The organism is Priestia iocasae, from assembly GCF_016909075.1.
Taxonomy (GTDB): Bacteria; Bacillota; Bacilli; order Bacillales; family Bacillaceae_H; genus Priestia; species Priestia iocasae.
Window position 1 is genome coordinate 1 of the sequence record NZ_JAFBFC010000002.1, and the last position, 461,373, is coordinate 461,373.

Consider the following 461,373-nt stretch of genomic DNA (forward strand, 5'->3'; position numbering starts at 1 on the left):
CACGTAAAGATGAATCTTTCGACTTTTCCTGATTCGGCTTTGCACGTACAGATTCATCTTTCGACTTTTCCTGATTTGGCTTTGCACGTACAGATTCATCTTTTGGCTTTTCCTTATTGAGCTTTGCACGTAAAGATGAATCTTTTGGCTTTTCTTCATTTGGCTTTGCACGTAAAGATGAATCTTTCGACTTTTCCTGATTCGGCTTTGCACGTACAGATTCATCTTTCGACTTTTCCTGATTTGGCTTTGCACGTACAGATGAATCTTTTGGCTTTTCCTTGTTTGGCTTTGCACGTACAGATGAATCTTTTGGCTTTTCTTTATTCGGCTTTGCGCGTACAGATTCATCTTTCGGCTTTTCCTGATTCGGCTTTGCACGTACAGATTCATCTTTCGACTTTTCCTTGTTTGGCTTTGTGCGTACAGATTCATCTTTCGATTTTTCCTTATTCGGCTTTGTGCGTACAGATTCATCTTTCGATTTTTCCTGATTCGGCTTTGCACGTACAGATGAATCTTTCGACTTTTCCTTATTGAGCTTTGCACGTACAGATTCATCTTTTGGCTTCTCATCTAAAGGAAAGCCTTCGAGATTTTTCTCCATTCGTTTTGCGTATGCTGCTGATGAATTCGTCAACTTCTCTTCATTCAACTGTTCTTGAAAAGGAATCGGTTGAACGGATGGCGTTATCGGCTTTGGAGATTCATTCTCTACTTGGTCGTTTTCTTTACTTTGTGATAAAGGTGTTTCATTCTCTTTTACAAAAGAGCCTGTTGAAATTCCCTGTTTTACCGCTTTTTCTCTTGTATCGTTAGAAGAACGAACGGTTTCAAACGTATAAGACTTCCATTCATGCTTCACTTGTTGAATCTCGGTTGATAAGTGTTGTTTGTACTTTTCATTTTTCTTATCTTTTACAACCGTTGTAATGAATACTTTGTTTGTTTCCTTTAAATACCCCTGCTTCTGACTTTCTTTTAATAAGTTTGTTGTAACGTCATGAAGCGATTGATGTTTCCATGCTGAAAGACGCTGAATAAGCTCTTTCCCCTCTTCATTAAATGCTTGAATCTTGATTACTTCATAGTCCTGATTCACGCTTAATTCTAAGCTAGGATTAATATCAATCGACATATATGCATACACCTGCTGTTGCGTGTAATAAGGAATGATAAAGACCAACATCATCGCAACAGTTAAGGTACCGATGAACAAAGGCTTCCATGCTTTACGTTTAGAAGCAAGTCGTGTTGCTTCTATTTCCTGCACATGAAAAGGAAAAAACGACATTTCTTCCCCTAGTTCATACTGTTTATGCTCATTTCTCGTTTTTACAAACTCGCCTTCAGGGGTTAACAATGTAACGTAATCTGATGTGACTTCCATGACAATTCCTTTTTTCAAGAATTGAGCACCCCTTTTAAATAGTCTTTCAAGTATACGTAATCCCCCGTTAGGATAATGACCATGGCAATAATGTATTTACGATTTCGCTCAATGGTCTTTCGACTCACGGCCACATGCTTTTCCACGAGACGAATAGGAAGCTGTTTCTTCTTGAACAATTTTGCTTTCACTTCTTCATTGTTAGCAATGAATGTTGCAACTTCAATTGCATTAATTCTTGCATCTGCATGCTTTGGAGATTGATCCACAATTTCATAAAATGACAGCTGAAAGGTTTTTAGCATCGACTGAAAATGGAGAATTTCATCTTTCCTAAACTCTTGTTCAATCTGCTTAATGTGTTCATGAAGAGATAAATGAGCCTCAATTTTTGTTTGAGCAAATTCATCTTCCTCTTCTTCATATGCTTGTAAATGAAAAGTTTGAACACGAGCTTCCTTTCGAATATGGTCAATAACACGACGCTTAATAATCAAGTCAGCAAACGCAAGAAGAGAGCTTCCCTTTTCTTTTGTATATTTTTCAATAGCTTCATTAAAAGCGATGAGACCAATGCTAAATTCGTCGTCTGACTCTTCAATATACCTTTTACAAACACTTGAAACAGCTTTTGCAATAAACGGCTTATATTGTTCAATCAAATCATTTTGTAGCTGCTGATCACCTTTTTGAACTTGTATCGCCATCTCTTCAAGTGTTCGATTGCGACCGAACTTAAAGAGTATGTTAAGCAATGGTTTCACCTCTTTTATCTACATATCGTTCGTTTCGATTTGGTGTTTTTCGGGTGTTTATAAAAAAATAAATAGCCGCCTTTTGTTGGCGACTATTCATTATAACGTAAACGATGATAACATGACTACTTATTCACAGATTTCAAATTTATCTTTTGTTTAACAAATTTTACGATTTACTCATTTTCTACTTTTTTCATCATTTCTTCTGCATCTTTTTCAACTTCAGTTGGTGCTTCTTTTTTCTTCGATAAGAACCAACCACCAGCTGCAATGGCAATTAACACAATCCAGAAGAAGATTTTCCATAATTTTGATTCTGGAAAGTGCTCATCAATAATGGCAAGTTCAGGGTGAGCAAGTGTGTAAACGGCTAATTTAACCCCTACCCATCCAACAATTAAGAAGGCTGCTGTCTCAAGACCTGGACGCTCATTCAACAGTTTCACAAACCATGTAGCTGCAAAACGCATAATGATTAATCCAATCAGACCACCTGCAAAGATCACTAAAAATTGACCGCCATCTAATCCACCTATTTGAGGTAAATTTGTAGTAGGTAAAGTAACGGCTAACGCAACCGCAGCTAAAATTGAGTCAACGGCAAACGCAATATCCGCGAGCTCTACCTTAATAACCGTTGGCCAAAACCCTGATCCTTTTTCTCCTTTTTCTCCTTTTTCCTTTACTTTCTCATGGTCATCTTTTTTCACATATCGTTTGATGATGTGGTTAATGGCAATGAATAGTAAATAAATTGCACCAATTGCCTGCACTTGCCATACATCTACTAAGAACGAAATGGCAAATAATGACCCAAAGCGGAAAACAAACGCTCCTGCCAACCCATAGAATAACGCTTTTTTACGCTGTTCGTCTGGTAAATGCTTTACCATAATGGCCATAACAAGCGCATTATCGGCTGCTAAAATCCCCTCAAGTGCGACGAGAACTAGTAGAACCCATCCATACTCTAACAACAATGCTGCATCCATCTATTTGACTCCTCTCTTTTCTCTCTCTGTATTATTCTTTTTCCCATTTTCGACAAAGAAAACACAAAAAGACCTTTGCCAAAAATGGCAAAGGTCTTGCTGAGCATACATGTATGCCAACAAAGCCGATGGATGAAGATCCATGTAATGACGACTTTGTTTCAGGTTTCCCTGACGCTACTCCCCTTTACTCTGAGAGAGATTCCGTATTAATTTGTTTTAATTTTATAAAGAATTTTCCAACTTGTCAATGGTTTTATTTGATAGTTTAATCTATGTTCATGACAAATGGCGTATACCATTTTTCGCAAAAATTTCTATTACTTCCTATTTAAAAAGGAAAATCATTACTTTTTCTTTTTAAATATTTTTCCTGCTTCTGTTGGAACGTAGAATTCACCTTTTTGGCTTTGAACGACTACACCTGGAAGTTTATATTCTTTTCCATTCACAATCATTACATCTTTGTTCACTGGTAATGTTGCTGTTTTATCTCCTTTTGTAACAACTAATACAGGATTAGTTGGGTCCGTTACATCTGTACGGATGCTTGCTCCCTTAAACACATTCGTTGCTTCAGAGAATAGCTCGTTTGTTAGCTTTTCTAAATTAACGCCCATTGATTTTGCCATATGGTCGGCAAGGTCTGTATTATCGAAGAAACCAACTGGACGCTGTGGACCATACGAGTATAAGAACATATCCTCGCCTGTATGTCCTCCTGTTGTAAAGCCAATATTAGCGCGGTTCGCAAGCATTTGTACTAGAGCTGTACCAATTGCTTTGCTATCTTTTGCTGCATCTAGCTTTGCTTTTTCCTCAGAAGATAAGTTATCTAAACCGTAGAGCTTCGCCACTTCTTCTTTGTTTGATAAATCACTGTTTAACTTACTTAACGCACCTTCAACCGTCATATCTGCTTTTTTCAATGGATCAATGTAAGCTGATACAGGCGTTTTGTCATAGCCTTTTGTTGTCGCTTGGTTACCGATGGAAATTCCGCTGTTTCCGTGGTCAGATACCGCAATAACCATCGTATTTCCGTCTTTTTTCGCAAATTCTAATGCTTTTCCTACTGCTTCATCAAATGCTAACACATCACTGATAATCCCGATTGTATCGTTGCTATGTGCAGCCCAGTCTGGCTTACTACCTTCTACAAATAAGAAGAAGCCATCCTTGTTTTTAGAAAGCGTAGAAATCGCTTTTCCTGTCATGTCTGCTACTGTTGGCTCTTCTGGGCGTGTTTTTGCACGATCCAAGTCGTAAGCTAACGCTGTGTTAGAGAATGAGCCCCAAATTTTATCAGACTTTGAATTCATTAATTCATCGCGTGTTTCAACAAAATCATAGCCTCGATTGTTGATGACATTCATTAAGTCTTCCCCGTCTTTACGGCTTTTACTTGCTTGTCCAGGTGATAGAGAATCTTTCCCCCCACCTAAGATTACATCCATATTTTGATACACTTGCTGTTCACCAATCACATCAAAGTTATTGCGATCATGATGATGAGCAGAGAAGCCTGCTGGTGTGGCATGCTGAACTTCAGAAGTAGAGACAATCCCTGTTGAGCGACCTGTTTTTTGCGCTCCTTCTAACACATTGGCTACCGGACGAAATTGATTTTCTTCCTTAATAGGGTCAACACCTGGTGTGTTCACAAGGGAAGGTAAAACCCCAACATAACCAGAGTTTGATTTATTTCCAGTGGCCATGGCTGTTGCAGCTGGAGCTGAGTCCGTAATGGCTGATTCGGCCGAATACGTCGTCACGCCACCTGCAACAAGCTGGTCCATATGTAATGGTGCACCTTTGTACCACCTTGCTAATGTCGTTGCACTAGAGCTTGTCCCGTCCATGACCATCATGATGACGTTTTTCGCTTCTTCTGGCTTTACTTTTTTTCCTTCGTTTTTTGCTTCGGTTTGTGGTGAGAATTGACTAAAACCAAATGATCCTAAAGCAACGGCGCTTGCTAACGTTACGCCTAACATTTTTTTTGAAATTGTTTTCAATACGGTCTCCTCCGCTTTCTCCATTTTTTCAACACTAAAAACAATAACAAAAGGATGTAAATGGAGCATGTCACTAGTATCAATCTATTGTAAATAATTATGACAATTTCTTTTCAATGGCATCCTTCGCATAAAAAGGGAAAACATGAACAAACTACCACTAACAAAACGGCTTTATGTACAAGGGAGTATCCGACTATGTTTAAAAACCTGTTCAAACGAGGACGTTCAGATAAACAACCGAACAAAAAGACATTTAATGAAATCATTGAACAGTTTAAGAAGTCTAGTGACTTTATGACGTTAGCTGTAGGGGCTCAGCATCGTAAATTTGTTATTACGTATTTTAAACAGCTTGTAGACGTGACAAGTGTCGAAGAAAAAGTCATTTCGCCTCTTCAAAAAATGGACTTTACGTTAAAAGATTTAAACGATGTTGAAAACGTTATGCCAATCGAAGACATTTCTGTTACAGACGACACACAAGAAATTGAAGAAAAACTATTACGTGGCTATTTAATGTTTCAATTACATGTAGATGATCGAAAAGTCGCGATGATTAAAGTACAAAGTCTCGATGCAGGCTTTCGAAAAGAAAACGACTCTGAAAACGAATTTAGTGTAGTAGGTCCGAAAGTCGGCTTAGTCGAAGATTTAGATGTGAACTTGTATTTAATGAGAAAAACGCTCATTTCAAGTAAATTAATATTCAAAGAACTATCGATTGGAACCATTTCAAAAACTCGCGTCGTACTTGTGTATTTAGAAGATGTGACGAATCCGCAACACATTGACACGATGACACAGCGAATTGAATCCATTGACTTTGATGTTATTTTTGATAGCACGATGCTTGAGCAGCTTGTTTCTGATAACTCCACAACGCCATTTCCACTCTTTTTAACCACAGAACGAATTGATCGCGTTGTGTTTACCCTTTTAAACGGACAAGTGGCGTTTTTTAGTAGCGGATCACCGTATGCGGTAACCGGTCCTTCCACCCTTTTAGATTTCTTTATTTCACCAGAGGATTATTATTTACCTTGGGTACTTGGATCCTTCTTTCGAGTTATTCGTATATTTGGCGTATTTTTCTCTATCTTTGCCACACCACTTTATGTAGCCATCGTCACGTATCATTACGAAATGCTACCGAAGGATTTGCTAGGACCGATTATTTTTTCAAGAACAAACGTCCCGTTCCCACCCGTCTTTGAGGTTCTATTTTTAGAGATTACAATTGAGTTGCTTCGAGAAGCTGGGGCACGTTTGCCAACAAAAGTCGGTCAAACACTCGGGATTGTTGGAGGGATTGTAATCGGACAAGCGACCGTAGAGGCATCCTTAACAAGTAATATTCTCTTAATTATTGTTGCCTTATCAGCGCTCGCTTCGTTCACGACACCTATTTTTAAAATGTCAAACACAATTCGCTTGCTTCGTTTTCCATTTATTATTTTTGCAGCCCTTTTAGGGTTACCTGGAATTGTCCTTTGCTTCTCCTTTTTGATTGTTCATCTCATGCGCTTGCAGTCGCTTGGAACACCTTATCTTGTTCCGATTTATCCGTTTCGACCAAACGGCTTTCGTGATTCATTTTTACGATTGCCGTACAGTCATACAGCAAAGCGCCCTAGCTTTTTGCGACCATTAACACCCACTCGATATAATTCACAAAAAGCAAAGAAAAAGAATGATCCAGATGTAAATAAGGAATAGTGAGGCATCCTGTCTATGAAAAAACGAGTGCTACTTATTATATTATGCATATTTCTTACAGTTGGATGTGCTGATCAGGAAATCATTGATGAGGTCCAAATTGTCAACTCGTACGGACTTGATTTAGAAGACGACACAAAGATTAGAGGCACGATTTTGTATCCGATTTTTAAATACGGTCAAACCGAAGAACCAAGTATTATCGCCACAACGGCTGATACCATTTTCGATATCCCGCTTCAGTTAAACAATAAATCATCGTTACCGATTGCCTTTGGACAGCTTCGTAGTTTAATCATTGGGGAATCACTTTCTGAAAAAGGATTAGATGATATTATTAATACCATTGCTCGAAATCCTGACTTAGGAAGAACACTGCAAATGGCGATTGTAAAAGGAAATGCGCATGAAATGTTGAGCTCGGTCACAAAGAAAAAAATTAGTGATTCACAATTCGTTTCAAATTTGATTGAGCAAAATATTAAAACAGAAAACTTACCGCGCATTAATTTTCAAGTGTTTTTATTCAGTTTTTTTAGCGATGACCGAGACGCCTTTTTACCAATGCTAAAACAAGAGAAAGATGCGATTAAACTAACAGGCTTAGCGCTATTTGATAAGGACAAAGTCGTTGGAACGATTAATATGTCTGAAACCTTTTTGTTTAAATTGCTTTCATCTGGCTCAAAACACGGTCGCTATTCCATGCATATTAAGGATGATAACAAAAAAGGCGAGGTCACGCTTCAAAACATTCGAACCAAAACCAACTATGATCTTCACCATAAAGATGACAAGCCGTCCATTACGATTCATTTGAAGATTGATGGTCTTGTCAAGGAATACCCTGGCTGGATTAATTTAACAGACCCCAAAAATGTCACCATGGTTGAGGATAAGCTGAAAGAAGATATTGAAAAGCAAGGGAAGAAGCTACTCGAAAAGTTCCAAAAAATGAACATTGACCCTATTTGTTTTACAGACTATATTCGCAGTCGCACACGAGGTTTTGACTCGAAAAAATTTAAAGAAATATACTCAGACGTAGAATTTACCATCAAAGCTGAGATACAGCTCGTACAAACCGGAATTAATGAATAAGAAGGAGGAACACAAACATGCATAATACTGTTGATGAAAAGTTTCAAGTGTCTCCTTCTTTTCTTTTTTACCTCGTTCATGCAGGGCAAGTTGGTGTTGGAATCTTAGGCTATCAGCGCTATATCATTCGAGGTGCTGGACATGATGCATGGATTTCTACGATTATCTCAGGGATTAGTATATCGATTTTAATCTGGATGTGCTTTCATTTCCTCAAAAGAGAAAACACAGACGTTACTCATATTCATAAAATGTATTTCGGGAAATTTTTAGGTAGCATATTTAATCTTACCTTGGCGGTTTATTTTTTTATCTTTGCGCTAACCGTATATCGAAATTACATCGAAGTTCTTCAAGTGTGGATGTTTCCACAAATAAGCACATGGTTTATGTCATGTTTATTTCTACCGTTAATTTATTACATTTTAACTGGTGGGTTTCGAATCATTACGGGAATTGCATTTTTTGGGCTCATCCTGCCGCTTCCGCTTATATTATCGTTGATATTTCCAATTCAATACGGACAGGTTGAAAATTTACTCCCCATTCTGGATCATGGTGCTAGAGACTTGTTTGAATCATGCAAGATTGTCACATTTGAATATTTAGGATTTGAAGCACTGCTCGTTTACTATCCGTTTATTAAAAACGGACATTCGAATCAAAAGTGGGCTCATTATGGTGTTATGTTTAGTACTTTTATGTACACAATTGTCGCTGTCATTTCGTTTATGTATTTTAGTCAAGGTCAGCTGTCTCAATCGATTTGGTCGACCCTTACGATGGCAAAAATCATTGAGATTCCATTTATCCAACGATTTGAGTATGTGGTTATTTCATTATGGCTACTCGTTGTGCTTCCCGTTATTACCATTAATGCATGGTGCACGGTTCGCATCATTAAAAACCAATTTGGGGGAAGGCCATCTATCTACGTATTACTTTTAATAATAGGTCTCTTTGCTTGTTCACTTGCTCTTGATAATCGAAAAGTCATTGATGAATGGAATAACAACATGTCAAAGATTGGGATGTACCTTATTTACTTTTACATTCCACTTCTCTTTCTCTTTGGCCTGATTCGATCAAAAATTAAAAAAGCGAGAGAACGCCATTCATAGCGTCTCTCGCTTTTTATCATTCAAACAGTGATACAAATTCGCCGTAGCCTTCTTTTTCTAGGTCTTGCTTTGGAATGAAACGGAGTGCGGCTGAGTTGATGCAGTAGCGCAGTCCGTTTGGTCCTGGTCCGTCGTCAAATACGTGACCTAAGTGAGAATTTGCGTCCTTGCTTCTCACCTCTGTGCGAACCATGTTATGGCTAACGTCCATGTTTTCTTTGACGTGCTCGACTTTTAAAGGCTTTGTAAACGATGGCCACCCACAGCCTGCATCGTATTTATCTTTTGAGCTAAATAACGGCTCGCCTGACACGATGTCTACGTAAATGCCTTCTTCCGTATGATTCCAAAATTCATTACGAAACGGTGGCTCTGTCGCATCGTTTTGTGTGACTTCATATTGAACCGGTGTTAAACGCTCTTTTAGCTCTTTGTCTAGGTCGAAGTTTCTCCAGTTTTCTTTAATAAACTTCGCACGACCTGATCCGTTTCGATACATGGAGTAACGGAATGCATTCTTTTTATAGTAATGCTGATGATATTCTTCCGCTTCGTAAAACGGCTTCGCTGGAAGAATGTCTGTGACGATTGGATCCTTGAAACGGCCGCTATCAGCAAGCAGCTGTTTGGATTTCTCCGCAAGCTCTTTTTGCTCATCATTATGATAAAAGATCGCTGTACGGTATGAATCTCCTCGGTCGGCAAACTGTCCACCTGCATCAGTTGGATCGATTTGCTGCCAATAGAGCTCTAGTAATTTTTCATACGGAAACACAGCTGGGTCAAATGTGATTTGAACCGCTTCATAGTGTCCCGTCGTTTCTGAGCACACTTCTTTATACGTTGGATGCTCTGTATGTCCACCTGTATAACCAGAGACCACTTTTTCAATGCCTGGCTGCTCATCAAACGGCTTTACCATGCACCAAAAACAACCTCCAGCAAATGTAGCTAATTCGTGATTTGTTGTCATTTTGAAAAACCTCCTATCGGCTTTTCCTCTATTATACGACTCTCACTCATCATGACCAAATTTGATGCTTTACACAGCTTCTTCTTCCTTCTTCTCTTCCGTGCGTTGACTTGTACGAAGCGGCACTTCTTTAATAAAGAATGTGAGTACAACTCCGACAATGATAATAAGTGCTGCCGTAAAATACACACCCGTTAGTGCATAGCTTAATGAGTCTTGAAGCATACGAACGACAGCACTGAACGCTTCTTGAAATTGTGGTGGAATTTGCTGTTGAATCTGACTCAAGCGCTCAGGGTCCATTAAAACTTGCGGATCTAAGCCTTGTAGCTTTTGCGCAAGCTCTGGATTCTTCGCAAGGTCTCCTGCCCCTTGGCTTCCTTCATTCATTTGCTCATTCATACGAACATTCATCATCGTTCCCATCAGCGCTACGCCCACCGTTCCACCAATTTGACGGAATAGTTGAGACGAAGCAGTTGCCACACCTAAATAGTGTTGAGAAACGGCATTTTGTACAATCAGTGTAAACACAGGGAAGCTCATGCCAAGTCCAAGCCCAACTAAAATGTTATTCACGACAACCATGGTCACCGATGTAGAAGGTCCCATTGCAGAAAGAGAGAACATCCCAACTGCCATGACGGCTAGACCTGTAATGGCTAACATTTTGTATTTTCCAGTCTTTGTCATGAACTGACCACCAATGGTGCTTGCTGCAACCATCGACAATGTCATTGGCATCATAATAAGACCAGAGGCAGTTGCAGACTCACCAATCACTCCTTGAATAAAGAATGGAATGTACATCGCGGCTCCGAACATCCCGGCTCCTAAAATAAAGCCAACAATGTTCGCAAGTGAGAAAATCCCATTTTTAAATAAATCAAGAGGCAACACCGGACTTTTCGCTTTCTTCTCTACTAAAATGAAGATGGCGAGTGAGGCGATGGTTGCAAGAAATAAACCAATAATCTGCCCCGATGCCCACTCGTATTTTGAGCCGGCCCATGAGAATGCTAATAAAAGCGGTACGATGGTCGTTGTTAAAAATAGAGACCCAACATAATCGACTTTTTCACCTGGTTTCTTCTCAACGCTCGGGAATAACGACCAAATTAAAATGAAGGCGACGATTCCGAACGGTAAGAACACCCAGAAAACCCAGTGCCAATCTGCATTATCGACAATCCAGCCTCCAAGTGTTGGACCAAATACACTCGCTAATCCAAATACAGATCCCATAATCCCTTGCCATTTTCCACGTTCACGCGGAGAAAACAAGTCCCCAACGGCTGTAAAAGCGGTCGACATGATAAGTCCTCCACCCAGCCCTTGAATGCCACGGTATGCGATGAGTTCAAAAATGGATGTAGAAAATCCAGCCAGTAACGAACCGACGGTAAACACACCGATTCCAATTAAAATAAATGGTTTACGTCCGTAAATATCAGATAGCTTTCCAACTAAAATCGCTGTAATACTCGATGCTAGCATGAACATCGTAAAGACCCAGCTAAAATATTCAATACCACCAAGCTCGGCGATAATTCGCGGCAGCGCTGTTCCGACAATGGTTTGATTCAGTGCCGCAAACAGCATGGCAGACATGATTGCGATCATAATTGTAATTTTCTTTTTATGATCAAGATGTTCCATGATGTCACTTCCTTCTCGTTATAAAATTAGTTCACTTAGTGAACGATTATTGCTTCGTTCGATTAATTTTTTCAAATAACGTAATAATGATTTTGATTTCTTCATCCGTAAAATGTTGAAATCGATCAAAAAAGTAATCTTGTTTCTTTTGCTCGACTCGCTCAAATACTTCTTTTCCTGCTTCTGTTAGCACAATTTCAACGATGCGTCTATCTTGTTCTGAGCGCTTTCGCTCGACGAATTCTTTTGATATTAATAAGTCCGTTACCGCCGTAATATGGCTGGCCGATACGTTCAAGCGCTTCGAAATATCAGTCACCTTTTGCGGTCCTAAGTCTTTTAACATGCGCAAGGTCATAAATTCATTTGGTGATAATTCAGCGTTTAACACCGCATGAATTTCATGTCGAAGCTGCCGAAAGACGGTACGGAACAATAGCTCCATATCGTGAATCAACTCATGTCGTTTATCCACACACTCTCCTTCTTTCTTCTAAAAAATAGTACAAATTTATTTATTTCACTTCATTAAATAAATAGCAACTAAACTAGTTTTACCAAACAAACAAGTATATCGTCAAGTAAAAGATTTTCGGGTTACGAAATATATTTCGTTCATTTGTTATAGCGTCTTTTAATAAGTAGGTTTGTATGCGTATTCAATAAAAATCACTGAATGTAAGACAACAAAAAAACAGACCTCACAGCGAGAGTCTGTTTTGCTAATTAAAAATACCGGTTAAAAATGTGCGCCATTTCGGTGCAGCTTGTTTTGGTTGAGCGTTTTCGTATTGATGTAGTTTTTCTTGTAAATCTTCCATTTTTCCTTCAAGTTTTTTGATGGTACGAGTGAGCTGTTCAATTTCAGACCGATGTTCTAGAATTTGAAATGTGACGACTTCTCCTGCTTTTTCATCAATGCGCTTTTCATTTTCAATCATTCTCAGCAACAAATGATCGAGCTGCTTTTGAACGTCTTGGACATGCTCGTTTTGAATCGGAACGACTTGCGCTTCGTTTTGTTTAATGCGTGACGTGAGTTCATCAATTTGCTTTTGCAGCCGCTTGTTCAGTTTGGACTCTTCTTCTTTTTCAAGAACAAGCGTCATCAAGTCATCAAATTGCTGCTGTATGCTTTCAATATGGGACGTTGTTAACGTTTCTTCTGAGGCTTCACTTTTCTTCACATGCATCATCACTTCATCTAACTGCTGCTGCATCATCGTCATTTTTTCATTCGATGAATCATTTTCTTGTTTTTCATGAATTTGTGCCGCTAGTTCCTCGATTTGCCTCTGCATCGCATTTATGTCTTCATTTGGGATAACTTCTTCTTTTTGAATCACTTTAACGACACCTTGACGCTGACGATTTTGTTGAATTTCCTGTAGCTTTTCGACGTGATTTTCTGTAAATTCACAATGTCCAAATTCATTTTTGTCAGGCTCTATGTCGTGCTGCTTTACCCATTTTAATACCGTACTCGGATGAATTCCTAAAATCTTTGCCACTTCATTCGTTTTCATCTTCATCCCTCCGCGTTCTTCGTTAATACGAGTTTTCGCGAAAAAAAAACGAATTCCTTCTAGCGTGACAAAACTAGAAGAAATTCGCCAAAGATAGCTATAATTTTACGATTTCCCTAATACCCAGCGGCTCTTTGTGAACATCATATACGCAAGCGTGAACGTAATCGCAATGACAACAATCGAGCTACCTGCCACATACAGCATGCTTGTGACATCATACACTCCGTAAATAAGCTGCTTAATGAGGGCGTAGATGTTGAAGAATGGAATTAAAAAGTGCGTCACCGTTAATTCATTGACCGATGTGCCAATTAATAAGAAGTATGGAATCATCGCAACGGTCATCATTGGTGAAATGTAGTTTTGTGCTTCTTTCATTGTGTTCGCGATTAAGCTTAGCACCACAAATACACATGCAACTAATAATGAAAAGACAATAATTCCAACGATTAAGCTACCCGTAAAAAACAAGGTGTTGTCTGAAATGTTTAAAGCATCCACAAGCGTTTTCGTACCATATTGAACAAACAACACGAATGTCACGACTGAAAATACTCCACTTAACATGCCAAGGGTCGCAATCGTTAACCATTTCCCGACAATTAAATCCAGTCGCTTCGCAGGTGTCATTAAGAGAGCTTCCATCGTATTACGTTCTTTTTCCCCCGCAAACAAATCACTCGCAGCAGGCATTCCACCCATCATTACACCCATGACAATGACAAGCTGCGCAAAAATCGCAATGATATAAAGGGAGCCATCATCATCTCCAGATAACCCTTCCATTTTCACTTCAAACGGATTAATCGTAGAAGTTTGAATGTCTAACTCTTGAAGACGTTGCGCTAATACTTGTTCACGCTGAATGCTTAGAATACCTAAAATCGATTCACTCGTCGCGGAAGCTTTCACACTTGATTGATCTGCATATACCGTGACATTTGGTGCTTCCATATTTTGAAGGCGCGTCATAAACTGTTCATCGATTTCAACAGCGACAAGCGCTTTCCCTTCTTCTACGGCTTTCACTGGATCTTCAACGCGCTCAATCGTGATGTTCTCACCTTGTTCCATCCACTGAACAACGGTGTTATCTGCTTGTTCATTCACCACGACATTCATTTCATCTTTTCCTTGATTCGATATATACATATCAAAGAAAAAGAGAATACCGATGTTAAAAAGAATCGGAAGCAACACGCTCAAATAAATGGTTTTTTTATCACGAAACGAATCTTTTAATTCCTTTTTATATACATGCCCAATCATGCCGATTCTCCTCTCACAATGCGTGACATAAAGATATAGTTTAAGTCGCGACTTTCTTCTTCGCGGTAAAGCTGTTCATTCGAGCCTTGATAAATCATTTGACCTTTATGAATCATAATAATCGACTGACAAAGCTGCTCGACTTCTTCCATAATGTGACTTGAAAACACAATCGTTTTTCCTTCTTTTTTTAACTGGCGCACGAGCTCACGGAACATGTTGGCTGCCGTGATGTCTAGACCCGTTGTTGGTTCATCAAAGAAAATAACATCAGGATTGTGTAAAATCGTACGAGCAATCGCAACCTTTTGACGCATTCCTTTTGAAAAGCCACCCACTCGACGGTCTAAAAAATCTCTCATGCCAAAACGCTTAGCAAGCTCTTCAATACGTACTTTCGTCTCGTGCTTGCTCATGCCGTAAAAGGCGGCGAAATATTCAAGGTTTTCACGAGCAGTAAGGCGATCGTATAATCCCGTTTCACCACCGAATAAAACGCCAATCGTTTGCTTCACTTTCATTGGTTCTTTATGAATGTTAACTCCATTAATGAAAATTTCACCGCTTGATGGCTCAAGTACCGTGGACATCATGCGTAAAAGCGTCGTTTTCCCAGCCCCGTTCTCTCCAAGCAAGCCGACAATTTCTCCTTTCGGAATTGTACATGTAACCTCCTTGACCGCTTGAATCGTGTGCTTTTTTTCTTTAAATTCACGTGATACACGCTTGATTTCAATCATGGTAAGCTCCCCTTTCACCTTCCGTTTTGTTCTGTCTTTATCATAGAAGGAAATGACCATTTACACACCGATGTTGTCACGAAACGGGCATTTGTTGTCACGAAAAGGGCCTATTCACTTGTAAAACATGGTAAAATAAGGGCAAATACTTAGGCAAAGAAGGTTACATATGATGAAAGTCGGCCTTGTGGACGATCAAAAATATGATTTAGAAAAACTACACATCACCGTGTCACAGCTGCCAGAAGTGGACATTGTCTTTTCTACAAATGACGCAGAAGAAGCATACGAAGAGATTAAGAGAAACGAGATTGATCTCTTAATTACCGATATTGAGATGCCTCGCTTATCAGGTTACGAGTTAGCCGATTTTATTAATAGCTATGCGCTCGACATTAAAGTCATTTTTGTGACGGGTCATAGTGGGTTTGCCGTGCACGCATTTGAATTAGATGTGCTTGACTACATCATGAAGCCCTATTCGCAAGACCGATTAGTAAAAGGAATTGCCCGCTTTGAACAGAAAAAAGAGAAGAAAGAAGAGCACGACAAGCTGATTTTAAAGCAAAAAACCGATATGCAAATTATTAATAAGAAAGACATTGTATTTATCGAGCGTACAGGAAGGTCCACAACCATTGTGACAACAAGCGGAGAGTTCTCGACCTATCAATCGTTAAGTGATTTGGAATCAGAATTTACAGCGCGCCACTTTTTACGATCGCACCGGGCATTTATTATTAACATTCATTACGTAAAAAACTTTTCACTCTATACGAAGCATTCGTACTCGATTACGTTTCAACAGACAGATAAGACAGCACTGATTACGAAAGCCAATCTAGATAAGCTTCAAAAAGAGTACTTTTAAAGGAGAAACTGTATGAATTTCTATCCACTCATCTTATGTATCACCTTCATACTCACCCTTGTCTTTCAACCCTTTTCCCTTCTTATAAAAGGTGGGCTCGTCTTACTCGTTGCGATCGGAAGCTACGTGATTCATAAACGATCCTCCTCTCTTTCATGGCCTATCGTTATCATTCATCTCTTGCTTCTTAGTGCGACGGTGATCGCAAGCGATTGGATGGTCACGGTCGTTTTGTTGCTTTGCTTCTTTTTAATAGAGGCGTTTTCCTTCCATCTTGAAACGAGAGAAAGAGTAAAAAAAGAAGCGTGGCATGATGCATTCACCGAGATGGCTTCAACCGAAGAGATGTTTCGCACCGTAAGAGCGGAGCGGCACGATTACGTTAAACATATTTCCACCGTTCACTATTTACTGGAAATGACTCGGATTGAAGAAGCAAAAGCTTATCTTGATGAATATGTTGGGAGCATTCGTCACGTCAGCTCTTATATAAAGGGAGAAGATGCGCACATTGCATCGATTTTGTACCGAATAACCGAAGAAGCGAATCGTCATCATGTTCGCTTCTCTTTACAATGCACAACACCTCTATCAGCTCTTCCATTAAAAGCCATGGATCAAGTGAATGTGTTCATGAATTTGCTTGAAAATAGCTTGGATGCAGCGAAGGCGTCGGCAGAGAAAGAAATCGTGGTGAAAACCTCTACGCATGGCGGCATTTACATCATAGAGATAACAAATTCGACCCTTCCTCTTTCACGTGAACGACAAGAGCACTTGTTTTCTCCATTTCACGTAACGGAAAAAGGAGGCCACCACCAAGGGCTAGGCACATGGATTGTCAAGCAAACCATTGGTGCACACCACGGACATATTAACTATGCCTATAAACCTCCCTATCTAGAAATTAAAATAAAAGTACCAATTGTAAAAGATTCATAATTTACCCTTGCATTTATCCCTAAAAACGAATATTATTATAAATGTTGTTTTTAATGTTCGTTATTTCGGAGGGTAATTATGTTTAAATTAAAAGAAGCAAACACCAACACAAAAACAGAAGTGATTGCTGGATTTACAACGTTTTTAACGATGGTTTACATCATCATTGTCAACCCAGTTATTTTATCTGACGCTGGTGTTCCATTTGATCAAGTTTTTACTGCAACGATTATTTCAGCCATAATTGGAACACTTTGGATGGCGCTTGCCGCTAATTATCCAATTGCGATTGCTCCTGGAATGGGACTGAATGCATACTTTGCTTACTCGGTTGTTGGTTCATATGGCAACATTGATTATGCAACAGCATTCGCAGCTGTATTTGTCGCAGGTTTAATTTTCGTTATTTTATCACTTACTCCTTTTCGTAAAAAGTTAATTGAAGCGATTCCTGATAACTTAAAGCATGGAATTACAGCTGGTATCGGTCTTTTCATCGCGTTTATCGGACTTCGCTTAACTGATATTATCGTGGCAGATGAAGCAAACTTAGTTGCACTAGGTGACCTTCACTCTCCAAAAGTGGTATTGGCCTTAGTCGGTCTTGCCGTGACGTTAGTTTTCTATGCAATGAACGTAAACGGTGCGTTATTTTTAGGAATGATTATTACGGGTGTCATCGCCTACTTTACGGGTCAATTAAAATTTGATGCAGGTATTATGGCCATGCCTCACCTTCCTGAAGGCTTAATTGTGGGAAACCCAATTACAGCGATTAGTGATGTGATTCAGCACGGGTTATATGCCGTTGTGTTCTCATTTTTACTTGTAACCATCTTTGATACAACAGGAACAATGATTGGAGTGGCACAGCAAGCGGGCCTTATGAAAGGAAACGAAATGCCACGTGTTCGTCATGCGTTACTAGCGGATTCATTTGGTACATCAATTGGTGCAATGTTTGGAACAAGTCCAACAACGGCATACATTGAGTCATCAGCAGGTGTTGCGGCTGGTGGTCGTACGGGCTTAACAGGCTTAGTCGTTGCCATTTTATTCGCAGTTGCGGCGTTCTTCGGTCCATTAGTTGGGGCTGTTTCAGGCATTGCTGCGATTACGGCTCCTGCCTTAATTATTGTTGGTAGCTTAATGATGGGTGCGATTGCTCATGTAAAATGGTCGGAGTTTGATGAAGCATTCCCTGCATTCTTAGTCATTTTAAGCATGCCTTTAACATCAAGTATCGCAACAGGAATTGCATTAGGATTTATTTCTTATCCATTAATGAAGGTTGTAAAAGGAAAAGGCAAACAAGTTCATCCACTTGTGTATGTGTTCGCCGTATTATTCCTTTATCAGTTAGTGTTCTTACCACATTAAAAAGCGAGACGGGTTTGATCCCGTTTCGCTTTTTTGTTTACAAAACGAAGCCGAACTTCACAATATTTGTTATACTAATCATACTGACATACATATAGGGGAATCACGACATGAAAAAACAATTACTCACTTTGATGTTTATCGTATTTATGGTGTTTGTTGGATTCGGAATTATTATTCCAATCGTTCCCGAAGTCATTAGGGCAACAAATGTAAGCACTGTCAATTTAGGTTTTTTAATGGCTGTTTATTCAATTGGGTCATTTATTACCTCTCCGTTTTGGGGAAGCCTGTCTGACCGAAAAGGAAGACGACCGATCCTACTCATTGGGTTAATTGGCTTTAGTATGAGCTTTTTTATTTTCGCTACAGCGGGCGATTCGCTTCTTCTTATGTACGCCTCTCGCATCGTCGGTGGATTATTTGCAGGAGCGGTCATTCCTTGTGCGTTTGCGTATGCCTCTGATATTACAACGGAGGATAACCGCACAAAATCCATTGGTTTGTTAGGAATGACGATTGGACTTGGGTTTATATTTGGACCTGCGATTGGTGGATTGCTTTCATCATTTGGGTTGTTTGTTCCGTTTGTTGTATCAGGGGTGTTAGCGATTATCATGACGGTCTTTGCCTTCTTCGTGTTACCAGAGTCACTGTCTGTTGACAAACGCAAGCCTTCGACGGAGAAATCAACGAGCTGGACTGATTTTACAACCGACTTCCAAGGGGCGTTAAAGTATTTATACATCCTTTCGTTTTTCGCAACGTTTACGTTAGCTGGCTTAGAAGCGACGTTTCAATTCTTTCAAATGGATCGAATCGAAGCGACACCAACGACGATTGGCTGGATGTTTGTCGCAAGTGGCTTAACGCAAGCGATGATGCAAGGTGGCGTATTACAGCGCTTTAAAAAAGGAAACGAGAAGTCCCTCATCGTTGCTGGTCTTCTTCTCTCCTCACTGGGCTATGTGTTAATTCTGTTTTCATCCAATGCGATAAACGCTGCGATTTTCCTATCGATTTTCACTGCTGGAAATGCACTGATTCGTCCGTGCGTCTTATCTCTTATTACGATGAAAACAAAGGTAGGCTACGGCGCGGCATCTGGTATTAGCTCATCCATGGATAGCTTAGGACGCATTTTTGGTCCTATCGTTGGTTCCTTTGCCTTTAGCGTAAACATGTCTCTTCCATTTTTATTTGGTGGCGTGTTGACGTTAGGCGCATTATTCCTATTACAGCGACATGTTACATTAGTTCGCCGAGAGCAAACGATTGCTTCTTAACGGAAAATGAATAACTCTATGAAAAGCAACAAATAAAGACCCGGACAATTAGGAGACTCATTAAAACCTCCTAATCGTTCGGGTTTATCATTTCTCCAAAGTTGTATTCCTTGAAATACTCAGGGTATAGATTAACGTGTAAATCATGAACAGACTTATTCAATTTAGCGACTAATTCAAAATCATTCGTTGAACTAATGTTCACCTTTATCACCTCTTTGCTAGATATCTTAACACACATTACCAATATGAGGTAAAAAACACATCTAATAGCACCTTCAAACAGGATAAATCTACTACTATCACGTATTCTCTATAATAGAGAGAAAAGGAGGACATACCGTATGCAATTATCATTTGATCACCTTGTTCATTTTTCACCGAATCCAGAAGAAGCAAAGAGTGAGCTGCTTGAACAAGGAGTTCACGTTATCAAAGGTGGACACCATGAAAGCTGGGGCACCTTTAACACTCTTTCTTATTTTGGATTAAGCTACATCGAGTGGCTTGGCTTTCATGACCGCTTGCTTGCAGAAGGTGTGACGGATAATGATTTAATTCGTCAGTTTGTAAAAGAAGGCACAGCTATCGGTCATTTCGGACGATTTGCGCTTCGAACGGAACGGATAGAGGACGTGAGCGAGACATTAAAAGAAAAAGGGTATGATGTAGAAGGACCAGTCGCAGGCTCTCGTCGCCGTGAAGATGGATCGATGTTAGAGTGGAAGATGCTGTTTGTGAGAAGCGATGAGCATGAGCTTCCCCTGCCTTTTTTCATTGAATGGGGTGAAGATGATCTCACTCGTGAAAAAGCGCTTGAGCCCTTTTTCCATCATCCTCAAGGGACATTAAAAATCGAGAACATTTATTGTGCGGTGCATCAAGTCTTTGAAACGTCTGAAAAATGGGCAGCGCTGTTAGAGCTACATCTCGGTGAAGTGTACCGAGATCCGGTATTAGATGCAACATGCCGCAAGCTTTATTTGCACGGTGGCAATCTCATTTTATGTGAATCTGAAAGTGGACTGGTTAACGAAACGCTCCAAACCGTTGGAGAACGACCATTTTTAGTTGAGATGTACAACGCAAAGGAAAAAGCAGCGTTTACGGTACAGAACGGACGATTTCGTTTAAAACGATAAGATAAAAGAAAGGTCATCACCTCACATGAGATGATGACCTTTCCTCATTTTAGCGCCTCATGAATCACATGTTCAATGAACGTTGGCAGTACCCCAAATGAATAAGTGACATTTAATCGTTCGGTCCACTGGTGTGCATCACGTCCAATTGGTCCGAGGTTGAAGACTGGCACATGAATGTCAGCTAGTTCTTTTAATGGAATGTCATAGCCTTTCTCCCAAAGCGGCATATTCGTCACAAACGGCGTAAACGTATCAAGCGGGTGCTGTAAACCAGCGTAGCTCAAATCTGAAATGCCTCCGAAATAGGCTTGCTCGATTAGGTCCACATCGTAGGTTTTCGCCTTTGCTTTGACAGAATGAACAATGGCACGCAGCTTTTCATTTTCCTTTGAGCAAATGGCTGGATAAAATGGCGGTGTGAAAAATAAGACAATCATCGGAGCAACTTCTCGACATAGAATCGACAGCTCATCAACAAGCTTAATGGAACGAATGCGATCATCTTCTCCAGCATGCTGCTCAAGTACGTTCGCTTGTAGTTCTTTTACCACTTCTTCTCCGTGCTGAGTCACAGCGTACGTGTAAAGCTCTTCATACGTAAACACATGAATGTCAACGGCCCGAGGTGTTGATGATTCTAACAGCGCATATTGAGCGGCTCGATTTTGAACCGTCTCTTTCACGTAACGTGCCGCTTCACTCGCCACATTCATTAACGGTGCCATCACATCTAGAATCGACTTTTCCATTAAAAATAAATTAAACAGCACAACGGCTCGATTTGGAATTTGCACAGAATATTCTTCTTTTAAATCTTTTTGAAACAAAACGGTTGGTGGTGGACTGACTTCACCATCGACTACTTCACAAAAGCCTATGTTCAACTCAAGATGGCGAGTTAACTCAGAAGCAAGAAGGTTCGCGTTTAATCCTGCAAATGGCTCCCCTACATGCGTTTCTTTTCCATAGCATAAAAAGCTTGGCATAAGCTTACCAATAGATCCTGAGTACATGTAGGTTGTTGGGTCACCTGGGTAACGACTAAAGACCGGTTCGCCATTAAACATAAGCTCATACTGTAAATCATGCTCTTTTTGAAGCTGTAGCAAAATGGAGACAGCGGTGCGCATTCCAACCGAGTTCACTTCTTCATCTGGTACGCTCAACAGCAGCACATTTCCATCAAATTCACCGTTACTCGCTTTTTCAAGCATCGAGATATGAAGAGCAAGCCCCGCTTTCATGTCCATCGTTCCGCGACCGAATAGCCATTCCGCTTCCGATAACTCATTTTGCACATGAAGCGGCAGGAAATGTGTATGCTTATAAAAATAGTCTGTCAGCTCTCGTGGCTGAAATGCTTTGTCTTGAAACACACCATAATCATACACATCTACCACATCAAAGTGACTAAGTAAAACAACCGTTTTTTGTGATTTTTCTTTTTTCACAAGTCCTGTCACCACCGATCGTCCATCTCCCGTTGAGTGCAGCTGAACATGGGTAGGATGTTGGTGAAAATAAGAAAGACGGGCCACTTTATCATGAATCACTTGTGCCATTTCCACTTCTGAAATCGTTCCTGTTACGCTTGGTACTTCAACTAAGTCACACAAAAGCTGTGTTAATGCCTCTTTGCTTTCATAAAGCGTCTGATTTGTGTGCATCTCCTTCACCCTTCATCTTTTTTCTAAATTTTCTAACAAAAACAAGAGATGGTCAAGAGGGATTTCACAGCGTATGTGGATGACGTTTTGCTCGTTCCTATTGAAACAATCGTCTAACAAGTAAAAAAAGACCCACCGAAGTGAAGTCATCAGAAGGTGTCGGCTCAATCCGACTCATTTTTGGTCGTACGACGCTTTTGTGTCCCGTAAAAGGAGCGTTAGATGTAAGCGCTTTTAAAATATCTCCGTAAAAACATGAGGAGAACGACCTTCTCATGTTCATACATGTGCGCTCATTTTTCTTCTTCTAAGAAGTCAATAACACGATCAATAAAATGCTCGCTCGTTTGATCATTTCCGTGCTCGATTAACACTTCCACGATACCTTCTCCTTTCCGTGTACACATCCACTTTGTATTTTTATAAGGTACAAGCTGACGTCATGTTGCTTGTTTTATAAGATACCATATTTTCCATCTTTTATGATAGACTATTTGTGTAAAAATTTTGACAATTATTTTAACGAAATGTAAATTCGATAAAAGTTGGACTGTCATTATAGCATGATGACCTAAACGTGAAAAGAAATATGTAGCTTACTAGAGACCCACTGCGTGCAATTTTTGAAGAAGAGTAGCCTTTAGCTCTTGAAGGTCTTGTGCTTGTAGCACTTGAAAGAGAGGATGACTGATGCCAACTGCATATGCTTCGCTTTCACGCTTCACTACCACCTCGTAAAAGGTTTCAAAGCGTGTACAGATGACCTCGTCATTTAAAAAGTGTTCGTGATGTAACTCCTTGATAATTTGTTCAATGGTAACCGGTTTGACAGCTGTTTGGTGACTCATGTTTATTTCCTCCTTTTGGTTTCAATCGAAAAAACGCCCATGCTGCTTCGGATGCAACATGGGCGTTTTTTTGCCGGTTTTATCACCCAAAGCATGTGGCTTTGCTGGTAGGAGCACCTTACATATGTAGGTTGCTGTGGAGTCCATGAGCCAGTTCTCTCGTCCACTCGTGATAACTTGTTATGAATGATTTTTTTACTATATCAAACATATGCAGAAATGTAAATGAAAAGTCTGAATTTTTTATCAAACATTAAATTTCACTAATAAGTCTTGCAAATCTTGTGACATGTTGCTTAACGAATGGGCTGCAGACGTTATTTCTTCCATTGCCGCTAGCTCTTCCTCTGACGCAGACGCCACATTTTCTGCACTTGCAGCTGAAAACTTCGCTGACTCGGCAAGCATGTACACCACTTCGGTAATGGAGCGAGAATATTCTTCAATTTGATCCGTCGCTTCTGTAATGTGCTGAACATCTGTTTGAATCGTAAAAATATCTTGAAGAATTTTGGAGAAATTATCACTCGCTTCTGATACGACCGTCATGCCGGTCGCAACGTTTTCCGTACTTTCTTGCATGACGTTGTATGCAACTCTCGTTTCATCTTGAATTTCTTGAATCAGTACTGAAATTTGATCAGCGGATTTTTTTGATTCTTCCGCGAGCTTTCGAACTTCTCCTGCCACGACCGCAAATCCTTTTCCATGCTCTCCTGCTCGTGCTGCTTCAATCGCTGCGTTTAGCGCCAGTAAATTCGTTTGGTCAGAAATGCGTGTAATGACTTCAATAATCTTACCAATTTCAGTAGAGCGATTTTCTAATGACTTCACGACGCCTGTTGATTCCGTCACGGTATTTGTAATACTGGACATTTGTTTTGTTACTTTTTCTAATAGTTCATTACCGATTTCAGCTTCCTTGGCCGTTTCGTTTGTGGAACGCTCTACCTCTTTTGAACGAGCAGACACACGTTGAATGAGCTTATCCATTTCATGAATGGAATCATTCGTTCGCTCCACGCTCAGAAGCTGATTCTCTGCGCCAGCAGCGACTTCTTGAATGGAGACCGTCACTTCATTCGTCGCTTTCTTCGTTTCTTCCGCACTCGCCGTTAATTGCTCTGATGACGCTGCCACTAGCTGACTCGTGTCATTTGCTTTTGTAATAAGCTCTTTCATGTTATCAATCATTTGTTGAAACGAGTGCGACAGCATCCCTAGTTCATCTTTTGAACGGAATTCAGGAACACGCACTTGCAAGTCACCCTCTGAAAGCTTTCTCGTCGTTTTCGTTAATCGTTCAATGCCAACGATATAGCGACGTGTGACTAAATATAAAACGGCACTTGCTATAATGGTCGCACCCAGTGAAAATAAAAAGATTGTCCATTTTAGGGCATTTAAATGATCATAAAATTCATCTTCATACGCCCCAATTCCGATCATCCAATCCCATGGTTCAAAGTAGGTCACATACGCAATTTTATTTCGCACGTCCGTTTCGCCTGCATTTTTCCATGGATATTCATAAAAACGATCGCTTACCTTCTCTTGCTTTGCTGCTTTCCATAGGTTATCAATGACCGCTTGTCCGTTTGCGTCCTTTACACTCGACATGTTTTCCCCTTCAAACCCCATCGGATGAACGACGGCGACATTATCAGGTGTGTACGCAAACATATAGCCATTTTCTTTATATAAAAATCCTGACTTTGAAAAGTCACGTTTGTTTTCATTTTGTTTTGGCCCTGCAAGTAGTGTAGCGGCTTGTTCTTTCGCACTGCCGTTTCGCAAAATGCTGAGTTTTTCTTGCTCATGCAAACGTTCTAATACAGACAAAGCTCCTTTTACATTGTTTTGTAAATTTAGCTTTCCTGCTTCAATTAATTGCTTTTTCGCAATGTGAAAGCTAACAACCCCTAATGTTGACGCAGTTGCCACCATAATGGCGACAATGAGCATAAGCACCTTAAAGCGCAAGCTCTTAAAAAAAGACATTTTCATTCCCCTCTTCCCCCACTCTATTAATCTCTCTCTACTATACTCATCGGCTAATTTCAGGAAATGTAAAGATAATTCCGAAAATATTTCCCATTTTTAAAGCGGTTTCATTCCTTTTATCATAACCAGGTGTGAGCCCCGCACCTCAAGAAGTGAGCGGAGAATAAAACGAATGAGGAGGTGGAGGATGAATCACCATCTCCATTGTGCAACACGTCAAATAGAAAAGAACATACTTTCTTATTTTTCTCTTGGTTCATAGCATGTGGTATAATATGGATATGTAAGGAAGGAGGTGTCATCCATGCGTATCCATAAAGCAGATCGATTTCGTCTCTATCCAACCATTCCCGAGCAAATGCTGAGTGCTACCATCATGGGGTGTTTCTGTTTTGTCTTCCATTCCCTTTCTTTCAATGGAACACCTCCTACAAAGAAATCCAAAACGATTCATCTAGTTAACATGTTCGTCTTTATAAAAGAGCAAACACCGTTAAAAGCAGTCGACATTATCACTCTTCAACTCTCTTTGCAACATCTCACAGATACCTCACGCTTCTTTAGAAAGCAAAGAGTGAAACAGCAGCGCATTCTCGCAAGCTCTTAATGATGTTCAAATTGTGGTTACACACACGACGTCGTCAAGAATCTCGATCTCCGTCAATGGAATTGCGCTTCTTGTAGCATCCATCATGATGTGAGGAACGAAGCCTATTTAACACTTCCTACTATTAACTTTGAACCTCTACACCTATAAGTCTTAATTATCCGTGCTAACATGTCTTTTAACCGCGTCAACCCTTCTGTCATCAAAATTCTCCCATTTGACAGGTTTGCATTTACAACTTACAATGAAGTTTTGTAGAAAGGAGTACGTATAATATGTATACTTATCACGTTGGTAACCAAACAATTGACTACAAAGTAGAAGTCGTTCCTAATAAAACGAATATTTCGGTTCAAGTGTGTGAAAACGAAGGGGTAACGGTTGTTGTTCCAAGAGGTTTGAATCTAAACAATGTTCGCTTTGTATTAGCGCGTCAAGCGAATTGGATTTTAACACAGTTAAATGGAGAAGAAATGGCCCCATCAACGGAGCAACAATCAGAAGCGGTGGCAGAGAAAACGAACACACCAAAAGCTTCAGAAGCTCCATCATTTGCACAGGATGACAAATTTTCATACTTAGGACGCCTTTATCGTTTAAACATTGTTCGCGAGGATATCGGACAAGCTGAGATGACCTTCCGAGCGAAATTTATCGCAACACTTCCAAATTCATTAAGCGAAGCGGAAGCAAACAGCGAAATTCAATCTCTTTTAACGGATTGGTACCAAGGTCGCGCGAAAGACAAGTTCCAAGAGGCGTTAAAAGAAGTACGCAAGCTAGTAAGCAACGCTCCAAAAGAGGTACAATGGGAAGATCTGCAACAGACACCTTCAAAAGTAATGGATGGTGAAGTTGTATTAAACTGGCGCTTACTAATGGCTCCACTGGCAACAATTGAATACGTTATCGCTTCCCACATAACCGATGCAGACGCATTATATGAAGATGCTGCTGAACGTAAGCAATGGCTTCAAGAACATACATTAACATCATTCTAATTGAACAACCAAAAAGCACTGCCTCTTCCATTCACCTTGATGTGAGTCGAAGAGGCAGTGCTTTTTTCAACAATCTTCCAATATTCCTGGTAGACAAACAACCTGTTGGTGCGTATACTAGAAAAAATGTTTAAGAAAAAATTGCTAGGGTAAACAAATAAAATGAGTTTTTTGATGAAGCATGTAAAAGACTGGATGGAATGCAATCAACAACCTTCTATGTGCAGCATCACGAAAGAGGAAGGAGTGTCTCGATGAAAGGACAACGTTATTTTTTACTTGGGCTTTTGTTTGCACTTATCATTGCGATTTTAGCCATTATTAACAACGAGCCTGTTCAATTTAATTACTTATTCGGTTCACAAGAATGGCCGCTTATTTTAGTCATTTTAGGATCAGCCATTTTTGGTGGTATTGTAGCTGCATCGCTCAGCTTTGTTAAAATTGTTCAGCTTAATAGCCAAATTCGACAGCTGAACAAGAAACTAAACGACATGCCACAGCCCGAACATGCTGTGCCCGTTGAAGAAAAACCAATGGAACAACCATATAAAGAATAAAAAAGCGGGCTGTACTCACAGTCCGCTTTTCATTTATCACTCGTACACTTTCTGCATGCGACGAATTTCTTCTTTTACTTCTTCAACCACATGCTCTGGCGAAATCACTTTGGCTTCACTTCCCCACGTTAAAAGCCAGCCAATGAGTCCTTTACTCATCTTTGCTTTTGTGCGCAGTTCAAAATACGTATCATCGACTTTGCGAATGTCGGCTTCAATGCCAAAGCGGTCAATGACCACATTTAATAAGCTATATGTAAAATGAACCTTTAACCACTCTTCCTCTCCTGCAAACATTTGAAAGGAATGATTCACATATTCAGACAAATGAATGTCTTTCTTTTTAAACGATTCCTCTATGACACGTACGTTTCGCATGCGATCCACTCGGTAGTGACGAAATTGATTCTCGGCTTTAAACTCTCCGATTAAATAATAAAAATCATTATGCCAAATAAGCGCATACGGATAGACGACATATTCATCACCATTTCGCCCTAGCTGAAATTCTTTGTCAACGTTGTACCGACCGTATTGAAAGCCAATGATTTTTTTCGTTGAGATGGCTGTGTGAATACGATCAATGTCAATTTTGATGTACGCATGCTGACTCTTCACCGCTTTATCAAAATACACCGGACTTGGTAGCGACTTTGCCTGCGTTTGACTTGTGAGCTGTTTAATTTTCTCGATGAGCTGCTCTGATTCTTTTTGCGTAATAAATTTTGCAGATAAAACGGCATCAACAAGTAAGCGTAGTTCATATAATTCAAATAATCTCGCTTGATGACTATAAAAATTTTCACCGTATTTCCCTTTGTTTTCAATAATATCAAACTCAGATTCAATTAACGCTTGAAGATCTCGCTTAATTGCACGTGCATCGACTTCATAATCACTTCCAAAGTGATGCTTTAATTTTTCTTTTATGTCTTTAATGGATAATTCGTTTTGTTCGTCTGTTTCTGCTTCTAATATCTCTTTAATTTTTAACAAACGTTGTTTACCCACAATGTCTTTCATGACTGTAATCCCCTTTTATCTTTTTAAATAAGAGCCTTAAATAAAGCTTTTTGTTTCATGTAGCAGTGAATGATGAATCAAACCGTGGATTGGGTTGTGAAACCTCGTAACAAAATCGGTGTCAACTTTGCTTAGTAGTGATAAAATAGATTCGACTATGAACTTATTTTTCTACTATACTTACATGCTGCTACAAAAGATCTCATCGTATGAAGGAGTGACTCACGATGAAACCAGAAGTCAAAACCGAGATATGGCTTTATGTAAAGGTATTAACGGTAACTCTATTTTTCTCCATTGTTCTTCAGCACTTTTTCTTTCAGCCTTACACGGTAAAAGGCGAATCGATGATGCCTACCCTTCATGAGGGGAATAAAATCATTATTGGCAAGCTAAGCAAGCCAGATCGCTTTGACCTTGTCGTACTAAAAGCACCATTTGGCGATGATTTTTTAGTAAAACGTGTGATTGGATTACCTGGAGAAGAAGTTGAATACAAAGATGACGTTCTGTATGTAAACGGAAAGCCGCTAAAAGAGCCACATTTGAATGAATATCGCAACTACTTATCAGCACCTGATCAACTCACCGAAGATTTCTCCGTCGAAGATGTGTCATTATCAAAAAGAATTCCTGCTAATCACATACTGGTTCTTGGTGATAACCGACTTGTAAGCCGAGATGGTCGCCACTTTGGTGTCACACCTATTGATGATGTGGTTGGAGAGGTTCATGTCACCTATTGGCCTATTGATGAGTTAAAAGTGGTGAAGTAATCGCGAATATCCTTATTTTAACATATCTATTTCATTCGCTAACCTGTCATTTCCTTCCATTTATGAAAGATTGAACACGGCGTGATTATCGGATACAAAAGGAGGCGTTCGGATTAAACGCCCCCTTTTGTGCATACCTTTCCAACAAGTCGTGATGCAAACGGTTGTCCGTTCCAGTGTACCTCACTTGTTGCTTTTCGCTTTTTCACATCTGGCTCCTCGAGTAGTAGCCAAAAATTCTTAATGGGTAGCTCTCCTAGTTCGTGCTTGATGCAGAGGCGATTTAAATAGGCTTGACGCATTTCATTTTGAACGGCTGATTGGTTGTCGCCTTCTGCTGAAAACGCGTAAAGAACGCTTGCTACTGGTACACGCTTTACGCGAAAGGAATCTGCTACACGTAAAAAGAAATCCCAATCCCAGTAGTTATGCACACTCACATCAAATTCCCCTATTTTTTCATGAATCAAACGGCGATACATACTGCCTGATGGAACATAGGTCGAAAACGTTCGCATCCCTTCTTTGCTGTATTCGTAGGCAAACAGCGTTCGTGCTGTCGGAATGCGCGTGATCCCCTCCATGCGGTAATCAAACATTTCCACATCTGAAAACACAAAATCCACATCTTGAATATCAACAATCATGCGCTCGATGTGCGTTGGCAAGAGTAAATCATCATCATCCATCAGCATGATATACTCACCCGCTGCATGACGGACGCCGATGTTTCGCACTTCCACATGTCCAACATTTTCAGTTAATGACACAATGCGAAGCGGAAGGAATGCATACACATCTTGTAAGATGTCAATCGATTCGCCTCCATCGTTCACAATAATGATTTCGAAATCTTGATACGTTTGACGACTTAACGATTCAAGTAGCTCCGCTAGTGCAAAAAGCCGATTGTATGTTGGAATGACAATTGAAACAGTTGGTGTGTTCAATTTGTATCCTCCTTTTCTTTCAAAAGAACATTAACACAAGCATACCACAATCCGTTCGACTGCTCACGAGAGGATAGGCTACCTTTATCATTCTCCGATTTCTTCCGTCTTCATACAGACACATAGGTAAAACATAAAAGACGATTTACATGCAAAATCCCTTGCCCACTGAAGGATTGAGGCAAGGGATGTTACGGGCCTGAGTTTTCTCAGCTCCATTATATCGTTAACTACTCATCGCATGGCGCTCAATGCTTTCGTATTTTTGCTCAAATTCAGAAACCGGAAGCGGCTTACTAAAATAATAACCTTGAATTTCATCACACCGCTCTTTTCTTAAAATCTGCACTTGCTCTTGCTCCTCGACGCCTTCTGCCACTACATCTAACTGCAAGCTTTTCGCAATCGTAATAATCGCTTTAACAATGGTCTCTTCCGTTTGATTGGCTTTTAAATCTTGAATGAACGACCTGTCGACCTTGAGTGCATCAATTGGCAGCTTTTTAATGTAACTAAGCGATGAATAACCAGAACCAAAATCGTCAATGGAGATATAGACACCTACTTGCTTCAGTGCATCCAGCTTTTCAATCACACTTCCTACATTTTTAATGGCAACACTTTCAGTGATTTCCAGCTCTAAATAATGCGGAGAAAGCTTTGTTTCCTCAAGAATATTGACTACTTTTGTAACGAAATCGTCTTCTCCAAACTCCACACTTGAAATATTCACGGCCACACGCATCGGAGACATTCCTTCTTCTTGCCAACGCTTATTTTGCATGCATGCGGTATGCAGTACCCACTCACTCATCGGTACAATAAGTCCGGTTTCCTCTGCAATTGGAATAAATTCAGCAGGTGAAATTTGTCCTAGCACAGGATGATTCCATCGGATAAGCGCTTCAACCGCTGCGATCTTCCCTGTTTTCACATGAATTTTCGGCTGATAATAAAGCTCAAACTCATCATTAGCAACCGCTCGGTGAAGATTATCTTCCATGACCATGCGTCTTGTGTCTGCTTGTTGAATCGACGGATCGTAAAATGTCATATTGTTTCGGCCGTTCTTTTTTGTGTGATACATCGCCATTTCTGCTTGCCTAATGAGTGTATCAAGCGTGACGCTATTTTGAGAATACACACTCACCCCAACGCTAGCACTTAAAAACACTTCCACTTCATTAAATGTAAACGGCTGTTGAATCACGGATAAAATGGTTTTTCCAAGTGTACGAATGACTTCTTTGTCACCATTTTTAATCATCAACAAAAAGCCATCTGTTCCAAAGCTAGACAACAAGTCGCTTGGTGAAAGAACTTGTTGAATGCGCTTAGCAATTTCTTTCACGATATGATCTCCAAACGCTCGCCCGTACGTATCATTAAAATAACGGAATCGATCCAAATCCACGACCATAATGCCTAATGATAACCCCTCTTTGTTTGCTCGCATCATCCGATTTTTTGCAACGGTATGAAAAAAGGACGCATTCGGAAGGCCTGTTAATGGATCTTCATAGGTTGTGTGCAGCACCGCTTCTTTTGCTTTTTTATAATCCGTTATGTCTTTTAAAATGGTTTGAATATAGGTTTTCCCTTTTATGAAAATGACGCTTGATTTCGTTTCTAAGGTAAGCTGTTCACCTTTGTCGTTTAAGATTTTTATTTCTCTCACGACATCACTGAGATGCTTACTATTTATCATGTCAGTGATGAGCTGACGAATGTACGTACGCTCTTCTTTTTGAAAAAAGTCAAAAACAGTGCGTCCGACTGCTTCTTCTTTTTTATCGACTCCAACGATTCGAAGCGTTTCTTGATTAACGGATACGATGTTTCCCGCACGATGAACAACAATTGGGAGTGGTGACGAATTAAACAGCTGCTGATAACGATTGTTGACTTCTTGAAGGTCCATGCCAAACTCTTTTTGCTCGGTCACATCACGCATATAGACTAAATATTCGTTCACACCCTCTGCTTCGAGCTTTGTAACGGTTAACTCAATCCATTTCTTTGTTTTGTCTCGAAACGTAAGCATGCGCTCGATACGTTGTCCGACAACGGCTTGAAGAGTACTATAGTCAGGAAACAACGTTGTCATCGATTTACCAATGACCTCACGGGTAAACCACTCATACCCAACCTTGTTCATTTCAAGAATATATCCTTCTTCATTTGTAATAACCATTGGATCGAGTAACGAAGTGAAAATGGCTCCTTTTAACGAGCGATGCTCACGAATGTGACGATTCATCAGCATCGCAATGGCCATTAATACAAATGTAAAGAGAGCAAACACACTGAAAATACTTGCGAGGATGATCGGATCTTCAAGCCATAATTGTTTGCTTTCGTCTGTGACAAGTAGCACAATGTACTGCAAACTAAAAATAGAGAATGTGATCATACACGCATAAATAAATTTAATTAATAGCTGATAGTTTCGTTGATAAAAAATGGCTTGAAACGAAATCCATAAAAACATAAATGAGGCAAGCAGCGCAAACGTTAACGCTAACAGTTGAAATGGATTTTCAAACATAAACTGTACGGATTCCACTTCTATTAAACACGTTGAAAACATAACCAAAAAGCCCACACTCATAAACATACCTCCCCCTAAAAAGGTAAGCATGTTCCGTTTTCCTGTATACACAATCCAAAATGCAAGATAATTACCAATGATGGCACCTAACAGAGCGAGTACCATATGTAATGTATGATGAATGTATGTGTTTGATAGTTGAAATGCCTCAATAGATAACTGTTGAATGCCCCATATACCTACACTATAAATAATGGAAGCCCCTAACATCCATGCGTGTCTTTTGCTTTTCGTTGTTTGTTTTTTAAATTGATCAATAAAGAAAAAGGAGATAAAAATAACGGACACACCAATTCCTAGTGATAAAAAATGTAAAGGAAATGAATACGCCTCTTTTACAATCTGCTCATACATGCTCTTAAACTTCCTTCCACCCATTTTACCTATGATACCATCATACTAAATAGGCCTTTATACGTACATATTTTTTGGAAACTTAACCAAAAATTCACGATTTCTTAAAAAACGTGTTGAAAAATAATGGGCAATGCATATTATTATGTTACATAAGAACGAATCATTACTGGTCCTCCATCACAAAAAGAAGGGAGAAGAGAAACATGAGATTCAAGCGTGATGAACCTTTTCGTTTTACGATTTCACCACCTATTCAAGGAACATTTGTGCTTTTAAAGCCACATGAAAAGGAAGCTCAAACGAAAAAAGGGTTGCTTTCTATTCAAGATATAAGTCCGAGTGGATTGCGTGTAACGTCTCCACTCAACCTACCAGTTGGAAAATTAACCATTCATACGGCTGTACAATTTACAGTGAATGAGAAAGAAATTGAGTTAGATGGTATCTTTATTTGGAAAAAAGAGCTTCATAACGAGTATGCGTATGGAATTGAATGCTTTAATAGCGAGGAAAAACAAAAAGAAGTGATTGACGAAATCAAGCAATACATTAGACGAACGAGTGGCCGGTAAACCAATCAATGACGCGAGCGTGCCGAGGTGGCATGCTCGTTTTTTATGGTAAGGTTTATTTTCTTCTTCTCAGAGGGAATAATAGTGAAAGAGTTTTTTTGAAAGGAGAAGTGAGATGAACCGAAAAAGACGAGCAGAACTTATTGGCGCGCTTGTGTTCACCTTCTTACTATCAACAGTCGGCATCGCCTATTATGGATATTCTCAAGTTGAAGCAGCGGTTGAGGATACATATAAGCCGCTTCACTATCAATCAGACAAACGACACGAAAAAGTAAACATCAAAGAGGCCGAACCCTTGTCCGTTTTATTGATTGAAACAGATGAACACCAGATTGAGTCACTGTCATTATTAGCTATTAACCCTGAAACACCTTCAACTCATGTTGTTCACATAAAAAAAGACACGCTCCCTTTACCTAACGCAGCAACAGAAGAGGTTGTCGCTAGTGTCGAAGCCTTACTGGATGTCCCTATTGATTATTATATGAAAGCCGATGCTCATGCGTTTGGGCAACTGGTCAAATCGGTAAAAGAAATTGAAGTGCAAAACCCAAAAGCCTTTTCAACGGGTGAGTACTCGTTTCCAGAGGGAGCCATCACGCTCAATGAACAAGAAGCACTAGCGTTTGCCACCTTTTCAGGAAGTGAGCAAACAGGTGAAATTGAGAAGAAAAAGCGACAGCAAAAAATCATCAAAGGGGTTCTTCAGCAAGTCAGTACGATTAAGCAAATTCCACAATACGATGACATTTTAAAAATTGTTCGCACACACGTTGAAACCAATGTTACATTTGACGAAATTCGAACCATTCAAAAGCGCTACCGCGAGGCACGAAAAGACGTGACACAGCACGTCGTTCGCAACGATCATGATGCAAAAAGCGTAGCACCAATTGTACGAAAGCAATTAGCACGATAAGCGAGACCGTGATAAAGCCTCTCCTAAACGAGGAGCTTTATCACGGTCTCTTTGATGTGAATCAAAAATGCACCTTTCATCTAGTCATGGAAGATGCAGCTTACAAATCACACTACCTCCTTATTTGCTCATCAACCCATTATTGTCCATCCAAGAACAATCTTTCCATTTTACTAGTCAAATGAACGAATTGAGCGATCCTGTACCCTTCCTTCATGTGACAGAAATTGGTTCTTTTATCCATTGCACCACCTCCAAAAACTTGTTACGATGAAACAGATTTGTCGAAAGATGTCACAAACAAGGAAGTGATCAGCATGAAAAAGCAGATTTCGGAAATCTTTTGGTTGCGTAGTGTGGCATGTATGACCATTGTTTTTATTCACGCGTTAACATTAGTCATTGTGTCGTACTATTCACAAGATGAAACAGCTTATAAGGTGCTTCGTACCCTTCAGCTTCTTTTGATGTATGGAACTCCAATGTTTGTCTTTATTTCTGAATTTCTTTTATCCTATAGCTACAAAGAAACCGTACCAAAAGGGTTTTTCAAGAAACGATTTCAATTTATTTTTCTTCCCTATGTCATCATGGGACTATTTTACGGAGCATACACACAGCGCAAAAATGGTGTAGACGAAATATGGGACCAAATGGTGTTAAACGTCGTACAAGGACAATACCACGGCTATTTCGTTCTTATTATTTTTCAGTTTTATGTGCTACACATTTTATATCAAAAGCTGCACCGTTTTATTCCGATGAAAGTTGCCTTGATTGCTTCATTGTTTATAAACGTAGCGTATTTGAGTGTGATTAACTTTGTGGACGGCCCTACTTTATATGATGTCACACCGTACGTATGGAACATTCAATCTCGCTTACCGTTTTTAGGCTGGATTTTCTACTTTACGGTCGGATTCTATGCAGGACGTCACTATAACGAATTTAAGCAATTTGTCGTGACCAACATTCGAATGATGGTAGCCGTCTTTTTATTATCAGTAGGGACAATCGTGGCCTTTTACTGGACGGAAACTTTAACAATCATTAACTCAAAGCGTGTTGATGTGATGTTTTTAACGCTGTTTGTTATTTTCATTTTGTTTTATCTTGCAACGAAAATGAAGCGTGTGCCAAAGCTATTTATGAAGGTAAGTCAATATTCATTCGGCATTTACTTGCTTCATCCGTTTTTTCAAAGTGAAGTGATGAAGTGGATTAAAGCGACACCGGAAATTAATGGACCCGTCGTGACCACGCTCATTCTACTTGGAACGGGCATTGTTTTCTCAATGATCATGACGCACCTATTAAATTACTTGAAGGTCGGCAAGTACATCATTGGGAAAGTAAACGTTCGTAAAAATCGTTCAGCGACAACTGAGCGTAGTCAAGCGGCATAAGAAAAAGGCTGTCCTAGCGGGCAGCCTTTTGTTTGTAACACACACACGTGGTTAAATGATCATGCACCATTCCCGTTGCTTGCATGAACGCATAGCAAATCGTACTTCCTACAAATGAAAATCCACGCTTTTTCAAGTCTTTACTCATCGCGTCACTAATGGCAGTCGAAGTCGGAACATCTTGAATTCTATCCCATTTGTTGATCACCGGCTTTCCACCGACAAAGCTCCAAATGTAGTCGGAGAATGAACCAAATTCTTGTTGAATCTGTAGAAACGCCTTCGCATTTCGAATGACCGCCTTTACTTTTAACCGATTACGAATGATGCCAGGGTCTTGAAGCAGCTCTTCTACTTTTGCTTCATCATACTGAATGATTTTCTCCGCTTCAAAATGATCAAACACTTCACGGTAGCGCTCGCGCTTACGCAGCACCGTTATCCACGATAGCCCCGCTTGCGCTCCTTCTAAATTCAGCATCTCAAACAGCTTTCGGTCCTCATAAACCGGTACACCCCACTCTTCATCGTGATACTGTATGTAGATTTCTTCCTTTGTCACCCAGTCACAACGCTTCATTGTGTGCCCTCCTTTTTGTTCAGTATAACAAAGGATTACTCTGTTCTACTTTGCATACACTTCTTTAGGGATATATCGAACTGGTAGGTTGTTCTTTGAGTCTGAATCTTTTATTAGAACATGGATACCAAAATATTCGTCAGGTGGCATGTATTCCATATCATGCCAAAACAGAAAGTTACTAAAGTAAAACTCATCTCGGTGAACGTCAATCCCTTTTGCATAGCCATATTCTTTTTTTAGATATTGATTAACTCGTTCAATTTGCTCTTCTGTTGTAAGAACATCTTTTAAATAGATTTGCTTTCCTGTTAGCAAATTAAAGTTAAAGAATTGGGAGCTACTAAATGTATATTCAGAATTACCATCTTTTCTCGTCCCCGCCCCTCTGTATACAACCACACTTAATTTATTATTAAAGTTATATGGAATCTGGGAATTTAATGAAACCCAATGATACGTTGATGGATCTTGTTCATTTTTTTCAACCATCATCTGTTGTTGTTTTTTCACTTCATCTCCTATCTTAGAAAACACTGCATTAATTGATTGTTGCACTTCTTTATTCATAATGGTTGGAAATTGAGGATATCTGAAAAAATCAGATTTTCCTGGTAAATTCCCATCAACAAACTTAACTTCTACTCCTCTAATTTGGGCGATATCACGAGGAAGCTTTTCATATGTAGAAAGATTTGATTGAGATACATATACATTCCCACCTAAATCGTAGACTTTCATTCCTCCAGTAAATTCTCTAATAGCATACACTCTCCACATGGAACCTTTTTTAGCGACTCGGTGAAAGGATGAACCAGATGCATCTCTCTTATATAACTTTACATCTTTTACAAACACGAGCCTGCCGATTTGCCCTTCATTTACTTCGTTTTCTCCCCACTTGCTAAGCTTTACAGTTCTTAATTGAACGCCAGCGTTACCGCTGTAAGGACTGTGGGAAGACCTTTACGGATGTAACCAATACACCGTTAAAAGGATCTCACCTTTCCCATAAATGGCTGGATTTTATCCATTGTATGATCGAAGGGTATTCCTTACGAAAGGCATCAGAGCTAATCGGTGTTCATCACGTCACCCTGTTCTACTGGCGGCACCAAGTTTTATCTGCCCTAAAGCAGATGAACATTGACCATTTTTCTGGTATCGCCGAAATGGACGAGACCTATTTCCTGTACTCTGAAAAAGGGAAACGGAAGATAACTGGCCGCAAAGCCCGTAAACGTGGCGATGCATCCCAATTTCGTGGCATCAGTAAGGAACAGGTCTGCGTATTGGCTACGAGGGACCGCCAAAAACAAACTTACTCAAAAGTGTTAGGGCAAGGACGCATTGTTAAAACAAAACTTGACCAAGCGATTGGTTCTAAGGTATCCACTACGAATACCCTATGCACAGATGCCTGGAGAGCTTTCAAAGCCTATGCAAAAGAAAAAGGAATCGAACATTACCCGTTTAAATCTGATGGTAAGGAACGGATAAAGGGACTATACCATATCCAAAATGTCAATAACTATCACAGTCGCTTAAAGGGCTGAATGAACCGATTCAATGGTGTGGCGACCAAGTACCTCGACCATTATTTGAGCTGGTTTCTGTTTTTAGATACGATCCGTTTCCGAAACGACTCTACAACTATAAGTAAGATGATTGTCGAAAGCTGCTTATTTCCCACCGTGGCGACTTATGATAAATTGAGGTTATCTACATTCAAAGTCTCATAAGCCTTGTTCAACTATCAGGCAGGTTAGGTGAAGGGTGTTGTGTAACTTGTATTCAATAATGGGGTCATATTGAGAGTTTTTTTTGTGACAAGAAAACGGAATGATGACGCAAGGAATAAATGGTGGATTTACACTTTGCTATGGGGGTATTTATGAAAACTCATTATTATTTAGGTTGGTTTAACGATTCTTTTCCAGAGAATCTGGGCAGTGTGTTACAGGCAGATATAACTGATAGAAAATCGCTTGCTATGATTAGCTCAAATCCATCTATTTATGAAGATAATGGTGCTACTGAACGATCGTGGCTTGACCAGGCTGGCATTATATTTGATGAATATCATCTAATTAATTATCACGTACAGAAGGAAGATGCCCAAACGATAATTCAAAATGCTTCAGTCATTTTCTTATTGGGGGGGAACACTCTTAAACAAAATGGTTTTTTGATGGAATATGAATTATCGGATTCGATTAAAAAAAGCAGCGGCGTTGTGATTGGAGCAAGTGCTGGTGCAATCAATATGTCCGCAAAATGGTTATGCTCGAAAAACTTTGGATATAAAGTTGAAATGAGCTCTGTTTACGACGGAATTGGTCTTGACAAATTTTCCGTCCTTTCTCATTTTGATCTCGAAAATAACATTACGTTGGTCCAAAGCGAACTATCTCTCCTATCGGAGGAAATAAACATTTATGCTTCGAACAAAGATTGTGCTGTACGTGTAAAGGGAGACAAAATCGACATTTTTGGCAATGTTTTTTTAATTTCCCACTCCAAGATTCAGAAATTGGATGAGACGCTCTGCTTGTAGTGTCACTTATTTCTTCTTCAACTAAAGGGTGCTAATCTTCAATAAGGCTTTAAAACAAGTACCCCAAATCGGGTCCTTGTTTTAGGATCATTATCAACAATATTATTTAACATAGCTTTTAGATAAAATAAAAACCCTGGTCATATGACCAGGGTTAACTTAACAACACGCCTTCCTCTTCTTCTACCGTTTGTTTGACAAGGCTGTAGATGTCTTTTAGAAACGCTGGATAGTTCGTGTCTGTTGGCTGCGGAAAGGCTTCGTGAAGAAGGTGTTGAACTCGTTTTTCACGTTCAGCAATGCTTTTCTCTTCGTATGCTTGCTTCCATTCATTTCGTCGGTGCAGCCGGCCTTCTGCGTACGCTTGCAGCTTTTGACTGAAGCGAGTCATAATTCGCTCAATGGCTTGCTCCTTCGCTTGCTGTGTCACATGTGGACGAGACCATCCAGATGGCTGGGTGAAAAAGAGGGTGTACACATGCGTTTGCATGTCTGCACAAAACACGGTCGCCGGATTTCCTTTTGCCTCTTTTTCCGGCATGCTCATGGCAAAGCAAAGTGCCTGTAGCTCACGCCAATGCCACGTTTGCTTGTTCCATTTTTCATAAAAAGAAGCAATTCCTCGGTCGATAGCAAGCGGCACCATCATGTTCACATAAAGAGGTGTGGCCGGCTCTTCGTCGTGATTACGTTCATGTTTTAACGCCTGTATAAACGTGTGACATAAAGCGGTCGTATGAGGGTCCTCGATTGCTGAATGCAAGTTACGAAACACATAGATACCGTTTTGTGTCAGGCTTCGTTCAACAATTTGCTTCGCATAACAGCCAAGATCTCTTTCGATTTCTGTCAGCATCTCTTTTACATGATCCATCATGTAGCTTGTACGCTGCGACTTCGTGCCCCCATATAAGCGGTCTTCATGGGTCAAGCACAGCATTAGCTTATTACCTTGTCCATTTACAAGTAGCTGTTTAACAAGAGAAGCTGATAACGGTTCACTCATGTCTTGTACAAATACAATCACATCACACTGACGAAGCGCTTCAATATTTGTGAGTGAGAAATCGTGTTCTTGTATTTCTTCCATGACAAGTGATAGCTCCTGTTGAAACGGCCCTTTGACACGCACACTTTCAATAAAGGGTGTAAGCGTTCCTTCATATTTTTCACGCTGATACGTCGTCAGTCGCTCAATCGTATGAAATAAGGCTGAACGGTCTTGCGCTTTATGTGACCAGGCGAGTGGCCAATCATCATCCGTAAAGGTCCATGTGCCTGCTTTCACTAAAAACAGCATGCTTTCGATTCGGTTCATCAATGTCTCCACGATTTGATGACATTCCATCCGCTCGTTCCACTTGTCAAAAAACTGTGTCTCAAGCTCTTGTTTGCCTAACGCCTCTGCGATGGTCAAAGCTTCGGTTTGAATTTGTTCTACATCTTCAAGTAGCGCACCGTGAATGCTTGTTTTACCAGGTAGCGTCTGTCCAGTGTACGGCAGTGTCACCGGTAGTGAACCAAGTACGTACGATAAGCTTGCATCGAGTCGATGAAACAATGTGTAGATGAGTTCTTGATCCGTTCCACCGCTCGCATACTCATATGCCGCTTCAGCGATCAGCTTCTCAACGTCTCGCTGTACACGTGCTCGTTGCTTGAAGGTAAGGACGACTTCAAATTCCGGTTGATGACTGGTGACGTATTGAACACATGGACGAAACGGATTCACAACGGCTGTTGCTGGAAAACGTTCATCTTGTGTGAGTGACAGCATGCGACGAATGAGCGCCGTTTTCCCAGCCCCCTTTTCTCCAGCAAACGCTACCCGACGGTACGATTCACGCGCCGGTAGCGATACGTATTCATCTTGCACCACACTCGGTGAACTAACAAATACATCATCGTAAAAAGCAGATACAACTCTCGCATCATATCTAGCAGCGACACGCACCCTCGCTTGTGGCATCCAATCTTCTTTTTCAAGTAACAACGCATTCATCTCTTGTACCAATCGGTCCATTTCCTGGTCGTCCCTTGTGTTCATCCATCGCTTCACACGCCGACCTTGTTTGAGCGGATGCTGAAACGAAAGACACCACCCATCGCGGTGAAATGAGCGGACTTTTTGAGCACGGTACATATTCCTCTCCCCTTTATGATTCATCATGATTTAATCTATGCGAGTGCTCGTCCACATTATGACTGTTATCATCTTTTATTTGCTTACCGCTTGTTCTAGATTTAAATACTAATTACGGCTTTCCAATGAACCAAACTTGAACTCTTATCATTTTTATAGAAGAGAGAAGGTTTTTCACAAAGAAAGCGCGAAAAAGAAAGAGAGGTGATTAGAGATGTTAGCAAAAACAATCGACTGCCAAATCCCAGTAACGAAAAAAGATGCCTTTTTGTATACACAACAGCATTGGTCAGCCCTCACGCACATACCTGGTTTTATCGGTCAGCTTGGTGGATGGGATTTAGAAGATGAAACAAACAGCTGTATCATCGGGCTGTGGGACGATGAGTATTTTTACCGTGACTTTATGAAGAATACGCATGACTCGATTTTTTATCAAAGTGGTCAGCAAAAAATATATGACCAGCTTCATGTGTCTACCGCGTCAAATTCTCACTTTGTTCAAGGGGTATATCGTTATTTCAGAAGTAGTGCGATGGAAACGAACTATATGATTAAAACAACGTTAACCGTTACCGACTATGACAAACAGCTCGCTCATATTCTTACTAAAAGCGTGCAGCATCCTGGCTATCGCTGTTTAATTAACGTTGTCGTTCCCATCTCTCAAACTACTATCACAATTGTATCGCTATACGGAACGGCTTGCCCACCGAAGACGATTGATACACTCGTCCATCCAGACGTGAGAGACGCAAAGCAATCCATTTACAAAATTGATAAGAAATGGCTTGTGCTTGCTCAGCAAGTATAGAAAAGGGGCTCTGACGATGATTGTCAGACCCCTTTAAAAAATGCCTTATAAAAGCTCGCCCACTGCGCATGTCCCTTCTCACTTAACACACCTTCGACACTCACATACGCAGAAAGAGCTTCTCCTTCTGGCCACGTTTTCCAGTGGTCCACGTAATACACGCCATGTTGATCAATCACTTCTTTTACAAGTGTGACTTCATTCGGATAGACACTTGCCTGAGCTAACGGCTGCGACGGCTGAACAAGTAAAGCAGGGGCAGACGGTAGCTGTTTGAGCTGTTGCATCATTTCATTCGTATTTTTCACCGTGTTATGAATACCGATTAGACCGTTGTCAAGAAGCGTCGGTGGCTCGTACAACACCACGTCAGGCTCATATTGTTCGAGGGTTGAAAGGGCGCTTTTGGCAAGGATATTCGCACTCGTTTCACCGGTTAATGAATGAATGTGAACGGTAAACACCTCTTTGCCATACGTCTCTTCAATGAACTGCTTCACCATCACCGCCCAGCTTCCTTCCTCGGTTGTAGCGTGCGGTCCAGCAATGACAAATGAGAGTGGCTTGTTAGCTTGAATGGCTTGTTCAATCTTTTTCACAAAAAACGGAGGCAAGTTCTTCGTATAGCGCATCACATCGACTGCTTCCTCCTCGGCAGTCACTGGTTGCTTCATCACGACGGAAGTCTTCGATTGCGCCGCATGAACCTCGATTTTCTCTTTCCAATGCTGATGTCCGACCACAAAGACAGTCAAGCATGTGGCGATAGCTGCAACATTGACGATAACTTTCATCTCATTCCCCCTATGTATGACTTTTCACAAATACTACTTTCATTATAAAATACAGTTCCTTCCATATGTCAGGTTTCGTCCGTCTTTTTCCGACAGCAAAAGCTGACAGTTTCGTTGACTTTTCATAAAACAATCCCATTTCGCTGAAACAAGAATACACTAGGTGTAAGGGGACAATAGAATGTCTAAAAAAAACGCGTTGATAGCTGCTTTCTTCGTTGACTTATTCTTCGTCCCTTTTAATGAAACACAAAAAGGATAAGAGCATCCATCTCTTATCCTTTTCTTCTTTACAAGCGCTCAATATGCGCTTTGACTCGTTTCATATATGCCTCGCTTAACGTCCCTGTTCCTCCGCGTAAAATTTCCGTTGCGTAATGATCAGGTGGCGCGAGCTCTTCCTGCTTATCCATGACTAAAAACGTAAGAACGTCATGAAGCATTTCTCCGTTATGCTCGACTGAAATAAGCGCTGGGCGATACGTGTTCGTTTCGACTCCTTCACGCATATACAAATATTCCACCGCTTCTTGCGGCACACGATACAATTTTCCTTCTACTTCGCCGCCCTCTTCTACAATATCGGCACGGCCTCCGTCTGGTCGATGATAGTTAAAACGCAATGTGTAACGAGGAAGCTTCCCTGCTCCTAGTAAATCGGTAAAATGCTGAACCACACCTTGAAGCGTAAAGCGCTCTGTATCCATGCATGAACCGTACGCAAAATAAAGGGTTTGTCCTGCCGTATCAAAGTTCCAAACGCGCCAGTCTCCACCTGGAATGCGTGTTTCACAAAGCGATGACGCTTCGTTTACGACATACACAATCGCTTCAATCGTACTCACATCCGTTTTGATTGATTGAATGATGCGCTCATACTCATTCGTTGGGCTACCTGCTTTATAGCCTTCAAGCTGATCGAGTGCTTTTAATTCAAGGTCATTCACTTCATACAGTTCTCCGTATACCACTCCGTCTCCAGTCGTCATCGCTGGATAACCTCGACCGGAATCGTAAAGAGCTCCTTGCGTGTACGCTTGTTCCGCCACAAGGTGCGCGTCTTTCAATAAATCGTGATTGCTTTCCCCTTTTCGTAGGGTTCCATATACGAATACATAATGCGTCATTAAGATCATCTCCTTTTCTATTACACTATCACGTTTCAAGGAGAATGACGAGACACTTGAGTTCTCTTTTCGCTTTTGAAATAATCATAGAGAAACGGTAAAGAAGGTGGACTCACACCAAGCTACGGCGTCATAAAAAGCGTATGCAAAAACGTCACCATTCCCGTGAATGTGATGATTCGTCCCCATAGTCGAGGCTTTGTGGCAAGCAACATTGCATCATTTGTTGAAAGCGTGCCCGTGAAGGAGATTCATTTTGGCACAGGTGTGCGTCATGAATTCAGCTATGAACATGAAATTGATCCGGCGAAAATCCAAGAAATTCGACGTATCGTTGGATAAAAAGCAACACCCCTTACCTTTTGAACAGGTGTTCTTCAAAAGGTAAGGGGATGTATTTATATTGGTTATTTAGAACATATTTTTCTTAAAACAAATAAAAAGAAGAGCCGATGACTCGACTCTTCTTCTACTATTCTACTTATTTGTGTATCCTACAAACTGCAGCAGTTCATCTAACATTTTCACCATTTGAGCACGTGTTGTGTGGCCATTTGGATCAAAGTTGCCGTTTGCTTTACCCGTGATGATGTTCGCTTGTAAAACGGTTCTCACATCACCTTGTACCCACTCGGCAATCGCTTCGTGGTCATTAAATGTGTTAATGTCTTTTGTTGTGTCAAGCTGCTTCTTGTCATAGCCTACATATGCTAGTGCGCGGCTAATCATCGCAGCTGCTTGCGCACGTGTTACTTTTTCGTGTGGCGCGAATGTGCCATCGACTTTTCCTTTAATGATGCCTGATTCAACGGCCGCTAGTAATTCAGCTGCGAACCACTCATCACCTTTTACATCACTAAAGCGTCCATCGTACTTCTCCGTTGATACAAGTCCTAAGCTACGCGTTAATAGTAAAGCAAGCTGTAGACGTGATGTCCCATCGTTTGGAGCGAATGTTCCGTCTCCTTTACCTTGTACGATAAACTTTGATGCTAACTTTTCAATTTGTGCTTTGTTCCACTGTTTGTCGGTTACGTCTTTAAACGTCACGACTTCCTCAATGATCACATATGCACTATTTGTATAGCTGCGCATAATCGCTTCATTTCCTGCGAAATAAGTCGGAACCGCACGGAATGATCCGTCTTCATGCAGCACAATCCCTACTGCACGATCAACGTTCGGTTTGTTTTTAAGCGTAATGCTGCGCTCCACTGGTTTCGAGAACGTCTTCACTTCCACTTTCTTGTCTCCACTTTGAACGAATACGCTAAACTCAATGACATCCGATGTGTAGGTGAAGTCTGGTGCGTTCTTCACCGTCGTTTTACCGATTGATACGATAATCTCTTCGCCCGCTTTTAAGTTTTCAACAACAGACTTAGGTAACGCGCTCAATGGTAATTGATAACTCCCTGCACTCGTTTCAACCGCAAATGCCACACGGTCGATCGCTTCTTTGTTTTGAAGCAACGAAGCTGCTGGTAGCTTCACTTCTGCCGGTGCTTTTGTTACATCTTGCTTCACTTCTACTTTTACTTCACTTACCTCTTTGTTTTTCAATACTTCGTTTAATGCGTCTTCTTTTACCGTTACTTCATTTCCAGATACGGCAACACCATCGTTTCCGATCGTTGCTTTGTCACCTTCTACTTCAGGTGCTGGTACTGGAGCTGGTGTCGGAGGTGGTGTTGAACCTCCACCGCCATTACTTGGTGGTGGTGTTGGTGCTACTTGTGCTTTTGTGGTAAACGTTTGTTCCACGTTTTGACCAAGACGTTTTCCGTCATAGTCAACCATGTTGCCGTCTACAACAATTTTATAAGTCGTATTTGCTTTTAAGTCAGCTGCTGGTTTAAACGTAAATGTTTTAGATAACAGCTTATTCGGATCTTCTTCAAAGAAGCCGTTTTGACCATTTGAATCCGTTGAACCTGGTGCATCAACTAATTTGTAACCTGGCTTGTTTTCTAATGTAAAGTTCCCTGAAATCGCAACATCACCGTTATTTGTTACTTCATATAACTTGATGTTGTCTTTTCCTGCTTCATTCATTAGACGATCAAATTCAACCGTGATTGAGTCTTTTACTTCAATGTTTGTTGCGTTCTTTGCTGGTGTAATTCCTTTTACTTCCGGTGCCGATGTACGCACTAATGGCACGTTTAATTGTGTTTCTGGCGGTGGTACGACAACGTGACGACTAATATAGCTGTCATAGCCTTCTTTACTAAATACAACACGCCAGTTTCCAACCGGTACATCCCATCCGTAACGACCATCTTCTGTTGTCGTTTGCGGGTTCACTTGACCATAACGCTCTGCATTCCACTGTGTCCATACGCTATTTTTCTCTTCTTCTACAATCGCCGTTACGCCTTGAAGACGCTCTTGCATGCTACCTTCAAATACGTAACCAGATGGATCGATTAGAACTAACACTTCAATTAATGGAACAAGATAGTCTTTTCCATCTACCGTGTAAGCTAGTTCGAATAAACGCTCACCGTATGAAGACCAACCTGCAGGGTATTGACCAGTAAATGTCTTACCGTTCTTTGTTAATGCGACTTCTTCACCAAGGAATAAAATCTTCGCACTATCAACATGTTTATCGAATGTCACATCGACATCGATCGGTGTAAATTCACTAATCGCCATGGTGGCAATTCCTGTGTTTGGATTTAACTTGACGTTTTTATTCCAACCAGCTGTAACCGTCACATCCGTAATGTTTGGAACTTCAGGTTCATACGTTATTTCAACTGGTTTTGATGTGTACGTATCCGTTCCATCTTTCACACGAGCCGTTAATGTATGCGTCTCACCTTCTGGAAGTGTCACTGTCGCATACCACCAACGACCTTCTGTTTTCACAGTCGCAAGACGTTGGCTACCTGCATACACGTCTACCGTTGCGCCATCTTTTGCACTACCGTATACTTTGATTTCTTTTGAAGATGTGGTTGCTGGTGCGTTTAACGTCACATTTAAAATCGTTGTCGATGCGTTAAATGCACGCTCGTCCGTACCTGAACCAATTTTTGCTGAAACATCCACCGCTTCAGCTGGCGTATCTTCTTTCACTTTTACTTCGAAAGTGAGAACGCCTGTTGCATTAGCTTTTGGTGATACCTTTAATCCTGTTAAACCTGCCTGTTTTTCATTATTTAGAATGACTGAACCTTCTACAAGCTCTACTACATCTGTTGGTATTGTCACACCTAATGGTACATTTGTTGCATCGCTACCGTTGTTTTTATAATCAAGGCGATACTTAATTGTTTTACCTGGTGCGACTGTTGTTGCCGAAGACGAGAATGTGTTGCCTTCGCCTGTGAATGTGCTTGCTGAATTGTTAACAAGCGTCACGTTTTTAGCCATTTCGTTGCTGTCGCCTTCTAGTTCAAATGTGAATGCTTCTTTCACACTTGGTTGGCGTGAAGCACCGACTTCCATTTCATACTCTTTTCCTGCTTTCAACCCGTAGATTTCATACGTACCATGACGACTAGACGACGCCCAAGCTACCGTATGTCCACCTACTTCATTTACATTAATCCATGCAAATGGAACTGGTTTTTGATTGTTGTCTAAGATTTTTCCTTTTAAAACAGTTTCACGTTGAAGATTGATTTCAACTGAACCTTGAACTTCATTTAAATTAATCGTCTTTTGAGTACTCTCGGTTTTGTAACCAGGAGCATGAACAAATAGATTTAACTTCCCCCTTTTAGGAGCATTTTCAAATACAAATTCACCGTTATCATCTGCTTGCTTCCAGCTATAGTATTCATAATCATCTGTATAAGCAGACACACTTGCATGAATATATGGCCCATTAGGCATTAATACTTTTCCTTTTAATGCTTGTGCTTGAGTCAATGTGATGGTTTGAGTTTGCGTTGTATTTTCTACTTTTAATTTATTCATATTACTATAAGGCACATAATTAGATGCTGAAACCGTTATATAGTAATCATTCGCATGAATGGCTTTTAACGTTACGCTACCGTCATCATTGGTCTTACCTAAAATAGTTCCTTTGTTATATCCAAATTTGTTTGCAACATCGTAACTTGATAATTGCACAAAGGCCTCTTTAATTGGATTCCCATCTTCATCTACAACAGAGAACTTAACATCTGTTTCCTTTATATCTACCTTGTTTATACTTAGAGAGATTGGATTCTTTATATAATCAATTTCTTTTTCAATAGCGAACTCACCTGTTGTGGCTTCATATAATCCGTCCCCAGAAATAGAGTAGGTGTAGACACCTGTTGGTAAATTTATAAACTCTTCTTTGCCAGTCCAGTTACGTAAAACTCCATTTTTACTAACGTAACCTGTTAAGTAAGTTCCAGTCGTTTCATTGTGCAGATTTACCCATAGATACTCATTACTTAATGTAATTGGTTTACTACTGGTATCTATAACGTTAAATTTCACGTTCTTTTGCACGTGTCTTTCTGGGATTTTAATTTCATACTTATCAATTGGACTTTCGCCTATATCAACACTTCCTACATTTCGAGACAATTCCCTTTTATATTCTACGTCAATTGAATAGCTACCTTTAGGTAATACTTGTTCAAATGAACCTACTTCGTCTGTTTCAAATACAAAAGATGAAGTTGAGTTATATAGTGTTACAATTGCTTTATCTGTTAATGGCTCGTTCCCTTGAGTGACATTACCTCCAAACTGCGTACCATTAACCCTTTGTTCAATTTCATTGGATGTTATTTCGTTTCCAGCTTGGTCATATGCGACTACTTTAAATGCGTACACAACGCCTGGCTTTCCGTTAAATACATATGTTGTCTCTTTAACTTTTTCTTTAACAAGATTATATTCTTCATTTTCTTTTACATATACATCATACAATAGCCCATTCTCAGTTACATTCCATGATAAGGTAAACTTGTTATCTTCACCTTCTTTTACGACCGCTAACTCTGGTGCGACCGGAGCTGTTTGATCAACTGTGATATAAAGGTAGTTAGACACATCACCACTATCAAACTCCGCAAAAACGTCATATGCCCCTTCTGTCAATTGAAGCGTAACTTGAGCATAACCCTTTTCATCTACTTTGCCACTTCCTACTGATTGCTTTTCTTCGCCTTGTTGCGCAATGAGATTAAAAGTTTCATTAGGTTTACCAACAACATCAATTACAACCTCTCTAGACGTAATTTGTGTTGATGTAGAAATATGAGTATTTGGCTCATGTTGTTCATCAATTGAAAACATTTCTTCGAATGTTTCTTTTTCATTTGTAAATGGATTATTTAACTCTAATACGTACTTATATGTCCCTTTAGGTAAAACTAGATCTTTAAACCAGATACCACGTGTGTGTTCCAATTGCTGTTTTTGTAAAGTGCTACCTGAAACATCTAAAATCGCCGCATTCATGTTGAGACTTTGATTTTGCCATGCTCCTCCAAGTATAAAATCACCACTTGTTAACTTTTGCTCTATATATAAGCCAGATTCAGAACCTTTTTCACTTTCATAGTGAGTATTATAAGCGTGCTCTAGGGTAAAAGTTAAAGAGCTATTAAAAGAAAGTGAAACATCTTCATTAAAACTCTTATCTTGTGTATTCCAATATAGATTATCTTGTGTTTCTTCCTTAATACTCTCTATCTCTATAAATTTTTGCCCTGCAGTTACATAGATATTAGAATCATAAGGTACATTGGTCCATATAGGATTCTTACTATCAACTAAACCAATAGTTTTATGCTTATATGGTGAACCTTGAACATCTTCAATAGAAAGTTTGACTGTGTTGACTCGTTCATTCACAAAATTAAATGTAGTCTCACTACTTTTAATAACTTTATTGAAAATGTATGTTTTTTTATCTAAAGACCCACTATATACTATTTCCACATCTAATGGCTTTGATAAAATTAACGGAAGTAAAAAAAGTTCCTTATCTAAATTATCATCTCCATGCCAATCGTAATAGTAAGCACCGTACAAAAAGTTATTAAAGCGATACTTCATATCGTGTAACCCTTGAAGTTCTTCATTTGTGAGAGACGGTATTATTTGATGAGCATCTTCATTAAACGTAATAGAGGATAGATTCTTTAATTCTAATCCCGTATAGATCTCTGTATGATAATACAAAAACTGTTGGTTATTAGATTTTTTCAAACGATATATTGCATCTAATTGATATCGTTTCGTATCAACAATTTCAAATCCTTTGACATTTTCTATAGATAACTCTTCAAAAAATTCTACAGAAGGTCCTACCATGTTTTCACCTTCATTAACCTCTGTGATACGTGCACGGTTTAAATGAAGATTAGAATAATCATTCGGTAGATTCAAATTAATTAACTTCATCACTTTAAACGGAGCACTTATCTCGGTAGATTCATAACGGATAAGCGCTGTATAATCTCCTGGAGGAAGGTTTAAATTGTCTTTATAAAAATTAGCGCTATCTACTGTAAACGAATTAACAACTTCATTATCACTATTCACAATATCTACCACAAACCCTTGATGTACACTACCTATTCTAAAGTCGCCTCTTGTAAAATCTGCATTTATATTCAAAGAAGGAGACGCTAAACTTTGATTATATTTTACAAAAGTAACTTCACCTATAGGATTATCCTCTAACTTTAATGTTCGATTTTCTTTAAAAGACGGAGAGAGCAATTCAAGAGACTCATATGAGAATTGGTGATCATTGAGTTTTCTTTTAATGGTGATAGATACTCTCTTATTATCACTTCTTGTCACATATAATTTACCCGAAAACTGCGGAATACCTTCTGCATACAAATAAGCGTAGCTAGAATCATTACCTCTTATCTCTAACGAGCTAAGCTGATATTTACTTCCTAAATCAAACGTAATTTCAACTGCATGATCCTTTTCTATATTAAGTGAAAAATTTTCAGTTGCATCCCCACTCTTAAAAGTCTTGACTAATTGATACACGTTCGAATTATTATCGAACCCTGTTACAGTCGCACCTTTTACAAGAGATGGATCAGCCAATACTCCTGTATAAGATTTCACACCACTCGAATACCCTAGTATATTTAAATTCAATTGCCATGCCTCCAAACTCGACAATCCCGCAGAAGCATAGTCTGGAGAGAAAAATTCCGTTTGATCGTTCCATTTTATCTGTGTTGCTTGTAAAAGCTCTTCACCTGTAAATGGCACAATATTTACATACACAACCTTTTTAGTTCCTATCAATAAATCTAGCTTTACATTTACCAAATAATTTTTACTAGGCTTGATGACCGATGAATTCACTTCAAATGTAGAGTTACCATTATGCATACTATAGTAGTCTACGTATGTATAATGATTTCCCTCATAACCAGTAGCCTCTAGAATTTCTACATAGCCATAGTCGAGCTGATAATCTTCTTTCAACTCTACATCAATTGATAACGCATCCTCATTTGCCTTTACCACAACCGGTGCAACCGATGGCAGCACAAGCGAAAGAACGAGTACAAAGGATAATAAAACTCGTAATTTTTTTGACATTTTATTCCTCCTATTGAATTTTTTACCTAACAATAGTATTTTATAACTATTTATCGAAGTAAAGCAATGCTATTTTACTATTTTGGTAGATTTTTTCCATTCTATTTAATAATCCTTATTTATCAAGGATTATTTTTACACAAACGAAAAATAAATTACTTTTTATTCCAATATTATTTTTCTAAACAACGTTTTCCTTAAAATAAATAAAAAAAAGAGCCGATGACTCGACTCTTCTTCTACTCGTTTATTTCTTTAGCTATTCAACGTGCGAGGTGCTTTTGTTTCCTTCTCAACCGTATTCCACCATGACGAAAACGGCGTGTGTAAGTCGTTGCTTAACGAAACGGTTTCACCGATTTGAGGGGTGATGAGATTGACATCCGCTTTCTTTGTCTCACGTAAGGCTCGTTCGACAGGTTCTTTCCAGCTGTGGTAGGCAAGAGTGAAGGCTGCCCAATGGATTAACATCATCTGTTTTCCGTTCGCATCCTGGTGGGCTCTCACCGCTTCTTCAGGCGTCATGTGAACCCACGACCAGCGTCGGTCGTATTGCCCACCTTCTATTAACGTGAGATCAAAAGGCCCGTATTTTTCTCCGATTTCTTTAAAGTGGGTATCATAACCACCATCTCCGCTCGTGTAAACACGTGTCCGCTGGCCAAGAATCACCCATCCTCCCCACAGTGTTGTATCTCGATTGAACAACCCTCTGCCGGAGAAATGCTTAGATGGAGTGAAAACAATGGTCGTGCCATGAAGGTCGACTTCCTCCCACCAATTCAGCTCGGTTATGTGTTTCTTTTCAATTCCCCAGCGTAGTAAGTGAGCACCGACACCGTGTGGAACGAAAAAGTGCTGAACCTTACTCTTTAGCTTTCGAATCGAGGGATAATCTAAGTGGTCGTAATGATCATGGGTAATGAGTACGGCATCAATAGACGGCATGTCATCAATGATTGACAAGACTCCTTCGCTATAGCGCTTGCTTCCTGCAAATGAAACAGGGGAAGCAATTGAGCCTAGCATCGGATCGACAAGGATGTTCTTTTGGTCAATTTTTAGTAAAAAAGCAGAATGCCCAAACCATGTGACGTGATCGTCCTCACTTCGGATTTTGTCCCAGTTGATTTCAGCAACAGGAAGTGATGTACCTGGATGACGGTCTTTATTACCTGAAAGAGAATCCTTCATGAGCGAGAACATATCGCTTGCACTCATGCTAGTGGTTGTTGGAACTTGATTCGTAAACTTTCCGTTCGCATAATGCGTAAACTGTTCATACCACTCTTTTTGTTCTTTGCTTGGATTCCCACCAAAGACAGGATGGACGGTCAAAAACAGAACTGCTGTTAAAAAAATGACGCTTAAAATAATCACAACATAAAGCATGTTTTCTCTATTAATTCCCCTTCCCTATCGGGTTCAGTCTTGTTATGGGATACGAGATCCCTCTACTAGATGATAGCGCCTATTCTACAAGTTGAAACGGCGTGATTTGCGTGACATTCATCGTTTTCATTCGAGCAAAGCGCTCATCCGCATCATTTTCAAGTATCCATTCATGATGGGTTTGTGCGATCATTGGCTCATCATTCACAGACAGCCCTTCCCAATCAAAATCAACAGACACATGAATCGTTTGATCCTCTTTTTCTGTCACAGAGAGGTTTTTCGGATAATGCGCGCTCGCTTTTACTCGACTCGACACTGTCGATAACCATTCTTCAAAACCTTCTATGGTATCAATCTTCCCGCCTGTGCTTAAGTTCAATTCAAATGATTCCGCTAGCAGTTCCTTGAATTTCTCACCATTTACAGCCGCTGTTTCCATGAGATACAACCAATAATGCATAAACGATTTCGCTCGATTATCTGCATAAGCACAAGTGAATTCTGGCGGCTCCACAGGATCAATTGGCTCTAAATTCACCTTTGTAAAGAGCGGTAACTCCTGTTCTCTCAGCTTAAGAAGCGTTGAATAACGAATTCTATAGCTATGTCGACTTTCATCTGGACGTATATTTTGATACAGAATCTCCGCTTCTAACGAAAGCTCCTCATCATTAACTGGTTGAATCAATGCGCGTTCAACATGATGCGCATTTTGCCAGCCTTCATACATCGCTAATCGCTCTTCAAGGCCGGCCTTTCCTTTCATCGTACCAGCTGGAGAGGAGATTTCCACGTCTTCTGCTAAAATATCTAATTGATGTTGAATGCGTGCGTTCGTAAATGGCACTTCATATACTTGATACCAACGATAATACTGTGTGAGTGCCATATGTTGCTGCTGAGTGATAGTGAATTTATCCATGTTGTGTACGCTCCTTTTCCTATCTAGGGTCATCATTTACCTAACCCACTTTCTACGATTCTTAATAGCGATTGCCCGTTGTACCACCAATTGGGGCAAGTGTAGCTAAATACGCTATATCCTCTGTTGTTAAGCTCACATCAAGAGCCGCTACATTTTGTTCTACGTAATGGACGCGCTTTGTCCCAGGAATCGGTACCATTCCTTCTCCTTGTGCAAGAACCCAAGCAAGCGCTAATTGAGCAGGCGTGCACTCTTTTTCAAGAGCAAGCGCCTTTATTCCTTCCACAATTTTCTGATTAGCCGCAAAGGCTTCTTCTGAAAAACGAGGATTATGATAGCGCCAGTCCTCTTGTGTTAATTGATCACGACTCGTTAAATGACCTGTTAAAAAGCCTCGACCAAGCGGACTGTATGGCACAAATCCAATCGTCAATTCACGACAAGTCTGTAACACATCGAGCTCTGGCTCACGAGACCAAAGAGAATATTCCGTTTGAACAGCTGAAATCGGATGAACGGCATGAGCGATGCGTAGCTGCTCACTCGTCACTTCAGATAATCCAACATAACGAATTTTCCCTTCTTCTACAAGTCTAGCCATTGCCCCTACGGTTTCTTCAATCGGTGTGTTTGGATCAACACGATGTAAGTAATATAAGTCAATGTAATCTGTTCCTAATCGTTTCAAGCTTGCTTCACATGCTTCTTTAACGTATTGAGGTGAACCGTTGTATCCTAAAAATTTCACTTCATTGCGCTGAGCGCCAAACTTAGTCGCGATTGTTATATTTTCACGCACGCCTTGCAGCGCTTTGCCTACAAGACGTTCATTTGCGCCCATTCCTTCTTCATCATATCCATAAACATCTGCTGTATCGAACAGGGTAACCCCAAGCTCAAGCGCACGATGAATCGTTTTTGTTGCTTCAACCTCATCTATTTGTCCGTAAAATTCAGACATCCCCATACAACCTAGCCCCATTTGTCCTACTTCTAAACCTTGTGAACCTAACTGCTTCTTTTTCATACGTTCCCCTTCTTTCCAAAAGATGATGTGAAACGAGAATAACATACAACTAAAAACAAGTAAACTATTTTAGTGTTTTTAGTTCAATTAGTTTAATTTGTATAAATCAACAAATTATCCTATAATAAAAGAACTGCAAGGAGGGTTGTTATGTTTAATAACCAGGTGGATACACAAACAGAAATGAGAAAAAAGCTGATTTTCAAGCTTTTACCCGTTGTGAAAAAACAAGGAATCAGTCCATTGCGAACAGACGATCTCGCTCGCTATATGGACATTAGCAAAGCGACTATGTACAAATACTTTTCATCGAAGGATGACATTATTCAATATATCGTTACCATTTATGCTGACTATATTACAAGTATTGATCAAACGATTTTTGAAGAAACCGTCCCATTTGGCGAACGCTTTCAAAAAATCATGGAACAGTCCTTACTTATTGCTTTTTATATCTCCGATTCCTTTATTTTAGATTTAAAGCACAGTGCTCCTGCATTACACGAGCAAATTGTACAAGCTCAAAACGAACGGAATCAGAAACTAAAGACATTCTATGAAGAGCATATCCAAAAAGGGATATTCAATAACATCAATCCGAATCTCATTGTACTTCAAGACAATGTTCTCCTACGAAAGCTCTTTGAACCGGCTACGTTAATTCAAAGTAACCTCACATTGTATCAAGCTCTTTTGGATTACTACGTCCTTCAAAAGCACCAAGTCATTCATCATCACTATCAAGATGAACTTGATGATGCCAAGATGGAGGCAACGATTCAGCACATCGTTCAAAAGGTATCGAATTATATGTAAGAAAAACAGACTGAGACAAACGGGACTAACAACACCGCTGCTTGACTCAGTCTCTTTTTTTATCGAGACATGACAGCCATTCCTTTGCGCTGAAGCAGCATGAAAACATGACGGTGATCACTTCCCAACTTGTCATGAATTAGCCAAGGTGCGTTAAAAGAAGCGAGCATAATAAGCCTAAAGAAGCAACAAAACCAACGATCGGTCCTCCTTCTTCGTAGGCTTCTGGCATCATGGCTGATGCGACCATTGACGTGACTCCTCCTGCTGCAAATGCCCCAATCATCGCAAGAAGGGCATCGGATGCCTCGTTTAAAAAGGCATATCCCCCTAACGAGCTTAGCGCTGAAAGAAGGAAAACGGTTAGCCATAAAAACAAAATTTTCTTATTGGAATAGCCATCCTTTTTTAAACCGATGCTGCTCGATAAGCCTTCGGGAAAATTGCTAATAAAAATGGCGATGACTAATAGCCAGCTTACAGTCCCCTCTTCAAGAACACTCACTCCAATAATCACAGATTCTGGAATCGCATCAATGACGGTCCCTATAAAAATCGCGAAGCCAGCTGAGTGATGTGCACTCTCTTTTGAACGCTTTCTCTCGTGTCCTCCTTTTTTTGAAATCAAATATTCAAACAGGGTAAAGACCGTGGCTCCACCAAGAAACCCAATTGATGTTACCCCTAGTCCACCTTCTTCAATCGAATCTAACAGAAGTTCAAACGAAGCCGCCCCAATCAACACACCCGTGCCAAATGCCATGATGACGCCAATCCACTTTTTTCGAATGGAAAACAAAATGCCTGTGAGCGCTCCTAAAAAGACGGCTGATCCAGCTACTCCTCCCCATAAAGCCGCGTTCCACATACGGATTCTCCTTTCCTAAGCGATTACCTCTTCATAGTGTGTATAAAAGCGAAGCCGCTATGCTACGTGAGAAAATCAATTTCTGCTCTGCCTTCACGATTCAAACAAAAAAGCTGCGTCAACGAAGCAACACCACCTCGTTTGACACAGCTCTTATTGCTGAAAGTCCGTTTTATAGAGAAAAAAGACATTGCATCCATTCGTCCTTTTTCTCTTTTATGTTCTTGTTTTACTCAGTAATCGTTACTTCAATCGGCTCTGATACGATGTTCCACTGTTTTCCGACCATGTCAAACGTGTGCTTAGCGAACACATAGACCGTACCTGGTTCGTTTGCTTGAATCGTTTCACCGTTAATTGTGACCTTTGTTTCTCCGTCTTTTACAAACAGGGTCGTTGGTAATTTTTCCGTTTTAGCTTCACGGTAATTGACAAGTGATTTGGCTTTGATGGTTGTGGACTTCCCGACTTGTAGCTTCACCTTCTTTTTAGGAATCTCTAAACGGATCGGTGCATCGGTTAGCCATTGCACGTAGTCGGTAATCGGCCCGATAACACCCGCTTCTAGGGCATCACCAAACGGCTCTTCTGCTCGGAATGTCCAATGCATGTTTAAAAAGCCGCGCTGACGCATGTATTGAATGAACTCTGGCGAAAGGCTGCCATAGCTTGCATTCAACGACGCATTCATACTCGCTCCGTACTGCATCATTTGTTGCGCTTTTTGTAGTCGCTGATCTGTCGTACTTGGAACCGCGGAGGAATACAAGTAGCCGGTTCCGACTTCGCGATTTAACTCTCGAATGGTACGAATGTGATTGGAGTTAAAGCTTTGTAAAAGAACGTGATCAATCATGCCTGCTGCTTCGATTTCGTTCATCACTTGCTTTTCAAGGCCATCTGCTTTTAACTCCACTAAAAGCACCACATCTTTTCCTTTAAACTCGGCTAAAAACTCTTCAAACGTCGGCACCTTTTCACCCGCAAATTCTGGACCGAACTTCACTCCAGCATCTAACGCGCGAATTTGCTCAAGCGTTAACTCCTTCACGGCACCCGTTCCATTTGTCGTGCGGTCCACCGTGTAATCGTGCATCACGACTACCTTTCCGTCCTTTGTCATATGAAGATCCGTTTCAATCAGGTCAGCACCTAATTCGTATGCTTTACGGTAGGACACCATCGTGTTTTCTGGAGTAATCGACGGAACTCCTCGATGAGCGGCAACGATTGGACGCTGCGCAAGCGTATTTTCTGGGTATTGACTTAACGCTTCGATGGGTGCAGCTGGTTTCGTCGTCATCACTGCATCGACACCCGCATGAATCAATGTATGTGCCCCTTTTACGTCATCTGCTCCGATCCCCCACACCGAAATGGCACGGCTATGTAAATAATGAACGTTTTTCGCATTTGCGTGCTTTTCAGGTAACACCGCTACCTTTGCACCACTGTCATTCATCTGTCTGACGAAGCGAGCGAGATCTTGCTTGTTCAATGAAGACTTGCTGTACAGTAAAGCTCCTCGTGCAGTTTTGACGATGCTGCGCAGCTCTTTTAAAACGCTTGGATTGCTTGACACAATCTGCACATCCTGCGTTTGTGTTTCCTTTATGACCCCGGCAAGTCCTTCAAGATTCGCTGCTTCTTCAACGTGAATCACTGGAATGAACGCACCTTTTATACTCGTTAGCTTTTCAGTAAGTGATACTCCATCTACGGTCCACTCGCCATTTTTAAACGCTACTGGCAACAGTGCCGATGACACCCCTTCTTCTGTCGCTCCTTGTGAAATAATGGTCGGAGCGTTCACAATGTTCGTTGTCGCTTCTTTTGGTAAAAATGCCGTTGTTTTCTCTAATGGTGGCAGTGATTCGTTATACTCACTTAGCTTAACATGATCAAATTCAACCGTTGATCCGCTTGCTTGAAAGCCAACGTCTCCTTTTGTCCAAGCAGTCGCTTGATCGGTATCAATGATTAGTTCATCATTAATAAACTGCTGAACACGGTTGCCGCTTGCGATGACTTTTACGCGATACGTTTTGCCAAACGCCATGTTTTCATGATAAAAGTTCGCATCCGGCACGACCCATTTATTGCTTTCATTGCGAATCGCAAATTCCACACCGTTTAACGAAGACGTTCCTCGTCGCATCGCAGATTGATAGTACGGATACGAATTGGGCTGAACGCGGTACATAAGAGAAGCCCAGCGGCTATCTTCGACTACGCTCTGAAACGTCATATCTGCTTCAAACACATAATTTCCCGATGATTGCTCCACTGGAATAACAACGCGCGTAGGCTTTGACGTGGCTGTTGATGTTAACACAAGCTTTCCATCCACGACTTTCGCATCTCCCTCGACTAGCTTCCACCCTGCTGGAAGCTGTCCATTTGACAGCTGATCAAACGTTTCTTCTATTATTGAAGCTTGTCCAGTCGCTTGCACATTTGTTAGCCCCTCGATTGGTGTCATCCATACACTTCCAAGCAAACTAACCGACAACATAGCGACTGCAACTTTTTTTGACTTTCTCATCCTTACGACCCCTTTAGTATGTAAGTGAAACACGTTGACTGAATCTCATGAAAAGACTGTGGTTTCCTGTACAACACGTTACCGAAAGATGGTAAAAGTTGTATGACAACGGTGCTAAGAAATTGTAAAGGGAGAAAAAGGGGTCGAAAGTCGGAGTGATGGTGAGAGAGGGGGCATGTTATAGATAGGTGCATTAGGAGGTGTCACTGTGATCATCATTTAAAACAGAAACAAAAGTGACAACCAACTATCATTACAATAGTCAGTTGTCACTGTGACCGTATTTTCTCAATCTTCAATTACCTCTACTATTTTCTCTTTCCATATTAACATCAACTCTAAAAATTCCTCAGTTTCTAATGTACTCTCAAAGGGCTCATCAATTCGATAATGATGCTCAGCTATTGTCACGTTTTTCTTTATATTTATACTTGTAGCATTCAACGTGATTTCAAAGTCTTCATACTCTCCTTCTAAAACCTTCTTAACATATCCAATATACTCATCCGCTTCTTCTTCTGTTGAAATATCCTCAAAAACATCGGAGAAAACACTTAATTTTTCCGGTAGTATTATTCTCGTGATACCAAATGGATCTTTCTTAAATTCATATGAATATCTCATATTGTTTATCACCTTCTATGCTATTTATTATATAAAGGATAAGCTGTAGCTATTGAACCATCCTTATTCAAGAACATTTCTATTTTAATCCCTGTTGAAGTGTTACCTATATACTTGTTAGAACCTATCTGTTTTTTATTTTGATAGGCTTCATCAATAACCTTTAACACATCTACACGATTCCATTCCTTCGGAAAGAAACTAGATTTGGCTACTTTTCTCTTCCCATCAATTTCAACTTTGGCTTCATAGACCCCATTTTTATCAGGCACTTTCTCGGTTCCAGGAACAATATTTCCACCCATCATACTCTCATGGTGATATCCAACTGCTTTCCCACGTCTATTAATTTCCCCATGATAGATATGTTTCATGGTACCTGTACTATACTTCCGCTCAACACTCTTCTCTATATACCGAACCCCATCCTTCAACGTAACCGTCTCAAATCCAAATCCCATTTGTGAGTTGCCTGCTGTTTGGAACACACGCACCCGAACTGGAATTGGGGTATCCCCTAACTTGTTGAAGAATTTCTTTACGTATTCAGCTGCTCCTTGGTACGTTCGTTGAGCTGATTGCTGAAGGGGTTTCATCACGCGCTATACGGCGTATGTACTCAGTACGTTTCGCATGTCGCTTTAAAAAGGCTATTGTTTCACAACTAGTAAAAGCCTTCTATCTTTCATTACATTTGCCAATAAAAAACCTTGAAGGGCTTTTATATTAGCCAATCAAGGTTTAGAATTCATTTAAGCAATTTAAATTTTTCCTTTTATGAAATCCTGCGGAATGTAAATTTCATTTAGCTGTTTTTTTATACTCTACTCTTTTTTAATTATCACCTAAAATTCTATCATCTAGCTTTTCTCTATCTTCGGCTATTTGTTCATACGAATTAATAAGGTTACTAAGATAATCAATCTGAACCTCTCTATCATCTTGAAACAAATGTATTGTAGCACCCTTACTTATTAAAGCCTCCATTGTTTTCTTAAAATCTTTTAATGCATCTGTATCAAAATAATCACATTCTAGTACTACTTTATTATCTTCTATATTTTTTTTAATATCTTGAATGCTTGCTCCATTATTCTGTCTGATAATAGATACATAATTTAATTTATTGGAATCATTATCAATTTTTAATTTCATCTTTACCATGAAATTTCACCTCCCTAAAAGTCTTTAATTGGTATTATAGGCTCACCTGGAATATTTTATCGCCACGAGCTTTGTCAATCTCGTTAGTTTGTCAACCATTCCATATCATAACTATTCCTGCCATGTAAAATGTCGCCTCGCCTAATTATCGTACTTGTCACACTATCTGAGTATTAAAACCAAACTCCATGATGGTACTACCTTCATGAGCTCTCGATTCTCAAACAAAACATTTTCTTATTGTCTCACTCAAATATCAGGTGATTTAATATAATTTAATGTAAAAAACCTTGAAAGGCACTAAGCCAATCAAGGTTCAACATATCACCTAATAAAATCAACGCTTAATCTATCCACCCGAATTTGTACATTTTGATTATGAAGATATCCATAGTCGAAAAGAAATTCACTATCTACCTCAAATAATATGCCTGCGTCTATAGTACCATTATCAATATTCAAGGTACCTCTAATAAAATACGAAAAACTATCTCCTATCTGTTCAATACCTTTTTCATCTGAACCATTCTTAGAAATTACGAAATCATCAAGTATAGCCAATTCCATTTCAACTTGGTACTGTCCTCCTTGAATTATCTCAAAAGGACAGTGATTGATAAAAGCAACTAATCTTTGTCCATTAATTTCAAGTACAGCTTCTTCTTCAATTAAAGGACTTAATTCAATTAATCTTGCAGTATATTGCATGAAAGGTTATCTCCTTATTCCATAGGGTTAATTGTCTTATCCCGTTTATTGTTATTTAGCAATTTCCATAAATCCTCACCGCGTTTCACATGATACGTTGTAACATTACCATTGGCATTTGTTCCTACAAACTCAAATTTTGCTTCCCCCTTACGAGAGTTACCCATAAACTTCACGTAACCTGTTCGAGTTTCACCTTTATATTGATACCCTACTTTTGTGCCACTGCTCATAACATCCCTAGCACCTTGCATATATTGATCTGCATTATTATAAGCACCATGGAATTCATTGTTTTTAACTGCATGTTTTTCAAAATGAGACTCTAGTAAATCTCTAGAAGCAAAATTCTTATTAGCAAAGTTACCCGTACCCTTCCCAACACTCTTCTCTATATACCGAACCCCATCCTTCAACGGAACCGTCTCAAACCCAAATCCCATTTGTGAGTTACCTGCTGTTTGGAACGCACGAACCCGTACTGGGACTGGGGTATGACCTAACTTGTTAAAGGATTTCTTTACGTAGTCAGTTGCTCCTCGGTACGTTCGTTGAGCTGATTGCTGAAGGGGTTTCATCACGCGCTGGACGGCGTATGTACTCAGTACGTTTCGCATGTCGCTTAGCTTTTGGGAGCCTTTCGCCACGGCTTTTGCTCCTGCCTCAAACGTTCAACTTCTCACCCTCCCGTTACAGTAATTTTAATTTTCGTAACGCTTTTTAACGAATAGCGAGTAGTATACGACCGCCTCTAGTAAAAATACAATCCAATTTTTGTCTACTCTGTTGCGAAACTAGTAACCTTCTTACGTAAGCTACCGTTTATCACCACGAGCTTTGTCATTCTCGTTAGTTTTTGGATGTGGCAGTATCATAGTCATCTCGCCTAATTATCGTATTATTTTCACAAACCAAGTATTAAAACAAAATGCCTTGATAATACAACCATCATGAGTTATGAATTTCATTAATGCATCATCTATGTTGACCAAGATCTAAAACTTTAATAAAAACACCTGTTGCTCAAAAGGCAACCAGGTGCTTTATTAATGATTCAATTTTTAATCTCATCTCTAAACTGCTGAGCATATTAATTTCAAAATTCTCAGGCTACGGGTCTACATTAATTTTTTATTCTTTTTCCTCCATCTTCTCCTTTAAATATTCAGCGATTTCTGTTTGCCCAAATTGTCTAGCGTATTCATATGCATCCATATTCTTAATATTCTCTCCAGTATATCTAATTGAAATATCTATTCCTTTTTCAACTAGAAACTCAGCTACTTCTTTATGGCCGCCATAAATAGCTCCAAATAACGGATTTCTTTTTGCTAAGCTCACATCTAATTCTGCACCATTCTCTATTAAATACTTTACTATCTCCATATGGCCCTCTCCAGCAGCCACTCTTAAAGAAGAAGCGTCAAAGATATCACCTTTTGTATTAACATCAATTCCTTTATGGACTAGATATTCTACTATTCTAAGATGTCCTTTCTTTGCTGCAACATGTAACCACGTACCAAATGGTGTCATTGAATGTAAAGATTCTGGATTATCGTCTATTAAACACTTTACCTCATTAATATCACCAACCTTAATAGCATTTCTTATAGTTTTATTTAAACTTTTTTCATCCATAATATTACCTCCAATATTCCTGCTATCTTGTACTAGCTATGTCTCCTAAATCTTCAAGCGCTTCAACAATATCATCAAAGTCACCGCCCATTTCTTCAATAGCCTTTAATCGATTAACTACTAACTCTAGAGCATCAAGACTATGTTGTCCTACTACGGCATTTGGTGCCCAGACAAGGTTTTCTTCCCCAATTATTGGATCTATCCCATAACTTCTTAATATTTCCTGACCTTCTCGAACCAGTTCTTGCTGCTTCTGACCAAGACCTTTTTTAAATAGAATATGATGTGCATGAGGATTTATCATAGCAGAAGGTGGGTCACCTATTAGTCCCCTGAGATACTTACCAAAATCCATTTTAATTAATGATTCATCATACTCTTTAGTAATGCCTAAATCAGACATCTTTTTTCTAATCTCAGACAACTCATCTACACTAAAAGTATTATTTTGAATAGCATTTTTAAGCTTATTCATCTTTGTGGCATTGACACTACCAGCCTCGACTATATCATCAAGATAATTGCTTACAGTGTTACCCGCACCCTTCCCAACACTCTTCTCTATATACCGAACCCCATCCTTCAACGTAACCGTCTCAAACCCAAATCCCATTTGTGAGTTGCCTACTGTTTGGAACACACGAACCCGGACTGGGACTGGGGTATCACCTAACTTGTTGAAGGATTTCTTTACGTAGTCAGCTGCACTTCGGTACGTTCGTTGAGCTGATTGCTGAAGGGGTTTCATCACGCGCTGGACGGCGTATGTACTGAGTACGTTTCGCATGTCGCTTAGCTTTTGGGAGCCTTTTGCGACGGCTTTTGCTCCTGCTTCACCTACTTGGCGTGCGTACCTCGATGACAATGCACCTGCTCCGGCGATACCGAGTGATTGGAAGAGGCTTGCTTGGCGCTGTTCATCTGAGATGGTGTTGCCAAACATGTCTTTACCCGTCGTATATTCGTATAGACCGTTTGTTAAAACAAGACCGTAGAGTCCTTTTTCCGCTTTGCCTAAAATGTTGAATCCTTGCGTGGTTTTATAGGCATCTAGCGCATGGTTGGCAGCATTGACTCCTTTTGCCGTTGAATAAATGGCTTTTCCACCTTTAAAGGCTCGTCCGGCCCAGCCGATGATTGGAATGAAACCGGCTGCAGCCATTGCGCCTGCGGTGGTGCGTTGGGATGTAGAAAGTTTTGCACCTGTGATAGGATCGATGCCTTCGGTTGCTCTTTTATAATCATAATATCCGGTGATCTCTCCTGTAAAGGTGGTGACCGCATCCCATGATTTTTCGTACCACGGCTTGTTCGCTTCGATCTCGGCTTGTTTTTCAAGCTCGTAGACGTCTTTTTCTTGCTTTTTGTAGTCAACGTACTGTAGAGACTGTTCATGAAGCGCTTTTTGCACGCTGTAGAGCTCACTTGCTTTGTACGCTTGTTCGTCGAATGCCATTTGATAGGTGGTGCCGCCTTGACTTGACTCTTGTAGCAAGCTTTGAACGTGCGCTTGAAGCACCATAAAAAGCGGTTCAAGTCCCGTGTACTCTGCCACCCAATTCGCATCTAGCTGCTCGACCGCTTCTACCGTTTCACGTCGCTTTTTCTCCGCGTGATCCATCTGCTCGTCAAACGCTTCTTTTGAAAACACCGAAAGCGGGACGAGGTCTGAAATCGAGTGAAAAATCCCTTGCAGCGCTTCATGCTGCTGAGCGACCATGTCTTTGCTTCGCTGTAACGAGTTCGTGACATCTTGTTCCACAAACGGCACCGTTACAACCGTATTCCCTGAAAGGTTTGCTTGATCTGCTTGCTCGTCCATATTTTGAAAAAAGTGCTTGTAGTTGCCGATGACATCTTGCCATAACGTCACCACATCCACATGACGGCGATAAAAGGCTTTAATGTTGTCCGCACCCTGTCCTTGAAAGTCATCTCCCAAGTCCGCCATCCCTTGAAGAGTTTGTTTTAATGTAGATAATTGTTGTTCGAGTTCTTCATATGCGTTCACTCGTTCCTTCGCTGCGCTCATTAATGTAGAAGATTCATAGATTTTCTCCATGTCACGCCCTCTTTTATATGAATTGTATGAAATGACACTTTACATATTTTAGTATAAAAGTGACAGAGATCGAGCTATATAGGATTTTTTTCCTTTTTTCAACTGAGAAAGAAGACGGTCACTAGACCAAAAGACTTATCATCCACGCATTCTCCACAACCAAAAAAGGCCATGTTTATAAACATGACCTTTCTGATAAACAAGATGCTAGAAAGGAGCCAATTACTCACTCATATTTAATAGAATTTTACCTGTATAACGTCTACTTTCCATTAAACGATGGGCTTCTGCTGCTTCACTCAATGGAAACTCTGCGCCTACATTGATTTTCACACTGCCATTTGCTAGATAACTTAAAATATCTTGAGAGATCTCTTTTAATAAATGCGGCTTCTTTTTACGAGTCGTTCCTAAGCTAAATCCTAGAACGGAGCGACAGCTTGCATGCAACTGATTCGTTTTAAATGCGCCTGCCTCTCCTCCTGTGTTGCCAAAATGAACGAGTCGTCCATAAGGAGCTAAACAATTCATGCTTTCTTCGGCTATTTTGCCTGAAATCGAGTCAAGAATAAGATCTGCTCCTTCTCCTTCTGTAAGCTCCTGTACTTTTTCGGTAAAGTGGTCATATGTACATACGTCACTTGCTCCTGCTTCAAGAACCGTTGAGAACTTACTTTCATCTCCAACTGTACCGATTATTTTTCCCGCACCCAATTGTTTAGCAAATTGAATAGCGGTTGTCCCTACACCACCAGCGGCTGAATGAATTAACACGGTGTCACCGCGTTCGATTCTGCCAATATCTTTAATTAATTTATAAGATAAAAAAGAAACAATAGGACTAGCAGCGGCTGTTGTCATATCGATTTCGTCTGGTAAAGCATACGTTAGTTCCTCTTTGGCAATGACATACTGTGCGTACGATCCGTTTTTAGGAAATGCCATGACTCTTTGTCCAACGTTTAACTCTTTTACACCTGGTCCTATTTGTTCAATAACACCAGCTGCATCTAACCCTAAGAGTAAGGGGAAATTCCCTTTTGCTTTCTTGCCCGTACGATTTTTAATGTCCGCATAATTGACGCTTGCTTTTTCGACACGAATGAGAACCTCTCCCTCAGCGGGTACAGGAACGTCCATACTTTTATATTGAAGTACTTCGGGTCCTCCGAAGCTTTCTAGTATAATGGCTTTCATTTGAATAACCTACCTTTCTCGCTTTTTCAGATCGATACTTAATTGACGTTTACGTTGTATGTCTGTTCATGTATGCTTCTTCTTTCGTAAATGGCTGGAATGATTGAATAGAATAGTAGTAACGCAATGATTCCTGATAGCCATACAAAGAGGCTTACATAAAGAGTAGGAAGAACACTCGCAATGTATATACCTAACGTTCCAATTAACGAGCTACCTTTCATCGCGATTCGATTCATCGCTAAATACGAGCTTCGTAAATGATCTGGGATAATATCACCTAGATAGGATTGATGGATTGGAAATGCGATCACTTCACCGATAACAGCAAAAACCATCATGCTAATCAAAATCCACGGGCTATCGCTGTAAGAAAGGACGCCGTATCCAATCACATAAAGAGCAAATCCAAAAAACAGAATTGATTTCTCATTATACTTTCGAATAAACCAGGTAGCGATAACGGAAAAGAGCACAACGCATATCGTGTTTTCAGCTCTTAAAATCCCTAACAATTCAATTCCATCCATCTTCCATTGAAAAGGATGCAGCACACGTTCACTAATATCACGTTCCAACCTTATCGATATAAAGTTTGTAAGATGGGCTTCTAGTGAAAACAACAACGTAGACGATAAAACAAATAGAATAAAAATCCGATCTCGTACTACTTCTTTGTAATTCTGTAACAATCCTTTTACTTCATTTAATTTTTTATTGCCGTCTCCGTTTTTAGCTGCCCCTTCTTTTGGAAAGTACGTTTCCGTAATAAAAAAGAGCGTAATGAGGGTAGACACGATACTCGCTATACTTAAAATGACAAATAAGACAAACAAGTAATCGCTAAAGAAGAGTGCACCAATCGTTCCACCTAAAGCAATCGAAAGGTTTGAAATCCAATACATCACACTGTACATGTATTTGCGTTCTTCTGATGTTGAGACATCTAATAGCATCGCTTCTGATGCCGGACTATAGAGGCCCGAGCAAACATTGTTCACCATAAAAAAGAGAAGCGTGACATAAGGCCAATCAAACCACGGTGAGTTTGAGAGTGCAAACATGATGAATGTTACGACTCGTAACGCGTCCGCTATGACCATCACTTTTTTTCTACCGACTTTATCGGCAATACTTCCTCCGAAAATACTCGCAATAAAATTAATGATGACGGCAATCGATAGAAAAACACTTGTAGCGATTGGTCCAATGGTTTTCACAAAATAAATAGCCATAAAAGGAAAAATCATATTCGTTGTCAAGGTGGTTAAAAAAATCGTGACTAACCTAAACCTAATGTTTGGATGCAATTGAAAGAAGTACATAATTCACCTAATATCCTTTATGATTTAGAAACGACTACAGTTCCCATTCACTGTTTTGCTCAAACCAAGCAGACAGTTGGTCAAATCGGTCCATGATCTCTTCTTTGCTTCGACCTTCCACAACCATAGAAGCAACAGAATCAACACTTGAAGAAGAACCTGTAAACACCGTTCCTTCAATTCCCTCTTTTATATAGCAATCTAGCACCCATTCAAACGGAATATCTTGATTCAAGGAAAGCAATTTCCCCTTTTTCGGTGGAAGAATGATCCACCCTCCTAATAACGCTTTCTTTGGCTGGATATCAATAGCCGCCCCGCATTGTGCTCTAATCGACTCACTTAAAATATCAACGCCTTTTGTGAGCTCTAAGCACTCTGGAACCATTCCTCCTCCGACTCGAGATGCAATTTCACAAAGCACAATGTCATCGGTTGGCGTGTGAAAAAATTCCGCATGAAAAGCAATCGCATGCTCTGGAGTAGGTAAATGAGATAAGACCGTTAACGTTTCTGCATTTAACCGCTCAAACATAGGGTCGTCTTCTGTTAACATGATCGACGCAAGGTATTTTTCGTCTTGAAACGCTAAGCAGCCATTTACATAAATCGATGGATGAGAGAATAATAACCTTCCATTCTCGTATAAACCGTCTACGTGATACATCTCTCCAACGATTAAGGTTTCAGCCATTAAGTCATGACCAATTCCCTTTTTCAACAGTTCGTCATAAGCAGATTGACCTCTAATAATTTGAACACCAACAGAACCGGCTCCATCAATAGGCTTAATAACAAATGGGAAGCCAAATTCCTCTTGAAACTTCATTAAATCAAACACGTGTCGAATTCGTTTGAACGCAGGCGTTTTAACGACAGATTGTAGCCTTTTTTTCATTTCATACTTATCTCGAAATAAAATCGCGCTCTCACTACTTTGTCCCGTAACCCCTAAATAATCACGAATATAGCCCGCTTTCACCAAATCAAATTCATGAGTTGCGACTACTTTATCAATCTTCTCTTGTTGATGAAGCTGAACAATATACGAGTAGATGGAATCATTATGTTCAAAGTCTTCAAAGCCGACTGTATGGGTAAACATTTCTTTGTAGGCATCAACATGCTTATCTTTTGTAAGGAAAATCGGTTCTACTTCTAAATCGCCGAGTGCTCTTTCATAATTTACTCGCTTCGGAGAAAACTGATTAATTATGACGGTTCTCATTGCGTATTCCTCCCCTGTTCGCATCATTCTCTCTTTTACTTTTCAAGCCATTTCGTTTGTTGATCAAACCATTCAGCTAAGGATTCAATTCGCTGTTTTACTTCTTGTTCATCTTTTCCTTTTACTAAAAAGGTCGCAATGTTATCTAGGCTACTACCGGCTCCTCCATATCGGTCACCTGCACGAGCGTAGATTTCATATTGAGTGACCCACTCTTCGTTGCATTCAGAAGGAAGCTCTAAAAGCAGCCCCTTTTTCGCAGGTACTAAAAGAAAGCCACTATGAACGAGAGGCGCATGCAGCGCTCTTGGTAACGAGACATCTATTCCACATTGGGCTTGGACACTGACTTTTGTTAAATCGATGTCAAAGGCTTGCTGAATCGTTTCTGCGATGTATCCTCCACCTCGTCGACATGCAATCTCACAAAAAACGAGTTGCTCGTCTGGCGTCACAAACACTTCTGCATGATAAGCGATATGTTCTGGTGTCGGTAAGGCATGCAGCACTTGCTTCACAAAGGCATTCAACTTCATGGTTAAGAGATTCTCTGCATCTAACAAATAGCTTCCATTAAATGTGCCCGCTTGATGTGATAAGCAGCCGTTCATGTATTTAGACGGCCAGCTGAATGCCACCTCACCATTTATAAAAAGGCCATCGATATGATACATGTCACCTTCGATAAATGCTTCCACTTCTAAGTTTGTAAGGTTGGTTTTACGAACGAATTCGTATAGCTGATCGTCATGATCAATTTTTGTGACGCCCTCTGACCCAGAACCGTCAATGGGCTTCACAATAATCGGAAACCCATTATTTTGCACAAATTCATACAAATCAATGGCCGAGTCAATTTCTCTATATGTCGGGACGGCGATGTTTGTTTTTTCTAGGATGTTCTTCATGACTACTTTGTTTCGAAAAGCAAGCGCACTTTCTGAGCTTTGACCTTTAATGCCAACAAAGTCTCTAATTTTGGCAGCTCGATAAATATCGTACTCTGACGTTGCTACGATCGTGTGATAGTGGTGCTTTTCATGTAACTGAGCCGCTTTTAACTCAATACATCCGTTCACCTCATAGTCCTCATATCCTTCTACAAAAGCGGCTTGTACATTGGGCGCTCTCTTTGAAGTGGTGAGAACGAGTAGCTCCTCCTCTAACGGCTCTAGCCATGAATGAAAAGGATAAGGAGCGTTTCGATTTAAAATTAAAATACTCATCGTTTACGTTTCCCCCTTATATCTTGACAGGATGACTAGAAGGATGAGCTGGCTTAACAAGCCCTAAATTCTCTCTAAGCGTCGTGCCTTCATATTCCGTTCGAAATAACCCACGGCGCTGCAGCTCTGGAACGACTAAATCCACAAAATCATGCAAACCTCCTGGTAAATAAGGTGGCATAATATTGAAGCCATCCGCTCCTTTATGAACAAACCATTCCTCTAGCTCATCTGCGATATCGGTAGGTGTGCCAATAATGGCTTTATGTCCTCTCGCACCCGCAACCGACATATAAAGCTGACGAATCGTTAAGCCTTTTTTCATCGCTTCTTCATATACTAATTGTTGACGGCTTGTACTTCCTTGCGTTTCAGGCAGTTCAGGTAACGGGCCATCTACTGGATAACCGGAGATATCAACATCACCTAGTAAGCCCGTTAATAATCCTAACCCTACAACTGGATCAATTAATTCTTGTAGCGATTCATACTTCTCATTAGCTTCTTCTCTTGTTCGCCCTACCATCGGGAAAACACCTGGCATGACGACAACCTCGTGAGGATTTCGCCCGATGCGTTCAGCTTGTGATTTAATGCTTGTATAAAAGGCTTGCGCTTGATCTAAAGACTGATGCGCCGTAAAGATAACCTCTGCCCATTTCGCAGCAAAAGCTTGACCATCCGCTGACGAACCTGCTTGAACAATGACAGGATGCCCTTGTGGAGGTCGAGCAATATTGAGCGGACCTTTCACAGAGAAGAACTCGCCCTTATGATTTAAAATATGAAGCTTCGAAGGATCAAAGAATCTGCCGGATTGCTTGTCATATAAAAACGCGTCATCCTCCCAGCTTCCCCATAATCCATGAGCGACTTCCATAAACTCTCCCGCACGTCGATAGCGCGTCGCATGATCAGGCTGTTGATCCAAGTTAAAATTTTGCGCTTCCGCATCTGTCACAGACGTCACAACATTCCAGCCTGATCGACCGTTACTTAAGTGATCTAATGAAGCAAATTTTCGTGCAAGATGAAACGGTTCATTATACGTCGTACTTGCCGTTGCGGTTAAGCCAATATGTTTGGTGGTAACAGCTAAAGCTGATAGCAACGTAATCGGTTCAAAATGCACCATTCTTCCTTGCCTGCTTAATTCATCTTCATTTTTATAATGCGTTCGAACACCGTTACCATCTGAGAGAAAGATCATATCAAACTTTCCTCGTTCAGCGGTTTGAGTAATATTTAGGTAATGCTCAAAGTCATGCCCTCCATTTGGCACAGACTCAGGGTGACGCCAAGCAGCTACATGATGACCAGGTGCAGGCAAAAAAGCACCAAGTTTCATTTTTCTTGATTCAACCATGCTCTCTTCTCCTTTGTATGTATTCTACATGTATTTTTATCGATTCAACGAAACGCCAAGTCCTGGGGAATCTGATAACAGAACCGTTCCTTCTTCAATCCCAACGCCTTTAAACAGGTCGTTGACGATGTCAACATGACCATCAAAGTCGACATAATCGGCTAAGCCCGCTAAGTTAGCGATAGCCGAAACACCTAACACACTCTCCGTCTTGCACCCTAGCATCACTTCAAACCCAAGATGCTTCGCGAAACGAATCATAGACAGCGCGGTGTCGAGTCCTTTGCATTTAATGAGTTTGATATTAATCACATCCACACAATTGACTAAACGAATGAGGTCTAAAGGCGTACAGCAATCTTCATCGGCAACAATTTTAACGGATGAGTGAGAAGACAATGCTTGTAAATCGTGTAATTGCCCAGCAGGAATGGGCTGTTCAAACAATTCCACTTCAAAACGCTCTACTAGCTTCACCGCTTCCATCGCTTCGACTACATTCAGTGAGCCGTTTCCATCAACCCAAATTCTCCCTTTGTATAACGCTCTTACTCGACCTATTGTTTGAATGTCGCTTAAGGATGTGATTTTAAATTTTAAAATAGGCCAATTTAAATGAGCCTCAACTTCTTGCAGGAGTTCGTCTTCTGGTAAAGAGCTAATCGATAGACTCGTTTGAGGAATGGATAATTGATCTAGTCCCCACAGCTTGTATAGCGGAAGGTTGGCTACCTTGCCAGCTAGATCGTGCAGCGCCATTTCCAGCGCTACACGTAAAGAAGCTGGAACACGTTCATCTGAATCGATTTCTGACATAACCAATTCTCGCTCAAAAGGCGTATGACCCTTCAATATGTCATTGCACGCTTGTTCACTCTCACTAAGAAAATCCGCCGCATTGGAGTCGACTTGAAACAAGCATGTTCCGTATCCTTCATATTCGTTCCAGTTAATCGTGATAAAAAGTTGGGTCACGTCACTTATTCGACCCCTATGACTAATAAACGGCGTTTTTAACGCTAATTTTTCTACTTCATACCGACACTTCATGCTTCTTCACCCTTTAGCTGACTCTTATGTAAAGCCGCAACAATCATACATGCTTTTTGGAACGTCAGCTCTCGAAAGCCAACCGGCTCGACTGGATGACTTGAAAACCCTGACTCTAGCTTGGTTAAGATGCCTGAACGTGGGCTGAATCGATTCAAAAAGTAGGAAGAGATGTGATGTTTCTGTTGAGCTAACCACTTCTCCACATAGCCTTCAATGCTCGTCATTAAGGACGAGTCATGATCATCTAATGCGTTCACATCTCGAAACAGCATGGCTAACAGCTCTGCATCCTTTTCATGTTTGTTCGTTGGACATAATGAAAAGATGACTGACGGCAGAAGAACAAGAAACATCGGCTTCACTTCATGCATTTGACTTGTTAACGTATCAAATATTTTTTTATAGCTTTTTCGAGTCGACTTTTCAGCAAAATATCCATTTCGAAGAGGCGGATATCCAGCCATGTCTCTCGCTCCCCAATGAACATGAGCATTCAAAACGGAAGGAGACTCTGAATCCTCTGTCACATGCGACCCTAAAATGGCAGACAAGACACCTGATAATAAGTTTGAAGCCATCGGCATCGCATTCGGCATCGTCGCAATGTTGGCGAAAAATGTTTCTCCATTTTCAACCGCATGATAAGGGAGAAGAGTAGCATCTACTAGCTCTTGTGTACTTTGGTAGTACTCATCCCCCATCTGATACCCAACACCGTCAAACGTGATCTCGGTTCGAACCATTCTTCCGTCTAGATAGACTTGATGACTCAGTAAATCTTGAAACGCTCGTCTAGCATTTCTTTCGGTTTTTGCTTCTTCTAGTAGCACAAATAGAATGTTTTTTACAACCTCTTCATGCTTTAAAACAATCGACGTTTCTAATTTAAAGGCAAAAGAAGAGACGGCCTCTAGCTTGTTCTTGTGGACTTGAACAAGTGGAAGAAATTCCCCATCGACCATTGTCTGAACGAAAGGTGTAAATAAAGGCTCTGTTCGGTCTCGCTTCACGAACTCTTCACCATTCCACGTAAAAAGCGGCAATGGAATGCGTGTTCCTTGTGAAAAAGTAGAGCCAGGCAGATACACCCAGTCACCGCTCGTTAACGCGTCATCCTCGGTTTGATTAAAGCAATACAACAATGGATAGCCGTAGTCGTTTGCACAAATGGCTTTATTAAAATCCATCATCCCTGCTCGGCCGTTTATAATTTCATCCCAATTTCCGATATGACCTGTGCGAGGTGGCTTTAGCTTTGGAATACTCATCAACTGATCTAAAAATCCACCGATCGTAACGGTTGTATGCCCGAGGTGAATCCAATCAAAGGATAGCTTTCTCTCCTTAAATTGATTCCATTTATCTTGATCAATCAATCCTAACGTTGTGATCATTTTTTCTATCTCATCGTGTGTATAGCTTGATACATTACGATTTTTTACCTTCATGTGATCCTCCTACTGTGTGTGCGTTCGCTGTTAGTAAGCTTGTGAAAACATGTTGTAAAATACCACCACTTTGATAGAATTCCAGTTCATCCTCTGTATCGATTCGAACCACCACATCAAAACTCGTCACGCGCTCATTTTCTCCAATCGCTTCAACAGAGATTATCGATTGCTTGTCTAAGTGAGCAGGAATGGTAAAATGGTACACCTCTTTGCCTGTTAAACCTAAAGTAGAGCGATTTTCGTTGTCTTTAAATTGCAAAGGAAGAACGCCCATATTAATTAAATTAGAACGATGAATGCGCTCAAAGCTTTCGGCAAGCACGGCTCGAACACCTAGTAAAGCCGTTCCTTTTGCTGCCCAATCTCTCGATGAACCCGATCCATATTCTTTGCCCGCTATAATTAGCAGAGGGGTTTGATCTTGCTCATACCTCATCGCAGCTTCATAAATGGACATCACGTCGCCAGAAGGAACGTGCGTCGTAACTCCACCCTCTCGACCAGGAACTAGCTCATTTCGTAAGCGTACGTTACTGAATGTTCCTCGTTTCATGACCTCATGATTGCCTCGTCTAGCACCAAATGTATCAAAATCTCTAGGTGACACACCGAGACTAGCTAAGTAGATGCCTGCTGGATTATCGTTTCCGATTTTTCCACCTGGTGAGATGTGATCGGTTGTAATACTATCCCCAAGTAAGGCAAGCACGCGTGCCCCATTAATCGTTGAATGAGTTGACTCACTCGTTTGTTCTAGATAGGTCGGCTTTCGTATATAAGTTGACTGAGCATCCCAAGGATAAAGAAGCGATGTTTCTTGTGAAATCTCACTCCACCTTTTATCAATCAACGCCTCATTTTTGTAAGCTTTTTGATACAGCTGAGAGCCAATGACTTCATCCATGATTTGCTTGACTTCTAGATGAGAAGGCCAAACATCCTTCATAAAAACAGGCTCACCATCAGGCGTTAACCCAATTGGTTCGGATTCTAAATCCACATTCATTCGCCCTGTTAACGCATACGCAATGACAAGCGGTGGAGAAGCAAGATAATTGGCTTTAATTAAAGGATGAATGCGTCCTTCAAAGTTTCGATTACCACTTAACACCGATGCAGCAATCAGCTCATCTCTTTCCACCCGTTCCTCGATTGATTCTTCTAAAGGACCACTGCTGCCTGAACAAGTCATACATCCATACCCGGTGTTCTGAAAGCCTAACTGATCCAAATAAAACGTCAAACCAGCAGCGTTCAAGTAATCAGAGACTACCTTTGACCCAGGAGAAAAGCTTGTTTTCACATAAGAAGGCACGCTCAAGCCTTTGTTGTACGCGTTTCTTGCTAGTAAACCAGCGGCTATGATCACAGAAGGGTTGGACGTATTCGTGCAAGACGTAATCGCCGCAATTAACAGAGAGCCGTGTGTGATGGAATCAACATCGCTATTTTCTAAACGTTCCGTTGTTACACCGTACGTCTCTTTTACATGATGCTCAAACGAAGATTTCAATTGATGAATCCCCACTCGATCTTGAGGTCGCTTAGGTCCCGCTACACTTGGAACGACCTCTGAAAGCTTGACCGTTATTTTCTTTTGATACGTAGGAACAACTCCCTCTTCGCGATACACCAATCCTTGATAGTCGTAATACTCTTTTGCGATTTCAATCAACGCTTCGTCTCTTCCCGTTTCTCTTAAATAAGAAAAGGTCTCGTCATCAATCGGAAAGTACGCACACGTTGCGCCAAATTCAGGTGCCATATTAGCGATGGTTGCTCTTTCTGGTAGTTTCAACGATTGAACACCATTACCAAAAAACTCGACAAACTGATTCACAACTCCTTCATTTCGTAGAAGCTCTGTTAAGGTTAAGACTAAATCAGTCGTTGTCACGCCAGGTCGTAGTTCGCCTTCAAGCTCTACACCGACTACGCTTGGAATCGGGAGGGTTACAGGATACCCAAGCATCACCGATTCGGCTTCGATGCCCCCTACACCCCAACCTAAAATGCCTAATGCATTAATCATTGTCGTATGACTATCCGTGCCAATGACGCTGTCTGGGATGATTTCCTTACCCTTTTCCTTGTCGTTGATTTTAATTAAGGACGCTAAAAATTCTAAATTAATTTGGTGAATGATTCCGCTACCTGGAGGAAAGATCCTCACATTCTCAAATGTTTGTTCACCCCATTTAAGAAATTGATATCGCTCCTTGTTTCGTTCATATTCTCGGTTCATATTAATCGTTAACGATTCGAAACTCCTCGATGAATCCACCTGTATCGAATGATCGACCACAATATCCGTTTGCACAACGGGATTCACTAGTTGCGGATGACCTCCGTCTTCTTTAATCGCTTCTCGTAAAGCCGCTAAGTCCGTTAATAACGGCACACCTGTGTAGTCTTGAATCACCACTCTAGAAGGATAGTATGGAATCGATACGCTTTCGCGGTGACTCTTCACACTTTCCATCACGTCGTCTAGTTGATTCGTTGAAAGGTGACCATTGGCATATGCTCTCAACTGCGATTCAATGACTAACCGAACAGAGTAAGGCAAGAAAGAGAAATCAGCTTGAAAAAATTGCTCCGCTTTCTTTAAGGAATGAATGGTGTATTCATTTCCACAAATATTGATTACTTCACTAAAATAATGGGTGGGATGTACTACCTGATTTTTCACTCTTATCTTCTTCCTTCTAATCGTTGATATAGTTGTTTTCGATCTACTTTTCCATTGCTATTTAACGGCATTTTATCTAACACATCTATTTTATTTGGAATCATATACGCCGGTAATTCAGCGCTAATTGAATGAATGATTGCTTTAGGCTCAAGGTCATTTCCTACGACAAACGCACGAAGCCCTTTTGCCGTCCCATTCTCAATAGGCCATGGCAAAACAACCGCCGATAAGACATTGGGGTCTTTTGCAATGCTTCCTTCAATTTCGCCACATTCAATGCGATAGCCATTCACTTTTACTTGAAAATCTGTTCTACCGATATACCCCATGTTCCCTGATGGAAGGACCATAACTTGATCACCGGTACGGTAATAGACTCTTTCCTCCCCAGTGTCGGCTACCACTTTAACGAGACGTGAATTTGTTAATTCCTCATTCCTCCAGTAGCCTGGAAACGTTTGAGGCCCTGCCACACACAGCTCTCCCACTTCTCCCTCTTTCACTGGATTGGACTGCTCATCAAGAATGACATGCTGAAGCCCATCGTTCATCTTCCCGATTGGAACGATTTCATTGATGCATTCTGCCTCTGATTCTTCATCCATCCATCGATACGAAGAACATGCGATCGTTAGCTCTGTCGGTCCATACAAATTTTCGATGATGGAGTTAGGAGCAGCCTCTCTCCATGCTTGCACCGAGCTTTTATGAAGCGGCTCTCCGCAAAACAAGCTTAATCGTAAGCGTGGAAAAACGCCTTTTGTTAGCAATCGCTGCTTTCTCATAAGCGTAATGAGAGAAGGAACCGAAAACCATACCGTAATGTTCTTTTCTTCGATAAATTGAAGTGGTGATAGCAATTGAATGGGCTTGATGGAACAAACAGCCGCTCCATTCGACCAAGCCATGAATAAATCAAAGATTGATAAGTCAAATGTTTGATCAAATGTCTGAGATAAACGATCTTCTGAATGAATTTGATACTTCGCTTGATTCACGTTTAGAAAATGCACAACATTTGCATGCGTTACAGGCACTCCCTTCGGATTACCCGTGCTACCAGAAGTGAATAACAAATACGCAATTGAATCACTCGTGCGTTCCATTTCACTGAAGTCATAGCCATGCTGCACGTGATGTTGATCAATGACTGTACGAATAGTAGGAAGCTTTGTATTCAACGTAGCATCTGGTAAAAAGGCAACAGGTATCGACACCTCTAACCCCATGCTAAGCTCTTGAAAGGAAGCAACTGCTTCTTGACCGACAATAATGACATCCATGTCTGCGCTTTCAATCATTTGTTTCGTTCGTTCAGCTGGAAACTGAGGATTTAACGGAACAAATGTCGCTCCTGCTAGTAAACTAGCAAGTACGCCTATATAAGAAGCCTGACTTCGATACGCGAATATCCCAATTCGCTTAGGCTTACGACAATGCTTTTTGATCGTAGTGGCCCATGTAAGCGCACATTCTAGCACTTCCTGATAGGTCCATTCTTGATTTTCAATCGATAAGGCAAGCGCATTTGGGTCGTTCAGAACACTACCTAGAAAATTAGCGTGCAGGAGACCTTCTGAATGTACATAAAGTTTTTTTAATTCTGACAAATCTAAACGTTCGATTGTTAGTAGGCTATCACTCATTGATAAACCCTCCACTTTTTAAATTGAACAACGTGTTTATAACGATTACATTCTTTCATTCAAAGGTAGATACGGAACCTCTGTTTCACCCACATACTGTAATAAAGGGCGAATCAAAATATTATTTTCATATTGCTCATTCACTTGTGACAACCAGCCCGGTATACGCCCTAAAGCAAAGACCGCGATAAAATAGTCCTGTGGAATGCCTAGTAAGTCATAAATCACACTTGCATAGAAGTCAACATTCACATCGACCCCTTTATCAATATAAGGCTTCATCGCACTGACTAACGCTTCAAGAATTTCATAATAGCCGTGCCCTTTACTTAAATCTCTGGCGATGTCACGAAGGTGCGTCGCACGAGGATCTTCTGTTTGATAAACTCTGTGTCCAAATCCCATAATCGGCTTTCCTTTTGCATGGTTCTCTTCCACAAACCTACTCGCGTTTTCTGGATTTTCGATGGACTTAATCATCGACATCACCTTTTCAATGGCGCCTCCATGCAAGTTTCCATGAAAAGTAGAGACAGCGGCTGTAAGAGCAGCATAAACATCTGCTTCTGTACTCGCAGCTACCCTTGCCGCAAAAGCAGAAGCATTTGAGCCATGATCTGCATGTAAAATAAGAATTTTATTCATGATTTCTTCTTCTTTTGAAGTAGGGATTCTTCCTACTAACAAGTAAAGAAGGTTTGCTGCATACGACAATTCTGAACGAGGAACCATTCTTTTTCTGCCTGACCTACACGCAAGATGCGTAGCAATCACAACAGGCACTTGAGCCATGATGCTAATTGCAGTAGTTCGACTTCCTTTTTTCACACCAAGGCTTTGATCTTCATGACATGCACCAAGAGCAGAAATCACCGTTCGTAGCATCTGCATAGGATGTGCATCCTTTAAAGCGTGAATCATTTGCTGAATAACTTCTGGTAGAGTCATATGGTTATGTAACTCTGTGATAAATGTATGTAATTCATCTTTCGTAGGAAGCCTTCCCTCTACTAACAAGAAAGCGGTTTCCTCAAAAGTCGAGTGTTGAACAAGCTCATGAATAGAAATGCCTCTATACAATAAACGTCCTTTTTGTCCATCAATCATCGTCGTCCTCGTTGTATCAAACGTAACACCTGCCAATCCACGAGAAACTTTTGGCGTCGATCCATGATCGTGTTGATTTTGGTCAACCGTTGAATCACTACCTTCTTGCTTGTTTCCATTTAAAGCTGGCGTCAGCTGCTGATGAATGTATTTCTTAATCGCTGCGACCGATATTAACTGATCTCTTACACTCTTTTCGATTTCAATGTTGTATTCTTCTTCTAATGTTAGTAAAAGCGTGACATGCCCCAACGAATCCCATTCTCTAATTGAGCGATATTCAAGGTTATCGTGAATGTCATTGATATCAATGTGTAACGTTTCAGCCATTAATACCTCTAAATCAGAATGATGATGACTATTCGAGCTTACGCTATCTTTGCCCGATGGTTGCTTTGTAACTACCACTGAACCCATCCCCTCATATCAATACTCAAATCATTGTGATGCATGAATTTCATTTTTTTACAATTTATGAAATAAATACATCTTTTTACCTTTTCCATCTTGTCACTTAAAGTCGAAAGAAACAAATCCGCCCTCAACATCTATGAACAGTTCCATTTTAAAAATGGATAGGTATTCGTACTTTCTCTATCTTTTTTACAGCATTATATAATTTTAGTAATATATAAAATGGTAGGTATTAGGGTCTAAATACGAGATCGATAGCTCTGAGCCTTTCTAACCGTTGGTGCAAACCTTTTTATCTAACTTTTTTACGAATTACGGGCTTAATAGAAAAAAGCACCTTTACGTTGAAAATGCGTTACCATTTCCACCGTAAAGGTGCTTTTCACGACTATGACAAATGAGTTGTTTTCTCTATGAAGTGATGATGAATGAACTTATAAAATCCACATAAACTTCTTCCGCTTCACACGCTCTGGTGCGTAGCGAATGATTGTTTCGTCTTTTAGTAATCGCTCAGCATTTTCCATAAACATCATCGCTTGGTCTTGACCGACTTTATCGTATGCTGCACGCAGCTGCATGTTTTTATTCGTACGATCGGAGGCGATAAAATGAACAAGGTGCGCATCAATTAATTGCGTACAAAACTTGCTGATTTTTTGCCTGCTCACCACACTCGCAGCCGATAGCTGTACGAGTGCGCCCTTTTTTACAAGCTGATACAGCCAATCCGGATTCATCATAACCCCTGGGTGCTTTTCCGGCTCGACTAGAATTGGAATGAGCCCCTTTAATTGAAGCTCGTAAATGAGCTGTTCGACCGCAACCGGTGCCACGTCTTCTGTTAACATCGTATAGACGTACTTTCCGTCTTGCTGAAGCGTCATTAATCTTTCTTTTTCGTAATATTCAGTTATTTTAGTCGTTAATGAATACACAACCGTTGGCACAACCGTTAGCGATAAGCCATGCTTGTGAAAATCTGCTTCCATTTCGCTTGCCTCTGTTAGAGCTAAAGCAGGTGACACCTCTTCAACAATCGGTGCGTAGACCATCGTATGTACCCCTTCAGCCACGACCTTTTTCGCCATCTCAATGCGTATATCTTCGAGACAAGAAGAAAGATGACATTGTAAATCAATCACCTAAAACCCCACCTTTTGAACTAGTTTTTTCCATCTTTTACTAGTATAACACTACTATGGTAGTTTTTACCTTCTATATTTCTCAACATCTTTCGACAAGCACAAATCCCCGTATGAAGCTCTCACTTCATACGGGGATCCGCAAAATTACTCGTTAATTAAGTTTAATTCTTGTAAAGACTCATCTACTACTTTCACAATTTGTGCACGTGATGTTGCACCATGTGGATCAAAGTTGTTGCCTGGCTTTCCTTCCATAATGCCTAATTTCTTCAGCATTTCTACATCTTGACGTGCCCACTCTTGGATGCTTGCTTCATCTTTGTAATCAGCAACGTTACCTGGTAACTTCTTCGCTGCATCTTTGTCATAGCCAACGCGGTTTAACGCACGGTGAATCATCGCCGCTGTTTGAACACGAGACACACGTTGGTAAGGAGCAAACGTATTGTCACCTTTTCCTTGAATGATTCCTGCTTCTACCGCTGCCATTAACTCAGGAACGAACCACTCATCCCCCTTCACATCCGTAAAGCGACCATCATACTTCGTTGCACTTGTTAAGCCTAATGCACGCGTTAATAGAACCGCCATTTGAATACGAGATGTGTTGCTTTCAGGCTTGAATGTGCCATCTTGGAATCCTTGTACGATTAGCTTGCTTCCAAGCTTCTCGATTGCCGCTTTGTTCCAATGAGTTGCTGTTACATCCTTGAACGTTTTCTTGTTTTCAATGATTGTGTACTTTGAGTTTGTCATGGTAAAAATATTCGCAACGTTGCCGTTCACAACAAGCGGACGAGCGCTAACCGTACCGTTATCATTGATCACAACAGCTGCTACGATGTTAGCATTAAATGGTTTATCAGCCGTGATGCTACGTGGTACATAAGAGTTGAAACGCTCTAAGGATATAGTCTTATTGCCAGCTGTTGCCTCAACCTTAAACTCAATGATTGGCGCCACAGATTTCAAACCATTTTTACCTAACACATTATTGTCATCTTTTGCTGGTGCAACCGTGATTTTAATCTTCACATCTTTTGCATCTACACCTAAATTTTTCGCAAGGTCGGCAATGTTCACTTCTTTTACTGGAAGCTTATACTCTGCACCGCCCACTTTTACATTAACCGTTGCATTTGCATTTTTACCTTTTGCTGCGTCAAAAATTGATGATGGAACATCGATATTGACTTTATCGCCTGTAAGCTCGATGCCTACTTCTTTAAAGTCTTTCGCATCCTTAATAGCATCCACAACCTTTGATGGATCACTTTCAACTGCACCTGGTCCGGTTACGATTTTACCTGGGTTAGTTGGATCTGGCTTTGGATCTTCAGGTTTTGGCTCGACTGGAGGTGGTGTTACTGGGCCGCCTCCACCACCGCCTGAGTTACCGCCACCTGGATTGCCACCATTGCCCCCACCTGGTTTGTCTGCGTTATTATAAGCTTTGATTAAGATTGGTTTTAATTGATTGCTTGGATCTACTGCTGCTTGGATGTCAGCTTTAGCTTTTAAAATTCCTCCTGCATTCGCTGTGATTGCATTTTTCACTTTTGTACTAAGTGCTGGGTACGCTGGCTTCTTTGTTGCTGCACGATCCATAGCTGTGTTTAGATGAGCAATGTAGTCTAGCGTAACTAAGTTATTTACATCTTTATCTTTTAAAATATCAAACATCTCTAGCTCTACTTGAGAAATATATCCTAAAAAGTCATTGGCTGAGCTACCAAATACCGCTTGAATATCTGTGTTGTAATTTGTGACAAACGCATTTACTTTTGCTTCCAAATCTTCCTTGCTTGTTGCCATGGATATAGCTAACGCTGCACGAGCGACATTACGCTTTTCAGTCGTTGTCGCTTGTCCGCCACCAACTTTATCTAACGTAATATTGCTTAAGATTGAATCTAATTTTGTATCATTGTTAAGTAGTGTATTTACATCGGTACGGATTGTAAGTAATGTTGCACGATCGGCATCACCTAATGTCTTGTACACATTAAACAAACGCTCTGCTAATGCGCTGTATGAGTCGTACTCTTCTGCTTGTACACTTGTAGCTGGACTTACCGCTACTGTTGCCAACGGCGTAAATGCAATACTTGCTGCTAAAAGAGCTTTCATTGCTTTTTTACTGAATGGATAGTTTTTCATACGTCACCTCGTATATGTATTTTAATAGAATTAAAGCCAACTTGATTAATAAAGGAACTGATTTGTATATAGTGATATAGCGATATAATAAGGCTATTTATTCAATAAAAGATAAAATTTTCCTTTTATATTTAAAAAGAATAGTCCCTCCGTGAAACGGGACCTATTGCTTGCTCATTTCTACAACCGCAATGCGCTTTAGTGCTTCAATTTCAGCTGCACTTAATCGTGAGTAGACTTTTGATTTGATGTACGATTTTTCTTCCCCTGTTAAGCCGCCTTGTGCAAGTGAACGGAATTCATTGATCTCACCTGCTGAGAACTTGCTCATCACAAAACGTGTTGCTTCATCTTTATTAGAGAACCCTGTACTTGGCTTTTTCGCTGGCTTCTTTTCAGGCTGCTTCGGTGTCTCTTTCACCGGTTCTTCCTTATCAGCTGACGAATCCGTTGCTGGTGTGGATGACTTGTTGCCTTCTGAAGGTGAAGACGCTTCACTTGACTGACTCGCTTTTGAAGAAGATGCATCTGTATTAGAATTCGTATCCGTTTGTGGAACTGCATTTGAAGAGGCATCAACCTTATAGCGCGCCAACACTTCCGCCGCTTTGTCTTCTCCTAGCTCTTGCTTCAACACATCCTGCATACCATCATCTTGTAAAATTTGCTTCATATCATCATCTGATACGTCCTTGGATACTTCGGCAATGATCTTATCCGATGCGAAATCCATCGCAAATTGATAGCCAAAATAACCCGGAATCGTCAGTAGTAACACCATGCTAAACGCATAAAAACGCTTATAAATCCAAAAAGGTCTCGTTTGCACACGGTGACGTTTTCCAACCTTTTTATAGTACACATTCTGATCTTTGTCTTTAAAATAACGAACACTTACAAGCTTTAAAGGGGTCCATATCTCTTTCATCATGGGCATGGGCCTCTCACTCCTTACCTTCTCTTAAACTCACCGGGCGCAAACCTTGCTTTTTTTTAACGATTTGAACCGTAATAATAATAGTAGTTTCCATCCGACTGTTCTCGTTGATTAATCACAACACCAAGTAGCTTCCCTTTTGCGGCCATTAAGAGCTCTTTCGCTTTTTGCGCAGCGTCTTTGTTTGTTTGACCACTTTTGACCACCATCACAACTCCGTGACACTGATTGGCTAAAATTTGCGCATCGGCAACCGGTAGCACAGGCGGCGTATCAAAAATAACCACATCAAACTGATTGTAAATCTCCGCAAGCAGCTCTTCCATCATCGTTGACCCTAACAATTCGGCTGGGTTTGGTGGAATCGGACCACTCGTTAGCACATACAAGTTATCAACATCCGATAATTGAATCGATGATGCAAGCGTCGTTTGCTTGGTTAGCACGTTCGTTAAGCCAATGTGATTCTCCATACGGAAGGTATAATGAACCGTTGGCTTACGAAGATCGGCATCAACGAGTAACACTTTCTTGCCTTGCTGGGCGAACACCACTGCTAAATTCGCTGTCGTCGTGGACTTTCCTTCACCAGGTAAAGACGAGGTCACCATGATGGAACGAATGTCACGATCCACACTCGAAAATTGAATGTTTGTTCGAATCGTACGGTATTGCTCCGAAATGGGGGATTTTGGTCTGATGTGAGAAATTAAGCTACGCATATGCGTTAACTGTTTTGGCTGTTTCTTACTACGCTTAAGCACCGTACGTCTCCCCCTTTTTCACGGACTGACTCCCAAATGAATGAGACTGTGCTTCTTTAATACTTTCTTCATTAATAACGGAGATCACACCCATCACTGGAAGCTCTAACACTTGCTCAACATCTTGCTCTGACTTTAACGTGTTATCTAAAAACTCAAGTAAAAACGCAAGACCGACACCAATCATTAACCCCACCACGATCGCAATCGCAATGTTCAGTAACGGCTGAGGCTTTACTGGACTCGGATCTACACCGACCTCTGCTTTTGATAAAATGCTCACATTATCAATGTTCATGATTTTCACAATTTCATTTTGAAACACCGTCGCCGTCGTATTCGCAATCGCAGCCGCTACGTGTGGATCCGGGTCTTGAACCGTCACTTCTACTACTTGTGAATTAGTCGCACTACCTACTGTAATTTGACCATTCAATTGGTCTACGGTTCTTCCTAGCTTTAATTGCTCTTCTACCTTTTCTAGAATGGCAGGACTTTTAATAATCACGTTATACGTATTAATCAACTGAATGTTTGTCTGCACTTCAGCTGAATTGTAGAACTGTTGCTCAGACTTTGTTTGGTTAACAAGAAGCTGCGTCTTTGATTCATAGATTGGTGTAAGCACATAAAAGCTCACAACCGCACTAATCGTTGCCGCTACCGTGGTAATCAACACGATTAGCCACATCCGCTTCCTCAACGTCTGAAACAACTCTTTCAAGCTAATTGTTTCTTCCATGATGACCTCCAAATGCAAAATTCACACACAAATATACAAGAAACATTATAATAGACCTAGATCATAATATCTATAAAAGATTGCAAGTTTTAGATATTTTTTACAATTTAATGAAATTAATCCCTATTCTATTAGAAAGTGGAAAATCCGTAACAATGTTATTATCGACATATTTTGGTAGAAATTTAGTTTTTTCCTTTTTTTAGTATTATTGAATTTCTTTTTTCTTCACTCCATTTCTACTCCTATTAAATGTTGTTCAGCTTCTTCAGTGGAAAATACGTAACGGATGTTAGATCATCGATGACGATGACATGATGCTAGTGAATAAGAAAAAGGTGAGCTGCGACTTCTGGTCGGCTCACCTTTTTCTTTACAATCTATTTTGATTTTAGTTGAATAGTTAGACTTTGAATATTTCTCGGATCTTATCTTTCCATGTGAATAATAGCTCTAAAAATCGCTGTGTTTCCATTGTGTTTTCATAAGGTTCTTCGACCCTAAACATGTTCTCAACTGTTGTGACATCTTTTTTTATTAATACGCTCGCAGCATTCAATTGGATTTCAAAATCTTCATATTTTCCTTCTAAAACATGTTTCATGTATTCTATGTACTCATCTACTTCTTCTTCTGTAGAAATATCTTCAATAAAATCTGAGAAAAGGCTTATTTCTTCTGGTAAAACAATTCTTAAATCACCAAAAGGATCTTCTTTAAATTCGTATGAATAGTTCATATGTTTCCGTCACCTACTGAGTTATTTTTTGTACAATGGATAGGCAGTAGCTATTAAGTCATCTCTATAATTCCATACTTATCAGGCTTCTTTTCTGTACCTGGATTAATCTTTCAACCCATCATACTCTCATGGTGATACCCAACTGCTTGCCCACCCCTATTCATTTTCCCATGATAGATATGTTTCATGGTACACGTATTATATTCTCATTATCAATAACTTTCTCTATACACCGAATCCCTTCCTTTATAGGAAGCGTCGTTATTATCATCATTTTAAACGAAAAGAAAAGTGACAACAATCTATCATTACAATAGGTAGTTACCACTTTCATTTATCGTTCTCTCAATCTCTATTAATTCTTCATGCATTTGGTGATGTCACGGTGACAAGAATTTAAATTTCTAATACCAATTGTCAATCGCTTCTTGAAAGCTATCCTTTACGTACTCATCAAACGTAGAATATCTAATAATTTCTTCCTTACTAATACCATCCCATCTTATAACATGGTAATCATCTTTCGTATTAATGCAATAAACAAATTCATCTACGTTTTCAATAACCAAATAATTCTCTGGTAATCCTAATCTTCTATATCTTTCCGTATCATCCACCACGGATGCATACTCAATTCCTTCCACTCCTAACACTTCAACTCCACAAATACCTCCTGAACCAAACCTTTTAACAAATCCTTTATATTGTGGAGGAAAAGTACACCCCAAATTTTTTTCTATTATAACTATGTTTTCATCTGAAATTTCTCCAAAGAAATCTCCGTTTTCAGTATATTGATTTATCATCCATCTCTAAAATTTCCATGTCCATTCTTTAAACACCTCAATCTAAGTTGTTAAAGCGCCATTTTCAGTATTTTTTTCTAAAATTATTGTATTGTTTATCGAAAGTATCACTATTTCTAAAACGCTCTCCATCTTTTATTAAAAATAAAAACACCTGATTCCTAATAAGGCAATCAAGTGCTTATAGTTAATTCTGTAGCCAATCCTGTACATTACTGAACTGGTCCCATAAATTCAGTAATAAGAAGAATGTGTTCCTTTAATTTGACTTTTTTTAGATTCTCTACTTTTTCTGCTCCACCTAAACCTAATAGTGGGGTGTATCCAAAACACTCGTCATAGTTAGGGGCACTGTATTTACTAATCGCTTCAGGATAAGGCTGCCACATTAATTCATCGTTCATAAATTCATCATCTTTTAAGTCATCAAAAAAGAAGTCAAATCCGGATGAAACAACATTAACATATCCTTTCCTAAAGTTTAATAAATTTACATACTTATCTTTTTCCCATACTATAACATCACCCATTGCAGTTGTAAAAATAGGAATCGCCTGCTCATACCTTAGATAACTTCTCTCTAAAATATCTAAATAATCGTCTGGATTAATAACTTTTAAAAATCCATTTACGAAAGTACCAAAACCATACCTTTTCCATGTTTCTATTAATTCTTGAGGAAGTTTATCCGTATATTTTAAAATAACATCTTCATTAACTGTTTCATGTTTTATAAAATCGCTAAATATAGTTTCCAATTAAAATACCTCCTTTGATTATTGAGTTAATTTCACATTTAAATAAGTATTCTTTAGCTGCTCGGGTGACATATTCTTCGCAATTTCCCTAATTTGCTCATCAACAACATCAATTCTATATTTCCATTGTGAACCTATCGAGGAATTTACTCTTTTATCTCCCAAACCTCCAATAATGTCTGCTCTTCCCCCAGCTATTTGATCTGGATTATGAAGTGCTGCTTTTGTTTCCAGCCATTCAGAAGCTTGCTTTGTCGCATCTGCTCTGGAAAGTCCTTGTTTTCGCAGTTCAGCAATTTTATCTTTAAGTGCTTCTTGTCTAGCCATTTTTTGAGCTGCATTTCCTTCTATTGCTCTACCTTCAGCAATATATCTTTCTCTATTTTCCAGGTACTCATCAATTGTTAGTTCGTTCATACCTTTTTCTTGGTCTTTTAATTGTTTTGCAAACTCTTCGGAGTCATGTTTAGCATTTCTTTTAAAATATACTTCTATTTCCTTTACTCTAGGTACATCATCTAAATGCTTTGTTTCACTCGTACCCTTCCCAACACTCTTCTCTATATACCGAATCCCATCCTTCAACGTAACCGTCTCAAACCCAAATCCCATTTGTGCGTTGCCTGCTGTTTGGAACACACGAACCCGGACTGGGACTGGGGTATCACCTAACTTGTTGAAGGATTTCTTTACGTAGTCAGCTGCACCTCGGTACGTTCCTTGAGCTGATTGCTGAAGGGGTTTCATCACGCGCTGGACGGTGTATGTACGGAGTGCGTTTTGCATGTCGCTTAGCTTTTTCGAGCCTTTTGCGACGGCTTTTGCTCCTGCCTCAAACGTTCAACTTCTCACCCTCCCGTTACAGTAATTTTAATTTGTGTAACGCTTTTTAACGAATAGCGAGTATTATACGACCCTCTCTAGTAAAAATACAACCCAATTTTTGTCTGCCTGATGCTAAACTAGTAACCTTCTTACGTAACCTACCTTTTATCGCCAAGAGCTTTGTCATTCTCGTTAGTTTTTTAGCCATTCCCTGTCATAACTACCCCTGCCATATAAAATGTCATCTCGCCTAATTATCGTACTTTTCTTACTATCCAAGTATTAAAACGATACTCCTTGATGGTACAACCATCATGAGCTATGAATTTCACATAAGCAATTTCATATCGTCCAACTTAAGTCTATTTTATTATATTGTTTCATTCATTTTCTCATGTACAATGTATCTCTCCCTTTATCACCACGAGCTTTGTCATTCGTATATCGCTTACCATCATAAGTATTTGATTCAAATGTTAGTTTATTTTTAACCATAAAATTTTATATACCAAAAGCTTTGAAAGGCATATAGCCAATCAAGGTAAAATAATATATTCGGTTTAATTTACTGATAAATCAAGGGAATACTTATCATTTTCTTCTTTTTTTCTTAAAAATTAGCAGTCTTATCCGTATCCTATGTTGTAATCTAAAAATAAAAAGCACTTGTTGCCTCTAGTTGACAATCAAGTGCTTTAAGTTTCATTGCATCAGAAAAACAGTATGGATACCTTTTGTGTCTCGTGCCAAGTACTACCTTTAAAACTTACGAGTTTGTGTTTAGTCGTTAGTTTTTTATGCGTTCCATGTCTTTGTACCCGACAACAAATAAAATGTCATCTTGCCTTAGCTCGTTTATGCTAGCTAACTAAAAAGCTCTTGATTAAGGATACTTCAATCCATTAATAAATTCCTTAAAACTCCCAGCGATTTTATACGTATTTTCTTCTTCACTTGATTCCGGGAAATAAAAAGAGTGATCCCAATAATATACACCATGGTTTTCAGTATCGGTAATGAGTACAATTAATCCTGAACCCGGATCATCACCTATTATTAAACTATTTGTTAACATATCTTCTTCAAACTCTTCATAGCATTCACTTAAGTCAAATGTTTTTTTTACACCTAAACCATATAAGACATCTAATGGAATTTCCTGATTTAATTCTTTAACATAAAATTTACTATACCTAACTTTTGAAGTCCCTCCGTTATATTCACTTAAAAATTTTTTATAATCTTCAGGAAGTAAAAATCCTAAAAACTCTTCAAATTCTTCAATCGATTCTTTTGTTGCTTTACCAAAAGCATTTAAATTCATTTTATTTCACTCCCCTTTAATCTTTTTATTTCTTAGATAATGACATTCCACCCATGTGTCGGAATCTTCTGTGCATCTCTTTATCAATTTCTTGCATAGTAGTTAAATCTTGATGATGGTGCCATGTATTTTCATCTGATTTAGGACCATTTAGGGCTAATTCATCAGCCTTAGCAAAGTCAAGATCATATCTCTCAAACTTACCTATTGGAACTTCTTGTTTTACCATCCCAGCAGATTTGAAATCTGGAAAACCACCTGGATAAGAAACACGATTTGGTGGTATCTCCCAATCAGTATAAGTCCACGTTCCTTCCTCATCAATTTCGATTTTTCCACCTTTTTTCTGCCATTTGTCAGGATCTCTAGAATATGGTGGTTTAGTAGATAATTGTTCCTTTGTAAACTTCACTACTTCTTGGTTCTTACCCGTACCCTTCCCAACACTCTTCTCTATATACCGAATCCCATCCTTCAACGTAACCGTCTCAAATCCAAATCCCATTTGTGAGTTACCTGCTGTTTGGAACACACGAACCCGGACTGGGACTGGGGTATCCCCTAACTTGTTGAAGGATTTCTTTACGTATTCAGCTGCCCCTCGGTACGTTCCTTGAGCTGATTGCTGAAGAGGTTTCATCACGCGCTGGACGGTGTATGTACTCAGTACGTTTCGCATGTCGCTTAGCTTTTGGGAGTCTTTTGCGACGGCTTTTGCTCCTGCTTCACCTACTTGACGAGCGTAACGAGAAGACAACGCTCCCGCTCCGGCAATCCCGAGTGATTGGAAGAGGCTTGCTTGGCGCTGTTCATCTGAGATGGTGTTGCCAAACATGTCTTTACCGGTCGTATACTCGTATAGACCGTTTGTGAGGACTAAACCATACAGCCCTTTTTCCGCTTTACCTAAAATATTGAATCCTTGCGTGGTTTTATAGGCACCTAGCACATGATTGGCAGCATTGACTCCTTTTGCTGTTGAATAAATCGCTTTTCCACCTTTAAAGGCTCGTCCTGCCCAGCCGATGATTGGAATGAAGCCGGCTGCCGCCATTGCCCCTGCGGTGGTGCGTTGGGACGTAGAAAGTTTTGCACCTGTGATCGGATCGATGCCTTCGGTTGCTCTTTTATAATCATAATATCCGGTGATCTCTCCTGTAAAGGTGGTGACCGTATCCCACGTTTTTTCGTACCACGGTTTGTTCGCTTCGATCTCGGCTTGTTTTTCAAGCTCATAGACGTCTTTTTCTTGCTTTTTGTAGTCAACGTACTGTAATGATTGTTCATGAAGCGCTTTTTGCACGCTGTAGAGCTCACTTGCTTTGTACGCTTGTTCGTCGAATGCCATTTGATAGATGGTGCCGCCTTGACTTGACTCTTGAAGTAAGCTTTGCACGTGCGCTTGAAGGACTGTAAAAAGCGGTTCAAGTCCTGTGTACTCTGCTACCCAATTCGCATCTAACTGCTCGACTGCTTCAATCGTTTCACGCCTTTTCTTTTCCGCACGGTCGATGTGATCATTAAACGCTTCTTTCGAAAATGGTGAAAGTGGGACCAAATCAGAAATTGAACCGAGGATCGCAGCAAGAGCCTCTTTCTGCTGAGCGATCATGTCTTTGCTTCGCTGTAACGAATTGCTCACGTCCTGTTCGACGAAAGGAACCTTCACAATCGTATTCCCTGATAGCTTCACTCTGTCGGCTTGTTCATCTAGGTTTTGAAAGAAATGCTTGTAGCTGCCGACCATATCTTCCAAAAGCGTCACCACATCCACATGGCGACGGTAAAACGCTTTGATGTTGTCGGCTCCTTTTCCTTGGAAGTCATCTCCAAGATCGGCCATCCCTTGAAGCGCTTGTTTTAATGGCTGTAGCTGCTTTTCGAGTGCCTCATAAGATTTGACTCGTTCCTTCGCTGCGTCGAGTAATGTAGAAGATTCATAGACTTTCTCCATGTCACGCCCTCTTTTATATGAATTGTATGAAATGACACTTTACATATTTTAGTATAAAAGGGTCAGAGGTCGAGCTACATAGGAATTTTTTCCTTTTTTTAGCTAAAAAGAGAAGCATACACAGTAAAAAACAGACTAAAAGACTCATTATGCAAACAAGACAAGCTTCTCTCAAAACTTGTCTTCGTTCATGCCTACATTTAGTTTTTGATTGAATAGGTTCAATCGTTACGCTTACAATAGCCTCTTTGTATTCCATTAAAGTAGTGGCTATGCCGGGTTCAATGGAACGAAAAGTGGCAATCAACTATCTCAGTTGCCACTTCAATTAATCACAGCCTCACGTCTATTAACCTTTTCCAAATTTCGAGATGTTACTGTGAACATGATTAATGCCTTAATACACCTGTAAATTGTACCACCGCTGTTTTATTCGTTGTATTAACTGAGACTAACTTAATATAACCTTCTGTTTTTGGATACTCTGTGAGTAGGGATATTCCATTCGACGTAATGATTTGCCCCCTATAATCAGCGTATGCCGAAGCAGCTCCGCCTACCTTTGTTTTACTGTTTACTATCCTTTTACTCTTATCAGCAACTTTAACTGGCCACATAATTCCGTATTTATAATAATCAACACCTGTAACTGTTAAAACGCCTTTAGAACTAATTTTATATTTCATTGTTAATCCCACTTTATTAGTAAAACCACGATACACTTCATAACCAGTAAAAGAATAGTTGGTATCTAACTTAACCGTTGCTTGTTGAGTCTTGAAATACCAATTATAACTATATTTTGGTGCCGCTTCTACAACATCCTCTGAATTATCAATAAAACCAAATGATCCTATCAACAAAGCAAAACACATCATTAACGAGACTAACACTTTCTTAATCATGCTCATCACTCTCCTATAGGAATTTTTCAATACAAATTCATTGTATAAGAGAACAAAGCAAAAAATGTATAAAGTTGCAATTAAAAATGTAACTTTTTTCCAAATTCTCATTTAGGTTTGTGTGATTGATTCTTTATAACGGTGACTATCACCTTTAGATACAACTAAATAAGAATGATGAATTAGTCGGTTAATGACTACTTCTGTTAGTATACGATTTCCAAAAGTATTATCCCATTCGGAGCGTCACTGTGACCAAAATGTAAAGCGGGGATTTCTACTACCTATGAGAAAAGAAAAAAGCAGGAATTGAAAAACAATCATTTAGCCGTCTATAATGAACAATTTCGTTTCGTTGAAATTGAGGAAAATTAAATCGATGTTCACATAAGGCCAGCTTTGATATGTCTGAAGCACAAAAAGAGCGCTTGTTGAATAAAGCGCTAGGCTACATTGAGAACGAAGAAGTATCTTATCTTAGTAACAATGATCTGATTTTTGACCATTCTGAAGTAAGAGGCATTCAATATGATGATGGAACAAAAAACTATAGTGTTTCTTTTAACGATGTAGAAGAAGCTGCTGGTTCTCGTATTACGAACTTAAACATTGTCTTCGATGAAAATGAAGAGTTAAAGAATACGTTTGAAATTGACATTCAAGTGTTAAACCATGAAGATGTTCGTGTGGATTATTGGCAAGATGGAAAAGGTATTGCGAATCAAGTGTTAACCGTTGACACTGTGGATTCTAGCGGAGGATTTAAAGCGATGGGCTGGATGGATTGCATGCAAGGTTGTTTAGCTGGAAAAGGTATGAAATGTTATCATTGAATAGGTAGAATGCTTTTTATCTAGTGGCTACTATGTAAATACAAAAACAAAGGGTGAATTCATGAATAGTCGATCACTTCTTATGAAACTATCTTTCCTTTTAGGTGGCTTATCCATTGTTTATGTTGGAGCGGTGTTGAAACAAGGGTTGACTGCTTTTATCGTGACGTTCGTCTTCCTCATCATTGCTGGAATTCTAAGTAAATCAAAAGACGTCAATCATCGAAAAAACATCTAATACTACGATTGATTCAATTTATGCATGATTAAAAAAGCCCCATTTCTGATGGGGCTTTTTTGATTTGTTCATTGCTTTACACGGTATTCTTCTGTAGAGATGGAGGTCTTATTTGAAGATGATTGTGAGAAACTTGTAATTGTTGTTTTCTTAGTTGAGGGAGTTCTACATATACCATTGCCTTTTTTTATTTATGAAAGAAAGTGGCAGCCAACTATCTCACAATGGTCAGTTGCCACTTCAGCTTATTACATTATCAACCTTTAAAAAGTTCCGACGTGGTTTGGGGCGTCACTGTGACATTTGGTTACGTCTATATAGCACCAAACTAAAGTATGATAACCTATAGAACAGCTTCAATCGGTTTGTTACCTAAAACATAATCTAAAGCTGCAAGTTGAAAACGATATCTACCAAGATGGTGACATCCGTCGAATCTCATATCTTCAGATATTAAGATATTCTTAATTAATGCAAAGAAGGCTGCTACTGGAAGTTTATGATCTCCAAAACTACCTCTTATCACTGTTCCTGCATAGCCTTTCAGATATATCCCAAGTGACATATCATCAAAATAATTCTCTAGTAGTCCCTGTATACTAAAGTCTCTTCTTATACTTAATTTATTATTTATCTCTTTAAAAACAGTCATATATTCTTTACCTGCATGTCCGCAGAGATATTTTAAATCTTGTATAATTTCTTTATTTGTAGGAGTCCAAACCCTTATTTGATTATTCTCCACATAAATTAAAGAAACTCTTGTCTGTGGTTTATCTTTCGGTAATGTTGAATTTGGATTATCAGTTCCAATTTGTCGAGTTACTAAAAAGCTAGGGTTACTTACATTTTCTATAACATTTTTTGAAATAATCACTTCTTCAATTATTTCTTGCAAATTTTCATGAATGTACTCTGTATTTCCATTAACTTCTTTTATGTATTCTCCTTGATAGCATAAGCAGGGCACAACCTTACCATTGTAAAACCCTGTTTGAATATTATCAGTTATTTTTCTATCTAGCTTAATCGAGTCCCCTATTATTAACATAAAAATCCCCTCCTAATCTAGTAATAATTCTATGATGGTTAATCGAAAAGTAGAAGTAGAACTTGAATCTATTAACCTAAATAAAAGCCATCAAGTAGCAGTTGATATGTTCCCCTTTAGGTAGACAGATGAAAAAAATAAAAATTTGGCATTCAGCCAGACAATGTAAAACGATAATAAATGGGAATTTGATTCCGTTAAAAAGAGTAAATTTAAAAGCGTTGTTGGCAAATACCTAAATTTAATAGAAAGTGTCTCTCACATAGTTCATTTCGTTAGTTAATGAACCATTTTCATCGTACGTTTTACCTTTTACTTAGATATTTTATGATGTTTGATTTGCGAAGTGATTTCTCAATTTATGCACTTCAAAATCAGCTAAGCGTACAGAAATTAATAATCTACTTAGTTCAGTCGTCACTCTGACCAAAGTTTTTATTCAGAATATTAATCTTTTAAATTAATCTCTACTAAATAAATCTCTTGTATAGATCTTTTCTGCAACATCTTGAATATCATCCGATAATCGGTTAGCGACAATTACATCACTAATTTTCTTAAACTCATTAAAATCATTTACAACTCTAGAATGATAGAACTCAGTTTCAGTCAGAGCTGGCTCATAGACAATGACTTCAATTCCTTTTGCCTTAATGCGCTTCATAACCCCTTGGATAGCAGATTGCCTAAAGTTATCAGAGTCCATTTTCATCGTAAGTCGGTAAATCCCTACAATTTTAGGATTACGCTTAATGATCATCTCAGATACGTGATCTTTTCTTGTTCTATTTGCATCCACAATGGCTGTCATAATGTTATTAGGCACATCAGCATAGTTAGCAAGAAGCTGCTTTGTATCTTTTGGTAAACAGTATCCTCCGTAACCAAATGAAGGATTGTTATAATGTGCTCCAATTCGTGGATCTAATCCAACACCTTCAATAATCTGTTGAGTATTTAACCCTCTTAACTCAGCATAAGAATCGAGCTCATTAAAAAAAGCCACTCTCATGGCTAGGTACGTGTTTGCAAATAATTTAATGGCTTCTGCCTCTGTTGAGTTTGTAAAAAGTACATCAATCTCTTCTTTAATTGCTCCTTGAACAAGTAAATTAGCAAAAACTCTAGCGCGTTCAGATTGCTCGCCAACGATAATACGTGAAGGATACAAGTTATCGTGCAGGGCTCTACCTTCTCTTAAGAACTCGGGCGAAAAGATGATATTGTCTGTATCAAACTTTTCCTTCACTTGTTCTGTATAACCAACTGGTACTGTTGATTTGATTACCATAATCGCATCAGGGTTGATTGATAACACACTTGCGATCACAGCTTCAACCGTTCTTGTGTTAAAATGATTTTTTTCTGGATCGTAGTTTGTTGGTGTTGAGATAATTACATATTCAGCATCTTTGAATGCTTTGTAGTTATCTGTAGTTGCGGTTAGGTTTAATTGTTTTGTTGCTAGAAACTCTTCAATTTCATTATCAATGATTGGAGATTTTTTGTTGTTAATCATATCTACTTTTTCTTGGATAATATCTAAAGCTATGACTTCATTGTGTTGAGCTAGTAATATAGCATTTGATAGACCTACGTAGCCAGTACCAGCGATCGTAATTTTCATTATTATTCCTGCCTTCCTATATCGTTGCTTATTTTATTCCATAGTTTTCACAAGTGACTGTTCGCCGGCAATACTTCCCCCTACGATTTGTACTTAATATAAGACATAGAAACTGTTCTTGAGCCTTTTGCTTTGCCATATAATAAGGGAATCATCCAAAGAAAAAAGTATCTAAAATCATAAAATTCACCAGAGAACATCTGAACTACTATCATATAAACCGGAATAGAAGAGAAAATAAAATATGAAGATTTTCTCATTTTAAATATAATAAAAACAGAAAAAAACACAAAAAAAACAAAAATAATTGCCCCTAGCATACCAATCTCCACCAGCATTTCCAGTAATAAATTATGCGGATATACATGGCCTGTTTTAAGTGTAAAAGAATCAATCCCGTAACCTATAATAGGCTTCTCCTTTATCATTAAAATAGCATCTGAGTAAATAACATTACGACCAGAGCTATAAACTGTACCACTTTGAAATGTAGACCCAATGAATCTGCCCATGAATACTCTTTTTATCGGTTCAAACATAAAGTATAGAATCAATAAACACGGGATTAAAAATGAAATATATTTAAGACTAAAATTAATTGAAATATTCATTTTTCCCTTCCAATCTACTAGTGTTTTTTTAATAGTCAATACTAATAGTAGAGAGAGTAAAGCACCCAAAAAACCTCCCCTTGATCCAACTAGAACTATACTAAATAAAAACAAAATACTTAGAATAAGATAAAGGGTTTTTTTGTTCAATGAAAATCTATATATTGCACTACAGCATGCAAAGAAAAGTATTCTTGTGGCTACATTGGGACCACTTACACTTGTATCCCCTCTACTAGCACCAGAAAAAACATCTAAATAGATAGGAATTGCATACAAAATACCTATTGAAATAAAGAAAATAGAAACAACCTTAAAAAATTCCTGAACCTCCATGCTATTTACTATTAATAGATTACCTATAATCAATAATATTAAAAATATAGATAATTCAACTTTACCAATAGCCCTAGACTGATCTATTGTATAGAAAAATGAAATTAACACCTGCAGCAAATAAGTGAAAGACAATAATATAAACAAAATTACAGATTTATTTATTTTAATTGAAATATTTCGTTTACTATAACTAATTCCAATAAGCACTGTAAATATAGATGCCGCAAAGAGAATGTACCTAACTTCAAAAGATAAATTCATGATTATTCTATTTATATTAAAGTTGCCAGACAGGAATGTTAAAAGTAACAATAATAGAGCAGTATTTTTATAAGACATATTTTTAATCCTTTAACTTTTTATTTATATAATAAAATGAGAAAATAAGAAAAAATTTTCAGAATAAATTATTAAACTTTTCTCTTAATTTTCTTTAAGCAGATTAACAGAAATAAAAATAAAGCTATACCAGATACTATATTTGCTATTGCAATCCCGATTAAGTTATATTTTATCCCTAAAACAACAGACAAACTAATGAGTGATAATCCATATATATAAAATGAATTATTGTAAAATTTAACTCCAAAGTGTTTCATTGTTATAGGCTTTAATATATTTACTCCCGCCATAATTGCACCACCTAAACATATGGGAATAATTAAATATTCTATATTTGTTAGAAAGTCTGGATATAAAACTTTTACTAGTACAGGGGTTGTGAAAATACTTAGAAAGAAATAGAGTACCGATATAAAAAAGGATGCTAAAACAACTAAATTAATTAACTTACTATTAGTCGCTTCCTTTTTAATCGCCAATTTGCCTAAAATGTAATTTGAGAGTGGATTTATTACTAAGGCACCTATTTTTGAAGACACTGAGGCAGAATAGAACAAACTTACATTTGCTGGACCCAATATAGGATAAATTAAAAATCTATCATATTGGGATAAAGAATAGGATGCTCCATTATTTAAAATTAATTGAATAATATTAGTAGATTTTAGTCTACTATTATCAGTAAACAATTTAAAAAAGCCACTTTCACGAAAATAATAGGCAGAAAAACACACTGAAAATATTTCAGCTACTAGAAAGATCATCAGCCAATTTTTTTGAAAAAGAAAAATTAAAACACCAAATAACACACCTAAAAAATACCATAAATTTTGCCTTAATAGCTTATTATGGGTATTTTTTATACGATATTCCGATTGAAAAAAGTTTCTATAATTAGCAAGAACACAAGTTATTAGAAATAAAATATTATTCATAATATTATCCAAAAAAAGGAAATAATACACAATAAAACTAATTAGCCCGATAATTAAATTACTTATCAAGAAAGTCCGTAAGTATAAAGAATTATAAAACTTCTGATCTAGAAGTCGAGCATTACCAATACTGAAACCAAATATAGATGTAATTATCCCAATAAATCCAATTGCTATAACTATTTTTCCGAATTGGTTCGCATCATATAACCTCGATATAGTTGGTAGAGCAACAATTTGTTGAGCTATTATAAATATTGAAAAGGAAAAGATATTTATCATAAACTCAACTAATAATATTTTATACTTTTTAAACAAAACCTTAAACTTCAAGTATTCATCTCCTGTTAATCAATCCTACCCATAGCGTTAGCTTAAATTTAAGTAACTCTTTATTAATCTTAGAATAGAAAAAATTTAAATTTAATTAATTTCACCAAAAATTTATGTCAAATTATTGAATGGAAATTAGATAATTTTATTAGATTCTTTCACAAAAGTAACTTTATATAGGCTTATAACTTTATAGGCATGACTTCCCGTTTTAAAGCTAGGTGAAAGTGATTTACCTGCTACACAAGGTTATCATGCCTATTACTCCAATTTCCAATCCACAACCGAAACTGCTAGGTTTCAAGATCAATGTAGTTCAATTTTAAGTATAGAAAATATTAATGTATATTTAATTACCATTTTCACATAAAGAATTAAATAAATTATTCCATTCGAGTATGATTTTCTCCTCATTAAATGAATCGGAGTTTGCAACTTTCAATGAATTTAATGACATTTGTTTTAAAGTGTCTCTATTATCATCTAAATGACTTATCTTTTCATATAGAAATTGAATTATTTTATCATCTATCTTCCCTGAATAAATAGTTTCTTCCCTGTGATTCCAAACTTTTGGATTAGGGATATTATTATTATCAAAGAACCACCATTGAGGGTCCGTCAAATAGCCATTAAAACCATCATTTACCATTTCTGGAATTGCATATAATTTTGTTGCTAGAACTGGCAATCCGGCTTTAATGCCCTCTAAGATTGTCAAACCGAAACTTTCATCACTTGTTGGCTGTAATAATATAGTACTTTCAGCATATATTTTTTCCATCTGCTCATATGATAATGTAAAATCTAATAATTTTATATTTTCCATTTTCCTAATTGAATTTATAAGATTATCATCTACATCTTCAATAGATGTTATCATAGTCAAATTAACAGCCCTTCCATCAGCCCGAAGCCTTTTAAAAGCTTCTATTACTTCTAATGCACCTTTTGATAGAAATCGAATTCCCTGAGCAATAAAAAGTAAATGCACCTCTTCATTCTCAACTCTTTGATCAATTGATTGTTCAGAAACTAGGTTATTACGGGGGACTAATGGATATATTACCTTTTTCATTTCATCCCCTTTTTTCCAATTCCCGCAAACATCATCAAAGGTATTGTAGCAAGCTTGAGACATGCATACAATTGCTTTTAAGTTTTTGTCATTTAAATATTTAGAAATTCGTTTCTTCCCTAGAATACTTTTCCCTCGCCCTAACTTATAGTGATATAGAGCAGTAGGATTTTCAAGATATATAAAATAAGATTTATCTGAATCTAAGAACCGATTGAAACTCCCATTTATATCTCCTTCTTTATTGTTGCATTTAATAATCTGTATGACACCCAAAAAATCAAAAAGTGAAGATTTAGCAATTTTTGTAATGATTCGCCTTTTTCTAGAGTTTAATTCATAGAAACCTTTATAATTATTAATAATTTCATATTCCATTTTCTCATTGGAAAATAAGTGCCTAAAAAACCCGCGAACTCTCGTGGCGAAAAAAATCTTTTTCATTGTTAGCCTCCATCAGGAATATCCAATACTAATATTTTGATATATTATCTTGTACTTTCAGCCTTCTCCCAAAACGGCTTAGACTTTCCAGTTAATTGTCTATAGGCTCCAATTAATTGTGCAATGATAGTAATGCTGTAGTAATAAATCATATTAATTATTTTATTATCAACTTTTGTTATATGTTTTAATAATGCAGTAAAGTAAAATAACATTTGGAATACTAAAGTGATTTTAAATACTAGAAGTGAAAATGCCAAAGGTATATTTATAAGAAATACTAATAAATGAGCTAACCATAAGTTCTGTCTACAATAGCGGTGACCAAAATAACAATAACTAAACCACTTAAATTTAAAAATATTAAATATTTTTAAATTTGGATAAAGCGCAGAAAGTATATAGCGAGACATTCTCACTTTACGCCCAAACTCATCTTCTATTGAAGCACCAGCTTTCTCGTACGCCACAGCGTCTTTATTGTATATAGCTCTTTTTCCGATTAGAACATAATATTTGGGCATTGCACTGTCATGGCTTTCAATAGGATTGAAATTATAATATTCCTTCACCCTACAAGCATACAAAGCTCCATTGCCTGCTGTTACTGAGTGAAGTTTTGATTCAACTTCTCTCATTTTAAGGTCAAATTCCCAATAGGAAGATTCTGATGCGCTCGTCCATTCTTCATTAGCATTAATATATTTCAACCGGCCAGTAACGTAAGCAATATCATCAGTAACAAATGATGAAACTAACTCCTTTATTGAGTTAGTATCTAACATTGCATTAGCATCAGTCATAATCAATATCTCGCTATTGACCGTTGCTGCCGCTTCATTTTGAGCGTTAGTCTTTCCTTTCCTTTCCTTAACTTCATATAGTCTAATATTAAACTCAGGGTTTTCATCCATAAATTGTCTTACTATTTTATTTGTACTATCTGTACTATTATCTGACGAAATTAATATTTCCAGCTTATTCTTAGGATAATCTAATCTAGTTATATTAACTAATTTATCTTGAATTACTTTTTCTTCGTTATGTGCTACTATCATAATAGTGACTGTAGGTTCGTAAGTTTTATTTTTGATTATATGGGTTTTTTTGGAGTATTTATCTATTTTATTAAGAGATAATGGATATCCAATCATTGCCCAAAATATTATGAAGGCATTTATAAAAAATATCGTGTTCAAAAATATACTCATAGTTTCTTCTCCTCATAATACTTTTTGTCTAATAAAACAATGCCCTTATCTCAAAGTGTAAATTATCTAACAGTTGCTCGATATTTCGGAAAAAAATCATTTTCCAAAGTATACAATTTGTTTGAGTTTCTAATCTTAATTAGTTCATCATACTTCTCTTGATTAAAAATTTTTCTACCCATAGAAAAATGTGAATCTGAATTCTTATTAAATACTTTTTTAAAGTTAAAAAGGCTATCCTCTTTACTTCCAAGTCCTCCACCCAAATGAAAGGTTTTAAATCCATTCATACATCCCCAACATGCAACTTCAAACAATAACAAATTTGTTGGAGCCAGGTACTGATATTCTCTATCAGATGCTGATAAATGATAATGTAGCTGTTCATTAGAGTACAAGATCATCGACATCGATATAATTTTCCCTTCATATATACCATAAAATATAATCGAATTATACTTTAAATCATTAAGGATACTGTCATAAAAATCTTTCTTAAAATAGTAATAATCCTTTGCATTATCCTTATCCATTGTTGCATTGTATAATGTTATGAATTGATCAAATAATTTAGGATCCCGTCCCCAATAAATCTCAACTCCTGATTTTTTAGCTTTTCTTATCATGTTTCTATTCTTACTAGTAAAATTATCCCAAACTCGATCACGTGAATATAAATTTACTGTAATAGTTTTTCCACGCGTAGAGATATCATAAATACCTTTTAAATCTTCTACATTATTAAGAACAGGATGAAAACGAACAAATTCACATACAATACCCTGTTTTTCACATAAATAGATATATTTGTTATTAAGGTTTCTCAGGCTATCTTCAGTGATTCTTCCTTCAATCAAAAAACCTCCGTAACCATATGGTGTTGATATATCAAAATAAGTATTAGGAGGTATTTTACCAGTAAACCTCTTATCTAAAGAAATATCTCTTTTCATTACTACATTCATAGCTCTAATATTTTGATCTTCATAATAGAAAAGCGCAGGTTCTCCATCTCCGTGGCTTTTAAAAGCTTTAACGTAATCAGAAAGATAATACACATCAAAGTTACTAAAACTCTTTGCGATCTTATCCCATTTTTCTATTTCCTCAAAATGAATTACTGACATTTGAAATTCTGGTTTTCTTTGCTCATTTATTCCTTTGACAGATAACATTTATTCACTTCCCACCCTTATTAATAATATCAATCTAGTCTACATACTCTTTAAAATTGAAATTATTTTATTCATTTCGGTCATACCATATCTTTGGTCACAGGGTATTGAAAGGATAGTATCATATATATCTAAGGCACTACTAAAATCCCTCTTAAGAAGTTGATTAGGAATCGGCCAGTGAACTGGACAGTAAACCTTCTCTTTAGCAAGCTGATTTCTCACTTGATCTCTATTATTAATTAGAATTGGGTAGAACATAGGGCAAACCTGCTCATTTAAATCGAAGAATAGATGTTCAAGATAATCAACATTTATCAACTCCTTTGACAGTTTATTGAAGTTTTCTTTTCTTTTCTTTAACAATTCATCAACATCTAATAAAGTAATTAAGCTCTCCGAAAAACTATCTATACAATAAGCCCCGACATCATTATCTATTAGTGTCTCTGCCTCAAAAAACTGATTTAAAAATTTATTTTTTAAACTACTATCTTCTAACTTAATATATTTTCCTTTATTAAATAAAGCATCAGTTCTTATCTTTGAAAATTTATAATTTCTTAGTATAGGTCCATTAATAATCCTTCTTGAAGAAGCTAAAACACCTCCGCTAGGAAGTCCAAACCACTTTCTGATACTTCCAACATAAAAATCATTATCTTTAAATCTACTAAATGTAGAAAATAATGTATGTGTAATATCTTCTACTACTATAGTCGATTCTTTTTTAAAATGTTTAAGAACATCAAGCAAATTGGAATTTGTTTGAAAACCAAAGTACCCCATGTGAAGAAATACGCCAATATTTTTAAATGACATAACGCTATCAATATTTGGAGATAAGTCCTGATTAATTTCATAAAAGTAGCAATTGAAACCTTCTTCAATAAAAGGAAGTAATACAGATTCACATATATACGAAGGCAGCAGTACAGTTTTATATTTAGGTATAATTTGTCGCAATAATAAAGTAATCGCCCCTCTACCAGAAGAAGTTAAAGCTGTTTCACCAAATCTAGATAACCAATTAGGTAATTTATTATTAGATGTATTTTGCAGTTTTTCTAGCCAAAATTCACTACCAATCTCACTATACATAATTAAATATCCCAATAATTATTTTCTTTGATTAATCTTTCATAATCCTTTTTTAGTACTCCGACGATTAGCTCGTCATGGTATTCATTAAGCTTGAATACCGCTTTCCTTCTTACACCCTCTACAGTCCATCCACATTTATCACAGTATAATTTTCTTGAAGGTTCATTATATTCAATTATTGTGCCATCTAGTCTATTTAACTGTAATTCCTCAAATGCGTATTTCATTACTGCCATAACAGTATCAGTTCCAATTCCTCTAGATCTAAATTTTTTATTAGCAATTTTTATGCCATGAAAAGCAGTTCTATTCTTCCAATCAATATTAACGATACTTGCAAATCCAACCGCACCATCTTCTTTAGTCTCAATTATTAATCTTATATTATTCTGAGAATTTGAATTTGAATTAAACCAATTTTGTTGCTGATTTGTTGAAACTGGATAAGAATAACCTCCTACTAGTTTTTCTATTTCTGGATCATTAACCATTTCTCTTAATAATTCTTGATCCTCTTCTTCCATCGCTCTCAAAGTAACAACTTTTCCTTTAATATTCATTATATTTTTCCCCCTTCAGTGATTTTTGTCGATATATATGAAAATCTGGCGGTGAATCCACACCTCGTTCACCAATGTCACTTCTTTTAACTGCCTTTAGAATTGTACACCATATGATTTTAATATCTCCAATAAGACTAATTTCATTTACATATTGAATATCATAATAGAATCTCCGTTCCCAATCCGCAGTATTTCTACCATTAATTTGCGCTAAACCCGATAGTCCCGGTCTTATGCTATGTCTAACTCTTTCTTTTTCATTATAATAAGGTAAATATTCAACAGCTAAAGGTCTGGGGCCTATAATAGACATATCACCTTTTAAAATATTTATAAGTTCAGGAAGCTCATCAAGTGATGTTCTACGCAATAACCTACCAAACTTCGTAAGTCTCACACTATCAGGCAACAATTCACCATTTTCATCTCTCTCATCCGTCATCGTTCTAAACTTATACATCGTAAAGATTTTCTCGTTTAGTCCCGGCCTTTGCTGTTTAAAGATAATCGGACTTCCTAACTTCATTCTGACTAGAATGGCTACAATTAGGATGATGACACTCAAGCCGATAATGGCGAGTAATGATAACAGAATGTCCATTCCTCTTTTACCAACGCTTCTATAGATACCACCTTTGTTTGGCTGAAGAATCGGTGGTTGTGTGTTTGTGTTCAGTTGAGTTTGCATGCCTATTTCCACAACTCCTTCATAATCTCCACAACTCGTGCTAAGTCTCCATCGGTCATTTTCGTATCAGACGGCAAACAGATGCCATTTTCAAATAGCTTCTCTGATACGTCCGTTCCTACGAAATCATATTTCTCAAAGAACGGCTGCATGTGCATCGGCTTCCATACGGGTCTTGATTCGATGTTTTCCGCTTCTAATGCTTCCATAACATGAATTGGTCGAATGTTTCCGTTTAATATTATGGAGCTTAGCCAGTAGTTTGGTTCATCCCATTCGTTATTTGGCATAAATGCAATACCTTCAAGGTGCTGTAGTTTTCTTTTATAAAACTCATAGATGTATCGTTTCTTTTCAACTCGTTGATTCAATACTTTAAGCTGACCTCGACCAATTCCCGCTACGACATTACTCATTCGATAGTTGAATCCTAGTTCACTATGTTGGTAGTGTCTTGCTTGGTCGCGAGATTGTGTTGCCCAGAATCGTGCTTTTGCGATTTTTTCTTCATTATCTGAAACAAGCATCCCTCCACCAGAAGTGGTGATGATTTTGTTTCCGTTAAATGAAAAGATTCCGTAGTCCCCAAACGTTCCTGTATGCTGCCCTTTGTAGTACGTTCCTAGTGATTCGGCTGCATCTTCGATTAACGCCACGTTATGCTTTTTACAAAGCGCAACGATTTTATCCATATCCGCTGATAGTCCATAAAGGTGGACAACGAGCACCGCTTTTACGTTTGGATACTGTTGAAACGCTTCTTCTAATGCTTTTGGACACATGTTCCACGTTTTATCATCACTGTCGATAAAAACTGGAATTGCATGTTGATAAATGATTGGATTCGCTGTCGCAGAGAATGTGAGAGTGGAACAAAAGACAAGATCTCCTTCACCTACACCCGCTGCTTTTAGTGCTAAGTGGATGGCTGCTGTGCCAGATGTTAGTGCTGCCGCTGATTGACTCCCTACTTTCGCGGCGAGTTCTTTTTCAAATTCATTAACGTTTTCACCAAGAGGTGCAATCCAGTTTGTGTCAAACGCTTGTTGAACGTATTCCATTTCATATCCTTCATCACTCATGTGTGGGGATGAAAGAAAAATGCGGTCTGCCATGCTGTACGACTTCCTTCCATTATAAAATTCCTCAATATGTATACCTTTTGATTACTTAGCACTTAACTGGTCGCTTCCTTCATCCAGCTAACTACTAAACAAACAAAAACAAATAAAAGCCCTGTTCACAGCTTTTCACCCACAAACAGAACTTTTATCTCCCCCTTTATTACACCTTCACTTTATACTCTTCGACCATCTTCTCTAGAAATGGCAGAAGCTCTTCTTTTAATCTCTCATCTCTCAGCGCAAATTCTAACGTCGTCTTCACAAACCCAATCTTCTCCCCAACATCGTATCGACTTCCTTCAAAATCATACGCAAACACGCGTTGAATTTGGTTGAGTGCTTGAATCGCATCGGTTAGTTGAATTTCGCCTCCTGCACCTGTTTCTTGTTTTTCTAGAAACATGAAGATTTCTGGTGTTAGGATGTAGCGGCCCATGATCGCTAGGTTGGATGGTGCTGTGCCTGGCGTTGGTTTTTCAACGAAATGATTCACTTGATAACGACGGCCTTCTTGTTTGGCTGGGTCGATGATACCGTAGCGGTGGGTTTCGTTGTCTGGTACGGTTTGGACGCCGATGACGGATGATAACGTTTTGTCGTATTCGTTGATGAGCTGCTTTAATCCTGGTATTTGGGCTTGAACGATGTCATCGCCTAGAAGTACCGCAAATGGCTCGTCTCCAATGAACTTTCTCGCACACCAAACGGCATGACCTAATCCTTTTGGATCTTTTTGGCGGATGTAGTGAATGTCGACTTTGGATGATTCTTTGACTTTTTCTAGTAGATCGAACTTTTCTTTTTCGACGAGGGTTTGTTCGAGCTCAAATGAGTTGTCAAAGTGATCTTCAATTGCGCGCTTTCCTTTACCGGTGACGATGATGATGTCTTCAATGCCTGATTCGATGGCTTCTTCGACAATGTATTGAATCGTTGGCTTATCAACAATCGGAAGCATTTCCTTTGGCATCGCTTTTGTTGCTGGTAGGAAGCGTGTTCCGAGTCCAGCTGCTGGTATGATGGCTTTACGTACTTTTCCCATTCTTTACATCCCCCTTGTGTTTCGTGCTTGTCTATTTTTTCATGTCACTCTGTTCCTGTGTGATAAATCGTTGTAGATGCTCCTTCAAAAACTGCATATAAGAGGTAAGGTTCATGCTGTGTTCGATGCTTCCTTTTGTGTATGCCTCCTGCAGGAGAGAGAGCCATTTTTCTTTTTCTTCGTTTGACATAAACCTTCCCCTTCACACGTTTAGGCTTCTAGCTTTACGCTATCTTCTCTGTATTTTTTATTCGCAAGCTCAAGTAGCATTTGCTTGAGATTGTCGGTTGTGAGCTGATCAAATCCATCTAGTAAGCTTGTGATTGTACTTTGTTCCACCTGTGCTGCTTTGCCGACATGAATTTTTGGGAACACTTGCTTCGAATGAATTTCGTTGTCGTTCAGTAGCTCTTCATACATCTTTTCACCGGGTCGGATGCCTGAGAACTGAACGCCGATTTCTTCAACTGTGTAGCCCGATAGCTTAATTAAGTTTTCCGCTAAATCCACAATTTTCACAGGCTCACCCATGTCTAAGACGAAGATTTCTCCGCCTTGAGCGAGTACCCCTGCTTGAATCACAAGGCGTGATGCTTCTGGAATCGTCATGAAGTAGCGCGTCATTTCAGGATGCGTGACCGTCACCGGACCACCTGCTTGAATTTGCTTTTTAAATAACGGAATGACACTGCCGCGACTTCCGAGTACGTTACCGAATCGTACCGCAACAAATCGTGTTTTGCTTGTTTTGTCTAAGTGTTGAATGATCATTTCCGCGACGCGCTTTGTTGCACCCATGATGTTTGGTGGGTTCACCGCTTTGTCTGATGACACCAATACAAATGTGTTCACCTCAAATGTTTCCGCTGCTTCGGCCACATTTTTTGTTCCAAACACGTTGTTCTTTACCGCTTCTCTCGGGTTGTATTCCATTAACGGAACGTGCTTATGCGCGGCCGCATGGTACACAACGTCCGGTCGGTGTGTGTTCATCACTTCAAACATTCGGTCTCGATCTTGAATGTCAGCAATGACGGGGATGATGTCCATTTCTTTGCCGTATTCTTTGTTTAACTCCATATCAATGGCGTAAATGCTGTTTTCACCGTGTCCGACTAGCACAACTCTATCGGGTGTGAACTTGCAAATTTGGCGACAAATTTCAGACCCGATGGAGCCACCTGCACCTGTGACTAATACTGTTTTACCCGTGATGGATTCAGATATGCCATCATTGTCGAGCTGCACAGGCTCACGCCCAAGTAAATCTTCGACTTGAACGTCTTTAAACGCATTCACTGATACTTTCCCAACCATAATGTCTTCGATCTTTGGAATCGTTTGTGTTTTCACTTTTGTTTTGGCACATTCTTTGTAGATATCTTGTAAGTCGCTTGTTTTTAACGATGGAATCGCAATAATGATGTGTTCAATTCGACGCTGCTCGACGATGGTTTCAATCGCTTCTTTTCCGCCTAGCACAGGAATGCCCATAATTTCGAGCTTATGCTTTTTCACATCGTCATCAACAAACGCAATCGGATAGAGCTCGCTGTCATGACCGTGCTTCATCTGTCTAGCGACCATCGTGCCCGCTGCGCCTGCTCCGATAATGAGCGTACGCTTTTGATCTTTTTTCTTATTGAAGTACGTATCGCGGTACACACGCCAGGAAAAACGAGTTCCGCCGATAAACAGCATGTGCATCATCCATGTGATCACCAACGTGCGGTAATAAATGTCGTGAATGAGAAGAAATTGAACGAGTGCGGTTAATGCAATCGACATGGTGACGGATTTAAAAATCGATGTTAATTCTCCGATACTCGCATATTCCCAAGCTTTTTTATATAAGCGATAATAATGAGCGAATGCGTGATGGGTGATAAACAAGGCAATAGAGCTGATCACAAGAGTTGTTGATGTGTAAATACTAAAATACGGTGTTAAAATGAAATAGCTAATGTAAATTGAACCTAGAACAATCAATGAATCTAGTAAAATTAATAACGATAAACGTTTTTTATACGTCAAAGCCCATCACCTTTCTATTCGCTATCTCTCTTTTTCATGTATTTGTTTTAAGCGATGATAAATAGTTGCATTTACCATCTTTTGAATGCGAAGTAGTTGCTCATAGGAGGCATCTTGCTTCACGTACCGAATCGTTTGTTTGACGGACTTCGGCAGTTTGTCAAACTCCTTCATACTCACCCACCTTCTTTCTGTTTTAACTTGCATATGTAACGACCTACGAAGCCACTATGTGTCATAACTGCTTCGTAGATATTCACATATCATAAAAGTTGGGCATCTAACCCACCCTCACACCATCCTTTTGACAACATGTGTGTCTAAGGTAGATTGCATCTACCCACAGAACAGTCGAGTACCTCCATTGATAACGGTTAGGAGACATCACCATTTTTCTAGCTACTATCCTTCTACCTTAAAAACCCAGTAAAAAGATTGAAAAATCTATAAAATTTTTCCATCTATTGATAAAAAAAAGAGCCATACAAAGAGATAAGCTTCTAGAACATACCTAAGAACTTTTTACGCTTTACTGGCTGCGGCACTTCAACAAAGCACGTTTTGCCGTCTACAACCGATTGCGCGTTTTCATAAAACATGTACATCGTGTCCATGCCGTATTCTTCTTCAATAATCTGAAACGCGTGTGCCATACGAAATCCTCTGCTTCTCACATTATGCGCATCGGATGCAACAAAATGAGTGAGGTTGGCGTCTATTAATTGATGGGTAAACTTTTGAATCTTTTTCCCAAAGTCTCCTGTGACGCTTGAAGCCGTTACTTGCGTAAGTGCCCCTTTTTTAACAAGGTTGTAAAGAAGATCTGGCTCTTCCATGAGTCGGCTGTTTCGCTCTGGGTGAACGATAATCGTTGTCAGACCATTTGACTGCAGGTCATATAACAGTTGATCCGTGTAGTGCGGAACCTGACTGGATGAAAATTCAATGAATATGTATTTGCTCGTATTATTGAGCGTTAACACTTTCCCAGCTTGATAGTCTTGCAGAATTTCGCCATATATACGCGGCTCTTGTCCTGGTAAGATGGTTAAGGGAATGTTGTTGGTTAAAAGATCTTCATTAAGCTCATTTACTTTTTGTTCGATGATGTCTTTTTCATTTATGTATTGGCGATTTTGATGATGCGGTGTAGCCACAATGGTAGAAATCCCTTGTTCTACCGCTTGCTTCGCCATTTGTCGTGCATCTTCCATTGTTTTTGCGCCGTCGTCTAATCCCGGCAGTATGTGACAGTGTAAATCTATCAACGCTTCTCCACTCCTACTACTTAAGACCTATAGACTTTTAAATATTATCATAGTGTTTTTTAACGTGTCTATGACTTGTTTTGTCGAATTTTGATAATTTTTTCCACAAAATGTTAGAGGTGCTTTTCTGGTTCTGTGATGAATGGTTCGCATTTCAACAAACTAGCTTAATCTACCTCTTTCTACTTGTTCATAATCAGCAGGAAATGCTACTTCCACGTCCTGATTTCTAGGTTTACGGATGTCGCTTTCTATCGCACTTTGTTGTGAAATGGAAGAAAGTAAACAGGTGATACGACTGACTTCTACAAAGAAGATAAACAGCAGCTTAGTTCTTGTTACTCACTGTTTCCTTTATACACAACGCTTTCGTTATGCGATGAATGACTTCTCTTTGCATTCATGTCTCGTTATCTATCTCTTCACACGCTATTCTTTTCTTTCAACTAATACCATAGCACCAGAGATAGACTATTTTTGGTAAATCTAAAAACAAAACAAAAAAGCTACGTCAAACCTGTCGTTTGACGTAGCTTTTTTTATTTGTTTAAGGCGCGGTACATCATAACAATTCCTTGTGCTCTCGTTAAGGGCTTGTGAAGCTGTTCGCCGTTTGAGATACCTTGTGCTTTCGCCCATTGAATGGCTTTTTCTTGTTCGGTGTCGTGTGAGGAAGGGAGTTGTTGTGCGCTTAAAAATGTCGCAATGGCGGTGGCGTGAGCTTGTCCGATCGCTTGAATGAAGGTGTGCTGCTTTAGTAGGTCGCTGTCATCTAGTCCATCGATGAACAAGTTTTCGGTAAGAAGCGCGGGCATCTTCGTCCCTCGCAGCACGGCAAAGTTGGCGTTCTTTTTGCCTCGGTCCTTGATCATCGCAAAGGTTCGCATTTTGTTGAGGACTTCTTCGTGAACGATGTGTTGAAGCGCGGTTGTTTTTGGTGAGCTACTTGGGTGAATGTAGGATTCAAAGCCTTTGCCTCCTCCGGCGTTAATGTGCGGGGATATAAATACGTCGGCTTGCCACTCGTTGGCAACGTCGCACCGTTTTTGAAGCGTCATCGTGGCGCTGTTTAGTGGAATGAAGTCGGTGAGGAGCTTAGCTTGAATCATTGGGTAGGATTTGAGCGTTTCTTTTATAAATTGAGCAATTGTAAGCGAAAGGTTCGCTTCTTTCATGCCGTTTGCGACCGCTCCTGGATCTCCGTAATTGTGGGGTACATCAAGAAATACTTTTTTCATGGTTTTCCTTCCCTTCTTTTTTTGATTTCCGATCAAAAAACTGGCCGTATTCTTTTTTGAACGTCATGTGAATGGTGCCAACAGGTCCGTTTCGTTGCTTAGAGACAATGAGCTCGGTTTCGTCTTTGTGGTCGCTGTCACGGTTGTAGTAGTCATCTCGGTAAAGAAACGCAACAACATCAGCGTCTTGTTCAATATCGCCTGAGTCACGAATATCGGATAGATGTGGGCGTTTGTCCTGTCGCTGCTCGACCCCACGGTTAAGCTGAGACAGCAGCACAATCGGTACGTTGTATTCACGCGCAAATTCTTTTAGCTTCTTTGTTATCGAGCCAATGGCTAAGTCGTGACGCTCGAATTTTCCAACAGGCTTCATGAGCTGAAGGTAGTCAATCACAAAGAGATGAGGCTGATCGGGATGTTCCCTCATCGCTTTTCGAATCGCCGCTCGAATATCAAACACCGTTTGTGCTGGTCGGTCATAAATATGAATGTCCCACGCTTCAATTTCTCCGATTGCTTTGGCCATTCGCTCATGATCATCGGCTGTGAACGTTTCGTACGGCTGACGCCACTTTGCTCCGTTTACACGTGCCGTTGCCGAAAGCATTCTCTTCATGAGAGACACATCGCTCATTTCACAAGAGAAAATGGTCGTCACCCCTCCTGTCTGACAATGACTGCGCGACAGCTGAAGAGCAAAGGCGGTTTTCCCCATTGACGGTCGTGCGCCAATCACGACAAGATCTCCTTTTTGAAGGCCACCTGTTAATTTATTCAAAGCAGCGATGCCCGTATCAATTCCGGTTAGTCCGTATGTGGGAGTCGATATGTCGTGGAAGACTTCTTGAAAGATTTCCTGTTTGGAGCGATTTGAAGCTGCTTTTCCGTCTTGCAGCTCGGCAAGCTGTTGATAGACGGTGCGAATTTGGTCTTCGTCGGTCAGAGAGGATAACACGTTTCCGATTTTATTCGTTTCTCGTATCACGTACGCTTCTTTTACTTTTTGTTCGTAAAAGGAAAAGTTAGATGTTGATGGAACCGAGTCTACAAGCTTCGTTAAAAACGATACCCCACCGATTTGCTCCATGACGTCGTTTAGTTCCGTCACAACGGTGATGACGTCAATGCGATCTCCTTTGTCGTCAAGGTCGCGAAAGCTTTTAAACAGCACTTGATGAATGGTCGTGGAGAACTGTTCTGGCTGAAGGGTACATTGAGCAATGAGGTCTCCTTCTAATAGGATAGACCCAAGAATCGCATGCTCGGCTTCGATATAGGCGTAGGTCATTGATTCTTCTCCTTTTGTAGGTAGGCGTATTTTTGTTGAAGGTGAGGAGGCAAGTAGTCAAAAAACTGTTTGATGCTGCCAGCCTGTCTCTCGGCTTTGACTTCTTCTTCCCATCGCTTCATCGTCGAGACGATGTCCGCTTCGGTCACTTCCTTGGCGGCAATGTCAGCGATTTGAGGAGGAAACGATTGATGCTGAATATAACGATCAACGTTTTGACTAACAGGAGCGTATGGCATCGAGCGGAGGTGCTGCATCCAGATTTTCAATCGTGCTTTTCCGTCCTCTCCTTCCACTTTAAATCCATCGTACATCACTGCAATTTTTGAAATGATTTCATAGGCTTGTTCAGGCGTCATACGTGGATTCTCCAATCTCAATGTGATGTTCTTTCGCATATTCCAGTAACAGATGTGTTCTTGATTTTGGGGCCGCGTTTTTCCGCGTAACCTTCGAACGAACGACGCGCTCAATGTACGCAAACGCATAAATCGTCCCTTCTTTTCGATTATCAAACAAGTCGTTAATCGTAAAAAGCAGCTCGTCTACCTCCATCCCTAATTCCACGGTTCGTTGAATGGATTCAGCATCGTTTTGTGACAACGTAGAGCCTTGATTTCGTCTTGTGAGATACAGCTTTACCACTTGCCTCATGTCATCTAAGCTGTCTTCGATCTTTAAAGAAGAAGAAGATGAAGATAATGAAGAAGCATTCTTTTTTATTTTATTATTCTTGATAGATAGGGATTTATTGTCATCATTGGGGAAATTCGGTGAAGATTCAGCTTCGGTCTTTGTAGGCTGTGGGTGCTCGGAGTGCTTACTGGTACGGAGTTTTTTGCTGTTCTTTTGAGCTGAATACCGTGTTTGGTGATCATGAAGAAGAGGCGTTGTCAGCGGCTTGTCATCACGTTGACTTTCTTTGTCAGCTGTTTGACATGCTTTGTCGTGGCTTTGACTTTCTTTGTCACTTGCTTGATGTGGTTTGTCATCTCTTTGATGTTCTTTGTTACTTGCTTGATGTGGTTTGTCAGTCGTTTGCTGATTCTGTACATGTTCCCACTCTGCTTCTTCGTCGTACGCTTCTACTACAAGTGGATCGTGTACTTTTACGATGGAGTGTGTTTTTGTAGTTGAAATGGTGACGTAGTTTAACGCTTCTAATTGCTGTAGCCACCTCCAAATGGTACGAGCCGGCGTATTTTTTGTTAAGCCTCGGTTGTAGGCTTCAGTCATTTCACTGCCGGTTGTCATAAACTCGCCTTCTTTTAATTGAATGCGCTTCATCCCAACGACAACGGACGTTTTCTTTTGCACAACCGAAGAGAGACAAATCATCCAGAGTCTAAACAGATGCTGCTGATTAAACAGCATGTTTTCTTTTAATAACTGCGTCACTTTCATCCAGTTCTCCAAGTGCTTCACCTCTTGTTTCATTTACGAGTTTGATTGCTGCTTTTCATAGAAAACACGGAGCTTCGTTTTAGCTCGCTTCGCCCAGTCTTTGACCGTTTGATAGCTAACGCCACACTCGTCGGCAATTTCTTTCATCGAATAGCCTTCAATCATATAGCGCTTCACATAGATTTTTTCTCGATTGGATAATGTGTTATAGGCTTCAAGGAGTGATGTTTCTTCGATCATGGGGGCAGACTCGACTTGAATTTCTTGTATGCGATCAGATTCTGTGAACAATGGCTCACGCTCTTGGCGTAGGATGACTTTTTTCAGGTGGGTAAGTAAATGTCCACGTACCATCGTATAGGCGTACGTGCTAAATTCACCTTGTGTGGGATCATACTTTTTGTACGCTTCCCACAAGCCAATGACACCAACTTGATAGAATTCATCGTAGTCTTTGTAGATACATAGTTTTTTGAGCTGAGATTTAATGAGTGGATCAAACATGTGAACGATTTCCTCAAAGGAGGGAGTATGGGGGGGAATCGGCAATGAGGGTCCTTTCCAAAAAGGCGCCTTTTCGAGGGTTTTTCCGCGGTTACCTAAAAAATAACAAAAAAAAAAAAAATATGTCAATTCTTTTCTGCTATTTTTTCACATATAAAGTTCACTCGTTCATGCTTACTTATTTTAGGTAAACAATCCATCTGTTGTCACAATTCATTGTAAAGAATATAAGAACGATTTTGTTACTTTTGTACTATAGTTTTTTTACATCATTTTAACTTGTTAAAATATTCCCTCTTATACTATCATTTTAGTAGAAGCATTGAATTTATTACCACATTTGGAAATGTATTTGACGTGCAGTGCCCTATTTTGCCTTACGTGTCATCTTTCTCTTTTATTAGCATCTTTGTTTTCGCATCGATGTTGATATACAAAAAAATACATATAGGAGGCATTTTTATGCTGAAGAAATCCATGTTGGTTGTTTTTGCGTTCATTCTGTCGTTTACTGCTTTTCTTTATGACCTCCCAACGGCTTCTGCACTTCCGCCTGGGACACCATCAAAGTCGACTGCTCAGTCGCAGCTAAACTCGTTAACGGTAAAATCTGAAGGCTCCATGAGTGGGTATTCAAGAGATTTATTCTCTCACTGGAGCAGCCAAGGCAACGGCTGTGACACACGTCAAATCGTCTTACAGCGCGATGCAGACTACTATAGCGGAAATTGCCCTGTTACGTCTGGCAAGTGGTATAGCTATTATGATGGTGTGACGCTGTACTCGCCTTCTGACCTTGATATTGATCACGTCGTTCCTTTAGCGGAAGCATGGCGTTCAGGTGCTAACACTTGGACAACAGAACAACGCAAGCAGTTCGCTAATGATTTAAATGGTCCACAGCTTATTGCCGTAACAGCAAGCTCGAACCGATCAAAGGGTGACCAAGATCCATCCACATGGAAGCCAACACGTTCTGGGGCACACTGTGCGTATGCAAAATGGTGGATTAACACAAAATACACATGGGATTTACATCTTCAATCATCAGAGAAAACGGCACTACAAGGCATGCTGAATAGCTGCTCATACTAATTCCATTTCTGCGCTGCGTGTATGGATATCCTTCGTACGCGCAGCGCCATCATTTTATCTCAGAAAGGAGTTCTTCTCATGAAACAAACATCCTCTATCTTTACCGCGACACACGGTGTCATGACAGCCGAGGTTGGCGTCATTAGTGGAGAGCTCGAATTGCGTACAACTTGTGATGACGACGGCGTTCTTACACTTGCGATTACCTATGTCGGTGCAGCGGAATGGTACAGCCTCCCGGGTGAGGAATACCGCCTTCATGACCTTCGTGACCACGAGGTTGTTCATCGTATGCTTGTGAATGTGTTAGCGCGACCTCATTGAGATGAATGTCATTTCACTTCAACGTACGAGCCTTCACACCCAGCATTTTTATTTGATTCTGTTACATAAAAAAAAGACCATCTAAAGATGGTCTTCTCTTTTACTACCGTACGCTACACCCACTCTTTTCCGTGCTCACGAATGAATTGAAGCTCCTTTTGATAATGCTCGAAATGACCTTCCTCTATCATTTTTTGAAACGCTGCATCGCCTTCTTCGGCTTTTCGTTTCATCGTTTTACATAGCGCTTCTACGCGTAGCAAGACCATCTCTAAAAACCCGCTTTCGATTCCTTCCATCCCATAGGACTCAAAAAACAAGTGAACTCTTTGTTTAATACGAGCGGCATCCTTTCCTGCGTCATAATAAACAGCCGCACCTGCTTCCGTATGATAAAGTCGACTGAGCGGAACGCATGTGTAAAGCGTATAGACGATGTCCCAAAGTCTTGGACCAGGCGCAGCAAGATCAAAGTCAATAATACCGACTGGCTGTTGATTCTTAAAAATAATGTTATAAATAGCAAAATCATTGTGACAGATAACCTCTCTGTTATCAGGCGTATTGTCTAGTGATTTCCACTCTTTTGTGAAAGGAAAATCACTCACAGCATCATGATAAAGACGAAGCATTTTCGCTATGTCTTTTAACGCATCATTTGACCACATGTATGCTTTTAAAGGATAATGCCCCGCTTCTCCTTCAATAAACGATAAGATCTCTCTCTTTTTTTCATCCACACCTAAAAACTTCGGTGCATACGCAAACCCTTTACGCTCTAAATGCTGCAACAATCTATGAATGTTCACACTATCAGGCTTTACCTCTCGTCGAACCGTATCTCCCGATCGATAGACGTTTGACACATTTCCACCTGTTAGCACTTCTTCGTTTTCGTACTGACTTGTCATAAAAATTCCCCCTATGTAGGGACGCAATGATTGTGTCAATGGAGATGTTTTACCCCATAAATAAAAAGCAGATAAACAAAGGTATCTGCCTGGCAATGGGAATCGAATTGTCCACACCATGTATCCCTTGAATGATTTAAGATCGACAACGAAACGGACCCTTACACATCAAGGACCGCAACTGTCACTATCCAATTTACTCATCAGTTCAAGGTATTCCACATATGAATAGATTCCCCTTTCTTTACATCTCCAACTTCCACACTACCAAAAATTACTAGTGAAAACAAGGAAGGTTGATTTTGTGTGTCAATTATTCTACTTTTTTTGAGGGAGCGGGCTGTTGGTTTCATGAAATCATAGCAAACTCAACAAAACCGAGCTAGTAGTATAGCTCGGTTACTTCATCGTCCCACGATCAACCTGTTCATATAGAATCCCCATGTTGTTTTTCACCTTTTTTGATACGTCACACAATGCGTCAATGGCTTCTGCTTGATGATCTCCTAGTTGATACACGACATCATCAAACAGCATTTCCATTTCTCGTAAAATCGCAATCGATGCGACGTTATAGAGATGAACGTTCTGATAGCCGCTGTTGTTAAAAAGAGCCGTCTCAACGTAAGGTCTAAAGTTATCAAGTAATGTTGGATAGCCAACCATGAGCTGACTCAATCCTTTTTCGATTCCTTCAATCGTCCCCGCCAGTTCATCTAACGGCTCAAGTGCGTTGGCAACGGCACTTTTGATTTTATCATCGTAGTCTGAAAACAAGCTAACTAGCTGACCAGGAACGGTGTAGTTCAACGCGAAGCTTGTGGCTCCTTTAATCGTGGTCGACAGCAGTTCGAGTGTCGTTCCCGTGCTCCACATGATTTGACGTCCCTTCTCCAAAATCGGAAGAAGAAGTCCATGCGTAGAGACGGTAAAAGCGGTATAGGCTGTATCCATTTGAACGTCTTTTATCTTCATCCTTACCTCCATATAAGGAGAGGCTTCTAATTGATACGTATTGGTTTCTTGAACAGATATTTCATTCAACTGAGAGGATTTCGTTTGAATCGATTGTCCTAATGTGTGGTCTCGCTCATGAAAAGTAGCCGCCACATCCTTCACTTGTTTCTCATATTCACGAATATGTGACAGCAGCTTATCTCGATTGTTGTTCACGATGCCATAATGCGCTTTCAACTCACTAACCACCGCATCATACCAAAACTCTTTTCCACCTTGAAACAGTGCCGGAATTTGATCAGAAACAATGGAGGTTAGACTACTTGAAAGGTCTTGAATGTCCGCTCGTAAGTCATACAGAAAGTTACGCACCTCTTGAAATAAGTTTCCGAATAACCCTCCCGCACTTACGTTCCCAAGCAACAAATGTTCAACTAGCTCCACAGGTGGAGAATTTAACATCGCATTTAAGGACTTGGCACGGCTTTCTGCGAGATTAACTAGCAGCACCAAATGATCAATTTCAGCCGTCAGTCGATTACTCATTGACGTAAGGCCCCTAAACAATGGATCACTAATTAGACTGTCAAACATCTCTTCAAACATTTGTTGAAGGCGGGTAAGACGTTCGTAATAGCGACTGGATTCATCGTCAACGATTGCGACAGAGTGTCCGAGGTATTCGTGCGCTACATTCAGCCTCTCCACAACATGTGTTTGCAGCGACGTAGCGAGCAGCTCTAAGTTCTCTTTATTAATCTTGATGCGTTCGGAGTAGCCACCGTAAAGTGGGGCTCCCGTCCAAATGCTCGATACGATATGAGCATCCGCATCAATGTAAATTTTCCCGTACCCAGGCTGCCCAACTTCCCCAACCTCATAATATTGACGACCATCTTTTTCTTTCAAATAACCGGTATGATTCGTGACAACCTGCCCCAATCCTGGAATGCCATTAAAGATTTCATAATGCTTACCGGGAATGCGATGATCCAAATTTAGCGCAATCAACGTCTGAGTAAGCACATCGTAGCTACTAAAATAGTTAGTAACGTTATCATACGTTTTCGCAGGGTCCATCATCCCATCTGGCAAAAGCGCAGGGTTTAGCGTAACGGCTGTCACATCTGGATTTGCGACAGCAACCGCTCCAGCTAGCCCACCACCAAGGGAGTTTCCGGCTACTGACGTAACACCGCCTACACTCGCGTACTTTTCATTCATCTCGCTATAGTAGTCTTGTGCAGCAGTCAATTGATCAAGGGTTAAATCGCTTAATAGCTGGATGTCGGTTAGAATATCTTGGTTTCCATATTTAGCGGATTTGTCAGTGCCTACATACACGATGGAGATTTCTTTTGTGTCTGTGTTTACAATTGTCATCGCATCGAGGCCGGTTGGGTCTTCGTACCGAGTATTAAGTACTCTATATTCATTGTCATTGACATAAAACTTAGTAAATTTAGTAGGGTGTGTATAAGCTTGATATCCAGCAAGTTCGACTAAGTCTTTATCATTATTTATGTTACTAGTTTGATTGATAGGGAGAGTGTCCTCTAATTCATTCAATTTTTACACCTCCTTTTATTCTTTTATAATCTGGTTAGGATAATCTCTTTCTAAGGAGTTTTCTTTAAAACCCTCCGACGTTTCTCTGTGGATTAAATTATCATTTAAAACGAGGCCATAAGCACCTCTTGGAATGTTTGTCATTTTTTCTAGATCTGTTACAACTTGATTAAATATCTCTTCACTAGGCTTCTCTTCCTTATCTTTCATAAATAACTGAATGCCAATAGTTAAATCTTCTGCTGAAAATTCACTGTCATTAAATGCACTTCTTAGCTTTTGGATACTTTCGTCAGGATTACTTATATACAACTCGTATACAGGTTTAATGGCCTCATCATTCTTAGATGTAGATATAAGGTAATAAGGAGTCATAAATCCATGCCCACCAACATTTTGGAGAGCTTCTTTTGTTTTACCAGTCACTTGACCTTCTTCAGTAAGCGATTCAAAGTATTTATCTAGTTGCTGAAACTCTTCTTGAAAAAGCATATGATAGAGTCCACCTTTAATCGCATTCTGTACTTGATAATCATCTACCCAAATTTCATTGACACTGACCTTCTTTTCATCAATTGGCACAACGGCATGTGTATAAAAATGAGGTTCTCCAACAGATTCCACAAATACAGTTGCTCCATCCTTCGCACCCACAACATTATGTACGGTTACATCTGTCTTGTAGTTCTCTTTAAAAAGCTTGATTGCCGCTTTTTCTATTTGATCAAGATTTTCGTTCGCAATTTTATCCGTTTCTTTTCCGTATGGAAGAGCATAGCCTTCACCTGTATAATCCTGCACACTAGCCATCGTGTCTTCAGATGAGGCAGCTTGCGTTTCTTTTCCTTTTTCATCACCTTGCGTGTTATTCGTACGATTCATGTCAGAACATCCTCCAAGCATTAATGAAATTCCTAAACTACAGAGCAACGTTTTTGAGTTAATTTTCATGATTTTCTAAGTCCTCCTTAACAGGAATGAGCGGATCAATATGTATGTATTCATTTTAACGAATAGAGTTATATTTTTACAGATGAAGCGTGAAGAATGATGATTTTCAGGTAAAAAGACTGTGAATAAGCAGGAAGGATTGACTAGGAAAGCTGCAAAAATGTCTGCTTCTTACTAGATGAATATCTGGCATCACATAGTCACCTGCTTTACTTCTTTATAATGTAATCTGGAAAGCCGCGTTTTAATGAATTATCTTTCGCACCTTCAGAGCTTTGTTTATCAACAAAGTTGTCATTTAGCGAAAAGCTGTAGGTGCCTCTAGGTATAGAGTTCATTTCTTCGAGCTCTTTTGTAACTTGATTAAAGATTTCTTCGCTCGGTTTTGCTTCCTTGTCAGCCATAAATAATTGAACATTAACTTTGAGATGTTCAGGATTGAATGAACCCTCTTCATAGGCATTCCTCAAATCCTCTACACTCCTGTTAGGTTTGCTTACATAGAGTTCATAAACTGGTTTAATCGCCTCTTCTTTACTTGTTAAAGCAACAAAATAATAAGGAGTCATAAATCCATGTCCTCCCACATTTTGGAGTGCTTCTTCCGTTTTACCTGTTACTTGACCTTCTTCGACAACCGATTGAAGATAGTCATCCAGTGTTTTAAACTCTTCTTGAAAGATCATATGGTAGAGTCCGCCCTTAATGGCATTTTCTACTTGAAATTCATCTACCCAAATTTCATCACCCTTGACCTTCTTTTCCTTTTCATCAATTGGCACGACCGCATAGGTATAGAAATGCGGCTCACCTTTGGATTCCACAAATACAGTTGCCCCACCTTGAGCTCCGACAACATTATGCACGGTTACATCCGTCTTGTAGTTCTCTTTAAAAAGCTTAATTGCGGCTTTTTCTATTTGATCAAGATTTTCGTTCGCAATTTTATCGGTTTCTTTTCCATATGGAAGGGCGTAGCCTTGCCCTGTATAATCCTGCACACTAGCCATCGTATCTTCAGAAGACGCAGCTTGTGTTTTCTTTCCTTTGTCATCACCTTGATTGATACCAGAACATCCTCCAAGTAGTAGTGAAATCCCTAAACTAAAGAGTACCGTTTTTGAGTTGATTTTCATGATTTTCTCAGTCCTCCTTAACAGGAATAAGTAGATCAACATCTATGCATTTTCTTTAGGCACTAGAGTCATAAGTCTCCCTGTTCTTTTGGATCAGTATAAGCATGGAGAGATTCAAGTCCGACTAACTTTTTATCATTATGAACTGAAATACCTTTAGAGATAGTTGCTGAACCATTACGTGTATTCATCTAGTCACCCGCTTCATTCTTTAATAATATCAGTCGGTAAGTCTAGTGAATCATCTCCCATGCCACTAGCACTCTGTTTATCAATAAAATGATTATTTAACACAACGCTATAAGAACCTTTAGGAATGTCGGTCATTTCTTCAAGGTCTTTTACAATTTGATCAAATAGTTCTTTATTTGGTTTTTCGTTTTCATGAGCCATAAATAATTGGATATTAATGAACAGACTGTCTGGTACGAACAAGCTATCTTCAAACACATTCCTAAGATTCTCTACACTCTCATCAGGATTTTTCATGTAAAGATCATAGACAGGTTTTATAGCCATCTCTTTACTAGCCATTGAAATAAAATAATAAGGCGTCATAAAACCTTGCCCTCCCACATTTTGAAGAGCCTCTTTCGTTTTACCTGTTACTTGACCTTCTTCCGTAAGCGATTCAAAGTATGTATCTAGCTGCTGAAACTCTTCATGAAAAATCATGTGATAAAGTCCGCCTTTAATCGCATTTTCCACTTGAAATTCATCTGCCCAAATTTCATCAGCCTTGACCTTCTTTTCCTTTTCATCAATTGGCACAACGGCATGTGTATAGAAATGCGGCTCACCTTTTGATTCCACAAATACGGTTGCCCCACCTTGAGCTCCGACAACATTATGTACGGTTACATCTGTCTTGTAGTTCTCTTTAAAAAGCTTGATTGCCGCTTTTTCTATTTGATTTCGGTTGGCTTCAGCAATTTTATCGGTTTCTTTTCCATATGGAAGGGCATAGCCTTGCCCTGTATAATCCTGCACACTAATCATCGCGTCTTCAGATGACGCAGCTTGTGTTTCTTTTCCTTTGTCATTACCTTGATTGATGTCAGAACATCCTCCAAGCAGTAGTAAAAGTCCTAAACTAGAGAGTACCGTTTTTGAGTTGATTTTCATGATTTTCTAAGTCCTCCGCGGATCAACATGTATGTATCTATTTTAACGACTAGAGTTATATGTTTACAGATGAAGCGTGAAGAACGGTGCTTTTCAGGTAAAAAGACCGAGGATGGACAGGGAACAATTGACTAATCAATCTTCACTCTTCTATATCCTTATTAGTAGTTGATGAAACCTGAAACGCATCTAAATAATGACCGATTTTATTCCCCACTCACATAAGGACATCAACAAAAAAGAAGAGCCTCATATGAGACTCTTCTTTTCTACCACTCTATTTCTTAAAAATAACCGCGATGATTTCATCCTTTGTCATGCCGCTTTCCACTTCAAAGGTGCCTGGGCGAAGCTCGTTTTCGACGCCTCGGCTTTCAACGTGCTTGTAGAACTTGAAGCCGCTGTCAACAACCTTGGCTTGTTCAAGCACTTTTCCAACGTCAACAGCCGTCATCCCTTTCGTCACGTTAATGAGGGTACGGTAAACGACTTTTTCTTCTGCTTCTTCGGCCGGTTGTTCTTCATTTGGCTTTTTGCTTGCTTCTTCAGCTGGTTGTTCTTCAGTTGGCTTTTTACTCGCTTCTTCAGCTTTCTGCTGTTTAGCTGCTTCTTCTTTTTTTACTTCAGCTAGTTGCTTGTCCCATTCGTCTTGTGTTTTCACGACGAAGCCTTTATCTTCAAGCTTTGCCTTCATGTCTGGGTATGATAGTTGTTCCGGTGTCGCTTCTTTTGTTTCGTTCGTTGTTGCTTCTGAAGAAGGACTGATAAAGTAGACAATGCTCATAGCAGTAGCTGCGACGAGTAGGCCGATCGCAAAGCTGCGTAATGTGTTCGGTGTCATTGTGCAACCATGCCCCTTTCGTCTTGTCTCTTCCCTTCATATGGAGCCAGAATTTGTTCCACTTCTTCTGGTGTGAATTCTTTCATGCGTGCTGAAATGCTTTCATAAGAATAGCCACGCTTGTTCATGTCAATCATATCGCGAAGTACTTTGCGTTCTGGTGAATCTACTTCCAATGCACCAGATTGCTGCGCTGTAATCGCTGCATCTAGTTCAATGGCACGGATGCGGTCCTGCATGTCATTGACTTCTTTTCCAACGGATAATGTGACTTGTTCAAGCTGCTGCTCAATGTGTGTTTTAGCTTTCTTCGTTTTGCCAAAAGATAAAATAAGTAATAATATCGCTACACCAAATAATATGGCAATAAGTACGCCCATGGTAAATCCTCCCTTATCTGTGTATCAATGATCGTATTCATTTTGAATTATACCGTGATACCCTCGGTAATTCGACTCAAAACGACAAAATCAACCGATAGTCCTATCACTATGACAGAAGACCTTATCATTCCCCTTTATGTTTATACCACAAAAGAAGAAAAAGCGCTTGTGTTATCTCAAGCGCTTTTTCTTCTTTTATAAAATGGCCACAATCAAAAGCAACAGTAGAAGTGGACCTAAAATGATGGCGTAGCCTAGCGGTCGGGCAAAGTTTAACGTGAAGCCAACACCAAATCGCTTTTCAACGAAAACCGATGGATCTTGGCGGTTAAAATAAATTAGTCCACCCTTCCAGTAGCGATCATCGTCAATGTTAATCGTATCGCCTTTTCCGTCTTCAATAAGCTCTAGCTCAAAGTCTGAATCTCGTTTGCCTACCTTTATCGCTAAAAACACAGCGCCGATGAACATAAGTATTGAGAACACGAGTGGTACTATGACTAGAACGAGATCACCGATTTGGTCTCCGTAAAGCGTGTTGAATTGTAAAAAGGTAAAAAGAATCGATACTAAGATGGCTGTAAAGAAGAGAAACCAGCTTGAATACTTGCGAAGCTGTAGCTGTCTCGCACGTGATGCCGTAACATTTCTTGCGCTTAGCTTAATACCTGACAGCTTCGTTAGCTCATTTATTCCTAGAAACATCCCATTTAGCACAAGTAAGACCATCGGTAGCGCCAGTACAGAAACATAGCTCTTATCGGTCCACGCATCTGGTTTTCCGTCTGGTCCCCAATGCGTTGGAATTGGATCTGGAAACTGAGCATAGTTGACAACCGAAAAGCCTAGTAAACCAAACGTAATGATTACTGGAATGAGATAAATCACCCATGGCAGCATTTCATCTTTTAATCGTAGATTCAGCTCTGACACACGAACTTGTTTTCGATTTTTAAACCAGCTTTTTTCTTGTTTGAGCTTTGTCACCTTCATATGAAACACAAAGTACAGTGTCAATGAAAGAAAAAGAAGAACAAACGGTAAAAACAGCGCCGCAAGCATGATCGTTTCTTCACGCATAAACCAGATAGCGAGCGCAATGACAATGATTGAGCCACTCAATGTTAGGGCTGCATATGTTTTTTTATAGCGTCGTAGCTCTTCATTTTTCACTTCCTCTACCGGAACCGTCACACCAAATACGACGGTACGCTTCACGATAAATGGAACAATGGTCTGCATCACCACTAAAAATGCCAAACTCACAAATAACAACGTCACATCCATTTTCTATTCCTCCTTTACCTTGATCATGATTGATTGAACAAGAGCTTGAACGTCTTTTTCACTCATCCCAGCAACAAGCGCTTCTACAATAAGCGGACGAAGATCCTGTGAGAGTTCAGCGACTCGTTCTGTCGGTACATCGCCGACATGTCGTTCACAAATAACCGCTCCTGACTTTGGTACAATGCGAATCACACCTTTTCTCTCGAGTTCATGATAGCTTTTATTAACTGTATGCATGTTCACACCCAAATCACCTGCCAATGAACGAACGGATGGAAGGACGTCGCCTGGCTTTACGTCTCCTCGTACAATTCCTTCCATAATACTGTTTCGTACTTGTTCATAAATCGGTATGTTTGATTCTGGCTCAATTTGAATATACAACCGATCACCTCCAAACTGTTCTATACACAGTATAACAATTTTGTTCTATACATAGTATAACAAATCTGTTCTACTTAGTATATAACAAAATTCACTTTTATGTTCCAATGAAAAACGACAATCCTTGTTTATGAAACGTACACGCTCCCCTTTCTTCTCCTCGTTCTAGACACTTATCGTTCAAACGTGCTATGGTAAATTGAAAATGGACACACATAAAAGGAGAACATCATGACAAAACCTTCTGTTTGTTTAATTGGGGCAGGATTTCACGCCTCTACAAATATTTATCCTTCACTTTTGGAAGCGGGTGCAAAAATTCAAGCCGTTGCGACGCGAAGCCTTGAGCGCTCGGCTGATACACTTCGCCGCTTCGGAAGCAACGGAACAGCGTATGATGATTATCAAGCGATGCTTGCGAACGAAGCGTGTGACGGTGTGATTGTTGTCGCGCAGCCTCACGATCAAGTCTCATTAGTCATGGATTGCATCAAGGCGGGGAAAAATGTCTTTGTGGAAAAGCCACTTGGGATGACTGCACAGGAAGCACGTGAGCTAGCGGATGCGGCAAACGAAGCGGGTGTGACGGTCATGGTTGGATTTATGAAGCGTTACGCGCCCGTTTATGAACAGCTAAAAAGCATCATTGATGGTGGAGAGCTTGGAGCGGCTCGTTCATTTGAAGCGCGATTCGCTGTTGATAGCACGCCGTTTTGTAAGGATGACGAAGAGTTTATGAAGTTTGCTGCGATTCATATCGTGGACCTTGTCCGCTTTTTATTTGGAGAAGTAACTGAAATCGCTGGATTCAAAAACAGCAACGGCCCTCACGTTTCTCAAAGCATTTCATTAAAATTTGAAAACGGTGTTGTCGGTACACTTGCGTTTAGCGGAATGACAGCTTGGTCAAGAGAAAGCGAACAGCTTCTTGTGACGTTTGATGATGGCTTCGCTTCAGCTGAAGAAATCACAACGCTAAACATTCATCGCTCTCAAGTTTTTGCGGATTTACCGTGGAAGGCGCTTGGTGAAGCTGATACGGTGTACACACCCTCTGCTTCTCCGATGTCTGGTACGATGCGCGACCTTTATTTACGTGGATTTGTTGGCGAGATGACTCACTTTTTAACGTGCTGCACAAACGGACAACCCCCTCGCTCTAACAGCACAGATAACGTAAAAACGATGACATTGTGTGATGACATTTTACAGGCTTTAACGTAAAAGTGAAAACATTCTTCTCTTCATATGAAACCGTTATGGATGAAGCCACGTACTATAGATATTGATTCAATAGAGGACGTGGACACTATGTATTATTTTTTGCTGTTATTAGGTGCTTTTTTTGTATTGTATGCAGTTGGTTTGTTGAGTTTTATGACTATCAAAAAAATCTTCACCTTACGAATGGTGGGGCAAATGATGACTTCTCTTCTCTTAGGTGTACTCTGTTTGTTCATTACGCTTCCTAGTCTCACATACATGCTCTTAAAGGATTATGATGTCGTTCGTGGAACGTGCACCATTGAGATTGATTCATCAGGACGCTCAGCGATGGCAGACTTTCATTTACTTGATACAGATGAATGGTTCATATTTAATGACATTCCTGAGCTTGATGCATACGGCAAAGCCATCCCCTACTACTGTGAAGTCACGGTCACAAAAGATCACCTGTTTGAAATTGACTACAAGATTTATGATGTGGATTCAAAAAAGCTGTTGGCAACGAAGAAATAGGTAAGCTTTTAAACGAAAGGAAACCCCATTTTAGGGGTTTCCTCTTTTAATTCCATCATTCTTTAAGTAAGTTCTTTTCAAGGATAATTTTATGTCGTCCTTTTTCATCGGTATACGTATCCATAATGTCAAATCCACTTTTTATGTTTAACATTAACATATTACGCCACTTATTCATGGTTTTTGTCTGCACAACCTCATACCCATGATTCCGTACATATTGATGTTGCCTCTCCATCAGAATCGATGCGATGCCTTGCTTTCGATAGCGATCATCAATTCCACCTAACCAGCTATAAAACGTATGTGGATCCAGCTCATACCCGATTTTATATCCAATCACGTTTTTACCATCCATTGCGGTCATAACCAACAAATTTGGTTTACTTGCCATTTTGTTCATTAAATCATCGGAAGCCCCGAAAATGGTTTGATGAAGCTTCAAGATGTCAGCTACTACATTCGCTTCAGGCATGGAAGTGTACGTATGATATTCATAATTCATATGACTTCCCTCCTTCCGATCACTTCTTCCTACGTGGCGGTGTTTCTTTACTACGACCTTCATTCAGTAAGTCATTAAGGATGTAAAGTACACGCTCATGCATGTGGCACTTTCACCCATTTTTGCGTTTTGTTGCTTTCCATGATCGCATCTTTAATGAGCATGCTTTGATGTCCCTCTTCAAATGTAGCAAAATTAGGTTGATCTTTCATTAAGCTTTTTCCATCACGAATAAATGAATAGTAGTGAAGCATCATGTTTTTCAATGCATCCGGCCAGCCTTCGTTATGACCTCCAGGATGATGAATGGATGCTGCCGCTTCAGGAGCAAACAAGGCTGGATCTGCTAAAAGCACTTCATTCGGTTGGTCTCTATGTCCAATCCATAATTTTTCTGGCTCTTCTTGATTCCAGTAGGCGGAGCTTTTACTGCCATTTAGTTCGAAGCACAGTCGATTTTTCCTGCCTGCACTCACTTGAGATACCGTAAATACGCCCTTCATCCCGCTTTCAAATTTTAGCAGAACAGACGCATAATCCTCTGTATCCACTGATACTTCTTTGTACGCGCCATTTTCAAGCGGCTTCTTCCGCACTGGTACGATGGTTGCTAGATCGGCAAAGACCTCCACAATCTTTTCACCCGTTACATATTGAACCGTATCACACCAGTGCGAGCCAATATCGGCTACCGTACGAGAATCTCCGGCTTTGTCTGAATCAAGTCGCCAATTAAAATCGGTGTCATACAGCATCCAGTCTTGAAGATAGCTGCCATGAACAATCGTCAGATTCCCTAACTGCTTTTCTTTTACCATGCTTTCAAGGTTTTGGATAATCGGATATTGCCTATAATTAAAATTTACTCCGTGCACAATCTGACGTTCCTTCGCAAGCTTTAATAGCTCGGCCGACTCTTCACTCGTGAGTGCGAGCGGCTTTTCAGATAACACGTGTTTTCCTGCAAGGATAATCTCTTTGTTTAATTGAAAGTGCAAATGATTCGGTGTACAGTTATGGACCACTTGAATGCTCGGATCTTCAAGCATTTCTTTGTAATCTGTATACGCTTTTGGAATATGAAGACGCAACGCTTTCTCTTCTGCGGCTTGCTTACTACTGTCAGCTAATCCAACGACCTCCACAAAGCCAAGTCGTCGAATCGCCTCTATGTGTGTTGGACCAATAAAACCACTTCCAATAATGCCTACTTTTATTTTCTCCACTTGTCACCGTTCCCTTCTGAATGCATGTTGACATGTTCTTTATTTACGCTTTGTACGTGGCATCCTCTTTTCCTGTATTTATTGGTAATGTTGTCGATTCATTTTTAAATAGCACGAGGAAGATGACACCGACAAGAAAGGCAAAGGCAGCAGGAATCAACCAGAAGGTTTGCCATTGCTCTAACACTTCTTGTCCTTTCCCTGTTACCGTTGAATTGAATAATTGTCCTGATACAAGTGCGCCTACATACATACCAATCCCTTGGGTGAAAAACACGAGCATGCTTTGAGCTTGTCCTTTTATCTTCACGTTTGCTTTTTTCTCTACGTAAATCGAACCGGTCACGAAGAAGAAGTCATAGCAAATCCCATGCAACGCAATGCCAAGCAGTAAGAGTGAAAACAAATCAGTCGGTGCACCTAATCCAAACAAGACGTAACGGAGCGTCCATGCGCCCATCCCGACTAAAAGCATCCACTTGACACCAAGACGTCTAAAGAAAAACGGAATTAGCATCATAAAAAAGATCTCTGACATTTGGCCAATTGTCATGACACCCGCTACATTTTCCACACCCGTTGCGCCTAGAAACGGTGCGGCAAACGAATAATACGCTGCTAAGGGAATGCAAATAAGCATCGAACAAAGGATAAACACTAAGTAATTTCGGTCTTTCATCATCGCAAGTGCATCTAACGCAAGTACATCTCTCATCGATAAAGGCTTTCCTTTATCAGGGGCTGGCGTATGAGGAAGTGTCAGGCTGTACAGTCCTAATAAAAGTGAAGCACCCGCACCGATTTGAAAGATGATCGTACTATTTGAAAACCCAAGCTGCCCAATAAATAAACCAGCTACAATCCACCCGATTGTTCCAAATACCCGAATCGTGGGAAAACTCTTTTCTCCGTTTTCAATGTTTTGAAAGGCCACATTGTTTGTTAAGGCAAGTGTTGGCATAAAGCAAAGCATATACAAAAACAGAATCCATAAAAGAGCGACACCATTTCCAGACGTAATCTGAGATGGCATCAGCAGCAAAAATCCTGCTCCGATAATATGTAGAGACGCTAGCACCTTCTCTGATGGAAAGAAACGATCAACAATCATTCCCATGAAAAACGGAGAAATAATCGCTGCAATCGCCCCCATTGAAAAGAACATCCCAATGATACTTGATAGCCCATACTGAGTTAACACAAGTCCAGCCGTCACATACCAGCTTCCTTGCACAAAGAATTCTAAAAACATCATCACAGACAGCCTTGGAACAACAAACGAACGGTTTTTCATTCTTTAAACACCCCTTTTTTATCGTAAAAAATCAAGTACGGTAAAAGAACGTTAGCATTCTTTGTACCTTTTTAACTCCTGCTATCCCCTTATGTTGTCGCAATCATCACCTCCTTAATGTAATCGATTACATTTATTGAATAAAAAAATAGAGTTACTGAACTTATATGTAATCGATTACATTTTGATTAAAAATGCTGTAGCTCAGCATTTTCTACTTGTCTCTCTAATAATTAACTTATCTTCGAGAATGTACTGTTTCTTTTCAATTTCTTCTTTATTTAATTGTTTGATTAACAGCTTCATGGCGGTCTCCCCCATTTCAAAAGAAGGCTGTGCAATCGTCGTTAGAGACGGTTCAAAAATCGAAGCAAATGCGATATCGTCAAACCCTACAACCGAGATATCATTTGGCACCTTTAGCCCTTTTGAATGAATAGCTTTAATCGCTCCAATCGCCATTTCATCATTAGCTGCAAAGATGGCCTCAGGTGGCTCCTGCATGTCTAAAAATGTCCCCATAGCTGCGTAACCACTCTCGAATGTAAAATCCCCTTCTTGAACAAGCAAATCCTTTTCACCAAGCTTGTTTTCTATCATGGATTGACGAAATCCTTCTAGGCGATCACGCCCTAGCACCACATCAAAAGGTCCTGAAATAAAGCCTATTCGTTTATAGCCTAAGCTGACGAGGTAATCGGTCGCTTTTTTCGCACTTTGAACATTGTCAATCGAAACGGTAGGAACATTCAATCCAGGTGTATACTCGCAAGCCAGTACAACTGGAAACTCCAAAGCAATCTCTTCAATTTCTTTTTCAGAAAGTCTGGCTGTCAGCAAAATCATTCCGTCTGCTTTTCGTTGTCGTAAAAGATGTAAATAATCACTTTCTTTCTTCGAATCGTTCAAAGAATCTCCTAACAGCACTTGATAGCCGCTTTGGTTGGCAACAAATTCGATTCCTCGAAGAACTTTTGAGAAAAAGGTATTTGTGATATCTGGAACAACGACGAGAATGGTCTTTGTCTCCATTCGTCTAAGCTGTCTAGCCAATAGGTTTGGCTGATAATTGAGAGCCTCAATTGCTGCAAGCACTTTTTCTGCGGTATCCTTCTTTACTGCACTAGAGTTCGTTAATACTCTTGAAACAGTAGCTGTTGAAACATTAGCCTTCTTTGCAACATCGACAATCTTAACCATCGTCACATACGATCCCTTCAAACAGATTTTCCCCTAACGAAATTGTAATCGATTACATTCTATTTGACAACCACTTTTTTCTAGCTACCCTCATAAAAACCAATTGATAGATTTTCTACGCCCCAGGCTTCCTTCTATCTTTTTGAGACATTTCACAATGATAAAATACGTTTCGTCCGTTTTAATTCTACATCCATATTTCATCACTTCTATTTACAAAACTAGTGTTTACATACAAGCACAATTACTAGATTTGAATATACATATAGTAGATTCAAATCAAAGGAGGTGTTTGTTTGTACTATAGAGTGAAAAAGAAAAGGCATTGTTGTGGTGGCTGCTATTGCAACTGCTACTATTGTTGTCCTCGTTGTTCATCTAAAACTGATTGTTCGTTTTGTCAAGACGCTGCTCTCCTTAATGGTCTTAGTTCTTCTCAATTTCTTCGTTCCGATCAATCAGGTACATTAAACGGCAATTTAACAGTCAATGGTAATTTCATAAAATTTCCTACTGGTAATTTCACTTGTGATAGTAGTACAGCAGGAACCGTTTTTTATGATCCAGGTCAAGGTAAATTATTTCTATGCAACGGAACAAACTTTGAAGAAATTAGTAGTTCTTAATTAGATGAATGAAAAGTCGATTTCTTAAAAAGAGATCGATTTTTTGACTTTAAAGCTTAATAAACACTTATCGTTAAATAAAATTTTATCACTTCTTTTTACAAAACTAGTATTTACGTACAAGCACGATTACTAGATTTGAATATACATATAGTAGATTACAAGCAAAGGAGGTGTTTTGTATGTATTATAGACCGAAAAAGAAATGTCACCGTTGCTATCCGTACTATTACCACTGCTGCTACTATTACTACCACTGTTGTTATCCTTATCCACCAAAATCTCAGTGGTCATATTATGAAAACGGCGGTAATAATTCTTCTCAATTTCTTGGTTCAGATCAAACAGGCCCATTTGACGATGAAATGTAAGGGTAGCACAGCAGGAACCGGTTTTTACAATCCACTATGATTTCTTTGCAACGGTATAAGCTTTGAAGGAATGAGTCGCTGTTAATAGGTTGTAGTTTCATGTAATGAACGAAAAGTCGATTTCTTAAGAAGAAATCGACTTTTTGATTTTATGGCTTGCTAAACAAGCATCGTTAACTATCATTTAACATGTTTCTTTAACGGAGCTTAAAGATACCCAAAATCATACGTATCTATAAATAAGTCATGTCCACGTTTCAGACACCAAAAAGAGACCGTGTGCATGATAGAACGGTCTCTTTCATTGTGATAGATGAGAGTAAAAAAGCCTTCTTTACGCTTACGCTGCTCAGCCATTGAACCTTTACTCTTTAAAACGTATTGTTACGTGGACAATTCTAGCATTACTATCCATTTGAAGAAGCTGTGTCATTTTGTGCAGTTTCCCTCACATTTATTGGCCACTTGCTGTAGCTTGTCTATACGAAACCCTACTTTTCTCCTTCGTAGTTCAAGTTATTCTCTAGAATTCCATCTGGATTTGACCTTACATAACCATGACCATTTCCATCTCTAAAGTATCCATCAACCACTGTGCCATCTGATTTTACATAACCTTCAACAAAATGCGGCTTTACATGATGGAGATCTAATCGTTCCATTTGAAATTTATTCGCATGAAGTAAGGGATCATAATGTTGACAAATATGTTCATTCCCTCGACTCATTAAAGGATGATCAAAAGAATGTACGGATACAGGCATTTGATTATTCGTATCCAACTGTCCCCCACTAACATTCTGTTGCTGATCCGTTGTATCAACCTGTAAAGAATTACTTCCATTTAAAAAGTCAAACATATGAATTTCCTCCTTATTACAGATAGTTTTCTCTTATTACGTGCTCGTCAAAACAGAAAACATTCAGTTAAGTTTATTGATTAAATCACCAACTCGAGTTTCTGCTTGAAGTAATTGTTTTTTCTGTTCATTTTGCGCATGAATATTTTCACGTTTATGTTTTAATTCAAATTCAATGTTCTGCTCGACTCTTCTTGATTTGTAGTTGAACTCGTCCATTGTAGCTTGTGTAATCTTTTCAATTGAATTGTGAATATAACGTTCAATTGATTCCGAGAATGACTGTTTTACAACATATAACTGCTTTCGAGCCTCTGAAATGACCTCTGGCTTTATCGTCTCTAATTGCTGTTTAAGTAATTTCTTTTGAATAAACGGTAATCCAGCCATCCCTATAATCGGAATTAAAATGGGTCCTCCAAGGATCATGGCTAAAGAGCTTATCCCACCTACTAAAAGGCCTGAAGTGACAATTGGATCCATTGTATCGCGATCTTCAAAATGAATATCTTGGTCACTAGAGATGTGATAGGCTCTAAAGCTGTTAATTTTCACTTCCTCCTGAAATGACCTTGTCAAACCGGTCGATATTTCTGTTTCAAGCTTTCCTAATAAAATATGAATCTTATCAGAATAGCCTTCAATCCATTGCTTCAATCGTCTTTTTATAAACGAAGAAATATGTGACTTTAAAAATTCGTTCATTTCACTTCCATTATAAAACTGAATTTTTTCTTCTACCTCGTCATTTACTTGTTCAAACAAATGATCAATCGATTTTCTAACCATGATGACTATTTCAGCTTTTCGATTATCAATATAAGTATGAAGCATTTGGTCACGGTCCTTTTGCTTCCCTTTCCACTCTAATAGCCGATCTAAATCCCCATTTAATTCACTTGCTTCTTTTTGCAGAATTACCTGCTTTTCTCTAATATGTTCAAGCAGCTCATTTAATGAATGCATCAATCTAGTTTTATAGCGAATCGTTTTTTCCTCACTCCTTGAACCAGATTGACATAGCTGCTTCATTCTTTCCTCAATCGCAGTAATTCCAGAAATTCGTATGAGTTCTTCATCATTATCTAGCTTTCCTGTTAACGCCTCGTATGCCGATAGTGGAAATACGTCGACCTGCTTTAAACCACTACTCGCCTTTATCCGATTTTGGATATCAATTAATACTTCGTTAACTTCATCTTCCTCTTCCTCAATTCGATCGATAAAGTTAGCAATAAAAATAATTCGATCAAGGCCCTGTTTCAACAACGTTTCTGATAAAAAAGTATATTCTGTTTTACGTAGCGGTGCTGAAATATTGACGATAAAAAAAATGACATCTGCTCTTGGTATAAATTGATACGTCACATTCGAACGAATCGTATTGATATCATTTAGACCTGGCGTATCTACAAGAACCATTTTATCTTTTAATACTGCTGATGGATTAAAAATCTTGAGATACTCGATTTCTTTAGGGTTAAAGTCACTAGAAGCAATAAATTGATTTAAATCCTCGATTCTTTTGGTTGGTTGTTCAGCCTTACTGTTTACTTTATGTACTTGAAATTCACGTTTATCTCCCCATGTAATGGCGTTAATTGTAGCAGTTGTTGGCGTAATACCTGTTGGTAAAACATCCTCGCCTAGTAACGCATTAAGAAACGTTGATTTTCCGTTATTAAATTCACCAACCGTTACAATCATAAATACATCTTCTTCCATATCCTTGTTCAGTACATCTAAGGAATCACCATGCATTTTATATGATAAATCTTCAGCTATTAAATTAGCTTCTTTCACAAGTTCAAGCAACTCACGCTTGCTGTTCGTAACAATTTGCATACTATACACCCACCGTCATTTTTAAATGACTGCCTTCTAGTTGAGTCATAATGTCTTGTACTTCTTTTTCCTGCTCATCAAGCTTCGCTAGTAATGTGTTAATTTCCTGTGTGGACATTTGATTGTTTCTAATTAAACTCATAAGCTGGTTTTCTTTTTCTTCGATTTGCTCATTAATGATTTCTTTATACTGTTCAGTCACCTTTATAGCTACATCTGACCATTTACCATTGAACTGTCTTACCTTTTCTGGAATGTTAGCTCTAAAACGATGATTGATTTCTTTTTTCAGCTTTTCATACACATAATCACGTCCGGTAATAAACCTTAACACCGCATGAATTCCATCGAATATGAAACCACCAATAACAAACAATCCGCTAATTAGTAATGCACCTGGTAGTAACCAAAATGAACTGATAATTGTGCTTGCAATCATGATAGCCGTTATTTTCCCAGTGTGATTCATTAGTATGTCTGAAAAGTTCATACCATCATGATAGCCAGACGAAGACTCTGATAGCAGTGTGACAAAACGATCGTCAAATGCTGAGAAAGCATTCTCTAGTTGTTGACTTTCTACTTGAATAACATCAGAAACTCGCTTTTCTACTTCTTTTTTGAATTCTTCATGTAAATTTCTTTCTAATGGTGCAGCAGTACTTTCAATTGAACGCCTCAAAGTATCAACATTACAGCCCTGATAATATTGATGTTGTAACGTTGCTTCAGCAGAATCAGCTATCTTATAAAGCTCTTTTTCGTACCAGTTCTTAATGTTACTTCCCTCTTGCGTAATCTTCCATTGAATTTTTTGTGCCGTTTCGTTACCGATACGTCTAGTATCATCAAGCTGTTGACGTAATTGCTGCGATTGTTCCTGTAGATTCGTAATATTATTATTTAACGATAGCCGCTCAAACGGGATGTGTTTATCTAAAATTTCTCTGGAAACCTTTAGTCCTCGGTTAATTGGTTTCTCTAGCTTCACAGCACCACGTTCATATTGCAAAAAGTCAAGAAGTTCACGTTCAAGCTCTTGAAAGCCAGTTTGTTCCAAAGGCAGCAGAGGTCTTCGCTGTTTTGGTAGGTCTTCTCCATTTGCAAGGCGTCGTTGCAAGAGAGCATGACGGGACGACACGAAAAATAGTCTCGGATCATCGACAATTCCTGATAGCTCCTTTTTTACATACTGATAAACCTTTTCAAGGTCACCATCTTTTCGAAGCAAATCTTTAAAGTTAATGACAAAGAAAATCTTATTGATATCAGCTGAAAGCACTCGATCTCTTAAAAAGCTAACCTCAGATTCTGACAATGCACGAGTAGCATTTAATACGATAATTGCAGCATCGCTTTTAGGAATATAATGATTTGTTATGGCCTCCCGATCCGGATCCAAATCATTCGTACCAGGGCTATCTATTAAAACAATGTCATTTTTACAAAGCTCTACAGGATAGCCAATTTCAGCATGATCAATCGATTTAATTAACTCTACTGATTTTTTCAAGTTGACCAATGTGTTTTCATCACCATCAATGGGCTCACTAGGTGCAATAATCTTTTTAAATAACTCTTCATTTATTTCCTTAGGCGGAAACTTCGAGTTTCGGTAAAATAGTTTGTGAGACCGCTTCTCGTTATAATAGACTTTATTTAAAATCGCAGTAGTTGGTCTAACTGAAGCAGGCAAGATTTCTTTGCCAAGAAGTGCATTTACGAAGGTAGATTTCCCATTCGAAAACTCCCCTACAACGATGATTTCAAATTCTTCTCGATGAATGGCTAAAATGGTATCCGTCAACTGCTTACTGAGGAACCGTAAGTTCATATCCTCTGTCAGTTTATCAAGTCTCATTAATTGTTTAATAACTTGACCTTTTTTTTCTTGAAATAGAGATAACTGAGACAAATCGAAAACTCCTTTCATTATTGAGGAGAATTGCACCAATCAAAACCATACACTCCTTTGGATTCTTGTGAAAATTTTGAAATGACAAGTTCTCCATTCTCTGTAATAGTTACCGTGTATTCTATACTATATAAGACCTTTGATGCCCAACCTGACACTGAATCATAAAACTGTTCTTCTACTAGGTAGACCGCTTCTCGTTCACTAACACGTTTTAACGGTTCTAATTCGACTACGCCAAAATCTTCTGCCCCATTTTCATAGTAGCAGCCCGCTTCACTATTGCTATATGTTAGAAACGTATGATATACGTCAAGATTGGCAAAGTAGGATGTCCGGTCTAACTGAAAGTGATTTTGAAAGTTTTCATACGCAAAATTCGTTATAAAACTAGTGATGTCATCATCGGTATACGCATTCAATGTTAAGGTTTCATCGTAACGATCACCTTGTGCATTCACATTGCTAGAAGGTACAAAGCTTGTATAGTCTGGTTCCCCTGAAATCCATTGACCCTCACTAACTTTAAACCATCCCTCATCCTTCTCTAAAACATCAAACTGATCGCCAAGCACTGCCATACCAACCTTCTCAGCTTCAATGCTTGGACCACTTCTTATATTTAAATGTTCAACTTTGACTTCTGCCGTTCCAATGTAGTTACTTTCTTCATCCATCAGTTTCGAAACCACATCATTTTTCACATCACTCATCCAGCCTATGACTCTATCTGTCATTAAAAATACCTTAGGATGCAGGTTGTTTTGGTAGAGCATAAATAGCAACAAGCCTGTTAGTGTCATTAGCGTATACGGACGCAGATACGTTGTATTAAACGTTGGCATCTCTTGTACAACTGGGGTATATTCACTACATATATGTAAGGGAACTTGATCACTCACATTGTAAGGAAGCTCTGGTGAAAACGACATGTGAATGTTATTTTGTTGCAATTCAATACGGTTGTGATGATAGGTGTCTATAACTCCCCTTGCCGTTTTGATTTGTAACAGATGATCTAACGTTGCTCGAATTTCTTCAATAACATCCAAATAAATACCATCCACTTTTTCCAAACATTCAAGATTAGGAATAACTTGCTTTTTAATTAACCGTTGTAGTTCATCTATATAGCTGTACTTTTCCAAAAAGGCTAAAGCTTGCTTTTGGCTTTCATGCTCTTCTTCAATTAATTCAAAGATGTTTTCCTTATGTTCTTTCGCCTGCTTAAACAATTCAGTTCGTTGATTATTTATCTCTCTTTGAATTTGTGGAATGGTTTTCTTGAGCGTGTCCTGTACTTGAGCTTGCTGCTGTTTCATTTGCTGCTCTAACTCTAGACACTCGGCCCTTTTATTTTCTAATAGTGACAGCACACGGTTTACTTTAGCTAGACGCTGCTTTTTTGCAAATAATTGCTTAACCCTTGTCATTCCTGAGCCCACAGCATCGTTATGTAAGTCTTTTACATAGAGAGAATAATCAACAAAGTCCTTTGACTTGTTTTTAAAGGAAAGAATCGTATAATTTAACGCCGTAATCATGTCTACTAACGAGCTATTGTTTCTAGCTAGTTGCTGTTTCTTCAACGTATCTTGAAGCGTTGACAATGATGTTACTTTTTCAGAAAATAAATCCCACTGCTTCATCTCCTGCTCTTGTTTGTTGATGTTGTTTACTGTATTGACTTTTTGTTTAAACAATTCATGCTGATTCTTCTCTACAAATTGCTTTAAAGCTTGTACTTGTTCATCGTAATTGTCCTTTTCTAAAAGGTTTACCGTCTCCGTTAATAACTCCTCAAAGAAACCTTTGCTTTTCATCAATATGCGATTTTCTTTTTTTACAGAATCGTTTGCTATACCATCTAAAATGGCATGAAGCTCGTCAAAGTTACTCCATTCCCACTTTTCTTTATCACTTTCAATCATCGCTTCTAATGCATCCATTGATGATACACCTATTAAATTCCGCAGATGATGCTTATGTTTGTGACGCTCTTCCTGTAAATAGTCATCAAGCTCGTCATCTGATTGCTCATAATGAAGATCAATAGCGTTAATAATACCTAGCGGCACAATCCTTTCTTTATTTATTAAGGCAATTGACCTTTCTTCCGTTAAACGGCCAACTATACCGTAACGGAACAACCAAATCACATCATCTGCCCGTGAAATAAACCGTTCTGTTTCATATGTATGCGTCTGATTCGCTGCATTCAACCCAGGTGAATCAATGAGGGTAATGGTCTTTAAAATTTCCTTTGGAGCTTCTACAACTAAATAATCGATTTTTTTCCGGAGATGTGCACCAACAGGATCGCCTTCAGTGGATATTAGTTTTAAATGACGGTGATCGAGTATTTCCTTCGTTCCATTTTTAAAAACTGCATATAATTGATACGTGTCTCCGTATTTGATAATCGTATTGATCGCTGTTGCAGGAGTGACATCTGATATTAGTAACTCTTCTCCTAGTAAGGCATTTAGAAAAGTCGTTTTACCAGCTTTAAATTCCCCCATTATCATAACCATCATTTTTTCTTCGGCGTCTTCAATTAGCTTTTGAAGTGTATAAATAAGAGAGGGGGAAGAGGTAGTATGTATGATATTTTTAATGTTATGTAGTTGTTGAAGTAGCTTTGGTACATTTTGCATAAGAACCTTCATGCTCGCTTTCATTTTTTATACAGACATGTATGTGTCCTATGATTTCATTCAATAAAAATCTTAAAAAAGTCATTGTCCATTCAGAGAAATCATCTCTTTGTGAGTTCTCTAACAAATAAAACACTGTCATTGCCAAGAGGAATTTCCAACTCCACAACTAGGTATATTTCCTCTCAATAGAACAAAAATATAGTAATCTTTTCACATATCAAATTCTATTCTATGGTAATTTTTATCTACCAGTCAATACCATTGTATAAGAATGGAAAAACGATAAAAGGAACGTAATTGTCAAAATAAGCAAGAAAAAGAATACATACCAAAAAACGCTCTCACCCTTTTTAAAGGTACGAGAGCGTTTTTTACGCTTTAACAAACCTTCCTCCACCCCAAACAAATCCCCCTTCGTCGCTTACATGTTTTCTCGCTTTTCGGACACACTAAATGCACCAAATGAACAAAAGGTGAGAAGTTATGAAGTCGAATGAAAAGCTAGAAGAGCGTGTCGGTCATCTCCTTCGTGAGCTAGGAAACGGTGCAGATGTGAAATCACGTTATTTTCGATTGTCGGATCAAGAGAAAGCAGCATGTATGATTTATATCGAAGGCATTGTGGATACGGCTTCGATTCAAGACCATATTGTGGATCCTCTGTTAAATAAGCACATTAAATTCGATCACGCATTTATTGATCAGTTAATTGAACGCGTGGTTGAAACAGCTCTTGTGGAAAAGATAACGGATAAGCAAGCACCAGGTAAGCTGTTAGAAGGCTTTGCCCTTATTGTCGTTGACCAAGAAGAGATCATCATTGCAGCGGACACCGTCAAGTGGCAAGAGCGTTCGCTTTCGAGTCCAAAGGGACAGCGTGCATTACAAGGCCCTGACCTTGGATTTACCGAAAGCCGTGGTGGCAACGTGGCCTTGGTGAGGAAATGGGTAAAAAATGCGGACTTGCGCCATGAGTTAACAACGTACGGAGACTTAACGAATACGACTGTTTCTCTTTTATACATAGAAGGCATTGTGGAACCAGACATTTTAAACGAAATCAAAGCCAAACTAGCAAGCGTTGCGCTTGATTCGGTTTTAGATTCAAACTATATCGCAGAATCAATCACAAAAGAAGCACAATCGATTTTTCCATTAACGCTTAACTCGGATCGTCCAGATGTGGTAGCGGCTGAAATTTTAGAAGGAAGAGTGTGCATCATTGTGGACGGCTCTCCTTACGCATTAATCGCTCCTGCGGTGTTGGTTCAGTTCTTTCAGTCAGCTGATGATTATTATCTACCCGCTCCAGCTTCGCGACTCATTAGGAGAATACGCTTCCTTTTGTTTTGGCTATCTGTGTACATCCCTGGTACCTTTGTTGCGTTTACAACGTTTCATGCGGGTATTTTGCCTGTGAATTTACTCGTTGGATTTGTTGCGCAACGAGAAGCCGTTCCGTTTCCTACGTTTTTAGAAGTACTCGTTGTGGACTTTCTCATTCAAGCGATTCTTGAAGCGTCAAATCGCTTACCTCAAAATGTGTCCGTTACGATTTCTCTATTCGGCGCGATTGTATTTGGGCAGTCGTCTGTTGAAGCACAGCTTATTCAGCCCATTACATTGGTTGTATTAAGTGTCTCCTTTATTTTATCGAGCATTATCCCCATTGCGACCATGAGCTATGCGACTCGCATTTTAAGAGTGGCGTTCATCCTCATTGGTGCTTTACTTGGCTTATATGGAATTGCGCTTTTAACGCTGCTTTTATTGGTTCATTTATGTTACTTACGTAGCTTTGGTGTACCGTATTTAGCTCCATTCGCGCCGTTTACACTTAAGGATCAACGAGATACTCTTATCCGAAATCCAATTCCGACTATCACACACAAGGAAGTACGTTTTCATAAAGAAGAGCCGATGGATTCAGCCAATCAAGTCAATGAAAAAGAGGAGAATGACTCTTGAATTTGTCTAACTTTCGACTCATTTCATTGATTTTCCTCATTGTAGCGGCGACTCTTTTAGGCTACTTTGAGACCAATCGATTCGACTCAATTGTACTCGTATCAGCATTAGGCGTTGAAAAGAAAGAAGAAAAATATGTGGTATCCATCCAAGTCTTCAACCCTGCCGCTAATCAAAAGCAAGGAACGGATGAAATTGGCGGCTATACGTATGTTCAATCAGGTCGTACCATTCCTGAGGCGATTGAAAAAATTGATAAAAAACTCTCGAAGAAACTATATCTGAATACGCTGCAAGTCGTCGCATTAGGAGAAAACGTAGTAAAAGAAGAAGGCTTGAATCCTTTATGTGATTTTCTCATTCGAAACACAAGCATTCCTGCCAACACTCAATTAGTGGTCACAAAAAAATATGCACCGGATGTGTTTTTACAATTGTTCACCCCCGATCAAAAGCTTTCGAGCTTGTATGTTACCTCTATGCTGAAACAATATAAGAGCCATTGGGGCGCGTTAGTTCTGACGTCACCGGAACGTGTGAAGAGTTTACTTGAAGAACATACGTTAGACATTGTCATTCCTTATATTGAAATACGAGGTGAGATTGAAGAAGGACTAACCAAACGTAACATTGAACAATTCAAGCCTTCCTCGCTCCTTTCGTTATCAGGCTTGGGAGCGTTTCACAAAGACAAGCTGCACCGCTTTCTTTCTGCATCTGAAAGCGATATCCTCTCGCTCATTAAAGATGTGAATCAAAAAGTATCAATGACTGTACCCTGTGAAGATTCGAACGGCTTTGTTACGATTGACACGATTCAAACAAGCTCTTCGATTTCATCCAAGGTCAAGCCTCTTTCGTTTGCCATTGATATTCACATTGAAGCGAATATTAACAGCATGACTTGTCAAAAAGAGTTATCAGATCCTAAGACCATCAAGGAATTAGAGAAGACGATTGAAGCAAAAATCACAGAGGACGTTAACAACTATGTCTCGAAAGAGCTTGAATCACCATCTGACGTTATGGGATTAAAAGATGTGCTGTATCGTGAGCACCCTCACTATTGGAAAAAAAACAAAGGTACGTTAGAAAACAGCCATGCTGATTGGGATGTAAAAGCCAATGTGAACGTACAAATTGTGAAAATTGGTTACACAAACAAAATATCGAGCTAGTAAGGTGGGATGGATGGATGAAAAAATTGAATGTATCACTCGTTCAGTTGTGTACGCTCATGCTGTTGTTTTTAACAGGCAGCACCATTGTGGTAGGATTAAATTTTTCTGCCCAGCAAGATAGCCTACTAGCCATGCTAATCGATCTTGTCATTGGGTTGATTGTGTTTTATGGATATATCTTCATTGTTCAAAAAAGCGATTGGAAGGGATTCGCGGATTTATTAAAAATGGCGTTTGGCTCCTTTTTAGCTAAGTGGGTCGGTGTACTATATAGTCTCTATTTCATCTACCTTGCAGGAAGAGTGACGATTGACTTTGCTTATTTCATTAGCCAAATTCTTCATCAAAATTCTCCAGTATGGGTGATTGCGATTTCCTTTTTGTTTGTGGTGGTATATTGTCTCATGCTTGGTTTTGAAGCTGTGGCTAGAAGCTCAGAAGTGATGGTTTTTTTCTTTTTACTGCTCATCGTGATTCTATGGGGACTTGGTTTTTTTTCAGAAGAATTTGAGCTGAAATATTTAGGGCCTCTTTTTACACAAGGATGGAAGAAGCTTGGTGACATGATTTTCCCAACCGGCATTACCTTTCCTTATGGAGAGCTCGTTGCGTTCATCGTTCTTCTACCTTCCGTTCGTGATCGGGAAAAAATGAAACAAGTGGTATGGCTCCCTCTTGTCATCTCTGCTTTTATTATCATTGTGACCATGGAGCTCATTATCGGCATTCTTCATACTCCTTTTGCATCGTTTTATTTCTTTCCATTTGTTAAAGCAATGGAGCTCGTCTCATACCTTGATTTGATTGAACATCTCGAAATCTTTACGACTCTTCTTTTACTAAGCGGTGGATTTGTGAAGGTAACCGTCTTTCTTTACGCCGCCCAAGTAACGTTCAATCAGCTTTTTCACATTAAAAGACGCATTTGGCATCCCATTGTATTTGTGGCGGTTATGCTGTTTTTATCGTTGTTTCGAAGTCAGAACCTTGTTGAGCATCTCTTTGTCGGCTTAAAACAAGTTCCTTACTATCTACATCTTCCGTTTCAGTTTATCATTCCATTTGTTTTAGGGGTTCTCGTGTTTTGGAAAGCACGAGGGAAGAAGTCTAAAATGCATATGTGAGTTAGATGATCCTCTTCTCACTGCGTCATGACTTTGCTGACTTCTAATTCAACCGTATCTTTTCGTTTCATTTTCTCTTCTCCTAGCTTTTTAATCCATAAAAAATAGGTGTACGTCTTAATCAAGCTAACTAGTTAAGACGTACACCTATTTTTTCTACACTTCCTTCTCGATTTTCATTGAATCAAATGGCCATTTAACAGCAAACGAAGGCGCTTGATTTTCATTCAAAATCAAGCATACCCCTCAGTTATTGACTGTAAGAAAAGATGACTGTATATAAGAAGAGGCGTCAGCCTACAATTCACTCACCTGAAAATCAATTACTTGCTTACGAAGGTTTTCGATTTTCTCTTCATATTCTTCCATAGAACGAATGGGATGTTCCGTTGCGATTCGATCTATAATCTGATTGTTAATGAACTCGTAATAGTGAACCGCATCTCCCATGTAGTTTTTGATGTTGTGAGTAACCGTTGCATCATCTTGAAAATCGTAAAGTTGTACATTGTCATATTTACTTAGCAATTGAAACACTTCTTTTTTAAACGCTAAACGCTCCTCTAAGTAATCAGGGTGCTTTTCATAAAACATCCGATGATTATAGACGGGATAAGGTGCATAGAAAAAGGTAAACGTTGTATCTCGGTGTTTTTCAAGTAATGGAATAACATTTTCACGAAACGATGTAAGCATGACTTCCCTTCGTTCATTTTCAGGGAGTTCGTCAAGTTCACCTGTTTCCTCTAACCATTTTGTAATTCGTTCAATGGTCTCAGGTGGGGCAACTTCTCCAAATTTATACAGTGATTCTACGTCACGACTCCGTTCATTTCTCACCTTATTCGCTTCTAAATTCTTTTGTAGAATATCCACGTTGTAAGAGCTGAATAGATAGCGAATATCATTCACCTTATACTGATCATACATGTAAGTAGGAAACGGAGTTGATGATTTTAATACCATATCAGGTTCTTCAGCAAACGAATAGAAATTAAGTTCCCAAATAACGTGCCCTACCTTTTTTTGTTCCTGCAATGCAAACTGAGCAACCATGGCTTGTTCCTTTGCATAAGAAGCGGGAAGCGAACCATTAAAAGACGTCGTATTTAACTTCTCATCCACATAACTTTCTCTAAAGTTACGCCCCATGGAAGTGGCTGTAATGATTGTTTCATACTCTCTATTTCGCAAAAGGCCAGGCATTTGATACCTAGCATCTGCGATGTATTGAGAACGATACAGTGTTTGTTCTCGATAATAAAAAAGCGGATCAATGATGTAAAAAATAAGAGACACAAGCGTAACTAATGACAAGCCCGCTCCTAACAAAGCTGCCAAAAACCGTTTATTAGACATGGATGACACCTCAAAAGTTAAAGTAAATAAACTCGCTTACACGAGTGAAATAAAAGAACGAAATAACTAAAAGAAGGCTCACAAATACGCCTGCTTTTACGGATGGTGTAAACGCTTTTAACATCGAAATTGAATTTCTCATGACCACAATTACCCCAAGTCCGATTCCCAAGTAAAGAAGCAACTGAAGGTCAAAGTAATAAGTAGCTTGTTGAAAATTAACCCCAAATGCATCACTCATCACCCGTGCAGCTGCTGGTGGCAAATCAAAAGAACGAACATCAAACATCTTATAAATCATCGTATTAGCAACTGTCAAATCAGGAGCGCGAAAGTAGACCCATGCTACATGCACAAACAAAAAAGTCACCGCCCACGCAACGACTTTTGGCAAGCGAAACGGCAACTTGCTCCACATGCGATACAAGACACTAGCTACACCATGAAGAGCACCCCACACGACAAACGTCCAACCGGCTCCATGCCATATACCACTAATAAAGAAAATCAAAAACAAATTCATGTACGTAATGATTGGACCTTTTCGACTTCCTCCAAGCGGAATGTAGAGGTATTGCGTGAAAAAACGTCCTAATGTGATGTGCCATCTTCTCCAAAAATCTTGAATAGTCAGAGAACGATACGGCGAGTTAAAGTTTACTGGTAATTTAAAATTAAACAGCAGCGCTAAACCGATGGCCATGTCGCAGTAACCGCTAAAGTCAAAATAGAGCTGAAGCGTGTAAGCTAGCGTCGTGACCCAGCTATCGACAAAGGTTAACGCCTCTAAGTTGCGATATCCATCATTTGCATAAAGAGCAAACGTATCTGCCACCACCACTTTCTTCGCAAGCCCTATTGCAAAAATATACAATCCCGACGAAAAATGATGAAGATTGAACAAACGGTTCTTCTTATCATGAAACTGCGGAATTATTTCACTATGATGAACAATCGGTCCAGCAATTAACTGCGGAAAGAACGTTACAAACAAGGTGTAATCCACAAATGTATAGCCATTTGTTTCTCCGCGATATGTATCAACAATATACGCAATTTGTTGAAACGTGAAGAAGCTGATGGCTAATGGCAGCGCAAGTTGAAGCAACGGCATGTTCGTTTGAAACAGGCCATTCACATTCTCTATGAAAAAGTCGTAATATTTGTAGTATCCAAGCAAGAAAAGGTTAAAGGATACCCCAAAAATGAGCATGGTTTTTTTCAAAAGATGACCCTCTTTTTTATTAATAACCCATGCAATTAAATAGTTTACAAAAATTGAAGCAATCATTAATGGAAGATAGTTAATATTCCAAAAACTATAAAAATAAAGAGAAGCTCCTACTAGAAATAGCTTCGCGATCGACTGATTTTCTAACCTTACCAAAAGGCGGTAACTAATCAATACAATCGGTAAAAAACAGAGGATAAACACGTAGGAATTAAATAACAAGCAAAAATCACTCCTCTAGTATAGATAGACAACTTTAAAATCTTACCATGAACCCTCCCTACTCACAATCTTTTTTTTATGTCCATCCAATACGTGATTTTGCCTATTAAATCAATGGATTTTTCATCTTCTGTAATCTCAACATATTGATAAAAGAAGAATATGTACAAAAGAAGCCGCTAGTCACTCTAGCAGCTCTTCTCCGTTCACCCCTCTCCCCATCGCTCATATGCTTTCTTTTCATGGATAAGGGCTTACTTCCCTATTTTTTTCTTCTTTTTGAACAAACGCAACGACAAACTCTTCCTATTAATATTGACTCGTTGTCGCTCCTAACGTCGCACCGCGAATCATAGATAAGTCGTTATATGTTTGTAGACTTTCTGGCTTTCCTGTAACCACTACGCCCGTGATGCGAAGGTCGTTTGGCTCAAGTGGTTTGACACTTCCCTTTGTAAGCGTCGTATAGATTTCTTTCGCTTGATCCTGATAGTTTCCCCCATCTTCTTTTAGCATGTCTAGCATCATCGTAAACGTTTGTCCTACTGGAGCGTCTGAGCGTTTGTCGTAGCTAAATCCATAAGCACCATCACCAATGATTGTATGAATGTCGTTTGTCACGTCATTTCCGTTGATCTCATTATGCTCGTTTATTCTCTCTTCACTGAACGTATCGACCCACATCCAGACAAGATCCTCCTTGAAGATTTTTTCTACTTCTTGGATGGTGTATGGTTTGTCAAACGAAAAGGCCATTTCTACAACATCTTTGTCACTAATGTCAGGCAAGAGCGCTCGGTCGTCATAGATTTTTTTATACGTGACGCTTGGATGGAAGAACTCGATTGCTCGCTCTCCTTCAAAATAAAGAACGATTCGCTCATCATAAACATGACCAGACCCACCTGGCCCATCGGTTGTTATTACTCTGGAGGTACCAAACACCGTAAACACCTTTTCACGTTCTCCCCACGAGATTGGCACACCGCTCACTTTTTTTATCACTTTTGTTTTGGCCGTAGCTGAAAGAGCAGAATAATTATACGAAGTGCCTTGCTCTTCAACATTGGCTCCTTGAATGGTGTTCCACGCCGAATCCATGCTCGTTTCTTTCTCCATTTTCTTCAGCATCACAAAATTCCCAACATAATAGAGTCCAAACACCACAACTAAGCTTACAATCAACGAAATCGCAATCATTTTAATCAATGAACGTCGTCTTGCTTGTTTAATCAAATTTTCAAATTCATCGTCTTTTGGTAAAAAATCATGTTCGTTGCTCATGCTCATACCTCCTATATTCTTCAATAAACTGCTGTCGTGCTCGGTACAAACTCGTTTTAATCGATGCTTCCTTCGTGTGATACAGCTGTGCAATTTCAGTAATTTTTAGTTCTGTACTGTACTTCAAAATGAGTAGCTGTCTGCTTTTTGGACTCAGCTTATTTAACACCTCTTGAATAGCTCGACCCAGCTCACTTTGTAGCACAACTTTCTCTGGGGTTTCTTCCTCAAAAAGCTCTTGAACATTGAACTTCAATAACAGATTTTTTCGTCTCGACTGTTTTCGCGTCATGTCGTAATAATGGTTAATTGCCACTTTAAATAACCAGCTTTGAATGTTGCTCGTTTTAATCGAATCCATGTATGTTAAGAACTTATACGCGGTCTCTTGAATAATGTCTTCTGCATCTTCTTTTGAAGCCCCCATTTTCAGTAAATATGAATAAACAAATGCTAAAATCTCATTCAGCTTCTTTCCCATTATGGAATCATTCATCTCATACCTCCCACCATTAAAACGCATGAGCTAAGAAAAGGTTAACAAACATTTCTAAAAAAAGAAGGGATTACCTGAAAAATGTTCGTTCTTTCTGCACAAATAAAAAAACCACTCCTCTATCCTTTAAAAGATAGAGGAGTGGTTTTTTTGCATGTCTTACCCACTACGTGTGAGCTTGAACACTCTAATTTTATACAGACTGATGCTCACCCGTTTCACTATCAATCCATACACCTTGCACACGAACTGATTTTGGCATCACTGGATGAGATTGAATGAGCTTCACATTCTGTTTCACAGTTTGCTTCATGTTTGTTTGGCCAACTAACCAGCTTATAAAATCTGGTTTCGCACTGTTTGTGTAATTAATTGTTTGAATAACTTCCTCGCTGATTTCAGCTGCTTTTATCTTCTCTTCTAGCTGTGCTTTTTGTCGTTCACTTGTTTGTGTTTGCTCTCCAATGACATAAATCTCTTGAATGCCTTCTTCATAAACAGCCAGCAGGACGTTTCTCATTAAACAACCGTATGGCTGTGAAATTGTGAGGTCATGCATTTTTACCATCATCATTTCTTCTTTAGGCTGATTCACAATCGAATTTAGCACATCTTGTTTCTCTACGTTTGTTAGTACCATTACTTTTTTCATTGTTTTCATTCCTCCTATTGCATCCATTGTGCAAGCTGATAATAAATTGGAATTCCTGCAATTAAATTAAACGGAAACGTAATTCCTAAGGAAAGCCCTAAATAAATCGAGGGATTGGCTTCAGGAACCGATGATTTTAATGCCGCTGGTGCTGCAATGTAAGAAGCACTTCCAGCTAATACGCCCATTAACGTCGTTCCCCCTAAAGAGAGACCGACTAAGTGGCCCACAAGTACACCGAGGCTTCCAAATAAAAGCGGTGCACCCATTCCGAAGATAAGCAATTTCACTCCATGCTTTTTCACTTCAGGCAGTCGCTGACCAGCCGTTAATCCCATGTGTAATAAAAACAGCAGCAGCACGCTCCCATAAAGGTCAATAAAAAGCGGCTTCACAGTAGGGATGGCTCGCTCTCCAAGTAAAAGACCAATCGCTAAGCTTCCGACAAGCAGCAGCACACTTTTTCCAACCAAGCTTTCTTTCATAACGGCTGGGTCAATAAAATTGGTTGACGGTGAGACGAAGCCTAACGAACGAGACGAAGCCGGTGACAGCGTATGTCGAGACTCTAGCCCTTTAAGCAGCAGCATCGAGACAAAGATGGCAGGACTCTCCATCAGCACGACAATCGCATTCATGAACCCTTCATATGAAATGGCCTGCTTTTCTAAAAACGAAATGGCCGCTCCATACGTGACAATGCTAATGGAGCCGTACGTAGCCGCTAACCCAATGGCATTTTTTCGGTCCATGTTCATAAAACGAGTGATAAATAGCGTAATAATGGGAATAATCGTCCCTAGAAAAAGAGCGCCAATGATTGGGATGAACACATCGTTTACCGAATAATGAGCAAGCTCAATCCCCCCTTTTAAGCCAATCGCAATGAGTAAATAAAGACTTAATGCTTCACCAATGCTTTTTGGAAAAGCAAGGTCTGATTTTAAAACGGCTGCGATGAGTCCAAGAACAAAAAACAAAACAGCCGGTGACAATATGTTTTGCATAATAATGTCTGACATCTAATTCCTCCTTTATCAAAAATCCAATAAAAAAACCGGCACTTCTCAAACAGCACACGTGTGCCTTGTTTGAAAACTGCCGGTTTATCTTTAACGAACGTTCGTTTTTTAAAGATCTCCCATCAGATTGTTTTTTCGTAATCTCGGTCCATTTTAAAAATCATCACGCGCTCTCCTGTTCGCGTACTAATATCGGTATGAAAGCTACTGATTTCTTCTCCCGTAATGGCTGTCACAATTTCTTTTAATTGCTGAACCCCGGACTCAACAAGCGTTGCTCGGTTCTTCTTAACCGACAATCTTCCGTCCACTGTTTCGCAGACTGCGTACTCGGCAGGTGTGAGTACTCCCCGTAAGTTAACAATGATCATGTCACGTAAAATATCGGATTTGACCGACACGGAACCGCGCCCTAAATAATCCTTTTCCCATTGTGTAATGGCTTTGCTAATTTCCGATTCAATTAATCCTTTTGATTTTTTCATAGCTGCTCCTCCTTTTTTTCCCAACAAAAAAAATCGGTCTACTCCTTAATCTAGTCACCTAGCTAAGAAATACACCGATTTATTTACACTTTTCTTTTTTTATCACGACAGCCCCTTTTCATCCAGTCAAATGGTTATTTAACAGCATGCTAAGGCGCTCGTATTAGTAAAAAGTCAAGCACGACATCTCTCGGTTATTTAATTTAAGAAAAGATTACTGCATCTGAAAATAGTTGTCAACCTAAATTTTTTTCTCTTCGCTCATACGCAAACAAAATCATCATACCGCCTAATGCGGCACACATCATGTACATGAAGGAGTAAGAGAAAAGATCGGCAAGCGGGCCCATCATAACACCGCCAAGCGAAACGCCTAAATCGGCGGTCGCGATAAACAAGCCAAGCAGCACGTTGCGGTTCGCTTTTGGTAGCACAAAGCTTAAATAAGTGGTCAGTGTTGGATAAATAAGGGCTTGCGCTATTCCCATTAATATCGCTCCTGCGTAAAAGAACACCACTCCGCCCGTCACAGAGAAGCTTACGCATTGAGCCGCTAATGCAAGCACTAGCATCGTCCCCATCATAAACGACCGGTGCCACTTTCCGTCTGATGGAATGTGTTTGCGTAGCGTGAAGCGAGCTAGGACAACCGTTGCCGCTTGAAGCATCAAGTAAATTCCTGCATGTCCACTCGGCACCTCTTTTGCATACAGCGGAATAAACGTCGTCACTGCTCCAAAAATCACCGATGAAACAAGCATAAGCACGCTGCACTTGAATAAAAACGGATTGCGAAAAAGCTCACCAAATGAGGCAGACATCTTGCCTCGAGGGGCGTTTCCTTCTGTGTTTTGATCGTCCTTTTTAGGCTCCATTTTCGCACTATAGCCAACAAGACCCGTCACAACGGCAATACCAATCATCACATAAGTAAAGGCGTCCATGCCTCCTTGCCACATACTTAACGCCAGCAATGGCCCCAAAATACCCGGTATGTATGAAAAGAGTGAATACAGTGAGATTCCTTGTGAACGATCTTTTTCTGGCAATGCATCAATGATTCCAATTTGTAGCGCCATGGAGAAAAAGGCGGTCGACACCCCTTGCAGCATCCGGGCAACAAAATAGCCTCCTAAACCTGTAAATGGATAGAGCAGTAACGCAAACCCGTTTACAAGTAAAATCGTTCGCAGCACCTTAATCGGTCCGTGCTTTTGAATGAGATGACCGGCAAAGGGGCGGAAAAACATTGTCGTAAATAAGTACGCCCCCATCACGATTCCAATGGTTGTATTCGTCGCCCCTAACGCTTCTCCTTGTAGTGGAATGATTACGTTCAAAATGGCATTCGCACTAAAGTAAAGAAGCACCAGCACGTATAAGCGTAAAAACGGCAACGATAACGCTCCTGTTAACATCGTTTTCTCCTTCTTTCTTAAAAGGTAATCAACGTGTTCAATAGCTTTTTCGCATAAGGAGACTGTACATGACGTAACTCCTCCACTGCGACGGTTTCTTCGACTTGTCCGTCTTTTAAAATTAGCAACCGATCACACATGTACGCAGCCGCTTGCAGGTCATGTGTAATAAAGATATAGCTCATGTTGTAGCGAGTTTTTAACTCTTTTAGTAAATCTAAAATGTGCACTTGAATCGACACATCCAATGAACTGATGGCTTCATCAAATAAAATGCACGATGGTTCCGTTGAAATAGCTCTTGCGATGCACACGCGTTGTACCTCTCCACCTGATAGCTCGTGCGGATATTTCTGCTTATACGACAGCGGCAAGCCAACCTGTGTTAGCAAGGAATCCACCTTCTTTTTATCGTGCTGATTCGTTAGCGTTAATGGCTCCATAATCGCTTGTTCAACGGTCAAAAAAGGGTGAATCGACGAGCGATAATCTTGAAACACCACACTCATCTTGCCAAGTCGTGCGCGTCGATTTACAACGTTTTCTCCGTTCAGCAGCACTCTCCCTTGATCTGGCTTTTCCACACCAAGAAGCAAGCGCCCAAGTGTGGATTTTCCGCTGCCGCTTTCGCCAATAATACCCAGGCATTCTCCGCTTTCACATGTAAAGCTTACATTGAGGATGACGTGCTGCGTGTTTCTTGACAACCAGCTTCCTGCTTCATAAGACTTTTCGACACCTTCTACTCGTAATCCCATTATTCTCTCCCCATGATCTTGGTAAAATGGTCACTTAATGCAAGTCGAGTGGACACTAAATAGTTCGTATAGTCATGCGTTGGCTGTGAAAAGACGGATGACGTCGGCCCTTGCTCGACAATGTGTCCATCCTTCATCACAAGCACCTCATCGGCAAGCTTTTTCACAATCCCTAAATCGTGAGACACAAATAAAATCGCACAGCCTACTTCTTCACGTAGCTTCCTAAACTGCTCCACCACTTCAAACTGTGACACCGTATCAAGAGCGGTCGTTGGTTCGTCCGCAATAACAAGATCTGGCTCTAGCACAAGGGTTAACGCAATCATGATGCGCTGCAGCATCCCACCTGACAGCTGATGCGGATACTTGTTCATCACACTTACTGGATCGTTCAGCATCACTCGCTTCATCGCTTCCTTCAATCTTTCATCACGCTCATGCCTGCTCCACTGAAAATGCTCGGCAAGCGTTTCATGCAGGTGAACACCGACTACACATGACGGATCAAACGCACTCATTCCGTTTTGAACAATCATGCCGATGTGGCGCCCACGCTTTTTCCTCATCTCTTTTTCTGACAGAGAAGACAGACTCTCACCTTTAAAAAACACCTCACCTGATTGATGAAGCGAGGATGGATTTAGTTTCATAACCGCTCGGCACGTCACCGATTTCCCGCTTCCACTCTCCCCGACAATCGCTAGGCAGCTTCCTTCTTTTACTTGAAACGAACTGCGATGCACGATCGTGTTTCCACGATGAGCGTCCCATACGTGTAGTTGTTTAACCTCTAACACATTCACGTTACTTTGCCACCTCTTTTCCACGGAATTTGACGTTCATTTTCACAAGTAGCGGCTTCTTTTCGTTTGCGAGCGTTGGATTTAAGGCGACTTGAAGGGAATCCGCTAGAAAGTTAAAAGCCGATACGACTATCACAATAGAGATGCCTGGTGCAAGCATGAGCTCAGGCTTCGTGAACATCACCTGCCTGGCTTCGTTTAGCATCATGCCCCATTCTGGATTCGGCGCTTTCATCCCTAGACCGAGAAAGGATAAGCCAGATATTTGTAAAATCATTGAACCGATGGAGCTACTTGCGACAACAGCAATATCCGAGAGCGTAACAGGAAGAATGTGCTTTCTAATAATGTGATGAGACGGCATCCCAATCGCTTTTGAAAACGTCACGTACTCTAATTCGGTATACTGCATCACAGACGTTCGAATAACGCGGGCAAACCACGCCCATTTCATCAACACAAATGCAAGAAGAATGTTCTCTAATCCGACTCCTAGCATCCCAACAATCGCCAAGGTCATCACATATACAGGAAACGACAGCATCACATCGCACACCCTCATGATGACTGCATCCACCCAGCCTTTAAAATAACCAGCGATAAAGCCGATTACCGTTCCGATGAACACCGACAGAACGAGCGCAACAAGGACCCACAACACACTCGGCCGAATGCCATACAACAGCCTCGATAGCACGCAGCGTCCGAGATGATCGTTTCCGAACCAATACTCAAGCGATGGCGCCGCGTACCGAAGCTTCATATTTACAGCGAGTGGGTCATGAGGTGCGATCAAGGGTGCAAAGATGCCAAGCAGCATGATGATGAGTAAAATGCCTAATGAAGAGATCCCTAGTTTATCGTGACATAACCGTTGAATACATGTCATTTATCGCCCCGCCCTTACTCGTGGATTCAGTGCCGCTTGTAACACATCAGAGACCATATTAAATAATACAAATGAGACCGCAATTAGTAAGACGTAAGCCTGAATAACCGGAAAGTCTCGGCTTAAAATGGCTTCGACACTCAAGCTTCCTAAGCCCGGCCAAGCGAACACATTTTCAATCACAACGGTCCCACCTAAAATTATCGGAATCGCCATACAAAAAATCGAAATCGCCACTTGAAGAGAGTTTCGTAGCACATGCATCGTAATCTTTTTTTCCTTTAGTCCCGATGCTCTTCCATACAGCACGTACTCTTTATTCAATTGATTTAACATAGAGCTCCGAACGTTTCGGAAATAAAGACCGATGTAGCTTACGGAAATGACGGAAACTGGCAGGATGTAGCTTTGATACGAATCCATTCCGCTTGTTGGTAGCAAATCAAGCTTTACCGACACATACCAAATCAACATCGCCGCTAACCAGTAGGCCGGAACAGCGGTAAAGAAAAAGAGCACTCCGCGAATGAACTGATCAAGAGCACTGCCTGCTTTTAACGCACACAGAACACCAAGTGAGATTGATAGACTAATAATCACCACAGAGGAAACGAGCGTCAGCTTTAACGTGTTCCAAAAAGCTGGACCAATGAGTGACCACACTGGTTCTCCTTTTACATACGATTCTCCAAAATCTAGCTGCAAGCACGCCACAAGCCAGTTTGCATAGCGAACGAAAAAATGGTCATTCAGCCCAAGCTCTTCGTTCGTTTGTTGAATGAGCTCATCTGTGATAACCGGGACATCTTGCGCTTGCAGCACAAGCTCTGCTGGGTCTAACGGTGAAAAGCTAACGAGCACAAACGTTAAAAAGGAAATAACCACTAGCAGCGGAATTGAGATGAATAGCCTTTTTAGCACATATACGCCCATGAAATCTCTCCCTTCTCTCTTCTTTTCCTACCTAAATAAAAAAGGGGACTTGCCCCCCTTTTTATTCAAAGTACATTTGTTCAAACGGTAGCTCATATTGTGTTTGCTTAAACGAAATGCCTTTTAGCTCTTTCGGTGCCACTACGGTTACATGACCGTTTGTTAGCGGAATGAACACTGCTTCATCATGGACCATCGTTAAAATATCACCATATAGTGCTTTTCGTGTTGCTTCATCCTTTGATACTAAAACATCTGCCATTTTTTCATACATCTCGTCTGCGTTTGCCATTCCTTTTGTTGTATGTAAATAGGCGACTTCTGATTGAAACGCATTAACCGTACTTTGTGGATCATATGCAAGGCCCCACGTTTGATTGAACAGCAAGTCATACTCTCCTGTTGCGCGGCGGTTCGCAATCGAGGTTGATTCTTCTCCAAGAATGTCTAACTCAATGCCTACTTCTTTTACGGAGCTTTGAATAAATTCTGCTTGTGCTTTTTGAGACGGTGAATTTGCATCATAGTAAAGCTCCATCGCTAATGGCTTGCCATCTTTTTCTCGAACAGACTGGCCATTTTCAAACGTCCATCCAGCTTCTTCTAGTATCGCTTCTGCTTTTTTCACATCGTATGGACGCTTGTTCAGCTTCAAATCGGCGTAATGAACGTTTGAAGAAAACAGTGTCTCGGCAACCGTTTCTTTGCCATTTAACAGATCTTCACTAATCGTTTTACGATCAATCGCGTGCCAGATCGCTTCTCTCACTTCCTTCTCGCTCACCGGGCTTTCCTGCTTACTGCTGTTGGCAACTATCATCTTCGTGTTCATTTCCTTACTTTGAACAACCTGATACTTCCCTGATTCAACAAGCTGATTCACTGCATCTGCATTCATGCTGTCGGCACCTCGGTCATCCGTAAACGTCACGTTCACTTCACCCTTTTGTAGCGCTAAAAACGTCGTTTCACCTGCTGGCAGCACTTTTGCTGTTACGTTTTTCACTTTTGGCTCTCCGCCCCAATACGTATCGTTTGCTTCAAACGTTGCGTATTGATCGACTTTATGTTCCTCTAGCTTGTAAGGACCTGTTCCGTGATAGCCGCTTACGCCATCTTTTGTTTCACCATTCTTAAAATCCTTCGGTGAAATAAATACGTATGGTCTTGTCATCGATAGCTCCACAAGCGTTGGATAGTAAGGCTCGGACAATACGAGTTCCACCGTATACTCGTCAACGGCATTGACACTGACGATTTTACTAGATAGCTGAATCCATGAATGTTTTTCACTGTTGCGTTGAACCGCTTCTATGTTTGCTTTCACGGCTTCCGCGTTAAACGGCTCTCCATCATGAAACGTCACATCATCTCGGAGGTTAAATGTATACACTTTGCCATCCTCTGACACATCCCAAGACGCTGCGAGTAACGGCTTAATTCCGTCCTCTGTGTTTTCAACTAATGATTCATACACCATCCCTTGAGCCGGCATTGACCCAGGGTATAAGTGCGGATTCATGTCATTAATGTCTTTTGCCGTTGCATACACCAGTTCATCTTGCTTCTTTTCAGTCGAGCTGCTTGAATCAGCCGAGCACGCAACGAGCATCGCGCAAGCCATAACGGAGATGGCTGCTCCTTTAAATCGTTTTTTAATCGTCATTTTCTTTCTCCTTTTTCATGTTATTCCCTCTAATGTATGTGTGAAAATAAGAAACATAACGCTTTTCATTTTTTCATAAAAGAAACCTGTTACACCTCTGTTAACTCGGCGCATATTCGCTGAATGTCATCGGCAAAATCTTGAACGATAAACGCATCGGATCGCTTTTCTCCTTGAAGAGTGCGAGACGCCTCTTTTAGCTTTTGCTCATACGTATGAATAAACAAATCAATGGTTGGACAATCCACTTTCACATGTTTTGCAATGCCTTGAATCATTTTAATGCGGTAATAATCTTCCTTTGGCATTCTTGGAATATCAATCTGTCCTGCTTGATTCGTAAAAATGGTTCTAATTGGAACCGCTGAAAAATCAAAGTACCTTCCCGTCTCGTCAGGCTCTGAAAACGGGTCAATAAGCAGAGAGGCATACCGCACATACAGTACATATTCTTGGTGAATCGTTTCTAATTCCACAAATCGCTCAATCTCATCACGAGCTAAGCTCTCTTCTCGAATTGGATAGTTGTCATCCACCATAAATTTTAATAAATTTACCTCAGCAATGCCGAGCTTCTCTAAAACGGCCATCATTTCTTTCCACTGAGCAAGCATGTTGCGAATAAGCCCTTGCGTGATCGGTCCTTCTGGATACAGCTTATACACATACTTTTTCATCTCGACGTTTTTAAATATCACATTCAATGAAAACTCATTCATAAAAAGCGGTGGGTGAACGTAAAGAGAAATGTTTCGCGTTTCGGCTTCCATCGGCGACTGCATCACTTCTAAGTGAATACCTAACGTTTCATACAGCCCACAAAGAGCTTGAACGTTTGACGATACACCATGTGTCGAGCCAATAAACGTTTTCTTTTTCATCCCGGTTGTGATGACTTCATGAGACGGCTTGCCCTCTAGCCACCTTGTATCTCCGTAATAGGTGGAAAAACTGATGACTTCCGCTTCTGAACCAAGACTTCTCATATAATTGGTGACTAAGTGATTGGATCCAAATGTCGGAGAAATCAAAACGATGCATTTAACAGTCTTTAATACGTCACGATTGAGTTGAGTTAAGACGTCAATATAAGCATCGGTTGTCACCGAAAGCATCAATGTCTCCCATTGGCCTTGTACAGTTTCATAGCCTTGAAACAGCTGATCCAAAAAGCACTCACCCTTCATCGCTTCATGCTTTTCATTTTGAACATGCGCGCGAAGAACATGACCATGCTGCATGACCGCTTCAAAAAAGGACGCTGAACGAACTGAAGACCGTCCGACAATCCCGACTTCACTGTTCATGCGCTGCTTCAAATGAACGGCGAGTTGAACCGATGCCGGGCCTGTGCCTGCTAGTAAGACACGCTGAAAATGGTTCATAAAACCCTCCCTCTCTTACACAAGTAATCTATGCTTTTTTATATAGAGCAATATCAAATACTTGATGTGGACGCAAAACCGTATCAACCATTTTCCACTTTCGCTCATTGACTTGCTGCATTGGGTAATTAAAAAGTGACTTCAATTCATTTCCATATCTCATCGCGACAACGACATCGTCATTTGTAAGTGTATGTAATTGATCTAACAGGTCGTATTTCCCATTGACGGTTGAGCTAAAAATGACGTGCGTAATCTCATGAATGCCCGGAATTTCTTCAATGACGACCTTTTCAAGCTGAATCGGTAAATCTTTGCCTAGCTGATGAACAACACGTCGACCAATCTCAATCGCCTCTTCATCAATGTCAATGCCCATCACCTTCGCTCCTGTTCGCTTGGCAATTAATAACGGTGTCATCGGAAATGAACCAGAGCCCACTAACAGTACCTTTGAATCAGCCGTGACGTGAAAAGAACCAAACTCTTCTTCAATACATGATTCAATGTTTTGAAAGTAGTCTGTTTTCCCCTCTTGTCCTTCTAGTAACTTCCATGCGCGGTATTTCTCCATAATGGTTACACAGCGCGCTGACTTCACTCTTGCTTCTTCAACTAGTTGAGTGAACGTATGTGAGGGGTCCTTCATCATTCTGTGCCATTCTTCTTCATTCGCTTTATTTGTCACGAATGTGGCGTAGTCATCCATCACTTTCTCAAGCTCGATATCATGTTTGATTGTATGCTGTTCAGGCGCAAGCTCATTAAATGCTTGAACAAACTCGACTAACTGTTCTTGAAGCGACATAACTGTCTTCATGTGCTTCACTCCTCTCTTTTTTTACACGTTAACAAATGCTTTTCCTTGTGCAACGATCCCAACCGATCCTTCAATTGTCAAACTTGTGATGGCTCCGTTGTACCAAGTAGCCGTAACCCCAATGGTGCCACCTGGTTGTGTAATCTTTTCGACCACTTCTTCCTCTTGCTTCCAAGCGAGATATGCCCCAATCGAAGCGGTCCCTGACCCACAGCCTCGTTCCCAAATGAGGCTGTCTACACTCGGCACGTAAATAAGCGGCGCAAGCTCCTTTGACTGCACTTGATACAGCAGCACACCAATTAACTGAGCCCCTAACGTTACGCCAAGTAGCTTCGCTAACGATTCAGCTTGCGCTTTCACTTCTTCATGAAACGCTTCGACTTCAAGCACCAGGTGAATGAACTCTCTGTATCTAACAATCACAATCGACAGCTCATTTCCTTCGTACTGGATGACTCGTTGCTCCACCTTTTCAGGAACAGGCATGCTCACTTGACAATGATACGTATCTCCTTGTCGTTTCACGTGACACGCTACAAGCTCATCCGTTCCTGACGTTTCTAACACAACATCGGTTTGCTCATGTACTTGTAGCCCTTTTTCTGCAGCTAAAAAAGCGGCTAACGCCATACATGCATTGCCACAAAACTCTCCTCCTGCCATCTGCAAATGAGCAGCCGCTTTATGCGTGACAGGACGTTCAATAAAACCAACTTGCTCGGCATATACGTTGTCATACGCCATCATTTTCGAGGCAATGCGTGTATGCTCTGTAATCGAATGCTCCGTCTTCACTAAAATCGTCATGTTTTGAGTCGGATTACACTTAATAAAATCGATTTCTTGCATCATCTCAATTCCCTCTAGTTTAATAGATTTCAAATCATAATCATTACGATTTACAAAAGGTAGAATATAACAAATAAAATCCGATGTCAACGATAAGGTACATTTCAACGGATATTTACGTAGTTTGACCTATGGAACTAACGTAGAGATAGTAGAAAAAGAGAGACGAATGTCCTCTCAATGTTACGATTGATTAGAAGCAACGTCAGTAATACGAAAAGACCATTGAGAAGAAGGTTCGCAATGGCCTTAACAGAGAATGGGCTTTATGTGAATCTCAACCTTTATCCTACGTTTAGTTGCTAGAGTGAACGTTATGTATGTCATCGATGTGTAACGGTAACTTATTTACTAAAAATTCTTTAGTCAATCGTAAGGATTCTGTATAGTACGGCTGACTAAAATGTGGAGAATACGGATTTGCATACCCATGCTTGGTCGGAAATGTATGAAGGCTTATCTTCTCATTTTCTTTTGCGAGAAGATTTCGTACAAGTTCTTGCACGTTAAACGATTTTTCGCTCTCGGAAAAAAACAATAAAACCGGACATGTAGACTCGACCTCCAGATGATCTCTAATTCGAGAGCCGTAATACCCTATCACTCCATCAACCCACTCATCCTCACTACATAGCCAAGCGATGGTAGCTCCTACGCTGTACCCTACTAAATAAATCTGTTCATACTTCTCTTTTAGCTCTTGTACGTATTGCCTGATGAGAGAGACTCCCTTTTCTATCCCCACGTTACTCATAAAATTCTTGTAGGCTTGTTCCTCTTCTTGATAAGAATAGGCTTGACTTCTAGCAAATAGATTGGGGCACTCAACGTCAAATCCCCACCCTTTTATCATGTCAGCAGCATGCATCATATGCTCATTGACGCCGTATATTTCATGAATCAGTAGCACTACACGCTTCGAATTTCTTGCATTCATCACCAAATCCCCCCATTGAAAATGTCACAACAAGCGCTCTGTTTTCTTCTTGTTTTCTACTCGTTCTATTACTCTTTCATTCACAATACAGAAATGACAGCGTCGTCCCGTTTTTTAAAAACGGAAGCCTCCCCCATTCAATTGTTTCATTCAACAGTAGAAAACAAAAAGCACCTTAAGAATAAAGTGCTTTCTCACTTTCCATTCGCTTTTAGCTAGGACCGTTATGATGTCGTTTCGTTCAACGATATGGTAAAAGAAGTGTCTGTTACTTGAAACGATTATATCATGATGAATTGCTTTTTTACAAAATACTACCAATTACTCCATCTTCATTTCTTAAAACGTAAACCCCACCAGCTTCTCTCGCTTCTTCTTCAATTCCTCTACTAATCGTTCATAGGCTTTCTTGTCATGCATCAGGGCTTCGGCTCGATTGTTGATCATTCGTATCACCTCTTGTGGACTTGGGCCACCTTGACGATTACGGATGCGAACGAAGTATTCGGGTGAGATGATTTTTTTCCATTCGTCTTCGGTTAACGAAACCGAAACGAATGGTTGAATAACGTGATTAACATCCGCTATGTCCCAATCCGACAGTTCGTTCCCTTCCTTCACTGTTTGTTTGGAAATGTGGCTAGCAATGGCGTGAGCTTGTCGGAATGGAATGTTGTAGTCTCTTGAAAGGGTGTCGGCAAGCTCTGTAATGGTGATGCATGATTTTTTCGCCATTTCCTTAGCATGCTCTTTGTTCACATTTACCGTAGCAATGACTGCATACATGAGCTTGAACACACGGTTGGCATTGTTGAACGAACGGTATAAATGCGGCTGTAAGTCATCTTCCGTATCGACAATGTCTCCAAACGGCGTGTTATGAATCATGTTCATTGCCGCAAATGCTTCTCCATACGCACTGCTTGCGAGCGACCTTGAATGCTCAATGGAGACAGGGTTTCGCTTTTGAGGCATAATGCTGCTCACTTGCACGTACGGGTCCGCTACTTGAAACGTACCGAATTCTCGTGTGACGTGCTGAAGGAAATCTTGAATCCACCTTCCTGTATTCACCATACATGTCATAAGAGAGGATGCGGTTTCGAGTAAATAATCCGCGCCACCAATCGCATCATAGGAATTTTCAATAAGTTGATCAAAGCCAAGTAACGCACGCGTTCGGTCGCGACAAATCGGAAACCCCGTCGTCGTCAGTGCCGCTGCTCCTAATGATGATTGATTCACGGTTTTATACGCTGACCAAAACCGCACAATGTCTCGCTGTAGCACATCGTAAATGGCAAGCAAGTAATGCCCAAGCGTTGTCGGCTGCGCAGGCTGTGTATGGGTGTAGCCCGTCATGTACGTTTCATGATGAGCTTTCGCTTGTTCAAGAAGAACGTCGCTTAAGTCATACATGTAACCAAGCATTTCTAAAATACGCTCTCGCAACACAAGGCGATACATCGCAATTCCCATATCGTTTCGACTGCGCGCAATGTGAATCTTCCCGGCAAGCTCCTCGCCAATCTCTTCGGCTATTTTTGCTTCCATCATAAAAAACAAATCTTCAAACTGCGGCTCATATGCAAGTGAGCGCGTATCTGATTTCGCTACTTTATTAATTCCATTCAGCATAATTCTTCCTTCATCTTTTGGAATGATGCCTTGTTCGGCAAGCATCACCACATGCGCACGGTGAATATCAAACATGACGTGAAAGAGATAATCACGCTGATCATTAAATACCGGACGCAACAGCTCTTCTACATACGTTTTACCTGGAAAAGACGCGCCTTCTCCCTTTAAAAACTCATCTAGCTTTTTCATCTCGTCAACTCCGTTTTACGACAATGATTTTTCTGCTTTGACTCCGAAAAACTTATGCGAAATAAACAGCACAAGCGCAATTAACGCAATTTGAATCATTCCGTATGCCGCTGCCTGCCCCATATTGAACATGCGCAGCTGATTCATAATTTCAATGGAAATGGGCCGGTTTGATAACGTATAAAGCAGCACCGATGTCGGAAATTCCCCAACCGACTCAACAAACGACAACAGCGTACCCGCTAACACCCCTGGCATAATGAGCGGTAAAATGACTTTTCGAAACGTATAAAACCACTTCGCCCCTAAGCTTCTCGAGGCTTCTTCTATGGAATCATCTAATTGCTCTAACACCGCATTCGTTGAGCGAACAACAAGCGGGATGTGGCGAATAAAATACGCAAGCGGTAAAATCCAAAACGTCCCGACTAGAATCTGTCCGAAGGAGAAAATCGTCGGTTCGTTAAATGCAAAAATTAAGTTCATTCCAATGACGGTTGCGGGTAATGCCCATGGAATCATCACTAAAATATCGACAAAGCTTTTGCCGACGAATTTGCGCTTCACAAGCACATACGACGCAATCACCCCAAATACAAAGTTTCCTGCCGTTGCGACAACTGATAAAATCAAGCTGTTTTTCAGCGGCTTGAACACATTTGGATCTTCAAATAACAACCGATAATTCTCTCCATTAAACACCGTCGGATACGTTTGCCACGTCCACGTTCCATCTGGGACGAGTGACAAAAGTAAAATCGTCAAGTGCGGCAGCAGTAAAATGATGACACCGATGATGCCGGTAACAACTAGCGACCATTTCATAATCGGATTGCTGACTTCACTACGATGTGCGCCAATGCCTTTTGACGCCATGCGGTAATCTTTTCGATTTTGATACCAACGCATAAACAGTAAAAAGCTAATGGACACAATTGATAAGATGACAGACTGCGTCGCTGCCACTTCCATGTCGCCATTAATTTTCGAAAAATAAATTTGCAAACTCAACACCCGATAACCACCCGCAAGTAAAAACGGGGCACTAAACGACGCCATGGAAATCATAAACACAAGCAGCGATGCCGCGACAATGGCTGGTGTTAAAAGCGGAAACGTCACTCTCCAAAACACCTTAAACCTGCTCGCTCCAAGGTTATACGCCGCTTCCTCTAATGATGGATCGATTTTATGAATCGCCGACGACACAGTCATGTAAAAATACACATACATCGTGTACGCATGCACAATTAAAATGCCGGACACGCCTCCAATTTTAAATGGCACATCGTCAAGTCCAAACAAATCTTTGATGGCATTTGGAATAAGCCCTGTTTCTCCGTACAAAAACATAAACGCCATCACGCCAACGAGTGACGGAAGCACAATCGGCATAATCGCAGCCGATGCAAAAAAGCTTCTGCCCGGAAAGTCGTAGCGGTTAAAAATAAACGCAAGCGGAATGCCAATCAGCGCACTAAACAACACGCTTAATAAGGAGATGTACACCGAATTCCAGAGCGCTTCTAAATTCGTTTTCGATTCTTGTGTAAAGAAATCGCTGTAATGACTGAACGTCCACACACCGTCTTTATGCAAGCTTTCAATGAGCGTGCGCAGCGATGGATACAGCACGTACGCCACGAGCACCAATAAAACGGGAATGAGCAGAAAAATCGTTAATCGCGTGTCACGGTTTTTCATCATGAGGAATCACCACTCACAATTGGAATAACGCGCATCTGCTCACTCGGCAGTTCAATCCACGCATCTGAGCCTACTTGAAAGCTTGTCGCTCCTCCATTATTAAGCGTATTCACTTTATATGTGAGCTCGCCATCACGAACGACAAGGTGAATGGTGGAACCGAAGAAATGAACCTCTTCAATCGTTCCCTTTATCATATTCACACCGTCCCTCTCTTGACTCGATACAGTAATCGATTCTGGCCGAATAGACAACGCAAGCTTTTTTTCTTGATCTCCTTCATCAGGAAGAGTTGTATTCTTCACCGTTAGTTCCGTGATGTCTTCACCATTTTGAATGTGAACAAGCAAGAAATCCTGTTGAACGTGTTGAATCGTGACGGGCCATAGATTAATGTCACCAATAAAACGCGCCACAAAATCATTGGCCGGCTCGTTATAAATATCAGAAGGCGTGCCGATTTGATGACAGACGCCAACATTAAAAACCGCGATGCGATCGCTCATCGACAGCGCTTCAGCTTGATCGTGCGTCACGTAAATTGTTGTAATGTTGTATTCTTTTTGCAGCCGTAAAATCTCACTTCTCATTTCATCGCGCAGCTTTGCGTCTAAGTTACTTAACGGCTCATCTAGCAATAAAATTTCAGGTTCAATGACTAACGCTCTCGCTAAGGCAACGCGCTGCTGCTGTCCTCCACTTAACTGACTCACTTGACGTTCGGCGTATGGATCAAGCCTTACTTTTTGAAGCACATCGCGTACTCGTTCTTTCAGCTCCGCTTTGCTAACTTTTCTAACGCGCAACCCAAACGCCACATTTTCAAACACCGTCATGTGAGGAAAAAGGGCATAGTTTTGGAAAACCATGCCCGTGTTTCGTTTTTCAGGAGGCACACGCGTCATATCCTTTTCGCCAAAGCGAACAACCCCTTTTGTCGGGTAGTAAAATCCCGCAATCATCCGTAGAGTCGTCGTTTTCCCACAGCCACTTGGCCCAAGAAATGTGAAAAACTCTCCGTCTTGAATGTCAAGGTTTAAGTGATCCACTGCGATCACCTTGCCAAAGGCTTTTTGGACTTCATCCATCGAAATTGACGCCATAGTGCTCACACTTCCTATTCTTTAATTTCTTTCTCTCCACTTTTAATGTTTTCATCCCAATGCTTCATCCACGTATCGCTATTTTCTTGGAACACCTTCCAATCAATATCCATCGCTTTAATCTCTGTTTCGGTAATCCATGCTGGAAGTCCGTCAATGTCATCACGTGTTGGAATGCGATAAAATTCTTCAGCCAGAATCTTCGCTGCTTCTGGTGTGTTCACAAACTCATAAAAGGCTTCCGCTGCTTTTGGATGTGGGGAATCGTTCACAATCGCAATTCCTTCTGTTAAAACCGGCGTTCCGCTTTCAGGGATAATGAATTCAAACGGATAGTTTTTGTTTTCTTTTAGCATGACAACATCCGGCATCGCCCACACCGAAAGCGCTCCTTCTCCTTTTGCGACTTTGTTGTACATCATCTCTGGGTTCGCAGCGTACTCTTTCGTATTCGCATCAAGCTTTGTCAGCCAATCATATCCAGCTGCTGGGTCGTTCGAGTCTTTAAAATCACGGTAAATCATCGCCGAGAAAATCGTACGCATTGTACCCGAAGCAAGCGGATAGCGAATGATGATTTCATCCTTCCACTTTGAATCTAACAACTCATCCCAATCTTTCGGTGCTTCTTCTTTTGATAGCTCTTTGGTGTTGTACATAATGACTTCAGGCGTTTGACTCGTACCTGACCAGTGCCATTCTGGATCGTGGAATCCTTCTGCTAGACTGCTAGAATACGAAGGTGCATAGGGCTTTAACAATCCTTCATCCTTCGCTTGATCAAAGTTCACAGACGGTGCGCCCCACCATACGTCCGCTTGCGGATTATTTTTTTCCGAGCGAATGCGATCTAAAATTTCTTGTGACCCCATATCGAGCCATTCCACATCAATTTGGTATTTTTCTTCAAACTGCTGTTCAAATTTTGAAAGAATGTCTTTGCCATGTGGCGAATACACAACCACTTTTTCTTCTAATGTAGGTTTTTCTTCTTTTGCCGTCTCCGTTACTACCTCTTTCTCTGAATTACAAGCCGACAGCAATAACGCAGCCGATATTGATAAAGTCGTCACAATGGATGCTGTTTTTCTCTTTTTCATTAAAAGTCCCCCTTATTAGGAAAAGTTCATCATACTTTCATGCTCTCGTAAGAAAAGTGACACGGCCCCAAGCACACCTGCATGGTCTCCGAGTTTGGTCGCCTTCAGCTCTACTGAACTCGGAAGATAATGATTGACGATTTGGCGCAGCTTCGGCAACACATAATCCGCTGATTGACACACACCACCTCCTAAAATGATCACCTCTGGATTGAGTAAACTAGCCGCGTTAATCATGCCGTATGCAAGGTGCTCGAGCGCTTCATCAACGACCGCAACCGCAACCCTGTCACCTTTTTTCGCAAACGTAAACGCCAGCTCTCCTGACAGCTCTTCTTGCTGAGCGTGACTGTAGGCTGGATGCTGCGGCTCTTTTAAAACGCACTCTGTAAATCGCTTTCCAATCGCCTTTCCACCTGCTACGCTTTCTAAATATCCGTATCGATGAAAAATCGGTTTAAAGTCGGTTTTCATCTCGTTTTTATTGGTTACCATATAGCCGATTTCACCCGCTGCATTTCCATAGCCTCGGTACAGCTGATCATCTAAAATGATACCGCTTCCAATTCCGGTTCCAACGGCAATAAACAGCACATGTTTTTTGCGCTTTGCATTTCCTAACCACTGCTCACCTAACGCCGCCACATTCACATCGTTATCCACATAAACCGGAAACGAAAAGTGCTGCGTCGCTAAATCAATAAACGGATACCTGATCCAATTTAAGCTAGGCGCCTCTAGGACAATTCCATTTTGAGTAATCCCAGGCACGCCCACTCCCATCCCGAGCACCTTCTCCCTCGGAATGTGACAGGCTTCTAGCATACCCTCAACTTCTTTGGCTATTTGCGGAATGAGCCCTTTTTCAACATAGTGATGAGTTAAAAAGCTACGTGAACAAACAACGTTTCCCATCAAATCGCTGATCATCATTTTAACGTTCGTCCCGCCAATATCTGTCCCAATGATGTAAGCTGCTTTTTCATTAAAATAAAGGCGTATGGGTCTTCTTCCGCCTTGTGACGACGACTCGCCACTGCCTTTTTCATACACCCAATTCTCTTCCATTAACTCATCCACTAGCAGTGATACCGTCGGCTTACTGAGTGAAAGGTTCGCCGCAATCTCAGCTCTTGATGTTGGTGAATGCGTCTGAATCCACTGTAGTACCTTTTTTTTATTCATCGATTTCATCTGCATAGACGCTCCCCTTTAACTTCATCGCATCACGCTCGACTTCATTTTGTTAGTTAGGTTTACTAATTAACTTGACGATAAAGTATATCGCTCTCGTCTCCGATGTATGAATAAAATTTTTTTAGAATGAAAGAATGCCAATAGACTGCTCTCTAAAAAGAGGTACACACAAAACCACTTCACAATACCTAGAATATTTACAAAATCCTTCCATTATGATAGCTAAGGAGAATAAGGAAGAAAGTTCGGTTCGTTAAGCGAGCTAACAAACACCACAATTGAAAGGGGTTACAACATTGAAGAAGATCATGATTTATGTCTTATCACTCGCACTCGTCTTCACATTGCTTCCTGTTTCAAGCACCGCCGAAGGAAACGAGCATGACCCAGAATTATGGAGCGCCGTGAAGCCACTTGACACAACGGTGACGTTTTTAAACATCGGTGCTCATCCAGATGATGAACGAAGCGACTTTCTTGCGTATTTATCACGAGGCCTTGGCGTAAAAACCGCTAGCTTAATCGCCAACCGCGGAGAAGGTGGCCAAAATGAAATCGGTCTTGAGCTTGGAGATGGCCTTGGCATTATTCGTTCCCGAGAAATGATCGAAGCGGCGAAAATCACCGGTGTGAAAGCCTATCACCTCAGTGAAACGACATCGGATTCTATTTATGACTTTGGCTTTTCCAAAACAAAGGAAGAAACACTCGACCATTGGGGAGAAGATTTGACGTACGAACGACTCATTCGCTTTATCCGTACGTATCAGCCTGATATCATCATGCCTTCGTTTCGAGATTCTGACACGCAGCACGGTCATCACCGCACGATGACGATTTTAAGTGAACAAACGTTTAAGGATGCAGCCGACCCTACCGTTTTCCCTAATCAATTAAAAGAAGGGTTATCTCTTTGGCAAACGAAAAAATTATACTTACCAGCCGAATCAAAACAAAGCGCTCATACGTCACTTGAAATTGGCATGCTCGATCCTGTTTACGGAAAGTCGTATCCACAAATCGGGGAACAATCGCGCTACATGCATAAAAGCCAAGGCATGGGCAATGACATTCCCGTCGCACCACGACAAATTGATTTAGAGTTAAAGCACTTTGTGAATGAAGCGAAAAATCCAGAGCTATTTGCAGGCATTCCCTATGACTTTAACGAGTGGGCAACTACCCTTCCAAAAACAGAAAAAGCGCTGCAGGCTCACTACTCAACGTTTCAACAAAGCTTAGAAAGAATCATTTCAAGCTATCCAACGCGTGAAGATGTTTTCACTAACACCCAAAAAGCGTTAAAAGACGTGAATCAATTAATGAAGAAAACAAAACAAGCGAAGCTAGACACGGAGTTAAAAGCAACGCTCCTTCATAAGCTACAATTGAAAAAAGAACAACTGCTTGAGGTGAGTGTGGTGTCATCAAACCTTGACGTAAAAGCGGTTGTCGACTCGACTATCTTGACAAAAGGCCAACAAACGAGCGTAAAAGTCACCATTTCAAATAACGGAAAGCAAACATTACGCAACACGAAAGTCGAGCTTGTCACGCCAAAAGGCTGGAAGGTGACGGGTCCATCAAGAGGAAAACACTTACGCCCTGATCATACAGCTACCCTTACCTATCACGTTCATGTTCCAAACGATGCGGAGAACTATCATGCGTACAAAGAGCCTGTTATTCAAGCGAACGTAAGCTATGAAGCTTCTGGAGCGAAGACCACTACCATGAAACAAGTAGAAGGAACGATCGCTGTGTTACCAGATGTCGGATTAACTCTTTCACCGGAAGATTTAGTCATTAATACAGCGAACGTTCAAGACAACGTGCCTGTGACGGTCAAGGTGAAAAATTACCGAAGTGACGCGACAAGCGCATCGGTTTCCTTACAGGTGCCAGACGGATGGAAAGTTAGCCCAAAAGCAACGACCGTCACCTTTAAAAAGCACGCCGAGGAGCAAGATGTCACATTTACCGTTCAACCACCAGCTACGATTGAAGACGGAGCATTCACCTTAACTCCTAAAGCGAGCGTGAATGGTCAATCATTTTCTTCAACCGTCCAAGAAATTCACTATGACCATATTGGGACGTTTTATTACTTATACCCAGCAAACGTCAATGGTGTCGCGTTTGAATTGCTCGCACCAAAAGGATTAAAAGTAGGCTATGTGGAAAGTGGCTTTGACAAAGTCGCCGACTACCTCACAAACGCCGGACTTGATATGACAAAGCTAACTCAAGCAGATCTTTCCTCTGGTGATTTAAGTCAATATGACTCCATCGTCATTGGCATTCGTGCGTACTTATCACGCGTAGATTTGGCTGCTAATAACGAGCGTTTAAAAGAGTATGTCAAAAACGGCGGCCACCTCGTTGTGCAATATCATAAGCCAAATGACAACTGGGACACGGACACAACTGCGCCGTACCGCTTAAAGATTGGAAATCCATCCATCCGCTGGCGCGTCACCGATGAAAACGCCACGGTGAACATCCTAAAACCGGAGTCACCGCTTTTCAACACGCCAAATAAATTGACGAACGAAGATTGGGCAAATTGGATACAAGAACGCGGCTTGTACTACCCGATGGAATGGGCAAACGAATATGAAACATTCGTCAGCATGGCTGATCCAAACGAACAACCATTTGACGGCGGTATCTTAATGGCTAAATACGGCAAAGGAACGTATCTCTATACAAACCTTGTTTTCTACCGCCAAATTCAAGGCCAAGTACCAGGTGGCTATCGCATTTTTACAAATATCATTAGCTATGGACATGAAAAGTAAAAAGGAAAAACAGCGCATCCTCTCTTTAAGCGGATGTGCTTTTCTCTGTTTGATCCTGTTTACGTAGGATGCAACCAAAAGGAAAGATTTAACTTATTGTGATAAGATGGATTGAAAGGAGCGGATGCGTGATGAACAAATTTGGAATTCTTTCTTTTTTAACCTTTAGCGCAAGTGTTTTGTTCTTTTTTGCGTTCCGGGGACCAAATGCCAATCTATCGTTAGGCATACTCGTATTTGGAGCTCTTTCACTCCTCGGCATTTTGTTTGCGATTTTGTCTAAGAGATGGGTAACTGGCATCATCGGTGGGCTACTAAATGGTTTGATATTGGTTTTCACCTATCTTTTGCTGCTGGCGAAAGGAATCGGCGGGTAAAAAGAGACACTCCTCACCTAAAAGGAGGTAGAAAAAATGCTGAAGATTTTTGAATTACCGATTGCATTTGATTTTAACGGACACACTCAAACAATTTACCCGACCTTGCTCGTTTTAGACGATGAGCTGACGTTAATCGATACAGGCTATCCGCATTTTTTACCGAAAATAGAAGGAGCTATTATCAGTCATGGATACAGCATGAGTCAGTTAAAAACCATTGTTGTGACGCATTACGACGATGATCACATTGGTTCGTTGTCTGATTTTAAACGCACATATCCGCAGGTGACGATTATCGCAAGTCAGATTGAAGCTCCGTCCATTAGCGGTGAGGTACCATCAGAAAGACTTGTTCAAGCAGAAAAGATGCTGAAGACGATGCCAGAGGAACAGCTTGCGTTTGGCAACTGGTTTGTGTCACAACTGAAGAAAGTACACCACGTCCCTGTTGATCAAAAAGAGAGTTCTGATGTCGTCAGAACTCTTACTTCATTCACACCACCCTAAATGACTATCACTCCTACTAAAAACAAGAAGATAGAAGTCACTAAATAAACCATAAACGATTTCTTTTCAAAGATGATTTTTTCAATAGCAAGAATGGTTAACGAAATAGCGATTGGATAAATGATCAGGCTTGAGAAACTTTCTTCTCTCGCAAAACTCCAGAAAATATAATAAAATGCGAGTAAAAGAAAGAATCCTGCAAAGCTTCTTGTGACCACTTTTATTTTTTTTGATAACTTTCATGTTTTTCAATTAGCTTCACAATTATGCTCCTCTCTCTTATAAGTAAGACTAACTTTCTAAGTCTGCTCGTTTAAAACGAAAAGACGTCATGGCGACAAAAATGAAAAACGTAATGACTACTGCACTAATGAACACAGGATAAGAATCTATTGGACTCTCATCTGGCGTCGAAATAGCGAATGATGGCTGAGCCCAAGGATAAAGCATTCCCCACTTTGATGTATACGCACCAAAAACTAAGAACGATAAGAAGATATTAATGCCTAAAGGAATGCCAAAATTTTTTATTTTAAAAGATAGCCATAGTTGAATGGCAGATAATGAAAAGGTCCCTAGCCAACTGAGAAGAATCGCAAACACAATAAAAGTGACAGGAATTGGATTCTCGATGTGAATAATGAAGCCACCCACGATATAAAATAGCACTAAGAAAAGCTGCATAAGAAAGATAAGTAGTAAAATGACCGTTAGCTTCGATAAGTAAATCATCGTTTTTGAAAGAGGAAGTGAAAATTGCAATTTCCACCCGCCACTCAAATGATCTGTTCTACAAACTAACGCTGCATAAATGCCTGATGAAATAGGCAAAAACAACATCCCATAGAATAACGTAATTTGCGTCCACGCTTCTAACCAACCGTTATCATCTTTTTTGTCCATCAATACCTCATAGTTTCCTAAAAAGCTACTAAATCCTAAAATCACACTAATCAAAGGGACAGCCAGTACTAACATCCATATTTTTTGCCTTTTTAACTTTAACCACTCAAACATAAGATAATCCTTAAACATCAGATTGGCCCTCCTAATCGACTTGTTGGTTGTTGAACGCTATGAAGCCCAATAACAAAAAGAATAACCCGAATATGACACTTAATATCGTATACTGACCGATATCGGCACTTGTTACAATTTCTCCTAAAGAACCATCAACAATCAATTGTTTAACAGGTGTCATCATGGCTGGATAAGCCCAAAATAGATAGGATGTGCTTTCATTCATTTGGAAGAAGAAAGCAGAAATGGCACCTAGAATTCCTATTCCAATCGGAAACGCTTGATTTTTGAATTTCATAGACATCCATAGTTGAAATGTCATAATAGGCAGAGCACCTACGTACGGTAAAAAAGCTGCTTTTAACAATAACAGATAAGGAACATTGCCACTAAAACCTAAAACCATACCAATGACAATGAATCCTCCAAACATAACAAGTGCTGAATATACGCACAGTTTGATTACTTGAAAAAGCTTACTCATATACAATTGTGATTTTGGAATAGGAAGCGAAAATAGGAATTTCCATGCATTTGTTTGATGTTCAACATTTATGACATGTGAACTAATAATTGTGATAGCAATTGGGATAAAAACCATCACCACAAAATGAACAATAACGACCATTGATGCCCACATATCAACATTTCTTTCAATAAAGTTATCTCTTTGCATCATAATAATGAGAAATCCTATGATGATAATTGCTAATGGATACATAAACGTAATCGGTGTGATGAATGTCCGTTTCAATTTCATCTTGTCTGAATACACAACATGATTCACGATACTTCTCCACCTTTGTGTGTAATCTCAAGGAAAATATCTTCTAATGACCGCTTCTCTTCCTGTATCCGATAGACCGCTAATTGTTGACGTATTAATTTATCGGCAATGTAAGCAATCTTACTGTCTTCATGCTCGTGGATCATAAGTTCGTTCTTTCCGTTAAGAGACACATTCAAGCCATCTTTATGTAAAATCGTTCTCGCTAAGTGTGGATCATTCACCCTCATGCTTATGTTTCCAGTACTTTTCTTTCGCAGCTCTTGAATGTGATCTTGGAAAATGAACTGTCCCTCATGAATAATCCCTACTTTATTCGCCATTTGATCTACTTCACTTAATAAATGACTTGAAATCATCACGGTGATTCCATAACTAGAAGGCAAGTCTTTAATAAGCTCTCGAATTTCTTGTATACCTGCAGGGTCTAATCCGTTCGTAGGCTCATCTAGAATTAATAGCTTAGGAGAGTTTAACAAAGCAAGCCCAATCCCTAGACGCTGTTTCATGCCTAACGAATAATGTTTAACAAGCTTATCTTTTGCTTTCGTTAGGCCAACAATCGTTAGGACTTCATCGATTTTACGTTTGTCTTTCATACGCAATAACTGGTGAATCGCTTCTAAATTTTCGTAGCCTGTTAAGTTGCCATAGTAAGACGGGTATTCGACTAGTGATCCAACCTGACTCAAGATTTGAACTCTATGCTTAGCCAAACTTTTTCCGAAGATTTGAATCTCTCCTGCAGTGGGTTTGATTAATCCTAATAGCATCCGAATCGTTGTTGTCTTCCCTGCACCATTTGGACCTAAAAAGCCATAGATGTCTCCTTCTTCGACCGATAAATTTAATTGATTAACAACCGTCGTTTTCTTATACTTTTTGACTAAACCATTTGTTTCAATGATTTTATTCACGATTATCACCTCACCGTTAGTATAAACAGGGAAGGTAAACGTTAAAGTAAAACAACCTTAATAGAACCTTAAAATGTGAGAGATGAAAAAAGAAGATGACTCTTTATCATAAGAGCCATCTTCTTTTTCATTCATTATCTTTACTCAAGAGGCAAATAGATGTTCAACGTTGTCCCTTCTTCTCGTTGATCTGCAAGTTTAATCATACCTCCATGTGCTTGAACAAATTGATCCGAAATGTGCAAACCTAACCCAGAACTTTTATGAGTAGCATCCTTTCCTTTGTAGTAACGATCAAAGATATGGTTTCTTACCTCTTCTTTTATCCCTACACCATTATCTTTTACTGCAATAACGAGATAAGGAGTTTCTCTTTTTAATGAGACACAAACGCTCGTGCCTTTAGGATTATGTACAATCGCATTTACAAGTAAATTATTCAGTACTCGTTGAAGTAACGGGGAACTGAATGAATACTCAAACGCTTGACCGATGTCATTACGCAGTTCAATTTCATATTCACTTGCCGTTGGATGATTCGCAAATTCAATCACGTTTTTTTGCACAAAAGCGACGATGTCTTGTTTCTGTTTTATAATATCATCGTTTTGATATTCGAACTTAAAAGCGTCGTTTAAATCCTGCAGCAGCCTTTCCATGTATTCCGTTTTTTCTTGGATTTGTTTTAAGAAAAGAAGCCGCTCCTCCTCTGTCCATTGATTACTAGATAGAAGCATGGAAGAGTAACCTTTCACATAAGAAAGAGGTGTTTTCAAATCGTGAGCAATATCCGCTACCCACTCTCTTTTTTTTCGCTCCAGTTCTTCCGCTTTCTTTTTATTTTCTTTTAAAGAATTCGTCAAGTACTGTAATTGCGATAAGATATTGCGATATAGAACGAACGTATACTTAATAGCACCTGTTCTTTTTGAAAGGCTTCGAGCAATCCCGCCCTTTCCTACCGGTTCTTCATATCGATCTTGAGATAGCGATTTGATCCACTCTAATATGTGAAACAACGGACTACTTAAAATCCAGCCATAACTAAAAACGACAATAATGAGGATGATGAGGGTATGATATTTAATAATAAATTGACTCATTTTATGACTAAGCGTTTGATCTTCTAACAGAACACTCATTACGTCAAAGCTAAATGAATTCACTAAAGCAAAGCCAAAATAAACAATGTTCACAAATAAAAATAAATGGATGATAAATAGAAGAATAAATTTCAAGCGTATTTTCAAACAGATTCACCCTTAGGAGGCACAAACTTATACCCTAACCCCCTCACATTGATCAATACTTTTGGGTTGTTAGGAGCTTGTTCAATTTTCTTTCTTAGCCGATTCATGTAGACCATCACCGTATTCGTATCACCTAAACTATCAGTCCCCCAAATTCGTTCATATAAATCTTGGATACTAAAAATATAATTAGGGTGTTGAAAAAAGAAGGCTAATAACTGTAATTCTCTAGCTGTACACGGTACCTCGATACCCTCGACATAAAGCTGTCCGCTGGCTAAATTAAGCGTTAAAAAACCATATGTATAGTGTAATTTTTCTTCCTTCTCAGCTTCTCGATAGTTTTGTTCTCTTCTAATTTTCGCTCTAATACGCGCAATCACCTCGAGTGGTTTAAACGGCTTTGTTATGTAGTCGTCTCCTCCTACGTTTAAGCCAGTGAGAATGTCTAAATCCGACGTTCGAGCCGTCAAGAACATAATGGGTGTCTTCGTCATTTCTCTTATTTTCGTACATAGCACGTATCCGTCCATATCCGGCAATGTCACATCTAATAAAATAACGGCATATTGATTTTTCCTTACATACGCTAATGCTTCTTGGGCATTTATTGCTTTATCAATAGATTGAAAACCTTCCGCTCTTAAAGCCATGCTCATCATTTCCAATAAGCCCATCTCATCATCAACTAATAATATTCGTTCCAACTCGTTGTAACACTCCTTTTGTGCGCATTCTTTACTAATTATACCAAAAGTGATGGATTGATTTTACGGTATTATGAAAGCTTTACACCCCCACACTTTTCTCATACAATAAAAAAACAGACGCAATTAGGAAAGGATTGACAATGAAACGGATTTTATTGGTGTTTTTACTTTTAAGCATCGCTCACTTCTCGCATACGCCTCATTTAAAAGTAACCGATCCAAGCAGCTGGTTTAACGAATCAAACTGGGATCATGACGCATCGGTCGCTGAGATTTTAGCACCGGACAGTGAGTTTTATGATGCCTATGAATATAAAATTGATGAAGAGTTTGTATTGCGAAAGCTTGCGCATATTACCTTCTTTGGCCTTCTTGCCTTGTTGTTTCTCGCAAATGTGAAACAAAATCGGTTGCGCTACGTCAAAGCCTTTGTATATACGGCCCTTTTCGCTCTATCAGATGAACTTCACCAAGCATTCGTCATCGGTCGTGACGGTCGAATGTGGGATGTACTGCTCGATTCGGTCAGTGGATTGGTGTTTTTAGTTGGGTATTTTATGATGACGCGGTGGCGGAAGAGGTATTAAAAAAACGATGAGAGTTCCTCATCGTTTTTTACTCTACTTTAAATGTTAACCCCTCTACTTCGGCTGCCGCATCGCGAATGGTATCGGCCGCAAAGGTCGCTTGTTGACCTATTTTTTGGACACTTTCTTCAAAATGAAGCCATTTAATCGCAAGAGGCAGTCCGACATGACCGGTGAGGCAATCGAACAGCGCATCTAAATTCTCCCCATAATAGTCAGGAAAATCTAAGTTTGTTTTCAAATAATCATGCAGTTCAGCCATACTGTATAGCGCTTTTCCATTAATGATTAGCTCTCTCAAGATGATCTCTCCTTTTTATCTACTCCCCTTTTATCTTACAAGAAAGGGGCATACGGCTCTACAAGATTAATAGAAAGAGCATGACGCTTTTTCGCCATGCCCCTTCTATTAATACCAGCGTTGGAACGTTTTGTAGTGATCGCTCGTTGAGTAATACAATCCATCATTTGAATAGACAACGCGCTGTGCACCACGGCATCCTGATGTATAGTACGCATCCGCTTCATAGTAAACACGGCCGGTTTTTTTCGGTAGTAAGCCTTCACGGTTTTGGAAAACGTCTCCACCAATGCTGTAGCCTGGTGCTACTTCTGCCAGGTTACATTGACTTGATACCCATCCAATGCTTTGTGCTTCACTTTTCGTAATGAAGTTAGCTGGAAGATGACCGTATTCTTTTAAGTAATCAATAATACCTGCAAAATCTGTTGGAGTGGCATAATAGCTAATTGCCGCTTCCGCTTTTTCTGAGTGGTCAAATGCTGTCGTTCCTCCAAACAATAGCGCAAATGCCATTGCTATGGACATAAGAAACTTCACTGTACGTTTCATCCTTGTTCCTCCTCTTATGTACTGAATCACTACTCTTTTATCTTACAAGCATTTATTTCCAAGTAGTGTAAGGATTGGATGACAATTGTTAAACTTCTCCATATTTCGACTCTTTTTTGAAAAAAATGTAACAAATAAGTAAATTTTCATCTCTCATATGAATGATTTGTAGAGAAAGCAGTGACAACGTAAAAGATTATCACGTCAAGAAGATGAACTGTAAGGAGATAGAAAGACAGCTAAAAGTCTACATTGATGGTACGTTTTTTGATGAAATCACTGTAAACGTTAATCAAAAATGAGTACTCATCCTAACCTAAAAAAAAACGATGAGAGTCCCTCATCGTTTTTTACTCTACCTGAAACTCCAATCCATCTACTGACTTCGCTGCATCTCTCATTCGTCCCGCTACGAAATTCGCACGCTGTCCAAGACGGTTTAAACTTTCATTAAAATGTAACCATTTAATCGTTAATGGAACGGTCACGTATTCTGTTAAACAATTAAAAAGTGAATCCATATTCGTATCATCGTAATCTGGAAAGTCCAGCTGTTCTTTAACATATTGATGAAGCTGTTCGATTGTTTGTAAGTCCTTGCCGTTTAAAATAAGTTCGGCCATCAGAACGTCTCCTTTTTCTTCATTTATAGAAATGTCTCTACACCTTTATTGTACAAGGAATTTCTCGCTATGAATGTAAGGATTTCATGACTTTTGTTAAGGTTTTGTATGTGGACGAACGGACTGTAAAGACTTCTTTAAAAAGTGGACAGTTTATAAACAAACACTTAACATCGAATGCTCGTTTTAATGTATAAACAAACAGATATCAACTTTTCTCTATTCATTCATAAAACCGTTTTTCGTTAAAATGTTCCTAGTGATACGCTTCGCATCAGCCGATGTTCCGTCAATGTTCGTCGCAAACACATACGTCTTTCCATTTACATCAAGATAGCCAACATACCAACCAATCCCGCTGCCTTGACCTGTTTTTCCGTATAACGTATAGTCTTTTCCTTCTGCTTGAACCATCATTCGTTTCACCGTTCTCATCACATCTAAATCAAAGGGTAGCGTTTCGTTGCTTAATTGTTCAATAAAATCCACTTCCTCAACCGGAGAGATTTTTAATGAACGACTTAACCAAAACTGATCAATGCCACCACTAAGATCTTCATTTCCATACGAAAGCTTTTCAATCCACTCTTTCATTGTTGCCTCTCCGATGTCACGAGCCATCTCTTGATAGTACCAAACAACGGAGTTTCTCATCCCAGACCCTAATGTATGGTCTTGATTCCACACAGGAATTTCTCGCTCCACACCGTCCCACTCTTTGATTTCATATTCATCGTCAACAGCCCCAACCTGTAAACCAATTAAAGCATTTGGAATTTTAAACGTTGACTCCGGTGCTGTTCGTTTGTTTGCTCGTTCTTCATTGTAGACAAATGTTTTGCCTTTTTTCACATCTCGTAATACAAATGTTCCATTATAGCCTGCAAACTCTTCTTCTACCTCCACTTTCATCACATGTTGATCATTTTTTTTCGCTTTTGCTAGCCGTGGTGATTCTACATACATACCTAAAGTGACAATGCCAATCATGACAGCAAATGCTGCCACATTTTTTATCCCTTTCATCTTCTCTTCACCTCATATCAAATGTGATTACGACATGAGCGTATCACACTCATCATGAAATGATTATAGAAAGAACATCATATTTCCATCATAAAAGACAGATTATTCAGTCAAATGAATGAAAGCATCACGAGACAGCCATTAAAAGTGTATGAAAGGTGTATGTATGAGTATTCCTTCCCTCTTGTTTCACCTTCATTTCTCCACTTAATGCAACTAACCTCCATTTTCCTCACTCTTACCACAAACATTATTCCACAATTTCAATATAAGGGACTTTTTACCTAGTTGAACTTTGTGAAAAATTTGTATGATTTTTCAACAACCTATTGATGTGACAGGAGTTCTGACATTTCACAATCCATTTTATGGTTACTATCACTAAAAGGAAATATTATGTAAATAAAATTAAAAATAGAAATTATTGTAAATAATATCATCCTATTTATCTATTATTCGTTTGATTATATAGCCAAATTCAAAGAAAACATTCAGAAGAAATCCTATCAAAACTTTTTTTCTCCTATTTTTATTTGTGAACATTTTGTGTCAAAATCCTTTTGTAAAGAATGATAAGCTCATTTAAAGTTTTTTACATGTTTGTTATATAACTAGAAGAATGGTGATTTCTACTAATCTATTTTCTATAATCAGATTACGACATAGCGAACAAGCCTTTTTTCAAACAAAACATGAAGTAAGCGCTTCGGGTTTGGAAATCGACATGTTCAACATGAAGAAGCCATCATTTAGTCATATCTGAGAAATAGAAAGTGAGAGGAGAAACAAAATGACAAAGAAAAGAGTAGTAGGTTCAGCAGTTCTTAGTTTAACGTTAGGCTTATCTGTATTTACGGGTAGTACATTCGCACAAGGTGTAGAAGCGAAGAATGCAAAAGGCTTAGAAGAGTACCGTGTATTAATCGAAGGTACTAATACCGAGAAACAAAAGGTAAAAGCACAACATAAAGCACGCTGGGACTTCAGTGGTGAAGGGTTCACAACGACGGTAAATGCGAAACAGTATGAAGCATTATTAAAGAATAAAAACTTAAAAGTAACAAAAGTAGAGCAAGTGCAATTAGACACACCTTCTGAAGTAGGTCCTATTAAAGCATTAGCAACTTACCCAAGTACACAAGCTCCATGGGGAATTAAAGCAATCTACAATGATAGCACTGTTCAAAAAACGTCTGGTGGTAGCGGGATTAATGTAGCCGTATTAGACACGGGTGTGAACATTAACCATATTGATTTACAAGGACAAGCTGAACAATGTAAAGACTTCACACAAACAAGCTCTCAAATTGTGAATAACACTTGTACAGACCGTAACGGACATGGAACGCACGTTGCAGGTACCGTATTAGCGAACGGTGGAAGTGATGGAGCTGGTATTTACGGTGTTGCCCCAGATTCAGATTTATGGGCATACAAAGTATTAACAGATAGCGGATCTGGTTATTCAGATGATATCGCTGCAGCAATCCGTCATGCAGCGGATGAAGCAACTCGTACAGGTACAAAAACAGTGATTAACATGTCTTTAGGTTCATCTGGTAAAGATTCATTAATTTCAAGTGCTGTTGACTATGCATACAGTAAAGGTGTGCTTGTTGTAGCAGCTGCTGGTAACGATGGGTACGGAGCTAATACAATCGGTTATCCTGGCGCATTAACAAAAGCAGTAGCCGTAGCGGCATTAGAAAATGTTCAAGAAAGCGGTACATACCGTGTTGCGAACTTCTCTTCTCGCGGAAATCCATCAACAGATGGTGACTTCTTCATTCAAGAACGTGACGTTGAATTATCAGCACCAGGTGCTGGTATCGAGTCTACTTGGTTCGATGGAAACTACAAAACAATTAGCGGTACGTCAATGGCTACGCCACACGTAGCTGGTCTAGCTGCGAAAATTTGGGCATCTAGTCCATCACTAAGCCACACTCAACTTCGTACAGAGTTACAAAACCGTGCGAAAACAGTTGACATTAAAGGTGGTTACGGAGCAGCAACAGGTGACGATTATGCATCTGGATTCGGCTTCCCGCGCGTGAAGTAACCTCTTACTTATCCGAAACCCTCTGAACCCCGTTGGTTCAAGGGTTTCTCCCCCTAATAGAAAAGCGAGAATGTGCTCAAGCCATGCACGATTCTCGCTTTTTTTTTATGAAAAACACTAACTAATGAAGGGGCTACCCACTACAAACGAGTAGGCTTACAATTGATCGTTTTCATCTATTCACTCATCTCTCTTTACCAATCAAATCACCTAAAATATTGAACAACCTTCCCTTTTCCATCGTTCACGTCCACTTCTGCATATGTCCACAATCAATGTCATATACAACCGGTTCATCTATAGAATTGAAAGGTGATCGGCCGAAAGCTAAACTTTTTAGACTATCTCAAGGCTTGGCTCAATATAGTAGAACAAAAGAGATAAGGAGGTTGGCTTATGGAAAAAACAACAAAAGCCATTGAGCAAGCGGAGCAATTTAAACAACCAGAGGTAGCAAATGCTATCGACGTGGTGACAGCATGGAGTGTCCCGCTCTTTTCATTTGTGCTTGTCGTGATTGGTGTTCTTCTTTTACTAAAAATGAAATCTGAAAAACAAACGTTAGCGGTTGGACTATTCATTACGGTCGTGGGCCTTGTCGGGAGTTTGTGGTTGATAGTTAGTCAGAGCGGATTGGGTTGAGTTGATGTTCAGATAGGAGGAAAAAATCCAGACTGAGAATCGTCTGGATTTTTGTTATTTTCTTGCTATCTTTTTTTTCGTTTTCTGTTGCTGAACAGCCTTCACAATGGCTTTTTAGTTAGCTTGTAGTATGGATTTACATACTTCACTTTTCCCCACTTGACCAAATTGTTTGTGAACACCTATTCTTTTTAGGTGAGTGGGACAGTATTTACTTAACACTTCAGCCACCGCACTTCCTATACATATGCATGTGGTACAACGCTCATAAAACCCACATCTTCAAATGCATTATGCACCAACTTGTTCACTTTGACTTTTATTCTTTTTAAAAAAGCCTAGTAAAGCAACAAGTAGAACAAGCACTACAACCATTACAGTTACGCCAATTGCACCTAAGGAGTTCGCAACATTTCCTAATAAAATACCTGTGACTGCAAAATCTGCGTCTGAGAACGTTGTGCTTGCAAAACCTAAATCTCCAAGAACTGGCATTAAAAAGACTGGAAGAAATGTGATGATGAGTCCGTTCACAAATGAGCCAATTGTTGCACCTCGAACACCACCTGTTGCATTTCCGAACACACCCGCAGTTGCACCTGTAAAAAAGTGTGGGACAACACCAGGTAGGATAATAACTGCACCGCCTACTCCTAATAAGAACATCCCAACAATTCCACCTAGGAAGCTACAGAAGAATCCAATTAATACAGCGTTTGGTGCATATGGAAAAACAATTGGACAGTCAAGAGCCGGCTTTGAATTTGGGACAAGTTTGTCTGAAATTCCTTTAAACGCAGGAACAATCTCAGCTAAGACAAGTCGAACACCAGATAAGATGATAAATACACCAGCAGCAAATGTAACCGCTTGAACAATTGAGAAAACAAGGTAGTGATTTCCGTTACTAAGCTCTGATTCTACGTAAGATGGACCCGCAAAGAGTGCGATGATGCCATATAAAATAGCCATTGTAAGCGCAATTGTAACTGAGCTATCACGTAAAAACCCAAGGCCCTTTGGAAACTTAATGTCTTCAGTCGAACGCGATCCTTTTCCAACTACTTTACCTACTAATGCTGATAATGCATATCCAACACTCGAGAAATGACCAAACGCAACTTTATCATTTCCAATGATTTTCCGCATAAACGGTTGAACAATTGCTGGAAAAACAGCCATTGTTAATCCAAGCGCTAGTGAACCGACGATGATTAATGCTGCACCACTTAACCCTGCTACAACGAGGATAACAGCAATAATACAAGCCATGTATAATGTATGATGTCCCGTTAAGAAGATATATTTAAAATTCGTAAATCGAGCAATTAAAATATTGGCAATCATTCCAAAGAACATAATGAGTGCTGTAGCTGTTCCGTACTTAGTGAGCGCCATCGCAACAATAGCCTCATTATTAGGAACAACTCCATTTACGTTAAACGCCTCTTCAAACATCTTTCCAAATGGTTCAAGAGAACCAACTAAAATTCCAGCCCCTGCAGCAATAATGATAAAACCTAAGAATGATTTTGTTGTGCCTTTGATAATCTCACTTGCTGGTTTCTTTTGAAGCACTAAACCTATGAATGAAATCAATGCAATAAGAACCGCTGGCTGACTTAACACGTCTATCGTTAGCTTTAGTAATCTTTCCCCCATTTCATCATCCCCCTCTATTTATCTAAGTTACAGAATGGCTCTTTGTGTAAGATCAGCTGTTAATTTTTCTCTTAGCTCATCCATATCAATAATGCTGTTAAGAACAAGTACATCTCCTAAAGGCTCCACGCTCTCGGCAATATCTTTTGCGACGATAAAAAGATCCGCCATATCAGATGTTGCTGAACTAACATCTGAATGATTTACTTCTACGTTTGTGACGCCTAACTCTGCTAAAATACTATTAATATTCATTTCTAACATAAAACTACTTCCTAATCCTGATCCACATACAGTTAAAATTTTCATGTTCATTTCCTCCTTCAATTCGTTGATAATGCTGAGTATTCGTCTACTAATTGAATAACTTCGTCTACCTGGTTTACTTCCTTTAATTGTTGCAAATGCTCTTTTTTACTTAATAATTTCGTTAATTGAGATAGAGCGGTTAAATGTGTTTTATTATCAATCGCAGCAACACAAATGATTAATCGTACAGGATGCTCATCATTGCCTAGAAAATGAACAGGTTTGTTGAGCTTGAGAAAACTCATTCCTATTTGATTGACTCCATTTTCAGGACGAGCATGTGGAATAGCAATTTCAGGACCGATGATAACGTAAGGACCTAGCGTCTTAATCGTATGGATCATCGCCTCAATATAAGAAGATTCAATAGCTTTGTTATTCATTAGTGGAGTTGCAGCTACTTGAATAGCTTCTTCCCAATCAGTAATTTCATCTACAATTTGGATGGTTTCTTTTGTTAATAACTCTTTTAGCACTGGTCGTTTCCTCCTATTACTATCATCAACTTTTTGATGCACAGTCCATTTACTTAAAGCTTCTTTCAATCCTCTTTCATCAAATACATCTGCATGCTTTTTTATTACCTTAATTAATTCTGGTACCGATAGGTTATAGTGACTGATTCCAAAAAGATGCTGATATACTTCATTGACTAAACGACTCTTCTCAGTCGGAGTCATTATCGGCTTTACGTGAAAATACAAAGCATTTGTTTGGAGAAAAACAGTTGAAAAGATGAGCACATCGTCTTCTAATGTTTCATTTTGAAATTCGTGTAGGGACATCGTTCGTTCGACATTTACTTCGGAAAACAATGAATCTAGCTGGTTCTTTACCATTAAAGACGAGCTGACTCCACTTGGACAGACAACAATAGCTCGCTTTTTCTTTGGAGTCATTCTCTTTGGTTTTTCAAGCAATGCACCAAAGTGAATGGTAATAAAACCAATCTCTTCTTCAGATATCGTAATATTCAAGAGCGATTCCAATGGTAAAAGGAGTTCCTCTACAATCATATACAGCTCTTTATGCTCATTCTTGATTTCTTGAAGAAGTGGGTTACTAATTGGAATTCGATATTTCATGCGAAAGTAAGCAGGCTTTACATGCCGATACAGGGTTTGGATAACATCACTTTTCTGCTCAAACATGATGCATGCCTTCGTTTCAAAATCTGAGACTAATCGTTCACAAATTTTAAAGAGAAGATCATGTTGAACAGATAGATTTCCAAGTGATAAACCTAAGAGCTGAACAATTAAATAGCACACTTCTTCTTCCACTATTTCTATTTCTAACAACCGCATCATTCTTTCTGTCACTTTTCTCATCGGATCTTGTGCTAATACTGCAATTTCATCAGAGTGAAAACGGACAAACTTCTTTTCTTGTTGTCTATAGTAATAGAAAAGGAGAAAGGAAGAGAATTGAGTCAGGCGTTCCTCCACAAATTGAACATCACATTCTTGTTTAATAGTAGCTAACGTATGGTCAATTTGGTCAAGGCGATTTTCTCGTTCTGCCATTTTTAAGATGTATTGAATAGATGCTTCTCCATAAGGCTTCTGTAAAAGTTGTGTCACGTATTCAAGTACAACTACTCGCTTATCAAACTCGGTTCCTTTCAGGTGATATCCTCTGTGCCGTGTGTAGTCAATTTTGACAACGAATGGAGTAAGAAGCTCATTTGCTTTTTTCACATCCGATATCACCGTTGATTTACTCACTTGCAAAAGTTGAATAAGGTGAGCTAACGATATAGACTCCTGACGAACAAATAAGAACAAATAAATAGCTATCATGCGTTCCTTTTCTGTAAGTACAAACTGACTTTCGTTTTGAAGTTGTTGCTGTTGCTGTTTTCGTATATACTCTTCAGAATCAGGAGGAACGGTTATCATTTGAACTCGTTTATACTGAATGGGAGGCATATGATGCTGTTTAAGCCAATGATTAATTTTTTCTAAATCATAAGAGATTTGTCGCTTCGTCAGCTTCGTTTCAACCACTAGTTGATTCATTGTAGGGCCCTTTACACTCAACAAGTGATGTAATAGAATTGCTGGTCTCTCTTCGGTTATCATAACTAAAACCTCCTATTGTCATCATATAATAAAACGCTTTCATAAAGTGTGGTCATTGAGAACAATGTTTGTTAAATCTAAACTACAAAATTACACCAACAATAAAGTGTTAAACGTTTATCATACCATTAAGCTGGACTTTTTTGGTAAACGTTTAACCCAATAAAAAAAGCCAGGCTTCTTTGCCTGGCTTTTTACAACACTTGAATCTTCCCTCGCTTCACCGTAATCATTTTATCTGTCATTCCAACAAACAAACCGTTTTCGACTACTCCAGGAATGGAGTTGAGCATTTGTTCGAGAATGTGGGGGTCTTCAATTGCATGGAAGTGAGCATCAATGATGTAGTTGCTGTTGTCGGTGATGAACGGGGTGTGATCCTCCTTCAATCTAAGGCGCGGGACACAGCCAAGGTCGCGGATGTGTTTGGCGGTCATTTCCCAACCGAACCGGACGACTTCAATTGGAAGTGGAAACACCCCTAATGTATGCACCATCTTTTTCGAATCGGCAATCACAATCAATTCATTCGACGCATTTGCAATAATTTTTTCACGAAGAAGTGCGCCACCTCCACCTTTTATGAGCGCACGATTTCTATCTATTTCATCCGCTCCATCAATGGCGAGATCAATATGAGAAATATCAGCAAACGACACGAGCGGAATGCGAAGCTGACGAGCTAATTCTTCTGTTTGTCGAGATGTTGGTATCCCTTTAATGGCAAGCCCTTCTTGTATCCGCTTTCCTAACGCCTGCAGTGTGTAATAGACTGTTGAACCCGTCCCTAATCCGACAACCATTCCATCTTTTACATAGTCTGCGGCCTTCTCTCCTACAAGCTGCTTTTCAATCAACGTCATCACATCCTTTTTCATAGTGTACCCGTTTTAAATAAAAAGCTAAACAATGAAAGAATGTGTTCCTATATGAATAAAAATAAATTGACAACTATTGGATAGAAGCTTACAATTCAACCATTCTAGTAAGCTTTCATCGAAAGAAGGTGCGTAAACATGGATGTTTACATTAATTCGAAAGAAGCAAGACAGAAACTATATAAGCGTGTGTTAGTTGTAGTGAGCTTATCGCAAATTTTCGGTGGAGCCGGTCTTGCGGCAGGGATTACTGTCGGAGCACTGTTGGCTCAACAAATGCTTGGAACCGATGCGCTCGCTGGACTACCAACTGCTTTATTTACAATAGGGTCTGCTTTAGCGGCTTTTATCGTTGGAAAAGTATCACAGCGACACGGTCGTCGCATTGGCTTGACCGCTGGATTTTTAACAGGGGGACTAGGAGCCATAGGTGTCGTGATCGCCACATTACTAAATAGTGTGCTGCTTTTATTTTTATCTCTTTTTATTTATGGAGCAGGAACCGCTACAAACCTACAGGCTCGCTATGCTGGAACCGACTTAGCAACGAAAAAGCAGCGTGCCACTGCCGTAAGCATTACGATGGTGATGACAACCTTTGGAGCGGTAGCCGGTCCGAATTTAGTTGATGTCATGGGCACATTTGCGCTTTCCATTGGTGTTCCCGCACTTGCTGGTCCGTTTCTTTTATCTGCCACTGCGTTTATCGTAGCAGGACTTATTCTTTTTATGATGCTTCGTCCAGATCCATTAACCATCGCAAAACAGCTAGATCAAGCACAAGAGAAAACAGACGTCGTACACAGCACTTCAAATAAACGAGGATTGACTGTTGGTGTGACCGTGATGGTGCTTACACAGATTGTCATGGTAGCCATTATGACGATGACACCTGTACATATGATGCACCACGGTCATCATATAGGAGACGTTGGGCTAGTCATTGCTTTTCATGTTGGCGCGATGTATCTTCCTTCTCTTTTCACTGGTCTATTGGTTGATAAACTCGGACGAACGACAATGAGCATCGCGTCTGGTGTAACGCTTTTACTAGCAGGATTGGTTGCGGCACTCGCACCCGCTGACTCGATGACGCTTTTAATTATCGCTTTATCGCTACTTGGATTAGGATGGAATTTTGGGTTGATTAGCGGCACCGCTCAAATTGTTGACGCAACCGAACCTTCAAACCGCGCCAAAGTACAAGGAAACGTCGATGTACTTATCGCGTTATCGGGAGCTTCTGGTGGCGTTCTTTCAGGCATGGTCGTCGCACATTCTAGCTATGCTTTCTTATCGATTGCCGGTGGACTTTTATCCCTTCTTCTCATCCCTGTAGTCGTTTGGTCTCGGAGTGAAAAATCGGTACCGAATGTGAGTATGAAAGGCTAAAAAAGAGAGTCAAACCTTTTGACTAGGTTTGACTCTCTTTCTGTTTAAATGACATTTCGCCTGACAAGCTCTGCTTCTGCTAATAACGGATACAAGTTATCAAACATGTGCGTGTCGTGATTAGCAAGGGTGACGTAACCACCGTAATACGTATTGGCTGCATGGTTTTCTCGGAACTGAATCATGCGGTTATACATGTTCACAGCCGTATCCGTTTTTCCTATTTTAAGGAAGTACAAAATCGTAATGCCGTATAAAGCCGGAGATTCATAGCTTACAAGAGGCTTCTTTGTGTGAAGGTCGTACTGACCGTATAATTTGCCGTTCTTTAAGAATTCAGACTCGATCCAGTTAGCAAGCTCCATTTTCGGCACGCCATTTCTTGATAATTGAAGCGCTGCATACGATTGGTCAATCATGTTAATGCGTGTGTCATAGCGATACACCTGTTTAGAGATGATGTAGCGTTTTGGTAAGAAGCCGTTCTTTGATGGAGCATTTGTCGCTACAAGTAATTGGCGATCTGCTTCTGCTTGGGGGATGATGCCGTATTGCACCATTTTATTGAAGGCATAAGGATTGAGGTAAGAAAGAGTCACTTGATTGCCAACCCAGTCGTTGACAATATCATAGTAATCACTGTAAATTCCTTTTTTCTTTTGATATTGCGCCAAGCCACGCGCTAATTGATCAGCAGTTTGTTTATAAGAAGACATGCCCCACTTTTCATATGCACCGTATAATACTTCTATTACTTTCAAATCATCGATGAGTGCATTCGTCGTAGAGTTCTTCGTCCCGTCTGATGCGAGCTTCCAATAGAGTAAGTGCTTCGTGGAGTCTTTGTAATAGTCATTGACGAGCTGAGCTTGTCCATCAAACTCACGTTGTTTTCCTTGAATAAGCAAATACTCCATCCATAATCCAATCGATTCCGACAGTGCTTCTCTTCCTAATGCATAGTTAGGATCAACTGTCGAATTTGGCAGTCTGTAAGTCGCAAGTGTTCCATTTGGATTCACCATATGCTTATTAATAAAACGCTCGGTCGAATACGCGCTTGCTTCTGACATTGAAAATATCCCGTTAGTTAACGAGAATAGTAGAGTAAAGCAAAGACTTAGTTTTACTAGCATACCTCGAAACAATGATTCATCTTCCCTCTCAGTTGTTTATTTTCATAGAATTTCTTCTATCTACTCTAGTATATGGAACGAAATAAAAGAATGTGCATCATGGTAGCATACTGATGCACATTCTTTTATCTTACATGACTGTCTCTATGGGTGAAGCTTTGTTTCTAGCAACCCTCTCTTCACCAATTCATCTTCTGCTAAGAGAGGAAAGAGGTTATCAAAAATATGTGTATCTTTGTTTTCGAGTGTCACATAGCCTCCGTAAAATCGACTCATTGGGTTACTTGTACGAAAGGCAATCATTCGCTCATACAATTCTAGCGCTTCTTTTAGATAGCCAATTTGTAGAAAGTATAAAATGGTAATCCCATAGAGTGCTGGCGATTCATCGTTGGTTAATGGATGTTTATTCCGTGAATAGGAACCAAATAGTTTGCCGTTCCGATCAAACTCTCCGTACACCCAATCCGCATACTCCGTGTGCGCTTCTCCAATTGTCGCTAAATGGTACGCGATGTACGATTGATCAATCAGATTAATTTTTTTATCATAAATAAATGCTTTCTCTTCGACTTGATAGTTTTTTGGAAAAAAGCCGGCTTTTGTTGGGATGTCTTTTAAAAAATGAACCATTCGCAAATAATCACTTCTTGGTAGCTTGTGATACTTTGTCATGTAAAAGAACGCTTCTGGAATGATATACGATAGTGTGATTTGACTGCCTAGCCACTCATGCTTCATGTCATAATAATCCATGAACATCCCTGCTTTTTGCTGATACGTGATAACTGCCTTTGACATTTCATCAGCAAGCTTTCTCATTCGCAAATCTTCCCACTTTTCATAGGCCATGTACAATGCTTCAATGACGCGTAAATCATCAATAAAGGCATTCGTTGTCGCATTGATTTCACCGACTTCTCCTATCTTCCAATAAAGCAACTTTTTTTCCTTATGAAGAAAATGCTCATACACGACTGATAGGTGTTGATCAAATGCTTTGTATTGATTCGTTCTGACTAAATAATGAAGCCATAAGCCGCTTGATTCCGATAAGGACTCCCGTCCAAGCGCGAACTCGTCATTTTTTTCATCCGTTTGATTTCGGTACGTCGCAATGGTGCCGTTGTCATTGATCATATGCTTTTTCACAAATTGTTCCGTTGCGTATGCTTTCTTCATATCCCACCTCTTTTTAACGTAATGGCCCCCGCCGATTAAGATACTAGCGAGTGATAAGAGGATTAAGATGCGCTTCATTTGTTTCATCTCCATCCGTCTCCTTCTTAAGAAAGGAGCTGAGTTAAAAAGAGGAAAAGAACGCTCCTTTTTGACTCAGCGAGCGACACTCTTTACTAATCTATGGCTCAGCCTCTTCGTTTAATCATTATGAAACTCCACGTTCCTTTTCGACCTGTGGCTTTTGTTCAAAGCGAGCGGTTTTGTACCATTTAATCTCCTGCTTGAACACCATACGCTTGAACTCAAGGAAGCTTGCATGGATGACTAACAAAATCCAAATTTGCGAATACGTGAAATACATTAAAAAGAGAACGAGTACATTTTTTACCGTCAGTTGATTCGTTTCAATCGCAAGGGCGAGCGACACCTGTGTTAAGAAAATACAAAAGGCTAGAACCATCAACGTTAGCATCGTTCCTCCATGTTGGAGATGTAAATCAAATAGAAGATTCGCAATAAGGAGCCCATTTGACAGCAGCACCCCAACTAAAAACAGAACGTACGTGTAAAACAAATAGATTAAATCAATGTAGACTTTTTTATGCTCAAGATTCCGAAAACCTTTCACATACTTTACCACAACATATAAATTGCCTCTTGCCCATCTCGTGCGCTGCCTCCACCAAACACGCCACGATTCAGGCTCTTGTTCCCACGTAATGGCTCGCGGATAAAAGCGAATGTAATAGCCTAAATTGTAGACGCGAATGCTTAGCTCTGTATCTTCCGAAAGTGCTTTAACATCCCAGCCGCCTAACGATTCTAAAATGGAGCGACGAATCGCAAAGTTTGTTCCTGGGATGGTGCACATTTTAAACCAAAACCAGCGACCCGCTTGTGCCATCCATTGAAAACAAAGCGTTTCGATATTGATAAATCGTGTTAACAAATTTTTCGTTGCATTCACAACACGAAACTTCCCTACCACAGCACCTGCTTGTGGGTCCTTCATTAACGCGACAGCTAAATGATAAACTGCATACTTTTCAGGCATATTGTCTGCATCATACACTACAATCACGTCGCCCGTTGAGTGCTGAAGTCCTTCATTCAGCGCGCTTGATTTTCCTTTCCCTTTAAAAGGCTCTCGCGTTTCGACGACTTTGATATTCGAGTAACGAGACGCGAGCAGCTGACAAATAGGTGTCGTCTCATCACTACAATTGTCATTCACAACGATAATCTCAAGCTTATTTTTCGGGTAATACAGCTTTGTCATAGCGATGAGTGTATCATAAATGACGACTTCTTCATTATGAGCTGGAATTAAAATCGAAACAGTCGGAAGCGCCTCATCAGGCACCACTTTAAATGTTTTCGATCGGCGGAAAAACGAAAGCGAATGAAAGAAGCCACCTTGCATTAAGCCTATGTGATAGATTAACATGCACCAAATCAATATCGATGACAGTGAAAACACGTAGTTAGTCAAAATGGCCCTCCTCCTCCATCGTTTTTCGACGAATGTACATCACACTAACTAAAGACGAGACAATCGCAAAGATCGCAATGCCACCTGCTGCAAGGAGAAAGTTTCTTTGAAAGAATGACAGCAAATTTTTTGCTTTGTACGTCGTCATCGTCGACTCATCCGCAACCACTACCGCTCCTTCGTCTGATATAATCGTCACGTTTGACACACTTACTTCATTGGGCTCGCTTTTCAAATCAAACCATTTTATTCCTTCAATTTTATTCATCCCTTCAACGTACTCTTTCAGTAAATCCACCCCTAGAAAAGGATGATAAAATCCACCTAATACGGTATCGGAAAAGTTCTTATAATAATCTGCTCTCTCAAGCATAAGATGAACGTCGGCGAGTTCTCCATGCTCTACGTACCCGAGGGTCTCAGGAATTAGCTTCATGTCATTCATAAATCCCGGATAACTTGTATACGTTGGCGAGTACATATGCTTCCACGTATCATCTGACACTTGAACTTGACCAATGTACGTCGAAAAATGATTGGATAAAATGGAGTAGCCGTTTTGTGACATCGTATAATGTGGCGCTTCAAACGCAAGGGATATTAAATCGTGCGCATTTAGCTCTTGCACTCCTTTTGTGATCTTCGTTGTCATGTATTTCTTTTCATACGCCTTCCCTTTTTTCACATACTCTTGGTATTCCTTAAAGGTAGCGAAGTCCGCTTCTCGTTTTACTTTGTTATTTTGATCCTTTGGTGCAAAGATTGGCGCATTATTATCAACATCCCAAAATTCAAATCCTTCTCCTGTTTCATGATCACGGTATTGATGCGTGTAGCCGTGAAGGACGATGCTTGCTCCATTTTCTTGCATATACTTTAGCGCTTTTACGACTTTCGGTGAATCGAGCATATGATATTGCACTTTTGTTTTAGGATTTTGGTACACAGGAATCACCGTAATCATATAAGGGACATTTTGTTCTTTTAAATACACTGCGATGTCCATTAATTTTTTCGGATCCGACAAAGGATGTACGTCTTCTAATCGTAAATAAGCCACCTTTTCATCCCGCTCTCGCTCTTGCTTGAAGAAGTCAAATAAGCTTTCCCCAATAAACGGTCCAACGTATTCATTCAGTGAATGAGTCGCAGCATACATATGTGGACCATCCTGAATAATAGCTGGATAAGAAGAGCCTTTGTACAGAGCATTCATCACCACTTTGCTTGTTGCATTTGGTGTGATATTAAAGAATGTTTGCTCAATGTCTAGCTCTCTCTCAATGCTCGGTTGATGAAAAAGAAGGCGTTCCACGCTCACTTCTTGCTTCATTTGAAACGTGTTTTTCAAACTTGGAAACTGATCTGTATTATAGCCTAAACCGTACACAGGTCCTTTGAATCTCACTAAATAATCAATCGCTTCCTTGTTTATTTTTTCTTTTTCTAAGCCTACATACACAATGTGTGTGATACCACGAAGGGTCGGGTCTCCTTCTAGCTTTTGAATGTTTTGTGTGATCACTTCCTTTGAAAAATGACCAAGAAGAACATCCATAATCCGCACTTCCTCATTTACTTTTTGCTCAAATGTACTATATAGCAATAAGACCTTTCTCGAATCGAGTTTCTCTTGAGCTGAAGCGGTGTAACTTGGCGACATCACAAGTAGAAACAAAAGAACCATGACGATACCTGCTTTACATTTGTGCATACTCTTATCCTTCCCCCCTTATGCGTACATGACTTTTGAAGCATATCTCTAGAACCATCATAAAAAGACGACCTCAACAATTTCTCAACAACGAACAGACCGTTCTAAACAAAAAAAAGACGAAACACTTGAATCTGTGTTTCGTCTTTTTATGTGGCTTTAATGCCTTTATACCATTGTTGAATCGATGCGCTCGGTGTCTCATCAATGTCTGATAATGCTTTTTCTAAGGCTTTGTAATAGTAGTTCACCGCTTGATACTCATGCTCTTTTTCATAAATTTGCATCAGTGCATAATAGGGTTGTTCGGATAAGGAATCTTGTTCACAAATTAATTTATACCAATGAATGGCTTCTTCTACTCGCTTGTTACCGTGAAACCATTGAGCCATTTGAAGCGCTGTTTGAACCCATAGCTGCTGAAGACGATATCGCTCTGCTTCAATCCACCAATAATCATAGTTAGCTAGATAGGAGCCATCATAAAGCTGCATGTTCTCTACCCACATATGAATGTTCTCGTTGGTTACCTTTCCTAGTGAGATAACCGCTTGCTCCCACTCTTCTACGTCCACGTTTACGTTCGTCAACTGCATGACGTAGCCTTCTGTATAACTTTTAATGCTAAATGCATCGCCATACTTTTTTAATAGCCTTCGCGTATAGTATATAGCCGTATAGAGCTGAGAGTAGCCTTTGTCTACTTCACTATCTGGCCATAATAAGTCAACGAGCTCATCTTTTCGTACCATCACGCCTCGATGACGTAGTAAATACAAAAACAATTCCAATGATTTAGCCGTTCGCCAGCTCATGACTTCGCACTCTCCGTGCTTTTCAACCGTTATTTGCTTACCTAATCGAAGCAGAAGCGGTGATTCGTCTACATGTTGGGGAACGACTTTTGGTATCAGCATCTGTTGGACGATTCGCTGAATTGTATTTTTCAAACGATCAAGTCGAATCGGCTTAACGACATAATCGATTGCATTTAGTTCAAATGCTTGTACAGCGTACTCCTGATAAGCGGTCACAAATACAATGATGACGTCTGGCTTTTGTTCAATAATTTGTGAAGCCAAATCAATGCCATTGACTTCTGGCATTTGAATATCTAAAAACACCACATCCACATCTGCCTTGATCACTTCATCTAATGCTACTATTGGATTTTCATATTTTCCAATGATGTCAATGGCCACCACTTTATTTAGCTGCCTCTCCAAATAATCCAATGCTAAATACTCATCATCAATTAAAACCGCTCTCATACAAGCCTCCTTCTCTCTTTTTACTACTATCACTATTCTATGTTCATCAAACGAAATATATAAATCTTATTCCTTCTCAAAAAAGAAGGCCTCACAACCGTCACTTACGGTTTTGACCCTGTCCTTCAAGGGAATCATACCCTTAGGTCTAAAATGGATTTATCTATTTTTCGGTATAAAAGTTCAAAATTCCTAGTACAATTTTATTGTTTGAGAATATTTTCCTTTCTGCGTGTTGAAAATCTTTCATTAACTCTTTCAAATTAATTCAAAGTATCATAGGATATGAGATAGAAACGAACAAAAGAGCGTTCAATAAAGATGAGGGGGGTTTGAGATGAAGACAGCACAAAGGCAAGCGATTTTACTCATCGACCACGATGATCAAATCATGAATCTATTAAAAAAAGAAGGCTATCTCGTCACCCATATGGGCTGTACGAATCATGCCTTGCATCAATTACATAAGTGGGATGTTGTTATTATGAATCCGATATTAAAGGACGAGTGTGGCTATGCGTTTTCACAAAAAGTACGGCAACACTTTTCACTATGTGAGCGCCCTATTCTTCTTTTACTTCCTCACGCCACACCCGATGAAATCAACTATGCATTTCAATCAGGAGCAAACGATTATGTGAAAACACCAGTGAACAAAATGGAGCTTTTGCATCGGGTGAAGGCTTTGCTTCAGCTTAAAACAGCTTCTGAAGAGCGCACTCGCTCAGAGACCGAATGGCTCCGCGCTCAAATTCAACCTCATTTTTTATTCAATGTCTTAAATACCATTGCGTCATTAGGCGAAATAGATACTGATCGGATGGTACATTTGCTTGATGAGTTTGGACACTATTTAAAAAGCAGCTTCGATCCGCTTAATTTACAGCTAACCGCACCCATTGAGCATGAACTCGACTTGTTACGTGCATATGTATACATTGAACAAGAACGTTTCAGAAAGCGCCTTCATATTCAATGGGATTGTGAAGAAGAGCTGTCTTTTTCCTTGCCCCCGCTTTCCATTCAAACACTCGTCGAAAATGCGATTAAGCATGGTGTGTTAAAACAAGCAAAAGGCGGTACAATTATTATTTCCATGCAACGTGAAAATGAAGCCGTTCGTGTGACTATCACAGACGATGGTGTCGGAATGAGTGAACAACAAGTTGAGCAAGCTCTCACCACTCATGCTACAAAAGGATTCGGTCTTGCTCATACACATCAACGCTTAAAGCGATTATACGGTGAAGGCTTGCACATTCGAAGCACCTTAAACGAAGGAACAACAATTTCATTTAGCGTGCCGGTAAACGAAAAGAGAAGGGAATAGTCCCTTCTCTTTTTGTTTGCAACTCTTCACTTTTTCACTAAATCAGCCAAACTCTGAATGACTACATTCGGTGCGAGCTCAAGGTGCTCGGCTACGTTATGCTGACGGTTTACCCATGCAGTTGAAAAGCCATAATTTTTTGCACCAGCAATGTCCCATGTGTTTGACGATAAAAAGAGCACTTCCTCTCGCTCTATGTTCAGCTTGTTCTTTGCATAATGATAGCTTGCCATCGTTGGCTTGTATTGCTTGATTTCATCGACTGAGATGACATCTTGAAATAAATGCTGCATGCGGTGGTAGCGAACGAGCGGTTCAATCATATGCTTAGGTCCGTTTGTAAAAATCGCAAGCGTATAGCCCTTTTCCTTTAAGTAGGTCAACACTTCTTTGACTTCGTCATACACATTCAGCTGTAGATACGCATTCATTAATTCTTGTTCGGTTTCTTCTGACATAGCCGCCTCACATGCTTCTACTGCATAACGAAGCGCTTTTTTCGTCAGCTCGTAAAAGTCGACGTACCTCCCCATAAGCTGGTGCTGCATCGCATATTCAATCTGCTTTGTCCGCCACAGCACACTAATGCGCTGACCGATGTCAGGATAGTACTCATTACACTTTTTCACAACAGAATGAACATCAAATAACGTTCCATATGCATCAAAAATAATTGCTTTTGGCTTCATCGTTCATCACTCCCTGTTCCCTATTTTACCCAAAATGTCCATACCGAAACAATCAAAAAGCACAAGGCAACAGAAGCTGAACTCATGGAAGGTCATTTCGATGTGAGTCTCCTTCGTGCAGCCCAACTTAGCGCTCCTGTTAGAGTCATACGATGAATACAAAAAAGAGCGATATTTCTTAACCGTTCTTATCATGAAAGCTGATGAACAAGCATTAAAACACATCAAATGCCATCTGTAATGCTGCTAAAAAACCAGCAAAAACAAGCACAGTCACAATGGCCTCTTTCCAGTCAGGTCGTTCTCCTCGAACAAACTTGGCGATATCATACGATAGCATTGCGGCTAGTAAAATCGATAAAATAACATAAATCGGCTGCACGTCTCTTTCCTCCCTGTCTTTCTTCTTCCTCTACTCTATCACACTTTCACTAAGCCATCTCTAAAAAAAGATGAACACTCTTGGTCGCAAACAAGCCCTGTGCGCATAAACTGTGTAAAAGATTGAAAGGATGAATCACCTTGACAACATTGAATCCTCAAAAGCTTAGTGTGACATACCGTCAAGGCGTGACCGCTCTCCATCCTGTTATCTGCAGGAAATATACTCTTACGCATTCGGATGAAACTGCCGAGTTGTTTTTATTCGTAGATCACCAGTTTGCAACCGATCAAATTGGACCGATGCGTGATGAGGTATTTGCAGAATGGCTTCAAAAGGATGGCGCCTGCATGCTTTATGTGTACGTATTTGTTGGCAACGAAAACATCGACAAGTCAATTCAAGCCATTCGATACACCATTTTCAAAAAAGAAATGCCCCTTGCTCTGCAAGCCATTCGATATGGCGATCAAATGTTTTTCAAACGCTACTCCCCACTTGATTCCGCTCCTATTTTTGTTCACTTTCACTCCAATGACCCAAACTTTCATACAATTGAATACTTTGGAACCCCTTCGATGTATGCCTAATTTTTCATCTAAACAGGGGAATTGAACACAAGTATGCCCCAAGGTATACTTGTTTATTTTTTTAAGACATCATCACTCAAAAAAGAGAAAGCAGAAAAACGACTCACTCCTTCTACGTCACTTCATGGTACACTGTTTTTAACTAGGTACGACGAAGGAGCGATTATTATGTCAGCATTTCAAGATCACGTAATTGTCAATGTTCCGTTAGAAAGAGCATTTGCATTTGCTTCTAACATGGAACATGCACCAAAAATGATGAAACACATTTTAAAAGTAGAGAAGCTAACAGAAGGGCCCATTCAAGTAGGTACATCGTATAAAGAAACAAGAGCCATTCGCGGAAAAGAAGCGTCTGCCATTCTTACAGTTGTTGAATTTGTACCAAATGAACGCTACTCCGTTCAAAACGAGGTACAAGGCTTAGAAACCATTTATCACTATCGATTTGAAGGAGATGGAGAGCGCACTCACATTCATTTTTCATGTGACATTAACGCCTCAACATTCATGATGAAGCTCGTTAAACCACTCTTTACACGGATTATAAAAAAAGAAGATGGCAATCATCTACAAGAAATAAAAAAAGCAATCGAGAACGAATAAGCAAAAGAAGGAATGGCGTTAAAGGAACTCTCCCTTTAACGCCATTCCTTTCTATCTATTAATCTCTTGAACAGCTTCGTCCTTTTTCTACGCTTTAAACACGACTTCTTTTCTCTCTTTCTTCACCCACGTCGCAATCACTACGCCAGCGACAATAAACAATGCGCCCACAAAAAAGGAAGCTTCCAACACTTCATTTAGCAATAACCACCCGAAAAACGCACCGACAATCGGTTGAAAAAAGAAAAACAAGGAACCAACACCCGCATCCATTAATTCTAACCCCTTGTTCCAAAGAAAGAAGGCACCAGCAGTGGAAACAATGCCTAAGTAGAGAACACCGAAGATGATGAGCCCATCAAGCTCTCCTATCCCCACACGGCTCATCTCCATCATCATAAATGGAGTCGTAAATAAACACGCAAACAAGATGGCATAGGTCGTAATCGTTAAGCTTGAATGACGCTTTGCCGCCACTTTTACATACACTGACAACAGCGCCCACGTAACCGCTGCAAGCACTAAAATCCAGCTGCCCACATGTTCACTCCCAAGGTTCTTATCTACTCCTACAACAATGACAACGCCACCTGTCGCAAGGATTAGAGATAACCCCTTTCGAATCGTCAATGCTTCATGTAAAATAAACCGCGCGAATAACACCATAAATGCTGGCGTCGCTGATGTAATAAGCGCTCCTGTATGTGCATCCGATAGTTTTGTTCCAATAAACTGACAAGCAATTGACACAAAATATCCAATGAACCCAATCCATACAAACAAGCCCCAATCACGCTTTGTTATCATGACTTTTTGTTTTCTCGTTGACCACTTTACTAATGTCATTAACACGACAAGTCCAATGACATAGCGAAGCCAAACGAGTGTCATTGGCGGAATCTCCTCTAACACATACTTGCTGACTACATACATCCCGCCCCATATGCTAGCGGCTAGCGATAAACAAATGGCACCTACAACCGTTGATTTCATCTACATTCCTCCGTCTCTTTTTTTATGAATAAAAAAAGACGAGGTTCTACTGTTCGCCTCGTCTTAGAAGCGAACAACTGGCTGGTCATTTTCAAATAACGCGTCAAAGTACATGAGCCATCTCCCTTTCTTTTATGTATATTTTCATTATACTAAACTGCAAGCTTGTATTGGGCATTTTATTGTGATAGAATCACCTTGCCTACCGAACGTTAGGTAGTTAAACGAAGCAAAGCAGGTGATTCTTTGTCTACAGTTGAAAACATCAAGCTCGCTGGGCGCACGTTATTTGGGCAAAAAGGATATAACGGTACGTCTCTGACCGACATTGCCACAGAGGTTGGCATTAAAAAACCATCTTTGTACGCGCATTTTAAAAACAAAGATGATTTATTTTTAGCTGTTGTAATGGACTTAATGACTATCTTTTTAGCGGAACTCGAAAAAAGCTATAACCAACACAAACAAAAAAAGACAAAGGAACGTCTACAAGCCTTTTTGTTTGATTCATGCACCTTTTTACAAAACGAACAATTTGGTCCACTTTATAAGCGAATGATCCTTTTCCCACCTGAACATTTACATGAAGAAGTGAAAAATCGCTTTTTAAGTACAGAAGCCTATACAAACGACGCGCTTAAAGAGCTGTTTCAAACAGGCATGGAGAATGGAGAGATTCGCAAGCTTAACATTGACGCACTGATTAATAGCTTTTACTGTCTTACAGATGGGCTATTTATTCAGCGCTTTTATTACGATGAAAAGCGCTATGAACAAAAAATAAACGATGCCTGGACAATTTTTTGGGATGGAATTCAAGCATAAAGGAGTGTTAAATATGGGATGGATTTATTTAATTATTGGCGGAATAACTGAAATCGTATGGGCTATTGGATTAAAATACTCACATGGATTTACTGAAACTGTTCCAAGTATTGTAACGATTGTGTTTATTACGATTAGCTTTTATTTATTTGCAAAATCGCTCTCGATGATTCCAATTGGAACGGCATACGCCGCATTCACAGGAATTGGCGCGGCCGGAACAGCTATCATTGGCATGATCTTTTTAAACGAAGGTACAAGTATAGGAAAGATTTTCTTTCTAACACTGATGATTTTCGGCATTATTGGGTTAAAGCTTGTTTCAAACGACGAGCCAAAAGCAGAAACGGAGGCATCTTAAGATGGCGTGGATTACCCTTATTTTAGCTGGCTTCTGTGAAGTCGGTTTAGTGATTTTCTTAAAATTATCGGATGGCTTCAAGCGCTTGTGGCCATCGCTTGGGTTTATCTTGTTTGGGGGATTAAGCTTTTATTTACTGTCTCTCTCATTAGTCGATTTGCCTATCGGAACGGCTTATGCCATTTGGACTGGGATTGGATCGGCTGGTAGCGTGGTAGTAGGCATGCTTTTCTTTAAAGAACCGAAAGACATCAAGCGAATATTGCTTATTCTCTGCATCATCACTGGTGTTGTAGGCTTAAAATTAACCGCTTAACAATTGTCACAAAATAGACTATGTGATGCCTGTCTGTTTCCGATATAATGTAAGAAGCGAGACATGTTACTAATAAGGAGATGCAGGCAGTGAATCTTGGTATGGGTGAAATCATCTTAATCGTTTTTGTCGCATTATTATTATTTGGTCCGAAAAAGCTTCCCGAACTTGGAAAAGCAGTTGGAAACACGCTTCGTGAGTTCAAAAATGCCACAAAAGGCTTAATGGACGACGAAAAAAACAAATAACTAAAAAACCTTGCGATTGCAAGGTTTTTGTTATTTATGAGACATACCACTTACCTCTAGCTACTCGTACTGTATTACGGCCCGCACCTTTTGCATCATAAAGAGCTTGATCAGCCGCTTCGATTAAACTCGTCATTGAATCTTGTTCAGTCGGCATCATCGTTGCCACACCAACACTAACCGTCACATAATCACTAATTGGTGATGCTTCATGAGGAATACTGAGGTTGTAGATGCTCATGCGAATCGTTTCTGCAATCTTCATCGTCTCTTCTTCATCCATCACTGGTAGTACAACCGCAAATTCTTCTCCTCCGTATCTTGCTACACAGAGTGAAGGATCCATAACATCTTGCATCGCTGCTCCTACTTTTTCTAAACAATCATCACCTGTTAAATGACCGTACGTGTCGTTATAGGCTTTAAAGTAATCAAGATCGAACAAAATAAAGGATAGCGAATGTTGCTGTTTGATTGCATAATCCCATTCCATTTTTATTCTTTTATCAAGCGCACGGCGATTAGATAGCTTTGTCAAACCGTCACGATTAGATAATTGCTGTAGCTCTTGATTTAATTTCAATAGCTTTTCTTCCGCTTCTTTTCTCTTCGTGATATTGCGGTACTCCCAGTAATGACCAATATACTCGTTTCCTTCATAGATAGGTACATAATCAAGCGCATATACCCTTCCATTTGCAAACGTAAATTCTTCTCCTTCAATCACTTTCTTTTTTGCAATGATATCATCTAAACGCTTAATAAACCGCATTGAATGCTTAACAACGTGTTGCTTCTCTTCATACATTTGGTCACTCTTTTTCCCTATCATCTGTTTGGGGATTGCGTCAAGCTCAAAGATGTCACAAAAGGTTTGGTTAATAACGGCCACCTGTCGATCAGCTGTTTCAATCATTGTCCCTGTATGCGCATTTCGAATTAACACGGAAAACATTTGTGATAAACTGCGATGACGTTGAATGGTAATGGTTGATTGATATAAATACTTCCCTACCATAAAGACAAGGAAGCCACCTGAAACAGAAACGATTGTATGATAGGAGTAAATGCGAAGCACCTTTTGTAGATCACCTATATTGATTAATAATGCTACAAAGATTAATAGTAAGCTCATGACGTTCATTGTATGAAACTTTGTTGATATATCCACGTTTCTTTTTGAAATTAGGCCACAAGTGATGCCAATTAACACCATAAACGATGAAGCGACTAGAGCAGCTGGATGGATACCAAAAAGAGCAATACGACCAACTGCAATCATAACAGCGGATAAAATAGATGCCCAAAATCCTGCGTATACTGCGACGACAACCGTTGCTAAATGACGTAAATCAATAATTGTATGTTCATCGACCGGAATTGTATAAATCATTAATATGATTCCTAACATCCCAAAAGCGGCGCCTAAGCTGAAAATACGCATCCACTTATTTACTTTCACATTCTTTTCCTTTACACGTTCTCTTACTACGTTAAGCACAAATAGAAAGCTAATAATGATCGTTACGTTAAACAACAACTGTTGAAACATAGGAATCATCCTTACATGACATGTCGTATTAGGATTATTTTACCATAATCTCTCCTTGTTAGCCGGCATTCAACAAGAGAACTTTTCGACAATTCTAGCGCAAAATTAGCCCGCCTATTCACGATAACGTGTCTAAGCGACGGTGAACGGCAAGCTAATTTAACCACTTATAACATCTCCCAAAACGTTGGTGTAGATTGAAAATCAAACTTTCGAATCGCAAGAATCATTTCAAGACGAATGGCTTGTTCAATGTCTTCACGGTCTTGATACGGAACGTACTTCACACATTGTTTTATTTTCGGTTCAAATAAGTTAAGAAGCTGTTGCATCGCTTCTTCATCACCGAACTGAGCTCTTTTCATTAATTCAACTAGACGCATGGATCATCACTTCTTTCGAATATCATTGACTAACTCTTCGACAGATTCTTCTAGTTGCTTCACACGATTTTCAAGACGCACCAGTAAGTAAAACGACAAAACAATGGGAAATCCTAAATTGCCAACAAGATTCATCCAATCCACACTAATCATGTTCTCGCCCCTTTTCATAAGACTCCCTCAATTTACGTAATGCGCGCTTGCACGTACTTGATACAGATTGCTGAGAAATTCCGAAACGTTCAGCAATACTTGTATACGATTGTTCATGTAAAATGTGCACCTCAAGCACTTGTCGTTGCCGCTTCGTTAAGTGATGAAACGAGTCATATAAGCAAGGATTGGTCACTTCGTCCACAAGATGTTGAACCTCGTAAGACACCTCTTCTTCTCCAACAATCAAATCGAGGGCTGAACGTGTGTCACCTTCTTTGTTAACTGGTTGATCGAGTGTATACGAAAAAATGCGCTGCTGTTTTTGCCTTTTTACTCGGTGATCACGTGCTACATGAATAATGAGCTTTGACATGTAGCTAACAAAGCGAATTTCTGTGTAATAAGCTTGAAATGCCTCATGAAGCTGTTTTTCATGATCACCTGTTGGGTCATGTATGATTTGTTCAAATAATTGCTTGTGTGCTTCCTTTTGTAAAAAGGCTTTTACGACCCCTTTTGAAAAACGTTTAGAATGGATTAGGAGACGAGTACGATTACAAGAACTTGTAGTAGATTGATTCATAAAATAACCTCCTTTCTATACTAAAAGGGAAAATGTGGACAAAAACACAACCACAATAAGAACAAATGTTCTATTTTTAGCATAACGTACGAACAGACGAACCGTCAAAGTGTCTTTATTCCTAAAAATACCAAGTTTTTTTAGGTTAGATAAAACGTATCTCTCTCCTTACAAAATGATTTTCTGCGATGAAAGCCACGCCAAAAAGCTCCTGTTTTAACGAAATGTGCTATTCGTTAAAACAGGAGCTTCACTTGAACTCCTTCTTTTGATGAATCATTAGTTTAAAAAGAAAGCTTGCAAGACGATAAAAATAATAAAAAGCGAAGCAGCTATATTTAAAACCGCTACCTCTTTACGACCACTTTTTAATTCCGCTATCCCGACAACAATTAACAGACCGCCAAGTAACACCATCATGCCATCCATAAACCGATGATTACCGGTGATTAGTGAATAACTCGCTAATGCCACAACGCTTATTGCGAGTATAATCCGAAGTTGCTTTAACAAGCGTAATCCCTCCTTATTCATTTCCATTTTATCACATCCATAGGGGTGAATTTAGAAAGTTCGAGATAACCAACGAGAGATTGTAAGAAATGTGCTAAGCCTAAACGTATCGATAGGGGGTTAAGGGAGAGATAAAAGCTCCACTGCTTGGGGAGTATGTGGTGGATGATCTCTTTCTTCAAAGCATGCAACACCTCTTGCCCGTCTATCTTATGAAGCAAGAGATGTTTCAAGTGAAGTCAAAAGGATGTTCTTTTGACTTCTTTCTTTATTTTTTGACTGTGCGTCGTTTTGGAAGAATGGTATGTAAGAAGGTACGTGTCGATTTTCCGATGGGAGTGGCTGTAAACGGTTTCGTTCGACGGTCTGCTTCTGGGTTTTGAGTAATCATTTTACGCGTTCGTTCAACTAATTTTAGCTTTGATTCTTTATTCATTTCATGACTCCTTTAGTTCTACTTCTTTCATGCTATCCCTTTTTACCAGTAAAAGGAACACTTGTTCTTATTTTATAAAAAGAACGAAAAAAAGTAAACAAAAAAGAAGCGAGAAACCTCACTTCTTTTCATTGTTTATTCTTCTCCAAACTCATCCACTAAGCGTGCAAAGGTCTTCATCGCTGACTCTACCGGCTCTGGTGACAGTAAATCAACGCCCGTTGCTTTTAACAGGTCAAGCGGATACTCTGATGAACCACTTTGAAGGAATGTTAGATAGGCCTCAAGCGTTTCACTGTCTCCTTTTAATAATCGCTCGGCAATATGAATCGCTGACACGTAGCCTGTTGCGTACTTATAAACGTAAAATGGACGATAAAAGTGAGGAATACGTGACCATCCAAATTTCACTTCTTCTTCAAAGACAAGGTCATCACCATTATACGTACGGAACAGCTTTTCATACATCTCATTAAACACTTCCGCGTTAAGCGACTCGCCATTTTCTACTTTTTCATGCACCGTTTTTTCAAACTCTGCAAACATTACTTGTGTAAAGAATGTTCCCTTAAACTGATCAATAAAATGATTAAGAAGATGCTTCCTCATTTTTTTATCTGTTGTCGTATCCAACAAATGATGAATAAGAAGTACTTCGTTGACGGTTGATGCTACCTCGGCAACAAAAATCGAATAGCTAGCTGAAATACGCGGCTGATACAAGCTTGAATAATGACTATGCATGCAGTGCCCCATTTCGTGCGCTAACGTAAACAAGCTATCTAAGTTATCTCGATGGTTGAGTAACACGTATGGATGAACACCATAAAGACCAATATTGTAAGCACCAGAACGCTTTCCAGGTGTTTCACGCACATCGATAACACCGGCATCTTTGAAGGCTTTTAATTGTGTGATGTATTCGTCTCCAAGTGGCTTCAAGCTTTCAAGCATCGTCTGATAAGCTTCTTCGTAGGAAATATCTTCGCGTACATCTTTTACAAGCGGTGCACTTAAATCATACGCACGAAGCTCCTCAACACCTAGCTTTTCTTTTCGCACTTTCATATAGCGATGAAGCGGCTCAATGTTTTTCTTTGTTGTTTCAATCAAATTTTCATACACGGAAACAGGAACATTATCCCCAAACAACGCTTTTTCTAACGCAGATGGGTAGTTACGCATTTTCGCAAGCGTGACGTTATTTTTAACGGCTGAGGACAACGTCGATGCAATCGTATTTTTCATTTGAACATACGGCTTGTAGTATGCTTTATACGCTTCTTTCCGCTTGTCACGGTCGGCGCTTTCCATGATTTTTGCGAACATTCCACGTGTAAGCGGCACTTTCTCACCATTCTCATTCGTGACGTCTCCAAAAACGATATCCGCGTTATTGATCATACCGAACGTCGTTTTCGGAGACGCTAAGGCATCACCGAGCTGAGAGAGCACTTCTTCTTTTTCTTTCGTTAGCACGTGCGTTTTATAGCGATACGATTCCAACAAATCCTTTTCAAAATATTGAAGAGCTGGAACTTCTTCAATGTAGCGCTTTAACGTTTCTTCTTCTAATTCTAACAAGTACGGCATAAAAAAGGACGTTGCCGAGCTTATCTTCACACCAAGCTGTTGAACTTGATCAAGCAACGTTTGAGACGATGATTGACGTGTATCTTCATCGTTTTGTAGCATCGCAAACACATATAGCTTCGTATATCGCTGCATGAGCGCTTCTTGTTCACTTAAAAATCCATAAAACTGTTCTGCGTTATGAATGTTGTCATTGTAACTTCCTAACGTATGAATGTCCGATACAACTTGATTAAAATCTTCTTTCCAGGCATCATGGTGTGGATAAATATGAGTTAAATTCCACTTTTCATGATCCGGTATTTCCGTTCTTGATGTGTATGTAGTCATTTTTCCAACTCCTTCTTTATCATTACTACTACTTTAACAAAAGAACCTCGTGAATATGTCAAATTTGCTTCTGTTTTATGTATTCGGTTAGAGAAACGCCCATTCCTTTTGAAAAATGTAACTTCCTTCTCACTCATTCGTCTAATCTATACAACGACCTTTTAAGGAGGCAACTTAAATGAAAAGTGTGTCTTACCTACTATTAGCCACTTTGTTTCTTTTATCCTTCTTCACCTTTTCACCATCAAAAAGCTACGCTTGCTCCTGCGTACCGACTGTTCCTGTTAAAGAAGAATTAGAGCAATCTGATGCTGTCTTTAGCGGAAAAGTGATTCGAAAAGAACACACCAAACAAAACCTGTACAACGACGGCTTTGCCATGGAGGTTTACGCCGTTACATTTGAAGTCAATCGTGTTTGGAAAGGTGCATCGAATTCACACATTCTTGTCTACACCGGAATGGGCGGCGGTGACTGTGGTTACTCATTTAAGGAAGGAACTGACTACCTCGTCTATGCACACGGAAACGATCAGCTCATTGCAGAAATTTGTTCGCGCACAGCTGAATTGTCTTCAGCCAATGAGGACTTGACTATTCTTGGTGAAGGGATGAAGCCTGAGAATGAAGGTGATCTTCCACCAGCAGAGAATCCTCGCATACTTGAGATAGGACTAGGCATCATGATTTTACTAATAGGAAGCTTTTTATTTATAAAAAAACGCAAAGCATCTTCATAAAAAAAAGTAGCCAAGTCGCTTTCTAAAAAGCACTTGGCTACAAACTAACTACTCATTTCAGTTTTACCTAAACAGATTTCTTTTTATTCCTCACCTAGCACACGGTTAAGGCGCTTGCGAAGCATGTCCATTCCGCTTCCGCCCGCTTGGAAGTGGCGTAACTTTCCTTCTTTATCAAACACATAGTATGCTGGTACGTATTTGTTTTCGAATGCATCTGTTAATTTGTGCTCGCTATCAACAAAGATTGGCTGTGTAATGTCATGACCCATTGCCATTGCTTCAATCACACCCATATCTAAATCGTCTTCTGAACGAGGCATATGAACCGCTACAACGTTTAATTGATCATCGTACTCGTCGCGTAACCCGTTGATTTCTGGCATTGCTTCTTTACATAAGTAGCAGCTTACAGACCAGAAGTGGATAAGTGTTGCTTTCTCTCCTACTAAATCTGCTTTTGTTACTTCGTCATTGATCCATGCTGTTGCGCCATCTAATTCTGGCATTTGCTCACGTAATTTCATATGTAACATTCCTCCTTGAAGTAATTCATTTTATCAATTTAGTAGGGAGCTCAAGCCTGACTGCTTAAGCCCCTCCTACTAGTTAAGCTTGTCTATTAATTAAAGTGTTTTTTGACCTGGCTTCCAGTTCGCTGGGCAAAGACCACCTGTTTGAAGTGCTTGTAGAACACGTAGTGTTTCCTCTACATCACGACCGATGTTGTTGTGGTTGACAACAGAGTACATTAGTTCACCTTCTGGGCTAATGATGAATAGACCGCGTAATGCAACCCCTTCTTCTTCAATTAATACGCCGTAGTCAGCTGCTACTTTATGTGTTGGATCCGCTGCTAATGGATAACGTAAATCTCCTAATCCATTGTCTTTACGATCCGTGTTAATCCAAGCTAAGTGCGTGTGGATTGTGTCAGTTGATACACCGATTACTTCTGCATCTAAGTCTTCGAACTCATCATAACGATCTGATAGAGCTGTAATTTCTGTTGGACATACAAATGTGAAGTCCATTGGATAGAAGAATAAAACAGTCCATTTGTCGTTTTTCATGTTTTCTTCTAGATTTACTTTACCGAATTCCTTGTTTGCTAGTACTGCTTCCATTTCAAAGCGTGGTGCTTGTTTCCCAACCATGCGTTCTGCCATTGTAAAAATCTCTCCTTTGAAAGTAAGTATCATTTGTTACCTATTTCACAAGCATATGCTTGCTTTTTATATGTTCACTAGAACCATTGCATGTTCTAACTAGATTCCCCTTTCATTAACACTTACGATAATGACTATTAGGTGGGAATCACTCTCAATTACATTTCTTATTATACACGACTGATTTTTAGAGTCAATACTTTTTTATAATTATTTTAAACTAACAATCTATCTAAACATACAAATCAAAAATGAAGGGTGAATGAATCGTTATTTATGTTTAAATACTAAAGGAATTAGCAGCAAACATATTGAATTAAGTTAAAGATAAACAATATGGTGGAGGTAGAATATGGCGATACAAGCAAAAAGTATTTTCGTTAATTTACCAGTGAAAGACTTAAATAAGACGAAGGAGTTTTTCTCCAAAGTCGGATTTGAGTTTAACCCTCAGTTCTCCAATGAATTAGCGGCATGTATGGTTATCAGTGATACGATATTTGCAATGTTGTTGGTTGAAGACCACTATAAGAGTTTTACGAAAAAAGAGATTGCGGATACTACCAACAGCTCAGAAGCGATCATAGCTTTATCGGTTGATAGCAGGGAAAAAGTTGATGAAATTGTTAATAATGCGTTAGCCGCTGGTGGTAAGCCTTCAAAAGAGCCACAAGACCATGGTTTTATGTACGGATGGAGCTTTGAGGATATTGACGGTCATCTGTGGGAATTATTTTTTATGGACAGTCATGCTCAATAAAGATTGATATAAAAAAGTGCAGAGCCATCTAGATGGCTCTGCACTTTTTTAAATAGACTTATTCTAGTAAACTACCTTTTCCTAATCACTAAGTTAGCATGACTTGAACTTTTCAGGGTTTGAAGCGTAAAGTTCTATAAATCCACAGGTTGGACAGACATAACAAGGAGCTATGTTGCTCATCGTTTCTTGGTTCGGTTTTTCTGTTGATTTATATACTCTAATAGGATAACTATCTAACTTAGCTTCCACCATTATTGATTCACATTTACTACAAGTGTTTGCCATCATCATTTTCTCCCATCCTATAAAATGAAACATCCTTGTCCTTTCTAGACATGGTACTATCATTTTCGCTTCATTCACGTCATTAGTGAATATCTCTCTTTTTAAAGCGTCCACCGCGTACTTCGGCAATGTCACCTACGGCTAAAAAGGCCCCTGCATCTAGTTCTTCAACAAGAGACTTTAACTTTGATTCTTCTAATCTCGTAATCACGCAGAACACCACTTTTTTATCGTCTCCTGAATAGGCTCCTTCTCCATGAAGGTAAGTAACGCCACGACCAAGACGAGCGTTGATGGCTTCTCCAATCTCGCGGTATTGATCACTAATAATCCACGCAGATTTCGACTGCTCCATCCCTTGTACGACCGTATCAATCGATTTTGCTGCGATGACGTACGCTAAGATGGAGTACATTGCACGGTCCCAGCTGAACACAAATCCTGCGGCCCCTAAGATGAAAATGTTAAAGAACATCACAATCTCACCAACAGAAAAAGGAACCTTCTTATTAATAAGAATCGCTAAAATTTCGGTTCCATCGAGTGAGCCTCCGTAACGAATCACAAGTCCGATCCCAATCCCAAGAATCATTCCACCAAACACGGTTGCTAGTAATACATCGTCTGTAAATGCTGGCAGATGGTGAAACATCGTCGTTAAAATGGATAAAAGTAAAATTCCAAAGATCGTTGAAAGAGCAAACGTCTTTCCGATCTGCTTGTACCCCAAAAAGACAAACGGTAAGTTTAACACAAAGAGGAATACTCCAAGCTGCACACCCGTAATGTGGGAAAGCATAATGGAAATCCCCGTAATTCCTCCATCGACAACGTTGTTTGGCACTAAAAAGATTTCAAGTCCCGTTGCCATAAGTAGCGCACCGATACTAACGAAAATGACGCGATTTAAAATACCCACTATCGTGAGCTTTCGATGCTGTAGCTTTGATTTTGTTGATTCTGTCATCTTATCTCTCTTTTCTTTCAGTTATTTCTTCTATTATACAGATACTCTCTCTCAATTTCGACTGATAGCCCTTTTGACTATCATAGAGCAGACATGTAAAAAACCGAGCAAACGCATGATTACGTTTGCTCGGTTTCCGACTCTCGTTTGTTTTCAATCGGAACTTCCTTTACAATCGGTACCGATTTTTTCTCTTGAAGTAATCTTATTAGCTCCTGCTTACTAGCGCGAGACGTTAGGACATAAAGAAAGTCTCGTGGCTGAATAACGGTATTTCCTGTTGGTGTAAGGAGTTTATCATTGCGGATAATCGCATTCACTAACGCATGCTTCGGAAACGGAATGTTAATTAACTTTTGGCCCACAATTGCCGCATCTTCTTCCATCTCATACTCAATCATTTCTGCATTCGCTTTTCCAAGAGACACAAGCTCGAGTGAGTGCATCGGCGTTGTCTTTTCAGGTCCGACTAATCCTAATTTATCCGCTAGGTTTGTAATGGTCGAGCCTTGAATTAAGCAGCTTGTTAAAACAACGAAAAAGACAACGTTAAAAATGAGCTGACTGTTTTCTACATGCGCAAGCATCGGGAACGTTGCAAGAACGATTGGAACCGCTCCTTTTAATCCAGCCCATGACAGAAACAGCAGTTCTTTATTCGTGTAACCCATGTTAATGGTCGATGCATACACCGCAGCCGGTCGTGCAATAAGCATTAAAATAAGAGAAATCACAATTCCTTTCCACATGACATCCCAAATAAAAAGCTCAGATGGGAACACGAGTAACCCTAAAATCACGAACATTAAAATTTGCATCATCCAGGCAAAGCCTTCTGAAAATCGAACGATCGAATGGCGATATGCCACCTCTGTATTTCCAATGATAATGGCAGACACATACACGGCAAGTAATCCACTGCCATTCATAAAGGCCGTTACTCCGTAAGTAAGAAGTGCAAAGGCCGTCGCAAAGACAGGATAAAGTCCACTCGAATCCAAATTCAAACGATTAATGGCAGCCGTGGCGAGTCGACCAAATACATACCCTACAATAAGACCAAGCCCCATCTGTACAAAAAACGATGCAATGAGCTTCCACATATTCGCATCTGGAACGGTAATGAGCTCAATCATCGCAATTGTTAAAAAGACCGCCATCGGATCATTCGAACCCGATTCCGCTTCTAATGTCGCGCCAATGCGTGGCTTAACGTTTTGCCCCTTTAACACGGCAAACACAGCAGCGGCATCGGTAGATCCTACAATGGCTCCGAATAAAATCGCTTCTAACCAGCCAATTTCTAAAATGTATTTTGCCGCAACCGCCACAATTCCAGATGTAAGCAAGACACCCATTGTTGCAAGAGACAGAGCAGGTGGAATAACAGGACGAAGCGTCTTCCATTTCGTTTGAAGTCCCCCTTCAAACAAAATGATCACAAGGGCGAACACCCCAATCGTTTGCGCAAGGCCTGCATCATCAAAATGAATAATTCCTAATACGTCACTCCCCATCACAATTCCAACCATAATAAATAAAACAAGGGCAGGTACACCTAAACGCGCGGAAAACTTCGTCGTAATTACGCCTGAAATAAACAAGATGGCAGAAAGTAAAATAAAAGCATCGGTTGTGATAATCTCACTAAGCATTCATTTCAACTCCTTTTCTATAAGTTCACATCAAGCTTAATGGACTGGCTTGTATGTCGGTCTACTCCTATATACTGACGTGTTTCGGCAGGTGTTGCGTGATGAAGTCTTTTTTGAATCAATGAAATGGCTATTCCTTTTGCATAGGCATGATAACCAAACGTTTTACGAAGTGTATGTGTACCAATTGAACCTTCTATGTCAGCTTGCTTTGCTGCTTCATTAATAATTCGGTATGCTTGCTGACGCGTAATAGGTTCTGTTGTTTTTTTTGATTTAAACAAGTAATCGGTAGATTGAAGGCTTCCTTCTTGAATGCATTGCTTAATGGCTTGACGAACATCATCGTTTAAAAAAACGGGAGGATCTGTATATAGAGAGGATTGTAAATAGTGAAGAATATGACCAGACTCGTTCATGACATCTTCGACGTGTACATGCAGCAAATCATTGCCACGTATACCCGTGTTCATTCCGAGCAACAATAAACAATAATCACGAGCGGACCGTGACTGCAAATAGGTTTTCATACATAACAACTTTTCTTCATCTTTAATGGCTTCAACGGTTTTCATCGCACCCTCCTTAATGTGACATAACTATATTCTATCACACGGTTTTGTTACATTAAAATCATATGCTTCATACTTGTAAAAAATAACGATAACTATACAAAAAACGCCACCCATCGACGATAGGTAGCGTTTTTTATCCTACTTGTTTAATGCGGGCATGCTTCAATAAGAAGTGCAACACACTTTCATTAAATTCTTTCGGTTGGTCAATGTTGCAAACATGACCACACTTTTCAATGATTTTTAGCGTCGCTTTGTTATCCCACTCTACATCCTTTTTGACTAACGGAAGAAACAAATGATCCTCCTGCCCAGAAATATAGAGCTTCGGCACGCCGAATTCATCACGGTGATAATACTGTTTTGTTTTATAAAGAAGGTAGAACCAACGTAAAAATTGATCTCTTCCCATTTTTGCTGCTTCTTTAATAAAAAGCTTTCGCGCGTCAGCATGATTTTTACGTGGCATAATGACAGATGCCGCGATTTTATAAAGCAGCATATACGGTAACACAGCTTTCACTTTATACGCTGCTCCTAACACGGCTTTCGCCCATGCTTGAACACGTGTTACAGCGCCTCCGCACACAATGGAAAGCATCCGCTCTGGCGCTGCTTTCACTAGCTCGTGAATAATAATGGTTCCAAGTGAAATACCGGCAAAGTGCGCTTTTGTAATCTTCAGCTCATCTAACAAGTTCAACACCTTTTGCGCACAAATCGCAAAAGAAAACTCTTCTTCTTTTTTTATCTGTCCGTTTGCGGAGTGACCAGGCAAATCAATCGCAAGCACGGTAAAATGTTTTCTGAACTCTTTTAATTGCTTGTACCAAATTTTCGAGTTTGCACCAAGACCATGCAGCAGCACTAACCACGGTCCAGATTGATCATGATTATAAATCCGATAATCCATGTCTCTACCCTTTCATGTGAAAAAAGTTACCGCTATCATACCACACTTTTCGCGCATTTGGTTCACTTAAATATCAATGTTTTGTGTCATTTGGATACACAAGACCGATTTGCTTACGAACTTCATCCATGATTTCCATTGTAATCATCGAACGCTCAAACGAATTGACGCTTGATTCAGTTTTACCTGCTTTTACAAGCTCAATAAATTCGCTTGCTTCATACGACATCGTGTGCTCAGATTGTGGAACCGTCACATCTTCTTTTTCACCGTTTCGGTAGCGAACTTCTACTTGTTCAGCGGTATGGATTTTATCAACGATAAGGCTTCCGTCTTCTCCTTGAATTTCTGTCGGTAAGAATGAATCCGTAATCTTTGAGTACATAATCACTGCATCTTTGTCATCATATTTTAATAGAATACTTCCTTCTCCATCCACACCTGACTCTAGCATGTAGCTGACCGCTTTTACTTCGTTTGGCTTACCGAATAGTGTCACAAGCGGATAAATGCAGTAAATGCCGATGTCCATTAACGAACCGTTTGAAAACGTTGGATCAAACGCATTCAACACCGTTCCTTGCTTATATTTATCGTAGCGAGATGAGTACTGACAATAGCTCGCAAAGTAACGACGAACTTGTCCAATTTTATGTAGGTTTTCTTGAATCACGTTGAAGTTTGGCAGCAGCGTTGATTTCATCGCTTCCATCAATAGCACCTGATTTGCTTTTGCTACCTCAATCATCGCTTTTATCTCTCGTGTATTTGAGGCCATTGGCTTTTCGCATAACACGTGCTTGCCGTGATTCATCATTAAAATTGCTTGCTCCGCGTGAAATGAGTTTGGACTTGCGATATACACAGCATCAAACGCATCGCTTTTTGCCATTTCTTCTAAATCCGTAAACGTCACGCTTGCCCCTACCTTCTCAGCAAATTCTGCTGCCTTTTCAGCTGTACGTGAGTAAATCGCCGTTAAGTGAAAGTCATTGTTTTGGCGGGCAGCTTCAATAAAGCGCTCCGTAATCCAGTTCGTCCCGATAATCGCAAAACGTACCATGTTGTCATCTCTCCTTGTTTTTAATCTGTTTCTTATCTTACTCTTTTTAAGTAAAATTTGCGAATGAAGTTATCTACAAGGAAAAACACCTTGTCATATATACCATACAATTGTAAGATATATATTACATAAGTCACATATACCTTACATAAAAGGAGTGAAAAAACCTCATGCCCCTTAATAGAGTGAAGCTCGCTCGTCTAGAAAAAGGATTCACTCAACAAGAGCTTGCTCGTCGTACAAACGTTACGCGCCAAACCATTAGTTTAATTGAAAGCAGCAAATATAATCCATCGCTACAGCTGTGTATTGATCTAGCTAAAGCATTAGAGAAGACACTCGATGAACTATTTTGGGAGGAATAAATGATTATGAAATCTTTTTTTCGTTTAACATCATCAAACGACGAGCGTGTACAGGCATTGGAGTATCGCGCCTTTGCTGAAGCTGGCTTTCTCGTTTTTCTTTTACTGTTACTTGATGTGTTCGTTCGCGCGTTTCTTTATAATCGTCCATTAAGTGAGTGGATTGTATCCATCCTTCTTATTGGTTGCTTCAGTATTTATTTCACAATTCGTCGTGCAACAATGGGCATTGATGAAGAAACACTATTAGAAGGAGAAGAATTAAAAGCCGAGAAATTAGCTGAACGCATTTCTGCTTTCGGAGGCATTCTATACGGAATCACATTTATCGCTGTAAACGGTGGCACTCCTGATGGCTGGGAACAATGGCTTAAACAATTTTACGTATTAATCCTTCTTTCAGGTGGGATCTACCTCTTTGCTCGCCCTATTGTTTACCGTATAAAGAGAGATAAAATTGAAGCCTCTTTCCACGAATAAATAATCGTGATAATTAAAGGAGCGATTACAACATGACGAACGATGAAGACCACACCACGTGCAACCTTAAATTAAAACGAACAAACCCCTTGCCTTTTGCAATCTGTTTGATTGGATAAAAAGGCAAGGGGTTTTCTATCTTTCTTCTTTTCTCGGTTTTCCGAGCTTTCCTTCACGCTTTGCCGTATCGCGTAGTAAAAATTCGATATGACCGTTCACGCTTCGAAACTCATCTTGTTCCCACCGTTCAATCACTTTGTATAGTTCTGGATTCATTCGCAGTGGAAAACTTTTCTTTTTCGTCATACTCACTCACAACCATCGTGTCATACGGATAACCCACTATCTCGAATACTATCTAAATACTTTCTGAAGAAAATAATGACTTTTGATTGGTTTGGTTGTACAACGGTAATACCTGACAGTAGAATTTCACCTAAAATCATGCATAAAAAACCAACAAACACAAATTTATTTGTAAAGAACCAAACCCCTCCAGCAAACAACAAAAGCGCTAACACAATCCCTATAAATCCATTGATATACCACGTTTTTCGTTCATTCGTGCACTCTTCCTTTTTCTATCTTTTTCATATCAAAACGATATCGATTTTGGTTATAAGTGTAAACGTCTATGTTTTTTTTTAAGAAAAAGGGTTTATTTATTTTGGAAACATGATATACTAAAGAAGTTATTTTTGTTCGGTACGTGAATAGTCAAAATGCCTTCTTAAAAGTGGTGTTTATATTCAAAAGATACCATTGAGCAGAGATAGTGAATAAAATGGATGTATTCATCCACAATTTAGGAGGTACTACACATGGTACAAGGTAAAGTAAAATGGTTTAACTCTGAAAAAGGTTTCGGTTTCATCGAAGTTGAAGGACAAGACGACGTATTCGTACACTTCAGCGCTATTCAAGGTGAAGGTTTCAAAACTTTAGAAGAAGGTCAAACAGTAACTTTCGAAGTTGAGCAAGGTGCTCGTGGACCTCAAGCTGCTAACGTTCAAAAATAAGCAGTATCTTTTATATAAAAAGACTCCGATTATCGGAGTCTTTTTTCATTTTATTCTACGAAGATTGAAGGTAGAAAGCATAGACATTACAGATTCATCATCCTTTCAGCATGATGCTTGTCTCTAACCTTTCTCACTCCTATCATCTTGTAATTTTCTCACCAACGGCTGAACCGCTGCTTGATCCCAAGAGAGAAACACCTTTTGTCCTTCTCGCAACAAATGTGTGCTAGCCATCAACTGATGAATGTCTAATGCTTCTACGTACACCTCGTAAAAGCGTTGTCCCATCATCATTGTTACTCGGTTGACGATTCCTTCATAACTTCCTGCTTGTAAAGACAGTTGACATGCAGAAAGCGGCACAAACCTATCCTCAATGACAAATCCTTCTGAGAAAAATGAAGCGACAAACGGCGTTTCTGGTCGTTCGTACAATTCAGTAGCTGAGCCCACTTGTTCCATTCTTCCTTCATTCATAACCGCAATTACATCACCTAGTAACTTCGCTTCTTCTTGGTCGTGTGTGACAAAAATCGCTGTCACTCCTTCTTTTTTTAACAACTGACGCAACCACGGACGTAATTCTTTTTTCAATTGTTCATCTAAACTACTAAACGGCTCATCTAGCAATAACAAATCAGGCTTTGACATAAGTGCTCGTGCAAGAGAAACTCGTTGCTTTTGCCCTCCTGATAGCTCGCTAGGATATGCCTTTTCATATTCTGCTAAGCCTACCTTTTTTAACATATGACGCCCTTGCTTTGTTTGTTCAAGCTTTGACACTTTTTTCATTTTTAACGCAAATGTCACATTTTGAAGCACCGTTAAATGCGGAAATAATAATGACTCTTGAAACATGAGCACAACCGGTCTTTTTTCCGGTGACACATTGGCCATCTCTTCATTGTTCAATAAAAATTCTCCCTCATGCTCTTCAAGACCGGCTAAACAACGAAGAAGCGTACTCTTTCCACAGCCTGATTTCCCAAGTAAACAGACAATATCGCCTCTTTTAACCTCAAGCGACACCTTTTTTAAAATTTCTTTCTCGTACGTTTTTGTGACATTTTTTATGGTGACAAACATGACATTCTCTCCCTATCTACTTCTAACATATGCGTCATACAAGCGATGTAACGCTTCAATTATTCCTAAAAAGAAAAGTGGCAGCAACGCAAATAGCAACGAAAAGCTTGCCATCACAGCTTCATTTACACTTTGAAAATAAGGGTAATAAAGCACAGGCAACGTCGTAATGAACCCTCCGCCAATAATGACTGTTAACGCGTATTGACTTAAGGCAATGACGACCGTTAGCGTGACCATACTTCGAATGCTCGGTAATAAAAATGGAAGCGTGACAAGTAAAAAACGCTGAACTCGTGAAGCACCTAACGTTTGCGCTTGTTGCTCCCACTTCTCCCCCATTCGCTCAAAGCCTGTGCGCAAAATGCGAATGGAATATGGCAGAGTCGGCAGTAAATGCACGAGCACTAGCCCTGTCATCGTCTCAATGAACCCTAACCGAATGAATGTTAAATGAATGCCCATGACAACAAAAAGAATAGGGACTAAGATTGGAAGTGTTAACGTGGTTTCAATCCACGCTTTTCCTTTAAACGATTGGAACGCTAACACTTTCGCAGCTGGAAAAGCCAACAGGCCATTTAGCACCACGACTAACCCACATAATAAGATAGATGTTTGAAGCGACGAGAGTAGTTGTGGATCTTGAAATGTTTGTTGCCACCCTCGTAGCGTAAATGATGTTGGAATCAAATCTGGCCAGCGCCACGTTTGCGAGATGCTTTTTAGGCCTAACACAAGCATTGGAAACACAACCGTCAGTCCCCATATAAGTAATAATCCTTTTTTCTTCATTTCTTACTGTCCTTTCGCTAGGCGATCTCGATGACGAGCTGTTGATTGGGCAATTAAAAATGCAAGTGAAATGGTACAAATGGTGATGACCATCATTAACGCTTGAGCATATGGCCTCATCTCCCACTGCCCTTCATAAAACCACTGATATGCTAATACAGGTGCCGCTTTTGGACTTGTGACTCCGAGTAAATATGGAACTTCAAACGCTGAAAGTAAAAATGCAATTAAAATAAGCGCAATCTCTAAATAAACGGGCCATAAAACTGGCCACTGTGCATAGCGAAATACTTCGCGCTTTCTACCTCCAAGCGTGGTCACAACTTCTGATAATTTTGTATTCATTTGTTCATAGACCGGTAATAGCATTAAGATAACAAACGGAACTTCTTTCCATACATACGTTAGAATAATCCCGACTCCATATCGATCATTCGTTAGCTCTGGAAAGTGTTGAATACTATCTGTCACATGAAGCGTCGCAAACAAACTAGATAGCAAACCGCTTTGTGAAAACAACAGAACGACTAAATAACCTGCGACAAAATGAGGTAGTAGCATAGGTACCCACACGAGCAATTGCCACTTATGTTTACGCAGTTGTTTATGCAGCTCATGAACAAGCCATGCACCAATCACAAGCGAAATGCCCGTTGATACAACCGTTAAATAAAGACTGTATCCAATTGAGCGTTGAAATTGTTTGTTTTCAATAAGCGCTCGATAATAGTCAAACGTTACGGCTCCTTCCATTCTTCCAACACTCTCTAAAAACCCCATTACGATGCCGTAACTGAGCAAACCGCCAACGACGACCAATACCGGAAATAAATAGATAAATAGACGCCACTTTTTACGGTAAAACCTCACCTTTCCACTTCTCCTTTATATACTCAATGTAAGACGCATCTAAATCTGGTTTGAACGCCTTTTCAAGCTCTTCAGCAGGTAACACGGAGTCACCTCGATCTACGTCTAAAAAGGCTGCTTTCATCTCATCTTCTAACGAATCCGAAGACACTACCGTTCCTTCTCCCCAATTTTCAGGCTGCAGCTTTGCCAACTGTGCTTCTGGAGATTGTAAGAAATGAACCGCTACCATTGCACCCGCTGGATTTTTCACATTAAACGGAATGCTTAAGTAATGAGCATTGCCAATCGAGCCTGCATCAAGCACATACGATTGTGTCGTTGCTGGAAACATGCCGTTTTTAATTAAGCTCTCGGCTCTTGCTTCATTGAACCCAAATGTAAACTGAACCTCTCCCCGACTATAGAGCTGATCTAATTGCTCTAGTGATTCTGGGTATGTATTACCTTTACGCCATAGATATGGTTCAATTTCTGTTAGAAACGACCAAATGTGTGCGGTGTCTTTTTCTACATCCCCGCTAGGCGTTTGATTTTGTTCATACACAAACTGACGTAAAAACGCATTGCCTGTAAAATCAGTTGGATTTGGATATGTAAATAGACCAGGGTTTTCTTTTACCCACGCTGACAATTGTTTCATTGTTTTCGGTGGATTCTTTACTTTCGCACTGTCATAATAAAGCACAAATTGAACTTTTCCCCACGGTGCTTCAAGTCCATCAATCGATGTGCCTGCATCTTCTTCTGTAAATCCACTTTCTTTGTCTACATACTTATAGCTCGGCAGCTTCTCGGCAAATGAGCCATATAGAAGCTCTTCTTCTTTGGCTAGCTTAAAATTCTCTCCATTAATCCACATGACGTCAATGGAACCTTCTTGCTTTCCTGCTTTTTTTTCAGTTAGTAGCTTTTGCATAAAGGTTGGGGTATCAACAGGTTGACGGTTTAATGTGATGTCATGTTCTTCTTTCAAACGAGGCGCTACCCACTCATCAATGTATTGGTTGATGTTCGGATCTCCTCCCCACATAAACAAATTCACTTCCGACCCTTCTGCCAAGCTTTCAATTTCATTCCATTCTTTTTTCAGTAATTCTTTGTTTGACACTTGTTTATCACTTGGTTGACAGCCTGCCAAAAATAAAAGCAGACTAAGCATCATCCATAACTTTTTCATTTTCTCACCTCATGTTCTATTGTATATGCGTCTTTTACAAGAACCAAGTATGAAAGCTCAACTTGTTCAAACTTGCTTTTTAAATGGAACAAATAGATAATAAAACCAATCTGCTTAAATAGGTGATACTATGCTTGATACACACGCTCGAAAGTACATACAGCCCGTTATTACAACGACGGCTACTTTCTGTTTACGAATGAAGTTAACGGCAAACCATGTTACCTACATCGGCTTTTTTGTTGGAATATGTGCGGGTCTATTTGTTTATTTTGAACAAACAGTGGTTGCTCTTATTCTTCTTTGGCTATCTGGATTTTTAGATGCTGTTGACGGTACGATGGCACGAAAAACAAAGCCGTCAGCGTGGGGAACATTTTTAGATATCGGATTTGACCGACTCGTAGAAATTAGCATTATTTTAGGACTGGCGTTTCGCTATCCTGATTCGATGTGGGCTCTTCTCCTTTTAAGCGTATCCATCATTTATGCTATGACCGTTTTCTTAACGGTTGGTGCCCTTGCTGAAAAGAGTGGAATGAAATCCTTTTACTATCAAACTGGCTTAGGAGAACGGACAGAAGGCTTTATTTTATTTTCATTTATGATGACGTTCACTTCTTACTTAACATGGTTCACCCTGTTATTTTTGGCCGTTGAAGTATTTACAACGTTTCAGCGGATTCGTGACGCGAAGCGTATTTTACAAAAAATCGATCGCATAAAATAGGCCGTCCACCTGTAGCGTGTGACGGCCTCTCTCTTTAGAGCAATGTTTGATTCTCATGCCAAAGCGCTGTAAGCGTTGCGTCGGCTAGTCGCTGATGCGTTTCCTTGACGCTCACCCAGCGATGCTTTGTGAATACAAAGCGTGTCTCCGGAACCTCTGTCCAAATTCCCTCCACAGATTGTGCGTTAAACAGAACAAAACTTGCTTCATAGCCTTCTTTAATTCCATAGCGCTTCAAGCCTACCATTTCAGCCGGAATATGCGTAATCATCCGCAAAAGCTCTACTTGATTTTCTTTTGTGCCCATATGCGCAGCATATCCTGTTAGCAGACCAATCTGAATAAGGTCTGCTTTACCAAATGGATGAAACGGATCATGAATATTATCAGAAGCCGTTGCGACGAGCACATTTGCTTCTTGCAGCTCTTGAATTCTTGTCACCCCTCGGCGTACGATGCGTTGGTCATTACGTCCTTGTAAATAAAGATTCGCCGCTGGCAACGTTACCACATGAATATTAGCCTTTTTGACGAGCTGAATGATGTTAGTGGCTTTTTGTTCGTCCATCGCAGCTAACGAGCAAAGGTGGCCGACATTCACCTTTCCTTGATGATTCGTTTCCATTGTTTTTTCAGCAATCTTCACAATCGTATCCACCGCTGGATCATCATCTTCATCAACGTGCAAATCAAGCGGTAGGTCATACGCCTTTGCAAGTGCAAATAGGGTATCAATTTCCTTCACTGGATCAGGCACAATATGAGGGCAGCCTCCAATTGCATCAATTCCTAGCTCAATCGCTTCATGAATCATCTTCATTTGTTCTTCATCATCTGGATTTACGTACACAAACAACGGAACGACTTGGATATCGAGATATGGTTTTAATTCTTGCTTGACTTCTAATGCCGTATGCAAGGCTTGAAACACTACGTCTTCTGCTTGTGTACAATCAAAATCAATATGCGTACGAATGGTTGTTGTTCCGTTTGTTAGTGCTTGAAGCGCTGTTTTGACCATACGCTGACGAATATCTTCTTCCGTAAACATCGGAAGTGCTTTTTTATAGTTGGATACGGCTTCCTCTAATGTGCCTGATTTGTTTTGCACAAAAGAAAGTGTGTATGCTTTATCAAGATGCATATGCATATCCACAAAGCTTGGTACCATTACTCTTCCTTGTAAATCAATTTGCTTCTCTATTCCTAACACATTGGCTTGTAAAGGAACAAAGGCCCCTTCTTCTTTATATGTTTCTTGCTTTTTGATTGATGTATAGACGCCATTTTCAATTTTCACTTCAAACAATGCTTCTTCTTCTTCTAGCGGTAAGTGAACATTTATAAAATGCAACATGAACTTACCCCTCCTTTTAAACGGTGTCTGTTCCCTTTCGTCATATTCTGTCGTTTTTCCTGCTAGAGATCCTTTAATTAATAGACTTTCCTTATAATTAGAATTATGGTTTATTTTTCCATAAAAATACGAATCAATAAACTGATTCCATACATACTCACTAAATCTTTTTACCCATTCTTCACTTCTCTTCTTTTTCCCTTATATGACAAACAAGATGAAATGAGTTAAAACTTTTGTAACAAAATGTTTTATTTTCTCGCTTATTCTGTATTAATACAAAGCTATAACTCTAGTTATGTGTAATTAACTAGGTCCTTGTCATTATTTACATCTTTATGAAAAGATTGGTAAATTATAGTAGTCGACGAGGGATCCCACCCATTCATTTATTATTGCGGAGGAATGTATATGAAGAAATCGATTGTATCTTTATCTGTTGCTGCGTCATTATTACTAGGAAGTGCTTCTTTTGCGTCTGCTTCTACTTCTGAGGATTCTGTGCCTTACTTAAAAGAAATTCTAGAACTTCAACCCGATGTAACAAGTGAAGAGTTATTAAGTAGTATCGAAACTTATTCTCAAAACACAGGAATTCCTACAAAAAAACTTTTAAAAGAAGTTTACAAAGAGCTAGAGAATGATAAGAACCAAGCAAAAGAAGAAAAAGATAAAGGCAAAGAAAAAGGTGCTATAGGAGCAATGGGTGCTTCGGGTGGCACAAAGATTATCGGAAGCTCTTCTAAGTCGCACATTTACTATACACCTTCGGAAACCGCTTATTTAGATCATGGTCATGTGGGATTATACTATACAGCAAGTACAATCGTTGAATCTGTTCCGTCAACAGGCGTTCGTACGATTTCTGCATCTGTACGAAAAGTAGATTCTTCAGGTGCTGTCATTAAGTACGTGAAAAATGCAACCACTTCCGAAAAAGATGCAGCAGCAAACTGGGCATATTCACAAGTGGGAGATTCATATTCTTATAACTTCGCAACCAATCGTACAACATCTCACTATGAAGCAAAGAACTGCTCAAAACTCGTTTGGTCTGCATTCTTACTAAAAGCAGGTCTAGACTTAGATAAAAATAAAGGACTAGGCGTATATCCTCGCGATGTGCGTGATGCATCAGACACAGGATTAGTACGAAACATTTAATCAATTTCAAAGGCGAAGTCACAAATCTGTGGCTTCGTCTTTAGACGTATGATGGAGGACTTATGAAAAAAATCATTCTACTTGTTGGTATGCTTATCGCAAGTCTTGCTATTGGACTAGCAGTAAAAAATATTCTACTCCCAAAAGCAGTTGTTAGCTCTGCTTTAATAAAAGAAGAAGACTTACAGGATAAAGATTTTTTAAAGGATAAAAAAGCCGTTCTCTATCTCTCCACAACGGCCGATCAAGATTTAGATGGAAGCGGCTTAAGCTATGCTGTTTTTATTGATAAAAACGGCGAATCAAGCGCCTTACAAATGAGTGGCCTAGAGCTTGGCATGATGGCTGCTACTGAAGATTCTTTATTGGTAGAAGAAAAAAACAAAGTACGTATTATTGGTGAAGAGTACAAAGAGTTTCCTATGAAAAAAGATCAATACACAGGCTCAATGACCGGTTACCTTAAAGAAGAAGATTTGTTGTTTAGTATTCACAACACAGGCGTCAATTCACAAAAGGGAGGATATGACTCGAACATTTATTTCGGAAATGAACAATCATTTCAAACGAGCAACATTCCTCACTATATTTTAACATCAGGGCTAGAGGATCATCGCATCCATATCGTGACATCCGATGTAGAAACAAATACGTATGCACTGAAAGAAGTAACATTTACAGAATCAAAAGATGATGTACAAGTGAAGGATGTTGTCACCCTTGACATGAACAACAAAACACTCGATACTTTCTCTCCCATTCTAGCAGATGAACAGCATCTTTATTTTGTCGGAACTACATATGTAAATGATCAAAAAGACGATACATTTCTAATGCGGATTCATAAGCAAACACATACGCAAGAAACCTTTACGTTAGGAAACGATGATAATCTTGAAAATCCAACTGCCGTTATCCCTTACAACGTACGAAATTCGGCACATCTCTATAACGACTACGTTTATTATATTGACGGCCTAGGTGACGTATATGCTTTTCACACAAAAACATTAGAGCTAAAAAAAGCATTCTCATTAGGTAATAATCCGTCTCAAGACGGCGTTCGTTACAATGATGAAACCTACTTCAAAGATGGCTCTTTATTTGTTTTACGTTACGATCCAAATAAAGATGAAAAATATTACCTTGAGCACTATTCATTGGATACAGGAACGTTAAACGATACAATGGATATCAAAGGGTTAGATCGTATTTTATCAAGCGTCAAAAACAAAAGTGTTTATTCGTACGATTTAAAGCTTTTTTAACGTTAAAATGGATAGGTGAAAAGAAGTGAATTACCTCATTTGACCTATCCGTTTTTTCATTGCATAGACCCGACACGCAACAAGTTTTGTAGCTGCTCACTTAGCTTTCTAAGCGAAGGAGTAGCTTTTTTTAATAACACGCGTCGCTGACGATTATAAACACCTAATAACACTTGCTCCACTCTTAATTTCTCTTCATAGAGAAGATCAATTTTATCTTCATGTCCTTCAATGCTGATTGGTTTTAACATCGAAAATTGATAGATAGGTCCTGTATGATCAATTGTATCCATAATGGAGCAAACAAACTGCTCATCGTATGATTCATCTTCTGCTAGCTCATCTAGTAACTCTGATAACTCTACTAATAGCGCAGGTTGAATTTGTGCGTCTTCACTTACAATCGTCTCCAAGTACGTAAAACACTCTTCTTCTAATTGTTCATATAGTTGCTCTAAACGCTGAAGTAATTCTCTGCTTTTCATCTCATTCCTCCCCTTAACCTAGAAGCCTGCATGCTTTATTGTTCGTCGTTTAACTCAATTAAATCTTCAATAAACATGCTTGGCTTGTTTTTACTAGAAGGCTCATTTCCTTTAAATGATTGAATGGTTGAATAGGTTGGTTCTTTTTGTTTATAAAATTGCTCAATGTCTTCAATAAAACTTAACGACGGTTCGTTCTTTAGCGAATCTTTCGACATGTGAGCAACCGCTGAAGAAGATGAATGTAAAAATGATTTCAAATTTGTTCCATAGGAAATGCTTGAAACATGACGTGGATACGTTTGTTTGATGATACCAAAGCAATATGTCGGAACACCGTTAAGCAGTGCTTTTACTTCTTCATCACGATTGTGCATCACGCAATGCTCCCCCCACGCAGCAACCACAACTTTTGCATCTGCAATTGCATACGAGATGTAGCGATCGTTTTCATAACCAATGGCATCTTCTTTCGATAACTCACGGAGGACGGCATGATGATGCGCTTGATAGCCAAAAGCATTCACAATTTCCATTTGCCCAAATCCCCATTTTTGTGCAAAGAAAAGACATTTTTTCGTGACAGAATCATCTTTATATTCATCCGCTGTACTCGGGTGTGAAAGGATAAACGTGACTTTCCGTTCATTTACGTCGCTCCACTTTCTTATTAAGGAGTAACGATATGTCCCAGTTTCATCAAAAGTAGCCTCTCGTTTCATCATAAAAACCCACCTTTTATTTATCTTTTAGGTTTATCTTCTTTACATAACTACTTCTATATTTATTTCAAAACAGGACAGTCATGACGATTTTTTACCCGCTTCTGCAAAAAGACAGATTTTGCATCTATAAGTGTAAGTGACAGGTAAGCTCCAACTCCCCTAAAGTCTAAACAGTCGTCTTCGCTTTTCTTGGTGTCTAGCTACGCCTCCTAGCCTTTCGGTCGTTTCACTTCTGTTATTGAAACTAAAAAAACAGTTTCCCTACCAGAAGCTCCAACTCCCCTAAAGTCTAAACAGTCGTCTTCGCTTTTCTTGGCATGATGGAGAGGTTCGATTATAATAGAAGAAAGACTAATGATTGAAAGGGTTTTGTTTGTGGCCAATACGCATACGTTTACAAAAGGCGAAGAGATTGCAAATGCGATTACGCATGGCATTGGTGTCGTTTTAAGTATTGTTGGTTTAACGCTTCTGATTGTGTTTGCATCATTAGATGGGACACCTTGGCACGTTGTGAGCTTTACGATTTATGGTATTACGATGGTTCTTTTATACGTATCATCAACGCTTGTTCATAGCTTTCCAGAAGGAAAAGTGAAAGATTTGTTTGAAATTTTCGACCATTCATCCATTTACTTATTTATCGCAGGTACGTATACACCGTTTCTATTCGTTGTTGTAAAAGGAACGATTGGTTGGACGTTATTTGGGATTGTGTGGGGAATTGCGATTGCCGGCGTTATTTTTAAGGCCTTTTTCGTAAAAAAATTCCTTTTCCTATCGACGGTTCTTTACGTCTTTATGGGTTGGATGATTGTGTTTGCTTGGGGTCCATTAACAGAAAACTTAGCAAAAGCAGGCATTGTGCTACTCGTAGTGGGTGGTGTTCTCTATACAATTGGTGCTATTTTCTACGTATGGCGTGGATTCCGCTTCCACCATATGATTTGGCACTTATTTGTTTTAGGTGGTACTGTCGTTCACTTTTTAGCGATTTTACTTTATGTGTTACCTGCTTAATGAAAAAAACCGAGAATTTCTTCTCGGTTTTATTTTTTAGGGGCAACTAGTTGCTCACCTTCATAAAATTCATACACGTATGGATTGGCTGGACGTTCGATCTTCGTGATTTCTTTTATTTGAATGTATGGTAAAAGAAGTCCATTGTACTCAATTTGCTCGATTACCCCTTTTACTTTTATCCACTCATCCTCTTCGAACTTTTGTGCATGCTTTGACGTAGCAAGCGTTCCATACACAGAAGCATCTGCAACACAGCACGATAAGCCAAACCTTGCGACAACAAACTGATTATCTTCAAATTCAGGCTCTCGGTACACAAATCCATCCACTTCAATTTCTTTTCCAACAAATGCTTCTACATTGCTTTCAATGACGTTCATGACCGGAATGTATTCTTCATCCTTTACCGTGATTTTTTTCTGTTCTTTTAAAGAGGCTTCCACCTTTTCATAATACCCTTTCGGTGGATCTTGCGGAACAAAGTCTTCTGGATGCGTCAGCGGTAGTTCACCTTCTTCTGCAGGCTCTTCGATTTCACGACTTAACACATCATTCATGTATTGTTCTAGCTCATCATCACTCGTACCACTTTGATTCATCAATTCTTCACGCTGTTCAGGGGTCGGACGTTCCGTTACATTTGCACCAAACTTTATTCCTCTTTTAGCTGCCACGGAACTATCTAATACATGATCTGAGAACAAAAACCCCGTTAATACCGGTAGTACAAACATGGCATAAATCAACACACTCTGCAGTCGGCCTCCTTCATGATGATTATGACCACATTCACATGACGCTTCATTTATTTTCGTACTACTTCGCCAAATTTGAATCACACCTAGTAAAAAGAACGTAATCGCTGCGAAATAAATAAATGGCTGCATTTTTGGGGCTATAAAGTGAATAATGTCTCCTGTAATCATTAACTTAAACATAAGCAGTGCAAATCCAATTAAAATGATGCCGCGGATATAATGAAGAAACTGTAAATCTTTCATGCTTCTCCCCTCCTAGACAAAGCTCTGATAAAGTAAAATGGCGACGTAAACAGCAACTGTTACGATGAAGATAAAACCAATTGCAAATCGCTTCTTAAAGAACGCTAGCATCATAATCGTATTTTTCAAATCGATCATCGGCCCGTACACTAAAAAAGCAAGTAGTGATCCTGCGCTAAACGTATGCGCAAATGACGAAGCCACAAATGCATCCGCTTCTGAACAAAGAGACAGCACGAACGCAAAGGCCATCATCACGGCTGGGGCAATGATATCACTGCTCGCGATTTCCAGTAGAACTTGACGGTTTAAAAACGTTTGAAACAAACTCGCTACAAATGCACCGATTATTAAATACTTCCCCATATCAAAAAACTCATCACTTGCATGATACAACGTTTGCTTGAACTTATTCCCTTCCACCTCATGACGATGCTCATGTACCGTTTTTAACTGATTGTTATTTTTAAAAACAACATACACAATTAGTCCAATCACCATACAAAGAAGAAACGCAAGTCCCATCCGTCCATATACAATAGATAGATTGGTTTGAAAAGCATAGTAAGTCGACATAAGCACAATTGGATTGAGAATCGGGGCACCCACTAAAATCACAACCCCTACATGAAGAGGCATTCCTTTTTTAATAAGCCTTCTCACAACTGGAATAATCGCACACTCACAAACTGGTAAAATGGCACTCACAATCGCAGCCGGTAACAGAGCTGCATAGGCATTCTTCGGAATGAATCGCTGCAGAAGCTCCTCCGACACAAAGGTTTGAATGAGAGCCGATGCAAAGACTCCTAGTAAAATAAAAGGTAGCGCCTCTAGTACAATACTTAAAAAGATTGCATTCACGTTTAATAGAGAGGATGGAACCTCTAACTCTAGCTCATTCATATCTAAAAAGAAAAAGCAGTATCCAAACAACAACAGCAACAACAACCCTACTACTTCTTTGCTTACTTTTGAAAGTGTCACACGCTTACCTCCCTTGTTAGTAGATACATATGCTAGATTTCCAAACACTATGAATGAAATCTACGAAATAAATCAAAGTGATTACGATTTATTCTGTAGAAAAGAATTTGTCACTTTTCTATTGAACTACTAAAGAGGGATCATCCACGCTACTTAAAAGACCTTTCGTATTCACGTCTCTTTTTTATCTTCTTTCCCAAACAAAAATCTTAATCTTATGAAAAATAAAAGAAACCGATTACTTTATAGTATGATAGAAATACGTGTTTTGAAATCACTATTATAAATATGAAGAAACACGACGTTTTTTATACAACAGAAGGGGGTTCATCTAGATGTTTGCAACAGAAAATGGCGCATTGATCCAAGATCCTATGGCGCTCATGGCATACTTAGCTGCCTTAATTGGAGCAGTGTTCATGCTCGCACAATGGAAAAATAGCGCAGTTCAAAAGTTTTTCCATTACGCTCCACCACTTATTTGGGCATACTTTTTACCGATGATTTCAACTACGCTTGGGATTACACCATCATCATCATCCTTGTATGATTTCGTTTCTACGTACATCCTACCATTTGGTCTCTTACTTCTTTTACTATCAACAAACGTTCCAGCAACGTTACGTTTAGGGCCAAAAGCACTTCTACTCTTTTTAGCAGGTACACTTGGGGTTATCATTGGGGGTCCTATCTCTCTAGCGATTTTCCAACCGTTTTTACCAGAAGATGCGTGGAAAGGTGTTGCCGCTCTAGCAGGAAGCTGGATTGGTGGTTCTGCAAATATGGCTGCATTAGTGGATGCGGTTGGTACACCTGAAGAGATTTTATCACCAATTATTGTCGTGGATACAGTCGTTGGTTATAGCTGGATGGGGATTATGATTGCTCTATCATCTCTTCAATACAAATTTAATAAATGGAACAAAGCTGATAACCAAATTGTTGAAAAATTAAACGAACAAATTGGTGAGCTTGAAAAGCAAAATGCAAAACCACTTGCCATTCCTCAATTACTAGGAATTTTAGGTCTTGGCTTTGGTGTTTCTTATGTGATTCGTAAATTTTCTGAAACGTTACCAGCAACGTCTGTTTTAAACGCTTCAACATGGACGATTATGATTGTTTCAGCAATCGGAATCGCTTTATCGTTTACGAAAGTGCGCAAATTAGAAGATTATGGTGCAAGTAAAATCGGCTACGCTGGTATTTACCTACTTCTTACAACAATTGGAGCAAAAGCGAACTTAGTGTACGTTGTAGATGCACCTCAATATATTTTAATGGGCGCTGTTTGGTTAGCTATTCACATTCTTGTTATTTTCCTTGCTGCACGCTTAATGCGAGCACCGATGTTCTTCATCGCAGTTGGTTCACAAGGTAACATTGGTGGGACAAGCTCTGCACCCGTTGTAGCATCTGTTTTCCAACCAGCATTAGCACCTGTTGGTCTTCTCATGGGAATCGTCGGAAACGTTGTGGGTACCTATGCCGCTGTCCTCACAGCTTACTTAGCTGAAATGGTATCGAAAATGGTATAGTGTAGTCAATCAGTATCCCTGCCTCTTCTATTAAGAAAGAGTGCAGGGATTTTTTTCGCTACATTTCTACATAAAAAAATCAGCGAAGAGAAACCTCTTCACTGATTCATACATTCTACTTATGAAAACAGCTGTGGCAATTGATTGATAAGCGTATAGCCACCCATTGCCGCCATGACAACAACAACAAAACCACCAAAAATCGTTAACCATAATGGATGCTTATAATCGCCGATAATGTTCTTTTTATAGGCTGCAACTAAGATGGTTCCTAGCGTTAATGGTAAAATAAGTCCGTTTAATGCTCCTGCCAAAATAAGCAGTTTAACTGGCTTTCCAATTGATATAAAGATCAATGTCGATACAACAATGAAGCCAATAATCACCCAGTTTTCATATTTGACAATTCCTTTATGAAACGAACGAATAAACGTAACCGACGTATAGGCTGCCCCAATAACCGATGTAATGGCAGCAGATGCCATCACAATGCCAAATAATTTGTAACCAACGTTGCCTGCTGCTAGTTGAAACACAGATGCTGGCGGATTATCTGGATCTAACGTTAACCCTTGGCTCACAACCCCTAAAGCGGCTAAGAATAAGAAGATACGAATTAACGAAGCAAGACCAATTCCAGAAACGGCACTTCGCGTAATGGACGGAAGAGCATCTTTCCCTTTTATTCCTGCATCTAATAAACGGTGACCACCTGCAAATGTAATATAGCCACCTACTGTTCCTCCAACCAGCGTCACGATTGCAATGATATCAATTTTGTCAGGCGCAAATGTTTTTACAACTGCCTCACCAACGGGTGGAGAAGATGTGAATGCCACATAAATCATCAATACAATCATCAAAAACCCAAGAATTTGCGTAAAGCGGTCCATAAGTTTTCCAGCTTCTTTGACTAAAAAAATGACAATCGCAATCGCAGCGGCAATGATCGCCCCTACTTCACTTGATACACCAAATAATGCATTAAAGCCTAGACCAGCTCCCCCTACGTTTCCAATATTAAACGTAAGGCCGCCAATCACAATTAAGATTGAAATTAAAACACCTAGACCTGGCAACACTAAGTTTGCGATATCTTGCGCTCGCTTTTCTGAAACGGCAATCACACGCCAAACGTTCAGCTGTACCCCAATATCTAATAAAATGGAAATTAAAATAACAAAACCAAAGCTAGCTGCTAACGTTTGTGTAAACACCGTTGTTTGTGTCAAAAATCCTGGTCCTACTGCAGATGTTGCCATTAAAAAGGCGGCTCCGAGCAGGACGCTCCAATTACGTTCTCTCTTCATCTTTCTTCACCTCATTGAGCTATAATTTCAATCTTTTCTTCACGTAATACGTTGTTAATATGACGAGCAAACGCCAAGGCATGCGCGCCATCACCATGGATACAAACCGTATCCGCTTGAATTGAAATGTCTTTCCCTTGCTGCGTTAACACTTTCCCTTCCTTTACCATGCGCACAACTTGTTTGACTGCTTCTTCATCATCTGTAATGAGTGCGTTGGGCAATCGTCTAGATGTTAATGTTCCGTCTTCTTGATACGTACGGTCTGCAAACACTTCACTTGCTACTCGTAAGCCCACTTTCTCACCAGCTTTAACAAGTTCTCCACCTGCTAATCCATATAAAATCACATCTGGATTTACACGATATACTGCCTGTGCAATCGCTTCTGATAGCGATGCATCCACGGCAGCCATATTGTAAAGCGCTCCGTGAGGCTTCACGTGATGCAGTGCTCCACCTTCTGCTTGTACAAACGCAGAAAGAGCACCGATTTGATACATCACAAAATCATGCGCTTCTTCAGGGGAAACAGCCATGTTGCGACGACCGAATCCAGCTAAATCAGGAAAGCCTGGATGCGCACCAATCGCCACATGATGCTCAAGGGCAAGCTTCACGGTTTTACGCATGACACTAGGATCTCCTGCATGAAATCCACACGCAATATTAGCCGAGGTGACATAACGTAAAATCTCTTCATCATTTCCAATTGTGTATGCGCCAAAGCTTTCGCCTAGATCACAATTCAAATCAACCTTTACCATGTTATTCTCCTCCTCTTTTCACACGTAACGCCCATTTTATTTCGTTGATTTTCTGTTCCTGCTCTATGTATAGCTTTTCTGCTTCTGTCAGGGAAACTTTTTGGAAAGACACTTTTTTCCCTGGAGCGGTTTGGCCGATTTTGCCATAGTCCGCGCTTATCACTTGTGCAATACGTGGGTATCCACCAGTTGTTTGGTGGTCAGCTAGTAAGACAATTGGATTTCCATCGGCTGGCACTTGAATCGTTCCAAACGTAACTGCACTCGAAAGCATTTCTTCTTGCTTAGCCAACGTTAATTCCGCTCCTTTTAATCGATAACCCATCCGATCTGACTGAGGTGTAATGTGAAACGGTTCATCAAAAAATTGCTTCTGACTTTCTTCTGTAAATAACTCATACTCTAAGCCTTTTACAACTCGAATGATGGGTGCGTCCTCATAAGTTGGCAACAAGTGTGGAGACAATGTCCAAATCGCTTGTTGTAATCGGCTTTGTTTTAACTCCTGTAAAAATGGTGTCGCTTTGTCCGTTATGTCACCACATGAAATCACATCTCCAGACTGTAACGCCTTCCCATGTAAGCCACCTAGCTCCGCACGTAAATACGTTGATTTACTTCCCATCACTTCTTTAACCAAAAGCCCACCAGAAACAGATAGGTACGTACGGCATCCTTCAACGGGCAGTCCAAATTCTAATAAGCTGCCTTTTGAAACGAGAATGGGACGCCACATTCGAATCGGCTTTCCATCAAGCTTCGGCGATAGGTTACCACCTGTTAACGCAATAAGATGATCGTCCTCAAATTGAATTTTTGGTCCCATTAATGTGATTTCAAGACTTGCTTCACCCTCGTGATTTCCTACGAGCAAATTGCCCACTCGTAACGCAAACGGGTCCATTGGTCCACTTTCGATAATGCCTTCTTTTTGATAGCCACGTCTGCCTAAATCTTGAATCGTTGTAAGTAGGCCAGGCCTTACAATTTTAAGACTCACGCTCTCTCTCCTCTCTTTCCTGATACTCTTCTTTTGAAATGGATGTAAATGTCACAATATCACCTGCTTGAAGCAAACTGGGCGACTCACGATATGGATTAAACAACGATACAGGTGTTCGACCAATAATCTGCCAGCCCCCTGGTGTTTCAAGTGGGTATACACCTGTTTGCGAACCGGCAATTCCGACTGAACCTTTTGGAATCGCTGAACGGGGATTTGTTTTACGAGGAGCAGCAATGTTGTCATTCATCCCACCAAGATATGGGAACCCAGGTGCAAACCCAATCATATAGACTAAGTATTCACCAGCTGTATGGATTTGTATGACTTCATCTTTTGAAAGCCCATTGTGCTCAGCCACAAACGCTAAGTCTGGACTAAATTCCGCTTCATAGCAAACTGGAATTTCAATTTGTCTTGCTTTTACTTCCTTGTTTGTGTCTACTGCTTTTAACAACTCTTCTACAATCGTTTTTACTTCTTCATACGCGCTTTTCACTCCACCCTTACTAAGCACCCAAGGGTTATAATAAAGCGTGACTGTTGTAAAAGCAGGAACATATTCAATAAGTCCATCAAAAGGATGCTTATCGAGCTTTGTTACGAATGTTTTGACTTTTTTGTGTATCTCTTCACTAATTTGCTTTCCAAACGCAACGACAATCGCCGCATCACCTAGTGGAGATAATTGAAAAGATTGATCTATACGTTGCAAAAAATCTCCCCCTTGTTTTTTGAACATCAATCCACTTAATTAGTGTCAATCGAATGAATGTTTATTAGTTATCTTATATTTATATAAAACACATATATTTTCTACTAAAACAAATATTCAAAAAAAAAACAAGAGGTGCATCACCTCTTGTTTTATGTTATAGAGAAAAATGATAGTTATTCGCCAAGTCTTATGCCCTATGGAGCTAACGTGGTTTGTTTCGCTTTTCTTCTTGTCTAGCTACTCAAACCAGCTTCTACGGTCATTTCACTTCTAGAGCTGAAACTAAACGACAGTTTCTTCTCCAAAAGCTCCAACGCCTCTCAAGCCTGAACAGTCGCCTTCGCTTTTCTTCGTTCCATGATTCCGCTTCCCATTAGTACGCCTGCTACGATGAGGAGGAAGGCAAGAAGTTGTTCGGTTCGGATGGCTTCGTTTAGGAAAATAGCTGAGCTTAGAAGAGCGAAAAATGGGTTTAAGTTCCCAAAGATAGCCGCCTCGGCTGCTCCGATGTGCTGAACTGCCTGGTTATACATCATATGTCCAAATGCAGTCGCGATTAGCGCTGATCCAAAGAAAATGGCCCATACTCCCGCACTTCCTTGGGTCATTGTTTGCATGCCTCCTGGTTCAATTACGAAGCTAATCAATAACAAAAAGAACGCGCCCGTCACAAGCATCCACCCTGTCATCAGTCTTGCATCTAAGGTCGTTGCTGCTTTTTTAATAAAGACATAGCTGACTGCTTGTGTGACAAGTGATAAGAAAACAAATAAGTCACCAATTGCTCCAGTGGTCACCCCGCCACTACGTGTTAACACAATAAACACGACACCTGTAAAACCAAATAGAACACCGAGAAACCGCAGAAATGTCAGCTTTGTTCCTAAAAACAAAACGGCACAAATCGTCGTTAAAATAGGTGCCATTCCTAAAATTAGCCCACCGTTAGAGGCACTTGTTTGCTTTAAACCTAAAGATAAAAAAACGTGATGACCCACCACATTCAATAAACCAACAAGCGTAATAAAAACAAATTCCTTCTTTGAAAGATGACGCGCCTGCTTTGTTGCATATAAGAAAAGCAACACAAATAAACCGGCTATAAATACCCGAATGGCTGTCATTGTTACAGGAGCAAAATTTGTCACAAGTATCTTTAAGGCAACTACATTCATTCCCCATGCAAGCATAACGAGCACAAGTAAAAGATATACTTTATACTTCTCCATGTCCCTATCTCCTGTCTATATTCTCAATTTAAACGGTTCACTTAACGTTTACTTTCATTCTACTCCTAATTTATATGAAAATCTAGATTTTCATATACCGAAATAATCAATGCGTGAAAAACTTCAGTAGAACGCCTTTACGAATAGTTTTTATCTTGGTACACTGTTTGTTCATTGATTTGATGTGAAGGGGTTTTTGTGGATGGTTCAGGTTCGATTGCTGGGAACTCGTGAGGAAATCGATAAGATGGTGAAGAGTTTTGAGAAGACGTATACGATTGCACATAAAAGTGAAGAGTATACACGGAGCAATAATCCGAAGTATCAAAACCGAAAGGATATCCGTGTCTATCTTGAAATGAGTGTGAAGAACTGATTATTTCCTAGACAATAGTCAACATAAAAAGCAAGAATCCTACAAAGTTATGTAGGATTCTTGCTTTTATTTATCAATGGGACATCATAATAAAATTAATAATAAAGGCTGCAGTAATGAAATACATCATCCAGTGTACTTCTTTTTTTCTACCTGTTAACACTTTTAATAACGTATATGAAATAAATCCAAATGCTAGTCCTTCAGCAATACTGAAAGTGAGTGGCATCATAAGGATGGTCAAAAAGGCTGGAACGAATTCTGTAAAATCATCAAAGTTCACGTTTTTGATATCACTTAACATCAGTGATCCGATAATAATTAACGCTGGTGCTGTAGCCACTGATGGAATAAATTGAATGAGTGGCGCAAAAAACAGTGTTAAAACAAATAGCATCGCTACCGTAAATGCTTTTAGCCCTGTTCGTCCACCTTCTGCAATCCCAGTTGCATTTTCAATGTACGTGTTTAGCGCTGTGCTTCCAAACATTGCACTTGCCATTGTTCCAACAGAATCAGCCGTTAAAGCACGATTAATATTTGGAATTTTACCATTCTCATCTGTTAAATTTGCTTTTTTAGATAATCCAATTAATGTTGCTAACGTATCAAATAACTCAACAATGGTGAATGAAAACACAACGGAAAATACACCATATGCAATAGCTCCCTTCAGGTCCATTTGCATAAATGTATCTGCAATACTAGGTGGCTTTAGAGAAAACACGTCACTTATACCAGTTGGAGTCGCTTGAAAGCCAACAACCATCGCCGCTGCCGTAGTGACGAGAATACTAACAATAAGTGCTCCTTTTACACGCTTTGCCATCAATACAGCTGCTAATAGTAAACCAAATAGAGCTAAAAGTGGACCTTTTGCTGTCACGTCTCCTAGTCCTACATAAGTTGATTCATTTAATACAACAAGCTCTGCATTTTTCAGTCCAATAAAGGCAACAAACAGACCGATTCCGACCGCAATGGATGCTTTTAGCACATTCGGAATGGCATCTACAATTTTTTCACGTATTCCTGTAACGGTTAGTAAAAAAAAGAGAATTCCCGAAATGAAGACCGCTCCGAGTGCCGTTTGCCACGACAACCCTTGTCCAAGTACAACCGAATAAGCAAAAAATGCATTCAGCCCCATCCCGGGACCCGTCACAATGGGGAAATTCGCCCAGAGTGCCATAATTAATGTACTAAACACAATCGCATAAATCGTTGCTGCTAGCGCTGCGTCTCTTGGAATTCCTGCATCTGATAAAATTAATGGATTGACGATAATGATATAGCTGATCGTCATAAATGTCGTAAGTCCAGCGAGCACTTCTCGCTTCGCTGTTGTATCACGTTCAGATAGCTTAAATAAACGCTCTAGTAATCCTTTTTGTTCCAAACATACGCGCCTCCTCATCTTCTTCAAACACAAAAAAGCCTACTCTTAAAATGTACAAACCTGCCATTTTCACTAGTAGTACTTTGAGTCAATTAGTCAAATCTTTTGTCCTATTATAGTCCTAATTATGAAAGATTCAAGATGGAAAACGATATCAAATAAAAGTCTTTATGTTCTTAATATTTCGCATTTGCATCGGGATGATTAAAAAAGGCAAAAAAAGACCTAGCTACATATGTAGCTAGGCGTGCGGATTCACAAAGAAATCCAAGATTACCTTTTTTAGAGGTTATACGAAATCGCAGGAGAATAATGTGATCTTGATTACATCTTATGCTAGTTTTTACATAGGCGCTACAAATGTGTAAGCCTTTCTAACAAACTTTTTTACTTTTCTGTTTATTTGTTATCTTTTCTCACAATGCTACATTTCTTATTCATACGTAACAGATAAAGCAGGAGCATACGCTGAATCTTCTCCTGCATAAATCTCGAGAGTATCCATGGCAAAATCAACAGGAGTGGTGCTTACTAACCGAATCTGTGTTTTACCCGCCTTATTAACATGCGAATAAGCTGTAGACCGTAGTTCAACTTCAGTATATTCGTTATTTGCAGAAGGAACCGCTAAAGCACCCACGTCTAGAGCAGAAGCTGCAGCACTATAATCTCCTTGTTGTAATGTGCTACTCGTTCCAAACCAACCGTTTTTCACATCAACACGAATGGCATTGACAGATCCAGACAAAGACTTTCGATACACTTTTAATTTCACACTTTTAATTGTAGCTGAATCTGGAATGTTACTTGTATCAAATGACAAGATGGTTCGATACGTATCGGTGTTATACATTCCTTTATCACCCATTTTGTGAACGGTTGAACTCAGGCCATCTGCAGGTAGTGCTCCAACAAATCCATCCTCTGAAGCAATTGATGTAAACGAGGTGCCTGTTTCAGAAGGTGCGCTAATGGTATACGTTTCTGATTTGATGCTTTCTTGATTCCCTTTTGAATCAACACTAAAGAATGTTAACCTCGTGTTTTTTGCAATGGAGATAGGTTCTGAATAAATCGCTGAACTAGTAGTAGGTGTACGCCCATCAACTGTATAATAAATGGTGGCTTCTTCATTCACTGACAGTGTGACATTCACAGGATTTGTATAGGTTCCCCCCGCTGGTGAAGCAGAAGTTACAGGTGGTGTGATATCATCCGTCGGGTTACTTCCTGCTTTCGGATGGCTTTTAAAGAAATTCCAACTTAATTGTGTGGCATTAGGCCCCTTTGGATCTGTATAAGACCCTGCTGTACTACCACCTGACCAAGCATGGCCCATTCCATCAACAATGTACTTTTCCATAATGGCTGTGCCGTTATGGTCTTTATATATATACTGCGTATAGCTTCTTCCTCCAGAAACTGTACCCATCACGGTTTGATCTGCCGTGTCATCCATATTATTATTGTCAACTCCATCAGATGCACGGTCATTGGTTTGAGCCCATTGAGAAATAACTTGATGACCGTTTACTGGATACACCGTTGTATCTGAAGTTCCATGAAAAACAATGACAGGTACAACTCTTTTGTAAGCCCCCATTGCATTGTAAGCGGCATCGCCTTGTTGAGAAGGATTAGGTCCTCCACTATTCATTGCTGTAAAAGCTCCTGTTAAAGATGTAGCGGCTTTATATTCCAGTCCTGCTCCAACACTAATAGCTGCAAATATATCTGGGTATGTCGCTCCCATAATCACACTCATTGCAGCACCTGCTGATAGACCTCCTACATAAACACGGTTATCATCAATGGTATAGTCTGATTTTACTTGATTGACCATTCCAGCAATTAATGCAGGCTCCCCACTCCCCCTCGATTGATGAGCTGATTCGAACCAGTTCCAGCACTTATTAGAGTTAGCAGATGAAGGTTGTTCAGGATATAGCACTAGGAAGTTTTCTATCTCCGCCAAGTTGTTCATCTGTGTTCCAGAAGAAAACTGAGTAGCATCTTGTGTGCAACCATGTAGCATGACAACTAGAGGAACTTTTGTTCCAGCTTGATATCTTTCCGGCACATACACTTTATAGCTTCTTCCATTGTACGTTTTTGTTAGGAAGCTGCCTGCTGCGACAGAGCTCATTGGCAGCAGTGACATAAATAGCGTTACAACTAATCCAACCATCATCAAACGTTTATATTTATTCAAACCTTCTCCTCCTCTTTATATGCATACGAAACCCTTTTAAAAAATGAATGAAGCTTTCCTCTATGATCTTCGTTCATTTTTTTGTTCTTCCGTCAGAGCGCTCCCTCCTCACGTGTTAGCTAAGTAATGGGTCGTTCAAAATGTACGTAATGGCTCATGTCCCTCCCTTCTTTACGTCCGCTGATGAATGAAAATAAAGTTATCGATTAAGCTAGGTTCATTACAAGCTGACCAAGAGTCCTTAGACTATATAGTCGTAAGTATACTCCTATGTAGACTTAACAAAGAGGATAGAGATGCAGATACCACAAATTGAAAGCGTTATCATTTTTACTTTCAGCGATTTAATCATTTTATTCACCCACTACTTACTATGCAAAATCTATACCAACTTCTTCTGCGCTTATAAATCTAAATCCTTCCATGAAAAAGTGCATCGTCATGAATCGTTTAAAGAAAAAAGAGGCTGAGACAAAAGGGGCAAAGAACACCCCTGTTTGACTCCGCCTCACTATATAAGAGATTGTATGAACTCTCTTTTAATTAGCTATTAAATCAACTAAACATAGTATGATTAGTAAGCCTCTAATTTTACATCTTCTGTTACGATTAACGTTGCCTCTGTTGCCTGTAAAATTTCAGCTACTGTATAGCCTTTTGCTACCTCTACTAGCTTTAGTCCTTCTTCCGTCACATCCATCACAGCCATATCGGTAATGATTCGATTAACCACTGCTTTTCCTGTGAGAGGAAGCGAACACTGTTTTAAGATTTTAGATTCACCATTTTTATTAACATGATCCATAATAACAATGATTTTTCGTGCACCATGAACAAGGTCCATCGCGCCACCCATTCCTTTAATCATCTTGCCTGGAATCATCCAGTTTGCTAGGTCGCCATTTTCAGAGACTTCCATTCCTCCTAAAATAGCTATATCAATATGACCACCACGAATCATCGCAAATGATTCTGCACTGTTGAAGTAAGCGGCACCAGCAATGGCAGAAACCGTCTCTTTTCCAGCATTGATTAAGTCCGCATCCACTTCCTCTTCTTTCGGATAAGGCCCAATGCCGAGTAGGCCATTTTCCGACTGCAACACGACTTGTTTATTGTCGCTAATATAGTTCGCCACAAGGGTTGGGATACCAATGCCAAGATTCACATAAAAGCCGTTTTCAATTTCTTTCTCTGCTCGTTTTGCTATTTTTTCACGCACAAGTCCTTTATCCTTTACAGTCACTCCCATTTATCTCACCCCTGCTTCTTGAATAGTTAAGCGTTCAATTTTCTTTTGCTGCTCTCCAACGACTAAGCATTGTACATACACACTTGGCGTATGAATTTGCTGTGGATCAAGAGAGCCTGTTTTTACTAACTTCTCCACTTCTGCAATGGTCACACTACCTGCCGCTGCAATCATCGGGTTAAAGTTTTGCGCTGTTTTATTGTAAATGAGATTTCCCATCTCATCTCCTATTGCCGCTCTCACCAAGCTAAAATCTGCTTTTAGTGCTTGCTCTAACACGTATTCTTTTCCATTAAACGTGCGCACTTCTTTTCCTTCTGCAACTGGTGTCCCAACTCCAGCAGGCGTATAAAATGCTGGAATTCCTGCACCACCTGCACGAATTCTTTCTGCGAGTGTCCCTTGAGGTACAAGCTCAACTTCTAGTTCACCTTGTAAAACTTGGCGCTCAAATTCTTTATTCTCTCCAACATAGGAACTAATCATTTTTTTAATTTGACGATTCTTAAGCAATAAGCCTAAGCCCCAATCATCAACTCCACAGTTGTTCGAAATGACCGTTAAATCTCTTACCCCTGTTTCAGCGAGTGCTACAATTAAATTTTCCGGAATTCCGCACAATCCAAATCCTCCGACCATAATCGTCGCACCGTCATAAATATCTTTTATTGCGTCATTAAATGATGAGTAAATGGTTTTCATTGAAATCCCCTTTCTTATTGAGATAGAGAACCCTAACTGTTAACGCTTACATTTTGGTTGTAATCGTTCACCAACAGCCATTTCATTCTCTCTATCTTGTTATTATGTAAGAGTTTACATCGCTTTTGGTTATAAGTAAAATGAATAAAAAGCATAGATACTATACACAAAACGAATAGCCAAACACAGAGGGCTTGGCTATTTGTTTTATACATTATAAAGTTTACATTTATCATAAAAGCTTGTTTTACTAATATCTAGCAACCTTGCTGCAGCTAGTTTGTTTCCTTCTGCCGCTTTTAATGCTTGCATGATCGCTTCTTTTTCAGCAGCCATGATCGTTTCTTTTAACGGTTGGAGAGTTGATGTTGCTTCTTCTTTCGACTCGTTTGAATGCATCATCTGCTTCTCATCATCTCGAAGATACAAAGGCAAATGCGTCACATGAATCTCCGCTTGATCTAACACATTAACCGCTCGCTCAAGTACATTCTCTAGCTCGCGAATATTTCCTGGCCAGTTATGATACTGTAGGCGCTTCACGACTTCTTCAGACAGCTGAATTCCGTGACGATTAAAATTCCGTTCGAGCTTTTTTAGTAGAAATTGTGCAATTCGTACGATGTCGTCTTTTCGTTCCCTTAGTGGTGGAATGTCAATTTTAATGACATTTAAGCGGTAATATAAGTCTTGACGAAATGTTCCTTCCTGCACCATCTTTTCTAGATTACGATGTGTAGCGGCAATGACTCGTACATCAATCGGAATGGGAGCTTGTCCCCCTACTCGTTCAATTTCTTTTTCTTGTAAGACGCGTAAAAGCTTATTTTGCATAGCAAGAGGCATATCACCAATTTCATCTAAAAAGATGGTACCGCGATGGGCAAGCTGAAACTTTCCTTTTTTCCCACCTCTTTTCGCACCAGTGAATGCACCTTCTTCATAACCAAACAGTTCAGATTCAAGTAAATGCTCTGGAATGGATGCACAGTTAACCCGAACAAACGGAAACGGACCTCTTGAACTTCTTTGATGCATGGCATGAGCAAACAATTCTTTTCCTGTTCCTGATTCACCTAATAGTAAAACCGAAGACTGACTACCAGCAACTCGTTCTGCTAATTGCTTTGCTTCTAAAAAGGGCTTACTCTGCCCAATCAAATCTTCAAATGAATATTTACTCTCAAGCGCTCCTTCTAACGTCGTTTTATAGTAGTTTAGCTCTTCAAGTAACGATTGTATTTTCCGAGCATACTCAACCCATTCTTGTCGATTGCGAAACTTTACGGTCCCTACTGCCCCAGCAATTTCACCATCTAAGTAAATCGGATATCGGTTTGCCACCATCTCATTTCCCTTAATCGATTGAATAGCTGATAGTTCAGCTTGACCTGTTTTTAACACCATATGCATCCTTGTATTTTCAATTACGTTCTGAACAGGCTTTCCTACTGCCTCTTCCTTTGTTGTTTCTAAAAACTTACAATATGCATTATTTAAATGTCGAACCATGCCTTCACGATCAATGATTACGACACACTCACCTATTGAATTGATAATCTCTTCGAACCAACCATGGGGAATGTTCCAATCTTTAAGTGTCATGTACAACTCTCTCCCTCACTGTTGAATTTATGTTCATTGCTTCACTTAAAATAAACAACATAATTGATGTCATCATGATAAATTTCCAAGTATTTGTCAAGGCTATCTAAACGTTTTTTCTCTATTCTTCCGAAATTTCGAACTATATTCCGCCTATTATTACAGATTTCCGGAATATAATCGAATTGTTGCAAGCTTCAACATAAAAAAGGAAATCGTTTTATGTTTAAATATTGTGCTTTTACACGATTCATGCTAAAACAGAAAACGTTGGCACGAATCTTGCATTCATAAAAAAATAGATGAATTGTTTTCTTCAAGGGGGAATGTACATAGTTGAAAACGCTTACCTTCATCTTTGAATGTAAAAGGTTATCAGAAGTTAAAGGGGGATGTTTATGGAATTCATTATTATACTTTTATCCTTAGGTCTTTTAATGTTCGTTGCGTACCGTGGATTTTCCGTTATCCTTTTCGCACCGATCTGCGCGTTATTTGCGGTTTTATTAACAGAGCCAAGCTTTGTTCTTCCTTTCTTTTCAAATATCTTTATGGAAAAGATGGTTGGGTTCATTAAGCTTTACTTTCCGGTATTCTTATTAGGAGCTATATTCGGAAAAGTAGTTGAAATGTCCGGGTTAGCGGAAAGCATTGCGAAAACGATTGTACAAATTGTCGGAGCAAAAAGAGCCATTTTAGCCATTGTCATTATGGGCGCCATCTTAACGTATAGTGGTGTTAGCTTATTCGTTGTGGTGTTTGCGGTTTATCCATTTGCGAAAAACCTATTCCGCGAAGCCAATATTCCAAAGAGACTCATTCCAGGAACCATTGCATTAGGGGCATTTACATTCACCATGGACGCCCTTCCTGGTACGCCTCAGATTCAAAACGTTATTCCAACAACGTTTTTCAAAACAGACATTTATGCTGCACCATTCCTCGGTATTACAGGTGCTATCTTTGTTTTAATTCTAGGATTGCTTTACTTAGAATCACGTCGTAAAAAAGCGGAAACGATGGGCGAAGGCTATGATGGATTTAACAGTGAGGTCGCTGCCGCAGCGGAAGTATTAAAAGAAGAAGAAGAAATCGTTGAAACGCCAGCCGCTGAGCCAACAAAACGATCTCGTCAACTTCTTGCCTTTGTTCCTCTTATTCTCGTAGGTGTGACAAACAAGTTATTTACGATGTTTTTACCAACATGGTATCCGGATGGATTCGACTTCGCAAGCATTGGATTAGAATCGTTCGGAAAGGTTGAGTTATCTTCTGTACTAGCCATTTGGTCCGTTGAGATGGCTCTTGTTGTCGGAATTGTCACAACTTTATTGTACGACTGGAATAAAGTAAAAGTGAACTTCCAAGCTGGCATTAACGCAAGCATCGGCGGAGCACTATTAGCTGCGATGAATACAGGAGCAGAATACGGATTTGGAGGCGTTATTTCCTCTCTTCCTGGATTTGGTGCTATCAGTAAAGGAATTTCTGAAACATTTACAAATCCACTCGTAAATGGCGCGGTTACAACAACAACACTTGCTGGTATTACTGGATCAGCTTCAGGTGGTATGGGAATTGCTTTAAGTGCGATGTCTGAAAAATATTTAGAAGCGATCGAAAAGTTTAACATCCCTCCTGAAGTTATGCACCGTGTTATTTCAATGGCTTCAGGCGGAATGGATACATTGCCTCATAACGGAGCCGTTATTACGTTACTTGCCGTAACAGGATTAACGCACCGTCAAGCGTATCGAGATATTTTTGCCATCACCATTATTAAAACATTAGCTGTATTCTTCATCATTTTACTTTATACATTTACAGGTATTGCCTAATAAAAAAAGGACAAACTTCTCCCCTTGGAATGTTTGTCCTTTTTTATTACACAGAAAAGCGTTTTACACGTTTTTGATAAAGCCTCACCGCTTACTTTTTATTAACATAGTCTAGTGCACGGCTTACAAACATGCTGATGAATGATTGACTGAAAATAAAAAGGTTTACAAATTCATGAAACTAATTTATATTACATACTAATAAAACAACTGCATATCATTTCATACACTAGGGGTGCTCATTATGGGCTGAGATGTGAACAACCGTTCCGATCCCTTACAACCCGATCTGGATAATACTAGCGTGGGGAAGTGTAGTGAGTATATCTATATGTTTCTGCGTGTATTTTTACAGACCTAGATATCATTCAACTGCATCTTCCTATGAGATGCAGTTTTTTTATTGTTTTTTACAAAACTGATTAAAAGCAGGAGGAATTCAAAATGACAAACAACGTGTGTGGAACAAGTAGAATTGTAGGATGCCGCTTTACTTTAAGTGTCATGAGTGATGACTTTGTACGCGTCATCTTATCAGCAATTGAAGAAACAGACACATCCAAAGTGTGGAAGCAAACCGATGACGTCAGTACTTGCATTCGTGGTCGAGAATCTCACGTCTTTGATGTTGTAAAAGCGATCTATGTTGCAGCAGCAAAAACAGGAAAGCACGTGGTCTTAAACGGCACATTCTCAATCGGTTGTCCAGGTGATTCAGAAGGCGATGTGTACATGACAGAAGATGACGTCGTGTTAAACGAAGAAAAAGCGCGTGACACAACATTTGAGGTGTCTACTCAATTTGCTCTTTATCCAATGAATACTCCTACATATATGGACATCATTGCTGATCAAGTGAACGTCGCAAAAGAGCACGGCACACTAACAGGTGGCGTTCACTATGCCACTCGTTTAGATGGAGAGGTGCGCGATGTATTTCAAACGCTACAAGAGTCGTTTCATAACGCCCAAGAGCAAGCCAGTCATGTCGTCATGACCGTGAATGTATCAGCAAATAGCCCTTCTAAAAAAGCAAACTAGGAAAGTAGGATGATGACATCATGTTAGAAAAATGGAAGTTTAGAGAGATTGTCGTATTATCGGCACTATCTGTTGTCTTTGCGGTTGTGTATTTATTATTCGTTCAGTTCGGAAATGTATTATTTGGCATGTTCGGTCTATTAGGCTATGAATTTATTTTTGGGATTTGGTTTATTGTCTCAATTATCTCAGCCTATATTATTCGAAAGCCCGGAGCTGCTTTTTTATCGGAAACAATTGCTGCCACCATTGAAGTCCTAATTGGAAATGCGATGGGTCCTCGCCTCATTTTATCTGGAATCGTCCAAGGAGCTGGTGCCGAAGCGGTATTCGCTGCAACTCGCTACCGCTCATACAACACGTGGGTCTTAATGTTAGCGGGAATGGGCTCCTCTGTTACAAGCTTCGTTTGGGGCTACTTCGTTTCTGGATACGGAGCTCTTGACCCTGGGTATGTGACTACGATGTTTATTGTTCGCTTAATTAGTGGCGCTCTTTTAGCCGGCTTATTAGGAAAATGGCTGAGTGATGGACTTGCGCAAACAGGGGCACTTAACAGCTTTCCACTAGGAAAAGAAGTGAAACGGAGCAAGAAACATGACATCGCTTCATAATGACCTTGTATCTGTTAAGGACCTTACCTTTCATTACGAAGAAGATGAATCACCTGTTTTACAAAACACCACGTTTTCCATTTCAAATGGAGACACAATTTTGTTGCTTGGTCCGAGTGGTGCTGGGAAAAGCACCCTAACATTTTGTATAAACGGCTTATATCCTTCAGCCGTTGATGGTCAGCTATCAGGAACCATTTCCATTCATGAAAAGCTTGTCACACAGTACCAATCAGGGGAAGTGAGTCAAATCGTAGGCGCCATGTTTCAAGATCCAGACAGCCAATTTTGTATGTTAACGGTAGAGGATGAAATTGCCTTTGGTCTTGAAAATATTGATACCCCACCTCATGAAATGGAAGCAAAAATTGATGAAGTACTGAACCTTGTTCACTTAACAGACTATAAATACCAATCGATTCAAGCACTATCAGGCGGGCAAAAGCAAAAGCTCGCGCTCGCCTGTGTGCTTGCCATGAAGCCAGACCTGCTTATTTTAGATGAACCGACTGCCAATTTAGATCCAAAAGCTACGATCGAACTTGTCACGTTAATCCAAAAGCTACAGCAAAAACATGGATTTTCACTGCTTGTAATTGAACATAAGCTCGATGACTGGATGGGATTTGTGAATCGTTGCCTCGTCCTAGACAAACAAGGCTCTGTCCTATTTGATGGAGATCCACGTACATGTTTCACCACCTATAGTGACTCGTTGCGTAGCGAAGGCATTTGGCTACCTAAAACGTGTGAAGTCGCAAAGCTTTTACAAACTCGAGGCTTGTATCATCACTCTTCCATGCCACTACACATGAATGAGCTATGTGAAGGCGTCATACATACAAAACAGGCCATTGATGCTTTGAATATGGAGAAGCCTGAACGGTCATCAACGAACGTTATTTTGAAGGTCAATGACTTGCATTTTAATCGAAAAGAAAAACAAATTTTACGTGACGTTGACGTTACCTTATACGAGAAGGAAATCGTGGCACTTGTTGGGGAAAATGGTACCGGAAAAACGACTTTTTCAAAGCTCATTAGCGGCTTACTTTCCCCCTCTTCCGGAGAGGTATTGGTCGAAGGAACATCAATTGAAAAGTGGGGAGAATTAGAACTTCGTAAAAAGATGGGCTATGTGTTTCAAAATCCTGAGCATCAATTTATTACCGATTCTGTGTACGATGAGGTAGCGTTTGGCTTGCGCATGCAAGGCTTGAGTGAGTCAGACATCACCCATGCTGTTACAACTATTTTGCAGCAAGTCGGACTCCTTCACGTTCAACACCAAAATCCATTCTCGCTTAGTCAAGGACAAAAGCGCAGGCTAAGTGTGGCAACGATGTTAATCGATGAACAGAAGCTGCTTATTTTAGATGAGCCTACCTTCGGACAAGACGCGAACACCGCGACTGCCTTAATGAATTTATTTACGGAACGAGTAAAAGGTGGGGCATCCATTTTAATGATTACGCACGACATGAATATAGTAAATCAATATGCAAACTCAGTCATTGTCTTGCATGAAGGAACGGTTGCCTTTACAGGAACACCCAAAGAGCTATGGCAGCAGTCGGAGCTTTTAAAGAAAGCTCATTTACAACTCCCTTTTTATGAAGCATTTCAACGTCAACTAATCGTAAAAAAGGAGGATGACTATGCTGTTAGATCATATTAATCCAAGCATCAAAGCAGGAACCGTCGTTTTATGTGTCTTGCTTATTTCACTCTTTTTTGATCCAATGACGCCACTGTTTTTTTTCATTTGGACAGTCGGTGTCACCTTTTTATTCGCAAATGTTTCGGTGAAAAAATGGTTGCTGTTTTTCAGTCCTTTTTTACTCGTAGCGCTTGGGTATGTATGGACAACGCTTTTGTTCCCCAATATGAGTGATGTCGAAAACAGCACCGTCTTTTTCGAGTGGGGCTTTTTAACGTTTACGTATGAAGGACTTCAAAAAGGGTTAGGTCTTGCACTGCGTGTGTTAAGCTTTGCTTCTCTGTCCCTTCTGTTTATTTTTACAACATGTAAAACACAGTTCATATTGAGCTTAATGCAGCAATGTAAAATGCCTCCAAAGCTTGCATATGGTATTTTAGCAGGCTATCGCTTTTTACCGCTCATGAAAGAAGAGCTACAAACGATTCAAAACGCTCAGCGTATTCGCGGAGTCGGACGCGTGCGATCAGTTCGTGGCAAAGCACAACAGCTAAAGCGATACATCATCCCTCTTCTTGCAAGTGCCATTCGAAAAGCCGAGCGAACCGCTCTTGCCATGGAGTCAAAAGGATTCACAGGTCATAAAAATCGTACCTTCTATCGAAACCTGACTGTCTCTGCAAAAGATTGGTTGTTTGTCAGCATGATGTTACTCGGCATTGCCTTGAGCGCGTTTCTTTCCCTTCAATTAGGTACGCTGATTTTTCTATAAGCTCACACCTAACAGCCCAAATGTCAGCATTGGGCTGTTTTTTATTTTTTACATAAAACGGGAATTCATTGAAACTTATCGAATTGTAAACACGTAATAAGGAGAAAGAAAGGCGGGATGATTTTGGTTAAAAAAAGCAAGAAATGGAGCACAGCAAACATTCCAACCGTTTATTTTGTTGTGTTTGGTTTAGTTATTGGAGCGTTCATGGGATTAGCTTCTTACATAAATAATTGGATATAAGGAAGCTATTTTTATCGATTTGTGTTACTTACTATGAAAAAAGACTGCTTAAAATGTACCTTATAGAGTAGACACTTTGAAAAAAGACTAGTTTATAGGGTTCTTTTTTGTTCAATTGAAAGCCTCACTTATTGACTTCCCTTACATTTCCTTCACTACCTTCATGTATAAAAAACGACCTGTTACACCTGATTTCGAACCGATTATGAAAAGTTCATAGCGAAGCGAGGAAATTTCATCCATAATGTGACATGTGAGGTGAGAATATGAAAATACAAATTGATCTTAGTAGTGAACATAAGGAAACCTTCATTACGATTCATGCCAGTCAATGGTCAAATGAGCTAGACGCTCTCATGAAGAAATTGAAAAACAGCTCAGCCAAGAGATTAATAGGAGTAGCTGAGGAACAGTCCATCGTATTAAGTCCAGCAGATATTGATTTTGTTTATTCACATCAGCGTAAAGTGTATGCGCAAATTGCTCATGAACAGTTCGAACTTAAAATGAAGCTATTTGAAGTAGAGTCATTGCTTGAGGGGTATGACTTTACAAGGTTTTCAAAATCGGTCGTTGGAAATATCAATCAAATCGCACGTTTTGAATTATCCTTTAATGGAAATCTGTGCGTGTACTTCAAATCTGGCAACAAAGAGTACGTATCAAGAGGGTATGTGTCAAAGCTTAAACAATTACTACAAACAGGGGGAACCGAATATGATCGTTAAATTACTCACACGGAGCTTCGCAGGACTTGGCTTTGGCGCAATCATGATGCTCATTTTTCTATTCATCTTTTATGTTCAAGGAATAGAAGAAATTAATCTTTCTCTATTGTTAGTGAACATGATTGGCTCGCTGTTCATCGGTATGTATTGGGGGGTCTCTTCATGTATTTTTGAAAACGGTCGTTGGAGCCCATTAAAACAGCTCGTTATCCACTTCATATTGTCTGTACTCGTTTATTATCCAATCGCAATCTCTTTAGGCTGGCTTCCATTAGGAGTTATCGAGATCTTCATTAGCTTTTTCATCTTTCTCTTTATTTATATGACGATCTGGTTTGGCATGAGGGTATACTTCAAAAAGCTTGAAGATTCTTTAAATAAATTACTCTAAAAAATTCAGGTACTAAACAGAGGCTAGGACATAAGCTAGTAACAATCAATGGAGAATGTTTCACTTCCATCGAATAATCAATACGCTTCACACCATCTTCAACTTATAAAAAAATCGCAGGCTTTTTTAACCTGCGATTTGTCTATTATTGCACCGGCATCCAGTTCACTTTCCACACATCATCTTGCTTTGTTAAGCCAAATCCAAGACCAATTTCTTCATCAAGTGAGATGTAGGCACGATCGTCTGATACCATGACTTGTTCAAATGAGTAAATGCCTCGACTTTCAATTTCTTCAAGAATGTTTAGTGTATTTTCTTTGTACTCCACATACTCACTCTTAAATACATCATATGATGGTGTTCCTGCTTCTTCACCTTTTGCGTAAAGAGCATACATCGTTTTGTGATCATCTTCCTTTACAGCAGCCCAGTAGAGTAAAAACACATCATACGGTGCTAGTCCTTCTAATTGCTTGTTGCTTTTATCTTGTTGATATTCGTAAAACTGTCCTACTTTTTGTTCCTGTTGTAATAACTGAGCAGCTTGAGGTGCAGCCGCACTCACTTCTTGCGTTTCTTGTTCCTGCGTACAAGCCGTTAGCATCATTACCGATAACCCCATTGCGACTGCAACCTTCATTCTGATCATGATTTCCATTCCCTTCGCTTTTTTCTTCTACCTAGTAAGACGAAATTTCCGATTGAAAAGTTTCATGTTTTTACAAATTTGATTTTGATAAAACGTGTTGTCCTTTAATAAAGAAAGATGAGTCAATCATTTTTGTTGAAACCAACCTCAAATGGTTATCTTATCACCTACAATCTTGTAGAAAAGAACTTTTGCAAAAGTCATTTTACTTTTTTATACCATCCTACCTCGTCCTCTAAACGTAAAAAAATTCAGGTACGTTAACGTACCTGAACCTTTTATACACCGCGACGCGCAAAGTCGACGAAACGAAATTTATCCAATCGATGACGTGATTCTGTATATTGAAACAAACTTGCATCATCTAAGTACACGTAATTTCTAACAACGACAATGTGTTCATACTCTTTTAAGTCTAAATAATGCCGGTCATCTTCTGTCAGTTCATCAACGGAAATTTCCTTTTTGGCAAAGCTAATTTTTAGCCCCACTTCTTTTTCTAAATACTCGTAAATCGAGCCTCGACAAATATCTTCTGTCAGATGAGGCACAAACTTTTTATTAAAAAAATCTTTATCGAGAATAATGCGCTCGCCATCAATTTCACGTGCGCGAACTACTTTCCACACTGTATCTTTACTGGTCACATGTAGCTGCGTTCGAAGCTCTTCATCAGGTTTTATGAGCCCAAACTCTTCGACCACCGTATGTGATTCATGTCCAAGCTTTTCCGCTAGTTCCTTAAAGCTTACAAGCCCCGAAATTGGAAAATCAAACCTTGACACATCTAATACAAATGATCCTTTTCCTTTCATCTTTTGTATGTAGCCGTTTTGCGACAGTAAATTCAATGCTTTTCGAATGGTTTCACGAGATGTTTCGTATTGCTCAACTAGTTCATTTTCAGAAGGTAACTTCGTATTTGGTCGAAGCTGACCACTTTGGATATTTGCAACAACGTCTTCATAAATTGTCATAAATTTATTTTCTCTCACTTTTATCACCTTCTTTATTTTACAAAAAGAGCGATGGCTTGCACAACCATCGCTCTTTCACTCTGCCTTATTTTTTCAAATAATATACAATCGACTCATACGGTCGTAAGGTAACACGCTTGACGTCATTTGATGAATCATCATAGTTTGAAAGTAAAACTTCACTGCTGTAGCCTTCTACGTCTACTTCACTTGGCAATTCAAATGTTGTTTCTTTTCCATAGAAGTTATTCACAACAAGTAGCTTCTCACTCTCACCGTTACGAACGTATGCAAAAATATCTTGATGGTCGGCTAACAGTAACTCGTAGTCACCATCCGTAATAATGTCGTACTGTTTACGAAGCTTGATTAGTTGTTGATAGTGATAAAACACAGAGTTTTTATCGTTTAATGCATTCTCGACATTAATTTGCTTGTAGTTCGCTGCTGGATAAATCCAAGGTGTCCCTTTTGTAAATCCAGCATTTTCACTATCATCCCATTGAACCGGTGTACGAGAATTATCACGTGATTTGCTTTTTAAAATCTCAATGATGTCACGGTCGCTCATGCCTTCTTTACGCTTAATATCATAAATGTTTAATGATTCAACATCACGATACTCATCAATAGAATCAAACTTTGGATTTGTCATCCCGATTTCTTCTCCTTGATAAATGTAAGGCGTACCTTGCATCATATGTACCGTTGTCGCAAGCATTTTCGCAGATTCATTGTGGTACTTATCATCATCTCCATAGCGAGAAACCACACGCGGTTGGTCATGGTTGCACCAGAATAGAGCATTCCAGCCGCCACCTTTGTTCATACCTACTTGCCACGTTGATAAAATGTCTTTTAATTGAATGAAGTCAAAGTCAGCAAGCGCCCATTTTTCGCCGTTTGGATAATCGACTTTTAAATGATGGAAGTTAAACGTCATGCTTAGCTCATTACGCTCTGGGTGCGTATATTTCACACAATGATCAAGCGTTGTTGACGACATTTCTCCAACCGTCATCACATCATATTTTGAAAAGACTTCTTGATTCATTTCATGCATAAACTCATGCACGCGAGGTCCATCTGTGTAAAACTTACGTCCATCTCCTGGTGCCACTGAACCATCGTCATCTAGAAAACGTTGGTCTTTTGAAATCAAGTTAATCACATCTAAACGGAAGCCATCCACACCCTTTTTAAACCAAAAGTGCATCATGTCATAGACACTTTTACGGACTTCTTCGTTTTCCCAGTTTAAATCCGCTTGTGTCACGTCAAATAGATGTAAGTAGTACTGACCTGTTGCCTCATCATACTTCCACGCATTTCCGCCAAACTTAGACTCCCAGTTTGTTGGTTCACTGCCATCTTCTTTTGCGTCTTTCCAGATGTAGAAATCACGATACGGATTATCTTTTGACGCTGCTGATTGTTTGAACCATTCACTCTCTGTTGATGTATGGTTTACGACGATGTCCATGATGATTTTAATGTCGCGCTTATGTGCTTCGTCTAACAAACGATCGAAGTCTTCCATCGTGCCATATTCTTCATGAATATTAAAGTAATCACTAATGTCATATCCGTTGTCACGCTGAGGTGATTTATAAATTGGCGTTAACCATACAACGTCTACACCTAACTCTTTTAAATAATCAAGCTTTGAGATAATCCCTTGTAAATCTCCAACACCGTTTCCGTTTGTATCATAAAAGCTCTTTGGATAAATTTGATATACGACTGATTTTTTCCACCAAGGTTGTTTCATGTTCAGCACCACCGTTTTTTATTTTTAATTACTTGAAATGAGCGATTTACTTTATTCAACACTTGCATTTATTTTAAAACAGAAAAAGACGAAGCCAACAAGCATGGAATTTCTCCCTTATACTGTTGGTCTCGTCCCCCCTTTATTTACTTTAAACCTTCCTTCTTTAACTTTCCTAAAATGAACGTTAAGACGAATGGTACCACAATAACAATTCCCATTCCGATGAAGAATGCGCCCCAGTTTTGTGGGAAAATTGATAATGGCGCTGGAATACCACCAATTCCGATTGATGGTGCTTTTACCCCAGCCATTGAAATGACTAAGCCTGCAATCGCTGAACCTGTAATAGCTGAAATAAATGCATATCTAAAACGTAAGTTCACTCCAAACATTGCTGGCTCTGTAATACCTAACCATGCTGAAATACCTGATGTTAATGATAAGCCCTTTAATTTTTCATCATTCTTCGCCAACAACATCATGGCAAATGCCGCTGAACCTTGTGCGATGTTTGATAATGCAACCATTGGCCATAAGAACGTACCACCTGTGCTTCCGATTAACTGTAAATCAACTGCTAAGAATGTGTGGTGCATTCCTGTAATAACTAGGGGTGCGTATAAAGCACCATAAATTAATCCACCAAGTGCTGGTACAGCTTCAAAGATTCCTACTACTCCACTTGTTACTAAGTTACCTAATGCAAATGTAATCGGTCCAATTGCGATAAATGATAAGAAACCTGTTACTAACAATGCTACTGGCGCCACAACTAATAGTTGGAAACCATCTGGAATTCGTTTTCGTAAAAAGATCTCTATTTTTGCTAACACAAGTGATGCAAATAGGACCGGTAACACTTGTCCTTGATACCCAACTTTCTCTACTTGTAATCCAAATAGATTCCAAGTTGGCACTTCTTCAGCTGCTCCATATCCCCAAGCATTTAGTAAGTCCGGGTGTACAAGCATTAACCCTAATACAATTCCTAGTAGCGGACTGCCGCCAAAGCGATTTACTGCCGACCATCCGATCAAACCTGGCAAGAATACAAACGCTGTGTTAGCAATTAAATTAATCATGTTTGCAAAGTCAGCCCACTGCGTGTGAACCTCTACAATGGATTGATCATCATAAAAGATACCTGACCCTGTTAAAACGTTGTTAATCCCCATTAGTAAACCAGCTGTTACGATTGCTGGTAAAATCGGAATAAAGATATCAGCTAACGTTTTAATTGCACGCTGTAGCGGATTTAAATTTTTAGCCGCTTCATTTTTCACTTCTTCTTTTGAGACTTCTCCGATACCTGTAATGGCTACCATCTCTTTATATACTTTATCAACCGTTCCTTGTCCAATAACTACTTGAAATTGACCACTTGTTGAAAATGATCCTTTTACAAGATCATGATTGTTTAGTGCGTCTTTATCTACTTTGCTTTCGTCTTTTAATACAAAACGTAGACGCGTTACACAATGCGTCGCCGCTGAAATGTTTTCTTTACCGCCAACCGCTTGAACAATTTGCTCAACTGATTCTCGATTAATGCTCATCTCGTTCCCTCCTGTTACCGTTTTCATGTTTCATAAAAGATAAACGACAGTTTTATGCTATCTGCTATTTTTCACTAAATACATATTGGATATCCATATAATCTCTCTTCTATATATACCGCTTTCATTTTCTACTTAAAACTTGTATATACAGGATAATGATTACGATTTCATTCTAACCTGTATATACAAGTACGTCAACAAAAATCGACAATTTTTTTCATATCCTTGTCTTACATCAATTAGATTGTGATCTACACTCCGTCATACCAAGGGTTTTCATTAACAATTCAGTGGAAATAAATCATTAAAAAAGACAAGAGCTATTGTAGCTCTTGTCTTTGCTATACAATTGAATGTATGAAATGATGACTAACTTTCTACAGTTTCCTTGCTGTCTCACTTTTCTCGACTTCTCTTTCATCCTTAAACGTTCCCATCATGTAATCTAAGGTTGGATTTGTGACACCGAACCAATAGTGTTCGTTCTTAAAATGATGCCAAAGATGAACTTTTTTCATCCATTTACCAAACGCCGTTTTTGGTTTAATAGGACGATGAGCAACGTAGTGCACCCATTCATAATAAAGAAGTGCGAGTGACAGACCTGTAAACATCGCGAATCCATACGTGCTATTGCTGATTAGACCGACCACTAAGCTGACGGCTACCATTTGAGGAAAGCTATACCAAATTGGAAGAAACAATAACTTTAGGTCATCTGGGAATTCATGATGATCATAATGAATTCGTTTCATGAATTTTAGAAACAACGGATGCTTCGGTGGTTTCATATGAAAAAGAAAACGATGTGTCATGTACTCACTGGTTATATAAGTTACAACGCCACTTAAAAACACGAGCCAAACATATGACCGAAAAAATGAATCAATAAAGCCAAGCATACTCAGCATACTAAGAACAAACATAGCCAGCACATCAAGATGGCTAAAAAACTCCTTTACATATTTACCCATCATCCATCCTCCTTGTCACCGATTATGAAAGCGCTTTTTTATCTAATTCTATGCATCAGTTTTAATTCCTTTACAAAACAAAAAAGCCATTCTTCCCACCCTTCATAAAAGGGATATGTAGAATGACTCAAGAATTATCGTCAATTGCATGTTATGTAACAAATATAAAACCTCCCCTTACAGTTGCCGAGTTGACTGCAAGAAGAGGTTGGGATCACGTAGTTAAGTAAGCCTTTTGTCTTCTTATCTGTCAAGCAACTGCTTGTTGGAGTTGGCACGGTGCTTTTAAAAAGTCCGCTGCCGAGGTGTCATTGGGCCAAATCCCTCTACCTCTCTTGATAAGAATTTTGTCGAAAAATGTTTTATTAAGTTATGTCTACAATCATACAATCGATTGCACAACGTGTCAACAGCTTTCAGAAAATATTTTTAAATCTAAAAGATACGAATTCGCTTTCATTTTTTTCTTCCTTTTTACACGGTCTTTACATACAATCCTGTTGTCATACATTTTTATTTTTTATATTCAGAATTCATAGTTCGTTCACTCATTCACATTCACAATATATGAAAACCATTCTACAACTAGTACAAAAATCCCTCTTTTTAGTTGAATTTTTTTAAGATGATTTGATTCGTAACAGACAATCTTTTTTCTATCTATAAAAGCTTTGGATTTATCCTTATCCCACTACCCATTTTCTCCTATTTTAATCGAATGAGACGACACGATAGTCACTAAATTTTCTACCAAAGTGAATGGCATCTCTCTTGTTAAACCAACGTCATTCACAAAAAGCTTGCACGAATCTGTTAACAAAACAACCCTTGCCCATTTCATTTATAGGCAAGGGTTGTTTTAGACTGAATCCAAGGGGCTTTTTGCTTCTGATAGCCCAGCTTCTTCTTCATCATTTTAAGATAATTTCACCGTTAATTGAGCTACATATTCTTCAATAGCTTCATCTAATATGTGTAATCCATCATCAATTTGCTCTTTTGTAACCGTTAAAGGAGGAACCATACGAATCACTTCGCTTGAGTTTCCACAGAAATAGAACAGCACTCCTTTTTGTAATGCGATGTCTAAAATTTTAAATAAGCCATCGCCATTTGCTTTCTTCGTTATTGGATCAATGATTTCAATTCCAATCATTAGTCCAACAGCACGAATATCTCCAATGACATCATGCTTTTCTTTTAGCTGCTGAAGCTTCTCAACTGCATAAGCACCTACTTCTTTTGCATTTTGTAAAAGATTTTCTTCTTTAATAACTTCAAGTGTTGCAAGAGCCGCTGAACATCCAATTGGATTTCCTCCAAATGTGGTTCCATGACTTCCTAGTGGCCATTGTTGCATTAATTCTTTTGATGCAACTGTTGCACTTAAAGGCATACCTGATGCAATACCCTTAGCAATTGCCATAATGTCTGGCGTCACATCAAATGTTTGCGCTGCGAACCATTCCCCTGTACGACCAAATCCTGTTTGTACTTCATCAAAGATAAGGAGAATACCATGACGGTCACAAATCTCACGAAGCTTCTTCATCCACGACTTTGGCGGAATAACATAGCCACCTTCTCCTAATACTGGCTCGATAATAACCGCTGCTACTTCTTCTGGTGTCACTTGATGGTTGAACAACGTTTCAAAGTCCTTTTCAAGCTTTTCAGGGAAATAGTCTTCCGCATCTAGCCCTTCTGGACAATCCTTCACATTTGCATATGGCAATTGATACGTTAACCCAGAAGGCTGTTGAAATTTACGATATTTACTCTTTGACGTAGATACACTTAATGATCCCATTGAGCGACCGTGGAAGCATCCTATGAATGATACAACGTACGGACGCTTTGTGACGTGCTTCGCTAATTTCATTGCTCCTTCAATCGCTTCAGTACCACTATTTGCAAAGAAAAAGCAATCGAGATCTCCTGGCAACACCTTTCCAAGCTCATCTGCTAAGCGCAAAATGGATTCATACATAATAACACCAGATGGACCATGCATAAGTTGATCCACTCCGTCTTTCACAGCTTGGACTACTTTTGGATGACGATGTCCGACATTGGTAGTTGCAATCCCTGATGTAAAATCTAAATACTGCTTTCCGTCTACCCCGTAGTAGTAGCACCCTTCTTCTTTCACAACAGGTAAATTAGGATGATCCTTTGCCATACTCGGTGCTAGTAACTCTGGCATTCTATTAAATAAATGAGTCCAATCGTTAGCCATAATCTAATTCCTCCTTATATAAGCACGTGTGCTAATAGTGCGATAATTGGCAATGAAATAAGCGTACGTTGTAAGAAAATAACAAATAATTCTAAGAAACTAACAGGTATCTTTGACTTTAATAAAAGAATACCAATCTCTGACATATAAATAATCTGCGTTAATGACATACACGCAATAACGAAACGTGTTAACTCAGATTCAATTCCACTTCCTATAACAGCTGGTAAAAACATATCCGCAAATCCAACAATCATTGCAGGAGCTGCTTCGGCTGCTTCTGGAATTTGAAGCAGTGAGAGAAGTGGAACAAATGGATAAGATAAATATGTAAACACCGATGTATACTCTGCAACAATTAACGCCATTGTTCCAAGTGCCATAACTAGTGGAATTAACCCTAGCCAAATATCTAACACATTATGAATGGCTTTTTTTACAACGATCTTTGGACCATCTGCTTTGCTTGCCTTTTCAACCGCTTGCTGCATGCCCCATTGAAATGATGAAACTCCTTGTGGAACGGCTTCGTCAATTTGTTTTCCAACCGGACCATAATAGTCATCTGTTTTGCGAGATAATGGCGGAATACGTGGACAAATAATCGCCGTTAGTACGCCAGCTACCACAACGGTAAAATAAAATGGCACAAACATATGATCAATGCCGATAAACTTTGCAATGACTAAGCTAAATGCAATGGAAGCAACGGAGAAGTTTGTTGCAATAACGGCTGCTTCACGCTGTGTGTAGTACCCTTCTTCATATTGCTTCGTTGTAATTAATACCCCAACCGTACCACTTCCCATCCAAGACGCCAGCGCATCAATGGATGAACGACCTGGTAGCTTAAATAATGGATACATAATTTTCCGAACAAGCGTCCCGATAAAATCCATTAATCCATACTCAAGCAATAACGGCATACATAGTGCCGCAAAAAAGAACCAGAGTGTCAACACAGGAATTAAATCGAATAATACGGTGCCGCCGGTAAACTTAGAGGAGATTGCTTCTGGGCCCATTTCAAATAAAGTTAGTGCTGCAAAAACAGCCCCCACTACGCGTAAAAATACCCACAGCCATTCGACTTGAAATAAGCTCTTTAACATTGGACGATTATTAATAAAGCTAGGTTGTGCAATTTTTGCAAACAGTGATCCAATCGCTGCAATCGCCAACACCCCTACCATCATTGCGGGAATATAGCTTCCGATAGCAGCCATTAGCGTATCTGCCATCACTCCTAATACAATGGTTACTTTCCCATCAACTTTCACAGGAATTAAAAATAAGATGATTCCTAACAAAGATGGAACGATAAACTTTGCATACTGACTTGCCGATACTTTTCCAAGCTGCTGGGAGTAAACTTCCTCCTTTTTCAATGCCATTGTTCATTACCTCCAATACTGTAGTGTTTTAGCATAACTTTTTCATTTTCTTTATATATAATTTTAATGTTACATTTTACCACTATTATTTTCAATAATTTTCTGAAAAATAAATTTATTCATCGTTCTTATCTCGTTTTAGATTATTAACGAAGTAAAGATTAATTAAAATAACCAACGGTCATTATTATATGAATGTATTTTTATTTATTTGATAGAATAATTATTTACATGTATTATAACTTGTATTTTTTATAAAAACAACAGTATTTTTATACATTTCATCATAATAAAAAGCACAGCTTATTCTGTGCTTTTTACGAGGTGATCATGGTTATTAATTTCGACGATTTCCCACTCACCATCTTTGTATTTAAATGTACTGATTGATGTATTTTCAAGATGGCGCTTTCCTGTCCCGTCTTCTCCGTTCGTCACAAAGTGAATAAATAGATTAATAATGGCTCCATGACTGACAACGACTACATGCTTGTTCTTCGCCTCTTCTACAATCTCAACAAGTCGATCTGTTAAACGCTTTTGTGCATCTTCTAAACGCTCCATATTATAGACAGCATCACTTCCCCAGTTTGTTCCATAACCTGGTACTAGCTCCTCTAGCTTTGAGACCGCTTGTGCTTCTAAATCGCCAAAGGAACGCTCTCGTAATCTCTTACACGTCGTTACTTTTTCCACAGACACAACCTTTGCTATTTCAAGTGCTGTCTCATATGCTCGAAGAAGATCGCTCGAGTACATCACATCCACACGTTTATCTCGAAATGCTTCTGCTACTTTTTTCGCTTGCTCTCTTCCTTTTTCATTAAGTGGAATGTTTGAATGGCCTTGAATTAATCGTTGCTTGTTCCAATCGGTTTGACCGTGCCTCACTAAGTATAAAATCGTTGCTCATCCTCTCTTAAGCTTCATTCATAAGCATAGTATATCATCAACGAAACACAAAAAAGAGGCTGAGTCAAACAGGAGTATTCTTTCCCCCTTTTGTCTCAGCCCGCTTTACCTTATTGTTTTTCAATCCAGCTATACCGGTACTGTTCATCCTCAATCGCATGTGCCTGTTGAATCACCTTTAATGGACGGAATGTATCAATCATCACTGCTAGCTCTAACGTTTCTGTCTTTCCAATGCTATTTTCAATTTTACCTGGGTGAGGGCCATGTGGAATGCCTAGTGGATGAAGCGTAATGGAGCCTTCATTAATCCCTTTTCGACTCATAAAGTTTCCTTTTACATAATAAAGAACCTCATCACTATCTACATTACTATGAAAATAAGGCGCTGGAATCGCTTCTGGATGGTAATCATATAATCTTGGACAAAATGAGCAAATGACAAAATTATGTCCTTCAAATGTTTGGTGAATAGGTGGTGGCATATGAATGCGTCCGGTAATTGGCTCAAAATCACGAATGTTAAAAATCCACGGATAGATATTGCCGTCCCATCCAACCACATCTAGGGGGTGATGATGAAATGTATGCTTATGCAAGTAACCCCGTGACTTCGTTAAAACCGTGAACTTCCCTTTTTCATCATGCGTTTCTAACGTTTCAGGACCACGAAAATCTCGCTCACAGAACGGGCTATGCTCTAGCAATTGACCGAACTCATTGCGATAACGTCGCGGTGTTGTCACATGGCTCGTGGTCTCAATAACAAGCATTTTTGTTTCTCCTGCATCGGGTACAAAACGGTGAATGGTCGCCATCGGAATCATGATGTAATCGCCAGGCTCATACGTTAACGTACCAAACACTGTTTCTAGCTTCCCTGTCCCGTGGTGAACAAACAATAGCTCGTCGCCGTCACTATTTCGATAAAAGTAGGCCATCTCTTTCTTTGGCTCAACAACGCCAATTACAACGTCATCATTTCCTAGTAGATACGTACGACCCTTTACCATATCCTCTCCCTTTTCAAGGCGATGTGTTTCAAAGTGACGATGACATAGTGGTCCTTGCTCTTCATATTTATGCATGGCAGGTCCTACTAGCTCTGCTTGTGCCATGGCAGTAGGTGCAGAATGATGATATAAAATAGACTGAACACCAGAGAACCCTTTTGTTCCCATCACTTGCTCGCGATAGAGTGAACCATCTTCTTTTCGAAAAATCGTGTGACGCTTACGAGGAACCTCCCCCATTTGACGATAAAATGTCATCTCTTTTCCCCCTTATTTCACCGTATTACACAGTACACCCAGTCCATCAATTGCTAGCTCGACAACATCCCTTGATTGTAACCAACGATGAACATCTGTTCCTAGTTCTAAAATACAGCCAGTTCCAACTGTACCTGATCCAATCACATCTCCAGGATATAAGGTAGTTCCCTCAGATGCTCTCGCAATCATTTGTGAAAAGCTATAATAAAGGTCCTTCATATTTCCTTTTGATAATAGCTTGCCGTTTACCGTTGCCGTCATTTCTAAGTTATATCGATCATTTATACGCCTTTTTTCAAGCTCATCTTTTGTGACAAGATAAGGACCAAGCGATGTTGCAAAATCTTTTCCTTTGGCAGGTCCAAGTCCAACTTTCACTTCTTCTCGCTGAATATCACGTGCGCTCCAATCATTTAAAATACTGTATCCAAAAATATAATCGTCCGCTTCATCAACAGAGATGTTTTTGCCTTCTTTTCCAATAACGCACGCCACTTCTAATTCATAATCTGCCCATTGACACGAAGGTGGAAATTCTACTTCTTCATTCGGTCCGATAATAGAGCGATGATTCGTAAAGTAAAATACGGGAAATTCATACCACTGTGGTACCATTTCAAGTCCACGCTTTGCTCGAGACGTTTTCACATGCGCTTCAAACGAATAAAAATCACGCACGCTTGATGGTGCAGGAATCGGTGCCAAAAGCATGATATCTTTAAGAAGATATTGAGTGTTACCTTTTGCAGCAATGTCCTTAATACGCTCTTCATATTGATTATAACTTTCGATAATATGACTCAACTGAACAGGAAGATCTCCGTTACTTGCTTCGTGCAAATCAATGACTGCCTTTCCCTTCACAAGTCCAACACGTTGCTTTTGATCCTCTGTTTGAAACGTGATAAATTTCATTTCTTTGTTTCTCTCTTTCTCTCTAATACAAACGTATCACTGGCTGCTTTTGTGTAGGTCGCACCTGCTAAGCGACCAACTGGCGCTAGCTTCTCTGTATTTATTCTTCCACCTTCATAAAGGTCATCTTTAACATGAACACAGACTACCTGCCCAATAACTAGACTGCCAGCACCAGGCTGATCTCCAAAATGAAGAATTTGATCAAGCACACATTCTAACTGCACATCACTTTCCTTTACACGATAAGGCTTTACAATCTCACTAGGAATTTTCGTCAACCCTGCTTCCACAAATTCATCTACATGCTCATCAAACTCAATTGCTGTATGATTCATAGGTTCAACAATGCTTTCACCTACAACATTAATCACAAATTCGTTCGTTTGTTCAATGTTACGAAGCGTATCTTTTTTCTGTCCGTCACTTCCGCGTAGCATTGGTGCAAAACAAACCATCATTGGCGCTGCGCAAATTCCTGTAAAAAAGCTAAACGGCGCTAAATTCGCATTTCCTTTTTCATCAACCGTTGAAACGAATGCAATCGGTCTCGGTAAGACAGAGCCAATCAATAATTTATACGCATCTTTCCACTGTAATGAGCTCGGTTCTAGCTTCACAGTTATCCCTTCTTTCCTAATACGGTTTGGACAGCCTGAACAAACGCTTCATTCTCTTCTTGCGTATCAACCGTCACTCACTCATACCTAAAGGAGATGCCACCAACCTCATTAGAGGGGTGGCATCCGCTTAGATACTTTTACAAGTTACCGCGACGTGCTTGCTCGCGCTCGATTGATTCAAAGAGTGCTTTGAAGTTTCCTTCTCCGAATCCGACGGCTCCTTTGCGCTGAATAATTTCTACAAATAAAGTAGGACGGTCGACGATTGGCTTTGTAAAAATCTGTAATAGGTAACCTTCATCATCACGGTCTACTAAAATACGATTCTCACGAAGCTTTTCAAGATCTTCATCAATTTTCCCAACACGCGCTGATAACATTTCATAATACGTATCTGGTGTATCTAAAAATTCAATGCCATTTGCACGCATTTTTGTGATGGTATCAATAATATCATCTGTCAAAAGTGCGATATGTTGAATTCCTGCTCCGTTATAATAATCTAAGTACTCTTGAATTTGGGATTTTCCTTTTTTATTCGCTGGCTCGTTAATTGGGAACTTAATTCGGCCACCTTTGTACATCACTTTTGACATAAGTGCGGAGTATTCTGTGCTAATATCATCATCATCAAAGTGAATCATTTGCTTAAAGCCAAGTACATTTTCATAATAAGAAACCCACTCTTCCATCTTTTCAACATTCCCAACCACGTGATCCACTGCAATTAAGCCTGTAGGCTCATAAGGAATGTTGTATTCAGCTGGCTGAAATCCGGGCAGAAACAAGCCGTTATAGTTTTTGCGCTCGATCAAGCTGTGCTGTGCATCACCGTACGTACCAATAATGGCATGCTTTACGGTTCCGCTCTCATCTGCAAACTCTTTTGGAGGCATAATTGCAATTGCACCGCGTTTTACTGCTTCATTGTAAGCAGATTCTACATCATCAAACACAAGAGCTACGTCTTTGACACCATCTCCATGAAGAGTAACAAAGCGACCTACCTCGTGATCTTTTGATAATGAAGACGTTAGTACAAGACGAATTTTATTTTGTTGAAGTAGATACGATACTTTCTCACGGCTACCTGTTTCAGGACCTTTGTATCCAACAAATTTAAATCCAAATGCCCGGCAATAGTAGTGAGCTGCTTGTTTTGCATTTCCTACATAAAGCTCAAAGTGATGCACATCTTGAATCGGAAAGAAATCTTGTACTTTTGAATTCATTTGTAACGATGATTTTGCCATAAAATCATACCCCCACAATTATTCATAATGATTTAAATATTATGAATAAAATGTATCTCATTTAAGATTATCCATGCAAGAGCACGAAGCAATGCGTTTTTGTGGTGAAGTTCTACAAGAAGAAAATCCACAAAATCAACAAGTAGCCCAAGATTCATCATAGTGAGAAGGGCGCTCTCACGAGGAGGCGCCCTTTTCATCTAAAAATTCATATACAGCTCGGTCTACTTCGTTATTTTCATGTAACTCTGAATGACCTACTGAAAACGTCCTTAACTGAATACTAGGAACAAATTTTTGAAGACCATATGCACTTTCAATGGTGACGACTTGATCCGTTCCGTCTCCAATATTACCGGCACCAGAAAAAACAGGAATGGTTAACTTATTCGCTTCACTTGCTAGCTTTTGCAATGCAAGCGATCCATACTGTAAATCACGAGCTCCTTTTGACTGTTGAAAGTTTCGAGAGTTCGGATAATGCCTCATTAATTGCTCGTACTCTAATCCTTCAATGGGTGAACCTAGTGTGACAAGCTTAGCAATTGGAGCTTGTTCATATAAAACAGCAGCTGTTGAAGCCAGACCTCCCATACTATGTCCAATCACATATACATCGCTCTGGCTCGTATCTTTAACGACTTGTTTAATGACTTCATCTAACCACTTTGCTTGTTGTTCAATGCTATTGGAGGCATCTTTAAAAACAACTTGAACAAGCTGTAGCTCGTCCCCTTGAGGTGCGTTAAATCTTGTCCAATGTAACGTGCTGTCTTCATCCACTTCACAGATTGCGATTTTCTCTCCCCACCCATTCTGTTCAAATCGCTGAATCATTGTTTCTAAACTTCGCTCGCTTCCTAAATAACCATGTACAAATACAACCGGTAGCCTCTTTAATGAGACGACAGGCTTTGATGGTTGAAAAGAAAAAAAGAGAATCAATCCGAGTATACCTGTAACGAGGATCATCCATTTCATCAAACATTCCTCCGTTTGAATTCGTTACCGTTAGTATACACGAGTTACTTCTCTCATAAAAACTTACGTTGTATTTGTCGTTGATAATCGCGATAAGCAGCAGAGTGAGTCATTCCTTTTTTCTCCACTACCTGATTCAATTTCAATTGTTTTTCGGTTAGCTCTTTTTTCAGCTTATGGCGCTCATCTTCATCGTGACAACGCTCAATTAGTTGCTCAATCGTCATCAATCCTTGTTTTAGCACACTTTCTTCTGAAACCATGTTTGCGTTTTTCATCATGCGATAGGCTTGGCGAAGTTCAGGTGGAATATGCGCTAAATCGTCAAGTTGCAGCGGCTTACCACTCCCAGGAAGATGATCAAATTCTCCTTCTGCTTGAGCTTTTTTAATTCGCTCTTCAGCAATAATATGTGAAATATCCATCTTCTAACCTCCCGATCTATTTATACTTCTAGTATATGTGATTTCACCTTATCCTTTGAAAAAGGAGTGTGAACATTTTTTAAACATAAAAAAAGCCTCCTTAGCTAAATAAGGAGGTGGAAACATGCCCATAGGGTCATCATTGTTATGCCTACTTCTATAAAACCACAAAATGATAGCGTTTTCAACATTTTTCTTTCTATTTTAGCGAAATTTCGACAGGTATATGTTGGATGTCCTCTCTCATAACGAGTAAAAAAGGGCTATGAAAAAAGGAGAGTAGGTTTCTCCCTTTGACACAAGCCCTTTCTTTTAATTTTCTAGCTCTTCATCCGTTTCTTCGTCAACAATAGATTCCTTGTTTACGATTGTGCTATCGGTTTCTTCCGCTCCAGTCTCTTCTTCTAATGGTGGATCTTCATTATAGCTATCATCTTCTGGATACGTGTCTTCTTCATAATAGCCGTCATCTTCTGGATACGTCTCTTCTTCGTCATAGCTGTCATCTTCTGGATACGTCTCTTCTTCGTCATAGCTGTCATCTTCTGGATACGTTTCTTCTTCGTCATAGCCCTCATCTTCTAGATACGTATCTTCTTCGTCATAGCCCTCATCTTCTAGATACGTATCTTCTTCGTCATAACCGCTGTCTTCCTCATAACTCCACTCATCATAATAGTTGTAGTCTTCGTTATAATCTCCATCTTCAAAATAACCTTCATTACCATATAATTCTTGGTAGAAAAATAAACCTGAAGCGTTGTAAAACAGCTCCATAATTTCTTGTTCACTCATTGGTGAATCAATCCATTCATCAATGAGGGTAGCAATTTGATAAATCGGAATACTAAATCCAATCTGAACTTCTTCAGAGTGACGAGCAGAGTTTATTGCTAAAACGTGACCTGTTTTTCGATTAAGAAGTGGTCCACCACTATTACCTGGAGCAATGGGTGCTGAAATCTGATAAATACCTTCATATGTATGAGGAGGAATAACAAAGCTTCGATTGGTTCCACTAATATGCCCGAATGTTGCTGTGTTTTCCAATCCTCTTGGACTGCCCAGTGCAATGACTTCTTCACCAATTGTTGACGAATTCTCTCTCTCAAGAGCCAAAGGTGCTTTTCCTTTTAAGCCATTTACACGAATAATCGCAATATCAATGTCGTTACTATAGCCAATGACTCTTCCTTCATAGTCCGTTCCCTCTTTATCGCGAACAACAACATTCACAGCCCCTTCAACGACGTGGGCATTCGTTAATAAATCACCTTGTTCATTTATTAAAAAGCTCGAACCTTGACTGTAATCTGTAAATACAGTAAATACTTTTTCCTGTGCAGAAGCAATAACTTCCGTTAAATTAGCTTCCTCTTCTTTTACTAGCTTTGTGACAATTTCCTTTTGTACAGGAGCTGGCTCTTCGACAGGTTGGCTTACTTTTTCAACTTCGCTTTTCACAACAGGCTCATTGCTCAGCTCTTGACTATAAAACTCTTTTCCAATGAAGAAAAAGACACCAATACATGCTACCACTAGCCCAATTGTCACAACCTGAAGCAGCTTATTCTTTTTTAGCTTCGTTCCACAATGACCACAATATGTGCCACGTGTCTCTATTTGCCCTCCACACTTTGAACAATACATAAAAGCCCTCTTTCTATAGGTAAATAGTTCTAACTTATATAGTTTATTACATTTTTTGTTACATTAAAAGATGGCTAGAATAAGAAAGTTCATGACCAAATCAATTATTCTTAAAAATGTAGGTTTACGTTTATGAAAATAAGGTAATGTCAACAGTAAGAAGAGAATAGCTAAACGAGGAGGATTACAATGAGTGAAGCAATGGTTCAAACGAATGTTATATACGCTGTAGAGCGTCATTTTGATTGGGGATTAAAAGAAGGAAAAGAATTGTTTAGCAACCTTCCGAGCGAAATTATTGAACAAGCACTTGAAACGTTGCAACACCAAACACAACATGAACAAACAGACATAAAAAGTGCGATTCGCATTTTAAACTTTGTGAAATATAAGCAAATTAGCTTTGCATCGGTCTTGTTTAGTACAACAAGCGCTCAAACAAAACTTCATATTCTACAATCAATTGACGCTGCATTAGATACATTTAATCTATGAGCCATTGCCATTTCATTTAAATGATAAGAGGTTGTGTGGAAGGAGAAAATACTCTCTCTTTCACACAACCTCTTTTTTATTAGAGCTAATTTCTATATTTAGTTCTTTCTAACCAACATAAATGAAATATAGGTAAAAAGGTTTAGTAACTTTTGTAAAATTATGCTATATTTTATACATATAAACCTGTTTATCTTGATATTTATTAGTAAGTTTTCTTTAAATATACGTTGAACTCATGAACAACTTGATTTCTTCATGTACATGTGTCCGTATTCATCATTATCTCATCATGTAGAGGAAGATTGCTCTCATAGAAAGACAAAGTAAGGAGTGGTATGAATGGCAAAGTATCCTGTTTCCTTTGGTTTAGTTGGAGAAGAACTTGCCCAAGACGTCCATTCAGATCAAGGGATTTTATTGTTAAAACGAGGGGTTAAATTAACCGAATCTCATATTCTTATCCTTCAACGATATACCTTTGGTAAGAAAATTGCGATCGTCGATCAAGAAAATGAAGTACTAAAAGCACGCACACAAAAAACAGAAAAAATCTATGAAGTGTGCTTTCAAGCAATTAAAAATAGTTTTAGACAAGTGAAGAAAAAACCAATCACACAAATCGATTTCTCCTATTTAAACAAACATTATTATTATCTTCTTACAAGCTCGATGGAAGACTTAGCTGTTTTAAATCATATTCAAAAAGAAGATAGCTATGAAGAGTATGTGTATAGTCATAGTTTAAATGTGGGCATTATCGGTGCTTTAATTGGAAAAATTTTAAAGCGCTCTCAAGAAGAATGTCTACTCATCGGACGAATGGGCTTATTTCATGATATCGGCAAGATGATGATTGCAGATCAGATCTTAAACAAACGATCGCCTTTAACCGACATGGAGTGGAAAGAAATTAAAAACCATACGATTTACGGCCATAAGTTACTGCAAGAGCGAGAGGAATTTGAGAGTCATATTATTGCAGCTGCATTGTTGCACCATGAACGCATTGACGGTTCTGGTTATCCTCATGCTTTAAAAGAAAAAGACATTCCGTTTCTCGTTCAAATCATCTCGGTTGCTGACTGTTTTGATGCCATGCTATCAAAGCGAGCTTACCAAGATAAAAAGCCTATCTTTAGTGTAGTGTATGAACTAGTGGATGAAATACAACAAAACCGATTAAATCGCGCTATTGTATTACCACTTGTTCAATATGTTGTTCGTCAATATATCGGTGCAGAAGTAGAGCTAAGTGATGGCCGCACTGGTGAAATTGTTTTTATTCAAGATACAGATCCTCATCAACCATTAGTGAAAATAAAAGATGAATACATTGACTTACGTACGAATCCTTCTTTAAAGATTATAGGAAGCATTGAGTAATAAGTAAACCCCCCTTACCTTGAATGGTGAGGGGGGTTTTATGCTAAGGTTATCGTGTTACATACATGATGAACATTCGTTCTTCCTAGTGATTATAAATCTTGATCTTCTGGAATCATAATTTGACCTGATTGCTCTTGCTTATTAAGCAGTGTCTGCAAAATGACTTTCGATAATCGACTAGGTTGATATGGCTTGACTAAATAATGATGCGCACCGAGAGCTAACCCTTTTTCACGTTCATCTAAAGCCGAAGAAATAAAGATTGGAATGGTTGCGAGCTCTTTATTTTGTTTGACTCGCTCTAAAATCTTCCAGCCGTCAATCTCATCTTCTTTTAACATGATATCTAATACAATCGCTTGTGGTGGAGATGCTTCAATGAACGATAATGCATCTTCTCCATTGCTAAAGTATTGCACAGAAAAGCCACTTTCCTTTAGCTCTACTTGAAGAAGCGTTGCCAGGCTTTGATCATCTTCAACAATGACCACATTCGCATAACAATCACCATCTACCTCTATAATCTCTTCTTTTAATAGCTGCTCAGCAAGAGGTAAGGTGACGGTAAATGTACTTCCTTTTTTCACTTCTGATTGAACGGTTATATCCCCATCATGTGCTTTTACAATCTCTTTCACAATGGCTAGTCCAAGACCTGTTCCACCAATTTTACGCATATCTGAGTTATCTACCCGATAAAACTTCGTAAATAGTTGGTTAATAGAATCCTTTGGAATACCAATTCCTTCGTCTTTTATATCAATACAAAGGTTTCTCTCCTGTTTATAAACGAGAATAGTGACTCTTCCACCGTCTGGAGAATATTTAACAGCATTGCTGATTAAATTGTTAAACACTTGAATGAGTTTATCTCGGTCCCCTAATACAACTGTATGATCGACTTTTGTGACTAAATCAACTGTATGACTTGATGCATGAACTTGGTGTGATTGAATGACCTCTTTTATAATCGGAAGGACATCTTCATATTTCTTCTCATACGTTTGCTTTCCAGCTTCCATTCGTTGGACATCCAGAAAATCATTGATAAGTGATGTAAGACGTTTTGCTTCTTGATAGATGGTTGTTAAGTACTTCTTTTGCCTCTCTGGCTTGAGCTCTTTATTAATCATAAGCTCTGTGAAGCCTAGCACACTAGCAAGAGGCGTACGTAACTCATGACTCACCGTACTAACAAACTCAGATTTCATTTCATCTACTTCATACTCTTTTGTAATGTCTCGATGAACAAAGACAAACCCATATTTTTGGTTATTGCGATACACTTCTTCGCTATATACCTTCATCACTCTACGTTTTTTATTAAGGTGCATTTTATACGTAAAAGTGGTTCCAGTTTCACTCTTTCCTTGTAACACACTTCTCATATAATGTACGAGCTCTTCTCCACTCTCAACATTCTCTAAGAGCTTATGAGACCACTGATCAAAGGTATGATTCAACATCTCTTTAGGGGAAGGACACTTAAACAACTCACACATCGTCGTGTTTACTTGTAAAATAGATCCTGTTTGACTAAATAGTTGAACACCTTCGTGTATCGAATTTAAGATATCCTGATACAGCGAGCGATCATGTTCTGTTTCTTCATATACATTGATTTTTTCTAAAGCAATGCTTACTTGCTTTGAAAGCACCTCGCACATTTCTAAGTCATTTTTGCTAAATGCTCGATTATATCTGCTATAAGCCATACAAGCAATGACTTCACCTTCTACAGATAGTACGGGTATGATTAAATCATGGATATACATATCCCCTTCGTGATACATCTTTTCACTTGGCTTACATAATCGCTTAATTGTAAAAGACTTTCTTTGTTCTTTTGCTCTTAAGATATATCCGTTATCTTCACTCTTCATAAATTGGGACACAGCGTTGTTCGTTAAACCAAATGATGCATAGATAGACAGATCTTTCATCGAAACAACCAATCCATGATGAGCTTTTAACACTTCTGCCATACTGGTTACAACACTTTGAAGTAACTTTTGCTGATCAAGTGTATCCGCTAAACTATACGTGAATTCATTCCGAGATTCTAATTCAAACTCACGTTGCTGCATGATTGTCAATGCATGTTGCAATTCATCTTGCTGCGATTGAAGCTCATCTTGTTGAGCTATTAACTCTTCATTTTGAGCCATTACTTCTTCTTCATTTGTTTGTAACGCTTTGACCATCTGTGAAAAAGCATTTGTTAAAACTCCTACTTCATCTAATCGGCCATTCGTCTCAGGTAAGGAAACATGCTTACCACTTGCAATTTCTTCTGCTGTCTCCGCCAACTGTTGTAAAGGTTGGCCAATTCTTCTCACCATAACTCTAGCCATGTAAAATAACCCACCTAGCACAAGAAGTAAATAGCCAACAAAAAACCATTGACTATAATTAAGCTTTTGTACTAGCATATTGAAATTACTTTCTAACTCCTTATCAATACCGAAACTATATTCCTTCACGTACGCACGAAAGTCTGCAATTTGGATAGAGGACTGTTGAGTTGAAACTAATTTTTGTAAGTCTTCTAATCCCTTTTCTTCAAACGTTCTTATTCCATTTGGTAGAAGCGAGCGAAAATAATACGTATGAAATGCCGAAACTTCGTTCATAAACAGCAAATCTTTTTGTGAGCTTATTAGTTTTTGTAGACGCTCCATTTCAAGTTCAATTTTTCGATCTTGCTCCAACGCTTCGTTTAGCATCGATTTGTTCGAAAATGCAACGTATCCTCTAGACTGTAAAATCGCTTGTTCAAATCCGTCATCAATATTGCGTACAGATGCTTCTTTTTGCTCAAGGAGTGCATTCTTTTGTTGATACACATTCGCAATATACGATTCGTACCCTAATAATGTACTCATACCCACAACAAACAAAATGAAAAATGTCCCAATTAACCATAAGAATTGTTTTGAAAAGCTTTTATTTATGACCATGCAGAATATCCTCTACTTTTTTCACAAGCTCGAGTGGACTAAAAGGCTTTGACATAAATTCTGTCGCTCCAGCTTCAATGACACGTTCTCGATCTGTTGTTTGATTTTTAGCAGAAAGCATCAAAATCTTTGTTTTTTCATAACATGACATCCCTTTTATCTGTTGAATAATTTCAAGGCCCGTGTAAACGGGCATCATGTAATCAAGGATGAGAAGGTCGAATTCATCGTCTGTTTTGATTTTTTCAAGTGCTTCTTCACCATCAGAAGCCTCAATAACCTCATGCCCTTCATCTTCTAACGTATCAACAACAAGCATTCGCAAAACGGCTTCGTCTTCAGCTAATAGTATTCGTGCCATTTGTTACTCCCCCATATCATTTATCTCGTCAAACATCTTTTGTACATCGTAATAAGAATGTTTTAAGCGCTCATGGTAGGTCGGTTGCTCCCACTCATCCCATTTATAGCGATAAAGTTCATCTAATTTCTCATCACTCATAGACGGATACGTATCCATCACTTTATTTGTTTTTTTATCTACTGCAACAACACCAATTCCGATGCTTTCAATTACTTCACTTGCATCTAAGCCCTCTTTTGTCCATATATCTCCCATGACCTCACGTGTGCTTGGGTCTTTTACATTTAATAGTGCCCACGGAATGCGCCATTCTACTATCTGCTTCTTTGGATCCACATAAAAGTCAGCTAGTGAATTGTATGTTTTAGCACGAGGATCACTATTGCCTACTTGCAGCTTGCCAGTTTCATAGTCGTCAAATGGATAAGTGACTTGTTTACCATTTTGAGAAATGGTTACCTTTTTGTTTAATGCTAAACGAATTGGATGAAACGCCCCGTTATCAGCTTTAGAAGCATACTCAACGGCATTAATCATTTTTAAGACATGGCCATATGAATAATAGAACGTATCATAATAGCTATCTACTAACATACGACTTGACTGTTCATCTGTCAGCTCAATGATAAAATCAATACCCTCTGCTTTTAACGATGGTACATGAGGTATCGTTGACTGCCCTTGGTTATGAATAGAATTAAACAGAAGATAATGATTAGAGCTTTCGATATTTTGTGTATCTAGTCGAACATACACATATGCTTCGTCACTCGTGACATAAAGGCCTTTTAGCTGTTTTGATTTTGGATAACTAGATGCTATATTAAGCTCTTTCCAATCACTAATCTTTCCATCGACTTTCACCTTTAAGGTATCACCTGGTTCAAAGCTTAATAACCCAAATCTTTGTTCATTTGTTTGAACATTACTCCAGAACGGACGTCGATCCGGATTATCGTAATCCATGGTGTTCCACGTTCGTTTAAACCACTCATCATGCCAAGAGAAAATCATGCCTCCAGCCATCTTTTCCTGCACAATATCTTCATATAACCTCGTCACCATTTGTCCTTGCTCTTCTTCTGAATGATGCCCTTGATCTAATCCGTGTACATTTCTATGTGTTAATCCTCTAGAAGCTGGAATGCCAAATTCAGCAACAAGCACCGGCATACGGTGTGTTTCTTTCATATGCTGAAGGTAACCAGCATAGTTATTTTTCTCACCACGGTGATCGACATAATGAACGTAACGACTCTCATAATTCAAAAAGTCTGGGTAATATGGATACATGTGATACGAAGCAAACAGACCACTACTAAAACGATCCGTTTCATACATCACATTTGGATTAATGGATACCATATCTTCTTTTTCATATGGCTCTGCAGGGTGCTTGAGTAAATCTGTCGTTGGCCAATTTGTGAAGCTCATTGGGCGCTGCCATTGATAGTTCTTTTGTTCATACGAAATGGTATATTCCATCATTTCTGCAAGCCATATCTCAAATGGCTCTGCTTCTTTCGTATACACATACTCCCCTTTAAAATCTACTTGGCCCTTGTGCTTATCATTTGTTGCCAATACAACTTCGGGATCCCACTCTACCCCTAGTAGCCAGCCCATGATATATGGTGACACATCTGCTGTATAAGAGCCGCTTGCATGTCCTGGTCTATCTTCAAGCGTAGCGTTTCCGTGTACCAAGTCTACAATTCTTTTAATCTCGTCTTTAAACTCTTTTGTGTTCTCATCTGAAAATGCATCTTGTGTTTCATAAAATACTTCTTCGTTAAGCCAAACGCCATGAAACACATACAGCGGGCTAGTCGCCGTTGCATTGTATTCTAATAAGGCTTCATAGAAGTGTGGTGGATGAATCGTGTACACACGAATTGCATTTGCATTCATCTCTCCAATTTGTTTAAACCATCTTGCGTATTCTTGTTTTGAAATAGCGGTTTCACCTGGGAATGATCCTGGCTTTCCAATTCCCATGTTCACACCTTTTACAAGAATATCTTGCCATTCCCCATCTTTATACACTTGCAAATAATCTGTTCCGACTTTGGCATTTAAGGAATAGCCATTCTTTTGTTCAACTTCTACTTCTTTCTGAACCACTTTTTTGTCTTGCTTATCTATTTTTTCGACGACCTTTTTCATCATCGGTACATAGACGCTCCAATAAAAAGCATCTGCATCTTCTTCAAAAATAGAAGCTCGCCATTTGTTCCAAAGTGGTGTCCATTCTGTTTGATACAGAGATGGTAAGTCTCCTTGATCAGCAAAGTCACCAGTAAAATAATAGGAAGAATACTGTGGGTTATCATGATAAATGATGGCTGGAACAGTAAGTGGAATCCCCTTTTCCTCCAGTATATGCTTTGCTTCATCTGTCACATCGATTGTAAAGGTTGCCATGACTTCTTTCTCATCTATCGGTGTGACGATATCAAACCAGTACCCATAAGTCGAATCATTCTCTAAATCAAAATGCGACGTTCCTTCTTTTGTATACGAAAAATGCACGCCGCTCGCTTGAACTTGCTCTTCGGTTAACACAATTAATTCATCCGATTGATGTACAAATACAAAGCCTTCTCCATCGTGTGACCATTTTTCCCCATATTGTGTTTCATAGTTTTGCTTCATCCAAGCAGGTACTTCACTACTTTGTAAGTCATCAAAATAGCGACCAATCCAACCGTCCCATACTAAATGATGAAGGTTATAAAACTCTTTCTTTACTTTATCCGGTGTAGGACTACCAAATGTATTAAACTCACTAATTAGCGTAGAATTCTGTTTCGCAATGATTGAACGAATGGTAGCAACATCTTCTGCTGTCATTCCTCCATAAACCAATTCAGAACGCTTGCCAGACTTCGTTGTTAAATCATCCTCATAGACTCCGTATCCGTCAGCTACGTACACAGCGTCATACTCACGATTTTGCAAGGAAATCATTGGTTCTTCTTTCATTGTAGTTGGATTAAACCCTATATAGTCAACAGAAGCATCGTAAGTCGCTCCATCTCTCTTTTTTACCTTTTCATGATTTAAAAACCAGGTTAAACCTTGATGCTCTCGGAACGTCTTGTCAGGAACCGTTTTATCAACAATTAACATATCAATTGATGTAGACGGTTTTAGCTGCCAAATCCAAAAAGGAGAACTCGTCAACAAAAGGATGACCACCGCTAGTAATCCGATTATTAGTAATTTCGCTTTGCTACTCATTGTGATACACCCTTTCGTTGCATATCTCCCCAACCATTCTTCTTACGTAGCACATCAACAATTCCTTGACATCGCCATAACACAGTCATTGGGCGATACCAAAATGATTCTGTCATTGAAAAGAAAAATAATTTTACAATATGTTTTACCTTCGGAAAACGTCGCATACTCCACTCTTCTAACAGTACAGCGACCATTGAATACATAGAACCATAAATGACAAGTAATAAGAATAATAAATACGTAAACTCTACATAAATCCCCCCTACTATGAAAGAGGCAATCATATACAAGTATCCTATTAATTCAACAACCGGTCCTAAAAATTCAATAAATAAAAAATATGGCATGGACACCATACCAATGGAACCATATTTAGGGTTTAAGATGAGTTTTTTATGCGTCCATAAGCTTTCAAACAAACCTCTATGCCATCTGTTACGTTGCCTTCTTAAAAAAGTCAGTTCCTCTGGAGCCTCCGTCCAACATACTGGATCTGCAATATACACAATTTTTTTGTTTGCTTTCTTTTCTTTTACTAATCGGTGTAGCCTTACAACAAGCTCCATGTCTTCACCTACAGTATGAGAATAGCCACCAGCATCTATTACCCATTTTTTAGAAAACACACCGAATGCACCAGAAACAATGAGCAATAAATTATGACGGCTAAGACCAATTCTCCCCATTAAAAATGCTCGCAAATATTCGATGACTTGCATAATAACAATTGGTCTTGAAGAAAGGCCAATCGATACAATCGAACCGTTTTCAATGCGACAACCATTCGCAATACGTACACTTCCACCAGAAGCAATCACTTCTTCACCGGAGTCAATAATTGGCTTCATCACCTTTAAAAATGCATCTCGTTCTAATATCGAATCCCCATCGATTGAGCAGAAGTACGGGAAGTTAGAAAGGTTAATGCCTACATTCAATGCATCTGACTTTCCACCGTTCACTTTATCTACAACGTATAAATAATCATAAAGTTTTGATTGATAGACTGCCTTTACTTCTTTTGTATCAATTGCTTTTTTAATGACTCGATTCACCTTAACCAAATCATACTGTTGAATTAAACGCTGCATCGTATCATCGGTTGAGCCATCATTGATAACGATAATTTCATATTCTGAATACTCAATGCTTAATAATGAGCGTACACTTGCTATTATTCCAGCTGATTCATTATAGGCTGGAACCAAGATGGAAAGAGGCTTTGTATAGCTGACTTCTAGCAAATCCTCATATGGCTCTTCATTATCTAGTCCATACTGCTTACGGATTTGGAACAGTGAAATAAATAGCATAAGTAAATAAAATGCAACGACGATCACCATATAAGTGACAACAACCCATCCTATGGTTGTAAATATCCATTGCCATATCTCACTCCACAATCTCTTCTCCCCCCTTCTCTAACCATTCCTGTGCCATATCTTTGGCGTAGCGATCGTTTGTTGTTTGATAGAACTCAAATAAAGATTCTTTACCTCCACGAATTAAGAGCATGGCTTGCGCAGCATTGGAGCGTACTGAAAAATGAGAATCTTGAATCAATGTAGTCAGTAGCTTTAATGCTTCTTGCTCTTTCGTTTTTCCTAATAATTTCGCTGCCATCATTCTTTCTTGCCAAGCATCTGCTGTTAGATGTGGCGTAATGACTGGAAGTTGAATCGGATAACTCAATTCATTCAGCGCTTTTAACGCTCGAATGCGATGTTCTTGAGAAGAAGAGGATAAAAGACTTTCTACGAAAGATGCAAATTCTAGCTTATGTTGAATACCGATCATATCAATGAGACAAAGCTGTAATTCTTCTTCGAAGTCTTTATACATATCAATACATTGCTGAAACTGTTCTTTGTTCATTCGGCCAAATAACGAGCGGTACAAAGATTGTGACAGCACGTTCTGTGTCTGGATGATATACTTTGCAAACATTGGATAGCGAAAAGCAATTAATATTTTTAACACTTGGCTTTCTTCTGCTATTGTCAACGATCGTTTTTCATAAAATGCTAAAACAGGCGCTATCATTCCATGCATATAAAAATCTTCAATTTCATACAATGCATTCATTCGTATACTCCACCTGCGATGATAGAGCGCTTTCTCATACTTTCTTGTAAAGTGCTTCTCTGCATATAAACGAATACGATTCTTTGGAAGATTTCCATCTACAACATCAGCATAATCACTCAGTAGTTCTTCAATCGCTATCATTTCTTGAGGCGACCATTGTTTCTCTATGAAAGCATTATCTTCCTCATACAAATAGCGAAACAACTGATCTCGTAACGTATCTTTATAGTTATTTATCGTCATTTGTTGTCGATTTTTGAACGCTTTTACCGTAATGAGATAAAAGAAAAGTATCACAAGCAGTAAGAATAAGCTCATCATTACTGTTAACACAATTGACATTTCATTTACCATTTCTTTTACTTCACCCTTTTCATTAAATGGCGAACACGTGCTTCTAGCTCTAGCAGCTTAAACGGCTTTGTAATATAATCATCTGCTCCTAGCTCTAGCGCTTTTTTAATATCTCGCTCACTCCTTCTAGTCGTCAGCATAATCACTTTATATTTGTCTTCGCGCTTTTCTTTACGTAACCTCTGTAACACTTCTAATCCATCCATCTTAGGCATCATGCCATCTAAGATAACAAAATAGTGATCGTCTTGGTGTGTCCAATCATCTTGAAGGAATGTCTCTCCATCTTTAAACGCTTTGATCATGACTTCATACATGCCTTCTACATCTACTTTTTTCATTACTTCTGTTAGCATTGTACGAATAACTGGATCGTCATCAACGATTGCAATTCGCAATGTTCGTTTTCGTCTTTCTTCTACAGGACTAGCCATGATCACTTGGTTTCTGCCAGCATCTTTTGCTTTGTATAAAGCTTGATCAGCTTGTTCTAGCCACTCTTCTAATCTTGTATAATCATTGTCTACTTCAACGATTCCACCCGAAAATGTACAAGAAAAAGAGTGAGTTTCATATGAAAAGACTTTTTTCGCAAAAAGATGAAGCAAACGATCGAGTAGAGTTTGAGCTTCTTCACCTGTTGTTCTAGGCAACAATAGGACAAACTCTTCTCCTCCATATCGAAAAACATAATCGCTAGCACGCATCTTCTCCTTTAAAAAGGAAGAAAATTCTTTTAACACATAATCACCATGTAAGTGTCCGTATGTATCATTCACCTTTTTAAAATGATCTAAATCGACGATGACTAAGCTGTACGCTTCTTGTAACCTTTTATATTCTCCTTGCTGCTGCGTAAAAATGGATGTTAAATACTTTCGATTATATACACCTGTTAGTTCATCGACTAATAAGTGATAATCAAACAGCCTTTTTCTCTCTAGATGTCTACCTAACCTTACTAAAAACTCATCCATCTCTAATGGCTTTGCGATGAAATCATCTGCCCCCATTTCAAACGCTTTTAACCTTGTTTTCTTTTGATTATCTACACTAATCATAATTGTAGGGACAAATTGTTTACTTGTTTGATTTTTCAAAAACAGTAACAACTCAAAGCCACTTTGTTCTTTCATATGCACGTCAAGAACAATACAATGTGGCTTAGACTCGTAAAAAGCGGTAATAGCCTTTTCTGTACTCGTAACAGCTACTACGTACCAGCCAGCTTTCTCCATTTCCTCTTTTAAATACATCAGCATGGTTGTATCATCATCAATTAACAGAACCACTGGCTCTCCTTCAACAACCTTATGTGTATGCTCCTCAACAGGTGTAATTTCATCTTGATAACATAGTCTAATAATGGTTGCAAGGTACGTTCTAAGCTCAGAATTAGACCAATCATGAGGCTCTTGCTGTTCAACATCTTCCATTAAGTGCCTCGCTACTTCACCCAATTCATTCAGTCCAACTGTTTGAGCCGTTCCTGCTAAAGAATGCAAAAAACGAATAACTTCTGTATGCGGTACTATTTGATCGTCCTCAAACCATTGTTTTAATGTTTTCCTTACATTTTTAAACAAAGCAACTTGATATTTCTCCACGTTTTCTTCACCCTCTACTAAGTTATTAGTCCTATCATTTATACGAAAACTCATTATTCATACATGAAAAAACATGCCCTTATTCTTAGGACATGAATCTATTTTACTGAAAAACCAAGCCAGTGTAACGATACTTTTTCATATATATTTGGCAAAACATAACTATAATTATAATTATTGTACAATTAACATAGTTAAAAGAAAATAAGTACTTTGTTTACATGTTAAAAGCCCTAGTTCTCTTCACACCTTCACAGCTATCTCCACTCATAAAAAAAACTCACTAGCTCCATAAGTAAGCGAATGAGTTTTTTTATGAATTAAGCAGATTTTATTTGTTCTTGAAGCTGAAGAATACGTTTTGTTCCATCTTCTCTTAAGCGTTTGTTCTCATCTTCAATTGCTTTTGTTTCTTCCATTCCTTTCATAATGATGCTCCACGATTCTTCAAGCGTTTCAACCTTTACACTTGGAGCTCCTGCTAACTTCGCAATCTCAACGCTCTGACTTGAGATGTTTTGGGCATTACGTAAAATCATTTCATTTGTACGGCGATCTAGCTCACTCAATGAATCTGCTACAAGCTTTTGACGTTTCGCTGCAACAGCTTGAATAATTCCATTTTTAAAAATAGGAATTGTTGTAATGAAGGCTGAGTTAATTTTACCGATTAATTTCGTATTTCCACGCTGCAATAAGCGAATTTGAGGTGCTGTTTGAACGGCTACCATGCGTGCCATTTCCAAATCGTAAATTCGCTCTTCTAATGTTTGAATTCCGTTTTGCAATGTATCAAGATTCATGGATGCCATTTGATCACCGCTTGCTACACGCTGTTCTAGTGGCACCGCTTGCGCTTTTAATTCATCAACTTTGATCTGACCTGCCACAATGTAACGCTCAAGCTCCATATAATATTGAATGTTGTTTTGATACATTTCTTCTAGCATGCTTGAAGTGTGTACCATTTTATCTTTATAGCCTGAAATCTCTTGATGGATTTTATCGATATCTTTTCCAAGCGTTTGATACTTTTCAAAGATTTTCTCGATTAGCTTTTCACCACGCTTAAATAGCTTACCTAAAAAGCCTTTCTTCTCTTCAAAATCATTTTTATCAAATTTATCCATTAACTTCCCAAGTTGTTGGAGCATTTTGCTTGAGTCATTCATTTCTGATGTACGCATCATAGATAAGATTCGATCCGAAAACTGAGAAATTTGAATCGCTGGTTCTTTTCCAAATTCTAATAATTCCATTTGATTACGGTAATCGACTTGCTGTGAAAGTTGCTGTACCGATGGATCTTGGCGTAATTGCACGCGCACATCATTCGCATGTTGCTCAGTTAATCCTTCTTCCTTTTGAAGTGTCGCTAATACCGTTTGATCAGTTGTCATTGACTCCTCACCCTTTATGATTAAATTTTAATAGACCGAAACACTCGTTTTAGTAATGATGGTTCTTTGTATTCTTGATTAAACACCATGTCATCTAGCCAATGTGTATCAAAGCAAGACGAATCGATATATTGTTCAAGATCGTTATGACCTGGTGGATTGTACACGATTATGTCCATTCCAAATTCATTTAATAACAACAGAAGTGCAGCATCTGAACGAGAGAGTGCGCCGTTTATTTCGTTATTGTATAACACAACCTTTGGAATCTCTTGCGCATAATCAAATGTTTGCATCACATTTAAAAATGTTTTGGGCATGTTGGCTACTTGCGTAAAGAGATAAAGCTGTACATCCTTTTCCGTTTCATTTCCAATCGGTAAAAGTTTTGGATTGCGACAAATAGACGCGATGGCAGAAGCAATTCCTCTTTGCATTCCTTCTGGTAAATGACCATATTGCCACCAGTTTCCCTTTATCATCTTTTCTACATCTAATTCACCTTTATGGTTCAATGCGTGTTGATAGTGAAATTGATAGTTTGTTTGAATGTGTTGAGTGAATGGAAAGTTTTGTACTGTAATGGCTTGATTTAATTCCGTTAGTTGATGAAGTCGATCCCAATATTCTTTTTTGTTACGTGATACACCCATTACTTTTGCAAAGATTGCAGGAATGTGCACAACACCTTGTTGCACCTTAAAATTGGGACGAATAAACGCTCGCTCTTTCGCTAATAAAAAGACTTCATCGTACGTTGTTTTTAGCGTCACGGATGAAGGAACATAATTTCGAAATTGCCAAGGTTTGTAAAGAGACGATCCTTCATGGTGAATCACTTCATCCATTTCTTTCGATGCTCGATATGCAACCGTTCCTCGTCGCTCTGGTTGTTCAATCGGAAATGGTGGAGCGGTCATCGTCATGGGATAACGAGTGATTTCCGCCACGTCTTCTTGTTCATCCATGTCTGCAAACGAATCGGTTCCTTCTGGATGAAAAACAAGAACATCAAATCCAAGCATCATAAGATAATACAAGAAATACTGCTGACTTTTATTCATTTCACCGTACCATATCACACATGGAAGTTGTCGATCTAAATCAAATGATTGTAACCATGGATCAAGGTGATTCCATATCCACTTTATCATGTCTAATAACACACGCCTAAAGTCAGCATGCGCCAACCCATGACGCGCTTCGAAGTGACGAAGTATGCTCATAAACGATTGACGAATGTGTCGATGATATGTGCTGTTTGGATGAGAAGGAAGAAGTCGTTCACCATCTAAGAATGCAACAAATCGATTAATCGATAATCCGTTTTCTTTTTGATTAATCATATGGATTTTCTGAATTGCTTGAAATCGCTCTGGTGTAATCGTCTTATCCAACTCTTCGCTTAGTACAACTACATGAGACTTCTTAGAAAGCTCATATAATTGCATAAGATAATCCGTTTCATCATGCGGCACACCAAGTATTCTTCCGGTTACTTGGGTAATGTGGTAATAATCTTCATTTTTTTCATAAGGCATTCTTTCCGCAAAAGGCTTGTCTATGATTTGTATCCATTTATCAATTGGCGCTTTAGAAATTTGAATGGCTCTCATCTTTTTACCCCCTCTTTCTGTGAGAACCTAAAGTTGTACCTCTGTAGATAAGGCATGTTCGACTCTTTGCAACATTTCTTCAGCTGCTTCAATGTTCATCGTTGTTGTAAATGTCACGTCGTAATCCATTTTTGCTAACTCGCCATGAATCGGCGCAATCCCAAAGTCAGCGTGTAGAATCATCTCCACATCAAGCTCTGAATCACCTGCCGCACAAATTCTATCAATCCCTAGCTTTTCTTTTAAAAACGAAACCGCACTCCATTTTGAGATAGCCGTTGGAATACAATAGATTTTGCGTCCGTGTGCATACACACGCCATCCTCCTGGCTGAAAATAATCACGTAGTGTTTGAAGGTGTTCATCTGTAAATGATTCTCTATGTACAACTAAATACAAAAATGTTTGATCTGCTTCATTTACAGACTTGACCCACTCATACTTTTCATACGTTTGAAGCCATTCATAAGTTTCATGAAAGGATAAAGAAAGATTTCTCATTCGCTCTTTTATGATGTTTGTCCACTCTGAAAGTGGTTCTCCATCTTTTAAAATAACGGCACCATTTGTCGTGATCGCATATTCTGGATTAAACCTCTCTGAGAAAATAGAAATCCGTTTATATTGTTCAGTTGTTCTCGTTGTAACAGGAATGAACATCGTATCGTTTAGTAAGTTTGTTAATTGTGTAATAGCCTTTTTGGTCATGTAGCTAACTTCACGACCATTTAACGTTTCAACAAGTTCAATGCTCGCCTCATCGATTTCCTCTGTAATAAGACGTCTTGAATAAATAAGCGTACGATCTAAGTCACTCGCAAAAGCTCTCATTTATCTTCCCCCATTGGCTGAATTAACCCACAGCATGAATAAGGCATATGCTCATACACCTCTATCGGAACGCCACGTTCTTTTGCTAATAAATAAATATGCTGTAAATGTTCACTATCCTTTTCCTTCACAAGAATCTTCCAGGGTACACGACGTAGGAGTACACGTGTTGTTTCTCCTACACCAGGCTTAATAAAATGATAGCTTTCAATCTGAAAATCGTGCTGAATCCGCTCAACTCCAGCTAACCCTGACCAATCTGGCTTTGTATAGCGCTCTTTTTGAAGCGCTAATTCCGTCGGTACATTTTGTGCTATCTGTTCAAATTGTGTAGCAATGCTATCAATATAAAAATTGGACATATCCTCTGACTCTAGCTCTTTATAATACTTGGCTCCATGAAAATCCGATTCACTAACGTAACGACGATTTAATACGGTACGACTTACAAGCCCACTTACCGTTGAGTTTAAACAAGCACTTGGTATTAAGAAATCTTCTCTTGTTCCATAAAGGGAGGAACAAAAGCCTGGATCCGCTACTACCGCTAACTCATCATCTAGCTGTATGCCATACTTTTCATAAAATTGAGAGCACGACTTTGTTAACTCTTTTGTAATGGCTCCTTTTCCCGTCCATCCATCTACAAACTGTACATCTGCTCCTTCATGTTGTTGCAAGATGTAGCGAATCGCATTCTCATCAATCCCTCTCCCACGAATAATGGAAATGCTATAATGAGGCACGTTTATGTCATATTTGAATGCTAAATAACGCTTGATTAAAATACCAATGGGTGTTCCTGCTCTGGCTAAAGAAACTAAAACAATCTCTTTACCCTTTTGTTCGTAAATTTGCTCTGCTACGAGGGCAACAGCCATTGCCACTTTTTGTTTATAGATGTCTAGCGACTCGTGAAACAAAGTTAAATAGTGAGGCGAAGGCTTGTATTCAATTGGAAGCATCTCCGAATAGTGAACACCTGACTGAATTGCTTTTTCACGCTCGCTCGTATCTTTCTCAATCGTAATGCTTGATAAATCTTTTAATAGAAATATAACGTCTTGTTCGGAATAGCTTCCCATCTTTGACATCAGGTTAAGCTCCATGATTACCTTCCCTCCCTTGACTCATACATACAACATGCAGATGACTCGTATAGCTTGCTAATTGCTCAAGTAACGGTTGAATCCGCTTCTTGTCTATTGGTTGTTCAAACATCACAAAAATGTCATCATAATCTCTTAAGTTATAAAGATAGTTTGAAACATGCTCTCCATGTGTACTCGGAAATTCAATCCGATCATGAATCGCATAATCATCTTTTTGAATAGGGTAAATCGGACTTCTCGTTGTCGAATGATACATCACACCTTCACCCATATGAGCTGCAACCTTCATTGGAATATACATAAATTCACCTGTGCCTAGGACAAGCGTCTTTTTACCTTTTCGATTTACCATCAGCTCTTGCCCCGCTCGCTCACATGCTATTTCTACTTGGTGTTGTTCATGACTACTTAACCCAAAGCGTCCCGTTCCCTTTATGTAAGGTAATTGATCAGCTGACTGATAGGTTGTATGTTCAAAATGAATGCTCATGTTATGTCTATCAATCTGTAAATCATGACTAGGGCGATCCTCTTTTTCTAACGGTTTAAGGTTGGCATTGTTTCCTGTTACGCGTATCTCACCTTTTAATAACGCAATTGTATGAATGGTAATGTCTAATTCTTGCTCAAGCTGTCGGAAGGTCTGCTCGTTTGCTTCGTTTCGCCAATCTAGTAAAGAAACAACAGTATATTCCTTTTTAGGGAACTGAGCATGAATGGCTCTGATTATATTCAGTGCTGTTTTTCCTGTCGTAATTTCGTCATCAACAAGGACAATATGTTCATGCTGATTAAATAACTCTTTTTCAATAAAACAAAGCTGGTCCGTCGCATGTGAATGTTCTTCTTTAAACTCTAATGCCTCCGCTGTTCCTTTTACTTGTTCTCGAGTAGTATGAACATAATGGCCATTCGTAAAGCGCTCAAACATTGCCTGCCCTAATGCAGTCGCTGTTTCAGCAAAGCCAATAAACAAACAATCCTCAGGTAAAGACAGTTTCTCTTTTGAAAGAGCCGATACAGCCTTATTTACCCCTTCCATCTCTCCACTCTTTAATGCAGCTGCCACACAACTCTCAAATTCTGCTACGTTTCCTGTCCGAGCTTCATAGAATGCGCTCGCTAGCAATGCAGAAGCAAAGCCTGGAACGACCGGACGAATGGCTAGATGCTTTCCTAGTACACTGCTTACAAATAAAAAGCTTCGTTTTTTATTCATTCGTGCAGCCATATTAAAAAGATGCTGCGGCTCTAGTTCATGTAAACGTTTATGAATTGTAACATCAACTTGTAGATTATCTAGCACGTTATACGTATATTTCTTTTGCAAGTAAGTCTTCATAGCTGTTGTTCTCATGAAACACCCCGTAAATCTTTGACTTTAATATCGTTTTTTTGGCCCACTTGTCATGCGGCTTCACTTCATTCATCTTGTTACCATATTCACTTTTAATAACACCTATTTCGTTTGAACCTTTGTTTAAAATAGCTAATGCATCTAAATAGTCTTCTTTTGATACAACATTTAACGCTTGTACGAGTCGCATTTGAGATGGGTGAATCACCGTTTTTCCATGCAGCCCATTCACTAAGTCTAGTAAAGTCTCTTTTTTTAGTCCCTCTTCATATAAGGTCGTTTGAAGAGACAATGAGTTTGATGATTGAAAATACTCCCATACGGGTCCTGATACAACATAGTCTCTTCCAAAGAAATTAACGATGTCAGAAATCACATCTCTCATCATGGATATGTCATAAATGGTTGTTGAAGCAGTCCTGCGAATGCCATACAAACCACAAAAGTCCGTTGCTCCAAGCCGAATATTTAAGATTAAGTCCTTATCGTTTTGTAGGCATGTCGCTAGTTGTTCAAATGTTGAGAGGCGACGCTCTTTATACATCACATCCTCTGTTTCTAATACAGGCATGCCATATAAAATCGTCTCAGCCTCCGTTGCTACTTGCTTTGTATAAGCTAAATAGGCACGTGCATTCATAGGTGTGAACTTTGGAAAAACGAAGCCTGTAATGACTTGTATCGAAGAGCCTACCAATTGATACAATTTTCTAATTTGTTCAGGCGTTCTTACACGTATAAAGATAAGAGGTAAAGATTCTTGTGAACATTGCATCATGTTCACCGCTTCAGATAAATGATGAAGATGTTCTGCTAATTGCTTTTCACCTTTCTCTACTTCATCATCTCCAATGGCATCTTCTAGGCAAATCACCATTGAAACAAGCTCGCGGTATTTATTTGTTAAAATGACGTCAGCAATATCTGTTCGTGTCGCTGGCATATACAAAGTAGCACCTAAGCTATATGATAGTACTTCCTTTGAAGAGAATTTTGAAAATGGTTGAGGTGGCATGTGAAAAATGCCTTTTTGCTGAAATTCAGTTAAATAAGAAAAGTAATTCATCTTGTTCACACCTTTACTTAAAAGCGAGGTATCAATTTACCTCCCATAATAAAATAAAATTTGTCTATCCATTTATGTAGAGAACCTGACAGGACAGAAGAAGAAGAGTCATGTCAAATGTTTGAAAGCTAAGCGTATAACCTTTAAGAGAGCTTCTAAAAAAAGCTGAATACCCATGTGCAAAGCTCTCCCTTTATGCAAGTGATACACAAAGAGTCTTATAGATAAAAAAGAGCTGTTTTTACCTTCAGCTCTTTTTTATCTATACGAGTCCAACTTTTAATTGAAGGAGTTAGTGATATCAAACTCCTTCAATGATGTATTTCCTCTTATTTATCTTTCGTTGCTGCTGCTTCCTGTGCTGCTTTTTTATTGTTTAAATGATGAACAATAAATGTAATCGCAAATGCAGCAATAATGATGATGAAGAAAATAGTGTGTGATACGTGGAATCCAAACACACTTCCTAACATTTTCGCTGCGATAATTCCGATTAGAATGAACGCAGTTGTTTCTAACTCAGGAATGCGATCAATGAGTCGTAAGAAGACTTTAGCCACTGTACGCATCATTAGAATTCCAAGCATACCACCGATTAAAAGAATCCAAATCTCTTCTGATACTGCAAATGCTGCTAGAATACTATCAACAGAGAATGCAATGTCCATCATCTCTACCATAATAACCGTACCCCAGAACATTCCGAACGTGCGAATAAGGAAGCCATCTTTTTTAATACCTTCTGCTTCCGCTTCTTCACTTTCTGCCTGCTTAGATTTGAAGTGGCTGTACACAAGCCATGCTAGATAAAGTGCACCTATTAACTTGATCCACCAAAACTTAATTAAATAAACACCTAGTCCAATGAATAAGAAACGGAAGAAATAAGCACCAATAAGTCCATATGTTAATGCCTTTTTGCGCTGTTCAGGTGGTAAATGCTTCACCATTACCGCTAATACAAGTGCATTATCTGCTGATAACAAACCTTCTAAAACTACTAATGTACCAATCAGTCCCCAAGAAACTGGATCTGTTAGTACTTCGCCCCACATTTCCCAGTTAAAGAACTGAGCATATGTGTGCAACATTTGATTAATGATTTCCATCTTTGTTTTCCTCCTACATGCCTACACATGTAAATCTTTCAATAAAAGCTGATTTTAATCTTATTTAATTTTCATGATATGTTTGTCCATCTCATTGCTACTGAACAAAGTGGCTTTCATGAGGCAGACAGTGAGGTTCATCGACTTCACCGATAAAACCTCACCTGTCCCGCTCATTCATTAGAGCGTTGCATCTTCTACCCCATTTATCGTAATTATGAACCTTATACGTCTAAGCCATAAGCTCTTACAAGTGATGCTAAGCCGCCTTGGTATCCTGAACCTACAGCAGCAAACTTCCACTCACCGTTATGACGATATAATTCACCAACAACGATTGCTGTTTCAATAGAAAAGTCTTCTCCAAGGTCGTAGCGAATTAACTCTTCATTTGTAGAGCTATTGAATACACGTACATAGCTGTTTGATACTTGTCCAAAGTTTTGATTACGTGCTTCACCATCATGAATCGTAATAACAAATGCTACTTTTTCAGTTGTTGCTGGCACGCTACTTAAGTCAAGGTCGATTTGCTCGTCATCTCCGCCACCTTCACCTGTACGGTTATCACCTGTATACGTTACGCCACCGCTTGCATGTTGTGCATTGTTATAGAAAACAAAATCGGTTTCAGATACACATTTACCGTTTGCATCTAGTAAAAAAGCTGATGCGTCTAAATCAAAATCTTGTCCGCCATCATACTTATTTACATCCCAGCCTAATCCTACTGTTACTTTTGTTAATCCAGGATTCCCTTTTGTTAAATCAACTTTTTGACCTTTTGCTAATGAAATTGCCATTATGTACCCTTCTTTCTGTTCAAATTAGATTTGTCAAATTAAGAATAACGACGAACAACTTCTGAAATAGATGTATCAGTCGTGCCATCGCCAATTGCAGCAAACTTCCACTCACCATTATGGCGATACATTTCACCTAAAATTAAGCTTGTTTTACCACTGTGCTTTTCTGTTAAGTTGAACTTCACCATTTCTTCTTGACTACTTAAGTTTACTAGTCGAATGAAGGCATTTTGAATCATACCAAAGTCTTGTTTTCTTGCTACACAGTTATAAATGTTAACAACAAAGACAAGTTTCGTAATGTTCGCAGGTACTTTTTGAAGATCTACTGTTACTTGCTCATCATCACCATCTCCAGCACCTGTCAAGTTATCACCACTATGTTGAACACTTCCACAGTTACTTTTTAAGTTACCAAAGTAAACAAGGTTTTCTTTACGAGTGAATTTATCATTTTCAAGCATAAGAACAGATGCATCACAATCAATGTTTGCATTTGAACTGCTACCACCACCAAATAATGATCCTAATAAGCCACCACCACTTTTGGCTTGAACAGGATCCCAACCTAAGCCGACCATTACTTTCGATAACGAAGCATTTCCCTTTGTTAAATCAATGCGCTGTCCCTTTTGTAACGTAATTGCCATCTTTTCTTCCTCCTTCTTCCACTCTATCATATCTAATATACCTAAAATAGAATGATCTGTCATTTACTAAACTTTCCCACATACAAGCAAAAAACTACCTCAAAAAGAGAGAATCATTTAGTTGAGATAGTTTTCATAAAATCTAGTATTTATTAAACTTGGAGCCCATAGTTACGGCATAGAGATGCGAGTCCACCAGAGAAGCCACTGCCAATCGCATTGAACTTCCAGTCGTTCCCATGCTTATATAATTCACATACCACAACCGCTGTCTCAATCGAGAAATCTTCTCCTAAATCATAGCGAATTAACTCTTGACCCGTGGCTTCATCGACTAAACGCACAAATGCATTTGATACAAGCCCAAAGTTTTGATTGCGTAACTCTGCATCATGAATCGTAACTGCGATGCCAATACGATGGATAGAAGGAGGAATCCTTGTGAAATCAACAACGATTTGTTCATCGTCACCATCTCCTTCACCTGTACGATTATCGCCTGTATGCTCAACCGCTCCACTTGGGTGAATTAAATGATTGTAAAAGATAAAATCATGATCATTGATACACTTTCCATTTTCATCTGCTAAAAAAGCTGATGCATCAAGGTCAAAATCATGCCCACCATGATATTTGTTCGTATCCCAACCTAATCCAATAATCCCTTTAATTAATCCCGGATTTGTTTTTGTTAAATCAATACGTTGTCCTTTTGATAATTGAATTCCCATCAGGTTTCCTCCTTATCCATTTAGCAATTAAACATCTAAACCATAATCACGAACAAGTGAAGCTAAACCACCTTGATAGCCAGATCCTACCGCAGCAAACTTCCACTCACCTGCATGTCGGTACAATTCGCCTACCACAACAGCTGTTTCAATAGAGAAATCTTCTCCTAAGTCATAACGAATGAGCTCTTCATTTGTTTCTTCATTCATGATACGAACAAAGCTATTTGACACTTGACCAAAGTTTTGTCCACGCGCTTCTCCGTCGTGAATAGTAATAACAAAGGCAATTTTATCAACAGTCGCTGGAACGGTTGATAAATTAACGCTCACTTGCTCGTCATCACCTTCTCCTTCACCAGTACGATTATCACCTGTATGCTCTACTGCACCACTTGTATGTTTTGCGTTATTGTAAAAAATAAAATCAGTATCTGCTCCACACTTACCCGTTGCATCTAGTAAAAAGCAGGATGCATCTAAATCAAAATCTACACCGCCATCATACTTATTAACATCCCAGCCTAAGCCAACAACTACTTTCGTTAAACCAGGATTTCCTTTTGTTAAATCAACCTTTTGACCTTTTGCTAATGAAATACCCATTTGAACCTCTCCTTTTAGTTCATTTATGAAACGAATAGATTGTATTCTTTCTTCTATTAAATCAATATTCTATCAATCGTCTATCTGTAGTATGAACCCTTATGTATATCGACGAACAATTTCTTCTAATCCTCTATCATTTGTACCAGTTCCCACCGCTGCAAACTTCCACTCTTGGTCATGACGATACATTTCTGCTACAAGTAAGCTTGTTTTGCCGCTATAATTCTCTGATAAGTTAAATGTAAGTAGCTCTTCATTATTTGTCCTATTAACAACACGGATGAAAGCATTTTGAATCATTCCAAAATCCTGCTGGCGACGAACGGCATCATAAATATTTACAACGAAAACTAGTTTGTTAACCGTTGAAGGAATTCTCTGTAAATCAACAATAATTTGCTCGTCATCTCCATCTCCTTCGCCTGTTAAGTTATCACCTGTGTGGTTAACGCCACCACATTTACTTTGTAAATGACCAAAGTAAATTAAATGTTCTTTTTGAGTGAATCGATCATTCTCTAACATTAGGACAGAGGCATCACAATCAATGTTCGCTCCTGAAGAGCCACCACCAAATAGTGCCCCCAAAAAGCCTTTAGACTGTTTTGATTCCACTGGGTCCCACCCTAAGCCAACTAAAACTTTCGTTAAACCTGGGTTGCCTTTTGTTAAATCAATCCGTTGCCCTTTTTGTAACGTAATTGCCATATCCTTCACTCCTTTTCACTTAAACTACACAGAAACACTTCACTTTTTCCAATTAAATGGTACTACAATCCACTAGTTATTTCAATTAATCTCATCGCTTGGAAGATATTGTGCTCTCTACGTATCTCTCTAGCTATGTCATCCTAGATAGATTACAGTTACAGCAGCTATTAATGAAAAAGTGGCTACCTTTCTTCTACATATACGAACGAGTAGAAAAAGAGTTTCACTTTTACAAAAAACTTCTAAAAAATTGATATAGATTCTCTCATCTTCTTAGGCCTATCAAAAGAGGGATGACATCTGTACCGTCATCCCTCTTTTGATAGGTGCAATTAACTTTTTGGAAATGTGAACCCTTCGCCAAACACATCCTTCACATCATGAATCACAACAAACGCTTTTTCATCTACACTTTGAATAATTTTACGTAGCTGCATTAATTCTTGCTTATTAATTACAACATATAAGACATTCTTTTCTTCTTTTGTATAGCTACCGTGGGCTGAAAAAACAGTCACACCACGGTCCATCTCACGATTTACGCGGTCAGCTACTTCATTAGATCGATGAGAAATAATGGTCACTGCTTTGCGAGAGTCCATTCCTTCTATAATATAGTCGAGTACTTTTGTACTTATATAAATAGAAATAACCGTATACATCGTTTTTTCTAATCCAATAACAAAGGATGCACTTGCCACTACTAATAAATCTACTAGCATCATCGAGCGACTTAAGTTCCAGCCTAAATATTGATTGGCAAGTTTTGCAATAACAGTGGAACCGCCAGTTGTACCACCAGATCGAAGCACAAGTCCTAATCCAATCCCAACTAATACCCCTGCAAAAATAGAACCAAGAAGTGTATCATCACTTGCTGTATGATAGCCCTCTGTTAGATATAGAAAAAGGGAGGTAAACACAATAGCAATAATGGTATACACCGTGACTCGCTTCGACATCAATTTATAGCCAACCGCTAACAACACACCATTTAAAATAAAGTTCACCACACCTGGTGACCAGCCAAATACATAGTACGTAATCATCGTGACACCCGTTATGCCACCCTCTGCTAACTCGTTCGGAATCGCAAAATAGTTGATCCCAAACGCAAATAAAAACGCTCCAATAACAATAAGCGAAATTTCTTGAATACTCGTTTTCATCGTTACACATTCCTTTCCATATCTATAGATGAAATAATTTATTACATAACTAAAGAAAGAGTTGCATTAAAGTTCCCTTGCACTCTATCAATCCACTTAAAGAGAGATGTTAAGGAACCTAGCATTGTTCTTTTCTATCCACTTTCTTTATGAAAGTCATGATAGGTTTATTTCTCAATAACAGAGGTCACTTCACTCCATCACCAGGAGTAAAAGGCACCTCATTTGACACACCTCTCTTAATCATCCCTCTATCATAGACGATAAAAAAGCGGTTGCCAATAGGATGACAACCGCTTTTGCTTATTAATTTAGCACTTTAACTTTGACTGTTTTTCGTCCCCATGAAAGAGCGGCTGATTTTGACGGCTTTAATACGTCGATTTTATAGCCTTTAATTGCGCCACCTGTATCACCAGCTACAGCTACTCCATAGCCTTCTACCCATACTTTTTTACCAAGCGGAATGATTGATGGATCAACTGCAATTAATTTCATATTTGGATTGTTTTTAATGTTATAACCAGCTGCAGTCCAACCGCCATTTGCATTCGTTTCTTCATGGCTGTAAGCCGTTGCTGTTACATAAAATTCTTTTCCAGATGAAGTCGGTTTTGCTTTTGGTTTACTTGATGTTGTAGGCGTTGCTACCGGCTTGCTTACTGCTACTTCTTTTGTAGCTTGCGCTGCCTCATTTGCTGCTTTTTCACGCACTGTTTTTTCTTTTGCTAATTGTGCTGCACGCTGTCTTGCTGCAGTCTGTTCACGCTTAATCGCTTCTTGCGCTTCTTGCATTTGAGTCGAAATTTTCATCTTTTCTTGCTCAGCCATTGTTAATTCGTTTACCACTTGGCTGTACTTTTGTTCCATCGTTGTTAACGCAACTTGACGAGCTTGTAAGTTTTGATCTAACTCCACTTGCTTATCAGCGAGCTTTTCTTGTTCGTCTACAAGCTCTTGCTCTTGCTTATCGATTTCTTTTTTATTTTCTTCAATACGATCTAAGTCCTGTTGATGCTGAGTAAGGATCTCTTTATCTGCATTAAACAGCGTAGTAACCGCTGTTACACGAGCTACAAAATCAGAAAAGTTTTCAGCACTAAATAGTGTATCAATAAACGCATTTGTTTGATCGTTTTGCTGCAGAGATACAAGACGCTGCTCCATCACATCTTGTCGACCCATTACTTTTTCTTGAAGAATCACTATCTCTTCTTTCCGCTCTTCAATTAACGAACGAATCTCTTCGATTTTTTTCTCTGTTTGCGCTAACTCTTCTTTATTATCATTAATGACTGTATGTAAGGCATTTAATTCTGTTTGAATGTTTTGCACTTCACCTTGAACAGACTGCTTTTCTTTTTCTTTCTCTTTAAGCGTCTCTTCATTTTGTTGAAGCTGCTGTTCCATGTTACGTAAGGTGTCCTGACTAGTTTGCGCATGGGTCTCAATCATGCTTGCCATTGAAAGAACAAAAGCCAAGCTCATAAGAACCATGTTTCGTAATATTTTCATATTGTAGTAGTCCCCTTTCTTCGTACGTATAGTTATATCATAAAAAGCGTCATATTTATGTTACAAAAACGTTAAAAACATGGAATAATCTGTATGTACTTGTTACTTAAATGTTACAGAAAACGGATATATCCTTGATATAGCAGCATTTACTGTTTCTATTTTTGAGGTATTCCTCTACCGATTTACTCTCTTTTTTATTGCAATTTGATGTCAGATTCTGAAATACACATCTTTAAATTCCAATTTTTTCTTTTTGAATCACTAGAAATAAGTTAATATATGGTAGGTATAAAGAAAAATAACTAGATAACTATAGGTGATGAATGTGAAAAAATGGGTAAGTAAAAAATACATCCTAGGTAGCTTAATGCTGCTTTTATTGATTGGAATTGGTATCTTTTTTGTATTTTTCAAGACCGTAACCATTACGTTAAATGGTACATTAACAAATAACGAATTACAGCTTGTAGGGGATGACCTACAAGTAGAGCGACTAACTAGTGAAAAAAAGGAGTTTGTGAAAGCAACAGATGTTTCGACAACGTACAAACTAACTTCTACCTCATCTTCACGTACGTTTGGTGAACTAACCGTGACGGTACGGACACTAAACAATGATGATTTTTTTATTTTCACAAAGTTTCACAACCAAACCTATCAACCAGTCCGATTGAATATGGTGATACCGTTTGAGGTTACTTTTACTGAATACGAAATGACTCGATTTGATTCAGAAAAGATTAACCATGAACATGATTCTACATTAGGCGTTGATCCAACTACTACACCTCATGGAATTGTAGAGCTTACAGGAGAAAATGCGTATGCAAACATGGTGATTAGTAAAAATTACAACTCGAAGCAGTTAACTACTTCATACAATGAGCAACAACGAAGTACCTTACGAGAGCTCATTAAAGAACATGATGAAGCAAAGATAAAAAAAGGAGACAAAGGACTTATTCTCACTTTTCCTCATCTCTCTAAACGAAATAGTTTATCTGAAAGCTGGCTACTATATTCGGAGAAGCCTCTTTTTAACGAAACGAAACACTTTGATGAATGGGAAAAACATACGTTAAAGGAATATAAGAAAATTAACAAATGGTATACAGCAGAAGGACCTTATGGCAAACTTCCTTGGTCAATTGAACCAGGTACAAAATTAGGATATGGGCGATATTTTTCACTCGTACATGACCGACGCCACCTTGACCATTACGAAGAAACAAAGGAACGATATTTTTATGATTTTATCATTAACTCCGTTGCTAATTTACTCGTATATGATCCAAAGCTACACAAACCGATTGAAACAGAATTTACAAGCACATGGCTAAAAGATAATTATGGCATCATTGCGCCTTTTTACGATACACGCTTCAATGAATACATTGCCATTCATCTACAAAGGATTAGTCAATTACTAGAGGTTAGTGAATACGAAGAAATGGCTCTTTTTTATGCAGACTATTTAGTTGATCAATCAAAGAAAAAAAATTACATTTCAACAAAGAATGGTTATTTGATCAGTGATTTTTACAGTGATAACCCTAAACAAAAACAAACTCATACATCGTTAAATCATGCGCTAGGAGAAATGAATTTTTTACTTGAAAGCTATTTATTAACAAAAAATGAGGACTACTTAGACGTAGCATTAAATATTCGTCGTGGCATCGAAGATATCGGAGATAAATGGATCAAGAAAAACAATGACTTATGGTATCAGTTAAATCCAGATTTCACATTTCACGGTAAAGACTATCCACTTTTAACGTTGGAAGATTTATTAAAATCACAAACAAAATTTGAACAAGTAGGAATTGCTAAGAGTAACTTATTCGAAGAATTGATTACGTCTAAGACTACCTATCTTGTGAAGGAAGAAATTGAGATTACAAAGAAAGTAGTTGAAGCATTGGAACAAGAAGGACTAGAAGACTTAGTCGAAAATTATCCTCACATTTCAAACTATTAATAAAAAAGAAACGTCACGCCTCTCTCTCAAAACGAGCCGTTTTTAACTCTTTTTGAAACAGAGACGTGACGTTTTCTCTTATTCTTTCACCATCAGCTTTAACGGTGCTGCTATAGCCTTTTCTACTTTCTCACCCTTTAATACATCTTTAACTGCTTGGACAGCTGTTTGGCCAATTAACGCTGGTTGTTGCGCGACCGTTGCAGCTAACTTTCCTTCATTAACTGCATTTAACGCATCTTCGTTTCCATCAAATCCAACAACGAGAATGTCTCGCCCTGAGCTGTTAATCGCTTGAATGGCTCCTAATGCCATTTCATCATTGTGAGCAAACACAGCTTGAATATCTGGGTTTCCTTGCAGTAAGTTTTCCATTACATTTAATCCTTTTGTACGATCAAAGTCTGCTGTTTGCTTTGCTACAACATCAAGCTTTTCATCCGCTACATTGTGAAACCCTTTGCCACGTTCACGTGTAGCAGAAGCACCTGGTACACCCTCAAGCTCCGCTACCTTAGCCCCTTCACCTAACATATCAACAATGTAATCAGCGGCCATTTGACCACCTTTTACATTATCAGATGCTACTAATGTTTCCACATCACCCTTTTCTGCAGAACGATCTAATGTGACAACCGGTACACCAAGGCTATTTGCTGATTGCACGGCCGTTGAGATGGCTGCTGAGTCTGTTGGGTTAATTAATAAAGCATCGACACCTTGTTGTAGTAAGTCTTCTACATCATTTACTTGCTTTGCTGAGTCGTTTTGCGCATCAACAACGACAACCTCCATCCCTTGTTTTTTCGCTTCTTTCACTACCCCATCTTTTAGCGATACGAAAAACGGATTGTTTAACGTTGAAACCGACAAGCCAATTTTACTACCTTCTCCATTGCCTTTTTTAGTCGGCTTTGCCCACTCTGGGGGCTCTAACGAACAAGCCCCTAAAATGAGAAGTGAAAATGACATAAACACGAGTAAGACTTTTTTCAATGAGAACCCCTCCTATGCTGATTTTTTACGATCGATTAACACGGCAATTAAAATGACGACACCTTTAACAACCATTTGGAAAAATGATGATACTCCTAATAAGTTCAATCCATTATTCAATGTTCCAATGATTAATGCGCCGATTAATGTTCCAACAATTAAACCGCGACCACCAGATAAACTTGTTCCACCTAATACAACGGCAGCGATGGCATCTAGTTCATACGATGTTCCTGCTGTCGGCTGTGCTGAATTTAAACGTGATGTTAAAATGGCACCTGCTAATGCAGCTAAAAGACCTGCTAATGAGTAAATCATGATCTTTACTCTTGGCACTTTAATTCCAGAGATGATCGCTGCTTTTTCGTTGCCACCAATCGCATACGTTTTACGACCAAATGGTGTTTTGTGCAGAATCACCCACAGTACTGCGAATGAAAGCATCATTGTAATAGCGGGTACCGGAATTCCTAAGAAATAACCACGACCAAATAATTGAAATAAGTAGCTGTCACCTAAACCTGTAATTGGATTACCGTCTGTATACACAAGGGTTAATCCTCGGAAGATTGTCATCGTTGCAAGTGTGGCAATAAAAGGAGCCATTTTTCCTTTTGTAATTAAAAGACCGTTTACAGCTCCCATTCCAGCCCCTAGTAAACAACCAATTAAAATCGCTAAAATAGGATCAATGCCTGAGACAATCATTCCTGCCATCAATGCACTAGAGAGAGCTAAAATCGAGCCGACGGACAAGTCGATTCCACCTGTTAAAATAACGAATGTCATCCCAAAAGCAATTAATGCATTAATCGCAACTTGACGAAGTAAGTTTAATAGATTCAGTGGTTCTAAGAAGCTTGGATTCAAAACCGATACAATGACTACTAAAATGATCAGCCCAAGTAAGGGGCCAAGCTTTTGTAATAAATGATCAACGTGATTGATTTTTTTCATAGATTTCTGCATGTTACTGCCCTCCCGTTGCAAATGTCATAATTTTCTCTTGCGTTGCTTCACTCTTCATTAATTCACCACTTATTTTCCCTTCATGAACAACAAGAATACGATCACTCATGCCAAGCACTTCTGGAAGCTCAGATGACACCATAATAATCGCGACTCCACGGTCTGTTAGCTCATTCATTAATTGATAGATTTCACGTTTTGCCCCAACATCCACACCTCGCGTTGGTTCATCTAAAATTAATACCTTTGGTCCAATGCCAATCCATTTCGCAATGACAACCTTTTGTTGATTCCCACCTGATAGATTTTTAGCATTTGTTTCACTCGATTCCGTTTTAATTTGCAAGCGCTTAATTAATAACTCTACAAATTCTTGTTCTGTTTTATTATCGATTAATCCATTTTTTGAAAAGCTTGTTAAATTAGGTAATGCTATATTGTCACGAATCGAGAAATCTAACACAAGGCCTTCTGTTTTACGATCTTCTGTAATAAATCCAATACCAAGCCTGACCGCTTCGCCTGGATTTTTAATCGATACACGCTTTCCATTTATTAAAATGTCACCAGCATCTAATTTGTCTAATCCGAACAGTGTACGCATAATCTCTGTTCGACCAGCCCCCATAAGACCAGATACCCCGACAATTTCACCAGCTTTTACGGAAAAACTAACATCTTCAAAAGCGCCAAATCTTGTCGCATGTTTAACCTCTAAAATGATTTCACCAGGAGAAGGGTTGCGCGCTGGAAAACGATCCGTTAACTCACGTCCTACCATTTTACGAACCACTTCATCAAAGCTCGTATCTGGAATGGCCTTCGTATCAACGGTTCTTCCATCTCGCATCACCGTGATTCGATCACAGATTGCAAAAATTTCTTCCATTCGGTGTGAAATATACACAATGGATACCCCTTCTTTACGAAGCGTATGAATCACATCAAATAGCTTTTCGATTTCTCGTTCAGTGAGTGCAGCTGTTGGCTCATCCATAATAATGACTTTTGCATTCGTCATCAATGCCTTTGCAATCTCAATCATTTGCTGCTGACCAACAGAGCAAAGTCCAGCTTCTTGCTCTAAAGGAATCGTTACCGCAAGTTTTTCAAATTGTTTTTTTGCCAACGCTTTCATTTCTTTCGTTTTTAAAAACCCCAACGAAGATCGCAACTCTTTTCCGATGAATAAGTTATCAAGCACCGTCATATCAGGCCATACATTTAACTCTTGATGAATAAAGGCAACACCATGTTGCTCTGCTTCCTTTGGATTATTAAAGTATGTTTCCTGACCGTCAATAAAGATGGTTCCTTGATCTCGTTTATGAAGGCCAGTTAAGATGTTCATCATCGTAGACTTACCAGCCCCGTTTTCCCCCATAAGTGCGTGTACTTCCCCTTCTTGCAGTTCAAAATTCACGCCTTCTAACACTTGATTTGTTCCAAACGCTTTGTAAATATCATTCATTTGAATATGCATGACGCTCACCTCTTTCTAGAAGATTACACCTGCTTGTAACATGCAATTGGCATAAGGAGTAACTTCTCCCGTTCGAATAACGGCTTTCGCTTTATTCATTAATTGTTTAAATTGCTCATGAGACACATGACGAATCTCTGTCGTTGAAAAACGTTCGTTCATGTATTGCATAGTATCTGGATTTTTATCATTCATTTCACTTGCAACGATTACTTTTTCCACAACCATGTCATCTGTTACAGCATCAACCACAGCTTTGAAGCTTGGAGTACCTAATGTAAGAGCTAAATCGATGCGCTGCACATGGTCTGGAATAGGGAGACCTGCATCGGCAATAACGATAAGGTCTGTGTGACCGAGGTCTGTTAACACTTTGGAAATATGACTATTTAGCATGCCATGTCGTTTCATAACGTCTCCTCCACTTCCTTTCTCATCGGCATTCCGCCTTGAGCGCCAAACTTTGTGACCGACAACGAGGCTGCTCGATTCGCAAATCTTAGGCTGTCCTCAATGCTTTTTCCTTCTGCTAATGCGACAGCAAGCCCAGCGTTGAACGTATCTCCTGCACCTGTCGTATCGACGGCTTCTACTGTATAGGAAGGAACAAGCACCTCTTTTGTACCGTCGTAGTAACGTACACCTTGTTTCCCTTCTGTAATAAACACTTTATTTGGATACTTCTTCAACGCTTCTTTTGTACTTAACCCATTAAACAACACAACTGCTTCATGTTCATTCGGTGTAATGTACGCCGCACGATCAATCACTTGTTGTGAAAGAGGACGAGCTGGTGCTGGATTAAGTAAGAGTGGCACGTTATAGTCATTGCAAAGCTCACTCACAAATTCGACTGTTTCTTCTGGAATCTCTTGTTGAATGAGTACAATGTTTGCTTGTTTTATTTTGTTAGCAGCCCTTTTTACATAGTCAGGCGTCACATAATCATTCGCACCCTTTACAACTACAATGCTATTATCACCTTCTGCTAAAACAATGTGTGCCGTTCCACTTTCCATGTCTGTAACCGGTTCCACACAGTCTACTGAAACATGATTTTGTTTGAAGTTTTCTAAAATTTCTTTTCCGTAGTGATCATTACCAACGCGACCAATCATTGTCACGTTCGCTCCTAGTCGTGCCGCTGCGACTGCTTGATTGGCTCCTTTTCCACCTGGTACCGTTTTAAATGACTCTCCAAGAACGGTCTCTCCTGCACCTGGACGCTTTGTAGAAGTTACGACTAAATCCATGGATGAACTTCCAATTACTACAACTTTAATCATTGATCTCAACCTCTCTTGTCGTTTCTCGTTTTATAAATGTTACGGGCAGTTGAATATGCTTTTGTTGAACAGGTTCTTTTCTCATTAGCTTTATTAAAAGAGCTGCTGCTTCTTTTCCCATTTCATAAGCAGGCTGTCTAATGGTTGATAAAGATGGAAACAGTAAGCTACTTTGTGGAATATCGTCAAACCCAATGATTTGAACATCTGTTGGAATTGACCTTCCAAGTCGCAACGCTTCATGTAAAACAGCCGTTGCAACAATGTCATTACTTGCTAGTACCCCATCTGTGTCAGGATAGGTATCAAATAGTTCCTTTGCCCATTTCTCTGCATCTTCAAAGGCAAAGGAGGTTGTCGCTATCACATGAAAATCAACATTTGATTGACTTAAATACTCTAATGCTCCTTGAAAGCGATCTTGTGCTGGTTGAATATGGGCAGGCCCTTTAAGCAAGGTTATTCTCTTGCTTCCTCTTCTCACCATTTCTTCAGCAGCTATTTTCCCGCCTTCTTTTCCATCTGCATATACGGATGGATAATCATTTGATGTACGATCTAAAAATACAACGGGAATGGATAAATCTTGATAATTCGTTTTACTCGTATGGTTTGTAGCAGAAATAATACCCACTACGTTATTTTGAACAAATGTATGAATATAATCGAGTTCTTTTTCAGGTTGTTCATCACTGTTGCCAAACAGTAAGCGAAACCCCTGTTTTTGCATTTCATCTTCCACACCTCTTGCTAGTTGCGGGAAAAATGGGTTTGTAATGTCTGGAAGCAACAGACCAATCAACTTTGATTTTTTCTTATAAAGGGAGCGAGCTACTTCGTTTGGACTGTAATTGAGCTCTTTCATCGTATCCATAACACGTTTTCTCGTATCTTCATGAACATATCCAGTTTCATTTAAAACACGTGATACAGTCGCCACCGATACGCCAGCTTCCTTTGCGACATCTCGAATTGTAACCATTTGCTTCCCTCCTCAAATAATATGTAACCGTTTACACAAACAGAATAGCATGAACACCTTTGTTATGCAAGAAAGAATTGATGCCTTGCTATGGAAGCATCAATTCTTTCTTGCCATTCTTTTGTTCTCTATTTTATCTATTAGTTGAAACACAGCACGTTCAACATTTGACGTTTGCTCGCTTTGTTCCGGTACATGCACTTCTCCACTGCGCCACGTTTGTTGTAAAAGTTGAGGAATGGTCTTGCCCTCATCAATAATACGTTGAAATGAATCTTTTTTATATTCAATGTCTTGCTGAATCTTTTGTTGTGTAATCGTCAACTCATCTGTTTCACGCTTTATATCCTCAACAGACATTTGCATTCGTTCTGTTGTAGCCGTAATTCTTTGAACCGTTGGCTTCATTTCTTTTACTGCTTTCATGGCTGCAACGGCTAAATAAATAACGGAGCCTACCACAACAGCCAAACTTATGTACAGAACAACCATCACTGATCCACCTCCCCTTTCTTATTTCTTCTATTATATATACCCAGCTAATCCTGAAACATAACGTTACGACTTGAATCGTTTTAATTGATCAAGTAAATCTTCTTTTTCTAATACTTCTCGTTGACGATCTCCTAGTAAATCAAAATGAGGATAGCGTGATCGATGATGGATATACCGAGCAGGAATGCCATGCTTTTCTCCCCACTGTGCTAATCGTTCGATATTGGCACAGCCTACCTTTGTGACCGTCTTAACGCCAGGAAATCGATCATCAATCCAGTAATGCGTTAAAAAAGCAATTTTGCCACTCGCTACTTTTTGCTTCCATTCCTTTAACTCAGCTCGATTAATACCAAATGCCATACTGTCACCTCTACTTTTCCTTCATTTTGCCACTCTCCCGTTACATAAGTCAACTTTCCGCTTACCTATAAAAAAAAGGCGAGTCAATTGACTCGCCCTTGCTGTTTGTAAATTTAATCTTTGAGATGTCTACCTTCTTTTTCAATGTTATATGCTTGATATTTTCAGCGCCTTTAATTTCTTTCACATGATTGTTTGCAATGATTAACTCTTCAACTTTTTCTCCATTGAAGTTAATAATTGCATCTTTTTCATTCGGTTTAATTTTAACACTTGTATGCTTTAAACCTTTTCCTCTTAAAGAGGTTGATTTCTTTACAAGTATTCCTTTTTTAATAACCGTGTTTTTACCAATTTCATAGACTTTATCATTCTTATTGATAATTAACTTGTTTATCTTTACGTTATTGAGATAGATAACTTCTTGCTCGCCTGCTTCCTCTGATTCCTTTAATTTCAGTTGAACGATAACCGGATCATGATCACTTGCACGTCCATGCTCTTCCATAAACGCCGCATTTAGATGAAGCATATCAATAGTCGTTTTCTCTGCTAAATGATTCGACACAAGAATATGATCAAGCACTTGAGAGTTTCCTTGATAAATGTAAGAATAACGATCTTTTTCTTCCACTTTTTCAACCATGTTTGTTAGCTCATCACCTTTTAACACACGAAGTGGATTTGAAAATTCAAAGTCATTCATATCTCCTACTACAACAACATTCATGTTTGGATCTTGTGCTTTTACATCTTTAACAAACGAGTTAATTTCTGTTGCTAACTGAACGCGTTGCTCTTCACTACCTAATACAGGTGGCTGATTCTTTCCGTAAAGTGGCTGATCTCCACCTTTTGAATTTAAGTGAGCTGCAATAACGATAATTTCTTCACCCTGGAACGTAAATTGACCAGCTAACGGCTTACGTGTATTCACAAATTTGTCTGGTGCAATGCGTCCTGGGTTCATTGTTAGTTCACCATCAGCAAATGAAACGGCTTCTGTAGCTGTTCCTTTTTGTCCTTCTACTAACGATACGCGCTCTGGATTATAAAGGAAGCCAACTCGAATGTTTCCACCTGGTGCTCCCCCATCTTTTTTATCTTCTGGTGCAATGTCGGTAAATTGATAAGCTGGTCCGCCAGCTGCTACGATAGCATCAACTAAGCGCTTATAACTTTCACTTGCATCTGTTGTTCCATCATCTGTTTGACCATTATTATCTTGTACCTCTACAAGTCCAATAATATCTGGTGCTTTTAAATCACTCACCATCGACTGAGCAATTTTCGCTACTTTCTCGTCACTTGTATTGTTTGGATTTGCAGAGAAGTTTTCCATGTTATACGTCGCAACCGTTAACTCATCTTCTTTTGGTTCAATGGTTGTGACCTCACGTTGTGTAGTTCCTTCCATAAGCTCAGGAAGATCCTTTTCATCAACTAGAACCTTATAGTTACTATATCCATAGCTAACGACTCCAATGACTTCTCCGTTTAGCTTGTCTCCTGCTTTTGCTACATAATCACGATTACCCATTTCAATGAAAATACGCTCTGGATTATAGTTCGTTTCTGTTAATTTTAATCCACCCGCTGATGTGCGCTCTTTTGATGCATCTCCGTTATCCACCACAACCGCTAGCTCACCGTATTTCTGAGGAGCTACGATGTCAGGGCTATTTAATTGAACACGCATTCCTTCTAAGCTTTCAAAGAAATCGATGCCATCTTCTTCAGGATCGAATTCAGCAAACTGATCATTATCAATGACGCCTGTTGGCTGCTTACGCCCCTCTTTACCTATAATAATTGGTTCTGGTAAATCTCCAGTTCCTTCTTTTTGAATCATCGTTGCGTTAATTTCAGTCATCGCTAAATCTGTTTGTAGCTTGTCAGAGTAGCCACTTAGCACCCATTCTTTAACTTGTCCATCTACTTTTACAACGTCACCTACTTGCATGCCGTGAGATCGTTTGTAGACTAAAATTGCTTCTGATGTGCGATCATCACCGTCTGGCTGTTGATCTTGCATAAAAAAGTTATGGCTATCAACAATTTTTGTAATGATTCCTTCTACGTTTGCTACGTTTTGTCCATCATAAGGAGAAGCATGCTTTACTCCTTGAATATCATGAATACGTAAACTCTCTTTTTGAACCATATAATAAAACGTTTTTACTTCACTCGCTGTTAAACCGTCTTTTACTGCAATCGCTTTAACGGTTGTATCTTGTTTAATAACGAGAGGTTCTGTATAGGCAGCGCTCTCTACATTTGGCTCTGAACCATCTACTGTATAATAAATAATTGCTCCTTCTGTTTCTGTGGACAATTCAATCTTTGCGCCTTCTTCTACAGCACCTGGGGCTCTTGAAGCGACAACTGCTTTTACTGTTGTATCATCAATTAGCTCATATGCTGTCGGAGATTTTAATCCAGGTACGGTAAAGTATGCTTCTAACGCTCCTGTAATTTGAACTTTTTGACCGAGAAGTTCAGGATTTTCAACTAAATTTAATGCTGTACGTATATTTCCAGATGGCAATTGTACTGGTAGAATGTTCGCTGGATCCTTCTCATCAGGTTTATCTGCAATTGCAATATTTGTTGCTTGACTCGAACTAAAAGGACCTTCAAACTGATACGATTTTGCCCCTTTTGTAAATCCAATAATATACCCTTCAACCGTTGCAGTTCCTGTGTTATTAGCAATGGCTTCGCTTACGGTTTTAACCGTGTTTGCTTGCGATACGGCTGGTGTGAATAAACTGACCATAAACGTAAAAATCACGATAAGGCTAAACAATTTGTTATTTGCTCGTTTTCTCATGTTTCTTCTCCCTTATGTAGTGTATTTTTATTTATACAACGTCTAACAAGGCATTTCTTCTAATGAAAACCTCCTGATCATTCGATAAATTATGCGTTTTTTCGCATACAGTTCCTATTTTAGCAGACATTTTTTATAAAATTGTAAAGATACTGTAAATAATGGGAAAAACGCGAAAATAGTACCAACAATTGCATTTCTTCTTATAAAAACTAAACATTTTTACCTATAAAATACTTTTTTTATAAATTATGTTAAATAAAAAAGTCTTACTGTTCAAAGATTGAACAGTAAGACTTTTTCTCTTCTCATTGATTAGTTTTGAGCGGCTGCGTCAACAATTCTTCCTTCAACTGTCGGAATCGTTGAATTTGAATTTAGATGCGTTACAAACATTTCCCAATCGACAAATCCAGGCTCACTTACACGGCCTTCTTCGTATGCTTTCTTAAACATTGTGTAGCCGTCTCCACCTTTAGCCGTAAACACGTTTGTTGCTACTACATATGTTTTTGTTTCATCAAGCGCTACATACTTGTCGCCTTCTTTTACTTCAATCGTTTGAACTCGCTCACCAGCTGGCTTGCTAGAATCATATACAAACTTCATTCCTGATACATGTAAAAATGCACCTGAAGGAGTTGGCGCTTCTTTTACACTATGCTCGAACGCTGCTTTGATTTCAGCACCTGTTAGTTGCATTAATGCTAAAGAGTTACCAAACGGAAGCACTGTTAACACTTCTTCTTGTGTAATGTCGCCTTCATTAATAGATGCACGGATACCGCCACCATTTTGAACCGCAATCACCGTGTTTGGATTAATGGTTTTTGCTTTTGCAAGCATCCCATCTGTAATTAAGTTTCCTAAGTTTGTTTCTTTTGTACGTACATTTTCACGTACTCCATCTAATACTACGTCTGTTTTACCAACGACTTTTGCTTTTGCTGCATCAATTGCTGGCTTATACTTTTCATTTAACACTTTTAACGCAGCTGGATCTTCAGCTAATACGTACTGATCATTTTCTTTTTTATTAATATCAATAAGATTTCCTTCATGTGTAATGACTTTACCATTTTCATCAAACTCAACGTCTAATACACCAAGGTATTTGCCATACTCATTTGCTTGAACGATAACAGTAGGCTCTTCTCTTGTTGTGCTTACGTAAGGCTTGTCTAACGTGTCGTGAGAATGTCCGCCAACGATAACATCAATTCCTGCCACTTCTTTTGCAAGCGTCACGTCATTATCGCCACCGCCATCTTGGAAGCCAATATGCGTCACGGCAACAATTTTGTTAATACCTTGAGATTCAAATTCTGCTACTGCTTTTTTTGCTTCTTCAATATAATCTTCAAACACAACATCTTCACCAGGGCTTGAGATTTCTTTCGTTTCAGCCGTAGTTAAACCGAAAATCCCAACCTTTTCACCGGCTACTTCTTTTACGATTCCACTATAAAGCATGCCATCTTCTGGTTTCGATGTATACTCAGTTGTGAAACGCTCTTTTAAGTCTGCGCTTTTAGATAAGTCAAGGTTTGTACTTACAAATGGGAATTTAGCGTTCTTTACAAACTTCCCTAGTGGCCCTGTACCTAAGTCAAACTCATGGTTACCAAGTGTCATTGCGTCATAGTTCAACATGTTCATTAATTCTAAATCAGCTTGTCCTTCAAACTCATTAAAATAAAGCGTTCCAGAGAATACATCTCCAGCGTCTAGTAATAATGAATTTGGCTTTTCTTCACGAATTTGATTAACAGCTGTAATGCGTCGCGGAATACGCTCAACGTTTCCATGTGTATCATTTGTGTGCATGATTGTTAAGCTATAGTTTTCAGGAACTACTTCTACCTTTTCACTGCGGAATACAAACGATGCCATTTGTCCACGCGTGACATGCCCATTTGGTGAGAATGTTGTCGGTGTCGTACCTGTTGTCACTTTGTTTTTAACTAACGGTGTTAAAAATTCTGCGTACCAATCGCCACTATTGACGTCTGTAAATGGTAATTCAGTTGAAGCTTCTTTCTTAAATTCAAAAGCAAGAGTAATCATTTTAGCCATTTGAGCACGCGATAAAGGAGCATTCGGACGGAACTCATCTCCGTATCCACTCACAATGCCTTTGTTTGCTAGCGCTGCGATATAACTATAAGCCCAGTCTGTTTTTGCTACATCGTTAAACATTGGGTCTTTTACATTTTTCACATCTAATTCTAAAGCAAGGGCAATAACTTTTGCTGCTTGAGCACGAGTTACATGTGCATAAGGTTTGAATTCATTTCCAAATCCTTGCACAATCTGACGTTCATGTAAGTTAAGAACCGCCTCATAAAAATGATCGCCTTCTTTAATATCTTTAAACACGCTATCGGCACTAGCCGTTGGAGCAAGTGAAACAACTGCACCTGTTGCTACAGAAGCCGTTAACGCAACATTCAAAAATTTCTTACTGCGAAGATTTTTCTTTTTCATTTTGGTCCCCCTGATTCTATTTTTAGATGAGTCGTTCTTTCATCAACATGTTCCATTGTAACACTCTATTTTTATAATATTGTAAACGCAATGTAAAAAATATTGTGACGGTACAATCCAGAATTTGCAAACACCGATGTCAAATTATGCTGAACTACCTTGATATGTAGCTAAAAATCCCGACTCTTTTTGATTTTAACAAAATTAATATCTTCTTTTCATATATTTCTTACAATTTACAATTTTAAGCAAAAAGACCTATTAAATAAATAGGTCTTTATTACTATATTTTCTTTTTATTTGATAGCCAAGAAAGCTAAGTGTAAGCGTCATACTAGCAAACATCAAAGCGACACTTGAAAATGAAACCAGATAAGCATTGTATGTTCCTAACCGTGACGTGATGTTTGCAACATCTACTTGAAATAGTTCAGCACCAGCATTTACACAAAACAAAGCAACAAACATCGTCACAAGTCCACTGAATGCCCCTCTCATATCTTCAGTACTAAGCGCAATGTGAGTAGAGATACAAGTCGATAGAAACAAAAATAACCAAAAAGCTGGGCTCAGAAAATTTGACCATGTGAATAGACTCTTTATTAACGCTACAATCGATACAAAGAGACTTTCAAAAAATATTCTATCTAACTGCTCTCCCTGTACATTGGCTTGAACACTTGTTATAAATACCTCATATGAGTGAGGCACAAGTCCATACATAAGACCAATTAAAGCTGCAACCCCAATCAACATCGGCGCTATTCCGATAAAAAACTTACCAATTCGCTGATAAAGACTTTCTGGATTATAAGCGTGCTGAACATACCCTAAATATCCGTTCTTTGTATGAGTGGGAAACCATTGTACAGAAACAATACGATGACGAAACAAGATACACATAAGAACATGCCCAAGCTCATGAATAGGTGTACCAATCCATGCCGTTAGTAGAAATCCCTTTTCTCCAAATAAGCCTGTTACATACATTCTGGATTTATGTTGAATCCAACCTAATAAAAAACCCACTATGATGATAACTCCGACAAGTAAAAGAAGTTGAATGAATGTTGTCATCAGTAACTCTAAAATTGTCATCAGTATATCCAATTTAATCACCCAATTCTATCAGAAACTATTGTTTTATTGTAACTGATAAAGTGGGTAGTACCAACATGAGAGCCATTCATTTTAGTATCACTTATCTCAAATGACTCATTCGTTTCATTAATCGTTTAATTGCTAAATTCGCCTCTCGTAAAGTCAGCTCTTTATCTATCGTTCTCATGATGCGGTTTTCCATAACAATTTTGCCATTGATAATTGTCGTCTCAACATCTGCACGTGTTGCGGAATAAACAATGCGAGAGATAGGGTCAACATCAAAGGATGGATACACATGAAAATCATTTAAATTTAAGATTGCGATGTCAGCTTTCTTTCCTACTTCTAAACTGCCAATCTCACTCCCCATACCAACTGCTTTTGCCCCCTCAATTGTTGCCATTTTAAAAACCGTTCTAGCATCCATCGCAGTTGGTCCATGGACCGGCTTTTGAATGAGAGCAGCTAACCTCATCTCATTAAACATATCTAAATTGTTATTACAAGGAGCGCCATCTGCTCCTAAACTAACAGATATCTGTTGTTCGAGTAGGCTTGGAATCTCTGCGATACCTGATGCTAACTTCAAATTTGAGCCTGGACAATGACTAACATTGACCCCATTTTCTTTAATAATTCGTTTTTCTTCATCATCGAGCCATATACAATGGGCAAGAATTAATCGATTCGTCGCTAATCCTAAATAATCTAGATACACAACGTTTCTCATTCCAGTTTCACGTTCAACAAGCTCAATCTCCGCTTTATTTTCAGACGCATGAGTGTGAACATGAATTTTGTGAGCTTTAGATAATTGACTTACTTCTTTTAATAATGCTTCGGTACATGAAACAACAAAACGAGGTGAAAAGGCATATTGAATACGCCCGTTATCATGCATGTGCCATTTTTCCATTAAATCAACACTGGCTTGAAGTGATTCTGTTGTATTTTCTTGCAATAGCTTCGGTACTTCACTTCCTTGGTCCATCATTACTTTACCAGATAGTGCGCGAATCCCACTTGCTGCAATTGCTTGAAACGCAAAATCAGTATGATGAACCGTTTCCATATCAACAATTGTTGTTGTCCCGCTTTGGATAAGCTCTCCAATTCCTAAAAGCGCTGAATAATAAATGGACTCTTGATCATGAGCGGCTTCTAGCGGCCAAATTCTTTTTTTTAACCAATCGAGTAATTCTAAATCATCACCTTTTCCTCTGAACAACGTTTGACATAAGTGAATATGTGTTTGAACAAATCCAGGAATAATCGTCCGATTGGTCGCATCAATTACTTTATCAACAAACGCAACATTCAAGTTGCCGCCAATCGCTTTTATTCGGTCTCCTTCAATATAAAGATCTCCATGTGTAATCTCTTCTTTTTCATTCATCGTAATCATTTGAGCATTTTTAATTAAGATAGACGCCATCATTTATCACCTCTTGTGTCTGTTTAAATAAAAAGAAACTAGGACATAAAAAAGAAGATTTACATGTAACATCCCTTGCCTCTCTATCCATTGGTGCTACTGGATTTTTTGAGGCAAGAGATGTTACAAGCTGAGCCAAACAGGGGTATTCTTGTCCCTTTTGTCTCAGCTCTGTATGTACGGTGCCCTTTTACACTTATTATGAAAGCTATACGAAACAAGCAACACGATTTCCATTAACCGCTTACCATTCTAATGAATTGATTACTGTTTATGATAAAAAAGAAGAAGCATTCCTTCTATAAAATTGTAAGAGAATATAACATACAATCTTTAAAGCTAGTAATCGCCGAAAAATAAAAGAAGATAAAATCAAATTGCTCAAGCAATGAATTGATTCTACCTTCTTTAACATGATTATTATTGTTTGATTTCTTCTAGAACTAACCTTTTTTTACACATAAAATGTTTTGAGAGGTAAATAACCTAATTTCTTCGCTTCCATCTTCAACTCTTCTCGGAATTTAGGATGAGCGATCTCAATCAATGCTTCCGTTCGTTCACGAATGGTTTTACCTTTTAATTCTGCAACTCCATACTCGGTCACTACAAAATCAACATCATTTTTTGAAGTCGTTGTGACGGATCCTGCTGGAAGTCTTGGTACAATTTTCGAAATCGTATCGTTTTTCGTTGTTGAATACAAACAGATAATCCCTCTCCCGTTTTTTGACAAACGAGCACCTTTTGCAAAATCTGATTGTCCCCCTGTGGATGAATAATAGTTTCCTAATACCGATTCTGAGTTACATTGACCTAAAAAATCAACTTCTACCGTTGAATTAATGGAAACGAGATTCTCAAGTTGTGCAATGGAACAGACGTTGTTTGATTGATCACATGGAAGCATATACAACTCGTCGTTTTCATGCATGAAGTCGTACAGCTTTTTTGTTCCGAACGCAAACGTCATGGTTGACTTACCCCTAAAGACAGCTTTCTTTTCATTTGAGATGGCTCCAGCGTCATACAAGTCAACGATGGTATCTGGAAGCATTTCAGTAGAAATCCCTAAGTCTCGATGGTTCGTTAAAAAGCTCATAACTGCACATGGGATTGCACCAAACCCAATTTGTAATGTATCTCCATCTTTAATAATTCCCGCAACTGTTTTCCCAATGATTTCATCTTTTTCTGTCAACACCGGTGGAGAAGTTGAAGGTAATGGTTGATTATTTTCAATAAGAGCGGTTACTTGGCTAATATGAATCTTATTATTTTCACCATATGTTCTTGGCATGTTTTCATTCACTTCAAGAATAATTTGCTTGGCATCTTTAATGAACGGTACCGTATAGGCTGCACTGACACCTAACGAGAAATAGCCTTCCTCATCCATTGGAGATACAGCTGCCATGATGACACGATTTGTCGTGATTTGTTTTAACAATGCAGGGATATCTGAGAAGTGATTGGGTAATAGATCAACGAGTCCATCACGAAAAGCTACTCGATCTGATCCTCCTAAAAATAAGGATACTTGTTTAATCTTTTCTTCACTGACATCTAACACAGGATAGGCTGGTAGCATCCGATAAAGTCGATTGCCTTTTAAACTAGGATGGTCAGTAAGTGATGCAATTAAGGCAGGTGGCTCACCGGCCATAATAGGCACAATAATATCGGTATAAGGCTCAATGTGTCGTACAGCTTCTTCTGGTGTTAGTCGCTTCGATTCATATTCTGTGTGAATGTTCATCTGCGTTCCCCCTTCATTCCCCTATAAAATGATTTATAACGCTTCGACAACCATGGCAATGCCTTGGCCACCGCCAATACATAAAGACGCAACACCATATTTCTTTTGACGACGTTTTAATTCTAAGACTAAAGAGTAAAGAACGCGCGCTCCACTTGCTCCAACAGGGTGACCAAGCGCAATCGCTCCTCCATTTACATTCGTAATGGATCGGTCTAGATTAAGCTCTTTTTCAACTGCTAAGTATTGCGCTGCAAATGCTTCGTTTACTTCAAAAAATTCAATGTCTTGAAGAGATAGGTTTGCTCGCTTTAATGCTTGCTGAATCGCTGGAACAGGTCCAATTCCCATAATCTCAGGATCTACCCCAGCAATCCCCCACGATACAATACGAGCAAGAGGCTTTTTATTTGTTTCGTTTACATACGCTTCACTCGCTAATACAAGTGCCGCAGCTCCATCATTAATTCCACTAGCATTTCCTGCCGTTACCGTTCCCTCTTTTTCAAAAGCAGGCTTAAGGCGCGATAAGCTTTCTATAGTCGTATCTTCACGAATATGCTCATCGTCCTTTATGACTTTGACACCTTTTCTTGTTTTTATTTCTACTGGCACAATCTCATCAGCAAACACACCTTCTGCTCTTGCCTTTGCTGCTCGCTTTTGACTTTCAAGCGCAAACTCGTCTTGACTTTCACGAGAGATTTCGTATTTCTTAGCCAGGTTTTCCGCTGTTACGCCCATTCCGTAACCACAATGCTCATCTGTTAATGTTGCCCAAAGCATATCGTCCATTTGTGGTGCTTTTAATCCTGTTCCAAAACGGCTTCCTCTTAAAGAGAACGGTGCTAGACTCATATTTTCAGTTCCACAAGCGAGCCCTACCTCTGCTTCATCTAAACGAATGGACTGTGCAACAGAAATAACAGCTTGAAGCCCTGATCCACAAAGGCGATTCACTGTTAATGAAGGACTTTCGATTGGTATACCTGTCCCTAGTGAGATGTGTCGTGCAATATAAGGAGCATTTTTAGCTGAATCAATAATGTTTCCCGTTACAGATACGTCTACTTCTTCTGAACGTACTCCACTTCTTTTTAATGCTTCCTTGCTTGCAATAATCCCTAACTCTGTTGGGTTGATATCTTTCAATGCACCACCAAATGTGCCAATCGGCGTTCTTGCTCCTTCTAAAATATAAACATCTCTCATCGTTTCTTCACTCCTACACTTAGAATTGAATTTCGATTATACACAACAGGAAAATAAAACGCTTTCAAATATCAATACACGATGAAACTACTAGATAAACAACTACTCTATCATCCTCCTTCTACTTTTTAATAGAGGTCATGTCATGTTGTATATTTTCTCACGTTCGCTACTAAAAAATCGAATTGTAACTTCTATTCTTTTATGAAAATAATACCATTTTGTCATAAAAATGAATAGATACTACTTTTTATATAAAGAAAAAGGTAACGAACAAGAGCCTGCTTTCTCTCGTTAATTACCTTGTTACTTTTTATAAGGAGCGTCTTAAAATATCACGGACACTCTCTTTATCCATTTTCTTATACGTACCTACGCCTGGCTTAATAAATGTCTTTTCAACAATTGCTTCAAAATCCTTATCATCAATCTCATAATCACTTAGTCGGCTCGGTGCACCAAGTGAATTCCAGAAGTCACGTAATGCTTTTGCTCCTTCTTTTGCTACTTCTACATCATCTTTTCCTGCTGATGAAATACCAAATACGTTTACTGCTAGCTGTTTTACACGAGATGGATCTTCTTCAAGCACATGTTCAAGCCAGTTTGGAAACAGAATAGCAAGCCCGCCTCCATGTGGAATATCATAAATAGCAGAAATAGCATGTTCAATTCGATGCGTTGCCCAGTCTCCGCCATCTGTTCCATTCGAAAGTGTTCCATTAAACGCTGTCGTACTTAAATACATCATGGTTTCTCGATGAGTATAGGATTGCATGTTTTCTACTAATTTTGGACCTGTCTCAATCGCTGTACGTAGCAATGATTCAATAAACCCATCAATCATCGGGGTATTTTCTGTTCGATGGAAGTAATGCTCAAGCGCGTGAGACATGCTATCGACAATTCCATAGACGGTTTGATCACGTGGAACAGAGAATGTATAGCACGGATCTAAAATTGAAAACACAGGAAAGACAAGTGGAGATCCCCATCCTAATTTATCTTTTGTTTCCCAATTTGTAATCACAGAAATTGAATTCATTTCAGAGCCTGTCGCAGCTAACGTTAATACTGTACCTAAAGGTAGCGCATCTTTAATTGGCGCTTTTTGCGTCATTAAGTCCCATGCATCTCCTTCATATTTTGCTCCAACTGCAATCGCTTTGGCACAATCAATCACACTACCTCCACCGACCGCTAAGATAAAGTCAATGTTGTGCGTTTGACAAAGTTCAACGCCTTTGTGAACGGTCGTTAATCTCGGATTTGGCTCTACTCCATTCAGTTCAAAAACAGATGCATCGATTTTGTTCAATTCCTTTATTACATCATCGTATACACCATTACGCTTAATGCTACCTCCACCGTAAACAAGTAATACGCGAGTGTTCTTTTCTAGTAACGTGGATAGTTGCTCGATTTGTCCTTTCCCTACAACTAATTTTGTGGGATTATATTGTAAAAATGTATTCATCTATACACCTCATTCTTTTGTCTATCTCTTTTAGTTTATCATTCAGAGAATGAATCTAATTATGGATACTTTTTTATACCTTCTATCAATATAATTGATAGTGTTACTCTGTTAGGAGAGAAATCAGTTGTTTTAAAGGGGGAGTTAGCCACTTTTTCTTTTGATAGACAATCTGAGTATGGAGTTTCATATCCTTACCTTGAAACGGAAGCTGAATGAGCTTGCCGCTTCGAATATCTTCTTTCACTGAAATTTCTGGTAAGACAGCTACACCTAAATCATCTGCAACACATTGCTTAATTGCTTCTAGACTGCTAAACGAAATGATAGACTTCACATGTACATGTTCTTCTGTTAAGAGTTGCTCTAATAGAACTCGATAAGAGCAGCCTTCTTCCGTTAAAATAAGCGTTTCGGTTTCAAGGTCTCTTAATTCAATGAATTCTTTTTGAAGAAGCCGATGAGATGGCGAAGCAACCATCACAAGTTTCTCTTCCCTAACCGCAATGGTCATTAATTCCGGGTGTGTAATGTAACGATCAAGTAAGATGGAGAGATCATATTTTCCCTCTAATGCGCCTTCTGTCAAATTCGGACAAAGACCTGATTCTAAACGAATTTGTAATTGGGGGTGTTGCTTTTTCAGCTGCTTGATATACGGAGTTAAGAAATACGCCGCGAGAGATTCACCTGTCCCAATCCGAATCGTTCCTCGCAGATTATCATCTTTTACAAGCTGCCTTTCTGCCTCATCTAATAGCGATAGCACTTGCTCTACGTAATAGTACAGCTCTTCTCCTGATTGAGTCAGTCTCATTTTTCGACCTGCTCGTTCAAACAATTTGACTTTATAATGCTCCTCTAATTTCTTAATTTGTGTAGTTACACTCGATTGAGCGTATCCAAGCACTTCCCCTGTTTTTGTATAGCTCCCCCATTTGACCACTTCCTTAAACGTATAAAAATAACTAACATCCATCTGGTTCCTCCATCAATTTTCCCGATATTTTGTATCGATAATTATAGATAACATTGATAATCAAAGCAATGTTATACTCAATTCTGAATGACTATAATATGTATGATTTAAAATAAACAACAATGTTACGAGAGGAGCATCACCTAATGAGTATTTTAATTCTATCAGGAAGCACAAGAAAAAACGGAAACACAGAGTACTTAGCAACGAAAGCTGTAGAAGGACTTCCTCACACCGTTGTATCGTTAGCCGACAAAAACATTAAACCTATCGTTGATATGAGACATACAGAAGAAGGATTTTCCCCTGTTGAAGATGATTACGAAGAAATTTTACAATTAATACTAAAGCATGATGTGTTACTATTTGCGACACCCCTTTATTGGTATGGGATGAGTGGACCAATGAAAGACTTCTTTGATCGTTGGTCTCAATACTTACGCGATGAGCGCTTTCCTTTTAAAGAAGAACTTAAAAAGAAAAAAGCCTATGTTGTCATTACCGGCGGAAGTGACGCAAACATTAAAGGCTTACCTCTTATTCAGCAGTTCAACTATATCTTTGAATTTGTAAACATGGAGTTCGTTGACTACATGATTGGTGTCGGTGGAAAGCCAGGAGATGTAGAACATGATTACAAGGCATTAGAAAAAGCGAAGAGTTGGAATAAGCAGTTAGGTTAACACAAAAAGGTGAGTTCGTGATGACGAACCCACCTTTTTATTTATTAATTTCTGATCACAATATAAATCATATACACCACATACGCAATCACTAACGTCATTCCCTCAAACTTCCCAATTTTATAGTGAGTTCTTGAGAATACTAGTAAAACACCTGTAAGAATAATCATTAATAAAGCATCAGTAAAAATTTTGCCATCCACTGCAAGAGGTGAAATGACAGAGGCTGAACCTAATACAAATAAAATGTTAAAGATGTTACTTCCTACAATGTTTCCAAGCGCAATTTCGCTTTCTTTTTTAATTGCAGCCGTGATGGACGTAATTAATTCAGGCAGCGACGTTCCAACCGCGACAATGGTTAAACCAACTAATGTTTCGCTCATACCAAACGACAGGGCAATTTGAGTAGCATTGCTCACCACAAACTCTCCACCTAGAATGATCCCCGCTAACCCCACTAAAGTCAGGATGGTATTCTTCCCCCATGAAGGCGCTTCTGCTGTAACTTCCGCATCCACTTGGACCTTATCACGACTATTGCGTGCTACTTCAAATATGTAATATAAAAAGATGCCGAAAAACAGTAACAAAATCAATCCATCACTTCTTGTGATAAAATTTGCATTCAACCCTTGAAGAGCGATATCGCTAATTAAGACAAGAAGGGCTGTGCTCCCTAACAGGGTAAACGGAATTTCTTTACGAATCGTTTCACTCTCTACCACTAATGGATTAATCATTGCCGTTAAGCCAACAACTAACGTAATGTTAAAAATGTTACTTCCTACAACGTTACCAATCGCTACCCCCGCTGTTCCTTCTAAAGCTGCTACAATACTAACAGTTGCCTCTGGTGAACTCGTTCCAAAAGCCACAATCGTTAATCCAATTAGTAAAGGTGAAATGTTAAGCCCTCGCGCAATCTTTGAAGCACCGCTAACAAAGAAATCTGCCCCTTTAATCAGTAGGGCAAAGCCGACAATCAACAACAAATACGTCACGCTTATCTACCTCTTTCTCTATAAACTACTATCCCTAATCTATATTACCGGAAATAAGCAAGATCCCCTACTAAAACGTCATAACAAAAAAAGAAAAGCCTCAATTCCTTGTTTCTGCAAAAGGAATTGAGGCCTCTTTTCGGATGATCTCGACTGGGTTCGAACCAGCGACCTCCACCCTGTCAAGGTGGCGCTCTCCCTGCTGAGCTACGAGATCGTGATACTATGTATGAGCTTATTATACGAATCTAGTCATAGATTGTCAATCTCTTTTCCTATTCTATCAGCATTGAAAGCGTTTATTTATGGATCTCCTAAATAGCTTCCCTCCTCGTTCTTTGCTACACTAAAAGCATAGAACTGGAGGGGGAAATCAAATGAATAAAAGCCACTATTTACATCGAATTGGTGTAAGCTATGTCTCAAACCCAACTCTTGACTACCTTACGTACCTTCAAGAACAACATATGCTTCATATTCCTTTTGAAAATCTTGATGTTATAAAGAAGGTACCGATTGTTTTAAATGTGGATCATTTTTATGAAAAAGTGGTCAATCATTTGCGTGGCGGCTTTTGTTACGAATTAAATGGCTTGTTTCATTGGTTGTTAGCTGAATTAGATTACGATGTGAAGCTTCTCGCCTCAACGGTTCAAAGGGACGATGGCTCATGGGCATTAGACGAAAGCCACGCAACCAATATGGTCACAATAAAAGGAATACCCTATCTCGTTGATGTAGGCTTTGGTGATTCTATTCGCAAGCCTGTTCCATTTACCGGAGAATTCGTAACGGATGTGAGCGGCTCTTATCGACTCACTTATATAGAGGACGGAATATATGACTTTCAAAAGAAGCTAGAGACTGAATGGAAAACAAAATATAGAGTGTCAGTGAAAGCAAAGCAGCTTCAAGAATTTAAGACAATGTGTGAGTTCAATCAAACCTCTCCTCATTCACCGTTTACAAAGGCGTTGCTCGCCACAATCGCGACAAAAGATGGTCGAATAACCTTGTCTGGATCTACATTGACTATAACCACTAAGAGCCAAAAGCAAAAATATGAAGTAAAAGAGCATGAGGTTCATACGTTGTTGCACAAACATTTTCATATACAGCTATCCTAAAAAAGGGTCTGAGCCAAACAGGAGTACCGATCACTCCTGTTTGATTCAGACCACAGCATCTCTTGCCTATAAATCTTCTTTTTTCGTTTTGCTTACTTTTGTGAGAAAATCATCTGAGTAGGTCCCACCGCTTGTCCCTTTAATTCGTTATAACGAACCTTAAATGTTCCTAATTTCTTCCCTTTTGCATCTTGCAAGTTCAACGTTGCGGTTAGCCCTTGTTTATCGACGTTGTAAGAAACAAAGGAATCAATTGAAAGAATAGGAGGTTCAGCATTTCCTTTCAGCTTTAAAACATCTTTATCATTCAACTGAACATGAAACGCCCCGTCATCCATGTAATATTTCACTTCATTCAGTAAAACGGTTCGTGCATCGTAGACACGTAGCTCTGAAACCGGATGCGTCAGTGTAACGACTTTTGCTTCATTGACAAAAACTCCTGTTGCTACTTTCTGAGGTAGTAGTACAACGAGCTCATGTCTCCCGTCTTCATTCATATCAACTTCTTTGAGCATAGGTTTTTTTGATTGTGTTTTTACGGCTGTCCAATCCGGAAACGAAAGGTACTGTCCATTTATTCGAAGTTGAAATTCTTCATACATTCCATTTTTCTCTTTTGCTTGAACTTCAATCTCTCGATTTGGTAACTCGCTAATTACTTCATAATTAGCTTCTGCATGGATTGTAACAGCATTCATAAGTAGAAAAGTTACTCCTAGAAGAACGAGTTTTCTCATCTAAAAACCACCTTTTTCCATTAGTATGAGAATTTTTCTACTTTCTATTCTTCTTATGTATCATCTTGTAAAAGCCCAATCCAAAAACGTTTTACTCATTTTTACATATGATGAAACAGAACCAATTAGATCATTGAATGAAACGAGTTGGAATCATATGAGTATCAATTACCGCGTTGCCAAACTAGAGGATTATCATGACGTCAACCATGTATTAGCAGAATCTCTTCATTTGCATGCTGAAGCTTTACCCGACCTATTTGATAAAGAAGCCTATTTGTTTACACCACAGCAATATCAATCAATCATGTATTATTCAACTGTTGAAATTATCCTTGCTGAACACAATCAAAACATTGTAGGGGCATCCGTTGTAGAATTAAATTATAATCCTCCACTAAAAAGAACACCTCCGTCCTATACAGCCTTTATTCAGTTCTTTAGTGTTAAAAGAGAATATCAACAGCTTGGAATTGGAAAAGAATTATTTGAGGTAACAAAAGAATGGGCTAAAGCTAAAGGTGCTCTTGACCTTCAGCTAACGGTTTGGTCTTTTAATGAAAAAGCCATTCGCTTCTATGAAAAGCTTGGTTTATGCGAAACAAGTAAACTGATGAGATTAAAATTAAACTAAAAAAGCTTGACTCAACCGTCATGTGACGATAGAGTCAAGCTTTTTTAGTTAGTCGTTTCGGCTTGTTCGCGTTCTAAATCATCACGCTGACGATGAGCTAGACGACTAGCTGCACTCGCTGCAACACTAGCAACTAAATCATCTAAAAACGTATGAACGCCTCCATTTTTCTTTGTATCTAGTTTTTCAATAATGCCTACTTTTACTTTATCTAGATGACCAAATGTTGTTACGGCAATACTTCCATATGTTAAAACAGCACCAAGGGCGATTGTTTCATCTACACCAAATAAGCCTTCATCTTGCTCAACAATCGTTTGAAGTGGCTCAGATAATTTCTTTTGTTCAGCAAGCTTGTCTAATTCAATACCAACAAGTAAGGCGTGTTGAATTTCGCGCTTTTGTAGAACTCTTTCAACACTATCTGCACATTCTTGAAGTGTTAGATTTGGATTGTAAGGTAATTGCATGTCATAGACAATTTCCGCAATATCAAATATTGTTACACCGCGTTCTTCTAATAGGGATAATGTTGCTTTTGTTACTTCATGTGATGGTACAAAGTTTCTCTCTTTCAACTCGCTCTCCCCTTTCAAAAGTAACTTCTACTTTTAGGATGACACAAAACGTAGGAATTTCCAACTGTTTTCACCGAAATCGAGTCAATATTCATAAACTTTACTGCTACATATGGTACAATAAAGACAACGCTTTCATTATTCTTATTAATCGGAGTCGATAAACATGCAAGAAAGTAAACAGAAATTAGAAGAGGTATCTCTCTACAGTGAATCATTACAGCAAACTATTACACTCTTAATCTACCTTCCTGCAAACTTTTCACCGCTTTATAAGTACACTTTATTAATTGCGCAGGATGGTCGAGACTATGTCATGTATGGCCGAACACCAAAGGTAATTGATGAACTAATGAGTGACTCAAAAATTGATCGCACCATTTTTGTTGGCATTCCATACACGGATGTGAATGATCGTCGTGATAAATATCACCCTGAAGGCCATCAGCAAGAAGCCTACATCCGCTTTTTAGCACATGAGCTTGTTCCATATTTAGATCAAAAGTATCCCACCTATCAAATGGGGAAAACACGCACACTCATTGGGGATTCATTAGGGGCGACGGTCTCACTAATGGCTGCCTTATCCTATCCCCACACGTTCGGCAATGTGATTATGCATTCTCCTTTTGTAAATGAGACTGTACGAAAAGCTGTAGATGCGTTTAAAGATACTTCACTGTTAGATCTTTATCACATTATCGGTACACAAGAAACAGCTGTCAAAACAACAAAAGATGGCGTACTCGACTTTTTAACACCAAACCGCGAGCTTCATGAACAAATGGCTGATAAAGGCTATCATGTTTTCTATGATGAGTTTGATGGGGACCACACATGGAAGTACTGGCAAAAAGACATGAAACGAGCTTTAGAAACGATGCTTTAAAACGTCAGCTTAAACTCTATACGTTCTTTTCTACTCGCTATAACGTTCAATATTCTTTACTTATACTAAGAAATAGGTGTTTTTTTACCTATATTTCCTTTTCAGTGTGGATTTATTTTTTGAAAATTTGATATAATGAGCTCAATTCATATATCCATTTTATACATATGATTGAGCATGACCTATTTGAGGAGGGAACTTATTATGAAATTCGGCGTTGTCCTTTTTCCATCAAAACAACTTCAAGATGTAGCAAATTCATATCGTAAACGCTACGATCCTAACTATGCATTAATTGCACCTCATTTAACTGTAAAAGAAGCATTTGAAGCTTCTGAAGATGAAATCCAAGAGGTAGTAAAGGCATTACGTGACGTAGCAAACCGTACAACTCCGTTTACATTACAAGTGACAAGAGTGAGTTCTTTTTCGCCTGTTAATAATGTTCTTTACTTAAAAGTAGATCGAAACAATGCTTTGCACGAGCTGTATGATAACCTTCATACTGGGGCATTATCACAGGAGACAGAATATGCTTTCGTTCCACATATTACAATTGGTCAAAAGCTTTCTGACGATGAACATCTTGATGTGTACAGCCAATTAAAATTAGTTGATGTTGCTCACGAAGAAGAAGTAGATCGTTTTCACCTTCTCTATCAACTTGAAAATGAAACATGGACAGTCTTTGAAACATTTCGTTTTGGAAAGGAATAAGAATATTGAACATACTAATTGCTGACAACGAGAAACAACGCAACGACGCTTATGCTGTTCGAAAGCAAGTATTTGTTGACGAACAGAACGTTCCGATTGAAGAGGAAATTGATCAACACGAAGATGAGGCTGCTCACATTGTCGTTTATGATCAAGACCAACCTGTAGGAGCTGGGCGCTTCCGAGTCGTAGATGGCTATGGAAAAGTAGAACGCATTTGTGTTCTTTCATCACACCGTAAGTATGGTGTAGGAAAGCAAATCATGCTTTATATGGAACAAGTTGCTTCGGCACACGATGTGCATAAATTAAAATTAAACGCACAAACACAAGCCGAGGGCTTTTATCAAAAACTTGGATACGAAACGGTTTCAGGTGAATTTCTTGATGCCGGTATTCCTCACGTTACAATGGTAAGATCACTATAAATATACGACTAAGAGGTGTTAAAAAAGGCAGATGGCCTTTTAACGCCTCTTTTTATTTGTTTGCCTCCCCTCTCTCAATAGGTAATGAAAAATAGCTACTATCCATTTTAATCTTTTTATCCCTCTGAAAATGTCCTTTTGTCTGCTACTTTAAAGACGGATAAAAAAAGAGGAAACGCTCATACTACTTGTAACGACAAAACTTTAGGTGAGAAGAAATGGACTTTGCTCGGATTGCTGTTGAGATTGTTGTTGGCTTTCTTAGTTTATTTATCTTAACTAAGTTTCTTGGTAAAATGACCATCACACAAATCACAACGTTTGATTTTATTTCCGCTCTCGTTCTTGGTGAACTAGTTGGAAATGCTCTTTACTCTAGGGAAATTGGCATCGCAGACATTTTATTCGCCGTTACGTGCTGGGGATTGCTCATTTATGTTACAGAGTTTATTACACAGAAGAACATTCGACTTCGCTTGTTTCTAGAAGGTCAGCCCTCTATCATTATTAAGCAAGGCAAACTCTCTTACAAAGAATTAAGAAAGAATCGTCTTGATATTGATCAACTTTTACATATGCTACGCTCTAAAGATATATTTTCTATAAAGGAAGTGCAATATGCCATTTTAGAAACAAATGGTACATTGAGCGTGATCAGAAAGTCAGACTATGAAAATCCTACAAAAGTCGATTTTAATATGCAAGGCAAAGAAGATATGCTTGCTCTTACACTGATTAGTGATGGAAGACTAGTAAGCGATAATCTCAAACAAGCCGAACTAAACGAAACATGGCTAGAGCAACAATTAGCTACTCATAATATTAATGATTACTCACAAGTTCTGTATGCTGAATGGAAAGAAGGCGAGCCTTTATATGTTGAAAAATATTAAGTACTTTGAATCCAAAGTGCTGCTTTTTTAACAAGAAAGGTCGCCTTTTCATCTTTTACAAGCTTTGTTGCATAAGCCGTGATAGCTGTTCGAAATAGCATCCAGCTAGCAATGGTAGAAACTTCAATCTCATAGAATTCACACATATGATAAATGAGTTCTTCTTGACTTAGACCTTCATCATGACGAGTAAGCAGTTCTTCCATCTCTTTTAAAATATGTTCATGATAGATGATGTTAGCTGCAACGGTTTGATAAAATGTTTCCTCAAATGCTCCATGACCTGGAACCGCCCCTTTACATGAAAGCTGCAGTAATCTTTGAAGAGATTTCAGTGTGTCATCCACGTCTACTACATACGGAATTTTATGCTTATGTAATGCTTCCATACCAAAGTACGAATCAGCCGCATATAAATAGCCGTTACTTATCACTCCGAGTTGGTACTCACTATGTCCAGGAAAAGCAAGACATGTTAGTTGAATCTCTCCACATCTCACCTGGCCTTCTTCAACCACTTCATCAATTGTAATGGGGGCTCCCTCTAAAAACTTTGTACGCATTGTTTTTAATGGCTTTGTTCCTTGAAACAAGTAAAGAGGCTCTAGCAATGGATAACGTAGGATGGCCTCTTCAAATTTTGGAGCAATTGTATAGACAGATTGTTGTTTTTGTAGAAATGCTGCTCCCCCATAATGATCTGCATGCGCATGAGTGATAAACAAATGAGTCAGGGGGAGGTTATTTTCTTTTAACTGTTTGATGATTTTTTTCATTGCTTGCGCATCCAAACCAGCATCAATTAATAATCCACTCTGTCCTTCATGCACATAGCCTACGTTAATTGAACTAGAAAAGTAATAATTATTTTCTGAAATTTTAGTTAATTCCAAATATACAATCTCCTTTTTCTCCCATTATATCATCTTACCTTATGAAGTTTAAACGATCTCATTAATTAATCGTCCTTTTCCAGTTAAATCAACAACTATTTCTTCAGATTTGGACTTTCCATAAACGTTTCGAACAGGGAGTACTTTCTTTTTAGGTTTTTCACTACTTTGATGGAAAGGTGAATGATGTGTTGGCTGCTTTAATTTTGAATCAATTGACATTTTTAACGTTTTTTCTACTTGATGGTACTGATGTTTCGTTCCAATCGTACGGTTTGCATACTGCATAGACTGATAATTTTGAATCGGTAACACATAACCCATTATGCTTCCCCCTTTATTCAATCTATACCCTTTTTCAGAAAAAGATAACACCATTAATCAGTGCTTAAATGTATATAAGCCTTTTACTATAAAGTACGTTTTGTTATGATAGTTTTTGACTGTTCAATAAAAAAATGTACGTTTATTTTAGTTGCTCATCATTAACAGCAAGGAGGATTGCTTTCATGGAGGTTTCAATTTATCAAGGAAAGCCACTTCATCTTCGTCACCTCTCTAGAGAGCGATACCAATCAATTTATGAAGCGAGTCTCAGAGGTGAAGTGACGTGTCAACACTGTAGTGAAGCGGTTAAACTTTACTTAGGGATTCAGGAAACGCCTTATTTTTTTCACACTCATACTCCACACGAACGACATGAGTGTATAACGGCAGTTCATTCGTCTCCTAAAAAGAAAGAAACTGCTAAAGTGGAACATGTCGAGCGAAATGGTTTTCGTCTACCAACAGGTAGAACCATCACAGCATCAAAGCAGCTCGATACTACGTGGTCTTCACCGATTATATTTAATCAAATTCCAGTTTATAAAGGAGAAGACACACTTGCTATAAACGCTTCGTATTCTTACTATGACACGTTAGCTTCTCAAAATATTCATTTAGATCAGAGTCAATGGGAAGCTGTTACACATATCGATGGACCTTTACTAACATTGGCTGGAGCAGGAAGTGGGAAAACACGCGTCTTAACAGCACGAACAGCATTTATGATTCAAGAAAAGAAGATTGCACCTCAGTCCATTATGGTTGTAACGTTTACGTCTAAAGCTGCAAACGAAATGAAAGAGCGCCTCGCTTCGTATCCATCTATGACTCGTCAACATATACATCGCTTAGTAATGGGAACGTTTCATAGTATCTTTTATCGAATGGTTGTTCATCATGATCCTGATAAATGGAAAATGGATCACCTTTTAAAGTGGGATTGGCAGAAAGAACAAATCATTAAAGAAGGCGCTAGACAGCTTCAATTGGATGAGAAAGAATTTCCATTTGATCAAGCTATACAGCAAATTAGCTACTGGAAAAACACGTTAATGGATGTAAGAGATATTCGTCCTGTTGATCAGTGGGAAGAACGTGCTCATCACCTATACAAGCATTATGAAACGACGAAGAGACAACGACAGCTGTTTGACTTTGATGACATGCTCTATGGATGTTATGAGTTGCTAAAGAATAACCCTGCTCTTTTAGAGCGTTATCAAGAACGTCTGAGCTATTTTTTAATTGATGAGTTTCAAGACATTAACAAAGTGCAATATGAAATTATGAAAATGTTAAGCGCGAAGTCAAAAAATATTTGTGTCGTTGGCGATGATGATCAATCAATTTATGCTTTTCGAGGCAGCGATCCTTCGTTCATCTTAAACTTTGAACGTGATTTTCCAAACACCAAAATCATTACATTAAATCAAAATTATCGTTCATCACATCCAATCGTTGCATCAGCCAATAAAGTCATTGCGATGAACAAAGCGCGCCATCCTAAAAAAATGGTGGCACAATTTACAACGGATGTTCATCCACTCTTTTTCTTTCCTTATGACGAAGAAGAAGAAGCCACGATGATTGTTCATGACATAAAGGAGCGTATTCAATCTGGCGCACGACCTTCTGACTTTGCGATTTTATATAGAACGCATTCATCTTCTCGTGCTGTCTTCGAACGTCTTACGCAATCTCATTTGCCCTTTACCATTGAACAAGATGCTGATTCATTTTATCAGCGTCGAATCGTGAGAAGCTTACTCTCATTCTTGCGTTTAAGTATCAATCCTAATGATACAAATGCTCTTTCTGATTTGGTTAGCGCATTGTTTTTGAAGCAATCGGCAATAAATGATTTAAAAGCAATTAGCATTTTGCATGATGTTTCATTTGTTGAAGCACTTCAACATTTAGAGAACTTACACCCTTTTCAACAAAAAAAGCTGAAAAAGGTTGCTCCACTTTTTCGTTCTCTTCCGTCTATGAAACCACTTGTTGCCATTGAAACCATTACAAAGGATATGGGTTTTGAAGATTTTATCAAGAAACGTGGAAACGAAGGCAATAAAATGGAGAAAGGCTCAGATGATGTGCGTGACTTAAAAGTCGTGGCGAAAAAATTTACAACGGTTCAACAACTACTTGATCATGTAGAACATATGGTAGCGATGAATAAAGAAATCAAAACACTAAGCAAGCAATACCAAGACAGCGTTCAATTGACAACCATTCATCGTGCAAAAGGGCTCGAATACAAGCATGTATATGTATTAAGTAGTGTAGACGGTGGGATTCCGCATGACTATGCATTAGAATCTTATCGAAATGGAGATTTTTCACCTTTAGAAGAGGAACGACGATTATTATATGTAGCAATGACCCGTGCACAGCATTCATTATCGTTATCCATTCCACAAACTCGTCGCGGAAAGACTGCATATCCATCACGTTTTTTGAAGCCATTTATGCAAGTTTCACACTTAGAAAATAGCAGAGGTTGAGTGAAAAAGGAATTGTTTCCTTTTCTCACTCAACCTCTTTCTATGACTTTACCTTTACACACATAGTTTGTTATTTTTTTTCGTTTAACATTTTTGCAATTGTACCAAAGTCTAACGACTGCTTATTTCCTGTAATAGCCTTCACAATTTGATCTTCTTTTTGTTGTGATACAGGTTTATTTGCAATTTGAGCTACTCTCTTTACAATGTTACGAACCGTTTGCTCATCTTGGAAATTCGCATTTTGAACAGAGTTCGCTAACTCAAAAATATCTTTCATATTGACGCCTGTTTTGTTTTCAATATTTTTAAATAGGTTATTATCCATCTTTATCCCTCCTCGGTTCATACTAATATCGTATGTGTGAAAAACAAATTAGGTGATACATTTGCCTAATTTCATTTTAAAACGACGACAAATAGGAAAGTACGAGCGAAAGACCACTCGTACTCTTTTGTGCTGCATGTTTGTTTAGAAGGGATTCAATTAGTTGTAGAAGCAAGCACAACCTACAATGATTAATAAGATGAATAGTACTACGATAAGAGCGAAGCCACCGCCGTAGCCACCGCCACCATAACCGCAACCGCCATATCCATATCCGCAGTATCCGAATGACATATCTTTACACCCCCTCTGTCCTTGTTCTTTAATAAAGTATGTGAGTACATGCTAATTGGTATGGGCTTTCAAAGAATTTATTTAAAGATAGACTCATTGACCAAAAGGATCATGAATGTCCATCTTCTCAAGCTCTTCCCCTTGCCTTGAAAGCTCTCGATTTTTCTCCTCCATTATTTTCTCAACACGCTTAAACCGTTCTTCATGAGGACCAATAATATGTCGTTCCATGAACTTTTCGAGCTCATCAAATAAATCAGCCACCTTTATCACCTCTATGCATGTTATTCAGCCTATAAAAAAAAGTACCTCCTACACTTTTCGTAGGTAAGGTACTATATTGTCAGTGATTTTTTGAACGTCCTTCTGTATGGAATTGTATAACTGCTTGTATTCAGGATATACAATTGCAAGCCATTCTAATTGAGCTTCACAGCGCTTTAAGGTTGCAGCTAAATAGGCATCCTGGTCCATACTATGTACTGGAATGACATCATCATACAAATCAAGATACATTCTCCCTGTATAATCAATTTGTCCAAGAAAAACATCTTCCATTCTATACCCTTTCTGCTCAAGCTGTGTTTGTATCCACGAGATTGTAAAACCAGATGTTTTCATCGATTTCTCTAATGGCATTCCATCCATAATGACTGTATAGGGCTCCTTGTCCCTAACATACGTTGAAAATAAATCTTCTACTCTTACGGGTTGCTTTGGCTTTTTTAATAACACACTTAAATCTCCATTTGCTTCAAGTGTTGCAAACTCAACATCTGCTAGTTTAAATACATCTTTCTTTCGAAGCTGCTCTAACAGTTCATCTGCTGTATATTTTTCTCGGCTTAAATTTTCTTCAAGTACTTTCCCGTTTTGAATAAAAACTGTTGAATTCCCCTCTACAAAGTTGCGAAATGTTTTGTTTTTCAAGGATATTTTTCCAATTAAAAGAGGTGTAAGTGTCCAAATGAGAATACTCGTTACTCCATTCGATATATCAAGGTCATAGTCCATTGATAATGTACCTGCAATGTCACCTACAGTTATTCCTACTATGTATTCAAAAAAGGACAGCTTCGATAATTGCTTTTTACCAAGAAGCTTAGTAATAATAAATAACCCAATAATAATTGAAACGGAACGAATTGCAATTTGTGTCCATTCAGGCATGTTTCTAATTCCTTCCTACTACAAATAAAGTTAATTTTTTTGTTCAAGTTCCCTCATATGTTCACTGACTTGTTTTAGTAAACGACCCGTGTCTTTAGAAGCTTGAGTAAATGTCATTTTCATTTCTTCATCTTGTGATTGGGCAGTAAATTGCTCAATCATCGCTTCTATTTGTTTTAATAGAACTGCACATTCTTTTACTTGCTTACTAATCACTCTTTTCGACCCTTTCGCTTTTGATTTTATATTAGGTTTTGACATTACGTACGAAAATATGAAACGAAAAGAAAAAACGCCTCTTAAATGAGGCGCTTTTTTCTTTTTGTATAATTTCCTATCATCGTTTTGGAAGCTTAGATCCACAGCCACAGCTACTTTTTTGCACTGGTTGATAAGATGGATACGAGTATATTTTAGGTGATTGACTTACTTGCTTCATCTGATGAGCGTTTTTTGTAACAGGGAGCTTTTGATTGCCGTTATATCCATAATACATCACTATATCCCCCCTTTGATTAGTGCGTTTCACCTGCTCTATGGCATCATATTCGGAAACAAAAGAGAAGTTCTGTATTATTTGTCCATTTTTTGTTGAATAGACCGAAAAGTTGTTTCATTTATTTGTCTTTTCCTACCGTTTGTGCCTTTATTCTGCTCTGATATCACTCTTTGGAACCAATCTCTTGGTTCAGGTTGTTTGTTCACTTGGACTTTTTGAAGCTGCTCTGTTAATTGTTGAACTTCTTTCTTTAACTGCTCTGTTTCTTCTTCCTTTTTTACAACTGTTTCTTCTTCCTTTTGTACAACTGCCTCTTCTTCCTTTTTTACAACTGCTTCTGATTTCGGTTCTTCCTTTGTTGTAGAGATATCATTAATAAAAGCTTTTAATACTTCAATCTGTTCTAATAAAGCTTTCTTCTCTTTTTCATACTTTTTATGCATCTCAACCATTTTTTCTTCTAAATCTTCAGTTTCAACTTGTTCTTTTTGACGCTCCGCATATTTTTCCTTATAAAATTCAAGCTCTGACTTTAAAGTAGCAATATATTGTTTTAGCTTCACTTGATCACTCACTTTTCTATCTCCTTTCAAATAAGGCTTCTTCATTGCCAGTTCTCTACTCATCCTTTTATGAAAGACCACTTACCTTATCTATATATATGAATAAGATATGTAAACATAACTAACCAATTTTACTCTTATTTGCTGTATAGGTTGTGGACTAAATTTTTTTATAACACTTTGAACCTCAATGAATATGATATCAATGAGCTAATAACTTTAATGTTCTTTCTTCGTAAGTGACGCGCCTACAACCTATTAGAAATTCCGCTTTTGTCACGGCACATAAATAATAGTCATTCATACAATATATTAGTCCGATACCTTGATTATGACGTAAAGAAAGGACAATTACGATTAGGAGGTAAATATTCATGCATGATAATTTTGATGTAGTAGAAAGACTATGCATCCGTGTACCTAAAGTGTATGACTGGGTACAACGTGCAGTTAGAGGAACCAGAACATTTGAAGGTGTCGATGCAATCAGTGCTTTAAATTTTGAATTTAGCAATTCACTTGGCTCATCTGATGACAACCCGTTTGACTATCTTGAAGTTGATGGAGGAGTAGACACAGCGATTTTAGTCGACCCTACAGCATTTTCAGTAGCAGAAGTCCCATCTGCAACAGGCACTCGCCCAACAGTAACAACTGTTTTACCAAACGGAGAAGTTATCTTGTTACAACGTGTAAGAGTTCGTGTTGAAGGAACTTACCGTGTAGAACTTAGAGATTCTTTAGGTACAGTTGGTATTTCTCAACCAGTCTCTTACTCAACAATTAAAACCTTCTTCTTATGTGCACCAGAAGGAACAGAAGTTGAAGGTACAGTTACTTCAATGGAAGATAATTCAGAATCAAACCTTGCAGATGCTTCACCAACAATTGATTTAGATGTTACCTTTTGCTTAAATGTATACTCTGTAATGGATGTAAACATTGAAGTTGAAGGTAGTTATGTCGGACCTCGTCCTGAGCTTATATCAGACATTTGTTCACTCAATACAATGCCTCCAACATGCCCAACGATCTTCCCTGGTATGGATCCTGACTGCTAAGAGAGGTAACTCTAGAGGAGAGATTTCTCCTCTATTTTTATTGCATAAAACTTTTCATCTAATAATGAGCAAGGAAAACAATCATTCATCTTCCATTGTTTACATATAAGATAATAGGAAAGGAGAATGATGATGGATAAGAAAATTCCCTCACCTAAAGAAGAAGCCATTCAATTAAAGCAAAAGCTCATTCATTATAAAGCTGAGTTGTCTCATTCCCAACAAAAGTTAAAACAGTATGAGCGACTACTACAAATCGAAAAAGAAAATACATTATTTTGGCGAAATAAACATTCAGAAACCCTCTTTTCGACTGAAAAGGAAGCAGAAATAGAAGAATTAGAACAAGAAGTGAATTCTCTTAAAAATGCGCTAACCGAACAACAGATGATTATGGAACAATTACAAAAAAAACTAGCCAGGCGTGAACCACTAAAAGAAGAAGTCATTGTTGAAAAAATAGTGGAAAAACCAGTGGAAGTTATTGTTGAAAAAATAGTGGAAAAACCAGTGGAAGTTATTGTTGAAAAAATAGTAGAAAAGCCTGTTGAAAAGATTATAGAAAAACCAGTAGAGCGCTTTTCTAAGCTCGATTTTGTTTGTTATTTTACTTATTCTATTGTAAATTCGTCCTCAGAAGACGACGAAATGATTATTGTAGGAAATGCGATGCTCAAAAATCAAACAACAGCTTCCTTACACGAACCTACTATCTGTTTAAAAATCTCCCCACCTTTAAGCGGTCAGTTAAGTGGAAAGATTATGGAACAAAATGAACTAGCGGCAAAAGCAAGCGAGTTTCAACTACAAGTAAGTCCATCTAATTGGCGGTATAGCATTGCAAATTGGACAGAAAAAGTACGAAGTGATGGAGAGTACTGGCTAACACCTGTTAAAGCAACGAGTATTCCTGCAAACTCATTTTTATCATTTGATTCATTTCAAATTAGCATCCCACTAACTAAAGATCTTTCTTCATTTATGGTAGAAGGCTATGTATACACAAAAGAATGGAAAGAAGGAATTCCGTTTTTAAACAAAATTATGATTAACTTTTCTAACTAAAAGCCTCTCGTCAATCAATAGATTAGCTATTGATTGACGAGAGGCTTATTTTATTCATGAAAATCAGATCCACCTGTTGGTATAAGCTTGTAAGTTGTAGCTAATTTTCGATAAGCAGTTTCTTGAGAAACAGTATGAAGAGGGTGATGAACTTCAATGCCATCAAAACCATATGCAATAAGCTCTTCTATAAGATGTTGATTTTTAATAACGGCTGGATGAGCTAACACTGCTAGTCCACCACTTTTATGAATGAGCTCTACTCCTTGCTTCGGCGTAAGCATCAATTTTTCCACGTTGCATACTTTTCCATCACCTAAATACAAGTCAAAAACCGTTTTTACATCTTTCACATACCCTTTTGCCACCACTGCCTTAGCAATATGAGGTCTTGCAATAACAGCTCCTTGACTAAATTCACTAACATCTTCAATGGTCAGTGGCATGCCTTGTTCATGAAATTTCTTCATGATTAATTGCGCACGCTCTTCACGCTGATCTCTGACTTGTTGAAGAATATCACGAAGTTCGTCTGTTTCCGTTAATCCATATCCTAAGATATCGATTCGTTCCCCTTGGTAATAAGTAGTTAATTCAATTCCTGGAATGACTACAATCCCTAGCTTTTCTCCCTCTTCTTGTGCTTCTCTTACTCCTGACATCGTATCATGATCTGTAATAGCAATAGTCCGCTTACCTAAGTCTCTCATTCTACGCACTACTGCAGACGGTGTATACACTCCATCTGAAGCTGTTGTGTGCATATGAAGATCATACGCTCCCTTTCTAATCAAATGATATAGGTCCATTTGTTATCCCCTTCTTTCCTATCATTAAACGTATGTTAAGTAAAACACTGAATGACTGCTATGTAAATATCCCTCTAGATCAGACAGAAAGAAATCGGCCGCTCACACGTTCATTTCGGCCGATTTCTTTCTATTTCATAAATGACTCAATAATGCCAGCTAAACCAGCAATGGCAAGAATTGAAATGAGAGGAAACGCAAGATGAGGAATGGCTAAGTAGCTAAAATATAACGCAAGGGCACACCACATTCCTGTACACCAATAACAGCTTAATAACTCTCCAATCCATTTGCGTAGCCCTTTTCCTTTTATATGCAAGTACGTTTCAACTGATCCATCTTCTTTTGATTCTTCAACTACTTCGTGAAACGGTTGGCGAATAAACCACGTAATTTTATCAAATACAATTAATCTCGTTAGTCGAAACGTAGCTAGTACAAATAAAATTAAATACAACCATGTCCACTCCACTGTTTCATCATCCTTTACTTACATAGTAACACTCATAAAAAAAAGCTAACAATCGAGCGCTCCCTGTTGTTAGCTCTGAGCTTGCATCTCTTTTAAATTTTTATAATGGAAATTTTTCTTATATTATCAATCTTAATTTTTAGTTCTTCTGTTTTAGGGGGAGCAATAAACGCAATATAGTCTTCTTTCACTTCAACGATTGTTCCTACATATTTATCTATTTTTGTGGTCAATTCACAGATTGGCTGTGACATATGTTTTGGGAACCCCGCCAGAAAAGCTGCCTTCTCTTTAATGCTCATTTCTTGAAACATCTTATTTGGCTTACGCGCCTCTTCTTTCTTTGCACTTTCATCAACCGTTTTAATTAAAGAAAAAGATGGTTCCTCTTTTGGCAAGCTCTTCTCTTCTATTTCCTTTACTACTGTTTTGGATTGATCTGCTGGCGAATGAAAGTAATATTGCATGGACCGTTTCATTTGCTGAATAGTCGGTTGAACAATATACATTAATGGTTCATTTTCTTCTGATCTTGACTTTGAATTTTTCATGGAAGCATACCTCCAATTGCTTTACTAGTTAGCATTCTTCTTTTAAATGTATGCCTCTCCTTTATAAAACTTGTTCATTTTTTCTTAAAATGACAGGAAGACAAAAAAACTTGCTCCATCCATCTCGTAAAGTACGTAATGGAAGAGCAAGGTTTTTTAATTATGTTGCTTGTAAATTAACGTCCAATAATGTGGAAACCAGAATCAACGTGAATGTTCTCACCGGTAATGCCACGAGCTAAATCACTGAATAAGAAAACAGCTGTATCTCCAACCTCTTCTTGTGTTGTTGTTCGACGAAGTGGAGCACGCTCTTCAATGTCTTTTAAGATTGCATTAAATCCACTTATTCCTTTAGCAGATAATGTACGAATTGGACCTGCTGATATCGCGTTAACACGAATATTATGTTTTCCTAAATCAGAAGCTAAATATTTTACACTAGCTTCAAGTGATGCTTTTGCTACACCCATTACATTGTAATTCTCAACAACACGCTCTCCACCAAGGTATGTTAATGTTACAATGCTTCCACCTTCTGTCATTAACTCTTTTGCAGCCTTTGAAACAGCTGCTAGTGAATAGGAGCTAATGTTGTGTGCCAATAAAAAGCCATCGCGAGATGTATCAACATATTCACCTTCTAAATCTTCACTTTTTGCAAATGCAATGCAGTGTGCAAGTCCATGAATCATCCCAACTTCTTCTTTAATTTGATTAAAGCATGCTTGAATATCTTCATCGTTGGTCACATCACATGGTAAGATAATAGAATCGTTACGATCTAATGTATCAGCAAGTTCACGAACATTCTTTTCCAAACGTTCGCCTGCATATGTAAAAACTAGACGAGCTCCTGCTTCATGCAGAGAACGTGCGATTCCCCAAGCAATACTTCTCTTATTTGCTACACCCATTACAACAAACGTACGATTTTCTAAAGACAAACTTCTCATCCGTAAAACCTCCATTTATGTAAAATCAACTTTTTTATTCCGTTAAAAACTTCTTATACGTTCCTTTTACACTTTCATTAGGTTACATATTAAAACGCTATTGATTTCTCTATACCCTTTTATATAACAAGTTATTAGTACCTAGTATTAATATCAGTATATCATATTATCTAAAATGCACAATCGTTAATTCACAAAAAAGTCACGTACTTATAAGTACGTGACTTTTTCATTTATTTAATTCCGTATTCCAATACCATTTTAAGCTCATTCACATACTCACGTGATCCAGTCACAATAAGCTTATCATCTATCATTAGCTCTGTATCTCCATGAGGCACGATTGAGTCTTTGTCTCTAAAGATACGAACGAAAATAACATCTCCCGTAAATGGAAAACTCCTCAATTCAATGCCATCATATTTTTTATTTTTCATATTGATTTGATATAATCCAGACTCTTGTGTTGTAAAGATATTCATTACACTTGGAGACTCGATTAATGCTTTTAACAATGATTTGGTAGAGAGAAGAACCGAAAACACATCAATGTTGTTTTCTTTTAACTTCATGTCTAAATCTGGTGTTTCTACACGTGCAATAACACGCTCTACTCCTTGCTCTTTTGTAAATAATGCAACGCGAGCATTTCGTTCTTCATCTCCTGTTGTAACGACAACAATATCAGCATCAAATACTCCAGCTTCTTGTAAGTCTTGTTCTGTATAATCATTAATTTCCACAATGTTAAATATGGACTCAGAAGTACGACTTGTCAGTTTTTCCTGCTTTGGATGAAAAATGGTTAACTCATAGGAGGAAGGATTCAACTCTCTTGTCACAGGTAAAGAGAACTGATTCGCTCCCACAAAATGAATGCGGGTCTTTTTCTCTGTTTTCGTTTGTTTTGGAAACAGCTTTCTAAATAAAACAGGTGTCACAATACATGTCACAACGGCTACTAAAATTAATGCGCCTGACATCTGTGAATCAATAACCCCAATGTTTTCACCAATTGTGGCTGCGGCAATCACAAGTGACAACGTAGATGTTAACAAGAACCCAGAAGCTAAAACGGTTTTCATATCATACCAAACACGTAAAATTAAAATTGGAATTAATTTTGATAGTAGTAAAGCGATAAATAAAAGCGGCATTAAAATTAACACCTTTTTATCACCAAACAGTGACCAAACATCTAATTTCACTCCGACCATTACAAAGAAAATCGGAATTAAAAATCCGTATCCAAACGAATCCATCTTATGAACTAAATCTTTATTTGGTGAGAGTAAAGAAACGAGAACCCCTGCTAAAAATGCCCCTAAAATATTTTCAGCACCAATTGATTCTGATACTCCCACAAGAATGATAATTAAAGCAAATACTGCTCGAGTGTCAATTTGAATTGTGCCTTTTGACATTGTTTCAACAAATGAGCGATGCTTGAACCTTTTTCCAACAAAATAAAACAGAATCCCAACAGCAAATAGAATCAATAATAACCATGTGTTACCTTCACCTGATTTATCATATATGGACACAAATACCGCTAACAAGACCATTGTAACAAGATCTGCAACAACAGCAATCAAGAGAATAATTTGCCCAATCGGCTTTTTCATTATTTGCGCATCTTTTAACGTTGGTACAACAACTCCTAGTGAGATTGTTGAAATAATTAACGTCATTAAGAACGCATTTTCAATAAAACCAGCCCAAACAAATGCATAAGATAAAAGTAACGATACAGCAAAGATTGCAATAAACACAATAACTGAAGCAAAAAATGCATTCGGAGCGTTCTTTCCACTTGGTAGCTTCTCTTTCTTTTGCTTGCCTGCAAATGCAGAGAAATCAATTTCTAGACCACTTAAGAACATTAAAAAGATAAATCCTAATGTTGATAGGGTCTCTAGCCACATATCTTGCTCAACAATATCAAAGCCGCTTTTTCCAATAATGAGTCCCATAATAATTTCTGCTACAACGACTGGAATAATCCTTAACTTAAACCGATGTAATAAAATGGGCGTTAAAAATGCTACGATAATAACAATAACTAGTGAGGTAACGGACGCATGATGTTCCATTTTCCCCTCTCCTTCCTGTGCCCTACATTTAGCAGGAGATATAGATAATTTATTTTACTACTGTAAATAACTCATAAACATGGTTGCTAAACCAAAATAAATCAAAATACTGATTAAATCGTTAATTGTTGTAATAAATGGACCTGATGCAACGGCTGGATCAATATTTAGACGGTCCATTAAAAGAGGCACGAACGATCCAGCTAGTGTTGCCACAATCAATGTAACAAAGATGGATACCCCAACGAGCAATCCGAGAAAGATGTCACCCTGCCATATATACACAATCAGTGTAACAAGTACACCACAGGAACCTCCTGTAATAAAGCCAGTCCCTGCTTCTCGGCCAATCAGTTTCCACTTACTTTCTTCTGCTACTTCTCCTGTTGCTAATCCTCTTACTGCTACAGCTAATGCTTGTGTACCTGTATTCCCTGCCATTCCTGCAATTAATGGAATAAATACAGCTAGGATTGCCACTTGATTTAATGTATCTTCAAATTGACCAATTAAGCTTGCGGTCATCATGCCTAAAAATAACAAGATGACTAACCATGGTAAACGTTTCTTTGCAGCGGAAAAAGGCGTTTTATCAACAGTATCAACATCACTGATTCCGGCTAGCTTAGAGTAGTCATCTGATGCTTCCTCGTCGATAACATCAATAACATCATCAACCGTAATAATCCCTAACAAGTGATGTTGAAAATCAACAACCGGTAATGCTAAAAAGTTATAATCTCGCATCGTACGTGCGACCTCTTCTTGGTCCTCGGCAACTGATACGGAGACAACTCGATCACTCATCACTTCATGAATCATCGTATCTTCATCTGCTACAATTAAGTCTCTTAATGAAATAACCCCTACAAGCTTTTTATCTTCATCTACCACAAACACATAATAAATGGTTTCAGCTTCCGGCGCTTCTTTTCGCAAAATTTGCATAGCAGAATGAACCGTTTGGTGGGCATGAATCGCGACAAACTCGGTTGTCATAATACTGCCAGCCGTGTACTCTTCGTAGTGAAGCAGATCTTTAATCTCTTTAGCCGATTCATCATCCATAATCGTTAAGTAACTGGCTACTTGTTCTTTATCAAGTTCATTTAACACGTCAACTGCATCATCGGCATACATTTCTGATAACATATCCGCCGCAAACGTTGGATGCATTTCCGATAATAATGTTTGATAATCTTCTTCTGGTATTTCTAAATTTTCAAAAATACCTGCCATTTCTTTTGGAGACAGAATTTCATAAAGGTAAGAGCGTTGCATGTCATCTAGTTCTTCATAAAATTGTGCTTGATCATACGTATGCATGTCTAGAAACTCATGACGAAATGTTTCAATATCATTATTGTTTAGTGCATATACTAACTGTTCTCTTATCCATTTTTCATTTGTTAACTCTGTCACTTCATTCAAGCAGACCGCCTCCCCTCAAAACAAAACTCTTTTAACTGTATTACGTAATGCGCTTACAATTCAACTAATAAATATTAATTTGTCAAAATTGATTTTTATTGTCTATGAATAGTTTGTGCAAATATCGTGTTATTTTAAAGATAGAAAGTAAATTATAGGAGTGAAAAAATGAAATTTGACATTATTGGTGACATACATGGGTGCTTTGAAGAATTCAAAGAACTAACAACAAAGCTTGGTTATACATGGGAGACAGGAGTCCCAAAACATCCTGAACAACGAAAACTAGTGTTTGTTGGGGACTTAACCGATCGAGGCCCTCGCTCTTTAGATGTCATTCGAGTTGTATGGAAGCTTGTTATCCAAGAAAAAGAGGCCCATTACTGCCCAGGTAATCATTGCAATAAACTATATCGATACTTTTTAGGCAACAAGGTACAAATCACACACGGATTAGAAACAACCGTGGCTGAATACGAAGAACTCTCAAAAAGCAACCAACAAACGATTCAAAATCAATTCATTGAACTGTATGAGATGTCTCCTCTTTATTTACAACTTGATCAAAATCGATTAGTCGTGTCTCATGCTGGTATTCGTGCAGACTATATAGGCCGCACCGATAAAAAGGTAAAAACATTTGTCTTATATGGAGACATTACTGGTGAAAAGCATGAAGATGGCTCTCCTGTTAGACGTGACTGGGCAAAGCATTATGAAGGAAAAGCAATAAACGTATATGGACATACACCTGTAAAAGAACCTCGCATCCTTAATCAAACTTTTAACATTGATACAGGTGCGGTGTTTGGTGGATCATTAACCGCTTTGCGTTATCCAGAGCTAGAAACTGTATCCGTCCCTTCTTCTATGCCTTATGTAAAAGAAAAATTCCGAGAACTATAATATGATGAAAAAGCCTTGCTCTAAGCGTGTAGAGACAAGGCTTTTTTGGCCTCTTCCATATCAAGAGGAATGGGCGAAGTAAATGACATTCGCTGTTGTAGAATAGGATGAAAGAATGTAAGGTGATAACTATGCAGTGCTTGTCGATAAATGACTTTGCACGTTCCACCGTATAAATCATCACCCAACAAGGGATGACCAAGATGTGACATATGAACTCGAATTTGATGAGTTCTTCCCGTTTCAAGCTTGAGTGACACATAGGTTGCGTGTTCACATTCTTCTAGAACTGTATAATGAGTCACTGCGTGCTGTCCATCTTCTCTTATTTCTCGTTCAATGATACTGCTATCCTTACGACCAATTGAAGCGTGGATTGTACCTGACTTCAAAGCAAGCCTACCTTCTACAAGAGCATGATACGTTCGTTCAATCGAATGCGTTTGTTGTGCTTTTGAAAATAAATAATGGACATATCGGTTTTTAGCTACGATAAGTAGACCTGACGTATCACGGTCTAATCGATTGACGAGATGCACAGTCGAGCCAATCTGATTGGTTTCATAATAATATAACAATGCATTGCTCAATGACATGTTTAAATGAGTACGAGAAGGGATGCTGGGTAGACCAGCTTGCTTATTTACAACAAGCAAATACTCATCTTCATATACAATGTCTAGTGGGATGTTTGTGCTTTTCAATCCTTCGCTTGGCTGTTCAGGAGGAAATGCTACACATAGATCATCGTCTTCCTGTAACACATATCGCACAGTTACATCTTTATTATTCACCTGGATTGCTCCACCCCTAAACTTAATATCAACCAGCGCTGTTTTTGAGATGTGATGGTCTTTTAAGAAGTCTCGTAGTAGCATACCATGATGCGCCTGAGAGATTTTCCATGTTAATGTGAATAAACGTGCCATGATGAATCCTTCCTATTTCTTTCTTAGTCACACACAAATGAATCACGTACACGTTGCCAAAACGGAAAAGCACGGAAACGGGCAAAACGAATTTTCTCATCTGCCGCTCGACACTGAATGGATTTGACATCTTTATGTAAAAGTGTGAGATGATCAATCGTAATCTGGAAATCAACATCATTAACAGGCTTTAGCATCGCCGTGTGATGCGCAGGTAAAATAAGTGGCGAGCCAATTGTTCGAAACACACGATTATTAATTGAAGCCATTTCGGCAATTTGAATGGCATCTAAAGATGGGTGTAAAATAGCCCCACCTAATGATTTATTGTACGCTGTACTGCCTGATGGCGTTGAGATGCATAGCCCATCACCTCTAAACGTTTCAAAAAGCTGCCCTTTGATTTCTACATCCATTACAAGTGAACCTTCCACACTTTTTACTGTACATTCATTTAAAGCTAAATAGCGAGCTTCTCTTCCACCATTAATGTAACGAATGGTCACTTCTAATAGAGGGTATTCCACTGTTTGATATGGTGTTTTTGCAATGGCGATGACAAGCTTTTCAATTTCATCAGGAGTCCAATCAGCATAAAAACCTAGATGACCTGTATGTACCCCAACAAAAGCTGTTTTATCTAATCGATTTCGGTAGCGGTGAAAAGCGTATAAAAGCGTACCATCTCCACCTACTGATACGACGATATCTGGCTGATGTTCATCGTACTCTAACTGAAAATCTAACAAATACGTTCTCATTTTCTGCATTAATGTATTTGAGACATGATCACCTTTTGACGTAATAGCAAATTTCATCTTCTTCACCCTATCCCCCATCTATACTCATTCGTCCTTGGTTTCTTTTTTTCGTGAAAAAATGGCTTGCGCTTCTTGAATTTCACCACGAATTTTTGACATTTCCTCATCTAATAAATAAGCTGCTTCTGCTGCACGCTGTAGGCGCTCACGAATTTCTTCTGGAAACTTTCCACTGTATTTATAATTAAGAGAATGCTCAATTGTTGCCCAAAAATTCATTGCAAGTGTACGAATCTGAATTTCGACAAGGATGTTTTTTTCTCCTTCAATTGTTTGAACAGGATATCGAACAACTACATGATAAGAGCGGTAGCCACTATCTTTCTTTTGGCTAATATAATTTCTTTCTTCCACAATCTCAAAATCTGTTCTCTGCCTTAATAGTTCAACAACACTTTTAATGTCATCAACAAACTGACACATCATACGCAAACCTGCAATATCTTGCATTTCTTCTTCTAAACGATCGAGTGGAATTCCCTTTCTCGTCGCTTTATCTAGAATGCTAGCAATGGGTTTGACACGTCCTGTTACAAACTCTATTGGGCAATGCATGGATTTCATTTCATATTGTGTTCGAATACCTTTTAACTTCACTTTTAATTCTTCTACTGCTTGCTTATACGGACCTAAAAATAAATCCCAATGCTTCACCATTGCTAACATGCACCCCCCATCTTTTCTGTATCTTTATTTATCTAAAAACAACGCCTCTACTTTAGAAACCATTTCTTCTCCATAGTTTGTATTCCCCTCAATGTTGCTAATCAAATACTCTAATTCTTCTTTTAGGCCTTCTAGCTCTATTTTATGTTCATTGACAATGGCAACGATTTTTTGCTCGCTATGTAGTACGTCTTTTAAGTTTGGCCATACACTAGCTGGTATGCTGACATACACAAACTCATCATTAACATCGAGGATATAGATAAACGATACATTATCGGAATCTGTAATCATTTGCATTGTATCTTGCACGTTTTTAATTTGATGCTTAAATTCTTCTGTTTGTAAATATAGCGTGTTTTCTTCAATATAACTCTTCGTTACTTCAATTCTTTTTTGCATAACTAAACTCCTTCCAACCTTCACAATTAACTGTTCACCTACTTTATTCTAACATATAAAAAGTTTGATTGATAAACATTGATATGAGTAGGATTTCATGGAATAATAAAATGAAAGTATATGTTCGTTTGACACCCGTTTAGAACACTACCTATACATCTATTTTTACGTTTGTATGCTTAATTTAATCACAGCGGTTATACGCTTTACTTCCATACATAGAAAGGTGTTTGTTCATGAAGCAAGAAATTGAAATTGAATTTAAAAATCTCGTTACAAAACAAGAATTTGAACAACTCTTATCTCATTTTAAAATTAGTGAAAGTGATTTTGCAGCTCAGGATAACCACTACTTTGATACACGAGCATTTTCGTTAAAAGATCGAGGAGCTGCTCTTCGCATTCGTTATAAAAAAGGGCGTTATGTCTTAACACTTAAACAACCACACGAAAAAGGATTACTTGAAACACACGAATCACTGACAGAAGATGAAGCACAAGCTTTCCTTCATGGACAAGCAGAAGTGACAGGCAAAATTAGTGAGCTTATTGAGCTAATGGATATAGATGTTGCTGATCTTGTCTATTTTGGTACATTAACAACGCAGCGTATGGAAACACCTTATGAAGGCGGCTTACTTGTATTTGATCATAGCCTTTATTTAGGAAAAGAAGATTATGAAATTGAATACGAAGTAACAGATGCTAAGCAAGGAAAGACGAAATTTGAACAGCTTTTACAGTCTTTTCAAATTCCAATCCGTGAAACCGAAAATAAAATCCGTCGATTTTATCGTGAAAAATATTCAACTTTAAGTGAGGAATTATGATGAATATTCATTCTTATAAAACATTCCTAGAATTGCAATCGTTACGTAATTTTTCACCAACTTCTCAACAAACATCAGCGGATTCAAATCTTTTTTCAACGTTATTAGCGCAGTATACACAAGCCGACAGTGAATCAGCAGGAACACAAACATTAGGTCTTCACTATTTACTTGCTCAGCAAGCAAATATTATACCGAGTTACCAAAAGATTCAATCTATTCAGTCAGTAAAGCCGTTATCTACTGAGACTTTTCCTGTTCATAATGACCTTGAGTCAATTATTGAAGCAGCATCACAAAAATATAATGTTGATACAAAGCTTATTAAATCAGTTATTCGCCATGAATCAAACTTTAACACAAATGCCAAAAGTCACGCAGGGGCGATGGGATTAATGCAGCTAATGCCTAGTACGGCACGCTATTTGGGCGTAGAAAACGCTTTTGATGCAGCTGAAAACATATTTGGAGGCACAAAGTATTTGCGACAAATGTTAAATAAATACAATGACAACGTCGAGCTTGCGCTAGCTGCTTACAACGCAGGACCTGGAAATGTCGATAAGTATGGTGGAATCCCACCTTTTAAAGAAACACAATCATACGTTAAGAAAGTAAAATCAACCTATTTAGCATAAAATAAGTGAAGCTACTTAGAGCTTCACTTATTTTATGGACAAGATTTTACGAGCGAATCGTTTGAGATAACGAATTGACGCTGATAAAATGTAGAAAAGTCATAAAAAATATGACAGCCAATTTTTTACGATTTTAACATCTCTATTCCAATTTCTAAAAAAGGAGTTATCAACATGACAGAGAAACTCTATACACCTTACGATGAACTAGGTGGTGAACACACGATTTCAAAACTTGTTGATGCTTTTTATAAACGAGTTGAATCGCATCCTGATTTAGCACCTATTTTCCCAAACGACTTAACAGAAACAGCTCGAAAACAAAAGCAGTTTCTTACGCAATATCTAGGAGGTCCTTCCCTTTATACAGAAGAACATGGTCATCCCATGCTTCGTGCACGACATTTACCATTTGAGATTACGCCAACTAGAGCAAAAGCCTGGCTTACCTGTATGTACGAAGCAATGGATGAAGTGAATCTTAAAGGTGAAGTACGTGATGAGTTTTATCGTCGCCTCGTGTTAACAGCTCAACATATGATCAATACACCTGAACCGACAACAGATGAGAAAGGAATTTCATATTGAGTACTCAAGAACCGAAGACGCATCATTCTTTATCTCAACTTTGCCAAGGCTCTAACAAGAAGCCACTTGAAATTTATGTATTTATTGACCCACTCTGTCCAGAATGTTGGGCATTAGAACCAATATTAAAAAAGTTACAAATTGAGTATGGTCAATTTTTCACACTAAAACCTGTACTAAGCGGACAGTTAAAGTCATTAAATGCTGGCACACAACGAAAGTTTGAAAGCATTGCTCGTGTTTGGGAAAAGACAGGCAGTCGTTCAGGGATGTCTTGTGATGGAAACCTCTGGCTTGAAAATCCTGTTTCGACTCCATATGCTGCATCCATTGGTATTAAAGCAGCAGGACTTCAAGGAAAAAGACAAGGTATTCGTTTTTTACGAAAGCTTCAGGAAGTATTGTTTCTTGAGAAGCAAAATATTGCAGATGAATTAGTCCTTATCCAATGCGCTGAAGATGTAGGGCTAGATGTCGATGAATTTCGTAAAGATTTACATGCAGAAAGTGCATCAAAAGCGTTTCAATGTGATTTAAAAGTCACGGCAGAGATGGATGTAGATGAAATTCCAACCCTTGTATTTTTTAATGAGAAAGCCGAAGAAGAAGGCATTAAAATTGCAGGTTATTATACGTATGACACCTATGTTCATGTGATTGAGGAAATGTTGGGAGAGGTACCAACACCATCGCCTCCTCCTCACCTTGAATTATTCATGCAGTATTTTAAGTTTGTAGCCTCAAAAGAAGTAGCAGTGGTATATGACATTTCAATTCAAGAAGCAGAAAAAGAACTTAAAAAATTACAACTTAGGCAAGTCGTTGAACAAGTTCCAGTTAAGCACGGTACATTCTGGCGTTACATCAACTAGTCATAAAATAAGCACAAAAAAACCCGGCAAAAGCCGGGTTTTTTTGTTTGTCTTAAGACAACAAGGGGATGGGAGAAATTTTTCACGGTCAAACAAAGGGGTATATGTTTGTTTGTGATAAACTTCACGTTAATAATATAGCAAATCGTGTCGACTTTTGACAAGTCATTTTTTTCACTTTCACAAATTTGTCATATTGAAAGCACTTTCTTTTCAAATCTATCGTTATTGACTTTTTTCTAGTGTTCAAAATATGAATCATCCACTTTTATGCACATACATATAGTACAAACACACCTTTCTTGAAAGGACGATCTATGTGAACTACATTGCACCTTTAATTTGTATCTTTGTTATAGTTATCTCATTTTTTTTCTACTGCTTAGCTTTAATGAAATTGGTACCCTTACTACTAGCTGGACCTGTTATGTTTATCTCCATCTTCATTTCCTTACTTTTGCTGAACAGTAACAATCAATTTAAAGGATTCAAAAAATAAAGGGTTGTGTTACAGGGAGTAAACAACACTCCCTGTAACACAACCCACACCATCTCTTGCCTACAAAAAATACTGCAAAACTTAAATAGACAAGAGCAATATTTTTTGAAAAACTGTTTGTTAATGGACACGCTTATTTTGAAGATAAGAGCTGTTCCATTTCTGCTAGTTTTTCTTCAAATACAGCAAGTGCTTCCTTAATTGGTGTAGCAGTTGTCATGTCTACACCCGCTTTCTTTAACACTTCGATTGGATAATCTGAGCTACCTGCTTTTAAGAAATCAAGATAGCGAGAAACAGCCGGTTCCCCTTCTTCTAGAATTTGTTTACTTAATGCAGCAGCTGCACTGAATCCTGTTGCATATTGATAAACATAATAATTGTAGTAGAAATGCGGAATACGTGCCCACTCTAGCCCAATCTCTTCATCAATTACAATGTTTTCACCAAAGTATTTCTTGTTTAAATCATAATATACTTTTGTTAATAATTCTGGAGTAATCGGCTCACCGTTTTGTGCGCGCACATGAATGTCATGCTCAAACTCAGCAAACATCGTTTGGCGGAACACTGTACCACGGAATCCTTCTAAATAATGATTCAATAAGTACAAGCGTTTCTTTTCATCATCAATTGTTTTTAATAAATAATCATTTAGTAATGCTTCATTGCATGTAGACGCCACTTCCGCTACGAAAATGGAGTAGTCTCCATAAGGATAAGGTTGTGTTTCACGCGTGTAATAACTATGCACAGAATGCCCAAACTCATGAGCAAGTGTGAATAAATTATTTACGTTATCTTGCCAGTTCATTAAGATATACGGGTTTGTTCCATAAGTACCTGATGAATAAGCACCGCTTCGCTTCCCTTTATTTTCATGTACGTCCACCCAACGATTGTCAAATCCTTCGCGCAATACATTTAAGTAGTCTTCTCCTAATGGCTGTAGACCCTTTAATAAGTATTCTTTCGCTTCTTCATAAGGCACTTCCATCTTCGCATCTTTCACTAGTGGTGTGTACAAATCGTACATATGAAGTTCTTCGACGCCTAATACCTTTTTACGTAAATCGACATAACGATGAAGCAGGTGTAAATGATCATTCACTGTGCTTACGAGGTTATCATACACTTCTTCTGGAATATTGTTATTGCTAAGCGCGGCATGACGAGCAGATTTGTAGTTGCGAACACGCGCATTAAAATTATCTTTTTTCACGGTTCCGCTTAGTGTACTAGCAAATGTATTTTTAAATTGCCCATATGTTTGATAAACAGCTTTGAACGCTTCTTCACGCACTCGACGATCTTCACTTTCAAGGAATCGAATGTAGCGTCCATGCGTAATCTCTACATCTTCCCCATTCTCATCTTTAATTTCTGGGAATTCTAAATCAGCGTTGTTTAACATTCCAAACGTATTACTAGAAGCACCTAACACTTCCGAAGCTTCTGCTAATAACGCTTCTTCTGATGCTCCTAGCACGTGTGGACGCTGACGATTAATTTCATCTAACGCATGCTCATATAACTTTAGCTCTTCTTTTTCATTTAAAAATTGTTGAATTTTTTCTTCCTCGATTGCTAAAAGCTCAGGCGTCATAAAAGCTAATGCGCTTGCAATTTGTGTGTACAACGTTTTAATACGATCATCTAGCCCTTGATAAAAAGAATTAGTTGTATCTTGGTCATAACGCATATGTGCATATGTATAAAGCTTACTGACTCTCATCGTTAGCTCATCTTGTTGTTGAAGAGCTTCATACAGTTTCATAGCTGATTCACCAAGTTTTCCTTGATACTGTTCCATTTGTGGAATTAACGCTTTTACTTCTTGAAACTCTCGATCCCACTCGTCGTCTGTTGCGAATATATCTTCTAATCTCCATGTATCTTCTGCTTTAATTTCACTACGAGCCGGTAGTTTTTTAATTGTTGATTGCTCTGTCATCTTGATCCCTCCATTTTCCATCATCTATCACTATATTCTCTGTTTACGTGATAAATCCCTTTCCTATTGCACCGCCCAATGAGAGCACTTTTACTCGATTGGAAAAGTAGCCATAATTAGCCTTATCTTTAATCGTACAAATTTTCTAACTTATTGTCACTTATTTTGCTTCATTCATTCGTCACTTTCCAGTCTGCTTCAAACCTATCATTTGTTAATTCAGGAATCGTATACATTCTTATCACCTTGTATGCTGTATGAGTTACTTTTTTTAACACCTTCATCTGACAAAGTGCGTGTATATATTCTTTTAGCGGTAGAGATAAGTCGGCATCCATTAGAGGAACGTGACGATACTTAATCTCCTTTGTTCGAATACGTTTATTGAAATGATAAAGAAACTGCTGATAAGAAACTGTGCTACCGATACATTTATTCGCTAGTACATCAAGTAAGAGCCACGTTTGCCAAATGCAAGCTGGTGTATCAATAACATACAAAGAAGGGAGCTGAATACCTGCTTCTGAAGGAAAATGCGAAGGAGGAATATGATGATGGTATAAAGTCTCTAAAAAAGACTGCTGAGCTTTGGTGGGATACAACATGTATTGCGTTCGCCATTTCCGCTTTTTTTGAAGCCATTCTTTCTTGAAGTCAACACTCTCCTTTTGTAACATTAATACATCGTGAAAATCGTAGCAATCTAATGGAAGTGTTGTAATGGTTGCAAAACAAATTTGTGGTGAAAATGGATAGAGATGCTGTAGTTTTATAAATAGCTGATCGCTTGGAGAATAGTACAGAAGAAAAGGTGGATGATCTTGAATAGGTTGAGTGACATATTGCCAATCTTGCGGGGAAAGCTTAAACGTATGTTGAGACAAGCGCGTTAATCGCTTCGCTCCTAGTATCCAAATGGGGTGATAATCATGGCTTACATATCCTTGAGTTCGTTTAACAAGCAATTCAGGTGATAAATTTGCACACTGAAACTCAATCGCATACCGCTTCTCACCTATCCTAACAAGTAAATCTGGCCGCTGATTAATCGATGATAAATGTGGCTCTAGCTCCACTGTTTTATAAAGTGAAAGCCACTCATAAAGCTGCTGCTTCCCTTGCAAATGATACGCTGTCTCTCCTTCATGATTCGCATAGCACGATTGCGATTTTAAATGAGCAAAATGTGGAGCTGTTTTCGTTCCTACCTTTAATTGAACAGGCTTATGACAGCTCGGACAAAAAAATTCTGTGACCTTTCGTAGTTCTTTCAAATAGGTAGGCATAAATCGAGCAGCTAATGAAAAAAGCTGACCATCTGCCTTTTTAGCAACTAGCACTGACTGTCGTCTCCCTTCTATATAAATTGAATCAATCTCTCCTCCATATTCGACACCTTTTTCGTTATTCCTCTTCTAAAGGAAGAGAGCTTTCACAAAAAGGCTTTAGAAAAATGACAAAAAGAAAAAGTGAAACTAAAAGCTAGACGATTGCTTTTGATTCCACTTTTTCTTCCTTATAATAATGGTGATAACAATCTTGAAGTAGATTCAAAAATGCGTTGAATAAGCGGTCGCTTTTCAAAATCATCTAAGTGCAGCGCAGTGGCGTGTTCTAAGTCTCGAGTATATTCGTTTACAAGTTTTTGCGCACTGCTTGTTTGATATAAAAATGCATTTACTTCAAAATTTAAATGGAAGCTTCGCATGTCCATATTAGCCGTTCCAATGGATGCAAGCTCTTTATCAACAATGACAATTTTACTGTGCATAAACCCTTTTTCATATTCGTAAATGTTTACACCCGCTTTTAACATTTCAGGAAAATACGATCGTGACGCATGATAAACAATTTTTTTATCTGGTTTCTTTGGTACCAGTAGTCGAACATCTACTCCACTTAATGCTGCGACTTTTAACGCTGTAAAGATATCTTCATCTGGAATAAAGTAAGGTGAAGCAATCCAAATCGATTCTTTCGCTGAGGTAATCATTGAAAAGAATAAATGCTTAATCACTTCCCATTCACGATCTGGACCTCCTGCAATCATTTGAACACCGCCGCAATTTTCTACGTTAATATCAATTAAATCTGGTGACAAATACATTTGCGTTAACAGTGTCTGACCTGTCATATAGTACCAGTCTTGTAAAAAAATCAATTGAAGCGATCGCACACCCTCTCCTCTTACTACTAAATGTGTGTCGCGCCAAAAACCAAAATGACGACTCTCACCTAAATATTCGTCACCTATGTTTAGGCCCCCTACAAATCCAATCGTACCATCAATGACAATAATTTTACGGTGATTCCGAAAGTTAATTTTATTATTTAAGAAAGCTAAGCGAACAGGTAAAAATGGGACCATCTCTACTCCAGCTTCCTGCAGTTCTTCTACGTACTTTTTCGGAAGTTGTAAGCTTCCTACCGCATCATACAAAAATCGTACATAAATTCCCTCTTTTGCTTTTTTAATTAACATTTCTTTTATGCGACGCCCTAAATTATCATCACGAACGATATAATACTCCAAATGAATGTGGTGGCGAGCGTGCTTTAATGCCTCCATAATCTCATCAAATGTTTCTTTACCATCTGTTAAAGCTTTTGTTTCAGTAGCAAAGGAGATGGGACTTTTGCCAATTTTACGAGCAAGGCGAAATAAATGACGATAACGCTCGCCCATCTTCTCGAGGTCATCATCGAGCTTTCGTTGATCTCCTTCAATCTTCAATAGAACCTGCTGATCTAATTTTGCTTTTTTTTCAAAAAGTCGACGTTTACGTACATTTCGTCCAAATAATAAATAAAAGAAAAATCCGATAACAGGAAAGCTTCCAAGAACGATAAGCCATGTTAATGTCTGTGTAGGATGACGATTCTCAAGTGAGATAACTAATCCAATAAACACGACACTAATCGTCATAAGGATACTTAGAGTCCCAATGACTTTTCCATCCCAATATCCTTGTGTAAAAAATAAAAGTGCAAATAATCCTAATACAAATACAAGTAGTTGTAATCTGCTTTTCACAGTTTTTCACCTATCCCAGAACATCTTTCGTATTATTTATCCCGATTTTATTAAAAGCAAAACCTTCTTCATAAAAGTTTTCTTTCCATTATGTTTAGTATCTCTATTTATTTTATTTAAAACGACAACTTGTACATTTCATTCTATGCACATAAAGAAGACTGTTCTTATGTAAAAGCTAAAACTTCTCACAAAACCATAACGATTGTATGCGAGAATTAAGCATTTACAGAACAGCCTCTTTATCTATCTTAATGAAAAGTATTGTTTTAGTTGTTTTAATGCATTTTCTTTCATAATTTCTTTGCCGTACTCTTCTAGTCGAGAATTTGTTACCGCTGATTCATGTCCGTATTCTAGGATAATGCTTAAAATATCATCTAGATCTTGTGTTTCATCATGCTCTTCAAGAAACTCTACATATAAGTAGTAATTGCCTTGAAAATGATACACTTCATTTTTAATTTCCTCTAACTGTATACGGTGGCTTAGCGAGATTAGGTCCTCGAAATCTTGGAAGCGAACAACAAATTGCAACGATTCATCGTCTAGGTCGCCTTCTTCTTCATCAGGCTTTTCATTTGACATTTGATGATCTAATAATGCGTCAAGCTTTTCATCAACAGGAATATCAATTTTCTTATTCTCACTAATTGGCACTTCAAATTTTTGACCATCTTTTGACAGTTGTGCTCGCGTGACAATGACTTCAATTCCTTTTTCTAACGCTTGTACTTGAATCCAAAGTGGTCCTTCAGCGATAAACTCTTCTTCTTGATGAATCTCATCCATCATCTCCCAGAAAAGCTCTTCACTACGCTCGCGGTTAAACCATATTTCATTTCGGTCAAACCCTCGCTCTTCTATATCAACATATGTTACATAAAATTTTACTGTATTATCATTAATGCGTTCAATTTCCATCTTCTCACCTCTCCCTTCTAAAAAAGTGAAGGTAACACGGCTTATTTGTTTTCCGTTTACCAGTGGAAAAACAAATGTCCTTCATATTAAAGCAATCTTACATGCACTTCACATATTTGTAAAGTATTCTAACCGAGCGTGTACAAGCATACATTTTCTATATATCTTGTACTGTTATTGTATGACAAAACGATTAAGAAGGTAAACAAAAAAATCTGACACCTTGAAAACTGACAGTACGACTAATGGTTAGGGGGATTTGCAGTTGGATTTGGAATTATTAATGGCGATTTTAATCATTATTAGCATTGATATTGTACTAGGCGGAGACAATGCCATTGTAATCGCATTAGCAAGTCGTAATTTACCTGAAAGTCAGCGAAACAAAGCCATTTTGTTTGGGACAGGACTCGCCGTTGTTGTTAGGATATTACTAACTATTCTAGCTGTTTATTTGCTTACTATTCCATATTTACAACTTATCGGTGGAATTTTATTAGTTATTATTGCGTTGAAGCTATTAATTAGTAACGATGACGACACAACACATATTCGTCCTAGTGTTTCATTAAGTGCTGCTGTTAAAACCATTGTGTTTGCAGATGTTGTCATGGGACTAGATAATGTCATTGCTGTAGCAGGAGCTGCTCATGGTAACATTTTACTTGTGATGATTGGGCTTCTTGTATCTGTTCCAATTATTATTTGGGGAAGCAAACTCATCTTATATTTATTAGAACGTTTTCCTCTATTAGTATATGTTGGATCTAGCATATTGGCATACACAGCGGGAAATATGATCATACATGAGCAACGTTTATCCTTTTTTTATGAGCAATATCCTCTGCTAAAAGCAAGTCTTCCTTTTATCGTCATTGCGTTTGTTCTAATTATTGGCCGTCTCTTCTCGATGTTTAAAGGAAAATAAGTGAATAGAAAAGCCTTCTCCTCAAATGAGTGAAGGCTTTTCTTTTTATAATAATGGTTTTACCTATTTATCCGTTTACAAGGCGTTGTGCTTCTCGTAATTGGAACGTACGAACTTTTCTCGGTAAGAAACGACGAATTTCATCTTCGTTATAACCTACTTGTAGACGCTTCTCATCAATGATGATTGGACGACGTAATAGCCCTGGGTTTTGCTGAATTAACTCATACAAATCTTGTAAAGGCATTGCATCGACTTGAACATCTAGCTTTTGGAACGTTTTTGAGCGAGTTGAAATGATTTCATCCGTCCCATCTTCTGTCATGCGTAAAATCTCTTTTATTTCATCAATCGATAACGGCTCAGAAAAAATATTTCTTTCTACGTACGGAATGCTATTCTCTTCTAACCAAGCTTTTGCTTTACGACAAGATGTACAACTTGGTGATGTATATAATGTAACCATGAATTACTTCACTCCCTCTATATAAGATAAGTGGTACGTAACACAAAAAAACATGAAATAAAAAAATAGTTGCTTTATACTAAAAATGAAGGTTTATCAATCGTTAGTTTTATTGATAATGAAAATCGATACTACTTTATAATTAATTTAATAAAATAATATCTACAGGCATTATACTATAAAGTGAATCGGAATGATATAGTTTTTCAAAAACCAAACACATATTCTAAGTTTCTTACATGTAAGACTCTTTCTTTGTGTATTTACCACATCAATAATACGGATAAACCTCCAATTTAGTTTCACTTTTTCGTTAAATTTTTTTATTTTTTTATGTTGGCTCTTTTTGAGCAGATAGTTGTTTTGAGAGTGGCTTTTAAAGGATACTTGTTGAATGGAGATTCAGCACACGTAAGTTTATTCAAGCGTGACAAAGCATTAAAAACGATGCTTGCTTTTTAATGACTTTTTTTCAAAAAGAAAGGTCGTTGAGTACAATTTTATCATTTGTAAAACATACATAGAGAGGTGACATCATTTATGAAAATTATCAAAATTACAGCTGCTCTTCTTCTTTTAACAGCATGTGCTCCGAAAGAAATTACGACTCAAGATACGAAAAATAATGAGATAGTCGTGGACACAGAGCAAGCGAAAAAAAGTAATCTCGTCAATACAACGGAGCTTTCAGGTATAGCAATGCCAGACAAACAAGTTCCAATTGTTGCTCCTACACCATTAGAAGTAGAAAAGGTGCATGTATCAATTGGAGATGAAGTAAAAAAAGGAGATTTACTCGTCTCACTCGATGCCTCAAATGCAACGACACAGCTACGTGAAGCGAAGCAAGTACAAGCTGATCTTAATAAAGCTGTAAAAGAAGCAGAATCAGCAACTTCTTCTAACACCAGTCAAACTGATTTGGACAAGCTACAAACAGAACTAAATGAATCCATGGAAAAATCGCAAGCATTATTAGAAGGAACTCAAACAGGTGCTGTAACACCACTTGATTTAATGCAAAGTAGTCTAGATGTAACGTTAAAACAAGCAAGAGTAGCGCAACAATCATTGAGTCAACTTGTCCCAACTCCCGATATGCTGCCACAACTGAAGCAACAGCAGCAGCAAGCAAATCAAGCAGTCGCGCAAGCAGAGCAATTGGTAAAAGCAACGAGACTGACTGCTCCAATCAACGGAATAGTAGCTGAGGTTGGCATTGTAGAAGGTGGAATGGCTGCACCAAATATTCCTGTTGTCACAATTGTGGACCAACGTGACATCGCTGCTACATTCCAAGTGAATAGTTATCAGATTTCCCAATTAAAAAGTGGAAACAATGCAATTGTGAAATTTGATGGGATTAATCAAGAGTTCCCTTCAACCATTAATACTGTTTCACCAACAGCCGATCCACAAACGAATTTATTTACTGTTAAAATTCCTGTTAGCAATGAGCAAAATCTCATTAAAGGTGGAATGAAGGCAACAGCGATGGTTACCATTGATTCCATTTCAGGTGCACTTGTGATACCTAAAGAATCCATTTTATATGAAGAAAATAAACCTTACGTGTTCGTCGCAAAAGATGATCGTGTAGCTCGCACACCCATTTCACTAGGCTTTTCAAGCGGTGATGTGTATCAAGTCGTTGAAGGTTTAGCTGAAAATGATGTCATTGTAACAAACGGAAAAGAGCGTTTAAAAGACGGTGACACAATTAAAGAGCGGAAAGAGTGATGAAAGCAGCATGAAAATTGTAAAACTGTCCGTATTAAGGCCAATTGCGATGTCAATGGTCATTCTCTTCCTCCTTATTTTAGGTGGAGTGAGCGTTCGTAATATGCCTGTTGATTTATTTCCAGAGCTAACGTTCCCAGTTGCCGCGGTAACAGCTACATACGATGGAGCTGGTCCACAGGAAATCGAGAACTTACTAGCCAAGCCGCTTGAGAACTCTATGAGTACCATTCCAAATGTTGAAAGCGTCACTTCTATTTCTCAAAACGGAGGCCTTCTGGTGCTCGTCTCGTTTAATTGGGGAACAGACATGGATTTTGCGACCCTCAGTATGCGAGAGCGAGTCGACATGGCAAGAGAAGCATTACCAGAAGGTGTTTCTCTTCCACGTGTTATGCGATTCGATCCAAGTGACTTACCAATTGTCCAATTAGCCATTACAGATAAGAATGGAAACTTAGCAGATGTTAAGCGGATTGCTGAAGAAGATATTAAGCCTGCTCTTGACGGATTAGAGGGCGTAGCTTCTGTCGGGATTTCTGGAGGACAAAGTGAAGAAATACAGCTCACTATTGATCCACAAAAATTAACTGCTTATGGCTTAACTCTACAGGATTTACAACAAATTATAGGATCAGAAAACGTGAACCTACCGGCTGGGAGCGTAACCGATCAAAATCAAAGTTTGCCAATTCGAGTGACCGGAGAATTCTCATCTATTGAAGAACTGTCATCGCTACCAATTCCGACTCCTTCTGGCGTTATTTCACTAGAGAATCTAAGTAACATTGAAGAAACATATGCAGATGCAAATCAACTTAGTTACCTAAATGGTACACCTGCAGTTGGAGTTTCTATATTAAAGCAATCTGGCTCAAATACAGTCTCTGTTGCTAGAAATATTGAGAAAAAGCTAGATGAACTAGAGTCTCAGCTACCAAACGATTTAAAAGTTGATGTTATTTTTGATCAAAGTCAATTTATTAATCAATCTATTAAAGCGGTAGCTTCTAATATGGTTGTTGGAAGCTTATTAGCATCAATCATTCTATACTTATTTTTGCGAAACTTACGCAGTACATTAATTATTGGGTTTGCAATCCCTATTTCAATCGTAACCACGTTTATTTTTATGTATTTTAGTGGTCAAACACTGAATCTTTTAACACTAGGTGGACTTGCTCTTGGAATTGGAATGATGGTGGATAATGCCATTGTCATTCTCGAAAACATCTACCGTATGCGTAACCAAGGATTATCGAAAAGAGAAGCTGCTATTAAAGGAACCGGACAAGTAGGGACTGCTATTATCGCATCAACCTTAACAACCGTTGTTGTCTTCTTGCCAATCGTGTTCGTTGAAGGTCTAGCTGCTCAACTATTTAAGCCTCTAGCTCTTGTTATTTCCTTTTCACTACTTGCATCATTGTTTACAGCTTTAATTATCGTACCTTTGTTTTCCTCTCTCTTCTTAAAATTAAACAAAGAAGACTTTATCGATATTGAAGCTGAAAATGAGTACGGAGATTCAAAAGAAAAGTTTTCAAAGCTACGATTGCGCTATCGAAATGTATTAGAAAAAGCATTACAGCATCCAAAGAAGACCATTGGCATTGTCGTGGCTGCTTTTTTACTTTCGTTTGCTGGTATTCCATTTATCGGTACAGAGTTCTTACCTGCACAAGACCAAAGCTATATTTCAGTTTCAACAGAGCTTCCAGAAGGAACGTCGCTTGATGCCACATATGATACATCAGAAGAGATAAGAGAGCTTTTAAGTAATATAAAAGAGATTGATCTACTCTATGTGACAGTGGGAGGCTCAAATAACTTCTCTCCTAGTGCAGGTGCTCAAACAAACCGAGCTAATTATGACATTTTATTAAACCCTGTCAGTGAACGAACACGCTCAGATAAAGAAGTGGCTGAGGAAATTCGAACACGATTAGCAGAGATTCCAAATATCGATGCTAGTGTGTCAGGAGGGGATTCAGGCTTTTCAGGTGATCCTATTTCCTTATCTTTAACAGGTCCTGATATTGATGTCCTTTCTGATTTAGCTGATGAAACTGTTGAGATTATTTCAACAGTGGATGGTGCTCGCGAACCAGAATCAAGCTTCACAAATGGAAATCCTGAAGTTGTCATTAACATTGATCGTGAAAAAGCTTCGCAGTACGGAATCGGCAGTGCCCAAATTGCACGAACTGTTTCTGAAGCGACTAAAGGTGTTGTAGCAACTCGGATTGCACGACAAGGTGAAGAATTAGATGTTCGTCTTCAACTTGAGAATCGATATACATCTTCTACTGAAGAGCTTGAGAATTTATTAATTAAATCACCTACAGGGACAACTGTTCCCCTACAAGCAGTTGCTGAAATCTCTCGCGGTCAAGGGCCATCACAAATTACACGAAAAGATCGCCTTCGAGAAATTAACGTTTCTGCTGATATTATTGGACGAGACCTAGGGAGTGTCACAAAAGATATTGAGAAAGAATTAAAAGAAAATTTATCACTTCCTAATAATCAATATAAAATCACATTTGGTGGACAAAACGAACAAATGAATGATGCGTTTTTTAAACTTTCGCTCGCTCTTGCTTTATCCGTTGTACTCGTATACATGGTCATGGCAGGACAATTTGAGTCATTTTTCTATCCATTTGTAATTATGTTCTCAGTGCCACTGACGTTTATTGGGATTATGTTTGGATTACTTGTGACGATGCAGCCATTAGGTGTGGGCTCATTAGTTGGTGTCTTAATTTTAACAGGGATTGTTGTCAATAATGCGATTGTTTTAATCGACTATCTACAACAGCTGAAAAAAGAGGGATATCCGTTAAAAGAAGCGATTTTAATAGCAGGACCTACTCGCCTTCGTCCTATTTTAATGACAACGTTAACGACCATATTAGGACTCGTTCCATTAACACTAGGAATTGGAGAAGGTACAGAAGTTCAGCAGCCAATGGCCATTGTTATTGTATTCGGCTTAGGGTTTGCTACTCTCATTACCCTTATCTTCATTCCAGTTGTTTATTATTTATTTGAACAACGTCGACTAAGAAAAATTGAAAAAAGAGAGCTTACCATCGAAGAGTAAGTATCCTGAGATCAAAATAAAGGGATTGATGGAGAAATGAAATGGAATCAAGGTATTTTGTTACTAATTTGCTGTATGAGTTTATTCATCGACACCGCTACTAGTCGTGCAGAAGCACCAAATAAATTAACGTATATTGCACTAGGTGACTCCTTAAGTGCTGGAATTGGGGCAAGTGAAGTGGATTACCTTCGCACCCCTGCTTTTGTTCCAAAGTTTGTCACTCACTTACGAAAGACCAACGATGTATACGTTGAAAATCACAGTGTTCCAGGCTTAACTACATCTGGACTTTACTCCTTTTTAACGCAAAATCAAGGAATCCAAACCAAATTAAAGAACGCTAACATCATTTCCATTTCTATTGGGGGAAATGATTTTCTACGAGAAATTCGGTCTAGTGAACAAGTGGATGAAGATAACTTCAAAGCACGCGCTCAAACAATATACGAAGATGTAGCAGCGATTGTGAACTATGTTGAATCCTTGAACAATGATGCAACCATTTTATTGTTTGGTCTTTACTCTCCTTATGGAGATACTCACGAATATCAAGAGGTAAGTCAACTTATTTTAAAAGACTACCATCTCCTTTTACAAACTTTACAAAGTGAGCGTGTCATCGTTATTGATCCGCATGCACCGTTTATTGGAAAAGAAGTGCAGCTTACCCATATAGAAGACAATGATATTCATCCAAACGATGAAGGTTATGATATTTTAGCAAACCTATTAATTAAAGCCTATGAAAAAGAGGCTGGGAGATAAGTGAGCAAAACAAATGAGGATTTACATGTAACATCCCTTGGCCCTCTATCCATTAATGTTACTGGATTTTGGGGTCAAGGGATGTTACGGGCTGAGCCAAACAGGGTGTTCGTTCCCCCTTTTGTCTCAGCTCCTTTTATTATTTAAGATGACTTGTTGAGTTTAGATAGTGATCGTGCTTTTGCTAGTTGTTAAGAATATTGAAAGAACCTGTTACTTAGGTTTTCCACCGACTTGCCTCCACCCAAGCTGAGTGCGATTAGAGTGTTCAACATGTTCATTTTGTTTTTTACCTTTTATGAACTTTTCTCCTATACCATTTGCAATGACACCCATTAATGCTGTACCACCAATAATGAAAATAGCCACTAACAAAAAGTCTATGACATACCCGCCTATCATCTTCAACCCCCTTTTAGTCACTACCTTTTCAATCTTTCCTTAATGATTTTGACAGAAAGATATTTTTTCCTTCTTAACAATTTTTTTCAAAACATATGTTTAAACGTGTATAATAAAGGGTAAGTAATACTTGGACTATAAAAAATCTATGCAAAAAGCACCTCTATTCTTTCCCTTCCCTATCCACTAATTGTTATAAAAAAACCCTTATTGACAGATAGTAAAGATAGCTTTTTGTTAATCCGAAAATTTAAGGAGGACAAAATGAACTGGTACGAAAAATTAAGCAAATACTTTCCAATTGAAGAATTAAAATCAAAAGAGCACATTGAAGCTTTACTGAAAGAACGTGGAGATATTTATCATAAAGATGAAGGGCCTCATCATGTTCTAATGTATGTAGAGACTGACGATTTTATTTTTGTAGACTATTTATTTGTTTCAAAAGAATCACGAGGTCAAGGACTTGGTAAAAAGCTCATGGATAAACTGAAAGAAAAGCAAAAGCCAATTATTTTAGAAGTAGAGCCTGTTGACTATGAAGATACAGACACTGAAAAGCGTTTGCGTTTTTATAAGCGTCTCGGGTTCGCTCATGCCCAATCAATCGGTTACCGCCGACGCTCTCTTGCAACAAATGAAATCAATCAAATGGAGATTTTATATTGGTCACCTACTGAAGAGTCTGAAGAAAGTATTCTTGAGAGCATGAAAAAAACATATGAAATGATTCATACGTATAAAGACAAAGAATGGTATGGTAAATCATATTTGCCAGCAGATGACGTGTTAAAGCTTGAAAAAGACCGCGATGAAGGTGACATTTTAGCTGATATTTAATAAACAAAAAGCGATGCATTTTTAAATGTGTCGCTTTTTTGAATGCTTTGCCTATTTGTTGATTACCTTTCATAATTATAGTACATTTTACCTCATCTATTTCATATTTCAGAAAATTTATAATAGTATTTTTTAGCACTTTCTTGTATAATGACTTTAACGCATTAATGTCACACGTCCTAACATATAATTAGCTGATGAGCAGATGTTTAATTGCTTTTAAAAAAAGAAAACGACCTCGTTATGAGATCGTTTCGTCTATTTAGTCATTTGCTTGAATTCTGCTTCTGAACAAGATACATAGTGCCCTGGTGTTACTTCACGTAACTGTGGCTCTTCTCCATTGTAGTTATGTTCGTTCGCATCATACACTTGACGTGTTCTTGTACGTTCAGTATCAGGGTCTGGTAACGGAATTGCTGATAGCAATGCTTTTGTATACGGATGAAGAGGATTGCGATACAACTCTTCACTTGTTGCAAGTTCTACGATTTTCCCGCGGTACATAACTCCAATACGATCACTAATGTACTTAACCATGGATAAATCATGCGCGATGAACAAATATGTTAATCCATGTTCACGTTGCAATTTCTTCATTAAGTTAACAACCTGTGCTTGAATCGACACGTCTAAAGCTGAAATTGGTTCATCAGCAATGATGAAATCTGGTTCTACGGCTAAAGCACGTGCAATACCAATACGTTGGCGTTGACCACCACTAAATTCATGTGGATAACGGTTCGCATGCTCGCGATTCAAACCAACTGTTTCAAGTAATGAATACACTTTGTTCATACGCTCTTGTTTTGTTTTAGCTAAACCGTGAATATCGATACCTTCTGCAATAATGTCAGCAACAGTCATACGAGGATTTAACGATGCATATGGATCTTGGAAAATCATTTGCATTTTACGATTAAATTTCTTTAACTCTGCTTTTGATTTACGTCCGTGAACATTTTCACCGTTAAAAAGAACTTCTCCGTCTGTTGCGTCGTAAAGGCGAATGATGGTACGTCCTGTCGTTGACTTACCACAACCAGATTCACCAACAAGACCTAATGTTTCACCTTTATAGATGTCGAATGTCAGACCATCTACAGCTTTGATAACTCCTTTTCCTGTATCAAAATGCTGCTTTAGGTTTTTAATTTCAAGTAGTTTTTCTGCCATCTTATTCACCTTCCTTCGCCAATACCGGTTTTGCATAAGTGTTTGCTAGTTGGCGCATGCGACGTTTCACTGATTCTGGTGGCTCTACTTTTGGTGCATCTGGATGCAACAACCAAGTTTTTGCATAATGTGTATCTGACACTTTAAACATTGGTGGCTCTTGTTCAAAATCAATTTTCATTGCATATGGATTACGTGCTGCAAACGCATCGCCTTTAGGTGGATTCGTTAAATCAGGCGGTGTACCTGGAATGGCAGCTAATTCTTCTTTTGAATCATTATCAAGACTTGGCATAGAAGCAAGTAAGCCCCATGTATACGGATGTTGTGGATTATAGAAGATTTCATCTACTGTACCCGTTTCAACAATTTGGCCTGCATACATAACCGCTACACGGTCTGCTACATTGGCTACAACACCTAGGTCATGCGTGATAAAGATGATAGCTGTATCCATCTTCTTCTGCAATTCTTTCATAAGCTCTAAAATTTGCGCCTGGATGGTTACGTCTAATGCTGTTGTTGGCTCATCTGCAATTAACAGCTTTGGATTAGATGCAAGGGCAATCGCAATCATAACACGTTGTCTCATTCCACCACTAAACTCATGTGGGTATTGATTCACACGTTGTTCAGGGAATGGAATCCCTACTAATTCTAATAACTCAACTGCACGCTCTTTTGCTTGTGCTTTTGACATATTTAAATGCTTAATGAGTACTTCTGTAATCTGATTGCCAACTTTCATCGTTGGATTCAATGATGTCATTGGATCTTGGAAAATCATTCCGATGTCTTTACCTCGGATTTGTTCCATTTGTTTATCTGTCTTTTTAACGATATCGTCACCGTCAAATAAAATTTGGCCGTTTGCAATTTTACCTGGAGGCATTGGAATTAAGCGCATAATCGTTTGAGATGTCACACTTTTTCCTGAACCTGATTCCCCAACGATGGCTAGAGTTTCACCTTTATTTAAGTGAAAGTTAACACCACGAACAGCTTTTACTTCTCCGCCATACGTTTGGAATGAGACTTCTAAGTCTTTTACTTCTAATAAACGTTCCATGTTTCTCACTCCTTTATTTGCGTAGTCTTGGATCTAACGCATCACGTAGTCCATCACCGATTACGTTAAACGCAAAAATAGTTAAACAAATAAATGTTGCAGGGAAGAATATACGCCACGGATAGTATTTTAATGCTGGCAGTCCGTCAGAAGCCATTGTTCCCCAACTTGCAAGCGGTGCTGGTACACCTAAACCTAAGTAACTTAAGAATGATTCTGTAAAGATTGCTGATGGAATCGTTAATGTCATTGTAACTAAAATAGGACCCATTGCATTTGGTACTAAGTGTTTCATTAAGATTCTTGATGTGTTAGCTCCTAGAGTTTGAGCTGCTAATACATACTCTTGATTCTTTAATTGAAGAATTTGTCCACGAACAATACGAGCCATGTTAATCCAACCTGTAATTGTCATAGCTAGAATCATCGTTCCTAAACCTTGATCTAATACAACCATTAATAAGATAACAAGTAATAAATATGGAACACCCCATAAAATATCAGCAAAACGCATCATATATTCATCAGTACGACCGCCACGGTATCCGGCAATACTTCCCCATAAAACACCGATGAATAAGTCAATTAGGGCTGCTGAGATACCAATGAATAAAGAAATACGCGCACCTTCCCATGTTCTTGTAAACATGTCACGTCCTAAATCATCTGTACCAAACCAATGATCAACTGAAGGTGGTTGGTTTGAATTTAACAAATCATTTGTCTTGTAATCGTATGGTGTCATCATCGGACCAAAGATGGCCATGAACACAAGAAGAACGAGTAAAACGATTCCAAACATTGCTAGCTTATTTTTACGAAAACGAATCGTTACATCTTTCCAAAAAGATAAACTTGGTTTTGATATTCTTTCAGCTTCACGTGCATCAATAGAAGCTGGCTCAAACATATTTTTAGGGATCTGTTGCATCCTTTACTCTCCCTTCTTTCCGCCAGTTAGCTTGATTCGTGGATCAATTAATCCGTATAAAATATCAACAATTAAAATGGATACAAGAAGTAAAATACTATAGAACACTGTTACACCCATAATAACTGTGTAGTCACGGTTTGTAATACTCGTTACAAAGTGAGCACCTAATCCAGGAATACCAAAGATTTTTTCAATAACAAAACTTCCTGTTAAGATCCCTGCTGTTAAAGGACCCATGTATGAGACAACTGGTAACATTGCGTTACGAATTGCATGTTTTACTGTAATAACAGGCTTACTTAAACCTTTTGCTTTAGCTGTTTTAATGTAATCGTTGCTTAATACCTCTAACATACTTGAGCGAGTTAAACGCGCAATAAATGCCATTGGTGTAGAAGCTAATGCTAAAGCTGGTAAGACGGTATGAGCCCAAGACTCCCAACGAGCTACCGGGAATAAGCCTAGCTTAATTGCTAAGAAATATTGTAAAACAGTCGCCATGATAAAGCTTGGAACCGAGATTCCTAATACTGCTACAATCATCGCAGAGTAATCAGGCCATCTATTATGGTTTAATGATGCAATTACACCTAATAATACACCGATTGCTAAGGCTAAGAAGATTGCTTCCATCCCTAACATAAATGACACTGGAAAACCATCGCTAATTAAGTCATTTACCGTTTGTCCTTTATATTTAAACGAAGGACCGAAATCCCATTTTACAATGGATGTTAAGTAATCAAAATACTGACCATACCACGGCTTGTCTAATCCATAGTATGCATTTAGATTTGCTTCGATTTCTGGAGGAAGCTTTTTCTCAGAAGCAAATGGACCTCCAGGTGCTGCTCTCATTAAGAAAAACGTTGCTGTAATAATTAAGAATAGCGAAAGTAGCATGTACAGCAAACGCTTGCCGATATATTTAAGCAAAATAGAACACCTCCATAATTTAACAACTATTCCCCTATTAAGAAGAAAAGTATATGGGGATATCCCCATATACCTTTGTATAAAACAGATTCAACTATTATTCAAAGTGAGCCCATTTTAATTGGATGTCACCAAGAGATGATACAACTACATCTTTTAAGTTATCTTTTTGAACCCAAGCATCTGTGTAGTAATAAATTGGTGAAGCTGGCATTTCATCAATTAGAATTTGCTCTGCTTGTTTCAATAACTCTAGACGCTTCTCTGCATCAACTTCTTGTTGAGATTGAGCAAGTAGCTCTTGGTATTTTGCATTTTCCCAATACGTATTATTGTTACCGCCGTCTTTTTCACGGAATAACTCTAAGAATGTGATTGGATCATTGAAGTCACCAATCCAACCCATACGACCGATTTCGTAGTCACCATTGTGTAACTTGTCGATGTATACATTCCACTCAGAATTATCAAGTGATACTTCTACTTTACCTTCAAACGCTTTTGACCACATATCTTGAATAGCTTGAGCAATCTTTTGATGCCCTTCATCTGTGTTGTAAGAAAGTTTAAGCGTTAATTTGTCCATACCTTTTTCTTCTAAACCTTTAGCTAGAAGTTCTTTTGCTGCTTCTACATCGCCATCTTTGTATAAAGAGTGGCTTTCCTCACCGTAAGCTTGTGGTGGAACCATTGCAGTTGCAGGAACTTGCTCTTGTTTTGTTACATTGTCAATAATCGCTTGACGATCGATTGCATAAGCTAATGCTTTACGGATATTTACGTTGTCTAACCCTTCAACTGTTGTGTTGAATTTGTACATGTAAGTTCCCGTTTTAACTGAGATGTTTAAATCACCTTGGTCTTTTAATTGAGGAATTGCTTCTACTGGAAGAGCACCTGTTGGGTTACCTGCCCAGTCTAATTCACCGTTATCAAACATTGATAATTCAGTGTTGTTATCGTTGATCATAAACATATCAACTTTTGCAAGCTTTACAGAATCTGCATCCCAGTAGTCTGCATTTTTCTCTAATACGATTTTATCGCTGTGTACCCACTCAGTCATTTTGAAAGGACCGTTTGATACATATGCATCTCCTGCATCTGTGTACCACTTGCCATTTTCTTGTGCAATTTTGCTATTAACTGGGTAGTACGTATAGAAAGCTGTTAATTCTAAGAAGTAAGCTGTTGGGTGCTCAAGTGTTACTTCTAATGTTTTTTCATCTACTGCTTTAACACCTACATCATCAGGGCTACCTTCACCTTTATGTGCAGCTTCTCCACCCTTTAAATAGTATAACTGTTCAGCGTAATAAGATTCATTCTTTGCATCTAATACCCATTTCCATGCTGCTTCGAAATCTTGAGCTGTTACAGCATCACCGTTTGTCCATTTTGCATCACGTAGTGTAAATGTGTAAGTTAACCCATCTTCACTTACATCGATTTTTTCAGCCATTGCTTCTTCAGGCTCACCGTCTTTATTAATACGAGTTAATCCCTCGAATGTTTGACGAAGTACAGCACCAGATGTACTGTCGTTTGCTAAACCTGGATGTAATGAGAATGGCTCAGTTTTAATGTTTAAACGAAGTTCTTGTTTCACATCACCGCTACCGCTTCCGCCGTCCTTACCAGCATCTTTAGAATCACTTCCAGATTCATTGTTGAATCCACATGCTGTTAAGAAAAGACTGAACACTAGTAACAAGCTAAAAAGAACAGATAATCTTTTCTTCATGAATGGTTTACCCCCCTAATTTTTTCACTCATATACTTTTCACAACCTACACTTTCTTAACTTCAGAAATAGTCTATCTTCACAAAATAGTCAGTCTTTTTTTCGCGTAGTAGAGAGATAAAGAACAAACTCTATAAATATATCTTCTACTCTATGAAACATAGAATGAAACATGGACACTTGTCTGTGTATGTAATCATGCTGTAGAAGATGCGAAAGAGCTACAAAACTATTGTAGCAAAACACTTTCTATTTTATTTTTTCTGAAAAATTAAGATGTTGTAACATATTTGTAAAAAATATATGAACTACGACTATTATAAATAGTTTAAAAATTTATTGCAATACTATTTATGAAATTTGATTTTGTAGACTTCTGTAGAGTGTTGTCTACTAGATACAGTATTGTCCTCTCTAGAAGTACAAATTTCCATGTTAAATAGATGTTGCAATTTGATTACAAAAACTATATCACAAATTGTCGAATTTGCAAATATAAATTTTCTATTCACTGTTTTCATTTTTTTGATGAACGGATATAATAGAGTATAAAAACAAAAATTTTATTACGTAAGCGATGATAAAGAATAGTACATACTTTTAGCAAATTTCAGAGAGTTTGTGGTTGGTGTAAACAAACATTTGCTAGTATGGAATGGACTTTGGAGCTTTCAAGTGCAAAGCTTGAACGTTTGTTATACGTTACATGACACATAATGTCTATTCATTATGACTTAAGAGATTTCACATTTTATGGAATGTTGAAATAAATAGGGTGGCAACGCGGTCCATTCGTCCCTAACAATTGTTAGAGGATGAGTGGGCTTTTTTTATTGCCTCAAAAAAAGAAAGGAAGATTCTCTTTATGAAAACTATTTTTTCGGGTATTCAACCGAGCGGAACCATTACACTTGGTAATTACATTGGTGCTATGAAGCAATTTGTGGAGCTTCAAAATGATTACAACTGTTATTTCTGCATTGTCGATCAACACGCCATTACTGTTCCACAAGATCGACTGCAGCTACGTAAAAACATTCGTAGCCTCGCTGCTTTATATATCGCAGTTGGCATCGATCCAACAAAATCTACGCTATTTATTCAATCAGAAGTTCCAGCTCACACTGAAGCTGGATGGATGTTACAGTGTGTTTCTTACATTGGTGAGCTTGAACGCATGACACAATTTAAAGATAAATCTGCTGGTAAAGAAGCTGTTTCAGCTGGTTTACTCACTTATCCGCCATTAATGGCAGCCGATATTTTATTGTACCAAACAGATCTTGTGCCAGTTGGCGAAGATCAAAAACAACATTTAGAGCTAACACGCGACTTAGCTGAACGCTTTAACAAAAAATACAATGACATCTTTACCATACCAGAAGTACGCATCCCAAAAGTAGGTGCACGCATTATGTCCCTACAGGAGCCAACGAAAAAGATGAGTAAGTCTGATCCAAACTCAAAAGCATTTATTACGTTACTCGATGATGCTAAAACCATCGAAAAGAAAATCAAAAGCGCTGTAACAGATTCTGAAGGCATTGTAAAATTTGATAAAGAAAACAAACCTGGCGTTTCAAATCTACTAGGTATTTACTCCATTCTAGAAAATAAATCGATTGAAGAGATTGAAGCTATGTATGAAGGAAAAGGCTACGGTGACTTTAAAGCAGATGTAGCAAAAGTAGTTGTGAATGCTTTAGCTCCAATTCAAGAACGCTACTACGAACTACTTGATTCTGAAGAACTGGATGCTATTCTAGATCAAGGCGCTGAAAAAGCGAATGCAGCTGCAAACAAAATGCTGCGAAAAATGCGTAATGCCATGGGTGTTGGCCGAAAACGCTAAAAAAACAAACGACTGCTATTTGCAGTCGTTTGTTTTTTAATTTACCTTTGGTTCTTGCTCAATTTCCCAAAGCTTTTCAAAGAAAGGTTGCCCTTTAATTAAGTTTTCACAAAGCTGTTTATGCTTTGGTGACCATCCTTCTTTTGCTTCTTCAAATAATTCTTGCCATACATCTTCAAAATCCATGTCTTGTATGTAGCTATATCTCTCAGGATTCCACTCTGTATACCAATAGCGAACTTGTGCAGCATTTTTAGATGCATGTAACTGATCGAGTGCCATAAAAAGCAGTTGCTTTAATTGACGCTCTTTTCTTGTTAATCCTGTCATCGTAGCAGGTGCAGGCGATAGAATATGATGTTCCTTCTTCAGTAACTCTTGTTTGCTAAATTCATATTTCGCCATGTCTTGTTCTTGAATCATTTCATACACGAGCTGCTCCTGCCTTGGAATAAGACGGCTTTTTCGAATGGGAATATGATACCCCATCGTGTCAATCGCTAAAATTCCATGTCCATCCGTCACAACAAAGCAATATTCTAGCTGAATACGCTCGTGATTTTTACGAATGTATGCTTTTTGATAAACCTCATTGAGTAATGATTGAGGTAACTCTGACAAATCATTCTCAATGTAATGAAACAATAATGAATCTACCTTTAACAATGGAACTTGATCAAGTAATTCTACACAGTCATCTTTCCGCCACTCGTGAAAGTGGCAAACATTGTAACCATTTTCTTCACCTTCAAACCAATTAACCCAGACATCATGAAGATACAACATTTTCACCCCTCACTTACACACTGTTTATTAAAAATCAGTATAGGCAAAGAAAGGAATTTTTATTCCAAATCATACTATCTATCTTTATCTTTCATTATTTTTTCTCATTTCATTCGGATAATAAATACACACACTACTAACAGCTAGTCCTATGATGAACAAGTAACACTCCGGTCTTGTCCAAACAAACATGAGATAATCTTTATACGTATACCCTGCTGATAGTAAGTTTAAATACATAATCATAATAGTTCCTCCTGAAACAGCAAGTCCAAATCCTATAAGAAATAAGAAGAATCTCATCTTTTATCATCCAACCTACTGTTCATTCTACCCATCAAGACATTCTCCCTTGTCCACCTTTTACTACATCATATGAAAAAACAGCAAAAACATGTCTCAGACATCATCCCAAATTCGTTAAAAAGAACAAAAAAAATCCATCACGTTGAGGTGATAGATTTTTTAACGGTTTGATTTAGGATTTAATGCATCTTTTAAGCCTTCGCCAATAAAGTTTATGGCTAAGATTGTAAAGGTAATGGCTAACCCTGGTGGAACCCACATCCACACTTGATTTTGTAAAACATTTGATTGTCTTGCTTCCGTTAGCATATTCCCCCATGTTGGTGTGTCAGCTGATACACCAAATCCAATGAAGCTAATACTCGATTCAAATACAATCATGACGGCCATTAATAACGTTGCTTGTACAATAATAGTGGAGAAAACGTTTGGCAACAAATGTTTTATGATGACTTTTGCTGGACTACAGCCAATTGAAATAGCTGCTAGTACATACTCATTTTCTTTCTCCGCCAAAATTTTACTCCTCACAAGACGAGCAACCCCAGCCCAACTCAATGCACTAACTACAAGAATGAGTGTCCATACACCTGAAATCTTTCCAACAAAAATTGTGTTTAGAACAATAACAAAAACGATTAATGGAAAGTTTAAGACGAAATCCGTGAAGCGCATAAGAGCTTGGTCTACAGTTCCACCATAATAACCAGCTAATGCTCCGATGATTGTTCCGATTAATACCACTAAAATTGTACACGAAAAACCAATTAAAAGTGATGTACGACCTCCATAAATGGTTCTTGTAAATACGTCTCGTCCATTTGTATCTGTACCAAGCCAATGCTCTGCTGAAGGTGCTAAACTCATTTTCATGTAATCAATTCGAGAGATATCATGAGTTGTAATATAAGGAGCAAATACTGCTAAGGCTGTAATAATGACCATAAATACTAAACTAATCATTGCTAGTTTATTTTTAAAAAACTTTTTTCTCGCAATCGCCCAGGGAGAAGGACTCTTCTGGACTTTCGTATGGTGTTCTGGTTGTATATTTTTATTTGATACGACTTCCATTTCGTTCCCCTCCTAATCTAGACGAATTCGTGGATCTACTACTCCGTATAATAAATCGGCTACTAAGTTTCCTACTAATGTCAATACAGAAAACATCATGGTTAAGGTCATCATGACAGAGTAATCACGTGTTGTAACAGATTCAACGAAAAGTTGACCAATTCCTGGATAAGTAAAAATTGTTTCGGTAATAACTGCTCCACTAATGAGCGTTACAAGGTCAAAACCTAGAAATGTAACAAGTGGAATCACTGAGTTACGTAAAATGTGTACATTGTAAATTTTAGATTCTTTCGTTCCTTTCGCACGAGCTGTGCGAACAAAGTCTTTTCGGCTATTTTCAATAATGTCATTGCGTAAGAACTGTGTGTATGAAGCAGTTGACATTAATCCTAGGATAAGAGCTGGCATAATAACATGGTGAATTTTACTTTGGTAATAAGCAAGCGTGCCTGGTTCTAATCCAACTGCAACCGATCCGCTGAATGGAAACCAATCAAGTCGAAACGAAAAAAAGTAAATAGCTACAATGCCGGCGATAAAAGATGGAACGGCTAATGCAAAATAGTTATAGCCTGCGATTAAATTATCACCAATTGTATAAGGCTTTTTACCTGAATACATCCCAAGGGCAAATGCAAATAGATACGTAATCAGTAAAGAGGTAATTGCTAAAAATAATGTATTCGGTATACGTTCAGTAATAACTTCTAATGTTGGTAGTTTATGAGTTGTTGATTTCCCAAAATCTCCTTCAAACATTCCAGTAATCCAGTTCCAATATTGAACAGGGATCGGATCATTGTATCCGAGCTTTTCACGCATCTCTTCAATGTATTTTGGATCTGTGTTACTTGGATTAATTTCTCCCCCAAAGGGGTCCCCTGGCATCATTTTTGCCAGGGAAAATACTACAAAGGAGATTAGAATCAACAGTGGAATCATTCCAATTATACGTCTAAGTGAATATTGAAGCATTGTTGACTCTCCTTATCTGCTAAAGAATCTAATTATTACTCTGTTACAGACCATTTGTGTGGATCAATGATTGCTGTGTTTGGATCCATTGTTACACCTTGTAAGCGTTTATTAACTGCATAAAGGTTCATATTTTCCCATAAAGGAAGAGCTGGTAACTCATCGTTAAATAGCTTCTGCCATTGTACGTACGTATCTTTACGGAACGTGTCATCAAATGCTTGCTCACTTAAGCCAGCTAAGATTAACTTGTCAGACTCTTCATTTACCCAACGACCGTAGTTCCACTCAGAGTGTGAACCCCATAAGCCATTTGGATCTGGATCAGAACCAGTTCCCCAAGAACCGAAGAATGCTTCTAATGCTTTATCATCGTTGTCTTTCATTTCATTGTATAAGTTAAACTCAATTAAAGAACCTGTTGCCATTTCAGTTTGGATACCAATATCATTCCAAGCTTGAATAATCGCTTTTGCACGCCCTTCAAAGTTTGCTGGTCCTGCATAGTGACCAAATGAGATCTTGAACTCTTTACCACTTGGATCTTCAACAAAACCATCGCCATTTACATCTTTATAGCCAGCCTCTGCTAATAATGACTTTGCTTTTTCTGGGTCATATTTATAAGGGTTTAATTCACTTTCTTCAGCTGCAATCCAGAATACAGAAGGAATAACTGTATTGAATTCTACTGCTTTGCCATTCATAAATCCTTTAATCATTGCTTGACGATCAATTGCATAAAGTAATGCTTGGCGTAGCTCTTTGTTTTCAAACTTATCGAAGTCAGCAACGTTCTTACCAGCTGCTTGATCACGGTGACCAAAGCGTAGCCCAATATAAGAATACACAGCTGCTTTCCCTTCTAAAACTTCTACATTATCAAGGTTTTCAATTTGAGGTAAATCAGTTGGACGAATGTCGATTAAATCAATTTCATTTTTCTGCAATGCACCTGCAGTTAATGATGGATCAATTACTTTTACGATAATGCCATCTAGAAGCGATTTACCTTGCCAGTAATCATCAAAGCGCTCTAATTCTACATATTCTCCGTTAACTACTTTCTTTACTTTAAATGCTCCAAGACCTACAGGCTCTTGACGAACTTGTTTAGATTCTTGTAAATCAGCTACAGCAATACCTTCATAGTGTTTTTTAGGCATTGGATATGACCATAAGTTTTCAAGGTTATTAACGCGTACTTCTTTAAATGTAACTTTAATTGTGTAAGGATCTACAACTTCGATACCAGAAATAGAATCTGCTTTTCCTTCTCTGTACTCAGCTGCACCTTTCACATGTTCTACGTTCACAAAACGTGGACCTGTATAATCTTTATGCGCAAGTACTTCTAACGCATATTTCCAGTCTTCAACTGTTAGCTCTTCACCATTGTGCCATTTTACACCTTCTTTAAATTTAAACGTGTAAGTCAGCTTATCTTCACTAACTTCCCAGTCAGCAAGGTTAGGTTCATACTTTAACTCTTTATTTGTTTTATAGATGCCTTCTGTCATGAACGATAAAATGTCAGCATCATATGAACTTCCATAAAAACCAGCTTCCATAATGCCTTCTGGTGCGCCATCGATCGCGTAAGTCACAACGCCACCTTCTACAGGTGCATCTGTTTTTGGTCCTTCTGTCTTTGGCTCGCTTTCCGTTTTGTTTGTAGATGTCGAGCTGTTTCCTCCGCACGCCGCTAAAAATAGAGACATCACAAGAAGCAACGACATTACGCTTAATAATGATTTTTTCTTCATTGGTTTCCCCCCTATTAATTATGGAAAATATGTAGCCTTTTTAAGAATTTTCTAACTATAAAGATGACAAGCTACCCTGTGACCTGGCTTCACCTCCTTTAATTGTGGTTTGATCTGTGAACACTCCGGCTTTGCATGCATACATCTTGGGTGAAACGGACATCCACTTGGAGGATCTACTGGACTTGGAACATCACCTTCTAAAATGATACGTTTCTTTTTCTTTCTAGGATCAGGCTCAGGTATTGCTGATATTAATGCTTGTGTATAAGGATGCAATGGCTCTGCATATAAGCTTTTCTTTTCAGCAATTTCCACTAAGCCACCTAAGTACATAACACCAATGCGATCACTCATATGTTTAACCACACTAAGGTCATGGGCAATGAATAAAAACGTAAGATCAAACTCATCTTGTAACTCTTTTAATAAATTCAATACTTGCGACTGAACGGATACATCAAGAGCCGATACAGGCTCGTCCGCAATAATAAGCTTTGGACGTAATGCTAATGCACGTGCAATACCGATACGTTGACGTTGTCCTCCTGAGAATTCATGAGGATATTTATAGTAAGCATCTTGAGGTAAACCTACTTTTGTTAGTAGCTCCATTACTTCTGGCTTTAATTGTTTAATTGATTTCCCAGTGAAATTCCGAATGGGCTCAGATACAACGTCTCCAACCATTTGTGTAGGATTAAGTGACGCATATGGATCTTGAAAAATCATTTGAAAATCTTGTCTGACCTTTCGTAACGACGTACCTCTTAATCTCGTAATATCTTGTCCATTAAAGACAACTTTACCTTCCGTTGGATCGAGTAGGCGTAAAATAGTCCGGCCTGTTGTAGACTTACCACAGCCTGATTCTCCAACCAATCCTAGTGTTTCACCTTTTCTCAATTCAAAGGAAATATCATCGACTGCTTTTACATCACCTATTTTACGTCGAAAAAACCCTCCATGAATGGGGTAATACGTTTTTAAATTTTTGACTTCTAGTAAAATATCTTTCTCTTTTACTTCGATACTCATTAGCTTGTTTTCACTCCTTCACGTGGAAAGCTACTTTTATAGAGCAAGCACGCCACATCATGTCCTTCTGATTCTGATGCTAGTTGAGGAGTTATTTCTCTACATTCCTTCATCGCATGAGCACAACGGTCCACGAATCGACAGCCAACCGCCGGCATATTTACAAGCGATGGTACGATTCCCTTAATTGTATTCAATTCGACAGCTTCCTCATCTAACTTAGGAATCGAATCAAGTAAAGCTTTTGTGTAAGGATGTTTTGGATCATAAAAAAGCGTATCTACATCGGTATGCTCTACGACCCTACCTGCATACATAACGATTACCTCATCACACATTTCTGCCACAACACCAAGGTCATGGGTAATCATAATGATGGACATGTCATTGATTTCTTGAATTTCCTTTAATAAATCAAGAATTTGCGCTTGAACCGTTACGTCTAATGCTGTTGTTGGTTCATCTGCAATGAGCAGTTTAGGTTGACATGCAATGGCAATCGCGATCATGACACGTTGACGCATTCCGCCTGATAGTTGATGCGGATATTCATCCACAATTTTTTCTGGCCTTGAAATTCCTACGCTTTTTAATAACGCTATGCTTTCTTCCCGAGCTTCTGCTTTTGATATGTTACGATGATTATGCAGCACTTCTGATAATTGATAACCAATCGTTAAGACAGGATTTAACGAAGTCATTGGCTCTTGGAAAATCATTGAAACATCTTTTCCACGCACTTTATTCATCTCATTATCAGAAAGCTCAGCTAAATTTTTACCTTCAAAAACAATCTCACCATTACTAATTCGACTGTTTAACTTTGGTAGTAATCCAATAACTGATAAAGATAGTACGCTTTTGCCACACCCTGATTCTCCAACTATTCCGACAATTTTTTTCCTGTTTATTTTAAAGGACACATTATCCACTGCATTGTGCCATTTACCATTAATCGAAAACGAAGTTTCTAGATTCCTCACTTCAAGCAACGGTGTCTTTTGATTATGTTTAGGTTCCATCTTCATTGCACACCTCTACATTTATTTGAATTTTTACTAAATATTATATTTGAATAAGATAATATTACAATTTCTTTACAAAAGCAATATTTTTTGAATATTTATTTTTATTTTTTTATTCAAAATTAACAAAATAATATCGTGAATTACTGAGCAATATGGTGAGGGTTTCTAACACTTCAAGAGAAAATTAGCGAAAAATTGGAGATTTTGTAAAGATTTAATCATTGTTCAAGTTGAACGTAGATTTTTGTAAAATAGTATTACTTGATGTTGCCATTAGTTGTTTCGATGAAAACAGATGTTTTTCTACACAAGACATAACAATGTGATATCCCACACCATATCCAAGCATCTTCGGATACCATTTCTGTCCAAATAATAGTTCATCATGTCGTTTACTCATGTGCTTCAAGCTTTGATTGTTTATGAGATATTTATTCCAAAATTGTTCTGCCTGTTGCTTGGAATAATAGTCAGTCCAAGGGGCCATATAGGTTTCTCCACAATACTCTTTTACAGCATATTCAGCTAGTCCCTCCATTATCATTGTATCGAGTAAAGTTAGATCATTTTCTTTTTTGTTTAGGCTTTTCATCCGACAAACATGATTATATTCGTGAGTTAAAACCGCATATGCTTCCTCATCTGATGTTTGCATAGACATAAAAACAAACAATTTATCTTCAAACGCCACGCCTGAGCGCCCATTAAATTCCGTTTGGATTTTTCGATTAAATATATTGCTAGGTAAAATAAAAATCGGAATATCTGGACCTTTCCATTCTCGCTTTAATACTAAGTATCTTTTTTTCAGCTTCACCCATATATGCCTTTTATGAAGTTCTTCTAACACTTTATAGAATTCATTACTTGGCTTACACATTCCATATCCAAGCAAACACTCTGTCATTTCGTTTACTTTCACATCTGGAAAGTACGGAGAAAGTTTTTCGTATACATTTTCAGTGGACTTCCACTCATAAGTTGAAACAATGCTCATTTACCATTCCTTCTTTCAAATATTCTCGTTTCATCCTATGTGTGCAATTTAGTTTTGCGTTTTGAAACAAAGAAAAAGGGCTAGGAATTTCTCCTAACCCTTTTCTTTGAACATTTTGTATTAATATTTTTTGAACACGATCGTTGCATTATGCCCGCCAAACCCGAGCGAGTTACTTAATACCGTATTCACTTCTTGCTTTCTTGCTTCGTTTGGAACGTAATCTAAGTCACACTCCTCATCTGGTGTTTCATAGTTAATGGTTGGTGGAATCATACCTGTTTCAATTGCTTTCACACTAAAAATAGCTTCCACTCCACCAGCTGCCCCTAACAAGTGGCCTGTCATTGATTTTGTTGAACTAATTGCTACCTGACGAGCATGTTCACCAAATACTTCTTTAATCGCCATTGTTTCATATTTATCATTATATTCCGTACTTGTTCCATGTGCATTGATGTAATCAATATCACTTGGTTGTAGGCCACCGTCCTCAATTGCTTGGCGCATTGCACGAACGCCGCCTTCACCACCAGGAGCTGGAGCAGTAATATGATGCGCATCACCTGTTGCTCCATATCCAACAATTTCTGCATAGATTTTTGCACCACGTGCTAATGCATGTTCAAGCTCTTCTAAAACAAGAATTCCTGCACCTTCACCCATAATGAAACCATCGCGATTTTTATCAAAAGGACGACATGCCGTTGCTGGATCTGGATTTGTTGATAGTGCTTTATTAGCACAGAATCCCGCCATGGACATTCTTGTAATTGGTGCTTCCGTTCCTCCCGTTACCATCACATCTGCATCTCCGCGCTGAATCACTTTGAATGCATCACCTATTGAGTTTGTACCTGTTGCACAAGCCGTTACTGTACATGAGTTCATCCCTTTTGCTCCTAAAGCAATCGAAACTTGTCCTGTTGCCATATCTGGAATCATCATCGGAACGAAGAATGGACTTACACGACGGTAACCTTTTTGTTGGAACGTTTCAAATTGTTGTTCAAATGTTTCCATTCCTCCGATACCTGATCCAATCCATACACCAACACGAGGTGCAATCTCTTCCGTAATTGTTAGGTTTGCATCTTTAACAGCCATCAATGAAGCCGCTACAGCATATTGTGTAAAGCGATCCATTTTACGCGCTTCTTTTTTATCCATAAAGTTTTCAACGTTAAAATCTTTTAGCTCCGCTGAAACCTTTGCAGAGTACTCATCTGGATTTAACCTTGTAAGAGGACCAATTCCTGATACACCTGCTACTGCGTTATTCCAAGAAGTTTCTACATCATTTCCAATCGGTGTAACAGCTCCAAGCCCTGTTACAACTACTCGTTTCTTTGTCATATCATTCATCTCCCTCAGTATCATAGTCTTTTATAGGAAACGGATTGAAGAATCGCTTATTTTCCCCATCTTATCGCAATGGCTCCCCATGTTAAGCCTCCACCGAAGCCTACCATAACCACTAAATCATCCTCTTTTATTTTACCACTTTCTACTTCTTCTACAATGGAAAGAGGAATGGATGCTGCTGATGTATTACCAAACTTATGAACCGTTTTTGACATTTTTTCTTCTGGCAAATCAAGGCGCTGTCTCGCCGCTTCCATAATACGAATATTCGCTTGGTGTGGAATTAAGAAATCCACATCATCTTTCGATAAGCCTGCTTTTTCAATTACATTAATTGCTGATTCACCCATCTGACGAACAGCAAACTTAAATACCTCACGGCCGTTCATAATAATGTGCTCATCTTGATACAAATGTTTTGCTCCTACTCCATCTGCCCCGAGCTCATATGACAAAATACCTCTTCCTTCTGATACAGGCCCTACTACTGCTGCACCTGCTCCATCACCAAATAAAACAGCTGTATTACGATCTTCCCAATCAATAATACTCGACAGCTTTTCGACACCAACTACTAATACATGCTTATAAGCACCATTATCGATGAATTGTTTTGCTGTCACAATTCCATACATAAAACCTGCACAAGCCGCACTAATGTCAAAAGCAGCTGCTTTTTTAGCCCCTAATCGCTCTTGTATTAAACACGCAACTGAAGGAAATGGATAATCAGGTGTGACGGTAGCAACAATGATTAAATCAATGTCTTCTGCACTCACATCAGCATTTTTCAATGCTTTTAATGCCGCTTCATATGCCATATGAGAAGATTTTTCATTATCTTCTGCAATTCTTCTCTCTTCAATTCCTGTACGTGTTCGGACCCATTCATCGGATGTATCCATGATTTTTTCAAGGTCTTTATTTGTTACAACCTTCTCTGGAACATAGCGACCAATCCCAATAATCCCTGTATTCATATAGCATCTCCTTTAATTAAAGAGTTTATATTATTCTACTCATACATAAATCAAATAACGTAACAGCACTTTTTCATAAAGAAAACACTCTACTAACGATCATGTAGGCCTCTTGAGTTCTCTCTCACCCAAGGGTTCACCTAGAAGATGTGACGTAAAGGAAGTGCTGTTATGTCACATCTTCTAGATCGATTTATATATATATATGATTAATTATTATGACTTGGTACTAATTTTACGTTATTTAGATTCTCTTGTCTAGCGAAAATTCTTCATTTTATTTCAGGCGAACTATGGGTGTTTGTCCGAAACAGACAGCGATAGAATTCATATAGTAATAATGTGTAGATATAAAATAAGTGAGAAAGGAGCTCTTAAATGGCTAATAGCAGAAAAATAGACCCTTTTACAAAAATGATGTTTGGTTCAGCAAAAGAAGAAAAAGAAGAAACAATTAACGGTACTGATTGGAACCAGATCCTTAATCAGGTTCAAGATATTGCTTCATCCGTCGATAAGATGAAACCAATGTTTAAAGAATTATCACCTCTATTAGATTTTTTTAAAGACAAAAAATAACAGCTTGGATTTTCCAAGCTGTTATTTTTATTCACTATGCTCTTTTAGAGCCTCTTGTTTACCAAGCTCATACGCATCGTTCATCACTTTTGTTAATAGTTCCATAATTGGCTGTAAGTGCTCCATACTTAGTTCAACACCTGTGTTGTCTAAAAGTTCTTTTGCTTCTGGTAAATACTTCATAGCGATTTGCATAAATTGCATTTGTTGTTCGTTCATTATGTCCTCTCCTCTTATGTATATGAATTATTGATTAGGTAAGTTCCCTGTTCTTTTATACGTTTCAATATGCTTTAAAACTTTTTCTCTATACTCATCTGCCACAAGTGGACTAAACTTCCCTACAGAAATGACATCATCTTGAAAATCAAATGATAGGTTACCTGATTGTAATGTTCCTTCATTGAATTCTTTGGCTACTAGTTCATATAGAGCATCCACACGTTGGACAGTACTTGTTAATACCGTATTCTCTCCTAAGTCTGATTGCTCGGTTATATACCCAATTGCATATAAACCTTTTGCTTTTAACTCTTCAATAAGCGGTACATTAAAACCATCGCCTGCAGGATACACAACATCTACACCTTCAGCAATCATTTCATCTAAGAAATGATTTGCAGTTTGAATATCATCCCAATTTTTCACAAATCTTACGTCAACATCAACGTCGGCATTTTCGTAAAGTGCTCCTTCAAAGAAACCATTTACTTCCGGTTGCCATTCAAATGCGGAAATAACCCCAACTTTATTTGTTTGTGTCATCTCACCTGCGACCATACCTCCAAAGAAGCCCATGGCATGTCCTTCAAAGTTTAGGCTCGTTACGTTTTCAGCCTTTGCATCACCGTTAAAGCAAATAAATTGAATATCTGGATATGCTTTTCCTAGCTCATTAAAATATTGAGCATATATATCACCATGCCCGAAGATAAGATTGACACCTCTTTGCTCAAATTCTTCAACCGCTTGTCTAACCACTTCTTCTGACTTCATATTCTCTTTATAAAATACGTCTGTGTTAAACTTTGATTGAATCTTTAACATCCCTGTATATCCTTTTGTCCCCCATACTTGATCATTAATTGTCTCTGGAACAAGCAAGCCGACATTTTTTATGTTTCCCTGAATCGGACTGCTACATCCAGACAAAAGGAAGAAGAGAAGTAAAAACAAACAAAGTAGTTTGTTCAAAACCGCCACTCCTTTATGTCTCGTATCAACTGAGTTCTTGTGTTTCTTTCATTATTTTAACTTGCCCGTATATAATTGTAAAAGAAAAATTTACCTTATCTCCTCTACTTAAAGCGGAAATTCAACATAGAGGAAAACCATCTTATGTCGAATTCCCTCATGCTTACTTTTAATAAACGAAGAGCGACGTTACTTGTAGACTCATTCTACTAGCTTCGATAAGAAAAGATTGTACGCGTATGCCTCATTTGTTGATACATCCCTTCTCTTATACTAACCTTTGGATAAAAGTTTAATATCTCTTTTGCTCTTTCACTCTCTTTAAACTCATTTTCTTTTTCTTGTATTTCTTTTATATTCAATAGTTGTGCGCCTCTTCCCCAATCTTTATCCTGTTTATTGACTAAATGAACAACATCGTATTTGATTGAAGCTTGTTGACTACTTTTTAATGCGTTCACTACATCATCAATGTAGAGAACATGACGAGTATCTTCTTCAATTATCTCTTTTTTTTCTTTATGAATGAGAGCATGTTGATACGCCATCGATAACGGCTGCCATGGTCCATATATTGTGGGGACTCGTATAGTCATACATTGAAGATCAGAGCTCTTCGCTTTCTCAATCATTTTTTCAAAGTGGAGCATTAGTTTTCCTTCTCGATGATCTGGTATTGGAACGGTTTCTTCTGTAATCTCTTTTTGTTCCTCTCCAAATACTCGTAAACTTGATAAGAAAACGAGCTTCGTCTTTGTCTGTCTACATTTTGTAATGGTTTGAATGAGCGCTTCGTTTGCTTCTTTCATTTTATGCCGTAAGAATTGTGAGTCATGAAAATCTCCGGCGTCAAAATAAGTAAAATAAACGACATCTGTATCTGAATCAATTGAAAGCTGTTGGTCTGCCTCGTCTATTTGTACACTTGTGAAGTTAGCATTTCGTCCTAAAAAAGAGCGCATCTCATCCTGTAAAAAGGATTCAGATTTATGAGGTTCATGCATATAACCCTTTACTTCAATTCCATCATTCAAAAAAGATGTACATAAGTGAAAACCAACAAATCGATTAGAACCAACGACAATTATCTTAGACATATCATCACCTCATCTTTTAATAGCCAGACGCACAAATAATAAAGCCCCTAAGATATGTATAATCATAGGAGCTTTTGTTATAACTCTTTTTCACATTGTTCATAAAAATGTGTAAGAGCATGTTGGAACAAATATTTTTTTTCCATAAGGTATAGGGAAAGAGTTACGGGTGCTTGAAGGCTTTCTCGATGAGCTTCATAATGTTTACTGTGGAAAAATGGATAGTGAGTCGCTTCATTTGCTGTTGTCCATATTTTCGCAGGCAAGGTAGATTGAAAACTACTGAGAGGAGGATAAGCTGAAATAATTTTATCAACTTGCTTTCTTTCTACTCCATACGCTTGACTCAGTTCTTTCATCATCTGCCTATAGAAAAATTTATTCGCCTTTTCATAACGGACATGTGCATGAAAATCAATACATGGATTTAAAAAAGCAACTGATCTAATGGATTCTTCTCCTTCTTCCATTAACTGAAGAGCAATTAAAGCACCTATTCCTTCCGCTAAGATGTGAATGCGCTTGTTTAAAATTTCTTGCTTCATCACTAAATGATATAACTGCTTTGCTAACCAACATGCCTTTGAAGATCCCCAATGTCTGTCATATAAGTTTGAATAAAAGATAGTATAACCTTGATCTTGTAAATACGTTACAAGCTGTGAGCGACCTTCATGTTGAATCCACAAACTTGTTGAACTCTCTACAAAATGATCTTTGTCTCCTAAGATTAGCACACCAAACCCATTTGGTTTTTCTGGTAAATGTACTACATTCCATTGATTATCAAGACTAAAAAAACGACGATCAATCATGCTGGCTCCCCCGTCTTTATTGGCAACTCTAACTCGATATAGTGTATGAAAAAGGAGAAAAAATGAAAGAGAACAATGCCTATTTTCTATTCATTCTTTCCGCTCATCCTCCATTCCCTCTTGCTTTAATCGCTCTAGCGTCTCCATTCCTAATTCTGTTAAATTAGATTGATCTTGCTCTAACAACAATTCCAGTTCTGTCTTTTCTTCTTTTTTCATAAAAACTCCTCCTTTTTCTTTTCTTGTTCGATTTTTAAAATCAATATCCTCTTATACAATATGTAAAGTTTCGTAAAAATTTCATTTTCTCGTTCTCTATTCTTGTGGTAAGATATTAACAAACTGCTTGTAGAAACTGAGGTGAAAATAATGCGTTTCTTCTGGACATTCTTTTGGGGTTTCTTGTTAATTAACATGGCTGCATACGTTATTTCGTCAATGGCAGGCGGTACATACGATTTTGCACACGCTTCCATCGTCAGTGTCATCTTCTCACTTGTGATCATTTTACTAGGTGAAGTTGGAGTTCCAAACGAGCCTATACCACATGACCACCATTAATTAGTTAAAAAAACAAGGCTAGCCCATGGGCTAGCCTTGTTTTTTTACTGTATTCATAAATGCATCAAATGCTTGTTTTCCTTTTTCGTCTCTTTTAAAGACTCCCGCATGTTCTAAAATTGTGGCAAAAACCTTTCCAAGCTCTTCTTGTAGGATTTGTTGTGCTTCTTCAATCGTTGAAAAAGAATAGTTCTCTTTTAGTGCGTTTGCCCAATCTAGATGCTTCCATATTTCTTCTTGTTTTCTTATTTCTTCTTCTACATTTTCTTTAGTTAAGCACGCTGCTAATGCTTGCAGTTCTTCCTTCAAGCGACCTGGTAGCACGGCAAGTCCCATGACCTCAATTAATCCGATGTTTTCTTTTTTAATATGATGTACTTCCGCATGAGGATGGAAAATACCATCTGGATGTGCTTCACTTGTACGATTATTTCGAAGCACAAGATCTAACTCAAATAGCTCTCCACGTCGTCTTGCAATTGGTGTGACCGTATTATGAGGCGTATCATTTGTAAAAGCAAAGATGTCTACTGTTTCATCACTGTATTGCTGCCACTTTTCGAAGATGTGTTGAGCACACTGTACAAGCTCCTCTTGATTGGTTCCTTGTAATCGAACCACAGACATTGGCCAATTCACTCTTCCAATTGTTACACCCTTAAATTGTTCAACCTCATATACTTTTTCTATTTCTGCTTTAGCCATCGGAAATTCATGAAAGCCACCTTGAAAGTGATCATGGCTCAAGATCGACCCTCCGACAATTGGTAAATCAGCATTGGATCCAAGGAAATAATGCGGGAACTTATCGGTAAACTCTAACAAACGCTGAAATGTTTGTTGAGAAATTTGCATTGGTGTATGAGCACCTGAGAAGACAATTGCATGCTCATGGTAATAAACATATGGTGAAAATTGCAAATACCATTGCTCATCATTTAATTCTACTGGAATAATGCGATGATTTTGCCTTGCTGGATGATTTACACGTCCTGCATACCCTGCATTTTCCTTACAAAGTAAACATTGAGGATACGTACTTTGCTTCATTGCTTTAGCCGCTGCAATGGCTTTTGGATCTTTCTCAGGCTTCGATAGATTAATCGTAATTTCAAGTTGTCCATAAGGTGTATCTGCTAACCATGCTTCATTTTTTGCAATACGATCGGTTCGAATATAGTGAACATCTTTAGAAAATTGATAAAAATCCTTTGTTGCTACTTTAGGGCTTTGCTCTTCGTATGTTGAATAAAAACGACGATTCACCTCAGAAGGAAGTGGTACAAAGCAGCTCATTAACTTTGTATCCAGTAAATCTCGGTACGTGACTGTATTTTCTTCTAATCGACCATGTTCCGCTGCCCAGTCCAAAATGTTCTCCAATATATCAGCTATATTCTCATATTCGTTCTCTTCATCCTCAGGATGACTATATTCATCTAGCTCTAATACTTCTAATAATTTATTACGTACTACATCTATGTCCCATTTTGTCATTAATTGTTTTTGCAGTCCATATTGAATCAAACGGTGAATATGACTATAGATTGTCATTGACATCTTAATCATCCTTTCTTTTTAATTACTTTTCAATCGCTTCTAGCTGTAGCTCTCTTGCCCCAGAACCTACTTGGACAACATAAAAGTCTGGAATTAACCCTGTCGTTTTAGTGTAAGAATCTTTGACTTCTTGAATAAACGTTTCAATATAAGCATCTTTCACAATGCTGATTGTACATCCTCCAAAACCTGCGCCTGTCATTCTTGATCCAATTACACCTTCTTGATTCCAAGCTGCCTCTACTAACGCATCTAATTCTGTTCCCGTTACTTCATAATCATCTCGTAACGAACGGTGCGATTCATTCATTAATCGTCCAAAGCCAGCTATGTCTCCCGCTTGAAGCTTAACGACAGCTTCTTTTGTGCGCTCATTTTCATAAACCGCATGCTTGGCTCTTTTTTGATGAAGCTCATTTTTAATTAAATGCTTGTGCGCTTCAAATTGCTCTTTTGTTAATTCACCGAGTGATGAAATAGAAAGCTCCTTTTGTAAATCACGCAAAGCCATATCGCACTCGTATCGGCGCTCGTTATACTTCGAATCTGCCAATCCTCGACGTTTATTAGTATTTGAAATGATAAGCGAAGCATCTTGTAGCTTTAGTGGACTGTACGTGAAATCAAGCGTTTGACAGTTTAATAAAACAGCATGATCTTCTTTGCCCATTCCAATTGCAAACTGATCCATAATTCCACAGCTCACTCCGATGAACTCATTTTCTGCTTGTTGTGAAATTTTAACAAGCTCCACCATCTCTAAGTTAAGGTGAAACAGCTCATTTATTACAACAGCAGTAGCTAATTCAATAGAAGCAGACGAAGACAATCCTGCACCATTTGGAATATTTCCATAAAACAAGACATCAAATCCTGTTGAAAGGTGATGCCCTTTCTTAATCAGTACGTCCATTACACCCTTTGGGTAATTAGCCCAATCATGACTTTTTTCATATAAAAGGCTATCTAATGAAAACTGCACAATCTCAACATCTTTAAAATTTAATGAATACATCCTAACAAGTTGATCTTGACGTTTCCTTACGACAGCATATGTTCCGATACTTAACGCACAAGGAAATACATAACCTCCATTGTAATCTGTATGCTCTCCGATTAAATTGACTCTTCCAGGTGCAAAGAACACGCGTACCTCTTCTTCTCCAGGGAAGATTTTCATAAAGTCTATTTTTAATTGATCAATCATCTATTAATCACCTATCTCATCTAAAATTGAAAACGTATTCAACTTTATTGTAAGAGTCACGGTACACATACTCAATGGTAAATACAAAAGGTAATATAGGTAGTTTTTTGCTATCTTCTTTTATCATGATCTATTTAAATAAGAATTAAAATCGATTCTCTTTTCTTTACTACCTCATTATCTATTCAGTGTTACGTCTAGAAAAGGACTAGCAAAAAGAAAACGATTACGTTAAAGTGTTATATATACACAATTTCTGAAAAAAGAGGGTGAAATTTTGCTGTCTCATTTTCAAACAAAAGACTACAGCACCTTTGCGTTTCGCTTTTTAGAGCCTAATACAAAGCGCGTAGCTCAGATTTGGTCTGTCGGCTGGGATGAAGCGACTTCTACACTTTATAATTGGGATGGAAATGAACGAAAAGATGGTGGCAAATATATTTTGCAATACACAATTTCAGGGTATGGAGTCATTCAATTAAACGGAAAAGATTATAAATTAGATGCCGGAAAAGCTTTTATTGTTGGAACAACTGGTGATTACCGTTACTATTTACCAAAAGAAAGTGAGCAATGGGAGTTTATCTTCTTAACGTTATATGGAGATGAAGTAGCTACTTGCTGGGATTATATTCAACGTAAGCACCATCCTGTTATCCGATTTCATCCTGAATCAGCCCCTATTCAATTACTAGCCCAAATTTATAAACGAGCAGGAGAACGAAAAATAACAGACGCATTTCAAGCTTCTAGTCTTTCTTATCGTTTTATTATGGAACTCTATCAATATGTAAAAACAATGGATACGTTTACTGATGATTGGCCCGAAAGCATTATTAGCTCTATTTTATTTGCACGTAATCATTACCAAGAAGAAATTGGGCCGGATGAAATGGCGAGTGCTGCAAATTTATCTCGCTATCACTTCAGTCGATTATTTAAAGAAACAACAGGTATGACGCCTATTCAATATTTAACAAAAATGCGAATTCAAAAAGCAGCTGAATTACTACATCAAACGAAATATTCGATTGAAGAAATCGCTGAAAACGTCGGCTACGCTAATGCCAACTATTTAACAAAAGTTTTTCGAAAAGCGACTGGCTATACACCTGGTCAATACCGTAAAAGTGATGTGTCAATTGACGAACACATTATGCTTCCAAAATAAAACGCGCTGAGAAAAAGGAAAAAAACACCTACTTTGACTCAGCACGCAACATGTCTTTCCTATTTAAATGTAGGGAAATGAATAGAGAAATGAACAAGGGATTTCGCCTTAAACCGCTGTTTTTAATGGCGTTGGAGAATCCCTTTTCATTTTTTCTCTGGAATTTCAACCGTTACAGAACCATTTTCATAAATAAAGGTCATTTTCTTTCCTGGCATGACCATGTTTTCTAAAATATCACGAGAGGCTTGAAGGGCTATCTCCATTCGCTTCACTTTTTCCGCTAACTCATCATTTTTATACTCATCTTCCGTTTCACGAATCTTTTGTAGCGATTCATCAATAAATTCATATACTTGATCATAAACAAGATCCACTCTTTCTTTCATGATTCTCAATCCTTTTTCCTTCACTTATTTTTTACTATCATAAATGATTAAAAGAGGATTGTACACTTCAAAACGAATAAATACAAAACCCCCTCTCCTCTTTTATCAATGAATGAAAAAAGGAAAGGGGGTAGGCTAATTTTACATTGTTACATAGAAGCAAATCCTGCTTGAGAGAACAATGCATATACCACAATCATTGCAACAACGGCTACTAGCCCCATTGGATAAACAAGCTTCCAAGGCGTTAACTCAACAGCTTCTTTATCTTCAAGAACATAATCTGTATTTCTTGGTGCTATTTTTCCGATAATTAACATTAATCCTGAACATACTACGAAGAGAATACCTAGAATATGAAGGAAATGTAGGCCTGTATCCCATACTAGCTGAGTCACTGCATACACGGAAATAAAAACAGCTAATGATACTTTAGCAGCAACGGCAGGTACTCGTTTTGTTACATATCCAATAAAGATAATCGTAAAGATCGGAACATTGTAGAAACCATTTACAATTTGTAAGTATTGGAAAAATCCTTGTGGAACGTTTGCAATTAATGGTGCTACACTCATTGCAAATAAAGCTAAGAATAATCCAGCTACCTTACCATGACGTACTAACACTTTATCTGGTGCCTTCGGCTTAAAGTAAGGCTTATAAATATTTAATACAAACAACGTTACACTTGAGTTTAATGCAGAGTTAAATGATGATAAAATTGCTCCAAATAAAACGGCTGCGAAAAAACCGACTAACGGTGTTGGAAGAACGTGGTTCACTAACTTTGGGTACGCTTCCATCGGTTGAAGACCAGGACCAAAAATATTGTACGCAATGATACCAGGAATAATTAAAAAGGCTGGACCTAGCAGTTTTAAGAATGCCGCAATAATTAAGCCTTTTTGTCCTTCTCTTAAGTTTTTCGCTGCTAACGCACGCTGAATAATATGTTGTGCGGTACCCCAGTAGAACAGGTTCACTAATAGCATTCCTGTAAACATTGTACTAAAAGGAACTGGATCTGAATTGCTTCCAATTGAATTAAGCTTTTCTGGTGTGTTTTCTACAATTGTATGAAAACCTGCAACTGGTGACCCGTCACCTAATACGGTTAATCCTAAAGCTGGAATCATTAAACCACCAACTAGCAAGCCTATTCCATTAATCGTGTCAGAAATCGCAACCGCTTTCAAACCACCAAAAATAGCATAGATAGAACCAATAATTCCAATTGTCCACACTGTAATCCAAATAGCAGCTGTTGGACTAACACCTAATAGTTCTGGAACATTAAAAATACCACTTAATGCCGTCGCACCTGAATATAAGATTGGTGGTAATAGATTTAATACATATCCGAACAAAAACAATAAGGTTACAATCTGCTTTGTACCTGAATCAAATCGTTCTTCTAAAAAATCTGGAATTGTTGTAATTCCACCTTTTAAATAACGTGGTAATAAGAATAAAGCAACTAGCACAAGCGCAATGGCTGAACCTACTTCCCAGCCCATTACGGACATGTTGTATGCATATCCATCTGCATTTAAGCCAACTAGCTGTTCTGTTGATAGATTGGTTAACATTAACGACCCTGCAATCACCCAACCCGTTAAACTACGTCCGCCTAAAAAGTATCCTTCTGACGTATCGAGATTATCATTACGTGTCAGACGATAAGAAATATAGGCAACTAAACCTGTAAAAAATAGAAATGATAGCACTGTTATGATGTTCATCGTTGTCACACCCTTACATTCATTTAATAATTTTCCGTTAAATCAACTAGGAGATGTTAATATGGAATTTCTCTTCCCCCAATTTATTACGTATCCATACATTGTTCTCTTGTTTGTTATACAAGTTCTTGTTCTTATGCTGAACATGACATTCCTTACGCATTTATTACTAGCTATTACATTATTTTTTATTTATCGCTTACAACGTCTATTTTCACTATCAAATCTATTATTAGCGTCTATGAAGCCTTTTCAAGATTTGTATTTCTTCTTACTTTATACTGTTTCAATTTTTAATCATGTGCTGTTTGCTGTTAATGGATCGGTCTTTCATTCTCAGAAATTATTTGTAATCGTTTGCATCATTCCTTTTTATTTATCTTTCACCTCATTAGCTTTATACGTTTACTATCAGTTCAAGAAAAGTACAATATGGACTCTAAAGCTTTGCATGCTAACATTAGCTTTGTATCCTATTGTGTCTTTACTTTTTAAATGGCTAGTTACGGCAAACTTGCTCGTTTCACTAAGTTATCTTCATTTAGCTTGGTATGCGAATAAACTCTATTACAAGCACCAAGTCAGATAGAAAGCGCATTCAAGTTCATGTAATATCTAATCGATTTGTTAATGTTCATTCTATAAGCGCTTACAATATGCGTCAATAGTAAAAAAATTCACCTAAAAGGGTATTTATTTGCTATTTATCTCTTTTTAAACAAAAAAAGAAAGTAAGCTTCTCTATGCTTACTTTCTTTTTTTGCTACGGTTATTTTTCAAACCAAGTACTTATTGATGAATGAACGTAAACGTTTCGTTCTCTACATCTACTATTACATCACTGTAGTCTTTTATTTGCCCTGCAATGATCTGCCTTGCGATTAGTGTCTCTAGTTGTTTTTGGATAAATCGTTTTAAAGGTCTTGCACCATATACAGGATCAAATGCTGACACCGCAATGTATTTTTTTGCTCTTTCAGTTAACGATAAGGTAATGTTCCGATCAGTTAAACGTTGTTGTAGTAAGGAAACGAGCTTTTCAACAATGCCTGAAACTTCATGGATGGTTAACGGTTTAAATAAAATCGTATCATCTATTCTATTTAAGAATTCTGGTCGGAAATGCTGACGTAACTGATTCATCACTTGTCCACGTGCTTCTTCTTTAATCTCTCCGTCTTCTGATAATCCCTCTAATAAAAAGTGGGAACCAATATTAGACGTCATAATGATGACTGTATTTTTAAAATCAACAACTTTTCCTTTTGAATCTGTAACGTGTCCATCATCTAGCATCTGTAGCAAAATGTTGAACACTTCAGGGTGTGCTTTTTCAATTTCATCTAATAAAACAACCGAGTAAGGTTTTCTTCGCACAGCTTCTGTTAATTGACCGCCTTCTTCATACCCCACATAGCCAGGAGGAGCACCAATTAAGCGTGATACGGCATGTTTTTCCATGTACTCTGACATGTCGATTCGAATCATATGTTCTTCACTATCAAAAAGCGTCTGCGCTAACGTTTTGGCTAACTCTGTTTTCCCTACTCCTGTTGGTCCAAGAAAAATAAAAGAACCGATTGGACGATTTGGATCTTTAATTCCTGCTCTAGCGCGAAGTACAGCATCTGTCACTAGTGAAACAGCTTCATCTTGTCCAATGACTCGCTTTTTTAGAATAGATTCTAATTTTAATAACTTCTCTCTTTCTCCTTCCACTAACTTCGAGACTGGAATACCTGTCCATCTCCCAACAATCTCCGCAATTTCTGCTTCGGTTACTTCTTCACGAATTAATCGATTTTCGGTTGATTTTTCTTCTGTTAGTTGCTCTAGGGCTTTTAGCTCTTTTTCTAAAGAGGGTATACGTCCATGTCGCAGTTCCGCTGCTTTATTAAGATCGTACTGATTTTCAGCTTCCTCTAAATCTCTTCTGGCTTTTTCTAGCCTTTCTCTCATCTCTTGCACAGATTGAATGGATTTCTTCTCTTGCTCCCATTTTAACTTCATACTATTTACTTTTTCTTGAAGATTTGAGATTTCTTCCTGAATAACTGCTAATCGTTCTTGACTTGCTTGATCCGCTTCCTTGCTTAATGCTGCTTCTTCAATTTGCAGCTGCATAAGTTTACGGGTCACTTCATCTAATTCTGATGGCATCGAATCGATTTCTGTTCGAATCGTTGCACATGCTTCATCAATTAAATCAATTGCTTTATCAGGTAAAAAACGATCAGATATATATCGATCGGATAATGTAGCTGCTGCTACTATCGCACGGTCGTGAATGTTCACCCCGTGATGAATTTCAAATCGCTCTTTTAATCCACGTAAAATCGATACCGTATCTTCAACGGTTGGCTCTTCCACAAGCACTTGTTGAAAACGACGTTCTAACGCTGGATCTTTTTCGATATATTGACGGTGTTCATCTAGTGTCGTAGCGCCAATGCAATGAAGTTCTCCTCTTGCTAACATTGGCTTTAGTAAGTTTCCAGCATCCATTGATCCATCTGTACGTCCTGCTCCTACAATCGTATGAAGTTCATCAATAAACAATAGAACACGACCGTCACTCTTTTTGACTTCTTGCAAAACAGCCTTTAATCGCTCTTCAAACTCTCCGCGAAATTTTGCTCCTGCAATTAATGCTCCCATATCCAGTGAAAATACTGTTTTATCCTTGAGGCCTTCTGGAACATCTCTTCTGACAATTCGTTGAGCTAATCCTTCTACAATTGCTGTCTTCCCTACACCAGGCTCTCCTATTAAAACGGGATTATTTTTTGTTTTTCGTGATAAAATTCGAATAACTCGACGAATTTCAGCATCTCGACCAATAACAGGATCAATCTTTCCTGCTCGCACTTCTGCTACTAAATCTCGTCCATACTTCGATAAAGCTTCATATGTAACTTCTGGGTTTTGACTCGTAATACGCTGGTTCCCCCTTATGTCTTTAATCACTTCTAACAGCTTACGTTTCGTTAATTGATATTGCTGAAAGAGTCGACCAACATCTGTATTCTTTTCATCTGCTATGCTTAACAGTACATGTTCTACTGATATATATTCATCATTTAAATGCTTCGCTTCTTCCTCTGCTTTTACAAGTAATTGTTGAAGCTGACTGGTTACATAAACTTTACCTGCTTCTGTTCCTGAACCTGTTACAATTGGCTTTTTATTCATTATACCTTTTAAATCATGCTGAAAATCTTGAACAGAAACATCTAGCTTCTCTATCATTCGAGGTGCAATTCCCTCACTCTGCTCAATAAGCGCTTGCATGAGATGCACAACATCAATTTGCTGATGCCGTTGCTTAATTGCAATTGATTGGGCATTTGAAATGGCCTCTTGTAACTTTTGTGTCATTTTATTTATATCCAACATAACCACTCCATCTCTCAAGGGTTTGACCATTATTGACCTTTTGATTTATTATACATTTTGCTTTTAGCAGAAGTAAAGCCATCCGCTATTGGATGGCTCTGTACTTTCAAACATAAAGTTAAGGTTTAGGCATATACGTCCAGTGGCGGTCATCATTTGATGTTTCCGGAAAGCGTTCGCCTGCTTTAAGCTTCACCTTTTGTGGCTTGTTCACATTGCTTCCAGTTTCACCTATTTCTATATATACACCGTTATTTGGCGCTTTTTGACCAGGTGTGAAGTGTCTATTTTGTCCCATGTCACTTCCTCCTTATTGTAGGTATTTCATTCATACTATTCCCTTCGTTTTGCTTTTTCATAATGGATAAGTTTACTATAATCTGTAGAGGAAACCGTATACAATGAAGTCCTATGAAAAATTGTCCTTCACATACATACAAAAATTTCTTATACTTGTGTAGTTGAATATGGACACATACTCTGTGAAGTTGGAGAGGATATAAACGATGGAACAATTCATGCTCATTATAAAGTATTTAATTTTAGGACTCTTTCAAGGATTTACCGAGCCTATTCCTATTTCTTCAAGTGGACACTTAGTACTTGTACAAGAATTAATGGGTGTAAAGATTGAGGGTTTAAGCTTTGAGCTGTTGGTAAATGCAGCCTCTTTAATTGCTGTTTTGATTATTTATCGTGAAGATATTGTTCGTTTAGTTGTAAACGGCCTTCGCTATATAAAAACCAAAGATGTCGATGCAAAATCTGATTTTCAATTCATTATTTACTTAATTGTGGCTACAATTCCTGCTGGGGTAATCGGAGTGTTATATGGCGATTACATAGCAGCTACCTTTAAAGATGTAAAAGTATTAGGATTTGCTTTATTAGCAACGGGTGTTGCACTTTGGATTATTCGTAACCTTCGTGGTCGTAAAAATGATGCAGCCCTGTCAATGAAGGACGCCATTATTATTGGGTTAGCACAAGCTGTAGCTTTAATTCCAGGTATCAGTCGCTCTGGTGCGACGATTGTCGCAGCCATGCTTCGTGGAACAAAGCAAGAAACGGCATTACGCTTTTCATTCTTATTGTTTATCCCTGTTAGCCTAGGCGGTACCATTCTTGCGATAACAGATCTTTTAGAAGATAAAAACCTTGCACAACTTGCTGTTCCTTATGCAGTCGCATTTTTAGGTTCACTTGTTGCTTCTTATTTCTCTTTAAAATGGTTTATGGGTATTATGGCGCGTGGTAACTTAAAATACTTTGCCATTTATTGTTTTATTGTTGGAACGTTAGTTGTACTATTCATGTAATTAAAACATCCAGTGGGAAACCCCACTGGATGTTTTAATGTGCAAACTTTAATGCTTGTTCAATTGATGTCTCTCCTGTTAAGATTTCAAAATTCTTTCCTATTGTTGTCTCTTCTTTTAGAGATTGTACTAATACTTTTGCTACATCTTCACGAGAGATTGATTTTGATTTATCTTTAATTTGTTCATTCACATCAATTTTTCCTGTTGGTTGGTCATTTGTTAATGCACCCGGTCGAACAATTGTATATTGCAGGCTAGATTGCTCTAAATGTGTGTCGGCTATGGCTTTTGCACGTAAATATAGTTGTAAGCCTTCTGGACCTTGTTCAGGTGCATCGGTTCCCATTGAACTTAACATCACAAACCTTGTTACACCTTGATTCTTTGCCTCATCAATAATGCTTTTTGCACCTTCTTGATCTATAGCAATGGTTTTGTCATCACCTGTTTTTGATCCTGATCCTGCTGCAAAAATGATTGCATCCATTCCTTTTACAGCGTTTGAAAGATCTTTTTCAAGATCGCCAAGCACTGTTTTAGCACCTTTGGCTTCTAAACCACTCGCTTGCTTTTCATCGCGAATCATCGCAAATGGTTCAAATGTATGGTCTTCTGCTAAAAGAGAAATAACATGTTTTCCTGTTAATCCATTTGCTCCAACAACTAATACTTTCATTCATAATCACCTTTCATTCCTTTAATCTACTCTTGTTGTTCCCCCTTCCTTTCTAAATTAAACATGGGTGCTTCTGTAACAGAAGCACCCATGTTTGATTTGTTTATAAAATGGCTTGTAATAACGCTTTTTGCACATGCATGCGATTTCCTGCTTGTTGAAATACGACCGAGTTTGGACCATCAATAATTGCAGCCGTTACTTCTTCCTCTCGATGGGCCGGAAGACAATGTAAGAATAAATAGTCATCTTTTGCATATTTGACTAACTCTTCATTAATTTGATAAGGAGCAAACACCTTCAACCGGTTCGCTGATTCCTCTTCCTGTCCCATACTCGTCCATACATCTGCATACAATACATCTGCATCTTTTGCTGCTTCAATTGGACTTTCGGTAACTGTTATGGTTGAATGATTTTCTTTTGCAACCTCTGTTGCGTATTTTACAACAAACTCTTTTGGTTCATATCCTTTTGGACAAGCAATTGTAAAGTCAATTCCTACTTTTGCACAAGCAATCATAAGCGAATGTGCAACATTATTTCCGTCTCCAATGTAAGATACTTTTAGTTTCTGAAAGGTCTTCTTGTGCTCATAAATCGTTAATAAATCAGCTAGAGCTTGACATGGATGAAAATCATCCGTTAATCCATTAATCACAGGAATATCCGCATGCTTCGCTAATTCAACGACTTTCTCATGTTCGAATGTGCGAATCATAATAACATCAATGAATTGCGATAGTACTTTTGCTGTGTCAGCGACGGTTTCTCCTCTCCCTAACTGCAAATCCTTTCCGTTTAAGTAAAGGGCATTTCCACCTAACTGCATCATGCCAGCTTCAAATGAAACTCTCGTTCGTGTAGATGATTTTTCAAAAATCATCCCCAATGTTTTTCCTTTAAGCGGTGAAATGATGTCTCCATTCTGATGCTTTGCCTTTAAATCCATCGCATCCTCAATAAGCGATAGAATTTCTTCTGTTGAATAATCCATCAAGCTTAATAAATCTTTATTTTTTAAGTTCACATTCTTTTTTAGATAAGATAATGTACTCGTCACATCGTCACTTCCTTTTCTTTTTCCGTTTGAGTGATCCACTCTTGTAGAGAAGAGATAGAACTTTTATTTGTTTGAAATGCTTTTAAGAATAGTTGAACCGTTTCTTCTTCTGTCATCACTAATAGACCATGCTTTAATGCTTCCATACGAGCCTCTTTGTCATCACGCTGTAAGCTAACAAATAGCATCGCTTCTTTTTTACGAATCCAATTAGAAACATCTTCTTCTATAACGACTTTCAGCCCCACTGCTTGTATGGCTGAAACTAGTGACTCATTTGAACTGTTTGACTGAATGTAAACTTCACTTGCTTGTTTATGAGACATGAGATACGAATAAAATACTTTCTTGGCTGCTTCCTCCACAGTAGATGCAATGGCAATCCCTTCTCCAGTCGATTTCATCTCAGGACCAACTAATGGATCTACACCTGCTAGTTTATTTGTTGAGAAAACAGGAAATTTCAACGTCGTATACGGAACATCTGACAATAATCCCTTTTCTTCGTGGATTTCCGGCAACAATTTCCCAAGCAATAATTGCGTAGATAGCGAAATAAGCGGAACCTTAGTTACTTTGCTCACAACAGGAACAGTGCGACTTGCCCGTGGATTTACTTCTAACACATACACATCATTGTTATGAATGACGTATTGAATATTCATAATCCCTTTGTAATTCAGTTTCTTGGTTAACTGTTCAGCATAATGAACAATTTTGTGCTTTTGCGTTTCTGTTAATGTTTGAGCTGGTAGGTAAGCATAACTATCGCCAGAGTGGACACCCGCTTTTTCAACATGTTCGACAATGGTTGGAATTAATACATCCTTTCCATCACATACTGCATCAATTTCTGCTTCCTTACCTGGCAAATAGGCGTCTAATAAAATGGGATAGTGCGTTTTTTGAATCAATGACAAGCATGATGTTAGTTCTTCTTTATTTTGTAACGTCATCATCCCTTTTCCACCAATCACATAAGACGGACGAAGAAGGATTGGAAAACCAATGATATCAGCTTTTTGAATCAGCTCTTCTTCGTCACTTGCCATTTCACCCGGTACATGAGGGATATTTAACTCTTCTAATAATTGATAAAATAACTCTCGATCTTCAAGCGTATCAATCATCTTATTTGTCACACCTAAAATCAAAATCCCGGCTTCTTCTAATCCTTTTACAAGGTTGATTGCCGTTTGGCCACCATATTGCAAAATAACATGGTGAACATTCTCAGCTTCTAACACATTTAACACATCTTCAACTGTGACGGGTTCAAAGAATAATCGATTTGCAATTTCAAAGTCTGTGCTCACCGTCTCAGGATTATTATTAATTAAGATGGTTTCGTAGCCTTCGTCTTGAAGAGCCAGCACACCATGAACAGAGCTGTAATCAAACTCCACTCCTTGGCCGATGCGAATTGGTCCCGATCCGATAATCGCTACCTTTTTATTGGCTGTTGGTGTTAATTCACTTTCTCCATAATAACTAGAGTAAAAATAAGCCGTAGATGATTCAAATTCTGCTGCACATGTATCTACCATCTTATAACTTGGAATAATGCCAAGGGCTTTTCGCTTTTGTCTTACTTCGCTCTCTTGTGTCCCCCAAATAGTGGAGAGGTAAGAATCCGTGAAGCCTTTCTCTTTTGCTTCTTTTACTAACTCATCCTCCACTACTTCAATCTGAGTAGCCTTTAGTTTGCTTTCAAGATCAATCAATTGTTTAAAATGCGTTAAGTAAAATGCATCAATTTTTGTAGCTTCATGAATGTCTTGAAGAGCAAAGCCGCGACGAATCAATTCAAAGATGATAAAAAGCCGTTCATCATCTTGCTTCTTTAATCGATCACAAAGCTGTGACATCGAGAAGCTTTTCAATCCCTCCACTTCTAACCCATTTATCCCTAATTCTAATGAGGAAATTGCCTTTTGAAGACTACGTTCAAAATTACGATCAATTGCCATAACTTCCCCTGTTGCTTTCATTTGCGTTCCTAATGTGCGATTTGCATAGAAGAATTTATCAAATGGCCATCTCGGAAACTTTACTACGACATAATCTAGAGAAGGCTCAAAACTCGCATAGGTATCACCCGTTACAGGATTAAGTACTTCATCCAGTGTGTACCCTACTGCTAGTTTCGCTGCAATCTTTGCAATTGGATAGCCTGTTGCTTTGGATGCTAGCGCTGAAGAACGGCTAACACGTGGATTCACTTCGATTAAGTAATATTGTTTACTATGAGGGTCAAGCGCAAACTGAATATTGCAGCCTCCGATAATTCCTAATGCTGAAATAATTTTAATCGAAGCGGAGCGCAGCATCTGATATTCCACATCTGTTAACGTTTGAGATGGTGCGACTACAATCGAGTCTCCGGTATGCACACCAACAGGATCAATGTTTTCCATGTTACAAATGGTAATACATGTGTTTTGTTTATCACGCATCACTTCGTATTCAATTTCTTTATATCCAGCAATGCTCTTTTCAATGAGACATTGGTGAATGGCACTTTCACGCAGTCCTGAAGTCGCTAATTGCTCAAGTTCTTGCATCGAATGAGCAATCCCTCCACCTGTTCCTCCTAGTGTATACGCAGGTCTTACGATGACTGGGAAGCCAATTTTAGTAGCGAATGCTAATGCTTCCTTAACTGTTACTACTATTTCACTTTCAGGGACAGGCTCATGTAATTCTTTCATTAAAGCTCGAAACTCTTCGCGACTCTCTCCTTTTTTAATTGAATCAATAGGTGTTCCTAGTAGCTTTACGTTATATTTTTCTAAAATTCCCTTTTCATGTAGCTCTAGGGCTAAGTTTAGTCCCGTCTGTCCTCCTACTGTTGCAAGTAAGCCATTCGGTTGTTCTTTTTTTATCACTTCTTCTACGTAATCGACCGTTAATGGTTCAAAATAAATGACATCGGCGATATGTTCATCTGTCATAATCGTGGCTGGATTGTTGTTCAAAAGAATAACTTTATAGCCTTCTTCCTTTAATGATAAGCAAGCTTGCGTTCCAGAATAGTCAAATTCTGCTGCTTGCCCAATGACAATAGGCCCTGATCCTATAACTAATATCGTTTGTAATGTTTGATCTTTAGGCATATACTTTCTCTCTCCCTGCTTGATTTACAAAGTTGATAAATTCATCAAAAATATAATTGCTTTCACTTGGTCCCGGATGTGCTTCAGGATGATATTGTACAGATAGGATTGGTAACGTTTCATGCATAAGTCCTTCAACGGAGTGATCATTTACATTTTTAAACCGAACCGTTAAAGGGGTCTGCTTCATGCTCTCTTCATCAACAACGTAGCTGTGATTTTGAGATGTCATATATACTTTTTTCTTTAACAAGTCCATCACTGGCTGATTTGCACCTCGGTGGCCAAATGGTAATTTATTGGTTTTACCCCCAAAAGCTAAACCAATTAATTGATGTCCAAAGCAAATTCCAAGCGTCGGATATGTAGCCATGACTTTTTTCAAAGATGAGAGTTGGAACGATAGTTGAGTTGGGTCACCAGGGCCATTTGATAAAACAATTCCATCAGGCTTTAAAGCATGAATCTCTACGTCAGAAGTGGAATATGGAACAACTGTCACTTTACATTGACGATTTAATAACTCTTGTAAAATGGACTTTTTATACCCAAAGTCTAGGAGTATAATGTGTTTGTCACCTTCTCCATACGTGTTCATTGTGGTTGTTGATACTTGCTTCACGATTAAATCTGTTTCATCTCCTGTTACCTTTTGTTTCTTTTCATAAGGAGAAAGAATTGCTGGCATTGTTCCTTCATTTCGAATTCGTTTGACAACCGCTCGTGTATCAACATGTGTGATTAACGGGATATTCCACTTTTTTAAGTATTGTTTAAAGCTATACATCGCTTCATAGTGAAAGCCATTTTCACAACACTCATATACAACCACTGCCGATACATGTGGCTTTTTACTTTCATAATCATGTTCGTTAATTCCGTAATTTCCGATTAACGGATACGTGAACACGATAATCTGATTTTTATAGGAAGGATCCGTTACAACTTCCTGATAGCCTGTCATTCCGGTGAAAAAGACGACTTCTCCATTGACTTCTTGTTTTGTCGATGTATTTTCAATCATTCCTTCAAATGTGTCGCCGTTTTGCAAATGTAAGTATCCTTTCATCGCGCATCCCTCTTTGAATATTTATTTATTCTTAAGTATTTTTATACAATTATAACTAAAAAAATAATTGGTTCAGCTAATTCATTACGTTTTGTGTTTGAAAAGCTTTTTCAATCATCCCTAATGCTTGATTTATTTCTTTTTCAGTCACCGTTAATGGTGGTAGTAAACGAATAACATGCGGACCAGCTCCTAATGTAAGCAACCCTTGTTCTTTAAGAGATTGAATGAATAAAGGTGCATATTCTCCACATTCAATTCCTATCATTAACCCTTTTCCTCGAATATCCGTTACACGCGTATCTTCACCAATTCTTTGCTTTAATTCATTCAGTAAGTACTGTCCTTTTTGCTTTACTTCCTCTAAAAATGACGGAGTAGAAATAATGTTTAGCGTGGCTTTTGCCGATGCTAAGGCGATTGGATTTCCCCCAAATGTTGTACCGTGGCTTCCTGCTTGAAATGCTGCTTTCAAATGAGCCTTCCCAATCATCGCACCAACTGGCATTCCGCTTCCTAATCCTTTGGCTGATGTAATGATGTCTGGTGATAGTCCGTGATGTTCGTAAGCAAATATTTTCCCCGTTCTGCCAATACCCGTTTGCACTTCATCTACAATAAACAGAGAACCATATTGATGACATAACTTTTGAATTCCCTCTAAAAATGGTGTTTCACCTAGTACAACGCCACCTTCACCTTGAATCACTTCAACCATGACAGCTGCAACTGTTTCATCCATTTCCTCCTCTAGTGCTGCTTTGTCGTTATAAGGTACGTAAACAAATTCTTGTAAGAGTGGGCCAAATCCTTCATGAATCTTTGCTTGCCCTGTTGCCGACATAGTCGCAAAGGTTCGACCATGAAATGATTTCGCAAATGTAATGATTTTATGGCGCTTCGTATATTTTCGAGCGAGCTTGATGGCAGCTTCGTTTGCTTCTGCTCCGCTGTTACAGAAAAACACAGCGTCACCACTTGCATGATTCACTAATAATGAAGCTACTTCTTCTTGAATGTCTAAATGAAATAAATTTGATACATGCCATACTTTCTTTAACTGTTCTTCAATCGCTTGTTGCACAGCAGGATGTCGATGTCCTACATTACAGACTGCAATTCCTGAAATAAAATCTAAATACTGTGTTCCTTGTTGATCAATCAGTATCGAGCCACTTGCTTCTTTAATATGAAGATCCAATCGTTGATACGTTGGAAATAAAGCACTCATCGTTTTTGTTCCCACCTTTTTCATGTTTAATTGCCGTTCCTACCATATGACCATTCTCATTCACAAATGAATGTTTTCCACTAATAATATGAACTTCGTTTAACGTGTTCGATAACGCTTCAGACGCAGCTTGCACTTTCGGAATCATTCCCCCATAAATGACACCATCTTCAATCAATTCGTCAATATCTGCTTTTGTCAGTTCCTCCATTAAATCGCCATCCACTAATACGCCTTGCACATCAGTCACAAACAAAAGCTTCTCCGCTTGTAATGCTTGAGCAACGGCTCCTGCAGCTAAATCAGCATTCACATTAAATCTTTGCCCTTTCTTGTTAACACCAATGGATGAAAGAACTGGCACATAGTTGCTTGCCGTTAATTCCGTTAATAAATGACTATTTACATGAACTACTTCGCCAACGTAACCAAGCTTTTCAGTATTGATCGCTTCTGTTTCAAGAAGCATTCCATCGCATCCAGATAACCCAACCGGTTTTAGTTCATGCTGCTGAAGCATCGTAACAAGGTTTTTGTTCACTTTTCCTGATAAAACCATCGTAACAACATCTAGTACATCTTCAGACGTTTTACGTAATCCATCAACAAATTCACTTTCAATCTTTAACTTTTTAAGCATTTGCTCAATATCAGGACCTCCTCCGTGTACAACTACAACCGAATTCCCTTCCTCTACTAATGCTTTGACACTTTGAAAGAAGGAGCTTGTTAGCTCATTGACAATACTTCCACCACATTTGATGACAATGGTTTGACTTCCTTTCACATTACCCTCTCCTCACGTTCGATAGCTTGCATTTATTTTCACATAATCGTACGTTAAGTCGCATCCCCATGCCGTACCAGAATGCTCTCCATCATGTAAATTGACAATGATTTTAATCGTTGGCTGTTGTAAATAAGCTGTTGCTTCTTCTTCATTAAAAGGTTGTGGTTGACTCTCTTTTAACATCATAATTGAACCTACTTGCACATCAACTGTCATTGGATTAATCTCTACTCCGCTATATCCAATCGCTCCTATAATGCGTCCCCAGTTTGCATCTGCTCCGTACATAGCTGTTTTGACAAGATTAGAACCAACAATTTGCTTTGCCACCACATTTGCTTGTTCAGCTGTTTTGGCTTCATTAACTTGCACTTCAATAAGCTTTGTAGCTCCTTCACCATCTCGTGCAATTTGCTTTGCAAGATCTTCACATGTCAACGTTAACGCCTCATAAAAGTTAACCCAGTCTGGGTGTGATGGCGTTAATGAGTCGTTTCCAGCCATTCCGTTGGCTAACACAATGACCATATCGTTTGTTGATGTGTCTCCATCAACGGTAATCTGGTTAAACGTTTTATTAGTAATAGATCGTAATGCTTCTTGTAACACCTCTGACTCAACGTTAGCGTCTGTTGTAATAAACCCAAGCATGGTAGCCATATTCGGATGAATCATCCCCGATCCTTTCGCTGCTCCACCAATGGTTACTTTCTTCCCATTGATGGTGGTTTCATAACAAGTGGACTTCATCACTGTATCCGTAGTAAGAATGGCTGTTTGAAAATCTTCTGCTGCCTGGTATTGATTTGACGGTCGTAAGAAAGAGATGCCCTCTTGAATTTTTTCCATGTTCAATAGTTCACCAATGACCCCAGTTGATGCAACGGCTACATGTTGTAAAGGAAGACGAAATTTTTTAGCACAAAGTTCTCTCATCTCATATGCATCTTTTAACCCTTGATTTCCTGTACAAGCATTAGCACATGCACTATTAACGACAATGGCTTGTAACGTTTTCTCCACTGCAATGCTTTCTTTTGTCACATGCAAAGGCGCTGCTTGAAACGTACTTTGTGTATAAACTGCTGCACAACTAGCGGGCTTTTCACTTAAAATGACCCCTATGTCTTTTTTCGAATACCGTAAACCAGCATGAACACCTGATGCTAAAAAACCTTTTGGTTGAACGATGGTTCCATTCTCGACCTTGTTCACCGTTACTAGCTCTTTTGTTTTAATCACCATCTTCTCCTCCTGCACTACGAATCTTTTCTCTATGGATAAACAGGTAATACGTGCAAACCTGTTTGTTGTTCAAATCCCATCATAAGATTTGCATTTTGAATGGCCTGACCTGCAGCACCTTTTACTAAATTGTCGATGACTGATACAATTGTCATTCGATTTGTTCTCTCATCGATTGTTAAGCCAATATCACAATAGTTTGATCCACTTACTTCTTTTGTAGATGGAAATGTTCCTTGCTTTCTCACTCTGACAAAAGGAGCATCTAGATAACTTTCTTCATATAACTTATATAAGCTCTCAATCCCAATAGATTCTTTTAGCGTTACATAAATGGTGGTCATAATGCCTCTTGTCATCGGTACTAAATGCGTACTGAAGGTAATAGGCTTAATCTGTTCATTCCATCTATGTAATACTTGCTCAATTTCAGGAATATGCTGATGCTGATTCACTTTATAAATTTTCATATTTTCATTGATTTCAGCATAATGACTCACATTAGATAACGAACGCCCTGCTCCTGACAAACCCGATTTGGCATCAATAATAATTGAATCTTCTTTAATCAATTTCTTTTTGACAATAGGAGCAAGCCCTAATAACGTTGCGGTTGGATAACATCCGGGATTTGCAATGAAGCTGCTCGAATGTATTTCCTCTCCAAACCATTCTGTTAGCCCGTATACTGACTGTTTTGTATATTGATTTGGTGCAGGTGGCTTTTTATACCACTTTTCATATAACTCTTCACTTTTCAAGCGAAAATCTCCAGATAAATCAATGACCTTGAGCCCTTCGTTAATTAATTGAGGAACAAGTTTACTTGAAATACCAGATGGCGTAGCTGTAAAAACAAGGTCAACATCTTTTGCCATTTTTACTGGATCAATTTGCTCTAACGTATAAGGTACATTCGCTAAATGTGGATACACATCAACCATTTGTACATGTTGTTGTGAGGATGAATACACTGAATAAATATGAAAATGAGGGTGATTGGACAGTAAACGGATAAGCTCGACTCCTCCATATCCTGTAGCCCCCACAATCCCAACTTTTAATCTATTCATTATGAAACTCCTTTTTTCGTTAACTATTTGAAATTATTACCCATTATAATACTGCATAAAAATAAAATCAAATAAATATTTATACTTTTTTCTAATTATTTCGACACAGCTATTTTACATAGGCTCTTTTCTAAACGGTGGTTGTTTGTCGATTCATTTTTCTAAGATAACGGTTCGAAACTCATTCAATTACAATTTGTGAGATTCTAGCAGAACAGGTTAGATTTCATAGGCTATAAAACCCGAAATGTCTCCTTCGCAAACAAGAAACTTAAAACAGAGGCCTACTACTTGTCACTCTACAATAACGTTTATTCATACAACCATTAAGAATAATTTCAAATGAATTAACAATTTATTGGAAAGAATCATGTATAATAAAAGGAAGTATCGTGCTTTTAAAAAGGATAAGAATACGAATGGACTAAGGTTTTTTTCATAGGGAAGACTGATTCAAAAGGTGGTTATATGACAATTAATAATTCTGATTCTATGTTGTCGCAAAATCTGCATCACTTATTTTTAACCTTTTCACAAACCGCTTCTTATAAAAAAGGAAGTTATTTATTTCAAGAAGGGACAGATGCGACAGTTCTTTACTTTATAAAAAGCGGAAAGGTTCAATTGAGTAAACTAACACCCGATGGACGTGAATTAACATTTCAAATTTCGAGTACGAGTGATTTAATTGGAGAAGTAACACTTTTTTGTGGAACAACGAAGCACATGCTTCAAGCAAAAGCACTTGAGGATAGTGAAGTTATTATTGTGGAAAAACACATTCTAGAACAAAAGTTAGCTGCCGAACCTGAACTATCAATTGAATACATGAAATGGATGGGGAGAAGAATACAGCGCCTACAAACAAAGTTTCGCGACTTAATTCTTCATGGAAAAAAAGGTGCTTTATATTCAACTTTAATTCGCATGACGAACAGCTTTGGAATAATGAGAGAAAACGGAATCGCCTTAAATATTCACCTGACAAATCAAGAACTTGCGAACCTATGTGGAACATCTCGTGAAGTGATTAATCGAATGTTAAGTGATCTTCGTAAGCGAGAGGTACTTTCAATCGATAAAGGCCAAATTACCATTCACGACTTAAATTACTTAAAAGTAGAAATGAATTGTGAAAACTGTCCGACCTATTTATGTAAAATTGATTAAAAATAACAAATGCATTCTAAAAGTTAAAACATGAATTGTCTTTCTTTTTCATAACCATTTAATTCACAAAAAATAGTCTGAAGAGGGGCATTCCCCCCTCTTTTCAGACAACTTTTCGTTGCTTCATGTAATATTTAAAGCAATTTTCGCATAGCGTGACATACGTTCTTTACTCCAAGGAGGATTAAATGTAATGTTTACTTCTACATCGTTTACTCCTTCAAGCGGAGACAGCACTCTCTTCACATCTTCGGTAATGGTTCCTGCTAGTGGACAACCAATTGATGTTAACGTCATTGTGACAACCGCTGTACCCTCTTCGGTTAATGTTGTTTCATACACAAGCCCTAAATTTACAATATCAACGCCAAGCTCTGGATCCACTACCTCTTCAAGAGCTTCCATTAATTTTTCTTCTTGTTTTTCACTCATACGATCCCTCCTTTGTTACCGTCATTATACATACTCATGATCATAAATTGAAATAAAAGGGTCTTAACGGACAGGTTCTTAAATATATGTTAAAGTAAAGATAAATCTTAAGATGGAAAAGGAGTCTTTATGTCGACAAAACCACATTTAATTGCGCTTGATTTAGATGGTACACTTTTAACTGATACTAAAATCATTTCACCTAGAACAAAAAAAGTCATTGAAAAAGCTAAACAACAAGGGCATATTGTAATGATTGCGACTGGTAGACCTTATCGCTCTAGTTCCATGTACTATACTGAACTTCAACTAAACACTCCGATTGTAAACTTTAATGGAGCGCTTGTTCATCATCCTCAACAGCAGTCATGGGGAGTTTATCATAATCCTCTTCAACGTCAAACAGCTCATCATATTGTTGAAGCCATGGATAGCTACAATGTAAACAACATTTTAGCAGAGGTCATGGATGATATTTATCTCCATTATGAGGATCGTAAACTTATTGATGTCATTAGCTTAGGAAATCCTAAACTTCAAACAGGAGATCTTCGCCATACGTTAAATTATGATCCAACCTCTATCCTTATCCATGCAGATGAAGCGCATGTAGATGAAATTCGCTCACATTTATCTTCTGTTCATGCAGAAGTGATTGAACATAGACGCTGGGGTGCTCCATGGCATGTCGTTGAAATCGTTCGAAAAGGATTGAATAAAGCTGTTGGATTAAAACGTGTTGCGGACCATTACAACATTCCTCAAGATCGTGTAATTGCATTTGGAGATGAAGATAATGATTTAGAAATGATCGAGTACGCCGGGCACGGAATTGCAATGGCAAACGGCATCTCAGCGCTAAAAACAATCGCAAATGACATTACACTTTCAAATGAAGAAGATGGTATTGCTTATTATTTGGAAAACACGTTGAAATTATAATCATTCCATTTATTTGTCATCTTCTCCATCGCTACTCAATGCAGGTAAAATTTTAGTACGATGACAAATGAGAAAGTGACAAATACTATAATCGACACAACTTATTGTGTCGATTCTTTTTATATTTGAGGAGGAACTAACTATGGGTAGAAGCAATAAATCAAAACGTTTTGTGAAGCAAGGTGCTGACGCGGTTCAATTACATGATGAACGTTTTCCTTATCACATGACTTTATCAGAAGCTGAGGCTATTAAAGCTCAACATATCCATTCTTCTCCTCATGGAGGACAACAATAATGAGAAAATCTTTTTTTGAACAAGCAAAAGGTGCAGTAGCACGTTTAACAGATGCAGTTACTCAATCTTCAAAAGAACACCGAGAAGAAATGGGCTCTTTTGAACATGTGCATGATAAAAAGGCAAATCATAAAGATCATCATGATTCTGCAAAAAATCATAACGGACAGCTTGATATGTCTAACAAAATGTTAACAGCAGCAATGGCTAGTGCTTCTCCAAAAGAGCAACAACAATTAAAACAATTGAATCACTCATTAAATCATGCTTACGGAACAGAGAAGCAAGGTGCTCAAATGAGTGAACATGTTCATCAAAATGAACAAGGACAAGGACAAATGCAAATTGCTGAAGACATTTTAAATTTCACAGAAAATCAAGCGAATCCTGAAGAAAAAGCACAAGTAGAAGAGCTGGCACAAGAAATTGAACGCAAATTTTAATTAAAAAAATCACGGGAATTCCCGTGATTTTTTTAATCTTTGCGAAAGAAACCAAATATTCCTGTCGTTTGAACAATATTTGTGAACGCATTTGGATCAACTTCTTTAATAATTTGCTCTAAATCAAACAATTCATAGCGTGTAATAACGATAATCATCATTTCTTTTTCTTCGTTAGTAAACGCACCTTTAGCAGGCACGGTAGTAATTCCCCGAACCAACTTGGAGTGAATAGCTTGTTTTAAATCAGCCGCTTTCTTTGTTACAATCATTGCTGTTAATTTTTCATGTCTTGTATGAATTGCATCAATTACACGAGTGGATGCATATAACGTTACCATTGTATAAAGAGCTTTTTCTCCTCCATATAACAACCCAGCTGTTGTAATAATAACAGCATTTAACAAAAAGAAATATGTACCAACTGGTTTGTCTTTCATACGTGATAGAACCATTGCAACAATGTCTAATCCACCTGTGGAAGCTCCCCATTTTAACGTTAGTCCAACCCCAATTGCCGCTATTACCCCACCGAACACCGCATTTAACAAAATATCTTGAGACATGCGATAAATCGGTATTAATTCTAAAAAGATGGTGGTTGCAGCAACACTGACAAAGCTATAAACCGTAAAAGACTTCCCTACCTTCTTCCACCCTAAAATTGTTACAGGAATGTTTAAAAGGAATAATAAAATTCCCGTCGAAATAGAAAAAGGAGTATATTGTGTTAAAGTAGTCGATATTAACTGTGCTATACCGGTAAATCCACTAGCGTACACGTTAGCTGGAATTAAAAATAAGTTTAGCGCAATTGCATTTAATAATGCACCAAAAATAACAATCGCAAATTTCTTCACTTCTAACCAAATGATCACCAAATACACCTCCTGCTTTTAAAATCTATGTCATTTAGTATGTTCGTTTTGGATGAATAAAAAAGAAGTTATACAGAAAAATTGTGTTTTTTGTGAACTACTTATAAACTATTCATATCCACATGTTAATGTAATAGGAAGGTGTTTGTATGTCAATTAAAATTTTAACTGATAGTGCTAGCGATTTACCGTTAGAGTTTTTTCATAAACAAAATGTCACATGTATTCCTCTACGAGTTCATTTAAACGATAAAGAATACCTAGATCTAGAAACGATTCAACCAAAAGAAGTATACGAAGCAATTAGAAACGGTGCCATGCCTAAAACATCACAAGCTTCACCAACTGCCTTATATGAGGCCTTTGAAGAAGTAGCGAAGTCTGGAGATTCATGTATTTACATCGCTTTTTCCTCAGAACTATCTGGTACGTATCAAACGGCTATGCTAATGAGAGAAGATCTACTAGCTGAATACCCTGATTTTCAGTTTTCAATCATCGATACAAAGTGTGCCTCGCTCGGTCAAGGACTCGTTGTTCATTACGCTACACAGCTTTTAAATAAATCTCTATCCTTTGAAGATACATGTCAGCAAATAAAAAAATACGCTTCAACTATGCAGCATATTTTTACCGTTGATGATTTAGATTTCCTTGCACAAGGCGGTCGTGTGAGTAAAGCGTCTGCATTTGTAGGAGGACTACTAAATATTAAACCACTCCTTCATGTAGAAGATGGAAAGCTAATTCCAATTGAAAAAATACGAGGACGTAAAAAAGTGCTAAAGCGTATGCTAGAGCTAATGGAAGAGAGAGGTTCAAATTTTAAAGATCAAACCATTGCCATTAGTCACGGTGACGATGAAGAAACCGCTCTGCAGCTGAAAGACATGATTCAAGAAAAGTTTGGTTGTACATCGTTTATTATCAATCAAATTGGTGCAGCGGTTGGTTCTCATGCAGGCCCCGGTACAATTGCGTTATTTTTCCTAGAAGATGTTATCGCATAATCAACTATAACAAGGGTAACATATGGATACACACATAAAAAAGGAGTGTATCAACGTGGCAAAAACAAGTGATAACGATAAAAAAGCAAAAGACAATCAAGCAAGACATGAAAAAAAGAACATGCAAGAGCAAAAAAGCCAGCAAGCTGGACAGCACTCATACTCTAAAGAAGTCGACCATTTATAAAAACCATTCTCAAACGGAGCAACAATCGTCTCATTTGAGAATGGTTACAAACCGCCTTGCCTATGAAATTCAGTAAAATGGATGAATAGATGGACAAGGCATGTTGCTTGTAAGTTATTTTTTCTGTTACTATGAGACAAACTTAAAAAGAACCCTGTCACTTTATCTAGTGAAAAATAGATAAGGTGACAGGGCTTTTTTACTTACTTATTAATCAAATTCAAAATTAGTCTCTTTTAAAATACGTCCATCCTTCTTCTTGGTACACTTTCCCATCTTTCATTAGCTTACCAAGTGCTCGTTTGAATGAAGCTTTACTCATATTAAAGCGTGAACGAATGTCTTCTGGATAACTCTTGTCCCAAAACGGCATCGCTCCACCACGCTCTTCCATATAAGCATAAATTTCATTCGCATCTTCATCCATGCTATCTTGTTTTCGAGGAATTAATGATAAATTGATTGTTCCATCCTCTTTTACATCAATGACACGCGCCGTAACAAGTGCCCCTAAATTAGGCTCTTCTTTACGCTGTGATTCATGAATGAATCCTAAATAGCCTTCTTCTGTAATAAATGAAGATCCTACTCGTAACACGCGATAAATACGTCCTTCGATTTCACGATTAAATAATGTTTTTGGCGCATCTACTTTTAATGTTTTCATGATTTCTTCTGTTGCTATTTTTCCATACATCTTCCCGCTAGTTGTTACTTTCATTGTGCAGTAAAGTTTATCACCTTTTTTTGGCCATAAGCTTTTCAGAGGGGGTAAATCTGTCTCTCCAATGAATAAATCTTTGTTAATGCCCATATACACGAACACACCAATTTTCGGATCAACATCTACCACTTCGAGCCATTCATACGTTCCTTCTTCAATAAATGGAATATGCATCGTAGCCGTCGAGCGACCTCGTTGGTCCATATAAAGAAATACTTCTACTTCTTCGCCTTCTTCTAATTCTTTTGTAACTTCATTTTGATGAAGCAATATTTCTTCTTCAAATCCTCCACTTAACATATAACCGATTGGTGTTTGTCGTACCACTTTTAAACGCTCTTTGTAACCAGCTTTCACCATTGTTATAATCGAATCCTTTCTTTTCAAGTAACGTCTCTTCTCTTTCTCATTACTATTAAAATGTAATTTTTATTTTTAACATTCCTCTTCATCTATAACCATAATCATTATAACCAGCTTTCATTACTGTTATTTCACTATATGAATGTACATAATGAAATAAAAGCCATAACTTGTATTGTATCAATTTGTTGACTTCTATTCAACATCAGTTGTAGAGTGTTTTAAATTTGTCTATAATGAAAGCAAGAAAATTTTACATATCGGAGGTTATACAATGGCAAAAGAAAGTTCATTTGATATTGTATCAAAAGTAGATTTAGAAGAAGTAAAGAACGGAATTACAATTGCTTTAAAAGAAATCAAGACTCGTTATGACTTCAAAGGAAGTAAAAGTGATATCTCACTTGATAAGGAAGAGCTTGTGCTTATTTCAGACGATGAATTTAAACTTGAACAATTGAAAGATGTACTCATTTCTAAACTAATCAAGCGCGGAGTTCCAACAAAGAACATTTCATATGGAAAAGTAGAAAATGCATCGGGTGGTACGGTACGTCAGCGTGGCAAGCTTGTGCAAGGAATTGATAAAGACAACGCGAAACAGATTAATACAATGATTAAAAACAGTAAGTTAAAAGTGAAGAGTCAAGTTCAAGATGACCAAGTACGTGTAACTGCCAAAAGTCGTGATGATCTTCAAGCCATTATCGCGGGTGTTCGAGAGCTAGACTTACCAATTGAAGTTCAATTCATTAATTACCGTTAATGGATTGCAACAAAGGATTCAACATTCCTTTGAACCCTTTCATCTTTAGTTAAAGGGTGATAAAAATAGGACATGACTGGTTCTACTGTCATGTCCTATTTTTCGACTAAATAATTTACCCATTAACCGGTGTCCCACCGTTCACATGAATCATCTGCCCTGTTATATAAGCAGCTTCATCACTTGCTAAAAATACATAGCTTGTCGCTACTTCATTTGGTTGACCTGCACGTTTCATTGGGGTATTCGCACCAAATGTGGCTACTTTTTCACTTGAGAAGGTAGACGGAATAAGTGGCGTCCAAATAGGACCAGGAGCAACGCCATTCACACGAATCCCTTGTCCAACTAATGACTTAGAAAGCGAACGTGTAAACGCAACAATGGCTCCTTTTGTTGATGAATAGTCAATTAACTGCTCGTTCCCTTGATAAGCTGTAACAGATGCTGTATTAATAATTGAACTCCCTGATTGAAGATGAGGAAGAACCGCTTTTGTTAAGTAAAAGAATGAAAATACGTTTGTTTGAAACGTTTTTTGTAGCTGCTCGGCTGAGATTTGTAAGATACTCTCCTGCGGGTGTTGTTCTGCTGCATTGTTTACTAAAATATCAACTTTACCAAATTGTTGGATCGTCTTTTCAACAATTTCATGACAAAAGGATTCTTCACCAATATCACCTGCAAGAAGCAAGCATTGTGCTCCTAGGCTTTGTACTTGTCGTTTTGTTTCCTCTGCATCACTCTGTTCGTCTAGATACGTCACAACTACATTTGCGCCTTCTTTTGCATAATGATACGCTACTGCTCGACCAATTCCGCTATCTCCTCCTGTAATAATTGCCACTTTGTTCTCTAATTTTCCGCTTCCTTTATACGTATTACTCATTGAAGTTGGCTTTGGATTCATTTCCGATTCCACACCAGGTTGTTTATTTTGATGTTGAGGTGGAAATGTTTGTTGCTGTTGATTTTGATTACTCATGCGATTCACTCCTCTTTCAACTAATCTCACCTGTTATTATGGCTTCACTCTGTACACGTATACCCTACTCTTATTTTCTAAAAACAAAACCCAATTAAAAATCCAGCTCGTCAACTGCAGTTGACGAGCTGGATTTTTAGTAACGTTCTCTATTTACGAAGTGACACTTTTTTTATTAATGCGCTTACAAGATTGTCGTTCAACAATTTCATGTGGAATGCGAATTTGTTTCACAATGTGATACGGACTTTCAATTTGATCAATTAAACTACGGATAGCTTGATAGCCAAGCTCAAAGATATTAATATTGACTGATGTTAAAGCCGGTCTAGCTAATTCTGAAATTAACACATTATTGAAGCTAATAACTGAGATGTCTTCTGGAACCGAGATGTTCATTTCATCCAATGTATTTAACACCCCTAATGCCATTAAGTCATCAGCTACAACAAGAGCAGTTGGTCGATCTTTTAATGACATAAGCTCATAAACAGCTTCTTTACCACCGCGTTGTAAAAACTCCTCATGTACCACATACTCATCACGATACGTTAATCCTGCATTTTGAATGGCTTTATCATAGCCTGTTAACCGATCAATGGTTACTACGAGTTGCAGACTTCCACCGATAAATGCAATGTTCTCATGTCCAAGATTAATTAAATATTCCGTTGCTTCGCGTCCTGCACCGAAATTGTCATTGTCTACGTAAGTAATACAATCATTATCTTTATAAGGCTTTCCGACTACAACAAAGGGAATATCACGTTCTTGCAGATACGTGAGAACTTGATCATCTACTTTTGAATAAAGAAGAATTAAGCCATCTACTCGTCTACCTTGCACCATTTGGACAACTTCTTGAAAAATTTCTTCTTCTGTTTCTCCTGTTGACATGTATAGCGCTTGCTTTTTCTCATGAGCACCTGTGCTAATTCCTCTTAGTACTTCAGGAAAGAATGGATTTTGAAACACTTTATCTGCAGAACTTGGCATCACAAGGCCGATTGCTTGTGTTGATTTATTCGCTAAACTACGTGCAATAATATTGGGATGATAACCAAGCTCCTCCATTGCTGAACGTACTCGTTTTTTTGTCTTTTCACTAATGCGAGAGCTGTTTGCAATTACCCTCGATACCGTTGAAGGCGCAACATTTGCTAGACTCGCCACATCTTTGATTGTAACCCCCATAACTAGTCCCCCTCTCCCTACGTTGCCGCTATAATCATACCATGTTTTTTAACGGTTTCACTTACTATTTTCATACAATTTATCCGGTCTTTCTTCTCTAACTCTCTTCCGATGTAAACGGATTCATTTCTTCTAACTCCGTGATACTTTATATGTCACGGAATGAAGAATTGATTACTTATTTATGAAGACTTTTTACGACGCTTGCGAGCAAGAAATAAGAAGAGACCAAACGCTACATATACAACAACAAGTGCCACAATATAAGGAGTATTAAGTCCTTTTTTATCTGTTACAACATATACATTTGTCTTCTCACGGTCAAGCGCTACTTTATATTGTCCGTCTACTGGTCGAATGATATCTTCTTCTAGCAGCCCTTTTAATTGCTTGTCTTCACCAAACATATCTCCCTCTAAGTCTACTACCTGTGTAGAAGATGTGTTATTAATGGCTACAAGAGTTGTTTCATCTTTATACGTTCGTTGATAAAGTGCCATTCCGCCTTTTTCATAGAGTACATCAAATGTTCCTCTCGTTAAAGATGGTAATTCAGCTCTTAGCTGAGCCAGGTTCTTAACATAATCAATCACTTCTTTATCTGTTCGGAAATCCATTAGTCGTCGGTTATCAGGGTCTTCCCCTCCATCTAATGCAATTTCGGTACCGTAATAAACAATTGGAATTCCTGGAGAAGTATATAAGTATGAGAGCGCTTGCTTTGTACGTGTTCCTGGATGTTGCTTATTTTGTAACGCTTTTCTTGTAAATCGCACTGTGTCGTGACTATCAATAAATGTTCCTAATAGATAAGGGTTTTCATAGTAAGCTTGATTACGCTTCCAAACATCGTATGGATTTTGTTGTGACTGATCTACTTTACTAAAAGTAGTAGACACTTGTTCATAAAGCGGAAAATCAACAAATGCATCAATGCCTGCTTCCTTATATTGAGAAATGTAGCGTGGGTCGTTATGCCAAACCTCTCCTAATAAAAAGAAGTCTTTCTTGACACTTTTTACTTCTTTTGAAAACTCGTTCCAAAACTCTTTCGGAACATGCTTAACCGTATCAAGGCGATAGCCATCAATATCGGTTTCCTGAATCCACCATTTTGCAACATCAATAAGATAATTTTCCACGTCAGGATTTTCTTGATTTAAATCTGGAAGACCGTAAATCCATCCATTTTCTACTTCTTCTTGACTATCCCAATTAGCAATCTCTTTTTGCTCATGAAACCAATCTGCTTTTTCAGCATCTTTCGACCATGGGTGATTGTAGCCCACATGATTCACCACAAAGTCTAAAATGACTTTTATATCACGTTTATGTGCTTCTTCTACTAACTTTTTCACATCTTCTTTTGTTCCAAAGTGTTCTTCTACTTCATAGAAATCTTCTGTCCAATAACCATGATATCCTTTTTCTTCATTTTTAAAGATTGGTGTTAACCAAATAGCCGTAAACCCCATATCCTTTATATAATCGAGCTTATTTGTGACCCCTTCAATGTCACCACCATGATACGCTTTCGGATCGTTCATATTGACCTGAAAATCATTCTTAAAATTTCCATTGTTAAAACGATCAACCATAATAAAATAAATCATTTCATCTTGCCACGTTCGATCTTCTTTTTCAACGGCCTGCACAGGGAGGCTGTAAAAAAGAAGAAACGGGAGTAGCAACAGAGCCAACACTCGTTTACCTCTCACCGTATTCTCCTCCTTTAACAAATTATTTACCTCTCCTAGATTATCCCTTCGTACCTCCAGCCGTCAAACCTGAAATAAAGTATTTTTGACAAGCTAAGAATAATAGAGCGATTGGAACAGCAATTAATACAGATCCTGCAGCGAACGCTGTAAACTGATTACCGAATTGCTTGGAAATCATGTCGTATAGACCAACAGCTAGTGTGTAATTCTCTGCTGAACGAAGTAACACTTTTGCTAAAATGAAATCTCCAAATGGAGCCGTAAATGTGAACAATGCAATAACCGCAATGATTGGTTTCGCTAGTGGCATAACGATTTGGAAGAAGATACGTAAGTGACCTGCTCCATCCATTTTCGCTGACTCATCTAGCTCTTTTGGAATCGTATCTAAATACCCTTTCATTAACCATGTATTCATTGGGATTGCTCCACCTACATAGATCAAGATTAATCCAAGGTGTGTATCAACTAATTTTGTGACAGTCGCTAATACGAAGATTGCGATTAACGCCGCAAAGTTTGGAATCATCTGTAAGATTAAGAATGTTAATAATCCATTTTTTCTTCCAATAAAACGATAACGAGAAAATGAATAAGCCGTTAAGCTAACTAAAATAAGTGAGAAAATCATCGTTAAAATACTAATTTTCAACGAATTTGCATACCAAATTAAATAGTTACTTTGGCTTGTATCAAATAACGCTGCATAATGCTTGAATGTTGCGTTTTCTGGAATCATGCTAGACCCGGATAAACTATCTCCTGGATTTAATGAAGAACCAACGATCCAAAGAATTGGGTATAAAATGATGGCAAACATCACTAGGATAACTGCGTATGATAATGTTAAACGAATGGTTTTTTGTGTTTTTATACTCATAGTTACATCATATCCTCTTCTTGGAATGATTTTGTACGTTTAAACTGCCATAAAGCTACTGTAATAACGATTAATGATAGAATCATTGTAATGGCTGCAGCTTTTCCATACTGCTGAGAAGTCATTGTTAGACTGTAAATCCATGAGATTAAAATATCTGTACTTCCAGCTGTTTGTCCAGATACTGCAGGTCCACCTGAGTTGAATAAGTAAATAACGTTGAAGTTATTAAAGTTAAACGTATATTGCGTAATTAAGATTGGAGCCGTTGCAAATAACACAAGTGGTAACGTAATTTTAGAGAACTTTTGAATCGCTGTTGCTCCATCTACTGTTGCTGCTTCATATAATTCATCTGGAATAGATTGCAGCACACCTGTTGTCATTGCAAAAATGAATGGGAATCCTAACCACGTTTGGATCATAATAAGTGCAATTCGACTCCATAAAGGCTCAGTCATCCATTTCACACCTTCAATTCCGAAGAAAGCGAGAATGTCATTATTGATTGCTCCAAATGTTTCGTTAAACATCCCTGCAAATACAAGAATTGACACGAATCCTGGTACTGCCCAAGGTAGAATGAAAACGGTACGAATAAATGCTTTACCTTTTAAATCTTTTTGGTTAATTAAGATTGCTAGAAAAATACCTAGTGCTACTTGAAGTGTTGTTGCACCAAATGTCCAAATTAACGTCCACGCAAATACACTAATGAATGTTTCACGCCAAATTGGCACCGTTGCGATATCAATAAAGTTCTTTAATCCTACCCAGTCTACAAGTTTGGCTGGTGGTGAATGATATAAATCATAGTTTGTAAATGCAAGTAATACTACGAATAAAATCGGGAAAATAACAACGAATACAAGAAGAACAAATCCTGGTGAAATCATTAAATATGGAAAACCACTATCTAATACGTTATGATATTGTTCTTTTACTGTACTTAAGCGTAAACCTAAATCACGTTTTTCACCGTTTTTGTATGCATCGTATAAGTTAAACACATAAAAACCGAGTGCAAAAACCAATAGAATAACCGATAAAATTCCGTAAACTAGCAAGAAAATTGAGTGGTCACGTGGTAATTTTTCACCTAAAGTGACAAGCCCCCATAACCCAATATTTAAGAAATCTTTAAACACAACAACGAAGGAAATTGTAAGTAGAAGAAACAGCATTCCTTTTAAAATTTGACGATTATACAACTGACCTAACCCAGGGATTATGGATAAGCCTAACGCCACTTTACGATGGTTGCTACCTTGCAATGTTTGCTCTGGCTGATTTCCAGCATGTTTTAGCTCCATTTTTGGCCTCTCCCTTTCATTCTAAATAACCGAAGTGATTGAATAGATTTGTGTTTTTATGCAAACGTTTGCGCCATTATTGATGAAAGAGTACCTCTAATTGTCTTAGAGGTACTTCTTCATGTAACTCGGCTTATTTTCCACCGTGGTTTGCTTTAATGTTTTCTTCAATTGTACCGCGAGCTTGATCTAATGCTTTCTTAGAATCAGCTTTACCAGTAATAACTGTTTGAATTGCACTTTGCATTGGAGCCCAAACTTCTGACATTTCAGGAATTGAAGGCATTGGTACTGCATTTTGAGATTGTAAAGCAACCGCAGAAGCTAACTCATTATCTTTAATGATTGGATCTTCAAGTAATGCTGTGTTTGGCGGAATTTCTTGTGTTAACTCAAAGCGTTTTTTCGCATTTTCATCGCTTGTAATATGATCAATGAATTTTTCAGCCCACTCTTTGTTAGTAGAGAATGATGTTACGTTCCAACCTTTTACACCCATGAATGTTTTCACTGGCTCACCGTTTGGTAACGTTGGCATTGGTGCTGCACCAATTTCAATACCAGCTGCTGTATAGCCTTGGAATGCCCATGGACCGTTCATAACAGAAGCAACTTTTCCTTCGTTAAATAATCCATCTAATGCACTACCACCATTTTCACCGATAATACCGTTTGGTAATAACTTATCTTTGTACCAAGTGCTAATGTAGTCAACTGCTTCAATTGCTTCAGCACTATTAACACCTAAGTCAGCCGTATCAAATGAACCGTCTTTTTCACCAAATACATAAGAACCATAACCGTTTAGGAAACCGTGTGCAAAGTAGTAGTTATCAAGTAATGCTAAGAAACCGTAGTTGCCACCTTTAGTGAAATCTGTTGCAAATGTTTTAAGCTCGTCCATTGTTGCTGGAGCTTCTGACATTAATGCTTTGTTATAGATGAATACTGGCGTTTCAGTTGCTTTTGGTAATCCATAAAGCTTACCATCAAATGTCATGGCATCTAATGATGACTCACTGAAACGAGATGTTGATTCATCAGAAATTGTTGTTAACTCTGTAAGTAAACCTTTTGTAACTGCTGGTCCAATGTTGTCATGTGGAATAGTTACAACGTCTGGAGCTGTACCAGCTGGACCATCTAATGCTAACTGCTCTTGAATTTTTGTTGTTTCTACTTCTTTGTACTCAACTTTGATACCATGCTCTTTTTCAAAGCTTTTAATCGCATAATCTAATGCTGGACCTTTATCTTTATCTTCCCAAACCACTAGCTTTTCTGGCTTTTCTTCTCCATTACCAGAAGCTGGTGATGTACTTGTTTCTTCATCCTGTGGACCGCAAGCGGCTAACATCCCAACTGTTAGTGCTGAAGTCATTAATACTGATAACGCTTTCTTCATTATGACCCCTCCGTCAATGTTAATATTTTTCTATAATATTGTTCTGTACAAACGTTTGCGCATCCTTGATAAATATAACGCTTTCATTTTTAGTGAAAACGTTTGCACTTTCTATAACTCTATTATACCTATAAACAATCATTTGACAACTACTTTTTTAAAATTTTTCTATTGGTCTAATTTTCTATCTTCTTAACGCTTACATAAATGATAGCACTTGACAAAGCAACATGATTTTTCTACTCTTTATATAAATTAAATAAAGTGCAATCGTTTTCATAAAAAGGAGCTAACTATATGTTAAAAGAGGCTATTTATCATCGTCCTAAAAATAATTATGCATATGCTTATGATGAAAAAACATTACACATTCGCTTGCGCACAAAAAAGAATGATGCCACATCTGTTACCCTCATTTGTGGTGATCCTTACCACTTTGAAAACCAATCATGGCAATATTCAGAAGTAACGATGTCAAAGAAAGAAACAGACCAATTATTCGATTACTGGTTCGCTGAAGTTCCTCCTACATTCCGTCGTATGCGATATGGATTTAAACTAGCAAACGAAGAAGAAACCATTATATATGGAGAAAAAGGTTTTTTTGATACACCTCCTACAGATGATACGGCTTATTATTTTTGCTTTCCATTTTTGAATAATGCTGATGTATTCCGTGCACCAGCTTGGGTAAAGGATACGATTTGGTATCAAATCTTTCCTGAACGTTTCGCAAACGGAGACTCATCATTGAATCCTGAGGGCGCTTTAGAATGGGGTAGCACTGCCCCTACTCCAACAAATTTCTTTGGAGGTGACTTTCAAGGAGTTATCGAGCACTTAGACTACTTATCAGATTTAGGTATTAACGGCATCTACTTTACTCCTATTTTTAAAGCATATTCAAATCACAAATACGATACAATCGACTACATGGAAATTGATCCACAGTTTGGCGACAAAGAAACCTTTAAACGACTTGTGAAAGAATGTCATAAGCGTGACATAAAAGTAATGCTAGATGCTGTGTTTAATCATAGTGGATATTACTTTCCTGAATTTCAAGACGTCTTGAAGAATGGAGAACAGTCACCATATAAAGATTGGTTTCACATTCGAGAATTTCCTTTAAAAGAAGAGCCAATTCCAAACTACGATACGTTCGCTTTTGTTCCAAGTATGCCAAAGTTGAATACAGAGAATGAAGAATTGCGCAATTACCTTCTAGAAGTTGGGAAGTACTGGGTTGAGGAGTTTGACATTGATGGCTGGCGCTTAGACGTAGCAAATGAAATTGATCATGCATTTTGGCGTGATTTTAGAAAAGCGGTCAAGAGCATAAAAGATGACGTGTACATTTTAGGTGAAATCTGGCATGATTCAATGCCTTGGTTACAAGGAGATCAATTCGATGCAGTTATGAACTATCCATTCACAACTGCTGCTTTAAACTATTTTGCAAAAGATAAAATTTCAACAAAAGAGTTTATTGAAGAAATTCAACACGTACTTTCTTCTTACCCTGTTAATGTTAATGAAGTAGCTTTTAACTTACTAGGTAGTCATGACACACCTCGTACGCTAACAGTTTGCAATGAATCGACTGATAGAGAAAAATTACTCTTTCTATTCCAGCTTTCGTTTATTGGAACTCCTTGTATTTATTACGGTGACGAAATTGGTATGACCGGAGGACCAGATCCTGGCTGCCGTAAATGTATGATTTGGGATGAAGACCAGCAAAATCAAGAGCTACTTCATTTTACAAAACAACTAATTTCCTTACGTAAAAAGCATCAAACTTTCGGCAATCACGGCAATATTACATTCTTTGAAACTGAACATGGTCTTTTGTATACGAAGTCTAACGAAAACGAAACATTCATTTTCGCATTAAACAACCAATCGGAGGCCATTTCCATTTGTTTACCAATGGATCTACAAAATAAAGTTCTAACAAATGCGATGACCGGTGAACAATTCGCAGCTAATTCATCTGAAGTAAACGTCCAATTAGATGGATTCGGATTTGAAGTTTTAAAGGTTGAACACGCGTACCAACTTTAAAACAAAGAAGCTATTTTAACTCAGAAGTCTCTAAGTTAAAATAGCTTCTTTATTTGATTGAACTTTTTATCCTTCACTTCGATGTACAAACCTTCTATATCTATTAGGAGAAACCCCTTCTTTTTTTCTAAACAACCGTGAGAAATACGTATCATCTTGTATCCCCACTTTCTCAGCTACTTCTTTTATTTTCATATCTGTTGTTGCCAACAAGATTTTTGATTGAGAAATTCGATACTGTTGTAGATACTCAACAGGTCCAACTCCCATTGTTTTTTTCATACTTCTCGCGATGTAATCTGGATGATAATGTAGCTTTAGCGCAACTTCTTGAACAGAAAGATCTTCTTTGAAATGGGCGCGAATATACGCGATATACTTATCACACACTCGCTCAGCTGCAGTTGGAATAGCCAACGCTTCTTTTTGAAGAATAATAAGAATTTCTTGAAAAATCATTTGTTGTTGTAATTTATTTTCAACTGAACCATATTCATTTAAATGGACTAATTCATCTAGCTTCTGCTCCATAATTGCTCGATTATCAAAGCGACCATATGTAGGAATTTGAAATATAAATTGTGCAGGCTCAGTAAATGTTCCTTCTTTTTGAAATAAATCCCTCCATTGAAGAGAGGCATTCGTTTCATATGAAAAAGAGCCTTCTACTGAAAAATGAAACCAAATGACGTCTGTACGCTCGTCACACCCTTTATGCCCATAGTGCTCTAAGCCCGGAGATAATAGAATATATTCTCCTTCATTCACCTTATACTCCATCTCATTTTCCGACATATACAACGTCCCTCTTTTGACATATAACAAGTCAAACACGGTATACGTTCTTTTAAAATGCTTCTTTCCCTTTAAAAACGTATGCGTCCCCCCGATAATAAATGTTGGAAACGGTGGTAACTTAAAGGTCACCATCATCTATTGATCACCTACTTCGTTAAGCTATGATACATAAACATCTTCTATAACCTCAAAGATCTACCTATCGCTCACAATTCTATCCTCGAAAGTAGATATTACATGATTAGGTGTAAAATATTTATGTCGGATTTGTTCAATAGTTATCGTTTTTATCTCTTTTTATTATAACAAAAAACCTTTACTATATTACTAGTTTGTATGTCGGATTTGTCAAAAGGAGAAACATATGAGTACATTAAAAGAACATAAAAAAATGGCTCTCTTTACATTAACTTGGCCTATCTTCATTGAAATTTTTCTCCATATGTTAATGGGAAATGCAGATACACTTATGCTAAGTCAATACTCAGATAACTCAGTAGCTGCTGTTGGAGTTGCAAACCAGATTCTTTATATTATTATTGTTATGTTTGGCTTTGTTGCAACAGGTAGCTCCATTATTGTCGCTCAGCAACTAGGGGCAAAGAAACGGAAAGAAGCTTCTGAAGTGGTAGTTATATCTATAATAGCAAATGTTCTATTCGGAGCTGCTTTAAGTTTAATTGTTTACTTATTTTCTAAGTCATTGCTTAGAATAATGGATTTACCAAATGAATTAATGGGAGAAGCAACGATTTACTTACAAGTTGTTGGTGGTCTTTCATTAATTCAAGCTATTATCATGACAATTGGAGCAACCTTACGTAGCTATAGCTTCACAAAAGATACTATGTACGTGACGATTGGTATGAATATCTTAAATATTATAGGAAATTACTTTGTTATTTTTGGTCCATTCGGTTTTCCGGTATTAGGCGTAGAAGGTGTTGCCTATTCAACAGTCATTAGCCGCTTTATTGGTTTGATGATCATTGTCGTGATTTTATTCAAACGAATTGATGAAAAATTACCTTTTTCATCATTTTATAAATTACCAAGCGTCCATTTAAAAAACTTATTGAGAATTGGCATCCCCTCAGCTGGAGAGCATTTATCGTACAATACATCTCAAATGGCAATTACGTACTTCATTACATTAATGGGAACGGAAGCGTTAACGACAAAAGTATATGCACAAAATCTGATGATGTTTATCTTTTTATTTAGTGTGGCCATTAGTCAAGGAACTCAAATTCTAATTGGTCATCTTATCGGAGCTGGAAAGTTAGACGAAGCGTATGAGCGTTGCTTAAAAAGCTTGCGACTCTCTCTTTTCATCTCTACATGTATGGCTATTATGTTTTCATTTTTCTCAAAGCCATTGTTAACCATTTTCACATCTAACCCAGAAATTATTGCTGTGGGCAGTACGCTTATTCTACTAACCATTATCTTAGAGCCAGGAAGAGCCTTTAATTTAGTTATCATCAACAGCTTACGAGCAGCCGGCGATGTTAAGTTTCCTACATATATAGGTATCTTATCAATGTGGGGGATCGCTGTCACAATCTCTTACTTATTAGGAGTTGTGTTTGGCCTAGGATTAGCTGGCGTATGGGTTGCCTTCATTGTTGATGAATGGCTACGAGGCCTCATCATGCTTTGGCGCTGGCGTTCCAAAGTGTGGGAACAAAAGTCATTTGTTCCTAGAACGGCATAACTTATTACGACAAAAAGAGCCAGTTGTGCGCCCTTTCAAAAGCCACTGGTTCTTTTTTATTTTTCTGTTAGAAAAGGAGCTTTTCTCCTTCCTCACCTCTTTATTCACACCTTCTTTTAATTCGCAACATCAATGTAAGAAGTTCTGACATTGATGTTTTTTTATTCACTAAAATTGAAAGCGTTTTCTTTATTTTTATCGAAAAATAGGCGATTTTATTGTAAATTCCTCTTGAAATTTCTGAAAATTCATCATATGATATTAAACATAACATATCATGTAATAAAACCTTACATTTAAGTTCGAGGGGGATGGCAAATGAAAAAGGTTGAAGCGATTATTCGTCCAGAAAAGTTCCAATCATTACGTGAAAAACTCGAAGAAGTAGGAATTAACGGTTTAACGGTTTCAGAAGTCGCAGGGTGCGGACAACAGAAAGGACAACAAGGATTGTTTCGCGGAAGAAGTTTTGAGATTAAGCTAGTGCCAAAGGTAAAGGTTGAAATGGTCGTTGAAGCGGAACACGTTGATGAAATTATAAAAATCATTCAATCAACATGTGCCACTGATCAAATTGGAGATGGAAAGATTTTTGTTTATACAGTTGAAGATGCTATTCGTATTCGTACAGGAGAATCTGGGTTGCAAGCTATTTTATAAACAAGTAAGTAAATAAATGAATAAACAATAGAAAGGATGAAAGATATGAAAAAGAAAATTGGTGCTCTATTAACACTTGGGTTGTTTAGTGCAACAAGCGCTAACGCAGCTCCTCAAACAGTCGAAACGGTAAGTGCGTCTCTTGATATGATGTGGGTGATGATCGCTGCATTCTTAGTTTTCTTCATGCATGCTGGATTTGCAATGGTCGAGACAGGATTTACACGTTCTAAAAATGCACTAAATATCTTAATGAAAAATATGCTTACTGTCTCAATCGCTTCTGTCCTTTATTTTGTAGTTGGATATGGTATCATGTTCGGTTCCTCAGGAGGCGGCTTTATTGGAACAGATGGCTTTCTTCTAAATGGTCATAATGATCAAATTGGATTCTTTGTTTTCCAAGTAGTATTCGCTGCAACGTGTGCAACGATTATCTCTGGAGCGGTAGCTGAACGAATGAAGCTTTCTAGCTACATCTTTTTAACAGTCGTCATGACAGCTTTCATTTATCCAGTGGTTGGTCATTGGGTTTGGGGCGGAGGCTGGTTATCTGAGCTAGGATTTGTTGATTTTGCTGGTTCGACTGTCGTTCATTTAACAGGCGCGCTAGGTGCTGTTGTTGCTGTTAGTTTCTTAGGAGCTCGTATTGGAAAATATAAAAACGGAAAAGTAAACGTCATTCCTGGACATAACATTCCTCTTGGCGCACTAGGTGTATTCATTCTTTGGTTCGGTTGGTTTGGCTTTAACGGTGGAAGTACATTGGCAGCAGATCCAGAGCTTGTTCCAAGTGTCATTGCTACTACTCTCATGTCTGCTTCATGTGGTGTCATTTCATCAGCACTATACACACTTCTTCGCTATAAACGAATTGATGCGAGTTTAACGTTAAATGGTGCACTTGCTGGGCTAGTTGGAATTACAGCCGGAACAGCAAATGTATCTATCATTGGCGCTTTAATTATTGGCTTAATTGCAGGTGTTATCTTAGTAGAAGCTGTTCAGTTCTTCGACAGCATATTAAAGCTAGATGATCCAGTTGGAGCTATTTCTGTACATGGTGTAGTTGGAATTTGGGGAACGTTAGCTGTAGGTCTTTTCGATACAGCAAATGGATTATTCTATGGCGGTGGAGCGAGCTTGCTAGGCATTCAAGCTATCGGAGTAGGAGCTGTTATGGTATGGACAATGGGAACAGTTGGAATCTTTCTCTTTATCTTAACTCGCTTTTCTTCAATTCGCGTTTCTCGTGAAGAAGAGATTTCAGGACTTGACTTTGCTGAACATGGTTCTGCAGCTTATGAGCTTCGTGAAAACTTATTATCACAAGGAAATAGCGACCCATCACCAGAGTTCGGTCTAGGTCTAATTGATCGACTTAACAATGTAGGAAACGTAAGTAAAGCAAAACAATCACTCTAAACAAAAAGCACTGCTACTCGCAGTGCTTTTTGTTTAGACCTATTTAAAGCCTATGAAGGCCTCTTAATAAGAGGCCTTCATAGGCTTTGATTTTATATAGACGCGATGATTTGTTGCTTCTGCTCATTCGTTACATAATGTTTTGTATCAAATACTTGATACTCTTCTTTTCGAATTTTATCTAAGATTGCTCGGTATAGATATGCTGCTCCTTTTAGCGGCATGCGAGATGAAAGAGGATAGTAATGAAGGGTACTTAATCCCTTTTCGTACAATCCTTCTGCTTCTTGTGCCAAATGCTCCCACAACTGAACAAACGGTTTATTTACAACCTTCTCCTGCATCATCTCTCTTGTATATCCATAATGATTCATTAACTCTTTCGGAAGATAAATTCGCTCACGTTGCAAGTCTTCTCCAACATCTCTCAAAATATTCGTTAGCTGCATCGCAATTCCAAGAGCAATTGCATCTTCTTCTAACATCTTATGGTGCTCTGGAGCTAAAATTGGTAACAACATTAAACCTACTGTACTCGCTACATGATAAGAATAATATTTCACTTCATGTATCGTGTCATATTCTTTCTTTGTTAAATCCATCCGCTGACCTTTAATCATGTCATCAAATGCCTTTACATTCATATCAAAGCGAATAAATACATCATGCAATGCAACCCACATCGGGTCTTCAAGATGGACTGCTTTCTTTTTAAAGTCTTCAAATTGCTTTTCAAACGCTTCTAGTTCTGCAATTGGATTAAGCCCTTCATCTACAATGTCATCTACTTTTCGGCAAAAAGCATATACGGCCCAAACGGCTTTTCGCTTTTCATGTGGTAACAGAGAAAAGGCTTTATAAAATGTTTTTGAATGGGTAGCAATAATCTGTTCACAATACCTATAAGCATCATCTAACAAATTAGCCATCTATTTTTCTCCCTCCTTGCATATAGCATTCTTTTATAATCGTAATCTTTCATTCTTTATTTATGAGACAGCCCCATCTACCGTCAGCTGTTCTTTTCCTACATGCTTATTCTTCTCTTCAATTAAGTGATTAGCTAATAGTTTCGCTCCTTGCATCACGATTGGCACACCGCCTCCTGGATGAATGGATGCACCCACTGCAAATACGTTTTCATATTCATATGGACGATATTGAGGACGAAACACCCCTGATTGAAACAGTTCTGGAGCAATACCAAAACTTCCTCCCTCGTATAATCCAAAATTACGTGCATCACTTGGGGTACGTACTTTCATCCACTCTATCTCTTGTCTAAGTCCTGGAAATGCCCTTTTCTCTATTTGATCAATCATCTTTTCAATGAATTCGTTTTGATTTTCCCAATCAATATGATCACCCGATGGAACTGGAATAAGCGTATACAGAACACTTTTCCCTTCTGGTGCGAGTGTCTCATCTAATAATGATGGATAAAATGTATAAACAGCTGGATCATTCGGTAGTTCCTTTGTAGTAAAGACTTGATTCATATGCTCTTTAAAGGAATCCCCCATAAAAAATTGATGAACATTTCCGTGCGTATAACGTTTCTTCAAACCAAAATATAAGAGTAAACAACTAGAAGAAGGTGTATATTTTTTCTCTTTTTGCTTCGCTAGATTTGCCATTAAAGGAAAGTCACCATTTAACACTACAGCATCTGCTAAATACTTATTCTGGTTGGCAATTAGTCCAGTCGCTTTAGAGTCTTCAAAACAAATTTCTTCTACTTTACAGTTAAGGTGAATAGTTACGCGACGCTTTTGAAGCTCTTCTTCAATTACTTCTACTAAGCTGGCATATCCACCTTTTACATAATAAATTCCGTGTTCATGTTCACTATAAGGCACAAGCGAATAAATAGCTGGTGATGTGTAAGGATTTCCACCAATATAAAGAGATTGTAATGAGTAGGCTTGCTCTAACCGTTCATCTTTAAAATGAGAAGAAACGTATTTATTTACAGACTGATGAGCATTTAGCTTACTTAGCACTTTTAAATTGTTCCACGTCCAAAAATCTCGCTTTTTAGCAAATGTTTTTTGTAAAAAAGCTTGATTTCCTAAAGCAAAGTTAGCTTTCATTTCAGTCATAAACCGTGAAAAATTGGTTTCTTCTCCAGGAAACACCTGCTTAATCTCTTCTAATTGCTTTTCTAAGGAACCATGTTTTGTATATGTGGTACCATCTAAATAGTTAATCGTGTACAACGGATCACATTTAATGAGTTCATACTGAGAAGAAGAAATGCCCGCTTCCGCTAAAATCTCTTGCAGCATATGCGGAAGTAAAACGATTGTTGGTCCTTCATCAATTCTGTAATCTTCATGTGTTGTAAAAGCAAGTCGTCCACCTAGCTTTTCTTCTTTTTCAAAGATTTCTACCTCAATGCCCTGTTTAGTTAACAATAAAGCCGTAACTAACCCACCAATTCCTCCGCCTACAATAGCTACTTTCATAACACTCGCTCCAATTTAGTTGTTGTTTGAATAGGTTGATTAAACGATTTTGCATCTCTCTTCAATATCGCTTTTGTTGTGATTCTTGCTGATTCCAAAATTGTTGGCAAGCCACTACCTGGGTGAGTACCTCCACCTACAAGCCAGCAGTGCTCCAACTCTTCAAAACGATTATGTGGGCGCAGTACCATCATTTGAGAAAGCTGATGTCCTAAATTAAATGTCGCACCTTTATAGACATAAATGTCCTCTTCCCATTGCTTTGGAGAAAGAATACGTTCAACCTCAATATGGTCTTCAATATCTTTGAATTCTGTTCTCTCTTTTACCGTCTTTAAGACTAACTTCTTAAATTCGTCCTTGATGTCATCCCACTCGATTTCACTAAAATTATTCGGCACAGGAGCTAAAATATAGAGCGCTGATTTTCCTGCTGGCGCTAAAGTTGGATCTGTTACACTAGCATTTTGAATATAAATAGACGGGTCTTCTGGTAACGTTAACGTTTTAGTAATCTCTTCTACATTTTTCTTATAATCATCTGCAAAGATAATCGTATGATGAGGTAAGTCGTATTGTTTATTCACACCTAGATAAATCATAAAAGTGGAGCACGAATACTTTTTATTCTCTAGTTTCTTTTTTTCATATTTTTTCAGGATTCCTTCATCTACTAGATTTGTCATTGCATGAGCAAAATCTCCGTTAATGACAACATCATCAGCGGGGACTTTTTCTCCACTCTCTAGTACAATTCCTTTTACTTTTTGAGCTTCTATCCATAACTTCTTCACACCGTTATTAAGATGTATACGTCCACCATATTCTTTCACTACTTGAGCCATTGCTTCAGAAAGCTGATTGACTCCACCAATTGGATGATAAACGCCATATGCGTGCTCCATATAAGACAAGATTGAAAAAGCACCCGGACATTCCCAAGGAGACATTCCTAAATACTTTGACTGAAATGTAAAGGCAAGTTTTAATTGTTCTGCGGAAAAATATGTGCTTAATACATCATATAAGCTTTTACCAAGTGATAAATGAGGCAATGCACGAAAAACAGAAGGACGTAAATAATGATAATAACGATCCATTTGACTTTGCAGTAATGGTGTAAGAGCGTCCATTTTTACAGCCGTATCACTCATAAAACGCTCATATCCTTTTCCGTTACCTGGAAAATGCCGTTCAATTTCTTTTTTCATCTCTACTGCATCATCTGTCATATTAACTTTTTTATCATGAAAAACTAGCTCATACATCCTGGTTAACCTTTTTAATTCTAGGTAGTCATGCGCATTTCTGCCCGCTGCTTCAAACATCTCTTCTACAATGTGCGGCATACTTAAAAAGGTTGGCCCCATATCAAATGTATAGCCATCTATTTTAATTGCAGAGTTTCTCCCGCCAACATACGGTTGCTTTTCATATACATCTATTTCATACCCGTGGCTAGCTAACAACATTGCAGCCGCCAATCCTCCTGGACCAGCTCCAATTACAGTCACACGCTTGCGCATGATATTCCCCCTAATCAAGTTATACAAATATTATACAAACATTATACAAATGTTATGATGAAATGACAATAAAAATATACTTTTTGATTATTTATTGAAAGATGACGATTCTTTCTATCATTTTATGTACAAACTTCTTAGATATATCCTTTGTTAGCTAAACCTTGCTATTTATGGCATCTTCTTCTCATCCCCCTATTTATGGAATTGAAATGAAGAAGAGGGAGATTTTAAAAGGGAACATCCCACTTTTAAAATCTCCCTCTTGAAAAGGAAATCCATTTCTAAACTTATAAGAGAGCGTGACTTTTTGCACTACTCTTTTATTTGGATACCATACTCTTTAAACCATACATGAATCTGGGCTAGGTGAGCCAAAAGCTGCGGGCCCGTCATCAATTGTCCAAACCACGGTACTTTGAAGTCTTCCCCTTCAGATTTCACAATATTATCTAGCTTTTGTTTATCGAAAAAGTCATATAAAGGAGTTGTTCGGTCTTGTAAAATACTTTCCAACCAACTTTTCACCGCTTTTGTATAGGCTGGATTATGTGTTTTTGGATACGGGCTTTTTTTCCGATACAATACATCGTGTGGAAGAGTACCCTCTAATGCTTTTCGTAAAATTCCTTTCTCTTGGTTACCAACCGTTTTCATTGTCCAAGGGATATTCCACGCATATTCAACTAATCGATGATCAGCAAATGGTACGCGCACTTCTAAACTAGCTCCCATACTCATTCTGTCTTTACGATCAAGCAACGTTGTCATAAACCAAATCATGTTCAAATAAAATAACTTTCGTCTTTGTGTGTCTTCTACAGATTCTCCATCTAATAAAGGTGTTTCCCTCACAGTTTCTTCATATCGAGCATGCACGTACTCTTTTAAATTTAGCTTTTGTTTCCATGAATCTTGTAATAAATCAACGCGAGCGTCAACCGAGCGCATCCAAGGAAATGCATCTGACGCTAAATCATGCTTGCGGTGAAACCAAGGATAACCCCCAAAGATTTCATCTGCACATTCTCCAGATAAACCAACAACGAAATCTTTTTTAATTTCACGACAAAACCATAAGAGTGATGAATCAATATCAGCCATCCCTGGAAGGTCGCGCACAAGTACTGATTCGGTTAAGTAATGAGCAAGATCCTCAGTCGGAATCACACACCGATGATGAATGGTCTCAAATTCTTTTGACATTTTGTGAATATAAGTGACATCTGAGTTTGGTTGAAATTCATTCGCCTTAAAAAATTTATCATTGTCTTCATAATCGATTGAATACGTATGAAGACGCCCTTTTCCTTCTGCTTTAAATGAGTTAGCTGCAATCGCTGTAATCGCGCTAGAGTCAACTCCTCCTGATAAAAACGTACAAACAGGTACATCAGACACTAGTTGTCGGACAATCGAATCTTTTAATAGAAAGCGAACGTGCTCCGTTGTTTCCTCTAGTGATTCTGTATGTTCTTTACTCTCTACGTTCCAATAACGCCACACCTTCAATCCTTCACGGCTAAAAGTTAATGCATGAGCAGGCCGAAGCTCATCGATTCCTTTGAACACCCCATGCCCTGGAGAGCGAGATGGACCTAACCCAAATACTTCCGCAAGCCCATCTAACCCCACTTCCGCTTTTATATCAGGGTGTGCTAAGAGAGCTTTCAATTCGGAACCGAATTGAATCCCTCCTCGATATGCATGATAAAAAAGAGGCTTAACACCTAGACGATCTCTAACAATAAATAACTTCTGCTCACTTTCATCCCAAATTGCAAATGCAAAGATTCCATTTAAATATTCAATACACGTTTCTTTCCATTCGATATAAGATGTGAGTAACACTTCTGTATCAGAGTGGCCTTGAAAAGTATAGCCACGTTTTAGCAACTCTTTGCGGATATCCTCCGTATTGTAAAGCTCACCGTTATAGCAAATTGTATACGTACTCTCTTCTTTTTTTCGTTGCATCGGTTGCTTTCCGCCTTCTGGATCCACCACAACAAGGCGCTTATGTCCGAAAGCAACATGTTGATCTGCCCATACATTTGTATCGTCTGGTCCTCTTTTCGTTAATGTTTCAGCCATTTTTTCAACAGTTGCTTGTTCAGTTAATAGTGACCGATTAAAATCAGCCCAGCCTGTTATTCCACACATATTTCTATCATCCTTTCTTTTAAACGTGGCTATAGGTGCAATAATCACATTGTATGCATGGAACCCGGGCTCGTTGATTTGTCCTCTCTTTTATTACATAGTAAATTCACAATGTAAGCGTTATAAATGTCGTTATTTTAGGTAATAAAGAGATGTGGATATTTTTTTACATCGGAGGTTTTTAAAATGAAGTATGAATCAAAATTAGACATTTTCAACGGTCAAGAACGCTGTCATACGACAGGGATTATAGAATGCATTGATTCTCAATGGGTATTTTTTGAAGAAGATAGTGATGAGGCATCGATGTTAAACGATATCGTCAATGATTCTTTAGAAATTCATGTGAAAAACACGTGGCAAAAAGCTATGTTCATAAGTGATAACGTCTTAAAATTGAACGGTGATACGTATATGCTGCGAGATGGAGATCAACTGCGAGTTAGAAAAAAGCTACAACATGCATATGAAGAACTACTTCAATCTCTGTCAATAGACGTGTTCTCTTCCTTTACATCTCAACTAAATTCACTTGGTATCTCGCTTTATGACTGTATCTATTGTCACAACACGTCACTTTTCTTACCTAGTCATGAGGATGTAAACGGAGTAAACTTTATAATTTATGATAATGAAGAATCGATTTGTTCTGTTCATCATTTATTTAGTCGAGGTACAGAGCACAGTGACCGTTTTGAATATACAATGAGCAACGGAAAGCGAGTCATGAACATTTATACAAAGTAAAAAAGCCACCGTTGTTGGTAGCTTCTTAGTAACTTAATACAACATATCCGTAATAGAATACTAACACAAGCGCTGCAGCAAATAAGCTCCATGCTACAACTGTGCGCTTTCCTTTTTTACTGCGTACAAGTACCATTTCCATACCACCAATAACTAAAATTCCAAAAACCCCTTTTAGTATGGCGTTTAACGAAGCAAATTGGTATAGCGCGCCAAGTAAATGTAAACCGGATAATAGTACAAGAATATAGAAAAGACGTAAAATCATATGTACGATTTTTTGTCCTTTAAGCTTTCCACTACGTAATAAACCGATGTTTACGACAAATAAAATTAATAATAACGTCCATAAAGTTACGTGTAAATGTATGGCCCACATCATGTCTTATCGCCTCCTTTCAGTATGTATCATACCATGAAAGGCTGTGAGCTACCAAGAAAAAGACAATGCTGATTTACCGTTCGATTGTGTTACGCAGCGTCCCAATCGACTCAATAGAGATCTCAATCGCATCACCTGGTTTTAAAAATTTAGGAGGATTAAATCCTTTTCCTACGCCTGCTGGTGTACCAGTTGCAATAATATCACCCGGCTCTAACGTCATTCCTTGTGAGATGACTGAAATTATTTCTTCAATTGAGAAGATAAACTGTTCTGTATTTCCTTTTTGACGCACTTGACCGTTTACTCTCGTTTCAATATGTAGATGATGAGGCGCTTTAATTATTGATTTATGCACAATAACAGGTCCCATCGGACAAGATGTATCTAAGCTCTTCCCTAGTAAGAACTGCTTGTGCTTTGCTTGCAGATCTCGAGCCGTTACGTCGTTTACAATTGTATATCCAAACACATAAGACATTGCATCTTCTTGTTTAATTCGTGTGCCCTCTTTTCCAATAATAACAGCTAACTCACCTTCATAATCTAACTCTTGCGTTATATGCTTATGGTGTAAAATGACTTGCTCATGACCAACGACAGATGTAGGCGCTTTTGAAAAAAGCATAATGTGGGAGGGAATATCATCTTTACTTCCCATTTCAATTGCGTGATCAGCATAGTTTTTCCCTACACAAAAAATATTTTTACGAGGTCTTGGGATAGGTGCAATGATTGTCACCTGCTCTTGTGCGTACACACCTCTTTCCACATTTACACCATCATCTTGTACTTCCATAATCGATTTAATCTTTTCTTCTAAAAGCTCATACAACTCAATAAATCGAATCATACATTGAGGGATATCTGTTGTGCCTAATTGCTTCTCTTCCGCTCTTTGTAAATCGATAATCGTCTTTTCTTGTTGTACCCCTATAAATTCTCGACCTTGATAAATAGCTGTTACAAACCTCATTTCCATTCCTCCTTGTCATCTCTCCTCTTCCTTCGACAAATTCCTTGAAACTCCTCTTCCTTTGTTTGATTGTCGCTTTCTAACAAGTTGGAGGCTAGTTTTCTAGATTAATGGGTCTATATACAAGCACTTAAAAAGAGGTATTCTCACATACCTCTCTTAACGTTTTTTCCAATACGTAATGGAACGTAGCACTCGTTCAATCGGTCCATGCGAATAAAACTTAATCCACATGTTGCTAATCAGCATTTGAACAAAAAAGATCATAATCGCTATCATTATTCCTTGCGCAGCTGTTATTTTGCCGTATAATCCTAATCCGTAGTTATAAAAAATGAACGTACAAATAAGCGATTGTACTAGATAATTGCTTAGAGAAAGTCGTCCTACTGCTACAAATGGCTTCAATAACGTCTGAATAAAAGGAGATTTCGAGATTAGTAGTAAAGAACCAAGATAAAAAAGAGTGCCCGCTGGACCTCCTATATTATCTTGTACATAATCAGTAAATAGATTTCGACCGAATATGTAAGGCATTACTTTAAACAGTAAAAATGTTAAAAATGAAAGGAGCGTAATCCATTTCAGGAGAACAATTCGATCCTCTGAATAATGAAACCATTTCTCTTTTGCCATATAAGCGCCGAGAAGAAACATCGGAAAAATGGATAAAACCAAAAACGGAATCGTACTCATATTATGAATGTAATACCAGTCCATAGCTCGTTGTGAAAGAATATCCATAAACGTTCCATTTCCATAAACTGCATAGGATTGTTCAATCAATTGTTGGTTCAATCCTACAACAGCAGATTCTTGATTATGAAAAGTTGCTACAAGTAAAAGTACACTCATAATAAGAGTTGGGATCACCCATAAGATAGTCGCCCAAGTTAGAAGCACTTGACTTCTTGCCTCTTGAAAAATTAATAATAACAATCCACAAAGCGCATAAAGAATCAACACATCTCCATACCAGATAAAAAAAGCATGAAGAACACCAATAACAAATAGACCAACGAGTCGCCTTGAAAAAGAAGGGGTAAATGGTGTGTCCTTTCTATATGCTTGTTCAAACATAACCATAAATCCAAAGCCAAACAAAATCGCAAATAATGGATAAAAACTACCTTGTCCAACTAAATCAATTACAATATTTAAATACCTATCCAATGAGGTTTTTGCAATACTTTGATCACTATAATATATATCCGGTGAATAAAAACTAGGCATGTTTACAAACAAAATGCCTAATAATGCAACACCTCTTACTATATCTACAATCTCAATTCGGTCTTCTATCTGAATTGAACGTAACTCTTTATTCTTCATTCTCACAAACTCACACCTTATACACTAAATCAGCTTTCATTTTATATTATGCTGTTTACGCTATACGTTTAAACGAAACGCGCATTGATTCACATTATATCGAAAAGGGTTAAGAGATACATCCATCCTCTCTCCTATAAATCAATCCAAATAAAACCATCGACCAATCGTATTTTATGTCTTCTGGGCATTCACCATTTTCCCAGTTAATCATACGCTGTTACTAGCAAAGAAAAAAAGGGTGTTCGTCTATGCCAGCAATCGTCGGAGTTGTTAATGTAAATAGTGTAGGGTCGGCAAGTGTATTACACATCGGTGACGTCTTTACCATCTCTCCAGTATCTAGTGCGAAAACATTTGCTGGTGCAGGTTCGTTTAATACGGGAGATCGTTTACAAGTTATTAATCAGCAAAGTGCTACAAATACAAACGACCAAGACGTCAATGATCAAAATATCGCTGGAAACCTATAACTATCAATGAATAAGGAGGTTCCTTTATGAACTTTTATGTGAACCAAAGTATTTGTATCCAAAGTTTAAAAGTGAACGCCATCTCTAACTCGTCTGTGTTACAGATTGGTAGTGTAGGAGTCATTAGAGAGAATGCTAACTTGTTTAATACAGGGGGATTTACTGAAGCTGCACCAACAGAGAAGACCGGTATTCTCGGATCGATTTCTCCAATGACTGGGTTACCAACTACAGGTATACAGCCAGGTCCAGTTTCTCAATCCCTTACTCCACCACAACCAAATGGTTCTTGACATCTTCCCTCTCATTTTCCCATACGTATATAGAGAAAGAGGGTGAGTGAGATGGACCATTTTCAGCAGCTCTATCAATACGTACAGCAACTAGGTGCTTACGTTCAAAAACAAGATGAGCGAATTCAAAAGTTAGAAACTGAGCTATTTGACCTTCAAGCAAAAGTTAAAGAGCTTGAAGATACACCACGTACATCCATTGAAAAAATTGAATATAAATTTGAACAACTTAAAATTGATACATTGGATGGCACGTTAAATATCGGATTAAACCCAATTAGCCCAGAGAATATAGAAGATGTCATTATCAATGGCCAGCAACCTACCGTTACCTTTCCACCGGAAACTCCTGCCTCAATGGCAGATTCTCCACAAGTTCCTGGTCAAAATCCAAGCCTTCAACCACTTGACCGTTCTAAACAAATAGAGATTATTTCTACTATCCATACAGATTTAACCAATGAGTTGAACGAACACGGAAATGAGTTGATAGGTAAGATTTTACAAGAGCGCAATTTATCCATTGACCATTCTTACTACAACTTCATTATCGAAGATATAAAAAAACAACTTGAACAGCGAATTGCATTTCATTTACAGCAAATTGATGTGGCTCATCTACAGCAAAATGAATCAGCTGTTTATGAAGAAATCAAACATAAAATGTACGAAGACATTCAAAAAGGCATTCATGCTTTTTTAACGTATTTACCTGATTCATTGAAAAAAGGTGGAGGTCACTCATGAATTATACAGTCATCAATCGCGATTTATTAGTTGGTGATATTAACATTGTTGGGGTAGCATCATCCTCACTTTTTTTAGTCGGTGATGCTCATTATATTTCGTTAGCTTCTACTTTCGACACACCAGCGGAATCTTTAATTATCGGCCCATATGTACCGCTATCTTTACAATAATGAAGGTGATCATTCATGCTTACTCGCACATCATTTGTAAATAACATAACCATTGATTCTCTTTCTTCTTCTAGCATTACACAGGTTGGTGATTCTACAAATTTAATTTTATTAACTCGAGCATTAGCTGTTCGTAGAGAATATCCGTTATTTTACGGCAGAGAAGGCAATTTTGATGATTATGCTGTTTTTAAAGAGGATATACCTGTGTTACCCATTACCCCTATTGCGATTACGACTTACAATGAAGTACCTGCTATTCGGGTCAATTATATCGATATCATTGGGGTTGGATTTTCCTCCGTTGTTCATATCGGTTCTACGTGTAATGTATATGCTGAATCGAGGATTAAACACATTCGCCAATTATTAGGTAACAATTCAAGTGAAAACCCACTATTAAAAAAGGAAGAAGATAAAGATACTACACCCGTTATAAACAGTTCACTAGCGAACACTGGTGAAGGTGAAGCTGAATAAAAGAAAGGAGGGAGGGAGACTATGCCAGCATTAGTTGGACCTGTCCAAATTGTCAGTGTTGGAGGCGGTGTTGTAACATTCGGAGATACGTTCTATGTCTCACCAAAGAGCGCTTCTAAAACAGCAGCCGGATCAGGTGGCTTTAACACCGGTAACTTTATTAACACAAATACTGGTTTCTCAGCAACCAATGCCATTGACCCAGACTTAGCAGATCAAAATATTGTAGCAAATGCATAACATGGTCGTTACAAAAAGGTCTCAAAGAGGAATTCCTCTTTGAGACCTTTTTATTTTTGCTTTCGCGCATTTGATTTCTTTATTTTCGGTACTTTTGAAGATGGTTGTTTTCGAATCCATTTTATAAATGATGACATTTTTTCATCTTTTCGCAGAGCATCAATTGTATTTAAACGAATGGCTAACTCATCATTTGTGTATAAAGCATGGATTTGTTTGTGACAAGGGATACATAAATTGGCTGTAGGTTCAAACGTTCCACCCATCTCTTTTGGAGTTAAATGATGAACAGTTGTTAAAACCTCTTCTCTCCTACATAGTTCACATGTTCCAATTCTTTGATCTTTTTTAGCCATCGCACCTATAACCTTTCTCTTTTACAGTGATTCAACTGCTACAGTTGTTCCTTTGCCTGAAGGCTCAGCCGCTTCAACAATTAAACGTTTTGGTAAACGCGCTCTTAACTCTTGAACATGGCTAATGACACCGATTGATAAATTATTTGACTGTAGTTTTTCAAGTGCTGTAATGACGGTATCAAGTAATTCTGAATCTAATGTACCAAACCCTTCATCTAAGAAGAAAAATTGAAGTGGATATTGGCCGCGCAATTGAATTTGAGCTGATAACGACAGAGCAAGCGCAAGAGATGTTAAAAATGTTTCTCCACCTGATAACGTAGAAACAGGCCTTTTCACTCCACCATTAGCGTCATCTCTCATAATAAATCCACCTTGAGAGTCTACCTCAATGGCATATCGCTGACGTGTTAATGTTGCTAATCGACTAGAAGCATCACGGCTGACAGCCATCAGTTGCTCCTCTGCGATATATTCAACAAATGTATTTCCCTTAAAAACAGATTGGAGTTTTTGATATTGCTCGTATAACTGCTCATGCTCCTTCTTTTGTTTATCTAATTCACAAAAGCGATCATGTCGTTGTTTTACATCTTGTACGGTTTGATAAGCGGCTCCTTTTATTTCACCAGCTTCTTTAACTCCAAGCTGCATAGCGAGGCGCATTTCTTTTGTATGATCCCACTGTTCTTTCGTAAGCGTTTCTTGCTGTAACTGATGCTCCACTCTACGAATATCAGCTTTTACTCGTTTTATCTTGTCCCAAAATTGCTCAATTGTTTCTTTTAAATGAGTCATTTGCTTATCAGATAAAAAAGCGGATTGAACATCATCAACAGTCTCAAATGATGAGCGCACTAATAAGTCTCTCCACTTCGTCTCTATCTCTTCAAATCGTTCAGTTAATTCTTTCAACGACTGCTCGACGGCCTGCTGTTCACTTTGCATTTTTTGATAAGCTGATTGTGTATATTGCCACTGTTTATACGCTTCATCTTCTTTTTTTGTTAAAGATTCAAGCTGATGATTCGTTGCTTCTATTAGGGTAGAAAGTGAATGTTCTCCTACTATTTTTCGTAGTGCTTCTTGTTTCTCTTTTAAGAGCTCTTGTTTATTTCTCAATGTAATGGTTGCTTCAGTTAACTCGCGCTCAAGATCTGTTACTTCGTTTGCAATCGTTTGAATGAGTTGACGTTGTTGCTCTAAGAACGTCACGCTCTTTTCGATGCGCTCATTTAAATCTTGCTCTTTCTCCGCTCTTTCCATAAGCACTTGTTGTAATTGCTCAATGTCATCATAGCTCAGCTCTTGATATTGATTACTCCACTGCTCCTTTAAAACCTGTAGCTGCTGAGCTACCTCATCTACTTTCTTTTGTTTAACATCACAACTTTGTTCACTACGTTCTAGCTGAACGCGTAATTTGTCCTCTTCTTGGTGAACTTGTTTAAATTGGTGACTAACCTTTTGTTGAGCTTCTTTTATCTGCAAGTAATCTTGATGAAGAGATTTTAACTCTACAGTGAGTTGTTGCACATAAGAAGCAATTTCTTGTGTACTCATTTCTCCTAATGGCTCTATCTTGGCCAAGTCACTATGAATTTCTTCATTGTTATCAAGTATTTCATTCAGTTCACGCGCTACTTGTTCTAACTGAATTTTTATGGAAGCATATTGGTATTTTTGTTCACGCAACTCATTTAGATGTTGTTCAAGTTGCTCGGCTTGATTTTCTGTATGAGATGCTTGCTGGCTTTTAAAGTCAATAGGATTTGGGTGATTTACTGATCCACACACTGGGCAAGCTTCGCCATCATGAAGTTGTTCTGAAAGTTGAAAAGCTAACGTTTTTAGGCGCTCTTCATTGACTACGTTACGAGCATGCTGTAGCTGCTCCTCACAAGTTGAAAATAGATAGTCAAACTCACTTTCTCGTTCACAAATCGTATGATATAAACGTTCAAGTTCTGAAAATAACACCTTACTCTTTTGTTCGTAAGTAGAGCGGTGTTGCACGATTTGTTCGACTTGCTTTGTCAATTGATTAAGTTCGCTTACTTCCATACTTAAGACTTGTTTAGATTCTTTTAACATTCCATCTACGTGTGTAATAGATTGCTTGTCGTAGTAAGCTTTTTGAACCATATCACGATACTTTGCTGTTACCATCACTTCTTTTACTTGCTCTTTTAATAATTGCTGTTTTGAGATAGCACGCTCATACCGATTTTGTTCGTTCACTTTTCTTTCTTGCTTATCGATTAAGCTCTTTTCAAGCTTGCCTGCTGTTTCTTGTAGCCTGCTCGCTTCTGTGGTTAGCACTTGAACAGATTTCTCTATCTCCACTGCTTGCTGAAGCTCTGTTTTACGAGTAAGCAAAAGCGGTTCTTTCTCTCGTTTTTGTAATCTGGCTATTTCATACTGCTCATTTGCTCTTGCATACTCTTCTTGGCTCTTTTGAATTTGTTGTTGGAGCTCCAATGCTTTTTGTTCGTAACTCGCCAACTGTTTTTTAGCTTGTTCGTATCCCTCTAAATAGGGCTTTAATTTTTCAGCTTGCTCCGCTTCTTGAACAGCTTTTTCTTTCTCGTTCATGTCTTGTTCTTCTTGTTTTAATGTACCTAACATTTCATGAAGCTGTTCTTTTTCTTGCTGCCATTCCCATACTTGACGTTGACGTTCATAAAGCTTGTCTACCTCCGACAATTCTTTTTCACGCTTTTCTAGTAGCAACATGCTATTTTTAAAATTCTCTTCCGCTTCGACGAGCTTCTCTTTAGAAGCATCTCCTAGCCCGGCTTGTTCTGCTACAACTTGGTCAAGCTTACTTTTGACTGTATATAACTGTGAGCGAATCTTCTGATTAAGCTGATCACCATATTGTTCAAGATTGAATAGTCGTTGCAGCATTTGGCGACGCTCTGCACCTTTTAACGATAAAAATTCAGCAAATTTTCCTTGCGGCAACACAACAGCTCTCGTAAAGTCATCAATTGTGAGTCCTAGAAGCTCTTGAATTGCTTGGTTAACCTCGTTTGTTTTATCTGCTAACACAACCGTTTCTTCACCAATTTCAATAAAGCGGCTTGTCGATGACTTTACTCGAATATCATCAGAACGCTTGAATGTTCGTTCTACCATGTACCGCTGTTTGCTTTCTGCGTTCTTTAGTTCAAACGTAAACGATACTTTTAATTCATTTTCAGCATGATTTAGAATTCCTTGTGTGTTGTTGGTTGCACGCTCTACTTTTCCATATAATGCAAGAGTCATCGCATCCAGAATCGATGATTTTCCACTCCCAGTAGGACCAAAAATACCAAATACTCCACCTGAACATAACGCTTCAAAATCGACCGTTTGCTTTTCACGAAAACTATGCAATCCAGCAATTGATAATGTAATAGGCTTCATCTTCTACACATCCTCTGTATGTTCGTCTTGTACAAGTGTTAAGAACAACTTAACGAGCTCATCATCCGGTGTCCCGCCACCTGTTTGACGCTCATAAAACTTCTTAAATAGTTCTTCCACTGGAACATCTCTTGTAGAGCGCCTCTCTACGTCTTCTGGCTTCGCATCAAAAACAGGGCGAATGTGGATAAATCCAGAATGAAGCTTTCGTAAACGATGAATTTCTTCAATAGACAGTGCATCTTTCACATGTATTTCCAAATCAATCCAAGCTGTCTGATCACGTCCTTCATCGAGCCAATTGTAGACTTTTGCTAACCCTTCTTTTGCTTTCCACCTTACAAGTGGCTTTCCACTGCTTAGTGGAATTTCAGACACCTGAGCTATTTGCCCGGGTTGAGCATCGACAATTGTCACAGACTTGGTGTAATTTGCTTCAGAAAAACTATAGGCTAATGGTGAGCCTGAGTAACGTGCGATTGTATTTGCTCGTTTAATATCCTGAGGTCGATGTAAATGTCCAAGTGCCACATATTGTGCAGCCGCAGGTAAGCTTGTTGCAGCCACTGTATAAGCTCCACCTACTTCGATTGGGCGTTCAGAATCTGTTGAGCTGCCACCTGTAACATAAATGTGACTCATCGCCACATTTACTGCATCTGGCGTAAATTGTTCACTCATTTTGTCAAAGATTCCTTTTACTCTTAAATCGTATGAGTTTCGAATTTGTCGTTCATCATTTTCTTCTGATAGCACTTCTTTTAATCGTGATTCTGATGGATAAGGCAAAGCTGCCACTCGTAAATACTCCTGTTGACTCGGAATGTAAATGTGCTGTACATCCGTTGTCGGTAGCCCTAACAATGTAATGCCATGTTGAGTAGCTAATGGTGAAGCTGCTGATAAACGCTCTGGGTTATCATGATTTCCCGAAATGACAATGATAGGACGCTTTCCCCCGTCACAGAGGCGAGACATGCTTTCATAAAAAAGCTGCTCAGCTGCTGCAGGAGGATTGACCGTATCAAAAGCATCTCCTGCCATTAAAATTGCATCGACTTTTTCTCTTTCTACAATTTCTACAAGCTCATCTAAAAATTGAGCTTGCTCTTCTAATCGACTTCGCCCTTCTAACGTGCGACCTAAGTGCCAATCTGCCGTATGCAACAATCTCATTTCTCCATAACTCCCTTCTCTATAAAGCAATGAAAATGCAGCCTGAAAGTCCATCTCATGCTGCATTTTCTACGTTCATGTTCTATACTTCTAACAAGTAGCCACCGTCAAAGAAATATAAATATCGCTTTCTAACAGGCTGCTTAATAATTTGTTCAATTGCTTTTGCATATAACGTTAATTGAATTTGATAACGATCAAGTAAAACTGGCTTTGCCTGCTCGAAATCCCCTTCAAATTGATGGGTAATGTTGTCTGTTTTAAAATCTAAAAGCACGATGCCATCCTCTGTTTCATATAAGCAGTCAATCACACCTTGAACAAGGATGTTTTCATCTTCATTTTCCCAATGAGCATACATTTCTTTTGCAGAGACAGCTAAACTAAACGGCATTTCTCGGTAAACTTGACGCGCATCACATAATTGTTTACCTACATCACTCATCATAAATGAAACAATGCCTGCTACATCAATAACGTTTGCTTGCTCTGTTGTTAGCAATTCTTTTATAACCATTTCATCAATAAACGTTTGAACGCTCTCTTCCGTGTGCTCAAGCGTAAGAGGAATATGCTGCATGACCGCATGCATAGCGGTTCCTCTTTCAGCAGCGGTTAACCCTTTCTTTTGAAGAAAGTTCGGACGGTCTTCAAGAGGTGCTTTTGCTTTACGTACAAGAGCATCGTCACTTTCTTCATCTCCAAACTGTTGCTGACGCTTAATCTCGGAAACAGATTGCTTTGAGCGGTGTACGGAAGCAGACGTAAATGCGTACGACCATGTTAATCGTTTTTGAATTTCATCTACATATTCACTTGTAATGGATACAGGCTTCTGCTGCTTCAATGCTTGAATTAACTCTTCATGCTTCACTTCTTCATTAACTTCTTGTTCAGCCAATTCTTGCGCTTCAATGACGTTCAGCTTCCATTTTGAATCATCTTCATAAAGAGAAGTAGCCAATGGAACCATATCTTCACTAATCATGGGGCTAATATCTCGATGTCGAACGAGAGCTGGACCAACCCAATCTAGATAAGATTTTGCTTCTGCCCTTATGTGTGATGGAAGAACCCATTCGCGGTGTTCAAGTACACTTGTCCACTTTTTTATCGTTTTAGTAAAGTCATTGACTGTTCCTACTAAAATAAGCTTTTCTTTCGCACGTGTTAATGCAACATATAGAACTCGCATCTCTTCAGCCATGCTTTCTTTTCGCATTTTCTTTCGAATCACTTGTTGCAATAACGTTGGATACGTAATACGAAGCTTTGCATCAATGTACTTAGAACCAAACCCTAGCTCTTTATCTAACAAGTAAGCTTTGTTTAAATCCATTAAATTAAATTGACGAGACAAGCCTGCGACAAATACGACTGGAAACTCTAACCCTTTACTACTATGAATCGTCATAAGTCTCACAACATCTTCTTGTTCACCCAATGCACGCGCAGCACCTAAATCGTCACCGCGATCTCTCATTCGCTCAATAAAGCGAAGAAAACGGAATAGCCCCCTAAATGAGGTAGATTCATATTGACGAGATCGATCGTAAAGTGCACGCAAATTAGCTTGACGCTGCTTTCCACCTGGTAAGCCTCCAACAAACTCAAAGAATCCTGTGTCACGATACAACTTCCAAATAAGTGCAGATAAAGACCCTTGTCTAGCCTCTGTTCTCCACATCTGCAGCTGTTGATAAAAAGCATATACTTTTTGATAGATTGCTTTATCTTCTGAGTTCGTAGAAAGGTAAGCGTTGAGCGCATCATAATACGTACCGTTTTTATTCGCCAAACGAATGCTAGACAAATCCTCCTCACTTAACCCGACAATAGGTGAACGTAAAACGGATGCTAACGGAATATCTTGATGAGGATTATCAATGACTTTTAATAAAGACATCATAATCATCACTTCAGTAGCATCAAAATAACCTGTTGCCAAGTCAGCGTACACAGGAATCCCCTCTTGCTTAAACTCTTCCATAATTTGCGGGGCCCATGGCATCGAGCGTAATAAAATAACGAAATCACGATACGTCACATTTCGCATCACATCTAATTTGCGATCATACACTTGAAAACGATTCTGAATCATTTCTTTAATTTTCCGAGCCATTGCACGTGCTTCAAGCTGAGCTTTTTCTAATTCTACTTCAGAAAAAGCAACTACTTGATCCTCTGACTCTTCTACTTCTACTTGCTCGCCACTATCTTGTGTAATTAATAAAAGTTCAGATTCCATTCCTTCAACACGAGGGTATTGAGCTCCGAGCTTTAACGATGCATCATCGTCATACACAATTTCTCCCACTTCTTCATCCATGATTTGGTTGAACAAAAAGTTAGTGGCATCGAGTATCTCTGAACGACTGCGGAAGTTTTTATTTAAATCGATTCGTAGCCCAGATGTTCTACCATCCTGTGTGAATCGTTTGTACTTACTTAAGAATAGAAATGGCTCTGCTAGACGAAAGCGGTAGATAGATTGCTTGACATCTCCAACCATAAACAAGTTGCCCGTTTCTTCTTCATCCTTTGTTACAAGCTTAATAATGGACTCCTGTACCATATTGGTATCTTGGTATTCATCGACAAGTACCTCAACAAATTGATGACGATATTTTTTCGCAATATCAGAAGGCTGGAGCTCTTCGACTTGTGAATCTCGTAAAATTTGCAAACAGTAATGCTCTAAATCTGAAAAGTCAACCAACCCTTTTTCTCGCTTCACAGATTCATAGCGGTGACCAAACTGAGAAACCAACGTAACAAGCGCTTCAATAATTGGTTTCATCTTCTTAAAATCTGTCAGATACCCGTGGATGGGACGTGAAAACAAATCAGACTTGAGTTTTTCAAGTGCTCCTTTTGCTTTTTTACGAAGGTCACTGAGCTCATCGATTAATTGTGGATCATACTCATCACCCTTACAAGGCTTCAACCGTGAAAAGGCTAAATGTTGAATCTGCTCATGAAGAGCGGTGAATGAATGACTAGACGCTTCTAGTAAGCCATGGATTTGTGCTAAATCATCTTCAATGTTCGCAGCACGTGGCGCAGGACCTCCAGGAAGCTTTGTAACATTCAACGCCTGCGTTAAGATGGTTTCCACTCCTTTTAACTGAACCATCACTTCATCCATTAAAAAGGATAAAAACGGCAGATCATCAATTGTGGCATCTTCGTCTACTTCATATTGATTCACAAGCATATCCAACCACTTAGCAGGATTAGGATTGGCACGAGCAAAATCGTACACCTTTCGTACCATGAGTTGAACATCAAGATCATGACGGTCACTCGTATATGAATCAATTAACTCAAAGAATGTATGGTTATCTTTTAGGCTATATTGCTCTTCAAATAGCTCTTCTAACACTTCTTCGCGTAAAAGTTCAGCTTCTGTATCATTGGCAATTCGAAAGCTAGGGTCTAAGTCAATCAAATAGTAATATTTACGAATCACTTCCAAACAAAAGGAGTGTAGCGTAGAAATAGATGCTCGATTTAATAAACTTAGCTGACGACGTAAATGTAACGAGGAAGGGTTCTTCTTCAATTCTTTTTCTAACGCTTCTCCAATACGTCCTCTCATCTCCGCTGCTGAAGCATTCGTAAATGTAACAACAAGCAAACGATCCACATCAATTAGATTGTCTGTTGAAAGCAACTTGCGAATGATTCGCTCTACTAAGACCGCTGTTTTACCAGAACCTGCAGCTGCAGCAACTAAAATATCTTGGCCTGCTGACACAATAGCCTTCCACTGATCATCTGTCCATTGACTACCTTCTGGCTTTATCATCATCTCTTCAGTCATGATTAACCCCCTCCTCTTTCATTTTTTCTAGAATTAATTCTTCTTTCTCTACTTTTAACTGACGATACTCATTCGTGTCCATTGACTCATCAAATTGACAAACCGAACGATACTCACAAAATGTACAAGGTGTTTTATCTTTTAGCTTATATGGTGAAATATCAATTGCACCATTTGTAATGTCTGTTCCTACACCGACAATCTTTTTACGAACATAATTGCGCAGGTGTGTGAATTCTTCTTCACTTGCAATTGATGAATTTGAGTAAAAATCACCTGTTTTTTTCAATCCAGCTGATACCACTTTTGAATGACCCACTTCAAGGGTCTGATCCATTAAGCGAACCGTTTCTTCATCTCCTAATAATAATCCTTTCATTTTAAAACGTTTAAATAACTCATCTTCAATTTGATCAATCGAAAGAGCTTTTGTTGTGCTGATCATTGGATTATGAACATGGAAATAAAGCACACCAGCCGGTAAGGTTTGACGGTTATCTTGAAGCAGCTCCTCTGAATACGTTACAACTACATCTAAGTAAGCAAGCATCTGTAGAGCAAGGCCATAGTAAACTTCAACGAGATTCAACGCTTTATCACTTGATTTATAATCAATGATTCTTAGAAGTAATCCTTTTGAGCTCTCTGCTTTATCCACTCGGTCAATTCGACCTACTAGCTCCATTGTATAACCATTATCTAATTGAAATTGAATAGGCGGTAACTCAGCGCCTGTACCAAACCCTAATTCTAATCCAACAGGGGCAAATCCACTTGCTTTTGCATGCTCGCTTAACACAATTGATGCACGTTCAATAATTTGTTGAAGCTTATGCTTTAAATAATGATGGCGATTTGAGCTTAATAAAATTTCATTTTGAAGCTTTGGCGCAAGCTCATTCACCGCTGATGAAGAAAGTTGCTGACAATCTTTTTTCGATAAATGACTCCATTCACGCTTTTCCGCTCGCAGTTCGTCAGAAATCATTTTAAGCGCAGCATGAAATAACTCTCCGATATCTGGAGCCGCAAGACGAAATACCTTTCGTTCTTTTAGCTTTAAGCCATGTGAAGCGAAATGCGAAAACGGACACCCTTGAAACTTTTCCATTCTCGATACGCTCGCTTTAAGATGCTTTCCATACAAGCGACTACTCGTATCTTTTGTAAGTGGTTTTGCTTCATTTTTATAAAACAAACTGCTTAATACTTTTTCACTGTAATTTTTCCATTCAGGGCTGCTTACATAAAAGTTATAAACATCCCACCAACTGTTATCCATTGCATAATGACGCTTCCATGCTTGCAATTGACCAGCAAGGTGAGCAATTGTTGTTAATGGGTTTGTTACGAATTTCAACTGTTCTTTTTGATCTAATTCTGCCGGTTCGGTCATCAGAAGTGTTTCTTCTACAAGTGGAAACATCTCTTTCATACGATTAATCATAACCGATGGAAGCAATGTTTTTCCTTCTTCATTCGCCAACGGATAACTAATGCAAAGGGCTTCTGAAGGACTAACAAATGCTAAATAAATCAAAAACGATTCATCAAATAATTTTGTTCGACTCGTTGGTGCAAGTGACACCCCTGCTTCTAGTAAATGTTCCCGTTCTTGTTCTGATAAGATGCCATCACCTTGGATTTTGGCTGGGATAATACCATCATTCACACCTAATACAAATGTTGTTTTTATATTAGAAAAACGAGAACGCTCAAAGCTTGCGACGAGCACTTGATCAAGCGCTGGTGGAACGAGACCAAACTTCATACTATCAAGTCCGGTGTCCATCACATTCATAAACATCGAGATGGAAATGTTCTCGTCTCCCATCATTTCAACAAACTGATCGAGTAAGTGTAAAACGGACTTCCACACTTGCTCATGCTCGCGTGCTTGTTGCGGCTTCCCTTCTTCTTCTGCTCGATTGCGCAATACCTCTATTTTTTTAGGAATTTGCAAGTCTGTTAGAAATGTATACAGAGCTTCGCCTTTTTGTCGGCCTGTCTTAGCTTGTTTCAAGGCTTGGTGAAGACGTTTTAACGGTCCAACGATAAGCGCTCGTAAATCATTGATTTTGTTTTCATATTCAATTTCTTCGTCTGTCTTCCCCAAATCACTATCATCTAAAGAGCGATAACGTCGATATGTCCAGCGCTCTTCTTTCGTCCACTTGGATCCCTGTACTCCATACGCCAGCACATAGTTTTCTAATAAATCCATGTCTTCCCGATAAGTGTGTAAATTAGAATCTAATGGAAACAGCAAATCCGTTTTGACAGCACGAAAAACCGTTTCATATCGCCACTGACTTGTTATAATTTCTAAGCTAGAGCGAATAAGTTCAACGAGCGGATGATGAAACATGGCCCGCTTCTGGTCAATAAAATATGGAATTTCGTAATCACGAAAAACCGTTTCAAGTAAATCATGATAATCTGGTGCATTTCTAACAACAAGGGCAATATCACGATAGCGATATCCTTTATCGCGCACTAATGTCGAGATTTCTCGTGCAATTCCTTCAACTTCTGCTCGTCGATTAACCGCTGGCATTAACTTCACGTCAGTTGTTGGTTCGTTAAACGGTACGGTCGGACGGTCGTCAAAGAATCGTTCTAAATGAGCAAGAGCAGGTGCGCCCTCATGACGTTTTTGTCCTTCTAAAACATGATGGTCCGTTATCTCCACACCGTTTTCATTTGCCAATGTAGCAAGGATGCGATATGTCTCACTTGTTTGACGGAACATGTGTAGTTCATTCGGAATAAAATCTTCATGAGGCTTGTCCGCTGTTAGTGCAATTGTCATTGATGGACATACTTTCATCAATTGACTCAGGATGTCTAATTCTTGTGGCGTAAAGCTATGAAATCCATCCACATAAATGGTTGCTTTTGACAAGTAAGGAGACGCTGGAATTTTTTCTGCTAATAAGTGTAAATAATCCTCTGAATCTACGTATTTACCTATTAACTGCTTTTGAAGTTCATTATAAATAAGCTGTAAATCATATAATTTATCAGCCAGTACTTGTTCATTGTCTTCTAATAATTGTTGTCTCTTTTCCTCTAATGTCTCTGCTTCTAGACAGTAGCGCTTAAATTCTGTAATCATTTGCTCAAGTTGATCAATAAACCCTGTCTTTTCAGCTGCCTTTGAAAAAATTTTAAGCTCTTCTTTTTTATGCTCGATAATTCGTCGAATCAACATGTTCACACCTGTTTGATCAAGGTGATAGCGACTCATTCCGCCCACTTCTTGCAAAACTCGCCACGCAAGGCGTGTAAAACTATACACTTGTGCACGAATCATTCCATTTAGCTCAGGTGTGCTAACTAATTCGTACTCAGATTGAAAGGTCATTTGTTCTGGAACAATATAGATAATGGGGTCTCCAAGTGGCGCCTCTTTTAACTTTGACCGAATTTCATTAAGACATCGATTCGTTTTACCGCTGCCTGAACGCCCTACTATAAATTGAAGTGTCATTTATATCCCCCTTACATTCTTAAATTCATCTTCATTTTACCTAAAAAGGTAGACCAAAAATAGACAACGTCACGCAAAAAACGTGACGCCATTAGTATTTTCACTTATTTTAATACGATAACTTTTCTTCTTTTATTTTACTGAAATTAGGATGAAAACACCAATAATCTTTCCTTCCAATAGATAAATCCATCTAGAAAAGTAAGGAGAGTTAGCGATGAATACACCCAACAAGCTTTGACCCCATAACGTATAGGGGGTGATGTTCATGAAGGAAAAAAGAGATTTAGTAGGTGTGACTTATGTGCTTGTCATTGCAGCTATTTTAGTCGTTTGTAACATTTATACGATGATTCCAATTTATGAAGCAGTAGCTAATGATTTTTCCATTCAGGTGGAAGAATCTCTTTATGGAAGCAGCTTTTTTACGTTTTTTTACGCAGGTGGTTTGTTAACTTTTGGAGCTCTTGCTCAACGAATGAATCATAAAACAATTATTGTCTTTGGACTTTTACTTTCTGCTTTTACGACCTTTTTTGTTGCATTATCACCAACTTCGCTTGTTTTGTATATCACTCGTTCCATTCAAGGCTTTACATTAGGAAGCTTTGCACCTGTTGCTTTTGCGTATACCTTTGAATTATTTTCACCCTCAAGAAGAACTCTTGTCTTAGCTCTCATCAACACAGGGTTTCTTATTGCTGGCATTGTAGGTCAGCTTGTCAGTATGATTATTTTGCATGTATCAAGCTGGGAATGGGTGTTTGTGACATTTAGCTTTACTTATTTAGGTTTGTTTTTAGCTACCTTGATGGTCCTTCCTACTTCTTCACCAAAAGCAGTAAACCATTCTACTGTTTGGTCTTCCTTTCGGCAGCATCTTTTTAACTACGAGCTATTAAAGCATTATTTAATTACTTTCACCTTAATGTTGTCCTTTGTTTGCTTTTACGAAATGCTTGCAAAGTATTTTTTATCAGCTGCTTCTCTAAGCGAAAACTCGGTGTTCATCGTTCGTTCCGTTGGATTAATTGGCGTTATTTTATCTTTTTTTACCGGTCGGATTATTCATCAATATGGTGGTCGAAAAACGTTACGTATAGGATTCATACTCGGTATTCTTTCCCTCACTTCAATCATTAGCTATCCATCTATTTGGAACATTGCTTTTTCATCTATCTTTTTTGTCGCAGCCATCTCATTGCTTTTACCTAGTATCATTACATGCATTGGAACCGAAGCGAAGCAACATCGAACATCCGCGATTTCACTTTATTCTTTTATTTTACTTACGGGTGCTAGTATGGCACCTCTGTTAGTCAAACGACTATCATTCAACGATTCTCTTCTCCTGCTGATTTCTTTGTTTGTTATTGATTTTATATTGACTCACTTTCTAAAAGACACTGCAGTGTGATAGACATATTCACCAATGAAAAAAAGTTTAAAAAACCGATTCATCCCCCACTTACTCACTGTGTTCCTTGAGGTGGGGGTCTTCTGGGTAAAAATGATAAAAAAACTGCCCTTACATTCAGCTATAATCCTGAATGTAAGTAGCAGTTTTTAGAATCATTCCGTTGAAAGGTTTACATCATAATTCCACCATCTACATGAAGCACTGTACCATTAACGTAATTCGCTTCATCAGATGCTAAGTATAAGTAGGCATGGGCGATATCTGACGGCTTACCGAGGCGTTGCAGTGGTATTGTTGATTTGACTTGGTTTATCACTTTTTCAGGTACGGCTGCTACCATATTCGTTTCAATAAATCCTGGGGCAACAGCATTAACCGTAATATTTTTGCGAGCAAGCTCTTTGGCCCACGTTTTGGTCATCCCAACAACTGCTGCTTTTGCTGCTGCGTAGTTCGTTTGACCAATATTTCCATATACACCTGATACAGAAGACGTATTGATAATTCTTCCTTGCCCTTGGTCAATCAGATGAGGCACAACCGCTTGGGTACAATGAAACACGCCTGTTAAATTAACATCAATAACTCGTTGAAAATCTTCGACCGCTAATTTTGTCAAAAAGCCATCCTTTGTAATACCTGCATTGTTAATTAAAATATCAATCTTTGAAAAGCGATCTATTACTTGCTCAACCATTTGATCTACACTTTTTCGATCAGCTACATTGACTTGAAAGAATTCCACATCTTTTCCTTCTGCTTGTAATTCTTCCGCACGCTTTCTTCCTGTTTCTTCATCGTAATCAACCATCGCTACTTTTGCACCTTCACGCAAAAACACTCTCACACTCTCTAATCCTAATCCATTGGCAGCACCTGTAATAACAGCAACTTTGTTCTCTAATCTCATTTCTCTACCTCCTTATATCAAAAAGTTCAATTAGTACCATCCACTAATCAATTGTTCCCATTTACCCATTTTTTCTCTCTATCTATATACCCAATATGGTAATTGTACTAACTACCGCTTACTTTATAAGTATTCTTCAAACAGAAAAATATTTAACATTTTTTACTAATAATGAGGCGATGTCCAATTTCATGCTGTACAAGTCAATTGACAAGCGAAACGTTCTATTTATGACATAACTAAACAACAAAAAAAGGATTAAGACACTTATGTTTGTCTTAATCCTTTTGCTGCCCCATCCCTACATTTAAATGAGCTTCAATTCTTTTACCAACAAGCCATAAAATAAAAATAATGACGGCTACAATAACCGTTTTGATTGGCTCTTTAAAAAATGAGACAAAGTCTGCTCCGATAAAGCTCATGACAAATACCATCACCATTTTTCCGCAAAGTACAGCCAGTGTAAATTGAGCAACACTAACACGAGATAACCCGGCTACAATGTTAATCGCTGCTGATGGTGTAAATGGAAAGCAAAGCATTAAGAATAAGGGACCAAATCCGTGTCTCTCTACCCAAATCATAATTTTTTTAATTTGCTTGTGCTTTCGTAGAAACGAAAAGAACCGCTCTCGCCCAAATCGACGAACAAGAAAGAATACAGCTAGTGATCCTGCACATGTTCCAATCCATGAAATAAGAAAACCCAACCACAATCCAAAAGCAGCAGCGTTTGCCATCACAAACGCAAAAAGTGGTAAAACGGGTAAGAAGGCTTCGAGCATAGGTAATAAAAGGCCTGTAATTAAGCCGAATGATCGATATTCTTCTAATAATTTCAATATACCTTCTAATGTAAGATATTGTTGTAACGTATCAAAATTCATTCACTAATCTCCTTATCGCCCAAAACTTCACTTACTGCTTATTTTACCTTTTTCTTTTCCTAATTAAAACATTTCCAAACATAAGGGCTATGGCAGATAGGGCAAACGGGCCCCCATTTGACACAGCCCACAAACTTTATGAAATCATTATTACAGGTAGTGATCGAACCACTCTGTTATATGATTTAAACGAGCATTTCTTAATATAGGAGGGCCACTTCGGGATAATTCGTGATTTGCCTCTGGAAAACGAACAAATTTTACGTCTTTTTCTTTTCTTTTTAATGCTATAAATAGCTGCTCAGCTTGCTCAATTGGACAACGGTAATCTTTTTCACTATGTAAGATTAATAGTGGTGTTTCAACATTTGATACAAGACGTAGTGGAGAATGGTGCCATAGCTTCTCAACATCTTCATAAATATCTGCTTTTACTTCCCATTCTGTAAAATAATAGCCAATGTCACTAACACCATAAAAGCTTGTCCAATTCGAAATACAGCGCTGTGTAACCGCTGCTTTAAAGCGATTTGTTTGACCAACAATCCAGTTTGTCATGAACCCTCCGTAACTGCCTCCTGTTACACCTAACCGGTTTGAATCTATAAAAGAATATTGATCAATTGCTTCATCAACGACTGACATTAAATCTTCGTAGTCCATTCCACCATAATCTCCACGTACGGCATCAACAAATGCTTGACCGTATCCTCTACCTCCACGTGGGTTTGAGAACAACACAGCATATCCTTTGGCTGCTAATAACTGAAATTCATACATAAAGGTGTTGCCATACATCATATGTGGTCCACCATGAATTTCTAAAATAAGCGGACACTTCTCTCCTTCTTCATAGCAAGCAGGCTTCATCAACCAACTTTGAAGGAGCAACCCATCTTTTGCCGTCGTGTAAAATGCTTCGGCTGTAACCAGTTCTACTTCTTCCATTAACTCTTTGTTTACGCTCGTAATCTGAACCAGTTCTCCCGTCATTAAGTTTAACGTGTAAAGATCTCCAGGATGAGTAGGCTTACTAATTCCAATGACTGCTTTATGCTGGGTTGGATGAATGGATAAACTATACACATGCAAGTCTTCCAGTAAAGATGGATACATTTCCCCGTGGATGGTTCCGTAGTAAACTCCGACATTCCCTTGATCACTCATCATAAAATAGAAGCCTTGACTATCACTTGTCCATAAAATACCTGGATTTGTACGCCATGAATGAAGATCTCCAACCATTACATCTCCTACTTCGACATCCCACTCACTGGTCAAGCATGTGAATGATTGATGATGCAAATGATAAATCCACACTTTATGAACGGTTGCTGATTGATATTCTCGTTCATTACCAATCATCGCTAAATAAGTTCCATCTGGTGAAGCTGATACATTCGTGAAAAAACCTTTTCCATTCGTAATGTTTGTCATCTCTTTCGTTTCCAAATTATAAATGAATACATCCGAATGTAATGATAACCCTGGATTTTTTGCACGATTGGCTGTAAACGTAATCGCAGATTGATCTGGTAGCCAACAGCCGATAGTATGATGATATGGTCCGGTGGTTAACTGCGTGACCTCTCCGGTTTCAACCTCAACCATCATAATTTGAGAATAGCAGCCTTTTAGAAAACCACTTGCATCAGATTTATATTGAAGGCTATCCACAACAAGCGGTTCAAGCTTGTCTGAAGCTTCTTTTTCTTCATGATCTTTTATCTTTGTTGAAAATAGTAAATAACGACCATCTGGTGACCATTCAATGTTTGACACACCTCGCTTACAGTCAGTTAATTTTCGTGCTTCACCACCATTTGAATGAACGACGTAAATTTGAGGTATACCCGAGCGAGTTGATAAAAATGCAACATGATTTCCTTCAGGTGACCACTTAGGTGCATAATCTTTTTGTTCACCGTACGTCCATTGAACAGATTCACCCGTTTCTAAATTCATCATATGTAAGTGCGAATCATACTCTTCTGTTTCTTTATTAATTCCATGTAATACATAAATCACTCGGTTACCATCGGGCGATAACTGAGCGTCATAGACCGATTTTAAACGATATAAATCTTCTAAAGTAACTAATCGCTTTTTTGACATATTTGTCTCCCTCCCTTGCTTTTATTGTACTATACTCGCTGTCGTGATATCGATTTTTCAAGGTGTAACAATTAAAAAAACTAAAAATTTAGAAAATTAGTTGTTTTTTTCACTTTGCATCTATATACTAATAAAAAGACTCAGAGGTGATTTTTCATGAAAAACGAAAAGTCGTATACCGAAATGATGAAGTCGTTAGCCCGCAAGAAAAGAACGATGGACAACATTAATATGTTAGATGTCTACATTGACATGATTATTGATGAGTCGTTATTTAAGAGACGAAAAGAATTATTAGAACAAAGTATTGATGATGCTCTAGACAATCGTGACCAGCAAACGTTTCGTGACCTCGCCAAACAGTATAAACTCTTAATCCAATCTGCTACTTAATCAACAAAAAATCCTTCACGCATTGCTGCATGAAGGATCATTTTTGTGACACATTATGCTTTTGTAAATTGATCTGCTTCTGTTGACCCTTTTAAAGCTGTTGTCGAAGACGTGCCTCCTGATACAACTTGTGCTACCTCATCAAAATAACCTGTTCCTACCTCACGTTGATGTCTCGTTGCAGTATAGCCGTACGCCTCACTTGAGAACTCTCTTTGTTGTAATTCTGAATAAGCTGCCATTCCTCTTGTTTTGTACCCACGAGCTAGCTCAAACATGCTGTGGTTTAATGCATGGAAACCTGCTAGTGTAACAAATTGGAATTTATATCCCATTTTTGCAATTTCACGTTGGAATTTCTCGATGGTTTTTTCATCAAGTTTTTTCTTCCAATTGAACGATGGAGAGCAGTTATACGCTAACATTTTACCTGGGAACTTTTCATGAATCGCTTTTGCAAATCTCTCCGCTTGTTCTAAGTTTGGCTCAGATGTTTCACACCAAATTAAGTCCGCATAAGGTGCATAAGATAGACCTCTTGCAATTGCTTGATCTAGACCTGCACGTGTACGATAGAATCCTTCTGCCGTACGCTCACCTGTAATAAACTGACGATCTACTGGATCAATGTCACTTGTAATGAGGTCTGCTGCATCTGCATCTGTACGTGCAATTAAAATGGTTGGAACACCCATTACATCTGCTGCGAGGCGTGCAGAAATTAAGTTACGTACCGCTGTTTGTGTTGGCAAAAGAACTTTTCCGCCTAAATGACCACATTTCTTTTCAGATGATAACTGATCTTCAAAGTGAACCGCTGAAGCACCTGACTCAATCATGCCTTTCATTAACTCAAATACATTTAATTGACCACCAAATCCTGCTTCTGCGTCTGCAATGATTGGTGCAAAGTAATCAATTTCATCTTCCCCTTCAAGATGTTGAATTTGATCTGCTCGTTGAAGCGCTTGGTTAATTCGCTTTACGACGTGAGGCACACTATTCGCTGGATATAGACTTTGGTCTGGATACATTTGACCCGCTAAGTTTGCATCTGCTGCTACTTGCCATCCGCTTAAATAAATAGCCTTTAATCCTGCTTTTACTTGTTGAACTGCTTGATTACCAGTTAGAGCTCCTAACGCATGAACGTAATTCTCGGTTTGTAATAAACCCCAAAACTTTTCAGCTCCACGTTTTGCTAATGTATGTTCGATATCGATAGAACCTCTTAATTTAATTACATCTTCAGCAGAGTACGTACGCTCAATACCTTCCCAGCGCTTATCATTTCTCCAATTTTCTTCTAATTTTTGAATACGTGAATTTGTCATAATAAAAACCCTCCTATTAATAAATAAAATAATGATTTATAATCCAACTGAATCACTTTCTTTATTAAAGAATTTCATAACCTCTTAATGTTAAAAAGTCTGCAAATTCTTCTTGTGCAATTAATTGATCAAAGAGCGCTACAGCTTCTGAAAAACGTCCTGAATTGAATCGCTCTGAACCAAGTTGTTGCTTAATCTTTTGCAATTCTTCTTGCTTTAATTGTTCCACAAGCTCAAACGTTACATCTCGGCCATCTTTTAGCTGCCCTTTTGGATGACGAATCCACTGCCAAATTTGTGCTCGAGATATCTCTGCCGTTGCAGCATCTTCCATTAAATGATGAATTGGCGCTGCTCCTCTTCCACATAACCATGATTCAATATATTGAATTCCGACGTTAATATTTGTTCGTAGACCGTCTTCTGTAATTTCGCCTTTCGGTACTTCTAATAAGTTCTCCGCTGTTACATGTACATCTTCTCGTTTTCTATCAATCTGATTTTTCCCCGACATTACCTTATCAAATACTTCCATCGCCACTGGGACAAGGCCAGGATGCGCGACCCATGTGCCGTCGTGCCCGTCATTTGCCTCACGCTCTTTATCATTTCGAACCTTCTCAAACGCTAGACGATTTGCTTCGTCATCATTTTTAACAGGAATTTGAGCAGCCATGCCACCAATCGCATGAACATTCCTTCGATGACACGTTTGAATGGCTAAAAGTGAATAAGATCTCATAAATGGGACTGTCATCGTGACAAGAGCTCGATCCGGTAAGATAACATCCTTTTGATGACGTAGCTTTTTAATATAGCTAAAGATATAATCCCAGCGACCACAATTTAAACCAGCTGAGTGCTCCCTTAGTTCATATAAAATTTCATCCATTTCAAAGGCTGCTAAAATTGTCTCAATTAAGACGGTGGCTTTGATTGTACCTTTTGGAACACCTAAGTATTGTTGTGCATAAATGAACACATCGTTCCATAAACGTGCTTCTAAGTGGCTTTCCATCTTTGGTAAGTAGAAATAAGGTCCACTTCCTCTATCCATTAATGCTTTTGCATTGTGAAAAAAGTACAACCCGAAATCTACTAAACTTCCTGACATTGGCTCGTTTTCTACTAAAAGGTGCTTTTCTTCAAGATGCCATCCACGTGGACGTACAACTAGCGTTGCTACATTGCTTTTTAATTGATATGTTTTACCATTTGGTCCTTCGTAGGAAATCGTCTTATTCACAGCATCTCGCAGGTTAATTTGACCATCTAATGCATTTTCCCACGTTGGAGAGTTGGCATCTTCAAAATCAGCCATAAATACTTTTGCACCGGAATTTAGTGCGTTAATAATCATTTTACGATCGACGGGACCTGTAATCTCAACACGCCGATCTAACAAATCATTTGGAATAGGTGAAACCGTCCACTCGCTATTTCGAATATGTTCGGTTTCTTTTAAAAAGGTGGGAAGCTTTCCATCATTAATTTCTTGTTGACGGATGTTTCTTTGTTGTAGTAGTTGTTTTCTAGTTGAGTTGAATTTCGTATGAAGGGATTTCAAAAATTGCAGAGCTTCTGGTGTTAAAATCTCAAGATGATTGGGAGTCGTTTGGCTAGCAATTTGAATACCACTTGTGCCTATTTGCATAGAATGAACACACTCCTTCCTCTCTTTTGTTATAAAACAGATTGTTATTCACATTAGTTATTATATAACAGAATATTCTAAAGAGGAACACTTTTTTTGAAAAAATTTTCCTTATTCAAGTTGTCCACTCCTTAAATCTTCCCTTATCATAGGTACGCCCCTTTCAAAACTTTTAGCACTAAAAAGAGAAAAGTTTTGAAAGGGGCGTTTTTCTAAGCAAAAAACCTTGAAAATCTGCTCGTTTCACTGAATTTAGCAGATCTACTATGTGAAGTTCTTTGTTCCTTTTACTGTTTATCTTCTTCAATAAATTGAATACGTTCTAAAATGGTTGGATGACTGTAACGAAACACTTTCACTAAATAAGGTGGAT

426 protein-coding genes, 1 tRNA gene, 5 pseudogenes, 4 riboswitches and 1 other annotated feature (1 of these 437 only partly in view) are annotated in these 461,373 nt (G+C 38.7%); of the genes and pseudogenes, 114 read left to right on the forward strand and 318 right to left on the reverse strand.

Annotated features, from left to right (window positions below):
• The 4 genes from JOC83_RS05240 to JOC83_RS05255 all read right to left on the reverse strand — a co-directional run.
• Window positions 1-1,408: anti-sigma factor domain-containing protein (locus JOC83_RS05240; protein WP_205184887.1), on the reverse strand; the 1,408-nt coding region annotated here is incomplete at its 3' end.
• A complete protein-coding gene (gene sigI / locus JOC83_RS05245; RefSeq protein WP_205184889.1) occupies window positions 1,405-2,154 on the reverse strand; it encodes an RNA polymerase sigma factor SigI in 750 nt (249 codons plus the stop codon). The genes sigI and JOC83_RS05240, both read right to left, overlap by 4 nt.
• A 167-nt stretch (window positions 2,155-2,321) precedes the next feature.
• Complete coding sequence (locus tag JOC83_RS05250; RefSeq protein ID WP_205184891.1) at window positions 2,322-3,140, reverse strand: TerC family protein; 819 nt, start codon at window positions 3,138-3,140, stop codon at window positions 2,322-2,324.
• Between the two features lie 101 nt (window positions 3,141-3,241).
• Window positions 3,242-3,338, reverse strand: a riboswitch (yybP-ykoY riboswitch).
• Window positions 3,339-3,487: 149 nt separating this feature from the next.
• Window positions 3,488-5,158 (reverse strand): alkaline phosphatase, encoded by a 1,671-nt coding sequence (locus tag JOC83_RS05255; RefSeq protein WP_378913143.1) that lies wholly within the window; start codon window positions 5,156-5,158, stop codon window positions 3,488-3,490.
• A 198-nt stretch (window positions 5,159-5,356) separates the two neighbouring features.
• On the opposite strand from JOC83_RS05255, the gene JOC83_RS05260 reads away from it, so the two are divergent.
• From JOC83_RS05260 to JOC83_RS05270, 3 genes are read left to right on the forward strand one after another with little or no spacing between them, the layout of a single operon-like run.
• A complete protein-coding gene (locus JOC83_RS05260; RefSeq protein WP_205184896.1) occupies window positions 5,357-6,877 on the forward strand; it encodes a spore germination protein in 1,521 nt (506 codons plus the stop codon).
• A gap of 15 nt (window positions 6,878-6,892) precedes the next feature.
• The gene (locus JOC83_RS05265) at window positions 6,893-7,978 is read left to right on the forward strand and encodes a Ger(x)C family spore germination protein (RefSeq protein WP_205184898.1); all 1,086 of its coding nucleotides are present in this window, start codon (window positions 6,893-6,895) and stop codon (window positions 7,976-7,978) included.
• A 17-nt stretch (window positions 7,979-7,995) separates the two neighbouring features.
• Window positions 7,996-9,099 (forward strand): GerAB/ArcD/ProY family transporter, encoded by a 1,104-nt coding sequence (locus JOC83_RS05270; RefSeq protein ID WP_205184901.1) that lies wholly within the window; start codon window positions 7,996-7,998, stop codon window positions 9,097-9,099.
• Between the two features lie 16 nt (window positions 9,100-9,115).
• Here JOC83_RS05270 and msrA read toward each other — a convergent pair whose 3' ends face one another.
• The 6 genes from msrA to JOC83_RS05300 all read right to left on the reverse strand — a co-directional run bounded on the left by msrA (window position 9,116) and on the right by JOC83_RS05300 (window position 15,269).
• Complete coding sequence (gene msrA, locus JOC83_RS05275) at window positions 9,116-10,072, reverse strand: peptide-methionine (S)-S-oxide reductase MsrA (protein ID WP_205184904.1); 957 nt, start codon at window positions 10,070-10,072, stop codon at window positions 9,116-9,118.
• 69 nt (window positions 10,073-10,141) lie between these two features.
• Complete coding sequence (locus tag JOC83_RS05280) at window positions 10,142-11,731, reverse strand: MDR family MFS transporter (RefSeq protein WP_205184907.1); 1,590 nt, start codon at window positions 11,729-11,731, stop codon at window positions 10,142-10,144.
• Window positions 11,732-11,777: 46 nt separating this feature from the next.
• Entirely contained in the window at window positions 11,778-12,206 is a 429-nt protein-coding gene (locus JOC83_RS05285; RefSeq protein WP_205184909.1) for a MarR family transcriptional regulator, read from the reverse strand.
• Window positions 12,207-12,453: 247 nt separating this feature from the next.
• Window positions 12,454-13,257 carry a MerR family transcriptional regulator gene (locus JOC83_RS05290; protein WP_205184912.1) on the reverse strand — a complete coding sequence of 268 codons (804 nt, stop codon included), beginning with the start codon at window positions 13,255-13,257 and terminating at the stop codon, window positions 12,454-12,456.
• 105 nt (window positions 13,258-13,362) lie between these two features.
• On the reverse strand, window positions 13,363-14,529 hold the full coding sequence (locus JOC83_RS05295) for an ABC transporter permease (RefSeq protein ID WP_205184914.1): 1,167 nt from the start codon (window positions 14,527-14,529) through the stop codon (window positions 13,363-13,365).
• Window positions 14,526-15,269, reverse strand: a complete 744-nt coding sequence (locus JOC83_RS05300) for an ABC transporter ATP-binding protein (RefSeq protein ID WP_205184916.1) — start codon at window positions 15,267-15,269, stop codon at window positions 14,526-14,528. The genes JOC83_RS05295 and JOC83_RS05300 overlap by 4 nt, the downstream gene beginning before the upstream one ends.
• Window positions 15,270-15,438: 169 nt before the next feature.
• Between JOC83_RS05300 and JOC83_RS05305 the strand changes: the two genes are divergently transcribed.
• From JOC83_RS05305 to JOC83_RS05320, 4 genes are all read left to right on the forward strand, one after another.
• On the forward strand, window positions 15,439-16,140 hold the full coding sequence (locus JOC83_RS05305; protein WP_205184919.1) for a LytR/AlgR family response regulator transcription factor: 702 nt from the start codon (window positions 15,439-15,441) through the stop codon (window positions 16,138-16,140).
• A 12-nt stretch (window positions 16,141-16,152) separates the two neighbouring features.
• Window positions 16,153-17,082 (forward strand): sensor histidine kinase, encoded by a 930-nt coding sequence (locus JOC83_RS05310; RefSeq protein ID WP_205184922.1) that lies wholly within the window; start codon window positions 16,153-16,155, stop codon window positions 17,080-17,082.
• Between the two features lie 78 nt (window positions 17,083-17,160).
• Window positions 17,161-18,462 carry an NCS2 family permease gene (locus tag JOC83_RS05315; RefSeq protein ID WP_205184926.1) on the forward strand — a complete coding sequence of 434 codons (1,302 nt, stop codon included), beginning with the start codon at window positions 17,161-17,163 and terminating at the stop codon, window positions 18,460-18,462.
• Between the two features lie 110 nt (window positions 18,463-18,572).
• Window positions 18,573-19,748: an MFS transporter gene (locus JOC83_RS05320; protein ID WP_205184929.1), complete on the forward strand. Its 1,176-nt coding sequence runs from the start codon at window positions 18,573-18,575 to the stop codon at window positions 19,746-19,748.
• A 70-nt stretch (window positions 19,749-19,818) separates the two neighbouring features.
• On the opposite strand, the gene JOC83_RS20160 is transcribed toward JOC83_RS05320, so the two are convergent.
• Entirely contained in the window at window positions 19,819-19,953 is a 135-nt protein-coding gene (locus tag JOC83_RS20160; RefSeq protein WP_275580410.1) for a hypothetical protein, read from the reverse strand.
• Window positions 19,954-20,092: 139 nt separating this feature from the next.
• Here JOC83_RS20160 and JOC83_RS05325 point away from each other — a divergent pair, with 139 nt between their 5' ends.
• Window positions 20,093-20,890 carry a VOC family protein gene (locus tag JOC83_RS05325; RefSeq protein WP_205184932.1) on the forward strand — a complete coding sequence of 266 codons (798 nt, stop codon included), beginning with the start codon at window positions 20,093-20,095 and terminating at the stop codon, window positions 20,888-20,890.
• Window positions 20,891-20,934: 44 nt separating this feature from the next.
• Here JOC83_RS05325 and JOC83_RS05330 read toward each other — a convergent pair whose 3' ends face one another.
• The 3 genes from JOC83_RS05330 to JOC83_RS05340 form a co-directional block, all read right to left on the reverse strand.
• Entirely contained in the window at window positions 20,935-22,560 is a 1,626-nt protein-coding gene (locus JOC83_RS05330; protein WP_205184935.1) for a M20/M25/M40 family metallo-hydrolase, read from the reverse strand.
• Between the two features lie 599 nt (window positions 22,561-23,159).
• Window positions 23,160-23,408 (reverse strand): hypothetical protein, encoded by a 249-nt coding sequence (locus tag JOC83_RS05335; RefSeq protein ID WP_205184937.1) that lies wholly within the window; start codon window positions 23,406-23,408, stop codon window positions 23,160-23,162.
• Between the two features lie 76 nt (window positions 23,409-23,484).
• A riboswitch (SAM riboswitch) is annotated at window positions 23,485-23,587 on the reverse strand.
• 67 nt (window positions 23,588-23,654) lie between these two features.
• On the reverse strand, window positions 23,655-25,409 hold the full coding sequence (locus JOC83_RS05340; RefSeq protein WP_205184939.1) for a methyl-accepting chemotaxis protein: 1,755 nt from the start codon (window positions 25,407-25,409) through the stop codon (window positions 23,655-23,657).
• A 307-nt stretch (window positions 25,410-25,716) separates the two neighbouring features.
• On the opposite strand from JOC83_RS05340, the gene JOC83_RS05345 reads away from it, so the two are divergent.
• The 3 genes from JOC83_RS05345 to JOC83_RS05355 all read left to right on the forward strand — a co-directional run bounded on the left by JOC83_RS05345 (window position 25,717) and on the right by JOC83_RS05355 (window position 27,580).
• Window positions 25,717-26,019, forward strand: a complete 303-nt coding sequence (locus JOC83_RS05345) for a hypothetical protein (RefSeq protein WP_205184941.1) — start codon at window positions 25,717-25,719, stop codon at window positions 26,017-26,019.
• Between the two features lie 275 nt (window positions 26,020-26,294).
• On the forward strand, window positions 26,295-27,020 hold the full coding sequence (locus tag JOC83_RS05350; protein WP_205184943.1) for a M48 family metallopeptidase: 726 nt from the start codon (window positions 26,295-26,297) through the stop codon (window positions 27,018-27,020).
• Window positions 27,021-27,274: 254 nt separating this feature from the next.
• A complete protein-coding gene (locus tag JOC83_RS05355) occupies window positions 27,275-27,580 on the forward strand; it encodes a LapA family protein (RefSeq protein ID WP_205184945.1) in 306 nt (101 codons plus the stop codon).
• A gap of 36 nt (window positions 27,581-27,616) precedes the next feature.
• Here the strand turns inward: JOC83_RS05355 and JOC83_RS05360 are convergent, their stop codons facing one another.
• On the reverse strand, window positions 27,617-28,603 hold the full coding sequence (locus JOC83_RS05360; RefSeq protein ID WP_205184948.1) for a helix-turn-helix transcriptional regulator: 987 nt from the start codon (window positions 28,601-28,603) through the stop codon (window positions 27,617-27,619).
• 227 nt (window positions 28,604-28,830) lie between these two features.
• On the opposite strand from JOC83_RS05360, the gene lepB reads away from it, so the two are divergent.
• A complete protein-coding gene (lepB, locus tag JOC83_RS05365) occupies window positions 28,831-29,379 on the forward strand; it encodes a signal peptidase I (RefSeq protein WP_205184951.1) in 549 nt (182 codons plus the stop codon).
• A 113-nt stretch (window positions 29,380-29,492) separates the two neighbouring features.
• Here lepB and JOC83_RS05370 read toward each other — a convergent pair whose 3' ends face one another.
• Together JOC83_RS05370 and JOC83_RS05375 are read right to left on the reverse strand one after the other, a co-directional pair.
• Complete coding sequence (locus tag JOC83_RS05370) at window positions 29,493-30,329, reverse strand: glycosyltransferase family 2 protein (RefSeq protein WP_205184954.1); 837 nt, start codon at window positions 30,327-30,329, stop codon at window positions 29,493-29,495.
• 226 nt (window positions 30,330-30,555) lie between these two features.
• Entirely contained in the window at window positions 30,556-33,294 is a 2,739-nt protein-coding gene (locus tag JOC83_RS05375; RefSeq protein ID WP_205184957.1) for an EAL domain-containing protein, read from the reverse strand.
• 206 nt (window positions 33,295-33,500) lie between these two features.
• Between JOC83_RS05375 and JOC83_RS05380 the strand changes: the two genes are divergently transcribed.
• The 3 genes from JOC83_RS05380 (at window position 33,501) to JOC83_RS05390 (ending at window position 36,197) form a co-directional block, all read left to right on the forward strand.
• The gene (locus JOC83_RS05380) at window positions 33,501-33,869 is read left to right on the forward strand and encodes a PilZ domain-containing protein (protein WP_205184960.1); all 369 of its coding nucleotides are present in this window, start codon (window positions 33,501-33,503) and stop codon (window positions 33,867-33,869) included.
• A 115-nt stretch (window positions 33,870-33,984) separates the two neighbouring features.
• Window positions 33,985-34,791 (forward strand): LCP family glycopolymer transferase, encoded by an 807-nt coding sequence (locus JOC83_RS05385; protein WP_205184962.1) that lies wholly within the window; start codon window positions 33,985-33,987, stop codon window positions 34,789-34,791.
• A 317-nt stretch (window positions 34,792-35,108) separates the two neighbouring features.
• On the forward strand, window positions 35,109-36,197 hold the full coding sequence (locus tag JOC83_RS05390) for an acyltransferase family protein (protein WP_205184964.1): 1,089 nt from the start codon (window positions 35,109-35,111) through the stop codon (window positions 36,195-36,197).
• A 13-nt stretch (window positions 36,198-36,210) separates the two neighbouring features.
• Here the strand turns inward: JOC83_RS05390 and JOC83_RS05395 are convergent, their stop codons facing one another.
• Together JOC83_RS05395 and JOC83_RS05400 are read right to left on the reverse strand one after the other, a co-directional pair.
• Window positions 36,211-36,777, reverse strand: a complete 567-nt coding sequence (locus tag JOC83_RS05395) for a DNA-3-methyladenine glycosylase I (RefSeq protein ID WP_205184966.1) — start codon at window positions 36,775-36,777, stop codon at window positions 36,211-36,213.
• A 45-nt stretch (window positions 36,778-36,822) separates the two neighbouring features.
• Complete coding sequence (locus JOC83_RS05400; RefSeq protein ID WP_205184968.1) at window positions 36,823-37,518, reverse strand: polysaccharide deacetylase family protein; 696 nt, start codon at window positions 37,516-37,518, stop codon at window positions 36,823-36,825.
• 182 nt (window positions 37,519-37,700) lie between these two features.
• On the opposite strand from JOC83_RS05400, the pseudogene JOC83_RS05405 reads away from it, so the two are divergent.
• Window positions 37,701-38,519 (forward strand): annotated as a pseudogene (locus JOC83_RS05405) (IS1595 family transposase); the annotation flags it as partial.
• Between the two features lie 152 nt (window positions 38,520-38,671).
• Entirely contained in the window at window positions 38,672-39,334 is a 663-nt protein-coding gene (locus JOC83_RS05410) for a Type 1 glutamine amidotransferase-like domain-containing protein (protein WP_205184970.1), read from the forward strand.
• 154 nt (window positions 39,335-39,488) lie between these two features.
• Here the strand turns inward: JOC83_RS05410 and JOC83_RS05415 are convergent, their stop codons facing one another.
• Entirely contained in the window at window positions 39,489-41,477 is a 1,989-nt protein-coding gene (locus JOC83_RS05415) for a P-loop NTPase family protein (protein ID WP_205184972.1), read from the reverse strand.
• Window positions 41,478-41,691: 214 nt separating this feature from the next.
• Here JOC83_RS05415 and JOC83_RS05420 point away from each other — a divergent pair, with 214 nt between their 5' ends.
• A complete protein-coding gene (locus JOC83_RS05420) occupies window positions 41,692-42,291 on the forward strand; it encodes a YdbC family protein (protein WP_205184974.1) in 600 nt (199 codons plus the stop codon).
• Between the two features lie 23 nt (window positions 42,292-42,314).
• On the opposite strand, the gene JOC83_RS05425 is transcribed toward JOC83_RS05420, so the two are convergent.
• Together JOC83_RS05425 and JOC83_RS05430 are read right to left on the reverse strand one after the other, a co-directional pair.
• A complete protein-coding gene (locus JOC83_RS05425) occupies window positions 42,315-43,085 on the reverse strand; it encodes an SGNH/GDSL hydrolase family protein (protein ID WP_205184977.1) in 771 nt (256 codons plus the stop codon).
• A 290-nt stretch (window positions 43,086-43,375) separates the two neighbouring features.
• Window positions 43,376-44,212: a gamma-glutamylcyclotransferase family protein gene (locus JOC83_RS05430; protein ID WP_205184989.1), complete on the reverse strand. Its 837-nt coding sequence runs from the start codon at window positions 44,210-44,212 to the stop codon at window positions 43,376-43,378.
• A 102-nt stretch (window positions 44,213-44,314) separates the two neighbouring features.
• Here JOC83_RS05430 and JOC83_RS19960 point away from each other — a divergent pair.
• Together JOC83_RS19960 and JOC83_RS05435 are read left to right on the forward strand one after the other, a co-directional pair.
• Window positions 44,315-44,422: pseudogene (locus JOC83_RS19960) on the forward strand (copper homeostasis protein CutC); the annotation flags it as partial.
• Window positions 44,414-44,554, forward strand: a complete 141-nt coding sequence (locus JOC83_RS05435; RefSeq protein WP_239583376.1) for a hypothetical protein — start codon at window positions 44,414-44,416, stop codon at window positions 44,552-44,554. The pseudogene JOC83_RS19960 and the gene JOC83_RS05435, both read left to right, overlap by 9 nt.
• A 135-nt stretch (window positions 44,555-44,689) precedes the next feature.
• Here the strand turns inward: JOC83_RS05435 and JOC83_RS05440 are convergent, their stop codons facing one another.
• The 4 genes from JOC83_RS05440 to JOC83_RS05455 form a co-directional block, all read right to left on the reverse strand.
• Window positions 44,690-51,757, reverse strand: coding sequence for an S-layer homology domain-containing protein (locus tag JOC83_RS05440; protein WP_205184992.1), 7,068 nt, complete (start codon window positions 51,755-51,757; stop codon window positions 44,690-44,692).
• A 255-nt stretch (window positions 51,758-52,012) separates the two neighbouring features.
• Window positions 52,013-53,149: an MBL fold metallo-hydrolase gene (locus JOC83_RS05445; protein WP_205184994.1), complete on the reverse strand. Its 1,137-nt coding sequence runs from the start codon at window positions 53,147-53,149 to the stop codon at window positions 52,013-52,015.
• 79 nt (window positions 53,150-53,228) lie between these two features.
• A complete protein-coding gene (locus tag JOC83_RS05450; RefSeq protein ID WP_205184996.1) occupies window positions 53,229-54,074 on the reverse strand; it encodes a hypothetical protein in 846 nt (281 codons plus the stop codon).
• Window positions 54,075-54,135: 61 nt separating this feature from the next.
• Window positions 54,136-55,104 carry an aldo/keto reductase gene (locus JOC83_RS05455; protein ID WP_205184999.1) on the reverse strand — a complete coding sequence of 323 codons (969 nt, stop codon included), beginning with the start codon at window positions 55,102-55,104 and terminating at the stop codon, window positions 54,136-54,138.
• 150 nt (window positions 55,105-55,254) lie between these two features.
• On the opposite strand from JOC83_RS05455, the gene JOC83_RS05460 reads away from it, so the two are divergent.
• Complete coding sequence (locus JOC83_RS05460) at window positions 55,255-55,920, forward strand: TetR/AcrR family transcriptional regulator (protein WP_205185001.1); 666 nt, start codon at window positions 55,255-55,257, stop codon at window positions 55,918-55,920.
• A gap of 139 nt (window positions 55,921-56,059) precedes the next feature.
• On the opposite strand, the gene JOC83_RS05465 is transcribed toward JOC83_RS05460, so the two are convergent.
• The 32 genes and pseudogenes from JOC83_RS05465 to JOC83_RS20165 all read right to left on the reverse strand — a co-directional run.
• Window positions 56,060-56,788, reverse strand: a complete 729-nt coding sequence (locus JOC83_RS05465) for a ZIP family metal transporter (RefSeq protein ID WP_205185003.1) — start codon at window positions 56,786-56,788, stop codon at window positions 56,060-56,062.
• 229 nt (window positions 56,789-57,017) lie between these two features.
• Complete coding sequence (locus JOC83_RS05470; RefSeq protein ID WP_205185005.1) at window positions 57,018-59,333, reverse strand: glycerophosphodiester phosphodiesterase family protein; 2,316 nt, start codon at window positions 59,331-59,333, stop codon at window positions 57,018-57,020.
• 288 nt (window positions 59,334-59,621) lie between these two features.
• The gene (locus JOC83_RS05475) at window positions 59,622-59,957 is read right to left on the reverse strand and encodes a tRNA-Val4 (RefSeq protein WP_205185008.1); all 336 of its coding nucleotides are present in this window, start codon (window positions 59,955-59,957) and stop codon (window positions 59,622-59,624) included.
• A gap of 20 nt (window positions 59,958-59,977) precedes the next feature.
• Window positions 59,978-60,553, reverse strand: coding sequence for an EndoU domain-containing protein (locus JOC83_RS19965; RefSeq protein ID WP_239583377.1), 576 nt, complete (start codon window positions 60,551-60,553; stop codon window positions 59,978-59,980).
• A gap of 238 nt (window positions 60,554-60,791) precedes the next feature.
• Complete coding sequence (locus JOC83_RS05485) at window positions 60,792-61,121, reverse strand: hypothetical protein (RefSeq protein ID WP_205185011.1); 330 nt, start codon at window positions 61,119-61,121, stop codon at window positions 60,792-60,794.
• Between the two features lie 324 nt (window positions 61,122-61,445).
• A complete protein-coding gene (locus JOC83_RS05490; protein ID WP_205185014.1) occupies window positions 61,446-61,829 on the reverse strand; it encodes a hypothetical protein in 384 nt (127 codons plus the stop codon).
• Between the two features lie 14 nt (window positions 61,830-61,843).
• A complete protein-coding gene (locus JOC83_RS05495) occupies window positions 61,844-62,476 on the reverse strand; it encodes a hypothetical protein (RefSeq protein ID WP_205185018.1) in 633 nt (210 codons plus the stop codon).
• Window positions 62,477-62,960: 484 nt separating this feature from the next.
• Complete coding sequence (locus tag JOC83_RS05500) at window positions 62,961-63,470, reverse strand: ankyrin repeat domain-containing protein (RefSeq protein ID WP_205185022.1); 510 nt, start codon at window positions 63,468-63,470, stop codon at window positions 62,961-62,963.
• A 22-nt stretch (window positions 63,471-63,492) separates the two neighbouring features.
• Window positions 63,493-65,535, reverse strand: coding sequence for a T7SS effector LXG polymorphic toxin (locus JOC83_RS05505; protein ID WP_205185025.1), 2,043 nt, complete (start codon window positions 65,533-65,535; stop codon window positions 63,493-63,495).
• A 222-nt stretch (window positions 65,536-65,757) separates the two neighbouring features.
• Window positions 65,758-66,732: a quinone oxidoreductase family protein gene (locus JOC83_RS05510; protein ID WP_205185027.1), complete on the reverse strand. Its 975-nt coding sequence runs from the start codon at window positions 66,730-66,732 to the stop codon at window positions 65,758-65,760.
• Between the two features lie 38 nt (window positions 66,733-66,770).
• Window positions 66,771-68,057, reverse strand: coding sequence for an MDR family MFS transporter (locus tag JOC83_RS05515; protein ID WP_275580411.1), 1,287 nt, complete (start codon window positions 68,055-68,057; stop codon window positions 66,771-66,773).
• A 34-nt stretch (window positions 68,058-68,091) separates the two neighbouring features.
• The gene (locus JOC83_RS05520; RefSeq protein ID WP_205185031.1) at window positions 68,092-69,285 is read right to left on the reverse strand and encodes an ATP-grasp domain-containing protein; all 1,194 of its coding nucleotides are present in this window, start codon (window positions 69,283-69,285) and stop codon (window positions 68,092-68,094) included.
• A 35-nt stretch (window positions 69,286-69,320) separates the two neighbouring features.
• Complete coding sequence (locus JOC83_RS05525; RefSeq protein ID WP_205185034.1) at window positions 69,321-70,511, reverse strand: ATP-grasp domain-containing protein; 1,191 nt, start codon at window positions 70,509-70,511, stop codon at window positions 69,321-69,323.
• A 16-nt stretch (window positions 70,512-70,527) separates the two neighbouring features.
• On the reverse strand, window positions 70,528-71,877 hold the full coding sequence (locus tag JOC83_RS05530) for an LLM class flavin-dependent oxidoreductase (protein ID WP_205185036.1): 1,350 nt from the start codon (window positions 71,875-71,877) through the stop codon (window positions 70,528-70,530).
• Between the two features lie 36 nt (window positions 71,878-71,913).
• Complete coding sequence (locus JOC83_RS05535; RefSeq protein ID WP_205185038.1) at window positions 71,914-72,927, reverse strand: mandelate racemase/muconate lactonizing enzyme family protein; 1,014 nt, start codon at window positions 72,925-72,927, stop codon at window positions 71,914-71,916.
• Window positions 72,924-74,378, reverse strand: coding sequence for a DUF6025 family protein (locus tag JOC83_RS05540; RefSeq protein ID WP_205185040.1), 1,455 nt, complete (start codon window positions 74,376-74,378; stop codon window positions 72,924-72,926). The genes JOC83_RS05535 and JOC83_RS05540 overlap by 4 nt, the downstream gene beginning before the upstream one ends.
• Window positions 74,359-77,073: an aconitate hydratase AcnA gene (gene acnA, locus JOC83_RS05545; RefSeq protein WP_205185042.1), complete on the reverse strand. Its 2,715-nt coding sequence runs from the start codon at window positions 77,071-77,073 to the stop codon at window positions 74,359-74,361. The genes JOC83_RS05540 and acnA overlap by 20 nt, the downstream gene beginning before the upstream one ends.
• A 2-nt stretch (window positions 77,074-77,075) precedes the next feature.
• Window positions 77,076-78,722 (reverse strand): amino acid adenylation domain-containing protein, encoded by a 1,647-nt coding sequence (locus JOC83_RS05550; RefSeq protein ID WP_205185044.1) that lies wholly within the window; start codon window positions 78,720-78,722, stop codon window positions 77,076-77,078.
• Window positions 78,723-78,767: 45 nt separating this feature from the next.
• Window positions 78,768-80,237 (reverse strand): citrate/2-methylcitrate synthase, encoded by a 1,470-nt coding sequence (locus JOC83_RS05555; RefSeq protein ID WP_205185046.1) that lies wholly within the window; start codon window positions 80,235-80,237, stop codon window positions 78,768-78,770.
• Between the two features lie 440 nt (window positions 80,238-80,677).
• On the reverse strand, window positions 80,678-81,388 hold the full coding sequence (locus JOC83_RS05560) for a CpsB/CapC family capsule biosynthesis tyrosine phosphatase (protein ID WP_205185049.1): 711 nt from the start codon (window positions 81,386-81,388) through the stop codon (window positions 80,678-80,680).
• A 147-nt stretch (window positions 81,389-81,535) separates the two neighbouring features.
• Window positions 81,536-83,551: an S-layer homology domain-containing protein gene (locus tag JOC83_RS05565; RefSeq protein WP_205185053.1), complete on the reverse strand. Its 2,016-nt coding sequence runs from the start codon at window positions 83,549-83,551 to the stop codon at window positions 81,536-81,538.
• 163 nt (window positions 83,552-83,714) lie between these two features.
• Window positions 83,715-84,488, reverse strand: coding sequence for a hypothetical protein (locus tag JOC83_RS05570; RefSeq protein ID WP_205185055.1), 774 nt, complete (start codon window positions 84,486-84,488; stop codon window positions 83,715-83,717).
• Window positions 84,489-84,544: 56 nt separating this feature from the next.
• Window positions 84,545-85,210, reverse strand: coding sequence for a CpsD/CapB family tyrosine-protein kinase (locus JOC83_RS05575; protein ID WP_205186014.1), 666 nt, complete (start codon window positions 85,208-85,210; stop codon window positions 84,545-84,547).
• 34 nt (window positions 85,211-85,244) lie between these two features.
• The gene (locus JOC83_RS05580) at window positions 85,245-85,994 is read right to left on the reverse strand and encodes a YveK family protein (RefSeq protein WP_205185057.1); all 750 of its coding nucleotides are present in this window, start codon (window positions 85,992-85,994) and stop codon (window positions 85,245-85,247) included.
• A 403-nt stretch (window positions 85,995-86,397) separates the two neighbouring features.
• Window positions 86,398-86,733 (reverse strand): tRNA-Val4, encoded by a 336-nt coding sequence (locus JOC83_RS05585; protein WP_205185059.1) that lies wholly within the window; start codon window positions 86,731-86,733, stop codon window positions 86,398-86,400.
• Between the two features lie 407 nt (window positions 86,734-87,140).
• Window positions 87,141-87,542 carry an SMI1/KNR4 family protein gene (locus tag JOC83_RS05590; protein WP_205185061.1) on the reverse strand — a complete coding sequence of 134 codons (402 nt, stop codon included), beginning with the start codon at window positions 87,540-87,542 and terminating at the stop codon, window positions 87,141-87,143.
• Between the two features lie 212 nt (window positions 87,543-87,754).
• Complete coding sequence (locus JOC83_RS05595) at window positions 87,755-88,300, reverse strand: T6SS immunity protein Tdi1 domain-containing protein (RefSeq protein WP_205185064.1); 546 nt, start codon at window positions 88,298-88,300, stop codon at window positions 87,755-87,757.
• Between the two features lie 18 nt (window positions 88,301-88,318).
• Window positions 88,319-88,912 (reverse strand): polymorphic toxin type 15 domain-containing protein, encoded by a 594-nt coding sequence (locus JOC83_RS05600; protein WP_205186016.1) that lies wholly within the window; start codon window positions 88,910-88,912, stop codon window positions 88,319-88,321.
• 1,096 nt (window positions 88,913-90,008) lie between these two features.
• Window positions 90,009-90,449 (reverse strand): SMI1/KNR4 family protein, encoded by a 441-nt coding sequence (locus JOC83_RS05605; protein ID WP_078990064.1) that lies wholly within the window; start codon window positions 90,447-90,449, stop codon window positions 90,009-90,011.
• 25 nt (window positions 90,450-90,474) lie between these two features.
• The gene (locus JOC83_RS05610) at window positions 90,475-92,403 is read right to left on the reverse strand and encodes a T7SS effector LXG polymorphic toxin (protein WP_205185066.1); all 1,929 of its coding nucleotides are present in this window, start codon (window positions 92,401-92,403) and stop codon (window positions 90,475-90,477) included.
• 389 nt (window positions 92,404-92,792) lie between these two features.
• Window positions 92,793-93,308: a hypothetical protein gene (locus tag JOC83_RS05615; RefSeq protein ID WP_205185069.1), complete on the reverse strand. Its 516-nt coding sequence runs from the start codon at window positions 93,306-93,308 to the stop codon at window positions 92,793-92,795.
• 111 nt (window positions 93,309-93,419) lie between these two features.
• Window positions 93,420-93,536: pseudogene (locus JOC83_RS20165) on the reverse strand (IS21-like element helper ATPase IstB); the annotation flags it as partial.
• 176 nt (window positions 93,537-93,712) lie between these two features.
• Here JOC83_RS20165 and JOC83_RS05620 point away from each other — a divergent pair.
• Both JOC83_RS05620 and JOC83_RS05625 read left to right on the forward strand, forming a co-directional pair.
• Complete coding sequence (locus JOC83_RS05620; protein WP_205185073.1) at window positions 93,713-94,141, forward strand: hypothetical protein; 429 nt, start codon at window positions 93,713-93,715, stop codon at window positions 94,139-94,141.
• A gap of 61 nt (window positions 94,142-94,202) precedes the next feature.
• On the forward strand, window positions 94,203-94,379 hold the full coding sequence (locus tag JOC83_RS05625) for a hypothetical protein (RefSeq protein WP_205185075.1): 177 nt from the start codon (window positions 94,203-94,205) through the stop codon (window positions 94,377-94,379).
• Between the two features lie 343 nt (window positions 94,380-94,722).
• On the opposite strand, the gene JOC83_RS05630 is transcribed toward JOC83_RS05625, so the two are convergent.
• The 21 genes from JOC83_RS05630 to JOC83_RS05730 form a co-directional block, all read right to left on the reverse strand.
• Window positions 94,723-95,430, reverse strand: coding sequence for a hypothetical protein (locus tag JOC83_RS05630; protein WP_205185078.1), 708 nt, complete (start codon window positions 95,428-95,430; stop codon window positions 94,723-94,725).
• Window positions 95,431-95,890: 460 nt separating this feature from the next.
• Window positions 95,891-97,057 carry a nucleotide sugar dehydrogenase gene (locus JOC83_RS05635; protein ID WP_205185096.1) on the reverse strand — a complete coding sequence of 389 codons (1,167 nt, stop codon included), beginning with the start codon at window positions 97,055-97,057 and terminating at the stop codon, window positions 95,891-95,893.
• Window positions 97,058-97,137: 80 nt separating this feature from the next.
• Entirely contained in the window at window positions 97,138-98,346 is a 1,209-nt protein-coding gene (locus JOC83_RS05640; RefSeq protein ID WP_205185098.1) for an O-antigen ligase family protein, read from the reverse strand.
• Between the two features lie 71 nt (window positions 98,347-98,417).
• On the reverse strand, window positions 98,418-99,617 hold the full coding sequence (locus tag JOC83_RS05645) for a polysaccharide biosynthesis protein (protein ID WP_205185101.1): 1,200 nt from the start codon (window positions 99,615-99,617) through the stop codon (window positions 98,418-98,420).
• A 349-nt stretch (window positions 99,618-99,966) separates the two neighbouring features.
• Entirely contained in the window at window positions 99,967-101,139 is a 1,173-nt protein-coding gene (locus JOC83_RS05650; protein ID WP_205185105.1) for a glycosyltransferase family 4 protein, read from the reverse strand.
• 44 nt (window positions 101,140-101,183) lie between these two features.
• Complete coding sequence (locus JOC83_RS05655) at window positions 101,184-102,350, reverse strand: glycosyltransferase family 2 protein (protein ID WP_205185108.1); 1,167 nt, start codon at window positions 102,348-102,350, stop codon at window positions 101,184-101,186.
• A gap of 62 nt (window positions 102,351-102,412) precedes the next feature.
• On the reverse strand, window positions 102,413-103,525 hold the full coding sequence (locus JOC83_RS05660) for a GNAT family N-acetyltransferase (protein WP_205185111.1): 1,113 nt from the start codon (window positions 103,523-103,525) through the stop codon (window positions 102,413-102,415).
• 39 nt (window positions 103,526-103,564) lie between these two features.
• Window positions 103,565-104,626 (reverse strand): DegT/DnrJ/EryC1/StrS family aminotransferase, encoded by a 1,062-nt coding sequence (locus JOC83_RS05665; protein WP_205185114.1) that lies wholly within the window; start codon window positions 104,624-104,626, stop codon window positions 103,565-103,567.
• 2 nt (window positions 104,627-104,628) lie between these two features.
• Entirely contained in the window at window positions 104,629-105,189 is a 561-nt protein-coding gene (locus JOC83_RS05670; protein ID WP_205185117.1) for a GNAT family N-acetyltransferase, read from the reverse strand.
• Window positions 105,179-105,880 carry a sugar transferase gene (locus JOC83_RS05675; RefSeq protein ID WP_275580412.1) on the reverse strand — a complete coding sequence of 234 codons (702 nt, stop codon included), beginning with the start codon at window positions 105,878-105,880 and terminating at the stop codon, window positions 105,179-105,181. Before JOC83_RS05675 ends, JOC83_RS05670 begins: the two co-directional genes overlap by 11 nt.
• Window positions 105,881-105,882: 2 nt before the next feature.
• Entirely contained in the window at window positions 105,883-106,995 is a 1,113-nt protein-coding gene (locus tag JOC83_RS05680; protein WP_205185119.1) for a DegT/DnrJ/EryC1/StrS family aminotransferase, read from the reverse strand.
• A 169-nt stretch (window positions 106,996-107,164) separates the two neighbouring features.
• A complete protein-coding gene (gene galU / locus JOC83_RS05685; RefSeq protein ID WP_205185122.1) occupies window positions 107,165-108,046 on the reverse strand; it encodes a UTP--glucose-1-phosphate uridylyltransferase GalU in 882 nt (293 codons plus the stop codon).
• A 31-nt stretch (window positions 108,047-108,077) separates the two neighbouring features.
• Window positions 108,078-108,236: a hypothetical protein gene (locus JOC83_RS05690; RefSeq protein ID WP_205185125.1), complete on the reverse strand. Its 159-nt coding sequence runs from the start codon at window positions 108,234-108,236 to the stop codon at window positions 108,078-108,080.
• A gap of 20 nt (window positions 108,237-108,256) precedes the next feature.
• Complete coding sequence (locus JOC83_RS05695) at window positions 108,257-110,080, reverse strand: polysaccharide biosynthesis protein (protein ID WP_205185128.1); 1,824 nt, start codon at window positions 110,078-110,080, stop codon at window positions 108,257-108,259.
• A gap of 21 nt (window positions 110,081-110,101) precedes the next feature.
• Window positions 110,102-110,254 (reverse strand): hypothetical protein, encoded by a 153-nt coding sequence (locus tag JOC83_RS05700; protein ID WP_205185133.1) that lies wholly within the window; start codon window positions 110,252-110,254, stop codon window positions 110,102-110,104.
• 326 nt (window positions 110,255-110,580) lie between these two features.
• The gene (locus tag JOC83_RS05705; RefSeq protein ID WP_205185136.1) at window positions 110,581-111,348 is read right to left on the reverse strand and encodes a tyrosine-protein phosphatase; all 768 of its coding nucleotides are present in this window, start codon (window positions 111,346-111,348) and stop codon (window positions 110,581-110,583) included.
• 539 nt (window positions 111,349-111,887) lie between these two features.
• Window positions 111,888-112,586, reverse strand: a complete 699-nt coding sequence (locus JOC83_RS05710; RefSeq protein ID WP_205185139.1) for an N-acetylmuramoyl-L-alanine amidase — start codon at window positions 112,584-112,586, stop codon at window positions 111,888-111,890.
• The gene (gene dnaB, locus JOC83_RS05715; protein WP_205185142.1) at window positions 112,567-113,877 is read right to left on the reverse strand and encodes a replicative DNA helicase; all 1,311 of its coding nucleotides are present in this window, start codon (window positions 113,875-113,877) and stop codon (window positions 112,567-112,569) included. Before dnaB ends, JOC83_RS05710 begins: the two co-directional genes overlap by 20 nt.
• A complete protein-coding gene (locus JOC83_RS05720; protein WP_205185146.1) occupies window positions 113,874-114,236 on the reverse strand; it encodes a replicative helicase loader/inhibitor in 363 nt (120 codons plus the stop codon). The genes dnaB and JOC83_RS05720 overlap by 4 nt, the downstream gene beginning before the upstream one ends.
• Window positions 114,226-115,293 (reverse strand): hypothetical protein, encoded by a 1,068-nt coding sequence (locus JOC83_RS05725; protein WP_205185149.1) that lies wholly within the window; start codon window positions 115,291-115,293, stop codon window positions 114,226-114,228. Before JOC83_RS05725 ends, JOC83_RS05720 begins: the two co-directional genes overlap by 11 nt.
• 21 nt (window positions 115,294-115,314) lie before the next feature.
• The gene (locus JOC83_RS05730) at window positions 115,315-115,914 is read right to left on the reverse strand and encodes a sigma-70 family RNA polymerase sigma factor (protein ID WP_338038873.1); all 600 of its coding nucleotides are present in this window, start codon (window positions 115,912-115,914) and stop codon (window positions 115,315-115,317) included.
• A gap of 333 nt (window positions 115,915-116,247) precedes the next feature.
• Between JOC83_RS05730 and JOC83_RS05735 the strand changes: the two genes are divergently transcribed.
• On the forward strand, window positions 116,248-116,880 hold the full coding sequence (locus JOC83_RS05735) for an HNH endonuclease family protein (RefSeq protein WP_205185154.1): 633 nt from the start codon (window positions 116,248-116,250) through the stop codon (window positions 116,878-116,880).
• Between the two features lie 78 nt (window positions 116,881-116,958).
• Entirely contained in the window at window positions 116,959-117,204 is a 246-nt protein-coding gene (locus JOC83_RS05740; RefSeq protein ID WP_205185157.1) for a hypothetical protein, read from the forward strand.
• Between the two features lie 113 nt (window positions 117,205-117,317).
• On the opposite strand, the gene JOC83_RS05745 is transcribed toward JOC83_RS05740, so the two are convergent.
• From JOC83_RS05745 to JOC83_RS05785, 10 genes are all read right to left on the reverse strand, one after another.
• Window positions 117,318-118,115 (reverse strand): phosphotransferase, encoded by a 798-nt coding sequence (locus tag JOC83_RS05745; protein ID WP_205185160.1) that lies wholly within the window; start codon window positions 118,113-118,115, stop codon window positions 117,318-117,320.
• A gap of 399 nt (window positions 118,116-118,514) precedes the next feature.
• A complete protein-coding gene (locus JOC83_RS05750; RefSeq protein ID WP_205185164.1) occupies window positions 118,515-120,641 on the reverse strand; it encodes an SA1320 family protein in 2,127 nt (708 codons plus the stop codon).
• A 15-nt stretch (window positions 120,642-120,656) separates the two neighbouring features.
• A complete protein-coding gene (locus tag JOC83_RS05755; RefSeq protein WP_205185167.1) occupies window positions 120,657-121,592 on the reverse strand; it encodes a DUF1672 family protein in 936 nt (311 codons plus the stop codon).
• A 209-nt stretch (window positions 121,593-121,801) separates the two neighbouring features.
• Window positions 121,802-122,728, reverse strand: a complete 927-nt coding sequence (locus JOC83_RS05760) for a DUF1672 family protein (protein WP_205185169.1) — start codon at window positions 122,726-122,728, stop codon at window positions 121,802-121,804.
• A gap of 68 nt (window positions 122,729-122,796) precedes the next feature.
• Window positions 122,797-122,919: a hypothetical protein gene (locus JOC83_RS20170; RefSeq protein ID WP_275580414.1), complete on the reverse strand. Its 123-nt coding sequence runs from the start codon at window positions 122,917-122,919 to the stop codon at window positions 122,797-122,799.
• A gap of 13 nt (window positions 122,920-122,932) precedes the next feature.
• Window positions 122,933-123,853, reverse strand: coding sequence for a DUF1672 family protein (locus JOC83_RS05765; RefSeq protein ID WP_205185172.1), 921 nt, complete (start codon window positions 123,851-123,853; stop codon window positions 122,933-122,935).
• Window positions 123,854-124,130: 277 nt separating this feature from the next.
• Window positions 124,131-124,694 carry a hypothetical protein gene (locus JOC83_RS05770; protein ID WP_205185175.1) on the reverse strand — a complete coding sequence of 188 codons (564 nt, stop codon included), beginning with the start codon at window positions 124,692-124,694 and terminating at the stop codon, window positions 124,131-124,133.
• Entirely contained in the window at window positions 124,691-125,074 is a 384-nt protein-coding gene (locus tag JOC83_RS05775; protein ID WP_205185178.1) for a hypothetical protein, read from the reverse strand. The genes JOC83_RS05770 and JOC83_RS05775 overlap by 4 nt, the downstream gene beginning before the upstream one ends.
• Before the next feature lie 198 nt (window positions 125,075-125,272).
• A complete protein-coding gene (locus tag JOC83_RS05780; RefSeq protein ID WP_239583379.1) occupies window positions 125,273-126,364 on the reverse strand; it encodes a DUF1648 domain-containing protein in 1,092 nt (363 codons plus the stop codon).
• A 3-nt stretch (window positions 126,365-126,367) separates the two neighbouring features.
• Window positions 126,368-126,751: a GntR family transcriptional regulator gene (locus JOC83_RS05785; protein WP_205185181.1), complete on the reverse strand. Its 384-nt coding sequence runs from the start codon at window positions 126,749-126,751 to the stop codon at window positions 126,368-126,370.
• 231 nt (window positions 126,752-126,982) lie between these two features.
• Between JOC83_RS05785 and JOC83_RS05790 the strand changes: the two genes are divergently transcribed.
• Window positions 126,983-127,975 (forward strand): Gfo/Idh/MocA family protein, encoded by a 993-nt coding sequence (locus tag JOC83_RS05790; protein WP_205185184.1) that lies wholly within the window; start codon window positions 126,983-126,985, stop codon window positions 127,973-127,975.
• 87 nt (window positions 127,976-128,062) lie between these two features.
• Window positions 128,063-128,491, forward strand: coding sequence for a hypothetical protein (locus JOC83_RS05795; protein ID WP_205185188.1), 429 nt, complete (start codon window positions 128,063-128,065; stop codon window positions 128,489-128,491).
• A 55-nt stretch (window positions 128,492-128,546) separates the two neighbouring features.
• On the opposite strand, the gene JOC83_RS05800 is transcribed toward JOC83_RS05795, so the two are convergent.
• The 4 genes from JOC83_RS05800 to JOC83_RS05815 form a co-directional block, all read right to left on the reverse strand.
• Entirely contained in the window at window positions 128,547-128,996 is a 450-nt protein-coding gene (locus JOC83_RS05800; RefSeq protein ID WP_239583380.1) for a GNAT family N-acetyltransferase, read from the reverse strand.
• A 95-nt stretch (window positions 128,997-129,091) separates the two neighbouring features.
• Window positions 129,092-130,222, reverse strand: coding sequence for a Gfo/Idh/MocA family oxidoreductase (locus tag JOC83_RS05805; RefSeq protein ID WP_205185191.1), 1,131 nt, complete (start codon window positions 130,220-130,222; stop codon window positions 129,092-129,094).
• 43 nt (window positions 130,223-130,265) lie between these two features.
• Window positions 130,266-131,516 carry an MFS transporter gene (locus JOC83_RS05810; RefSeq protein WP_205185194.1) on the reverse strand — a complete coding sequence of 417 codons (1,251 nt, stop codon included), beginning with the start codon at window positions 131,514-131,516 and terminating at the stop codon, window positions 130,266-130,268.
• A 204-nt stretch (window positions 131,517-131,720) separates the two neighbouring features.
• Window positions 131,721-132,716: a LacI family DNA-binding transcriptional regulator gene (locus JOC83_RS05815; protein WP_205186024.1), complete on the reverse strand. Its 996-nt coding sequence runs from the start codon at window positions 132,714-132,716 to the stop codon at window positions 131,721-131,723.
• Window positions 132,717-133,012: 296 nt separating this feature from the next.
• Between JOC83_RS05815 and JOC83_RS05820 the strand changes: the two genes are divergently transcribed.
• Window positions 133,013-133,342, forward strand: a complete 330-nt coding sequence (locus tag JOC83_RS05820) for a hypothetical protein (protein ID WP_205185197.1) — start codon at window positions 133,013-133,015, stop codon at window positions 133,340-133,342.
• Window positions 133,343-133,524: 182 nt separating this feature from the next.
• On the forward strand, window positions 133,525-133,713 hold the full coding sequence (locus tag JOC83_RS05825; RefSeq protein ID WP_205185200.1) for a hypothetical protein: 189 nt from the start codon (window positions 133,525-133,527) through the stop codon (window positions 133,711-133,713).
• Window positions 133,714-133,920: 207 nt separating this feature from the next.
• On the opposite strand, the gene JOC83_RS05830 is transcribed toward JOC83_RS05825, so the two are convergent.
• The 5 genes from JOC83_RS05830 to JOC83_RS05850 form a co-directional block, all read right to left on the reverse strand.
• On the reverse strand, window positions 133,921-134,070 hold the full coding sequence (locus JOC83_RS05830; protein ID WP_205185202.1) for a hypothetical protein: 150 nt from the start codon (window positions 134,068-134,070) through the stop codon (window positions 133,921-133,923).
• Window positions 134,071-134,204: 134 nt separating this feature from the next.
• A complete protein-coding gene (locus JOC83_RS05835; protein WP_205185204.1) occupies window positions 134,205-134,573 on the reverse strand; it encodes a DUF3892 domain-containing protein in 369 nt (122 codons plus the stop codon).
• Window positions 134,574-134,636: 63 nt separating this feature from the next.
• A complete protein-coding gene (locus tag JOC83_RS05840; RefSeq protein ID WP_205185206.1) occupies window positions 134,637-136,418 on the reverse strand; it encodes a dynamin family protein in 1,782 nt (593 codons plus the stop codon).
• A gap of 1 nt (window position 136,419) precedes the next feature.
• Entirely contained in the window at window positions 136,420-138,333 is a 1,914-nt protein-coding gene (locus JOC83_RS05845; protein ID WP_205185208.1) for a dynamin family protein, read from the reverse strand.
• Between the two features lie 17 nt (window positions 138,334-138,350).
• Window positions 138,351-140,990 carry a dynamin family protein gene (locus JOC83_RS05850; protein ID WP_205185210.1) on the reverse strand — a complete coding sequence of 880 codons (2,640 nt, stop codon included), beginning with the start codon at window positions 140,988-140,990 and terminating at the stop codon, window positions 138,351-138,353.
• A gap of 486 nt (window positions 140,991-141,476) precedes the next feature.
• On the opposite strand from JOC83_RS05850, the gene JOC83_RS05855 reads away from it, so the two are divergent.
• The 3 genes from JOC83_RS05855 to JOC83_RS05865 are packed head-to-tail and all read left to right on the forward strand — an operon-like array spanning window position 141,477 to window position 145,266.
• Window positions 141,477-142,961 (forward strand): spore germination protein, encoded by a 1,485-nt coding sequence (locus JOC83_RS05855; RefSeq protein WP_205185212.1) that lies wholly within the window; start codon window positions 141,477-141,479, stop codon window positions 142,959-142,961.
• Window positions 142,958-144,139 (forward strand): Ger(x)C family spore germination protein, encoded by a 1,182-nt coding sequence (locus JOC83_RS05860; RefSeq protein WP_205185215.1) that lies wholly within the window; start codon window positions 142,958-142,960, stop codon window positions 144,137-144,139. Before JOC83_RS05855 ends, JOC83_RS05860 begins: the two co-directional genes overlap by 4 nt.
• 17 nt (window positions 144,140-144,156) lie before the next feature.
• Window positions 144,157-145,266: a GerAB/ArcD/ProY family transporter gene (locus JOC83_RS05865; RefSeq protein ID WP_205185218.1), complete on the forward strand. Its 1,110-nt coding sequence runs from the start codon at window positions 144,157-144,159 to the stop codon at window positions 145,264-145,266.
• 297 nt (window positions 145,267-145,563) lie between these two features.
• Here JOC83_RS05865 and JOC83_RS05870 read toward each other — a convergent pair whose 3' ends face one another.
• From JOC83_RS05870 to JOC83_RS05975, 22 genes are all read right to left on the reverse strand, one after another.
• Window positions 145,564-146,625 (reverse strand): hypothetical protein, encoded by a 1,062-nt coding sequence (locus JOC83_RS05870; protein ID WP_205185221.1) that lies wholly within the window; start codon window positions 146,623-146,625, stop codon window positions 145,564-145,566.
• Window positions 146,626-146,635: 10 nt separating this feature from the next.
• Window positions 146,636-148,078, reverse strand: coding sequence for an MBOAT family O-acyltransferase (locus JOC83_RS05875; protein ID WP_205185225.1), 1,443 nt, complete (start codon window positions 148,076-148,078; stop codon window positions 146,636-146,638).
• Window positions 148,079-148,387: 309 nt separating this feature from the next.
• On the reverse strand, window positions 148,388-149,362 hold the full coding sequence (locus JOC83_RS05880) for an anti sigma factor C-terminal domain-containing protein (protein ID WP_205185228.1): 975 nt from the start codon (window positions 149,360-149,362) through the stop codon (window positions 148,388-148,390).
• Window positions 149,346-149,858 (reverse strand): RNA polymerase sigma factor, encoded by a 513-nt coding sequence (locus JOC83_RS05885; protein ID WP_205185230.1) that lies wholly within the window; start codon window positions 149,856-149,858, stop codon window positions 149,346-149,348. Before JOC83_RS05885 ends, JOC83_RS05880 begins: the two co-directional genes overlap by 17 nt.
• Before the next feature lie 193 nt (window positions 149,859-150,051).
• Window positions 150,052-150,510: a carbonic anhydrase gene (locus JOC83_RS05890; RefSeq protein WP_205185232.1), complete on the reverse strand. Its 459-nt coding sequence runs from the start codon at window positions 150,508-150,510 to the stop codon at window positions 150,052-150,054.
• A gap of 14 nt (window positions 150,511-150,524) precedes the next feature.
• Complete coding sequence (locus JOC83_RS05895; protein ID WP_205185234.1) at window positions 150,525-151,532, reverse strand: sodium-dependent bicarbonate transport family permease; 1,008 nt, start codon at window positions 151,530-151,532, stop codon at window positions 150,525-150,527.
• 122 nt (window positions 151,533-151,654) lie between these two features.
• Window positions 151,655-152,017, reverse strand: a complete 363-nt coding sequence (locus JOC83_RS05900; protein ID WP_205185236.1) for a Na-translocating system protein MpsC family protein — start codon at window positions 152,015-152,017, stop codon at window positions 151,655-151,657.
• A 236-nt stretch (window positions 152,018-152,253) separates the two neighbouring features.
• Window positions 152,254-153,435: a staphylopine family metallophore export MFS transporter CntE gene (cntE, locus tag JOC83_RS05905; RefSeq protein WP_205185238.1), complete on the reverse strand. Its 1,182-nt coding sequence runs from the start codon at window positions 153,433-153,435 to the stop codon at window positions 152,254-152,256.
• A 17-nt stretch (window positions 153,436-153,452) separates the two neighbouring features.
• Complete coding sequence (locus JOC83_RS05910; protein WP_205185239.1) at window positions 153,453-154,193, reverse strand: ABC transporter ATP-binding protein; 741 nt, start codon at window positions 154,191-154,193, stop codon at window positions 153,453-153,455.
• Complete coding sequence (cntD, locus tag JOC83_RS05915) at window positions 154,193-154,999, reverse strand: staphylopine uptake ABC transporter ATP-binding protein CntD (RefSeq protein WP_205185240.1); 807 nt, start codon at window positions 154,997-154,999, stop codon at window positions 154,193-154,195. The genes JOC83_RS05910 and cntD overlap by 1 nt, the downstream gene beginning before the upstream one ends.
• Before the next feature lies 1 nt (window position 155,000).
• Window positions 155,001-155,888: a staphylopine uptake ABC transporter permease subunit CntC gene (gene cntC / locus JOC83_RS05920; RefSeq protein WP_205185242.1), complete on the reverse strand. Its 888-nt coding sequence runs from the start codon at window positions 155,886-155,888 to the stop codon at window positions 155,001-155,003.
• A complete protein-coding gene (opp1B, locus tag JOC83_RS05925; protein WP_205185244.1) occupies window positions 155,889-156,821 on the reverse strand; it encodes a nickel/cobalt ABC transporter permease in 933 nt (310 codons plus the stop codon).
• A gap of 61 nt (window positions 156,822-156,882) precedes the next feature.
• Window positions 156,883-158,487 carry a staphylopine-dependent metal ABC transporter substrate-binding lipoprotein gene (cntA, locus tag JOC83_RS05930; protein ID WP_205185246.1) on the reverse strand — a complete coding sequence of 535 codons (1,605 nt, stop codon included), beginning with the start codon at window positions 158,485-158,487 and terminating at the stop codon, window positions 156,883-156,885.
• 89 nt (window positions 158,488-158,576) lie between these two features.
• A complete protein-coding gene (locus JOC83_RS05935) occupies window positions 158,577-159,872 on the reverse strand; it encodes an opine metallophore biosynthesis dehydrogenase (RefSeq protein WP_205185249.1) in 1,296 nt (431 codons plus the stop codon).
• Window positions 159,873-159,900: 28 nt separating this feature from the next.
• Window positions 159,901-160,692, reverse strand: coding sequence for a class I SAM-dependent methyltransferase (locus JOC83_RS05940; RefSeq protein ID WP_205185252.1), 792 nt, complete (start codon window positions 160,690-160,692; stop codon window positions 159,901-159,903).
• A gap of 21 nt (window positions 160,693-160,713) precedes the next feature.
• Window positions 160,714-161,547 (reverse strand): histidine racemase CntK family protein, encoded by an 834-nt coding sequence (locus JOC83_RS05945; protein ID WP_205185255.1) that lies wholly within the window; start codon window positions 161,545-161,547, stop codon window positions 160,714-160,716.
• A gap of 292 nt (window positions 161,548-161,839) precedes the next feature.
• A complete protein-coding gene (locus JOC83_RS05950) occupies window positions 161,840-162,481 on the reverse strand; it encodes a dienelactone hydrolase family protein (RefSeq protein WP_205185259.1) in 642 nt (213 codons plus the stop codon).
• Window positions 162,482-162,820: 339 nt separating this feature from the next.
• The gene (gene argH, locus JOC83_RS05955) at window positions 162,821-164,311 is read right to left on the reverse strand and encodes an argininosuccinate lyase (protein WP_205185261.1); all 1,491 of its coding nucleotides are present in this window, start codon (window positions 164,309-164,311) and stop codon (window positions 162,821-162,823) included.
• A 15-nt stretch (window positions 164,312-164,326) separates the two neighbouring features.
• On the reverse strand, window positions 164,327-166,018 hold the full coding sequence (locus tag JOC83_RS05960; protein ID WP_205185265.1) for an ABC transporter permease: 1,692 nt from the start codon (window positions 166,016-166,018) through the stop codon (window positions 164,327-164,329).
• Window positions 166,015-167,121, reverse strand: a complete 1,107-nt coding sequence (locus JOC83_RS05965; protein WP_205185268.1) for an ABC transporter ATP-binding protein — start codon at window positions 167,119-167,121, stop codon at window positions 166,015-166,017. The genes JOC83_RS05960 and JOC83_RS05965 overlap by 4 nt, the downstream gene beginning before the upstream one ends.
• Window positions 167,122-167,135: 14 nt before the next feature.
• Window positions 167,136-168,221, reverse strand: a complete 1,086-nt coding sequence (locus JOC83_RS05970) for an extracellular solute-binding protein (RefSeq protein WP_205185270.1) — start codon at window positions 168,219-168,221, stop codon at window positions 167,136-167,138.
• A gap of 15 nt (window positions 168,222-168,236) precedes the next feature.
• Window positions 168,237-169,421, reverse strand: coding sequence for an ROK family transcriptional regulator (locus JOC83_RS05975; protein ID WP_205185272.1), 1,185 nt, complete (start codon window positions 169,419-169,421; stop codon window positions 168,237-168,239).
• 293 nt (window positions 169,422-169,714) lie between these two features.
• Here JOC83_RS05975 and JOC83_RS05980 point away from each other — a divergent pair, with 293 nt between their 5' ends.
• The 3 genes and pseudogenes from JOC83_RS05980 to JOC83_RS05990 form a co-directional block, all read left to right on the forward strand.
• Window positions 169,715-172,219 carry an NEW3 domain-containing protein gene (locus tag JOC83_RS05980; protein ID WP_239583381.1) on the forward strand — a complete coding sequence of 835 codons (2,505 nt, stop codon included), beginning with the start codon at window positions 169,715-169,717 and terminating at the stop codon, window positions 172,217-172,219.
• 131 nt (window positions 172,220-172,350) lie between these two features.
• On the forward strand, window positions 172,351-172,596 hold the full coding sequence (locus JOC83_RS05985) for a hypothetical protein (protein WP_205185274.1): 246 nt from the start codon (window positions 172,351-172,353) through the stop codon (window positions 172,594-172,596).
• A 39-nt stretch (window positions 172,597-172,635) separates the two neighbouring features.
• Window positions 172,636-173,058 (forward strand): annotated as a pseudogene (locus tag JOC83_RS05990) (MBL fold metallo-hydrolase); the annotation flags it as partial.
• A 339-nt stretch (window positions 173,059-173,397) separates the two neighbouring features.
• Here JOC83_RS05990 and JOC83_RS05995 read toward each other — a convergent pair.
• The 5 genes from JOC83_RS05995 to JOC83_RS06015 all read right to left on the reverse strand — a co-directional run bounded on the left by JOC83_RS05995 (window position 173,398) and on the right by JOC83_RS06015 (window position 177,787).
• Window positions 173,398-174,141, reverse strand: a complete 744-nt coding sequence (locus JOC83_RS05995) for an ABC transporter permease (protein ID WP_205185277.1) — start codon at window positions 174,139-174,141, stop codon at window positions 173,398-173,400.
• 13 nt (window positions 174,142-174,154) lie between these two features.
• Entirely contained in the window at window positions 174,155-174,913 is a 759-nt protein-coding gene (locus tag JOC83_RS06000) for an ABC transporter permease (protein ID WP_205185280.1), read from the reverse strand.
• Window positions 174,910-175,833: an ATP-binding cassette domain-containing protein gene (locus JOC83_RS06005; RefSeq protein ID WP_205186028.1), complete on the reverse strand. Its 924-nt coding sequence runs from the start codon at window positions 175,831-175,833 to the stop codon at window positions 174,910-174,912. The genes JOC83_RS06000 and JOC83_RS06005 overlap by 4 nt, the downstream gene beginning before the upstream one ends.
• Window positions 175,834-175,970: 137 nt before the next feature.
• Window positions 175,971-177,080 carry a sensor histidine kinase gene (locus JOC83_RS06010; protein ID WP_205185283.1) on the reverse strand — a complete coding sequence of 370 codons (1,110 nt, stop codon included), beginning with the start codon at window positions 177,078-177,080 and terminating at the stop codon, window positions 175,971-175,973.
• On the reverse strand, window positions 177,077-177,787 hold the full coding sequence (locus JOC83_RS06015) for a response regulator transcription factor (RefSeq protein WP_205185286.1): 711 nt from the start codon (window positions 177,785-177,787) through the stop codon (window positions 177,077-177,079). Before JOC83_RS06015 ends, JOC83_RS06010 begins: the two co-directional genes overlap by 4 nt.
• A gap of 143 nt (window positions 177,788-177,930) precedes the next feature.
• Here JOC83_RS06015 and JOC83_RS06020 point away from each other — a divergent pair, with 143 nt between their 5' ends.
• The gene (locus JOC83_RS06020) at window positions 177,931-178,377 is read left to right on the forward strand and encodes a VanZ family protein (RefSeq protein ID WP_205185288.1); all 447 of its coding nucleotides are present in this window, start codon (window positions 177,931-177,933) and stop codon (window positions 178,375-178,377) included.
• A gap of 28 nt (window positions 178,378-178,405) precedes the next feature.
• On the opposite strand, the gene JOC83_RS06025 is transcribed toward JOC83_RS06020, so the two are convergent.
• From JOC83_RS06025 to blaOXA, 4 genes are all read right to left on the reverse strand, one after another.
• Window positions 178,406-178,678, reverse strand: a complete 273-nt coding sequence (locus JOC83_RS06025) for a barstar family protein (RefSeq protein ID WP_205185291.1) — start codon at window positions 178,676-178,678, stop codon at window positions 178,406-178,408.
• Window positions 178,679-178,786: 108 nt separating this feature from the next.
• Complete coding sequence (locus JOC83_RS06030; RefSeq protein ID WP_378913297.1) at window positions 178,787-179,194, reverse strand: ribonuclease domain-containing protein; 408 nt, start codon at window positions 179,192-179,194, stop codon at window positions 178,787-178,789.
• Window positions 179,195-179,580: 386 nt separating this feature from the next.
• Window positions 179,581-179,853 carry a barstar family protein gene (locus JOC83_RS06035; protein ID WP_205185297.1) on the reverse strand — a complete coding sequence of 91 codons (273 nt, stop codon included), beginning with the start codon at window positions 179,851-179,853 and terminating at the stop codon, window positions 179,581-179,583.
• 219 nt (window positions 179,854-180,072) lie between these two features.
• The gene (blaOXA, locus tag JOC83_RS06040; protein ID WP_419095359.1) at window positions 180,073-180,879 is read right to left on the reverse strand and encodes a class D beta-lactamase; all 807 of its coding nucleotides are present in this window, start codon (window positions 180,877-180,879) and stop codon (window positions 180,073-180,075) included.
• Between the two features lie 790 nt (window positions 180,880-181,669).
• Here blaOXA and JOC83_RS06045 point away from each other — a divergent pair.
• Entirely contained in the window at window positions 181,670-182,941 is a 1,272-nt protein-coding gene (locus JOC83_RS06045; protein ID WP_205185300.1) for a S8 family peptidase, read from the forward strand.
• Between the two features lie 396 nt (window positions 182,942-183,337).
• Window positions 183,338-183,583 carry a hypothetical protein gene (locus JOC83_RS06050; protein ID WP_205185302.1) on the forward strand — a complete coding sequence of 82 codons (246 nt, stop codon included), beginning with the start codon at window positions 183,338-183,340 and terminating at the stop codon, window positions 183,581-183,583.
• Between the two features lie 291 nt (window positions 183,584-183,874).
• Here JOC83_RS06050 and JOC83_RS06055 read toward each other — a convergent pair whose 3' ends face one another.
• The 4 genes from JOC83_RS06055 to rpiA form a co-directional block, all read right to left on the reverse strand.
• Window positions 183,875-185,245, reverse strand: a complete 1,371-nt coding sequence (locus tag JOC83_RS06055; protein ID WP_205185304.1) for a PTS ascorbate transporter subunit IIC — start codon at window positions 185,243-185,245, stop codon at window positions 183,875-183,877.
• A gap of 27 nt (window positions 185,246-185,272) precedes the next feature.
• The gene (locus JOC83_RS06060) at window positions 185,273-185,554 is read right to left on the reverse strand and encodes a PTS sugar transporter subunit IIB (protein WP_205185306.1); all 282 of its coding nucleotides are present in this window, start codon (window positions 185,552-185,554) and stop codon (window positions 185,273-185,275) included.
• Between the two features lie 14 nt (window positions 185,555-185,568).
• Window positions 185,569-187,638: a BglG family transcription antiterminator gene (locus tag JOC83_RS06065; RefSeq protein WP_205185309.1), complete on the reverse strand. Its 2,070-nt coding sequence runs from the start codon at window positions 187,636-187,638 to the stop codon at window positions 185,569-185,571.
• Window positions 187,639-187,832: 194 nt separating this feature from the next.
• Window positions 187,833-188,501, reverse strand: a complete 669-nt coding sequence (gene rpiA, locus JOC83_RS06070; protein WP_378913299.1) for a ribose-5-phosphate isomerase RpiA — start codon at window positions 188,499-188,501, stop codon at window positions 187,833-187,835.
• Between the two features lie 153 nt (window positions 188,502-188,654).
• Between rpiA and JOC83_RS06075 the strand changes: the two genes are divergently transcribed.
• On the forward strand, window positions 188,655-189,908 hold the full coding sequence (locus JOC83_RS06075) for an MFS transporter (protein ID WP_205185313.1): 1,254 nt from the start codon (window positions 188,655-188,657) through the stop codon (window positions 189,906-189,908).
• Window positions 189,909-189,952: 44 nt separating this feature from the next.
• Here the strand turns inward: JOC83_RS06075 and JOC83_RS06080 are convergent, their stop codons facing one another.
• The 5 genes from JOC83_RS06080 to JOC83_RS06100 form a co-directional block, all read right to left on the reverse strand.
• Entirely contained in the window at window positions 189,953-190,981 is a 1,029-nt protein-coding gene (locus tag JOC83_RS06080) for a transcriptional regulator (RefSeq protein WP_205185315.1), read from the reverse strand.
• 207 nt (window positions 190,982-191,188) lie between these two features.
• Window positions 191,189-192,313 (reverse strand): glycosyl hydrolase family 8, encoded by a 1,125-nt coding sequence (locus JOC83_RS06085; RefSeq protein WP_205185317.1) that lies wholly within the window; start codon window positions 192,311-192,313, stop codon window positions 191,189-191,191.
• A 118-nt stretch (window positions 192,314-192,431) separates the two neighbouring features.
• Window positions 192,432-193,718, reverse strand: coding sequence for a glycosyltransferase family 2 protein (locus JOC83_RS06090; protein ID WP_205185319.1), 1,287 nt, complete (start codon window positions 193,716-193,718; stop codon window positions 192,432-192,434).
• Window positions 193,711-195,432: a polysaccharide deacetylase family protein gene (locus tag JOC83_RS06095; RefSeq protein ID WP_205185321.1), complete on the reverse strand. Its 1,722-nt coding sequence runs from the start codon at window positions 195,430-195,432 to the stop codon at window positions 193,711-193,713. Before JOC83_RS06095 ends, JOC83_RS06090 begins: the two co-directional genes overlap by 8 nt.
• Window positions 195,433-195,581: 149 nt before the next feature.
• Entirely contained in the window at window positions 195,582-196,703 is a 1,122-nt protein-coding gene (locus JOC83_RS06100; RefSeq protein WP_205185323.1) for a response regulator, read from the reverse strand.
• A 337-nt stretch (window positions 196,704-197,040) separates the two neighbouring features.
• Here JOC83_RS06100 and JOC83_RS06105 point away from each other — a divergent pair, with 337 nt between their 5' ends.
• On the forward strand, window positions 197,041-198,033 hold the full coding sequence (locus tag JOC83_RS06105) for a histidine kinase (protein ID WP_205185325.1): 993 nt from the start codon (window positions 197,041-197,043) through the stop codon (window positions 198,031-198,033).
• A gap of 26 nt (window positions 198,034-198,059) precedes the next feature.
• Here JOC83_RS06105 and JOC83_RS06110 read toward each other — a convergent pair whose 3' ends face one another.
• Both JOC83_RS06110 and JOC83_RS06115 read right to left on the reverse strand, forming a co-directional pair.
• Window positions 198,060-198,722 (reverse strand): haloacid dehalogenase type II, encoded by a 663-nt coding sequence (locus JOC83_RS06110; RefSeq protein ID WP_205185328.1) that lies wholly within the window; start codon window positions 198,720-198,722, stop codon window positions 198,060-198,062.
• Window positions 198,723-198,936: 214 nt separating this feature from the next.
• The gene (locus JOC83_RS06115) at window positions 198,937-199,104 is read right to left on the reverse strand and encodes a hypothetical protein (RefSeq protein WP_205185330.1); all 168 of its coding nucleotides are present in this window, start codon (window positions 199,102-199,104) and stop codon (window positions 198,937-198,939) included.
• 140 nt (window positions 199,105-199,244) lie between these two features.
• Between JOC83_RS06115 and JOC83_RS06120 the strand changes: the two genes are divergently transcribed.
• Both JOC83_RS06120 and JOC83_RS06125 read left to right on the forward strand, forming a co-directional pair.
• Window positions 199,245-199,694, forward strand: a complete 450-nt coding sequence (locus tag JOC83_RS06120; RefSeq protein WP_205185337.1) for a staygreen family protein — start codon at window positions 199,245-199,247, stop codon at window positions 199,692-199,694.
• A gap of 168 nt (window positions 199,695-199,862) precedes the next feature.
• Window positions 199,863-200,300, forward strand: coding sequence for an SRPBCC family protein (locus JOC83_RS06125; RefSeq protein ID WP_205185339.1), 438 nt, complete (start codon window positions 199,863-199,865; stop codon window positions 200,298-200,300).
• A gap of 87 nt (window positions 200,301-200,387) precedes the next feature.
• Here JOC83_RS06125 and JOC83_RS06130 read toward each other — a convergent pair whose 3' ends face one another.
• Window positions 200,388-201,293 carry a DMT family transporter gene (locus tag JOC83_RS06130; RefSeq protein ID WP_205185343.1) on the reverse strand — a complete coding sequence of 302 codons (906 nt, stop codon included), beginning with the start codon at window positions 201,291-201,293 and terminating at the stop codon, window positions 200,388-200,390.
• A gap of 246 nt (window positions 201,294-201,539) precedes the next feature.
• On the opposite strand from JOC83_RS06130, the gene JOC83_RS06135 reads away from it, so the two are divergent.
• From JOC83_RS06135 to JOC83_RS06150, 4 genes are all read left to right on the forward strand, one after another.
• A complete protein-coding gene (locus JOC83_RS06135) occupies window positions 201,540-202,118 on the forward strand; it encodes a TetR/AcrR family transcriptional regulator (RefSeq protein ID WP_205185346.1) in 579 nt (192 codons plus the stop codon).
• Window positions 202,119-202,131: 13 nt separating this feature from the next.
• Window positions 202,132-202,479 (forward strand): DMT family transporter, encoded by a 348-nt coding sequence (locus JOC83_RS06140; protein ID WP_205185348.1) that lies wholly within the window; start codon window positions 202,132-202,134, stop codon window positions 202,477-202,479.
• Window position 202,480: 1 nt separating this feature from the next.
• On the forward strand, window positions 202,481-202,795 hold the full coding sequence (locus JOC83_RS06145; RefSeq protein ID WP_205185350.1) for a DMT family transporter: 315 nt from the start codon (window positions 202,481-202,483) through the stop codon (window positions 202,793-202,795).
• A gap of 89 nt (window positions 202,796-202,884) precedes the next feature.
• On the forward strand, window positions 202,885-203,043 hold the full coding sequence (locus tag JOC83_RS06150) for a twin-arginine translocase TatA/TatE family subunit (RefSeq protein ID WP_338038874.1): 159 nt from the start codon (window positions 202,885-202,887) through the stop codon (window positions 203,041-203,043).
• Between the two features lie 34 nt (window positions 203,044-203,077).
• On the opposite strand, the gene JOC83_RS06155 is transcribed toward JOC83_RS06150, so the two are convergent.
• The 7 genes from JOC83_RS06155 to pepF (JOC83_RS06185) all read right to left on the reverse strand — a co-directional run bounded on the left by JOC83_RS06155 (window position 203,078) and on the right by pepF (JOC83_RS06185) (window position 208,589).
• Window positions 203,078-204,595 carry a sensor domain-containing diguanylate cyclase gene (locus tag JOC83_RS06155; RefSeq protein WP_205185364.1) on the reverse strand — a complete coding sequence of 506 codons (1,518 nt, stop codon included), beginning with the start codon at window positions 204,593-204,595 and terminating at the stop codon, window positions 203,078-203,080.
• A gap of 167 nt (window positions 204,596-204,762) precedes the next feature.
• Entirely contained in the window at window positions 204,763-204,978 is a 216-nt protein-coding gene (locus JOC83_RS06160) for a helix-turn-helix domain-containing protein (protein ID WP_205185366.1), read from the reverse strand.
• A gap of 6 nt (window positions 204,979-204,984) precedes the next feature.
• Window positions 204,985-205,131: a YvrJ family protein gene (locus tag JOC83_RS06165; RefSeq protein WP_205185368.1), complete on the reverse strand. Its 147-nt coding sequence runs from the start codon at window positions 205,129-205,131 to the stop codon at window positions 204,985-204,987.
• Complete coding sequence (locus tag JOC83_RS06170; protein WP_205185370.1) at window positions 205,124-205,717, reverse strand: sigma-70 family RNA polymerase sigma factor; 594 nt, start codon at window positions 205,715-205,717, stop codon at window positions 205,124-205,126. The genes JOC83_RS06165 and JOC83_RS06170 overlap by 8 nt, the downstream gene beginning before the upstream one ends.
• A gap of 279 nt (window positions 205,718-205,996) precedes the next feature.
• Entirely contained in the window at window positions 205,997-206,230 is a 234-nt protein-coding gene (locus JOC83_RS06175; protein ID WP_205185372.1) for a DUF3953 domain-containing protein, read from the reverse strand.
• Between the two features lie 268 nt (window positions 206,231-206,498).
• Window positions 206,499-206,666, reverse strand: coding sequence for a hypothetical protein (locus tag JOC83_RS06180; RefSeq protein WP_205185374.1), 168 nt, complete (start codon window positions 206,664-206,666; stop codon window positions 206,499-206,501).
• A gap of 135 nt (window positions 206,667-206,801) precedes the next feature.
• On the reverse strand, window positions 206,802-208,589 hold the full coding sequence (pepF, locus tag JOC83_RS06185; RefSeq protein ID WP_205185376.1) for an oligoendopeptidase F: 1,788 nt from the start codon (window positions 208,587-208,589) through the stop codon (window positions 206,802-206,804).
• Between the two features lie 178 nt (window positions 208,590-208,767).
• Here pepF (JOC83_RS06185) and JOC83_RS06190 point away from each other — a divergent pair, with 178 nt between their 5' ends.
• Window positions 208,768-209,328 (forward strand): hypothetical protein, encoded by a 561-nt coding sequence (locus JOC83_RS06190; protein WP_205185378.1) that lies wholly within the window; start codon window positions 208,768-208,770, stop codon window positions 209,326-209,328.
• A gap of 83 nt (window positions 209,329-209,411) precedes the next feature.
• On the opposite strand, the gene JOC83_RS06195 is transcribed toward JOC83_RS06190, so the two are convergent.
• Complete coding sequence (locus JOC83_RS06195; protein ID WP_205185381.1) at window positions 209,412-209,855, reverse strand: TlpA family protein disulfide reductase; 444 nt, start codon at window positions 209,853-209,855, stop codon at window positions 209,412-209,414.
• Window positions 209,856-209,954: 99 nt separating this feature from the next.
• Complete coding sequence (locus JOC83_RS06200; protein WP_205185385.1) at window positions 209,955-210,497, reverse strand: peroxiredoxin; 543 nt, start codon at window positions 210,495-210,497, stop codon at window positions 209,955-209,957.
• Between the two features lie 352 nt (window positions 210,498-210,849).
• On the opposite strand from JOC83_RS06200, the gene JOC83_RS06205 reads away from it, so the two are divergent.
• Window positions 210,850-211,257: a VOC family protein gene (locus JOC83_RS06205; RefSeq protein ID WP_205185388.1), complete on the forward strand. Its 408-nt coding sequence runs from the start codon at window positions 210,850-210,852 to the stop codon at window positions 211,255-211,257.
• Window positions 211,258-211,627: 370 nt separating this feature from the next.
• Here JOC83_RS06205 and JOC83_RS06210 read toward each other — a convergent pair whose 3' ends face one another.
• From JOC83_RS06210 to JOC83_RS06230, 5 genes are all read right to left on the reverse strand, one after another.
• The gene (locus tag JOC83_RS06210; RefSeq protein WP_205185391.1) at window positions 211,628-212,512 is read right to left on the reverse strand and encodes a YitT family protein; all 885 of its coding nucleotides are present in this window, start codon (window positions 212,510-212,512) and stop codon (window positions 211,628-211,630) included.
• A 119-nt stretch (window positions 212,513-212,631) separates the two neighbouring features.
• Window positions 212,632-214,167, reverse strand: a complete 1,536-nt coding sequence (locus JOC83_RS06215; protein WP_205185394.1) for a potassium/proton antiporter — start codon at window positions 214,165-214,167, stop codon at window positions 212,632-212,634.
• A gap of 17 nt (window positions 214,168-214,184) precedes the next feature.
• On the reverse strand, window positions 214,185-214,742 hold the full coding sequence (locus tag JOC83_RS06220; RefSeq protein ID WP_205185397.1) for a tyrosine-type recombinase/integrase: 558 nt from the start codon (window positions 214,740-214,742) through the stop codon (window positions 214,185-214,187).
• Window positions 214,743-214,875: 133 nt separating this feature from the next.
• Window positions 214,876-215,655: an alpha/beta fold hydrolase gene (locus JOC83_RS06225; protein ID WP_205185400.1), complete on the reverse strand. Its 780-nt coding sequence runs from the start codon at window positions 215,653-215,655 to the stop codon at window positions 214,876-214,878.
• A 73-nt stretch (window positions 215,656-215,728) separates the two neighbouring features.
• Complete coding sequence (locus JOC83_RS06230) at window positions 215,729-216,718, reverse strand: Gfo/Idh/MocA family protein (RefSeq protein WP_205185403.1); 990 nt, start codon at window positions 216,716-216,718, stop codon at window positions 215,729-215,731.
• Between the two features lie 170 nt (window positions 216,719-216,888).
• On the opposite strand from JOC83_RS06230, the gene JOC83_RS06235 reads away from it, so the two are divergent.
• Entirely contained in the window at window positions 216,889-217,083 is a 195-nt protein-coding gene (locus JOC83_RS06235) for a helix-turn-helix transcriptional regulator (RefSeq protein WP_205185406.1), read from the forward strand.
• Window positions 217,084-217,563 carry a DUF6773 family protein gene (locus tag JOC83_RS06240; protein WP_205185409.1) on the forward strand — a complete coding sequence of 160 codons (480 nt, stop codon included), beginning with the start codon at window positions 217,084-217,086 and terminating at the stop codon, window positions 217,561-217,563.
• 135 nt (window positions 217,564-217,698) lie between these two features.
• On the opposite strand, the gene JOC83_RS06245 is transcribed toward JOC83_RS06240, so the two are convergent.
• Together JOC83_RS06245 and JOC83_RS06250 are read right to left on the reverse strand one after the other, a co-directional pair.
• On the reverse strand, window positions 217,699-217,869 hold the full coding sequence (locus JOC83_RS06245) for a type II toxin-antitoxin system antitoxin (RefSeq protein ID WP_205185412.1): 171 nt from the start codon (window positions 217,867-217,869) through the stop codon (window positions 217,699-217,701).
• A gap of 20 nt (window positions 217,870-217,889) precedes the next feature.
• Window positions 217,890-218,084 (reverse strand): hypothetical protein, encoded by a 195-nt coding sequence (locus JOC83_RS06250; RefSeq protein WP_205185415.1) that lies wholly within the window; start codon window positions 218,082-218,084, stop codon window positions 217,890-217,892.
• A gap of 300 nt (window positions 218,085-218,384) precedes the next feature.
• Here JOC83_RS06250 and JOC83_RS06255 point away from each other — a divergent pair, with 300 nt between their 5' ends.
• Window positions 218,385-218,582 (forward strand): cold-shock protein, encoded by a 198-nt coding sequence (locus JOC83_RS06255; RefSeq protein WP_110113501.1) that lies wholly within the window; start codon window positions 218,385-218,387, stop codon window positions 218,580-218,582.
• 123 nt (window positions 218,583-218,705) lie between these two features.
• Here JOC83_RS06255 and JOC83_RS06260 read toward each other — a convergent pair whose 3' ends face one another.
• The 4 genes from JOC83_RS06260 to JOC83_RS06275 are packed head-to-tail and all read right to left on the reverse strand — an operon-like array spanning window position 218,706 to window position 222,516.
• Window positions 218,706-219,671, reverse strand: coding sequence for an ABC transporter ATP-binding protein (locus JOC83_RS06260; protein WP_205185418.1), 966 nt, complete (start codon window positions 219,669-219,671; stop codon window positions 218,706-218,708).
• 12 nt (window positions 219,672-219,683) lie between these two features.
• Window positions 219,684-220,466 carry an ABC transporter permease gene (locus JOC83_RS06265; RefSeq protein WP_205185421.1) on the reverse strand — a complete coding sequence of 261 codons (783 nt, stop codon included), beginning with the start codon at window positions 220,464-220,466 and terminating at the stop codon, window positions 219,684-219,686.
• Between the two features lie 3 nt (window positions 220,467-220,469).
• Window positions 220,470-221,336, reverse strand: a complete 867-nt coding sequence (locus tag JOC83_RS19970; protein WP_205185425.1) for an ABC transporter permease subunit — start codon at window positions 221,334-221,336, stop codon at window positions 220,470-220,472.
• The gene (locus tag JOC83_RS06275) at window positions 221,320-222,516 is read right to left on the reverse strand and encodes an ABC transporter substrate-binding protein (protein WP_205185428.1); all 1,197 of its coding nucleotides are present in this window, start codon (window positions 222,514-222,516) and stop codon (window positions 221,320-221,322) included. The genes JOC83_RS19970 and JOC83_RS06275 overlap by 17 nt, the downstream gene beginning before the upstream one ends.
• A gap of 130 nt (window positions 222,517-222,646) precedes the next feature.
• Here JOC83_RS06275 and JOC83_RS06280 point away from each other — a divergent pair, with 130 nt between their 5' ends.
• Complete coding sequence (locus JOC83_RS06280; RefSeq protein WP_205185431.1) at window positions 222,647-223,246, forward strand: CDP-alcohol phosphatidyltransferase family protein; 600 nt, start codon at window positions 222,647-222,649, stop codon at window positions 223,244-223,246.
• Between the two features lie 34 nt (window positions 223,247-223,280).
• On the opposite strand, the gene JOC83_RS06285 is transcribed toward JOC83_RS06280, so the two are convergent.
• Window positions 223,281-224,603 (reverse strand): amidohydrolase family protein, encoded by a 1,323-nt coding sequence (locus tag JOC83_RS06285; RefSeq protein ID WP_205185434.1) that lies wholly within the window; start codon window positions 224,601-224,603, stop codon window positions 223,281-223,283.
• Between the two features lie 411 nt (window positions 224,604-225,014).
• Here JOC83_RS06285 and JOC83_RS06290 point away from each other — a divergent pair, with 411 nt between their 5' ends.
• Together JOC83_RS06290 and JOC83_RS06295 are read left to right on the forward strand one after the other, a co-directional pair.
• Complete coding sequence (locus JOC83_RS06290) at window positions 225,015-225,767, forward strand: YiiX/YebB-like N1pC/P60 family cysteine hydrolase (protein WP_205185437.1); 753 nt, start codon at window positions 225,015-225,017, stop codon at window positions 225,765-225,767.
• Window positions 225,768-225,829: 62 nt separating this feature from the next.
• Window positions 225,830-227,035 carry a hypothetical protein gene (locus tag JOC83_RS06295; RefSeq protein ID WP_205185440.1) on the forward strand — a complete coding sequence of 402 codons (1,206 nt, stop codon included), beginning with the start codon at window positions 225,830-225,832 and terminating at the stop codon, window positions 227,033-227,035.
• 56 nt (window positions 227,036-227,091) lie between these two features.
• Here JOC83_RS06295 and JOC83_RS06300 read toward each other — a convergent pair whose 3' ends face one another.
• Window positions 227,092-227,520 (reverse strand): hypothetical protein, encoded by a 429-nt coding sequence (locus JOC83_RS06300; RefSeq protein ID WP_205185443.1) that lies wholly within the window; start codon window positions 227,518-227,520, stop codon window positions 227,092-227,094.
• 35 nt (window positions 227,521-227,555) lie between these two features.
• Window positions 227,556-228,245 (reverse strand): DUF1643 domain-containing protein, encoded by a 690-nt coding sequence (locus JOC83_RS06305; RefSeq protein ID WP_239583383.1) that lies wholly within the window; start codon window positions 228,243-228,245, stop codon window positions 227,556-227,558.
• A gap of 375 nt (window positions 228,246-228,620) precedes the next feature.
• Here JOC83_RS06305 and trhA point away from each other — a divergent pair, with 375 nt between their 5' ends.
• A complete protein-coding gene (trhA, locus tag JOC83_RS06310; RefSeq protein WP_205186031.1) occupies window positions 228,621-229,265 on the forward strand; it encodes a PAQR family membrane homeostasis protein TrhA in 645 nt (214 codons plus the stop codon).
• A 29-nt stretch (window positions 229,266-229,294) separates the two neighbouring features.
• Here trhA and JOC83_RS06315 read toward each other — a convergent pair whose 3' ends face one another.
• On the reverse strand, window positions 229,295-230,269 hold the full coding sequence (locus JOC83_RS06315; RefSeq protein WP_205185445.1) for a TIGR03943 family putative permease subunit: 975 nt from the start codon (window positions 230,267-230,269) through the stop codon (window positions 229,295-229,297).
• A 12-nt stretch (window positions 230,270-230,281) separates the two neighbouring features.
• Window positions 230,282-231,256, reverse strand: a complete 975-nt coding sequence (locus tag JOC83_RS06320) for a permease (RefSeq protein WP_338038875.1) — start codon at window positions 231,254-231,256, stop codon at window positions 230,282-230,284.
• A 335-nt stretch (window positions 231,257-231,591) separates the two neighbouring features.
• On the opposite strand from JOC83_RS06320, the gene JOC83_RS06325 reads away from it, so the two are divergent.
• On the forward strand, window positions 231,592-232,794 hold the full coding sequence (locus tag JOC83_RS06325) for a DUF819 family protein (protein ID WP_205185447.1): 1,203 nt from the start codon (window positions 231,592-231,594) through the stop codon (window positions 232,792-232,794).
• Between the two features lie 119 nt (window positions 232,795-232,913).
• On the opposite strand, the gene JOC83_RS06330 is transcribed toward JOC83_RS06325, so the two are convergent.
• The 5 genes from JOC83_RS06330 to JOC83_RS06350 form a co-directional block, all read right to left on the reverse strand.
• The gene (locus JOC83_RS06330; RefSeq protein ID WP_205185449.1) at window positions 232,914-234,104 is read right to left on the reverse strand and encodes an NRAMP family divalent metal transporter; all 1,191 of its coding nucleotides are present in this window, start codon (window positions 234,102-234,104) and stop codon (window positions 232,914-232,916) included.
• An 11-nt stretch (window positions 234,105-234,115) separates the two neighbouring features.
• Window positions 234,116-234,871 carry a 5-oxoprolinase subunit PxpA gene (gene pxpA, locus JOC83_RS06335; protein WP_205185451.1) on the reverse strand — a complete coding sequence of 252 codons (756 nt, stop codon included), beginning with the start codon at window positions 234,869-234,871 and terminating at the stop codon, window positions 234,116-234,118.
• A gap of 1 nt (window position 234,872) precedes the next feature.
• Window positions 234,873-235,871, reverse strand: a complete 999-nt coding sequence (locus JOC83_RS06340; RefSeq protein WP_205185453.1) for a 5-oxoprolinase subunit C family protein — start codon at window positions 235,869-235,871, stop codon at window positions 234,873-234,875.
• Window positions 235,861-236,616, reverse strand: coding sequence for a 5-oxoprolinase subunit PxpB (gene pxpB, locus JOC83_RS06345; RefSeq protein WP_378913190.1), 756 nt, complete (start codon window positions 236,614-236,616; stop codon window positions 235,861-235,863). The genes JOC83_RS06340 and pxpB overlap by 11 nt, the downstream gene beginning before the upstream one ends.
• Before the next feature lie 296 nt (window positions 236,617-236,912).
• Complete coding sequence (locus JOC83_RS06350; protein ID WP_205185455.1) at window positions 236,913-237,821, reverse strand: DMT family transporter; 909 nt, start codon at window positions 237,819-237,821, stop codon at window positions 236,913-236,915.
• A 202-nt stretch (window positions 237,822-238,023) separates the two neighbouring features.
• On the opposite strand from JOC83_RS06350, the gene JOC83_RS06355 reads away from it, so the two are divergent.
• Window positions 238,024-238,197 carry a YvzF family protein gene (locus JOC83_RS06355; protein ID WP_205185457.1) on the forward strand — a complete coding sequence of 58 codons (174 nt, stop codon included), beginning with the start codon at window positions 238,024-238,026 and terminating at the stop codon, window positions 238,195-238,197.
• A 73-nt stretch (window positions 238,198-238,270) separates the two neighbouring features.
• On the opposite strand, the gene JOC83_RS06360 is transcribed toward JOC83_RS06355, so the two are convergent.
• The 5 genes from JOC83_RS06360 to JOC83_RS06380 form a co-directional block, all read right to left on the reverse strand.
• Complete coding sequence (locus tag JOC83_RS06360; protein ID WP_205185459.1) at window positions 238,271-239,596, reverse strand: NCS2 family permease; 1,326 nt, start codon at window positions 239,594-239,596, stop codon at window positions 238,271-238,273.
• Window positions 239,597-240,029: 433 nt separating this feature from the next.
• A complete protein-coding gene (locus tag JOC83_RS06365) occupies window positions 240,030-241,808 on the reverse strand; it encodes an extracellular catalytic domain type 1 short-chain-length polyhydroxyalkanoate depolymerase (protein ID WP_239583386.1) in 1,779 nt (592 codons plus the stop codon).
• Window positions 241,809-242,382: 574 nt separating this feature from the next.
• On the reverse strand, window positions 242,383-243,060 hold the full coding sequence (locus tag JOC83_RS06370; RefSeq protein WP_205185462.1) for a CoA transferase subunit B: 678 nt from the start codon (window positions 243,058-243,060) through the stop codon (window positions 242,383-242,385).
• Window positions 243,061-243,762 carry a CoA transferase subunit A gene (locus tag JOC83_RS06375; RefSeq protein ID WP_205185464.1) on the reverse strand — a complete coding sequence of 234 codons (702 nt, stop codon included), beginning with the start codon at window positions 243,760-243,762 and terminating at the stop codon, window positions 243,061-243,063.
• 207 nt (window positions 243,763-243,969) lie between these two features.
• Window positions 243,970-245,367, reverse strand: coding sequence for a sigma-54 interaction domain-containing protein (locus tag JOC83_RS06380; RefSeq protein WP_239583387.1), 1,398 nt, complete (start codon window positions 245,365-245,367; stop codon window positions 243,970-243,972).
• Between the two features lie 398 nt (window positions 245,368-245,765).
• Here JOC83_RS06380 and JOC83_RS06385 point away from each other — a divergent pair, with 398 nt between their 5' ends.
• The 8 genes from JOC83_RS06385 (at window position 245,766) to JOC83_RS06415 (ending at window position 252,654) form a co-directional block, all read left to right on the forward strand.
• A complete protein-coding gene (locus JOC83_RS06385; RefSeq protein WP_205185469.1) occupies window positions 245,766-247,205 on the forward strand; it encodes a GntP family permease in 1,440 nt (479 codons plus the stop codon).
• 221 nt (window positions 247,206-247,426) lie between these two features.
• Window positions 247,427-247,533: riboswitch (TPP riboswitch) on the forward strand.
• A gap of 116 nt (window positions 247,534-247,649) precedes the next feature.
• Window positions 247,650-248,246, forward strand: coding sequence for a YkoF family thiamine/hydroxymethylpyrimidine-binding protein (locus JOC83_RS06390; RefSeq protein ID WP_205185471.1), 597 nt, complete (start codon window positions 247,650-247,652; stop codon window positions 248,244-248,246).
• A gap of 20 nt (window positions 248,247-248,266) precedes the next feature.
• Complete coding sequence (locus JOC83_RS06395) at window positions 248,267-248,860, forward strand: ECF transporter S component (RefSeq protein WP_205185474.1); 594 nt, start codon at window positions 248,267-248,269, stop codon at window positions 248,858-248,860.
• A complete protein-coding gene (locus JOC83_RS06400) occupies window positions 248,844-250,538 on the forward strand; it encodes an ABC transporter ATP-binding protein (RefSeq protein ID WP_205185476.1) in 1,695 nt (564 codons plus the stop codon). Before JOC83_RS06395 ends, JOC83_RS06400 begins: the two co-directional genes overlap by 17 nt.
• Window positions 250,519-251,292, forward strand: coding sequence for an energy-coupling factor transporter transmembrane component T family protein (locus JOC83_RS06405; RefSeq protein WP_205185478.1), 774 nt, complete (start codon window positions 250,519-250,521; stop codon window positions 251,290-251,292). The genes JOC83_RS06400 and JOC83_RS06405 overlap by 20 nt, the downstream gene beginning before the upstream one ends.
• 117 nt (window positions 251,293-251,409) lie before the next feature.
• On the forward strand, window positions 251,410-251,535 hold the full coding sequence (locus JOC83_RS20175; RefSeq protein ID WP_275580415.1) for a hypothetical protein: 126 nt from the start codon (window positions 251,410-251,412) through the stop codon (window positions 251,533-251,535).
• 266 nt (window positions 251,536-251,801) lie between these two features.
• A complete protein-coding gene (locus JOC83_RS06410; RefSeq protein ID WP_205185481.1) occupies window positions 251,802-252,263 on the forward strand; it encodes a LytTR family DNA-binding domain-containing protein in 462 nt (153 codons plus the stop codon).
• Entirely contained in the window at window positions 252,253-252,654 is a 402-nt protein-coding gene (locus tag JOC83_RS06415; protein ID WP_205185484.1) for a DUF3021 domain-containing protein, read from the forward strand. The genes JOC83_RS06410 and JOC83_RS06415 overlap by 11 nt, the downstream gene beginning before the upstream one ends.
• Window positions 252,655-252,799: 145 nt before the next feature.
• On the opposite strand, the gene JOC83_RS06420 is transcribed toward JOC83_RS06415, so the two are convergent.
• From JOC83_RS06420 to JOC83_RS06490, 15 genes and pseudogenes are all read right to left on the reverse strand, one after another.
• Window positions 252,800-253,306, reverse strand: coding sequence for a hypothetical protein (locus tag JOC83_RS06420; protein WP_205185487.1), 507 nt, complete (start codon window positions 253,304-253,306; stop codon window positions 252,800-252,802).
• A 278-nt stretch (window positions 253,307-253,584) separates the two neighbouring features.
• Window positions 253,585-254,301, reverse strand: coding sequence for a trehalose operon repressor (gene treR / locus JOC83_RS06425; protein WP_205185490.1), 717 nt, complete (start codon window positions 254,299-254,301; stop codon window positions 253,585-253,587).
• A gap of 67 nt (window positions 254,302-254,368) precedes the next feature.
• The gene (treC, locus tag JOC83_RS06430) at window positions 254,369-256,054 is read right to left on the reverse strand and encodes an alpha,alpha-phosphotrehalase (RefSeq protein ID WP_205185492.1); all 1,686 of its coding nucleotides are present in this window, start codon (window positions 256,052-256,054) and stop codon (window positions 254,369-254,371) included.
• Between the two features lie 146 nt (window positions 256,055-256,200).
• Window positions 256,201-257,613 (reverse strand): PTS system trehalose-specific EIIBC component, encoded by a 1,413-nt coding sequence (treP, locus tag JOC83_RS06435; RefSeq protein ID WP_205185501.1) that lies wholly within the window; start codon window positions 257,611-257,613, stop codon window positions 256,201-256,203.
• A gap of 380 nt (window positions 257,614-257,993) precedes the next feature.
• A complete protein-coding gene (locus tag JOC83_RS06440; RefSeq protein WP_205185506.1) occupies window positions 257,994-258,593 on the reverse strand; it encodes a sterol desaturase family protein in 600 nt (199 codons plus the stop codon).
• 237 nt (window positions 258,594-258,830) lie between these two features.
• A riboswitch (SAM riboswitch) is annotated at window positions 258,831-258,935 on the reverse strand.
• A 571-nt stretch (window positions 258,936-259,506) separates the two neighbouring features.
• Window positions 259,507-260,829 (reverse strand): aspartate aminotransferase family protein, encoded by a 1,323-nt coding sequence (locus JOC83_RS06445; RefSeq protein WP_205185509.1) that lies wholly within the window; start codon window positions 260,827-260,829, stop codon window positions 259,507-259,509.
• A gap of 14 nt (window positions 260,830-260,843) precedes the next feature.
• Window positions 260,844-262,223: a YjiH family protein gene (locus JOC83_RS06450; protein WP_205185513.1), complete on the reverse strand. Its 1,380-nt coding sequence runs from the start codon at window positions 262,221-262,223 to the stop codon at window positions 260,844-260,846.
• A gap of 303 nt (window positions 262,224-262,526) precedes the next feature.
• Window positions 262,527-263,114, reverse strand: a complete 588-nt coding sequence (locus JOC83_RS06455) for a histidine phosphatase family protein (RefSeq protein WP_338038876.1) — start codon at window positions 263,112-263,114, stop codon at window positions 262,527-262,529.
• 131 nt (window positions 263,115-263,245) lie between these two features.
• Window positions 263,246-264,406, reverse strand: a complete 1,161-nt coding sequence (locus tag JOC83_RS06460) for a homogentisate 1,2-dioxygenase (protein WP_205185534.1) — start codon at window positions 264,404-264,406, stop codon at window positions 263,246-263,248.
• Window positions 264,369-265,324, reverse strand: a pseudogene (locus JOC83_RS06465) (fumarylacetoacetate hydrolase family protein). Before JOC83_RS06465 ends, JOC83_RS06460 begins: the two are co-directional and overlap by 38 nt.
• Complete coding sequence (locus JOC83_RS06470; protein ID WP_205185539.1) at window positions 265,321-265,944, reverse strand: flavin reductase; 624 nt, start codon at window positions 265,942-265,944, stop codon at window positions 265,321-265,323. The pseudogene JOC83_RS06465 and the gene JOC83_RS06470 overlap by 4 nt, the downstream one beginning before the upstream one ends.
• 140 nt (window positions 265,945-266,084) lie before the next feature.
• Complete coding sequence (gene hppD / locus JOC83_RS06475) at window positions 266,085-267,200, reverse strand: 4-hydroxyphenylpyruvate dioxygenase (RefSeq protein ID WP_205185542.1); 1,116 nt, start codon at window positions 267,198-267,200, stop codon at window positions 266,085-266,087.
• 177 nt (window positions 267,201-267,377) lie between these two features.
• Window positions 267,378-268,181, reverse strand: a complete 804-nt coding sequence (locus JOC83_RS06480; protein WP_205185546.1) for an alpha/beta fold hydrolase — start codon at window positions 268,179-268,181, stop codon at window positions 267,378-267,380.
• A gap of 53 nt (window positions 268,182-268,234) precedes the next feature.
• Window positions 268,235-268,606 (reverse strand): DnaJ family domain-containing protein, encoded by a 372-nt coding sequence (locus JOC83_RS06485; RefSeq protein WP_205185550.1) that lies wholly within the window; start codon window positions 268,604-268,606, stop codon window positions 268,235-268,237.
• Between the two features lie 312 nt (window positions 268,607-268,918).
• Entirely contained in the window at window positions 268,919-270,256 is a 1,338-nt protein-coding gene (locus tag JOC83_RS06490; RefSeq protein ID WP_205185553.1) for a trypsin-like peptidase domain-containing protein, read from the reverse strand.
• A gap of 189 nt (window positions 270,257-270,445) precedes the next feature.
• On the opposite strand from JOC83_RS06490, the gene JOC83_RS06495 reads away from it, so the two are divergent.
• Window positions 270,446-270,751: a hypothetical protein gene (locus JOC83_RS06495; protein ID WP_205185555.1), complete on the forward strand. Its 306-nt coding sequence runs from the start codon at window positions 270,446-270,448 to the stop codon at window positions 270,749-270,751.
• Between the two features lie 342 nt (window positions 270,752-271,093).
• Window positions 271,094-272,137 carry an HD-GYP domain-containing protein gene (locus JOC83_RS06500; RefSeq protein WP_205185557.1) on the forward strand — a complete coding sequence of 348 codons (1,044 nt, stop codon included), beginning with the start codon at window positions 271,094-271,096 and terminating at the stop codon, window positions 272,135-272,137.
• A 92-nt stretch (window positions 272,138-272,229) separates the two neighbouring features.
• Here the strand turns inward: JOC83_RS06500 and JOC83_RS06505 are convergent, their stop codons facing one another.
• From JOC83_RS06505 to JOC83_RS06600, 20 genes are all read right to left on the reverse strand, one after another.
• A complete protein-coding gene (locus JOC83_RS06505) occupies window positions 272,230-275,100 on the reverse strand; it encodes an ATP-binding protein (RefSeq protein WP_205185559.1) in 2,871 nt (956 codons plus the stop codon).
• The gene (locus JOC83_RS06510) at window positions 275,087-275,461 is read right to left on the reverse strand and encodes a response regulator (protein ID WP_205185561.1); all 375 of its coding nucleotides are present in this window, start codon (window positions 275,459-275,461) and stop codon (window positions 275,087-275,089) included. The genes JOC83_RS06505 and JOC83_RS06510 overlap by 14 nt, the downstream gene beginning before the upstream one ends.
• Window positions 275,462-275,464: 3 nt before the next feature.
• Window positions 275,465-278,707, reverse strand: coding sequence for a hypothetical protein (locus tag JOC83_RS06515; RefSeq protein ID WP_205185563.1), 3,243 nt, complete (start codon window positions 278,705-278,707; stop codon window positions 275,465-275,467).
• Window positions 278,704-280,053: a glycosyltransferase family 2 protein gene (locus JOC83_RS06520; protein WP_205186039.1), complete on the reverse strand. Its 1,350-nt coding sequence runs from the start codon at window positions 280,051-280,053 to the stop codon at window positions 278,704-278,706. Before JOC83_RS06520 ends, JOC83_RS06515 begins: the two co-directional genes overlap by 4 nt.
• A gap of 49 nt (window positions 280,054-280,102) precedes the next feature.
• A complete protein-coding gene (locus JOC83_RS06525; RefSeq protein WP_239583388.1) occupies window positions 280,103-281,152 on the reverse strand; it encodes a HEAT repeat domain-containing protein in 1,050 nt (349 codons plus the stop codon).
• A 5-nt stretch (window positions 281,153-281,157) separates the two neighbouring features.
• On the reverse strand, window positions 281,158-282,759 hold the full coding sequence (locus JOC83_RS06530; protein ID WP_205185577.1) for a diguanylate cyclase: 1,602 nt from the start codon (window positions 282,757-282,759) through the stop codon (window positions 281,158-281,160).
• Between the two features lie 320 nt (window positions 282,760-283,079).
• Window positions 283,080-284,159 (reverse strand): toxic anion resistance protein, encoded by a 1,080-nt coding sequence (locus JOC83_RS06535; RefSeq protein ID WP_205185579.1) that lies wholly within the window; start codon window positions 284,157-284,159, stop codon window positions 283,080-283,082.
• Window positions 284,160-284,179: 20 nt separating this feature from the next.
• Window positions 284,180-285,775, reverse strand: a complete 1,596-nt coding sequence (locus JOC83_RS06540) for a YceG family protein (RefSeq protein WP_205185581.1) — start codon at window positions 285,773-285,775, stop codon at window positions 284,180-284,182.
• Window positions 285,776-285,802: 27 nt separating this feature from the next.
• A complete protein-coding gene (locus JOC83_RS06545) occupies window positions 285,803-286,606 on the reverse strand; it encodes an HAD family hydrolase (RefSeq protein WP_205185583.1) in 804 nt (267 codons plus the stop codon).
• Window positions 286,603-287,715, reverse strand: a complete 1,113-nt coding sequence (locus tag JOC83_RS06550) for a cysteine protease StiP family protein (RefSeq protein ID WP_239583389.1) — start codon at window positions 287,713-287,715, stop codon at window positions 286,603-286,605. The genes JOC83_RS06545 and JOC83_RS06550 overlap by 4 nt, the downstream gene beginning before the upstream one ends.
• Complete coding sequence (locus tag JOC83_RS06555) at window positions 287,705-289,075, reverse strand: phosphoribosyltransferase family protein (RefSeq protein ID WP_205185584.1); 1,371 nt, start codon at window positions 289,073-289,075, stop codon at window positions 287,705-287,707. The genes JOC83_RS06550 and JOC83_RS06555 overlap by 11 nt, the downstream gene beginning before the upstream one ends.
• Window positions 289,026-290,141 carry an HpcH/HpaI aldolase/citrate lyase family protein gene (locus JOC83_RS06560; protein ID WP_205185586.1) on the reverse strand — a complete coding sequence of 372 codons (1,116 nt, stop codon included), beginning with the start codon at window positions 290,139-290,141 and terminating at the stop codon, window positions 289,026-289,028. The genes JOC83_RS06555 and JOC83_RS06560 overlap by 50 nt, the downstream gene beginning before the upstream one ends.
• 329 nt (window positions 290,142-290,470) lie before the next feature.
• Window positions 290,471-291,250: a TerC family protein gene (locus JOC83_RS06565; RefSeq protein ID WP_205185588.1), complete on the reverse strand. Its 780-nt coding sequence runs from the start codon at window positions 291,248-291,250 to the stop codon at window positions 290,471-290,473.
• 224 nt (window positions 291,251-291,474) lie between these two features.
• Window positions 291,475-292,053 carry a TerD family protein gene (locus JOC83_RS06570; protein WP_205185590.1) on the reverse strand — a complete coding sequence of 193 codons (579 nt, stop codon included), beginning with the start codon at window positions 292,051-292,053 and terminating at the stop codon, window positions 291,475-291,477.
• A gap of 38 nt (window positions 292,054-292,091) precedes the next feature.
• The gene (locus JOC83_RS06575) at window positions 292,092-292,706 is read right to left on the reverse strand and encodes a TerD family protein (RefSeq protein ID WP_205185591.1); all 615 of its coding nucleotides are present in this window, start codon (window positions 292,704-292,706) and stop codon (window positions 292,092-292,094) included.
• Window positions 292,707-292,858: 152 nt separating this feature from the next.
• Window positions 292,859-293,437, reverse strand: a complete 579-nt coding sequence (locus JOC83_RS06580) for a TerD family protein (RefSeq protein ID WP_205185592.1) — start codon at window positions 293,435-293,437, stop codon at window positions 292,859-292,861.
• A gap of 27 nt (window positions 293,438-293,464) precedes the next feature.
• The gene (locus tag JOC83_RS06585; RefSeq protein ID WP_205185593.1) at window positions 293,465-294,043 is read right to left on the reverse strand and encodes a TerD family protein; all 579 of its coding nucleotides are present in this window, start codon (window positions 294,041-294,043) and stop codon (window positions 293,465-293,467) included.
• Between the two features lie 99 nt (window positions 294,044-294,142).
• Window positions 294,143-294,754 carry a TerD family protein gene (locus JOC83_RS06590; RefSeq protein ID WP_205185594.1) on the reverse strand — a complete coding sequence of 204 codons (612 nt, stop codon included), beginning with the start codon at window positions 294,752-294,754 and terminating at the stop codon, window positions 294,143-294,145.
• 335 nt (window positions 294,755-295,089) lie between these two features.
• The gene (locus JOC83_RS06595; RefSeq protein ID WP_205185595.1) at window positions 295,090-295,926 is read right to left on the reverse strand and encodes a YitT family protein; all 837 of its coding nucleotides are present in this window, start codon (window positions 295,924-295,926) and stop codon (window positions 295,090-295,092) included.
• A gap of 306 nt (window positions 295,927-296,232) precedes the next feature.
• The gene (locus JOC83_RS06600; RefSeq protein ID WP_205185596.1) at window positions 296,233-297,441 is read right to left on the reverse strand and encodes a 3D domain-containing protein; all 1,209 of its coding nucleotides are present in this window, start codon (window positions 297,439-297,441) and stop codon (window positions 296,233-296,235) included.
• Between the two features lie 328 nt (window positions 297,442-297,769).
• Here JOC83_RS06600 and JOC83_RS06605 point away from each other — a divergent pair, with 328 nt between their 5' ends.
• Window positions 297,770-299,425, forward strand: a complete 1,656-nt coding sequence (locus JOC83_RS06605) for a hypothetical protein (RefSeq protein WP_205185597.1) — start codon at window positions 297,770-297,772, stop codon at window positions 299,423-299,425.
• 78 nt (window positions 299,426-299,503) lie between these two features.
• Here JOC83_RS06605 and rbsB read toward each other — a convergent pair whose 3' ends face one another.
• The 16 genes from rbsB to JOC83_RS06685 form a co-directional block, all read right to left on the reverse strand.
• Complete coding sequence (gene rbsB / locus JOC83_RS06610; RefSeq protein ID WP_378913301.1) at window positions 299,504-300,397, reverse strand: ribose ABC transporter substrate-binding protein RbsB; 894 nt, start codon at window positions 300,395-300,397, stop codon at window positions 299,504-299,506.
• A 36-nt stretch (window positions 300,398-300,433) separates the two neighbouring features.
• Complete coding sequence (rbsC, locus tag JOC83_RS06615; RefSeq protein ID WP_205185600.1) at window positions 300,434-301,390, reverse strand: ABC transporter permease subunit; 957 nt, start codon at window positions 301,388-301,390, stop codon at window positions 300,434-300,436.
• A 1-nt stretch (window position 301,391) separates the two neighbouring features.
• Window positions 301,392-302,873 carry a sugar ABC transporter ATP-binding protein gene (locus JOC83_RS06620; RefSeq protein ID WP_205185602.1) on the reverse strand — a complete coding sequence of 494 codons (1,482 nt, stop codon included), beginning with the start codon at window positions 302,871-302,873 and terminating at the stop codon, window positions 301,392-301,394.
• Between the two features lie 15 nt (window positions 302,874-302,888).
• Window positions 302,889-303,284, reverse strand: a complete 396-nt coding sequence (gene rbsD, locus JOC83_RS06625; protein WP_205185609.1) for a D-ribose pyranase — start codon at window positions 303,282-303,284, stop codon at window positions 302,889-302,891.
• The gene (rbsK, locus tag JOC83_RS06630) at window positions 303,281-304,159 is read right to left on the reverse strand and encodes a ribokinase (protein WP_205185611.1); all 879 of its coding nucleotides are present in this window, start codon (window positions 304,157-304,159) and stop codon (window positions 303,281-303,283) included. Before rbsK ends, rbsD begins: the two co-directional genes overlap by 4 nt.
• Window positions 304,152-305,141, reverse strand: a complete 990-nt coding sequence (locus tag JOC83_RS06635) for a LacI family DNA-binding transcriptional regulator (protein WP_205185613.1) — start codon at window positions 305,139-305,141, stop codon at window positions 304,152-304,154. The genes rbsK and JOC83_RS06635 overlap by 8 nt, the downstream gene beginning before the upstream one ends.
• Before the next feature lie 99 nt (window positions 305,142-305,240).
• Window positions 305,241-305,633 carry a DUF948 domain-containing protein gene (locus JOC83_RS06640; RefSeq protein ID WP_338038885.1) on the reverse strand — a complete coding sequence of 131 codons (393 nt, stop codon included), beginning with the start codon at window positions 305,631-305,633 and terminating at the stop codon, window positions 305,241-305,243.
• Window positions 305,634-305,699: 66 nt separating this feature from the next.
• Window positions 305,700-305,999, reverse strand: a complete 300-nt coding sequence (locus JOC83_RS06645) for a hypothetical protein (RefSeq protein WP_205185617.1) — start codon at window positions 305,997-305,999, stop codon at window positions 305,700-305,702.
• 61 nt (window positions 306,000-306,060) lie between these two features.
• Window positions 306,061-308,832 (reverse strand): DUF6359 domain-containing protein, encoded by a 2,772-nt coding sequence (locus tag JOC83_RS06650; RefSeq protein ID WP_205185618.1) that lies wholly within the window; start codon window positions 308,830-308,832, stop codon window positions 306,061-306,063.
• 315 nt (window positions 308,833-309,147) lie between these two features.
• On the reverse strand, window positions 309,148-311,319 hold the full coding sequence (locus tag JOC83_RS06655) for a 5'-nucleotidase C-terminal domain-containing protein (RefSeq protein ID WP_205185619.1): 2,172 nt from the start codon (window positions 311,317-311,319) through the stop codon (window positions 309,148-309,150).
• 261 nt (window positions 311,320-311,580) lie between these two features.
• A complete protein-coding gene (locus JOC83_RS06660) occupies window positions 311,581-312,438 on the reverse strand; it encodes a hypothetical protein (protein WP_338038877.1) in 858 nt (285 codons plus the stop codon).
• Between the two features lie 82 nt (window positions 312,439-312,520).
• Complete coding sequence (locus JOC83_RS06665; protein ID WP_205186042.1) at window positions 312,521-313,858, reverse strand: 5'-deoxyadenosine deaminase; 1,338 nt, start codon at window positions 313,856-313,858, stop codon at window positions 312,521-312,523.
• A 454-nt stretch (window positions 313,859-314,312) separates the two neighbouring features.
• Window positions 314,313-315,617 carry an acetyl-CoA hydrolase/transferase family protein gene (locus tag JOC83_RS06670; RefSeq protein WP_205185621.1) on the reverse strand — a complete coding sequence of 435 codons (1,305 nt, stop codon included), beginning with the start codon at window positions 315,615-315,617 and terminating at the stop codon, window positions 314,313-314,315.
• A 33-nt stretch (window positions 315,618-315,650) separates the two neighbouring features.
• Entirely contained in the window at window positions 315,651-316,829 is a 1,179-nt protein-coding gene (locus JOC83_RS06675) for an acetyl-CoA C-acetyltransferase (RefSeq protein ID WP_205185622.1), read from the reverse strand.
• A 313-nt stretch (window positions 316,830-317,142) separates the two neighbouring features.
• Window positions 317,143-318,306 (reverse strand): iron-containing alcohol dehydrogenase, encoded by a 1,164-nt coding sequence (locus JOC83_RS06680; RefSeq protein WP_205185623.1) that lies wholly within the window; start codon window positions 318,304-318,306, stop codon window positions 317,143-317,145.
• 103 nt (window positions 318,307-318,409) lie between these two features.
• Window positions 318,410-319,285 (reverse strand): LysR family transcriptional regulator, encoded by an 876-nt coding sequence (locus JOC83_RS06685; RefSeq protein WP_205185624.1) that lies wholly within the window; start codon window positions 319,283-319,285, stop codon window positions 318,410-318,412.
• Window positions 319,286-319,431: 146 nt separating this feature from the next.
• Between JOC83_RS06685 and JOC83_RS06690 the strand changes: the two genes are divergently transcribed.
• On the forward strand, window positions 319,432-319,968 hold the full coding sequence (locus JOC83_RS06690) for a flavodoxin family protein (RefSeq protein WP_205185626.1): 537 nt from the start codon (window positions 319,432-319,434) through the stop codon (window positions 319,966-319,968).
• Window positions 319,969-320,012: 44 nt separating this feature from the next.
• On the opposite strand, the gene JOC83_RS06695 is transcribed toward JOC83_RS06690, so the two are convergent.
• Window positions 320,013-320,972 carry a calcium/sodium antiporter gene (locus tag JOC83_RS06695; protein WP_205185632.1) on the reverse strand — a complete coding sequence of 320 codons (960 nt, stop codon included), beginning with the start codon at window positions 320,970-320,972 and terminating at the stop codon, window positions 320,013-320,015.
• 144 nt (window positions 320,973-321,116) lie between these two features.
• Window positions 321,117-321,189, reverse strand: a tRNA-Val gene (locus tag JOC83_RS06700).
• Between the two features lie 160 nt (window positions 321,190-321,349).
• On the opposite strand from JOC83_RS06700, the gene JOC83_RS06705 reads away from it, so the two are divergent.
• Window positions 321,350-322,099 carry an arylamine N-acetyltransferase family protein gene (locus JOC83_RS06705; RefSeq protein WP_205185633.1) on the forward strand — a complete coding sequence of 250 codons (750 nt, stop codon included), beginning with the start codon at window positions 321,350-321,352 and terminating at the stop codon, window positions 322,097-322,099.
• A 92-nt stretch (window positions 322,100-322,191) separates the two neighbouring features.
• Here JOC83_RS06705 and JOC83_RS06710 read toward each other — a convergent pair whose 3' ends face one another.
• Window positions 322,192-322,839: a hypothetical protein gene (locus JOC83_RS06710; RefSeq protein ID WP_205185634.1), complete on the reverse strand. Its 648-nt coding sequence runs from the start codon at window positions 322,837-322,839 to the stop codon at window positions 322,192-322,194.
• Between the two features lie 157 nt (window positions 322,840-322,996).
• Between JOC83_RS06710 and JOC83_RS06715 the strand changes: the two genes are divergently transcribed.
• Window positions 322,997-323,473 (forward strand): GNAT family N-acetyltransferase, encoded by a 477-nt coding sequence (locus JOC83_RS06715; RefSeq protein ID WP_205185635.1) that lies wholly within the window; start codon window positions 322,997-322,999, stop codon window positions 323,471-323,473.
• Between the two features lie 44 nt (window positions 323,474-323,517).
• On the opposite strand, the gene JOC83_RS06720 is transcribed toward JOC83_RS06715, so the two are convergent.
• Window positions 323,518-324,051, reverse strand: a complete 534-nt coding sequence (locus tag JOC83_RS06720) for a phosphatidylglycerophosphatase A family protein (RefSeq protein ID WP_205185636.1) — start codon at window positions 324,049-324,051, stop codon at window positions 323,518-323,520.
• A 166-nt stretch (window positions 324,052-324,217) separates the two neighbouring features.
• Here JOC83_RS06720 and JOC83_RS06725 point away from each other — a divergent pair, with 166 nt between their 5' ends.
• The 4 genes from JOC83_RS06725 to JOC83_RS06740 all read left to right on the forward strand — a co-directional run bounded on the left by JOC83_RS06725 (window position 324,218) and on the right by JOC83_RS06740 (window position 326,978).
• Window positions 324,218-324,940 carry an alpha/beta hydrolase gene (locus JOC83_RS06725; protein ID WP_205185637.1) on the forward strand — a complete coding sequence of 241 codons (723 nt, stop codon included), beginning with the start codon at window positions 324,218-324,220 and terminating at the stop codon, window positions 324,938-324,940.
• 204 nt (window positions 324,941-325,144) lie between these two features.
• On the forward strand, window positions 325,145-325,657 hold the full coding sequence (locus JOC83_RS06730) for a YjcG family protein (RefSeq protein ID WP_205185639.1): 513 nt from the start codon (window positions 325,145-325,147) through the stop codon (window positions 325,655-325,657).
• A 5-nt stretch (window positions 325,658-325,662) separates the two neighbouring features.
• Window positions 325,663-326,085, forward strand: coding sequence for a GNAT family N-acetyltransferase (locus JOC83_RS06735; RefSeq protein ID WP_205185641.1), 423 nt, complete (start codon window positions 325,663-325,665; stop codon window positions 326,083-326,085).
• 218 nt (window positions 326,086-326,303) lie between these two features.
• Window positions 326,304-326,978, forward strand: coding sequence for a DUF421 domain-containing protein (locus JOC83_RS06740; protein WP_205185643.1), 675 nt, complete (start codon window positions 326,304-326,306; stop codon window positions 326,976-326,978).
• Here JOC83_RS06740 and JOC83_RS06745 read toward each other — a convergent pair.
• Window positions 326,975-327,871, reverse strand: coding sequence for an MBL fold metallo-hydrolase (locus JOC83_RS06745; RefSeq protein ID WP_205185645.1), 897 nt, complete (start codon window positions 327,869-327,871; stop codon window positions 326,975-326,977). The two genes, JOC83_RS06740 and JOC83_RS06745, sit on opposite strands and share 4 nt — an antisense overlap.
• A gap of 48 nt (window positions 327,872-327,919) precedes the next feature.
• Complete coding sequence (locus JOC83_RS06750; protein WP_205185646.1) at window positions 327,920-328,195, reverse strand: hypothetical protein; 276 nt, start codon at window positions 328,193-328,195, stop codon at window positions 327,920-327,922.
• 185 nt (window positions 328,196-328,380) lie between these two features.
• Between JOC83_RS06750 and JOC83_RS06755 the strand changes: the two genes are divergently transcribed.
• Window positions 328,381-330,705: an ATP-dependent helicase gene (locus JOC83_RS06755; protein WP_205185647.1), complete on the forward strand. Its 2,325-nt coding sequence runs from the start codon at window positions 328,381-328,383 to the stop codon at window positions 330,703-330,705.
• Between the two features lie 70 nt (window positions 330,706-330,775).
• Here JOC83_RS06755 and spoVIF read toward each other — a convergent pair whose 3' ends face one another.
• The 7 genes from spoVIF to JOC83_RS06790 form a co-directional block, all read right to left on the reverse strand.
• The gene (gene spoVIF / locus JOC83_RS06760) at window positions 330,776-331,033 is read right to left on the reverse strand and encodes a sporulation-specific transcription regulator SpoVIF (protein WP_205185648.1); all 258 of its coding nucleotides are present in this window, start codon (window positions 331,031-331,033) and stop codon (window positions 330,776-330,778) included.
• A gap of 159 nt (window positions 331,034-331,192) precedes the next feature.
• Window positions 331,193-331,327, reverse strand: a complete 135-nt coding sequence (locus JOC83_RS06765; protein WP_205185651.1) for a YjcZ family sporulation protein — start codon at window positions 331,325-331,327, stop codon at window positions 331,193-331,195.
• A gap of 93 nt (window positions 331,328-331,420) precedes the next feature.
• On the reverse strand, window positions 331,421-331,591 hold the full coding sequence (locus JOC83_RS06770; protein ID WP_205185652.1) for a hypothetical protein: 171 nt from the start codon (window positions 331,589-331,591) through the stop codon (window positions 331,421-331,423).
• Between the two features lie 48 nt (window positions 331,592-331,639).
• Entirely contained in the window at window positions 331,640-332,497 is an 858-nt protein-coding gene (locus tag JOC83_RS06775) for a DUF421 domain-containing protein (RefSeq protein ID WP_205185653.1), read from the reverse strand.
• A 30-nt stretch (window positions 332,498-332,527) separates the two neighbouring features.
• A complete protein-coding gene (locus JOC83_RS06780; protein ID WP_205185654.1) occupies window positions 332,528-332,713 on the reverse strand; it encodes a DUF1657 domain-containing protein in 186 nt (61 codons plus the stop codon).
• 121 nt (window positions 332,714-332,834) lie between these two features.
• Window positions 332,835-332,996 (reverse strand): hypothetical protein, encoded by a 162-nt coding sequence (locus JOC83_RS06785; protein ID WP_205186077.1) that lies wholly within the window; start codon window positions 332,994-332,996, stop codon window positions 332,835-332,837.
• A 74-nt stretch (window positions 332,997-333,070) separates the two neighbouring features.
• Window positions 333,071-333,571: a hypothetical protein gene (locus tag JOC83_RS06790; RefSeq protein WP_205185655.1), complete on the reverse strand. Its 501-nt coding sequence runs from the start codon at window positions 333,569-333,571 to the stop codon at window positions 333,071-333,073.
• A 362-nt stretch (window positions 333,572-333,933) separates the two neighbouring features.
• On the opposite strand from JOC83_RS06790, the gene JOC83_RS06795 reads away from it, so the two are divergent.
• Both JOC83_RS06795 and JOC83_RS06800 read left to right on the forward strand, forming a co-directional pair.
• A complete protein-coding gene (locus tag JOC83_RS06795) occupies window positions 333,934-334,620 on the forward strand; it encodes a BMQ_0737 family morphogenetic spore coat protein (RefSeq protein WP_205185656.1) in 687 nt (228 codons plus the stop codon).
• Window positions 334,621-334,752: 132 nt separating this feature from the next.
• Window positions 334,753-335,685 (forward strand): IMCp domain-containing protein, encoded by a 933-nt coding sequence (locus tag JOC83_RS06800; protein WP_205185658.1) that lies wholly within the window; start codon window positions 334,753-334,755, stop codon window positions 335,683-335,685.
• A 50-nt stretch (window positions 335,686-335,735) separates the two neighbouring features.
• Here the strand turns inward: JOC83_RS06800 and JOC83_RS06805 are convergent, their stop codons facing one another.
• From JOC83_RS06805 to mgtE, 6 genes are all read right to left on the reverse strand, one after another.
• Complete coding sequence (locus JOC83_RS06805) at window positions 335,736-336,494, reverse strand: PHP domain-containing protein (protein WP_205185660.1); 759 nt, start codon at window positions 336,492-336,494, stop codon at window positions 335,736-335,738.
• 130 nt (window positions 336,495-336,624) lie between these two features.
• The gene (locus JOC83_RS06810; protein ID WP_205185662.1) at window positions 336,625-336,966 is read right to left on the reverse strand and encodes a DUF1360 domain-containing protein; all 342 of its coding nucleotides are present in this window, start codon (window positions 336,964-336,966) and stop codon (window positions 336,625-336,627) included.
• A gap of 92 nt (window positions 336,967-337,058) precedes the next feature.
• Window positions 337,059-337,517, reverse strand: a complete 459-nt coding sequence (locus tag JOC83_RS06815) for a CotO family spore coat protein (RefSeq protein ID WP_205185664.1) — start codon at window positions 337,515-337,517, stop codon at window positions 337,059-337,061.
• 176 nt (window positions 337,518-337,693) lie between these two features.
• The gene (gene fabI, locus JOC83_RS06820) at window positions 337,694-338,473 is read right to left on the reverse strand and encodes an enoyl-ACP reductase FabI (RefSeq protein ID WP_205185666.1); all 780 of its coding nucleotides are present in this window, start codon (window positions 338,471-338,473) and stop codon (window positions 337,694-337,696) included.
• A gap of 233 nt (window positions 338,474-338,706) precedes the next feature.
• The gene (locus JOC83_RS06825; protein ID WP_205185667.1) at window positions 338,707-340,566 is read right to left on the reverse strand and encodes a monovalent cation:proton antiporter family protein; all 1,860 of its coding nucleotides are present in this window, start codon (window positions 340,564-340,566) and stop codon (window positions 338,707-338,709) included.
• A 57-nt stretch (window positions 340,567-340,623) separates the two neighbouring features.
• Window positions 340,624-341,961 carry a magnesium transporter gene (gene mgtE / locus JOC83_RS06830; RefSeq protein ID WP_378913303.1) on the reverse strand — a complete coding sequence of 446 codons (1,338 nt, stop codon included), beginning with the start codon at window positions 341,959-341,961 and terminating at the stop codon, window positions 340,624-340,626.
• 204 nt (window positions 341,962-342,165) lie between these two features.
• Between mgtE and prpE the strand changes: the two genes are divergently transcribed.
• A complete protein-coding gene (gene prpE / locus JOC83_RS06835; protein WP_205185671.1) occupies window positions 342,166-342,903 on the forward strand; it encodes a bis(5'-nucleosyl)-tetraphosphatase PrpE in 738 nt (245 codons plus the stop codon).
• 20 nt (window positions 342,904-342,923) lie between these two features.
• Here prpE and JOC83_RS06840 read toward each other — a convergent pair whose 3' ends face one another.
• From JOC83_RS06840 to JOC83_RS06855, 4 genes are read right to left on the reverse strand one after another with little or no spacing between them, the layout of a single operon-like run.
• Complete coding sequence (locus JOC83_RS06840) at window positions 342,924-343,832, reverse strand: RluA family pseudouridine synthase (protein ID WP_205185673.1); 909 nt, start codon at window positions 343,830-343,832, stop codon at window positions 342,924-342,926.
• A 23-nt stretch (window positions 343,833-343,855) separates the two neighbouring features.
• Window positions 343,856-344,650 (reverse strand): NAD kinase, encoded by a 795-nt coding sequence (locus JOC83_RS06845; protein WP_205186043.1) that lies wholly within the window; start codon window positions 344,648-344,650, stop codon window positions 343,856-343,858.
• A gap of 27 nt (window positions 344,651-344,677) precedes the next feature.
• Window positions 344,678-345,310, reverse strand: a complete 633-nt coding sequence (yjbM, locus tag JOC83_RS06850) for a GTP diphosphokinase (protein ID WP_205186044.1) — start codon at window positions 345,308-345,310, stop codon at window positions 344,678-344,680.
• A 33-nt stretch (window positions 345,311-345,343) separates the two neighbouring features.
• The gene (locus JOC83_RS06855; protein WP_205185674.1) at window positions 345,344-345,721 is read right to left on the reverse strand and encodes a UPF0738 family protein; all 378 of its coding nucleotides are present in this window, start codon (window positions 345,719-345,721) and stop codon (window positions 345,344-345,346) included.
• 236 nt (window positions 345,722-345,957) lie between these two features.
• On the opposite strand from JOC83_RS06855, the gene JOC83_RS06860 reads away from it, so the two are divergent.
• The 4 genes from JOC83_RS06860 (at window position 345,958) to JOC83_RS06875 (ending at window position 348,649) form a co-directional block, all read left to right on the forward strand.
• The gene (locus JOC83_RS06860) at window positions 345,958-346,551 is read left to right on the forward strand and encodes a CYTH domain-containing protein (RefSeq protein WP_205185675.1); all 594 of its coding nucleotides are present in this window, start codon (window positions 345,958-345,960) and stop codon (window positions 346,549-346,551) included.
• Complete coding sequence (locus JOC83_RS06865) at window positions 346,551-347,189, forward strand: lytic transglycosylase domain-containing protein (RefSeq protein ID WP_205185676.1); 639 nt, start codon at window positions 346,551-346,553, stop codon at window positions 347,187-347,189. Before JOC83_RS06860 ends, JOC83_RS06865 begins: the two co-directional genes overlap by 1 nt.
• A gap of 174 nt (window positions 347,190-347,363) precedes the next feature.
• Window positions 347,364-347,777, forward strand: a complete 414-nt coding sequence (locus JOC83_RS06870; protein WP_205185677.1) for a globin domain-containing protein — start codon at window positions 347,364-347,366, stop codon at window positions 347,775-347,777.
• A complete protein-coding gene (locus JOC83_RS06875) occupies window positions 347,774-348,649 on the forward strand; it encodes a ClpXP adapter SpxH family protein (RefSeq protein ID WP_205185678.1) in 876 nt (291 codons plus the stop codon). The genes JOC83_RS06870 and JOC83_RS06875 overlap by 4 nt, the downstream gene beginning before the upstream one ends.
• 632 nt (window positions 348,650-349,281) lie before the next feature.
• Here JOC83_RS06875 and pepF (JOC83_RS06880) read toward each other — a convergent pair.
• The 4 genes from pepF (JOC83_RS06880) to mecA all read right to left on the reverse strand — a co-directional run bounded on the left by pepF (JOC83_RS06880) (window position 349,282) and on the right by mecA (window position 355,060).
• Entirely contained in the window at window positions 349,282-351,102 is a 1,821-nt protein-coding gene (gene pepF / locus JOC83_RS06880) for an oligoendopeptidase F (protein WP_205185679.1), read from the reverse strand.
• Window positions 351,103-351,272: 170 nt separating this feature from the next.
• On the reverse strand, window positions 351,273-352,442 hold the full coding sequence (locus JOC83_RS06885) for a competence protein CoiA family protein (protein ID WP_205185680.1): 1,170 nt from the start codon (window positions 352,440-352,442) through the stop codon (window positions 351,273-351,275).
• A gap of 176 nt (window positions 352,443-352,618) precedes the next feature.
• Complete coding sequence (gene cls, locus JOC83_RS06890) at window positions 352,619-354,136, reverse strand: cardiolipin synthase (RefSeq protein WP_205185682.1); 1,518 nt, start codon at window positions 354,134-354,136, stop codon at window positions 352,619-352,621.
• Between the two features lie 246 nt (window positions 354,137-354,382).
• Window positions 354,383-355,060: an adaptor protein MecA gene (mecA, locus tag JOC83_RS06895; protein WP_205185684.1), complete on the reverse strand. Its 678-nt coding sequence runs from the start codon at window positions 355,058-355,060 to the stop codon at window positions 354,383-354,385.
• 265 nt (window positions 355,061-355,325) lie between these two features.
• On the opposite strand from mecA, the gene JOC83_RS06900 reads away from it, so the two are divergent.
• On the forward strand, window positions 355,326-355,988 hold the full coding sequence (locus JOC83_RS06900; protein WP_205185686.1) for a TerC family protein: 663 nt from the start codon (window positions 355,326-355,328) through the stop codon (window positions 355,986-355,988).
• A 67-nt stretch (window positions 355,989-356,055) separates the two neighbouring features.
• On the opposite strand, the gene spxA is transcribed toward JOC83_RS06900, so the two are convergent.
• Window positions 356,056-356,454 (reverse strand): transcriptional regulator SpxA, encoded by a 399-nt coding sequence (gene spxA, locus JOC83_RS06905; protein WP_205185688.1) that lies wholly within the window; start codon window positions 356,452-356,454, stop codon window positions 356,056-356,058.
• Window positions 356,455-356,994: 540 nt separating this feature from the next.
• Here spxA and JOC83_RS06910 point away from each other — a divergent pair.
• From JOC83_RS06910 to JOC83_RS06920, 3 genes are read left to right on the forward strand one after another with little or no spacing between them, the layout of a single operon-like run.
• Entirely contained in the window at window positions 356,995-358,194 is a 1,200-nt protein-coding gene (locus JOC83_RS06910) for an efflux RND transporter periplasmic adaptor subunit (RefSeq protein WP_205185690.1), read from the forward strand.
• A 10-nt stretch (window positions 358,195-358,204) separates the two neighbouring features.
• Window positions 358,205-361,303, forward strand: a complete 3,099-nt coding sequence (locus JOC83_RS06915) for an efflux RND transporter permease subunit (RefSeq protein WP_205185692.1) — start codon at window positions 358,205-358,207, stop codon at window positions 361,301-361,303.
• Between the two features lie 36 nt (window positions 361,304-361,339).
• Window positions 361,340-362,071: an SGNH/GDSL hydrolase family protein gene (locus JOC83_RS06920; protein ID WP_205185694.1), complete on the forward strand. Its 732-nt coding sequence runs from the start codon at window positions 361,340-361,342 to the stop codon at window positions 362,069-362,071.
• Between the two features lie 213 nt (window positions 362,072-362,284).
• Here JOC83_RS06920 and JOC83_RS06925 read toward each other — a convergent pair whose 3' ends face one another.
• Window positions 362,285-362,473, reverse strand: coding sequence for a hypothetical protein (locus JOC83_RS06925; RefSeq protein ID WP_239583390.1), 189 nt, complete (start codon window positions 362,471-362,473; stop codon window positions 362,285-362,287).
• Window positions 362,474-362,737: 264 nt separating this feature from the next.
• Here JOC83_RS06925 and JOC83_RS06930 point away from each other — a divergent pair, with 264 nt between their 5' ends.
• Window positions 362,738-363,313, forward strand: coding sequence for a GNAT family N-acetyltransferase (locus JOC83_RS06930; protein WP_205185696.1), 576 nt, complete (start codon window positions 362,738-362,740; stop codon window positions 363,311-363,313).
• A 258-nt stretch (window positions 363,314-363,571) separates the two neighbouring features.
• Here the strand turns inward: JOC83_RS06930 and JOC83_RS06935 are convergent, their stop codons facing one another.
• The 5 genes from JOC83_RS06935 to JOC83_RS06955 all read right to left on the reverse strand — a co-directional run bounded on the left by JOC83_RS06935 (window position 363,572) and on the right by JOC83_RS06955 (window position 369,172).
• Entirely contained in the window at window positions 363,572-364,498 is a 927-nt protein-coding gene (locus JOC83_RS06935) for an ABC transporter ATP-binding protein (RefSeq protein WP_338038879.1), read from the reverse strand.
• Window positions 364,491-365,558 carry an ABC transporter ATP-binding protein gene (locus JOC83_RS06940; RefSeq protein WP_239583391.1) on the reverse strand — a complete coding sequence of 356 codons (1,068 nt, stop codon included), beginning with the start codon at window positions 365,556-365,558 and terminating at the stop codon, window positions 364,491-364,493. The genes JOC83_RS06935 and JOC83_RS06940 overlap by 8 nt, the downstream gene beginning before the upstream one ends.
• Window positions 365,559-365,571: 13 nt before the next feature.
• Complete coding sequence (locus JOC83_RS06945; RefSeq protein WP_205185702.1) at window positions 365,572-366,489, reverse strand: ABC transporter permease; 918 nt, start codon at window positions 366,487-366,489, stop codon at window positions 365,572-365,574.
• A gap of 3 nt (window positions 366,490-366,492) precedes the next feature.
• Window positions 366,493-367,428 carry an ABC transporter permease gene (locus tag JOC83_RS06950; protein ID WP_205185703.1) on the reverse strand — a complete coding sequence of 312 codons (936 nt, stop codon included), beginning with the start codon at window positions 367,426-367,428 and terminating at the stop codon, window positions 366,493-366,495.
• A gap of 97 nt (window positions 367,429-367,525) precedes the next feature.
• Window positions 367,526-369,172, reverse strand: a complete 1,647-nt coding sequence (locus JOC83_RS06955) for a peptide ABC transporter substrate-binding protein (protein WP_205185704.1) — start codon at window positions 369,170-369,172, stop codon at window positions 367,526-367,528.
• Window positions 369,173-369,740: 568 nt separating this feature from the next.
• Window positions 369,741-369,975, forward strand: a binding site (T-box leader).
• A gap of 62 nt (window positions 369,976-370,037) precedes the next feature.
• Between JOC83_RS06955 and trpS the strand changes: the two genes are divergently transcribed.
• Complete coding sequence (trpS, locus tag JOC83_RS06960; protein WP_205185705.1) at window positions 370,038-371,024, forward strand: tryptophan--tRNA ligase; 987 nt, start codon at window positions 370,038-370,040, stop codon at window positions 371,022-371,024.
• A gap of 36 nt (window positions 371,025-371,060) precedes the next feature.
• On the opposite strand, the gene JOC83_RS06965 is transcribed toward trpS, so the two are convergent.
• The 10 genes from JOC83_RS06965 to JOC83_RS07010 all read right to left on the reverse strand — a co-directional run bounded on the left by JOC83_RS06965 (window position 371,061) and on the right by JOC83_RS07010 (window position 381,342).
• On the reverse strand, window positions 371,061-371,810 hold the full coding sequence (locus JOC83_RS06965) for a YjbA family protein (RefSeq protein ID WP_205185706.1): 750 nt from the start codon (window positions 371,808-371,810) through the stop codon (window positions 371,061-371,063).
• An 84-nt stretch (window positions 371,811-371,894) separates the two neighbouring features.
• Complete coding sequence (locus JOC83_RS06970; RefSeq protein ID WP_205185707.1) at window positions 371,895-372,113, reverse strand: YuzI family membrane protein; 219 nt, start codon at window positions 372,111-372,113, stop codon at window positions 371,895-371,897.
• A 162-nt stretch (window positions 372,114-372,275) separates the two neighbouring features.
• The gene (opp4C, locus tag JOC83_RS06975; protein WP_205185708.1) at window positions 372,276-373,190 is read right to left on the reverse strand and encodes an oligopeptide ABC transporter permease; all 915 of its coding nucleotides are present in this window, start codon (window positions 373,188-373,190) and stop codon (window positions 372,276-372,278) included.
• A 12-nt stretch (window positions 373,191-373,202) separates the two neighbouring features.
• Window positions 373,203-374,168: an oligopeptide ABC transporter permease gene (gene opp4B, locus JOC83_RS06980; protein WP_205185709.1), complete on the reverse strand. Its 966-nt coding sequence runs from the start codon at window positions 374,166-374,168 to the stop codon at window positions 373,203-373,205.
• Window positions 374,169-374,203: 35 nt separating this feature from the next.
• Window positions 374,204-375,934 carry an oligopeptide ABC transporter substrate-binding protein gene (opp4A, locus tag JOC83_RS06985; RefSeq protein WP_205185710.1) on the reverse strand — a complete coding sequence of 577 codons (1,731 nt, stop codon included), beginning with the start codon at window positions 375,932-375,934 and terminating at the stop codon, window positions 374,204-374,206.
• A gap of 51 nt (window positions 375,935-375,985) precedes the next feature.
• Window positions 375,986-376,972 carry an ABC transporter ATP-binding protein gene (locus tag JOC83_RS06990; protein ID WP_205185711.1) on the reverse strand — a complete coding sequence of 329 codons (987 nt, stop codon included), beginning with the start codon at window positions 376,970-376,972 and terminating at the stop codon, window positions 375,986-375,988.
• On the reverse strand, window positions 376,972-377,994 hold the full coding sequence (locus JOC83_RS06995; RefSeq protein ID WP_205185713.1) for an ABC transporter ATP-binding protein: 1,023 nt from the start codon (window positions 377,992-377,994) through the stop codon (window positions 376,972-376,974). Before JOC83_RS06995 ends, JOC83_RS06990 begins: the two co-directional genes overlap by 1 nt.
• A gap of 220 nt (window positions 377,995-378,214) precedes the next feature.
• Window positions 378,215-378,997, reverse strand: a complete 783-nt coding sequence (locus JOC83_RS07000) for a DUF2268 domain-containing putative Zn-dependent protease (RefSeq protein ID WP_205185715.1) — start codon at window positions 378,995-378,997, stop codon at window positions 378,215-378,217.
• A 120-nt stretch (window positions 378,998-379,117) separates the two neighbouring features.
• Entirely contained in the window at window positions 379,118-380,353 is a 1,236-nt protein-coding gene (fabF, locus tag JOC83_RS07005) for a beta-ketoacyl-ACP synthase II (RefSeq protein WP_205185717.1), read from the reverse strand.
• Between the two features lie 56 nt (window positions 380,354-380,409).
• On the reverse strand, window positions 380,410-381,342 hold the full coding sequence (locus JOC83_RS07010) for a beta-ketoacyl-ACP synthase III (protein WP_205185719.1): 933 nt from the start codon (window positions 381,340-381,342) through the stop codon (window positions 380,410-380,412).
• Window positions 381,343-381,720: 378 nt separating this feature from the next.
• On the opposite strand from JOC83_RS07010, the gene JOC83_RS07015 reads away from it, so the two are divergent.
• Entirely contained in the window at window positions 381,721-381,921 is a 201-nt protein-coding gene (locus JOC83_RS07015) for a hypothetical protein (RefSeq protein ID WP_239583393.1), read from the forward strand.
• 27 nt (window positions 381,922-381,948) lie between these two features.
• Here JOC83_RS07015 and JOC83_RS07020 read toward each other — a convergent pair whose 3' ends face one another.
• The 5 genes from JOC83_RS07020 to JOC83_RS20180 form a co-directional block, all read right to left on the reverse strand.
• Window positions 381,949-382,140, reverse strand: coding sequence for a ComZ family protein (locus JOC83_RS07020; protein ID WP_205185721.1), 192 nt, complete (start codon window positions 382,138-382,140; stop codon window positions 381,949-381,951).
• A 27-nt stretch (window positions 382,141-382,167) separates the two neighbouring features.
• Window positions 382,168-383,115 (reverse strand): BMP family ABC transporter substrate-binding protein, encoded by a 948-nt coding sequence (locus JOC83_RS07025; RefSeq protein WP_239583394.1) that lies wholly within the window; start codon window positions 383,113-383,115, stop codon window positions 382,168-382,170.
• Between the two features lie 209 nt (window positions 383,116-383,324).
• Window positions 383,325-384,212, reverse strand: coding sequence for an NAD-dependent epimerase/dehydratase family protein (locus tag JOC83_RS07030; protein WP_205185725.1), 888 nt, complete (start codon window positions 384,210-384,212; stop codon window positions 383,325-383,327).
• A 77-nt stretch (window positions 384,213-384,289) separates the two neighbouring features.
• Complete coding sequence (locus tag JOC83_RS07035) at window positions 384,290-385,027, reverse strand: alpha/beta hydrolase (protein WP_205185726.1); 738 nt, start codon at window positions 385,025-385,027, stop codon at window positions 384,290-384,292.
• Between the two features lie 90 nt (window positions 385,028-385,117).
• Window positions 385,118-385,246 carry a hypothetical protein gene (locus tag JOC83_RS20180; RefSeq protein ID WP_275580416.1) on the reverse strand — a complete coding sequence of 43 codons (129 nt, stop codon included), beginning with the start codon at window positions 385,244-385,246 and terminating at the stop codon, window positions 385,118-385,120.
• A gap of 150 nt (window positions 385,247-385,396) precedes the next feature.
• Between JOC83_RS20180 and JOC83_RS07040 the strand changes: the two genes are divergently transcribed.
• Complete coding sequence (locus JOC83_RS07040) at window positions 385,397-385,588, forward strand: YjzD family protein (protein WP_205185727.1); 192 nt, start codon at window positions 385,397-385,399, stop codon at window positions 385,586-385,588.
• Between the two features lie 30 nt (window positions 385,589-385,618).
• On the opposite strand, the gene galT is transcribed toward JOC83_RS07040, so the two are convergent.
• Together galT and JOC83_RS07050 are read right to left on the reverse strand one after the other, a co-directional pair.
• A complete protein-coding gene (gene galT, locus JOC83_RS07045; protein ID WP_205186049.1) occupies window positions 385,619-387,142 on the reverse strand; it encodes a UDP-glucose--hexose-1-phosphate uridylyltransferase in 1,524 nt (507 codons plus the stop codon).
• A 28-nt stretch (window positions 387,143-387,170) separates the two neighbouring features.
• Window positions 387,171-388,355, reverse strand: a complete 1,185-nt coding sequence (locus tag JOC83_RS07050; RefSeq protein ID WP_205185728.1) for a galactokinase — start codon at window positions 388,353-388,355, stop codon at window positions 387,171-387,173.
• A 277-nt stretch (window positions 388,356-388,632) separates the two neighbouring features.
• On the opposite strand from JOC83_RS07050, the gene JOC83_RS07055 reads away from it, so the two are divergent.
• Window positions 388,633-389,526 (forward strand): helix-turn-helix domain-containing protein, encoded by an 894-nt coding sequence (locus JOC83_RS07055; RefSeq protein ID WP_205185729.1) that lies wholly within the window; start codon window positions 388,633-388,635, stop codon window positions 389,524-389,526.
• A 146-nt stretch (window positions 389,527-389,672) separates the two neighbouring features.
• Here the strand turns inward: JOC83_RS07055 and JOC83_RS07060 are convergent, their stop codons facing one another.
• Window positions 389,673-389,915, reverse strand: coding sequence for a hypothetical protein (locus tag JOC83_RS07060; RefSeq protein ID WP_205185730.1), 243 nt, complete (start codon window positions 389,913-389,915; stop codon window positions 389,673-389,675).
• A gap of 149 nt (window positions 389,916-390,064) precedes the next feature.
• A complete protein-coding gene (locus tag JOC83_RS07065) occupies window positions 390,065-391,657 on the reverse strand; it encodes a solute:sodium symporter family transporter (protein ID WP_205185731.1) in 1,593 nt (530 codons plus the stop codon).
• A gap of 61 nt (window positions 391,658-391,718) precedes the next feature.
• On the opposite strand from JOC83_RS07065, the gene JOC83_RS07070 reads away from it, so the two are divergent.
• Entirely contained in the window at window positions 391,719-392,246 is a 528-nt protein-coding gene (locus JOC83_RS07070; RefSeq protein ID WP_205185732.1) for a hypothetical protein, read from the forward strand.
• Window positions 392,247-392,446: 200 nt separating this feature from the next.
• Here JOC83_RS07070 and clpB read toward each other — a convergent pair whose 3' ends face one another.
• Window positions 392,447-395,050, reverse strand: a complete 2,604-nt coding sequence (gene clpB, locus JOC83_RS07075; protein ID WP_239583395.1) for an ATP-dependent chaperone ClpB — start codon at window positions 395,048-395,050, stop codon at window positions 392,447-392,449.
• Between the two features lie 121 nt (window positions 395,051-395,171).
• Window positions 395,172-395,351: a YjzC family protein gene (locus JOC83_RS07080; RefSeq protein WP_205185734.1), complete on the reverse strand. Its 180-nt coding sequence runs from the start codon at window positions 395,349-395,351 to the stop codon at window positions 395,172-395,174.
• Between the two features lie 208 nt (window positions 395,352-395,559).
• Here JOC83_RS07080 and JOC83_RS07085 point away from each other — a divergent pair, with 208 nt between their 5' ends.
• Complete coding sequence (locus JOC83_RS07085; protein WP_205185736.1) at window positions 395,560-396,372, forward strand: undecaprenyl-diphosphate phosphatase; 813 nt, start codon at window positions 395,560-395,562, stop codon at window positions 396,370-396,372.
• A 34-nt stretch (window positions 396,373-396,406) separates the two neighbouring features.
• Here the strand turns inward: JOC83_RS07085 and JOC83_RS07090 are convergent, their stop codons facing one another.
• From JOC83_RS07090 to argC, 8 genes are all read right to left on the reverse strand, one after another.
• Window positions 396,407-397,051, reverse strand: a complete 645-nt coding sequence (locus JOC83_RS07090) for an SDR family oxidoreductase (RefSeq protein WP_205185737.1) — start codon at window positions 397,049-397,051, stop codon at window positions 396,407-396,409.
• 103 nt (window positions 397,052-397,154) lie between these two features.
• Window positions 397,155-398,114: an ornithine carbamoyltransferase gene (gene argF, locus JOC83_RS07095; protein WP_338038881.1), complete on the reverse strand. Its 960-nt coding sequence runs from the start codon at window positions 398,112-398,114 to the stop codon at window positions 397,155-397,157.
• Window positions 398,111-401,230, reverse strand: coding sequence for a carbamoyl phosphate synthase large subunit (locus JOC83_RS07100; protein WP_205185738.1), 3,120 nt, complete (start codon window positions 401,228-401,230; stop codon window positions 398,111-398,113). Before JOC83_RS07100 ends, argF begins: the two co-directional genes overlap by 4 nt.
• A complete protein-coding gene (locus JOC83_RS07105) occupies window positions 401,223-402,299 on the reverse strand; it encodes a carbamoyl phosphate synthase small subunit (RefSeq protein WP_205185739.1) in 1,077 nt (358 codons plus the stop codon). The genes JOC83_RS07100 and JOC83_RS07105 overlap by 8 nt, the downstream gene beginning before the upstream one ends.
• A 76-nt stretch (window positions 402,300-402,375) precedes the next feature.
• The gene (locus JOC83_RS07110) at window positions 402,376-403,530 is read right to left on the reverse strand and encodes an acetylornithine transaminase (protein WP_205185740.1); all 1,155 of its coding nucleotides are present in this window, start codon (window positions 403,528-403,530) and stop codon (window positions 402,376-402,378) included.
• Window positions 403,484-404,317: an acetylglutamate kinase gene (argB, locus tag JOC83_RS07115; RefSeq protein WP_205185741.1), complete on the reverse strand. Its 834-nt coding sequence runs from the start codon at window positions 404,315-404,317 to the stop codon at window positions 403,484-403,486. The genes JOC83_RS07110 and argB overlap by 47 nt, the downstream gene beginning before the upstream one ends.
• Before the next feature lie 12 nt (window positions 404,318-404,329).
• The gene (argJ, locus tag JOC83_RS07120) at window positions 404,330-405,565 is read right to left on the reverse strand and encodes a bifunctional ornithine acetyltransferase/N-acetylglutamate synthase (RefSeq protein WP_205185742.1); all 1,236 of its coding nucleotides are present in this window, start codon (window positions 405,563-405,565) and stop codon (window positions 404,330-404,332) included.
• A gap of 29 nt (window positions 405,566-405,594) precedes the next feature.
• Entirely contained in the window at window positions 405,595-406,638 is a 1,044-nt protein-coding gene (argC, locus tag JOC83_RS07125) for an N-acetyl-gamma-glutamyl-phosphate reductase (protein WP_205185743.1), read from the reverse strand.
• Between the two features lie 492 nt (window positions 406,639-407,130).
• On the opposite strand from argC, the gene JOC83_RS07130 reads away from it, so the two are divergent.
• A complete protein-coding gene (locus JOC83_RS07130; RefSeq protein WP_205186052.1) occupies window positions 407,131-407,808 on the forward strand; it encodes a Crp/Fnr family transcriptional regulator in 678 nt (225 codons plus the stop codon).
• Window positions 407,809-407,931: 123 nt separating this feature from the next.
• Here JOC83_RS07130 and JOC83_RS07135 read toward each other — a convergent pair whose 3' ends face one another.
• Window positions 407,932-408,240 carry a metal-sulfur cluster assembly factor gene (locus tag JOC83_RS07135; protein WP_205185745.1) on the reverse strand — a complete coding sequence of 103 codons (309 nt, stop codon included), beginning with the start codon at window positions 408,238-408,240 and terminating at the stop codon, window positions 407,932-407,934.
• Window positions 408,241-408,369: 129 nt separating this feature from the next.
• Here JOC83_RS07135 and JOC83_RS07140 point away from each other — a divergent pair, with 129 nt between their 5' ends.
• The 3 genes from JOC83_RS07140 (at window position 408,370) to JOC83_RS07150 (ending at window position 409,923) form a co-directional block, all read left to right on the forward strand.
• Window positions 408,370-409,182 (forward strand): Cof-type HAD-IIB family hydrolase, encoded by an 813-nt coding sequence (locus tag JOC83_RS07140; protein WP_205185747.1) that lies wholly within the window; start codon window positions 408,370-408,372, stop codon window positions 409,180-409,182.
• Window positions 409,183-409,324: 142 nt separating this feature from the next.
• Window positions 409,325-409,480 carry a hypothetical protein gene (locus tag JOC83_RS07145; RefSeq protein WP_205185749.1) on the forward strand — a complete coding sequence of 52 codons (156 nt, stop codon included), beginning with the start codon at window positions 409,325-409,327 and terminating at the stop codon, window positions 409,478-409,480.
• Window positions 409,480-409,923, forward strand: a complete 444-nt coding sequence (locus JOC83_RS07150; protein WP_205185751.1) for a hypothetical protein — start codon at window positions 409,480-409,482, stop codon at window positions 409,921-409,923. Before JOC83_RS07145 ends, JOC83_RS07150 begins: the two co-directional genes overlap by 1 nt.
• Before the next feature lie 32 nt (window positions 409,924-409,955).
• Here the strand turns inward: JOC83_RS07150 and JOC83_RS07155 are convergent, their stop codons facing one another.
• Window positions 409,956-410,801 (reverse strand): YitT family protein, encoded by an 846-nt coding sequence (locus tag JOC83_RS07155; RefSeq protein ID WP_378913232.1) that lies wholly within the window; start codon window positions 410,799-410,801, stop codon window positions 409,956-409,958.
• A 149-nt stretch (window positions 410,802-410,950) separates the two neighbouring features.
• On the opposite strand from JOC83_RS07155, the gene JOC83_RS07160 reads away from it, so the two are divergent.
• Window positions 410,951-411,811: a DegV family protein gene (locus JOC83_RS07160; RefSeq protein WP_205185753.1), complete on the forward strand. Its 861-nt coding sequence runs from the start codon at window positions 410,951-410,953 to the stop codon at window positions 411,809-411,811.
• Between the two features lie 55 nt (window positions 411,812-411,866).
• A complete protein-coding gene (locus JOC83_RS07165; protein WP_338038883.1) occupies window positions 411,867-411,998 on the forward strand; it encodes a DUF3941 domain-containing protein in 132 nt (43 codons plus the stop codon).
• Between the two features lie 226 nt (window positions 411,999-412,224).
• On the opposite strand, the gene JOC83_RS07170 is transcribed toward JOC83_RS07165, so the two are convergent.
• A complete protein-coding gene (locus tag JOC83_RS07170; RefSeq protein ID WP_205186055.1) occupies window positions 412,225-413,082 on the reverse strand; it encodes a CvfB family protein in 858 nt (285 codons plus the stop codon).
• Between the two features lie 277 nt (window positions 413,083-413,359).
• Between JOC83_RS07170 and JOC83_RS07175 the strand changes: the two genes are divergently transcribed.
• Window positions 413,360-413,851, forward strand: coding sequence for a YajQ family cyclic di-GMP-binding protein (locus tag JOC83_RS07175; protein WP_205185757.1), 492 nt, complete (start codon window positions 413,360-413,362; stop codon window positions 413,849-413,851).
• 115 nt (window positions 413,852-413,966) lie between these two features.
• On the opposite strand, the gene JOC83_RS07180 is transcribed toward JOC83_RS07175, so the two are convergent.
• The 6 genes from JOC83_RS07180 to JOC83_RS07205 form a co-directional block, all read right to left on the reverse strand.
• Window positions 413,967-414,836 carry an SDR family oxidoreductase gene (locus JOC83_RS07180; protein ID WP_205185759.1) on the reverse strand — a complete coding sequence of 290 codons (870 nt, stop codon included), beginning with the start codon at window positions 414,834-414,836 and terminating at the stop codon, window positions 413,967-413,969.
• A gap of 153 nt (window positions 414,837-414,989) precedes the next feature.
• Window positions 414,990-416,030 (reverse strand): LacI family DNA-binding transcriptional regulator, encoded by a 1,041-nt coding sequence (locus JOC83_RS07185; protein WP_205185761.1) that lies wholly within the window; start codon window positions 416,028-416,030, stop codon window positions 414,990-414,992.
• Window positions 416,031-416,212: 182 nt separating this feature from the next.
• Window positions 416,213-417,748: an alpha-amylase family glycosyl hydrolase gene (locus JOC83_RS07190; RefSeq protein ID WP_205185762.1), complete on the reverse strand. Its 1,536-nt coding sequence runs from the start codon at window positions 417,746-417,748 to the stop codon at window positions 416,213-416,215.
• Between the two features lie 40 nt (window positions 417,749-417,788).
• Window positions 417,789-418,631, reverse strand: coding sequence for a sugar ABC transporter permease (locus JOC83_RS07195; RefSeq protein ID WP_205185763.1), 843 nt, complete (start codon window positions 418,629-418,631; stop codon window positions 417,789-417,791).
• A 2-nt stretch (window positions 418,632-418,633) separates the two neighbouring features.
• Window positions 418,634-419,944 carry a carbohydrate ABC transporter permease gene (locus JOC83_RS07200; RefSeq protein ID WP_205185764.1) on the reverse strand — a complete coding sequence of 437 codons (1,311 nt, stop codon included), beginning with the start codon at window positions 419,942-419,944 and terminating at the stop codon, window positions 418,634-418,636.
• 133 nt (window positions 419,945-420,077) lie between these two features.
• Window positions 420,078-421,349: a sugar ABC transporter substrate-binding protein gene (locus tag JOC83_RS07205; protein ID WP_205185765.1), complete on the reverse strand. Its 1,272-nt coding sequence runs from the start codon at window positions 421,347-421,349 to the stop codon at window positions 420,078-420,080.
• A gap of 297 nt (window positions 421,350-421,646) precedes the next feature.
• Between JOC83_RS07205 and JOC83_RS07210 the strand changes: the two genes are divergently transcribed.
• A complete protein-coding gene (locus JOC83_RS07210) occupies window positions 421,647-423,416 on the forward strand; it encodes a glycoside hydrolase family 13 protein (protein ID WP_205185766.1) in 1,770 nt (589 codons plus the stop codon).
• A gap of 66 nt (window positions 423,417-423,482) precedes the next feature.
• Here JOC83_RS07210 and JOC83_RS07215 read toward each other — a convergent pair whose 3' ends face one another.
• Window positions 423,483-424,349, reverse strand: coding sequence for an AraC family transcriptional regulator (locus JOC83_RS07215; RefSeq protein ID WP_205185767.1), 867 nt, complete (start codon window positions 424,347-424,349; stop codon window positions 423,483-423,485).
• A gap of 229 nt (window positions 424,350-424,578) precedes the next feature.
• Between JOC83_RS07215 and JOC83_RS07220 the strand changes: the two genes are divergently transcribed.
• The 3 genes from JOC83_RS07220 (at window position 424,579) to JOC83_RS07230 (ending at window position 428,016) form a co-directional block, all read left to right on the forward strand.
• Window positions 424,579-425,931: an MATE family efflux transporter gene (locus JOC83_RS07220; protein WP_205185768.1), complete on the forward strand. Its 1,353-nt coding sequence runs from the start codon at window positions 424,579-424,581 to the stop codon at window positions 425,929-425,931.
• 318 nt (window positions 425,932-426,249) lie between these two features.
• The gene (locus JOC83_RS07225) at window positions 426,250-426,591 is read left to right on the forward strand and encodes a P-II family nitrogen regulator (protein ID WP_205185769.1); all 342 of its coding nucleotides are present in this window, start codon (window positions 426,250-426,252) and stop codon (window positions 426,589-426,591) included.
• A gap of 45 nt (window positions 426,592-426,636) precedes the next feature.
• On the forward strand, window positions 426,637-428,016 hold the full coding sequence (locus JOC83_RS07230; protein WP_205185770.1) for an ammonium transporter: 1,380 nt from the start codon (window positions 426,637-426,639) through the stop codon (window positions 428,014-428,016).
• A gap of 92 nt (window positions 428,017-428,108) precedes the next feature.
• Here JOC83_RS07230 and JOC83_RS07235 read toward each other — a convergent pair whose 3' ends face one another.
• The 4 genes from JOC83_RS07235 to asnB form a co-directional block, all read right to left on the reverse strand.
• On the reverse strand, window positions 428,109-428,945 hold the full coding sequence (locus tag JOC83_RS07235) for a phytoene/squalene synthase family protein (RefSeq protein ID WP_205185772.1): 837 nt from the start codon (window positions 428,943-428,945) through the stop codon (window positions 428,109-428,111).
• 60 nt (window positions 428,946-429,005) lie between these two features.
• Window positions 429,006-430,484 carry a phytoene desaturase family protein gene (locus JOC83_RS07240; RefSeq protein WP_205185774.1) on the reverse strand — a complete coding sequence of 493 codons (1,479 nt, stop codon included), beginning with the start codon at window positions 430,482-430,484 and terminating at the stop codon, window positions 429,006-429,008.
• Entirely contained in the window at window positions 430,481-432,010 is a 1,530-nt protein-coding gene (locus tag JOC83_RS07245) for a phytoene desaturase family protein (protein ID WP_205185776.1), read from the reverse strand. Before JOC83_RS07245 ends, JOC83_RS07240 begins: the two co-directional genes overlap by 4 nt.
• 315 nt (window positions 432,011-432,325) lie before the next feature.
• A complete protein-coding gene (asnB, locus tag JOC83_RS07250; protein ID WP_205185778.1) occupies window positions 432,326-434,173 on the reverse strand; it encodes an asparagine synthase (glutamine-hydrolyzing) in 1,848 nt (615 codons plus the stop codon).
• A gap of 186 nt (window positions 434,174-434,359) precedes the next feature.
• On the opposite strand from asnB, the gene JOC83_RS07255 reads away from it, so the two are divergent.
• A complete protein-coding gene (locus JOC83_RS07255) occupies window positions 434,360-434,920 on the forward strand; it encodes a DUF2777 domain-containing protein (protein WP_205185780.1) in 561 nt (186 codons plus the stop codon).
• A gap of 25 nt (window positions 434,921-434,945) precedes the next feature.
• On the opposite strand, the gene JOC83_RS07260 is transcribed toward JOC83_RS07255, so the two are convergent.
• The 3 genes from JOC83_RS07260 to JOC83_RS07270 all read right to left on the reverse strand — a co-directional run bounded on the left by JOC83_RS07260 (window position 434,946) and on the right by JOC83_RS07270 (window position 437,610).
• Window positions 434,946-435,302 (reverse strand): DUF1516 family protein, encoded by a 357-nt coding sequence (locus JOC83_RS07260; RefSeq protein ID WP_239583396.1) that lies wholly within the window; start codon window positions 435,300-435,302, stop codon window positions 434,946-434,948.
• A 73-nt stretch (window positions 435,303-435,375) separates the two neighbouring features.
• Window positions 435,376-436,278: a fumarylacetoacetate hydrolase family protein gene (locus JOC83_RS07265; RefSeq protein ID WP_205185782.1), complete on the reverse strand. Its 903-nt coding sequence runs from the start codon at window positions 436,276-436,278 to the stop codon at window positions 435,376-435,378.
• A gap of 159 nt (window positions 436,279-436,437) precedes the next feature.
• The gene (locus tag JOC83_RS07270) at window positions 436,438-437,610 is read right to left on the reverse strand and encodes a DUF418 domain-containing protein (RefSeq protein ID WP_239583422.1); all 1,173 of its coding nucleotides are present in this window, start codon (window positions 437,608-437,610) and stop codon (window positions 436,438-436,440) included.
• 251 nt (window positions 437,611-437,861) lie between these two features.
• Here JOC83_RS07270 and JOC83_RS07275 point away from each other — a divergent pair, with 251 nt between their 5' ends.
• From JOC83_RS07275 to JOC83_RS07300, 6 genes are read left to right on the forward strand one after another with little or no spacing between them, the layout of a single operon-like run.
• Window positions 437,862-438,083, forward strand: a complete 222-nt coding sequence (locus JOC83_RS07275) for a spore germination protein (RefSeq protein WP_205185784.1) — start codon at window positions 437,862-437,864, stop codon at window positions 438,081-438,083.
• A 26-nt stretch (window positions 438,084-438,109) separates the two neighbouring features.
• Window positions 438,110-438,376, forward strand: coding sequence for a spore germination protein GerPB (locus tag JOC83_RS07280; RefSeq protein ID WP_205185785.1), 267 nt, complete (start codon window positions 438,110-438,112; stop codon window positions 438,374-438,376).
• 51 nt (window positions 438,377-438,427) lie between these two features.
• Entirely contained in the window at window positions 438,428-439,123 is a 696-nt protein-coding gene (gene gerPC / locus JOC83_RS07285) for a spore germination protein GerPC (protein ID WP_205185786.1), read from the forward strand.
• Window positions 439,120-439,296 carry a spore gernimation protein GerPD gene (locus tag JOC83_RS07290; protein WP_205185787.1) on the forward strand — a complete coding sequence of 59 codons (177 nt, stop codon included), beginning with the start codon at window positions 439,120-439,122 and terminating at the stop codon, window positions 439,294-439,296. Before gerPC ends, JOC83_RS07290 begins: the two co-directional genes overlap by 4 nt.
• Window positions 439,297-439,311: 15 nt before the next feature.
• A complete protein-coding gene (locus JOC83_RS07295; protein ID WP_205185789.1) occupies window positions 439,312-439,776 on the forward strand; it encodes a spore germination protein GerPE in 465 nt (154 codons plus the stop codon).
• 21 nt (window positions 439,777-439,797) lie between these two features.
• Window positions 439,798-440,016, forward strand: coding sequence for a spore germination protein (locus tag JOC83_RS07300; protein ID WP_110114340.1), 219 nt, complete (start codon window positions 439,798-439,800; stop codon window positions 440,014-440,016).
• A gap of 50 nt (window positions 440,017-440,066) precedes the next feature.
• On the opposite strand, the gene JOC83_RS07305 is transcribed toward JOC83_RS07300, so the two are convergent.
• The 5 genes from JOC83_RS07305 to addB all read right to left on the reverse strand — a co-directional run bounded on the left by JOC83_RS07305 (window position 440,067) and on the right by addB (window position 452,284).
• Entirely contained in the window at window positions 440,067-440,372 is a 306-nt protein-coding gene (locus JOC83_RS07305; protein WP_205185791.1) for an HNH endonuclease, read from the reverse strand.
• Window positions 440,373-440,393: 21 nt separating this feature from the next.
• A complete protein-coding gene (locus tag JOC83_RS07310; protein ID WP_205185793.1) occupies window positions 440,394-443,789 on the reverse strand; it encodes an AAA family ATPase in 3,396 nt (1,131 codons plus the stop codon).
• A gap of 3 nt (window positions 443,790-443,792) precedes the next feature.
• Entirely contained in the window at window positions 443,793-444,965 is a 1,173-nt protein-coding gene (locus JOC83_RS07315) for an exonuclease SbcCD subunit D (protein ID WP_205185795.1), read from the reverse strand.
• An 82-nt stretch (window positions 444,966-445,047) separates the two neighbouring features.
• Window positions 445,048-448,791, reverse strand: a complete 3,744-nt coding sequence (addA, locus tag JOC83_RS07320) for a helicase-exonuclease AddAB subunit AddA (protein WP_378913242.1) — start codon at window positions 448,789-448,791, stop codon at window positions 445,048-445,050.
• The gene (addB, locus tag JOC83_RS07325) at window positions 448,784-452,284 is read right to left on the reverse strand and encodes a helicase-exonuclease AddAB subunit AddB (RefSeq protein WP_205185796.1); all 3,501 of its coding nucleotides are present in this window, start codon (window positions 452,282-452,284) and stop codon (window positions 448,784-448,786) included. Before addB ends, addA begins: the two co-directional genes overlap by 8 nt.
• Before the next feature lie 268 nt (window positions 452,285-452,552).
• Here addB and JOC83_RS07330 point away from each other — a divergent pair, with 268 nt between their 5' ends.
• Window positions 452,553-453,701 carry an MFS transporter gene (locus JOC83_RS07330; protein WP_205185797.1) on the forward strand — a complete coding sequence of 383 codons (1,149 nt, stop codon included), beginning with the start codon at window positions 452,553-452,555 and terminating at the stop codon, window positions 453,699-453,701.
• A gap of 172 nt (window positions 453,702-453,873) precedes the next feature.
• Here JOC83_RS07330 and fabG read toward each other — a convergent pair whose 3' ends face one another.
• From fabG to JOC83_RS07345, 3 genes are all read right to left on the reverse strand, one after another.
• Complete coding sequence (fabG, locus tag JOC83_RS07335) at window positions 453,874-454,614, reverse strand: 3-oxoacyl-ACP reductase FabG (RefSeq protein WP_205185798.1); 741 nt, start codon at window positions 454,612-454,614, stop codon at window positions 453,874-453,876.
• A gap of 278 nt (window positions 454,615-454,892) precedes the next feature.
• Window positions 454,893-455,504 (reverse strand): TVP38/TMEM64 family protein, encoded by a 612-nt coding sequence (locus tag JOC83_RS07340; RefSeq protein WP_205185799.1) that lies wholly within the window; start codon window positions 455,502-455,504, stop codon window positions 454,893-454,895.
• Window positions 455,505-455,654: 150 nt separating this feature from the next.
• Window positions 455,655-457,619: a S9 family peptidase gene (locus JOC83_RS07345; protein WP_205185800.1), complete on the reverse strand. Its 1,965-nt coding sequence runs from the start codon at window positions 457,617-457,619 to the stop codon at window positions 455,655-455,657.
• Window positions 457,620-457,775: 156 nt separating this feature from the next.
• On the opposite strand from JOC83_RS07345, the gene JOC83_RS07350 reads away from it, so the two are divergent.
• Entirely contained in the window at window positions 457,776-458,012 is a 237-nt protein-coding gene (locus tag JOC83_RS07350; RefSeq protein ID WP_205185802.1) for an IDEAL domain-containing protein, read from the forward strand.
• A 53-nt stretch (window positions 458,013-458,065) separates the two neighbouring features.
• On the opposite strand, the gene aceA is transcribed toward JOC83_RS07350, so the two are convergent.
• The 3 genes from aceA to JOC83_RS07365 all read right to left on the reverse strand — a co-directional run.
• A complete protein-coding gene (aceA, locus tag JOC83_RS07355; RefSeq protein ID WP_205185804.1) occupies window positions 458,066-459,346 on the reverse strand; it encodes an isocitrate lyase in 1,281 nt (426 codons plus the stop codon).
• Window positions 459,347-459,410: 64 nt separating this feature from the next.
• Window positions 459,411-461,000 carry a malate synthase A gene (gene aceB, locus JOC83_RS07360; RefSeq protein ID WP_205185806.1) on the reverse strand — a complete coding sequence of 530 codons (1,590 nt, stop codon included), beginning with the start codon at window positions 460,998-461,000 and terminating at the stop codon, window positions 459,411-459,413.
• A 287-nt stretch (window positions 461,001-461,287) separates the two neighbouring features.
• On the reverse strand, window positions 461,288-461,373 hold the 3' portion of the coding sequence (locus JOC83_RS07365) for a M48 family metallopeptidase (RefSeq protein WP_205185808.1). The gene runs 1,168 nt beyond the window's last position; only the last 86 of its 1,254 coding nucleotides appear in the window; its start codon lies off the right edge, out of view; its stop codon occupies window positions 461,288-461,290.

Coding starts and splice junctions, on each gene's coding strand:
- JOC83_RS05250 (WP_205184891.1), bottom strand. CDS start 3,140: ATGGATGCAGCATTGTTGTTAGAGTATGGATGGGTTCTACTAGTTCTC.
- JOC83_RS05260 (WP_205184896.1), top strand. CDS start 5,357: ATGTTTAAAAACCTGTTCAAACGAGGACGTTCAGATAAACAACCGAAC.
- JOC83_RS05265 (WP_205184898.1), top strand. CDS start 6,893: ATGAAAAAACGAGTGCTACTTATTATATTATGCATATTTCTTACAGTT.
- JOC83_RS05270 (WP_205184901.1), top strand. CDS start 7,996: ATGCATAATACTGTTGATGAAAAGTTTCAAGTGTCTCCTTCTTTTCTT.
- msrA (WP_205184904.1), bottom strand. CDS start 10,072: ATGACAACAAATCACGAATTAGCTACATTTGCTGGAGGTTGTTTTTGG.
- JOC83_RS05280 (WP_205184907.1), bottom strand. CDS start 11,731: ATGGAACATCTTGATCATAAAAAGAAAATTACAATTATGATCGCAATC.
- JOC83_RS05290 (WP_205184912.1), bottom strand. CDS start 13,257: ATGAAAACGAATGAAGTGGCAAAGATTTTAGGAATTCATCCGAGTACG.
- JOC83_RS05295 (WP_205184914.1), bottom strand. CDS start 14,529: ATGATTGGGCATGTATATAAAAAGGAATTAAAAGATTCGTTTCGTGAT.
- JOC83_RS05300 (WP_205184916.1), bottom strand. CDS start 15,269: ATGATTGAAATCAAGCGTGTATCACGTGAATTTAAAGAAAAAAAGCAC.
- JOC83_RS05305 (WP_205184919.1), top strand. CDS start 15,439: ATGATGAAAGTCGGCCTTGTGGACGATCAAAAATATGATTTAGAAAAA.
- JOC83_RS05310 (WP_205184922.1), top strand. CDS start 16,153: ATGAATTTCTATCCACTCATCTTATGTATCACCTTCATACTCACCCTT.
- JOC83_RS05315 (WP_205184926.1), top strand. CDS start 17,161: ATGTTTAAATTAAAAGAAGCAAACACCAACACAAAAACAGAAGTGATT.
- JOC83_RS05320 (WP_205184929.1), top strand. CDS start 18,573: ATGAAAAAACAATTACTCACTTTGATGTTTATCGTATTTATGGTGTTT.
- JOC83_RS05325 (WP_205184932.1), top strand. CDS start 20,093: ATGCAATTATCATTTGATCACCTTGTTCATTTTTCACCGAATCCAGAA.
- JOC83_RS05330 (WP_205184935.1), bottom strand. CDS start 22,560: ATGCACACAAATCAGACGCTTTATGAAAGCAAAGAGGCATTAACACAG.
- JOC83_RS05335 (WP_205184937.1), bottom strand. CDS start 23,408: ATGAGTCACCAAACAGCTGTCAAACCGGTTACCATTGAACAAATTATC.
- JOC83_RS05340 (WP_205184939.1), bottom strand. CDS start 25,409: ATGTCTTTTTTTAAGAGCTTGCGCTTTAAGGTGCTTATGCTCATTGTC.
- JOC83_RS05345 (WP_205184941.1), top strand. CDS start 25,717: ATGCGTATCCATAAAGCAGATCGATTTCGTCTCTATCCAACCATTCCC.
- JOC83_RS05350 (WP_205184943.1), top strand. CDS start 26,295: ATGTATACTTATCACGTTGGTAACCAAACAATTGACTACAAAGTAGAA.
- JOC83_RS05355 (WP_205184945.1), top strand. CDS start 27,275: ATGAAAGGACAACGTTATTTTTTACTTGGGCTTTTGTTTGCACTTATC.
- JOC83_RS05360 (WP_205184948.1), bottom strand. CDS start 28,603: ATGAAAGACATTGTGGGTAAACAACGTTTGTTAAAAATTAAAGAGATA.
- lepB (WP_205184951.1), top strand. CDS start 28,831: ATGAAACCAGAAGTCAAAACCGAGATATGGCTTTATGTAAAGGTATTA.
- JOC83_RS05375 (WP_205184957.1), bottom strand. CDS start 33,294: ATGTATGAGCAGATTGTAAAAGAGGCGTATTCATTTCCTTTACATTTT.
- JOC83_RS05380 (WP_205184960.1), top strand. CDS start 33,501: ATGAGATTCAAGCGTGATGAACCTTTTCGTTTTACGATTTCACCACCT.
- JOC83_RS05385 (WP_205184962.1), top strand. CDS start 33,985: ATGAACCGAAAAAGACGAGCAGAACTTATTGGCGCGCTTGTGTTCACC.
- JOC83_RS05390 (WP_205184964.1), top strand. CDS start 35,109: ATGAAAAAGCAGATTTCGGAAATCTTTTGGTTGCGTAGTGTGGCATGT.
- JOC83_RS05395 (WP_205184966.1), bottom strand. CDS start 36,777: ATGAAGCGTTGTGACTGGGTGACAAAGGAAGAAATCTACATACAGTAT.
- JOC83_RS05400 (WP_205184968.1), bottom strand. CDS start 37,518: ATGAAAGTCTACGATTTAGGTGGGAATGTATATGTATCTCAATCAAAT.
- JOC83_RS05410 (WP_205184970.1), top strand. CDS start 38,672: ATGAAAACTCATTATTATTTAGGTTGGTTTAACGATTCTTTTCCAGAG.
- JOC83_RS05415 (WP_205184972.1), bottom strand. CDS start 41,477: ATGTACCGTGCTCAAAAAGTCCGCTCATTTCACCGCGATGGGTGGTGT.
- JOC83_RS05420 (WP_205184974.1), top strand. CDS start 41,692: ATGTTAGCAAAAACAATCGACTGCCAAATCCCAGTAACGAAAAAAGAT.
- JOC83_RS05425 (WP_205184977.1), bottom strand. CDS start 43,085: ATGAAAGTTATCGTCAATGTTGCAGCTATCGCCACATGCTTGACTGTC.
- JOC83_RS05430 (WP_205184989.1), bottom strand. CDS start 44,212: ATGACGCATTATGTATTCGTATATGGAACCCTACGAAAAGGGGAAAGC.
- JOC83_RS05440 (WP_205184992.1), bottom strand. CDS start 51,757: ATGTCAAAAAAATTACGAGTTTTATTATCCTTTGTACTCGTTCTTTCG.
- JOC83_RS05445 (WP_205184994.1), bottom strand. CDS start 53,149: ATGCTTTATGTTGTGATTATTTTAAGCGTCATTTTTTTAACAGCAGTT.
- JOC83_RS05450 (WP_205184996.1), bottom strand. CDS start 54,074: ATGGATAAATTCACTATCACTCAGCAGCAACATATGGCACTCACACAG.
- JOC83_RS05455 (WP_205184999.1), bottom strand. CDS start 55,104: ATGAAAAAGAAGCAGTTAGGTTCACAAGGTTTAGAAGTAGGACAAATG.
- JOC83_RS05460 (WP_205185001.1), top strand. CDS start 55,255: ATGTTTAATAACCAGGTGGATACACAAACAGAAATGAGAAAAAAGCTG.
- JOC83_RS05465 (WP_205185003.1), bottom strand. CDS start 56,788: ATGTGGAACGCGGCTTTATGGGGAGGAGTAGCTGGATCAGCCGTCTTT.
- JOC83_RS05470 (WP_205185005.1), bottom strand. CDS start 59,333: ATGAGAAAGTCAAAAAAAGTTGCAGTCGCTATGTTGTCGGTTAGTTTG.
- JOC83_RS05475 (WP_205185008.1), bottom strand. CDS start 59,957: ATGAGATATTCATATGAATTTAAGAAAGATCCATTTGGTATCACGAGA.
- JOC83_RS19965 (WP_239583377.1), bottom strand. CDS start 60,553: ATGAAACCCCTTCAGCAATCAGCTCAACGAACGTACCAAGGAGCAGCT.
- JOC83_RS05485 (WP_205185011.1), bottom strand. CDS start 61,121: ATGGTAAAGATGAAATTAAAAATTGATAATGATTCCAATAAATTAAAT.
- JOC83_RS05490 (WP_205185014.1), bottom strand. CDS start 61,829: ATGCAATATACTGCAAGATTAATTGAATTAAGTCCTTTAATTGAAGAA.
- JOC83_RS05500 (WP_205185022.1), bottom strand. CDS start 63,470: ATGGATGAAAAAAGTTTAAATAAAACTATAAGAAATGCTATTAAGGTT.
- JOC83_RS05505 (WP_205185025.1), bottom strand. CDS start 65,535: ATGGAGAAAATCTATGAATCTTCTACATTAATGAGCGCAGCGAAGGAA.
- JOC83_RS05510 (WP_205185027.1), bottom strand. CDS start 66,732: ATGAAAGCCATTATACTAGAAAGCTTCGGAGGACCCGAAGTACTTCAA.
- JOC83_RS05515 (WP_275580411.1), bottom strand. CDS start 68,057: ATGTACTTCTTTCAATTGCATCCAAACATTAGGTTTAGGTTAGTCACG.
- JOC83_RS05520 (WP_205185031.1), bottom strand. CDS start 69,285: ATGAGAACCGTCATAATTAATCAGTTTTCTCCGAAGCGAGTAAATTAT.
- JOC83_RS05525 (WP_205185034.1), bottom strand. CDS start 70,511: ATGAGTATTTTAATTTTAAATCGAAACGCTCCTTATCCTTTTCATTCA.
- JOC83_RS05530 (WP_205185036.1), bottom strand. CDS start 71,877: ATGGTTGAATCAAGAAAAATGAAACTTGGTGCTTTTTTGCCTGCACCT.
- JOC83_RS05535 (WP_205185038.1), bottom strand. CDS start 72,927: ATGAAGTGTCGGTATGAAGTAGAAAAATTAGCGTTAAAAACGCCGTTT.
- JOC83_RS05540 (WP_205185040.1), bottom strand. CDS start 74,378: ATGAAGGTAAAAAATCGTAATGTATCAAGCTATACACACGATGAGATA.
- JOC83_RS05550 (WP_205185044.1), bottom strand. CDS start 78,722: ATGAGTGATAGCCTACTAACAATCGAACGTTTAGATTTGTCAGAATTA.
- JOC83_RS05565 (WP_205185053.1), bottom strand. CDS start 83,551: ATGAAAAACTATCCATTCAGTAAAAAAGCAATGAAAGCTCTTTTAGCA.
- JOC83_RS05570 (WP_205185055.1), bottom strand. CDS start 84,488: ATGCCCATGATGAAAGAGATATGGACCCCTTTAAAGCTTGTAAGTGTT.
- JOC83_RS05575 (WP_205186014.1), bottom strand. CDS start 85,210: ATGCGTAGCTTAATTTCTCACATCAGACCAAAATCCCCCATTTCGGAG.
- JOC83_RS05580 (WP_205185057.1), bottom strand. CDS start 85,994: ATGGAAGAAACAATTAGCTTGAAAGAGTTGTTTCAGACGTTGAGGAAG.
- JOC83_RS05585 (WP_205185059.1), bottom strand. CDS start 86,733: ATGAACTATTCATACGAATTTAAAGAAGATCCTTTTGGTGATTTAAGA.
- JOC83_RS05590 (WP_205185061.1), bottom strand. CDS start 87,542: ATGATAAATCAATATACTGAAAACGGAGATTTCTTTGGAGAAATTTCA.
- JOC83_RS05600 (WP_205186016.1), bottom strand. CDS start 88,912: ATGGGATTTGGGTTTGAGACGGTTACGTTGAAGGATGGGATTCGGTAT.
- JOC83_RS05605 (WP_078990064.1), bottom strand. CDS start 90,449: ATGAATTTAAATGCTTTTGGTAAAGCAACAAAAGAATCGATTGAAGAA.
- JOC83_RS05610 (WP_205185066.1), bottom strand. CDS start 92,403: ATGGAGAAAGTCTATGAATCTTCTACATTACTCGACGCAGCGAAGGAA.
- JOC83_RS05615 (WP_205185069.1), bottom strand. CDS start 93,308: ATGATTAAGAAAGTGTTAGTCTCGTTAATGATGTGTTTTGCTTTGTTG.
- JOC83_RS05620 (WP_205185073.1), top strand. CDS start 93,713: ATGTCTGAAGCACAAAAAGAGCGCTTGTTGAATAAAGCGCTAGGCTAC.
- JOC83_RS05625 (WP_205185075.1), top strand. CDS start 94,203: ATGAATAGTCGATCACTTCTTATGAAACTATCTTTCCTTTTAGGTGGC.
- JOC83_RS05630 (WP_205185078.1), bottom strand. CDS start 95,430: ATGTTAATAATAGGGGACTCGATTAAGCTAGATAGAAAAATAACTGAT.
- JOC83_RS05635 (WP_205185096.1), bottom strand. CDS start 97,057: ATGAAAATTACGATCGCTGGTACTGGCTACGTAGGTCTATCAAATGCT.
- JOC83_RS05640 (WP_205185098.1), bottom strand. CDS start 98,346: ATGTCTTATAAAAATACTGCTCTATTATTGTTACTTTTAACATTCCTG.
- JOC83_RS05650 (WP_205185105.1), bottom strand. CDS start 101,139: ATGAAAAAGATTTTTTTCGCCACGAGAGTTCGCGGGTTTTTTAGGCAC.
- JOC83_RS05655 (WP_205185108.1), bottom strand. CDS start 102,350: ATGAGTATATTTTTGAACACGATATTTTTTATAAATGCCTTCATAATA.
- JOC83_RS05660 (WP_205185111.1), bottom strand. CDS start 103,525: ATGTTATCTGTCAAAGGAATAAATGAGCAAAGAAAACCAGAATTTCAA.
- JOC83_RS05665 (WP_205185114.1), bottom strand. CDS start 104,626: ATGTATAGTGAGATTGGTAGTGAATTTTGGCTAGAAAAACTGCAAAAT.
- JOC83_RS05670 (WP_205185117.1), bottom strand. CDS start 105,189: ATGAATATTAAAGGAAAAGTTGTTACTTTGAGAGCGATGGAAGAAGAG.
- JOC83_RS05675 (WP_275580412.1), bottom strand. CDS start 105,880: ATGCAAACTCAACTGAACACAAACACACAACCACCGATTCTTCAGCCA.
- JOC83_RS05680 (WP_205185119.1), bottom strand. CDS start 106,995: ATGGCAGACCGCATTTTTCTTTCATCCCCACACATGAGTGATGAAGGA.
- galU (WP_205185122.1), bottom strand. CDS start 108,046: ATGGGAAAAGTACGTAAAGCCATCATACCAGCAGCTGGACTCGGAACA.
- JOC83_RS05690 (WP_205185125.1), bottom strand. CDS start 108,236: ATGTCAAACGAAGAAAAAGAAAAATGGCTCTCTCTCCTGCAGGAGGCA.
- JOC83_RS05700 (WP_205185133.1), bottom strand. CDS start 110,254: ATGAAGGAGTTTGACAAACTGCCGAAGTCCGTCAAACAAACGATTCGG.
- JOC83_RS05710 (WP_205185139.1), bottom strand. CDS start 112,586: ATGAAAAAAGTATTTCTTGATGTACCCCACAATTACGGAGATCCAGGA.
- dnaB (WP_205185142.1), bottom strand. CDS start 113,877: ATGACCTACGCCTATATCGAAGCCGAGCATGCGATTCTTGGGTCTATC.
- JOC83_RS05720 (WP_205185146.1), bottom strand. CDS start 114,236: ATGACGCCTGAACAAGCCTATGAAATCATTTCAAAAATTGCAGTGATG.
- JOC83_RS05735 (WP_205185154.1), top strand. CDS start 116,248: ATGCTGAAGAAATCCATGTTGGTTGTTTTTGCGTTCATTCTGTCGTTT.
- JOC83_RS05740 (WP_205185157.1), top strand. CDS start 116,959: ATGAAACAAACATCCTCTATCTTTACCGCGACACACGGTGTCATGACA.
- JOC83_RS05745 (WP_205185160.1), bottom strand. CDS start 118,115: ATGACAAGTCAGTACGAAAACGAAGAAGTGCTAACAGGTGGAAATGTG.
- JOC83_RS05755 (WP_205185167.1), bottom strand. CDS start 121,592: ATGAAAATTAACTCAAAAACGTTGCTCTGTAGTTTAGGAATTTCATTA.
- JOC83_RS05760 (WP_205185169.1), bottom strand. CDS start 122,728: ATGAAAATCAACTCAAAAACGGTACTCTTTAGTTTAGGGATTTCACTA.
- JOC83_RS20170 (WP_275580414.1), bottom strand. CDS start 122,919: ATGAATACACGTAATGGTTCAGCAACTATCTCTAAAGGTATTTCAGTT.
- JOC83_RS05765 (WP_205185172.1), bottom strand. CDS start 123,853: ATGAAAATCAACTCAAAAACGGTACTCTCTAGTTTAGGACTTTTACTA.
- JOC83_RS05770 (WP_205185175.1), bottom strand. CDS start 124,694: ATGACACCGAACACATTACGCAGCTTTGCGATCGGCCTACTCGTCGCA.
- JOC83_RS05775 (WP_205185178.1), bottom strand. CDS start 125,074: ATGGGCGTACTTATTGCCATATTATTTGGTGTAGCGATATTATTACTT.
- JOC83_RS05780 (WP_239583379.1), bottom strand. CDS start 126,364: ATGGATGTGACGTTGTTATTTGTGAGTTTGGCATTTTTAGTGGTGATG.
- JOC83_RS05790 (WP_205185184.1), top strand. CDS start 126,983: ATGACAAAACCTTCTGTTTGTTTAATTGGGGCAGGATTTCACGCCTCT.
- JOC83_RS05795 (WP_205185188.1), top strand. CDS start 128,063: ATGTATTATTTTTTGCTGTTATTAGGTGCTTTTTTTGTATTGTATGCA.
- JOC83_RS05800 (WP_239583380.1), bottom strand. CDS start 128,996: ATGAATTATGAATATCATACGTACACTTCCATGCCTGAAGCGAATGTA.
- JOC83_RS05810 (WP_205185194.1), bottom strand. CDS start 131,516: ATGAAAAACCGTTCGTTTGTTGTTCCAAGGCTGTCTGTGATGATGTTT.
- JOC83_RS05815 (WP_205186024.1), bottom strand. CDS start 132,716: ATGGTTAAGATTGTCGATGTTGCAAAGAAGGCTAATGTTTCAACAGCT.
- JOC83_RS05825 (WP_205185200.1), top strand. CDS start 133,525: ATGTATTATAGACCGAAAAAGAAATGTCACCGTTGCTATCCGTACTAT.
- JOC83_RS05830 (WP_205185202.1), bottom strand. CDS start 134,070: ATGGCTGAGCAGCGTAAGCGTAAAGAAGGCTTTTTTACTCTCATCTAT.
- JOC83_RS05835 (WP_205185204.1), bottom strand. CDS start 134,573: ATGTTTGACTTTTTAAATGGAAGTAATTCTTTACAGGTTGATACAACG.
- JOC83_RS05840 (WP_205185206.1), bottom strand. CDS start 136,418: ATGCAAATTGTTACGAACAGCAAGCGTGAGTTGCTTGAACTTGTGAAA.
- JOC83_RS05850 (WP_205185210.1), bottom strand. CDS start 140,990: ATGCAAAATGTACCAAAGCTACTTCAACAACTACATAACATTAAAAAT.
- JOC83_RS05855 (WP_205185212.1), top strand. CDS start 141,477: ATGAAGTCGAATGAAAAGCTAGAAGAGCGTGTCGGTCATCTCCTTCGT.
- JOC83_RS05865 (WP_205185218.1), top strand. CDS start 144,157: ATGAAAAAATTGAATGTATCACTCGTTCAGTTGTGTACGCTCATGCTG.
- JOC83_RS05870 (WP_205185221.1), bottom strand. CDS start 146,625: ATGTCTAATAAACGGTTTTTGGCAGCTTTGTTAGGAGCGGGCTTGTCA.
- JOC83_RS05880 (WP_205185228.1), bottom strand. CDS start 149,362: ATGAGCAACGAACATGATTTTTTACCAAAAGACGATGAATTTGAAAAT.
- JOC83_RS05885 (WP_205185230.1), bottom strand. CDS start 149,858: ATGAATGATTCCATAATGGGAAAGAAGCTGAATGAGATTTTAGCATTT.
- JOC83_RS05890 (WP_205185232.1), bottom strand. CDS start 150,510: ATGAAAAAAGTAATGGTACTAACAAACGTAGAGAAACAAGATGTGCTA.
- JOC83_RS05895 (WP_205185234.1), bottom strand. CDS start 151,532: ATGTCAGACATTATTATGCAAAACATATTGTCACCGGCTGTTTTGTTT.
- JOC83_RS05900 (WP_205185236.1), bottom strand. CDS start 152,017: ATGAAAAAATCAAAAGGATTAATTGAATCGGAAATTAGCAAAGCCATT.
- cntE (WP_205185238.1), bottom strand. CDS start 153,435: ATGTTAACAGGAGCGTTATCGTTGCCGTTTTTACGCTTATACGTGCTG.
- JOC83_RS05910 (WP_205185239.1), bottom strand. CDS start 154,193: ATGGGATTACGAGTAGAAGGTGTCGAAAAGTCTTATGAAGCAGGAAGC.
- cntC (WP_205185242.1), bottom strand. CDS start 155,888: ATGACATGTATTCAACGGTTATGTCACGATAAACTAGGGATCTCTTCA.
- opp1B (WP_205185244.1), bottom strand. CDS start 156,821: ATGGGCGTATATGTGCTAAAAAGGCTATTCATCTCAATTCCGCTGCTA.
- cntA (WP_205185246.1), bottom strand. CDS start 158,487: ATGACGATTAAAAAACGATTTAAAGGAGCAGCCATCTCCGTTATGGCT.
- JOC83_RS05935 (WP_205185249.1), bottom strand. CDS start 159,872: ATGAACCATTTTCAGCGTGTCTTACTAGCAGGCACAGGCCCGGCATCG.
- JOC83_RS05940 (WP_205185252.1), bottom strand. CDS start 160,692: ATGAAGACAGTTATGTCGCTTCAAGAACAGTTAGTCGAGTTTGTTCAA.
- JOC83_RS05945 (WP_205185255.1), bottom strand. CDS start 161,547: ATGATGCAAGAAATCGATTTTATTAAGTGTAATCCGACTCAAAACATG.
- JOC83_RS05950 (WP_205185259.1), bottom strand. CDS start 162,481: ATGAATGCAAGAAATTCGAAGCGTGTAGTGCTACTGATTCATGAAATA.
- argH (WP_205185261.1), bottom strand. CDS start 164,311: ATGAAAAAGCTAGATGAGTTTTTAAAGGGAGAAGGCGCGTCTTTTCCA.
- JOC83_RS05960 (WP_205185265.1), bottom strand. CDS start 166,018: ATGATGAAAAACCGTGACACGCGATTAACGATTTTTCTGCTCATTCCC.
- JOC83_RS05965 (WP_205185268.1), bottom strand. CDS start 167,121: ATGGCGTCAATTTCGATGGATGAAGTCCAAAAAGCCTTTGGCAAGGTG.
- JOC83_RS05970 (WP_205185270.1), bottom strand. CDS start 168,221: ATGAAAAAGAGAAAAACAGCATCCATTGTGACGACTTTATCAATATCG.
- JOC83_RS05975 (WP_205185272.1), bottom strand. CDS start 169,421: ATGCAGATGAAATCGATGAATAAAAAAAAGGTACTACAGTGGATTCAG.
- JOC83_RS05985 (WP_205185274.1), top strand. CDS start 172,351: ATGAACAAATTTGGAATTCTTTCTTTTTTAACCTTTAGCGCAAGTGTT.
- JOC83_RS05995 (WP_205185277.1), bottom strand. CDS start 174,141: ATGTTTAAGGATTATCTTATGTTTGAGTGGTTAAAGTTAAAAAGGCAA.
- JOC83_RS06020 (WP_205185288.1), top strand. CDS start 177,931: ATGAAACGGATTTTATTGGTGTTTTTACTTTTAAGCATCGCTCACTTC.
- JOC83_RS06030 (WP_378913297.1), bottom strand. CDS start 179,194: ATGGCATTTGCGCTATTGTTTGGAGGAACGACAGCATTTGACCACTCA.
- JOC83_RS06035 (WP_205185297.1), bottom strand. CDS start 179,853: ATGGCCGAACTTATTTTAAACGGCAAGGACTTACAAACAATCGAACAG.
- blaOXA (WP_419095359.1), bottom strand. CDS start 180,879: ATGAAAGGGATAAAAAATGTGGCAGCATTTGCTGTCATGATTGGCATT.
- JOC83_RS06045 (WP_205185300.1), top strand. CDS start 181,670: ATGACAAAGAAAAGAGTAGTAGGTTCAGCAGTTCTTAGTTTAACGTTA.
- JOC83_RS06050 (WP_205185302.1), top strand. CDS start 183,338: ATGGAAAAAACAACAAAAGCCATTGAGCAAGCGGAGCAATTTAAACAA.
- JOC83_RS06055 (WP_205185304.1), bottom strand. CDS start 185,245: ATGGGGGAAAGATTACTAAAGCTAACGATAGACGTGTTAAGTCAGCCA.
- JOC83_RS06060 (WP_205185306.1), bottom strand. CDS start 185,554: ATGAAAATTTTAACTGTATGTGGATCAGGATTAGGAAGTAGTTTTATG.
- JOC83_RS06065 (WP_205185309.1), bottom strand. CDS start 187,638: ATGATAACCGAAGAGAGACCAGCAATTCTATTACATCACTTGTTGAGT.
- rpiA (WP_378913299.1), bottom strand. CDS start 188,501: ATGACGTTGATTGAAAAGCAGCTTGTAGGAGAGAAGGCCGCAGACTAT.
- JOC83_RS06075 (WP_205185313.1), top strand. CDS start 188,655: ATGGATGTTTACATTAATTCGAAAGAAGCAAGACAGAAACTATATAAG.
- JOC83_RS06080 (WP_205185315.1), bottom strand. CDS start 190,981: ATGTCAGAAGCAAGCGCGTATTCGACCGAGCGTTTTATTAATAAGCAT.
- JOC83_RS06085 (WP_205185317.1), bottom strand. CDS start 192,313: ATGAAACAAATGAAGCGCATCTTAATCCTCTTATCACTCGCTAGTATC.
- JOC83_RS06095 (WP_205185321.1), bottom strand. CDS start 195,432: ATGCACAAATGTAAAGCAGGTATCGTCATGGTTCTTTTGTTTCTACTT.
- JOC83_RS06100 (WP_205185323.1), bottom strand. CDS start 196,703: ATGAGAGCGGTTTTAATTGATGATGAGTATTTAGCATTGGATTATTTG.
- JOC83_RS06105 (WP_205185325.1), top strand. CDS start 197,041: ATGAAGACAGCACAAAGGCAAGCGATTTTACTCATCGACCACGATGAT.
- JOC83_RS06110 (WP_205185328.1), bottom strand. CDS start 198,722: ATGAAGCCAAAAGCAATTATTTTTGATGCATATGGAACGTTATTTGAT.
- JOC83_RS06125 (WP_205185339.1), top strand. CDS start 199,863: ATGTCAGCATTTCAAGATCACGTAATTGTCAATGTTCCGTTAGAAAGA.
- JOC83_RS06130 (WP_205185343.1), bottom strand. CDS start 201,293: ATGAAATCAACGGTTGTAGGTGCCATTTGTTTATCGCTAGCCGCTAGC.
- JOC83_RS06140 (WP_205185348.1), top strand. CDS start 202,132: ATGGGATGGATTTATTTAATTATTGGCGGAATAACTGAAATCGTATGG.
- JOC83_RS06145 (WP_205185350.1), top strand. CDS start 202,481: ATGGCGTGGATTACCCTTATTTTAGCTGGCTTCTGTGAAGTCGGTTTA.
- JOC83_RS06155 (WP_205185364.1), bottom strand. CDS start 204,595: ATGTTTCAACAGTTGTTGTTTAACGTAACGATCATTATTAGCTTTCTA.
- JOC83_RS06160 (WP_205185366.1), bottom strand. CDS start 204,978: ATGCGTCTAGTTGAATTAATGAAAAGAGCTCAGTTCGGTGATGAAGAA.
- JOC83_RS06165 (WP_205185368.1), bottom strand. CDS start 205,131: ATGATTAGTGTGGATTGGATGAATCTTGTTGGCAATTTAGGATTTCCC.
- JOC83_RS06170 (WP_205185370.1), bottom strand. CDS start 205,717: ATGAATCAATCTACTACAAGTTCTTGTAATCGTACTCGTCTCCTAATC.
- JOC83_RS06180 (WP_205185374.1), bottom strand. CDS start 206,666: ATGAATAAAGAATCAAAGCTAAAATTAGTTGAACGAACGCGTAAAATG.
- pepF (WP_205185376.1), bottom strand. CDS start 208,589: ATGACTACATACACATCAAGAACGGAAATACCGGATCATGAAAAGTGG.
- JOC83_RS06190 (WP_205185378.1), top strand. CDS start 208,768: ATGAAAAGTGTGTCTTACCTACTATTAGCCACTTTGTTTCTTTTATCC.
- JOC83_RS06195 (WP_205185381.1), bottom strand. CDS start 209,855: ATGAAATTACGTGAGCAAATGCCAGAATTAGATGGCGCAACAGCATGG.
- JOC83_RS06200 (WP_205185385.1), bottom strand. CDS start 210,497: ATGGCAGAACGCATGGTTGGGAAACAAGCACCACGCTTTGAAATGGAA.
- JOC83_RS06205 (WP_205185388.1), top strand. CDS start 210,850: ATGGCGATACAAGCAAAAAGTATTTTCGTTAATTTACCAGTGAAAGAC.
- JOC83_RS06210 (WP_205185391.1), bottom strand. CDS start 212,512: ATGACAGAATCAACAAAATCAAAGCTACAGCATCGAAAGCTCACGATA.
- JOC83_RS06215 (WP_205185394.1), bottom strand. CDS start 214,167: ATGCTTAGTGAGATTATCACAACCGATGCTTTTATTTTACTTTCTGCC.
- JOC83_RS06220 (WP_205185397.1), bottom strand. CDS start 214,742: ATGAAAACCGTTGAAGCCATTAAAGATGAAGAAAAGTTGTTATGTATG.
- JOC83_RS06225 (WP_205185400.1), bottom strand. CDS start 215,655: ATGGATTATCGGATTTATAATCATGATCAATCTGGACCGTGGTTAGTG.
- JOC83_RS06230 (WP_205185403.1), bottom strand. CDS start 216,718: ATGGTACGTTTTGCGATTATCGGGACGAACTGGATTACGGAGCGCTTT.
- JOC83_RS06235 (WP_205185406.1), top strand. CDS start 216,889: ATGCCCCTTAATAGAGTGAAGCTCGCTCGTCTAGAAAAAGGATTCACT.
- JOC83_RS06240 (WP_205185409.1), top strand. CDS start 217,084: ATGATTATGAAATCTTTTTTTCGTTTAACATCATCAAACGACGAGCGT.
- JOC83_RS06245 (WP_205185412.1), bottom strand. CDS start 217,869: ATGACGAAAAAGAAAAGTTTTCCACTGCGAATGAATCCAGAACTATAC.
- JOC83_RS06255 (WP_110113501.1), top strand. CDS start 218,385: ATGGTACAAGGTAAAGTAAAATGGTTTAACTCTGAAAAAGGTTTCGGT.
- JOC83_RS06260 (WP_205185418.1), bottom strand. CDS start 219,671: ATGTTTGTCACCATAAAAAATGTCACAAAAACGTACGAGAAAGAAATT.
- JOC83_RS06265 (WP_205185421.1), bottom strand. CDS start 220,466: ATGAAGAAAAAAGGATTATTACTTATATGGGGACTGACGGTTGTGTTT.
- JOC83_RS06275 (WP_205185428.1), bottom strand. CDS start 222,516: ATGAAAAAGTTATGGATGATGCTTAGTCTGCTTTTATTTTTGGCAGGC.
- JOC83_RS06280 (WP_205185431.1), top strand. CDS start 222,647: ATGCTTGATACACACGCTCGAAAGTACATACAGCCCGTTATTACAACG.
- JOC83_RS06285 (WP_205185434.1), bottom strand. CDS start 224,603: ATGTTGCATTTTATAAATGTTCACTTACCGCTAGAAGAAGAAGAAGCA.
- JOC83_RS06290 (WP_205185437.1), top strand. CDS start 225,015: ATGAAGAAATCGATTGTATCTTTATCTGTTGCTGCGTCATTATTACTA.
- JOC83_RS06295 (WP_205185440.1), top strand. CDS start 225,830: ATGAAAAAAATCATTCTACTTGTTGGTATGCTTATCGCAAGTCTTGCT.
- JOC83_RS06300 (WP_205185443.1), bottom strand. CDS start 227,520: ATGAAAAGCAGAGAATTACTTCAGCGTTTAGAGCAACTATATGAACAA.
- JOC83_RS06305 (WP_239583383.1), bottom strand. CDS start 228,245: ATGATGAAACGAGAGGCTACTTTTGATGAAACTGGGACATATCGTTAC.
- JOC83_RS06315 (WP_205185445.1), bottom strand. CDS start 230,269: ATGAAAGATTTACAGTTTCTTCATTATATCCGCGGCATCATTTTAATT.
- JOC83_RS06325 (WP_205185447.1), top strand. CDS start 231,592: ATGTTTGCAACAGAAAATGGCGCATTGATCCAAGATCCTATGGCGCTC.
- JOC83_RS06330 (WP_205185449.1), bottom strand. CDS start 234,104: ATGAAGAGAGAACGTAATTGGAGCGTCCTGCTCGGAGCCGCCTTTTTA.
- pxpA (WP_205185451.1), bottom strand. CDS start 234,871: ATGGTAAAGGTTGATTTGAATTGTGATCTAGGCGAAAGCTTTGGCGCA.
- pxpB (WP_378913190.1), bottom strand. CDS start 236,616: ATGTTCAAAAAACAAGGGGGAGATTTTTTGCAACGTATAGATCAATCT.
- JOC83_RS06350 (WP_205185455.1), bottom strand. CDS start 237,821: ATGGAGAAGTATAAAGTATATCTTTTACTTGTGCTCGTTATGCTTGCA.
- JOC83_RS06355 (WP_205185457.1), top strand. CDS start 238,024: ATGGTTCAGGTTCGATTGCTGGGAACTCGTGAGGAAATCGATAAGATG.
- JOC83_RS06370 (WP_205185462.1), bottom strand. CDS start 243,060: ATGGGAGTGACTGTAAAGGATAAAGGACTTGTGCGTGAAAAAATAGCA.
- JOC83_RS06375 (WP_205185464.1), bottom strand. CDS start 243,762: ATGAAAACCATTTACTCATCATTTAATGACGCAATAAAAGATATTTAT.
- JOC83_RS06380 (WP_239583387.1), bottom strand. CDS start 245,367: ATGACACTTAAAGATTGGAACATTCCCCATGGTTGGTTCGAAGAGATT.
- JOC83_RS06385 (WP_205185469.1), top strand. CDS start 245,766: ATGGAATTCATTATTATACTTTTATCCTTAGGTCTTTTAATGTTCGTT.
- JOC83_RS06390 (WP_205185471.1), top strand. CDS start 247,650: ATGACAAACAACGTGTGTGGAACAAGTAGAATTGTAGGATGCCGCTTT.
- JOC83_RS06395 (WP_205185474.1), top strand. CDS start 248,267: ATGTTAGAAAAATGGAAGTTTAGAGAGATTGTCGTATTATCGGCACTA.
- JOC83_RS06400 (WP_205185476.1), top strand. CDS start 248,844: ATGACATCGCTTCATAATGACCTTGTATCTGTTAAGGACCTTACCTTT.
- JOC83_RS06405 (WP_205185478.1), top strand. CDS start 250,519: ATGCTGTTAGATCATATTAATCCAAGCATCAAAGCAGGAACCGTCGTT.
- JOC83_RS20175 (WP_275580415.1), top strand. CDS start 251,410: ATGATTTTGGTTAAAAAAAGCAAGAAATGGAGCACAGCAAACATTCCA.
- JOC83_RS06410 (WP_205185481.1), top strand. CDS start 251,802: ATGAAAATACAAATTGATCTTAGTAGTGAACATAAGGAAACCTTCATT.
- JOC83_RS06415 (WP_205185484.1), top strand. CDS start 252,253: ATGATCGTTAAATTACTCACACGGAGCTTCGCAGGACTTGGCTTTGGC.
- JOC83_RS06420 (WP_205185487.1), bottom strand. CDS start 253,306: ATGATCAGAATGAAGGTTGCAGTCGCAATGGGGTTATCGGTAATGATG.
- treC (WP_205185492.1), bottom strand. CDS start 256,054: ATGAAACAACCTTGGTGGAAAAAATCAGTCGTATATCAAATTTATCCA.
- treP (WP_205185501.1), bottom strand. CDS start 257,613: ATGAGCATTAATCGAGAATCAGTTGAGCAAATTGTTCAAGCGGTTGGC.
- JOC83_RS06440 (WP_205185506.1), bottom strand. CDS start 258,593: ATGATGGGTAAATATGTAAAGGAGTTTTTTAGCCATCTTGATGTGCTG.
- JOC83_RS06445 (WP_205185509.1), bottom strand. CDS start 260,829: ATGGCTAACGATTGGACTCATTTATTTAATAGAATGCCAGAGTTACTA.
- JOC83_RS06450 (WP_205185513.1), bottom strand. CDS start 262,223: ATGGCATTGAAAAAGGAGGAAGTTTACTCCCAGCAGCTTGGAAAAGTA.
- JOC83_RS06460 (WP_205185534.1), bottom strand. CDS start 264,406: ATGACATTTTATCGTCAAATGGGGGAGGTTCCTCGTAAGCGTCACACG.
- hppD (WP_205185542.1), bottom strand. CDS start 267,200: ATGGCAAAATCATCGTTACAAATGAATTCAAAAGTACAAGATTTCTTT.
- JOC83_RS06480 (WP_205185546.1), bottom strand. CDS start 268,181: ATGAAATGGATGATCCTCGTTACAGGTATACTCGGATTGATTCTCTTT.
- JOC83_RS06485 (WP_205185550.1), bottom strand. CDS start 268,606: ATGGATATTTCACATATTATTGCTGAAGAGCGAATTAAAAAAGCTCAA.
- JOC83_RS06490 (WP_205185553.1), bottom strand. CDS start 270,256: ATGTATTGTTCAAAGTGTGGAGGGCAAATAGAGACACGTGGCACATAT.
- JOC83_RS06495 (WP_205185555.1), top strand. CDS start 270,446: ATGAGTGAAGCAATGGTTCAAACGAATGTTATATACGCTGTAGAGCGT.
- JOC83_RS06500 (WP_205185557.1), top strand. CDS start 271,094: ATGGCAAAGTATCCTGTTTCCTTTGGTTTAGTTGGAGAAGAACTTGCC.
- JOC83_RS06505 (WP_205185559.1), bottom strand. CDS start 275,100: ATGGTCATAAATAAAAGCTTTTCAAAACAATTCTTATGGTTAATTGGG.
- JOC83_RS06510 (WP_205185561.1), bottom strand. CDS start 275,461: ATGGCACGAATACTATTAGCTGAAGACGAAGCCGTTTTGCGAATGCTT.
- JOC83_RS06515 (WP_205185563.1), bottom strand. CDS start 278,707: ATGAGTAGCAAAGCGAAATTACTAATAATCGGATTACTAGCGGTGGTC.
- JOC83_RS06520 (WP_205186039.1), bottom strand. CDS start 280,053: ATGGTGATCGTCGTTGCATTTTATTTACTTATGCTATTTATTTCACTG.
- JOC83_RS06525 (WP_239583388.1), bottom strand. CDS start 281,152: ATGGTAAATGAAATGTCAATTGTGTTAACAGTAATGATGAGCTTATTC.
- JOC83_RS06535 (WP_205185579.1), bottom strand. CDS start 284,159: ATGACAACTGATCAAACGGTATTAGCGACACTTCAAAAGGAAGAAGGA.
- JOC83_RS06540 (WP_205185581.1), bottom strand. CDS start 285,775: ATGAGAGCCATTCAAATTTCTAAAGCGCCAATTGATAAATGGATACAA.
- JOC83_RS06545 (WP_205185583.1), bottom strand. CDS start 286,606: ATGAGAGCTTTTGCGAGTGACTTAGATCGTACGCTTATTTATTCAAGA.
- JOC83_RS06550 (WP_239583389.1), bottom strand. CDS start 287,715: ATGGAGCTTAACCTGATGTCAAAGATGGGAAGCTATTCCGAACAAGAC.
- JOC83_RS06555 (WP_205185584.1), bottom strand. CDS start 289,075: ATGAGAACAACAGCTATGAAGACTTACTTGCAAAAGAAATATACGTAT.
- JOC83_RS06560 (WP_205185586.1), bottom strand. CDS start 290,141: ATGAATTACTTTTCTTATTTAACTGAATTTCAGCAAAAAGGCATTTTT.
- JOC83_RS06565 (WP_205185588.1), bottom strand. CDS start 291,250: ATGGAAATCATTAATCAAATGTTGCACACATATGCTCAGTTCTTTAAC.
- JOC83_RS06570 (WP_205185590.1), bottom strand. CDS start 292,053: ATGGCAATTTCATTAGCAAAAGGTCAAAAAGTTGATTTAACAAAAGGG.
- JOC83_RS06575 (WP_205185591.1), bottom strand. CDS start 292,706: ATGGCAATTACGTTACAAAAGGGACAGCGCATTGATTTAACAAAGGGA.
- JOC83_RS06580 (WP_205185592.1), bottom strand. CDS start 293,437: ATGGGAATTCAATTATCAAAAGGACAACGTATTGATTTAACAAAAACA.
- JOC83_RS06585 (WP_205185593.1), bottom strand. CDS start 294,043: ATGGGTATTTCATTAGCAAAAGGTCAAAAGGTTGATTTAACAAAAGGA.
- JOC83_RS06590 (WP_205185594.1), bottom strand. CDS start 294,754: ATGGCAATTACGTTACAAAAAGGGCAACGGATTGATTTAACAAAAGGC.
- JOC83_RS06595 (WP_205185595.1), bottom strand. CDS start 295,926: ATGAAAACGAGTATTCAAGAAATTTCGCTTATTGTTATTGGAGCGTTT.
- JOC83_RS06600 (WP_205185596.1), bottom strand. CDS start 297,441: ATGAAAATATTACGAAACATGGTTCTTATGAGCTTGGCTTTTGTTCTT.
- rbsB (WP_378913301.1), bottom strand. CDS start 300,397: ATGTCATTTTCACTTCTCATTTTAGGGGCTTGTTCGTTAGAGCCCCCA.
- rbsC (WP_205185600.1), bottom strand. CDS start 301,390: ATGCAGAAATCTATGAAAAAAATCAATCACGTTGATCATTTATTACAA.
- JOC83_RS06620 (WP_205185602.1), bottom strand. CDS start 302,873: ATGCATATTCAAATGAATGATATTTACAAAGCGTTTGGAACAAATCAA.
- rbsD (WP_205185609.1), bottom strand. CDS start 303,284: ATGAAACGACATGGCATGCTAAATAGTCATATTTCCAAAGTGTTAACA.
- rbsK (WP_205185611.1), bottom strand. CDS start 304,159: ATGATTAAAGTTGTAGTAATTGGAAGTTCATCCATGGATTTAGTCGTA.
- JOC83_RS06635 (WP_205185613.1), bottom strand. CDS start 305,141: ATGGTTACAATTCGAGATGTCGCAAAGGAAGCTGGCGTATCGGTGGCG.
- JOC83_RS06640 (WP_338038885.1), bottom strand. CDS start 305,633: ATGGTTGTTCTGTACATAAGTTTGGCTGTTGTGGTAGGCTCCGTTATT.
- JOC83_RS06645 (WP_205185617.1), bottom strand. CDS start 305,999: ATGGCATTTGGTATTAATCGAGCTGAGTTAAAGGAATGGAAGCAAAAA.
- JOC83_RS06650 (WP_205185618.1), bottom strand. CDS start 308,832: ATGAGAAAACGAGCAAATAACAAATTGTTTAGCCTTATCGTGATTTTT.
- JOC83_RS06655 (WP_205185619.1), bottom strand. CDS start 311,319: ATGAAAAAGAAAAATCTTCGCAGTAAGAAATTTTTGAATGTTGCGTTA.
- JOC83_RS06665 (WP_205186042.1), bottom strand. CDS start 313,858: ATGGCGTCTATCTTAATTAAAAATGCTCAAATGATTACGATGAATGAA.
- JOC83_RS06670 (WP_205185621.1), bottom strand. CDS start 315,617: ATGAACATTCACACAGAATATGAATCGAAGCGACTAACACCAGAAGAA.
- JOC83_RS06675 (WP_205185622.1), bottom strand. CDS start 316,829: ATGAGAGATGTTTATATTTTAGAAGGAGCAAGAACGCCGATTGGCACA.
- JOC83_RS06680 (WP_205185623.1), bottom strand. CDS start 318,306: ATGAATACATTTTTACAATATAATCCCACAAAATTAGTTGTAGGGAAA.
- JOC83_RS06685 (WP_205185624.1), bottom strand. CDS start 319,285: ATGGATGTTAGTTATTTTTATACGTTTAAGGAAGTGGTCAAATGGGGG.
- JOC83_RS06690 (WP_205185626.1), top strand. CDS start 319,432: ATGAGTATTTTAATTCTATCAGGAAGCACAAGAAAAAACGGAAACACA.
- JOC83_RS06705 (WP_205185633.1), top strand. CDS start 321,350: ATGAATAAAAGCCACTATTTACATCGAATTGGTGTAAGCTATGTCTCA.
- JOC83_RS06710 (WP_205185634.1), bottom strand. CDS start 322,839: ATGAGAAAACTCGTTCTTCTAGGAGTAACTTTTCTACTTATGAATGCT.
- JOC83_RS06715 (WP_205185635.1), top strand. CDS start 322,997: ATGAGTATCAATTACCGCGTTGCCAAACTAGAGGATTATCATGACGTC.
- JOC83_RS06725 (WP_205185637.1), top strand. CDS start 324,218: ATGCAAGAAAGTAAACAGAAATTAGAAGAGGTATCTCTCTACAGTGAA.
- JOC83_RS06730 (WP_205185639.1), top strand. CDS start 325,145: ATGAAATTCGGCGTTGTCCTTTTTCCATCAAAACAACTTCAAGATGTA.
- JOC83_RS06740 (WP_205185643.1), top strand. CDS start 326,304: ATGGACTTTGCTCGGATTGCTGTTGAGATTGTTGTTGGCTTTCTTAGT.
- JOC83_RS06750 (WP_205185646.1), bottom strand. CDS start 328,195: ATGGGTTATGTGTTACCGATTCAAAATTATCAGTCTATGCAGTATGCA.
- JOC83_RS06755 (WP_205185647.1), top strand. CDS start 328,381: ATGGAGGTTTCAATTTATCAAGGAAAGCCACTTCATCTTCGTCACCTC.
- spoVIF (WP_205185648.1), bottom strand. CDS start 331,033: ATGGATAATAACCTATTTAAAAATATTGAAAACAAAACAGGCGTCAAT.
- JOC83_RS06765 (WP_205185651.1), bottom strand. CDS start 331,327: ATGTCATTCGGATACTGCGGATATGGATATGGCGGTTGCGGTTATGGT.
- JOC83_RS06775 (WP_205185653.1), bottom strand. CDS start 332,497: ATGCCTGAATGGACACAAATTGCAATTCGTTCCGTTTCAATTATTATT.
- JOC83_RS06795 (WP_205185656.1), top strand. CDS start 333,934: ATGCATGATAATTTTGATGTAGTAGAAAGACTATGCATCCGTGTACCT.
- JOC83_RS06800 (WP_205185658.1), top strand. CDS start 334,753: ATGGATAAGAAAATTCCCTCACCTAAAGAAGAAGCCATTCAATTAAAG.
- JOC83_RS06805 (WP_205185660.1), bottom strand. CDS start 336,494: ATGGACCTATATCATTTGATTAGAAAGGGAGCGTATGATCTTCATATG.
- JOC83_RS06815 (WP_205185664.1), bottom strand. CDS start 337,517: ATGAAAAATTCAAAGTCAAGATCAGAAGAAAATGAACCATTAATGTAT.
- fabI (WP_205185666.1), bottom strand. CDS start 338,473: ATGAGAAGTTTGTCTTTAGAAAATCGTACGTTTGTTGTAATGGGTGTA.
- JOC83_RS06825 (WP_205185667.1), bottom strand. CDS start 340,566: ATGGAACATCATGCGTCCGTTACCTCACTAGTTATTGTTATTATCGTA.
- prpE (WP_205185671.1), top strand. CDS start 342,166: ATGAAATTTGACATTATTGGTGACATACATGGGTGCTTTGAAGAATTC.
- JOC83_RS06840 (WP_205185673.1), bottom strand. CDS start 343,832: ATGGCACGTTTATTCACATTAACATGGAAAATCTCTCAGGCGCATCAT.
- JOC83_RS06845 (WP_205186043.1), bottom strand. CDS start 344,650: ATGAAATTTGCTATTACGTCAAAAGGTGATCATGTCTCAAATACATTA.
- yjbM (WP_205186044.1), bottom strand. CDS start 345,310: ATGGTGAAGCATTGGGATTTATTTTTAGGTCCGTATAAGCAAGCAGTA.
- JOC83_RS06855 (WP_205185674.1), bottom strand. CDS start 345,721: ATGCAAAAAAGAATTGAAGTAACGAAGAGTTATATTGAAGAAAACACG.
- JOC83_RS06860 (WP_205185675.1), top strand. CDS start 345,958: ATGAAGCAAGAAATTGAAATTGAATTTAAAAATCTCGTTACAAAACAA.
- JOC83_RS06865 (WP_205185676.1), top strand. CDS start 346,551: ATGAATATTCATTCTTATAAAACATTCCTAGAATTGCAATCGTTACGT.
- JOC83_RS06870 (WP_205185677.1), top strand. CDS start 347,364: ATGACAGAGAAACTCTATACACCTTACGATGAACTAGGTGGTGAACAC.
- pepF (WP_205185679.1), bottom strand. CDS start 351,102: ATGACAGAGCAATCAACAATTAAAAAACTACCGGCTCGTAGTGAAATT.
- mecA (WP_205185684.1), bottom strand. CDS start 355,060: ATGGAAATTGAACGCATTAATGATAATACAGTAAAATTTTATGTAACA.
- spxA (WP_205185688.1), bottom strand. CDS start 356,454: ATGGTTACATTATATACATCACCAAGTTGTACATCTTGTCGTAAAGCA.
- JOC83_RS06910 (WP_205185690.1), top strand. CDS start 356,995: ATGAAAATTATCAAAATTACAGCTGCTCTTCTTCTTTTAACAGCATGT.
- JOC83_RS06915 (WP_205185692.1), top strand. CDS start 358,205: ATGAAAATTGTAAAACTGTCCGTATTAAGGCCAATTGCGATGTCAATG.
- JOC83_RS06920 (WP_205185694.1), top strand. CDS start 361,340: ATGAAATGGAATCAAGGTATTTTGTTACTAATTTGCTGTATGAGTTTA.
- JOC83_RS06925 (WP_239583390.1), bottom strand. CDS start 362,473: ATGATAGGCGGGTATGTCATAGACTTTTTGTTAGTGGCTATTTTCATT.
- JOC83_RS06930 (WP_205185696.1), top strand. CDS start 362,738: ATGAACTGGTACGAAAAATTAAGCAAATACTTTCCAATTGAAGAATTA.
- JOC83_RS06940 (WP_239583391.1), bottom strand. CDS start 365,558: ATGGAACGTTTATTAGAAGTAAAAGACTTAGAAGTCTCATTCCAAACG.
- JOC83_RS06945 (WP_205185702.1), bottom strand. CDS start 366,489: ATGCAACAGATCCCTAAAAATATGTTTGAGCCAGCTTCTATTGATGCA.
- JOC83_RS06955 (WP_205185704.1), bottom strand. CDS start 369,172: ATGAAGAAAAGATTATCTGTTCTTTTTAGCTTGTTACTAGTGTTCAGT.
- trpS (WP_205185705.1), top strand. CDS start 370,038: ATGAAAACTATTTTTTCGGGTATTCAACCGAGCGGAACCATTACACTT.
- JOC83_RS06965 (WP_205185706.1), bottom strand. CDS start 371,810: ATGTTGTATCTTCATGATGTCTGGGTTAATTGGTTTGAAGGTGAAGAA.
- JOC83_RS06970 (WP_205185707.1), bottom strand. CDS start 372,113: ATGAGATTCTTCTTATTTCTTATAGGATTTGGACTTGCTGTTTCAGGA.
- opp4C (WP_205185708.1), bottom strand. CDS start 373,190: ATGGAAGTCGTATCAAATAAAAATATACAACCAGAACACCATACGAAA.
- opp4B (WP_205185709.1), bottom strand. CDS start 374,168: ATGCTTCAATATTCACTTAGACGTATAATTGGAATGATTCCACTGTTG.
- opp4A (WP_205185710.1), bottom strand. CDS start 375,934: ATGAAGAAAAAATCATTATTAAGCGTAATGTCGTTGCTTCTTGTGATG.
- JOC83_RS06990 (WP_205185711.1), bottom strand. CDS start 376,972: ATGAGTATCGAAGTAAAAGAGAAAGATATTTTACTAGAAGTCAAAAAT.
- JOC83_RS06995 (WP_205185713.1), bottom strand. CDS start 377,994: ATGGAACCTAAACATAATCAAAAGACACCGTTGCTTGAAGTGAGGAAT.
- JOC83_RS07000 (WP_205185715.1), bottom strand. CDS start 378,997: ATGAGCATTGTTTCAACTTATGAGTGGAAGTCCACTGAAAATGTATAC.
- fabF (WP_205185717.1), bottom strand. CDS start 380,353: ATGACAAAGAAACGAGTAGTTGTAACAGGGCTTGGAGCTGTTACACCG.
- JOC83_RS07010 (WP_205185719.1), bottom strand. CDS start 381,342: ATGAATACAGGGATTATTGGGATTGGTCGCTATGTTCCAGAGAAGGTT.
- JOC83_RS07015 (WP_239583393.1), top strand. CDS start 381,721: ATGGCTAATAGCAGAAAAATAGACCCTTTTACAAAAATGATGTTTGGT.
- JOC83_RS07020 (WP_205185721.1), bottom strand. CDS start 382,140: ATGAACGAACAACAAATGCAATTTATGCAAATCGCTATGAAGTATTTA.
- JOC83_RS07030 (WP_205185725.1), bottom strand. CDS start 384,212: ATGTCTAAGATAATTGTCGTTGGTTCTAATCGATTTGTTGGTTTTCAC.
- JOC83_RS07035 (WP_205185726.1), bottom strand. CDS start 385,027: ATGATTGATCGTCGTTTTTTTAGTCTTGATAATCAATGGAATGTAGTA.
- JOC83_RS20180 (WP_275580416.1), bottom strand. CDS start 385,246: ATGAAAAAAGAAGAAAAGACAGAACTGGAATTGTTGTTAGAGCAAGAT.
- JOC83_RS07040 (WP_205185727.1), top strand. CDS start 385,397: ATGCGTTTCTTCTGGACATTCTTTTGGGGTTTCTTGTTAATTAACATG.
- galT (WP_205186049.1), bottom strand. CDS start 387,142: ATGACAATCTATAGTCATATTCACCGTTTGATTCAATATGGACTGCAA.
- JOC83_RS07050 (WP_205185728.1), bottom strand. CDS start 388,355: ATGATTGATCAATTAAAAATAGACTTTATGAAAATCTTCCCTGGAGAA.
- JOC83_RS07060 (WP_205185730.1), bottom strand. CDS start 389,915: ATGAAAGAAAGAGTGGATCTTGTTTATGATCAAGTATATGAATTTATT.
- JOC83_RS07065 (WP_205185731.1), bottom strand. CDS start 391,657: ATGAACATCATAACAGTGCTATCATTTCTATTTTTTACAGGTTTAGTT.
- JOC83_RS07070 (WP_205185732.1), top strand. CDS start 391,719: ATGGAATTTCTCTTCCCCCAATTTATTACGTATCCATACATTGTTCTC.
- JOC83_RS07080 (WP_205185734.1), bottom strand. CDS start 395,351: ATGGGACAAAATAGACACTTCACACCTGGTCAAAAAGCGCCAAATAAC.
- JOC83_RS07085 (WP_205185736.1), top strand. CDS start 395,560: ATGGAACAATTCATGCTCATTATAAAGTATTTAATTTTAGGACTCTTT.
- JOC83_RS07090 (WP_205185737.1), bottom strand. CDS start 397,051: ATGAAAGTATTAGTTGTTGGAGCAAATGGATTAACAGGAAAACATGTT.
- JOC83_RS07100 (WP_205185738.1), bottom strand. CDS start 401,230: ATGCCTAAAGATCAAACATTACAAACGATATTAGTTATAGGATCAGGG.
- JOC83_RS07105 (WP_205185739.1), bottom strand. CDS start 402,299: ATGAAAGGATACTTACATTTGCAAAACGGCGACACATTTGAAGGAATG.
- JOC83_RS07110 (WP_205185740.1), bottom strand. CDS start 403,530: ATGAGTGCTTTATTTCCAACGTATCAACGATTGGATCTTCATATTAAA.
- argJ (WP_205185742.1), bottom strand. CDS start 405,565: ATGGTGATTAAAACAAAAGAGCTAGTAACGGTGAACAAGGTCGAGAAT.
- argC (WP_205185743.1), bottom strand. CDS start 406,638: ATGAATAGATTAAAAGTTGGGATTGTGGGGGCTACAGGATATGGAGGA.
- JOC83_RS07130 (WP_205186052.1), top strand. CDS start 407,131: ATGTTGTCGCAAAATCTGCATCACTTATTTTTAACCTTTTCACAAACC.
- JOC83_RS07135 (WP_205185745.1), bottom strand. CDS start 408,240: ATGAGTGAAAAACAAGAAGAAAAATTAATGGAAGCTCTTGAAGAGGTA.
- JOC83_RS07140 (WP_205185747.1), top strand. CDS start 408,370: ATGTCGACAAAACCACATTTAATTGCGCTTGATTTAGATGGTACACTT.
- JOC83_RS07145 (WP_205185749.1), top strand. CDS start 409,325: ATGGGTAGAAGCAATAAATCAAAACGTTTTGTGAAGCAAGGTGCTGAC.
- JOC83_RS07150 (WP_205185751.1), top strand. CDS start 409,480: ATGAGAAAATCTTTTTTTGAACAAGCAAAAGGTGCAGTAGCACGTTTA.
- JOC83_RS07160 (WP_205185753.1), top strand. CDS start 410,951: ATGTCAATTAAAATTTTAACTGATAGTGCTAGCGATTTACCGTTAGAG.
- JOC83_RS07170 (WP_205186055.1), bottom strand. CDS start 413,082: ATGGTGAAAGCTGGTTACAAAGAGCGTTTAAAAGTGGTACGACAAACA.
- JOC83_RS07175 (WP_205185757.1), top strand. CDS start 413,360: ATGGCAAAAGAAAGTTCATTTGATATTGTATCAAAAGTAGATTTAGAA.
- JOC83_RS07180 (WP_205185759.1), bottom strand. CDS start 414,836: ATGAGTAATCAAAATCAACAGCAACAAACATTTCCACCTCAACATCAA.
- JOC83_RS07185 (WP_205185761.1), bottom strand. CDS start 416,030: ATGGGGGTTACAATCAAAGATGTGGCGAGTCTAGCAAATGTTGCGCCT.
- JOC83_RS07195 (WP_205185763.1), bottom strand. CDS start 418,631: ATGAGTATAAAAACACAAAAAACCATTCGTTTAACATTATCATACGCA.
- JOC83_RS07200 (WP_205185764.1), bottom strand. CDS start 419,944: ATGGAGCTAAAACATGCTGGAAATCAGCCAGAGCAAACATTGCAAGGT.
- JOC83_RS07205 (WP_205185765.1), bottom strand. CDS start 421,349: ATGAAGAAAGCGTTATCAGTATTAATGACTTCAGCACTAACAGTTGGG.
- JOC83_RS07210 (WP_205185766.1), top strand. CDS start 421,647: ATGTTAAAAGAGGCTATTTATCATCGTCCTAAAAATAATTATGCATAT.
- JOC83_RS07215 (WP_205185767.1), bottom strand. CDS start 424,349: ATGATGGTGACCTTTAAGTTACCACCGTTTCCAACATTTATTATCGGG.
- JOC83_RS07220 (WP_205185768.1), top strand. CDS start 424,579: ATGAGTACATTAAAAGAACATAAAAAAATGGCTCTCTTTACATTAACT.
- JOC83_RS07225 (WP_205185769.1), top strand. CDS start 426,250: ATGAAAAAGGTTGAAGCGATTATTCGTCCAGAAAAGTTCCAATCATTA.
- JOC83_RS07230 (WP_205185770.1), top strand. CDS start 426,637: ATGAAAAAGAAAATTGGTGCTCTATTAACACTTGGGTTGTTTAGTGCA.
- JOC83_RS07235 (WP_205185772.1), bottom strand. CDS start 428,945: ATGGCTAATTTGTTAGATGATGCTTATAGGTATTGTGAACAGATTATT.
- JOC83_RS07240 (WP_205185774.1), bottom strand. CDS start 430,484: ATGAAAGTAGCTATTGTAGGCGGAGGAATTGGTGGGTTAGTTACGGCT.
- JOC83_RS07245 (WP_205185776.1), bottom strand. CDS start 432,010: ATGCGCAAGCGTGTGACTGTAATTGGAGCTGGTCCAGGAGGATTGGCG.
- asnB (WP_205185778.1), bottom strand. CDS start 434,173: ATGTGTGGAATAACAGGCTGGGCTGATTTTAATCGGTCACTATTAACT.
- JOC83_RS07255 (WP_205185780.1), top strand. CDS start 434,360: ATGAAGTATGAATCAAAATTAGACATTTTCAACGGTCAAGAACGCTGT.
- JOC83_RS07260 (WP_239583396.1), bottom strand. CDS start 435,302: ATGATGTGGGCCATACATTTACACGTAACTTTATGGACGTTATTATTA.
- JOC83_RS07265 (WP_205185782.1), bottom strand. CDS start 436,278: ATGAGGTTTGTAACAGCTATTTATCAAGGTCGAGAATTTATAGGGGTA.
- JOC83_RS07270 (WP_239583422.1), bottom strand. CDS start 437,610: ATGAAGAATAAAGAGTTACGTTCAATTCAGATAGAAGACCGAATTGAG.
- JOC83_RS07275 (WP_205185784.1), top strand. CDS start 437,862: ATGCCAGCAATCGTCGGAGTTGTTAATGTAAATAGTGTAGGGTCGGCA.
- JOC83_RS07280 (WP_205185785.1), top strand. CDS start 438,110: ATGAACTTTTATGTGAACCAAAGTATTTGTATCCAAAGTTTAAAAGTG.
- gerPC (WP_205185786.1), top strand. CDS start 438,428: ATGGACCATTTTCAGCAGCTCTATCAATACGTACAGCAACTAGGTGCT.
- JOC83_RS07290 (WP_205185787.1), top strand. CDS start 439,120: ATGAATTATACAGTCATCAATCGCGATTTATTAGTTGGTGATATTAAC.
- JOC83_RS07295 (WP_205185789.1), top strand. CDS start 439,312: ATGCTTACTCGCACATCATTTGTAAATAACATAACCATTGATTCTCTT.
- JOC83_RS07300 (WP_110114340.1), top strand. CDS start 439,798: ATGCCAGCATTAGTTGGACCTGTCCAAATTGTCAGTGTTGGAGGCGGT.
- JOC83_RS07305 (WP_205185791.1), bottom strand. CDS start 440,372: ATGGCTAAAAAAGATCAAAGAATTGGAACATGTGAACTATGTAGGAGA.
- JOC83_RS07310 (WP_205185793.1), bottom strand. CDS start 443,789: ATGAAGCCTATTACATTATCAATTGCTGGATTGCATAGTTTTCGTGAA.
- JOC83_RS07315 (WP_205185795.1), bottom strand. CDS start 444,965: ATGAGATTGTTGCATACGGCAGATTGGCACTTAGGTCGCACGTTAGAA.
- addA (WP_378913242.1), bottom strand. CDS start 448,791: ATGACTGAAGAGATGATGATAAAGCCAGAAGGTAGTCAATGGACAGAT.
- addB (WP_205185796.1), bottom strand. CDS start 452,284: ATGACACTTCAATTTATAGTAGGGCGTTCAGGCAGCGGTAAAACGAAT.
- JOC83_RS07330 (WP_205185797.1), top strand. CDS start 452,553: ATGAAGGAAAAAAGAGATTTAGTAGGTGTGACTTATGTGCTTGTCATT.
- fabG (WP_205185798.1), bottom strand. CDS start 454,614: ATGAGATTAGAGAACAAAGTTGCTGTTATTACAGGTGCTGCCAATGGA.
- JOC83_RS07340 (WP_205185799.1), bottom strand. CDS start 455,504: ATGAATTTTGATACGTTACAACAATATCTTACATTAGAAGGTATATTG.
- JOC83_RS07345 (WP_205185800.1), bottom strand. CDS start 457,619: ATGTCAAAAAAGCGATTAGTTACTTTAGAAGATTTATATCGTTTAAAA.
- JOC83_RS07350 (WP_205185802.1), top strand. CDS start 457,776: ATGAAAAACGAAAAGTCGTATACCGAAATGATGAAGTCGTTAGCCCGC.
- aceA (WP_205185804.1), bottom strand. CDS start 459,346: ATGACAAATTCACGTATTCAAAAATTAGAAGAAAATTGGAGAAATGAT.
- aceB (WP_205185806.1), bottom strand. CDS start 461,000: ATGCAAATAGGCACAAGTGGTATTCAAATTGCTAGCCAAACGACTCCC.